This is a genomic window from Oceanobacter mangrovi (assembly GCF_019740315.1).
GTDB lineage: Bacteria > Pseudomonadota > Gammaproteobacteria > Pseudomonadales > Oceanobacteraceae > Oceanobacter > Oceanobacter mangrovi.
In genome coordinates this window covers 572,413-954,929 of the sequence record NZ_JAHXZR010000001.1, presented here as the reverse complement: position 1 = coordinate 954,929, position 382,517 = coordinate 572,413, and the positions used below count along the sequence as shown (strand labels likewise).

Sequence of the window (382,517 nt, the reverse complement as noted above, 5' to 3'; positions counted from 1 at the left end):
AAGAACCAGGCTGGCAGCTTCGAGTTTGAACTCAGGAGTGAAGGAACGACGTTGTCTTTTCATTGAACACCTCTTTGGCGGCAAGATTACCACCTATCTGGGTGTCCGGGATTATTGAACCACTACAAACTGGCCTCAATGGTGCCAGAAAAAATGATCGAAAAGTATGATGAATATCTTCCCGAAGCTCTACTTGATGAGGGCTTCGGGCGAAGAGCCTTTGATATCGATGGCACCCTTCGTTGGGTCGGTCAGGTAAAAGCTTTAGTGGTTCAATAACCTCTATATTAGAAAGGTGTAATTCCCCAAATTTCTAACCAAGTTATTCAGTAGCGTATCAATTGCAGTATTTCAAGAACCCCTACACCCTGATAGGTGAGGGCTTGATAACTCAAAAGGACCTCGTTCCCTTCAGTGCCGCGTTTCATGCGGGTCTGGTTCGGATCCCTCATGCAGTCGAAAAAACTTAAAACCGTGTCCGGAATTAGTTGACCACTACAAAATTCTTCAGTGAGTCCTGAGGATGCTGAACTTAAATTGGGTGTCCTATTTGTGCCACTTATATCTAACCATATATATTAATGATTTCTTGTATTATTCTTTGATCACATTCAGAAATCTTAAATCCATGAAAAATACCTCCAACTTTCCTACCAGGGATAGTCCCCGGAAATGAAGCAACCATTCTTATGTGATTTACCTTCTCCTCACTATCAGTTACATACTTATCTATCAATCCAATCAAAACCTTTAAGGCATATGCTTCATCATCATATAGTTTCTCTAAATTTATCATTCTCCCTCCGGCAAGATATCTACTCGATCAAAATTCACTTCTCTTCTATCTGCATGGAGCTGCTGCACACCGCCAGCACCATACTGGGGATAAGCTTCGGTAAACGGTTCTAGTGGAGCTCCGGACTCATCACCATACATCCTTGGGACCCTTATTCGAGGGACTCCATTTTCATAAAGTTGTAGTGTATCAAATTCACCTCTAACTCTAGCATCACTCCAAGACCCTACCCCGTTATCATCCGGTCCTATATCAGGGCCTTTAATTTGGAACGCACTTCTTGCTTGAGCTCCTGTTTCGTATTTTCCAAATCCGAAATATGTAACCCTTCCCTGAGACGTCTCGATCAAAGCCTTGCCCCATTTATACTCAGTTCCATCATCATTCAAGTAGCGGTCGTATCGATAAGCTGTACTAGGAAGAGTCGACTCAGGCCCAGTAGGCCCAACATAAAAGTCAGGTTTTGAGTTGATAGATTCCAAAGCAAGCGAACTTTCCGCATCGACATGGGAACTAAAATTAGAGGCTTCCCGAGCTTTTCGAGAAGCCTCGATTCTCCTCTTTAATTCTTCCTTACATACCAACCCCCACGGATCCACCCACCCCACCGGGTTCGGTACATACAGGTAGTTGTTGTTACCACCCAACAACCCAATCGGGTCTTGGTTGATAAAGCGGCCGCATTCGGGATCGTAATAACGGAAGCGGTTGTAGTGCAAGCCGCTTTCTTCGTCGAAGTATTGTCCCTGAAATCTGAGGTTGTTTTCGACCTGCCGGATGGGAGCCAGCGCTAATGAGCCATAGGCTTTGTATTGGGCGGTCCAGACCAGCTCACCGTTTGCGTTGGTGATTTCCTGTGGCGTGCCCAGGTGATCCAGATGGTAGTAATGCAGTTGTTCATGCTGCACGAACGCCAGAGGTTTGAAGCTGTTGGGTTCAAAGACGTAGTGGCGGGTTGGCTGTTGCTGTTCGGGGTGATCTGACGATTCAAGTGCCAGCTCTAACGCCTGCTCGGTCAGCAAGACGTCGTCATTCCAGTAGAATTCTGTGCCGCCAGTGGTTTGTTGGTTGGCGTCTTTTTGGATTTTTCGGATACGGCGACCAAGGGCGTCGTATTGGTATTCGGTACGAGCAAAGCCTTTGCCGTTTTGGGTGGCGCTATTTTCCTGCTCGATGGCGATGAGTCGGTTCTGATGGTCGTACTGGTAGCGGGTGACTCGTTTGCCGTCTTTACCCCGTCGTTGTTCTACGCGGTTGCCCTGGGCGTCGTAACGGTAGTGACGGTCGCCCTGGAAGTTAAGGCGGTTGCCGCTAACCTGTGGGGTTTTGGTATCTGATCCTGCAGCTACGGTATCGACGTCTTCTGGGGAGCCCAGCAGGTTACCGGCCGGGTCGTGTACAAATTGCTCGGGCTGCGGGCCGGTGACCTGTATCAGTCGTTCGATGTTGTCGTAACGGTATTGGGTACTGCCACGCAGTTGGTCGTCGATCTGGCTGATTTGGCCCGTGGCGTTGTACTGGTATTTGCGTTCGTTAATGACGGTGTTTTGGTCATTACGGTGATTACGCAAGGTCTGGGCTTGCAGTCGGCCTTGCGGGTCGAAGCTGTTTTGTTGCGACAGGCCATTACCAAACAGTCGCGCCTGTTCGCCGCCGGATTCGTCGTGAATAAAGCCACTAATCAGCCGGTCATTCCAGTGAATGGCTTCAGTTTGCCCGGCGCTGTTGTAGCCGTAATGAATCTGGTCGCCGGTGGGCAGTTGGGTACTAATGCGCTGACCAAGGGTATTGTGGCTATGCAGCAGTTCGTGCTGGTCCTGCAACGCCTTGATGACCTGGCCGGCGGGGTTGTATTGCCAGCTCAGTTCGCGGTGTTGGTTGTTGGCTTGTAATAGCCGTCCAGCCGGGTCATAACGGTAGTTGGCAAGGTACTGGTGAACGGGTTGGCCCTGATCCAGCTCCTGCAGCTGCGACAGCAATTTGCCAGCGGCGTCGCGGCGATAACGAATGCGGTTAAACGGGCGCACAAGGCCATTATCGGTGCGATATTCTTCACTACTGGCGAGATGGCCTGCTGCGCTGTATTGGTAACGTTGTACCCGGCCGTCAAAGCCGATCTCTTCGATCAGCCGTTCGTTACCGTCGTATTTAAGCTGGTACTGCTCGCCATTTTCATTGGTCAGGCCAACCAGGTTCCGCTCAGCATCATAGTGATAGTCGAACGCCTGGCCACTGGCGTCGATGCGTTTTACGACCTGAGACAGTTGGTCGTACTGGTATTGGGTGCTGCGGCCAGTGTGATCGGTGATTTGGGCCAGGTGGCCTAACGGGCTGTACTGGTAGCTTGCGCTGCTGCCGTCACTGCTGCGTACGGCGATACACTGCCCCGCGTCGTTGTATTCAAATGCCTGATACTGTTCGTTGGGGTAACGAACACGCGTCAGCTGTCCGCGTTCGTTGTAGCTGTAACGGGTGTGGGAACCCAACGGGTTACGAACGGCCGTCACCCGATGATGGTTATCCCAGATGTAACTGGTTTTATGCCCTTCTGCGCTGGTGATGCCAGCCAGTAACCCGGCTGTGTTGTAGTCAAGCCGGGTGCTGTTACCTAATGGGTCGATTGCCTGGGTCAGGCGGCCGTTGCGGTCGTACTGGCGCTTCCATACCGAACCGGTTGGATCTGTGGCTTCCAGTACCTGACCGGCATGATTGACCTTGAATTTCTGACTATGACCCAGCTTGTTGGTGTGACGAATCAGATGGCCATTGTGATCGTACTGAAACTGTTCGCTGTTGCCTGCCGCATCGGTGAGCTTGATCAGGTTGCCATCACGGTCGTATTCGTAGAAGGTTTCGTCACCTTCTGGCTGACGAATCCAGACTGGCAAGCCCATATGATTGAAACGGTATGAGAGCCGACCACCACGGGAGTCGGTAGCGTGGCTGGTGTTGTTTTCCAGCTCCCACTCAAATTTGTAGTCGTAAACATGCTCGCCATTAATCTGGTCACCCCAGTTGCGCAAGCAACGCGCATCTGTCCCCAGATGCGTCCATTCGAAATAGAAATTAAACCCGCTTTTCAACGTCCGCTGCTGAATCACATGCTGGTCATAACGATAACGCTGGGCATGCCCCAATTCGTCGTATGAGGCAATCAGATCCGCTTCGTCACTGTATTCATACGCAACCTGCCGATAGATGTACTCTGGCCGATCTTCCGGCCGCATCACCCGATCAATCGCTACAATGTGACCATATTGATCATGCGCTAGCTGAAGCTCTTCGCCTTCGGTGGTCCGAATGCAATTAACCAGCCCATTCTGGCGATGAAAGAAAATCTTGTGGCCGGACTGGTCACTCCAATGCGTCATCCAGAAGACGGATTTATCATCAGACGGCTCAAAGTGATAACGAATGCCAAGGCCGCTCGACGCGCCGATAGCATAGTGATTCTGACCAATACGGTTGAGGGTCAGCTTTTCGCTGCGGTTACGGCATTGCTGGCCAATGCCAATGTGATTGAAGTTAACAGCACGACCTTCGTCGTCCATGTATTTGATGTCGTCTTTGTTGAACACCAGCCGTTGCGATAACGGTGACGTCCAGCCGTAACCCAGACCACTGTTGGTTTCAATTCCGCTGGTGCGATACACCCGCTGCCACACAAACGGAATGGGTCCATCCATATGAAAATCAACCAGCTCCAACAGCTCTTCGCCATTGACCATGCTGATTGGGCAACCGTTAGTGCAGGTGTTTTTAGCGGCGGGTTTGTCCGCGCCATTCGTATCTGCGGGATCTGGCGTTGGCTCTGAATCGTTATTACCGCCGTTACTGCCGCCATTGCCTGAATCGTTATCACCGCCAGAACCCGTTTTTCGAGGCCCGGCATTTTCATCAACGATGCGAATCGGCGGCGCTTCGACTTCCTTGATTTCACTTTTTCGCAGCGCTCTGGCGAGATCGACCATCTGATCGATCGCTTTCATCGAGAATGGCCCGATACGGGCTGCGCGCGCGGCCTTGGCAGCCTTGCCTGCGACATTGGCACCCGCACGTGCAGCGTTTTTGGCGATCGTGCCAGCGCCGCCGGTTGCCAGTGCCAACAACACTTCCAGCCCTACCTGGGCAACAATGTTGATACCAATGTTGCGGCTATCACGGTACGGAATGCTTTCGTAGAGGGAACTGAAGTAGTCCAGAATCAGCTCGCAGCTGAGCGGATCATTTTTAAGCAGACAAAAAGTGTCGTAACCCTGTTGGAGCTTTTGTTCGAATGCCTGGGCGCTTTCGAGTGCTTCCTTCAGTTCAATACCGAGGGCTTCGAGATCCCGACGAATGCCCTCAACATCGCCCTTGATCAGCTTTTCATAGGCATTAAATGCAGCAGCATGGACTTGAATGGTCAGTTCAATGGCGTCCCCTGCGAGCTTGATCAGGAAAGCGGCGGCGTCAAACAGACCCACTGCGAAGTTGACCACCACGTCCGCAACTTCGGAGCCGGAGTCGATGACTTCCACCATTTCCCGCAGCCACTCCGGGCTTTCCCAGTGCACCTGGTCGCCAAGGTCTTTCTTATCCCAGCGTTGTTCAATTTCTTGCCCCAGCGTTAGCGCCAACTGGTTGCGAATCTGATCCACCGGGTTACCGGTGCTGGTGCCATATGGCGAGGAGCTGGAATAGATAGGGTCGCTGCCGTTGGCCAACCGTCTGGCGGTTTTCTCGTTGACCTTGTAGACCTTCAGACCAGCGCCGAGGATGCGGTCTCGCAGATCGCTTTTCACCCAGCTGTCAAACCAGCGATCGCTGGGTTCTTCACCCGCCAGTCGAAACAGATCTTTGATCTGGTCCATCTCCAGCCAGGTCAGCAGGTCGTCCAGTTCAGTACTGTCAGATCCCCAGCCAAAGTTCCCCGAGAAACCTTCGCGCTTGAGCAGCAGAAATGTGGACGCCTTGAAGTCTGGTGCAGCAAAGATCCAGTAGACTTCGCCAATTTGATAACCCAGTAACGATGGATGGGCCAAAGCGACAGAAGTGGCACTCATTGGTCAGCCACTCCCGTATTCGCAATACCGCTGCATCCCGGGTTATTCAAAGACCTGCTTCTCATTTTGACGTCCATATCCTGAAAGTATTCGTCTATTTATGATGCTTATCTCAAAATCATTTTTTCGATAATCACACAAAATCGACGCAGATTTTTGGACGCTTGGACAAGCCGGGTCAATACCAATAGAGTGATGACTTTCTCAAATTGACAAATATCGTGGCAAGTTTTAGGTACTTGGTTTTATTGATTCTCGAAGGATTTCAGATCCTCGGCAATAGTTGCTTTAGCCGATTAAAATCAGCTATTAGATATTTTTCAAATGACAGTTCGAAAAAATATTAATGGCAGTTAATTTATACAGATTATTTATAAAGACGCTTTAAAATAATTCCAAATTAAAGAGGTGAATATGTAATCACCTGTATAAAAATTATTCATCCGCAGGCAGATGGTGTATTGCCCCTACACAAATATGTCCTGAATTGGTTCATCATAAATTAGCAGAGTCCAAGCATGCCTATACTCCAGCGCGAGTTCACCAATAATCTCTGCTGCAGCACGGAAAGCTTCCAGGGGCAGCGGGGCACCACAGTACAACAGCCTGAATCCGCCAGAGGGTCTGGTGTTATCGCATGGTTTAAAGCATGAGCCGACGCGGCAACTGCTGGGACAACGCCCCGATGGAACGGCTGTTCCGGAGTTTGAAAAGCGAGTGGATCCCGGATACCTGGTATCGCTCACTGGCGGAAGCAAAAATGGATATCGGCCGTTATCTGATGGGATTTTACAACCAGCAACGGCCACATACTGCGAACAGAGGAATCAGCCCTCACGCCGCAGAAGAAAAACTTAAAACCGTGTCCGGAGTTAGTTGACCACTACATAGCTCACACGGAGTCATCTTCTGAAGGGTTACGTCTCCTTTTTCTGCCCTCAATGAACAGAATTGCAAATGCTACAGCCGTGGCCGTTGCAAGCATCAGAACGACCAGATTGACATCACTCATTCCACCTCCAGAGAGCTCATAAGAAATCACCATTATCCCTCCCTAAGAGCGATATAACAGTCCAGATGTTCAGCGGAGCAAAATCAGAATCCATTTCCCCACGGCATGACACCCCACAAGAGATTAACACCAAAGCCAATCCCCATGCCTACCAAAATTCTCTGTCAGCCGAGACCAGATCAAGTCTTTCCAACCCAACGAGCGAGACAAAATAACACAAGATCCTAAACGCAATGACCCAAGAAGCAACCCTTACGATGCCAATCAATAGCTGCGCTAGTGTAATTCGACGAACCCAAATTACAGACTAGCAATATTCCATATATGCGACACCTTTTTCAAATAAGGCATCACACCAAGGCAAAATCCTGGTGGGTTATTAAAATTTCACTCAATAAGAAATAGAGTATTGAGTGTTCACAGTAACACATTTCTCTCAATAGATAGACTAAATACCTAATCAATCCCATCCCATACAAGACGAACAACCTGAGGCTTGTTTACAGCCCTCTGTAGTGGTTCTAATCAGGGGAGGATTACACCTTTAGAGTCAGTGTCCCCATAGCGTCATCAGGAAACTCATGATCAGTCGGCTATTTTACGCGCACCTCTTACCCATTTGCCCGGAGTCATTCTCATATGTTGTTTAAAGACAGTAATAAATGCACTCGTATTACTGTAGCCACAACATTGTGCGACCCACTCTACCGGCTTTCCCATTTGTAGCCATTCCATAGCTTGCATTAAGCGGGCGAGTTGTCGCCACTGAACATATGACATTCCGGTTTCCTCTGAAAACCGGCGTGAAACAGATCGCGTACTCATCCCTATTACTTTGGCTAAATACGCAATCGACTGGTTACTGCCAACATCTTTGAGAGTGAGCGTTGTCAGTTTCTGCAGGCGGCGATCCTTGGGAATAGGCAGTTGCCATGGCTCTATAGTAGCGGTACTCAGTTCATGCATCAGCAGAGTTAATAGTGCGGATTCAATCGCGTTATCACTGCTCCGGGCAAATAGCTGCCGAAGTACACCTGAGCCAAAATTACTTATATCGAGTACGCAGGGGGTAATGGGCAAGTCCCTGCACAGCTCAGCAGGCAGATACAAAGAATGCCCCATAATATCAGTATGTGAGAAGGCAGTATGTTTGGTCTGTGCAGGAATCCAGCCTAACCGACCTCTCGGAATCAACCAGCGCCCAGCGATCGTTTCAATCAGCAAAACGCCCTGATCAATCAGAGTAAGCTGACTGGCGGCATGGCAGTGCCAGCTGCTGACGTACCCCGCAGGATGCTGTAGTCCGGATATATGTATATCGGAGATAGTTGTCATACAATGGCCGAAAATCGTTATTTATTGGCTCAATCTATATCCCTTGCAATGCCCTGACAAGGCACTCTGTTCCAGCAATCATTAAACAGGAGCAGAGACATGAATATTGAAAATCTTACATCCGCAACCAACGAAGAAGAGCAATGTACTATTCTGGCCAACATTCTCAACGGCCTCTTTGCCGGGCTCATTCCGCCAGAAAAACTGTTCAGCCCTGACTATATACAGTGCAGTGATGGCAACATTCTCGACTTTGCAGCATTCACTGCTCACTTGTCACACGTCCGGGAACATACCAGGAAAGTGGATTTTGAGGTTATTGATGTCTGCATATGTGCAGATCGCCTCGCTGAACGCCATATCGCTACAGTCAGCCATCTGGATGGAAAGGTATCAAAACTGGAGGTTTACGTTTTCATGCGCATTCGTGGAAACAAAATTGTTGCGTTGGATGAGGTCAGTCGTGTTATTGAAGGCAATGAAGGTGACAGAAAGCTAGCAAGTGCGACAAACTAAATTGGTTCTACTGTAGTGGTTCAATAATCGCACTCTTTCTCATGACAATCGATGTCATTGACCTGCACCGAGTGTAGTGGTCAACTGATTCCGGAGATAGTTTTAAGTTTTTCAGCCGCGAGAGGGCTAATCCCTTCATGGTAGTGGTCGAGGAATCTCTGACGTTGGCATAAGCATTTTTCTATTCATGGACCTTCATTTTTCATGCGTGCTCTACTGCTAAAACAGAAGGGCCTTCCGGCCCTTCTTCACCAATCGCCTTTGCCTTCGGGCAGCAGCCTGACAAAGGCTTTGCGCACATCTCCCAAGGTCTGGAACTCTGGTGGTCGCTGTTTGTACTTCTGCTGTACCCACAGGCGCACCGCGCTGTGATTGTCCAGGTAAGGCATCACTCCCAGATACGGTGCCAGTCCATGGCCCGGTTGGATCTGGCACAGCAAAATCAGCCATTCGGCGACGCTGTAGGCTCGTTCACAGACCCAGACCTGATGAAATCGCTCATGCTTCATCGGCGTCCTCCTCTGCTTTTTCAGTGATGAGTCCGCTGGTCTGAATTCCTTGCTGGACTAACAGCCGATCGAATGCCGAGCCATCCTGACGAGTCAGGTTCGGGACATAGCGGGAGTACACCCGGAACAGCATTTCCGTCGTGGTATGCCCCATCTGGCGGGCAATCCATTCCGGTGCTTCGCCCGCTGCCAGCCACAAGGTCGCAGCCGTATGGCGTGTCTGATAGGGACGCTGTTGTTTCATGCCCAAATAACGCAACAATGGGTACCACACCCGTTTGGTCACGTTGTTGTGGCTCAGTGGCGTGCCTGTCCGGGTGCAGAACACAAACTGCATGCGCCCTGTGACTTGTTGCTGTTCTTTCAGGGCGTCATACACCGGCTGCGACATCTGGATTTCACGTTGTGAGCCATCCGTCTTGGTGTAAGTCAGCTGGTCGTTCACAACGGTTTCACGAATCAGGATCTGACGCCGTTCGAAGTCGACGTACTTCCATTGCAGGCCGTCTACTTCACCCGTGCGCATCCCGGTGAAGAAACGCACGGTGTAGTAGGATTTAAAATCTGGCCGCACATTGGCGAGGATTTTCTGTACGTCTTCCAGTGTAAAGGGCTCGACATCGACTTTCTGAACCTTGAGGGATTTGATTCCCTTCCATGGCGACGTAAACTCATAACGGTCAGCGGCCTCGCTCACAATCATTCGCAACGGTGTCATTACCTTGTTGATGGTCGAAGCTTTCAGTGGACTGCCTTTTCGCTTTGGTTCTTTGGCGAGAGTGGAGCGAAAATTCAGGATGTCGGCTTTGGTGATGTCGTTGACTCTTTTATCTCCAAACTCGGGCAGCACGTAGCTGTTGAGGTTGGAAATCACCGTCATCAGATGACTGTCACGCCATTCGACTTTCTTTTCAGCCAGCCAGATATCGGCAAACTCGGCGAAGGTCGGGTGCTCGGTTGTATCATCCGAAATCCCCAGCCGCTTCTTGGCCTGCTCCCCTGCCTTGGCCCGTTCGGCAAAGACTTCAGCGCGTTTGCTTTTGGGGAAATAAGCCGAGTAATCAAACGTCCCCAATACGATTTCAGCTTCAATCCGCTCCAGAATCTTCTTGGCCCGTTTGCGGTTGGCTGGCGAATCATCCAGCTTGGTGTATTCGCGGCAGCGCTCTCCCATGTAACGAAAATCCAGGAAGAGCTTACCGCCACGGCTATTTACAGTTGCCATGTCAGCGTCTCCTTACTGCAAGCCCATAACCAGAGTGTCGATAGCCGGTGCCTTGAACATGTCCTGCTCAATGCGCTCCCAGATGTACAAGATCTTGCGGCCGCCAAATGGGCGTACGTAGTGGATACCTTCCAGCAACACAGAGTCTTTCAACTGGTTGCGGATAGTGCGGGCGTCGTACTTGATACGAGCGGACAGTTCTTCGGTGGTGAGATAGGTAGACATCGTCAGTATCCTCAGTAGTTGATATGCTAGATGACCTAACGCCATTCAGAAGTGCGAAATGTCATTCTGGATAACATATTAACTCACAAAATGAATCTTGCAATAGCTTTTTGCCATTCAGGATGACATTTTGTCGTTTGGGAGTGGTTCAAGTGATTCGTTGTCACCTGGCGCGCTTGATGGGTGAGCGCAAACTGAAGATTGTCGATGTAGCTCGTGAAACAGGACTTAACCGTAATACGGTTACCCTGCTGTACAAGGAAACAGCCCAACGCATCGACTTGGATGCCATTGATAAGCTGTGTGAGTTGTTTGAATGTGAGGTTGGGGATTTGCTGGAGAAAGTCTCCGACTGATGTCGCCGCAGTGTTAATACGTATGGATTCAGGGTTTTAAGAATGCAGATTACCGACTATCAGTCCCACTACTTCGCTCAGGAGCTGACCATTCGCAGCGCTGAGTCCGGCGTGGATCGTTTATCACAGTCACTTTTTGATGCCAGTGTGGATCTGAACCCTCACCAGATTCAGGCAGCTCTGTTTGCTCTGCAAAATCCTTTGAACAAAGGCGTAGTACTCGCGGACGAAGTGGGTCTCGGCAAGACGATTGAGGCTGGTCTGGTACTCTCCCAATACTGGGCTGAAAGAAAGCGTTGCTTGTTAATCATTTGCCCGGCAGCTCTGCGGAAGCAGTGGGCGCAAGAGCTATCCGACAAGTTCAACCTCCCCGCGACCGTTCTGGATGCAAAGACCTGGCGCTCCCGACAATCAGCCGGTGAAATTGACCCTCTAAGTAGCAACAGCATTCTGGTGATGTCCTATCACTACGCCGTTCGGATTGCAGAAGAATTAATGCTCTCGCCCTGGGATCTGGTCGTTATCGACGAAGCCCACAAACTCCGTAATGCCCACAGGCCAAGTAACCGTATGGGGCAGGCATTGCGGATGGCATTGGGCAACAGAAAGAAGCTTCTGCTTACCGCTACCCCCTTACAAAACTCACTGATGGAGCTATATGGCTTATCCACCATCATTGATGAGCAGTTGTTTGGTGACGAACGAAGCTTTCGGGATCAGTTCGTTAATGGCTCTGCCTACAACGAGCTGAAAAACCGCCTGGCAGGTTTTGTACAAAGAACGCTGCGCAAAGATGTACTGGAATACGTGCGTTACACCCAGCGCCAAACCATCACGGTTCCATTTACTCCATCTGCTCAGGAACAGCAGCTGTATGAGTGCATTACGGCGCTGCTGGAAAAAGACGATAGCTATGCCTTGCCAAGGAATCAGCGTCATCTGACTGGTCTGATCCTGCGCAAGCTGGCCGCGTCCAGCTCTCGTGCGGTGCTGTTTACTCTCTCGACAATCAAAGACCGACTGGAAGACCTTTATGCCGGTGTGATTCCTGATCAGTCCATTGCTGACAAGCTGCTGGAAAGCGATGACTTCGAACAGGATTCCCAAGAAGAGTCGTTTGAAGACACATCCAGTGCTCAAGATGACGACATAGACCCGGAAGCGTTAAAAGCCGAAATCGGAGAGCTTGAGCACTACATCCGGCTGGCTGCGGCGATTGAGACTGACCAAAAAGCGGAAGCCCTGCTGACCGCGCTGACTCAGGGCTTTGAGCGTATGGCCCAGATGGGCGCACAGGAAAAAGCCATCATTTTTACCGAGTCGCGCCGCACTCAGGAGTATCTGCAAGAATTTCTCTCGCAGCATGGCTTTGCCGGACGCTTAGCCACCTTCAGCGGCACCAACAACTCACTGGAGGCAACCCAGGTTTATCAGCAGTGGCTGAAGGATAATCACGGCAGTGATCGAGTTACCGGTTCCCCTCAGGTCGATAGGCGTACAGCCCTGATTGACTACTTCAAACGTGATGACGGCCTTGGCGCTGACATTATGATCGCCACGGAGGCAGCCGCCGAAGGGGTTAACCTGCAATTCTGCTCCTTGCTGATTAACTACGATCTGCCCTGGAACCCGCAACGAGTCGAACAGCGTATTGGCCGCTGCCATCGTTATGGCCAGAAGTTCGACGTAGTAGTGATCAACTTCCTCAATGAAAAGAACGAAGCCGATCGCCGTGTTCTGGAGCTGCTGACGGAAAAATTCCAGCTCTTTGATGGTGTCTTTGGCGCCTCCGATGAAGTGCTGGGCAGCATTGAATCCGGTGTTGATTTCGAAAAGCGCATCCAGAACATCTACGAAACCTGCCGAGAAGCGCCTGAAATTGAAGCGGCTTTCAACCAGCTACGTCAGGACATGGAAGCCGAGATTAACCAGAAAATGCTGGAGACTCGCCAGCTGCTGCTGGAAAACTTCGATGAAGACATTCACGACCTGATGAAAATTCAGCTGGATCAGGCTCAGCAGCGTCTCGATAAAATCAGCCGCTGGTTCTGGGCCATGACTCATCATGAACTCAACGGTCTGGCAGCGTTCGATGACGATACCTACAGCTTTTCTCTGGCTGAAAGTCTGGCGGATAGTCCTGCGGGTCAGTATCAGCTGGTGCGGCGCGGCACCAAGCTGCAAGACGATGAAAAGCCAGCCAACACCCATATTTACCGTTTGACCCATCCACTGGGGCAGCAGCTGATTGAACAAGCTCTGACTCGGGAACTCCCCTGGGGCTACGTGGAATTCGACTACAGCCACCACGATGGCAAGATCAGTGCGCTGGAGCCGTATATGGGGCGATCCGGTTTACTGACCTTGCAAAAATTCTCGGTCGACTCACTGGAGCGCTCTGAAGACCACCTTATTTTTGCAGCGGTCACCGATGATGGTGAGATTATGCCCGCCGAGGTTGCCCAAAAGCTGATGGCGCTAGCAGCCAGAAATTTGCCTGCTTATGGCGTTAACGAACCGGGCACACTGGAACAACAAATCAGTAACCAGCTCCAGCAACAACGTCATGACGTTGAACGCAATATCAACGACCGCAATCTGAGCTTCTTCGAGCAGGAAGTCAGCAAGCTTGATCATTGGGCTGACGACCTAAAGGAAGGGCTGGAATACGACATCAAGGAACTCGACAAAGCCATCAAGCAAACCCGTCGCGACGCCAAAATCGCCGCCACACTGGAAGAAAAACTGGCCTTGCAAAAGCAGCAGCGGGATCTGGAAAAGCAGCGCAACAAGGCGCGTCGGGAACTGTTTGATCGCCAGGATGAAGTGGACGAGCGCCGTGAAACGCTTATTGAGTCACTGGAAAGCAAACTAAATAAACAGACTCAAACCACTGATCTGTTCTCGATTCACTGGACGCTGGTGTAGAGGCAACTCAATCCAATGAGAGCAAAAGTCATTGACATAAAAGCCTCTCTGGATACGCTTGATTGCAATAATGCCCCTCCCGCTTCTCGTCCCGCCTGATGGCTTGAATGCAGCGCACCGCGAGGGGTTGCTCGTTTCTGGATAAGTGAAAACCTCTCCCAGAGCGGCCAGGTAAAAACGAAAATAAGGAAGTTGTCGTGCCCGAAGCATCACTCAGCGCACAGTTTATTGCTCCACTGGAGCAACTATTGAAAGACCGATTCGTAGCACACCTACCTCCTCTGCTAGGGCAAGGAGAAAGCGATCAGCGAAAGCGAGAAATCAAACAGGTATCCCGAGCCTTTAGCGCGTTTGTTCTGCACAAGCAGTTTCAGTTGTCAGAGACTCAGGCCTGCGCCGCCGTTGTTGATGACTTCGAAGATCATGGTATCGATGCTATCTACCATGATGATGAGAGCAAAACCCTCTTTCTGGTGCAATCCAAGTTAAAGGCAGAGAAAGAATTCAAACAGGAAGAAGCACTGGCATTTCTGGTAGGTGTAGGATTAATACTGAACAAGCAGTTTGAGCGTTTTAATCAGAACGTAAAAACTATCCAGCCTCAGATAGAAGCGGCACTGGATACTTGCGATCATATTCAGCTGATTGTGGCCTACAGTGGCCCGGGTATTACCGGTGCGGCAGACCAATCACTGGAGCGAGGTCTGCAAGCCTTGCAAGACGATGACGAACGAGTCATTGACGAGATTTTGCGGTTTGGGCCCGCTGAAATCGAAAATGCACTTCGGGAAGAACACGCAACCGAAAGTGTGGACACCCGCATCACCATCCGTAAATACCAGAAGCTGAATGAACCTCGTAACGTCATCTTTGGCCTGATGCCGCTTGATGAACTGGCTGATTTACACAACCGGTTTGGCCTGGGTTTGTACGAAAAGAATATTCGTTACTTTCTGGGCAGCGGCCGCAGAGGTGTCAACGCGGCGATCAAGCAAACTCTGCTGAAAGATCCTGCAGGCTTTGTGTGCCTGAATAACGGCATCACTATGGTGGCGGCCATTGCGGCGCCCAGGGGTAAACCCCAAAATGACAAAAGTGCGAAAAACATCGACGTAACCGGGTTATCCATCGTCAATGGTGCGCAAACCGTATCAACCATCGCCCAGTTCAAACAGCAGCATCCGGATGCGGATTTGAGCCTGGCCCGCGTGATCGTCACCCTGATCGAAACCGGTGCCGACGACTTCCATAAACAGGTAACCTGCGCTCGTAACCTGCAAAATCCGGTGGATCTGGCTAACTTCGCAGCGTTAGATGATGTTCAGGAACGTTTGCGGCGGGAAATGGCGGTCAACGGCGTGGAATACCATTATCGGCCTCAGCGGCCACCCAGCTCGGGCATCCCGGTGATGGGCATCGAGGAACTGGCAAGAGCGCAGGCCTGCTATCATGGCCAGATTGATTATGCTGCCAAATTGAAATCTGAGCCGGGTCAGTTTACAGACAAGAGTCACGCATCCTATCAGGCGATTTTCACTGCTGACCTGACAGGGCTGGCAGCCATAAATGCAGTGATGGTTTATCGGGTTATCCTGAGATTATTGGAGCAAGCCGAACGAACGACGGGCAGCCCGGAAAAGCTGGTGTACAAACACTGCGGCTATGCCATTAGCAGTCTGTTGATGCAGCATTTCAAAAGCAAAATTGAAGGGGCTGACAAGCTGACCTCGCAGAGCGTTGAAACCTTGATCAGCCATATTTTTGATGAGCTACGCCAGCAGGTGTTTGATCAATACCAAAGCCTGTTTAGCCCAGTTGCTCCCCATGCATTTTTCAAGCGTCAGCCAGAAACCACCAGGCTGATGCTAAACACCTGGATTGCGTATCAGGGCATTGCAGAAGACCCGGCCGTCAAAGCCAAGCAAACTCGCTTGCAACCCGGCGATACCTACAACCAGAACCTGTTCCATTACCTTAAGGGCAAGGCAGAACAGCTGTGACCTTGAGTGGCACCGAATTAACGAGACGACCATGAGCAAAACCAAACTCGAACTCACCTGGATCGGTAAAGACCAGCGCCCCAAGCTGGAGCCGCGCATTCTGCTGGAAGACCCGAGTAAGTCTTACCATGCCGACCATAAAGTCAGTGATAACGACCTGTTTGATAACAAGCTGATCTTTGGCGATAACCTGCTGGCGTTAAAGGCGCTGGAACAGGACTACGCGGGCAAGGTGAAGTGCGTCTATATCGATCCACCATTCAATACTGGCGAAGCATTCGAGTACTATGATGATGGCTTGGAGCATTCCATTTGGCTGAACATGATGTATGACCGTATCAGGTCAATATCTAAGCTGCTGTCTGAAGATGGAACTCTATTTGTACATATTGACGACAACGAACTTGCATATATCACCGTGATGCTTGATGAAGTCTTTGGGAGATCAAATCGTGCATATATCTCTACCTTTAAGCAAAGTTCGGTTTCTGGCCCTAAATCTATAAATCCTGGGCTCGTTAGTACAACTAGCTTTGTATTGATCTATTGCAAAGATAAAAATTCTTGGAGACCAAACAAGCTATATTCAAAGACAGACCGAGATTCACGTTATTCAAAATATGTGGATAATCGTAACGAAGATCCTAGTAAATGGGTTTTGGTACCTTTGATGGATGCATTTTCTAGATACAAAGGAATTGAGAAAAATGCCCTAAAATCAAAACTGGGCATGAACTTTGAGGCGGAGATTGAAAAGTTTGTTCTGAGTGCTCCTGAATGTGTAGTCCGTACAGCTAGAGTAGCTGATAAAGATGTAGCTGAAATAGCAAGAAACGCTTTAGCAATGTCGAGGGATAATAAGAACAAAATATATAAAGCTGATCGAGGAGCTAGTGGAGAGATATATTTCTTAAACGGGGAGCAGCTAATTTTTTATTCATCAAAAACAAAATCGATAGATGGTGAAGTTGTAACGGCACAAGCTTTATCAACTCTATGGGACGACCTTCTATCAAATAACCTTCATAAAGAAGGTGGGGTTCGTTTTCCAAAAGGAAAAAAGCCAGAAGGGCTAATCAAACGTGTAATAGAAATGTCAACCAACGAAGGAGATCTTGTTCTCGACTCTTTTGCAGGGTCGGGCACAACTGCTGCCGTCGCACACAAAATGAAGCGCAAGTGGATCACGATAGAGTTAGGTGAGCACTGTGATAGCCATATTTTGCCGCGACTTAAGGGCGTTATTGATGGCAGTGACCAAGATGGTATTTCCAAAGCGGTGAACTGGCAGGGCGGCGGTGGTTTCCGTTATTACAAGCTGGCGCCGTCGTTATTGAAAAAAGACCAGTGGGACAACTGGATTATCAATAAGGAATACAACCCCGAGATGCTGGCCGAGGCGGTCTGCAAGCTGGAAAACTTTACCTACGCGCCGTCGGATGCCTGCTGGTGGCAGCATGGCCATTCCACTGAGTCGGATTTTATCTATGCGACCACCCAGCGTTTGTCCCGTGACAAGTTGCGCTTGCTGTCTGAAGAGGTCGGAGAAAACACCCTTTTGGTGATGTGTGGTGCTTTTGAGGGCAAGGATGGTGACTTCCCCAATCTTACCCTGAAAAAACTGCCCAAGGTGATTCTGAACAAATGCGAGTGGGACCACGACGACTACAGCCTGAATGTTGCCAATCTGCCCTCTGCCATAAGCTCAGATACTGTATTGGATTCCGAGCCAAATGCTGATCAGTCAGCTACCAATCAGCAGGCAAAAAGCCAGTCAAAAAACCAACCCGAAAAAGCCCAACCTGAACAAGACGACCTGTTTTAAACGGCGAGAGACAAGGAGTACGCCATGGATATTTCTGCACTGAACGGCAAACAGTCACGGGCTTTTAACGACATCAGCGGCCGCCTGAGCCTGCGTGCCCCGCAAAAGGAATCGCTGGCGGCACTGGCCAACGCCATTGCCAATACCGACGACCAACTGATTCGTAAACCGCGGGATGTGGCAGCGCTGCTGGAGCAGCTGAAGGCACAATTCCCGAAACTGGAAGACTTTGAACGCGAGTTTCCATCCCTTTGTTTTGCCCTCGCCACCGGCGTGGGTAAAACCCGCTTGATGGGCGCGTTTATCACCTATCTGCATCAGGTATACGACGTTCGTAATTTCTTTGTACTGGCACCGAACCTGACCATTTATGAAAAGCTGATTCAGGATTTCACCCCGAATACGCCCAAGTACGTGTTCAAGGGCATTGCCGATTTTGGTATCGATCCACCGGAAGTCATTACTGGTGAGAACTACGAGCAGCGTGCTGGTCATCTGATGAACGACCTGTTCGGCGGCATTCGTATCAACGTGTTTAACATCGCCAAGATCAACAGCGAAGTACGGGGTAGTAAAGCCCCGCGCATCAAGCGTTTGTCGGAGTACCTGGGCGACAGCTATTTCAGCTATCTGTCTGAACTGGATGATTTGGTGTTGCTGATGGATGAATCCCATCGCTATCGCGCCAGTGCCGGTATCAAGGCACTGAACGACCTGAATCCGGTATTGGGTCTGGAGCTAACGGCAACACCGTTTGTGGAAAATGGCACCAAGGGGCCAAAGAGCTTTAAAAACGTGGTGGTCGATTACCCTTTGGCCCGAGCCATGGACGATGGTTTTGTAAAAGAGCCAGCGGTGGTTACCCAAAAGGATTTCGATGCCAGCCAGTACGACCGTGAGCAGCTGGAAGAGATCAAGCTGAAGGATGGCTTGCGCCTGCATGAAGCCACCAAGGTGGAACTGGCGACCTATGCCACGGAATCAGGCCAGCGCAAGGTGAAGCCTTTTATGTTGGTCATCGCCCGTGATACCACCCACGCCGCTGAGCTGAAAGACAAGCTGGAAAACCTCTACAACACTAAATACACCGGGAAGGTCATCCAGGTCGATAGCAGCAGCAAAGAAGAAGAAACGGTTCAGGCGTTGTTGAATGTGGAAAGCTTTGATGAACCCACAGAAATCGTTATTCACGTCAACATGCTGAAAGAAGGCTGGGACGTAACCAACCTTTACACCATCGTGCCGCTACGCGCCGCTAACGCTCGTACCCTGATTGAACAATCCATTGGCCGTGGTCTGCGCCTGCCTTATGGCAAACGTACTGGCGTTGAAACGGTGGATCGCCTGAGCATTGTCGCCCACGACCGCTTTCAGGAGATCGTGAACGAAGCCAACGACCCGAAAAATCCGCTACGCCTGAAGCAAATTGTACTCGAGCGCCCGGAGGACGAAACACCTCAGAAAAGCGTCAAGGTGGTTTCCAATCTGGATGCGCTCATTACGGGCAAGCAATCAGAGAACAACACCACCGGGCAAACCGAAACCACGGTTCAGCCGGTGTTCAAAACCGAAGCCGAAAAACAAACTGCGCAGTTGGTTAACAAAGCAATCCAGTCCTATCAGAGCAAACCGGGGGTTGTGCCTACGGTTAAGGCCCTGAATAAGCCAGAAGTGCGTGAACAACTGGTGGCTGCGGTTAAAGAACAAATGACCACCGAACAGCAGAATCTGTTCGACGAGCAGTCAGATTCGGAACAGGCAGCAGCCATCGATAAGGTCGTGGAAACCCTGACCAATCAGGTGATTGACCAAACCATCGATATGCCGCGTATTTTTGTACAGCCGGTTGGGGAGGTTAGCAGTGGCTATCACCCGTTCGATCTGGATCTGGCCAGTATTCAAAACCTCAAGCCTATCGATCGAACCATGCTGAGCCAGAGTCTTCAGACTAATCGGCAAACCGAGCTAGGCCAAGGCGATTCCGGTAATTACGAACCTCGCCCGGAAAACTACATTCTGAAGCGGCTCTTCAACTTCGATGATATTGCCTATGACGATCATGCCGACCAACTCGCGGATCTGGCTTCTCAGGCAGTCGCTTGCCTGAATGCCAATAACAGTGAAGAAGATGTTGAAAACATTCTGCAGAACCAGGGCGATGCGATTGCCCGCCTGATTCATTCACAGCTACAAAATGCCTACTACGAAGAAGCGGTTGAATACGAGGCTGTGGTCTCCAGAGGCTTCGAGAGCCTGAAAGACTGCGCTTTTACCGTCGCGGCTGATCAACCGATTCAAAGTGTGCGAGAAACGGTGCGAGAAGTCGGGAAAATTCGCCAGATGCTGTTTGGCAATTTCCAGAAGTGTTTGTACCCACTGCAGAAGTTCGACTCAGACACCGAGCGCCGCTTTGCAGTCATGCTGGAGCGCGATAGCCAGAAGTGGTTTAAACCCGCTAAAGGCCAGTTCCGCATGTTCTACAAATTGGGGACTGATCACAAAGAATACGTGCCGGACTTCGTCGCAGAACTGGATGACTGCGTGCTAATGGTAGAAACCAAAAGTACCCAACACCGTAACGCTGATGGTAGCTGGAATGAGGAAGTCACCGAAAAAGCACGAGCCGGTAGCCAGTGGTGCCATTACGCCAGTGAGTATTTGCTCAAGCACGGCGGAAAGCCCTGGCACTATGTGCTGATTCCACATGATGCAGTGGTTGAATCCAGCAGCGTTAAATCATTGGCACAGCGTTACGAATTCAAGGAAGACTGATATGAGCACGTTTGACAGTACCAAGACCCCTCTGCCCGACATTATTAGGGAAATCAGTGAGGGCCGAATCCAACTGCCAGACTTTCAGCGTGGCTGGGTGTGGGACGACGACCACGTTCGATCGCTGCTGGTTAGTGTGGCTCGTTCGTTCCCTGTCGGTGCTGTCATGCTGCTCGATACCGGTGGCGAGGTTCGCTTTCAGGTTCGCCCGGTAGAGAATTTGCCATTCGATGGTTTGCCTCCCGAGCCAGAGCGTCTGATTCTGGATGGTCAGCAACGTCTGACATCGTTGACACAAGTACTGGCGCTGGACACACCGGTTAAGACCTTTAACGAAAAAAGCAAAGAGATCGACCGGTACTACTACATCGATATTGAAGCAGCACTGGATGATCGCCTGGATGAGGCATTTATTGCCGTTGAATCAGACCGAAAGCTGAAAACCAACTTTGGCCGCGATGTAGTTCTGGATTTGTCTGATCGGGAAAAGGAATGCAAGTCACTGCATTTTCCCTGTAACCAGATTCTGAACTCTGATGATTGGGAAGAGAGCCTTCAGGAGTTCGCACCAGAGCATTTTGGGCTCTATATGTCTTTCCGTAAGCAAGTACTCAATGCTTTCAGATCTTATCAGCTACCTGTTATCGCTCTTGGTAAGACCACCAGTAAAGAAGCCGTTTGTCTGGTCTTTGAGAAGGTAAATACCGGTGGGGTTCCGCTGTCCGTCTTCGAACTGGTTACCGCCAGTTTTGCTGCTGATGGGTTCAATCTGCGTGACGACTGGTATGGCAGCAAGCTGCGTGGCGTTGAAGGCCGTGTAAGCCGTCTGAAAGCTAAAAAGTTGCTGGAGAATGTTGAGCCTACCGATTTTCTACAGGCTATTTCCCTGCTGCATACACGAGCCAAGCGCCTCGAAGATATTGCAGCAGGTAAGACTGGCAAACAGATAGCTGCAATCAGTGCCAAACGTGTTTCGGTACTTGGACTAACACTCGATAGTTACAATCACTGGGCCTCGGCTGTCGAAACAGGATTTCTAAAGGCTGCCAGTTTTTTGAAAAAGCAGTGTTTCTACTCAAACCGCGATCTTCCTTATCGAACTCAGTTGGTTCCTCTGGCTGCTGTGCTATCTCAACTCGGTGAGCGTTGGCGGGAGCCCGTGATTTTCGACAAAATCAGCCGCTGGTTTTGGTGTGGTGTTTTTGGTGAATTGTACGGTGGTGCAGTTGAGACACGAATAGCCAATGATCTGGATGACCTGCTTCGCTGGATTGATGGCGAGATAGAAGAGCCCAGAACCGTCTATGAGGCGGCTTTTCAGTCTGGTCGCCTGATGACCTTGAGATCACGTCAAAGTGCGGCCTACAAAGGCTTGAGCGTGTTGATTCAGAGAGACGGGGCGAAAGACTTCTTCTGGAAAGACACCGTGCAGAATCTGGACCGAGAAGAAGTCGCTCTGGATATTCACCATATTTTTCCGAAAGCGTGGTGTGAGAAACGTGGAATACAAGCTGCGAGTTACAACTCGGTCGTTAATAAAACAGCGATTTCTTATAAAGCGAATCGGATGATTGGAGGCAGAGCGCCATCCGAGTATTTGCTACAGATACAACAACACCAGCAAGTCGAGCTGGACGATGAAGAAATGAACTCTATTCTGAGTACCCATCGTATTGACCCACAAATGCTAAGAACCGATGACTATGATCAGTTTATAGCCAATCGCCAGTTAGCTTTGCTCACCTTAATAGAGTCAGTTATGGGCAAGAAAACCGAACCTGAAGAGTGATTTTCTGATTTCAGGGCAAAGGTCAAAAACGGCTTGAGCCCTGAAAGCGCATTTTCAGACGTGGTCTCAAAATGGTCTCATTTTGGTCTCAATTTTTGGAAGTTAGTAAGTACTATCGCTAGAAGGGCCATGAGAATGGCCCGCCCGAGAGGATTCGAACCTCTGACCTTTGCCTCCGGAGGGCAACGCTCTATCCAGCTGAGCTACGGGCGGATCATATAACAGGCGCGCATTGTACATGGCTCTGTTTGAGGATACCAGAGGCAAGCCATTATCTGTTCCAACCGCCCACAAAATATTCAAAAGTAACCATGCAGCCATATATTTCCGGCCAAGGCTCCGCAACCTGGTCAAAGCCAGCTACCATCGGGCCATCATATCCAAACGACCGGCAGCCTTGCCGAACGTTTGGCCGAACTCCATAACCACGACTCTAACGGATGCTTCAATGAGCAATCAGGCTGTTCTTCTTCCTGAAACTGTACAGCGCAGCAATATCTGGCGGCTGGCGATTTCACAGGCGCTGGCGGGTGCCAATGCCATTGTGATTTTTGCTACCGGGGCGATTCTGGGCAGTATGCTGGCGCCATCAGAGTTGTTGGCAACTCTGCCAATTTCCATTTTTGTGGTGGGCATGGCCGCCTGCATCTGGCCGTCCGGCTGGGTCTCGCGTCATTACGGTCGTAAAACGACTTTTATGCTGGGCACGCTGGCCGGTGTATTGGCAGGCGTTGTCGCGCTGGTTGCTGTATTACAGGTGTCGTTCTGGCTGTTCTGTTTTTCCACCTTCTTCGGTGGTGCCTACGCTGCGGTAGTGGTGTCGTTCCGGTTCGCTGCGGCGGACGGTGTCGCACCGGAAAAACGCGCCAGGGCCTTGTCGATGGTGATGGCCGGTGGCGTGGCTGCCGGGGTGTTTGGGCCACAACTGGTGACCTGGACGATGGACCTCTGGCCCGGCCGTACCTTTGCCGGAACCTTTGTGATCCAGGCGCTGGTCGCTGCGGTGTCTGCCTTGATTCTGATGGGCGTGCAGTTGCCGATGCCATCAGCACAGGAGCAACAGGGCGGCCGTTCACTGGGGCTGATCGTACGTCAGCCGCTGTTTATCGCCGCGGTGATTTGTGGTGCAGCGTCCTACACAGTGATGAATTTTCTGATGACGGCGGCACCACTGGCGATGCATTTCTGTGGTTTTTCGCAGGCATCTTCCAACCTCGGTATTCAGTGGCATGTGATTGCCATGTATGGCCCGAGCTTTTTTACCGGCCGCCTGATCGAAAAATTCGGTGCGGTGCGCATCGCGGCGATTGGTCTGGCTTTAACGGCGGTGTCTGCCGCCGTTGGCCTGCTGGGCATTGAGCTGATGCACTTCTGGGGCATGCTGATTTTACTGGGGCTGGGCTGGAACTTCGGTTTTCTGGGGGCTTCGGCGCTGGTGCTGGAATGCCATCGGCCGGAAGAAAAAACCCGGGTACAGTCGCTCAACGACTTTATTATTTTTGGTCTGATGGCGCTGGGTTCATTTTCGTCTGGCGGGGTGCTCAGCGCCTGGGGCTGGAATGCGGTGCTGTGGGTATCCTTTGCGCCGGTTGCGCTGGCGGTATTCGCCTTTCTGGTGCTTAAAAGCAAACCTGAGCCGAAGGCTATCAGCAACTAGTCTGGCTGGCTTTCCAGCGAAAAAGCGCCACACAGGGATGGGGTGAAACAGGAAGCACTATCAGAACGAGCAGTTAAAACCAAAGCCGCAGGCTGGCATCTAGCCGTGCGGCTTTTTGTTGATTTACAGGTAAACCACCTGAATATTGGTGTTGGCCAGCAAACCTTCCTGACCAAATTCCACTCCGACGCCAGAGCACTTCACGCCGCCGAATGGCGCATTAGGCTGAATCGCACCGTGTTTGTTACGCCATACCGAACCACATTCCAGCTGGCTGGCGATGGCGCGGAACTGTTCAACGTCGTTGGTCCAGACGGAACCACCCAGACCATTGGGATTGTCGTTAGCCTGACGAATCACCTCGTCAATATCGCTATAACGGATGATAGGCAGCGCCGGGCCAAACTGCTCCTGATGAATCAGCGGGTCGGTGGCGGAGCTGGTCGCAATCAGGGTAATCGGGAAAAACAGTGTGTTGGCGTCGTCGACCGGGCCGCCGCAGAGGACTTTGCCGCCCGCTTCAATCGAACCCCGTACCAGCTGGTTAACCTTGTCGAACTGCATGCGATTCTGGATTGGCCCCAGTTCCATGCCTTCCGCAAAGCCATCGCCGACCTTGACGCTGGCGGCAAAGGCCGTCAGTTCTTCACACACAGCGTCATAGATGCTGTCGTGCACGTACAGGCGTTTCAGCGCGGCGCAAGTCTGGCCGTTGTTGATAAAGGCACCCCAGAACAGTCCCGCCGCAATCGCCTTGGCATCACAATCCGGCAACACAATCCCGGCGTCGTTACCGCCCAATTCCAGCGTCAGGCGCTTGAGGCCCTCTGCGGCGGAACTCATGATTTTCTGGCCGGTTGGTGTCGAGCCGGTGAAAACGATTTTGCCAATATCTGCATGCGAGGAAATCGCCGCGCCAATGTCGTTGTCGCCGGTGATGCTGTTCACCACTCCGGCGGGCAGTACTTCATTCATCAGCTCGATCATCCGCAAGGTCGCCAGCGGCGTAAACGGAGACGGCTTGTTGACCACGGTGTTGCCGGTGCGAATCGCCGGAATGATGTGCCAGATCGCAATCATCACCGGCCAGTTCCACGGCGTGATGGAGCCGACGACCCCAATCGGCTTGCGGTGCATTTCGATACGGCCGTTATCATCGTCCTGCAGTACTTCCACCGGCACTTCCAGGCTGGCGTTATAGCGAGCCCAGGCGATGGCTCCACCAATTTCAAACATCGAACCGGTGCCGCCCATTGGCTTGCCCTGTTCGCTGGTCAGGATGGCCGCCAGTTCTTCATGGTGAGCTTCGAGCTTGTCGGCAATCTGGTGGCAATAGGCCTGACGTTGCCCATCGGTGAGCGCGGACCAGGCCGGAAAAGCCGCTTTGGCAGCCGCGACGGCGCGCTCCAGATCACTGACACTGGCCAGTGGCGCGCTGCCTGCCGGTTGCAGGGTGGACGGGTTGATGACGTCAAAGCTGGCGTTGATTTGCAGCGGGCTGCCCGCTGCCATATTGGCGAATGAGTACATGCCGGATCTCCGGAGTTATTGTTGTAATAGCCGGATTATTGGGCGGATCGGGCTCTCAATGCTTGATCGAGGCTGACAGCAGCTTGATTGAGGCTGACAGCGGCCAGATCCACTCTGGCCGCGTCTCGATCCTGCCTGTAGCCCAGCCGCGAATCCAGACAGAGGTCCAGACAAGACAGTCAGGTGGCGCGCCCCTTCAAAAAACTTAATATATTTATTAAATTAGTACCAGCGGTTGAAGCAGGACGGATCGAACACCACAACCAACGCCGCCCTGTGCCAAATACAATAATAATTCCGGGTATTCCTATGTCAGCCACACACTCCCAAACAGCCTCGCCAACACGCTCACAGCCACTGCCAAAGGCCGGCTGCCGCGCGCATTTCAGCACCCGTCATTTGCCTGCCAGGCAGAAAGCCGACTTCTGGGTCGACTGCATCAACAGCCAGATGATCAACCTGGATTGCCCCGACGAGCCGGAGTGTGGCATTGATGCCGATCTGACGGTCCGACAGCTCGGTGGACTGACGCTCAACCGGATTCAGGCCAGTCGCCATTCGATTCAGCGCAGCCTCGACAATATTCGCAAGGATGATCGCGAATCGGCCTTTATGTGCCTGATGCTGGAAGGCGACGGCTTTGCCTATCAGGGCACCGAATGCAGCCGTCACGGGCCCGGCGATGTGGTGATCTACAACACGGTGCGGCCCTATGCCCAGGGGTTCCAGCAGCCGATGGATATGGTGGTGGTGGATATCCCCCACTCGTTGTTACAAGAGAGTTTTGGCAGCTGGGATCAAAAAGACATTATCCGGCTCGACCGTAACCACAACCACGGAGGCTACAGCAGCCAGGAACTGTTTCGGTTACTGCAACAGGCGCACAATCTGGATGGCAATTCACAAACCCGGGCCGATCAGCTGGCGCGGCTGATGCTCGATGAACTTTATGGACTGCTGCATCAACAACAGCGGCCCGGCCATAACCGCAGCCTCAATGACCTGCTGTTACGCAGTCAGCAGTGGATTCGCAATAACCTGCAACTCGAAGACCTGTCGCTGGAGCGCCTCAGCCACGAGCTGCATACCTCCCGGCGTCAACTGGCGCGGGCATTCGAACTGGACGACACCACCGTCAGCCGCTTTATCTGGCATGAGCGGCTGCAACGCTGCCGAGAAGCCTTGCAAGACCCGTCCAACCAGCAACTGACCATCAGTGAAATTGCTTTCCGCTGGGGTTTCAATCATTCCGCCCATTTTTCCCGCAGCTACCGCAGCGCCTATGGCGAAAGCCCGACTGAAACCCGTCAACGCAGCAGCAGCCAAGGGTAGGAACTGTTCAATAAATAGATATCCCAACGCTCGTTAATGTTCGGTTGCAACAACCTTGTTTCGGGATATCTGTAATACGTGACAGTTTGCTCAAAATCAGAATTAAGGCACCAACCTGGCAGGAATTGTTATAGCTGTCACAACATCCGTTACCATCATGGATTTATCTTGCTGCCTCTGCTGCCAGCCTCAGGATCATCATGGATAGATATTCAAAACGGCGTTTGTTTACGCTCGCGTTATTTCTTCCGGCTATTTCTACTTCATATGCAGGGCCGTTATTAAAACAGCCTGTTGCTGAACTCTGCCAGGCTCATGCCAGCATTCATGACCTCAATGGTGTACAACGCTGGTGTTCTCTGTCATCCAGGCAAGGAAATATAGAAGCGCAAGAGATACTGAAGCAGTTTTCAAACACCTCGGAGCCAAATCAACCGGTAGATCAGCCATCTTCTGAATCTCTCGGCAATATTTGCAGACTTCATTTCCAGATTATGGACACACCCGACGTCATGAACTGGTGTTCCATGGCTGCGAAAGCGGGTGACTCCTACGGTCTTTATATTATGAAAATCCTGGGGCCTCAATAAATGGAAAAGACAAAAGGAATAGTGAAATGCTGGAAACAAGACGCCCGGTGAACTATCAGGAAATGCTTCCCAGAAATATCGAGGTCGCAATATTTGGTGAGGTATCTCATAACACCAATATATACAAAATAGAATTCCTTAAGGCACTACCAGAACTCAAAAGGCGAGGGTTTACGCATCTTGGAATGGAAATGTTTCCCGCAAACCTTCAATCAGAACTGAACAAATTCAGTAATACTGCCAGTGGCAGTAAAGAACTGGCAGAATTTTTAGAAGAGAACTGGTCCTGGGGAAATGGCAGCAACAGTGTTTTATATTTCAAAATCATCGAAAAAGCTCGATCCCTTGGAATAAAAATCATTGGCCTGGACTTGCCTTACGACCAACATCAACAATATGACACATGTAATTCCAAACAACTATCTGATGGTACTTGCAAACAAAGCTCCCATTTAGCCAGAAATATATTCATGACCGATTTAATAGCGAATATTACAAATCATGGAGGCCGTTGTATCGCATTTATGCACTACTACCACGCCGTTTACATATCCGATTTTGAGGCCGGCATCAAGAATTTACTGGACAATAGGCATATTCAAAACAAAGTTATAAAATTGCTTCATCCTGAATTTTATCAAGACAGCCAACCGGTATGTGGACTAAAAAGCGACAAAGATGCCCCTACTATTGTTGCTGCTTACGACGAGTTTGCTTCAAATGAAAGCTTCTACATCAAAGGGTATTTAAGCTCGTGGAACCGTGGTGAGGACTATATTGTATTTTTGCCCTGTCAATAGATATTCCCAGCCTCTCAGAAGAGCCCGGTAGCAGATTTACCCGGGCTCTTCTGTTCAAAACAATAGCCTTCAACTTCGATTAAAAACTCCACATCCCGTAGGCTGCTACCGTTCCGGTTCATGATTTACGATTGAGAAACTGGCGACGGCGATCGGCTGCGCAGCTGACTGGCAACAAACACCCCGATCGACAACACAATCAAGGCCAGCAACACCAGGCTGATTGGCCGACTGACAAAAATGCTCATGTCGCCATCAGCCACGCCCATCGCCTGACGGAAGCGGGTTAGGAACACCGGCCCTAACACCAGTCCCAGAATAATCGGCACTGCCGGAATGTCGTTACGGCGCAGCACATAGCCGAACACGGCAAAGCCCAGCGCAATCAGCGCATCCGAGAACTGGTAGTTCTGGCTGTAAGCACCAATAAAGCCAAGCACCAGAATACAGGCGCCGATAAAGCGGCCTCGAATGCGGGTCAGGTTAACAATCCAGCGGGTGGCAAAGGTCAGGTAGAGGAACACCACGATGTTCATCAGCAGCAATGACAAATACAGTCCGGCGATAAACTCCGGCCGCTCGCTAAACAAGGTTGGGCCAGGAATGTAGTTGTGCACCATAAACACCGCCAACAGCATCGCCATCAGGGCATCGGCGGGAATCCCGAATGCCAGCAGTGGAATCATCACCGAGGCCGTCACCGCGTTGTTGGAGGTCTCCGATGCGATGATGCCTTCCTCGGCACCATTGCCGAATTGTTCGGGTGTTTTGGAGAATTTCTGCGCCAGTGTGTAGGAGAAAAACTGCGAGCCAAACTCGCCGACGCCCGGCAACAGCCCCATCACCACGCCCAGCGCGGCTGAGCGAATCACCGTCACCTTGTGTTTGAACAGAATCCAGACGCCGGCAAACATGCCCTCGCCTTCCAGCTTGGTGCGAGAAGCATCCTGACCACGCTGCGACAGCAACACAAATGCCTGTGACATGGCGAACAAACCGATCACCGCAGGCACCAGTGGAATGCCGTTGAGCAGCCAGACTTCACCAAAGGTGTAAACCTGCGAACTGAACGAGCGATCGATCCCTATGGTGCCGAGGAAAATCCCCAGCCCCAGCATCATGGCGGCCTCTACCACGTGTTTACGGTGGGCCAATACCACAAAAATCATCCCCAGCGCCGCCAGCATGGCGAACTCGGCGGAGCCAAATAACAGCGCCACTTGCGACAGTGTCGGTGCCAGGGTAACCAGTGAGAAGATGCTGATCAGGCCACCAACAAATGACGAGGTATAGGCAATCGACAGGGCTTTTTTACCTTGCCCGCGCTGTGCCATCGGATAGCCATCATAGGTCGTCAGCACCGCCACCGGCGTACCCGGCGTGTTCATTAAAATTGCCGGAATAGCGCCGCCATACCAGGCTCCGCCATAAACACCAAGCAGCAGGGAAACGCCTGCCAGGGGTTCCATCGAGAACGTCAGCGGCAACAGAATCGCCATCACACCGGCAGGTTCCAGCCCCGGAATCGAGCCAATGGTGACGCCAATCAGCGCTCCCAGCACAATCGCCAACAGCACGTTGAGGGCAGAAATTTCATGCAGCCCCAATAACAAGGTATCCATCCGGCGACCTCCTAAAGATACATATTGGCGAAGTCCGCCAGTTGGTCAGGTAACAGACCATAGAGCCAGACATCCGGCATCCAGACGCTGACGCCAACCCGGAATACCAACACCATCATGGCGGTTGCCAGCACTGCCATCAGCAACCAGAAACGGTTCAGCAAACGACTCAACAACAGCAAGGTGGTGATAAACAGCAGCGTCGACAGCGTAAAACCCACGACCGACAGTGATTCGATATACAACAGGAACAGCAGGCCGCAGATGATGGCGGTGCGATAGCCCAGCACCACGCAGGCCAGCTGATTAATCAGGTTGTCTGGCCGCATGCTGGTTTGCCCTGCCCGGTCTGATTGGGCCCGGTCTGCCAGCACCCGCCGCGCAGCCTGACCAACCCGCAGGGCCGCAAACAGCGTCATGATGACGAGCCCCAGACTGCTGCCAATCATCGGCTGGATGTACCAACCCTTGCTGGTGTCGATCCAGCTGGCCTGCCACGGCAAGAGCGCCAGCAGCACGGTGCCGAGCAGCAATAACAGCAGATAAATGCCAGCTCCCGGCGCTGCCAGCGGTTCCTGCACAGCCTGCAGTTCCGGTGCGGCAGGCTCCGGCGGCTCAGCAGGGTAAATTTCTTTGGTAGTCGATTGGGTTGCCACTTTGATTTCCGTCCAACAAGCCATTGTGCGTTTTCGACCACCGGTCAGATGGTCGAAAAAAGACCAGTAGCCAGCCAGTGCTGGTCTGGCCGCCGGACTGACTACTGGAAATGGTGAGATGGTTAGCGATTGATGTATTGCATCAGGGATTGGGCATTGGCGTAGTCGTCGGCAATCACTTGCTCGGCATCCTTGCCACCAATCCAGTAAACGCCAGCGCCGGTATTGGCACTGAGATTTTTGGCCTCATCGCGCTGCAGGGCTTTTTCAGCAATGGCGGCGATCTTTTGTTTGATGGCTTCAGGCGTGCCTTTTTTCACGAACAGGCCATTCCAGGTGGTCTGCGCCACCCCGGTTTGTTCCTTCAGCGTGGCAACATCCGGGGCAATCGACAGCCGGTCACGGGTCAGCGACGCCAGCAGTTTGACCTCGCCGGAAGCCAGACAAGACAGAATCAGCTGTGTGGTGGTGTTGATCACGTCAGCATCGCCGTTAGCCAGCGTTGAGCAGTTGTTTTCATCAAAGGCGGCATCGGAGCTGAACACAATGCCTTGCTGATCCGCTGCCTTGTAGGTGATTGCGGTTGGCAGCGCCTGGTAACCAAAGTGGCCCAGTGAAACCTTGTGGGCTTTGCTGTAGGCCGCCAGCTCCGCCATGTTGTTGTATGGCGCATCGGCTTTGGTGGCCAGCACAAACGGATAGTCGAGGAAGATACCAACAGGCTCAAAGGTATTCTGGTCGTACGGGGCATTGCCAGACATCAGCTGGGTGGTCACCAGATCCGCCACAAAGGAACCAATCATCAGGCCATCCGGGCGCGAACGGGCAACGTCCGCAGCACCAACAACACCACCGGCACCCGGCTTGTTCACCACGGTCGCTGGCTTGCCGGTTTCACTGGCCATTTCTTCAGCAATCACCCGGGTCAGTACGTCTTCGAGGTCACCTGGAGGCCAGGGCACCACAAACTTGACGGGACGATTAGGGTAATCCGCTGCCGTTGCATAAGGCGCTGACAGCGGGGCCGCCACCACAGCAGCCAGTGCAAGGTATTTTGCAATCTTGAGCATGAGCTAGTCTCTCCGGAGTTATTGTGGTCTTGCCAGCGGTACGATGAGTACCGGGATCGGACTTTGGTGAATCACGTTGCGGGCGGTAGAACCCAGAAACAGCCGCGACAGTGTTGATGACGCACGGTCGCCCATCACAATCAGTTCGGCGTTAAATTCCCTCGCCACATCAAGGATGATTTGTTCCGGTTTGCCGGAACGAACGACGACGCGTGGCGACTCGGCCAACTGCAGGCCGTCCTCAAGTTCCTGCTGCAGAAAGGCTTCAATACGCTGATGTACCCGTTGATGCTGGTTTTCCAGAATGCGGGCGGCGTGCAGGTTGCTGATACGCTCAGGCAGATAATCACGCACCATGTCCTGCATTTCAGAATCAAACGGCTCGCAGGCATGGAGGAAAATAATCCGTGCCTGATGAGCCAGTGCCTGTGCCACCGCCATACGAAATGCCGGTCGGCTACCAGGTCGAATATCCGATGTATAAACAATGGTTTTGATACTCGGAAGCACAGCTCCCCCCTGGCCAGTACAGCCACTTATAAAGCCACGAATAAAAATATTGCTGTCGGCTACGCCCTGATCAGTAGCCCCAAACCAGCAAAATGCTTGTTACAACAGAGTCAGCAACCCTGACTCAGCGGCGGCCGTTCCAATAGCCGGATAACTGGTGCCAGGTTTTACCGGCACTCAGAATGGCGCGGCGGAAATGATCCTTGCCCCAGATATCGATATGCGGCACCGAGCTCATCAGGTCATAACGATCCGACCCACCGAGAATGCCTTCCGCCAGCACCTTGCAGACGATATGGCTTGGCGTTACGCCAAAGCCGGCGTAGCCCTGCACGTAAAAGACATTGTGCTGACCCGGCAGCTTGCCGATTTGCGGGAACAGGTTTTCACCAACCGCCATCCAGCCGCCCCAGGCCATGTCGATTTTGACGTCTTTCAGATAGGGGAAAATCTTCAGCATGCGCTGGCGGTTCCACTCGAACAGATCGGTCGGGGTGTATTCGATAAAGTCGGTGGCAGCACCAAACAGCAGCCGGTTTTCATTGGTGACGCGGTAATAGTCGATCACCGGGCGGATATCACTGTAGGCACCCCGAATCGGTGAAATCTGCTCGATCAGGCTGTCTGGCAGCACTTCGGTGGCCATTTGATAGGCCTGGGTATTGATGGTCTTGCGGTGCAGGTAAGGCTCCATGCCCTGCAGCCAGGAATCACAGGCCCACAGCATCTTGCTGGCTTTTACCGAGCCGGTGCCGGTACGTACGGTGACACGCTCGCCGTATTCCACCGCAATCACCTGGCTGTTTTCATAAATGCGGGCGCCATAGCCCACCAGCGCTTTCGCTTCCCCCAGCAGCAGGTTAAGGGAATGCACATGGCCACCGCCCATGTACTTCAGACAGCTGCTGTAGGCATCGGAACCAATCACGGTCTTCACAGCGCTGCCGGTCAGCAGCTCAATGTCGTCATCCGGGCTCATGGCGCGGAAGTCTTTCTCCCATTGCACCAGGGTTTTTTCCTGCCGTTTGTTAAACCCCATGTAGGCATAACCGTGGCAGAAATCGGCGTCGATATCGTAGCGGGCGATACGTTCGCGAATGATTTTCTGGCCATCATTACTGATCGCAATGATGTTCTTCAGACCTTCGGAGCCAACGTGTTTTTCGATCTTGTCGAGGTCGTGACCAATACCTGCCATGATCTGGCCACCGTTACGACCGGTGCCGCCATAACCCAATACCCGGGCTTCCAGCACCACGATATTGGTAACCCCCTGCTCGGCCAGTTCCAGCGCCGTGTTGATGCCGGAGAAGCCACCACCAATCACCACCACATCCGCTTCGATATCGTCCTGCAACGGGGCAAAACGCAGATCGTATTTCTGGGTGGCACGGTAGTAGTTCAGCGCTTCGGTATTGTCGAAAGTGTTCATCATGGTCACTCATCGAGCCTGGAGAAGTCAGGCGGGCAATCGTAAAAATGTGAGCAAAAGGAACCGGCCGCAGCCCTGCATATGGCTGGCGCAGATCACGGTTTGATTACGGTAGAAGGAGGCCAATCCGGAAAACATCGCAAGACCCACTCCAGCCAGCCGCGGCCGGTCCTTTTGCCCACAAAGCCGGGCAAACTCAATCAATAGAAGAAATAGAAGCCAAGCTGGGCATACAGGTTGGTATCGCTATTACCCAACTGTGAACCACCATTGGCAGCGTCTTTTTCCGGGCTGTAGAAACCCAGCAGCGGCGACACCAGCATGTTGTCGTTGAGGAAATACTCAGCGTACAGATCCAGCTCCTGGCCATTGTTGTTCACACCGGCCTGTTTCTGATGGTCGGAGAAATCAAACCACAGTGCGCCAATGCTGAAACCGTCGTTAACCGAGGCTTTCAGGCCAATATGTTGAACATCGGTATTGCTGTTGAATGGACCGGCGTAGTTAGCCGCCACTTCGCCCTGGAACCAGGTGCCGTAACCCCGGCTGAAGCCGTAATACAGGGCATCGAAGTTTTCATCAAAGCTGCTGTAGCGATAGGTCAGCTGTGGTGACCACATCAGGTCAGCGAAGGTCCAGCCTGCCTCAACATAACCGGCATGAGCGACCACGCCGCTGTCACTCTTCTGACGCGCCACTTCCGAGCTGAAGAACAGATTGTCGATACCCAGCGAACCCTGATAGCGCAGGCTCATGGTGTCGAGGTTGTCGCGATCCGCCAGGATTGAGTAGGAACCGTAGGAGTCGGTGGTGAAGAGCAAGGCTCCGACAGTGCCGGTTTCGCCAACGTATTCGAGGTTGATACCCGAGAAATCCGTCCAGCCTTGCAGGCGGTTGTCAGACTGCACCTTGAACACATCCGCACGCATACCGGAGTCACCTCCCAGTCGCACGATCAGGGTACGATCAAAAGCACTGCGGGCCGAACCGCCCATCCAGTAGGCACCACCACGATCAACGTCATGCGCTGGCACACCCCAGGACTCAAGTGCTTCTTCAGCACCCTTACCAGCGTTCAGGGCATCGCCATTGATCAGGAAACCATCTCCAATGGCCAGCGTCTGGCGACCAAAGGAAATATCCACACCGTTTTCGCCCAGCGCCGGAATCAGCGAGCCGGATTTCCAGCCGAGGTAGGCGTTTTCCAGCGCCACACGGCGTTCTTCGCCGTTGGTCAAACCAGCAGCATCACCATCACCGGTCGTCGAGGTGGCGGAAACACTCACACCGCCGTACACGCTGCTGCTGCCAAATGAATGACTGCCATCCAGGCCAGCCTTGAAATAACCTTCCTGCCAGCTCACCGAACCTTCTTCGGAACGGAAACCACTGTTACCGCCATAGCTTTGCTGGCTGTTGAAATAGCCCAGGCCACCGTCCAAAGACAGGTTCAGACTGGTGCTGTCGCTTTCCATGACTGGCAAGGCAGTGGCGTTAAAGGCCCAGACAGCCGCCGCCAGGGCGGAATACTTCATAACGGGTTGCATGATCAGGTACTCCCTGAAGGTAAATTCTCGAATCCGGTAAAAACCGCTGCCGCACCACAGAACCGTGGCACCGCTTCGGCCAGGCTGGTCGCAGCGCGAATCAGCCCTCAACAATACTCATGTAGTTCTTGACGAAATCGTCCGACTCCACCGTCCACAGCACGGCAGTGCCTTTCTCGAAGTACCAGCTGTCACCGGCCTGGTAGCTTTCGGTTTCACCTGTCGCTTCGTTTTGCAGGGTGACCTTGCCGCTCAGCACGGTGGCGTGTTCGGTGAACGGGTAAACCATGCGGAAAACACCTTTGGTGCAACCAAACAGACCAACGGCAATGTTGGTTTCCGGGTTGCCAACCAGAAATTGCACTGAGGCTTCCGGGTTGCCTTCGATCACTTCAGAACCCAGGTTGGCAACGCTGCCAATCTTCATCATTGCCGAGGTATCCGTGGTCAGTTTCAGAGGCTGCATAGTCAGTCGTTCCTGTTGTTAGGAATGTTGTTGCGAAATAGGGTTGAGATGCACTGACGGTCGTCTGAAATCCATGACCAGAGCCATGAACCGAGCCGAGAACAACGACATCAGCGAGCAGGAGAACCGCTGCCGTCAGTGCCTGCCCAGTATTGAAAAAGCAGCCGGGGAGTTATTGAACTTGCGTGACAGGTTCTTGTACGAGGGTGACAGCTGGCACGCTCAGTCAAGCGTACAGGTGTTCAGATCAGGATAATCCTGACGGTCTGAAGGAAGCTGACAGCCAGCCAATTTGAACGGCCGTCAGCCCTGACAATAACAACAACATCAGATTGCCAGCCGCCCCAACCAACCGCCGGGCAATGGCATAAATCCTGCTCAGTTAACAGATAGATAAGAAGTTAACTATTCAGGAACCACCGAAAAGGTACGGCTCAGAATGATCAACCGTGATGCTGAATTTCACGCCCTCGATCAGTGGCAAACGCAGATGCGGGCTGTCTGTGGCAACTTTGTTACCCAACTCCCCGACCGCGGTAACAGCTTCGTTGGCGACTTTATTCCGCACCAGCACAAAGAGATTGATTCCGCGACCATTCGCACCAATGCCGGGCGTATTTTTCGTTCCGGCACCAATGCCGATCAGGAAGATATCGATCACTGTTTTCTGGTAATGCATAACTCCGGTTTCGCACGCTTCGCCGACCAGCAAAACAGCCTGCAACTGTCGCCCGGTGACATCTTTCTGATGAGTGGCATCAAGCCCTGTGAACTGACGCCAGCCGGGCTGATTGAACACGTGTCCTTTCCACTGGAACGCCAGCGGGTGGAACACAGCCTGGGGGGTGCATCACCGGTATTTGGCAAGGTAAACCAGCGTTCCACTGCCGGTCTGATGATCCGCACCATGCTCGACAAGCTGACCACCGTCAGTGGCAACAGCAGCCAGCAAAGTCTTGAAAAAGACGCCATTGAAGACGCCATCCTGACCTTGCTGAAGCCATCGCTGCAGTACAGTGACTTCTCGGCCGAAGCCCTGGGTCACATGAGCCGCGATATCTGGCAGGCGGCGCAGTTGCTGATCAACCGCAACCTGCAGCAAGGTGATCTGGCTCCGGCGATGCTGGCCCAACAGCTGAATATTTCCGTACGCCAGCTGCACCGGATTTTTGAAGACCACAATGACAGCGTCTGTCGGTTTATCCTGCGCAGCCGCTTGCAACAGTGCGCCAGTGACCTGAAATCTGCCCGCATGCAGAAAACCTCGATCACCAGCATCGCCTACAACTGGGGCTTTGCCGACTCGGCTCATTTCAGTCGCAGCTTCAAAAAGCAGTATGGTGTGTCGCCGAAGGAGTTTCGCGCCGGTTACCTGGCCAACTGATTTACCAAATCCTGTCTTACGCCTTACCCGTCATCCTGAGCTTGTCTCAGGATCCATACGGCGATGAATTTCCCATCGCCGTATGGATTCCATGCCTGCGCAGCCCACAGTTCCCAGCTCGTCTGGAAAGACATCATTGTCAGCGTTTGCTTCTGAACTGACTTACATCAGGGCTCGGCAGTTGTTTGGCTGCCGACACGCAAACACAAGAACTCGTCCCCCTCGTACAAGTCCGCCAAGCCGCTCAACACGCATGATTGCTGCCTGACAACCACAACAAACCGCAGCAAAAACAATCGTGAATCCCGCACAGCCAGGCCGGGGTCTCCCGGCCATCGGATAACGGCTGGCGGCTCCGGGAGGGTACATGAAACAACTGATCGCCATATTGGCACTGCTCTGCAGCGGCCTGTCGCTGGCCGAACCAACCACCTTGAAAATCATCAACTGGGGCGAATACATAGCGCCGGATGTGATTGCCCGCTTCGAGCAACAATACAACGCCAAAGTGGAATACACCGGCTATTACAGTGTTGAGGAATTCAGCAGTTATTATTTCAACAACGCCAACCACTACGACGTGGTATTCCCGGCCTCACGAATTATTCCCCGCCTGACTGAACTGCAAATGCTGCAGCCGCTGGAGCTCAGCAAGTTGCCGCGTTTCAACCAGCTGCGGCCGGATGTGCTGGAACAATATAAGCAGCAGGAAAATGGCAAGTTACACGGCATTCCCTATATGTGGGGAACCACCGGACTGGGCGTCAACATCAAACAGCTGCAACAGCTGGGCATTGCCGACTACAAGGATTCCTGGGCCTTGCTGTTTGACCCACAGGTGCGCACCAAGGCCGCCCAATGCGGCATTGGCCTGCTGAATGAACGTGATGAACTGTTCGCGGCAGCGCTGGCGTATCTGGGTTATTCCCCCAACACCACCAACAAACAGCAACTGACTGCGGCAGGTAATCTGCTCAGGGAAGCCATCCAGGACGCCCGTTACCTGCACGCCAACCAGTATCGTGAAGACCTCACCGCGGGCCATATTTGTGTTGCCGTTGGCTACTCCGGCAACATCCTGCAGGACATCGCCGACTTCCCGGATTACGCCTACTACATTCCTCGCGAAGGCGCGGCCATGTGGATCGACGTGATGGGAGTCGCCAGCAATGCGGAGCAGCCACAGCTCGCCTATCAGTTTATCGACTTCCTGATGCAGGCCGAAAATGCCGCCGCCAATACCAATCTGATGGACTATCCCACCGCCATGGCCAGTGCTGAAGCCCTGATCAACAAGGACATCATCAACAACCCGGCGATTTATCCACCGCAAGTGCGGCTCAGTCATCTGGAAGCCCTGGTGCCACAGGACAAGCAGGCCAGCCGGATCAAACATCGTTTGTGGGTCAGCGCGATCTGTAGCGGGCGCGATTGGTGTTCGGTGCCGATGACGTCGTTTTTCTAGTCGCGTTCTTTCCCTTTCAATTTCAGTCCCGGCATGCCGGGACCTGATCCCATGTCCCATTTTTTCTATACAGCTTGCGCGCCAATAACCGCTAATTCCGTGTTTGCCTGATCTCTCCTCGCAGCAGATCGACTTTCCCGCAACCGGATCCGAGGCGCTCATGACCAACCCGAATCTGATACAAGACCTGATCGACCGTAACCTGATTGCCCAAAGCAGCCTCGATACCGAAGCCCTGCAAGCCTACCTGTCAGAGCCGCGCAGCCTTTATTGTGGTTTTGACCCCACCGCAGGCAGTCTGCACATTGGTCACCTGGTACCGCTGTTGATGCTGAAACGCTTCCAGCAAGCGGGTCACCAGCCAATCGCCCTGATTGGTGGAGCCACCGGCATGATTGGCGACCCCAGCTTCAAGGCTACCGAACGCAGCCTGAACAGCAGTGACCAGATCGACCTCTGGGTCGACAGCCTGGGCCAGCAGATCAGCCAACTGCTGCACACCGACGGCAGCAACACGCCCATCTACGTCAACAACCGCGACTGGATGGGCAAACTCAACGTGATGGAATTCCTGCGCGACATTGGCAAACATTTCAGCGTTAACGCCATGATCAACAAGGAGTCGGTGCGCCAGCGTATCGAGCGGCCGGAGCAAGGCATTTCCTTCACCGAGTTTTCCTACAGCCTGCTGCAGTCCTACGACTTTGCCGAACTGAACCGCAGTCATCAGTGCGTGCTGCAAATTGGTGGTAACGATCAATGGGGCAATATTACCGCTGGCATTGACCTGACCCGCCGCCTCAATGGCACTCAGGTACATGGCCTGACGCTGCCGCTGATTACCAAATCCGACGGCACCAAATTTGGCAAAACCGAATCCGGGGCGATCTGGCTCGATCCAAGCAAGACCTCGCCGTACCGTTTCCACCAGTTCTGGCTCAATACCGCCGACGCCGATGTTTACCGTTTCCTCAACTACTACAGCTTTATTCCGGTTGCTGAAATCAAGGCACTGCAAGCCGCCGACCAGGCCAGTGGTGGCAAACCACAAGCTCAGTCAGTGCTGGCCGATGCCATGACCGAACTGGTACACGGCCCGCAACAGTTGCAACGGATTCAGGAAACCAACCAGCTGCTGTTCAGCGGTGCGGTGCAGCAACTGACGCTGGAAGCACTGCAACAATTACAACTGGATGTGATCCCGACGACTCAGCTGGCGGCAGAAATTCCCTTGCCGGAAGTGCTGGTCGAATTGCAGCTGGCGAGTTCGCGCCGTCAGGCCCGTGAGCTGATCAGCAGTCAGGCGGTGACGATTAACGGTGTCCAGGCGAGTGATGAAAATGCCTGTCTGCATGATTTTGCCGCCCTGCATGACCAGTACTGGCTGATCCGCAAAGGCAAAAAGCATTTTGCGCTGGCGGTTTGCTGAAGGGATCTGCTCTGCAAGATTTAAAACAAACGGGAGCCAAGGCTCCCGTTTGTTCGACTGTTGTCAGGCTGGAGGTGAAGGATGGTTAATCCATATCCGGCTCAAACAACCCCCGCTTCATATAAAACTTCACCCATACCGCCGCAATCACACTCAGCACCAGCAGAATCGCGCCGGTCAGGCTATAAACGGTCATTGTCATTTCCGGTGCCGGGGAGTTATTCAGCGCCACATAGGCCATGGCGATCAAACCCAGAATCTGTGGCAGTGGATAAAACGGCGTGCGGTAAGGACGTGGGTAGTCCGGCATCCGCTTGCGCAGTACCAACACGTTGATATGCGCCACCATGTAGGCCAGCAGATAACTGGTGGTCGCCGCAATCACCAGGGTGATCAGTGAATCAATGCCCACCAGCAGATAAGGAATGGTGGTCAGACCCGCCAGCATCAGGGTAGCGACCCAGGGCACACCAAAACGGTTGGTGGCTTTCAGTTGCGGGAACGCCTGTTTTTGCATCGCCATGCCGTGCAGCATGCGGGGAACCGAGGCCAGCAAGGTATTAACCGTGCTGCAGGTAGCCGCCAATGCCATCACCGTCGCGATAAACAGGCCGCTTTTGCCGAATACCGCATTGGCATAATCCAGATACGGAATCGGTGAGCCGGTGAGGGTTTCAACGTCGAGATAGAAACTGGCGCCAATCACAAACAGGGTGAAGATACAGAAGATCGCCAGCAGCGACAGCTGCATCGCCCGCGGGATATTTTTCTCTGGATTGTTAACCTCGTTGATCATAGGGCAAATAAATTCCACCCCGACCATCAGCCACAATGCCAGTGCCACCAGACCGATAAAGCTGCCGTCCAGCACCCCGGCAAAGCTCCAGTCAACCGGCGTACCGGTCAGTTGTGGATGCGGTTCGGTAATACCACTGACGGCACACAGCCCCAGCAGAATCAGCGCACTCACCAGTACAAACGCCAGCAGGTTCTGGACCCGGGCAAACACATCGGAGCCCACCAGGTTGGTGACGACCAGCACCGCCAGAATCAACAAGGGCACCACTTTTTCCGGCAACATGCCCGGCAGCAGTTCGCCCAGCATGACGTCGACCAGGAACATTTCCACCGGCATCGCCAGCACCGCCACCATCACATAACCGGCAAACACCACCACAATGGCCGGGAAATGACCAATGGCTTTCTGGGTGTAGGTTGCCAGCGTACCTTCCTGCGGGAACATCAATGACAGTTCAGCGAAACTCATGGCATTGAATTGCGCCATGATCAGCGCCATTACCATGGCGGCAATAAAGCCCATGCCCCCCATCCCGATCCCCTGGGTGGCGGATATCATTGCGCCCTGCACAATCACCATCCCGATCGAGATGGCCATCATGGTCAGCAGACCCATTTTGAGGGTTTTCGATTGCCCGCCAGCAGAAGTCCGCGGAGTCGTATTGCCTTGCACTTGCGTCAGTTCACTCATAGTACTGTTCCTCTTGCAAAGGGCGCGTTCAGAGCCGCTCGAAACGATAGGGAGCCGGGTCAATAATCGGCGAGACACCAGCGACAAGATCCGCTGCCAGTTGTCCGGCAGCAGGACCAGTGCCAAAACCGTGGCCGGAGAAACCGGTCGCAACGGTCAGGCCCGGAATTGCCTTGATCTGGTCGATCACCGGATTGGAATCCGGCGTCACATCAATCAGCCCGGCCCAGGCTTCCTCGATGCTGGCATTGGCAAACGCTGGCCATGCCGCACTGAGGTTGTTGAGCGCGTCCTGATTCAATTGTGGGTTAGGTTGTGGGTCCATGGTACGAATCTGCTCAAATGGCGATTGCGACGATGGTTGCCAGCGTCTGGCCAGCGCCAGATCACGGAAGAAATGTTTGCCAAAACCGATGTTGAGAAAGCTGCGCTGGGTCTTCAGCTGATCGAGATAACGCCAGCCCACCAGCAGGTGATCCAGGGTAATCGGCGCATCCAGCTTGCCGCGCTGGGTGATAATAAAACCGCCATGCTGATGTTTGCGGAATGAGAAATCCGGGCCACCGACGGCGATATCAGTAGGGCCATCCATCGGTTTGGTACGTAATACCGAACAGATCAGCGGCAGCGTAGGCAATGCCACTCCCAGATTACCGAGGAAACGCCGCGACCAGGCACCACCTGCCAGCAAGACCTGCTGACAACGAATCTCACCACGTTCAGTCACGACGCCACTGACCTTGCCAGCAGCCATCGACAACGACCGTACCGCACACTGCTGAATCAGCCGGGCGCCTTTTTCGATCGCCGCCGCCGCCATCGCAGGTACGGCAATGGCGGGTTCGGCACGGCCATCGGACGGGGTATAAATGCCGCCCGCCCAGTTGCCGCGACCACCGGGCACCAGCCGATCAATATCCGCCTGGCTCAACAGCCGCGAATCCAGCTGCAGGTCCGCTACCGACTGATGCCAGCTTTCATGCATGGCCAGCTGTTCCTGGGTCTTGGCCAGAAACATGATGCCAGCCTGACGGTAACCCACCTCACGGCCAATTCGCTGCGGTATCTCAGCCCACAGCCGGTCAGCGGCCTGCGCCAGCGGCACATCGGCAGCGTGACGGCTGGTCTTGCGAATCCAGCCGAGGTTGCGCGACGACTGTTCGCCGGCAATATGGCCTTTCTCTAACAGCACCACCGGAATATTGCGTTCCGCCAGTGCCAGTGCGGCGGTTACCCCAACGATGCCGCCACCAATAATCACCACTTCGGTCGATTCTGGCAGTTCATTGGAGCTGATGACGGATTCCAGCATCTTGGTCATGGAATGAATCTCCAGCAGGGAGCCGGGTATTTCTGCATACCCGGCGCCGGATTATTAGATGTTGATGTATTCGATATCGGCTTTCGATGCGCCACGGAATGCAGTCACTTCGATTTCCACCAGGTACTGGCTGGACCCCAGCGGTGGGCAGGTAGCCGTGGTTGCCGGGTCAACACCGCGGAATTTGCTGCCGATAAACTCCATCACCTGGTGAATGTGTTCAGGTTGCTGGATAAACACGCGCGACATCACCACGTCCTGCAGGCTGGCATCAACCGCCGCCAGGGCTCTTTCGATGTTGTCGAACACCACTTTGGCCTGGGCAATCGGGTCTTCGGAGAACTCCCCGGTTTGTGGATCGCGACCGGCGGTATTGGATACAAAAATCCAGTCATCAACAGCAACCACACGAGAATAGCTGGCGACTTCCTCGAACTTGCCACCGGTTTTGACTTTCAGAATTCGGGTCATTTTCTTACTCTTGAACTGAAGCAAGTCCGACCTGCTGGCCGGCCTTGCTGATATAAGGATGGGGTGGAATCAATCAGCGCAGAGCTGGCTCGTCCCACAGGTTGAGTTTGACGCCGATGCCCTTCTCAAGGGCGGTGCGGTAGATTTTGGTGGCCCAGGCGACGTCTTCGACCGGCATGCCACCGACCGACATAATGATGATTTCGTCGTCGTTGCGGCGTGCCGGGCTGTCACCGGCCACGATGGCACCGAGGTCTTCGAGCTCGTCTTTTTGCATCTGGCCGTCAGCGATCATGTCCATAAACCGCATCCCCACCAGCGGGATCACGTGATGGCTTGGTTTCGGCACTTCTTCGTACCAGGTCTGGTACAGCCCAATGCTGTCCATCACCTTGCGGACATCGGCACCACTCATGCCGTCGTCGAGGCTGCAGCTGGCAGGCATGGCCAGGAAGGCACCCGGCTTGATCCATTCACGCTTCACAATCGGGTAGGTATTGGGATCGCCGACTTCGCCGGAATTGCAGTAGGACACCAGGTCGGAGTCCCGCACCACGGCTTCAATGCTGTCGACCACCTGAATATTGCTGACTTGCGGGAATTCCTTTTTCACCCAGCCAATGAAGTCATCGAGACTCTTCTGGCCACGGCCCTTGACCTTGATGGTGTCAACTTGCGGACAAGCGGCGATGAAGGAAGCAACGGTGGTTTTACCCATCACACCCGGCCCCAGCAGGCCAATGACACGGGAATCCTTGCGCGCCAGGTGACGGGCACCCACGCCGGGAATGGCACCGGTACGGTAAGCCGACAGCAGGTTGGCAGACATATGAGCCAGTGGCGCACCGGTATCAATATCACTGAGCGTCATCATCAGGATCGAACGAGGCAGGCCTTTTTCGCGGTTGGCAATGTTGGAGCCATACCACTTCACGCCGCAGGTCTGAAAGTCACCACCCAGATAGGCTGGCATCGCCATCAGACGACGGTCAGCGGTAGGTTTTGGCATGGTCGGGAATGGCGACTGTTCCGGGAAGGAGATCATGGCGCCGTGGGAGTCACTGTTGGGACCGGCCATGCGGTAGTCACCCTGGTGCAGCAACACAAACATTTCTTCCATTGTGTCTACACAGGCAGGCATGTCAGTTACGCCCGCGGCGATCATGTCACTCTCAGACAAGTAAATAAAATCGATCTTGGTATTCTCGGACATCGGGTTACCTCTGGGCGGCCAGCAAACGGCGACTGCCCCATCACTAAACTGCTGAATTCGCACTGCACACCAAAAACGGCTGCAGCAGTGATGACCGATGCTATTTAGCCCCCCACAAGCTGTATTGAATATTTGGGACAGCGCCCGGAGGTGAATACATGACCAGAAGCAGGTGGAAAAATCATGGCAAATGACGTGTATCGCAGGCAGGTTGCGGGAATTCTCTCCAAACAACCCTGGTTTGTGCTCAATGCTGCGACCCATTATGACCTGGTCATTTCGGACAATCCGGCGATATCCCACTTCTACAGTTTTGAAGCCAACCACCAGAACGGCCTGGCGTTTGCCATTCCCGATGGCTGTGTTGATATCGTCTTTGACTGCAACAGTGAACAGCCCAGCGCCCGGGTTTGTGGCACCACACTGGAAGCCCGCTGTGCCCAATTGCAGGACCACCACAGATACTTTGGTGTGCGATTCGCGTTTGGGGTGATACCTGATTTTCTGAATCTGGCAGCAGATCAGCTGGTCGATCACGAGATCAACCTGCTGGAGTTACTGCCGCACGCCCGCGAGATGATTGAACAGATCAGTAACGAGCCACAGGTACTGGCCCAGAGCCGCTTGTTTGAACATTTTTTCCGCAGCTTTCACAACCGCCAGCCATCGGCACTGACGCTGGAGTCCATGCAGCGTATTTGCCAGCACAAGGGCAATATCCAGATCCAGCAACTTGCCGAACAAACCGGCCGCAGCCGTCGTACCCTGCACCGCCAGTTTATCGACGATCTTGGCATGTCACCGAAGGCCTTCAGTCGTATTGTCCGCTGCCAGTCAGCGGTGTACGACATCAACCATCAGCAGGATGTGGTGTTCTCGGCGCTGGCTTCAGACCTTGGCTTCAGTGACCAGTCGCACTTCCTGCGGGAATTCAAGAAATGCGTCAATGCCACCCCGGCGGATTATCAGGGCCAGGTGCAACAGCAAGACTACCTGCAGCGGATTCGGCATTTTGGCCATCCCTCTTTGATAACCTTGCAACCGGGCAGTCTGGCCAGCTGGCCATGGCACAGCGCCTGAGATTAACAGCACCTGAAATTAACAACGTCAGAGATTAACGGGATCAGGGATCAGGGATCAGATCCTCCGGACATTATTCTGCTGGCGAACCACTGAAGACCCGGACATAAATCTGGCCATACACCAACCGAATAACCAGCCTTTCATGTTTCCCTTTATTAATCATTTTGAAAATCAATAAATTATTTGATTGATATAACTCCCCGCATTCAGGAATCTCATCACCTGAATATTTAACAATCTGGAATATTTGAAATATATCCGTCACAAGAAAACGCCAGGTGCCATTGACGCCGAGATGATTTCCACTTTTGATATGTAAAAAACTGTCATCAAAATCACGTTAACACCCTCAGAAATCCTCACTATGGCGCGTAGTCTTCCCGGTTCTGCGTCACTCAACAGCAAATGGTAAAACGGGTCTAATACTTAAAGCTGAGTTTATAAAAAGTGCTGATATAAGTATGAAGCTCGTCAGATTATGTCCTTTCTTCGCTTATATTTTTTCAGTAGCCTTTGGACATCAGCTTATAAAATTATTCTCAATAGTTAACATTAAATCCCATCAGTAATACACATTCTTTTTTAACAGGAGGAACAATCCGGCTGTATTCACCTATCTGTATTCCAGCCTGGCAATCCAGCACGAATACCGGCAGCCGAGCAATCAACCACCGTGAGCACCGATCAGTTGTATCCAGAAGTTGTAATCACAGCCGCAAACCGCTGTGCCGCATGGATTGATCACTGGATGAGCCAGCCCTGGCCATCGTGAGAATTACAACAACATCAAGGAGCAAGATATGTCGGACAACTATCCCCGTTACACCCCGGACGTGCTCGAGCAGCCAGCCGACTATGGCGTGCTGGCGCAACTGGCCGGTACCTGGGTCAACGTCAATCCCGACAACACCACCGCAGGCTGGGGGATTCACACCACCTGTATGCCATCCCCCGGTTCCAACTCGGAAACCCTTCCCGGCAAATTCCATTTCCTCTGTGAAAACTACACCGAAGAGCTGACCTTCACTCTGGTACCCGGCGGGGTGCGTAACCGTGGTGGCACCAACGAGCAATTCTGCGGTGCGGTGCAATATGAACAGCAGATCAAGGACCTCAACGGCGGCCTGTTACACGTCGAAAACGGCATGTATCTGTGGCTCAGTGATGTCTACAACCATCCGGCTGACGACGACTCCATTATGGAAGACATAGGTTTTCCGGAAATGCGTTCCGGTGATGGCTCCAACGGCCCGCAATATGTGCCCAACTATCAGGTTTCCCGCAGCGGCACCATTCCCCATGGCAGCACTGTGTTGCTGTTTGGCAAGCAATCCGGCCCAACCACCGGCGCTCCTGAATTCCCCACTGGCGATGCCACCTGGGATCCCGCGCATCTGGCAATTTCAGACAGCATGGGCGGCGCCGGAGCCTCTCCGTCGAACCCCATCAATCTTGATCAGCCAGCGCCAGCCTGGGTCGACGACAAGAGCCTGCCAGATACCGACCCCAGTGGTAACCGCACCTACACCCAGCGGATTCTGGCCCATGAGCTGTACCCGTATTCGGTACGCCCAGATCTCAAACTGCGCGATGTGCTGAGCAGCCAGAACGTCAAAAGCTACACCTTGCTGACCATGGCGACCGAACAAACCGGCGGCGCCCAGGGTGGTGTTCTCAATACCCCGTTTGTGCAGCGTTTTACGCCGATCCGGGAAATGCAGTTCCGCCTCTGGATTGAAACCATCGAAGAAAACGGTGAGGAAATCCTGCAGCTGCAATATGAGCAGATCCAATTCTTCGAATTCCAGTTTGGTACCGACGGCGGCACCACCCGCTGGCCACACATTCAGGTCAACACCCTCAGGAAGAAAGCCTGATCACAGCGCCTGGTTAATCCAGACATAAGGAGATGGACCCATGTCGAACAGCGACACAGTTTCCAATAAGGCCTTTCACGGCCTGTTCAGCCGTCTTTATAGCGACGATACCTCACTGGATGATTTGCAGGCGGCTGCCCAGCTGGCCCTGCAGGTGGAATTCACCACCATTCCTGTGTATCTCAGCGGCCTCTATTCCATCAGTGACACCAGCAGTTATGCTTACCAGACGCTGCGCAGTGTGGTGATGGAAGAGATGTTCCACGTCAACCAGGCTGCCAATATTCTGGTCGGGCTCGGCGGCTTGCCAGTATTTACCGGGGCTGCGGCACCTGTGTATCCCGGTTACCTGCCACAAGCCAATCCCGCTACCACGCCTTATCTGGGCCTGTATCGGGCCTCGCCAGACGTCTTCAGCAACGTCTATGAAGCCATCGAGACTCCGGCACCACTGGGAGCACCAGCGCAGGGCAGCAACTACGACAGCATCGCCCAGCTGTATCAGGCGCTGGTCGACGCCGTCGATGCCTACCCCGGCAATCCGTTTGAGCCATCCAGCAGCTGGCCAGGCCGCCAGCGCACTGATATTTACCTCGGCAAGTTCGGCGGTAACGTCAACCCGGTGCTCAACAAGGACAGCTTCCACGCCGCCGTGAATGAGATCGTCAAACAGGGCGAAGGCACAGTACCGCCAGAAGCCCCACTGATACCGATCCAGCAATACGGCAGCTACAACCACTATGGCAAGCGCACCGACGGAACCTACGGCCCGATCACCGGCACGCCGTACGAACTCAGCCATTTCATGAAATTCCGCAGCGTCGCCAACCAGCCTGCTGATTTTCCGGCCTCTTACCCGGTGATATCCAACCCCAAAGCCAGCGATTACAGCAATGACGACGCCGTACTGATGTCGCAGGTGTTCGATATCTGCTACACCATGATGCTGCGAGCGTTTGAGAAAACCTTTAACGCCAGCGCCCCCGACCCCTACTTCAACATTGTGCTGTCGATCATGCATGGCGTCTTGCCATCACTGGCGCGCGCCATGATGCAAACCCCCGCCCTCATGGATGGCGACAGTGCTGTCGGCCCCAACGCTTCCCCTGCCTGGCGCTGCCTGCCTGACAACATCGTTGTGACTCCGGCCGACCTGCCAGCCGACATTCACAAGTTGCTTGAGCGAGTGCCGGAAAGTCGCGCGACAGCCACAGTGCGAAGCCTGCTTGAACAGGCGCAGTACAGCAGCATCGAAATTGCCGACATGACCCAGAAACTGGGCCTCACCACGCTTTGATCTGAAGGGAACTCACCATGTCTGATTACAAGATCTACCCACCGATTGGCATTGCCCGGGTCGGCAACGCCACCAGCAAGTTTTACATTGGTCCAGAAACTTACCGTGGCCTGCCCATCGACCCCGATACCAACCAGCCAATTACTGAAGACGGCTTCCGTGATGAGCAGGGACGTATGTGCCGTCAGGCAGCCCGCTTCCGTATCTACAAGGACGGCGAAGAAATCACGCTGGCGACGGCGAACGTCAAAGACATCCGCTGGACCGTTCACATGGCCAACAAAAAGGCCAGCTGGTATGAATTCGCTACCAACGAAGGGGAGCATGGTTACGCCAGTAATCACCCGCTGCGTAACGCCAAGGTCAGCGACCGTCACAGCCTGATTATTGATCCGGGCCCACGCCAGATCAGCGGCGCCAGCAGCAGCCCGGTGATGCTGGACAAATATACGGTTCCGGCAGGCTATCAGGGCGCCAACTTCCCTCCACCATTGTTATTCCCGACCACCGACAGCATCGACACGCTGGGGGAATTACACACCGACGGCAGCGGCCGCTTGCTGGTATTGGGCGGACTGGGTATTTCCGGCAGCGGCAAGGCCAACCACGGCATCCAGCAATACGCCAACAACGACGACTGGTGGGACGACACTGGCGATGGCCCGGTGTACGCCACCATTGAATGGCAGGATGGCTCCACCACCGAGGTCTCACCCGCCTGGGTATCGGTCGCACCACCGTCCTACGCCCCGGAAATTCCTAACCTGGTAACCCTCTGGGACACCATTTTCGACGGCGCAGTGCGTGAAGGCCGTTACCCCGAAATTTGCGAAAGTGGCTTTTGGAAACAAGGCGCCAGTGGCTATTTGCCCAACTTCCAGACCGAAATCAAACCCTTGCTGGAACGCGCCGCAACCTACACCTGGGTGGCAGCCATTCCACCACGTGCTCACAGCTACGACATCGACAGCCTCGGCATTCTGCCAACGCCACAGCAAGACCAGTACAAGGGTTTCCGCCAGTGGATTCTCGATATTCTGCGTCCACCCAGCAATGAAAACACCCTCATCTCCGGTGCCGGCCGCACCATGATGCCGTACCTGGCTGGTGATAACTGTCTGATCGACGGCACCCTTACCTCTGATTACCTGCGCCTGACCGACACTCAGTACTTCTTTATGCAGCAATGGGCCGAAGGCTATTTCACGAACGAAACCCCGGCCGCCGACGGGCCCGACCAGCTGACCCGCAATATTCTCGACAACTGTGTCGGCGGCGCTTTTTCGCCCGGTATTGAGCTGACCTGGATTTCCCGCAACCGCACCATCTACCAGCCTGCCGACCCGCTGCGCATCAATGCTGCGGCCCCCACCATGGGACCACTCAGCCTTGGCTTTACCCCGCAGGCGATGGAGCCCGGCGATTTGACCCGCTATATGGCGATTCCCTGGCAGGCCGACTTCAACGAGTGTTCGTCGCAACCGATTGGTGACCGGGTACTCTGGTGGTGGCCCGCCCAGCGGCCTGAGTTTGTTTATCTGCAACAGGCACCGGACTACAACAGCCGCTACGCCAAACTGGCCGCCAGCGGCTCGGATATTCCGACCCCGGACCGTGATACCCCCAACCAGCAACCCTGGATCGGTACCGGATTTGACCAGACCCGTGGTGACTTCATTGCCTTCGCCGACGATACCCAGATGGTTGAATACTGGTCACAGCTTGGTTTTGTGATGGGTAAGGATATCGACGGCGAACTGCGCTTTGTCGAAGTTGCCCGCACCCTGCCGCGGCCGTTTGTGCCAGCCGATGAGTGATTATGACGTTGTGATTGTCGGAGCCGGCCCCGCTGGCTGCGCCACTGCGCTGGCCCTGCAAGGGGCTGGCGTCGGGCGTATTCTGCTGATCGACAAACCCAAATCACACACAACTCCGGCAGGAGAATCAGCAGCTCCGGATGTAATCAGCAAATTGCAGCAATTGCAGCTGCCAACCAATCTGGCAGAACAAGGCCATCAACCCTGTCAGGCCAATGTGTCGCGCTGGGGGGGCCAGCGCCATGTTGATGATTTTCTGCACCGCGCCAGCGGTCAGGGCTGGCATCTCGACCGCCAGCAGTTTGATCTGCAACTGCGCTATACCGCCGCTGAACGCGGCGTTCATCTGCTGACCCCGGCAACCCTGCAAGGCCTCCAATGGCAACCAGATCAACAGACCTGGCAGCTGACCATCAACTATGGCGGCCAACAACAAACACTCAGCGGTGACTATCTGGTCGATGCCAGCGCCCGCAACAATACCGTCACCCGCTCACTGGCGGTCGAACGCAAGCGTATCGACAACCTTGCAGCGCTGGCCTGGACGATTGCGGATGGTGAACGTCTGGCCGGTTTGTCGATGGTCGAAGCCATTCCACAAGGATGGTGGTATGCCAGCTGTTTGCCGGATGGCAGAGGCCTGATTGCGCTGATGTCCGATGCCGATCTGATTCGGCGTTATGGTTGGCGAGAACCAACCGCGCTGGCGCGGCTGTGGCAAACCAGTGAGGAATTGCAGCAGTGGTTTCCGTCGATGCCTGCAGCCCGGATTCAGGCCACACCCTTGGCGGCTCAGGCAGGCTTTCTGCAACAGGCTGCCGGACCCGGCTGGATTGCTGTCGGTGATGCCCTGGCCTCCTTCGATCCGCTAACCTCGTCCGGTATCTCCAATGCCCTCGGCGATGCACTCGCGGCAGCGCCTGTGATTCAGGGCTGGCTGCAACAACGGGATTTACAACCGGCCGAACACTACGCAGAACGCGCGAACCGCGGCGTTTCCCGCTATCTGCAGCAATGGCTGCAGCAATATGGCCGGGAAAAGCGCTGGTCTGATCAACCCTTCTGGGCTCGTCGCCAGCTTAGCCAGAGCCAGCCGCTACACCAGCCAGCCATGCAACCAGGCTAGAGGAGACTGCTGTTTAAAGAACACAACCAGCGTCGGCCAACCCCGGGGTATCCGGCGCTATCACTATATTTATAGCGCCAGCCTGACAGGCTGTTGATTTTTGTTTTCGAGGCCGCAGTGGCAACGCAGATAGAAAATCAACGTCCTGTTAAAGATCAATCACCAGCAGTGGCGACTCTGCCGTCGCCAGCACCTTGCCTTCTGCATCTTCCAGCGAGGCTTCACAGAACATCACCTTGCGGCCGGGTTTTTTCACCTTGGCGCGCACAATCAGACGGCCACAAAAGGCCGGACGTAAAAACTGCAATTGCAGGTTAATGGTGGAGATAGACTGGCCTTCGGCCACCATGGTCAGGGCACTGAAGGCCAGCCCCATGTCCAACAGCATGCTCAATGAACCACCCTGCAACACCCCATTACCCTGGGTGTATTCATCACCCAGTTCAAATTGCAGCACCACTTCACCGCTGTGGGCCTCAACGATGTACTGCTTCAGCGTTTGGGTGATATTGGAGCCAGTGGCTGGCTGCATGGTCAGTTGTTCCTTGATGCATTTATCCAGTAAATGCCAGTCCGGGTTAATAAGGGGTTGTTCCATTTTCTGCGTTCCTGCTGTTGTTATTTGAATGTTCCGGAGTCGGTTGGCAGGACTGTATCACAGCCAACTTTTGTGTAACGGACGCTAGCCAAAAATTGTTGCACTACACAACAAAAAAGCCCGGGAGGAGAACCCCGGGCAAGGCAAATCACAAAAACATAGTGCTGTTTGATTCGGATTAGCAGCGGCGTGACCAGCCTGAAGAAGCCAATAGCTGGTTTGGTGCCATGCCGCTGATGATCAGAATCCTATGCTGATGCCCGCCAGAAAGTTGTTGATCGAATGTTCGTACTGGCCGCCTTCCACATACATGTAGGACTGGCTGCCGGTGGTGTATTTCAGCTTGGCCATCACGCCGCTGTTATCCAGCGCGTCATTTTTATGGTTCTTGTTGGCGTAGCCGAGTGAGGCCGTCAAGGTGTTGGTCAGCTCCATTTCACCGACCACCGCATAAGATTTGAAGTTACCGGACGGGTGCTTGTCGTTGTTCTCGAAAGTGGCGCCCAGCGAGAACGAGCCAAAGTCGTAACCGGCAGTGGCGGCACTACGGTTATAGGTTTCCGGCACCAGTTTGTCGCTGACCTGCACGTTACCAACACCGGCATTAAAGTCGCCTTTCTTGTAGACCACCCGCCATACCAGCGCATCGGCATCTTCGCCGTTGTAGTCATCAATCGTCAGTGCTGCGCCAATAAAACGGAAGCCACCACCAAATTCCGGTGAAATATAGGCGACAACGTCATTGGCCTGTTCAATTTGGGCAAAAATGGCATTCGGACCGGTTTTACCGTGCATGCGGTTATATTCGAACTTATCGACGTTGCCATACAGCTGTGCCCATTGGCCCGAAATAGTCCTTGGTGCCACCAGAAACAAACCATAATCGGTAATCACAAAGATCCGCGCAGTATGCACATCGACGTCGCCTTCGGAATTACCGTTATCGAGGTCAGAGGTTTCACCGGAGCTCCAGGTTTCGTTATTGGCATCAATACCGTTCAGCTCACCGGCGTAGTCGGCGACAAATTCGTATTTCAGTTTCAGGCCACTGTCGGTGGTGTACATGCCCTTGATGCCAAGATCGGCCTTGAATGCCCAGACATCATAGTCACGGGAACCGGCCTGCAGGATACCAACATTGAGTTTGCCGGTCAGTTCAGGGGCCTTGTTGGTTTCAGCCAGTGCCTGACCGCCGGAGCACAGGCCTGCCATCAGAACCGTTGCAGCCAGAATTTTCTTGTTATAACTCTTCATGATATAGCCTCATTTATTATTATCAGTTTCCATTCGCCAGCCTGCTGCAGGGCATATAATTCGTTGCCGTTATCAAACGCAGGCATGCAGTAACCCCCAACGACCTTTCGCTGTTTCAAATAATGTTTAAATCGCCGGAGTAAGGTTTTTTACAATCGGTTTTGCTGGTTTATCGGTTTATATTGCAATTGCTTCGCGGTTTTCGTCCTCCTGTACGGTACGCCAAAGTATTTTTCCACTCCCGGATTTGGGTAATGACTCGACAAAACTGATCGAACGGGGAATCTTGTAGGCCGCCATATGTTCACGGCTCCATTCGATTAAATCATCGGCGCAGATATCACCGTGGTTATCCGCCAGTACCACCATCGCCTTGACGGTTTCACCGCGTTTGGGATCTTTTTTTGCGACCACACAGACTTCCCGAATCGCCGGATGGCGATACAACACGGCTTCAACCTGGGTCGGCCAGACCTTGAAACCGGAAGCATTGATCATGCGTTTGAGGCGATCAACCACATACACATAACCCTGTTCATCCAGATAACCAAGGTCGCCGGTGCGCAGATAGGAGACGCCATCAATCAGCACAAAGCTTTCAGCATTGGCCTGCTCATCCTGCCAATAACCCTGCATCACCTGCGGCCCGGCAATCAGCAGTTCACCAATCTCGCCATCACGAACAGGCGTCAGTGTTTCGTGATCCACCACCTGCAGCAGGGTGTTGAAAACCGGAATTCCGGCACAACCTGCTTTAGGTGCCTGCGGCGGGTTGGCAGTGCCCGGACAGCAGGTCTCGGTCATGCCGTAACCTTCCATAAAGGTCACACCACAAAGCTCGTACAGTCGTTTGGCCACCGCTTCCGGCATGCTCGAACCACCACCAAACATCACCCGCAAGGACGACACATCGTACTGCTCAAAATCCGGCATATTGATCAGGTCAATCGCCATGGTTGGCACGGCTGGCCAGACCGTGACATGGAAGTTATGAATCGCATGGGCTGCCACTTCACGGTCCCAGCGCGGCACAATCACCAGCGTGCCGCCCTGGGCAATGGAGCTGTTCATACCCGCTTGCAGACCAACCACATGAAACATCGGCGCCACTGCCAGAATCACATCACCGCGTTTAATACCAAACCAGTCGTAGACCCCACGCAAACCATGCTGAACACTGATGTTGCTGTGTTTGCAGCCCTTCGGATTACCGGTCGAACCCGAGGTGTACGGCAGCATTACCAGATCGTCGAGTTCAACCTCAGTGATAGCAACCAACGGCGTCTCGCAGGCCAGCGCCTGCTGCCAGTGAACATAGTGGCTGTGCTGATCGAGATCCGCTGGCGCGCCCTGATTGAGAATAAAGTCCGGGATCGGCAGCTCGGTCGAAACCCGCAGGTAATCACGATATTCAATGCCCACCACCAGCACATCACGCCGATCCATCACACCAACAAAGGCGTGATGCAGCTCGTTGGCAGCAAACAGCACCCTGGCACCACTGTTGTCGAGCAGATATTGCAGCTCTTCCTCGACGTACATGGGGTTCATCGGTACGACTACGGCCCCCAGTCGCAGCGCGGCGTAGTAGGCAATCACATACTGCGGGCTGTTTTGCGAGAAAATGCCGACCCGATCGCCCTTGCCCACGCCAGCCTCCGTGGCCAGCCAGGTCGCCAGCAGGCACACATCCTGATGCAGCTGCTGGTAGGTGATGCAGGTTTCATAGAACACCATGGCAATGGCGTCCGGATCGGCTGCCACCGAGCGTTCCAGATTGCTGTAGACACTGTGGTCGGTCAGTTCGATATCGTGTGGCAGGCCCGGAGGCCAGACCGCAAAGTTCTTTTGGTAAGCCATGTCCCTGCCCCTTATTCCAGTCGCTCAAAGATGGTGCTGATGCCCTGCCCCATGCCGATACACATGGTCGCCAGACCAATCTGGCTGTTCTGTTGTTGCATCACATTCAGCAAGGTGGTGGAGATACGGGTGCCGGAGCAGCCGAACGGGTGTCCGAGAGCAATGGCACCGCCATTGAGGTTGACCTTGTGGTCCAGCTCGTCCATCAACTGCAGATCCTGCAGTACCGGAATGGCCTGGGCAGCAAAAGCCTCGTTCAGCTCAACGGCGTCGATATCCTTGATGGTCATACCGGCGCGCTTGAGCGCTTTCTGGGTGGCGGGCACCGGCCCATAACCCATCAGTGCCGCTTCACAACCGGCCACCGCCATCGACACGATGCGCGCCATCGGCTGCAAGCCAGCTGCACGCGCCGCCTTGCCCGACATCACCAGCATCGCCGAGGCGCCGTCGGCCATCGCCGAAGCCGTGCCCGCAGTAATGGTGCCGCGGCCCGGAATAAACACCGGCGGCAGTGCTGCCAGCCCTTCCAGTGAGGCATCGGCACGAATCACTTCATCCTGTTTGACGGCGATCAGTGTGCCGTCAGCGGCGTGGCCTTCCACCGCAATCAACTCACGCTGGTAACGGCCTTCGACGGTGGCGGCGTGCGCCAGCTGCTGCGACCGCACGCCAAACTCATCCTGCTGCTGACGGCTGACACCGTGTTTGCGGGCCAGTGCTTCGGCGGTCAGGCCCATGTTCATCGAATGACTGGAAATCGAGCGGCTCAACTGCGGGTTGATATCCATGCCATGAGTCATCGAGATATGCCCAATGTGCTCAACCCCACCAACAATAAAACTGTCGCCCAAGCCGGCCTTGATCGACGCCGCAGCGGTATGCAGGCCAGCCATCGACGAACCACACAGGCGGTTGACCGTCTGGGCGGCAATATCGGCTGGCAGATCGGCCAGAATCGCCACTCCCTTGGCGATGTTGAGTCCCTGTTCCAGCGTCTGGTTAACACAGCCCCAGATCAGATCCTCGACCCGGGCCGGATCGAAATTGGGGTTACGCGCCAGCAAGCCTTGCAGTAGCCGGGCTGACAGGGTGTCGGCCCGCACGTGGCGGTATACACCTTCGCGCGAACGTCCCATTGCAGTACGGGCGGCATCAATAATCACCACGTCCTGATCATCAAAATGCTTGTTCATATGCACCTCCTCAGTGAGCAGCGATAGCGTGGAAAGACTGGCCTGCGGCGGCCATCTGGCGCAGTCCGGCGGTCGGCTGATAGGCCATGCCGAGGCTTTGCCACTGGTCACAGCTGGCAACAAAATCCGCCAGCCCAAGGCTGTCGATATAGCCAAACACCCCGCCCAGATAGCGCGGGAAACCGACGCCGTTCACCAGTGCGATATCAACATCACCGGCACTGCTGGCTATGCCTTCCTCAAGGCAGCGCACGGCCTCCAGGCACATCGGAATCATCATCCGCTGGATAATCTGCTCGTCGCTGAGTTCACTGCTGGCGCTGATCACCCCTTGCAGCACGTCTCGCACCGCCGGGTCGGATTTTTTCTTCAGCTTGCCGCGCTTGTCGGTTTCATAGCGGTAATAGCCAGCACCACTTTTCTGACCCAGACGACCGGCTTCGAACAGCACATCTGTCGGCGTTTTAACCCCCGTCAGATAACGATCCGGGTAAGCTTTGGCGATCAGGCCTTCGGCGTGATGGCCAGTGTCCATGCCGACAATGTCCGCCAGGGTCGCCGGGCCCATCGGCCAGCCAAAGGCTTCCATCACCTTGTCGATGCGTTCGAAATCAACACCGTCCATCACCAGCCGGGCGAAGGCGTGTACATACGGCAGCAGAATCCGGTTGACCAGAAAACCGGCGCAGTCGCCGACCACCACGGGGACTTTCTGCATCGCCAGGGCATAGGAAACCGCCCGGTTAATCGCCAGTTCGGAGGTTTGTGGGCCGCGAATGATTTCGACCAGCGGCATCCGGTGCACCGGGTTAAAGAAATGCATACCACAGAAGTTTTGTGGCCGCGTCAGACCGGCAGCCAGTTCCGCCACCGTCAGGGTTGACGTGTTGGTCGCCAGTACGGCTTCGGCACCAACCTGCTGTTCCACTTCGGCCAGTACCGCTCGCTTGATCGCGGGGTTTTCGACCACGGCTTCAACCACCAGATCAGCTTGCTCAAAACTCTGGTAATCCAGCCGCGGCTGAATCCGCTGGCTGGTTTGCAGCGCTGCTTCCGGCGTCATTTTTTTGCGTTTGATCTGGCCAAGCATCAGCCGGTTGGCTTCTGCCATGCCGGTGTCGAGGGCGCTCTGGGCGATGTCCTTCATCACAATCGGCGTGCCGGTCGAGGCACTCTGATAGGCCACGCCACCACCCATGATGCCGGCTCCCAGCACTGCCGCCTGCTGTACTGGTTGTGCGTCTTTGGCGAGGTTGCGGTTGGTCTTTTTGAGCTGCTGATCACTGAGGAACAGGGTCACCAGATTGCGTGCCACCGTGCTTTTGGCGAGCGCAATAAAGTCGCGGCTTTCATGCGCCTGGGCTTCAGCCCGTGACAGCCGTACGCCTTGGCGAACCGACTCGATAATGCGGCGGGCAGCCGGGTAATGCTCACTGGTAGTCATGGCTACCATGCCGGTTGCGGTATCACAGGCCATCGTCAGTTCGGCTTCCGCCAGCGTCATGGCGCTGGTTTTCAGCTGACGTCGACGCTGGTAATCGAGCTCGCCATCTACCGCCTGTTGCAATACCCGCAGGGCCGCCGCTTCAAGCTGGTCATCGGCTGCAATCACGGCATCGGCGACACCCACCCGCAGGGCTTCAGCGGCTTTCATTGGCCGTCCCTGGGTCATCCAGTTGAGGGCGTTATCAACGCCGATCAGACGCGGCAGCCGCACGCTTCCACCCCAGCCTGGCAGAATGCCAAGATTGACTTCCGGCAGCCCCAGCCGGGCCTTGTCGCTGACAACCCGGAAGTCGGCACTGAGCGCCAGTTCCAGACCACCACCCAAAGCCTCACCGCGAATGGCCACAACGGTCGGCAGCGGCAGGTCTTCAATACGGTTGAAAATCTTATGTACGCTCATGCCGTAGTCGAAAATAGTGTCTTCGCGGGCGGCAAAGTTGTCGCAGAATTCAGTGATGTCGGCACCGGCCACAAAACCGGCCTTGGCACTGCAGATCAGCAGGCCACGCATACGATCCAGCGGCAGTTGTTCGATGGTCTGGCCCAGTGCCGCAATGGCCGCCTTGCTGAGCACATTCATACGGCTGTCAGTGGCATCCAGCACCAGCTGATAGAGGCCGTTTTCAATTTCCTCAAGGCGAACGAAGCTCTCCACATTCATCGGGTGGTTCTCCAGTTAAGTCGGGGAAAGACCCGTCACCGCAAGCGACGGGCATTCTTTAGCTCAAGACATAGCTCAAGATGAAGATCAGAAGTTCTGTTGGTAAATCAGCATCATCACCACCAGTAACAGGTCGGCCAGAATGAACGGCAGTACACCGGCAAAAATCTTCTCCAGCGAGGCGTAGTCCTTGGCGACGGAATGAATCACAAAGACGTTGAGCCCCACCGGCGGCGTGATCATGCCGATCTCCAGCAGCTTGGCCACCAGCAGGCCAAACCAGACCTTGTCGATGCCGTGCTCGGCTATTAAGGGCAGAAACAGTGGCAGGGTCAGCAACATGGCGCCAATAGGCTCCAGAAACATGCCAATCGCCAGATAGATAAAGGTGATTACCAGCAGAATGCCGAGCACACTGAAACCGTGGTCGTCGATCCAGTCGGCGACTTCAAACGACACCCCGGTGAGGGCAATCAAACGGGTAAACAGGCTGGCACCAATCGCCACCATAAACAGCGCGCCACTCGACAACAGGGTGTCCAGGCAGCTGTCGATAAAGCGTTGCCGGGTCAGCTCCTTGCGCACCAGCCCAATGACCATGGTGAAGAAAGCACCAATGGCACCGGCTTCGGTGGCGGTAAAAATGCCGCCAAACAGACCACCAAACACCACCACAATCAGCAACAGTACCGGCCAGATGTCCATGCTGGCATCGATCTTCTGTTTCAGGGTGGTACTTTCAACGCCGGGCAGACGATCCGGGTTACGCCACCAGGTCAGCCACACCACGCCGAAATACATCACCATCGACAGCAAGCCTAACGCCAGTCCACCCAGGAACAGGTCGTTGATCGACTCTTCCGCCTGGATGCCATAGATGATCAGCAGGATGCTGGGTGGAATCAGCGCGCCAATGGTGCCGCCAGCCGCAACCGCACCGGTGGCGGTCCGTACGTCATAGTTGAGGCGATGCATTTCCGGAATGGCGATACGGCCAATCGCTGCACTACAAGCCACCGACGAACCGGTCACCGCGGCGAAACCACTGGCGCCACCAATTGAGGAAATCGCCAGCCCGCCCGGCAACCAGCCGAGCCAGGCACGGGCCGCACTGAACAAGCCACGGGTCATGCCGGTATGGAAGGCGACATAGCCCATCAGCAGGAACATCGGCACCGAACTCAGCGTCCAGCTGGAAGCGAAGCTGTAGGGAATGTTGGAGATCATCGACAGCGCTGACTCAGCACCCACGATGGCTGCCATGCCCACCGCAGAAACCACCATCAGACTGACCGCAATTGGCACCCGCAGAATAATCAGGGTCATCACTCCCAGCAGGGCGACAAAACCTATCGTTACCGGTTCCATATCAATCCTCCATGTGGGCCAGGGTGACGCTGAGGGCATCAGCGTCGTGAGGGTGTTCCACCACCCGGCTGCTGAACAGTTCGCCGGTGGTGGTGACAACCCGCAGGCTTGCCACCAGTGCCATCAGCGCAAATGACAGCGGCAGAATCCAATAACTGGGCCAGGTGTAGAACATATCGACACCGGACTCGACGTAAGAGCCTTTTTCAGTGTGGCCAATGGCTTCCTGCAAGGTGCCCCAGGCCAACATGCTGTACACCGCCAGCGACAACAAAAAGCCGATCAGGGTGACCAACAGCTTGAGCCGGGCTGGCAGCCGGTCGGTAAAGATGGTGGCTTCCACATGGCGGTTGCGCAGTTCGGCATAAGCAATCGGCAAAAAGCTGACCGCTACCATGTAGTATTTGCTGACCAGCTCGGAGGTCGCTGGAAATCCCGCCCCCAGCAGACTGCGCATGGCCACATCAATCACGATCTGCAGCACCATCAGCACCAGAATCAGGGAACCGATACCAATGGTGAGACGGCCAACCCAGGTCTCAAGATGTTTCATTGTGTCACCCGTATTCCGCTTACAGACCGTACTGGCTCAGATCACGCTTGGCCCAGATTTCCCGGTAGCGCAGCTCGGCCAGCTCATCCTGAGTGGAAACACCGGCTACCAGACCGTTCCACTTTTCAACCAGGGCGATGTAACGATCGACCTTGGCCTGGGCATTTTTAACGCCGCGCTGTTCCAGTGTTTTGGCAACCGTAGCGAGGTGATCTTGCTTGAATTGTTCGGCCTTGGCCTTCAGAGACGGGTCCGGATCGATAAACTGGATACCGGCTTTCTTGCCTTCACGGGTCGCGTCTTCGAGGGTGTCACGCCAGCCATAAATACTGGCTACCTGGGCGTACTGGGCCGCATGGATCAGAGCGTGGCGCTCCTTGTCGTCCATTTTGCTCCACAGACGATTGCCGACATTGGGGAAAGCGGAGGCGTTGAAAACGCCCTGATGGATATTGGTGACGTATTTCACCACGTCGTAGAGACGGGCATTCTTGAGGTCGGCAGCGGAGCTGTAGGTACCCGCCAGCACGCCGGAAGACAGACCCTCGAAGATTTCTGAAGATGGCATCTGCACCGTTACGCCACCCATATCGGCAACAAAACGGGTAAATACTGAGCCGGCGGTACGAACGCGCATACCACTGAGGTCATCGCTGCTGTGTACTGCTTTGGTGGTCAACAACTCGTACGGCACCGTGGCATCACTGCCGGTGTAGACCTGGCCATTCTTCTTGAACTCGGCCTGACACTCGTCACAGGTGGCAATGTATTCAGTCACCGCCGAAGCAATCGCACGGTTGTCAGTACCAACAATCGACAGCTCGGCGACCAGCGCGCTTTCGGTATAGTCGGCGGCGAAATACGGCATGATGATGGTGCCCATTTCGGCGACACCATTTTTCAGCCCCTCATTCATTTCACCGATCGACAGCAGACCCGACGGGGTATCGCGGATTTTCCACTTGCCGTCGGTAAATTCTTCCAGCTTGTCAGACATTTTTGGATAGGCCGTGGTTGCCAGCACGTGGGCCGGACCAAAGCCACTGACGGCACGAATGGTTTTGGCGTTCACGGCTGGCGTCTGAGCCAATACCACGGCAGCCGTCAGGCCGGTAACCAGAGACAGAATTCCGGTTTTCATCGATGTCACCTTCTTGTAGTTAGCTTGTTATTTTTATTGCTCTGGTGCGCCTTTTATCAAAACGCACACGGGTACTACACCCTGGAGGGGACAGGGTCGGCCGGTTTACCCGGCCTATGCCAGCGGACTTCAGTCCGCCAGCAAATTCATATCCGGCAGGCTGGCATCCGGCGCCAGCCAGTTTTCAATCTGCTGCTGCAAGCCAGCCACTTCGGCCAGCGTGTAGCGACTGTAAAATTCAGCACTCTGCAGCCAGTCTTCCAGCTGACGTTCGGCATACTCCCCGGTGCCCTGCTGCTGGCGCGCAGCAATAGCGCAGCGACACAACAACCAGCCTCCGGCAACATGACCAAACAGCATCAGGAAAGGCACCGAAACAAACTGCGCCAGCGCCATATCACGGCCACAGCCCTTGATCATTCGCTGGCCACTATCTGCCAAACGTTCGACTGCCTGCTGCAGCCGCGACGCCAGCCCTGCCAGCCCAACGGCATTGAGGCCTGCCACGGTCGCCTGCATCTGTTCGATCAGCAGGCCAAAACTTTCGCCCTTGTCGCGGAACAGCTTGCGACCAATCAGGTCGTTGGCCTGAATGCCGGTGGTGCCTTCGTAGATCGGGCTGATACGGGCATCACGCCAGATTTGCGCCGCGCCGGTTTCCTCGACAAAGCCCATACCGCCGTGAATCTGGATGCCTAGCGAGGCCACTTCCACACCGGATTCCGTTGCCCAGGCCTTGAACACCGGAATCATCAATTCGATAAATTTCTGCTGTTGCTGCCGCACCAATGGATCAGCGTGGTTTTCATTCAGGTCCTGGGCTTCGGCAATCACCAGCGCCAGCGCCCGCATAGCCCGGGTGCGAGACTGCATCAACATCAGCATGCGCCGCACATCGGCATGATCGGCAATCGCCACGGCTTTGGCGGGATCGGCCAGACTGGCACCTTGCACCCGTTCGAAGGCATAGTTGCGCGCCAGTTGCAGTGCCGCTTCCGCCGACGCCACACCTTCAATACCAACGGCCAGCCGCGCCATGTTCATCATCACAAACATCGCCGCCAGGCCCTTATTTTCCTCACCGACCAGGTAACCAACCGCACCATCGTTGTCACCAAAGGACATCACCGCAGTTGGACTGGCGTGAATCCCCAGCTTGTGTTCCAGCGCCGCACAGACCAGATCATTACGCGGACCCAGCGAGCCATCGTCATTAACCAGAAATTTGGGCACCAGAAACAGCGAGATACCACGTACGCCAGCGGGAGCATCTGGCGTGCGCGCCAGTACCAGGTGAATGATGTTTTCGGCCATGTCATGTTCGCCGAATGAGATAAAGATCTTCTGACCTTTAATCCGATAGCTGCCATCGGTCTGCGGCATGGCTCGGGTGCGCAAGGCACCCACGTCGGAACCGGCCTGGGGCTCGGTCAGGTTCATGGTACCGGTCCATTCACCGGCAACCATTTTGGGCAGATAGGTTTGTTTCAATTCATCGCTGGCAGCGGCAAAGATGGCTTCGACCGCCCCCTGAGTCAGACCCGGACACATGGTGAAAGACTTGTTGGCCGAGCTGAACATCTCGGTCGCCAGCGAGCTCACCATCCACGGCAGTTGCTGGCCGCCAAACTGTTCCGGCAAGGCCATGTTATTCCAGCCATTGGCACACAGTTGCGCCCAGGCATCGGCGAATCCGGCGGGCGTTGTGACCACACCATCCTGCAGCTGCAAACCAGCGCGATCAGCCGTGGCATTGAGCGGCTCCAGTACCCCGGCAGCAAACTTGCCCGCTTCTTCCCAGATGGTCAGCGCCAGTTCAGCGGTCATCATTTCCGGATCACTGACCGCGGCCGGAAAGTCCACCAGCTCGTTCAGCAGGAAACGTAAATCTTGTAAGGGAGCCTGGTACGCCATGGTATGGAATCCGTGAATTGTTATTATGAATTCCACTCTAGCGAAGGCATTTTTTGGGGTCTGTAGGAATATTCTGATTCGATCGATTATTCACTCAACTGTTGACCTGAAAAACAAAAAAACACTAACCTGAGCAAAAGGCCAAACAACAAAAACAAGAGGCCCACCATGCGCTATACCCGTCAGCGGCTGCTGGAAAGCCGCATCATCAATGCTATTCCCTATCAGGTGTTGGTCGAGCAATCCCTAGTCGGTATCTATCTGATCCAGGATGGCATTCTCAAATACTGCAATAACCCGTTTGCAGAAATTACCGGTCACCGCCCCGAACAGCTGATAGGCAACCCGATTGCCGACGTGGTCGCACCGCACAGCATTGACCGGGTGCTGAACCATATTCAGCAACGTATCAGCCAGGGCAGCGGCAGCAGCATTCGCTATTTTAATCAGGCGGTTCACGTCGATGGCCATCTGGTCGACCTGGAAGTGCACGGTCGTTCGATCATGCATGAAGGCCGTCCGGCCATCGCCGGGGTTGCGGTGGACGTCACCCAGCGGCTGCAATACGAACGCGAGCTCAAGGATTCCCATCACCAGCTGCAACAAATGACCCGGCTGGCGATCAAGCTGCGAGAGCAACAGCGGGAGGACATGGCGCGAGATATTCACGATGAACTGGGCGGTTTGCTCACCTCCATCAAGCTCGACGCCAGCCGGATTCTGAATCATCCGACCTCCCCTGAAGTCGAGGAAATCGTTAACGATATTCTCTCGCTGGCCCAGGACAGCATTAACTTTGCCCGCTCCAAATCCGAGCAGCTCTATCCCGCCACACTCAAATATCTGGGCCTTGGCTGTACGCTGGAAAACCTGCTCAAACACTTCCAGCAACGCAGCGAGCTGGCTTGCCAGCTGTCGATCCAGAGCCAACTGCCCCGGCTGGTGGCTGAAGCCGAGCTGATGATTTACCGCATCGTGCAGGAATCGCTCACCAACGTTGCCCGCCATGCCAAAGCGACGGCCGTCAATGTGACCATCCGCTTGCAGGAGCAATCGCTGCGTGTCTGTATCAATGACAATGGCCGCGGCATTGAGCCCGAGAACTTCAACAAGGGATCACTGGGACTGCTGTTTATGCGCGAGCGAGCGGCTGACTTTGACGGTCAGGTCCACGTCTCCCGCTATAACAATCGCACCGATGGTTTTTCCTCTGATACTCTCGCTTCTGATGACTGGCCGACCAGCGAGCAGACCAGCGGCACCCGCGTGTGCCTCGAACTGCCATTAACCGAACAGCTGTTACAAGCGAACCAGCCGCCAGCGGATAAATCCGCCTGACAGGGAGTTTGTCATGAACCATCCACATGCCATTCTGCAAGTTGATGACCACACCATTTTCCGTAATGGCCTCAACAAACTGCTGGCAGACAGCGGCCGCTTTGCCATTCAGGCTGAAGCCGCCAATATCGAACAGGCGTGCGAACAACTGCAGCAGCATCACAACCTCGAACTGGTGATTCTCGATGTCAATCTGGCGGGTCAGAACTCCCTCGATCATCTGGTTGAACTGCGCAATATCCGCCCCGCCATTCCGGTACTGGTGATGTCGATGTACCCGGCCACCCAGTTTGCCCCGGCCGCCTACCGCGCCGGCGCCAACGCCTATCTCAGCAAAGATGCTTCCAGTGAAGAGTTGTTACAGGCGCTCGGCCATATCATTGACGGCCAGAATTGGCATATTCACCTGCCAGACGGCGAACAGCCACAAGGTTATCCCCATGAGATCCTGTCCGAACGGGAGCTGGCGATTCTGAAACATATCGCCAATGGCGATGCCCTCACGGATATCGGCAGCAAAATGTTCCTCAGTGTGAAAACCGTCAGCACTTACCGCAGCCGGATTCTTGAAAAGCTCGACATGACCAATAACGCCGAGCTGATCAAATACGCCCTGCAGCATGGCTTGGTGGTTTAAAAACCGAGATCAGCCAAACCGCTCAAACAACTGCGGATTAATGCCCGCCGTCAGTGGCCGCTCCAGAAATGAGATGGCGATGCTCTGCTGGCGCAGGGCATTTACATCGCTGTCAGGCTGCTGCACCTGGCGGTAGTTATGCTGGAACGACAGCCAATAATAATCCTGCTGCCGCTGGTCCTGGCGTTGCTCGACCCCGGCGCCAGTCAGGGATCGGCCATTGATGCTGGCGTTGCTGATGCCCGCTACCGCCGCCGCCGCGACCGACGGAAAGTTGATATTGGTCACCAGGCCTTCCGGCAACGGCTGCGACAACAGCTGGCGGATCAGCGGCACGGCATAACGGCCGCTAGTGTCCCAGTGAATGTTGTTGCGGTCCTTCCAGGCCTGGCTCAGTGCAATCGCCGGAATACCAAACAGGCTGGCGGTCGTAGCTGCTCCCAGCGTGCCGGAGAAGCCGACGGTATCAGCCATGTTGATGCCCAGGTTTATCCCGGACAGCAGTAAATCCGGTGGTTCCGGCATCAGTTGAAATGCGCCCATCAGCACGCAGTCCGACGGCGTACCACGTACAGCGAACTGGCGTTCAGCCAGTTGTTTGCAGCGAATCGGCTGATGCAATGACAGGCTTTGTGACGAACCACTTTGATCGGTCTCTGGTGCCACCAGCCAGACTTCCTCCGCCAGCTGGCCAGCCAGTTCCAGTAACAGCTGGATACCCGGCGCGTCATAACCATCGTCATTGGTGATCAGCAGCCGTTTTACCAGCGGGCCAGTATGGCTGTCGGCTTCCGCCAACAGCTGCATCAACTCCGGCTGCTTCATGCGCAGGTCACTCCGCCATCCACCGCCAGCGCGGTGCCGGTGACGTGACGGGACGCATCTGCAGCCAGAAAGACCGCCGGGCCCTGCAGGTCGGTTTCACTGCCGAAGCGTTTCAAGGGCACGCTTGGCAAGACCTTGTCGGCAATGCTTTCGAGCAATTTGGCCGACAATTTTGAATGGAAAAAGCCCGGACAGAGGGCGTTCACATTGATGTCGTATTTGCCCCATTCGCTGGCCAGTGCCTTGGTGAAATTGATCATCGCCGCTTTGGAGGTGTTATAGCTGATGGTGTTCATATCCAGCTCCGGCCGATTGCCAGCCAACCCGCCAATCGAAGCGATATTGATGATTTTGCCGTAGCGGTTGGGAATCATGCACTGACGGCCAATTTCGCGCGTTAACACAAACGGCGCGGTGATATTCAGCGTCATCACCTTGTTCCAGCCATCCAGCGGATGCTCTTCCATCGGTGCGCCCCAGCTGGTGCCAGCGTTGTTGACCAGAATATCGATGCGGCCAACCTCAGCTAACAGTTGTTCGACCATGCCTGGAATCGAGTCCAGATCCTGCAGGTCGCTGACCCAGCTGATAATCCGGCTGCTGTCGTTGCCAGCCAGCGGTAACAGTTCGGCTTTGGCTTCTGCCAGCTCGGCCGCCTTGCGGGCGGTAATCACAACCCGTGCGCCCTGTTTGAGGAAGCCTGCTGCAATTTGCTGCCCCAGCCCGCGCGAAGCGCCGGTAATCAGGGCGGTTTTGCCTGTCAGATCAAACATAGTGATACCCATGCTTATTGTTGGTATGTGGGTATCCCGCCCAGCGGCGCCACCCTGATGTCTGGCCCCTCAGTCAGTCATCAAGGCCGCCGTTGGCCGGGAAACACGCTGCCTGTCGCGTTGTTTATCGGTTGCTCCAACGACGATCAGGCTTCATTCATAAAGGCCACCCGGGCCAGCAGCGATCCACCGCGCTGGCCCTGTTTGACCAGCAAGTCATCCGGCTGCCAGAGACTTTTGCCATGGCTGGCGTAACGCTGATAGCCGCGCATTTCCCCGGCAACCTGGTTAAGCCCGAGCTGCTGGGCCAGAAACATGGGTCCGCCTGCACTGGCCGGAAAGCCGTAACCGTTAACAAACGCCAGGTCGATATCCACCGGCGCCTGGGCAAACCCTTCGCGCACAATGGCGCAGCCTTCGTTAACCAGCGCCAGAATACAGCGGCCGATGATTTCGTCCTTGCTGATCTGCCGACGATTCAGCCCCAGCTCGGTGGAGATTTGTTCTAACAGCTGTGCTGTTTCAGCACTGGGCACAGGTGTGCGGGAGCCGGGTTCGTAGTGATACCAGCCAGAGCCGGTTTTCTGGCCATAACGCCCCTGCTCACACAAGGCATCGCCAATGCTGGGCTGGATGATGTCGGGGTTCTTTTGAGCCCTCTGAACCCGCACGCCCCAGGGAATATCGTTGCCAACCATATCCAGCGCCCGCAGCGGCCCAATCGCCATGCCCCAACCTTCCAGTGCGGTATCGATCTGTTCCGGCGTCGCCCCTTCTTCGAGCAGGTACATGGCTTCCTGATGGAAGCGGTCAAACAAGCGATTGCCAATAAAGCCGTCACAGTTACCGGCGACCACAAACACCTTGCCGAGCGCCAGCGCCATGGCCTTGGTGAGCCCTAACACAGCTGCCGAGGTGACCTGTGCCGGTACGATTTCCAGCAGCCGGGTGATATGGGCCGGAATAAAAAAGTGTGTGCCGATCACCCGTTCGGAATGCTCCACCGCATTGGCAATGGCATCCAGATCGAGCGTCGAGGTATTGGTCGCCAGGATACAGTCCGGGCTCACCAGAGCCTCCAGCTGCTGCATGACCGACTGCTTCAGTTCGAGGATTTCCGGTACGGCTTCGACCACCAGTCCGGCCTCAGCAACCCCATCCATCACCCCGGCATAGCTGAAACGACTGGCCAGCCCGGCGGCTTGTTCATCAGTGAGCTTGCGCTTGTTTTGCTGGCCAGCGATATAACCGCTGATAAAGTCCTGCGCCGCCGCCAGCGAAGACTCGCTGGCATCGATCACCAACACCTGCTTGCCGAGTCGGGCCATGGCGATGGCAATACAACGGCCCATCGCACCAGCACCAACCACCGCCACCCGGGTGATGGCAGCAAATGCCGCCTGGTCAGCGGCGCTGACCTGGCGGGGCAGCTCGGCGATGGATTGTTGTTGCCAGCTGTCAGCATGACGCAGCGAGGCGGCGTCAGTGACCAGACTGCCACTTGAAGCGAGTTCGGTCATGATCGGCTCCTTACAAACCATAATCGAACGGCAGATCCAGCCGTGCGTCGCGTTCAGCCTCACGGCCAGGAGGGGTCAGGAAACGAGCCGCCTGACCATAGTTTTCCTTGGCTTTCTTGATCGCGCCGCGGGCAATCGAACGCAGGTGAACTTCGTCCGGGCCGTCAGCAATACGCAGTGCCCGTCCCATGGTCCAGAGTTCTGGCAGCGGCGTATCCGGCGACAGTCCCATGGCACCGAACACCTGCATGGCACGATCAACCACTTTCAGCTGCATCCGTGGGATCGCCACCTTGATCATGGCGATTTCGTTGCGGGCCAGCTTGGCACCACCCTGATCAATCAGCCAGGCCGCTTTCAAGACCAGCAAACGGGCCTGCTCGATTTCGTACATGGATTCGGCGATAAACTCGCGCACCACACCCTGTTCATGCAGGTACTGGCCAAAGGTCTTGCGTTCTAACGAGCGCTCGACCATCAGATCCAGCGCCAGCTGGGCCTGGCCAATGGAGCGCATGCAGTGGTGAATACGACCCGGCCCGAGCCGCGCCTGTGCCAGCGCAAAACCGGAACCTTCTTCGCCAAGCAGGTTGCTGGCCGGTACCCGCACGTTCTTGAACAGCAGTTCGCAATGGGTTTCATAGCTGTGGTGGTTCATCACCGACAGATCTCGAACAACCGTCAGACCCGGGGTGTTCATCGGCACCAGAATCATGCTCTGCTGGCTGTGCACGTCGGCATTCGGATCGGTTTTACCCATCACGATGGCGACCTTGCAGTTGGGGTTGAGCGCGCCGGTGATAAACCACTTGCGACCGTTGATGATGTAGTCGTCGCCATCACGCTGGATCAGAGTAGTGACGTTGGTGGCATCGGACGACGCCACGTCCGGTTCAGTCATGGCAAAACAGGAGCGGATCTCACCTTCCAGTAAGGGCTCCAGCCACTGCTTTTTCTGCTCTTCGGTGCCAAACATGTGCAGCAGCTCCATGTTGCCGGTGTCCGGTGCCGAGCAGTTGAACATTTCCGAGGCCCAAGTCAGCCTTCCCATGATTTCCGCCAGTGGCGCGTATTCCAGGTTGGTCAGTTTGGTGCCTGGTTCACCATCTTTCAGATGTGGCAAAAACAGGTTCCACAGACCTTCGGATTTGGCCAGCGCCTTCAGATCCTTGAAGAAGGAGATGTTGTAGCCGTTGTCATGGAATTCCTGCAGAAACTGCGCATTACGCGGAATCACGTGGTCGTCCATAAAGTTGCTGAGCTTGAAAGCCAGCTCCTGGGTGGTTTTGTTGTAGCCAAAATCCATATCTGATGTCCTGTTAGTGGATATCCGGCAGCAGGGTGCAAAAATCCCCTTCCGCCAAACGAAAGCTGTGATTATTTAAATTCGGTTTAACGGCTCTGGCTTAAAGCCAGAGCCACTTAAATCTGGGCTGCTTAAATCTGGTCTGCTTAGATCTGGGCTGCTTAAATTTGGTTATTGGCAACCTTCAGGCCAATGGCTGCAAATATTCGGTTCAGCTGGCTGATATCTATGCCTGGATGGGCATCGGCAGCGTCACCGCCACGGCTGATAACACCGTCAAAAATGACCGCCAGCCGGAAAAAGGAAAAAGCCAGGTAAAACGGATTAAAGTCGTTTGGCAAACTGCGGTTATCAAAATAGGCCTGCAGATATTCTTCGTAAGACGGGATGCCACACAGCTCGAAGTTTTGATCGAGAATGCCGTGGAATTCCGCGTCGGTGAATTTCCACACCATCAGGTTGTAGCCCAGGTCAGACATGGGGTGACCCAGTGTCGATAATTCCCAGTCCAGCACCGCCACCACTTCCGGCTTTTCCGGGTGAAACATCAGGTTGCCAAGGCGAAAATCACCATGAACGATGGTGGTGGTGTCTTCATCCGGCTGATTGGCGGCCAGCCATTGGCCCAGCTGTTCGATTTCTGGCACCGAGCTGTCGCTCTTTTCATACTGGCCGGTCCAGAGCCTGATCTGGCGAGAGATAAAGCCGCCTTCACGACCAAACCCTTCAAGCCCGACAGCGCGATAATCCACCTGATGCAGCTTTGCCAGCGTGGCATTCATGGCGGCGTAATACTGGCCGCGTTCTGCCGGGCTCATGTCCGGCAAGCGGTTGTCGTGCAGCACCCGCCCCTGTACCCGCTCCATGATGTAAAACGGCGTGCCGATCAGGCTGGCGTCTTCGCAATAATGGAGCATTTTCGGCACCGGCACTGCCGTGTTTTGCAATGCTTCCATCACCCGGTATTCGCGATCAACCGCGTGGGCGGACGGCAACAGATCACCCGCCGGTTTCTTGCGCAGCACATAGTCGGCGCTGGCGGAATATTTGAGGAAATAGGTCGGGTTGGAGAAGCCACCGGCAATCGGGGTTAACTCAGGCATGGTGCCCGCTGGGCCACAGTCCAGATGCTGCGACAGGTAGGCTGTCAAAGCCTGCAGATCAAACGGGTTGGCGAGCTTGTTATTGTTCTGACTCACAGCCGACTCCTGCTTGTTATTGGGTAGTCCTTCAGTTGATGGATTCATACTGAAGCCAGCCAGAATATATGTAAAATCAATAGTTAGAATAATAATACATAGATACTGTGCATGAATCTGACTCCTGTGTATGGTGCCAGTATCTGTTTTCACTGCGGAGCCACCATGCAGATTCATCGTACCGACCTCAACCTGCTGGCCGTATTCGACTGCATTTATTCGCAGGGCAGTGTCACCGGCGCGGCGGCAATATTGCACCTGACCCAGCCTAGTGTCAGCCACGCGCTGGCGCGACTGCGCGAACGGGTTGGTGATCCGCTGTTTGTACGCAATGGTCAGAAGCTGGTGCCGACACCGGCGGCGCAGAAACTGATTCATCCGGTACGCCAGGCCCTGCAATTGCTGGAATCCTCACTCGCCGAGCTGAATGAATTCGATGCCACCAGCGCCCGCCAGCATTTTGTGATCGGCATGCGGCCATTAATGGAAGGCGCTTTTTTGCCGTCCCTGATGCGTCAGTTGCAACAGCAGGCTGCCGGGTTGGTGTTGTCGTCGGTACAACTGGATCGTGGCAATCTGGAGGCTGATCTCAACAGTGGCAAACTCGACGCTGCCGTCGATGTGTTCCTCAATCTGCCAACCAGCATCAGCCGTCAGCATCTGGCCAGCTCCCGCATTGTGGTGCTGGCACGCAAGGGCCACCCGGCAGTGCAATCCGGCTTTATCGCCCAGCAGGATTATCTCAATCAGCACCATTTACTGGTGTCGTCACGGCCGCAAGGCCATGGTGTCGAAGACCTGCTGCTGGCGAAAGAAGGCAAGAGCCGCCAGGTCGTCGCCCGCTGTCAGCAAATCAGTACCGGACTGGAGCTGATCAGTCAGTCCAACCTGTTGCTGACCATTTCTGAAAGCCTGGTCAATCATCTGTACGACCCGGAACTGCAGCAGATCTGTATTGCGCCATTCCAGGCACCGTCGGTCGACACCTATCTGTACTGGCATCAGAGCCGGGAGTCCGACAAGGCCAGCCAATGGTTGCGGCAGCAGATTATTGCGGCCTGGAAACAGGCTGAGGTGAAAGCCATTCGGCCAAGCGAAGACTGATCTCCCCATGCGCATTTAAAAAGAATTTAAACAGGCCATGGTTTTTGTTTTCAAGGAATCCAGCACAAGGCGAAAACAAGGAGTTTATGTATGATAAATGAACGATTTGAGCCGGTTTTTAACACCATAGTGGTAACGTAGATAGAAAATCAGCGGCCTGTTCAATGACTCCAGTCAATAGACGGTGCAGTTATTGCACAACCAAGCTCAGGTTAGAGCTTTTGTCTCAAATACAGCGAATTTGGCAGAATTCAACGGCATTGACCTTCCATCGCCGCAGGCAGTCATCAGCCGCATAGCCCTATGAACCGGGCCGTGACGCTCGGCTGGCGCGGCACAGACACTGAATTGTTTACTGTGGGACATGGGGGTTTTATGACAAATGCCAACAAGCGGATGACGCTGGTGCCAACACCGCTTGATAGCAATAAACGCCAGGACAATCTGTTATGGCTGCAAATGTGGCAGCAGGACCAGATTGGTGGCTTTCATCAACCGCTGGTGAACCCCTTGCTGGTAAAGCATTGGCCCGCTCAGGGTCTGCGCCCGAACAGCCGTATTCTGGTGCCCTTGTGTGGCAAAAGTCTGGATATGATCTGGCTGGCGCAACAGGGCCACAAGGTGGTTGGCATTGAGCTGAGCCCACTGGCAGTGAAAGCATTTTTCCGGGAAAACAATCTGCAAGTTCGAAAAATGCACAGCGGCAATTTCACCTGCTGGAAGTCTGCCAATATCACCATCTGGTGTGGCGATTTTTTCTCATTACAAAAACAGCAGCTGGGGCCGGTGGATTGTGTGCTTGATCGCGCCGCCCTGACCGCTTTACCGGAAAGTATTCGTGCCCAGTACGTGCAGCAACTGCGGGCCCTGATAGACCCACAGGTCGAGATCTTCTTATTAACAGTCGAAGACGTCACCAAGCACAGCGGAGTGTTGAAAACTGCCATCGACGACGAATTGATCCAACTGTTCAGCCGCCATTTTGATATTCGCCTGACCCATGCCGATCGTCAGGATGAACGCCCAACGCATACCGGCCAGCAAGCCTGTTATACCGACAGCAAGGTCTATCAGCTCAGCCAGCTGTTATTGGCCAGCTGAACTGCGCCAGCCTGATTACAAGCTGCTCATATCAATCACAAAACGGTAACGTACGTCGGACTTTTCCATACGTTCGTAGGCCTGATTGATTTCGTCCATACGGATCATTTCGCATTCCGGCAGTACGCCGGTTTTGCCACAGAAATCCAGCAGCTCCTGGGTTTCACGAATACCGCCAATCAGTGAACCGGCAATCCGGCGACGGCCCAGAATCATAGGCACACTGCTGAATTCCGGCATTTCACCGACCTGGCCAACCAGCACCAGAGTGCCGTCGGTCTGCAGCAGCGGCATATAGGGGTTGATGTCGTGTTTCACCGGCACGGTATCAATAATGAGTTCGAACTGGTTACGGGCAGTTTTCATCGCCGCCTTGTCGGTGCTGACCAGCAGTGCATCGGCACCCAGCGCAGCAACGTCAGCCGCCTTGTCCGGGCTACGGCTCAGCACCGTTACATGAGCGCCCATCGCCGATGCCAGTTTCACCGCCATATGACCCAAACCACCGAGGCCAACCACCGCCACCTTGCTGCCGGGGCCAACGTTCCAGGTGCGCAGTGGTGAATAGGTGGTGATACCGGCGCACACCAGTGGCGCGACTTTGGCCAGATCCAGAGAGTCCGGCACCCGCATCACAAATTCTTCGCGTACCACCAGGTGTTTGGAATAACCGCCCAGCGTGTGTGTGCCTAGGTGTTTATCCGGGCCGTTATAGGTATCGACGCGGCTGTCGCAGTATTGCTCTTCACCATCATGACAATGCGAGCAGCTCTGACAGGAATCGACCATGCAGCCAACCGCAACGTGATCTCCCACCTTGTACTTGCTGACGCCGGCACCGACGGCACTGACGCGGCCAACAATCTCGTGGCCCGGCACCGACGGATACAGCGTCCAGCCCCAGTCATTGCGAGCTGTGTGAAGGTCGGAGTGGCACACGCCACAGTAGAGAATGTCGATGGCAACGTCGCCAGCCTGGGGCTCACGACGATCAAATTCAAACGGTGCCAGCGGTGTGGTGGCAGATTGGGCAGCGTATCCAAGGGTTTTCATAAACGGCCTCATTGCTGGTTTCGACGCTCAGGCGGCCAATCGCCGCGGTCGTTGATTCAGTTATCTGGATGCCAGCCTAGCAGCGCCAGTCAGGCAGGAATAGTGCACCAAAGCCGATTGGATTAATGAATTCAGCTCATGAAAAAGCCATTTATAATGGTATCTGTCGATTCCAGTGCGGCGGAGCCTGCCATGCCCAGAGATCATTATTCCGAGCTACAGGCCTTTCTGGCCGTTGCTCGTCATCAGAGTTTCACCCGTGCCGCCGCTGAAATGGGGCTGTCGCAGTCAGCCCTCAGCCACACCATTCGAGGGCTGGAACAACGGCTGGGCATTCGTTTGCTGACCCGCACCACCCGCAGCGTTTCACCAACCGAAGCTGGCCAGCAGCTGATCGACCGGGTTGCCAGCAAGTTTGACGATATTGATATTGAGCTGGCCAATATTTCCGCCTTGCGTGACAAACCTGCAGGCACGGTACGGCTCTCCTGTTCGGATAACGTTGCCGAAGCCTTTATCTGGCCAAGATTACGGCCGCTGTTGCGGGAATATCCGGATATCAAAATCGAAATCCGTATTGATTATGGCCTCACCAATATTGTTGAAGAACGGCTCGATGCCGGGGTACGGCTGGGTGAGCAAATCGATCAGGATATGATTGCAGTGCCGATATCCGGCCCGGTCAGAATGCTGGCAGTCGCCAGCCCGGAGTATTGGCAGCAGCATCCGATTCCACAAATTCCGCAGGATCTGTTGCAGCACAGTTGCATCAATATTCGGCTGCCAACCTATGGCGGTTGTTATGCTTGGGAATTTGAAAAGGACGGCCGTGAATTACGGCTGCAGGTGAATGGCCAGCTGATATTCAATACTGTGCCGCAAATCCGCCAGGCCTGTGTCGATGGCTTTGGGCTGGCGTTTTTATCCGATGAATGTGTTGCCAGTGAAATTGCCGCCGGTTTATTGGTGCCGGTTCTGGAAGACTGGTGCCCGCCTTTCCCCGGCTATCATTTGTATTATCCCAATCGCCGGGAAGCGGCCCCGGCGTTTCGTAAAGTCCTGGAAGCCTTGCGCTGGCAGGATCTCTGACAGCACTTGTCTGGGACAGCACTTGTCCGGGACAGCATTTATTTGGACAGTGATTGGTTTGAACGGTGATTGGCTTGCTACCGCTCACAACAAGGTTGGGTTTGGCATTCCTTCGTACACCTGTTCAGGGTCGAATACCTTGTGGTCTTCGTTAAACACCAGCGCCTGACCAGACCAGTCAGTCTCTGCTTCTACCAGCGGTTTGCTGCCAACCGGCACCTGTCGATAAAAACAGGAACGATAGCCAACATGGCAGCTGGCCCCATTGCCAGCCACGGATACCCGAATCCAGATGGCATCCTGATCGTCATCCACACGCATTTCCTCAACATGCTGAACCAGACCACTGGTAGCCCCCTTGTGCCATAACAGCTGGCGTGAGCGGCTCCAGTAATGGGCTTCTCCGGTGGCGATGGTGCGTTGCAGGGCTTCGTCGTTCATGTAGCCCAACATCAGTACTTCGCCGCTGCTGGCGTCGGTGGTGATACAGGCGATCAGGCCGTCGGCATCAAAGCGCGGCGCCAGTTCCGTGCCCTCTTCCACCTGTTCGATACTGGTGCGAGGGAAAAAGCGGATATTCGGGTTTGTCATGAGGGTATTTCCTGCAGAGCGGTTTCCAAAAACTGAATCGGTCGTCCGGCGGGTTGGCCACAAAGGCTCTCGTCGAGTACCACAGCCTGGCCGCGAATGATGGTGTGAATAGGCCAACCAGTTACGCCGCGACCATCGTAAGGCGTCCAGCCACTCAGACTGGTAATCCATTCACTGCTGATCGTCCGGCGGGCTTGCAGATCCACAATGCTGAAGTCGGCATCATAGCCAACGGCCAGTCGCCCCTTGCCAGCCAGACCAAAGATTCTCGCCGGGCCAGCACTGGTAAGATCCACCAGCCGTTGCAGCGTCAGCCGGCCGGCATGCACGTGATCAAGCATGATGGGTAACAGGGTCTGCACGCCGGTCATACCACTGGGAGCATCCGGCCACGGCTGTTGTTTTTCTCTGAGCGTATGCGGTGCATGGTCACTGCCTATCACATCAACCAGACCGTTGTTGATGGCAGCCCACAGTGCATCCTGATGACGCTGCTCGCGAATGGGTGGATTCATTTGTGCCAGCGTGCCGAGTTGCTGATAGCAGTCAGGTGCTGTCAGCGTCAGGTGATGGGGCGTTACTTCAACGCTGACCAAGCGTTTGTGCTGCGCCAGCAATTCCATTTCCGCCGCGGTTGAAACATGCAGCACATGCAGCCGACGACCTGCTTCTTCGGCCATTCGCACTACTTTTTGAGTCGCCAGTAGCGCACTTTGTTCATCACGCCAAAGCGGATGCAGCTGCACATCATGAGACCCGACAAACTGCTGTTTGCGCTGTAACAGCCGCGCCTGATCTTCGGCATGAACAGCCATTCTGCGGTGGCCATTCTGAACCAGCTGTCGCAGTATTTCGTCGTTATCGGTCAGCAGGTCGCCGAACGAACTGCCCATAAAGACCTTGATGCCAGCACAGCCTGGCAGCTGTTCCAGCGCCCGCATATCGGTGCAGTTGGCTGCCGAGCCGCCAATGTAAAAGGCGTAGTCACACCAGCTGCTGCGGCTGGCGATAGCCAGTTTGGCCTGCAAATCCGCTCCCGAAAGCGTCAGTGGATTGGTGTTGGGCATTTCGAAGAAGCCGGTAACGCCACCGAGCACGGCGCCGCGGGAACCTGCTTCGATGGTTTCCTTGTGTTCAAGGCCGGGCTGGCGAAAGTGTACCTGGCTGTCGATCACACCAGGCAACACATGCAAGCCCGCCAGGTTCAGATGCTGATCGGCACGCCACTGTCCCAATTCACCAATCGCCACAATCCGGCCAGCGCGGCAGGCGATGTCGGCCACCTGACTACCGTTCGGCGTAACCAGCGTACCGCCGCTTAACAACAGCTCCGCATGCTGGTTCATGAAGTCACCGAGGTGTCGGCCTGTTGGCCGTTGACCAGTTGTCGTAACAGACGTTGGCGACGTTGTTCGGCACTGGTGAAATCCGGCGCCGTCGCCATTTCCTGCAGAATCTCGATAGCATCGGCAACCGGCCAGCTGCCCAACTGCTCGCCCCTTCGATCACGGATGGTGATACTGCCTTCCGCCACTTCCTGTTTACCGGCGACCAGCAAATAAGGCACTCGCTGCAGGGTTTGCTGGCGGATCTTGTAGCCAATTTTCTCGTTACGGGTATCGCTTTCAGCGCGGATTCCGTTGAGGCTCAGCAATTCCGCCAACTCGCTGGCGTAACTGTCCTGGGCTTCGGCAATCGACATCACCACTGCCTGCACAGGTGACAGCCAAATCGGCAATTTACCGCTGTGATGTTCCAGCAGAATACCGGTAAATCGTTCCAGCGAGCCGAACAGGGCACGGTGCAGCATCACTGGCCTCTCACGCTCACCGGCTTCGTTGATAAACGCGATGTCGAAACGCTCAGGCAGATTCATGTCGACCTGCAAGGTGCCACACTGCCAGTCGCGGCCAATAGCGTCGCGCAATACGAATTCCAGTTTCGGGCCATAAAAAGCGCCTTCGCCGGGATTGAGCTGGTAATCCATGCCTTGCTGATCCAGCGCCCTGACCAGCGACTGCTCCAGCAAATCCCAGCTGGCATCGTCGCCGATACGGTTGTCCGGACGGGTCGACAGCTTGATGCGAATGTCGTCAAAACCGAACTGGCGATAGATATCCAGCGTCAGCGCAATCACAGTCTGGCATTCGGCATTGAGCTGCTGCCGGGTGCAATAAATGTGGGCATCATCCTGGGTGAAATGACGGACCCGCAGCAAGCCGTGCAAGGCACCGGATGGCTCATAGCGATGCACCTTGCCAAATTCGCCCATGCGGATTGGCAGATCGCGATAACTCTTCAGGCCATGGCGGAACAGCAGCACGCTACCTGGGCAGTTCATTGGCTTTAGCGCCATATTGCGACCGTCTTCGGTTTCAGTCGCAAACATGTGCTCACGGTAGTTCTGCCAATGACCGGAAATTTCCCACAGTCCCCGGTCCATCATGTCCGGGGTGTTCACTTCGATGTAACCAGCTTGTTGCTGGCGACGGCGCATATAGCCGATCAACTGTTGCAACAGGGTCCAGCCTTTCGGATGCCAGAACACCGAGCCCGGAGCATCTTCCTGAAAATGAAACAGGTCGAGTTCCTTGCCCAACCGCCGGTGATCCCTTTTTTCAGCCTCTTCCAACATGGTGAGGTGATCCCTGAGCTGCTGTTTGCTGGCCCAGGCAGTGCCGTAAATCCGTTGCAGCTGCTCGTTGTTGGCATCCCCCCGCCAGTAGGCACCGGAGACGCCAGTCAATTTGAAATGCTTGAGAAAACGGGTGTTAGGTACATGAGGCCCACGACACATGTCGAGATATTCCTGATGGAAATACAGCCCCAGTTCGTCGGCCATGCCTGCTTCCGGTGCGGCAATATCGTCAATCAGCCGCAATTTGTATTGCTCATTGCGCTGGCTAAACAAGTCGATGGCTTCAGCCCTGGGGGTCATGCGTTTGATCACGTCGTAATGGCTGCTGATCAGTTCTTTCATACGCGCTTCGATGGCGCTGATGTCGTCCGGCGTAAAGCTGTGTTCGCAGGCAATGTCGTAATAAAAGCCGTTGCGGATCACCGGGCCGATCACCATCTGGGCAGTCGGGAATAATTGTTTGAGCGCATGGCCGAGCAAATGGGCACAGGAATGGCGAATAATATCCAGGCCGTCGTCGTCATCGGCCCTGATCAGGGTAACAGCGGCGTTATGCCGGATCGGATCGCAGAGATCATGCAATTCACCATTGATACGACCAGCAACAACCTGATTGGCAAATTGTGGGCTGATGGCCCTGGCAACGTCCAGCAGGCTGGGGACTTGCTCAAATGACAGCACCTTGCCGTCTGGCAAACTCACCTCTATCGGCTGCTCCAGCAGTTTTTCTGCAGCGGATTCGGGGGCGGATTCAGGGGCCGAAATCATGACTCAAAACTCGTTCTGAATGTGTTTGTAGCCAGCCACCAGATCATTGTTGGTACGGGCAACGTCTTCGGAAAATTCACTGGCATCAGCAGACACCCTGGGCAGCGAGGCAAGATCGGTATGGCTGTCAATGCGGGCGGTAGAAGGTACGTAAAAGCCTTCCGGCAGTTCGCAACCATCAACCACAGCGTTGTAGCGAATCACGCAGCCGTCATTGATATGGCAGTTGAATAACACACTGTTGAAACCGATAAACACCCGGTCTTTCACCACACATGGACCATGCACAATGGCGCGATGCGCAATCGAGCTATGGCGACCAATGCGCACTTCGGCACCGGATTTGGAGTGGATTACGACACCATCCTGAATGTTTGAATGGGCGCCGATAATAATCGGCTCGATGCCACCATCAGCATCACGCTCGTCAGCACGAATCACAGCGTAAGGGCCGATAAAGACGTTTTCCTCCACGATCACACGACCACACAAAATAGCGGTTGGATCAACAAAGGCGGTCGGGTGAACCTGCGGCAAGTCACCCCGGGGATTTTTACGGATCATTGGATTCTCATCATCTGGTTACGGCGGTGGTTTGGTCAGCTACGCACACTGGCGACAGCGTCGTGCGGATGCAGGCTTTCGAGGTGACAAACGTCGATACAGAGGTGCTGGTAGTCTGGTGCCAGAGCCGACTTGATGCGGCGGGCGGCGTCTTCCACAAACATCAGATTGCTGCCATTCAACTCGGCAAAGGCCTGTTCATCAGCCCGTTTGACGGCGGTCTGCAGAGGCGTTTGCAGTGCCTGTTCGATCTGCGCTATCAGCTGCGGCAAGCCGAAGTCAGTGGCCAGAGGATCGATCTCAACCTCTACATCGGCACGACTGCGCTGGCTGTGGGGCGTCGCCAGACTGGCGTTCTGTTGCAGCCAATTGACCACGTCGGCGCTGGTGATGCCGTTCGCTGATTCGTCAAAATCGACCTTGAAACGCTCACTAATCAGCTGACGCGCCAGTGCTGCCGAACACGGGCAGGTTGAGGAATACCCCACGCTCACCCGGCTTCTCAGCTGGTAACGGCCGTCCTCCAGCCGCGCCGCCAGTTTCACCGGGTAAGCGCTCCAGCCAGACATCTCGGCGCTTTTAAGCGCTGGCTTGCGCAGCAGGATTTCAAACTCAAATACCAGCTCAGCGGCGCTGCTGCCGCAGTCCTGATGGCTGCTGATCATGTCGCTCAATAATGGTTGCAAGGCTGCTGGAGTCAGTCGCCGGTCATCGCCGAACGGCATCAACAACCGGTACAGGCGCGACATATGAATGCCCTTGATATGAGGCAGCGGCAAATCCACCGTGGCGCGAACCCGGGCATTGCTATAAGGCCTCAGCTGTAAACGGCTACTGCTGTCGGCCAGCGTGATTGGTAAATCGATAGCATCCATGCCGACCTGTGACAGGCTGGCCGGAATCGGCGCGCTGTCAGATACGGATACATCAGGTAGTCGGGCGTTCATGCGGTTTTCCATCGGTCGGTGTCATCAGTAGCCCCAAACCTCTGAAGGGCTTGGGACCAGCGGATTGATTCGGGCGAGCAATGCACCGGAGCCGATAACTGAGGGGACCGGACGCCCGGGTGCATTGCTCAATCAGTGTCAGAGCAGCAATTTCAACAACAGTGGATCACAGCGTATCCACGACCGTTGGTGTCAGCTTCATAAAGCCTTCGGCGTACTCGATATTACGTTTGGCGGTGATACCAATATTGCGCTTGGCCTGTACCCCACGTTGAAGGGCAACCCGGGTGTAGTAGTTCCACAGATGCTCCTGCCCCTGCATACACTCAATGGCCTTGCGTTTGGTTTCCCAGACGTCTGTGATATCGAGAAAGGTATTGGGCTCCCAGCCACATTGTTCGGTCTGGTGTGGTTCAAAAGCATATACCGGCGGCGCACCAACGATTTTCTGGCCCGGGTTATGACCTTCGGCCTGAGCGATGATGCGGGCCTCCTGCGCCACGTGCATAGCCAGGGGATGGTCGAAGTTGTAGGGGTCTTTAACGGAGTGCGATAAAACAAATTCCGGCTGCAGTTCGCGATAGGTATCGACCAGCCGGAACAGGATTTCGTCCGAGACTCGCATCGGATAATCACCGATGTCCCAGAACTCTACCTCGGCACCAAGAATATCGGCGGCTCGCTGAGCTTCTTCCTGACGGGCAGCTTTTACCGCTTCCAGTGTCATGGCTGGCTTGCGCCACAGCTTGGCGGATTCTCCGCGTTCACCATAGGAGAGACAGATCACCCTGACTTTCCAGCCTTGTTGAACATGGCTGGCAATAGCACCGCCAGCGCGCCAGACAAAATCAGCCGAGTGAGCACTGACGACCAATGCAGTTTTTTGATCCACGGTTTGGTTTCCTTGTTGGATGTCGTTGAGGTTGTTTGGTCGTTTTGTTTTTTAATTGTTATAACATAACAATAATATAAGTGAAAAGAGCAACACAACAACTCATCAGCTCAGTAACAGACTGGTGCCAGCCAACATCCAATAAAAAAGGCCAGTCCCTTGCGGGACTGGCCTTTTGGTACTGCTGAACAGCTTCCGCTAGCCCAACCTTAACTCATGCTGAGCCGGCTGAATCAGCTGGCGATCATGGGTATTGGCAATGACCAACTGCTGCTGCCAATGTTCTGCCAGCTTGCCAAAAACGGTTTGCGCCAGCGCCTGGTCCATGCCAGCTGCCGGTTCATCCAGCAGGATAATCTGCGGCCGTCGCAACACCAGTCGCGCCAGCCCCAGTCGCTTGCATTCACCACCAGAAGGCTGCCATTCGCCATCACCGAGCCAGGTATCCAGCCCTTGCGGTAACTGCTGCGCCCATTGATCAAGCTCGACCAGCGCCAACGCTGCCTGCAGCTCGGCGTCGCTGTGGGGATGATTCAGACAGAGGTTATCACGCAGGCTGGCACGCAGAATGTCGATGCGTTGTGGCATCAGACCGACGTCAGCAGCGGCCACCACACTGAAGTTGATGCTGCCGCCATTGGCCTGTAACTGACCAGACAGCAGCGCCATCAGGGTGCTTTTACCACCACCACTGGGGCCGCAAATCCAGTGCCAGCCGGGGCCTGAAAATTGATGGTTAAAACGCTCAAATACCGGTTTGGGTTGACCGGGATAACGATAATCGAGCTGCTGCAGCTGAACGCCTTGACACTCGCTGTTAACAGCAAAAACCCGACTGTCTTCAGCATCCGTCTGACCGGATTGCAGTTGCTGCAAGCGCTCAAGCGCCTGCATACCGAGCTGGAAAGCGGCAACAACCGGGCTCGCATTGATTAACACTTCACCGGTTCCAAGTGTCAGCAACAGCAGCATAAACAGCATGGCGCCCGCCAGCTCACCAGCTTGCCAGGCCACAAATCCCTGCCAGAACACCAGCACGGTCATGCCGATTAGGCCAATCTGCGCCAGCAGCAACATACCTTGCTGCCGGTTAACGGCTGCAACTTCCTGCTGGTCGGCAGCAGCAGATTGCCCGGTCAGATGATGGCCAGTCTGCTGGAGCCGTTGATGCAGGGTCAAGGTGCGCATATTGCTTAACAGCGAGCTGGACGACTGCCACTGTTCACTGCGCAGCCGGTGCAACCGGTCTTGCGCATCCAGTACCTGACGGCTGTAAAGCAGCGGCATGATCACCACCGCCAGCAGCAACAGCGGCAGCACCCACAGCAGCGCGACTGGTAACACCAGTGCCAGCGTCAACAGATAACCCAGCGTCACCGCTGCCGTTACCACCGTCGGCACCAGCGCTGACAGGTAAATGGATTCAATGTACTGGATGTCCTGCAGCAGCCGACTGGCTGTTTCGTGGCGATTGAGCTGGGTTTCGCTCCAGCGACCCCGACCAATAAAACGGAACAGATCTGCTCGCAAACGTGAGATCAGCCGGAACGTCGCTTCGTGGGTAACCAGCCGCTCGCCATAACGGCCCAGCGTGCGGGAAATCGACAAGCCCCGCACCATCGCACCAGGAGTAAAGAAGTTGAATTCAAAGGCCGCGATTGTACTCAGCCCGGCCAACGCCGCCGCACTGATAAACCAGCCAGACACCGCCAGCAAGGCAATGCCGGAAAACGCCGTCAGCACCGCCAGCAAAATACCGAACAACACCAGTCGCTGCTGTTGCGACAACAATTCAAAATAATACTGCCGCAGGTTTTTCATGATCCGGCTCCTGCGTCTGCAGTGTTGTCAGCATGCCCAGCCGTTAGCGTTTGCAGCTGGATTTGCTGGTCAAAGAAATCACGTTCACCCGGTCGGTGACTGGCCATAATCAGCATGCCCCCCTGGCGACAGTAATAGGCCAGTCGCTCCATAAAGGCGGTTGCCGTGTGCTGATCCAGGTTGGCGGTTGGTTCATCCAGCAACAACAAGGCCGGTTGATGCAGGAACACCCGCGCCAGCGCAATGCGCTGGGCCTGACCACCCGATAGGTAACCACCACTGTCGCTGATCATATAGTCGAGCCCGCCCGGCAAGACTGCCACGACATCGTCGACTCTGGCTTCCGCCAGCGCGGTATAGAGCTGTTTGTCGCTGAACGACCGTCCCAGCGTCAGGTTGTCGCGAATACTGGCGAACAGCAGTTCTGGCTGCTGCGACAGATAACCAATCTGCTCGAACCAGCCAGGCTGCTGTAATAAAGCGGTCGGCTGACCATTCACCAGCAGCTCACCCGCCGCTGGCGGTCGCAAACCTGCCAGCGTGTCCAGCAAGGTGGTTTTACCAGAACCCGACGGCCCATCCAGCAGTAGCTTCTGACCGGCTTGCAGCACAAAACTGACAGGCGCATGCAGCGGTTTGGCGGGGTCACCACTTTGCAGCTGTGACACTTGCAGTCGGGTCAGAGGTTCGATTGGCTGAGCCGTTACCTCAGACTGCCGGGAGCGATACCACTGATCCAGCTTTAACAGGTGTTCGGCAACACTGACGGCATCAGTGCGGTCGTGATACAGCTCGCCCATACGCCGTAACGGCTGATAGAACTCCGGCGCCAGCATCAACAGGAACACACCGTCGAACAGCCCATAGCCACTGGCGTAACTGCCGATATCGTATTTATCCAGAAAGAACAGCCCCAGGTACACGGCCACAATCGCAACACTGATGGCACTGAAAAACTCCAGCAAGGTGCCGGACAAAAACGCCAGTCGCAGCACCTTCATGGTCGACTTGCGGAAATTCTCGGACTGCTCAAACAGCTGCTGGCCTTCCTGCTCAACCGTTCCAGCCAGCTGAATCGCCTGCAGGTTTTTCAGCCGGTCAGTCAGCAGGTTACCCAACCGGGTCAGCTGGTCGATGTTGGCGCGGCTGGCGCTGGCAGCCTTGTCACCCACCAGAATCATAAAGATCGGTACCAGTGGCGCGGTAAACAGGAAAATCAGTGGCACCATCCAGCTGACAAAGGCCGACGACACAATAATCGCCAGCGGCATCAATACCGCGAGATTTTTCTGCGCCACAAAATCGGCAAAATAGCCCCGTTGTTTATCGATTTCAGTGGTCAGCAGGTTACTGACTTCAGCGGCATTAAAATGCGGGAACAGCCGGATGTTGAGATCAAAACAGCGCTGCAGGGTAAAACTGCGCAGGGCTGCACGAATCTTCACACTGGCGCGGTTACCAACCCGGCTTTGACCATACGCCGCTGCCGCCCGGGTCACTAATATAGTGCCCAGCAGCAGCCAGTCTGCCAGCACAGGCAAACTGGCATCAGCTTGATAAATCGCCTGATCCAGTAAACGCGCCACCAGCCAGGCCAGACTGATGGTCATACTGACCTGCAACAGCCCCAACAGGATGGATACGCGGTTTTCGGCGCTGGCGCTACGGCCAAAATGTTTCAGTAGTCCGGCAGCGTTGCCAAAGTCTGGCGGCATCGACGAATTATCAGGGGAAGAGCCTTGGGAGGTCATTAATACCAGGCCTGTGCGAAAAGATGAAAACGGGTCTGTATAAGCGTAATGCTGTTCACTTAAGCGTTTGTAACCACAAATTGTCGTCATCCTGAACTGTTCGGGCCGCGCAGACTCAGGATCCAAAAGCCCTATGGATCCCGGATCTGCTTCGCGTCCGGGATGACGTGGATTGGTTAAATGAACAGCATTAGTCTGTATAAGCGGGCGGATATGCTAGCAGATTCCGCTTGCTGGCGTCTTTGCTGTGTCGTCACGCAGAACCGGGTGTGACGATTCGTCGCTGTGGTTCTGGCTGGCCGCCTGCCAGCAGGCTATGGAAGTTTTTGTTAATTCTCTTATCAACGATTGATGACTGGTAAAGTGTCAGCAAAACAAAAAATGACAGCAAAATAACCAGCTGTCTGGCAAACGTTTTGCCCCTGGTTGCTATCGATTAGCCAAATTGTATCGTTTTAATAAAGGAAAATAATTTATTCAGAAATTTGTCAGGGAAGATTACAGAATAGCCGGAGGCTGGACATAACACTGCCAGCCGAACGTCATGAAACGGGTTCATAAATTCTGCTTCTGTCTCCCTTTCACTGACTAAGAGGCTATTAATCACTATCCGGCAACGGATTAAATCAGCCTTAAAACCTCCGGAATTCCCGCGAACCGGGCTGCCGCTTTACTATTCCGACAGCAGGCCCTTCTCTTTATCTGTAAATCTGCTATATGATGGTGGCGATTCGAGCAGTTCCCGAATGCAAACGCCATGCATGGCAACTTCAAGACAATATGCTTTGACGCCGTCCCGGCATCAGCACCCAGTATGGAACACTCTGCTCCATCAGGTATGGCTATTTGGTTAATTTCAAATAGATAAATTCCAATACCCGCGGAGTTTTGTCAGAACAGAACTGTCTGATCCACCCGGATTTAGAAAATCCGGTAATTTCCGATCTGTAAATACTTTCAAATAGACCGGAACATTAATCTGGTTAATTAATAGCACTGGAGCCTGACAACCTTGTCTCTTCTTGATACCAACCTTGACGAACTGATCCAAAACGAACGCGCCAAACTGGAAGAGCTGCTGCGTCTGAAAGAACAGCAACAGCAAAAAATTGATGCCCTGCAAAGCATTACCAGCGAATTTGATGCTGGTCTGAAAAAGCATGGTATTTCAGCCAACGAATATTTCGGTTTTATCGCTGGCAACCTCGAACAATGGATCAAAGGCGCTGAAAACCTGCCTATTTATGATTCTCTGGCCAAGCATTTCAGCAAGGTTGCCGCCAAAGCAGCGGCTGCAGCGGCCGCCAATCCGGTTGCTGAACCAGCCGAGAAGGTTTCAACCCTGCCAAAACCAAAACTGAAAGTGGGTTCTTACCGCAACCCGGCCACCAATGAAGTGGTTGAAAAGATCAAGCGTAATCCAAAACAGCTGGATCAGTGGGTTGAAGACTACGGTTTTGCCGTCGTTCGTACCTGGAAAATGTAATTCCGCTGGAGCAGCAGTATTTAATCAGCCGTAATTAATATGGCCGATATTGGCTGCCTGTTCGCCCGGTTATTACAGCGCCGCCCGAAATAGCGGTGCAGGCAGAGTCTGATAATCACCAGACTCTGCTTTTCCATATCCGCTGCAGTTCTATTCCGTCGCTCCCCAGTTCAATTCGAACAAGGCATTCATCACTTCATCCCTTGCCATCACATCGCCATATTTGCTGTTGATATCAAACAGATTGGCATCGTGTGGAGCCTGGTGACGGTCACCCACGCAATCCGACACTACGATTGTGCGGAAGCCATATTGCAGCGCATCCACGGCCGTTGCCCGTACACAACCACTGGTAGAACAGCCCACCAGCACGACAGTATCGACACCACGCGCGACCAGTGTTGACGCCAGACTGGTGCCAAAAAATGAACTGGCGTATTGCTTCACCACCACCACTTCGGATTCCAGTGGCATCACTTCCGGGCAGAACTCGGCAAATGGATTACCGGCTACCATGGCTTTCATCACCGGTGCTTTTTGCAGCCAGATACCGCCATCGTGAAAATCCGGGTGATACAGGATACGGGTATGAATGACGTCCATCCCGGTTGAACGGGCCTGTTCCAGCAGTGCTACGGTATTGCTCACTGCGGTTTGCACCATGGGTGCATACAGCGGCGATTCTTCTTTCACATAACCTTGCAGAAAGTCGATCAACACCAACGCCGCCTTGTTACCAAAGCCGACCTTGCCGTCCCATACGCCTGCGTAGTTATTGCTCAAATCCTGAGAGTCACTCATGCCCACCCTCCGATGCAGCGGAAAATTTAAAAAACGGTCGAACTGCGCCTTTCAGCAAGCAGCAGTCCGACCAGAAAGGGGCGAACCCCGAGAAGGAACCAAAACAACGAACAACCGACCCGCCAACAGCCGATCAGTAAGCGCCAGACAACAAGGCACCGGCACCCGGAACGACAGGTTCCAGCTCCAGTGACTTCAGCATGGCGTAGGTGGTTGCGACAGCAGCAGTCAGCACCGGCTTGCCAGTCATGGCTTCGACTTTGGCAATCGCAGGCAACGACGGCATCTGCACACAGGCCGACAGCACAATCACATCAGCGTCCTGATAGTGCAGATCCTTGACGATCTCTGGCAGGCGTTCGGGATCATGGCGCGCCACATCCAGGTTGTCCGGAATTTCCAGTGCGATGTAATCCAGCACTTCAAAACCTTCCTCACGGATGTAATCCACCACCAATTCAGTCAGAGGCTTCATATAAGGCGCCACCACAGCGACCTTTTTAGCGCCCATCACCTTCAGACCTTCTACCAGCGCACCGGCGCTGGTAATCACCTGGCTGTTGCTGTCGTTATCACGCACCCGCTGGGTCAGACGCTTTTCGGATTCGCGGTGGTAGCCAGGCCCCATCGCCATGATCGCCACCAGGCAGGCATAACCCAGCACATCAACCCTGGCGTCGCTGAGTTCAGTGGCGCAACGGTCGGACTCGGCGTCCATCGCTGCCAGTTCTTCCTTGACCACCTTTTTCATCCGCATGCGGCTGGAGTGAAAGGTAAAACGCTGTTCCGGGCGAATGCTCATACGGGCGTTCAGCATCGCCGGAATTTCGGTTTCCATGGTGGTGTTGGAGCTCGGCACAATCTGGCCAATACGATACAGGGTTGTCATTGAGCGGCCTCCCCGGCAGAAATCAGTTCAAAAGCAGTGTTGATAAAACCGTCGAGGTCATCCCATGGAATCATGTGACCGGCAGTGCCGACGTGCGCAATGGCCAGCTGTGGGCACAGAGTCAGCATTTCGGCCTCGTCTTCCGGCTGAATCACCCCACCCTTGCCCGCCACCATCAGGCTGCATGGCAGCTTCACTGCTGCGAGATCCTGGTGGAAATCGACCTCGTGGAAGTCGTTAAAAGCACGCACAATCGCTGGCTCGTAACAGCTGTGCAGCCATTGAGCCCGCAGCGCCCGCTGTTCTTCCGTCCAGGTTGGACAGAAGGCTTTCATGTCTTCCGCGCTCATGCCGACCAGCGACTGACGAATGGAATCGACATACCAGGGCAGTTTGCTGGGATATTCACGACGCCCCGGGCCGGACACTGGTGGATCAACCAGCACCAGCTGACTGATACCTTGAGCACCGCGAGCCACTGCCAGCGCGGCAAAGCGGGCACCCATTGAATGGCCCATCAGAATTACGTTGGTCAACCCCAGCGCCTTGATCAACTCAATCGCATCGTCAGCACAGGCCGCCGGGCTGTAATCCAGCTCTGGGCCGGACTCTGACAAGCCACGACCACGCACGTCGAGTACATAAACGTCGTATTTTTCAGCCAGCTTTTCTGCCACAAAACCCCAGGTCACTGCCGGGCTGGTAATGCCCGGAATCAGTACCAGTGGTTGTTTGCCTGCACCGCCGTATCTGAGGTAGTGCTGGCGAATGCCATTGGCATTCACCTGCGCACCGTACAAGAATTCAGTCATCAGACACCTCACTTGGCAGGTTCTGTGAGAGCGTCGGCGTAGACGTCATAGCCGTAACACCAGGATGGATCCTCCTGGGTTTTCAGCCAGGTGTTGGCATTGGAAATCGCCTGCACTTTGGAAGCACGCTCAACCCGGTTGGCTTCGTAATATTTGAACGTGGTTTCGTAGTCATCAACGCCCACTTCGACCATACAACGCACCAGCATGGCGGCGTCTTCGATGGCCATACAGGCACCCTGGGCCATGTGTGGTTTCATTGGATGGCAAGCGTCGCCCAACAGCACCAGGCGGTTGCTGCTCCAGAGCGGCAACGGCTTGCGGTTTTTCAGTGGCCACTTGGTGACGTAATCGGTCGCGGCAATCAGGTTCTGAACCGTGCTGTGGTAACCATCAAAGGCGCTGTACATTTCTTCGCGGCTGCTTTCCACCCAAGGCGCGTCGTGGTTCCACTCCGCTTCCGGCACACCGGTCACATAGTAGTATTCGTCCTTCTTGCCGGTGGTGTAGTACACCATCATGTGACGGTCTTCGGTCCACCATTTCACACAAGGTTCGAACTCAGCCTGGAATTCGCGCAGACGAGCTCCGGTAATCAGGGCACGGTGAGCGACCCAACCGCTGTAAGTCGGTTCTTCTTCACCCAGCAGGCATTCACGTACCTTGGAGTTAATACCGTCGGCGCCAATCACCAGGTCAGCGCGAACTTCGGTGCCATCGGTAAAGAACAGACCCACGTCATCGCCGCTGTCTTCAATGCGATCCAGCTTCTTGCCGAAGTGCAGATCATCGCCCAGTGGTGACAGCATCACCTCGTGCAGGTCGCCACGGTGAATCGTGATGTAGGCAGCGCCATAAGTATCGAGCGCATGCTGGCCCAGCTGAATACGGGACATGTAGTCGCCAGTCAGACCGTCACGGCTGAACCAGAAATCCGGATGCGACGCCATCAGGCTGATGCGCTCTTCCAGACCAATGCGGCGGAAAATCTTCATTACGTTAGGGCCGATGTGAATCCCTGCGCCGAGACGATCAAATTGATCCGCCTGTTCGTACACAGTCACGTTAAAGCCTTCGTGCTTCAGCAATGCCGCCACAGCAGCACCACCAAGTCCGGCACCGATTACGGCAATTCGGGTTTGCTTGTCGATAGTCATTTTGGAACCTCTTCTAGTTCTGGCTGGCACCAGTCATGCACTGGATATTTATAATGTATACATCATAATTGACATAGAACAAGAAATTTTTCAACTCGTCATGTTTGGCAACAATCCAGATATTTACGAAGTAAATAACCAAAAACAGTCTATTGACTCAGATCAATTCATGGAATTATCTTGATGTACACAACATTAATTAACCGGTGTACACGATAAAAATGACACCGACAGAGCAGGAGCATTGCCATGCCGGTAAACCAGAGCCAACTGACGTCGATGTTTGAAGATGTGCTGAAAATGTCGAAGGTCGACCACACCCAGAGTGTGGCGGTACTGAAGAGCCATTATTCCAATCAGGCGATTGTGCAGGCCGCCACCGACGCTGCCATTCGACTGGGCGCGCAGGTTTACGGTGTCGAGTTACCCGCCTTCCACGCACCAATGTCGATGGGGAATGACCTCACAGCCTACTGTGGCGACACCGCCCTGACCGGTAATCTGGCCGCCCAGCGGGCGCTGGAAGCCGCCGATCTGATCGTCGACACCATGATGCTGCTGCATTCGCCGGAACAGGAACAAATCCTGAAAACCGGCACCCGCATTCTGCTGGCAGTTGAGCCACCGGAGGTACTGGCGCGCATAATGCCCACCCAGGCTGACAAACTGATGGTGAAATCGGCGGAAGAAGTGCTGAAAGCCGCTCGCTCAATCCAGGTTACCTCAGCCGCTGGCACCAACTTCCGTGCCGCCCTGGGGCAATACCCGGCAGTGACTGAATACGGCCTGGCTGACGAACCGGGCCGCTGGGACCACTGGCCAAGTGGCTTCCTGTTCAGCTGGCCAAATGAAGAAACAGCAGAAGGGATCATCGTGATCGACAAGGGCGACATCCTGTTGCCATTCAAGAATTATTGTCGCGAAACCATCACACTGGAAATCGAAAAAGGCTTTATCACCAATATCCATGGTGGTCTGGAAGCGGAATATCTGGCGGAATACCTGAAGTATTTTGGTGATCCGGAAGTGTATGGCATTTCCCATATCGGCTGGGGTCTGCAAACCCGCGCCCAATGGACCGCCATGGGATTACACGACAAGAACGACGGCATGTGCATGGATGCCCGCGCCTTTGCCGGTAACTTCCTGTTCTCAACCGGCCCCAACACCGAAGTTGGCGGCTCCCGCAAAACCCCTGCGCACATGGATATTCCACTGCGCAACTGCACCATCACGCTGGATAACGAACTGACAGTCGTTGAACAAGGCAAGGTCGTCGCCCCCGCAGCGTCGATTGGCCCTGTTCCTCGCATCGGTGACTGAACAAGCCTCCAGTCACCGTTTTCGGATGAGCAGTCAGCGAACCCCTCTAGTCAGTCTGCTGGCTGCTCATTCATTTTTTGCAACAGATACACCAGCGCAACCTGTTCCGCCGGATTCAGGTTGCCCATGGTTTTTTCAGTAATAGTGACGGCACAAGGCACCATTCGACGAACCAGCTCCTCACCGGATTCGGTCAAACGAATAACCACCTTGCGGCGATCCTGACTGTCGGACTCCTGATGAATCCAGCCCTTGCTTTTCAGCCGCTCAACCACACCACGCATGGTGGCCTGATCGACCGCGGTGGCCTTGACGATATCAGTAATAGAGCACACACCCATTTCCTGAATGGTGCAGAGCGCCACAAATTGCGGAGCGGTGAGACTGTCTTCGCAGCTGTACTGCTGAAAAATTGCCATATGACGCTGATATGCCTTGCGCAACAGGTGACCTACCTGCTCGCTGAACTCGTAATTCTTGCGGCTATCCGCCTCTGCGGAATATTCAACCATGCTGCCAGAGCCTCCTGTCGCCTTGCTTGTTCAGTCACAAATAATCATGCCGCCGCAGTATACGGCAAAGCACCCGCAGTGCAGAGAAATCAGCAATGCACTCAGTTGTCGCACGCAACAATTTGTTCCGACAAAGCCGCAGTGCGTCCACATTGGCAGCTGATCCTGACGCTCCCTCTGCCATTTCTTCAAAAAATTAAGTAAGTACTTAAAAAATGAAACTGCAGGAATCCAACCCATGAACCCAACCGCAACCCAGACCCGGGAAATCACCCTGACAGTCAACCGTCAGGTGATCACCATTCAGGCGGACCCAAACAGCCCGCTGCTGTTTGCATTGCGTAACGACTGTCAGCTCAACGGCCCCAAATACGGCTGTGGCCTGGGTGAATGCGGCGCCTGCAGCATCCTGATTGATGGCAAAACCGCCCGCTCCTGTTCGATTCCACTGAAGGCAGCGATTGGCCGTCAGATCACCACATTGGAAGGACTGAGCCAGAACGGCCAGCTGCATCCGGTACAGCAAGCCTTTGTAGACGCCCAGGGTGCCCAGTGCGGTTATTGCCTCAACGGCATGATCATCACCACCACCGCCTGGCTTGATCATTTAACCGAACGGCCGTCAGAAGCCGACATTCGTAACGCCCTGAAAGCCAACCTGTGTCGTTGCGGTACCCACCTGGAAATTCTCGACGCCGTACGACTGGCCGTCGCCAACAAATTTCCCGAAGCCGATTCAGCGGCTACCAGACAACCGCAAACAAACCAGCCACAGCAAGACCAGACCAGCACCAACCCGCTCGAGGAGAACAGCCCATGGAACCGATTCTGAACCGCGCTGAATTAATGGCGGCAGACAATGTGCTGTTGCTGCTGCGTCCCAGCAATCCACCACTGAGCCCGGCCCAGAAAGCCAGCGCCGACCAACGGCCACCCGAACAGGAAGTATTTCTGGCGATTCATGGCGACGGCCGCATCATTGCCCTCAACGGTCACGTTGATCTCGGCACCGGCATTGGCACCGCATTGGCCCAGATCGTCGCCGAAGAACTCTACGTCCAGCCAAAAGACGTGCAGATGATCCTTGGCGATACCGACAAGGCGCCGAATCAGGGCGCCACCATTGCCAGCGCTACCATTCAGATTACTGCCGTACCACTGCGCAAGGCCGCCGCGACGGCAAGACAGTTTTTGCTCGAACAGGCCGCCGCCCGGTGGCAATGCCAGCCCGACCAGCTGATTACCCGCGACGGCCGGGTCGGCAATCCGACCACCCAACAAAGCCTCAGCTATGGCGAACTGGTGCAAGGTCAGGCCATCCACCTACAGGTCGATGAACACGCCGCCCTCAAACCAGTGGATGAATACCAGATCGTTGGCAAATCCGCCGCCCGCAAGGATATCCCGGCCAAAGCCACCGGCCAGTTTGAATACGTTCATGACGTCCGCATTCCCGGCATGCTGCACGGCCGGGTGATTCGGCCGCCTTACGCCGGTCGTGACGGTGGTGAATTTATTGGCAACAGCCTGCTCGGCATCGACCGCGATTCCATTGCCCATATCCCCGGCATCATCACGGTCGAAGTGATTGGCGACTTTATTGGTATTGTCGCCGAACGCGAGGAGCAGGCTGACCGCGCCGCCCGCGAACTCAAGGTTGACTGGAAACCCAGCCCCGACTTGCCGGATATTAACGACCTTGAAAACGCCATTCGCAACAACCCGACCGACAAGACCCGCACCCTGGTCGACGAAGGCAATATCGAACAGGCACTGCAGGAAACTCACAAACGACTGACCCGCACCTACGTCTGGCCCTATCACATGCATGGTTCGATCGGGCCATCCTGCGCCGTCGCCGACATCCGCAACGATCAGGTACTGGTCTGGTCCGGCACCCAGAACCCACACATCCTGCGGGCGGACCTGGCCTTTTTGCTCAACATTGATGAAAACCGCATCGAGATTATTCGCCATCAGGCGGCAGGCTGTTATGGCCGCAACTGTGCCGATGACGTCTGTGGCGACGCCGTCTTGCTGTCGCGCGCAGTGGGTCACCCTGTGCGGGTACAACTGACCCGCGAGCAGGAACATCTGTGGGAACCGAAAGGCGCAGGCCAGTTAATGGAAGTCGATGGCGGAATCGCCGCCGACGGCCGTCCTTACGCCTACGACTTCACTACCTCGTATCCTTCCAATGGCGCGCCGATGCTGGCGCTGTTGTTAACCGGCGTGGTCGAAGCCATTCCGGCGGCGCTGGAAATGGGTGACCGCACCAGCATTCCACCCTACCAGTTCGATCATATGCGCATCCGGGTGGAAGACATGGCACCCATGGTACGCGCCGCCTGGATGCGTGGCGTATCCGCCATGCCGAACACCTTTGCTCACGAATCCTATATCGACGAACTGGCAGCCGAAGCGGGCGAAGACCCGGTCGCCTACCGGCTCAAATACCTGCAGGACGAGCGCGCCAAGGAGCTGCTGCAAAACACCGCCACGCGCGCCAACTGGCAGCCACGCACAGGCTCCGAAGCACCAGGCAGCAACCGCACCGGCAATATCGTCAAGGGCCGCGGCGTTGCTTACGCCCGTTATATTCACAGCAAATTCCCCGGCTTTGGTGCCGCCTGGGCGGCCTGGATTGCCGACGTCGAAGTCGATCAGGACTCCGGTGAAGTTAACGTCACCCGCGTCACCGTCGGCCACGATGCCGGTTTGATGATCAACCCGGACGGCGTCAAACATCAGGTACACGGCAATATCGTTCAGTCCACCAGCCGGGTATTGAAAGAAGAAGTCACCTTTAACGAAATCGCCGTGGCCGACAAGGAATGGGGCAGCTACCCGATTCTGACCTTTCCCGAGCTGCCGGAAGTCGACGTTCTACTGGCCGAAAAACCGGAAGAACCACCGATGGGCGCGGGCGAATCCGCCTCAGTGCCAAGCGCTGCCGCCATCGCCAACGCCATTTATGACGCCACCGGCGTGCGTATGCGCCAGCCGCCATTTACGCCAGAGCGGGTACGCAACGCACTGGAAGAAGCCGGAGTGCGACCAAAGCTACAGCAGCCAACCAGCAACAGCCGCAAACCGGGCTGGAAAAGCTGGCTCGGCGGTCTCAGTGCCGCAACACTGGGCACGCTGGCCATGGTATCGCCCTGGCGGGCAGCCATTCCGGAAATTACCCAACCGCTGACGTCACCCTACTCCGCCGCCACCATCGCCCGCGGCGCCGAAGTCTTTGCTGCCGGTGACTGCGCCGTTTGCCACACCGCCGAAGGTGGTATTCGCAACGCCGGTGGCCGGCCACTGGAAACGCCGTTCGGCACGGTTTACAGCACCAACCTGACCCCCGACCCACAAACCGGCATCGGCAAATGGTCATTTACCGCTTTCGACCGCGCCATGCGTCAGGGCATCAGCCGCGATGGCAAACATCTGTATCCGGTGTTCCCGTACACCGCTTACCAGAACATCAGCGACGGCGATATGCAGGCCCTTTACGCCTACATCATGAGCCAGCCAGCGGTGAGCCAGAACAACCCCAAAACCGAACTGGGCTTCCCGTTTGGTATGCGCCCCTTAATGGCAGGCTGGAATACCCTGTTTCAATCCAACACCCGCTGGCAGACCAATCCGACCCAAACCGCACAATGGAATCGAGGTGCCTATCTGGTCAACGGCCTCGGCCATTGTGGTGCCTGTCATTCGCCGCGCAACCTGATGGGGGCGGAAAAAACCGGCATTGCCTTCCTTGCCGGTGGCGAAGTCGATGGCTGGGAAGCACCGGCCCTGAATGGCAGCAGCCGGATTCCACTGAACTGGACTGAACCCGATTTGTACGACTATCTGCGCACGGGATATTCCGAGCAGCACGGCCCGGCGGCCGGGCCAATGGCGGCGGTAGTGGAAGAAATGCAGCAACTGCCCGATGCCGATATTCAGGCCATTGCCCACTATCTGGCCAATCTGGATGAAGCGGCTGCTTCACCTTCCACCCGTTCGACTGCTCCGCAAACGACTGCGGCACCAGTGGCAGCAACAACAACCGCAGCCCTTGCCGCTGTACCGGCAACAGCCAACAGCAGTACCACCATGACCAATCCGCTTAACGACGCCAGCGCCCGCATGTTTGAAAGCGCCTGTGCCGGTTGCCATGAAACCCGGCCGGACTGGTTTGGGGTTAACCCTAACCTGGCGGTTAACTCCAATGTCCACAGCGACAAGGCCGACAACCTGATCCGCACCATCCTGTTTGGTATTCAGAATCCGGCCACCAGCGAGCTGGGCTATATGCCGGGTTTTGCCAACAGCATGAACAACGGCCAGATCGCCAATCTGTTGCGCTATATGCGCAGCAAGTTCGCCAGCGACAAACCGGCCTGGCAGCAGCTGGAGCAGACCATCGCCCATATTCGCGCCAATCCCGGCAGTCACTAGTCCGGCAGCCCGAAAACCACCAACAACTCAAATCCAAAGCGGAGCTGACGATATGCAACCACTGGATCTTCAGGTAATAAAACAAGCGTTAGTCTGGCTTGAACAAGGGCAGACTGTCTGGCTCTGCACGGTATTGTCGACCTGGGGCTCTGCGCCCCGCTCACCCGGTGCCATGATGGTCTGCAACCCGCAAGGCCAGTGCGTCGGCTCGGTGTCGGGCGGTTGCGTTGAGGAAGACCTGATAGAGCGCATCAGTCAGCAGCAATTCAGCCAGCCAGTGACTGAATACCTGTATGGCGGTGCGCTCGCAGAGCGACATCCGGATTCACCCTCATTACTGATGCATTCAGCGACCCGGGTGCAGCTCCCTTGCGGTGGCCAGCTGCAATTATTGATTGAACGACTGCTGCCAACGCCGGACACCTTGCAGCACCTGCGCGAAGTGGCCGCGGCCTTACAAGGCGAAGGCACCCGGATTCGGCAAATTAACCGCTTTTCCGGCCAACGCCAGCTGATCCCGGCTGACAGTTGCGGCCCTGTCATCAGCACTCAACCACAAACCATCCAGATCCGCATTGCCGCCACCCGCACCCTGATCATTGCCGGTCTGTCAGCGGTGTCGATTCTGTGCGCCGAATTTGCCGAAGCGCTGGGTTATCAGGTAGTGATCTGTGACCCTCGCGAGGAGTACTTCCATCTGATGCCCGCCAGTCGCAACTGGCTGCGACCGGTGCTGCCGTGGAGCTATATCCGCCAACACGGCAAGGTTCATGCAGACACAGCCATTGTGGCACTGACCCACGATCCAAAAATCGACGACATGGCGATGATTGCCGCAGTGAACACCGAGGCCTTCTACATCGGCGTGATGGGCTCCAGTCGCACCTCAGCAAAACGAGCCGAACGCCTGAGCCGAATTGGCAAACTCAGCCCACTCCAGCTTGAGCGTATTCACATGCCGGTCGGCCTGGCCATCGGCAGCAAGACTCCGGCCGAAATTGCACTCGCTGTAATGGCTGACATCGTGGCCCATAGAAACGGTGAAAATATCATGTACACATTAGAAAAAGCATCAGAAAAGCAATTTGCATGAGGGCCACAACAGACAGAAATGCACCATAACAAGCCACTCGTATCAGGCCTGTTCCAGAACTGTGCAGACAAGCACAATTAAAATGTATACGCTACAAAAGAATTTGCAGGAAACCCGCTTCAAATCAATGAAATACCAAATTGGTACGGCTATTGCCTTATTAAATATGATGTATACATCATTAATTAAAAAAGCCGACGAAAGTCAGGGCAAACTATAAAACGCGCATGCGCCAGCCGCTTCCAGAACCGGAAAAAGCCAGCCATCACGCAACAAGAAGCAAGAGGTACGCTATGAAATCGAATCCCTGGATCTGGGCGGTATGGGCGCTCGTTATCCTCAGTTATGTAGTGCCATTTACCATGCTCGACAAAGTACAGAGCTGGCATGGCAGCTTCCTCTACTGGACCGTCACCGGCGTGCTGGTAGTGGTTGCCAACCTGCTGCTCACCAAGGACTTCGGGGAGGATGAAGCATGAGCACATCCCTGATCTGGTGGTCCGTTGCGATCTACCTGGCAATTGCCGTTGTGATTGCCTTTATCTCCCGTGACGGGAAATCCGCTGAAAGCATGTCCGGCTATTTCCTCGGTGGTCGGCAGATGAATGGTATCCTGTCAGCCCTGTCCTACAGCGCAACCACGTACAGCGCCTTTATGATGGTCGGCCTCGCCGGTCTGACCTACAAAGGTGGTGTTGGCGCGCTGGGTTTTGAGATTGTCTATTTTGCCGGTGTGTCACTTGTAGCGATTTTTGGCCCACGTTTCTGGTCGGTCGGCAAGAAATTCGGTTATGTCACTCCAAGCGAAATGCTGGGCCACCGCTACCAGAGCAAAGCGGTTTCTGTAACCGCTGCGCTGGCTTCCTGTCTGTTCCTGATTCCTTACGCTGCGGTGCAGCTGACTGGTGTCGGTTACCTGATGTCTGGCATGACTGACGGTGCCATCTCGTTCTCTACTGCTGTGCTGCTGGCCACTGTGATGGCACTGTTTTTCTGTTACATCGCCGGTATTCGCTCGGTGGTATGGACCGACTCCCTGCAAGCCGTGATGATGATTGTGGTGTCTACGCTGGTAGCACTGCTGGTGATTTCTGAACTGGGCGGTTTCGACGGCCTGTTCACCACACTGGAACAGAACAATGCCAACTCCCTGTCGGTACCTGGCAGCGGTCTGTTCAGCTTCTGGACCTTCCTGGGTCTGACCATTCCATGGTTCTTCTTCAGCCTGTCCAACCCACAGGTGAGCCAGCGTCTGTTTATGCCGTCTTCACTGAAGTCCCTGCGCCAGATGCTGATGGGTTTCCTGGTGTTTGGCCTGATCTACACCCTGGTTTCGGTCATGTGGGGCTTCTCTGCCATCGTTGCCTTCCCGGATCTGGCCAAGGCCGATATGGCCACACCGGCCCTGCTGGCATCTGATATGGTGCCACCGGTACTGGCGGTGATTGTAATGATCGGCATTATGGCTGCTGCGATTTCCACCATTGACTCCATCATGCTGACGCTGTCTTCGATGGTATCCCGTGACGTTTATGCGGTGGTCAAGCCGGAAGCCAGTGAGAAACAACAACTGAACGTCGGCAAGATTGTTATCCCTGTGATTGCGGTAATGGCCTATGTATTCGCCAAACTGCAGCTGAGCCTGATCGCAGTACTGTCGGTTGCTGCCTCTTCCGGCCTGGTGGTGGTGGTTCCTGCCATGATTGGTGCCTTCTTCTGGCGTAAGGGTACTGCTGCCGGTGCACTGGCCAGTATGCTGGGCTCTGGTCTGCTGGTGATCGTAATCTACGCGACCGGTGGCAAACTGCTGGGCTTCTCGGCCGGTATCTGGGGCCTGCCAGTAGCAACCCTGCTGTTTGTTGGCGTCAGCCTGCTGACCAAAGCGCCTAAACAGGTAGCGGATGACTTCATCGAACAAGCCAATTCCACTTCGATGAGCAAAAAGTCGCAATCGGCCAGCGCCAGCAAGCCTGCCGTGGTATAACGGGCGTCATAACAATGCCTGATCAGCCGGGTACTGACTCTGACGTCAGTGCCCGGCTGTTTGCATAACAGCGCCAAACAAAGCCCCCTGGTCAGAACAAGACCGCAAGACAAGGCAAGGATATGAGCCAGCTGGACAGCCCGTCTGCCCCCACTCAACGCAACAACAGCAAACAGGCCCAGAAAGCCCGCGAAACCCGCCAACGTATCTTGCAGGCTGCGGTACAGGTGTTTTCCGAGGAAGGTTTTGCCGGTGCCCGTATTGACCGCATATCCCGCGCGGCCAACAGCAATGACCGCATGATCTATTACTACTTCGGCAACAAGGAACAGCTGTTTATCGCCGTACTGGAATCGGTTTATCAGGGGTTTCTGGATGCCGAACAGCAGCTGCAGCTGAATCTGGACGATCCCTGGCAGGCGCTGGAGCAGATCATCACCTTTACCTTTGACTACTACCTCGAACACCGTGAGTTTGTTGCCATTCTGGGCGACGAAAATCTCCACCAGGCCAAACATTCACGGCAGTCGGAACACATTCAGCAGATTTCCAGTGGCATTCAAAGCCAGCTGGCGCGCGTCGTGGCTGCTGGCCAGCAACAGGGCCTGTTGCGGGCCGATATCGACATCTCCATGCTGTACCTGACGATTTCGTCGCTGACCTATTTCTACTGCTCCAACCAATACACTCTCAGCGTGTTTATGAACCAGGACCTCAACAGCGACAGCTTCCGCCAGCAATGGCGCGCCAACGCCATAGAGGTTGTACGCGATACCGTTAAAGCCTGATTCCGCTGCTGCTACGGCTCGATCTGAGCCGCCATCGCCTGTTTTTCCCCATGCTGTTTAAGCCATTGTTTAAGCCGTTATTAACTCGCTACTTGCCCTGCTGGCCGCCACACCCGTTTTGCTCGCAGCTGTTCCATCTCCTGCATCCAATCCTCGGTATCCAACCCTCTGATTCAATGCCTTTCGGGCAGAAATCCGGCCGTACTCACTGATTTCCCGGCACCTTCAATGCAGCCTTCTGGCGAACTATTTTTCAATCTCCTATTTACCGTTATAACATAACAATTTAAAGTAAAAAGCATGATTGAACCGGCAGCCTCCGCCATCTCACTTCACCTGGCATCCTCTGGTTCACCGTCCGTCTGAGCAGTCGCTTACAGGAGCATGTCATGCAGTCAAATTCCGTTTCTTCCGAACCCAATCCTGCAGCAGCCGGGACTACCCGACCATTGCCGGTCACCTTGCTATCCGGTTTTCTGGGGGCCGGTAAAACCACGGTGCTGAATCACATCCTCAACAACCGCGATAACCTGCGTGTCGCCGTGATCGTCAACGACATGAGCGAAGTGAATATCGATGCCATGCAGGTTGGCCAACAGGTATCACTCAATCGGGCGGAAGAAAAACTGGTGCAAATGAGCAACGGCTGTATCTGCTGCACCTTACGAGAAGACTTGCTGATCGAAATCCAGCGGCTAGCCGAGCAAGGCAAATTTGATTATCTGCTGATTGAATCCACCGGCATTTCCGAACCCCTGCCCGTGGCAGAAACCTTCACTTTTGAAGACGAACAGGGCCGCTCGCTGTCGCAAATCGCCCGCCTCGACACCATGGTGACCGTCGTTGATGGCGTTAACTTTCTGCGTGACTACGACGCTGCGCAATCTTTGCAAGAAGCTGGTGAATCACTCGGCGAAGACGACCAGCGTAACGTTGCCGACCTGTTGGTCGATCAGATCGAATTCAGCAATGTCATTCTGATCAGCAAGACCGATCTGATTGATGAACCACAGCTGGCAAGGCTGCTGGCGATTCTCGACCACCTCAACCCGAGTGCTGACAAACTGCCGATTCGCAATGGTCAGGTGCCGCTGGAGCGTGTGCTCGGCACCGGCCTGTTTGATTTTGATGAGGCTGCCAAAGCACCAGGCTGGTTGCAGGAATTACGCGGTGAGCACATTCCGGAAACCGAGGAATACGGCATTTCATCATTCGTTTACCGCGCCCGCCGCCCTTTCCACCCACAGCGCTTCTTTGAGTTCCTGCATCAGGACTGGACCAGCCGCAGTGGCAAATTGGTACGTTCAAAAGGCTACTTCTGGCTGGCATCACGGCCCGAGTTCGCGGGCCAATGGAGTCAGGCGGGCGGTATCGCCCATCATGGTTTTGCGGGCATGTTCTGGAAAGCGATTCCCAAGGCCCGCTGGCCCGACGACGAAGAGTTTCTGTCCTTCCTGGATGAGTATTGGCAAGAACCCTTCGGCGACATGCGTCAGGAGCTGGTGTTTATTGGCCAGGGCTTGCAGGAGGCCGAGTTCCGCAACGAACTGGACGCCTGCTTGCTGAACGACGACGAACTGCTGGCTGGTAAACAGCTGTGGCTGCAAATGGAAGATCCTTTCCCACGTTGGGAGCAACCAGCATGAACATGATCCAGCGTTTCATGCCCGATCACAGCATCAGCCCCAGGGCCGCAGATCTGGCTGCGATCTATCGCAACGACATCAATATGGCGGTGTGGCAGAACGCCCTTGGCCAAAGCCTGGATCAAACCGGGCTGCAACAACTGCAAGATGAACTGCCGCTGCTACTGCAGCGGCCGGGTGGATTCCGCTTCCAGCTGCACAGCCGCCGCAAACAGTTTCGTAGCCAACTGCAACAGGACTTTCCATCTTCCGTGCCGGCCGGAGCTGCCTTGCTGAGCTACCTGGATACCGCAGCGGAAGTATTTGAATCCCTGTTCGAGCCGAATGCCATGGCCCTGCGACTGATCACCCTCGATGGTGCCATGTGCCCAAGATTTCATGTTGATCATGTACCGGTAAGGCTGGTCAGCAGCATCAGTGGCCCGGGCACCGAATGGCTGCCGGAAACAGCCATCAAACGGCAGGCACTGGGCGGCGGGCCGATACAACCCTGTCAGGACGACAATGCCATTCTGCGAGCCGTGGCTGGTGATCTGGCACTGATGAAAGGTGAGGGCTGGATCGGCAATGAAGGTCGCGGGCTGGTGCATCGCTCACCGGCGACCAACGAGCCCCGACTGTTCTTGTCCATCGACTTTGCTGCCGGCTGATTGATCAAGCACACACGCCTTGCCGAAGCCGAAAATGTCGGCTTGCGGCAAGGTTTACGCTAACGGCTGTGGAAAACCCGACACAGGGAGGGCGTCCTGTGGTGTAATCTGCCCTCTGTGTACCACTGTTGCCCTGCATTCCATGACTCAGCCTTCTCGCCCCGATCACACTCTGCAACTGGACAGCTACGTTCCCGCGCTGGTGAACTTTCTGGCCAACAAGCTTTCCAGTGGTGCCTCTCGTTTGTACCGGCGCAAATTTGGTGTCGGCATTGTCGAATGGCGTTTATTGGCGATGCTGAAAGCCGAAAACAATATTCCGCCCAACCGCATGTGTCAGGTGATTGGTCTCGACAAGGCTGCAGTCAGCCGCTCACTGAAACAAATGCACAAGGAGCAGCTGGTGACCTTGCAAACGGACCCGACTGACGCCCGTCAGATGCTGGTGTCACTGACGGCTTCGGGCCAGCTGATGCACGATCAGATTTTTGAACTGGCGATCCAGCGCGAACAGCTGTTGCTGGCCGAATTTTCCGAACAGGAACGTACCCAACTAGTTGATTTCCTCAATCGACTGAACGCCCGTGTTGGTGCTGTTAACGCCTTTAATCCTGACTGAAACCTCTGTTTTTCCGCCACCTCAGACAAGCCAACTGGCCGCCAGACAGGCACCCTCACCGGCAGCGGCTCGAACAGCCGCTGCCCCGCAATATGTCGTTCCTGACCTGCCTGTCACTCAAAAGCCATCGCCCGCCCTCTGAATACCCCAACGCAAAAACCCAATAACCAAATTGTTGACACCACAACAATATTGCCACTATCGTTGATACATCAACAATAAATATAAAAAGGGTTTCAGCCATGATTGATGCCATTATCAAAGCCAAATATCAGCTTGCCGAAGGCGTGTGCGGTCTTGATCTGATCGCTGCTGATGGTCAGCCATTGGTGGCTTTCAGCGCCGGTGCCCATATCGATATTCAGCTGCCATCCGGACTGGTACGCCAGTATTCGTTAGTGAATCCGGCCGGTCCTGAACAGCACAGCTGTGACAGCTACCAGATTGCGGTGCTGAAAGATCCGGCGTCGCGCGGTGGTTCCATTGAGGTGCACGAGCAGCTGCAGGCAGGTCAGGCCATCAAGATCAGTGAGCCGCGTAACCTGTTCGCACTTGCCGCCAACGCCCCACACGCCGTGCTGGTTGCCGGTGGTATTGGTATTACGCCGATTCTCGCAATGGCACGTGAACTGAGTGCCACCAGCGGTTCATTTGAAGTTCATTACGCCGCCCGTTCAGCAACCACCGCTGCCTATACCGACGAGTTTATGACGGGTGAACTGGCGACTCACAGCCAGTGTTATTTCAACGACCAGCAACAGCAGCTGGACATGGACAGTGTGCTCAAGGCAGCCCCTGCTGGCAGCCATCTGTATGTTTGTGGCCCGGCCGGATTTATCGACTACGTACTCGAAGCCGGTCGTCAGCAGCAGTGGGCCAGTGAACGTCTGCACCGGGAGTTTTTTGCGGCTCCGGTTTCCTCCACTGACAACAACACCAACAACGACGGTGAAGACAAAGCGTTTGAAATCCTTATTCAAAGCACCGGCCAGATCATCCAAGTTGGCGCTGATGAAAGCGCCCTGGAAGCCCTGGAAGATGCCGGTATCGACATCAACTCCTCTTGTGAATCCGGCATCTGTGGTTCCTGCGTTACCCGTTTGATCGACGGCACTCCAGACCATCGCGACAGCTTCCTCAACGACGAAGAAAAGGCCTCTAACGCCTGCTTCACACCGTGTTGCTCCCGGGCACTGGGCCCACGCCTGGTGCTCGATTGCTAGAACAGTTCCATCCTGCAAGCAAACAAAACCACCACAACCACTCCAGACAACAACAACTACGGAGTTAGCCATGACAGTGTCACTCTACATTCCGGGAGTCAGCAGCACTCCCAAAGATCAGCCTGGACGCCAGCAAGGCGCCTACCCGCTCGATATGTGGTACGTCGCCGCCCACAGCAAGGAGCTTGCTGATACGCCGGTCGGCCGCACCCTGTTGAACGAGCCGGTAGTACTGTTCCGACTGGGCAACGGCGAAGTGGCAGCGGTCGAAGACCGTTGCTGTCACCGTCACCTGCCGTTGTCAGCCGGAACCGTGGAAGCCACCGGTATCCGCTGCGGCTACCATGGGCTGCTGTTTGATGAAAACGGTCAGTGCACCGAAATCCCCGGTCAGGAAAAGATTCCACGCAAGGCCAAAGTTGGCGCTTACCATGTGCGCGAACGTAACCAGCTGGTATGGATCTGGTTCGGCACCGAACGTGACAGCGAGCCGACCTGTGAGCCACCGGAATACAAGGTTCACGACGACCCGAGCTTTGTGTTCGACGGCGATGTTTACCATTACAACGCGCCGTACCAGCTGATTCACGACAACCTGCTCGACCTCAGCCACCTGGGTTATGTGCACCTGCGCACTATCGGTGGCAACGCCAGTATTCACATGAATGCCAAACTGACGGTCGAGAGTGATGACACCTCAGTGCTGGTTGTGCGTCATATGCCAAACTCCGAGCCACCGCCAACCTACAAGGCCGCCTACCCGTTCAAGGACAGGATCGACCGCTGGCAGGAAGTACGTTTTCTGCCGTCCCACCAGGAAATCTGGACCGGCGCGATTGATCACGGCACCGATGACATCACCAATCCGAACCGTGGTGGCTTCCATATGCGTGGCTTCCATGGACTGACACCGGAAACCTCTACCAGCTGCCATTACTTCTGGACCATGGCAACCAATCCGACCCAGAACATTGAGGAGATCAAAAAGAAAGTCGTCGATCAGACTGCCATGACCTTTGACGAAGACAAGGTGGTGATCGAAGCGCAATACGAAAACATGAAACGGTTTGCCGGTGAGCCAATGATCGACATCCACGTCGATGTTGGGCCTAACCGTGCCCGCCGCATCATCGAGCAGCTGAAGCAGGAGAACCTGCCAGTCACCTGATCAGCCATAGCAACACCACTAATAGCAATACCATAAAAGGCAGCAAGGGATTCCAGCAGAAGAATCCCCTGCCAGCCAACCGTCTGACGACCGTTGGCCAACCAGCACCACACCAAAAATAATAACGAGGTGAAAAACATGTTTAGCAAGGTACCCAACTCGAAGCAGCCAGCCCAAATCCAGCAGGCTTCCCGAACCCTAAAACATCCCCCAAAACAGCCGCGCAGGCTGAGCCAAAAACTGACCGCTGCCGTCGCCATGCTGATGGTTTCCGGCACTGCGCTGGCGGCGGAATTCAACTTCAAGATGCACCACCAGCTGCCGCCATCATCCGGGGTACATACCCGCTTGCTGGTGCCCTGGGCAGAAGCGATTGAACAAGAATCCAATGGTCGCATTCACATCGACGTTTACCCGGCCATGCAGCTGGGCGGCAAACCACCACAATTGTTCGACCAGTCTCGCAAAGGCATGGTAGACATCACCTGGACCGTGGCTGGCTATACGCCTGGCCGTTTCAACAAGTCTGAAGTATTTGAACTGCCATTTATGGCTGGCCGCGCTGAAATCACCAGCCAGGCCATTCAGCAATACGCAGATGAAGAAATGAAAGAAGCTTTTGACGACGTCAAACTGCTGACCATTCACACCAACGCCACCGGCGTGCTGCACTCCCGTGACAAGGCCATTCACAGTGCGGCAGACCTCAAGGATCTGAAAGTACGGGCACCCAACAAGGTGATCGCGGAAGCCTATACCCGTATGGGTGCGATGCCGATCTTTATGCCGGCACCACAAATGGCATCCGCGCTATCCAAGGGCGTGATCGACGTTGCCTCGCTGTCTTACGACATTCTGGGGCCAATGAAAGTCCATGAACTGGTGTCTTCCCATACCGAGATGAGTGGTGATCGTGGTCTCTACGCTCAGGTGTTCCTGTTCAGCATGAACAAGAAGAGCTACGAGTCACTGCCAGCTGACCTGCGCGCCATTATTGACCGCCACTCCGGCCTGCCACTGGCAGCACACTTCGGCAAGGTGCTGGATGAAATGGGTGATGAAGGCAAACAACTGGCCGAATCCACTCACAACCCGATCTATGTGATTGATCCACAGGAAACCAGCCATATCCGTGAACTGGTACAACCGGTCATCGATGACTGGATTGCAGATATGGACGCTGAAAAGCTCAACGGCAAGCACCTGTACCAGCGTGCCAACGAGCTGATTGGTGAGTTCTCAAAAGCAGATGCTTCCAAAACGGCTGCAGCGCTGTAAACGTACAAACAAAAACGGCTTCCCGGACCAGGTCCGGGAAGCCGTTTTTTCTAACCAGCGTCAGGCGCTTATTTCAGATCAAAACGATCCGCGTTCATCACCTTGACCCAGGCCTTGACGAAGTCTTTGACGAACTTCTCAAGGTTGTCGTCCTGGGCGTACACCTCAGAGTAGGCCCGCAGGATGGAGTTGGAACCAAACACCAGGTCAACCCGGGTGGCAGTCCATTTGGTTTCACCACTACGACGGTCAACAATGTTGTAGAGGTTTGTGCCCGCAGGCTTCCAGTTGTAAACCATGTCAGTCAGGTTGACGAAGAAGTCGTTGCTCAACACACCTTCACGCTCGGTGAAGACACCGTGCTTGCTGCCACCATGGTTGGTGCCAAGTACCCGCATACCACCAATCAGGACGGTCATTTCAGGTGCTGTCAGTCCCATCAACTGGGCGCGGTCGAGCAACATTTCTTCGGCGCTGACGACGTAGTCTTTTTTCATCCAGTTACGGAAGCCATCTGCCAGCGGCTCCAATACGTCAAACGATGCTGCATCCGTCATCTCATCAGTGGCATCGCCACGACCCGGTGCAAAAGGTACATCAACATTCACACCAGCGGCTTTGGCAGCCATTTCAACACCAACCGACCCCGCCAGTACGATGGCATCGGCAACCGAAGCGCCAACCTGGGCAGCCAGCGGTTCCAGCACAGCCAGGACTTTTTGCAGACGTTCTGGTTCGTTACCGGCCCAGTCTTTCTGCGGTGCCAGCCGGATGCGGGCACCATTGGCACCACCACGGTAGTCAGAACCACGGAAGGTCCGGGCGCTGTCCCAGGCGGTACTGACCATGTCAGCAATCGACAGACCACTGGCAGCAATCAGGCTCTTCAGATGACCAACGTCATATTGAGTCGCACCGGCTGGAATCGGGTCCTGCCAAATCAGATCTTCGGCTGGCACGTCCGGGCCGAGGTAACGGCTCTTTGGTCCCAGATCGCGGTGGGTCAGTTTGAACCAGGCGCGGGCGAAGCAGTCATCGAAGTAAGCTGGGTCAGCCATAAACTTCTGACAGATTTCGTTGTAGATCGGGTCAACCTTCAACGCCATATCTGCATCCGTCATCATTGGCATACAGCGGATCGAAGGGTCTTCCACGTCCACTGGCATGTCTTCTTCCTTGATACTGACCGGCTTGTACTGATGGGCACCGGCCGGTGACCTGGTCAGCTCCCAATCATGGCCAAACAGCATATCGAAGTAGCCCATGTCCCACTGGGTCGGGTTGGCGGTCCAGGCACCTTCAATACCACTTACCACGGTGTCACGACCAATACCCCGGCCCTTGGTGTTCATCCAGCCAAGCCCCTGGGATTCAACATCCGAGGCTTCCGGGTCCGGGCTGAGGTTTTCAGCGCGGCCATTACCGTGGGATTTACCAATGGTGTGACCACCGGCCGTCAGGGCAACCGTTTCTTCGTCATTCATCGCCATTCGGGCGAAGGTTTCACGCATCTGGGCGGCTGTTTTAGCCGGGTCTGGATTACCGTTTACACCTTCCGGGTTCACGTAGATCAAACCCATTTGTACCGCTGCCAGCGGGTTTTCCATAGTGTCTGGCTTGCTGACATCGTCATAACGGCCGTCAGACGGTGCCAGCCATTCTTTTTCAGCACCCCAGTAGGTGTCTTTTTCCGGATGCCAGATGTCCTTGCGGCCAAAACCAAAACCGAAGGTTTTCAGGCCAGACGTTTCATAGGCAATGGTGCCGGACAAAAGAATCAGATCGGCCCAGGAAATCTTGTTGCCGTACTTTTTCTTGATCGGCCACAACAGACGCCGCCCCTTGTCGGTGTTGACGTTGTCCGGCCAGGAGTTCAGTGGTGCAAAGCGCTGGTTGCCAGTACCGCCACCACCACGGCCATCGGCCAGACGGTAGGAACCGGCAGTGTGCCAGGCAACCCGGGCAAACATACCCACATAGCTGCCCCAGTCGGACGGCCACCAGTCTTCACTGCTGTTCATCAGGTCACGCAGGTCCTGCTTGAGGGCTTCGACGTCGAGTTTTTTCAGCTCTTCGTGATAGTCGAAGTCTTCACCCAGCGGGTTGGTCTTGCTGTCGTGCTGATGCAGGATGTCGAGGTTGAGGGAATTAGGCCACCAGTCAGTTACAGACTTGCCGGTTGCTGTGTTGCTGCCGTGCATGAACGGGCACTTACCCGCTGAAGAATTATTCTGCTCCATCGCCTTGCTCCTGTTTGTGTTGGTATCTGTCAGCGTTTATTAACCATGGCAGCCCTGTGTGGGATTACCATGACCGAAACGCGCCACCGGTCAATATTGGGGACTAGTTGTTATTTCAGACTGCCCCTGCTGTAGAAACCAAGTTAATCCATCACCCACAATCATTAAAGACAATCAAAAATATCCACTCGATAGCTATCATAAATAACAATCTTTTTTATTCCGGCTATCAGGGAATTGCGGCCGCGTCATTACGGTCTCGATATAGCTCACAAAGTTCCGAAAACTTCGCTGCCGTAACCGGAATGTCGCGCCCGCAGTTTGGCAGCTTCCGCAAAAAATGATGCCTTTGGCGACAACAGACCTGACCTGCATCAACAGCAGTATCAATAAGCCTTAATGGCTTTAACGATCAGCCAGCACAATAGCCAGCAGTGTCTATCGTAAACGGGACTTTTCCAGGGAACGTCGCCAGCTAATCACACCGGACAACCACCGGAGCAATCGGCGGCTGACGCAAGGCGTTGGTATCAGGGATATATGAACTATAAAAAACACGTGATCATCAGTGGCGCGGTAATCGCCATACTGGCAGCGATGCTGGTGTGGCTGCAAACCGGCCTGGCGACCACCACATTGACCATGGCAACCACGGCGGTAGCGCCGCTGTCGTTATTGATCTGGCTGTTTTACTCCGTCTCCGCCCGTCGTCAGTGGCGCCTGAATCATGCCCGCGCTGAGCTCAGCAGCTCTGAACAGGCACGCTTGCAGGCCGAACAACGGCTGAAGGATCATGAGCAGATCCAGAGCATGGTCGACAGCCATATTCACGGTTTTCTGATTGCCGGTGAAAGCGGCCACATCCTCACCTGTAATCCGGCTCTCGGGAACATGTTTGGTTACCAGCCCGATGAACTGATCGGCCAGCCGCTGGAGATTCTGCTACCACCCCACATATTACCGACCCATCAGGGTCTGTTTGACGGCTATATCCAGGCACATCCGCGCCCCAACCTGTTCGCCACCCGGCCGGTAAAAGGCCGCCACCGTAACGGCCAGCTGATTGATATCGAGCTGAGCCTCAGCCCGATCAAGTCATCGGCTGGCGTTGAAGTGGCCGCCACCGTGGTAGATATTGCCGGGCGACTGGAGAAGGAACGCGAGATCCGCACCTTTGCCACCGCCTTTCAGGAAGCCGGTGAGGCGATGCTGATTTTGAATCCGCAAATGCAGATTCTGCACGTCAACGAATCCTTCAAACGTATGACGGGTCTGACAGACCCCGACCTGCCCTTGCTGACCTGCGCCGATTTTCTCGAAAACAGCCACCGCTCCGGCCACTTTTCGGTACAGAAGAACTTCTTTAATGAGCACAGTGAATGGAGCGGCCAACATGTTGCCATTCACAAGGACGGCAGCCGCTTTCCGATTCAGCTGTCGGTCTGTACTTCCACCGGCCCGCACAACCAGGTTGAGCACCTGATCATGTCGTTTATCGATATCAGTGAACTGGAAGATGCCAATCGCCAGCTGGAAAAACTGGCCTTGCACGATTGCCTTACCGGGCTGCCTAACCGGGTGCTGTTGAAACGCCTGGTGGAAGCAGCCATTAACCGCTGCGGCCGCCGCCAGAACCGCTTTGCGCTGATGTTTATCGACCTCGACAACTTCAAATACATCAACGATGCGTTTGGCCATATGGCGGGTGACGAAGTGCTGATCAAGGTCGCCGAACTGCTGCAGGGATCTTTGCGCAGTGACGATACCGTCGCACGACTGGGTGGCGACGAGTTTGTGGTGATTGTTGAAGGGCTGGAACAGGACGATGCTGTCCTGCAGGTTTCCCACAAAATCATGAAAAAACTCAACGTGCCGTTTTCCATCCGGGGCGAATCTGTGCGGGTTACCGCCAGTATCGGCATTTGCGTGTACCCCACCGATGGCCATGATTACGACACCCTGCTGCGCAACGCCGATGCTTCGATGTATCGCGCCAAGGATTCCGGCAAGGCCGGTTTCCACTTTTACAAACAGGGTTATGACCGCGAATACGCCGAGCTGATCAAGCTCGATTTTGAACTGCACCAGGCGATTGAAACCGACCAGCTGTATCTGGTCTATCAGCCACAATATGACCTGATCAGTGAAGAAGTGGTGGGCGTCGAGGCACTGGTGCGCTGGAATCACCCGGAGCGGGGCAAGATTCTGCCCAATGTGTTTTTGCCCATCGCAGAAAAGATGTCACTGCTGCCAGCCCTGGAAGAATGGGTATTTCGGCATGCCTGCCAACAAGCCCGCCAATGGCAGGACAGCGGCGTGAACTTCCGCAAGATGGCCGTCAACGTCACAGGGGCACGGTTGCAAAAGGGCAGCTTCCACAATGAATTCAGCCACATCTTGCAAGACACCGGCTGCGACCCGCTGAGTATCGAAATTGAAATCACCGAAGACTTTATCGTCCAGCGCAGCGAGCAATCACTGCGCGAACTGAATGGCATTCGGGCACTCGGCATCACGATTGCCATCGACGACTTTGGTACCGGCTATTCATCACTGTCGTATCTGAAAGATCTGCCGATCGACAAACTCAAGATCGACCGTTCCTTTATCCAGGATCTGCATCTCGACAGTGGCAGCCAGAAAATCATCACTGCGCTGGTCGCACTGGCACGCGGGCTCGACTTGCGCATCATTGCCGAAGGCGTGGAAAACCCGGAGCAGGTCCGTTTTCTGATCGGCAAGGGTTGTAACGAAGTACAGGGATTCCTCTACTCACAACCGGTCGAAGCCCATGAAATCGAGGCCCAGCTGGGGTATGTCCATGCCCTGCACTAGCGTGGCGCATCAGCGAGCCAGCGCAGCAGCTCTTCAAAGGCGGTCAGGTCGGTGTAGCGCTCACCATCGGCAACATTACGAATCATAAAACGGCCAGCCGCCAACCGGATGCCACCTTCAATCATCAGGTTATCGTGCAGGCCGAAGTCTTCCACCGAGAGGCCGTCATGGTCCCGCAGCGGTTGTTGTTCATCACGGCCAAAGAGGGATTCGGCAGCGCCATACAAGGCCATGGTGCGGTCGGCGAAAGGGCGCGGATCATTACTGTATGCCAACAGTTGTTTGCCCAACCCACGCGCCAGGCCCAATTCATAGACAGTACCCACATCGGCACTGACGCCGCGAAATGGCGTCAGGTTGGCAATGATCACATCGGCTTGCTGAATCAGACCTTCATTGCCATAACTGATGGCAAACGCCAGCTGGCGCGGATCTTCCGCTCCATCATCCAACTGTCCGGCATCCAGCTCACTATCCAACGGATACAGACCTTCAAAGCCATAGTGGGCGCAGAGGGCTTTTTTGGCAGCGCCCATTTCAACAGCGTTGGGCAAGAAGACTTCTGGCCCGGCAAGGTAGATTTTCATAAAGGTTCCCGCTCAACAATTTCCGCTCAACTGGCCGGGCGATTCTATACCAGGCCGGCGCGCCTAACCCTGCCGACGTTCAATTGGCAGACCAATCAGCCTGACGTTCCAGCGCGATGTAGTTGGCGACCACACAGTTACGACCGGCAGCCTTGGCTTCATAGAGGGATTCATCGACCTGCTGAATCAGCAATTCCGGGCTGGTTTGTTGGTTAGCAGCCTGGGCAACGCCCAGCGAAATGGTCACGGATATTTGCTGATCATTGCTGTAACAGGGCTGGGCTTCGATGCGAGCGCGTATCTGTTCGGCCAGATACATGGCATGGCTGATGTCTGTGGCTGGCATGATGGCAATGATTTCTTCACCGCCATAACGAGCCACCATGCCGCCTTCCGGTAAGATCACCGCCTCCCAGATCGCCGCCACCATCATCAGGCAGGCGTCGCCGGCCAGGTGGCCATAATGGTCGTTGAGGCCCTTGAAATGATCGAGGTCGCCCATGATCAGCGACAGCGGCCTGCCAGTGCGGCGGAACGTGAGGATTTCCTTTTCAATCGCCTGATCAAAATAGCTGCGATTGGCGAGCCCGGTAAGGCCATCCATCTTGCTGCGGAAATTCAGCTCCTTGTTGACCACCTCCAGTTCGGTCAGGGCATCCCGTAATTCACGGGTACGGCAATCCACCTCATCCTCCAGCCGCTGCTTGGCCTGTCGCTCAATTTCCAGCGCCTGATGTTGGGCTTCACGCGCCCGCCGGTAATAGGTCAGCGAGAGTTCCTGCGCCAGCCGCTTGTCATCACGTTCCCGATTAATACGTTCTGCCAGTGCCACCGACAGCACCAGCATTTCCAGCAGCACGCCAACGTTTTGTAGATCCATATACCAGAGCCGGTAGGGAATCAGGTTGGTCAGCCCCAGAAACAACACGGTGGTGGCAACCATCAACAAGCCCCATGCCAACACCACATACTTGCCGGAACGGTTGCCCTGACGCCAGACCACCACAGCGACCAGCAACCCGAACAAACAACTCAACAATGCTCCGGCATCAGTGATCAGCACCATGGCTCCACCCGGGAACCAGACATGGCCAACCAGCACCAGTGCCCAGAACCAGGCCACCAGAGTATTGCTCCAGCGCAGCCAGCCATAGGCACGGCCCAACTCCAGAAAGCTTCGCAAAAACAGTACTGCAAACAGAAACGGCGTTGACGCAAACAAGCCATAGGCGCGCGGCTGCAGCCAGTCGTTGAAGCCCCACAAGAAGGCGTTGCCAACCCCATTCACACCAATGGTGTAGAACAAAATGCTCAGCACATACAGGCAGTACCAGCCATAACTATTGACCTTGACCAGCAAAAACAACGAAAGGTTGTACAGCAACATGATGGCCAGCGCCCCCAGATACAGCCCCAGCAGTAAATTGCGTTGCTGCATATGGCTTTCATAAAGATCTTGCGGCCACAACATCAATGGCAGGGTGAGTTTTTCCGGGGCGTTTATACGCAGGTAAATATCCAGCCGCTGATGACCAGCAGCATTAAGTGGAAAGGCATAGGGAAATGCATCCAGACCATTAAAATCTGTCGCCCTGGGATAGCTGGCCAGCAGGTCACCGGAAGCACTGTCGAGCACATAAACATCCAGCTGCTGCAACAGATGCCAACGCAAGTTCAGTATCCAGTCCTGCGCCAATGGTTCAGGCCAGCTGGGGTGCAGGTGAATCCATACCGCTCCTGGGCCATTGGCCAGCACCAGCAAGGGTTTTTCCTGTGCTTGCCAGCCACTGGCCGCACGGGCAGCTGCCAGATCCAGCGGCTGGCCACTTTCGAGCAGATAGCCGGTTGGAGTGAGCGGATGTGGCTGGGCCGAGCTATCGGAAGGATCATTGTGAAAAGCCAACGCGGCACCCTGCCATAAAAAAAGCAGCAATATCAGTGCAGCGGAAAAATAACGACGTAAGGCCAAACTCACCCCGCGGTCAGGCTGGTTATTGTTCCTTAACTATAGCCAAGGTTGTTTATTGCTGAACACCTGTGTTTGGAAGTCAGTCGCAATCTTGCGAATGGTCAAGCCTGAAGACAGCCCGGTGGCCAATCGAGGGGGAAATGCGCTCCAGGACCCATCAGATATCATTGAGTAGTGGATATAGAGGAGCAAGCAGCCGCTTGCAGCAGGGGTTGGACGCAGCAGTCCAGAACAGACCCATGCAGGGAAAAAAAGTAAATAAAGCTCCTGCTACCACGATCATGGTAGCAGGAGCCCAAGGCAGATCAGTCGCGCACGACCATCACGCTGCACTGGGCGTGACGCACCACCCGCTCAGCGTTGGAGCCAACGAAATAACTGCTCAGGCCCGGCTTCTGGGCCATCATCACAATCACATCGGCTCCGCCTTTTTTGGCTTCTTCAAGAATCTGCTCATGGATGGTGCCACGACGCACATGACAAAAGCAGTGTAGATCTTCCGGCACCAGGTTACGCACCAGCGCCAGCAGCTTGTCTTTAATGTCCTGCCGACGAGCCTTTTCCTTGTCGGCGTCGACATAGGGTGCACCCGCCTTGTGAACACCGGAGTCATCGACATAAAGGAAGTTGAAGTCTGCATGCGGGCTGTCACTGGTGAGCTGACGGGCAGCGCTCACCAGCTTCGGCAGTTCGGCGCGGTGCGCGAGGTCAACCGGGATCAGTATCTTGTAGTACATAGCCAGCTCCTTAATCCATAACTGCGCCAGGCAGCCACAGCACCAGGTCAGGGAAAATCATGCAAAGAATCAACACAAACAGATTCACCAGAATGAACGGGGTGACCGAACGGTAGATCTCGCCCATGCCCACATCCGAAGGCGCAATGCCTTTGAGGTAGAACAGCGCAAAACCGTATGGCGGCGTCTGTACCGCGATCAGAATGTTGATAATCATCAGCACGCCAAACCAGATCGGGTCATAACCCAGTGATACGGCAATCGGCGTGAACAGCGGCGCGCACATCAACACAATGATGAACTCGTCGATGATAAAGCCCAGCAACAGCATGATGACCTGGAACATGATAATAATCATGATCGGTGGCAAGTCGAGGCTGCCGGTGAAATCCGCCACCATGGACTGCACGCCCATCAGCAGGTGGAAGTTACTGAATACCGAGGCACCCAGAATAATCCACATCGCCACGCTCACCAGAATGCCGGTTTGCACGCCAGCAATGCGGAACATATCCACCTTGAAGCGCTTGAAGATGATCGCCAGCACCACAGCGCCAACCACACCCAGCGCGCCGGATTCGGTTGGTGTCGCAATACCGGTAATGATGGAACCCAGCACCAGTACAATCAGCAGCATCGACAGCACGCCGTCGCGGGCAATCTTGATCTTTTGCGGCATTGGCAGCTGCAGGTTTTCTTCATCAGCGGCGTTAAGAGGCGCTTTATTCGGGTTCAGCTTGCAGCTGATAACCACGTAGCCGATCAGACAGATCACAGTTACCAAAGCCGGAATCATGGCACCAAGGAACATCCGGCCAACCGAGTTCTGGGTCGCCGCCGCAAACATGATCATCGGGATCGACGGTGGAATCAGGATACCCAGCGCACCACCGGCCATGATCACACCAAGTGCCATCCGCCGGTCGTAACCGCGTTCCAGCATCGGCCGCAGCGCAATCGAACCAGACGTCATGATGCCAGCACCAATGATGCCCACCATGGCACCAATCATCGAGCACACACCGATCACAGAGATCGCCAGCGAACCACGAACCTTGCCGATCAGCATCTGGCTGGCGTTGAACATGGCATCACCAATACCGGATTTGGTCAGCAGCTGACCCATGTAGATATACAGCGGAATCGCCAGCAGGATAAAGCTGGAAAAGGTCGATTCGATGGTGCTTGGCACCAGGTTAAAAATGCCGTCCCCCCAGGTCAGGTAACCAACCGCCATGGCGATACCGCCAAGCGCCAGGCCGACCTGGGCACCCAGAGCAAAAGCCAGCAGAATACAGCCGAGCAGAACGGCAGTGAGCATTTCAATTCCCATTGCGGATCTCCTCAGGAAGTCTTCTGGGCCGACTCGTCAGCCGAGTCAGCGGTGTTGTTGGCAGCGAAGTCATCGTCGCTGTCATCGGCTTCATCCGCTGGCAGCAGTGGCTTGCCGGCGATCAGCCGATAGAGATTGGTGATGAAGTCACGTACCAGCTGCAGCAAGAACAGGCTGGCAGCGACCACAATCATCACCCAGAAGTGCCACATCGGTGCCGCCCATTCGCTCTGGGTGCGGTAGTCGAACTCAATCGCCTCTTCGTATTTGCCGAGCGCCATCACAATCATGACGTAGAGGAAAAACATCCCCAGTACACCGGTCAACAGATCAAACAGGCGACGGGTTGTACCGGATACTTTCAGGTACAGGATATCGACGTTGATATGAGCACGCTTTTGCTGGGCATAAGCGCCGCCCAGTGCAGCGATATAGCCAAACAGGAACAGTGCAGTGTCATACCCCCAGATGGTCGGGGCATCGAGCAAATAGCGGGAAAATACTTCAAACGCCACCACACCGGCGAGTACCGGCATCAGCATGGCAGCCAGATGGCCAGCGATCTTGACGATCAGGTCACTGGCACGACAAAACAGTCTCAGGGTTGGAGTCACCATAAGGGTTACCACCAGGGAGTTGAATAACAACCAGCGCAGAAACAGATTCCCGGCCGCTGCTATTACGGTTTTCACGACAATCGAACCGGGCCTGTCAGCACCACGGTCCTGGAATTAACCGGAACATCGGCAAAACGATTTTCCGGCGTGCTGAAACAAGATCGCCGCAGAACATTGCTGCTCTGCGGCGACCGTTCAGCGCTGGATCAGGATTCTTTTTTCAGAATATCGATCAGCTGCTTGCTGTATTTGTCTTTGGCGGCGTATTCGTCGTACAGACCGGCACCGGCTTTTTTCCACTCAGCCTTGTCAGCTTCGCTTGGCTCTGGAGACCACTGCAGACCCTTGGCTTCCATTTCAGCCACGGCTTCAGCTTCCCACTTCTTGCTGTTTTCCAGCTGTTCCTTGGCGTGAATCTCAGTTGCCTTGCGAACGGCAGCCTGCAGTTCAGGAGTCAGCTTTTTCCACTCGTTGCGGTTAACCACAATTGGCAGTACCTGAGCGCCAGCCAGCGGCAGACGGTACATGTACTTGGCCACTTCTACGTGGTTACCGTCGCGGTGGTCAATCATGTTGGAACCGATAGAACCATCGATCACACCAGTCGCCAGCGAGGTGTAGATTTCAGACCAGGCCAGTGACACAGGAGAAGCACCCAGGTTACGCAGGAACTTGCCGTAAGCGCCTGGAGCACGAATCTTCATACCTTTAAAGTCTTCAACTGAGTTGATTGGCTTCTTGGTGATGATGTAAACCGGCGGCTGAATGTACGGCTCCAGCCATACCATACCTTGGGAACCGTAGGCTTTTTCCAGAATCGGAGCCCAGCCCTTGTTGTGGAACAGGTCATACAGCTTATCGGTATCAGACGTGCCGCCTGGCAGACCAATTTCAACCACACCGGCAGGCAGTTCGCCAGCGTGCATGGACTGGAATGGCGCACCCATGGTGATCAGACCGGTTTTTACCGCACCCAGCAGACCCTGAGTACCAACGCCTTCACCGGAGTACAGAACCTGCACCTTGATCTTGCCATCGGACAGCTGTTCGATGTTCTTGCCGAGGTTTTCGTACAGCTCGCCGAACGCAGTGCCACGGCCGTACAGGTTACTGAAGCGCCAGTTATACTCAGCAGCAGCAGCAGTTTGTGAAACCATGCTGGCGCCAGCAGCCAGCAGCATTGCAGAACCCGCAAGTACAGAGCGAATTCCCTTGGTGAATTTCAACATATCAGCAGTCCCGTTTTTAAGTGCCCTGATTTGCCGATCAAATCAGGTGCTTTGTTGTATCGCCACAGCAGTTGGGCGGCTGTGTGAAAATCATATTTTCAAAAGCCGGAATCTGGTTAAATCCAGCGCCGTTTACGTAAAGGTTGATGAAACCTAACGTAAGTATAAAATTTAACCAGATTATTTCTGTTCAGAACGGGCTCTACAGCACTTTTTTGATGATTTTCCGCACCAGTATGAGGCACAGACGATGAACCGCAAATACTCGCTCGGCCAGCTGGGCGATTACGAGATAAAGCAACTAAAAATTTTCAAAACCATCGTCGATTGCGGAGGCTTCAGCGCCGCAGAAGCCCAGCTCAACATCAGTCGGCCGACCATCAGCATCCATATTGCTAACCTGGAATCACGACTCAATCTGACGCTTTGTAAACGCGGTCGCGGAGGCTTCTCCCTGACCGAAGAAGGCAAGGTTATCTACGAGCAAACCCAATCTTTGCTCGACGCCCTGGAAGGCTTCCGCAACACCATCAATAACCTTAGTTCGTTCCCCTCCGGACTGTTGGAGGTGGCCTTAAGTGATACATTTGCCACCGACGATCGCTGCCAGGTCACCGACATTATTCGCCGTTATCACCAGCATGCCCCGGACGTCGAACTAAAGGTAACGGTCGAACACATGATTGATATGGAGCGCAAGGTACTGGCCGGAGAGCTGGATATCGCCTTTATCCCCTATCATCGCAAGCTCGAAGGACTGGAATACATCCATATTTTTACCGATCGCTGCTACCTCTACTGCGCACCTGGCAACCCGCTGTTTGATTTGCCGGAAGATCAGCTGACCGACGAGCTGGTCAACAGCATTCCGCTGATTCACGCCGGTCTGAAACCCCATGACGAGGTTTACGCCCAGATCGCCGAGATGAACCTGGCAGCCGTCTGTTATCACTACGAAGCCCGCATTGCGCTGATGCTTTCCGGTATCTACATCTCCTATCTGCCGGAAAACTTTGCTGCCCCCTATGTGCAGCGAGGCGAATTAAAAGCCATTTCTCCCAGACGTCGCTTCTTCACCCTGGGAGCTGCGGTGATCAGCAAGAAGAGCGCCCAGCCTAACCGGGCACGTACACTTTTCCTTGAAACCGTCCGCGCAATCCATCCACCGGGAGAGAAATCTGCTCCTTACTAACAGGAATTCAGAGTGAATATCTGAATTTACCCAGGGAAACAGTGAAATCGAATGGCGCTAATTAGCACCAGCAAGGAGCCAAATCGCACCAAAAAGGCGCAAAAAATTGTTTGTCGAAGTCATGTTCTCCAATTTCAACAGTAGACAAAGATGACAAAGCAGCCACCAAAAGACGAGATATACCACTGAAGGATTAGATCCAAAGTATTGGTTTTATGTCTGCCAACGTATGACTGACAAACCGGATTGCAGAAATACCTACCAGGACATATACCTGCTGGATGGCTGCCAGCCCAAAATAGCAGAATCGGATAGTCATATTTACCGCTCCCGCTTCATACTCAGGTGCAGGAGATCATCAACAGGGGAACCCCATGAGCGAATACAGCCTCGACTACTGGCAGAGCCAGGCCAGCCAGATTGCCATTCCAGCCAACGCCTGGATCAATGGCAAACCAGCCGCCGCCATTTCCGGTCAAACCCGCCCCTGTCTGAACCCGGCTACCGGCGAGCTGCTGGCCAATGTTGCCGAGTGCCAGCCGGAAGACGGTGATCTGGCGGTCAAAATCGCTCGCGACACCTTTAATAGTGGCGTGTGGGCCAACATGGCACCACGCGCGCGCAAACTGATTCTGGTGAAATGGGCCGAGTTGATTGAACAGCACGCCGAAGAAATGGCACTGCTGGAAACCCTCGACGTTGGCAAACCCATCAGCGACACCCTTAACATCGACGTACCAAGCGCGGTTAACACCATTCGCTGGACCGCCGAAGCGGTCGACAAGATTTATGGTGAAATCGCCCCGACCGAACCCGGCACCCTGGCACTGATCCAGCGCTTGCCATTAGGTGTCGTGCTGGCAATTGTGCCGTGGAATTTCCCGCTCTCCACCACCGCCTGGAAACTGGCTCCGGCGCTGGCCGCCGGTAACTCGGTGATTCTCAAGCCGGACCCGAAAACCCCGCTGACCGCCCTCAAACTGGCGGAACTGGCCACCGCTGCAGGCTTGCCAGACGGCGTACTGAACGTCTTGCCGGGCGACGGCCTGCCACTCGGTCAGCATCTGAGCCTGCACCCCGACATCGACGGCCAGACCTTCACCGGCTCCACCAATGTCGGCAAACTGCTGATGCAATACTCCGGTCAGAGCAACCTCAAGCGCACCTTCCTGGAACTGGGCGGCAAGAGCGCCAACATCGTCTTTGCCGACGCCGATCTGGACAAGGCTGCGCTGTGGGCTGCCGTGGCTGGCTTCTATAACTGTGGCCAGACCTGCACCGCCGGTACCCGCTTACTGGTGCAGGAAAGCATCTATGACGAATTCCTCGCCAAAGTCGCAGAGCATGCCCGCGACTGGCAGCCAGGCAACCCGCTCGACCCGAACACCCGTCTGGGCGCGGTGATCGACCAGCGCCAGATCGACACCATTCAGAAATACATCGGCATTGGTCAGGCAGAAGGTGCTGAACTGCTGTTCGGTGGTGATGCCCTCACCAACCTCAATGGCCAACTGGCTGGCCAGTTCCACCAGCCAACCCTGTTCAAGGGCGTCGATAACGCCATGACCATCGCCCAGGAAGAAATCTTTGGGCCGGTGGTCTCGGCGATCAAATTTACCGACGCCGACGATGCCATTCGGATCGCCAACGACTCCAGATACGGCCTCGCTGGCGGCGTCTGGAGCCGCGACATCAGCACAGCGCTGAAAGTCGCCAACGGCGTCCGCACTGGTACCATGGGAGTGAACAACTACTTTGGTGGTGACATTACTGTACCATTTGGTGGTTTTGGCGAATCCGGCAACGGCCGCGACAAGTCATTGCACGCCCTGAATGACTACAGTGAGCTGAAAACTACCTGGATTGAGTACTGATCTCCGGCGACTGTTATTCACAGCAACTGATCCAGCGGCAATGCCGACCTTGCGTCGGCATTGCCAGCCGATGCGGGCGGGACGCCCGCGCTCCCAAAATTATTCTGCCTGTTCCTAAATGCCAAATATGGCGCTTCATGATCCCGTTAAAACAGTGATCATTTCAGACCAATAGCCGCCCGCCAAATCGATATCCAGATCGTATTTCGGTACCGTGATCGAACAATAAAAAGAACGAGGCGCATCATGTTAGTGAGTGTTTTGAACAACGCAGCCATGGTGGTTACCGGTACTCCAGATCAGATTTCCAACCACGTTAACCAGCATGTCGGCAGGCATCGACTGGTGATGTCCGGCCCGCAGCAATCGGCTGCCAGGCTGTCGCTGTGTGACTTTGCCGACCTGGGTCTGTCGCGTATCAGCTATGGCAATCAGGTCCGCATCGCCTGCCCGGATCTGGAGGATATCTATCATTTCCAGATCGTGATGAAGGGCCAGTGCCAGTGGCGTTTCAGTGATACTGAAATGCTGTTGCAACCGGGTCAGGCGTTGATGATGAACCCCGGTGAAAAGATCGACCTGACCTATTCCGCCGACTGTGAAAAGCTGATCGTCAAAATCCCCGAATCCGTGGTGCGCAATACCTGCATCGACCATCTTGGCTACGCCCCCAAAGCCGGTGTGCTGTTTGAGCGCAAGGTGGTGAATCTGCAGCAGTCGAAATCGTTTCTGAGCTGTGTCGAAGCCATGTTCTACGAAGCCAGCGACGATGAGGTTTGCCTCAACGGCATTTCGGAAACCTACCGCGAGTTGCTGGTTCGCAAGCTGCTGAACACCTTTCAGAATAATATTCAGGAAGTGACCAGCCCCAACGCCAATGAAGACCGCACCTTGCAGAAAGCACTGGAATATATTGAAACCAACATCCGCGAAAATCTGGCGGTGGAAGAACTGGCGATGGTTGCCGGTACCAGTGTGCGCAGCCTCTACAACCTGTTTTCACAACGGCTGTCGATTACCCCCAAGCTGTACATCAAGCAACGTCGGCTGGCAGAAATTCACCGCGAGCTGAAACACAATACGGCGATTCGCAACGTCACCGAAGTAGCGCTGGATTATTCCTTTACCCATCTGGGTCGTTTTTCTTCCTGTTACAAGGAAGCCTATGGCGAGTTGCCGTCAGAAACGCTGAAGCGTCGCCAGAACGGTCGTTAGCCGGGTTAATAACAAGGAAATACGGCCCAGGCAGCGCCGTATTTCCCTATCCTCCCATCATTGCATCAACGCATCACTTACACACTCAACCAGCATTCAATCTGACTGAGGTTATCCTGCAGATCCTGCGTGTCGCCATCAAACACCACCTGTCCCTTCACCAGCACCACGTGGCGGTCGCAGAGGTTTTTTAATACTTCGATGTTCTTGTCGACGATCAGGGTCGAAATACCACTGGCCCGCACATGGGCAATCACCTCCCAGATTTCCTTGCGAATCAGCGGCGCCAGGCCTTCGGTGGCTTCATCCAGAATCAGCAGCTCCGGGTTGGTCAGCAAGGCCCGGCCAATCGCCAGCATTTGCTGTTCGCCACCGGACAGCTGGGTACCGAGGTTCGTCAGTCGTTCCGCCAGCCTGGGGAAGGTTGCCAGCACCCGGTCGTAATCCCATTCCAGTTTGCCGCCAATACCTGGCCGCGCCGCCATTTGCAGATGTTCCTTCACCGTCAGGTTGTGGAACATGCCACGGCCTTCCGGTACATAGGCAATGCCTTCGCGCATACGTTTCCAGGTGGGCAGCTTGCCAACGTCACGGCCCAGAAATTCCACCGAGCCACTGCGCGGTTGCAACAGCCCCAGCAGCGATTTCAGGGTGGTGGTTTTGCCCATGCCGTTGCGGCCCATCAGGCTCAGTGCCTGGCCCGGCTGGATGGTCAGATCAACGCCGTGCAGAACATGGCTTTCACCGTAAAAACTGTGCAAGCCACGCACAGCTAACAGGGGTTGTGCTTGCATCAGATCACCTCATCGCCCTGGCCCAGGTAGGCCTCTTTTACCTTGCTGTTATTGCGCACCTCATCGACACAGCCGGTTACCAGATGCTGGCCGTTAACCATCACGGTGAGCTGGTCCGACAGTTCAAACACGGCGTCCATATCGTGCTCAACCAGCACAATGCAGTAGTCCTGTTTGAGCTTTTTCAGCAATTCGATAATCAGCCGGGATTCTTCATGGCCCATGCCTGCCATGGGTTCATCCAGCAACAGCACCGAAGGTGCGGTCGCCAGTACCATGGCAATTTCCAGCTGCCGCTGTTCGCCATAGCTGATCTGGCTGGCGATGGTGTCACGCCGACTGCCCAGCCCGACCTGCTGTAACGCCTGTTCGGCCATCTCCTTCAGCAGTGCGCTGCTGTTTTTCGACAGCAGGATATTGAAGCTGCCGCCGACTCTGCGCTGGGCCGCAATGCAGCAGTTTTCCAGGCAAGTGACCTGAGGATAGATATTGGTTTTCTGGAACCCGCGGCCAATACCACGGCGTACAAACTGGTAAGCGCGAATATCCTCAATGGCTTCGCCCTGATGCAGAATGCGCCCGGCGGTCGGTTTGTAGCTGCCACAGAGCAGATTCAGCAAGGTGCTTTTGCCTGCGCCATTGGGGCCAACAATGCCGTGCACGGATTTGTCGTGGAAACTCAGCGACATATTGTCGAGCGCCTTGACGCCACCCCAGTACTTGCACAGCCCTTCGGTTTGCAAAACGGTTGCATGAGTCATTTGCGGCGCTCCAGCAGGTTTTCCAGGAAACCGGCAATACCGGCCTTGAACAACATCACCATGGCGATGATCAGACAGCCCATCAGCAGCAACCAGTGTTCGGTCAGGTGCTCAAGGCTGTAGTGCAGACCTTCATAAACCACGGTGCCCAGAATCGCGCCGTAGAGCGACCCCATGCCACCAAGAATCGACATCACCAGCGCCGACCCCGAGGTTTGCCACGACATCATCGACGGATTCACAAAACCGTACTGCAGTGCGAACAGGTAACCGGCATAGGCCGCCAGCGCCGAGGCCATCACATAACTCAGCAGCCGGAACAGGAAGACGTTGTAACCCAGCGCGGTGGTGCGCTGCGGGTTGTCTTTCACCGCTTCCATAATGCGGCCAAAGCGCGAGCCGGTGACCAGCTTCCAGAACACCAGGCAGTTGAACAGCGACAGCAGACAGAAATAGTAGAAGTGCAGCGGATCATCGAGATTGAAGAACGCCAGCCCGAACAGGCTGGTATCCGGCTTCATCAGGATAAACAGACCGTCGTTGCCACCAAATTCCACCGAGTCGGAGAAGAAATAGAAACACATCTGCGCAATCGCCAGCGTAATCATGATCATGTAGACACCACTGGTGCGCAGCACAATCACTCCAACCACCAGCGCAATCGCCGCCGCCAGCACACAGATATAGAAGGTGTAGACCCAGAAATTCACCGCCTCGAACTCAGGTGCAATCAGGATAAACAGATAACCGCCCAGGCCATAAAACATCGAATGACCCAGCGTGATCATGCCGCAACGACCAACCAGATAATCCAGCGACATCACAAAGATGGCGAAAATCACCACGCTGGTCAGCTTGTTAACGTAAAACTCGTTCTGCTCCAGAAACAGCGGCAGCAGCAACGCCAGCGGAAAGAACAGCCAGATAAACAGCTGTTCGGTTTTTTTACCGAAAAAATACGTCATCGCAGGCCCGCCCTAGCTGGAGAAAAGTCCCTGAGGCTTGATGATCAAAATCACCGCCATCAGGATGTAGACGATCATCGAAGACAGCTGCGGCAATAACACCGCCGCAAAGGTATCCACGATGCCCACCATCAGAGCCGCCACGAAGGCTCCCTTGATGGAGCCCATGCCACCAATCACCACCACCACAAAACAGCTGATCAGCACATGCTCCCCCATACCCGGCACAATCGACGCCATCGGTGCCGACACCACGCCGGCCAGTGCCGCCAGCATCACCCCGGCACCAAATACGATGGTGTAGAGGCGATTGATATCGATGCCGAGGCACTCAACCATTTCGCGGTTCGACTCACCGGCCCGTACCAGCATGCCGAGGCGGGTACGGTTGATCACCAGATACAATCCGGCCGCCAGTAACAGGCACAGCAAGGCGACAAAAATCCGATACACGGGGTATTCCACCAGCTCGGTCAGACTGATCGAACCCGACAGCCAGCCCGGCACAGCCACGCCGAGCGGGTCGTCGCCCCACAACAGGCTTTGCATGGCGTTAAACACAAAGATCATGCCGATCGTCAGCAGTACCTGATCCAGATGGTTACGGCGGTAAAGCCGGTTGATCAGGGTCTTTTCAATCACCACGCCGAGCAGCAGCGCAATCACCGCCGACAACAAGGCCGCCAGCACAAACGAATCGGTCAGCTGCACGAAGTACCACATCAGGTACGCACCAATCATGTACATCGAGCCGTGCGCCAGGTTGAGGATACCCATCACCCCAAACACCAGCGTCAGGCCGGAAGCAATCAGGAACAACAGCAAGCCGTACTGCAGGCCGTTGAGCAATTGCACAAGAAAAATCGCAAAGTCCATAACCACCTGCGTCTACAAGGTTTTGATCAAGAGGCTGGCCCCGGCTACACCGCAATGCGCAGCCGTAACCAGCCACCGGCAATCGTCAGATTGCTTACAACTTGCAGCCGCGGGCAGGATCTTCCAGCCCGGCAGCGGCAATATCGATCACCCGGTTTTCACCGTCCTGCACTTCACGCAGATAGATGTTTTGCACCGGGTTATGGGCTTTGGAGAAATGGAAGTCGCCGCGTGGGCTCTTGATGGTGGACTGCTCCATCACCTTGATCAGGGCATCACGATCACTGATATCACCTTTCAGCTGCTGCACCGCCTGGGCGATCAACAAACCGGTGTCGTAACCCTGTACTGCGTAAAGGTCGGCTGGCTTGCCAAAACGTGTTTCATAGGCCGTGCGGAAATTGCGATTGGCGTCGTTGCTGATTTCATCGGCATAGTGCAGGCCGGTCAGGATGCCTTCGGCCGCTTCACCCTGGGCTGCCAGCGTCCCTTCGGTGAGGAAACCACTGCCCAGCAACGGAATCTTGCCGCGCAGACCGAGCGCGTCGTAATCCTTGACGAACTTCACCGCACCACCGCCTGCGAAGAACACAAACACCGCGTCCGGTTTCATCGAGGCAATATCCGTGATGTAGCTCTGGAACTCGGTTTTCGGGAACGGCACCATGATCTGTTTCACCACTTCACCGCCACCAGCAGTAAAGGATTCCTCAAAGGCTTCCAGGCTTTCCTTGCCAAAGCCATAGTTCCAGCTCATGGTCACAACCCGCTTGTAACCACGGTCGAGCGCCACCTGCCCCATCGGATAAGACGGCTGCCAGGCCGAGAATGAGGTGCGGAAAACGTTACCGGCACACCAGGGGCCAGTCGCCGCGTTGGCACCGGCGTTAGGGATAATCACAATCGGCTTTTTGTTACGCAGCACCTTCAGCATGCCCATCGCCACCCCGGAGTGCACCGGACCAACAATAAAGTCGGCCTGCTGCTGACTCATCAGCGAGGTCGCAATTTCCGGCGCCCGCTCGGGCCGCGCTTCGGTATCCACTTCGATGTATTCGATTTCACGACCGTGCAAATCTGACGCATGTTCGGCCAGTGCCATCTTGAGGCCGTTACGGCCAGCATCACCCAGTGCCGCGTAAACACCGCTGAACGGCAACATAATGCCGACCTTGATTGGCTCTTCAGCCTGGCTGATGGCAGAACAGGATAAGGAAAGACCCAGCAGAGCCGAAGACAGGCCCCGGTAGAGAGTACGTGTTTTCATGAATTGATCCGTATGAGTTTTATTATTGTTGTGCGCTGACGACCCGCCAGCCGCTGCTGCCGGGTCCCCCTGAGAGTCATTAAATGCGTCAGATCAACAGACCAATAGCCAGATTGTGCAGGCTTCTATCCGGCTTCTGCAGCCGGGGGAGAAAAGGGATAAAGAGGAAACCGGGAGAGCAGGCGTCCCGCTTGCATACGGGCTTGGGCGTATGGGAGACGGGTACGCCGTAAATGACACCGTCTTCCCAAACGAGCTTGCGAGATTTGGGATCCAAGCGGCACAAAAAATTGCCCCGCTGTCTGGATTCCAGAGCAAGTCTGGAATGACGAGTATTCGAGCGTGTGAATACACCAGACCTCAGACTGCGTAAATAACACCGTCTTCCCAAACGAGCTTGCGAGATTTGGGAGCCATGCGGCACAAAAAATTGCCGCGCTGTCTGGATTCCAGAGCAAGTCTGGAATGACGAGTATTCGAGCGTGTGAATACACCAGACCTCAGACTGCGTAAATAACACCGTCTTCCCAAACGAGCTTGCGAGATTTGGGATCCAAGCGGCACAGAAAATTGCCCCGCTGTCTGGATTCCAGAGCAAGTCTGGAATGACGAGTATTCGAGTGAGAGACTACACCAGCCCCAGCACTCAGCGCCGCTGCTTGCGCCGAGCCAGTAACTCGCTCAGCAGATACACCAAACCACCCAGCACAATGCCCCAGAACGCCGCGCCAATGCCCATCAGGCTGACGCCCGAAGCAGTGGTCATAAAGGTTACCAATGCGGCGTCGCGGTGATCCGGGTCTGACAGAGCTGTCTGCAGGCTGTTGCTGATGGCTCCGAGCAAGGCCAGCCCGGCAATCATGGCGATCATCACCGTCGGAAAGCTGGTAAAGAAGAGCACAATGCTGCCTGCAAACAGGCCGCCGATAAGGTAGAAAATGCCGTTGGCGATCCCGGCAATATAACGCTTGTCCGGATTTGGATGGGCTTCCGGGCTGGTACAGATCGACGCCGTAATCGCCGCCAGCACCGACGTGATACCACCAAACAGCGCCACCGGAATCGACACCAGTGACAGGCTGGTCAGAATCGGCCGACTGGCGACCTGATAACCGGCGTTTTTCAGAATCGCAAAGCCCGGCAGAAACTGGCCGGTCAGGCTGACAATCACCAATGGCAAGGCCAGACTCAGGGTGCTATGCAGATTCCATTGCGGCGTAATCCACTGCGGCGACGCCAGTTCCCAGCGCAGCTGGCTGGTATCCACGCCCAGCGTGGCGAGCGACAAGCCAAAGCCCAGCAGCGCCAACAACACCAGCGACCAGCTGCCACTCAGCAACTTGAAGGCCACAAACCCCAGCACCATCACCACCGTCACCAGCGGGTAATCCGCCAGCGGCCGAAAGGCTCCGAGGCCGAAATCAAACAGGATTCCGCCAATCATGGCGGCCGAAACACCGCGAGGAATCACATGCACCACGCGGTCAAACCAACCGGTAACACCAATCAGCAACAGCACCAGTGCTGCGGTGATATAAGCGCCCACCGCTTCGTTAAGCGACAGCTCCGGGAACAGTGTCAGCAGCAACACCGTCCCTGGTGCCGACCAGGCCGTCAGCACGGGCACCTTCAGCCAGGCACTAAGGGCCAGACTGGTGACCCCGGCCGCCATCGATATGGCCCAGATCCAAGAGGTCATCATCTGATGGGATATGCCAGCGCTGTCGCCAGCCTGAAATACAATCGCCAGCGGCCCGGAATACGACACCAGCACCGCCATCAGGCCAGCCACAATGGCCGATACAGAAATATCCTTCAGCATGAACACCCGCCAAAATCACAATGAATCAAGCTGCGCAATCGCCTTCACTTCGAGAAAATAGCCGGGTGCACCGCACAACTGAGCGGCACCAATCGCCGTCCAGGCCACCTGTACACCAGCCAGATAACGATCCCGTACCTGCATAAACAAGGGCAAATCACGCATGTCGGTATGGAAGCTGGTCATCTCGACCAGATTGTCGAAGCGGGCTCCGGCGCTTTCCAGCACCCGCCGCATATTCTCGAACACCTGTACAAACTGGGCTTCCTTCTCCACCACCAGCTGGCGGTTATCGTCGCGGCCAATCTGACCGGCGATATAGAGGGTGCCATTGGCCAGCACCGCAGGCGCATAACCAATCTCGTCACGCACAAACTCCATTCCGGACGGCACGATAACACGCGGTTTTGGGGAACGGGAAACGGCAGCCGACGACGCGGCAGAAACATCACTCATGGTAATCTCGCTGATTATTGTTATTGGATTTTCCGAGTCTCTGGCTCGGGTATTCAGCAGGGTACACAGCGCCAAAGTTGAACCACTAGCCAGATCCTGCAGCAGGCTAGCCAGATTGTGCAGCCAGCGGCCAGAAGCGGCAGAACTTGCACGAGCAGGATAGCGATGGCTCAAAGCAGCCGCGAGGCTGCATAAATCACATCGTCTTCAAATTGCCCATAAGTCGTTTGCATGTAATCCAGAAACTCCAGGATCACGCGCTTTTCTGCGGCTGAAAACAGCGCCAGTCGCTGTTCATAGGTAGCAGCCCAAAAGGCTTCCGGTTCGGCGAATTTATAGACGATCGACTGGCCGATAACATCGGCGCTTGCAGGATCAATCAGCTCAGCTCGCATAAACGCAGGCAGAAAATAACGAAACGCTTCAGGTTGCAGAAATGACAAGGCTGCGGAATAACGACGCAGCTCAATAATCGTCAGTTCCTGCCAGCGTTTACCTGAGAAAAAGGCTGCAATTCCTTCGTCATAACAAGAATCTGTCAATGGTCCAGACGGGTAAGCAAGCGGTCCAAATACAGCTTCGATGTCTTTGATCAGCTGCTCTCTACTCATATTGGTCATCCATGATTATTCAGAGTTAAAAACGCTTGAGCGGCCACAGTTGTCTGCCAACAAACTCACCGCCGCATTGACCGCAACGGTACAAATCCCGAGGACGTCGCCACAACCATGCACCCAGTCCACCAGCGCCACAGATAATCGCAATCGCCAGTGACAGCTGTTCGGCCCACAAAGGGCTTGAAACAAGCATGCCAAGCATCAGCGAAGCTGCAAACCAACCAGCGCCGTCCCGGGGGGCAATCTTATCTATTGCCGGTGTGTAAATGAGGTAAGGAGTGAAGTTATCGGGAGCAATTTTGCCGATCTGGCGTAATCGGCCACCACAGACGTTGCAACCAGGTAAACGACGTTTGGCCATGCTGAATCCTTTCGAGGCGATGACCAGATTATGCAGCCTTGTGTCTGTCTGCTTCAAACCGTCACCGCTACCTTTGTGAGGTGCGTCGTGACGACAGCGTTGATTCCCAAAAGCCGCTGGCAAGGCATGCCTTGCCCCTACGGAGGTGATGCGTGGTTCTGGGTCGTAGGGTCACGACATGTCGTGACGACAGCCTTGATTCCTAAAAGCCGCTGGCAAGGCATGCCTTGCCCCTACGGAGGTGATGCGTGGTTCTGGGTCGTAGGGTCACGACCTGTCGTGACAACAGCGTTGACCCCAAAGTCGCTGGCAAGGCATGCCTTGCCCCTACGGAGGTGATGCGTGGTTCTGGGTCGTAGGGTCACGACATGTCGTGACAACAGCGTTGACCCCAAAGCCGCTGGCAGCACGTTACCCCAGGTCCCCGCCTCCAACCGGAATCACGCTACCGGTGAGGTAAGAAGATTCATCCGAAGCGAGGAACAGAATGGCGTTGGCCTGTTCCTGCGGGGTGGCGTAGCGTTTCATCAGGCTGGAGTCGATGGTTTGATCGACGATCTGCTGGTACCAGACTTTTTCCTGCTCGCTCTGGTTTTCGGTATTGCGGGGAATTCGCCGCGGGCCAACGTCGGTGCCGCCCGGCGCAATGGCGTTTACCCGAACGCCCTTGTCGGCGTTTTCGAACGCCAGGCAGGCCGTGATGGCATTAACACCGCCTTTGGCAGCCGCATAGGGCACCCGGTTAAGGCCGCGGGTGGCAATTGATGAAACGTTGACGATCACGCCACTGCGCTGGGCCTGCATGGTTTCCAGCACTGCATGGCAGCCCCACAAGGTTGGATAGAGTGAGCGGTTGATTTCCTTTTCAATCTGGTGCGGTTCGTAGGCCTCATAGGGCTTGGCCCAGATGGTGCCGCCAACGTTGTTGACCAGCACATCAACCCGCCCGAGCTCGCGGATGACCGAGTGAATCGCATCGCTGGCGGATTCGTATTGCTCTAGATTGGCAAGCCGGTAAATGCAGTTGGGTGAGCCCTGTTGCAGACAGGCGGCCACCACTTCCTCAACAATCGGCGACAGATCAATCAGCGCCAGTGTGGCGCCTTCAGCGGCCATGGATTCTGCCACCGCACGGCCAATACCCTGAGCCGCACCGGTAACGATCACGACCTTGTTTTCAAAACGATTCTCGCGCATGGGTTATTCCTGTTGTTATGGTTTGGATCGCCGTGGCGGAGCCAACTCGCCGGATTCCGACGGTAGGTCGGATAAGCCTGCGCCATCCGACAATTCCGAATCACACGGCTGCAGGCCTGGTCGGATGGCAGTCGCTTCGCGCCCTTATCCGACCTGCTTCAAATCTGCCTCCCTGCCCGATAATCAGGCAGCACTGCTGGCCACAGCAGCACTGGCGCTGAACTTCTCGTAATAGAAGCCATGCGGCTCAACGCCTTGCTGGCGGAAATACCCCAATACTGCGTCGACCATGGGAGGCGGCCCACACAGGTAAACGTCCACATCGCCGTCGTTCAGCGGTGCTTCATCCATGTGGTTGGTAACGTAGCCCTTGTTGGGGTGCGCGCTGTCCGGGTTGGCAATCACGGTTTTGAAACTGAAGTTGGCGATCTGATCAGCAAAGGTCTGCAGCGCTTCAACACAGACCAGATCATCGTCGTTGGTGACGCCATAAATCAGATGCACCGGCTGTGACGGCGGCTTGTCCCTGAGGGACTCCAGCATTGACAGGAACGGCGCCAGACCGGTCCCTCCGGCCAGCATCAATACCGGCCGTTCTACCGCCCGCAAGTAAAACACCCCCAACGGGCCTGTCAGCGTCAGTTGATCACCGGCTTTGGCCTGGCTTGCGAGCCAGCTGCTCATCAGTCCGCCCGGCACATTACGAATCAGAAAACTCATCTCGGCACTGCCCGGTTTAGAGCTGAACGAATAGGCTCGTGTCTGCTCGCTGCCCGGTACCTGAATATTGACGTACTGGCCCGGCAGGAAGCCCAGCCCTTGGGCGGCGCTGACCTTGAGCTCAAGCGCCGTTGCTGACAGCAAGCTGACCTCAGAGATTGTGGTGGTCAGCGCCTGATTCGCCTGCTTGCTGCAGAGGCTGGCAGCCGCCGGAATATTCACCACACAGTCGCTGGACGGTACCATCTGGCAGGTTAAAACCATGCCATTGGCGGCTTCATCGACGCTCAGGGCTTCTTCCAGGTAATCGTCACCCAGTTCAAACTTGCCCTGCTGACAGCTGCCCTTGCAGGTACCACAGACGCCATCCGAGCAGTCCATCGGCAAATTGATCTGCGCCCGGTAGGCAGCATCGAGGACGGTTTCGCCCTCGTTGCAGCAGATCATCCGGGTCACGCCATCTTCAAAATTCAAGGCGATGTTGTAACTCATCATGACCTCCAGACTTACAGGTGATAGACATCAATCACCTGATTGATGTAATCGTTTTTCAACACCACCTTCTTGTTGGTAATCAGCGGCTGCTCGCCACTGCAATCGAGGCTGTAGAAGTTCACCCCATAAAAGGTGTTGGTGGTGTGGTAGCGATAGCTGTTGGTCTGCCAGTTGAAGCGCAGCTTCACTTCGTCGCCGTTACGCTCAAGGATTTCCAGATTGCTGACCAGGTGCAGGGTGCGTGGCTCCGGTAGCGAGCTGGCGCCGGAGCGCTCGGTTTTAAGGCGGTAGACACGATCTTCCAGACCATTACGGTTGGGGTAATAGATCAGCGAGATCTCGCTTTGCGGATCTTCGGTCAACTCGTCGTTGTCGTCCCAGCAGGGCATCCAGAACACGGCATCCGGGTGATAACAGTCGAGCCACTGGTCCCATTCGCGGTCATCCAGCAAGCGTCCTTCGCGGTGGATAAATGCCTGGATCTGTTCAAACGTCATGTTCATTGGTTGGCCTCCTGCTGAACCAGTGAGATATAGCGGGCGCGCTCGGTGGCAATCGCCTTGCTCATTTCTTCCACCCAGTGCTGGTGATGCTTGATGTAAAGGCCTTCGTCTTCCGGCCGGGCACCACTCATCAACGGTTGCATGCCAATGCGTTGGGCCCAATGGTCAGCGCCTTCGATCCAGTGATCGGCACCTCGGCTCATATCGCTCCACTTCATGTTGGTGGCGGCAAAACCTTCCTGACAGCCGCGGAATTCTTCCAGATCGTCTGGCGTGCCCATGCCGGAGACGTTAAAGAAGTCTTCGTACTGACGAATCCGTTTGGTACGTTCGGCTGCAGGCTCGCCTTTGGGGGCCCAGCAGTAGATGGTCACTTCGGTCTTGTTGACGTCGATGGGACGCAGTACCCGGATCTGGGTGGAAAACTGGTCCATCAGATAGACGTTGGGGTACAGGCAGAGGTTTTTGGTGGTCCGCACGATAAAGTCAGCGCGGGCTTCACCCAGCTGCTGTTCCAGCCGCTGCAGTTGTGAATAAACCGGCCGAACTTCCGGGTTCTGGGTGCGGGTCCACAACATCATGTGGCCATTGTCGTAGGCGTAGAAACCGCCTTCGCCAGACCAGCTTTTGGCATCCACCGCCTGGGTGCCACCTTTTTCATAGTTGCGCTGGCCCATGGTCGACAGGTAATTCCAGTGCACGGTGCTGACGTGGTAACCGTCGGCCCCGTTTTCGGCAGTCAGCTTCCAGTTGCCTTCATAGGTGTAGGAGGACGAACCACGCAGTACTTCCAGCCCTTGCGGCGCCTGATCGACGATGGCATCGATCACTTTGGTGGTTTCACCCAGATAGTCGCGCAGCGACATCACGTCCGGATTGAGGCTGCCAAACAAAAAGCCACGGTAGTTTTCAAAACGCGGCATCGCCGTCATATCGTGGGAGCCATCCTTGTTGAAGCTGTCTGGATAGCCGCCTTTCTTTTCATCCTTGGCCTTTAACAAACGACCATCGTTCTTGAAGGTCCAGCCGTGGAACGGACAGGTAAAGGACGACTTGTTGCCGCGCTTCTTGCGACACAAGGTGGCACCCCGATGGGAGCACACATTCAGGAACGCCTTCAGTTCGTTATCAGCCGTGCGGGTAATCACAATCGGCTGACGACCAGCGTAGGTGGTGTAGTAGTCACCGGGATTTTCGATCTGGCTTTCGTGGGCGAGGAAGATCCAGTTGCCCTCGAAGATGTGTTTCATCTCCAGTTCAAACAGCTCTTTGTCGGTGAAGACACTGCGGTCACAGCGGAAGTGGCCAGTCTGCGGATCAGCTTCCACGGCATTGCGGATTTTCTGTTCAAGTCGGTCGAGTTGGGGAGTCATGAGCGTCACTCCATTTTGTTATTTTATAAACACCCGGACGGTGCAACTGCTGGCGCTGAGAGCCTTACGAGCAGTGACCGGCGGCGGTGCTGGTGCGGAGTCAACCCTTGCAGCAGCAAGGGCCAAAGGCGCGTGAACCAGTGATAGTCAGATTAAAAGCCTGCCGACAAGGCCACTATCCGAACCCGGACGGGCTTTATCCGTTTCCTGCAGCAAGAGGCGAATCGGTGAAAATGGCGCAATGGAGAGGGTCAGGAGTCAGGAGTCAGGAGTCAGGAGTCAGGAGTCAGGAGTCAGGAGTCAGGGGATTTTAGCCGTCATCCTGAACGCGTAGCGATTCAGGATCCATAAGGCGGAGAATCTGGCCAAGCCGTATGGCTGCCACGTCAGCGTCACAGGGTCGGGACATGTCCCAACAGCGGCTGTGATATTTTCAAAGGCTGTTGTCTACGCACGCCTGGACCCTCCAAACATGACCAACCAGGGTTGGGCCGGGCCGAGATGACGCGTATGGGCTACAAGCCGTGCTTGTCCTTGCGATAGGCGAACGCCGGTCGGCTCAACCCCAGCGAACGGGCGGCGTCGGTCACTATGCCACCGCTACGTTCGAGCGCCTGCTGGATCAGTTGTTTTTCGATCTCCTCGAGGCTGACACCAGCGTCCAGCAAATCTGCCACCGCCTGATCACCACGACCTTCGGCTCGCGCTGCCGGAGCAATATGACCTTCAGCATCAAGCATATTGAGTGGATGGCTGGTTTCCGTCAGCGACGGGAAAAAGTGCTCAATACCGATTGGCCGGTGGTGTTCGGTCAGAATCACGCCGCGCTCAATCATGTTTTCGAGTTCCCGCACATTACCCGGCCAGCTGTAGGCTTCCAGCATCGACAACGCCTTGTCGGTAATGCCCTGCACCCGCTTGTTGTACTGGTTCTGGTATTTATCGAGAAAGTGTTCAATCAATAGCGGAATATCTTCACGGCGTTCCCGCAATGATGGAATCCGCACCGGCAGTACGCTGAGGCGGAAATACAGGTCGGCACGGAAACGGCCTTCCCGCACCGCTTGCTCAAGATCTTCGTTGGTGGCCGCGACCACCCGCACATCAATCGCCAGCACCCGGCTGCCACCCACCCGCTCCAGTTCTTCCTCCTGTAACACCCGTAGCAGGCTGGCCTGGGCGCGGGGCGACAGTTCGATCACTTCGTCGAGGAAAATGGTGCCGCCATTGGCGCGCTCAAACTTGCCTTCACGGCTGCTGTTGGCGCCGGTATAGGCACCGCGCTCAACGCCAAACAGCTCGGCTTCGATCAGGTCCGGTGGAATGCTGGCGCAGTTGACGGCAATAAATGGTCCGTCGCGGCGCTCACTGAGGCGATGGATATTGCGAGCCTGCACTTCCTTGCCGACTCCGGTTTCACCCAGCAGCAGCACGCTGACCTTGCTCGGTGCCGCGCGGGCAATCACATCGCAGGCGTGCCGGAACGCCGCCGACTGGCCCACCGCTGCAAACGGCAGCAGGTCACGGTCACGTTCGGATTCATAACGGCTCTTCAGCTGGTCGTAACGCTGTTTGAGGGCTTCCAGTTCCTCAATCACGGAATCCGGTTCGTAATACTTTTCCAGCTCGTGCCGGTCCGGCCATTCATGAGCCGGGCGACCAATATTGACGCAATGATGATGCTTGCCGGTGGCACAGCACTGGGTTTCCTTAAAGAGAATCTTGCGACCCATAAAATAGCTGGTGTAACCACTGGCATACCCCAGCAGCGTCCAGCATACAGGCTCGTCGGATGGGCCGAATTCATGCAAATGCTGCTCGGCTTCCCAGGAGTGATGCCAGTCGAATTCGCCATAATAGTCGCCAGTCTCAAGATTGATATCGAGGCGGATAGGCGTCACCTTGACCTTGCCTTCAAGCTTGTGAAGCTGTGGCCCGACCACAAAGGCGTCGGCCACACTGCAGCCTGGCCGCACCCGTTTGGCCAGCTCGGCATCCAGTCGCCCGGCCGCATAACCCGCGCGCATCAGAACACCCTTGGCGCGTTCCCAGCCGACACTTTCAATCAGTCCTCGGCGCAGTTGCCCCAGCGCAGCGGCATGCAGCAGCACCATGCGGTTTTCATTGAGCCAGATATGGCCGGAGTCCGGATCAAAGCGGACCTGGTGCATCAGGTCGCGGGTATCCGGCACCGTCAGCGGAGTTCGTTCACTCATCTTTATTATCTTTATAGTTAGAGTTTGGATTCATCATATCGTGAATCGCCGGTTTTGGATGATCATTTGATAAATCGATCCGGCATTTCAAGATCCCGAATATAGAATTCTTGCCTTTCCAGACGTCGGTTCGAGTTCAATAACTCCAATAAATTCAATAGCTTGTAATTAATCACCCAGTGGGATCACCACTCACCGGACGCTGGCACAGGGGTTGCTGAAGGCTACAGGCCAACGCCGGGAGCCACTCACCGGCGAGCGTTTATCTATAAATATAACAATGGTGAACATATGAAATACGGTGTGATGCGTCCGGGGCACGTGCAGATTCGCGTGCTCGATATGGACGAAGCTGTTAAACATTACTGCGATCTGATGGGCTTGATCGAAATGGATCGCGACGACCAGGGCCGTGTTTACCTGAAGGCCTGGACCGAGGTCGACAAGTACTCGGTGATTCTCAGCCCATCCGATTCTGCCGGTATGGACTTTATGAGCTTCAAGGTGGTTTCCGAAGAAGCCCTCGACCGTCTGCGCGGTCGCCTGCTCGAACACGCGGTAGAAATTGAGGAAATTCCCGCTGGTGAACTGAAAGACTGCGGCCGCCGTATTCGTTTCAAGGCACCTACCGGCCATACCTTTGAACTGTTCGCCAGCAAGGCCCAGACCGGCAAATGGGGGGTATCAAACACCAACCCGGAAGCCTGGCCACGCGACCTCAAGGGCATGGCGGTTGTACGTTACGACCACTGCCTGCTGTACGGACCAGACGTCCCCGCCACCACCAAACTGTTTACTGAAGTGCTGGGCTTTGAACTGGCTGAACGGGTGATAGCTCCAGACGAAAGCGAAACCCTGATCGGTTCCTTTATGTCGGTTGGCATGAAGGCGCACGATATTGCCTTTATCGAAAACCCCCAGCCAAACCAGTTCCACCATTCATCCTATTTCCTGGAAACCTGGGAAGACGTGCTGAAAGCCGCCGACCTGATCTCCATGACCGACACACCGATTGATATTGGCCCGACCCGACATGGCCTGACTAACGGCCGTACCATTTATTTCTTCGACCCTTCCGGCAACCGTACCGAAGTGTTCGCAGGCGGTAACTACACCTACCCGGATCACGAGCCAATCACCTGGACTGCGGACCAGCTTGGCAAGGCGATTTTCTATCACGACCGTGAACTGAACGAACGCTTCCTGACCGTTACAACCTGATTGCGGAGACCTGGAGTCTGGGGTCGGGAGCTTGCTTCCAGCGCCAGACCCACAGCTCTCGATATTGATGGGCACGGCCCATCCTACAGACATTACAGAAACGTAGGTTGGGCCATGCCCAACGTTGGCCGGACCAGCTCAGACGGTGAACAGGAATCCGGACCTAACGTCCGGCAAACAGCCAGAAACGGAACCAGCGGGTCAGTCGTGGCATCGCCACATAGGTCATCAAGAAGATCACCAGAGCCGTCACCAGCAGGGTTCGCAGCAATAACGGCAGCAGTTGCAGCCAGTCGCCGAACAACAGAAATACCAGGGTGACGATGGGATACAAGGCCAGCCAGCTGACCAGCGTCATTTTGTATCTGGGTGGGGTTGGATGCGCCGGGGCATCTGGCAGGTCGAACCACAAGGCAATGCCCGACAGCCGTTGCCGCTGGCTTGGTGCCGCTAACAGGGGTTCGATAGCCTGAAGGATGCCCGCTCGTTGCGGCGACTGTTCCCAGGCGTCCAGCGCGGTAACGTCGGCAAACCGGAAAACGATCCGGTAGTCCGCAGGCGAACCTTCGCCAGGACGAAACAGATTGGCACCGAGGTAACCGGCAAACTGGCTGGCAGCCTCGGTCAGTTGTGAACAAAGGGCTTCAAATTCTGCTTCACAGCCAGGTTTCACTGACCGTGAAACCTGCACCGCGACACTGTCTGCCAGTGCTGTGGGTGCAGCCGTCAGAGAGTCAGACATAAAGCGCCCTCGCCGTCGAAAGGAGTTTTTATCCTACCCGGCGAGCCAATAAAAGCCAGCTTCGAATGGCTCCTGAAACGGGAATTCCAAAGCCCGAAAATGAAGGTGTTTATATGAATTACCAGGATCTTTACCTGTTCATCAAAGTGGTCGAAAAAGGCAGTCTGGTAGCGGCCTCCCGCTTCCTCAATATTCCAACCTCGACCCTCAGTCGGCGGCTGCAAACCTTTGAAACCGAGCTGGGTTACAAGCTGATCCACCGTAGCGCCAAAACCTTTGGCCTGACCGAAGCAGGCCAGCGCCTGTACCAGACTCTCAGCAGCACCTTGCATCAGCTGGAAACCCAGGTTGAAGACGTCAACAGTGAGCTGTCGTCGCTGTCGGGCGACATCAAGATCACCGCGCCAGTGACCTTTGGCCACCATTTCGTCAAACAGTGGGTGATGGAATTCATGCGCGAAAACCCGCGCATTACGGTGGAGATTTTCCTTTCCAACGAGAACGTCGACCTGGCCCGTAACAGCATTGATATCGCCTTCCGGCTTGGCCGCGTAACACTCAACAACTGGATTTCACGGCCGTTGTTCCAGACCCGTATCGTCGCCTGCGCCAGCGTCGGTTTTATCGAACAATACGGCATGCCTGAACGGCCGTCCGAACTGGCGGCGCTGCCATTGGTAGCCCTCAAGCGACTGCCGGTATGGCGTTTCCACAACGACGCTGGCGACAGCGAAACCATCAGCCCCCGACCGCAGCTCCGCACCGACGAAATCCGCTTTGCGGTGGATGCGGTACTGGAAGGCATTGGCGCCTGCTGCTTGCCGGAATACACCGTGCGTGATGCCTTGCAATCCGGCCAGCTGGTTGAGTTGATGCCTGCCTGGCACTGCGAAGACCGCCCCGCCAACATGCTTTATCCACACCGCGAAAACCTGCCGCTGAAAACCCGCACCTTTATCGATTTTGTGATGAACAAGGTACGCCAGTCTGAAGCGCTGACGGCACTGCGGCCGGCTGTCGACTATCTCGGCAACCAGCCATCTGAGCAGCCTGCCGAACAGACGTATGAACAACCAATGGGGCCACGGCTGAGCAGCCATCACTGACCGTTATTCCACAAAAGCAGCCTCAACATCTCATATTCGGGATGATCTGATTTTGCTTTTGCCGCTGTCTCGCAGCTTTGTCGTGACGATATTCTGCATAGATCGTCCTGGCCGGCCACCCGGTCCATAAACATAACAAACGGGTATTGAGTGCTATGAAAGAATTCCGCCATTTTATTAACGGACAGTTTGTCAGCTCGGCGTCCGGTAAAACCTTTGAAAACCGCAACCCGGTTGATAACAGCCTGATCGGCCTGGTGCATGAAGCCGGTCGTGAAGAAGTGGATGCTGCCGTAGCCGCCGCCAAACAGGCGCTTAAAGGCCCCTGGGCCAAATACAGCCAAGCCAAACGGATCGAGCTGCTGAACAAGGTTGCCGACCGCATCAACGAACGTTTTGAAGAGTTTCTGGTGGCCGAATGCCTCGACACCGGCAAGCCACGTCACATTGCTTCCCATATCGATATTCCCCGTGGTGCCGCCAACTTCAAGGCCTTCTCGGAAACCCTCGCCAACCACCCGACCGAAAGCTTCCGGCTGGATACCCCGGATGGTAAAGGTGCCATCAACATGGGCCACCGCACGCCCAAGGGTGTGATTGCGGTGATTTCGCCGTGGAACCTGCCGCTGCTGCTGATGACCTGGAAAGTCGGCCCGGCCATGGCCTGTGGTAACACGGTGGTCGTGAAACCATCGGAAGAAACCCCGGCCACCACCACGCTGCTGGGTGAAGTGATGAACGAATGCGGCGTTCCGGCCGGTGTCTTCAACGTCGTGCACGGCTTTGGCCCGGATTCCGCTGGTGCCTTCCTGACCGAACACAAGGACGTTGACGCCATCACCTTTACCGGCGAAACCCGCACCGGTGAAATCATCATGAAGGCCGCGGCCTGTGGCCTGCGCAATATCTCGCTGGAATGCGGTGGTAAAAACCCCGGCATAGTGTTCGATGACTGCGACATTGAAAAAGCCGTCGAAGGCACCATGCGTTCCGCCTTTGTGAACTGTGGTCAGGTTTGTCTTGGTACCGAAAGGGTGTACGTCCAGCGCGGCGTGTACGACCAGTTCCTTGCCCGCATGAAAGAAGAAGTGGCCAAACTCAAGCTCGGCCGTCCGGAAGACCCTGATGCCAACTTCGGCCCGCTGGTGAGCCTCGAGCACCGAGACAAGGTGGCCTACTACTACGGCCTCGCCAAAGAAGAAGGCGCCACTGTCGAAATTGGCGGCGGCATCCCGGATATGGGTGACGCCGAGCTGAACCAGGGCGCCTGGATCGAACCGACCATCTGGACCGGCCTGGCCGACAATGCCCGCGTGGTAAGGGAAGAAATCTTTGGCCCTTGCTGCCATATCCGTCCGTTCGATACCGAAGAAGAAGTGATCGCACTGGCCAACGACACCGACTACGGCCTGGCGGCCGCTATCTGGACCGAAAACTCAGCCCGAGCCATTCGTGTTGGGGAACAAATGGAAGCCGGTATCGTCTGGATCAACTCCTGGTTCCTGCGCGACCTGCGCACTGCCTTTGGTGGCGCCAAGCAATCCGGTATTGGCCGTGAAGGTGGCGTCCACGGACTGGAGTTCTACACCGAGCTGAAAAACATCTGCATCAAGTTGTAAGACGGGAGCAATCATGACTCTGACCAGTCAACAGGTACGTCAGCTGCTGGATCAGGCGGTCGCCAGCGCCACCCAAATGGAATTACAGGTTTGTGTGGCGGTGGTCGATAGCGGTGCTAACCCGCTGGGTTTTCTGCGGATGGACGAAGCCTTTCTCGGCTCGTCTGACGTGGCCCAGCGCAAGGCTCGCACCGCAGTGCTGTTCCGCTGTCCGACCGATGCCTTCGGCAAGGTGATTGAGCAGGAAAAGCTGCTGGGTATGAGTGGCAGCAATCAGGGCCTGTGTGCTTTCGGCGGAGGTTTGCCGATTCTGCACAATGGCCAGCTGCTGGGTGGCATCGGAATTTCCGGTGCCACGGCTGAGCAGGATCAGCAGATTGCGGCTGCAGCGCTGGCGACTCTGTTCCAGCGGCAGTGACATTCGCTGTCATACTGAACGCGCAGCGATTCAGTATCCACTGACTCAAACGATTCGCAACCGTCTGGATTCCGGGGCAAGCCCGGAAAGACGCTTCCGTCTTCCTGAACGCGCAGCGATTCAGGATCCACTGACTCGAACTACTCACAACCGTCTGGATTCCGGGGCAAGCCCGGAAAGACACCTGCGTCTTCCTGAACGCGCAGCGATTCTGGATCCACTGACTCGAACGATTCACAACCGTCTGGATTCCGGGGCAAGCCCGGAAAGACACTTCCGTCGTCCTGAACGCCCAAGTTATCCAACGGTCTTCTAAAACGCCTGTTCGGCGATCAGCCTGACACTATCCAGCCGCTGCTGATGAGTATGGGTCACCGAGACCATAGCAATCTCGTTCACGCCAAACTCAGCTGCCAGCCGTTCGATTTCATCCATGCAGTTGGCTGGTGAGCCAACGGTGTAGCCAGCCAGGATCTGGTCAAATATGGCTTGTTGCGAACGCGGCAGCTGACGATAACGATCCTGTACCTGATCCGGCGACAACAACGGCTCTTCCGGTTCGAACCCCGGCTGGCCGCCGAACTGCATGGACAGCTTGCGATACACCGCAGTGCCTGCGCGCCAGCGAGCTTCCTCATCGGTTTCGGCACAGATACAGGCAATCGCCAGCAAGGTTTCCGGCTCCCCTTCATGTCCGGCCTGCTGCCAGGCCTGACGATAATCCGCAAAGATCTGCGGCTGGCAGTGTTCGGCAGCAATAAACCGTGCCAGCGCCAGTTTATAGCCCAGTTGCCCGGCCAGGCGGGCACTGCCACCACTGGAGCCCAGCATCCACAATGCTGGCGTCGGAGTGTTATCCGGCATCAGCTGAAGACCGGCAAAGCCGTGATCCGCAGGCAACTGGTTTTGCAGTAAACCCGCCAGCAATTGCGCCTGTTCAGCATAAAATTCAGTCGGTAACGGCGCATGAGGCCAGGCCAGTGCCCGCGTCGTCAGCTGACTGCCGCCGGGCGCACGACCAATGCCAAGGTCAATCCGATCGGGGAACAGGGTCGCCAGCATCCGAAAGCACTCCGCCACCTTGAGCGGATTGTAATGCGACAGCATCACGCCACCACTGCCGACCCGAATTCGACGAGTACGGGATGCCACCGCTGTCGCCAGAATTTCCGGGCAGGGGTTGGCGAAATGTTTGCTGTTGTGGTGCTCCGCAACCCAGAATCTGTGATACCCCAGCTCGTCACAATAACGAGCCAGATCTATTGTCAGCCCCACCGCTTCTGCGGCGCTATGACCAGCCATGACGGGTGATTGGTCCACAATCGACAAACGCATAACATTACCGTGATTTCCGGCGCTGGCACCGAAACCCTGTCAGAAAAAGAATACAGCCAGCGGCTGCGTGAGTTGTCTGGATTATAAACAAGGGAGCGACAGATAACGGCGCCAGGTCAGGGTTTATCGCCAATTCGGCGGGGATCTCAAATTTCCGAAAACAGGATTTAGGAGACGTTGGACAATATCGCCATACCCACTGGTATCGGCGCTTTGAACGGTGCTAAGTTGGATTCACTTCCAGAGGGAGGATCACAGATGAATGCTGTCCTGACTCTAGTACTTGTGTTGACTCCGCTGCTGAGCGGCGTTGCGGTTACCCAAAACGCTGCCAGCGACAGCCCGAATACCAGCGCTCACCCCCAACCTGCCGCGCTGCGCCCGCTTCGTTGCGAACAAATGGCCGGTGTCTGGCGTGGCCAACAAACCCTGCTGAACGGCCAGATCACTCGCTGGATTTCCCGCAGCGACCATAACGGCAAACTGGTGATTGATTTCCTCAACGCCGATGGCTCACCCGACCACCGCCTGCAAGGCCACTGGCAATGCGACGCCTCCAGCCAGCGTATGAACACGGTGACCACCAACAGCGACGGCGAAACCCGTTATTACAGCTACCGTATTCTGGAGCTGAACTCCGAACGCTTTATCTATCAGTTTATGCAGGGCGATCTGCCCGGCGTGGTGTTTTTCTCCAGCCGGGTGCACAGTTTCTGAGCTTGCAGATGAAGCACTCTTCAGGCCCCGACAAGCGCATCCACCAGCCTGCCTGCCTTGATAGCAGCCTGTTTGTCGCCCATCACATGCGCCTGCACAATCGCCCCTTCTTTCAGCATGGCGATATGGTCTGCCAGACTCTCACATTCGGCTGCAGGCACACCGGCAGCCTGCAGTTGTTGCTGGATCTGCTGCAGTATCAAGCGCTTGTGTTCGGCACATTGCTGATGAATCGGATGCGTCGGGTCAGAGAACTCGGCACTGACGTTGATGAAATAGCAGCCATGGAATTCCGGCATGTGCGGCTCTCGGTTGTGAAACCAGTCATCCAGTGCTGCAAACATGGCCAGCAAGGCTGGCTTGCCCGCATCTACCGTCGCCATACGGCCGAATAGCCAATCCCGAAACATCTGGTCCCGATAGGCAACGGTTGCGGCCACCAGATCTTCCTTGCTGGCAAAGTGGTGATAGAGGGTTTTTCTGGCTATCCCCGAGTGCTCCAGCACCTTGTTGATACCAACCGCATAAATCCCTTGCTGGTAGAACAGCTGAAAGGCCTGCGCTACCAATTGTGCTCGCTTATCCACCCTGAACCTCGCTCAATTCCATTCCCCAGACCTGCCCTGCTCCTCATCAGCCAAGGAGTGAACGCCAGCCTGATTATCCGATGCATGTTGACACTGGTAGACCAATCTGTCTACCTTAAAAAGAGACCGATCGGTCTACCTGACAATCAGGATCAGAAATAACCAGGCCTGGGGAGATTACAGATGAATTTATTGATCAGCCGGATAAACACATCCGGCCTTATCACAGCCTTACTGGCAGGGATGGGGGCAGCCGCTTGTATCACCGCTCTCAGCTATATTGGTGAACTCGGGCATGGCTTGTGGTTGATGGCACCGTTTGGCGCCACCATGGTGATTTTGTTTGGTTTGCCGGCCAGCCCGCTGGCGCAACCGCGCAATATTGTGCTGGGCCATTTGTTGACCACTGCGGTCGGGCTTGGCTGTCTGACGCTGTTCGGTGTGCATGGCTGGAGTCTGGGTCTGGCGGTTGGGCTGGCCGTGATGTTGATGATGCTGACCGATACCCTTCATCCACCAGCCGGAGCCAATCCCTTGCTGGCGATGCTCACCGGTGCCAGCTGGCACTTTCTAGTGACTCCGGTAGCCGTCGGCGTATTCACCATCGTACTGTTTGGCTACGGTTATCACCGCTGGGTTTCCGGTAAGCCCTGGCCGCAACGCTGGTTCTGAAACGTTGATTCTGATTTGCCGATCAGCCCACTGCATCACGCAGCCGGAACCAGATCATCGCTGCTGCCAGTGCGGCCGAGTGCAAGATGCCGCGTGACGGTAACGGCATCACCGGGAAGCGTTCCAGCAAGCGGAACTGTTCCGCCTGGCCCTGAATCGCGCGGGCGATACAGGCGCCGCCCATTCCTGCCATCACGACGCCATGGCCAGAATAGCCGTGAGCAAAAAAGACGTTGGAAGCCAGCTTGCCAAAGTGTGGGGTGCGATAACGGGTGACGGCGACGTTGCCGGACCAGCTTTTCTCAAAGCCAATGTTGCCGAGCTGTGGGAAGGTCGCTGCGATGCGTTTTTGCATGATGCCCGGCAGATTTTTCGGCGGCTTGTTGGTGAGCCCAACACGGCCCCCCCACAATAATCTGCCGTCGCCGTCCTTGCGGTAGTAGCTGAACAGATTACGGGTATCGAATACCGCAGCATTACTCGGTATAACCGTCGGCTGCAGGCTGTCCGGCAGCGGCACTGTGGCACAGATATAACTACCGACCGGCATCATATAACGCTCGATATCCGGCACTAATTTGTCCAGATAGGCGTTACCTGCCACCACCAGAAAATCGCTACTGACTGAGCCCTGGTCGGTTTTCACCAGGGTTTTGGGGCCGTAATGAATCTTGCGAACCTGTGAGTGTTCATACACCTGCGCACCCGCCGCCACAGCAGCCTGGGCTAACCCGAGGGTGTAGTTCATCGGATGCAGGTGACCACCATTGGGGTCCCAGGCGGCCGCGTGGTATACCAGGCTGCCGGTTTTGGCGGCGGTTTGCCCGGCATCCAGCAACTGCACCGGATAATCAAAGGTCTGTTGTTGCAGCTCGACTGAACGCCGCAAATGATCGACATGACTGGCGTGGGCGGCAACTTCCAGCTGGCCACTCTGCAGGTCACAGGGAATCTGGTAACGCTCAACCCGCTGGCGGATCAGCTCGATGCCTTCCAGCGATAACTGAAACGCCTTGCGGGCATCGGCCTGGCCCAGCAGTTTCAACAAACTGGCACCGTTTTCACCGGCCCCGGCAATGATCTGGCCACCGGAACGACCGGAAGCTCCCCAGGCCAGCTGTTCAGCTTCCAGCAAGACCACCCGATAACCCTGCTCGGCCAGTTCCAGCGCCGCACTAACGCCTGTCATGCCACCACCGATAATGGTCACATCGGCGTGGATATCGCCTGCAAGGGCAGCAAAATCGAGTGAATAGCGGCAGGTGCTGGCGTACAGGCTGTCAGCGTGCATGGCAGAATTCCGGCAAGGGTTTGGATAAATTGAAGCCGCATGAATCCCGGATCTCGCAAGCTCGTCCGGGATAACATTAAGGCGATCAGTAACTGCCCTGCAGCACGCTCAGCAGCCACTCGGCAATCACCGGCGAATCAACACAGGCATTCGGCGCGGTTGCGGTCTCAATGCCGGGCGCAGCCGCGTCCATTGGAATGCCGTCACCACCACGGAATTTCAGCAGGTCTTCCTCGAACTTGAGGGTGAATTCCGGGTGCGGTTGCAGGCTCACCATACGGCCGCCGTCGTAGCTCAGACCGGCGTAACGACAGAATTCCGAGCTGGCGACCACTTCCGCACCGGCTGGCAGAATCGAGACCTGATCCTGATGCACGGCGTTAACACGAATCTGGCCGGACAGCTTGTCTGCCAGGGCACCATGAACCTGATACTGGTGAACACCCACGCCCCAGCCACCGGTGTATTTTTCGACCTTGCCGCCAAAGGCTTCGGCCATCAGCTGATGACCAAAACAGATGCCGACCAGCGGCTTGCGGGAGGCACCAATGGCACGGGTGAATTCTTTCAGCTGGTGAATCCAGTCAATGTCTTCGTAAACACTGAATTTGGAACCGGTGATGATCCAGCCATCGCATTCGTCGGCAGCCTCCGGAAATGTTCCCAGCCGGACGTCGTACACCTGATAGTCAAAGCCGGGATTGAGCGGCGCGAACAGGCGTACAAACATATCGGCGTAGCTGCCGTATTGGGGAATCATTTCATCCGGCGTGATGCCGGTGGCAAGAATACCGATTTTCATAACATGCTCTTGAGTTGGGTTATTTCGTTGCAGGCGGTGGCGCAATCGTTCCCACGCCGGGCGTGGGAACGAGCAATTGAACGGCTTACTGCGGTTCCGGCCGTTTGCGCATTTGCCACATGGCGACAAACACACCAATCGCTACCACCAGAATCATCAGCGTTGCCAGCGCGTTAACTTCCGGTGTCACGCCCAGCCGCACTTTAGAGAAGATCACCATTGGCAGCGTGCTGTTGCCCGGGCCAGATACAAAGCTGGCGATAACCAGGTCGTCGAGCGACATGGTGAACGACAGCAGCCAGCCAGACAGTACCGCCGGCATGATCAACGGCAGGGTCACCAGGAAGAACAGTGACGATGGCCGGGCGCCCAGATCCATCGCGGCTTCTTCAAGGGTTTCGTCGAAACCGGCCAGGCGCGACTGCACAATCACGGCTACATAGGCCATACAGAAGGTGGTATGAGCGATGATGATGGTCAGGGTGCCACGCCCGGCAGGCCAGCCGAACAGGCTTTCCAGTGCAACGAACAGCAGCAGCAATGACAAACCGGTAATCACGTCTGGCATCACCAGAGGTGCCGAGATCCAGCCGGAAAACATCATCTTGCCCTTGAACCGGCCCAGTCGCTGCAAGGCAAAACCTGCCATGGTGCCCAGAATCACCGCCAGCGTGGCGCTGATCATGGCGACCTTGAAGCTCAGCATCGCAGCGTTGACGATCTGTTCGTTACGGAACAGTTCGCCGTACCACTTCAGCGACCAGCCGCCCCACACGGTCACCAGCTTGGATTCGTTAAAGCTGTAGATGACCAGCGAGAAAATCGGCAAATAGAGGAACAGAAAACCGAGCGCTGAGGTACTCATCAGCAGCCATGAACGTTGGTTACTCATGCGGCGTCCTCCTGCTTGCTGCTGTTACGTACCAGCGTGATTGGCACCACCAGGATCACCAGCATCACAATCGCTACTGCCGAGGCCATCGGCCAGTCACGGTTAATCGAGAATTCGTCCCACAATACGCGGCCAATCATAAGGGTATCGGAACCACCCAACAGCGACGGAATCACGTACTCACCCACCACCGGGATAAACACCAGCAAACAGCCCGCGACAATCCCCGGCAGCGCCATCGGCACAATCACCGCAAAGAAGCTCTGGATCGGCCGATAGCCGAGATCAGCAGCGGCTTCCACCAGCGTCATGTCGAGTTTTTCCAGCGCTGTATAGAGCGGCAGCACCATGAACGGCAGGTAGGTGTAAACAATGCCGATGTAGACCGCAAAGTCGGTTTGCAGCATCTGGAGCGGCTGGTCGATCAGGCCGACCGCCATCAGGATGTCGTTGATCGGGCCACTCTTTTTCAGCAGCGCCATCCAGGCGTAAACCCGTAACAGGAACGAGGTCCAGAACGGCAGCACTACCAGCGCCAGCAGAATGGTACGGGTGTTACCTTCCGAACGGGCAATCAGCCAGGCAATCGGAAACGCCACAATCAGCGTCAGTACGGTAGAGATAGCCGCAATCTTGATGGAGCTGAGGTAGGCATCCAGATAGAAGCTGTCTTCCCACAGGAACAGGTAGTTACCGAGGTTGATCTTGATGTTGAGGTAGGCCTCTTCAAGATCCAGATCAAGCAGGTCGGTGTACGGTGGTACCGCAATTGCGCTTTCGCTCAGCGAGATCTTGAACACCACCAGAAACGGGATAAAGAAAAACAGCGCCAGCCAGAAGTACGGCACTGCAATCACCATCAGGCGACCCCAGTTGACGTTACCCAGCCGCGACATTTGCCACAGCCGTTCGAGCACGGCTGTTCCGGTTGATTGAGTCATCAGACATCTCCTCAGGCGGTCAGTACCACAGCACTGTCCACATCCCAATAGAGGTGAACGCGGTCATTCCAGGTAAAGCGAGCGCCCATGTCGCGCGCGACGTTAGGCTGGGTTACCCGCACTTCCATGCCACTGTCGAGGTGGATGCGGAAGATCGACATGCTGCCCATGTAGGCGATATCGACGATCACGCCTTCACAGCGGTTGTCGGTCTGCTCCGGCAGCTCGTGACTGAGCAGGATTTTTTCCGGCCGGATCGCCACATTGACCTGCTGGCCCGGCGCGCAGCTAATGCCATGGTTGATGTAGAGTGGCGCATCCATGTGTTTGCTCTTGACGCGGACGCGGTCCACTTCGTCTTCGATGATGTGACCTTCAATCAGGTTCACCGAGCCGATAAAGCGCGCCACAAAGGCAGAATTCGGGTATTCGTAAATATCGTGTGGTTCACCGACCTGAACGATGTTGCCGGTGTTCATCACGCCGATGCGGGTCGCCAGGGTCATGGCTTCTTCCTGGTCGTGGGTTACCACCACGAAGGTCACCCCGGTTTCTTCCTGAATGTTCATCAGCTCGAACTGGGTTTCTTCACGCAGCTTCTTGTCGAGCGCGCCCAGTGGTTCGTCGAGCAGCAGCAGCTTGGGCTTTTTCACCAGTGCCCGTGCCAATGCCACACGCTGACGCTGACCGCCGGAAAGCTGATGCGGCTTGCGTTTGCCAAGATGGCCGAGCTGCACCATGTCGAGCATGTCAGCGACACGCTTTTTGATATCGCTGTCGGCAATGCCTTCACGCTTGAGGCCAAAGGCGATGTTCTTTTCCACCGTCAGGTGCGGAAACAAAGCGTAGGACTGAAACATCATGTTGACCGGACGGTTCCATGGCTTGATACCAGCCATGTCAACGCCGTCAATCAGGATGCGACCAGAAGTAGGCTGTTCGAAACCGGCCAGCATACGCAGCAGCGTACTTTTACCCGAGCCTGAGCCTCCCAGCAGACAAAAGAGCTCACGACGGTAGATATTCAGACTGATGTTATCTACAGCGGTGAAATCACCAAAGTTCTTGGTAACGTTCTCAAATACCACAAAGGGCTTGGCATCCGGATCACGCCACAGGCTTGGCTGTGGAGAAGTCAGCGGGTTATGGCTGCTGTCCGTTGCGGGGGATGGTTTCGTGCTTACTTCTGCGATAGTCATAGCTTTGCTTCCACGGACTGCCAGGCAGTCGTTTGGGCAGGAGCCAGCGTGTGGCTCCTTTGTTTTAGTTATGGATCGTGTCGTTATCGACTAACTAATGGTATTAACGACCGGTTTTCACGTTGGACCATGCGCGGTTCAGCAGACGGTCAAACTTGGCAGTGTGGGCCTGCTGTGGGAACAACTTGGCTTTCACGGCTTCAGTCGGGTAGATACCAGGATCGTTGATAACTTCATCGATGATCAGCGGCTCTGCGGCCTTGTTAGGTACTGCGTAATAGACGTAGTTGGAGATACCGGCAGCCACTTCAGGAGACAGTACAAAGTCGATGAACTTGTAGGCTGCATCCTTGTGAGGTGCATCGGCTGGAATGGCCATGGAGTCAAACCATACCAGGGTACCTTCCTTTGGAATGGCGTAAGCCACTTCAACACCCTGACCAGCTTCGTCAGCACGGCTGACGGACTGCATGATGTCGCCGTTGTAACCAACTGCCAGACAGATCTCGCCGTTGGCCAGATCGCCAATGTACTGGCTGGAGTGGAAGTAACGGATGTTGTCACGGGTGGCTTTCAGCAGGGCTTCGGCCTTGTCGAGGTCTTTCTTGTCTTCGGAGTTTGGATCCAGACCCAGGTAGTTCAGCGCGATTGCCATCATTTCAGCGGGCGAATCCAGTACCGCAACACCACAGTCTTTCAGCTTGGCAGCCATTTTTGGATCAAACAGCAGGTCGTAGGAATCAACCGGCATATCACCCAGACGCTCTTTCAGCTGGGCAATGTTGTAACCCAGACCAATGGTGCCCCAGGCATAAGGAACGCTATGGGCGTTGTTGGGATCGTGACGGGCAACCTTGGCCAGCAACTCCTTGTCGAGGTTGCCGTAGTTCTTCAGTTTGCTCTTGTCGATCTCAGCGTAGATACCAGCCTGGATCTGACGTTCCAGGAAAGAACCGGTTGGCACCACCAGGTCGTAACCTGTGTTACCCGCCATGATCTTGCTTTCCAGTACTTCGTTGGAATCGTAAACGTCGTAGTTCACCTTGATGCCGGTTGCTTCTTCAAACTTCACAACGTCCTGTGGATCAATGTAGTCGGACCAGTTGTAAATGTTCAGCTCCTTGCTTTCGGCCATGGCAGCGGCAGAAACAGTCAGGGAGATGGCAGAAGCCAGCAGGGCTAGTTTGGTCTTCATTCTCGGTTCTCCGGAAATGGTGTTCTCGTGGCAAATTTTGCTAGTTATGCTTGCTGTTTGATCGCGGCTTTTGAAGCTGCGGCCAGTTCTTCTCTGACCCCCACACGCTAAGTTCAGCGGGTGGGGCTTTCCCATACCCCCTCGGGGTTAGGCCTGATCAGCTTGCCGTCAGGCCGCGCCAGTACTGGGATGGCGCGACGTAACCAGGGTCAAAGGGCAAACTGCGTCTGACAAAGTGCACATTTGCGACCAGAACAAACCCGGTTAGCGTGTTTCGCAACAGGCCAACCTGGCTGCCGGGAACCGTTCCTGGTGCTTGCTCAACAAGAACCGGTTCTTACAACAGACCCAGGTAAGCCTCATATTCCACATCCGGAATACGCTGGGTAATATCCAGATATTCCTTGTGTTTCACGGCCGTAAACACATCAACGAACTCGTCGGTGAGGTAATGACGCAGCACATCGCTGCCCGCCAGACCACGGATCGCATCTTCCCAACGATTGGGTAAACGGGTCGACTCTTCGCTGAGCGCATAAGCGTCCCCTTCAATCGGTTCCGGCGCCGCGAGTTTATTCTCAATTCCATATAATGAGCCAGCAAGAACTGCAGCCAGAACCAGGTACGGATTGGCGTCTGCACCGGACACCCGATGCTCAATTCGGCGGGCTTCCGGATCACTTTCCGGGATACGTATGGAAGTGCTTCGGTTCTCGTAACCCCAACAGGCATAAACCGGTGCGTGCGAGCCTTCCATAAAGCGACGGTAGGAGTTCAGGTGCGGTGCAAACATCAGCATCGAAGCCGGCATGGTGGCCAGCAAACCGGCGACCGCGTTGCGCAGCATTTCGGTACCGTCTTCACCACCATCGTCAAACAGGTTGTTGCCATCGGCATCCACCAGTGAATAGTGAACGTGGAAACCGTTACCGGATTCCTCGGCATAGGGTTTGGCCATAAAAGTGGCGCTGTAGCCGTGTTTACGGGCGATACCTTTTACCAGACGCTTGAACCAGATCGCCTGGTCACCGGCATTGAGCGGGTCCTTCACGTGCACCAGGTTGATTTCAAACTGGCCAGGGCCCAATTCGGAAATAATGGTGTCGGCCAGTACGCCCTGCTGTTCACAGGTGCTGCGCACTTCCGCAAAGAAGGATTCGAGGCCGTCTACGTCCTCGATGGAGTAGGCGTCGGTGGTATTCAGACGACGGCCGTGGCCGCGATCCAGCACCGGTGGCTGTGGCCGCTGGATTTCTTCCGATGAACCATCCATCAGATAGAATTCCAGTTCGGTCGCCATGACCGGGTACCAGCCACGCTCGTGGTACTGGTTGACGATGTGCCTCAGCACCTGCCGCGGGTCAGCGGTGAACTCGGTGCCGTCCTGGTTCCACATCATGGCGTGCAGCTGATGACGTTCTTTTTCAGCCCAGGGTACTGGCACTGGCTCATCCTGAACCGGCATGCAAACGCCGTCGTTGTCGCCGGTTTCAAACACCAGCCCGTTTTCAGGAACGTCACCGCCCCAGAAATCCAGGCCAGAGACCGAACGAGGCAGTTTTACACCTTCTTCAAAGACCTTATCCAGCGAGCTGCCCAGCAAACGTTTGCCGCGCAGGTTGCCATTAAGGTCAACAATAAAAAGGTCGAAATCATTTTTTTGCATACTACACCAGTAGCTTGGGGGACTCTGGAACAACGCTGGTTAATTCGCAGTTGCCTGGCCCCTGTTTCAAGATTGATTTTCAGGGTTGAGTTGGCTGCGTGCAGAGCGGTCAATTCACAAAGCCGGATTGCACATTGCCATCAAATTGTGATCACATAAAACTTCACTGGCAAGCCACCTGGCAGCCTTCAACTGACCAATGTGTTACAAATCCGATGTTCAAAACCCATGGATAAGCACTCGCCGATACACATCACCCTAGAGCAGCGTGACGAAGCTGTAACTATCACCCAGTGGGTATACAGCAGTTTGCGGCGGGCGGTGATGCTGGGGCAGCTGCCTCCGGGACGGGCACTCACCATTCGTGAACTGGCCAGTTTGTTGGGCGTTTCGCCGATGCCAATCCGAGAAGCGTTACGACAGCTGTCAGCCGAAGGCGCACTGGAGATTCAGGGCAATCGGCGGGTGATGGTACCGCGCATGACGGCGATGAAATTCAATGAGCTGGTCGAGGCGCGTATTGCCCTCGAAAGCCATGCCGCCGCCCAGGCACTGCCCTACATGGATTCCGACAGACTGGCCCAAATACGCACATTGGACGACCAGATCGACGTCGCTGAAGCCGCGGGTGACGCCGAAACCGTGATGCAGGTAAACCAGGATTTCCACCGCCTGATCTACACCGCCAATCCTCATCAGGTCACCATGCCATTGATCGAAAGCCTGTGGTTACAGCTAGCGCCCTTTATGCGCGTTGCCGCTTCCAATCTGGTTGAGTATTACCAGATCGACCGTCACCACGAAGCCATGGAAGCCATCGCCCGACAGGACGCCATCGCCCTGCGTCTGGCGATTGCCGCAGATATCCGCGACGGCTGTGCCTTTGCCGCCAGCCCGGAAACCCTGCAGGCGCTGATCAGCGCCTGATCCATCTTTTATAACGCGAATAAATTCGCTCCTACACCAAACCGGCCCGTAGGAGGGAATTTATTCCCGAACCGTTTCCCTGCCCCCTTCCGAAACCATCCCGCTACAGCCGTCCTGTAAACACATCTCCGCTGTTACAAATCTCCCCCTGACTATCGGACAAAGACGACAAAGTACGCCAGTCGCACAGCCGGGTGTTGATCTTTCTATTTTGTGATCACAAAATTGTGATCACATTTTACAAGAACGACTCGCGTATCCTTGAGGAGGGAACATGACTTCAGCCATTCAGGAACTGGATGCCCAGCACCATCTGCATCCTTTTACCAACACCGGTAGCCTCAACAAAAAAGGCGCCCGCGTGATCAGCAAGGCCGAAGGTGTGTACCTCTGGGATGAACAGGGCAACAAGATCATCGACGGCATGGCCGGTCTGTGGTGTGTCAACCTGGGTTATGGCCGTACCGAACTGGCTGACGTTGCCGCTGAACAGATGCGTGAGCTGCCGTACTACAACACCTTCTTCCAGACCACCCACGCACCGGCGGCGAAACTGGCACAAGCCATTGCCTCTGTGACGCCGGGTGATCTCAACCGTATTTTCTTTGCCGGTTCCGGCTCTGAAGCCATCGACACCCTGATGCGTCTGGCCCGTCATTACTGGGCGATTCAGGGCAAGCCGTACCGCAATATCCTGATTGCCCGCGAGAACGCCTATCACGGCAGCACTATCGGTGGCACCAGCCTCGGTGGTATGAGCGGCATGCACAAGCAAGGTGGCCCACTGGTGCCAAACATTGCCCGCATCCGCCAGCCGTACTGGTACGGTGAAGGTGGTGACCTGAGCGAAGAAGAATTCGGCCTGCAATGTGCCCGCGCGCTGGAAGACAAGATTCTGGAAGTCGGACCGGACAACGTTGCCGCCTTCTTTGGTGAACCGATTCAGGGTGCCGGTGGCGTGATTGTGCCACCCGCCAGCTATTGGCCCGAGATCCAGCGCATCTGCCGCAAGTACGACATCCTGCTGGTTGCCGATGAAGTGATCTGTGGTTATGGCCGCACCGGTAACTGGTTTGGTTGCCAGACCTTCGGCTTCCAGCCAGACATGATTTCGATGGCCAAGGGACTGTCTTCCGGTTACGTGCCGATTGCCGCCGTGGCCGTTGGTGACCGTGTTGCCAACGCCCTCGCCGCCCACGACGAAGACTTCAACCACGGCTACACCTACTCAGGTCACCCGGTTGCTGCAGCGGTCGCGCTGAAGACCATTGAGATAATGAAAGAAGAAGGCATTGTTGAGCGAGTTGGCAGCGACATCGGCCCCTACTTCCAGAAAACCCTGCGCGAAAGCGTTGGTGACCACCCACTTATTGGTCATATCGACGGGGTTGGCCTGGTCGCCGGCATGGCTCTGATGCTCGACAAGACAACCAAAACCCCATTCCCGTCGAACGTTGATATCGGCACCATCTGTCGTGACCACTGCTTCAACAACGGCCTGATCATGCGTGCCACCGGCACCCGTATGCTGCTGTCACCGCCGTTAGTGATTACTCACGCCGAAGTGGATGAACTGTGCCAGAAAGCCCGTCACTGTCTCGACCTCACACTCGCCAGCGTACGTGAACTGGGAGTGCTGTCATGAGCGACATCAGTGACAGCAAATTTGCCCGCCAGCTGGCGGGCCTGATCGATCACGTCCGCCTGGCCGGTTTCCCCAACGAACTGGCTGCGTACCTGCGAGAGCTGGCCTTGTTTGATAACTGCCTGATGCTGGTTTACCACCCGGAGCGGCGGCCAATCATGGTGTATTCAGACACCGACCAGAACAGCCCGGCGATGGATCTGTACCTGCAGCGCTGCTACATGATCGACCCCTTCTACAATGCCCTCTATAAAAAGGACATTGCCGGAGTCAGCCGCCTCAGCAGCCTGGTACCAGACTCGTTCAGCCAGAGTGAGTACTACCACTCCTGCTACCAGCATTTTGACCTCGCCGACGAGATCAACCTGGTGATTCCGCTGGACGGTGGTTACATGTTTGATATTTCGCTCGGACGCCGCGCCAGTATCGGCAGCATCACCCGCGCCGAACTGAATCGACTGAACGAAAATGCCGCGATTATCAGCGCACTGATTCGCCAGTTCTGGCTTTCCAACGCTGACGAATTCCTGCCCGCCGACAAGAGCCGCAGCACCCTCACCCACGCCCTGCGTACCTTTGGTCAGGGCGTACTGACGCGCCGTGAACAGGAAATCACCGCGCTGATCCTGCAAGGCCACAGCTCACAGTCGATTGCCGAACAGCTCAGTATCAGTGTCGGAACGGTGAAAGTGCACCGCAAGAATATCCATGGCCGCCTGAATACCTCGACCCAGAGTGATATTTTCACCCTATTCCTCAATCATTTGAGCGAAATGGAAATACGGATTGTGGCCTGAAATCCGGTTTTCACGATGCAAATGCACCCACATGGGTGTATTTGCATCCGCTAGCCGGGCCTCTCACAGAGGCCGGATAGGGAGTAATAATTCATATGAGATCGGTAACCTGACATCATCAGTTTATGGCATTCATGATATCCATGATCCTTCAGCCATCCATTCATCTGAGAATCTATAGCAAACCCCAAGCCGAACAGAAATACGGCTACCGCGAATATCAGCCGCAGATCCCGAGCTTCATCGGCATTCTTTCCGATCACAATACAGAGATGAACCAACGGCACGACACCTACAGCTAAAAACAGACCAGATGGACGTTGTCGGGAAATAAGTTCGACGTTACGACTCATTTCGTCGAGCAACTCATAAGGTGCCGCAACGACAACCCAGCAGCACCCGAGTGCAAGCACATCCAACAGCAGTAGATACCAGTGTTTCTGAAGAAAAGCTGTCATAACGGTGATCACGATCCAGGCAAAACATTGCACAGAATCCTATCCATAAGATGAAAGACGGCCGAGCTAGCCATAGCAGAATTGAGACATCGAACAGAAAACCACGGCATTCTGCAAAATGGACCTCGACTACCACCAGCGCAGACAAGGCCCAACCTGCATTAATAACCAGAGCGCCTACTGCGCCACTGCCAACGTCGCTTTATTCAACAACGACAATGGCTCATTCACATCAAAAATCCGGGCTTTGATACCACTGATACCAAAGCTCTCGAGCCGCTCGGTATGCTTGATCAAATAGGCCTGGGCGTTTTCCTGGCCATCAAACAGATAGATGCCACCGGCTTCTTCCGTCGTGCGGTTTTCCGTCCAGACCTTCCAGATAAACCCCGGCTCATCATTAATGGTGGCAGCCAACTCCCCAAAGGCAGCGGTCATTTCCTCGCCGAAAGGACCGGTAAACGGGAAGTCGATTTGCAGCAGCTTGTACATGGTGCATCCATAGCAGTGAATCAAGGGGCGCCAATGTAGCAGCTGAAATATGACAGCAAACTGCAATTGCCCGCTTTGCAGCAGAAAACACTGTTTAACAAAGAATGCGGCATTCAGATCATTCTATTGCCAATTCCGTCTTGCCAAAGCATCTACGGCCAGCCGACATGCTGCCAGCAATAAAAAAGGCGCTTCCAATGGAAGCGCCTCCAAGCTCTCTCGAAGCTTTTAAACCTGCTAGGCTGCTTACTGGACCAGAGTCGCCAGTGCAGACTTCAGCTGCTCAGCCAGCTCAGCGTTGCTCAGCTCACCTTTTTCGGCATCAAAATTGTCACCGAAGTTAGGCACAGACAGCTGGGCTTTAACGTCCATTGCGAAGTAAGGCGCGGAGCCCGCTGCAATACCCAGAACGCTCTGTGCACCGCCAGGGCCAGGAGAGGTCGCCAGCAGCACGGAAGGCTTGTTCTGGTATACCTTCTGGTCGATACGGGAAGCCCAGTCGAACACGTTCTTGTACGCAACGCTGTAGTTACCGTTGTATTCACCGAAAGAAATCACCAGCGCGTCAGCTTCACCAATCTTGTTGAAGAACGCCTTGGCAGGTTCAGGAATACCGTTTGCCACTTCGCGGTCGATGCTGTAGATCGGCATTTCAAAATCGTTCAGATCCAGCACTTCCACTTCCGCACCGGCATTGGCAGCCAGCTGATTGGCAGCATGGGTAACCAGCTGCTTGTTGATGGAACCGCTGTGGTTGGTCGCAGCAAAAGCCAGTACTTTCATAGGGAATCTCCTCGATCCGTAGGTAAGCTTGATCAGATGAGTCCACTATAGATTCGCCACGATAAAAGATTAATAAGGCATTCATGGACTAATTGTTTCCATTTGGCTTTGAATCTTTAAGATCTGTCAGACATATTGGCAAACGGCAGCTGTTTACCCCCAACCAGGAGCAAACCGGATGAACTACAACCCCAACCTGCTCGACGGCATGGTGATCTTTGCCGAAGTCGTCAACGCTGGCAGCTTCACCAAAGCCGCCGACATCACCGGCCATTCCACCTCCTGGATCAGCAAGGAAATCGCCCGATTGGAAGAACGCTTAGGTGTGCGGCTGATAAACCGCACCACCCGTTCGCTGCACCTGACCGCCGACGGCGAACTGTTTTTCCAGCAATGCCAACAGATCATTGCCGAAGCCAACGAAGTCCAGAACGCCCTGATGGGTCACCAACTGCAACCCACCGGCACCCTGCGGGTCAGCTGTCCACCGAGCCTGGCGATTGTACGAATGCAAGAAATCTTTGCCGATTTCCTGCACGACTTCCCACAAGTCAGCCTTGAGCTGGACCTCAACAACCGCAAGGTCGACGTCATCGCCGACGGCTTCGACGTCGTCGTGCGCGCCACCCCACAGCTGGAAGATTCCAGCCTGATCAGCCGCAAGGTCATGTGCTGTCGTGCCGTCACCCTCGCCTCACCGGCCTATCTCGAACGCTACGGCACCCCGCGTAAACCGGAAGACATGCTCAACGGCCACAACTGCATTACCTACAGCTACCTGAAAAATCCACGGCTGTGGCAATACCGCAACCAGTACGGCATGGACGTCCAGATAGAAGTGAACAGCCGGGTAACCGTCAACAGCTCGGAAATGGAACTGGCACTCTGCCTGGCAGGCCACGGCATCGCCCGCATGCCAGACTTCCTGTTCAGCGACGAATTTGAAACCGGCAAACTGATCGAGCTGTTCCCCGACTATCAGCGCAGCCCGATTGATATCTACCTCATCTACCCCAGCCGCAAACATGTATCAGCCAGGGTACGGAGTTTTATTGACTATGTGGCGGAGAGGATGGGGTGACGCAGAGCGAATATTCACATGTTCGCGAATAAATTCGCTCCTACACGGCGATTTGACCGCCAGGAAGCTGGCAAAGCGCCATCCCCGGCAAATCCGGGGACGGGCTACAGAGGCAGGAAGTTACTTCTTGCCAGCAGCAATCGCGTACATAAATTCCAGTGCCAGCGTTGCGGCGGCAACGGAGGTGACGTCGGCGTGGTCGTAGGCCGGGGCAACTTCCACCAGGTCAACACCGCGGATATCCATACCGGCCATGCCACGGGCGATTTTCAGAGCACAGTCGGTGGTCATGCCGCCAGATACCGGGGTGCCGGTGCCAGGAGCAAAGGCCGGGTCCAGCGCGTCGATATCGAAGCTGACGTAGACAGGGCGATCACCCACGCGAGCCTTGATACGTTCCAGCACGCCATAGGCGCCAATGTCGTTGACTTCCGCGCCATCGATCACCTCAAACGGGTGTCCGTCGCGATCCCAGGCAGTACGAATACCAATCTGGATCGAGTGTTCGGTATCCAGCAAGCCTTCCTGTACAGCGTGGTGGAACAGCGTGCCGTGGTCGTATTTGCTGCCACCGGCATAGGTGTCGGTGTGGGCGTCGAAGTGCACCAACGCCAGCGGGCCGTGCACTCTGGCAACTTCACGAATCACCGGCAGGGCGATGAAGTGATCACCACCAAACACCAGGGTTTTCTTGCCGCTACCGGCGATGGCAGCGATCTGTGCCTGCAAGGCGTCGACCATGGTTTGTGGCTCACCATGCTTGAACATGATGTTGCCAGCGTCTTCCAGCTTCAGCACGTCGTCGAGGGCAAAATCCCACGGCCAGCGAGCACCTTCCCACATCAGGTTAGCAGATGCCTGACGCACGCCGGCAGGCCCGAAGCGGGCGCCGGGACGACCGGAAGTTGCCATATCAAATGGCACACCCACGACGACCACATCCGCGTCACTCTGGCTGAGGTCGGTCACTTGTGGACAACCCATGAAGGTCAATCCCATCATGCCGTAGAGAGGAAAATCTGCGTTGGCTGTAGAACCCGGTTGGTTGCTCATCGGACACCTGCTGCTTGTCAGTGATTGGAAAAATTCAGTTGGGGCAAGGTTAGCAGCGCTTCAGAATTAGTAAAATGCATAATATTCTTACCAAAATGCATACTATTAATAAGCTGCAGGCACCATGGCCCTCTCCTTTCATCAGTTTGACCTGAATCTGTTACGGGTGTTCGAAGCGCTGGTTTCGGAAGCTCACGTTACCCGTGCGGCGGAAAAGGTCTTCCTCAGCCAGTCAGCCACCAGCCATGCGCTGAACCGGCTGCGAAAGCAGCTCGACGACCCGATTCTGGTGCGTTGCGGCAATGGTTTGCAGCCAACACCCAGAGCGCTGGCAATGCTCGGCGAAGTGCGTGATGTACTGCGACGGCTGGAACAAACCCTGGCGCCACCCCGGGCGTTCGACCCGGCCACCAGCAAGCGGGTCTTTACCCTGGCTGTGACGGATTATTTTGAAGCCGTGGTACTGCCTGATCTGATGCCTGCCTTGCAGCAACTCGCGCCCGGACTGGTGTTCAACCTCGAAATGATTGGCCCCCAGGCCTCGCTGGCACGGCTGGAAAGCGGCGAAGTCGATCTGGTGGTTGGCCTCGACGACAGCTTCCGCATTCCCTCCCACCTGCAAATCAGTCCCTGGCGCGAGGAAGAGCCTGTCTGCCTGGTCGGCAGTCAGTTTGATGACCTGCCCGCCGCCCTTGACCTGTCCGCCTACCTGGCCTTGCCCCACGCCGTGATGCTGGATCAGAGCGATGCCAGCACCATCAATATCGACAGCATCGACCGCTGGCTCGAAGCCAACAAACTCAAACGACGGATCGTGGTGCAGATGATTAACTACCTCGCCGCCGCCCGCACCGTCGCCAATTGCCGGGCGGTACTGACGCTGCCACGCCAGATGGCAGAGATGTTCTGCAGCTGGCTGCCAGTGCGTTTGCTGGAAGCGCCGGATGAGTTGCCAAACTGGAATATGAAGCTGATCCAGCACCCGTTATACCAACAGGATGGTGGTATTCAGTGGTTGCTGGAGCAGCTGCGGCAGCCGTCTTCTCCGCCGCAGTAGGATCGACCATGCCCATCATGATCCCGGCGTATTGGGCGCGGCCTGTCAACAACGTTTGTCCAGGCATGCCTGGACCCTACGATCATGATTATCCAATCACCGAACTGCAGGATATGCCATGCCCATCGCCAAACCGGGTTAACGTTGGGCGCGGCCCAACCTACAAATACCAGCCACGCTCCAGCACGGTGATGTAGGAGGGAATTTATTCCCGCAACCGGCAGCCTTCTCAAACACCCCTACGAATGACTCAGCATGATATGCCGTACCACCGAGAAATCCTCCAACGCGTAACGCGACAGGTCCTTGCCATAGCCGGAGCCTTTCAAGCCGCCGTGGGGCATTTCACTGGGCAGGGTGAAGTGGTTGTTGATCCAGGTGGCGCCGTATTCCAGCTGGCTGGCGGCGGCCATGGCACGGCCAATATGGCTGGACCAGACTGACGACGCCAGCGCGTATTCTGACTGGTTGGCCCAGCCGATCGCCTGTTCGGCGGAATCACAGCAAGTCACCGAGACCACCGGGCCAAACACTTCCCGCCGCACGATCTCGTCATCCGGTCGAGCACCCACCAGCAGGGTCGGCTGGTAATAAAAGCCCGCTCCGGCCGGAATCTGGCCGCCCGTCGCCAGGCTGATGTGCGGCTGTTCCAACGCCCGTTCGACAAAGCTGGCAACACTGTTACGCTGGCGCTGGCTGATCAACGGGCCGAGGTCGTTGTGGCTGTCGTCGGCGAGGTTGTATTGCAGTGCCTGAATTCGTTCGGTCAGGCGTTCAATCAATGGCTGATACACCGCCGCTTCGGCGTACACATGACAAGCCGCGGTACAGTCCTGACCGGCGTTGTAATAACCATAGCGGCTGACGCCTTCGGCAACGGCATCGAGATTGGCGTCGTTGAGGACGATCACCGGCGCCTTGCCACCCAGCTCCAGATGCGTACGTTTGACGGTGTTACGGGCCGCCTGCAGCACTTTTTGGCCAGTCGATATATCGCCCGTTAGTGACACCATACGCACCTGACGGTGATGAATCAGCTGGCTGCCAACGCTTTCGCCACGGCCCAACACAATATTCACCACCCCGGGCGGCAGTACCTGATTGAGAATATCCGCCAGCACCAGCGCAGTTAAAGGCGTTTGCTCCGACGGTTTGAACACCATGGTATTGCCCGCCGCGATGACCGGCGCAATCTTCCAGGCCGCCATCATCAATGGGTAATTCCACGGCGCAATAGCGGCCACGACGCCAACCGGTTCACGGCGAATCATGCTGGTATGGCCAGCCAGATATTCCCCCGCTGCCGGCGCCTGCTGGTTACGCACCGCGGCGGCAAAAAAGCGGAATACATCGGCAGTGGCAAGCACATCGTCCTCCGCCACCTGATGGGCCGGCTTGCCACAGTTCAGTGCTTCCAGCCGCACCAGTTGCGGTGCCTGCTGGTCGATACCATCGGCAATCGCCAACAGACAGGCAGCCCGTTGCGCCGGAGATGTCTGGCGCCACAGCGAGGCTGCCGAACGCGCTGCCGCCACCGCCGCATCGACCTGCTCAGCCGACGCCTGCGGTAACTGAATCAGTTCTGCGCCGGTGCGTGGGTTAATCACAGCTTCCGGCTCACCCTCTCCGGCAACACGCTCACCGTGAATCAGCAAATGACCGGGTAATATGGTTTCAGGCATTAGCTTCTCCCCAAGGCTGAATTGGCACCATTACGTAACGGCAACACTTCCCGTGCGACCGGCAGGAAATAATCGACCATCGGATTGCGGGCGCCACCACGACGCCAAGCGAGGCCAATATCCAGTGTGTCGGTAACGTCGGTAATACGCCGCGCTTCGACCATATCGCCTTCCACTGACCAGGGCCGATAAGTCATGTCCGGCATCAATGCCAGCCCCATACCCGCTGACACCAGGCTGCGCACCGCCTCCACCGAAGCGGTTCGCAAGCTGATATTGGGACGCACCCCGGAAGCCTGCCACAGGCCGCGCAAGCGCTGCTCCATTTCATCGACATTGAGCTGAATCATCGGCTGTTCGGCGAGGTCTTTCAGGCTGATGCTGTCGAGCTGCAACAGCGGGTGATCCGGTGGCAACCAGAGCCGGTAATGGGAGAAGTTCAGCACTTCGGTATTGAGTGCACTGGCATAACCCAGATTCGACAGGATCAGTACACCAACGTCGATTTCACCACTGACTAACAGATGTTCTATATAGTCGCGTTCGTCTTCCACCACCCGCAGTTTGACTCTGTGATAGATACGCTGAAAACGCGCCAGCAGGTCCGCCAGATAATAGCCCGACACCAGACTGGTAACGCCGATGGTGAGTTCACCGGCCACCTCGTCGGTGCTTTGTTGCAGGCTGCGACGGGCGTTATCCACCGACGCCATCACCAGATAGGCCTGGCGCAGGAACTGGTGGCCCTGATGGGTCAGCTCCATACCCTTGGCATGGCGGCTGAAGAGACTGGCATTGAGGTCTTCTTCCAGCTGCTTGATCGCCGTGGTCAGGGTCGATTGCGAGATATGCACCGCCTGCGCCGCCGCCGATACCGAGCCGGTTTCTGCAATCGCGATGAAGTAGCGAATTTGCCGCAAACTCAGCATGACTGGTGTGATTCCCCCGTTTGCAAAACATCAAAAGCTGCCAATGTTGCCGTTCCCTAGCGGTTGCTCTCAGGCCTCCAGCCTGCGAATCGTCATCCGCGAATGGCGGTCACAGCGTCTGTAAACACAGGCCTGACAAGGGTTTTAACTAATCGCTTTTGGATATACCAGCGTTTTTAAGGCTTCAGCTATCTTTTTTTTAGAAGGCTTCTTTCTTAAATAACAATTGGAGCCAGAGATTTGATCCGCCTTAGCCTGATTTGGCCCTGAGAGCCGGTTGCCCCACCGGCCGATGGCAATGGATACCAAACCAACATCAGGCCAGAGGAAACACCATGTCGAAACATCATTTGCTGTTCACTACCCTGTTGCTGGCCAGTGCGGTTCCTGCACTGGCGGGCGGAAAAAACGAAGGCCGCGTGGATATCGTCGCCTGGCCTGGTTACATCGAACGGGGAGAAACCGACCCGGCCTATGACTGGGTCACCGAATTCGAAAAAAATACCGGCTGTAGCGTAAACGTAAAAACCGCTGCCACCTCGGATGAGATGGTCAGCCTGATGGCCAAGGGCGGTTACGACCTGGTCACCGCTTCCGGTGATGCGTCATTGCGTCTGGTCTACGGCAAGCGCGTCCAGGCCATCGATATCAGCAAGATCAAAGCCTGGGACACCATCGACAAACGCCTGCAAAACGCCCCCTGGCACACGGTCGACGGCAAACACTACGGTGTGCCGTTTGAGTGGGGCCCAAACGTACTGATGTACAACACCGATACCTTCAAGCAAGCGCCAGACAGCTGGAGCGTGGTGTTTGAACCCACCACCCTGCCGGATGGCAAATCCAACCAGGGCCGCGTACAGGCTTACGACGGCGCAATCTACATGGCCGATGCGGCGCTGTACCTGAAGTCCGCCAAGCCGGAACTGGGCATCCAGGACCCGTATGAACTCAACGAAAAACAATACGCCGCCGTGCTCGAACTGCTGCGCAGCCAACACAGCCGGATTCACCGTTACTGGCACGACTACAACGTGCAAATGAGTGACTTCAAAAACGAAGGCGTAGTGGCTTCCAGCAGCTGGCCGTTTATGGCCAACATCCTGATTGCCGAAGGCGCACCGATTGGCCAGACATTCCCGAAAGAAGGCGTTACCGGCTGGGCTGACACCACCATGATGGCCGCCGAAGCCGCCCACCCGAACTGCGCCTACGAATGGCTCAACTGGTCGATCACACCAAAACTGCAGGGCGACCTGGCCGCCTGGTTCGGTGCCGTACCATCAGTACCGGCCGCTTGTGACGGCAACGACCTGCTCGGTGCCGAAGGCTGCTCCACCAACGGTTTCGACAACTTCGACAAGGTGCATTTCTGGAAAACCCCAACCAGCAAATGTGAAAGCCAGGGCAGCTGCGTTTCCTACGCCCGCTGGACCAGGGACTACATCGCCATTATGGGCGGGCGCTGATAAGGGCCGGACGGAAATAACCACAGCGTAGGTCGGATCAACGAGCGAAGCGAGCGCCATCCGACAGACCAACGTCAGATGGCGGCCACTACGCGGCCTTATCAGACCTGCAGGCAAAACCGCAGGTGGGATAAACGAGCAAAGCGAGTGCTATCCGACACCCCAACGCCAGATGGCAGCACCAAGCGGCCTTATCAGACCTACCGGCAAAAACCGGAGGTCGGATAACCGAGCAAAGTGAGCGCCATCCGACAGACCAACAGGCTCGAATACAAGAATGACAACCAGAGAAGCACCATGACCAACGCCGTCGAATTTATTAACACCTGCCGCCGCTTTGGCGACGTCACCGCCGTCGACCGGGTGTCGCTGAACATTGCCGAAGGCGAGTTTTTTTCAATGCTGGGGCCTTCCGGTTCCGGCAAAACCACCTGCCTGCGGCTGATCGCCGGCTTCGAACAACCGGACGACGGCCAGATTGTGATTCACGGCAAAGACGCCACCGGCTTGCCGCCGTACCAGCGTAACGTCAACACCGTGTTTCAGGACTACGCCCTGTTCCCGCATATGAGCGTGATCGACAACATCGCCTACGGCCTGATGGTCAAGGGCGTGGCGAAAAAGGAACGGCTGGCACGGGCCCAGGAAGCGCTGGAGCTGGTCGCCCTGAAAGACCACGGCAGCCGCAAACCGGCTCAGCTATCAGGCGGCCAGCGTCAGCGTATCGCGCTGGCACGGGCACTGGTGAATCGTCCCAAAGTGCTGCTGCTCGACGAGCCTCTGGGTGCCCTCGATCTCAAACTGCGCGAACAGATGCAAGGCGAACTCAAGCGTCTGCAACGCCAGTTAGGTATCACCTTTATTTTTGTTACCCACGACCAGACCGAAGCGCTGTCGATGTCGGATAGGGTCGCCGTTTTTAACCGGGGTCGTATCGAACAACTCGATACCCCGCAGAATCTCTACAACCGCCCGGCCACCGAATTTGTCGCCAGCTTTGTCGGCTCCGCCAACGTTGTACGCGGCGAACTGGCCCATAAGCTGGCCGGTGTCGATGCCTTTGCCGTACGGCCGGAGTTCATCAGCGTCAACAACAGCGCGCTGACCGAACAGATCAATCTCAGCGGTACCGTCACCGATATCCAGTATCAGGGAGCCAACACCCGCATTGAGGTAGAAGTCGCTCCGGGGGTTTTGATCGCTGCCCTGCAGGCCAACACATTGCTGACTGAACAGCCATTACCGACTCCGGGCCAGGTCACTCATATCAGCTGGCAAACCGGTGCCATGGTCAGTCTGGATAGTAGCCGCACAGCGGCCGCAGGAGCCTGATATGAGCAGCGCCGTTTCAAGCAACCCGGCTGCCTTTAACAGCCACCCGGAGCAGCCGCGCAACCTGCTGCAACGCTGCAGTGATGCACTGTATCTGCAACCCCAACTGCTGCTGTTATTACTGCTGACACCACCGCTGCTGTGGTTCGGTTCCGTCTATATCGCCTCGCTGCTGGCACTGTTGTGGCAGGGTTTGTACACCTTCGACGATTTCACCATGCTGGTCAGCCACACGCTGACACTGAGCAACTATGCCCAGCTGTTTGAAGCCGCCAACTTCGACATCATCCTGCGCACCTTGCTGATGGCGCTGAGCGTGTCCCTGTTCAGTGCCATGCTGGCCTTTCCGGTGGCCTATTACATGGCTCGTTATGCCAGTGGCAAGACCAAGGCATTTTTCTATCTGGCAGTGATGCTGCCGATGTGGACCAGTTATATCGTCAAGGCCTATGCCTGGACGCTACTGCTGGCACAGGAAGGCGTCAGCAACTGGTTTATCGATCTGCTGCATCTAACGCCCGTGCTGAACTGGCTGTTGAGCCTGCCGGGAATCGGTGGCAATACGCTGTCGACCTCGAATCTGGGCCGCTTTCTGGTATTCACCTACATCTGGCTGCCATTCATGATCCTGCCGATTCAGGCGTCACTGGAGCGCTTGCCGCCGTCGTTGTTGCAGGCTTCGTCTGACCTTGGCGCGACGCCCGCAAAAACCTTCCGGCATGTGATTCTGCCCTTGTCAGTGCCCGGCATTGCCGCTGGCTCCATCTTCACTTTCTCGCTGACGCTGGGCGATTACATCGTGCCCCAACTGGTTGGGCCGCCAGGACTGTTCCTCGGCAGCATGGTGTACGTGCAGCAGGGTTCGATTGGCAATATGCCGATGGCCGCCGCCTTTACACTGGTGCCGATTGTGCTGATTTCGGTGTACCTCGCTATCGTCAAACGTATGGGGGCTTTCGATGCGCTCTGATTCTCAAAAAATACCAGGCGCCAGCCCGTGGCTGAAACTGGCTGCCTGGGGTGGCCTGCTGTTCCTGCATTTCCCGATTGTGGTGATCGCGATTTACGCCTTCAACACCGAGGAATCGGCCTTCAGCTTTCCACCAAAAGGCTTTACCACCAAGTGGTTCAGCGTGGCATTACAACGTCAGGACGTACTCGAAGCCATTGGCCTGTCGTTGCAGATTGCCTGTTTCGCGACGTTAATCGCACTGGTGTTAGGTACCCTGGCGGCGGCAGCCATGTATCGCAAGTCGTTCTTCGGCAAGGAAAGCATCACCCTGATGCTGATTCTGCCCATTGCCCTGCCCGGTATTATCACCGGCCTGGCGTTGCTGAACGGCTTCAAGGCGGTGGGTCTCGAACCCGGCATGCTGACCATCATTATTGGCCACGCCACCTTCTGCGTAGTGATTGTTTACAACAACGTGGTAGCGCGTTTCCGCCGCACCTCGGCGAGCCTGATTGAAGCCTCGATGGACCTGGGTGCTGATGGCTGGCAGACCTTCCGCTACATCCTGCTGCCGAATCTGGGCTCGGCCATGCTGGCCGGTGGCATGCTGGCGTTTGCCTTGTCGTTCGATGAGCTGATCGTCACCACCTTTACCGCCGGTCATGAAAAACCGCTGCCAATCTGGCTGCTGAACCAGCTCACCCGCCCGCGTGATGTGCCCGTCACCAACGTGGTAGCGCTGCTGGTGATGCTGGCCACCATGATTCCGGTCAGCCTGGCTTATCTGTTAACCCGCGACGGCGACAGTGTTGCCGGTAGCGGTAAATAACCCTGTAAACCCATTCGTACAGACATTCGTAAAGAAATTCGCAACGACCTGCAAAAGAGGAAACATCATGCTCAACAAAATGCTGATTAATGGCGAGCTGGTTAGTGGCACCGGCGCCCTGATGGACGTTTACAACCCGGCCACTGGTGAGGTCTTGTGTCAAATTGCCGAAGCCAGCGCTGAACAGGTCGATGCTGCGGTTGCTGCCGCTAACAGTGCCTTTGAAAGCTGGAGCCAGACCACCCCGTCCGCCCGTTCGACGCTGCTGCTGAAACTGGCCGATACCATTGAGTCGATGGGCGAAGAATTTGCCCGACTGGAGTCCAACGATGTTGGCAAGCCTTATAGCGCCGCGCTGAACGATGAAATCCCGGCCATCGCCGACGTGTTCCGCTTTTTTGCCGGTGCCTGCCGTTGTATGAACGGCTCCGCCGCGGCTGAATACCTGCCCGGTTTTACTTCCATGATCCGTCGTGACCCGGTCGGTGTGGTGGCCTCTATCGCACCCTGGAACTACCCGCTGATGATGGCTGCCTGGAAACTGGCTCCAGCACTGGCCGCCGGTAACTGTGTGGTCATCAAGCCGTCCGAAATCACCCCGCTGACCACCCTGAAGATGAGCGAAGTGCTGCAAGACATCTTCCCGGCTGGTGTGGTCAACGTGCTGTTTGGTGGCGGTATCAATGTTGGTGCGCCACTGACCAGCCACAAGGGCGTCAGCATGGTGTCCCTGACTGGCTCAATTCCGACCGGCCAGAAGATTGTTGAAAGCGGTGCCGCCAGCATGAAACGGACCCATATGGAACTGGGCGGCAAAGCGCCGGTTCTGGTGTTTGACGACGCTGACCTCGATGAGGTGGTTGACGGTTTACGTGCCTTTGGCTTCTACAACGCCGGTCAGGACTGCACCGCCGCCTGCCGTATCTATGTGCAGAAATCGGTTTATCCACAGCTGGTCGAAAAGCTCACTGCCGCAGTCGCTACCATCAAGATCGGCAGCCAGGATGAAGAAGGCGTCGAAATGGGCCCGCTGGTGTCCGCTGCTCAACTTGAGAAAGTCGCCAGCATGGTCGACAACGCTCGCGCGCTGCCGCACATCAGCATCACCACCGGCGGTAAAAAAGCCGATCGTGCCGGCTATTTCTATGAACCAACCGTAATTGCCGGTGCCCTGCAGGACGACGACATCGTCCGCAAGGAAGTGTTCGGGCCCGTGGTATCTATCACCGAATTTGATACCGAAGCCGACGCGCTGCGAATGGCCAACGACTCCGATTACGGACTCGCGTCATCCGTCTGGACCAGTGATACCGGCCGCGCTGCGCGCATCAGTGCCCGTTTGCAGTACGGCTGCACCTGGGTCAACACCCACTTTATGCTGACCTCCGAAATGCCGCACGGTGGTATGAAGATGTCTGGTTATGGCAAGGATATGTCGATGTACGGACTGGAAGACTACACCACCATCCGCCATGTCATGATCAAGCATTAAACGCAGGTAATCAGTGGCCTGAGCCACAGCACCCCTTTCGGCAGTCCCGTGCCGATACTCCTTGCCCTCTGGTTCCTGAACCGAGGGCTTTTTTGTTGCCGCTGGCCGGGCATCAGCTTGCGCAGGGTCCAGGCATGCCTGGACAACAGCGTTTGAAAACATTACAGCCGCTGTCGGGACATGTCCCGACCCTACGAATTTTGGGGAACAACCACAGGGTTGACCATGCTTGCGTAGGGTCCAGGCATGCCTGGACAACGGCATCACGAATTCCGGGTACAAAAAAGCCCCCAGAGGCGGGGGCAAAAAATTCATCCTGCGACCAAATAAAAGGAGGAAGAGCTGCGTACAGGGTGAACACAGCACAGCAGGACTGGTTGTGACCGTCACGGGAACCGCCACAGCAGGATGAAATGACTGGTACTGCAGGGTCAAACAGGGTCAAGCGCCATCAGGCTGGTGTGGATGCGGCCCCACCAGCCCAACGGTTAATCGGTCGATCAGCCTTGCTGCTGTACGAACGCCATGGTGTCGTCCAGAGCCTTGCCCATCTTCTCAACGATTTCGTCGATCTGCGCCTTGGTGGTGATCAGCGGAGGACACAGTGCCAGTGAGCTACCGGCAACCGGACGGCTGATCAAACCGTGTTGCTGACAGGCGTTAGCAGCGAAGTAGCCAACCTTGCCATCCGGGAAGGCAGCCTTGCTGTCCTTGTCGGCCACCAGCTCAACGGCGGCGATCATGCCAGCGCCACGCACTTCACCCACCAGTGGGTGGCTGTTGAATTCAGCCAGACGCGCCTGCAGGTATTCACCGGTTTCTGCCGCTTTGGCGAAGGTGTTGTCACGCTCGTAGATTTCCAGGGTCTTCAGCGCTACAGCGGCAGCCAGTGGGTGCGCGGAGTAGGTGTAGCCGTGGCCAAATACGCCCAGACGGTTGGTTTCATCAACCATGGCGTCGTACATCTTGCCAGGAATCACAGAGGCAGAAATCGGTACGTAGGAGGATGACAGCTGCTTGGCGAAGCTCATCAGGTCCGGCTTGATGCCCATGGTGGTCACACCAAAGTCGTTACCGGTACGGCCAAAGCCGGTGATCACTTCGTCAGCCCAGAACAGGATGTCGTACTTGTTCAGTACCGCCTGTACTTTTTCGTAATAGCCGGCTGGCGGCACGATCACACCGGAAGCTCCTGTGATTGGCTCGGCGATAAAGGCGGCGATGGTTTCCGGGCCTTCACGCAGGATCATGGCTTCCAGGTTGGCAACGATACGGTTAACGAAATCAGCTTCGGATTCGCCTTCGATCTTGCCACGCAGGTAGTGTGGCGCGTCGGTACGCAGAATGCCCAGCGCATCAATCGGCAGGTCGAAGTTGGTCTGGTTGATTGGCAAGCCAGTCAGACAGGCCGCTGCAACGGTCACACCGTGGTAGGAACGCTCACGGGCAATGATCTTGCGCTTTTCAGGCTTGCCGATGGCAGCGAAGTAGTAACGCAGCATCTTGATATGGGAGTCGTTGGCGTCAGAGCCAGAGCTGCCCATGAAGATGTGAGCGTTTTCAACCGGCACCATGGCAGACAGCTTGTCGGCCAGTTGCATGCCTGGCTCGTGTACCTTGCCGCCGAACATGTGGGCGTAGGACAGCTTTTCCATTTGTTTGGTCGCAGCTTCGATCAGCTCGGCATTGTTAAAGCCCAGTGATGCGCACCACAGGCCAGACATACCTTCGAGGTACTGTTTGCCGTGGTTGTCATAAACGTAGATACCATCACCGCGTTCGATGGTCATTTGCTCAACCGCCTTGAAGTTGGTGGTTGGATATACCATGTGAGACATATGCTGCTCCCGATCACTCCAGCTGCAATCAGCTGCGATATTTTAAAAACGCCGGCGACGGGTGTAGCTCACGGGCCGTCGGCTAACGTTGTTGGTGCTGGCTGCTGCGTGGCAACAGCCGAAATTTCATTTGAGCGCCCGTTACCACGCCGAGTGTGGCAACGAGGTGTCCTGTAGGTCTGATCCAGTAAGTCTGATAAAGACGCGAAGCGGCTGCCATCAGACAATGCCTGCCGTCGGATGGCGCAGGCTTATCCGACCTACGCCTCCAAACGGCATGGAAATCAGGTCTTACAAGCCACCCAGACAGATCAGCTTGGTTTCCAGATAATCATCCAGACCGTATTTGGAACCTTCACGGCCCTGGCCGGATTCCTTCACGCCACCAAACGGAATCACTTCGGAGCTGATGGCGGTTTCGTTAACGCCGACCATGCCGTATTCCAGCGCTTCGGAAACGTTCCAGATACGCTTGAGGTTGTTGGTATAGATATAGGACGCCAGACCAAACTCGGTGTCGTTGGCCATCGCGATGGCTTCTTCATCGGTTTCGAACTTGAAGATCGGCGCCACCGGGCCAAAGATTTCCTCTTTGAATACCCGCATGGATGGCTTGGCATCGGCCAGAATGGTTGGCTGGTAGAAACAGGCACCCTGTTCACCACGAGCACCACCCAGAACCACACGGGCACCATCAGCAACAGCGGAATCAACCAGTTCAGCGACACCGTTAACAGCTTTCTCGTTAACCAGCGGACCGTGAGTGGTGCTTTCTTCCAGACCATTACCAACCTTGAACTGGCTCACTTCAGCCGCCAGACGTTCAACAAAACGGTCGTAGATACCGGCCTGTACCATTACTCGGTTGGAGCAGATACAGGTCTGGCCTGAGTTGCGGAACTTGGAAATCAGCGCGCCATTGATGGCCTGATCCAGATCGGCATCGTCAAAAATAATGATTGGCGCGTTGCCACCCAGCTCCATGGAAGTGCGCTTGACGGTATCGGCACACTGCTTCATCAGCAGCTTGCCCACTGGCGTAGAACCGGTGAAAGTCAGCTTGCGCACCAGCGGGTTGGCCGTCATTTCACCACCGATGGCGCGGGAGCTGCTGCCGACAACCACGTTGATCACACCGGCAGGAACACCGGCCTGCTCAGCCAGCAGTGCAATAGACAGTGCTGACAGCGGGGTTTCAGTAGCAGGCTTACAGACGATGGTACAACCAGCTGCCAGCGCCGGAGCAATCTTGCGCGCCAGCATGGCTGACGGGAAGTTCCACGGCGTAATCGCTGCTACCACACCAATAGGCTGCTTGATCACCAGGTTGCGACGGCCTTGCTGGGCTGCCGGAATGATGTCGCCGTAAACACGACGGGCTTCTTCGGCGAACCATTTAACGTAAGACGCGCCATAGGCAATTTCGCCCTTGGCTTCGAACAGTGGCTTGCCCTGTTCGGCAGTCAGGATCGCGGCCAGTTCATCCTGGTTGGCCATGATCAGGTCAAACCATTTTTCCAGGATGTCGCTGCGTTCCTTGGCAGTCTTGCCAGACCAGAGCGGGAAAGCCTTGTTGGCAGCTTCAATCGCACGGCGGGTTTCGGCCTCGCCCATGTCGACCACCTGCACCAGTTCTTCACCGGTTGCCGGGTTGAATACTGCAACCGTGCCCTTGCTGTCTGCATCTACCCACTGACCATCGATCAGGCCTTTGGTGACCAGCAGCTCACTGTTCTGAATGGAAAATGCCATAGCGCGAATCCTGTATTTGTTTTCGTATTAAGTTGTTATAGCCGGGCTAATCAGGCCATTAAATAAGCTCATTCCACCGCTTACGTTGAAAAAACCTAACACAACCCGGGCGGATTGAATTTGCGAACTTTTTTCTCAACGGTCGCTGCGCAGCGGCTTGCCAGCAGGGCTGACAAAGCCGCCATTTACCCCGCGATTCCGGTCATGACAGAGGTGCAGAATGAGCAGCCAGACGATACCCCGGATGTCTTAAACAATGGCCATAATAGAAGCATCCAGGGACTAAATGACGATATATCCCTGGGTAGGTATGGCCTGGCCACGCCCGGCTTCGTATTGTGGAAGCCAGAACAGAACACCGTACCCGATACACCCTTTGAGAGAACCACATGAGCACTATTTATCCGGATTCCTACTACGCGGCTTCGACCAATGAATCGGTTTCCCGTGATTCCCTGCAGGGTGCGGTTGAAGCAGACGTTTGTGTTATTGGTGCCGGTTTCACCGGCCTGTCTACCGCCCTGCACCTGGCTGAACGCGGCTTTTCCGTCGTCGTGCTGGAAGCTGGCAAGGTGGGGTTTGGTGCCTCAGGCCGCAACGGCGGCCAGATTGTTCACAGCTACAGCCGTGACATGGACTTTATTGAGCGCCACTACGGCAAACAAACCGCGACCGCCATGGGCAGGATGGCCTTCGAAGGCGGCCAGATTATTCGTCGCCTGGTGAAGCAGTACGACATCCAGTGTGACCTGAAAGACGGTGGCATCTTTGCGGCCTGTAACCGCAAGCAGATGCACGAACTGGAAGAGAAAAAGGCGCTGTGGGAAAAACACGGCAACCAGCACCTGCAAATGCTGGGTAAAAAAGACCTGGAAGATTACGTTGGTACCGAACGTTACGAAGGTGCCCTGCTGGATCACAGTGGCGGCCACCTGCACCCGCTCAACCTTGCCCGTGGCGAAGCCCTGGCGGTGGAAAAACTCGGCGGCCGTATCTTTGAACAGTCCGAAGTGACCAGCATTGTTGAAGGCGAACCTGCCGTGGTTAAAACCGCCAACGGCCAGGTAACCGCCAAATACGTGATGGTGGCCGGTAACGCCTACATGACCGGCCTGCTGCCCCAGCAGGAACAGAAATCCATGCCGTGCGGCACCCAGATCATCACCACCGAGGTGCTCAGCAAGGAACTGCAACGTGAGTTGCTGCCAAAAGACAACTGCGTTGAAGACTGCAACTACCTGCTCGATTATTTCCGCATCAGTGGCGAAGGTCGGCTGATCTACGGTGGCGGTGTGACTTACGGAGCCCGTGAACCGGACAAGATTGAAGCGCTGATTCGGCCGAAAATGCTGAAAACCTTCCCGCAGCTGAAAAACGTCAAGGTTGACTACGCCTGGACCGGTAACTTCCTGCTGACGCTGATGCGTTTGCCGCAGTTCGGCCGTATCGGCAACAACATCTATTACGCCCAGGGCTATTCCGGCCACGGCGTGACATCAACCCACCTGGCCGGTGAACTGATCGCCAGCGCCATTCAGGGCCAGGCCGAACGCTTTGACGTGATGGCCAGCCTGCCGCAGCACCCGTTCCCGGGTGGCCGCCTGATGCGTATTCCGTACACCGCCATGGGCGCGTTCTGGTACGACATGCGCGACAAGCTGGGGATTTAAAACAGCGCCGAAGCGTCGGATGGCACTCACCTCGTTCGCTTATCCGACCTACCGAAAACCGTAGGTCAGATAAAGATGCGCAGCGGCTGCCATCTGACATTGGCCTGTCGGATGGCACTCACTCCGTTCGTTTATCCGACCTGCAAAACCGTAACTCCGGAAACGTCGGCTTACATCACCCGGTTCATACGCAGGAATTTGAAGCTCTCACCCGGGCCGGTTTCATCGGCATACAGGGTGACGCCAGACTTCAGGCAAATGCTGAGGTTGGTGTGTGAGGCTTCGGTTTCCTGCGGCAGCAGCTGCTCAACCCCTGCGCGTTCTTCCAGCAACTCTTCCTCGGTGAATTTCAGCCGCTCGCGCTGGAACGCATTCAGTTCAATGCCCTGCACAATCTGATAACGGCCGTAGTCACAGCGCACCGGGAAGGAATAATAAATGCCCTTGGCGATGCCGTATGAACCGTCACTGGCGATGCCCATGGAGACGATCTGGCCAGGCCGGGTGCCCAGTGTCCAGTCGTGCATATGGTCAACGATGGCCTGCGCGGCCGACGGCGCACTGGAAACGCCACGCTTCTCGAGAATCGCCCCACCCCGTTTCTGGATCGCCGGAATATAGGTTTCGGTGTACCAGTCCATCGGAATGGCTGGCATGGCCGGGTTGCCGTAGAGGGTCGCCTGATGCAGATCGGGGAACTGGGTAGTTGAGTGGTTACCCCAGATGATCACGCCGTCGATGTCTTTCGGGTTGATGCCGGTGTGATTGGCCAGCGTGCCAATGGCGCGGTTCTGGTCGAGACGGGTCAGTGTGGTGAACTGCGACGGACTCAGGTTCGGTGCATTACGGGCCGCCACCAGCGCGTTGGTGTTGGCCGGGTTGCCAACAATCAGGGCCTTGACGTCACGGTTGGCGTGGTCGTTGAGTGCCTTGCCCTGACGGGCAAAGATCTCGGCGTTCTTCTCCAGCAGATCCTTGCGCTCCATGCCTGGACGGCGTGGCGTCGCACCAATCAACAGCGCGTAGTGAACGTTTTCAAAACCTTCTTCGACGTTGTCGTGCAGGGTAATGGTGTGCAGCAAAGGGAAGGCACAGTCTTCCAGCTCCATCGCCAAACCCAGCAAAACTTCCATTGCCTGGGGAATTTCAATCAGCTGCAGAATCACCGGCTGGTCTTTGCCGAACATTTCACCCGCGGCGATTTTGAACAACAGATGACTGGCAATGCTGCCAGCAGCGCCGGTAACAGCAATTCGAATTGGTCTGCGCATGGCATCCTCCATGGTTGTTTTACGGCCGACGATAGCACGGCAGGCCTACGCCGAATGTGGCCAAAACGACATGGTAATTGAGAAAACCACATTCCAATGATGGTTTTTAGGACTGATTGGTATCGGCCGTTGGTATTGCGTCAGAGGGGCAACCGGCAAGCTTCTGTCAGCCAGGCTGGGCCGCCACCGAGATCATGATGGGCATGGCCCATCCTGCGTTTCGGTGGTGGATAATCATGATCGTAGGGGCCAGGCATACCTGGACAAGGTGCGGTTGATGGTTGCGCTATTGCTGTCGGGACATGTCCCGACCCTACACCCACAGGATACGTCCGACCCTGCGTCTGCCATTGAAAAGAGTTGTTGTCGTAGGGTCCAGGCATGCCTGGACAAGATGCGGTTGATGGTTGCGCCATTGGTGTCGGAGGAGATGTCTCGCCCCTACGAGTTCCGGGCTTGCTCCACTGCGATAACAAAGCGGTCATAGGCCTGTTGCAGCAACTGGCAATGACGGCTGGCCTGTCGTTCATGCCAGCCGTCGACCAGTTGTTCGAATTGCTGCGCCAGCCGGGTTACTTCCGTCGCGCCAACACTGCTGGAAGCGCCTTTGAGCTTGTGTGCCATTGAGCGGGCACGGCCCAGATCTCCCGCTTCGACCGCCGCGCTGATCTGTTGCAGGTTTTCCGGCGAGGTTTCCAGATAAAGCGCCATCACCCGTTCAAACAGCTGCTGGTTGTTATTCAAACGCGCCAGCGCGCCTTCGGTATCCCAAAGCTCAGCCGTCGCCATGCTTTTCTCTTGTTCATCTACCTCATCGGCAACCATTGCAGACGCATTCGATTCCCTGATCGTCAGATAACGCTTCAAAACTTCGTACAGCCGCGCCGGATCAAGTGGTTTGCTGATGTAATCGTTCATGCCACAGGCCAGGCATTTCTCTTTTTCACCCGACATCGCTGCAGCCGTCAACGCCACCACCGGGGTTTCCTCCAGCTGCAGGGAATTTTCCAGTTGCCGTATCTGGCGGGTGGCTTCGTAACCATCCAGACCCGGCATATGACAATCCATCAGAATCAGATCAACGGGCCGCTGTTGCTGAGCCTGGCGGAAGATTTCAACAGCTTCCTCACCATCACTGGCCTCGATGATTTCAGCGCCACTGTCTTCCAGCAAGCCCGCTACCACCGCCCGGTTGATGGAGTGATCATCCACTACCAACAGGGTGTAACCAGCCAGAAAGCCGGTTTGTATCACCAGCCGCGGCGGCCGTTCTTTCAATACCACCAGATCCGGCGTCAGCTGCTGGAAAAAATCGTACAGGTTTATCTGGGTCAGCGGCCGGTCAACCAGCACCGCGTTGCCAGGCAGTGCAACGTCACTGCTGATTGCATGGCGCGAACCCAGCACCATGACGTAATCAAACATACTGGCATAATCACTGCCAAAATTTTCCGGCAGCCGACTGCTATCAACCACCAGTAACGTAGCCTTGACCTCACAGGCGTGCTCCGGCGTGCCATCACACAGAGACGACGGAATATTCCAACGCAACAACAGCCGTTGTACCAGCTCAGCTTCAGCATCCGAACGCAAACACACCAGTGCATTACCCACGGCGGAGAGATCCATATGACGAATCTTTTCCAGCGCTGAGCCTGGTATCGCTTCTACCGGCAAGGCAAAGCTGAAAGTGCTGCCTTCACCCTTGTGACTGACCACATCAATGTGGCCACCCAGCAGCTCGCACAGCTGCCGACAAATAGACAAGCCCAGACCGGTACCGCCATGTTCGCGTGATGTGCTGGCGGATTCCTGCGCGAAGGGGTCAAAAATTCCCTGTAAGCGTTCAGCAGCAATACCAATACCGGTATCCCGTACCTGACAGCTGAACCAGACCTGATCATCGCCGCGCAGCTGGGTCTCAGCCCGCAAGGATACGCGCCCTTCGGCGGTAAACTTGATGGCATTGCTGAGCAGGTTACTGACGATCTGGCGCAAACGGTTAGGGTCGGTTTTAACCAACACATGCTGGATCGCGGTGAGGTCGCAGATCAGATCAAGGTCTTTTTCATACGCTGCAATCGACATGGTTGAAGCGCTGTTGTGAATCAGTTCAACCAGATCCACCTCGCCAATATCAATTTCAAGCTTGCCCGCTTCGATTTTGGAAAAGTCGAGGATATCGTTAATCAGTCGGGTCAGAGCCTGCACGCTTTGCTCGGCCATTTGCAGATGGCGCTGCTGGCGAATGGATAACGGATCTTTCTTGAGCATCCGCAGCATGCCGAAAATACCGTTCATCGGCGTACGGATTTCGTGGCTCATAGTGGCCAGAAAACGGCTTTTGGCATCGCTGGCCTGGCGTGCTTCCACCAGCGCAGTACGCAATTGCTCCGTTCGCTGCTGCACCTGCACTTCCAGCTGATGATTGGTCTCTTCCAGAATGTTCTTGTTAATTTCCGATTCGGTGACATCACGCAGCAACACCACCACCTGATTGAACTTGCGTTTTTCCGTGACATCCAGCCGACTGAGGGTGATCGACAGAAAGACTGCCTCACCACTGAGGTTATGGAGCGAAACGTCGAATGTGATCGTATCCTGATAAAACCCCAGCGCCGCCAGCCCGGAATCAATCTGGGGAGCGCAAAACGGTATCAGCTGCTGCAGCGATTGTCCTGGCATCAAGGGGTGATCAACCAGCTGTTCAAACAAGACTTCCGCAGCCGGGTTCATCTCACTGATATCCCCCTGGCGGTCGACCAGCAGGATGGCTTCTGACATCGCTGACACCACTTTCTGGAAACGCGCTTCCATCGTCTGGCCCAAGCGCCGCGCAGCCGCCGAGCGATGCAAGGCAATCACCAAAAAGACCACCACGACAAACAGCGAAAACGACAGCAATTGATAACGCAGAAACGCTTCCAGAATCTGGTTGCTGATACGATCGTAGGCAACAGCGCGGGCGACATACAACCATCTCGGTGCCGGGTCGCCATTAAACACCAGCCGCTGGCCCTGCATCAGCCAGCGCTGGCCTTCCATATCGGTAACAAGCTGGGCAGTGAGACCAAACTCGCCCATGGCGGTATCAAAATAATCTTTCCAGAGCACCGGATTGCCAAACTCGTAAGAGAACTCAAAACGCTTTTGCGGGTGCAGCAGAAAGTTACGATTCTGGTCGATCAAAAACACTTGCTGGGTGATTTCATGGGCCTGTAGCTGGCGAAACATCTGGGTTGCATCAACATTCACGATGACAAACCCGAACATGTCGCCAGCCGGAGCATATACCCCCATAGCGACCCGGAAGGTGGGCCATACCGGGTACTCAACAACGCCGTATTCGTGATTAAGCTCAATCGGCGACACATAGATCTGACCGGGTTTCAGACTGATGGTATGAAGAAAATAATCCCGATCACCTTTTTCTTGCAGCGAGGCTTGCTCGACGATTCGAATGGTGTCGTTCTGACGGTCTACCCGCACCAGCTCACGGCCGTTGTCCGCCAGGCCGATATAGCGCAACTGACGTACATCCGGGTTGGCTTGCAGGTAGGAATAGAAGATGGTTTGCAACCGACGTTTCCACTCGCTCAAGGCGGTGCCGTCATAAGGGTCAACGCCGCCGCTGGCCGTTGCCCGCAAGATGCCCTGCATGGGCGGCACTTGCGACAGAAACAGTGAGCGTCTGCGATTGTCTTTCAGCTCATCGCCCAATAGCTCCAGATCTGCCTGGACAATCTGGGCCTGCTCATTGGCATAGATATCCAGCGTTTCCCGACTGATAAATTGGTACTCAATGACCGATACCAGCGCATACAGGGCAACCAGGCTGCTGAGCAGCAATCCCAGCGCGCGTACTCCACCGTTATACCGGTTCATCTCCTACCTCTTCGATCAGCCCCTGAGCATAGCGGCAGATACGGTTACGGCCTGCACCCTTGGCCTGATAGAGGGCTTCGTCGGCCTGTTTGAGAAAGTCTTCCTCTGCCAGATCGCCATTTCCGAGAATTTCGGTAATGCCCATACTGACCGTCACAAAAGGATAGTTCAGCTCATTCCCTTTGCCATTATCGACGCTTAGCTGAGCAGTATTACGGATGGTATTCAACAGCGAACGAGCCACCCGCTCGGCGCCATCAAGGCGAGTGCCGGACAACAGAATGGCGAATTCCTCACCACCCAGCCGCGCCACCATGTCCTGCGACCGCCGCACCGAAGACATCATCAGCCGGGCGACTTCTTTCAGGCACTCATCGCCAATCACATGGCCGTGGCGATCGTTGTAGTTTTTGAAGTGGTCAACATCCAGCATGATCAGTGACCAATGCTGCTGGTTATTGGCCTGATCACGGACGCTGCGTTGCAGCTGTTCATCAAAATAGCGGCGGTTATAGAGGCCGGTGAGGCCATCAAGGTTGGCCAGCCGACGCAAGACATCGCTCTGGCGCTTGAGTGTCACGTGGGCCTTGACGCGATACTGCAGGGTAATGACGTTGACGGGCTTGGCGATAAAATCAGCACCACCGGCTTCCCAGCACAGCTGTTCCTGGCGGCTATCGTCCAGCGCGGTGACGAACAGTACCGGAATGGTGGCAATTTCTTCGTCCGGGTCTTCCTTGATCTGGCGACAGACCTCAACCCCGGAAATCCCTTCCATCACAATATCCAGCAGCACCAGATCCGGTTTGTGACGATGCAACAACAGCAGGGCCTGTTCACCGGATTCGGCTTCAATCACCTGATAATGCGGCTGCAGCGAATCCACCATGATGGAGCGGTTGAGCAGATCGTCATCGACCACCAATACGGTTGAACGCTCGGGATGAGCCAGCAGTTCCAGCTTCCTGGATATCATTCATACTCCGGGTAAAGCTTGGGTCCGGACGGAGTGGCGCCCGTGCGGATTGGATAGATGATGTCTGAGAATAGACAATACGTGGCGAAATCGGAAGACGGACAAGCTGTCATTTGGACAATCAGACGGTTGGCTCACATTATTACTTGCCCAGCCATGCCTGGACTCTACGATCATGATTGTTCAACCCCATGCCCATCGTGACCCCGGTGGTGTTGGGCGCCTGTCAACCACGCCTGTCCAGGCATGCCTGGACCCTACACCCTCGAGATTCCCCGCACGCCCAAATTATCCCGCGTGTCCGGGTATGCTGGAGCCTACGATAATAATCGTTCAACGCCCCTTTCGTAGGGTCGGGACATGTCCCGACAGTGGCTGCGCGGCTTATCAACAACGCTTGTCCACACATGCCTGGACCCTACAACTTCGAGATTCCCAAACGTCAGAATCATCCCGCTTATCCAGCCGTACACACGGAGATCATTCGCCAAGGATGATGCCTTACAGCAAAAAAAACCCGCACGAATGCGGGCTAATTGCGGGTTTGGAGACCTTTGGAACACCTGACGAAAGCTGCGGGGCGTGTCAGGCTTCCTGGAGCAAAGGCGCTGCTCAGTTCACCGGGTCAAATTGTGAGAGCCATTCCACCAGCATCGGGTGGTAACGCGTCAGGCCCTTGTATTCGACCAGTGGCTGCGGCAGCCCCTTCATCACTCGATGCAGGCGGCGTGCCCATTCCGGGTTGCTGCACAAATCTTCCATACTGGCGAGATAGGTCCGAATGCTCATCATCAGTGCATTGGAGCGCGGCATCCGGTCCATCATCTGCAATTCGACCCGTAAATAGATCTTTTTGCCGATGTTTTCTGGCGTCAGCGTGGTGCGGTCACTGCCCCATTTTGAGTAGGTTTCCGGCGAGGTATCCATGCGGGCGTTGACGGTTAGGGTCCAGTTGAGGCGACGAACCGGACGATTCACCGGAATCGCGCAAAGGTATTTCAGGGCGCGATCAAAAATGCCCATTTCGTTGGCCATTGGCACTGGCCCGTGCCACTCTTTGAAGCCCATTCCGGCATCAAAGGCGATCGACCAGTCAGCCGGACAAGTGACGACTCCGGCATCCATAAAGAGGTCGCCATCACGCTGGTCCAGCAACGCAAAGTCGCCCTGCACCTGACGGCCCATGTATTCCATCGGCGGCATTGGCAAGGTGCTGCTGTCGCCAAAGGTAAAGGTGTCTTCGATCTTCAGCAGCTTGTTGTGCCAGTGCCACTGGTCACCGTTTTTGGTCAGGCTGAACCACTCAGGGTAGTCTTCTGCCATGGTGGTCATGCAACGGTCGATCATATCCCAGCAGGCCAGTTCCATATGTGGCATGGCCAGACAACGCTTTGGCATTTCTTCCAGCACCAGACTGCGTTCACGCATTTCGGACAGGTAATGTTCATCAACGTCGATCAGGTGTTCATAAACGCTGTCGACCGGCCCTGGCAAGGTATGTGGCTCAATGTTGACCGAGTACATGTAGTCGTCTTGCGGAAACGGGAACGGAAAACGCTCGATGGCAAAGTCGCTGTTGGTGTAGCTGAAGTCGTCGCGGAAGGTTTCGAGTTTGGTCGGTGCAATACGCATATTCTGTTCCTTTTCGGTTGCCCTGTTCCCCACAGAACAAGGCCCTGTCTGTTTGATGGTGCGGCCTGAAACGATTACAGCCCCAGCACCAGACCTTTCGATTTGGCCCGTGACACGCACGGCATGATGCAGCTCTGGCGTTCGCCGTCGTCAAGGAAGGCGTCTCTGTGTTCGGCTTCACCGTCGACCAGTTTGGTGACGCACTGGCCGCAAACACCGCCACGACAGAGATTCGGTACTTTCACACCACTGGCCTCAAGGGCTTCCAGCAGGCTTTCATCAGCGCCCACGTCCACCTTCTGACCACTGCTTTCAAGGGTTACGCTGAACGGTTCGCCCGGTTGTGGTGCGGCGAATTCCTCGAAGTGAATCAGGCTGTCCGGGTAACCCAGCAACGCCGCATTCTGACGCACGCCATCCAGCAGCAGTTCTGGCCCACATACATAGATATGGGTGCCGCGCGGCTGTTGTTTCAGCAGTTCGGCCAGCTGCAGACGTTCGCCAGCATCGGCGTCGTAACAGCGTACCTGGTCGCCCAGTTGCTGTTGCAATTCCGCCGCGTAGGCACCGGTCTGGTTGCCGCGATAGCTGTAGTGCAACTCAAAATTGGCGCCGGCCCGCTGTAATTCCGGCAGATAACTCATAAAGGGAGTAATGCCCACGCCACCGGCAATCAGCAGGTGTTTTTGGGCGCGCCAGTAGGGCGCAAACAGATTGGCTGGCGGGGTAATTTCGAGAATGTCGCCTTCGCTCACCCGGGTGTGCATAAAGACCGAGCCACCACGGGATTGATCCTGCAGTCGTACGGCTATCTTGTAGGTGCTGCTGTCACGCGGATCGCTCAACAGCGAATAGGCGTTTTTCCAGGTTTTGGCCTTGCCTTCGGCGGTCTCACCCGGCATCGCCACCACCACATGGGCACCCGGAGAAAACGGGGTTAGCTCACCATTGATGCCTTGCAGGGTAAATTCCCGAATGGTGGGTGCCACGTCACGAATAGCCACCACTTTCACCTGATAGTTATCGGTACTGTTCAAACTCATGACAGGGCCTCCGGCGCAGGAATTTCACTGGGGTCTTCAGCGTTGATGGATACGCCAACATAAGAGCCCATCAGGGTGCTGAAATGGTCACGCACCAGCAGTAGCTCACCGCATCCTTCGCATTTGTGCGGGGTGTGGGTGACACCCTCCATCACGGTGTAACAATGAGTGCAGAACAAACGGCGGGCAGTCGACAGCGGCGCCAGCATCTGAATCTGTTCCGGAGCAAAGCCCAACCTGATCAGCGTGTTGCGAACGTCCCACATATAGGATTCGTCACCCGAGACATAAATAGCGGTTGCCACTGGCAATGCCGCCGTCGCGGTTGCCAGTTCAGTGGCCATGGTGGCTTTGTCAGCACTGATGGTCAGCCACAGACAGCGGTCCGGGCCGACAATATCGGTGCATTCATCAAACATCTGTTGCAGCGTGGCGCTGTTGGCGTCGGCGCTGACAAACACCTGTTGCTGCTGACTGGTCTGCAGCTTCACCGGGCCATACTGCGGCCGACTTTTGACTCGATCATCAATTTCTACAGGTGTCGTCATACGAACCTCCTTAACGAATAAAATGGGCTGCCTCACTAGCAGGGAGGATGTGAGACAGCCCGAAACTGGCGTTTAAAGCATCAAATCAGCCTTCACCTTCACGACGCTGGCTACAGAAGAAACCAATGCCATAGTCTTCAGAGCTGAAGGTGATCACACTGCCTTTGATGAAGTAAAAAACATCGCCTGGCCGGGCCACCACCCGGTAGTCGGTTTCGTCCTTGATGATCATCGAACCTTCCACAATCACCTTCATTTGATGATGGGTGTATTCGTACACCAGTGGTTCATCGGACTTTTCCAGCCGAAAGAATCCGGCGGCGATGGTTTTGTCGTCGTCTCTGGAAACCGCAACATCGCCCAGCCAGGCGTTGATGCCTGCGCGGCCCATGGGTGGTTGTTGCAATTTCTGTGCTTCGGAGTAGTGAATCATTGGCATCTTGATGTCCGCCTTACCGAATTAAATTTCTGCGCTGTAATAATCGTTATTCAGGAACGAACTCGTGTGCGTTCGGGATCATAAAACGGCAGTGTGGTAACACTGGCGCCAATGCGTTTCTGCAGGCCATCAAGCTGGCCCACTTCCAGTTCGGTACCCACCGCTGCTGCTTCCGGCGCCAGTCGTACCATGGCGATCTGTCGCTTCAGCAGCGGTGAAAAGATCGCGCTGGTCACCACCCCAACCGGGAAACGACCACCCTTGGCGAGCGGGAAAAACACCTCGTCACCATGCGCCACCGGCTCGGTGCTGTTGATAAACAGTCCCATCAGTTTGTGGCGACTTTCCGGGTTCTGACGTGCCATCGCCTCACGGCCAATAAAGTCGTCTTCCTTGGTTTTCATCGGCACGGTAAAACCGATACCGGCTTCGTACGGGTTGGTCTGCGGGCAGAATTCATAGTTGGCAAAGATCAGCCCGGCTTCGATACGCAGCATGTCGAGCGCCTTGAAGCCCATCGGCGCAATATCAAAGGCCTGACCGGCATCCCACACCGCATCCCACAGCTGTTCGGCATCGTCCGGGTGACACCAGACTTCAAAGCCCAGCTCACCGGTGTAACCGGTACGGGACACCATCACCGGCCGCCCATCAGGGCCACCAAGGCGACCGAGCGTGAAATGGAACCAGGCCAGTTCGGTCACCGGCACCTGATGTTCGGCCGTCCAGATCAGCTGGCTCAGCAGCTCACGGCTGTTAGGGCCTTGCACGGCAATGTTGTGGATCTGCGAGGTCGATTCCTGCACCCGTACCTTGAAGTTGTGTTCAGCAGCCAGCTGCTTGAGCCAGTTGCAAACCCAGCTGTCGCCCGTGATCAGCCGGAAGGTCTGTGGCCCGAGGCGGAAAATGGTGCCGTCGTCGATCATGCCGCCAGTCACATGGCAAAGCGCGGTGTAGCTGATTTCGCCAATCGCCAGCCGTCGCACGTTGCGGGTCAGCGCCAGCTGTAGCAGCTGTTCAGCATCCGGCCCCATCACTTCAAACTTGCGCAGTGGCGTCAGGTCGATCATCGCCACCCGCTCACGGCAGGCAAGGTATTCGGCGGTGGCACCGTAACCGTTGTATTCATCCGCGACCCAATAACCGCGGTACTCGCTCAGGTGTTGGGTCAGTGCCGACACTCGGCGGTGGAATCCGGTCTGCAGAGTCATTCGAGGCAGCTCCTCAGGGGCATTGCGCCACGCCAGTGCACGTGGAAACAGGTTTTCAGCGCCATAAACGCGCACATGAATATCGGTCGGACACCAGCCGTTGGCGGAGTCGATTTCATCCGGGCAGGCGGAGCTCAGGCACAGCAGATCGCGGCTGGCTTTCAGCAGCACGTAATCGCCCGGCCGTGACCAGGGTTCATCACCGGTCACCGAGCCTTCGTCACAGACCGAGGTGTTGAAGAAAAAGTTGATCGCTGGCCAACCGGCGCGGGGCGGAATGCCCCACTCCTGCAGCGCATTATTGAAGTTGGCGGTACAGCTGATGTGGCCAAAATAACCGGCGTCTTCGTAGTATTTGGGCGTACAGGCCAGCAAGAAACTGTCGTGACGGCCAACCGTGTCCTGTACCACTTCCAGCATCGAACGCAGGTTCTGGTCGTAGAAGCGGGAGTGCAAACCCGGCTTTGGCAGCGCATGGCCCATCATGGTGCGGGTCGCCGCAGCATCCAGGGTGGCGACCTCAGCAGCGGCAATTTCTCCGCGTCGCAGCGCTTCAATATCGGCCAGGTCAAAGGCGATAAAGTCGGAGCATTGCTTGCCTTCGACATCAATAATCTGGATGTATTCACCGGCCTTGACGGTGTAGGCACGAGCACTGCTGTCAGGAATACGAATGCTCTGGGCTACGGCAGCCATGGCATCTGGCAGGTCATCGGCGAAGGCCTCGCTGTGGTGACTGAGCGTCACTTCCGCCGGTGCCAGATAGTGATCGGCTTCGAACAGATACAGCGGCCGGGCAGGCGCGACGATCAGCAGTGTCTGGGCCGCTTGCGCAACCAGTTCGACACCGCTGTTAAGTGCGGCTGCGGCAAGCGTCAGTGCCTGTTCCAGACAGCCAGCGGGTAATTCCAGCGTCGCCAATTTCTGTTGCAGTGCCTGCGCCACGGAGTCCGCTTGTTCCAGCATCGCCAGCGTACCCGCCGCCAGCCCGGTACTGGCGGCTTCGGCGGCCAGCGCCGGGGCTTGTGGCTGGTCCAGACGAATGACTTCCAGCTGTTGCAAGGCATCGTCGCCAGCACAGTACAGCGTATCGCCGGACTGCAGTTGCAACAGCTGCCAACGCTGCTGCGCCAACCGGTAACGGCGTGGCAACGCGCTGGAGCGGGTGTCGCTGGTCGACTTGAGTGCAAAAGCCATAAAACATCCTGCCTGCGGTACTGATTCATCCCAGTGCAACCAAATGCGGTTGGCCTCACGGTGGTGCAATCAGACGGGGTTTCTGTCACCGAAACAGCGATTGATAGTTTCCCGATCAGCTGTTTCCCAATGGTTAAAAATATTTACCCGCAGGATGCCTTGTCTCAATACTCATGAAGGGGTAACCCCATCTGCTTAACCCCTTTTATCGCCCCCTGAAATGTCGTCTAAACCGCCGTTTTTACTGAAAAATCACACTCTTGCGGCCATAACTGGCACAGCACCTGCAAATGAATGAGGACATCTAATTAATCCTGCACGACTCTGCGCGAGTGTTGCCGGTGTTCAGGGCAAGGCGGCGAATGCAGCGAAATGACGAGTCCTTTTCAAGTTCGCCAACACCGCCATGGACGTCGGCAACCCGCGCCCTGCGGGGGCAACGGATTAAACAGATGTCCCCATAACCATCCTGTCTGAGTTCGCCAGACCCAACCGCATGCAACAGGAGGGAAAATAACAATGCCAACGCTACAACCGCATTTCCCCCAACTGCCGGATTCCCCGCTCGCAGAAAGGCCAACTGCCAAAGGCTGGCGGCGGCTGACCCACTGGCTGACCGGCCAGAGGCACAACCTTTGTCAACGCAGCCAGTCTCCTACCGAGCCGCTCGCGACACTGCAATGGCTGTTGAGTGATCTGGCCTGTGACGTCGCCACCGCCACCGACCTGCAACAGCTCAGTGCCCTGCTGGCACCGCTGCAAAGCTGGCTGCAACAACAATTGCCGCAGCAACAGCCAGCGCCATTGCAGGCGCTGATTCTGCCCATCGGCAGTCAGACCGACAGCCAGCTGCAATACGTGTCCCTGAGCCAGTCATTCAAGCCGCCGGTTGCCGAAGCCCGCCGACTGATTAACAGCCCGGCCCACTGGCTGGAAAACACAGCCTGTTTAGTGAGCCTGCCACTGGCCAATGGCCGTGGCTGGCTGCTGTTATCGACCGGTCTGGCGGCCCAACAAGACAATCCTGGCGCCATCAACACCGCCATCCACGAAATCTGCCGGCGCTTGCAGAAAGGCCTGAATGGCTGGTTTCTGCAGCAACAAAGAGTCAGCAGCGCGTTGCAGGACGAACGTAAATGGCAGGCCGCCGAGCTGCACGATTCCGTCGCCCAGCTGCTCGGTTATGTACGGATGCAAAGTGGTCGATTGGCCAATCGCTGCGAAACCCTCGACGATCTGGCGCAACTGCCAGCGCTGGCGCAAGCAGCCCGTGACGTCGAACATCACAGCCTGTTCGCCTATCGCCAGACCCGAGAGCTGATTGCCACGGCCCGTCTCAGCAGCCAGGCTGACTCGCTCGCCAGCGGCCTCGAACAGCTGGTCGATGAATACGAACAACGCTCGTCGCTGGTGTTTGAACTCGATAACCGTTGCAGCGCTGCCAGCCTGGCCAATTGTAAATTCACCGATCAGCAGACCACCCAGCTGCTCTACATAGTGCGTGAATCCATCTGCAATCTGGTCCGCCACGCCCACGCCAGCCATGCCCGTATCCGGCTGCAATGGCAAACCAGTGAACAGGGACGACTGCTGAGCTGCAGCATTGAAGATAACGGCCGCGGCATTCGCCAGCCTGAACGCAGCGGCAGTTTTGGCCTGCAGATTATGCAAGAGCGGGCCCAGCGTATCGGCGCCAGTCTGACCATCGAATCACGCAAACCATCTGGTACCCGGATCGCTCTCAGCATCCCGGTGCAATAACAAGGACAACACAGCATGAACGCGTCACTCGCCAGTTATCAGGATTCCCACCCCGCCAGCACCACAGTTACCCGGGTGATGGTAGTTGATGACCATCCACTGTTCCGGCGTGGCGTGGTGCAGCTGCTGAACGACAGCCCGCAATTTGAAGTGGTTGCGGATATGGAAGATGGCAGGGCGCTGATTGGCCTGCTGCAACAGCAACAACCGGAACTGGTGCTGCTCGACCTCAATATGCCACAGATCAGCGGGCTGGAATTATTGCAGGCCATTCGGGCCCACCAGCTGACCATGAAAGTGGTGGTAATTACCGCCTCCGAAGATGACGGCGACCTGTTCCAGGCACTGGCCTCAGGGGCCGACGGCTACCTGATGAAAGACACGGCACCGGATGAAATGATCACCAAACTGCAACAGGTGCTGGCTGGTGAAGTCGCCCTCAACAACCACGCGGTTACGCTGCTGGCCCAGGCCATGCGCCAGAGCCCGCTGTCAGCCAATGAGCTGGCTGAACCGGCTGCAACAGTCTCAGCCCGTGTTGAAGACGTCGATCTCACCGCCCGCGAGCGCCAGACCCTGATGCTGATTGCCCAGGGCCTCAACAACAAGCTGATCGCCCGTGAACTCGGCATCAGTGATGGCACCGTCAAGGTTTACGTCAAAAGCCTGCTGCGCAAACTCGACCTCCATTCGCGGCTGGAACTGGCCGCCTGGGTTCACAAGCATCCGCAAAAAGAAGCACTGGAGTTGTAATGCTGAACTGGCTCAAACGCCTGGTGCGTCCGGCAGCCGTGGCTGACAACAGCCTGCAGCAGCTGCTCGACAGCCTCGATAACTGTGTGCTGAAAGTCGATTCCCAGGGCCGTCTGAACTACGCCAACCCGGCCTGGCAACGGCTCACCGGATTGTCACCCCAACACTCCAGCGGCCGCCCGTTCGAGGAATTCCTGCACCCGGCGGAACGTGGCCAGTGGTACGCCCTGCTGGACCAGCACCGCAGTAACCCTGACGCCGGCGACTATTGTGATCCGCTGTGGTTACGCCTGCTGGCGGGTGAACAGGAACCGGTCTGGTGTGAGTTGCGGGTGCAACCGCTGGCCGACGGCAGCTATGCAGTATCCTGTTACGACATCAGTGCCCAGGTCGAAAGCAAACGTCGCTCAAGCGCTACCCAGCGCGGCATGACCGCCCTGCTCGGACGCTTGCCAGTCATGATTTACCGCAGCCGCAATGATCGCGACTGGACCATGGAATTTGTCAGCGAAGGCTGTTTTGAACTGACGGGCTACAAGGCCGAAGATGTCGTCGCGATGAACCAGCACAGCTTTGGCAAACTGATTCACCCTGCCGATGCCGAATACGTCTGGCAGGAAATCCAGACCGCCATCCAGAACCGCCGTAGCTTTGAGATTCACTATCGGCTGTTTCACAAGCATGGCCATATGCAGTACGTCTGTGAAAAAGGCGCGGCGGTGTACACCAGCAGCGGCAGCGTACTGGCGATTGAAGGGGTAATTTTTGCCCACGATAACTTGCAGATCGGTGCCAGTACCATGCGGGCGGTCTAGCCGCCGCAGGCAAATCAGCGCCGCAGGCGGTTAGCGCGACAGCGAAGACTTCACAATTGAGAGACCAATCGCTCCGAGAATCACACCGGTCACCTTGTCGATGTAGAACGCCAGCCGGGAGAAGTGTTGTCGTACCCGTGCACCAGACAACAGGTAAACCACCGCAACATCCCAGCAAAATACCACCAGCGTCATCCAGGCACCCAGCAACCACTTGAAGCCATGGTTAACGTCCGGAGTCAGCACAACGGTGAACAGGCTCAGATAAAACAACAGGTTCTTCGGATTCAGAATCCCTGACATAAATCCGGTGGCGAAGCCGCTCAGCACTGGCTGTCCACTGGCTTCGGCAGAGCCGCCAACAGCAATATCCTGATAGCTGCTTTTACGTGCCGCCAGCGCCATAACCGCCAGATAGACAAGAAACAGACCACCCAATATCTTGAGCGCAATCATTACCGGTAACGAGGCCGCCAACAGCGATCCCACTCCAGCCAGACACAGCAGAATATAGACAGCGTTGGCCAGCGCGATACCGCCAGCCACACCAACAGAACTGCGAACACCGTGACGCACCGAGTTTTTCACCAGTAATACAAAGTCAGGCCCCGGGCTTAATAACGCCAGAAAATGCGCCAGGGCGACGGTCACAAACATGCCGATCAGGCCTGCTTCCATGGTCTTGCTCCATAACAACAATCAGGTGCGCCATCATACCCACCCGTCAGACACAAAAAAGCCCCGCTATCTTCCTGACGGCGGGGCTTTTCGGGTTACTCACAACAACGGACTGTGAGCAGGTGCTGTGGCGGCTGTGATCTTGCCAGCGGTTCGGAACGAGAAACTCAGCCGTTGGCGGGCTCGGTTCCCATCATTGACTGCTGGTAGTTTTCCAGACCGATACGATCAATCAGACCCAGTTGTTTTTCCAGCCAGTACGCGTGGTCAACCTCAGTGTCATCAAGCATTTTCAGCAGGATGTCACGAGTCACATAATCTTTTACTGATTCACAGTAGGCCATCACTTCACGAACGTCGGTCACAACCTGATATTCCAGGTCGAGATCGTACTGCAGCATCGACGGTACATCCTTGCCAACGTGGATCGGCGTGCGAGTCACCATATCCGGCATGCCGCCGAGGAACAGAATGCGTTCGATCAGGTCAGCCGCGTGGCCTTTTTCATCGTAGAATTCATGGTCGATACGCTCGTACAGTTTCCACAGCCCCCAGTCGGCGTACATGCGGGAATGAATAAAGTACTGGTCCATCGCTGTCAATTCGCCAGCCAGCAGCTCATTAAGCTTGTCGATTACCTTGCTGTCACCTTTCATTATTCGCTCCTCAGTCGTCGCTGATCATGGATTGCAGATAGTTCTGGATGCCGGTGGAGGCAATCAGATGCTGCTGGGTTTCAATCCAGTCGTAGTGTTCTTCTTCGTATTCGAGAATATCTTCCAGCAAATCACGAGTGACGTAGTCTTTCGCAGACTCGCAGTAGGCGATGGCGTCGCGCAGCAACACCATCTGCTCTTCAATTTGCTCCAGATCGCACTGCAGCATTTCTTCCGGCTTTTCACCAATACGCAGACGATTCAGTTTTTGCAGATTGGGCAGGCCTTCCAGAAACAGTACCCGCTCGATCAGCTCATCGGCCTGTTTCATATCCTTGATGGATTTTTTGTAGCACTTTTCGTTGAGTTCTTCGAAACCCCAGTTTTTATACATCCGGGCATGCAGAAAATACTGGTTGATGGAGGTCAGTTCGATGGTGAGTACCTGGTTCAGGTATTCAATAACCTTGCTATCCCCTTTCATATCGGTGGTTCCCTTATTTGTTATGTTGGCGAAAAGTGTAGGAGCTGCGTTACTGAGCAGCAAGTAAATAAATGCAATAACCTTACAATTGTTAAGCTATTACCAAACGTACATGATAGTAACTATCACTCGCTTATTAAATTGCAGACAAGCCCCTGATTTTTATCAACTTTTAGTGACTGATATCAATTCCTGACTGCAAGCCGTATTCATTTGGGTCGAGTTCCCACCTGGTAACTGCCATCACTATTAAATCGTGCGACTTCCTGGCGGCCTTTGCCAACCAATATTGGCTGATCATCGACAAACAAAAAGTTTTTCCAATGCTGCTGAAAGATATCCCAACGGCTCTGAACAATATGATCAACATCATAACAAAAGAATATCGTCACATTGCTTTCCCACTGGATATGCTCAGCAAGCAATATAGGCAAGTCGTTATTGTCGCTTTCCCAACCAGATTGCCAGTCTTCCTTCGGCTGCCAGACACCATTACGGGACGGCCAGTCGTCACCCAGGAAATGGCTGGCGTGAGTGGCTTCCTTGCTGATGTGGGTTTTCCAGAATTGATTGGCGGAGTCTTTGGCCAGCGGGCGAATCAATTCCAGCTGCTCAGAGGGAATTGGCAGTTCGCGATGGCGGAAAATCCAGCCCCATTTGAAATCGCTGAGCGGCACATAGTTCATGGCGAGGGTGTCCGGTGCAATAAAGAATAACGAGGCGTAAGGGTAACAAACCTGAGCCAGCGGTGGGGAGGAATCTTTATGGGCGGGCGTTGTAAGGGCGGGATGTTAAGGCGATTTGTTCGGACACATTGTCCAGGCAGTCGTCCAGGCATGCCTGGACCCTACGCAATATTTGTCAAACATCGAATCGCAGGTCAGAGAAAGACGCGCAGCGGCTGCCATCTGACATCGGCGCTTGGGTAACACCACACGTCGGATGGCGCAGGCTTATCCGACCTACAGGGAGGCGTACAGCCGATCTACGCACGAGGTCAGAGCGGTGTTGAAGTAATCAACAGCGTGTTGTCCTGACGCTCTGTCCAGGCATGCCTGGACCCTGCGCAAGATTTGTCAAACATCGAATCGCAGGTCAGAGAAAGACGCGCAGCGGCTGCCATCTGACATCGGCGTTTGGGTGACACCACACGTCGGATAGCGCAGGCTTATCCGACCGACAGGGAGGCGTACAGCCGATCTACGCACGAGGTCAGAGCGGTGTTGAAGTAATCAACAGCGTGTTGTCCTGACGCTCTGTCCAGGCATGCCTGGACCCCACGCAAGATTTATCAAACACCCGTCGTAGGGTCGGGACATGTCCCGACAGCAGCGCTGAAGTAATCGACAGCGTGTTGTCCAGGCAGACCATTTCCCCGTTACCATGCTGCGGCGTGGCAACGGGGAAGGCAGCAGAATCAGCCAGCCATGACCTTGGCATCATTGCAGCCAAAGTGCTTGCCGAGCATGGCGTGATAGAAGTTGTGGTCAGTCAGTACCCCCACCAGCTTGCCTTTTTCCATCAGTATCACCGGCTGTTCGGTGGCGTAACGGATTTCGATAGCGCGGCGCATCGAGATATCCGGGGTGGTGATCGCCATGGTGCCGGTAGCCGGAATGGAACCATTACCGCGTGAGCTGCATTCCTGCACCGGGACGTTTTTGCCGTGGCAATGAGCGGATTTACCATCGGCAGCCAGCCACAGGCTCTTCTCGCCACACACCAGCACGTCGCCATTCGTTTTGCTGAGCTTGTCGGCAGCCGTCATCAGCGAGCGGCCCGCCAATACATTAAGCGGGTTGGTGTGGGCCACAAAGTCTTCCACATAGGCGTTGGCCGGGTTCATCACGATGTCTTCCGGCGCGCCATGCTGGATGATGCGGGCGGATTCCATAATGCAGATATTGGTACCAATCTTCAGCGCTTCATCAAGGTCGTGGGATACGAACAGGATGGTCTTGTTGAGGTTACGCTGCAGTTCCAGCAACTCGTCCTGCAACTGCGCACGGATCAATGGGTCCAGTGCCGAGAAAGGTTCGTCCATCAGCAGGATGTCGCTGTCCATGGCGAAGGCACGAGCCAGACCAACCCGTTGCTGCATACCACCGGACAATTCAGACGGCAGCGAATCTTTCCAGTCGGCCAGGCCAACCATTTCCAGTTTTTCCATCGCCTTCTGGTGACGTTCAGCCTTGCCCTGTCCCATCAGTTCGAGACCGTAGGCGACGTTGTCGAGCACCGACAACCATGGCATCAGAGCGAACTTCTGGAACACCATGGAAACCCGTTCGGCACGAATACGGCGGAGGGTTTTGGCATCACAGTTACCCAGGTCAACATGACCGTTGCCGTCGGCAACCAGTACGCTGCCACGGGAAATCGGGTTCAGGCCATTCACCGCCCGCAGCAGTGACGACTTGCCGGAACCGGACAAGCCCATCAGTACACAGATTTCACCCTGCTGCACGTCGATGTTGGCGTTGTGAACACCAACAATGCTGCCGGTGGCTTCGATAATCTGTTGGCGGGTTTTACCCTGATCCAGCAGCTTGAGTGCAGGATCTACCTTGTCGCCGAAAACCACGTCGAGGTTCTTGATGGAAATTGCTGCACTCATGATTAAACCTCCGCCTTGCCAGGCGCTTTGAAAATTCGATCCAGAATGATGGCCACCAATACGATGGTGATACCGGCTTCAAAGCCCTGTGAAATGTTCACTGTGTTGAGGGCACGTACAACCGGTTTGCCCAGGCCATCAGCACCAACAAGAGCGGCGATTACCACCATCGACAGTGACAACATGATGCACTGGGTAACACCGGCCATGATGTTTGGCATTGCCGCTGGCAGCTCCACTTTCCACAACAGCTGGCGTGGAGTGGCACCAAAGGCTTTACCGGCTTCGATCAGTTCTTCCGGTACGTTACGAATACCCAGATAGGTCAGCCGAATCGGCGAGGCAATCGCAAAAATAATGGTCGAGATCAGACCCGGTACCACACCCAGACCAAACAGCACCAGAGTAGGAATCAGGTACACGAAGGTTGGGACGGTTTGCATCAAATCGAGCACCGGCCGCATATAGCTGTATACCCAGGGCTTGTGAGCCGCAAAAATCCCCAGCGGTACCCCGATCAGAATACAGATCACCGTAGCCGTCACTACCAGCACAAAGGTTTCGATCATCTCGTTCCAGTAACCGAGGTTAATGATCAGCAGCATGGCAGCGACTACAAACACCACCAGCGGAATACTGCGGTGCAGGAACCAGGCCAGCGCAGCAGTCGCCACGATAGGCACACCAGGGTGAAACCACTGGAACAGTTCCACCAGGCTGGTAATCACCCATTCCAGTGAGACAGCGGTCAGATCGAAGAACCACGCACCGTGGTTGGTCAGCCAGTCAACGAATGTTTCCATCCATGCACCCAGCGGGAGTTTGTTATCTGCTAGCCAGTTCATATCAAGCCTCTAGTCGTCTTAATTCTTGTCGACGCTGTTGCTCTGCTGCCCTGGTTGAACAACCGGGACAACAGCGAAACAACGGGGGGAACCTCTGGGAAAGTCTGCTGGCTCGGACTTGTGGGAAACCGCACCAACAGATTTTTCCGGAGGTCCCCGAACCGGCACCGCTTCATGCCGGTTCGGGTAATCCGTGCAAGCCGGATTACAGCTTCAGGTATTGCTTCACTGCTGGCAGCGCAGGCTTGCCATCTTTGGTAGTCACACCTTCCAGCCATGCATCCAGTACGCCCGGGTTCTTCTTCAGCCAGGCTTCTGCCGCCGCGGCGGGTTTGGCACCGTCATCGAGGATTGCGCCCATCACTTCGTTTTCCATCGGCAGCGTGAACTTCAGGTTGGAAACCAGCTTGCCAACGTTCGGACATTCAGTCAGGAAACCGGCACGGACGTTGGTGTGGACATCAGCACCGCCGTAGTTCGGACCAAAGAAGTCATCACCACCAGCCAGGTATTCCATCTCGATGTTGGAGTTCATTGGGTGTGGTGCCCAGCCCAGGAAAACCACCCACTTGTCACGCTTCACAGCACGTTTGACCTGCGACAGCATGCCGGCTTCAGAAGACTCCACCAGGGTGAAGTTTTTCAGGCCAAAGGCGTCGCTGTTGATCATGTCGAAGATCAGGCGGTTACCGTCGTTGCCCGGTTCAATGCCGTAGATCTTGCCGTCGAACTTGTCAGCGTTTTTGGCAATGTCAGCAAAGCTTTTCACGCCCGCGTCGTAGACATACTTGGGAACCGCCAGGGTGTACTTGGCACCCACCAGGTTGGCACCCAGGTCTTCAACGCTCTGGTCTTTCAGGTAGGGCTCGATGTCAGCCTGCATGGTTGGCATCCAGTTACCGAGAAATACATCAATGTCGTGGTTGGCCATCGACTTGTAGGTCACGGGTACCGACAGTAACTGGGTACGAGCCTTGTAACCCATGCCTTCCAGCACAGCGGAAGTCACCGCGGTAGTGGCTGTGATGTCGGTCCAGCCCACATCAGCAAAACGAACCTGATCACAATCAGCGGCCAGTACGGCACCTGACATGGTCAAAGCCAAAGCGGCGGTAGTAAGGGTCTTTCCTGCTTTCATACTTTTCTCCCGAAAATTACAGTCAACCATCAGACACCCCTTCCGGGGGCAGCCTTCAGGGGTTACTACTTCGTCAGGCGCGGTTAAGCACCTTGTTTGCTTGCTTGCTTTCTTGCTTACCTGCTTGTTTACCAGAGTCAGCGAGCGGGCGTTTGGCCGTGCCCAGGCGCTGTTTGTCTTGCCATTGCGGGTCAATCCACACTGCAGCGCCAGCCGCTGGCAGCAGGGGCTTGCCCAGAATCATGTCGGCTGCACGTTCGGCCACCATAATGGTAGGGGCGTTGAGGTTGCCGTTGGTGATGGTCGGGAAGATTGAAGAGTCGACCACCCGCAGCTGGCTGATACCGCGTACCTTGCACTCGCCGTCCAGTACCGCCATCGGGTCATCGTCTGCCCCCATCTTGCAGCTACAGGACGGGTGATAGGCACTCTCGACGTTTTCGCGTACCCAGGTATCAATCTCTGCGTCGGTCTGGACGCCCATACCTGGCTGGATTTCTTCACCGCGCAGCGCATCGAAGGCTGGCTGGTTGATGATTTCACGGGTCAGACGAATGGTGTCGCGCCAATCCTGTACATCCTGCTCAGTGCTGATGTAGTTGAACTTGATCGCTGGCTTGGCGTGCGGGTCAGCAGACACGATCGCCACCTTGCCGCGGCTTTCCGGCTTGTTCGGGCCAACGTGGACCTGGAAACCATGGCCATCAAAGGCTGCCTGACCGTCGTAACGCATCGCGGCTGGCAGGAAGTGGTACTGGATGTTTGGCCATTCCAGACCGGCACGGGAGCGAATAAAGGCACAGCTCTCGAAGTGGTTGGTGGCACCCAGGCCGTCTTTCAGCAGCATCCAGCGGCTGCCGATCATGCCCTTGCTGATCAGGTCCAGCTTGCCGTTGAGAGTGATAGACTCGTTGCAGTAGAACTGGAAGTACACTTCCAGGTGGTCCTGCAGGTTTTCGCCGACACCCGGCAGTTCGTGCTGCAGTTCCACACCAGCGTTGGCCAGCACGTCTTGCGGACCAATACCGGACAGTTGCAGCAGGGTTGGTGAACCGATTGAACCGGCTGACAAAATAACTTCCCTGGCCGCTTTGGCTTCGATCAGCTTGCCGCCTTTTTCATACTTGATGCCAACTGCGGTTTTACCTTCCAGCAAAATCTTGTGGACCACCACGCCGGTGACCAGCGTCAGATTCGGACGCTTCAGGGCATCGCGCAGGTAGGCATTGGAAGTCGACGCCCGCACACCGCCATCAACGGTCATGTGCATGGTGCCAAAGCCTTCCTGCTGGTAACCGTTGTAGTCTTCGGTGACCGGATAACCAGCATCTTTACCGGCATCGATAAAGGTCTGATACAGCGGGTTGAGGCTCATGTTGTTACCGTTGTTGGTGCCCAACGGGCCCTTGCCACCACGGTATTCGTCTTCACCCTTGAACCAGTGTTCGGCTTTCTTGAAGTACGGCAGGCAGTGCTGGTAATCCCAGCCGGCAGCACCTTGCTGCTGCCATTCGTCAAAGTCACGGGCGTGACCACGCACGTACACCATGCCGTTGATGGAAGAACCACCACCCAGCACCTTGCCGCGTGGGCAGTGCAGTACCCGGCCGTCAATCCCTTCTTCTTTAAGGGTCTCGAACTGCCAGGCGTACTTTTCGGTATTCATCGGATAGGACAAGGCAGTAGGCATCTGGATAAAAATGCTCTTGTCGCTGCCACCAGCTTCCACCACCAGTACCTTGTACTGGCCGCTTTCAGTCAGACGGTTGGCCAACACACAGCCGGCACTGCCAGCGCCGACAATGATGTAATCGTATTGAGTGCTCATTCGTAAGGGCTCTCCAGTTCACCCAGCTCGACGTAGACGCTCTTGGTCTGGGTGTAGTGGTGAAGGGTCTCGATACCGTTCTCACGGCCGATACCGGACAATTTGTAACCGCCAACCGGCATTTCTGCAGGAGAAGCACCCCAGGTGTTGATCCAGCAGATACCAGCCTGCATACGGGCAATCACCCGGTGGGCACGGGAAAAGTCTTTGGTGAACAGACCGGCGGCGAGGCCGAGGTCAGTGTTATTGGCACGCTCAACCACTTCCTCTTCGGTGCTGAACTTCAGTACCGACATCACCGGGCCAAAGATTTCTTCCTGCACGTTAGGCATGCTGTCGGTACAGTCGGCAAACACGGTTGGCTGAACGAAATAGCCGTTGGCACATTCTTCCGACAGCTCACGCTCGCCACCGATCACCAGCCGGGCACCAGCCGCCTTGGCAGCGTCGATGTAACCCAGCACCTTGCCCATATGACCTTCGCTGATCAGCGCGCCAATCTGGGTGTCCGGTTTGGCCGGGTTACCAATTTTTAATTTGGCAGTGCGTTCGGCCAGCTGGGCCAGGAAGGCGTCATAGATGGATTCGTGGACAAACACCCGGGTACCATTGGTGCAGACTTCGCCCTGGGTGTAGAAGTTGGCCATCATGGCACCGGACACCGCCGTCTTGAGGTCGGCGTCTTCAAACACGATCAGTGGTGATTTACCGCCCAGCTCCATGGTCACCGACTTCAGTGAGGAAGCGCTGGCGGCCATTACTTTCTTGCCGGTACCCACTTCACCAGTGAAGGAGATTTTTTCGATTTCAGGATGATGGGTCAGTGCTTCGCCAACCCGGTAGTCACCCTGTACGACGTTAAACACACCAGCGGGAACACCGGCTTCGGTGTAGATTTCGGCCAGTTTCAGCGCCGTCAGCGGGGTTTCTTCGGATGGCTTGAAGATCATCGCGTTACCGGCGGCCAGCGCCGGGGCGGATTTCCACATAGCGATCTGGATCGGATAGTTCCAGGCGCCGATACCCGCCACCACACCCAGTGGTTCACGACGGGTATAGAAGAAGTTGCTGCCGCCGAGGTCCTGCTGCTCGCCCTGAATGGCAGGTGCCAGACCGGCGTAATATTCGATCACGTCAGCACCGGTAACGATGTCAACACAGTCGGCTTCCTGAATTGGCTTGCCGGTATCCAGCACTTCCAGCATCGCCAGCTCATCATTGCGTTGACGCAAGAGTTCAACGGCCTTGCGCAAAATGCGGCTGCGTTGCATGCCCGTCATCGCCGACCAGACCCGGAAACCTTCCTGTGCCGAAGCTACCGCCTTGTCGACGTCAGCGGTGGAAGCCTGTTGAACCAGGGCAATTACTTCCCCGGTAGCCGGGTTGCGGGTAGCGAAGGTTTCGCCGGACGTCGCATCCTGATACTGGCCGTGAATGTACAAAGCTTGGGTTTCCATCGTGTCTGTTACCTGTTTGATTTAGCTGAATTCGTAGGCGACTGCTGCCGTCTTGTCGCGCTGGCTGGCCAGCTGCTGGCGGATGTAGTCATTGATCAGTTTTTTGGCCATCTCGACATCGATACCTTCTGGCCGCAGTGCGCCGCGCAACCAGATACCGTCGATTAGTGCCGCAATGGTCTGAGCTACCTGCAGGGCCTGCTCATAGGGCATCACCTGCTTGAGTTCATAACGCAGGTGCGACAGCAGTCGCTGTTCGTTAACCCGTTGCAGCCGATACAGCGCCGGTTCGTGCATGGACTGGGTCCAGAACGCCAACCAGGTTTTCACCACCCGGCTTTCCGTCTGGCTGTTGTCGAAGTTACCGCTGACGATGGCGTTCAAACGCCCCACCACATCACCGCGATCAATTTGCTGCAGCCGCGAGGTCACACTCTCGGACAACTGTCGCAGCACCGTTCGCATGGTGGCTTCGAGCAAATTGTCCTTGCCGCCAAAGTGGTGGTTGATGATGGCAGGCGAAACACCGGCTTTGCCGCTGATCATCACAACACTGGCTTTATGCAGACCGACTTCGTTGATGGCGTCCATGGTGGCGTCAATCAGTTGTGGTCTACGTATTTCTGCAACTCCCAACTTCGGCATAGAACCTTCCTTGCACTGACACAAAATCGTTTCTTAAATGACCGTTTAATAAAAAAACATGGACCAAAGTCCCATGTCAACTGGGGTGTCGGGGATAAACAAGGCTGGCGGGAATGAGCAGCAAGATGTCGCAAAGAGTGTTAAACCCTTAAATACCCAGTATTTATGCGACTTCCAGCGGCATCAAATAAGTTAGAGATGTAAATATTAACGGGGCGAAATACTTAGCAGAAAAAATGCCACTTTTAACAAGTGTCGCGATGCATGTCGCTCAGGGATACGAATTCAGGACATATCAAGACTGAACACAAATTCATCAAACGCCAATGTGAGCATTCCGGGCCAAATCGTCCAAAAGATGACGCCCAGACAGACGAATGGCGGTTTGTTGTCGATGGATAAAGTCATTGACGCTAACAGGCAAACCGCCGGACGGCCAAACCGTCAACAAGTGTCAGAAAAATAGCGAGAAGCCAGCAAAAACAAGGGCTACAGGGAAGAAAGCAGAAAAACGACCTGGCCGACCTAGCAAAGCCAGACCGCTGACATTTTAGCCAAATGCGGAGAGATGGTATCTACCCGACAACAACGACGGGATATATCCATGTAGGATGGGTCATGCCCAGAGATTGTTGGGGGGCAGCTCAAAGCAGGGAGTGTGGGCGTCTCGCCCACATATGCAGGCGGGACGCCTGCGCTCCGACCGGGTGGCTACTGCTTCAGCATTCAGGCTTCAGCAGGCTGACCAGTCACTGGCATCACCAGCCGCCGGACGTTGTAAGCCACCACCACTGCGCCAAACATCATGGCAGCCATGGCAACCGGCGTGCCGTCTGAGGCAACACTGACCAGGCCACCGGCCAGACCACCACTAAGGAAGCCCAGCGCGCCACTCAATGCCGCCGCCGTTCCGGCCAGCCGTGGGTAGAACTCAATAATAGAAGCGTTGGCGTTGGCGACCACAAAGCCATGGCAGCCAACATAGGCCATCAGCATCAGGGTCAGCGCCCACACTGGCAGATTCGGAAACAGCAGAATCCCCGCCAGCATCACCGCCGCGACCACCATTTGCAGACGCTGGCCGAGTGAAATCAGGTAAGGCGGCATGTGCTTTTTCAGCATTTTCAGGTTGACCTTGCTCATCGCCACCATGGTCAGCACCACACAGGCGAAGGTAATCGGATACTGGTTTTCAGTGAGGCCGTAGTGGCCCATATAAATACCCGGTGACGCGGTAATAAACGACAGCATGGCGGCGTAGGCACCAATCACACTGGCCAGATACCCCCAGACACGACGGTCCGACAGAATGGTCCAGTAGTTTTTCAGCGGATTACCACCGGTGGCGACCGCCCGGGTTTCTGGCAGCCGCTTCCAGAACAGCAGCATCAGCAACAGCGCGTAGACCATCAGGAAACCAAAAATGGTGTGCCATTCCGCCAGTTTCAGAATCGCCAGCCCCAGCAAGGGAGCAACCAGCGGCGCGATCATCATTACCTGAATCACCCGGATCATCGCCGCCGCGCCTTCACGGCCACTGGCGAGGTCACGAATAATCGCCTGGCTGTTCACCACCGCCAGACCACCACCCAGGGCCTGTACCACCCGGAACGCCAGCATATATTCCAGCGTTGGGGCCAGCATGATGCCAAGGCAGCCAAGCGCAAAAATCGACAGTCCGATCAACACCATACGACGGCGACCAAAACGATCCGACAGCGGCCCGCCACTGACCTGCCCGGCAGCAAAGCCAAGCAGGAAAAAACTCACCGCCAGCTCAACATCGTGCAGGCTGCGGCCATAATCCTCGGCAATGGTCGGTACCGCGACCAGATAAATATCGGTTGCCAATGGCACCAGCGCGGTCAGCGCCGACAGCATCAACAACAGCGCCGGGGTCAAACGTTCAGAAACTTCAGACATACATCTCCAACAGTGATGGATCACCCGATAGCGGCTGGCGACATCCGTATGTGCAAAAAACAAACAGCAAAGCCGAAGCATCCAACGGAAACTTCGGCGCATCAGCAATATCAGGCAGGGGGAATAATTTTGCAGGTTTTCATCCGGCAGCTTTCAGGGAGCCATCCCTTGGGAAGGGAGACTTGCAGGTGCCAGCCGGGAAACCGGGTTTTGGCGAAACGATACCGATTGCCGTTTGTTGAAACAAGACGGACAAACGAGTTTGATTAATCCATAAACAGAACAATTTTTGTGCTGACTGGCCTTTTTTGCACTGTTTTTGCACTACGCCACAAGCACCAGGCCCGCGGCTGTTGAAAAGCCTGTGGAAAACCCGCCAAAAAACCTTCACAAGCTATGTATAAGCCTGTGGAAAAATCTTCACCAAATTGTCATGTCCCCATTCGGCGGCCATCGCTGTCTTTCCTGATGACTGTTTCAGAAGCCAGTCGGGCTTCAAAACCCTTTACTCTCATCGGGATCAAACCATGACTACTGCAACCAGCCGCAACAAACAGGGCTTGCTCTACACCGCCATGATGGCCGCTACCGCCATGATGCTGACTGCCTGTGGCAGCGACGACAACCACCACTCTACCAGCGTGGAAACAACCACAGACACAGCAATCAGCGTCGCCAAACCCACCGTACCAGCAGGTCTGGGTCGCGAAGGTTATGCTGCCGTGCCAAGCGTTGACTACCCGTTCCCGGTAATTGAAAACGCCGACAATAATGCAGACAGCAGCCTGCGTTACATCCTCTCGCAGAACGCTGTCGCCTATGCCCTGCGTGGCATGAACAGCATCTGGCAAGGTACCAGCGACGAGTATCAGGAAGCCGCTTCCGGTAATGGTCCGGACAGCTACATCGACTCCCCCATTGTTAACGCCACCGCCTGGCAGGAAAACATCCAGTACGTTATCGACGTCACCAACAACCGCACGGACGATGAAGCCATTCTGGCTTTCCTCGATGACCGTCGTTCCAAGAACTACTCGGTGATCGACGGTTTTGGTCCGCTGACTGAAGCCTACGTCGAAGCTTCCGGTGCCTACGTTGAGCTGGATGGCATCACCAAAGCCGAAGTGCTTGAAGACGAACACTATGCACCGGACGACAACGACAACTCCAAGTACATGGGTGCCGCAACCGCCTATGTCGAATCCGGCGATTCCGCCGAAGTCATGCCACTGACCAAGGTCGCCGACCTGGTGTACCGTTTCCGTCAGGCATCCCCCGCTTCAACCAGCCCATCCAAATACATTTATGCCAGCCCACGCCCATGGCGTATGGATGACACCGGTGCAGTAGACTTCCAGGGCACCACCGGCTACAGCTACTCCTGTATTGATGAAGAAGGTAACGAAAGCCTTAACAGCTACGACACCTACACCTCCAGCGTGAGTGTCATTCCAGGTCTGATGTGCGCCCGCCGAGCCCACAGCAGCAGCGATGAAAGCAAAGGTCTTTACAGCGCCGACGGAGATGGTCGCCGCAAGGACGGTGGTTACCCATCCGGCCACACCAACGCCGCTACCCTGGCGTCACTGGCCTACGCCTATGCCTTGCCTGAGCGTTTCGCAGAAATGGTTGCCCGTGGTGCCCAGCTGGGTGAAAACCGCATAGTTGCCGGTATGCACTCGCCTGCCGACGTGATTGGTGGCCGTATCCACGCCCTCACCGTTGCCGCCTACGCGCTCAACAACGACGATGGTGCCACTGTTGCCGATGAAGCCCAGCAAACCGCCCAGAGCTATTTTGGCGAACTGGCCGCCGCTGCCGGTATGAGCCTGTACGACTACGCCCACCAAACCGTCGCCAGCGAAGCCGGTTATAGCTACACCGAAAACGGCACCGAATACGTCAATGTTGAAGTGTTCAACAACAACATCTATGACGATTTCGACGCCATTCAGCAAACCTACCGTTTCCGTCTGACCTACGGCATGAGCCAGGACACCGACGCCGCCGGTGCAGACCCCATCGTACCGGAAGGCGCTGAAGCCCTGCTGAAATCCCGCCTGCCGTACCTCAGCGCCGAACAACGTCGTGTTGTAATGGCCAGCACTGAAATCGATTCTGGCTACCCGCTGCTGGACGACTCCAACGGTTGGGGCCGCCTTGATCTGGTCAGCGCATCAGCCGGTTACGGTGCCTTCGACGCTGACGTCAGCGTTTACATGGAAGCTGGCAAAGGCGGTTTTAACGCCAAAGACTGGTGGCGCAACGACATCAGTGGTGCTGGCAAGCTGACCAAATCCGGCAGCGGCACTCTGGTACTGACCGGCGACAACAGCTACAGCGGTGGCACCGTGATCGAAGCCGGTGTCCTGAGCGCAGCTTCCGACGCGGCGTTTGGTAGTGGCACCGTCTATGTCAGCGGTGGTGATATGCAGATCGACGCCGATGGCGCTGTGGCTGTCAGTGATCTGCTGATTGACGCAGCAGGTACCCTGGCGGTAGAGATGGACGACGACAGCAACCAGCTTGCTGTCAGCGGCACAGCCTATGTCGAAGGTGCCGCGCTGGAACTGAGCTTCGACTCAGCCCCAACAGCCGGTACTGAGTACACCATTCTGACAGCCGACGAAATCGGCGGTGAATTTGGTTCTGTGTACGCTGGCGACGTTGAAGTCAGCCTCAGCTATACCGCCACCAGTGTAATTGCCACGGTTGAATAACACTCCGAGCAGCACCCGGGCTGGCATTCGTCAGCCCATCTGATGGCATCTGCAGGATCTTGAATCCGGGATGCCCAAAAGCCGAAAGGATTCGGCCTTTTATCCATCCGGTTCAGTCAGAAGTACGCCCGGCGCATAACCGCATCAGGATATCAATCAACAGGTCCTTTTCCCCTGGCCGCAATACGGCTTCGAGGTCAGTTTCGTGCTGCAGCACACGGTCGACCAGTTGCTGGTAGAAACGCTCACCGTTTTCGGTGAGGTAAAGCGCGTAGGAACGACGATCAGTCAGCGATGGCCGCCGCTCCACCAGATCCTTCTTTTCGAGTTTGTCGACCGCCGCCACCATGGCCGAGCGATCATTGCCCAACGCCTGGGAAATGGCAGTCTGGGTACGACCCGGATTCTGTTTTACCAGTACCAGCACGCCAAACAGACCCGGACTGACACCAAGGTCGTTACAGGCGCTGGAGAAGCTGTTGAAAAATACCAGCTGGGCACGACGCAGGCGGTAACCAATCAGTTCATGAAGAATACCGAAGTCGAGCTTGTCTGTAGGTTTGCTAGCCATGGTCGATTAGGTCTGTCAGCAGAAATATCAATTTCAGCCAATTGTATCAAATAGCAACAATACTGACATTCAACAGTTTCGTTTTTGACAACAAAGGCCGGACAAAACCAACAACTGCCCCCCGCCGGTGCGGCTCTGCCTCAGGCTTGCTGCAGGAGAAGGTACGGGAGAAGTTGCGGGTCAGCCCAGCGGCCTGGCCACCGGGCTGTAAGAGGTGGGAGTGCAACGCCTGCCTAACCCCGGTGCAAGGGAGTCAGACAGACGTGCATCCCAATTCGATTACAACGAGCCGACTTGCAGCTGCTGCTGGTATTTCTTGATCAGCTGGTTGGCTTCGTCGTACAGACGCTGGCCGTCGCTGCCCATGTCGTCAATCCAGTCATCCGTCACAGACTGCATGGCCTGTTTCCAGTGCTGGGTTTCATCCGCAGGCAGGGTGTAAAAGGTGTTGCCGTTGTCGACGGCGACCTGACGGGCAACCAGCTCAGCCTTGTCGTACTTCTGGCCAATCTGCTGAGCCAGCTCGATGCCGGAATTGTTGTCGATCACTTGCTGCAGATCCGCAGGCAGTTTTTCGTAGGCTTTCTTGTTCATGCTGAAGATGAAGAACTGCAGGTACAGACCACGGTCACCCTTGATCTCGGTGTGGTATGGAGCCAGTTCATGGATCTTGAACGGAGCAACCACTTCAAACGGCAACACGGCCACATCAACGATGCCTTTCGACAGCGCGCTGGTCATCTGGGTCACAGGCATAAACAACGCACTGGCACCGACATTAGTGAAGGCTTCGGCCATCGCCTTGTTGGGCGCACGGACTTTCTTGTCAGACAGGTCTGCCATGCTCTTGATCAGGCTGTCACGACCATGCAGGGAGCCCGGGGAATGGGTGTGCAACGCCAGTACGTGAACGTCTGACAGTTCTTTCTGCATTTCCTTTTCGCCGTACTCCTGCATTGCCATGCTGGCGACTTCGTCAGAGCTGGCAGCCATGAATGGCAATTCGAATACAGAGCCTTTCGGGAAACGGCCCGGGGTGTAACCGGCGACGGTCCAGGTGATATCGGCCACGCCTTTGCGAGCCTGATCAAACAACTGTGGTGGCTTGCCACCCAATTGCATGGCCGGATAAATATCAATCTTGATACGACCGTTGGATTCTTTGGCGATCTTCTCTGCCCACGGCTCCATGATCTCTTTATTGACCATCGACATAGGTGGCAGGAAGTGGTGTAACTTGAATGAGTATTCCGCTTCTGCCTGGGCAGAAATAGCGGTGGTCAGGCCGCTCAGGGAAATACCCAGAGCTACCATCAGGTTTTTGATCTTCATTTAGGCACCTTACTTATTTTTATTGGTTAATGACCAGCCACGACATCCATCAGTACTGCTTGCCGGGGACAGGCCCACCAGAAAACAGAGCGACTCTGCTCATAGCAGCAGCGACTCGGCTCAGAGCAACATTGCTGTTCTTCATGTCATTCCATGATTTAGTTTGTGAAGGCAAACTGTTTATGTCAACAACAGTTTTGTGGTCCTGTGTTTTTCCGCGCCAGCCCTGCGATCACTCAAAATCCCGTAAACCGCGTCATTACGGCCTTATTTATCTTTTAAAAGCCCAAGATATCAGCCGTTGTTTGAATTTCAGACTTTGGTCGCAAGGAGCTGTTGAACAATTAGCTATTGCAAATTGTTGTACACACAAACTATATTTAATTCCAACAAAGTGAGTCAGCCCGTTCCGGGATGCCTCCGGGAAATACGGAAACCTGCTCAGCAGACTGACAGGTTTTCTCAGCCAGACCGTTATCAAGCCAAAATAACAACGGAGATAACCATGAACTTCGAACGCCTGAACCCATTGACTGGCGAGGTTGCCAGCACCGCCGTGGCCATGCAGGCCAGCGACATTGCTGCCGTCACCGCCACTGCCCAGAAAGGCTTTGAAGCCTGGTCAGAAATGGGTCCTAACGCCCGTCGTACTGTCCTGATGAAAGCCGCCGATGCGCTGGCTGCCCGTCAGGCCGATTTCATCGATGCCATGGCTAACGAAATTGGTGCCACCGCGGGTTGGGCCGGTTTTAACGTGATGCTGGCGACTTCCATGCTGCGTGAAGCCGCTTCCCTGACGACGCAAATTTCTGGTGAAATCATTCCGTCTGACAAGCCTGGCTGTCTGGCCATGGCCGTGCGTCAGCCTGTTGGTGTGATCCTCGGCATTGCGCCATGGAACGCGCCCATCATTCTGGGTGTGCGTGCGATTTCTACCGCACTGGCGTGTGGTAACTCGGTGATTCTGAAGTGTTCTGAAATCTGTCCACAGACTCACTCGCTGATCATTGAAGCACTGGCCGAAGCCGGTTTCCCGGAAGGTACCGTGAACTACGTGACCAACGCTCCCGCTGATGCTGGTGAGGTGGTTGGCGCCCTGATCGACGCGCCGGAAGTGAAACGCATCAACTTCACCGGTTCCACCGAAGTGGGTCGCATCATCGCCAAGCGCGCCGCCGAGCACCTGAAGCCCTGCCTGCTGGAACTGGGCGGCAAGGCTCCATTCGTAGTGCTGGAAGATGCCGACCTCGACGAAGCTGTGAAAGCCGCGTCTTTCGGTGCCTACATGAACCAGGGTCAGATCTGTATGTCGACCGAGCGTCTGGTGGTGGTTGAGTCCGTGGCTGAAGCCTTCGCTGCCAAACTGGCAGAGAAAGTTGCTTCCATGAAGACCGGCGACCCACGTGAAGGCAACACTCCGCTGGGTGCGGTGGTGGATCTGAAGACCGCTTCCAAGGTTAACGACCTGATCGACGACGCCGTTGCCAAAGGCGCCACCCTGCTGACCGGCGGTAAAGCCGATTCCGTGCTGATGCCAGCCACGCTGCTGGGTAACGTCACCAAGGAAATGCGCATTTACAGCGAAGAAAGCTTCGGGCCGATTTGCGCCATGATCATCGCCAAGGACGAAGCGGATGCCATCCGTATCGCCAACGACAGCGAATACGGTCTGAGCGCGTCCGTGTTCACCCAGAACACCGCTCGCGGTATGAAAGTGGCCAAGCAGATCCATTCCGGTATCTGTCACATCAACGGTGCCACCGTCCACGACGAAGCCCAGATGCCATTCGGTGGTGTTGGCGCGTCCGGTTACGGCCGTTTTGGTGGCAAGGCGGGTATCGACCAGTTCTCTGAACTGCGCTGGATCACCATGGAAACCGAGCCAGGTCACTATCCGATCTAAACACGGGCCGATCCAAGAGCAGGCCAGTCTAAACACTGGTCGATCGGATCAACCGAATGACCAAACATCAACCGGTGTGACGACTTTCTCCGTCACATCGGTACCAAACCAACAGAAGAATTTAAACAGGTTTTGATATGAGCATTTACGAAAAAGATATCCCACAGGACGAAATCGATACCGTTGCCTACGAAGTTTCCAATGGTGTTGCCTGGGTCAGCTTTAACCGTGCAGAAAAACGTAACTGCATGAGCCCGAAACTGAACCGTCAGATGATGCGTGTGCTGGACAAGCTGGAATTCGATCCGGAAGTCAGCGTACTGGTACTGACTGGTGAAGGTACTGCCTGGACGGCCGGTATGGACCTGAAGGAATACTTCCGTGAAAACGAAGGTAAAGGCCTGGGTGCAACCCGTGGTGCCCAGCGTGAATCCTACGGTTGGTGGCGTCGTCTGCGTTGGTACCAGAAGCCAACCATCGCCATGGTCAACGGCTGGTGCTTCGGTGGCGGTTACGGCCCGCTGTACGCCTGTGACCTGGCGTTCGCGGCTGAAGACGTGCAGTTTGGTCTGTCCGAAATCAACTGGGGCATCCTGCCTGGCGGCGGCGCGACCAAGGTGGCTACTGACCTGCTGTCTTTCCGTAACGCCATGTACCACTCCATGATGGGTGAAAACATCACCGGCAAGACTGCTGCTGAATGGGGCCTGATCAACGAAGCCGTACCAGCTGACCAGCTGAAAGCTCGTGTGACTGAAGTCTGTGAAGTCCTGAAAGCGAAGAACCCGGTTGCCCTGAAAGCCACCAAAGACGCCGTTCGTCGCGTGCAGGAAATGACCTACGACAACGCCGAAGACTACCTGGTACGTGCCCAGGAAGCGGCCAACTTCTTCGATAACGACGGTCGTAAGGAAGGCATCAAGCAGTTCATCGACGACAAGACCTACAAGCCAGGTCTGGGTGCTTACGACAAGTCCAAACAGGGCAAGTAAGTAAGCAAGGTCAGAAGTAAGCCGGGCTAGCAAGCGTAATACAGCCTGGACCGGGAGCGCAGGCGTCCCGCCTGCATAAGCACCTTGATGCGGGCGGAGCGCCCGCGCTCCCGGGCAAAACCTCCGCTACTCCCGAGTAACGATTTAGAGAATGGTGCAGCCATTCCCAGCAAGACCCGAAGACAACAAAAACAACAGCCAGTACCAACCGGCACTTCAAGGTGATAACCGTAATGAACGCATTCTCTGCTTCAGAACAAGGCGCACTGATCTCCCGCTACGATGACATCTGGCTGGTTGAAGGTGCTCGCACTCCGTTCGCGGATTACACCGGCGTGCTGCGTGATGTTTCCCCTACCGATCTCGGCATTTATGCCGCTCGTGCGCTGTTGCAAAAGGTCAGCGAAAATACCGGCATGTCAGCCAATGAGGTCGACTTTATTGTCGCCGGTAACGTCGCCCAGGCCAGCTACGATGCTTTTTTTATGCCACGCCATGTGGGCTTGTATGCAGGTATTCCACAGTCAGCACCCGCGGTATTGGTGCATCGTCTGTGCGGCACCGGCTTTGAAGCCATTCTGACCGCCGCCGACCAGATCACGCAGGGCAAGGCCAAAGTCGCTCTGGTGGTTGGCACCGAATCCATGTCCCGTAACCCGATTGCTGCCTATACCCATCGTGCGGGTTTCCGCATGGGGCAGGTGGAATTCAAGGATTTCCTGTGGGAAGCCACCATCGATACCGCCCCCGGTATTGGCATGGGCAACACCGCAGAAAATCTGGCACTGCGTTACGGCATTACCCGCGCGGAAGTTGACGACTACGCTGCCCGCTCGTTCCAGCTGGCCGTTGCGGCTCAGCAGAGCGGCTACCTTGATGACGAAGTCGTCGGCATTCGTAACAGCGAATGGAGCCTTGAAGGCTACAACCCGCGCAAACTGAAACTGGCGGATCGCGCCGAGGCGTTTGAATCCGATGGCCACGTACGGCCAACCAGCAGTGAAATCCTGGCCAAACTGCGCCCCGCCTTTGGTGGTGTGCAGACCGGCGGTAACAGCTCGGCCATTGTTGATGGCGCAGCGGCGGTACTGGTCGTTCATGGCGATTACATGCGTGCCCACGGCCTCAAGCCGCTGGCACGTATCGCTGGCGGCTCGGTGGTAGGGGTACCACCGGAAATCATGGGCATTGGCCCGGCACCGGCGATCCGTTCCTTGCTGAACGATCGTGGTATGCAGGTCAACGACATCGCCCGCTACGAAATCAATGAAGCCTTTGGCGCCCAGGTGATTGCCTGTGAGCGCGAGCTGCAACTGGATCGGGAACGTCTGAATATCCACGGCGGCGCCATCGCAATCGGCCACCCGTTAGGGGTAACCGGTGTGCGCCTGACCCATACGGTGGCGCGCCAGCTGAATCAGACTGATGGACAATTTGCCATCTCCTCGGCCTGCGCCGGTGGTGGCCAGGGTATCGCCGTTCTTCTTGAGAAAGCAGTCTGAGACTGCTCGACAACTTGCAAGGTAAGCAATAATGAGTGACTACAAAGCACCGTTAAAAGACATGCTGTTCGCGCTCGATATGGTGCGTGAATACAACCAGCTCGACCAGGTCGAGTCGCTGGCTGAATACCCAGCTGACTTTGTCGCCACCATTCTTGATGAAGCCGGCAAGTTTGCCGCTGGTGAACTGTCACCCCTGAATGCTGTGGGCGATATGCAAGGCTGTCGTTTTATCGCTGACGGCGATGAAAAAGGCCAGGTGAAAACGCCGGACGGCTGGCAGAGTGCCTATCAGCAATTCTGTGACAACGGCTGGCTCGGCCTGGCGCTGCCAGCGGATTTCGGCGGCCAGCAGCTGCCGCGTTTTGTATCCATGCCCGTGCACGAAATGTGGCTGTCAGCCAACCTGTCGTTTGTGATGTTCCAGGCACTGACCCAGGGCTGCAGCGAAATTCTGATGCACTTCGGTACCGATGAGCAGAAAGCCAAATATCTGGAAGCCATCATCACCGGTCGCTGGAGTGTCACCATGGCGCTGACCGAACCGTCTGCCGGTTCGGATTTGGCCAACACCGTCACCAAGGCGATTCCGCAAGGCGACGGCACCTACAAGATCAAGGGCCAGAAAATCTTTATCACCTATGGTGAACACGATCTGACCGAAAACATTGTCCACCTGGTACTGGCCCGTACGCCGGATGCACCAGCTGGCAGCCGTGGTATTTCACTGTTTGCGGTACCCAAGTTCCGCATCAATGAAGACGGTTCGCTGGGCGAAGCCAACGACGTCGTCTGCAGCGGTATCGAACACAAAATGGGTTTGCACGGCAGCCCGACCTGCACCATGAACTACGGCGACAGTGATGGCTGTATTGGTGAGCTGATCGGCGCAGAGAACAAGGGCCTGATGGCGATGTTCGTGCTGATGAACGAAGCTCGCGTCAGTACCGGTATGCAGGGTGTGGCCTTCGGCGAACTGGGTTACCAGCACGCCCTCAACTACGCCATCGAACGCTCACAGGGCGCCCACTACCAGACTGGCGAACGGGTTGCCATCGTCCGCCACCCGGACGTTCAGCGCATGTTGCTGTCGATGGCCAGCCAGACCGCCGGTCTGCGTGCCCTCGGCTACTCCATTTCAGCCTGGATCGACCTGTCTGAACAGACCACTGACAAAAAGCAGGCCGCCATGCTGCGTGAACGCATCGCCCTGCTGACGCCAATCTTCAAGGCCTACGCCACCGAACAGGGCAACCTGATGGCCGGAACCTGTACCCAGGTTTACGGCGGCATGGGCTTTGTTGAAGAAACCGGCGTTGCCCAGTTTATCCGTGATGCCCGCATCACCACCATTTACGAAGGCACCACCGGCATCCAGGCGCGCGACCTGATGTTCCGCAAAATCCTCGGCGACCAGGGCGTTGCCCTGCAGAACCTGCTACGGCAGATCTCCAGCGATGCCGACCAGCTGCCTGCCGAATTGCAGGAACTGCGTGCCGGCCTGGTGTCTGCGGTGGCATCCATTCACGGCCAGCTGCGCACCTTGATGGAAATGGCTGGCAAACAAGCCGACCAGTGCCGCCTGCATGCCGGATCCGTGCCCATGCTGGAAGCCATGGGTCGTCTGTGCAGCGGCTGGCAATTGGCGCTAATGGCCAAACTGGCCCAGCAGCGCGTGGTCGACGGCAACGACGCCGGTTACCACGCCAATCAGGTAGCGCTGGCGAAGTTCTGGTTTGCCCATGGCATGCCACAGATTCATTCACTGCTGACCACAGTAGCCAACGCCACCGCCGGTCTCAGCGAATTTGATTTTATGGCTGATCGTTAAGCACGACCCAGTCATCGGCCAGCCGCGTCACGAGCGCCGCTGGCCAACCTGAATTACAGCAATAATCCAAAAACTCAGTGCGCCGCCGATAAACATAATCAGGGCGGTAGGGAGAAAAACCATGACTGCGGAATTCCGTCCGGTGGACGTCACCGCCCACAAGGTAACTGTTGAGTACCGCGACGACGGCAGCCAGATCATTCGGCCAGTCGGCGAGCTGGGCCAATACCCGGATCGTTTCACCGACTGCCTCGATCACTGGGCAGCCAAAACCCCCGACCAGCTGTTTCTGGCCCAGCGCCCATTGCAGGGTGCGGACCTCAATCACTGGGAAGCCATCAGCTACGCCGAAGCCCGTCAGCAAGTCCGTGCCATTGCCCAGTGGCTGTTGAATGTTCGTGTTGATGGCGAGCCACTGAGCGCCGAACGGCCCCTGATCATTCTGTCCGGCAACTGCAGCGAACACCTGCTGATCGCGCTGGCGGCCATGTACGTGGGCATTCCGTACAGCCCGATTTCGACCGCCTACTCCACCATTTCCACCGACTTCGGCAAGCTGCGCCATATCGCTGGTGTGATGACTCCGGGGCTGGTGTTTGCCGACAACCTTGGCCCTTACCGCGACGCCATCGACGCCGTATTCCCGGGCCTGCCCGTGGTATCTGTCATCACTGCCCACGGTGACGACGCACTGAAGAACCCGCTGAGCCGTTTCAGCGAACTGCTGGACACCGAAGTGACCGAGGCTGTCGACGTCGCCAACCGCGCCGTCACGCCAGACACCATCGCCAAATTCCTGTTCACTTCCGGCTCCACCGGCATGCCCAAAGGCGTTATCTGCCCGAACCGCATGCTGGCGTCGAACCAGGAAATCCTCGCCGACATCTTCAACTTCGTCCGCAAGGAACCGCCGGTACTGGTCGACTGGCTACCGTGGAACCACACCTTTGGTGGCAACCACAACGTTGGCCTGGCGATCTACAACGGCGGTTCGCTCTACATTGACCAGGGCAAACCAACACCAAAACTGTTGAAAGTGACGCTGGATAACCTGCGTGACGTCGCTCCGACCATCTATTTCAACGTACCAAAAGGCTACGAGCTGCTGGTACAGGCGCTGCGGGAAGACCGTGATGCCGCTGAAAACTTCTTCAGCCGCCTCAACGTCATGTACTTCGCCGGTGCCGGTATGGCCCAGCACGTCTGGGATGCGCTGGACCAACTGGCGATCGAAATCACCGGCAAGAAAGTGCCGATGATGACCGGCATGGGTTCAACCGAAACCGGCCCGGGCGCGCTGTTCGCCTCAATTGCAGAATGTGCTTCCGGCGTCGTTGGCACCCCGTCGCCAGGCTGTGAAATCAAGCTGATTCCCAACAGCGGCAAGATGGAAGCCCGCATCAAGGGTCACTCCATCACACCGGGCTACTGGCGCGATGAGGAAAAAACCCTCAAGGCCTACGACGAAGAAGGCTACTACTGCCTCGGCGATGCGCTGAAATACATCGACGAACAGCAGCCGAACCGGGGTTTCCGTTTCGACGGCCGGGTTTCTGAAGACTTCAAACTGGATACTGGTACCTGGGTCAGCGTTGGCGCCCTGCGTCAGCACACCATTCACCAGTGCGCACCGTACGTGCAGGACCTGGTCGTAGCTGGCCATGACCGCAGCTACATCTCTGTGCTGGTGTTCCCGGATCTGGCGCAACTGGCCCTGCTGACCGAACTGCCAGCCAGCACCGACGCCGAAACGCTGGTAAACCACCCACGTACCCGTGAAGTGTTTGCCGGTTTGCTGCAGGAAATGGCGGCGTCTTCAACCGGTAGCTCGACCAAGATCCAGCGTCTGATTATCGAAGCCAATCCACCACAACTGGACGCTCACGAAATCACTGACAAGGGCTCGCTGAACCAGCGTGCGATTCTGGAAAAACGGGTGGATTCGGTTGAGAAGCTGTACGCCGCGGAAATCGTTGAAGGCGTTATTGGGCTGAAGTAATAGGCACAGCACGAGCGTCCGGCGCCAATATCTGCATTCCTGAGCTTGTTTCAGGATCCATACGGCCTGTATTTGGCAAAGCTGTATGGATCCCAAATCTCGCAAGCTCGTTTGGGAAGACGGTGGAGTTTATACCCGTCATCCTGAACGCGTAGCGATTCAGGATCCATACGGCCTGTATTTGGCAACGCTGCATGGATCCCAAATCTCGCAAGCTCGTTTGGGAAGACACTGTAATTTGCTGGCGTCCGGCGTCTGGGGCCCCAACCCGGGCATGAATACCCGTCTTCCTGAGCTTGTCTCAGGATCCATACGGCCTGTATTTGGCAAAGCTGCATGGATCCTAAATCTCGCAAGCTCGTTTGGGAAGACGCTGTAATTTGCTGACGTCTGGCATTAAAAAAGGAGCTACAGATGTTTATCAACCAGCGCAAGCTCACCATCGAATGGGGTGACTGTGATCCGGCCGGTATCGTGTTTTACCCACGCTACTTCGCCATGTTTGATGCTTCGACCATGTTCCTGATCAACGCGGCCACCGGTAAAACCAAACCCCAGCTGATCAGTGAATATGACGCGGTCGGCTGGCCGATGGTCGATACCCGGGCGCAGTTTTTTATCCCGTCACGCTTCACCGATGAAGTCGTGATTGAAAGCCAGGCAACGGAAATTCGCCGTTCCAGTTTTGATATTCGCCATCGCTTGCTGAAAGGCAGCAAGCTGGCCATAGAGTGTACCGAGACCCGCGTATGGGTGACCCGTGATCCGGAAGATCCGGCCAAAATTCATTCTGTGCCCTTGCCGGATACCATGGTTGAAGCGCTGCGCGCAACCAACCCGGCGTTCTGACAATGGCCAGCGGCTAATGAATTGATCGACTCATCCAGTCGTCAACCGAGCGACGATAGTGCTCCCATACTCTGGACTGTCGCTTCTTGCCCGATCTCTTTGTAGTGGGAGATCGGGCTTTTTTAGCGCCGCAGATCCAGTGCACCAGGTAGGAGGGAGTTTATTCCCGACCGCGAAACTCAAACAAAACGCTGCTGGCCATCCCAGTCACGATAATTAAACACCTGACCTTCACTACGCACCCGCGCCAGCTCAGCCAGATCCAGATCGGCGTAACACCAGCCCGGTTCATTCAACGGTGTCTGGGCAACAATGCCATCGGCAGGAAATCCATAAGCCACCGGCGCAAACACCCCGGCAGCACCGTTGTTTTCATCAATCGCTGGCGACCATTCGGCATTACCCACCGTCGGTGACTGCACCACAAAACACTGGTTTTCCAGCGCCCGCGCCCGACAGCCAATCTGTACCCGATGGAATCCGGCCAGCGTATCCGTACAGGACGGTACCAGAATCAGATCTGCGCCTTGTATCACCTGCTGGCGGGCAAACAAGGGGAATTCCGAGTCGTAACAGATGTTCACCGCGATCTTGCCAAACTGCGTCTCGAACACCCGCAAGGCGTCACCGGAAGCAATGCCCCACTGCTCGTTTTCAAAGCGGGTCATTTGCAGCTTGTCCTGCCAGTCGATGGCACCGTCCGGCATCAGCAAATAACAGCGATTGACATAGCGTTCGGATTCCAGCCCCTCATCCAGTAGCACCGGAAAAGTCCCGGCGCAGATCAACACGCCGAATTCCCTGGCCAGATTGCTGAAATGGGCGACAAATCCTTCATGCAGATTTTGCAGCTGCACCAGCTGTTCGGTCAGCGACTGATACACCTCAGCCGCAAACAACGACGCCAGCTCCATCGAAAAATACTCCGGGAACACCAGCACCTGCGCGCCCTGCTGCGCCGCTTGTTCTACCCAGCTGCGGATTTTGTCGAGCCAGGCCTGGCGGCTGTCCAGATAACCAACCTCATAGGCGGCGCTTGCTACACGAATCTTGCTCATAGTCTTCTAACAGTCGTTTATAAATCGGGTTTTCGTTTTGTTCACATGGGTCATGTTGGGCATGCCCCAACCTACCTGTCACGCCCCGCAGGATGGGCCGTGCCCATCGCCCAACCGGGGTAATGTTGGGCGCAACCTAACCGCCTGTCACAGCGGCTTGAGCCAAAACATCATCGGGTGTTCGGTTGCAGTCTGCTGATCAATGTCTTTCCAGGGATAACTGGCCTGCAGGTCCGGCCGTGGCGCATAACCAAAGTGGCGCCAGATATCGTCCAGCGGCACATAATCCGCGGGTTTTAATGGATGGTTTGCAGGCCGTACCACGCCACAAAAGCAGATGGTTTCAAAACCACCGAGTGAACGGACATAAGCTTCACGGCCGGCGAAAAATCCCTTGTAGATGCCCTGGCCACGGTACTTTGGCAGCAGCACGGATTCTCCACAATAGAACAGCCGTTCGGTATTAATCCCGGCTGCTTCAAACGGTACGCGAAATTCATCGTTCTCGTCAGCCATCGGCACGCCAGTCGAAGCGCCTACAACCTGCTGCCCTGCTGGCAAGTTGTGATCCAGCGCCAATACCGCCATGGCGTTGCCGGATGCCAGATAGGTTTGCAGATAATCCTGTTCGTAGGCTTCGCTGCCATCATACAAATAGGGGTAGTCGCGGAAGATCTGAATACGCAGCCGGGCAAGATCGTTCACGTAGGCGTCGAGCTCACGGCCGGATACGGTTTGCAGCACCACTGTCATGCTTGGCTTCCTGTCTGGGCGGTTATTTGGAGACTAAACGGTCTCAAACAGCGCCTGTAGAAGCAACAAGAGCGGCTCTGAAAAGAGTTTTGCGGCATGCAAATGCCAACACTGACGGTTACGGAGAATAACCGCCAGTGCTGGATTTACGCCAATTGGACCCACATCCCTATGGGCACCTTCACTTACTCAGCGCAAGTGAAGCTGTCAGCAGAGTCGACATCGCCACTGCCGTTATAGCGAGCGACCTGCGGGAAAGGACACAGCGGACGAGTACGGTCAGCGGCCCAATCTTCAGGAATTTCGCTGTTTTCGCCGCCCACATTGCCGGTACCACGCGCAGTGGCAATGATTTCCTGCGGTGCTTCACCCTGTTCTACCCAGGCCACCAGTGGGCTCAGCATGTCGAACTGGTCAGTCGCCGGACCGCCACTGCAGTGGCCCATGCCAGGCACTGGATACAAACGGGCAAACTCTTCGGCATCACCCGTGGTTGCTTCCAGCGAGGTCAACCAGGCTTCAGTATCATCAATCGAGAAGATGGCATCAGAAACCCCGTGGTAAACCATGATCTTGGCGCCGCGGTTTTTCAGTGTGCTCATATCTTCCGGTGACGGCGGTGCCATAAAGGACATGGCCGATTCGGTGTACAGCTCGGTGGTGGTTTCGGTGTTGGCTGCCAGCTCATCGAGGTCTGAAGTCAGGGCAAAATCAGAGCCGTTGAAGTTAGCGATGTTGAAATCGGCCAGATCCACCGGTGGTGCATTGAAGATCATCGCCACCGCACCGGAGTCCAGATTCAGCGGCGCATAGGTTTCCCAGAACATCACACCGGACGAATTGATACCGGTATCAAACGGGAAGGAGGAGTAAATGGTTTCGCCCGTAGAAGTCTGTGGACCGGCAAAAATCTGTGCAATCACCTCTTTCTGCTGTTCGGTCAGACAAGTGCCATCACGACCGGATTCACAGGTTGGCACATCGGTGTCCAGATCAAAGGCTTCCTGACAGGCCTTGTGATCCTGCACCATGCCATCTTCCAGACCATCCAGGCTGTCGCACTGAGCCAGAATCTGTTCCGATACCAAAGTTCGTTCTTCGGCAGTGAAAGCCGCATTGAGGTTGGAAGCTTCGGTGTCATCAACGGAAGCGTAAAGCTGTGCACCAGCGATGCTGGCCACGGCGGCTTTTGGCAAACGATAGCCCGGTGCGCCGACCAGGAAGCCGTCATACATATCGGCATAACGGGTTGCCGCCACCATGGTGTGGCGACCACCGTTGGAGCAGCCACCAAAATAACTGCGGTCCGGCGCCTTGCCATACACCTGTTCGATGATCGACTTGGCCATTGGCGTCAGCTTGGCAACCGCCTGATAACCATAGTCCAGACGCGCTTGGGGATCATAACCAAAGGTTGGAATACCCGGCGAGTGGCCAGCGTCGGAGCTGATCACGGCAAAGCCCTTCGCCAGCGCACCGGTTACCGGGCCGCCACCCAGGGCTCCTTGTGCTGTTACCACCGAGCCATCCAGACCACCGTTGGCCTGATAATAGAAACGGCCATTCCAGTCTTTCGGCAAACGCAGCTGGAAACCGATGGCGTAATCCTTGCCGTCAACCTCACTGGTCCGCGGATACATGGAACCGGTAACCAGACAGTGTTCAGCAATGTCATGACCACCCAGAGTCAGGTCGCCAGCCGCAACGGTGGATACCGAGTCGATGGTGGTGTTTTCAAACGTCAGCACGCCACTCAGACCATCACAACTGGCTGTGAGTGTTTGAGCAGTAGCAGCGCTAAGCTGCGGAATGGATTTATTGGAAGATTTGTTATCGTCAGAGCCGCAACCGACCAGGCTGGCTACCAGAATGGCAGCGCCCAGGGTCGCGTACGCGCGCGTACCAGGCTTGTTCATTTTTATTATGCTCCATCAGAATTGCATTGTTATTGTTTTATGCAACAACAATTGTTTGCCTTACCAATGCCATCATCCAATAAGTTTTTCGCAAATAGCCATTGGTATTACGCTCATATTCAAGCCATATATATCAATATTGATATGTATAAATTTCCATAAAAATCAATAATGTATAGTTTCGAGACAGAGTCATAGAAAGATATAAATAAAATCGAATCAGTCCTGATTTAACCCACATCCATAATTGACGTTTAAATATAATCAACTACAGAAAATGACAGATTAACCAGAAATAGACCCACAAGATTTTTATGGTTTCAAAGGCGCAGGAAGCCCTGCCAGGGTTGCTGTCGGACAACCGGGTCGGGATCTGGTGGCAGCAGGAAATGGGTAACCAGGAGTTGCAGCGTCAGGGCATTAACGCCCTGACCAGCAGGATCAGCCTTTTGCCGAACCTGCGCACAAGCGAGAGAGAATATCGATCAGCAGGTCTTTTTCACCCGGGCGCAGCACGCCTTCGAGCGCGTGTTCGTGCTGCAATACCCGTTCAACCAGGCGGTCGTAAAAGGCCTCACCATTGGCAGTCAGGTAAAGGGCATAGGAACGGCGATCATTCTGGGACGGACGACGTTCAACCAGATCCTTTTTTTCCAGCCGATCAACCGCCGATACCATCGCCGAGCGGTCATTACCCATTGCCTGGGCGATCGCGGTCTGGGTGCGACCGGGATTCTGTTTAACCAGGACCAGTACGCCAAATAATCCGGGGCTGATCCCCAAATCATTACAGGCGTCGGCAAAGCTGTTGAAAAATACCAGCTGGGCGCGGCGCAACCGGTAACCAATCAATTCATGAAGAATGCCGAAATCCAGTGAGTCAGCATGGGAGTCTGAAGCAGCCATTGGCGAAATACTTGTCTGTGGCGGGAAAAATCCGCGAAATAGTAACAAACCGATACAGCGAAAACATCAAACGGCTGGTTAATTGCGTCAGCCTGATTTAAACAGCAGTACTATTTGCCAAAATGCAGCTTTAAAAAACGCTATTCAAACCGTCATACCGGTTCAATTTATTATTGGAATCAGTCCGACAATCATCGGCAGGGTGAGCCACCCGCGAGCACAATCCGGGCGGCTCATTTATAGAGGCTGCCAGCCTGACGGATTCCGGTGCCGGGAACCCGCCAGCCTCACAGCTTCAGACAAGCGGCTTATTTACCAACCTGTTTCTGGTACTTGCTGATCAGGCCGTTGGCTTCGTCATACAGACGCTTGCCTTCCGGGCCCATGTCGGCAATCCAGTCATCGGTGACAGACTGCATGGCGTCTTGCCAGCGTTTAACTTCGGTTGCAGGCAGACTGTAGAAGCTGTTGCCGTTTTTCTTGGCAATGTCATAACCCCACTGTTCAGACTTGTCGAACAGCTGGCCGATGTGTTGTGACAGTTCGATACCTGAGTTGTTATCGATCACTTTTTGCAGATCAGCAGGCAGGCTCTCATAAACCTTTTTGTTCATGCTGAAGATAAAGAACTGGGCGTACAGACCACGCTCGCCCTTGATTTCAGTATGGTTAGTTGCCAGCTCATAGATTTTCATTGGCGCGACAACTTCAAATGGCAGTGCAGCGACATCCAGAATGCCTTTTGACAGTGCGCTGGTCATCTGGGTTACCGGCATAAAGATCGGGCTGGAACCAACATTGCTGAAAGCTTCCGCCATCGCCTTGTTTGGTGCCCGCACTTTCATGTCGGCCAGGTCATCCATGGTTTTGATCATTTTGTTGCGGGAATGCAGCGACCCCGGAGCATGGGTATGGAGCGCCAGCACGTGGACGTCGGCCAGCTCTTTCTGCATTTCCTTGCTGCCGTATTCCTGGATCGCCATGCTGGTTACTTCAGCACTGGTCGCCATGAACGGCAGTTCAAAGACTTCGCCTTTCGGGAAACGGCCCGGCGTGTAACCAGCCACAGTCCAGCTGATATCAACAACGCCCTTGCGCACCTGGTCGAACAATTGTGGTGGTTTGCCGCCCAGCTGCATGGCTGGATAAACCTCAATATCGATACGGCCGTTGGATTCCTTTTTGATTTTCTCAGCCCATGGAGCAAGGAAGTCACGGTGAGCCATCGACATCGGCGGCAGGAAATGGTGGAGCTTGAAAGTGTATTCGGCAGCTGCGTTGGCACCAGCAGCAGACAAGCTACCGGCAGCAATCCCCAGGGAAAGCAGCAAAGTCTTCATTTTCATTGTGTTAATACCTTGTTGTTTTTATAAGTGTTATGACGCTACCGCCAGACCAACCCGACAGTACCATCAAGGTTGGCCTGGCGACTGCAGGCTCATCATTAACGCATGGAACCCTCACCCGCACGTGCCTTCGTACGGCCGACAGCCTCCGATAAAACAGCTCAGGCTCCGGCTATATCAGTTTTCCAGTTGCTTCTGATACTTGCTGATCAGAGCGACCGCCTTGTCATATAAACGCTGGCCATCATCCATGCTCTTGATCCATTCTGCCGTCACCGGACGGGTACGCTCTTTCCAGCGTGCCACTTCTGCCTCAGGCATGGTGTAGAACTTGTTGCCGTTCTGCACTGCACGTTCGCGACCAACCTCATCATTCTCGTCGTACAGGCGTCCGATCTTCTGGGCCAGCTCGATACCTGAGTTATTGTCGATCACTTTCTGCAAATCTGCAGGCAGACTTTCGTATGCCTTCTTGTTCATGCTGAACACAAAGAACTGGGCATACAAACCACGATCACCCTTGATCTCGGTGTGATAGGTGGTTTGTTCGTAGATTTTCAGTGGTGCAACCACTTCAAATGGCAGTACAGCCACGTCCAGCACACCTTTCGACAGCGCGCTGGTCATCTGGGTTACCGGCATAAAGATCACGCTGGAGCCCGTGTCTTCAAACACCTTGGCCATCGCCTTGTTCGGTGCACGGACCTTGAGATCTTTCAGATCATCAATGGTTTTGATCAGACCGTCGCGGGCATGCAGCGCACCAGGCTTGTGAGTATGCAAGGCTAACAGGTGTACGTCTGACAGTTCATCCTGCATTTCCTGCTCAGCGTATTCCTGCAGCGCCATGCTGGTGATTTCAGCGTTGGCAGGGATAAATGGCAGCTCAAACACGCCACCTTTCGGGAAACGACCCGGGGTGTAGCCTGCAACGGTCCAGGTGATGTCAGCAACGCCCTTGCGGGCCTGGTCAAACAGCTGTGGTGGCGTGCCACCCATCTGCATGGCCGGGAAAATATCAATCTTGATACGACCGTTAGATTCCTTCATCACCTTTTCAGCCCAGGGCTGCAGGAATTTGGTATGCGCAGCAGCCATTGGTGGCAGCATGTGATGAAGTTTGAAAGAGTATTCGGCTTCGGCAGCCTGAGCAGTGGCAGTCACCATACCGCCCAGCGTGATTCCCGCTGACAGCAACAGCGTTTTGATTTTCATTGTGAGGCCCTGAATTATTTTTATAAGTAGTAGCCAGTGTCTTCCCGGGCAGGGTTGGTCTTCCATCAGAACACTGAGCCTGGAACCGAGTTTCTGTTGGTATATTGTTTAAGTCAACAACAGTTATTTCCATATACGACTACGAAAGTGCCTATACAGGGTCCATCAGGGGTCATACATATAATGACAAAAACCTGTTTTTTACTTTATTTATCAAAGGGTTAATAAACCAACACTCTGCTTCTCGGGAAATATGCAACATTTCACGCCAAACTGCTTTCCGGGCCCAGGTGTGAATGATTTTCACAAAGCTCTTGAACATTGTTGCAATGCCAAACTATATTTCTGACCAACAAACATAACCAACAATAACAAACGCAAATTCGTTCAAAGTATCCAGCTCCGGTCAGCCAAGGCACTACCAGGGTTGTTTGCAGTCAAAACTGTCCAGTGGCCAGAGCACGGCCATCAGCCAGAACCACAACGTTATCGATACAAAATAAAAACGGAGATAACCATGAATTTCGAACGTCTGAACCCGCTTACTGGCGAGGTTGCCAGCACCGCCGTAGCCATGCAGGCCAGCGACATTGCTGCCGTCACCGCCACTGCCCAGAAAGGCTTTAAAGCCTGGTCAGAAATGGGTCCTAACGCCCGTCGTACTGTCCTGATGAAAGCCGCCGATGCGCTGGCTGCCCGTCAGGCCGATTTCATCGATGCCATGGCTAACGAAATTGGTGCCACCGCGGGTTGGGCCGGTTTTAACGTGATGCTGGCGACTTCCATGCTGCGTGAAGCCGCCTCCCTGACGACGCAAATTTCTGGTGAAATCATTCCGTCTGACAAGCCTGGCTGTCTGGCCATGGCCGTGCGTCAGCCTGTTGGTGTGATCCTCGGCATTGCGCCGTGGAACGCGCCGGTAATCCTTGGCGTTCGAGCAGTATCCACAGCGCTGGCGTGTGGTAACTCGGTGATTCTGAAGTGTTCTGAAATCTGTCCACGGACTCACTCGCTGATCATTGAAGCCCTGGCTGAAGCCGGTTTCCCGGAAGGTACCGTGAACTACGTAACCAACGCGCCCGCTGATGCTGGCGAGGTGGTTGGCGCCCTGATCGACGCGCCGGAAGTGAAACGCATCAACTTCACCGGTTCTACCGAAGTCGGTCGCATCATCGCCAAGCGTGCCGCTGAGCACCTGAAGCCCTGTCTGCTGGAACTGGGCGGCAAGGCTCCATTCGTTGTACTGGAAGATGCTGACCTCGACGAAGCTGTGAAAGCCGCGTCTTTCGGTGCCTACATGAACCAGGGTCAGATCTGTATGTCGACCGAACGTCTGGTGGTGGTTGAGTCTGTGGCTGAAGCCTTCGCTGCCAAACTGGCAGAGAAAGTTGCTTCCATGAAGACCGGCGACCCACGTGAAGGCAACACCCCGCTGGGTGCCGTGGTGGATCTGAAGACCGCTTCCAAGGTTAACGACCTGATCGACGACGCCGTTGCCAAAGGCGCCACCCTGCTGACCGGCGGTAAAGCCGATTCCGTGCTGATGCCAGCCACGCTGCTGGGCAACGTCACCAAGGAAATGCGCATTTACAGCGAAGAAAGCTTCGGACCGATTTGCGCCATGATCATCGCCAAGGACGAAGCGGATGCAATCCGCATCGCCAACGACAGCGAATACGGTCTGAGCGCGTCCGTGTTCACCCAGAACACCGCTCGCGGTATGAAAGTGGCCAAGCAGATCCATTCCGGTATCTGTCACATCAACGGTGCCACCGTCCACGACGAAGCCCAGATGCCATTCGGTGGTGTTGGCGCGTCCGGTTACGGCCGTTTTGGTGGCAAGGCGGGTATCGACCAGTTCTCTGAACTGCGCTGGATCACCATGGAAACCGAGCCGAGCCACTATCCAATTTAAACACTGGCCAATTTAAAACTGGCCAATTTAAAACTGGCCAATTTAAAACTGGCCGATCTAAACGGCGGCCAGGCTAAAGACTAACCCGACCGTCTGATCTCGTCCGTGCGCTGGCCGTGGTATGACCAGCGCGCTGTCAGGCCATGATCAGGCGGCTAAACAACAAGAATCCAATAAGGTTTTTGCTATGAGCATTTACGAAAAAGACATCCCGCAGGACGAAATCGATACCGTTGCCTACGAAGTTTCCAACGGCATCGCCTGGGTCAGCTTTAACCGCGCAGAAAAGCGTAACTGCATGAGCCCAAAACTGAACCGTCAGATGATGCGTGTACTGGACAAGCTGGAATTCGATCCGGAAGTCAGCGTACTGGTACTGACCGGTGAAGGTACTGCCTGGACGGCCGGTATGGACCTGAAGGAATACTTCCGTGAAAACGAAGGTAAAGGCCTGGGTGCGACCCGTGGTGCCCAGCGTGAATCCTACGGCTGGTGGCGTCGTCTGCGTTGGTACCAGAAGCCAACCATCGCCATGGTCAACGGCTGGTGCTTCGGTGGCGGTTACGGCCCGCTGTACGCCTGTGACCTGGCGTTCGCGGCTGAAGACGTTCAGTTCGGTCTGTCTGAAATTAACTGGGGCATCCTGCCTGGCGGCGGCGCGACCAAGGTGGCTACCGACCTGCTGTCGTTCCGTAACGCCATGTACCACTCCATGATGGGCGAAAACATCACTGGCAAGACTGCTGCTGAATGGGGCCTGATCAACGAAGCCGTGCCAGCTGACCAGCTGAAGGCTCGCGTGACTGAAGTGTGTGAAGTCCTGAAAGCGAAAAACCCGGTTGCCCTGAAAGCCACCAAAGACGCCGTTCGTCGCGTGCAGGAAATGACCTACGACAACGCTGAAGACTTCCTGGTACGTGCTCAGGAAGCGGCCAACTTCTTCGACAACGACGGTCGCAAGGAAGGCATCAAGCAGTTCATCGACGACAAGACCTACAAGCCAGGTCTGGGGGCTTACGACAAGTCCAAGCAAGGCAAGTAAGCAGAGCAAATAATTAAAGCTCGACAGCAAGACCCTTAACCGGTGTTGAGTCGGTAAACATGAACATCTGTTAGACAGACTCCACCGGTAACCTGATTTTTAACCATCGGCCTGCGGCTACCGCACCAGGCCGGTGGACAAGAGCCGCACCTCAGCGCAAGCGGCCAACCCGGCTACAAAACTTCACAGCAAAAAATGAACACTCAAAGATCGCGATAACGATAACAAGCGCGACAGGAGCCAATACCATGACCACCGACTTTCACCCGGTTGATGTTCGCTGCCCGGCCGTCAACGTAGAACATCGCCCCGACGGCACCCAGCTGGTTACACCGATCAATGATCCGGTTGAATACCCGGAGAAAATGGGTGCCAGGCTGGTGCAATGGGCCGAACAAACGCCAGACACCCTGTTTGTTGCTGAACGCACAGCCGCAGGCCACTGGCGCAAGCTGACCTACGCCGAGACGCTGGCGGAAGTCCGCAAAATTTCCCAATGGCTGGTTGATTATCGTATTGATGGCCAGCCGCTGAGCCAGGAAAACCCGATCATAATGCTGTCAGGCAACAGCATTGATCATCTGTTGCTGGCGCTGGCTGCGATGCATGTCGGCATTCCGTATGCACCGATTTCGCCAGCCTACTCAACCGTTTCCACCGACTTCCAGAAACTCCGTTACATCGTTGAGCTGCTGACGCCAGGACTGCTGTTTGTCGATAACCTCGGCCCTTACCGCGATGCCATCGACGCCGTGCGACCAGCCAACTGTGGTGTGATCGCCGTCCACAATGAACATGCCATGGACGGCATCGACTATGACGTCACCCCGTATGCAGAGCTGCTTGCCACTGAAGCGACGGCGGCTGTCGAGGCTGCGTTTGATCAGGTTGGCCCCAAAACCATCGCCAAATTCCTGTTCACTTCCGGCTCCACCGGCATGCCCAAAGGCGTTATCAACACCCAGCAGATGATCTGCTCGAACCAGTGTCTGATTCGTTCTGTATTCCGTTTCCTCGAGAGCAAGCCACCCGTCATCATTGACTGGCTGCCGTGGAACCACACCTTTGGTGGCAACAAGAACATCGGTCTGGTGCTGTATAACGGCGGCACCCTGTATATCGACAACGGCAAACCAACGCCACGGGATATTCACAAGACCCTGGTCAACCTGCGCGAAATCGCTCCGACCCTGTACTTCAACGTACCCAAAGGCTACGAGCTGTTGGTCACCGAACTGCAGCAGGACGACGAACTGGCGAAACACTTCTTCAGCCAGCTCGACGTGATGTTTTTTGCCGGTGCCGGTCTGGCCGCTCACGTCTGGGCCCAGCTGGATGAACTGGCGATCCGTCACACCGGCCACAAAGTCCCCATGCTGACCGGCCTTGGCGCCACAGAAACCGGCCCATCGGCGATGTTTGCATCGGTAGAGGAAAGCGCGTCAGGGGTAGTGGGCGTACCGGTCCCGGAAACCCAAATCAAACTGGTGCCTAACGCGGGCAAGCTGGAAGTTCGCGTCAAAGGCCCAAGCGTAACGCCGGGCTACTGGCGCGAGCCAGAGAAAACCGCCGCCGCCTACGACGAGGAAGGTTATTACTGCCTCGGCGATGCATTGAAGTACATTGATGAAAACAACCCGAACCGGGGCTTCCGCTTTGACGGCCGGGTATCGGAAGACTTCAAGCTCGACACCGGCACCTGGGTCAGCGTCGGCATGCTGCGCCAGCAGGTGATTCACCACTTCGCGCCTTATGTGCAGGATCTGGTGATCGCTGGCCATAACCGCAGCTATCTGTCGATGCTGGTATTCCCGGATCTGGCCCAACTGGCGAAACTGACCGAACTACCGGAAGGCACCGACTCGCAAACCCTGATCGACCATCCACGGACTCGCGAAGTCTTCCAGAACCTGCTGGCCGACATGGCCGCAGTTGCCACCGGCAGCTCCAATAAGGTACTGCGGATGACACTGGAATCCGTACTGCCAGCACTGGATGCTCATGAGATCACCGACAAGGGTTCCATCAATCAACGGGCGGTACTGGAAAACCGTGCCGCCACCGTTGAAACCCTCTACACCGATGCAATCTCGCCCCGCGTGATTGGCTTGAAGTAAGACCGCATCAAGAGGAGTGAACACCTCGATCGCAGACAGGTGTTCACTCTTGCAATACGGACATTATGTGCGTTGGGGTAACCCCCGGATGCTGTAACCCAAACAGCGATGTTGGCCCGGTCTGTTTGTAGTGGGGTGATCAGTTTTTTTGTTCCTTGACCGTAGCCATTCCCGACTGCACCTGACGACCCTGTCGTTTGTGCTGGAGCATGGAGAAGAGTAAGCAATATCCATAGAAACACGGTAGCAGATCACAAATTCAGAATCCGGGCCTGCTGCTTCGGTACGTAGGCCTCGACTCGTTAACAGGCTCTAATTTTTTCCCGAACATTATCAATAGACTCCCTGCCCTTTTCACGCATTCAAGGAAGTGGCAAATGGCAGATATATTGGTATCCAGACGAGCGGGACGTGCACAGGATATTCTGGGATTTTTACCGGAATCCGACCTCAATCAGGTTTGCACTGCCAACGCGCTATCCCGCAACAGCTGGGTGCTTCCCGGTACACCCGTATCACTCTCAGCCGATGGTTACTCCACCGAGGTCGCGGCTAGCTTCAATACACTGACACCCGCAGAAAAAAGTACTCTACAGCAGCTGGTGGCCTACACAGATAGCGAGTCCATCGCATTGGCAGCCTTTATCAATCGCTATTTCAGTGATAAAAACCTGCAACGTCTGGATCGGGTCATAAAGCAGTTTTCCTCCCTAGGGTCATCCTCTTCAAGCCAGTCCCAATCTAATGCCGATAGCTATGCATCAATGAACAGCATGATTGGCGCTGCGGCCACCGCCGCCGGTGAACGCCTGAGTCAATTCGAACAAGTTGTTCTGACATATCAGGTGGCCCTTAATCGTGTAACAAAGCTGAGCGGCTCAGGCTACGGACGCGGTCATGCAGAACAGCTAACCAAAGCCAAACGGCTGGCTCGACTGGCATACGAAAAGCTGCAAACCGCTTACCCCAAAGAACTCGCCCGCTACGCACCTCTGGCTATTCAGGGAAAAAATCGCGGCGATGCACTGGCCGGCTATCAGCGCGGCATTACGCTGGCCGAGCGAGCAGCAACATCTTCCAAAGGCAGCCATCGACTGAATATCGTCTCTAAAGTACAGGCTTCTGAACTGGGTAAAGCCAGTAAGACCATCAACCATCTTGGTACGGTCGCTCTGGCCGTTGATGCAGGCCTACGAGTTAATAAAGTTCACGATGTAGCTGAGAGTGGTGGCGACTGGATGCGGGAAAGCGCCAAACAAGTCACTGGATTTGGCACTGGTGCTGCTGTCGGAACGGCAACAGGCAGGGTAACATTCGCCGCTGGAATGGCTGGGGCTGGCTGGGTTGCCGCGCAAGCGGGCTTAACTCTGGCAGGGCCGGTAGGCTGGGCTGTTATGGGCGTGGTTTTTGCCGGTAGTTTAGTGGCGGGCTATTTCGCAGGACAAGCAGCCGATAACTTTGGCCAAGAAAAAGCGGCATCAATATACGACAGCCAATGATTGTAGATTTCATATACAACTGGGTCGGCGGACTCTCAATGCTGATCTTTTTGGTCAGCTGGGTCCTTTTTGCGCGCCTGTCTGTCCCTGCGATTGACCGGCGAATGATAGCTGATGGCCATGATCGTGCTTGCCGCTGGGACCAGTTGGGAATGCGAACCTTCTGGATTGCCACTGCGGTTGCCTTCCCGTTCGGAAGCATTCTGAATAACAAATACGATCCCTCTATAGATGGTGAAACGGTTCACCAATATGGCCGTCGCTTTGACAGAGCCTTGGCTCTGATTCTGTCTCTTTCTGGCCTGATCTTCATTGTGATTTTGCTACTTGGGCTACTACTGGGCTGGGACCAGTAGTACGTCACACTCAACATACTTCCCGTAGCAGAGATACTACACAGCGCCAAATACCGATACTGAAGGACATGTGGTCGCAAACTATCTTATGGCTGCCGTGGAACCACACCTTTGGTGGCAACAAGAACATCGGTCTGGTGCTGTATAACGGCGGCACCCTGTATATCGACAACGGCAAACCAACGCCACGGGATATTCACAAGACCCTGATCGACCATCCACTGACTCGCGAAGTATTCCAGAACCTGCTGGCCGACATGGCCGCAGTCGCAACCGGCAGCTCCAACAAGGTACTGCGGATGACGCTGGAATCCGTACTGCCAGCACTGGATGCTCATGAGATCACCGACAAGGGTTCCATCAACCAACGGGCGGTACTGGAAAACCGCGCCGCCACCGTTGAAACCCTCTATACCGGTGCAATCGCGCCCGGCGTGATTGGCCTGAAGTAAGCCCGACGGACGTCAGGCGCCTGTACTCCACCCCGGAGTTCAGACGCCCGATTGCCGAACCTGCACTTCCGACTCCCCCTCGACATCACGTCAATTCTTGCGATACTGCCCGCCCGCCTGTACAACCAGAGCGTCACTGAATCACTGTCGATGGGAGTTCGTATGTCTGCGCTGAAACTCAACTACCAGATCCTGGGTGAAGGCAAACCCTTGCTGATCCTGCACGGACTATTTGGCATGTTGCAGAACTGGGGCGCCCAAACCAAAGCCCTGGCGGACCAGTTTCAGGTCATCGCCGTTGATATGCGTGATCACGGCCGTTCGCCCCACTCTACTGAAATCAGTTACCCGCTGATGGCCGCCGACCTGCGCCAGCTGATCGCCGATCTGGGTTATGACAAGGTCGATTTGCTGGGTCATTCGATGGGCGGTAAAGCCGCCATGCAACTGGCTTGTGAAGCCGACACCCCGATCGACCGTTTGATCATCGCCGACATCGCTCCGGTCAGTTATCCCAACCACCACAGCAGTGTGTTTGCAGGCCTCAAAGCCGTTGATACCAGTACTCTCAAGTCACGTCAGGATGCTGACAAGATACTCGCCGAACACATTCCCGAAGCGTCCGTGCGAGCCTTCCTGCTGACCAACCTTTACCGCGATGGCAGCCAGTTTGGCTGGCGTATGAACCTGCCGCTACTCGACCAGTACTACAGCGAAATCAGCAAGGCACCACAGCTGCAACAGCCGTTCGAACGGCCAACCCTGTTTATCAAGGGCGGCAACAGCGACTACATAGTGCCGCAATACCAACAGGAAATTCTGCGCTGGTTCCCCAACGCCAGTTACAAGATCATCGCCGGGACCGGCCACTGGCCACATGCCGAAAAGCCGGAGTTGTTTACCAGTCTGGTACGGCGGTTTTTGACGGAGGCTGTGCAGGTCGGATAAACCCGCGCTGCAAGAGCCATCCGACAAGGGGTGGCTTCCCCCACAATCAAAAAGCCCACACTCAAAAACTGAAATCCACCGTCTGCAGCAACCGGTAATACTCACCGGCTTTCGGGGCCTGGCTGGCAGCCTGCTGCAGCTTGAGCAACAAAACGTCTTTTTCAGCAATCACAATTGACGGTCCTTCCAGTGCCATCAGCGACAGAAACAGATAATCCTGCACCGTGACCCAGTGATCCCAGCCGTCGGCATGCTGATCAAACCAGTGCGCCACCTCAACGGGGTTATGAGTCCAGGCCAGCAGGATCAGCTCACCCACTTCAATCTCGGTCGCGCCATCATTTTGCTGCCACAGCTGCAGCGCCTGACGGACGCCTTGCTGAATTTCCGTGGTATTGGTCGATTGCAGCTGTTGCCGTGCTGCCGCAATGTCATCAGCGGCAGCAGGCAACGCCAACAGGGAACAACAGATAAACAGATAGCAGCAGCGGATCAGACGCATGGGATTCTCCAGATAAAACGACCACAGCAGCAGGCTGCATCCGGCAACACTGCTGCGGCATTATAACCATATAAATCTTATGGTTTTATTATCCAACTGTTATCAATACCTTACTGTTTCACGACCTTGCTGCTGCACTATAAATCGAGGCCGAACTCGCCAGCGCTCTGATCCAGCCCGATCACCCACTCGCGAATAAATTCGCGTACTTTCTGGCTGTCTGGCCGTTCACTGTCTTGCGCCCGGGACCACAGGGCAATATCGCGGCGAGCACCCTGCTGGTCTGTCAGCTGGATCAGCTGCTCCGGGGCAATTTCGCCAGTCATCAAGGCCAAGCGGGCCGGTAAACGCACCAGTAAATCGGTGCTGTTGAGCAGCTGGATTACCGACCGAATACCGCCGGTAAAGGCAATACGGGCGGCTTGCTGGGCACCGGGATCTTCGATATTGGAGAGAAAACCGGCACTGGCTCCGGCAATCAGCCAGCGCTGTTGCTGCAGTTCTTCGGTGGTCAGAGGCCGTTGCAGTCCCACCAGCGGCGATTTTTTACCGGCAAACACACCGGAGCGGTCGCGGAACACCACTTCCCGTTCCAGACTGCCTTGAACGACCGATAGATGCGCCGGAGCCAGCAGGAAATCCAGCTCGCCGTTTTGCATCCATTCCATCTGGGTCGCTGCCGAGCCCACCCGGCAATGAAATACGTAGCGTTTCTGGTCGAGCAAGCGGCGGGTCATATCCGCCACGGTGGCGTATTCCCACAAGGGGTCGATGCCAATGGCAAACTGGTTGTCGTAACCCGAATGCCACTGCCGGATCACTTCGTCGCCCTGCTCGGTTTCGGCCAGAATCCGTTCGCCAATTTGTGCCAGCCGGGCACCGATATCCGTCGGTGTGACGCCATACCGGGTACGCTTGAGTAAGGGTGCGCCGACGCGCTGTTCCAGCTGCTGCAAGGCACGGGTCAGGGTCGGTTGGGTAATAAACAGCTGCTCGGCAGCGGCCGAGATTGACCCCTGTTTCACCACCACCGCCAGCTGTTTGAGAAGGTTGGGATTCATATATGCGTTTTCTTTGTATCTGAATCTAAAAACCGATTTTTCCTGATAACTCAGTGCAGGTACAGTGGAATTGTTGATTTAAAAATAACCACAACCTGATTTGACCTGGCAGCGGCGAACACGCCCTTTGCAAGCTCAGCAGCTTTCTCTGGAGGCACCATGCAATTCCATCAAAACGGCTTTCACCCTGGCGACCCACGTTATTCAGACCCACAGGATGCGGTGGTGGCTCCACCGATCAAGCGGCCCATGCCCAAGGAAGTGGACGTCCTGATCGTCGGCTGTGGCCCTGCCGGTTTGAACATGGCTGCCCAGCTGTCGCAGTTCGGCAATATCTCGGTAGCGATTGTTGATCAGAAAGACGACCGTCTGCTGGTTGGTCAGGCCGATGGTATCGCCTGTCGCACCATCGAAATGTTCCAGGCCTACGGCTTTGCCGATCAGATTATTCAGGAAGGTTATCAGGTGAACGAAGCCGCCTTCTGGAAACCGGATGCCGACAAGCCGTTCGAAATCGCTCGCTCTGGCAAGGTCGCGGACGTCGCTGACGATCTGTCAGAAATGCCCCACCTGATCATTAACCAGGCCCGCGTACACGATGAATTCCTCAAAGTGATGCAGCAGTCTGCCATCAAGCTGGAGCCGCATTACCAGCGCAAGCTGCTGAGTCTGGAAGTCGGTGATGCCAGCGCAGAATACCCGGTGACCGTGCAGCTGGAACGGATGGTGAACTTCTCCCAGTACAGCCAGGAAATCGAAACCGTCAAAGCCAAATACGTGATCGGCTGTGACGGTGCCCGTTCGGCCGTACGCAGCGCCATCGGCAAGGAACTGGTGGGCGACCCGCTGAACCAGGCCTGGGGCGTGATGGACATTCTGCTCAACACCGACTTCCCGGACATTCGCCTGAAGTCGCTGATCCACTCCAACAACGAAGGCAACATGCTCATTATTCCGCGCGAAGGCGGCTACATGGTGCGCATGTATGTGGAACTCGACAAGCTGAAGGAAAACGAACGGGTCGCCCGTGACCAGATGACCGCTGAGGTACTGATCGCCGCTGGTAACCGCATTCTGGCGCCGTACAGCATCGACGTGAAGCAGGTGGCCTGGTGGTCGGTGTATGAAATTGGCCAGCGTATTACCACCGCCTTTGACGATTCTACCGACGACCGCGCTGCACGCGTATTCCTCGCCGGTGACGCCTGTCATACCCACAGCCCCAAAGCTGGTCAGGGTCTGAACACCTCGGTGATGGACACCTGGAATCTGGGCTGGAAACTGGCCCACGTATTGACTGGCCGTGCCGATGAAAGCCTGCTCACCACCTACTCTGCCGAGCGGCGTGAATACGGCCAGGCGCTGATCGACTTCGACCGCAAGTTCTCCGCCATGTTTTCCGCCAAGCCGAAGTCGGCCGAGAATCCGGACGGTGTTGACCCGGCCGAATTCCAGCGCTACTTCCAGCTGTTTGGTGAATACACTGCCGGGGTATCAATCCAGTACCGGCCATCCATTATGGTCAGTGATGGCATCCATCAGGAACTGGCCACCGGCCTGACGGTTGGCAAGCGCTTCCACTCAGCCCCCGTGGTGCGTCAGGGTGACGCCAAGCCGGTCCAACTGGGTCACTGCCACACCGCCAACGGTGCCTATCGGGTGTACGCCTTTGCCGGTAACGCCGCGCCATTCTCGGCCGACTGTGGCGTCAAGGCGCTGTGTCACTTCCTCGCTGAAGATGCCGCTTCGCCAGTGAAGAAATACACCCCGGCAGGCGCTGAGATGGATTCCATCATCGACGTACGGGCGGTGTTCCAGCAGCACCATCAGGAAGTGAACACAGCGGATATTCCAGCCGCTCTGGCGCCGCTGAAAGGCACTCTGGGTCTGCGTGATTACGAGAAAGTGTTCTGCGCCGATAACCGTCCGGTTTCCTCTGGCGGTGGCAAGGACATCTACGAGATGCGCGGCATCAACCGTGAACACGGCTGTATCGTGATTGTCCGCCCGGACCAGTACGTGGCGGAAGTACTGCCACTGAACGACTACGCCGGTCTGAGCCAGTTCTTTGCTGGCGTATTGAAGTAAGCAAGACAGCGGATAGCGTGGGCAATGCCCGCGCTATCACTTCTCCCAGTGAAATACCGTCATTCATGCGGGAGCGCGGGCGTCCCGCCCGCACCAAGCCGTTATGCAGGCGGGACGCCTGCGCTCCCGCTCCAGACTAAATGGATTAAGCGAACAAGATTACGCAAGCCAAATCACCTTCGAAAACGCCATCTGCCAGGCTGGCTCTGTCTGTCTCAATCTGAGACGGCGTCTCTTGCTGCAACAGCAACATTCGCCAAATCCTTCATCTAAAAACCCATAACCATTTGTTTTTATTGGACTTTTAAAAACTGGCACAGTTTCTGGGACTGTTTTCCATGACCCGATACAAAAGAGCCTGGCGGATCGACCGTCACAGGCCTCTCAGTGACCGTCTCAGGAGAACTGACCTTGAAGAACCACCTGATCAAACCGCTGACGCTGGCCCTGTTGGCCGCTGGCAGCAGCTGGGCTGTGGCCGATAACGCCGCCGACGCCCATGCCATCATGAACAGCAGCTGTATTGCCTGCCACACCGCAGAAGGCAACAACGAATTCAGCCGTATCAGCCACCAGCGCAAAACGCCGGAAGGCTGGTTGATGACCATCGCCCGGATGCAGCAGATGCACGGTCTGAAAATTTCGGATGCCGACCGTCGCACGCTGGTGAAATATCTCGCCGACAGCCAGGGCCTGGCACCGTCTGAAGCCGCAGACTACCGCTACATTCTGGAACGTCGTTTGAACACCCGTGAGGAATTTGAAGACCAGACCTTCACCGAGACCTGCGCCCGTTGTCACTCCGGTGCCCGTGTGATGCTGCAGCATCGTGAAGCTGGTGAATGGGAACACCTGGCCCACTTCCACCTCGGTCAGTACCCATCCGCGGAATACCAGAGTCTGGCTCGTGACCGTGACTGGTTCCCGATTGTCCTCAACCAGATGGTGCCAATGCTGAGCCAGCAACAGCCAATGCAAACCAGCGCCTGGAGCCAGTGGCAAGGCAGCAATGCCGGCCCGGTTGCCGGTAGCTGGACGGTTGCTGGTCATATGCCAGGCAAGGGCGATCTGGTTGCCACCATGACAGCCACCGCTACCGAAGGCGCAGACCAGTACGCCATCACCCTGGACGGCCAATACGCCGATGGAACGCCTGTTAGTGGTTCCGGCACCGCGATTATCTACACCGGTTACGAATGGCGCGGCACGCTGACCATTGATGGCCTGAAAATGCGTCAGGTGTTTGCCATCCACAACGGCAAGATCACCGGCCGGATGTTCAACGTCGACGACGACAGCATGGGCATCGACATTGTTGCCAGCCACGCCGACAACACCAGCAGCGAAATCCTCGCGGTCCAGCCTGGCTACCTGAAAGCCGGTACCGAAGCCGAGCTGACCATTGTTGGCAGCAAGCTGGCCGGTATGCCGAATCTCGGCAAGGGCATCACCATAGTGTCGCTGCAACGTGAAGGCGACAGTGTGATCAGGCTGCGCGCCCGTGCCGACCAGAACGTCGAAGGCATTCAGGCAGTAACCGTTGGCAAGGCCAAAGGTGGCGAACTGGCGGTTTATAGCAAGATCGACAGCATCAAGGTGGTACCGGACTACGCCGTCGCCCGTATTGGTGGCAACGGTGGTTCAACCCCTAACCTGTCCGCGCATTTTGAAGCCCAGGCTATGTCGGCCGGTAAAGACGGCAAGCCAGGCACCGCTGACGACTTCGTCATCGGCATGGTGCCCGCCAACTGGTCCGTTGCACCCTTCGATGAAGTGGCCAAGGAAGATAACGACGTTGGCTTCTCCGGTTACCTCAACCCACAAACCGGCGTGTTCACCACCGCTGGTGCTGGCCCGAACCCGGAACGCCGCATGATGACCAACAACGCCGGTCACCTGATCGTTACCGGTACGGCTGAAGGCCAGAGCGCCGACGCCGAACTGATCGTTACCGTACAGCGCTGGAACAATCCACCAATCCCGTAAGCACTCTCTGTTGTCCGCAGACTGGCGTGACCACGCTGCTCTGCCTGACGGGCGTTCGAGCGAACGCCCAACCTGAACAAACACAGGAGAATGACCATGGGTGTCATGTTCCAACTGAACGAAAACAACCTCCACGAAGTGGCAGTGGATGGCAGCCGACTGCTGTTCCACATCCCCACCAGCTCGCTGTTCAACATGGACCAGCTGACTGCCGGGGTGATCGACGCCCTGCGCGCTGGCCAGAAAAGCGCCGAACAGCTAATCGGTGAGTTGAAGCAGACTTTCAGCGAAGACGAGATTCACGAAACCATCAGCGAGCTGATCGCGCTGGAAATGGTTAACGATGGCCGCCCGCTGAGTCCGGAAAGCCCGGTAACCAAAGTCGACAAGCTGGCCCTCAGCACCGTGGTGCTGAACGTCAACACCGGCTGCAACCTGAGCTGCACCTATTGCTACAAGGAAGACCTCGACGTGCCGTCGGCCGGTCGCAAGATGGCGCTGCAAACCGCCATCGACTCAGTCGAAATGCTGATCCAGCAGTCGCCGGACGAAAAGCTCTACACCGTGGTGTTCTTTGGTGGCGAACCGCTCAGCAACAAGGCACTGATCGAACAGGTGGTCGATTATTGCGACCAGCGTTTTGCCGAGCTGGGCAAGCGCGTCGAATACGTCATGACCACCAATGCCACGCTGTTGACCGACGAGATCATCGACTGGCTCAACAGCCACCGTTTTGGCCTGTCGATCAGTATTGATGGCCCCAAAGCAATTCACGACAAGAACCGCATCACCGTTGGTGGCCAGGGCACCTATGACGTCGTGCGTCGCAAGGCCCTGCGGCTGCTGGAACGCTATACCAGCCGTCCGGTCGGCGCCCGTGTGACCCTCACTCGTGGTACCACGGCGGTCGAGCAAATCTGGGATCACCTGTTCAACGACATGGGTTTTGCCGAAGTCGGTTTTGCGCCAGTCACCTCCGGTGACGTCGCCAGCTACAACCTCACGGGTGAAGAGCTCAACGAGGTTTTCCAGGGCATGAAACGCCTCGGTCGCCAGTATCTGGAAGCCGCACTGGAGCACCGCAACATCGGTTTCTCCAACATGCATCAGCTGATCACCGACATCCACGAAGGTCACAAGAAGTCACTGCCGTGTGGTGCCGGCCTGAAGATGCTGGCGGTCGACCACGAAGGTGATCTCAACCTGTGCCACCGTTTCACCGGCTCCGACCTGCCAACCTTCGGCAACGTCAGCACCGGCGTGCAACAGGTGGAACTGGGCGAATTTCTGTCGCAGCGACTGGATCGCACCGACACCGGCTGTGCCAGCTGTCGTATCCGTAACCTCTGCTCTGGCGGCTGTTACCACGAAAGCTATGCCCGCTATGGCGATGCTGCTCACCCGACTTACCACTACTGCGACCTGATGCGCGACTGGATCGACTTCGGCATCGAAGTTTACAGCCGCATCATGGCCGCCAATCCGTCCTTCATTGACCAGTTTATTTCGCCGCGGAGGGCGAGCGTATGAAACATTTGAAAGCAATCAACAACAAGGCCCAGCTGCTCAAGCAAGCCGCCGCAGAAGACAAGATTGAAGAAGTCACCGCCATGGGTTCGGTGGCCGGTTGTACCGCCACCTTCGACCCGGGCTGGGAAGTCGACGCCTTTGGCGGTGTCGCCTCGCTGTGTCAGCCAATGGAATCCGACCTCTATGGCTGTTCCGACCCTTGTTGGTGGCCTGCCCAGGTACCGGACATGATGAACACCTATCCGGACTGGGATGAAAAAGCCGCGAGCACCAAAGACAACTGGCGAAACCTGGGAACTGTATTCCCGGAAGACAAGGAATAAGCAGGAGCCCAACGCGATGAAACTGACAATCAACAAGACCTTGCCAGGCCTCATGGCCGCTGGCCTGCTGGCAACGATGGCTGGTTGCTCCAGCAACCAGCCCAAAACCGACACGCTCGACACCCTGAGCCTGGCTGCCAAGCCACTCAAGCAGGGTGACGAATACCTGATCATGGCCAACCGTCCGAACCAGATCCATGTGGTCGACGTTGCCAGCGACAGCCTCTACAAGAGCTGTCCGGTGCCCGGCGACTTTGGCCCGGGTGCGCAGATCATGGCTCCGGATCACCACACGGTGTACATCCTCAGCAACCACTACAAGAACCTCTACGGCATCGATCTGGACAACTGTGAGGTGACCTTCAAGGCCGCCATGTCGCAGGACTATAACGAGCGTACGATTTCAATGTACGGCTTTGCCGTCAGCCCGGATGGTTCCGAACTCTACGTTGGCCAGAACCCGACCAAACTGTACCGCGATCACTATCGGGTTGAAGACAGCCGTCTGGCGGTCTACAAGACGGATGCTGGCCTGGATGCAAAACCGGTGCGTACCTTCCCGCTGCCACGCCAGACTTCTCTGATGATGACCGGCGACAACGGTGATCTGTACATCGCTGGTGCCGACATCTACAAGATGGACGTCAACAGCGGAGAATATGAAGTCGCGATTCCATCCCGTAACTGGACCCGGCCGCTGTACGCCCAGCCGGACGTGCTGGCGATCTGGCCAATCCAGACCTGGAACAAGGACTTCACCATCCTTTACACCACCGCCAAATTCCAGGACGAAAGCTACGATATGAACACCGCCGAGTGGATCTACGGCTACTTCAACGTTGATCTGGAAAGCGGTGAAACCACCACCCAGGACTTTGCTGAATTCACCGAGATCTACTTCACCGGTATCAAGTCGCCCACGGATGACAACATCATGTACGGCGTACTGAACAACCTCGCCAAGTACGACATCAAGGAGAAAAAGCTGCTGGCCAAAACCCCGGTTGACCACTCCTACTACTGTCTGGCGATCAGCAAGGACGGCAAGAAGGTCTACACCGGCGGCACCTTCAACGACCTCAACATCTACGATGCTGACAGCCTGAAGCAAATTGGCAAACTGGAACTGCCAGGCGGGGATACCGCACCGACCACCCTACAGACGTTCATACGCTGATCGTCTTTACGGTGATCGACCTGCGCCTGAGTAGCCAGGGCTGCTCAGGCCAGGACTACGTATGCCGTGCCTCATACGGCAGAGCAAGATTCCATGCCCTATGGACCCTGAATCGCTGCGCGTTCAGGGCGACGATGAATGAAGAGCTGTCTTCCCTCTTAGCGTCGTCCTGAACTTGCTTCAGGAGCCATGCCGCCGAGCAAGATTCCATACCGTATGGACCCTGAATCGCTGCGCGTTCAGGGAGACGATGAATCAACGTCACGTCATCCTGAACTTGCTTCAGGATCAATGCAGCAAAGCAAGACTCCATACCGTATGGAGCCTGAATCGCTGCGCGTTCAGGGCGACGATAAATGAAAGGCTGCCTTCCCTCTTCGCGTCGTCCTGAACTTGCTTCAGGACCTATGCAGCAGAGCAAGATTCCATACCGAATGGACCCTGAATCGCTGCGCGTTCAGGGAGACGATAAATGAAAGGCTGCCTTCCCTCGTGACCTCGTCCTGAACTTGCTTCAGGACCTATGCAGCAGAGCAAGATTCCATACCGAATGGACCCTGAATCGCTGCGCGTTCAGGGAGACGATGAATGAAGAGCTGTCTTCCCTCTTCGCGTCGTCCTGAACTTGCTTCAGGACCCATGCAGCAGAGCAAGATTCCATACCGTATGGACCCTGAATCGCTGCGCGTTCAGGGAGACAGACGTTCATTGTCGTCAACAACTCCTCTGCACCACCTTGGCCCACACTTTGTCAGCTTTGTTACAACCACCCGCCAAACCCGGGCTGGCACCAGACGACCTTGCACATCTGTGATAACGCCCCCAGCCAGCGGCCACCAACAATAGCAGCCATGACAGTAATCAGGTCAGGAGTATCAAGGTGTCCAGCGTGATCGATATCCCTTCCCCATCGCAACAGCGTTACAGCGGCTACATTGCCAACAATACTGCCGGTATGGCGCGCGCAGCGCGTGAGCATATGCGGCTGCATGGCGAGGTGCCGGTGGGTTTCCTGCGGCCGGAAATCGAGTTTTCCTGGCGTCGCAGTTTCCGCGCCGGGGTCGGTTACCAGACGCCCGCCGAGCCAGAGCCGGAACAGGCTGACAGTGTGCGCAGCCTGCTGGAGCAGCACGACTGGCTGTTGAATTGCGCCATGGCCGACATCGACACCCTTTACCATCACATGGGCAACGAGGTCTGTATCGTACTGGCCAACGCCGATGCCAAAGTGTTGAGTTGCCGTGGACAAGCGCAGTATCAGGATCAGTTGTCACAGTGGCTGCAGCCCGGTGTCAGCTGGCAGGAAAGCCTGTTTGGTACCAATGCGCTGGGCACGGTATTGCAGGATCGTCAGCCGATTCATATCCGGCAGGGCGAGCATTATCTCGAAAGCCTGGCTGGCTTCAGCTGCTCCGGCGCACCGATTCACGACAGCCAGGGCGAACTGGTCGGCATTCTCGACATCACCCGCCATGGCCGTCTCGGCACCCAGCAGGACACCAACAGTCTGGTGACCTTTGCGGTGCGCAATATCGAAAGCCGAATCTTTTTCCGCCAGTGCCTACAGCAGCTGGTGATTGCCTTTCATGCTGGCCAGCACTATCTCAGATCCAGCTGGCAGGGGCTGCTGGCGCTGGATGACAGCGGTCATGTCTGCGCGGTCAACAGTGTTGGCTGCCAATTGCTGAAGCGTGAACGTGAAGGGCTGCTGGGACTGAACATCCGTCAGTTACTGGATGTTGGCCTGGGGGATTTGCTGGCCGCCATGCAGGACTCCCGCAGTCAGGGTATTGCCCAACGCCGCACTCCACTCGGCAAGCTGTATTTCCGGCTTGCCCACAACGGCAGTCAGTCAGCCCTGGTCAGCCTCAAATCCACCAGCCCATCGGTTCGGCCGAACGGTTCAATGAACCCGGAAGTCGCCAGCGACGACTGGGCGCCAGCGCTGCAACGCTCGTTCGGGATGAGCTTGAAAGCCCTCGACCGTTGCATTCCGGTGCTGTTGCGTGGCGAAACCGGCACCGGCAAGGAAGTCGCAGCACGCAGTCTGCATCGTGCCAGCCAGCGCCATGGCCAGCCGTTTGTGGCCGTAAACTGCGCGGCAATTCCGGAAAACCTGATCGAATCCGAACTGTTTGGTTATCGCGAAGGAGCCTTTACCGGTTCCCGCAAGGGCGGCATGAAAGGCCGCCTGGAACAGGCTAACGGTGGCACCCTGTTCCTTGATGAAATCGGCGATATGCCGCTGGACCTGCAAGCCCGGCTGTTACGGGTGTTACAGGAGCGTCGTATTCAGCCATTGGGAGCAGCCGAGGATATTCCACTCGACGTGCAGGTAATCGGTGCCACTCACCGCAATCTCAAACAAATGGTCGCCGAAGGCCTGTTCCGGGAAGACCTGTTCTACCGCCTTAACGGCGTCACCATCACATTGCCACCCCTGCGCGAACGCAGTGACTTTGGCAGCTTGTTGCAACGGCTGATGCAGGCTGAAGGCCGCAGCGATGTCAGCATTGAGCCCGGCCTGCTGGCGCGGCTGAAGAGTTATCACTGGCCCGGTAACGTGCGGCAGTTACAGATGGTGCTGCAAGTGGCGCTGGCGTTTATGGAAAACCACGAAAACCAGCTCACCGATGAGCACCTGACGCCAGATTTCCTCGAAGAACTGGAGCAACCGGCGCAGAAGTCCGGGCTGCTGCAGGATAACGAATCCGTGCTGATTCGCCAGGCCCTCGACAAGCACAACGGCAACGTTTCCGCTGCCGCCAACGCGCTGGGTATCAGCCGCGCGACGCTCTATCGCAAGATCCGCGAAATGCCCGGAGCCAGCCGATGATCGCCCGTTTGGCGCGGCTGATTCAGGCCGACCACCAGCATCAACTGGAAGCCAGCCTGCGCTGGCTGTACAGCTTTGTGCAGCCACACCGGCGACAGATTCTCGGGCTGCTGGGACTGTCGCTGTTCGGCACCGCCATTGTGCTGCTGCAACCCTGGCTGACCAAGTTACTGATTGATGATGGTCTGCTGGCACAGGACTATCCACAGCTGGTTCTGATTGCCGCCGCCATGGTGCTGGTCGGCCTGTTGGGCACGGCGTTATCCGGACTTAACCGGTATTTGCACACCCGTTTGTCCGGCACCATTCTGTTTGAATTACGGCGCGATATTTACCGCCATCTGCAAACCCTGTCGCCCAACTTTTTTGCCGAACGACGGTTAGGCGACCTGCTGTCGCGCATGGATGGCGACGTCTCGCAGATCCAGCGTTTTGCCGTCGACAGCCTGTTTGCCGCCATCAGTTCGGTGATTGGTTTGATCGGCGCGGTGGCGCTGCTGCTGAGCCTGTCGTGGCAGCTGTCACTGCTGGTCGTTGTGCTGATTCCGTTTGAAGTGCTGTGGTTACGCTGGATGCGCCGCAAGGTCGAACAGCAGACGCGCGAAACCCGTGAACGGGCGACGGATATTTCCAGCTTTCTGGTCGAAACCCTGCCGGCTACCAAGTTTATTCAGGCCAGCGGCCGCCAGCAGCATGAACAACAACGGCTGGGCGGTTTCAGCGACCGTTATCTGAATCAGTTGCTGTCGTTGCAGGTAACTGAATTTTTCACCTCAGCGGTGCCCTCGACGCTGACCTCAATCACCCGGGCAGCAGCGTTTCTGATCGGCGGTTGGTGGGTGATTAACGGCCAGTGGCAACTGGGTTCACTGATCGCCTTTTCCACCTATCTGGGCATGGCCACCGGGCCGGTCAACAGCCTGTTAGGGCTGTATGTGGCAATCCAGCGTATGAGTGTCAGCCTCAACCGGGTCGCCGAGTTGCGCGACTATCAGGCTGATGTCTGCGAACCCATCAAGCCTGAATCACTGCCGACAGTTACCAGTCCCGGCCAGCTCAGCATCGAACAGTTGAGTTACCAGTACCCCAATCGGCCGCCGCTGTTCGAACGGCTGTCAGCCCATATTCCCGCGGGCCAGAAAGTCGCCCTGACAGGTGCTTCCGGGGTCGGTAAATCGACCCTGATCGACCTGCTGCAACGGCATTTTGATCCGCCACAGGGGCGTATTCTGCTGGATGGAACCGACATCCGCAGCGTGCCGCTGGCAGAACTGCGACGGGCTGTTGCTGTGGTCTCACAGGACATCACCCTGTTCCGGGGCAGCTTGCGGGAGAACCTCCGTTATGCCGCGCCGGACGCCAGTGAACAGCAAATCCTCAGCGCCATCCATGACGCTCAGCTCGACGGTCTGGTTGAGCAGCTGCCAGAGGGCATTCACAGCGTGCTCGGCGAGCGCGGCCAACGGCTGTCCGGCGGCCAGAAACAGCGGCTGGCAATTGCCCGCGCGCTGTTACAGCAACCACGAGTACTGGTACTCGACGAAGCCACCTCTGCGGTGGATGAGGCGACCGAACAACAAGTGATTCAGGCGCTTGACCGGCTGTTCCCAACCACTACCCGCATCTTGATCAGTCACCGGCCGTCGACACTGGCCGGTGCCGACCAGACCCTGACGCTGCAGCAGGGCAGTTTTACCGCCCAAGCCGACAGCGTTACCGGTAAACAGCAGGAGCCATCTCATGCCTGACACAGGCCATATAACACCCGTACGGGTCGGTATTGTTGATTCCGGCCTCAACAGCAGTCTGGCAGCCGATGCCCGGGTTGTCCGTCAGACCGCCTTTGTGATTGAACAGAATCAACTCTGGCAAGATGATGCCCAGCCAGACCGCAGCGGCCATGGCAGTGACATTGCCCGCATTATTCTGAGCCTGGCGCCCGAGTGTGAACTGGTGTCTGCACAGGTGTTCCAACAGGGCAACGGCACCACCGCCATGCAGGTCGCCGCCGCGATTGAATGGCTGGTCGATCAGGGCTGCGAAATCATCAACCTCAGCCTCGGTCTGCGCCAGGATCGCCCAACACTGAAATGCGCCTGTGAAATCGCCGCCGAACTGGGAGTGATTCTGGTTGCCGCCAGCCCGGCCCAGGGTGAACCGGTCTTTCCGGCTGCCTACCCGGAAGTGATCCGCGCCACCGGCGACGCCCGCTGTGACCATCCAAACTGGGTCTATCTGGCCACCGAACAGGCCGACGTTGCCGGTTGTGTGCGGCCACTGGATAACCAGCTCGGTCGCTCTGGTGCCAGCATGGGCTGCGCCCATATCACAGGTCTGCTGGCTCACTCACTACGCCAGTTTCAGGGCATCGAGTATCACCTCAGTGGCTCGGATCAGGCCTTGCACTGGCTGCATAAAAACGCCCACTTCCGCGGCCGTGAATACCGCCAGCCTGTCAGCAGCAATAGCGTGACACAGGAGGCCCCCTATGTCTGAACGTATTCTGGTACTCGGAGGTGGCCCCGCCGGAGCGGTCACCGCCATTGCCCTGCGTAATCTCGGTTATCAGGTCAGTCTGGTGAGCCAACCCCGGCCGTTTCATGCCGTTGAAGGGATTTCCGAACGGGTTTATGGTGCCATGAAAGCCGCCGGACTGGTGACCGCCTTGCAGTATATTCAGCCGCCGTCACCACGACGGGTAAGCTGGAATGGCGTCAGCAGTGCCGCCAATACCGAACGCCTGATCGAACGACGCCAGTTCGACAAAGGGCTGCAAGAAGATTTGCTGGCCTGCGGCGTACAGGTTATTGAGGGTCGCGTACAGCATCATCTGGTGTTGCCTGACAAGGTGCGGGTCAACGTCAGTACTGGTACTGATAACGGCTCTGATAACAACGCTGGTAACGACTCTGACAAGAACAGCGGTCATGGCCAGTTCTATCTGGAAGGTGACTTTCTGGTTGAAGCCCGGGGCCGGGCAGCACCGGCTTCTGGCCTCGAACGCCTGAAAGGCTGCAACACCCTGGCCTTGTTACAACGCTGGTATGGCCCGGCGACAACCGCCTGTTCGGCAGTGGAAAGTTTTCCGCTCGGCTGGGCCTGGATGGCAGCACTGCCATCTGGCATGCGTTACCTGCAGTTGATGGTCGATGCCGACCACACCCAGCTGCCGCCGAAAGCCGAACTGGCCTACTGGTGCCAGCAACAGCTGCAACAGATCCCCGCCGCTGGTAAATTCATGCAGCACGCCAAACCGATTGGCGCTATTCAGGCCCGCACCGCCGGCCAGGTTTTGAATCAGGATCTGATTGGTGAGCGTTATTTGCGCATCGGCGATGCTGCCATGGCGGTCGATCCATTGTCGGGCAATGGCATCTTTCAATCGATGTCGTCAGCGTTGCAGGCGCCAGCGGTGATCAACACCTTGCTGCGCCAGCCAGCCAATGGCCATCTAGCCAAAGACTTCTATCGTCAGCGTATCGAACAGCTGTTCTATCGATTCTCCCGTACCGGCCGCGACTTCTGCCGCACGGAAGAACAGTGGCCCCAACAGCCGTTCTGGCAACAGCGACGGGTATGGCCAGACCTGCAGCCGCTGCACCAGACGACCACACCGGAGCAGCTACAGATTTGCCTGCGACCAGTGGTCGACAAGCAGCTGATTCGGCTGGCCGAAGTGGTGATTACGCCGGATCAGCCGCTGGGCTTCTGGCATCTGGATGGCGTCGAGCTGGCACCGCTGTTACGCCAGCTGCAACCACAGCCAGCAGATTTGCAGGGCACTCTGGCGCTGCTGCAACAGCTGACACCCGCAGGCACCAACATCCGTCAGCTGCTGGGCTGGATGATCAGTCAGGGCTGGATTGCGGAGCCGAGCAAGGCCTTGGCGTAATGATTGTGGTGTCCGGCTCACTGCGGCCGGGTTTGCACCACCATACTGGCGACATAGGTTTGCACCACTTCCCGCCGTTGGTTATAGGTGGTGGTGCGAATCTTCATAATGCCGCGTTCCGGCCGTGACTTTGACTGGCGTTTTTCCAGGACTTCAGTAACCGCGGTCAGCACATCGCCGGGCCGCACCGGCTGCGGCCAGCTCAGCTCATCAATACCCGCGCCGATCAGGCCGCCAACCGGTTTGAATGGCCCTTCGACCATCAACTTCATGGTAATCGCGGCGGTATTCCAGCCACTGGCGGCCAACCCCTGAAACAGGGTGCCTTTGGCAGCCGCTTCGTCGAGATGAAAAGGTTGCGGATCAAACTCGGCAGCAAATCCCTTGATACTGGCTTCATCCACCGGGTAGCTGGCGCTTTCGAACTGCTGTCCCAGACTGAAATCTTCCAGATAATATTCCGTCATGCCCTGCTCTCCGGCTGTCTATTTCAGGATTGTTTGGCGGCCGTTTTACGGTTGCAAATCGCAATGCCGACCAGAATGGCGGCGATACCGGCGAGGTGAAAACCATGCACCTGCTCGCCCAGAAACAGCACAGATAATACCACTCCAAAGACCGGGATCAGGTGAATACTGAGACTGGCTTTTTCCGCCCCCAGATAACCGACGCAGTGGGAATAAAAGATATACGACAGAAATGACGGTCCAACGCCGATAAAGGCCACAGCCTGAATCGCAGTCCAGTCCCAATGGTTCGTCACTGTGGTGAGGCTGTGCTGCAGCAGCGACATCGGCGCCACCACGATCAGGGTCAGACACACCTGCACACACAACAAACCAAGACGGTCGATGTCGGCCGGAATCTGCTTCAGCCAGAGGGTGTAAAAGGCAAAACTCACCATCGCTGCCAGCAGCAATAAATCCCCTTCCGAAAACGCCAGCGCCAACAGTCCGGCCGGATCGCCCTTGAAGACAATGGTGAACACCCCGGCAAACGAAATCAGTAGCCCGACCACCTGCAACAGTCGTAACCGAGCGCCGTAGAAAAGTGCCGAAAACAGCAGGATCAGCACCGGGATAAAGGAATTCAGCAGCAAGCCATTGGTGCCAGAGGTGTGATGCAAGGCGGTGTAGACCAACAGGCTGAAAGCGGTAATCCCGCTCAATGAGGTGGCCAGAATCCGCAGTGGATAGCGGCGATATTTGCGCCAGTCGCGCTTCAGCGCCGGAATCGCCAGCGGCAGCATCACACAGAGGCCAATGATCCAGCGCACCAGCGTCAGATCCGCCGGAATCACCTGATTACTGATCGCCTTGCCGACAATAAAATTACCGGCCCACAGCAGTGGCGGAGTGGCAAACAGCATGATCGCCATCAGCATACTGCGCTGGGGGTTTTGTTCTGTTGCTGCCGGGGAAGTTTGTTGCGGAGACTGCGATGCCTGCATGGGTGTTCCTGACCGGCCGCTGCCGGAAATCCAATCCGGCCTGCACCTTACCACGACGGCCCTCGTCAGGCAGAACGCAGCAAAGGGAAGCGACTGAAAACGGATTATTCCGCTGGCAGAACATCCGCAGCCTTCCCACCTAAAACGTGGGAACGAGTACATCGGTGTAGGAGCGAATTTATTCGCGCTGGCAAGAGCCGGTTAACAACTCCCGGGAATTAATTCCCGCCTACCAAAACAACGATTCCGGTGGCAGAACACAGCGGCGTTCCCACGCAGAACGTGGAAACGCTTGCACAGGAAGGGGAATTATTCGCCCCAAACGTCCTTCAGAACACGAACCCAGTTGCCGCCCATAATCTTGGCAACGTCGGTAGCGTTAAAGCCGCGCTTCAGCAGGGTTTCGGTCAGGTTCGGGAATTCACCGACGGTACGGATACCGGCCGGGTTAACGATCTTGCCGAAGTTGGTCAGACGACGGGCGTAGCCCTTGTCGTGGGTCAGCCATTCGAAGAAGTCATGACCGTGGCCCTGGGTGAAGTCAGTGCCGATACCGACGTTGTCCACGCCACAGATATTAACGATGTATTCGATCGCTTCGGCGTAGTCGTCGATGGTGGAATCAATGCCGTTTTTCAGGAACGGCGCAAACATGGTCACACCAACAAAACCACCGTGGTCAGCGATGAACTTGAGTTCTTCGTCAGACTTGTTACGTGGGTGCGCTTTGAGGCCGGATGGCAGGCAGTGGGAATAACAAACCGGTTTTTTGGACTCCAGAATCACTTCTTCAGAAGTCTTGGAACCCACGTGTGACAGGTCACACATGATGCCCACACGGTTCATTTCAGCAACCACTTCACGACCGTAGTCAGACAGGCCACCATCACGCTCGTAACAGCCAGTACCAACCAGGTTCTGGGTGTTGTAACACATCTGCACCACACCAACGCCGAGGTCCTTGAAGACCTGCACATAACCGAGCTGGTCTTCAAACGCGTAGGAGTTCTGGAAGCCCATCATGATGCCGGTCTTGCCCAGTTCCTTGGCTTTGAGGATGTCAGCCGTGGTTTTGACTTTCATCACCAGATCGCTGTTGGCTTCGATCAGGTTGTTCATCTCAACGATGTTGTCGACCGTCTTCTGGAAATCTTCCCATACCGACACGGTACAGTTAGCCGCCGTCAGGCCGCCCTTACGCATGTCTTCGAACAGTTCGCGGTTCCATTTAGCGATGATCAGACCATCAATAACGATGGAATCTGCGTGTACTTGCTGGGCTTCAGTCATGATGAGTTTCCCCTGGATGGACGATTGCGACATAAGTTCCCGAGCGGTGAAAAGATGCCAGACAGGCACTGGTCGCAGGTATGAATCATGGCCAGTCTAAGAAGCGTAACAACAAGGCGTCTGTCTGGATGCGACATTGGCCATTCCGGCGCCGCCAGCCAGCAATATGAGGGGTGACAAATCGGGCAGATAAAAAAAGGGCTCCCGCAGGAGCCCACAAATACAGACAAGGCGAACTCATGAAGAGTTCGTACCACTGATGCCAGCAAGATCGGAGTATTGGGAGGACCGACCCCACTGACATGGTTCTTACGAACCAGCACAGACCCATGGCACGAGGTCTGGCTAACCGCTACAACAACCAGTCTAGGGGATTGGAAAATTCGTATCTGACTGAATGCGACGCCGATCAGGCCAGCGGCGTCAGACTGGAGACGGGAGCATTTATGAAGGCCGGGCCATGCACAGCCATTGTTGGGCGCGGCCCAACCTACTTCCGACGTCAGATCCGAACACACCCGTCAGGTATAAAAAATCCCCGTCAGGCGTGAGTCTGCGGGGAATCACAACCTGCGGGGACAGAACGAATCAGCAGCTCTCTCGCTTGATTCTAAAAAGGGATACTTTCAGTAAAGCCTCAGCCGAAGCTGCTTTCCAGTTTCACGGAACCAAAACTTGGTTCGTAACGGGCAGCAGCCAGCGGGTTCGGGCCGGTGCTTTCAGCTGGGGCACCAAAACCTGCGGTGTCGTTAGCGGCACGGGTATAACCGTTATCCACATTGTCGTTCCAGGTGCCCATACGCTCCTCACGTGGCGACACACCCATGTACTTGCGGTAGCAACGGCTGAAGTGCGGGGTGGAAACAAAACCACAGGCGGTGGAGATTTCGATTACCGGCATGGTGGTTTGCTTCAGCAACTGACGGGCACGGTCCAGGCGCAGCTTGAGGTAGTAGCGCGATGGCGTGCAATCCAGATAGTTGTGGAACAGCCGCTCCAGCTGGCGACGGGAGATACCAGCGAAGGCTGCCAGATCTTCCAGTTCGATTGGCTCTTCAATGTTGGCTTCCATCAGCTCAACGATTTCAACCAGTTTTGGCTGCGCTGAACTCAGCAGGTGACGCAGCGGAATGCGCTGTTGGTCAGCCTGGTTACGCATACGGTCGTAAACGAACATTTCAGAAATACCGTTGGCCAGTGCGGCACCGTGCTGGGCTGAAATCAGGTACAGCATCATATCAAGTGGCGCAGTACCACCTGAGGCAGTGATGCGATCACGGTCAACAGTGAACAAACGGGTGTTGCAGTTTACGTTCGGGTAACGCTCTTTCAGCGACGCGATACATTCCCAGTGGGCGCTGACGCTGTAACCGTCGAGCAGTTTGGCCGCCGCCAAAGCCAGCGCACCGGTACAGATACCACCCAATACAATTTCCTTGCGGCCCAGCGAGGCAACGTAATCGACTTCCGCCTTGCCGCAGCTCTGCACGATGTTAACGCCGCCCACCACAATCAGGGTGTCGAACAAAGGCGCATTACTGGTAGAAAACTCAGGCATCACAGGAATACCGTCGCTGGCGCGCACGGCCTTGCCAGTGGAGCTGACCAGTGACCAGGAATACAGTTCACGACCACTCAGCTGGTTCGCCATCCGCAGCGGTTCAACCGCGGTCGCCAGTGCCATCATGGTGAAGTTATCCAACAACAAAAAACCGACCCGGGTAGGACGAGCAGCGACTTTGAAAGTCTGCACAGTCAGATCAGATGGAGTTGATTTCATAATGACACCCTCAGGACGGAAAGTGGGAGGAAGTTGCTTTGAACAAGTTTTAGCAATCGACAGGCCAACAAAATTCCGCAATGGCCTAAAATCACCACTGTTATCCAAAAGCGACGTCGTAATTGGACTTTAATTCGCGTTCAGTGCTTTTTTCTTTAAACGACCATTTAATAAAAATTTTTCACTACGGTTAAAAAACAATCAGCTTTCCAAAAATTCCCAAAAACGCACCAGATCGTTTCCAAAGCCCCCCTGCCGCGCCCCGTTTTGTTTCATCCAGTAACACAATATGGATTGATTCTCACTACCAACTGACGTAAATACAGACCTGCCTGTCGCAGTCAGACAGGCCGCTTTTTTACAGAATGGCATGCTGGCCGGTGCTTTTGTGTCTCTCAACCCAGTATCTGTTATTAAGCGAGTACCCTCCCATGGCGGTTTACACCCGACTGACAACAGCCGAACTCGGCCAATTCCTGCAAGCCTTTGCGTTGGGAGAACTGACACAAGCCAGCGATATTAATGGTGGAGTCGAAAACACCAACTACCGCCTTGTTACCACGCACGGTCGTTATGTGCTGACCCTGTTCGAACACCACCAGCCAGCGGAAGTGCAGGATTTCGTTCGATTGGCCCGCCACCTTAATAACGCCGGATTTCTGGTACCGGCTCCCCTGGCAGACCAGCACGGTAACTGGCTTCATAGCCTGGCCGGTAAACCCGCGATTCTCTGTGAGCTGCTGCCCGGCGACCATATCGAAGACGCCAGCCCACGGCAGTGCTGGGAAATCGGCGAAGCGCTGGCGCGCCTGCATCTGGCTTCCAAGGTACTGGAACAGCCACGGCCCAACAGCCGCGGCTTTGACTGGTGGCAACGCATCTATAGCGAAGCGACTCGCTGGCTGGAACCCGCCGACTATCGGCTGCTGAGTTCCGAAATGGCCTGGCAGATGAGCAACCGGGTGCGCTGGAAAGCATTGCCACGCGGCTGGATTCACGGTGACCTGTTCCGCGACAACGTGCTGTTTGTCGAGCAACAGGGCAAACAACGTATTGGTGCCGTACTGGACTGGTACAACGCCTGTGAAGGGGTATGGATTTACGACCTTGCCATCATCGCCAACGACTGGTGCTGCGATGTGACCGGTGAATGGGAGATTGCCAAATACGACGCCCTGCTGGCCGGCTACCAGTCCGTGCGCCCCTTCACCATCATGGAACAGCAAAGCTGGCAGATGGTATTACGCGGTGCCGCCACCCGCTTCTGGCTCAGCCGGCTGGAAACCCTGCGCCATCAGGAATCTATTGAAGGCATGACCGGCAACCGCAAGGATCCCAACGAATACCGCGACAAGCTGCGCACCCGCCAACAGCAATACCAACCGGCACCGAAGGTGTTGGTTTAATTCCCAGTGCCGTAGGTCAGATAAAGACGCGCAGCGGCTGCCATCTGACGCAGGGGCATTGGATGGCACTCACTCCGTTCGCTGATCCAACCTACACGACTGCCGGGTATTTGATAAATCTTGTTGTAGGGTCCAGGCATGCCTGGACAAGGGCCTTTGAAAACATCGCAGCCGCTGTCGGGACATGTCCCGACCCTACGAATTCGATCCTGCGTGGTACGCCCAATCTACATTCATATTGGCAACGCCAGGCTCTCAACCAGATTTTCCCCATAAAAAAACGGCAGACCCAAGGGTCTGCCGTTTTTCATTTACAACCTGGAAGCGGTAAGAGTCTTACTTTTTCAGGTTCTTCTGTACGGTATCGCTGTACCAATCCAGGAAGTTGATTACACCAAACTCGAAGGTTTTGGAGTAAGGACCAGGCTGGTAGGCAACCGAGTTGATACCTTGCTGGTTCTGTTCACCCAGAATACGGTCCTGATCGTTGGTGGCATCCCACACCAGACGCAGACGCTCTGGATCGTAATCAACGCCTTCTACCGCATCCTTGTGGACGAACCACTTGGTGGTGACCATGGTTTCCTGAGCGGAAATTGGCAACACACGGAAGACGATGAAGTGGTCAGACTGCATGTGGTTCCAGCTGTTTGGCAGGTGCAGGATACGCATGGAACCCAGTTCGCGGTTCTTGATGCGGCCCAGCAGCTTCTCACAGCCTTTCTGACCATCCAGCGTCATTACCTCAACGCCTTTCTTCAGCGGCATACGCACGATACGGTTGCGCAGACCAGGGCCAAAGCTCTTGTGCTCGTGCGGAATACCTTCGGCATCCCAGGCAGCTGCCTGAGCCGCGTAGTGGTCGAGGAAATCCTGTGGCGCACGTGGATCATTGGTGTCGTCCCATTCCAGCAGGGTGTTCAGCAGTTCCGGGTGGCTACCGGCGCAGTGGTAACACTCGCGGTTGTTTTCAATCACCAGTTTCCAGTTGGCTTTTTCGTACATGTGGGATTCAACCGCCAGCTTGGTGTTTTCCACATCGTACGGTTCCATGTACTGTTCCAGAGTTTCCAGGAACTGATCGAAATCAGACTCTGGCTGCTCTTTGCCCAGACAAACGAAGATGAAACCACCGGCAGTCTTGGTGTGGGCTTTCTTCAGACCATGGCCTTTCATGTCGAAGTCGTCGCCCATTTCGGTACCGGCGTATAGCAGGTTACCTTTCAGGTCGTAGGTCCACTGGTGGTATGGACAAACCAGGTTGGCAGCCTTACCGCGGTGTTTGGTGCAAATCACCGAACCACGGTGACGACAGACGTTGTGGTATGCCTGCACACCACCTTCACCGTCACGAACGATCAGGACCGGGTTCTGGCCAATTTCAACGGTGAAATAATCACCCTTGGCTGGAACCTCGGAAGTCATACCAACGAAGATCCATTCTTTCTGGAACACTTCTTCCATGTCCACACGGAACATGTTTGGATCGTTGTACAGGGGTTGTGGCAGGGAATAGCTTGGGTCGCGACCTTCCAGCTCGGCTTTCATTTGCATGCGTGCATCAGCATAGCTATCGGTAGTGATGTTCAGCAGATCAAACTCTTTCATATCCGCATTTCCTCAATCATCAAAATGGCATTCCTGTTCAACGGAATGCCCAGGCTGCTCGATTTAAAATTCCATTGCCGGAGCTGGAAGTCAGTCACGGTTGGCTTGTTGCCAGAAGGGTTCTGCGACCACTTCAGGTGTAGGGCGATACTGGGTCAAATACGGCGATTCCAGTTGACCGTTTACGACTTCAGCAACGCCGAAATTCGACGCCTCTGTCGGCATTGAAAGCCGATATAGACGTGGATCAATTTCAACTGGCGCGCTTGGAACAGAGTCGTGTCGCGAATGGTTAATTTTCCAAAATTGACTCAGGGCAATATTCTCCCCATAGCCACGGGCCCATGGTTGTCGCTAAAAAGAACACCGCAAGCTAACGGCCGATAGAAGCAGCCTTTTACCGTAATTTTGGCAGGAGTGATATCCCAATGAATAGCGCAACCGCCCTGACCAACCAGGGACTATCTGAAGTAACCACCAATACCTGGGTAAATGGTCGCCATCTGGTGCGTTGCGCCCGCGTGGTCAACGAAACCCACGACGTCAAAACCTTTTGTTTCCTCGCTGAAGTACCTGTGCTGTTTTTCTTCAAGCCAGGTCAGTTCGTCACACTGGAGCTGGAAATCGAAGGCCAGCCAGTAATGCGTTCCTACACCATCTCCAGCTCACCTTCGACGCCCTACAGCTTCAGCCTGACCATCAAACGGGTGCCGGGTGGCAAGGTCTCCAACTGGATGCATGACAACCTGAAAGAAGGCGATGTGATTCCGGTGCACGGCCCGGTGGGTAACTTCAACTGTATCGACTTCCCGGCCGATAAAGTGCTGCTGTTGTCTGGCGGCGTTGGTATCACGCCAGTGATGTCGATGGCTCGCTGGTACTACGACACCAGCACTGATATCGACATGGTATTTGTCCACAGCGCCCGTTCCCCGATCGATATCGTTTATCAGGGTGAACTGACCAACATGTGCGCACGGGTGCCGAACTTCCACCTGCATCTGATTTGCGAGCGAGAAGCGCTGGGTTTCCCGTGGTCTGGCTATCGCGGCTATCTGGATCAGGCCAAACTCGACATGATGGTGCCCGACCTGCACGACCGTGAAGTTTTCTGCTGTGGTCCTGAGCCTTACATGCGCGCGGTACGTAGCCTGTTGCAAGCCAACGGCTTCAACATGGAGCATTACCATGAGGAATCCTTTGGTTCGACTCCGGCCGAAATCAAACAGGATGCCCTCGACCAGGCAGTCGAAGCCGAAGAGGCGCTGGAAGCCTTCGACAGCAGTGATCTGATCACGGTTGAATTCAGCCAGTCCGGCAAGAGCATTGGTGTCATGCCCGGCGAAACCGTGCACACCGCTGCCGCCAACCTCGGCATGTACATTCCGAAAGCCTGCGGTATGGGTATTTGTGGTACCTGTAAGGTGAAGAAACTGGAAGGAGAAGTAGAGATGAATCACAACGGTGGTATCACCGACGAAGACGTCGCCGATGGCTACATCCTGTCTTGCTGCTCGGTACCAAAAGGCAAGGTAGTGATCGAAAACTGATCACTCAGATTACGACAAGAAACGGCGCCTGAGCGCCGTTTTTTTGGCCAATCGAACCATCAGCGTTGCAGGTCTTTGGCCATTTTTCCCGCCTTGCCCCAGTTGGTGCTGGGAACTTCCTGCAGGATGATCCTGATTGCTTCAACCGGTGAATCAGAAGCCTCTGCAAGCGTGGCCGTCACCTGTTCGATGATATTGCGCTTCTGATCCTCAGAGCGGCCTTCCATCATTTGAATCGTAACAATCGGCATATTGTGTCTCCACTATTCAGAATACGGCGTTGACCCGATGATCAGGTCACCACCGTCAGGAATCGTTCATTCAGCTCGCGGGTATGGTAAAAAATAGCTGAGCCCATCTGGTCATAGGTCCACACCAGCGGTTTCATATCCGGGTAAAAATCATAGCCACCACTGAAGGTTTCAAAGCGATTGCCAGATGGATCAAAGGCGTAAATCGTCTTTCCCTTGGTGATACCATGGCGCAGTGGACCAATATCCAGTGCCACATCCTTGGCCGCCATCACATCGGCTGCGTGTAATACCCGCTCCCAGCTTTCCAGCAAATAGGCGGCGTGATGCAAGGTGTTATTACGTTCGTCGCGCACAAAGGCAATATCATGGGCCTTGGTAGAGCAGCTCAGCCAGACCGCCAGGTCGGTCTCACCATCTTCAGCCTTAATCCGTTCCACCACCTTGAATCCCAGTACATTGCAGAACAGATCACGACTGCCATCGAGATCAGCACCGTGAATCTGCCAATGGTCCAACCGCACCGGACAAATACCACCCGGGCCATCCACACGAACCCCTGGATTGACATAACCAAGCCCATCGCCAACGTCTTCGCGCTGGTAATACAACTCAAAGACATGACCAGTTGGTGCCGTAAAGCGCAGCCGCTCGCCGGTAGCCAACATTTCACCTGCAGCAATCCGTTCGGTCTTGACGCCATAAGCATTCAGATCAGCATCGAGTTGCTCCAGCGTTTGCTTGTCGAGCACCTTGAAGCCATAGAAATCCATCCCGGCCTGATCCGCTTCACGTAGAATCAGACTGTGATGATCGCGCTCATCAGCGGTTTTGAAATATTCACGACCCTGGTCATCGCTGCCCATATGAACCAGTCCCATGACGTTGGAATAGAAATCGACCGACTCCTGCATATCCAACACCCGAAGCTGGCAGTGTCCCGGGCGTAATACGCCTGTCATAGCCATACTGTTTTCCTCTTATTTTTATTCACCATCAGCAGGATCATCGAACGTCAAACGATTCGTGTCTAATATGGTTTCAGTAAGTAAATATACTTTTTAGGTATACCTTTGAGGATACAGCTTTAGTCGTTCCGAGACTTTATGATCCAGCCTGAGCAGCCGCACAGCCAACACAAGAACCCGGGCTGGCGTAACCAGTCCGGGCTAAACATTTGGGGCATCAACTTAATCCGGTACTCGCTCTGGACTTCAGGATGGTGAATCCCGAAGCCGGTTTGCAGGCATTGCGAGTTACGTCAAAACCGGCGACACCGAGTCGGAATCATCCGGCAGCCCCCATTCATAGACGGCAACGCCGGGTTCAGCTCTTCAAGGGAATAATACTCAGGTCACTGCGCGGAAAAATACGGCAGGCCAGCACAATGCTTTGCTCTTCATCTCGTGGCGAGATATGGGCTCGGCTCATTTTCTTGCTGGTATAGGTCCCTTCAGTGACCTTGATGCGGCATTTACCACAGCCGCCCCCCTTGCAACCCACCAGTACCGGAGAGTTCTTGCCCAGCTGCACCAGCAGATTGGCTTGTGAATTACCAGAGAGCGTACATTGTCCCTGATTACTGATACTGACCTGATGGCAAGACTTGCCACCTGATATTTCAGAAAGCGTTTGTTGAGTCATGGCCGTACTTCTTTTTATTGTTTAGCAATGTTTCAACATCATAGTGAAGTTGGGGGGAATAGACCCCCCCATAGATGGAAACTTAATCTCCTGATTTCTGGATCAAACGCAGCTGTAATAATCGTTGCACCCGTTCGGTGGTTGTTGCTGGCAAGCCAGTTGCCCGACAACCGTCAATCACAGGCCCACAAATTTCTGCCAGCTCGAGTGCACGATTTTTCTCAAAGTCGACCAGCATTGAAGTCTTGATATCGTCGAAATCACAGATCAATTGATACATGGCGTCGGCATCACTGTCAGCCAGAGCCACATCATTTGCCTGTGCCGCCCGCACCGTTTCCGCCATCAATTCCTGCACCATTGGTCCCAGCACCGGGTCCGATGTCATCGGCCGAGTAGTCAGCCCGGTCAGTGCGGATAACGGATTGACGCCATTGTTGATGACCAGTTTGCGCCACAGCGCCTGCTGGATATCCGTCTCATACCGACAGGGGATTCCAGCGTCAATAAAGGTGCTTGCGAGAGCTTCAGCCCATGGCTGCAAGTCGGGATTAAGGCGCTGCGACGGCCAGACGCCCATTTCTATCTGCGCCACACCAGTGGCCTCGACCACACCAGGCGAAATGATATGGCCACCAATCCGCACCGCCAATCCGCCCAGTGTACGCTGCTGGCCAACCACCGCGGCGATTTCAGGCTCATTGGTAACGCCATTCTGGATCGACAGCACCGGCGTTTGTGCCGTGGCAAGCCAGTCCGCCAGTGTCGCCATCATCCCAGCCGTTGCCATACCTTTGGCAGCCAGCACCAGTAAATCAAAATCAGCACATTGCCAGCCCTTTGCCAGACCAGCCAGATCCGTGGCAACCACCGGCTGGTGTTGCAGCTGGAGACTCGGGTGACGCAATGTCAGACCATCGCTTTGCAGTGCGCGTAAATGTTCGCCACGAGCCACCAGAACAACCTCATGGCCCGCCTGTATCAGCCGAGCAGCGTAATAACAGCCAATACCACCGGCACCCAGAATCAGTAAACGCATCCCCTCTCCCTATCAGCAGGCCTCCTACACCACGGCTCGCACAACCCCACCATCGGCACGAACAGCGGCTCCGGTGGTTGCCGACGCCAGCGAACTGCATAGATAGGCAATCATGGACGCTACTTCATCCGGGGCAGCGAAGCGCTGGATCAGTGAAGAAGGACGGACTTTTTCAAAAAACTCCTGTTCGAACTGCTCGAACGACTTACCCTCATCCTTTGCCAACTGGTTTACAAAATCAACCACACCACGGGAGCGGGTTGGTCCAGGCAACACACTATTGACGGTAATACCCGTGCCTGCCAGCGATTCAGCCATACCACGGGCGACGGCCAGCTGGGCCGTCTTGGTCATGCCATAGTGAATCATCTCAGCTGGAATTTGCACCGCACTCTCACTGGAAACAAAGATAATGCGTCCCCAGTTTTGTTCTTTCATACCTGGCAGGTATAGACGACTGAGCCGAATGCCCGACATTACATTGACTTCAAAGAAACGATACCAGTCCTGATCACTGATATCGGCAAACTCGGCAGGTTCAAAAATTCCCAGATTGTTGACCAATATATCAACCTTTGGATATTGCGCCGCCAGCCGATCGATGGTTTCAGGCTTTGCCAGATCACCAGCGAAACCTAATAGATTGCCACTCACCTGCGGTTGCAGAATCTCAATGGCAGCTGCCACCGCAGCCTCCGAACGGCCGTTGATAATAACGCTGGCTCCATCGTTGGCCAGCGCCCTGGCTGTAGCCATGCCTATTCCTGCTGTTGAGCCAGAGACCAGCGCCAGTTTTTCCTTGATTCCCAGATCCATAAAACACCTGTGATAAATTTTGGCTAAAAAAAAGCCCCTTACGGGGCAAAACACTCAGACAACAAGTGAGCACACCCTGAATGGGCCTGGTTCAAACAAAACGACCGCTAATCGATCCCAGTCCCTGATAACGCACGGAAAAGCTGTCACCTTTCTTGCATTGGAAGGCTGCAGTAACCGCCCCAACCATCACAAAGGTGCCAGCCGGAATTTCTTCATCACGCTCACCAAACATATTCGCCAGCATGGCAACCGATGCTGCCGGATGGCCCAGTACCGCTGCGCCAGCTCCGGTTGCAACGATTTCGCCATTCACTTCCATCACCACACCGAAATGTTTGAGGTCGACGTTTTCGACCCGCTGCATCTGGCCACCAGTAATAAAGCGGCTGGACGATGAGTTATCGGCAATGACACTCTTGAGATCGAACTTGAAGTCCTTGTAGCGGGAATCAATGACCTCAACGGCAGGCAGCACAAAATCAGTGGCCGCCAGGACGTCGGCAATGGTGATGCCCGGCCCTTTCAGCGCTTTTTTGGTCACAAAAGCAATTTCTGCTTCGATCTTTGGGTGGATCAGTTCGTCAGTCTTGATCTCACCACCATCCGGTACAGTGAAGTAATCACACAGGAAGCCGTAGCAAGGGTGCTCAACGCCCATCTGCGCCATTTTGGCCCAGCTGGTCAAACCCATTTTCAGACCAACAATTTTGGTACCACGGGCTTCCTTGCGACGACGGATTTCCCATTGGATGTCGAAGGCATCCTTATAGGTCATTTCCGGGTAATCGTTGGTCAGCTTGGTAACTTCGTAAGCTTCCAGCTCGGCCTTTTCCAGATGGGCCGCTGCTGCTTCAATCTGCTCACGATTCAGGTTGTTCTCACTCATCTTGTTATTCCTCGAATTCTTTCCGGGCCTGACGCCGAAGGTCTGACGTCAGGCGCAATATGCTTGCTGGTTTTGGCGCTGTCGGATGGTGGCCGCTTCGCGTCTTTATCCGACCTACGGAACTGCATGGAATGCCTGCCGTGTGGCTACCACGCCTGTCGGATGGCAGCCGCTTGGCGTCTTTATCCGACCTACAGGACTGTGTGGGAGCCAGTATCACTGGCTCCTGCCGGTAGGTCAGATAAGCCGAAGGCGCCATCTGACAAAGGGCCTAGAGTTTCCCGGCCGCTTTCGCCATGGTCAGCGCCAGGTCTTCGATCATGTCTTCCTGACCACCAACGGTGCCGCGTTTGCCCAGTTCCACCAGGATGTCGCGCGCCTGAACGCCGTATTTGGCTTCAGCGCGTTTGGCGAACAACAGGAAGGATGAGTACACACCGGCGTAACCGAGCGTCAGCGAATCACGGTCGACCCGGATTGGCTGGTCCATCATCGGTGTAATCAGGTCTTCGGCGACGTCCATGATCTTGTACAGGTCGATACCGGTTTCGCAGCCCATGCGATTCAGCACCGCGCACAGCACTTCCAGCGGGGTGTTACCCGCGCCAGCACCCAGCCCGGCAACCGAACCATCGATGCGCGCACAACCGGCTTCAATGGCAGCCAGTGAGTTGGCCACACCCATGGCCATGTTGTGGTGGCCATGGAAACCCAGTTCGATTTCCGCTGGCAGTTCGTTGCGCAGTGCGGTGATTTTTTCGCTCACTTCGTCTGGCAGCATGTAACCGGCGGAGTCGGTGCAATAAATGCAGTTGGCGCCGTAGCTGACCATCAGCTTGGCTTGCTCGACAATTTTGTCGGCCGAAGCCATGTGCGCCATCATCAGGAAGCCGACGGTGTCCATGTTGAGGTTGCGAGCGAAGGTGATGTGCTGCTGGGAGACGTCGGCTTCGGTGCAGTGGGTGGCGACACGAATGGTGTTTACACCCAGTTCCTTGGCCATTTTCAGGTGGTCAACGGTACCGATGCCCGGCAGCAGCAGCGCAGACACTTTCGCCTGTTTCATCTTCGGGATCACCGCGCCAAGGTATTCCTCGTCGGTGTGGGCCGGGAAGCCGTAGTTCACCGAGGAACCGCCGAGGCCGTCACCGTGGGTGACTTCGATCAGTGGCATACCGGCGTCGTCCATGGCACAGGCCACTTTCACCATCTCATCGACGGAGATCTGGTGACGCTTGGCGTGCATGCCGTCGCGCAGGGACATGTCGTGCAGACGGACTGATTTACCTTGCAGATTCATAGTAGTTTCCTCCGTCTATTATTCGCCGCGAGCGGGCAGGCTAATGGTTCCGTTCGCCACTTCTTCGGCGAACATTTCGGCGGTACGCAGACCGGCGGCGGTCATGATGTCGAGGTTACCGGCGTATTTCGGCAGGAAGTCGCCCAGACCTTCCACTTCCATAAACATGGACACACGGTTGCCGTCGAACACCGGGCCGTTGACCAGCTTGTAGCCCGGCACGTATTTCTGCACTTCAGCGACCATCTGGTGGACGGATTCGGTGATGGCATCGCGGTTTGGCTCGGACTCCGTCAGACAGTGCACAGTGTCGCGCATCATCAGTGGCGGCTCGGCCGGGTTGATGATGATGATGGCCTTGCCCTGTTTGGCGCCGCCGACCTTTTCAACCGCACCGGCGGTGGTACGGGTGAATTCATCGATGTTCTGACGGGTGCCCGGGCCAACCGATTTGGATGACACAGTGGCGATGATTTCGCCGTAATCCACTGGCTGCACACGGCTAACGGCAGCGACCATCGGAATGGTCGCCTGGCCACCACAGGTCACCATGTTGACGTTCATTTCGAGGTTCTTGGCATGGTCCGCCAGATTCACCGGCGGAATGCAGAAGGGGCCAATCGCCGCTGGTGTCAGGTCGATCATGATCACGCCCAGCTCGTTGAGCTTGCGGGAGTTCTCGGCATGAACGTAAGCCGAGGTCGCGTCGAAGGCGACGCGAATATCGTCGGCGACCACGTGTTCGAGAATGCCGTCGACGCCAGTCGAACAGGTTTTGATGCCCATCGCCGCAGCGCGCTTGAGGCCTTCGGATTCCGGGTCGATACCCACCATCCACACCGGCTCCACCCATTCGGAGCGCTGCATTTTCATCAGCAAATCGGTGCCGATGTTGCCTGGGCCAATGATGACCGCTTTGAGTTTGTTGCTCATAACATTCGTCTCTTGCTGATGGGGGATTAAACGAAACGCACGGAAGCGGAACCGATGCCGCCGATGGTGACGGACATGTAGTCACCGGCTTTAACTGGCTCCAGAGGTACCAGCGAGCCAGACAGAATCACTTCGCCAGCCTTCAGCGGAATACCAAACTGGCCCAGCGTATTGGCCAGCCAGGTGACACAGTTGACCGGTGAGCCCAGCGCTGCTGCACCAGCGCCGGTGCTGATGATTTCGCCGTTCTTTTCCACCACCATGCCGCAAGTAGCAAGGTCGATGTCACGCGGGTCAATCGCGGTGTCGCCCAGCACAAACAGGCCGCAAGAGGCGTTGTCGGCGACTGTGTCCTGAATCTTGATCTTCCAGTCTTCAATGCGGGAATCGACTACTTCAAAACACGGGATCACGAAGTCCGTAGCGGCCAGAATATCGGCGTTGGTGAGGCCCGGGCCCATGATGTCTTTTTTCATCACGAAGGCGATTTCACCTTCCGCCTTGGGCTGGATCAGCGTTTCACTGATCGGCATTTCCTGACCCTGGCTGTAGGCCATTTTGTCGGTCAGGAAACCAAAGTCCGGCTGGTGCACGTTGAGCATGTTTTGCACCGCTTTGGAGGTCACACCAATCTTTTTGCCGATGATGCGTTCACCGGCAGCAACACGACGCTCAACCATGCGCAATGAAATGTGGTAGGCATCTTCAATCGAAATATCATCGAAGCGCTCGGTTAATGGTTTGACCGGAGTGCGGTTAACCAGAGCATCGTATAGCTCGTCGCCCGCATGCTGGATTTGTTCCTGATTCATATTATTCTCGTTACCTGTATCAGTGATTTGGGCAAGCCGAACCTCCGGACGAAGACGACCGTTAAAGCTGGCTGATTATTTTTCAGGAGACTGGAAATACCCTGACGTCCAATTTACTCCTGTCAGATTTCTGCTCAATATTCAGAAACTGAAACTCAAGCTCCCGCATATGGAATCATGCAACCGCACGCGGCTGCTCCAGTTCGTGTTTGGGAAAATGCTCAATTACGTAGTCAATAAATGCCCGGGTACGAGCAGGCAAACTACTGCGATGCGGGTAAATCATATGGACATCCTTGTCACCGGCATTCCAGTCCGCCAACAGGGCTACCAGCTCTCCCCGAGCCAGATACTGCTCCACCATATAACTGGGTAAATACCCAATCCCCATACCATCCAGCACCATTTCCAGTGCCAGTCGGGCCTCGTTGGTGGTCAATACCGGCCGTGGCACAAACGACACACTGTCTTCGCCTTGCTGAAAGCGCCATACCGGCGTACCACGGGTTGCGACCAACGGCCAGTTGCCCAGTTCACCCGGCGAGTCAATCGTATCCAGCCCATCCAGATGGGATGGGCTGGCACACAACACTGAGCGGGTTTTGAACAGCGGTCTGGATATCCATTCATTCAGCGTAATAACGCCCATGCGAAAGGCGATATCAATACTGTTTTTAACCAGGTCCGCATTATCATTAGACAGTTGTAATTCCACCGATATGCGCGGATTCTCACGCATGAAATCCCGTACCAACGGCTGAATAAAATGATGCCCAAGCGCAATAGGGGCAGTGATTTTTAGCTCCCCCGTCAAAGACGATAATTCGCTGTTGATATTTTCGACCTGTAATTCGAGGTCGTGAATCATCGGGTTAACCCCTTCATACAGCCGCATACCGGATTCAGTCAGACCAAAGTGCTTGGCAGTACGGTGAATCAGCTTGTAGCCGAGGCGATCTTCAAATGCCTGAATACGGCGACTGAGTGTTGACAGAGGTACGTTCAAATAACGGGCAGCGCTGACCAGACTGCCCTTTTCCACTGCGATCACAAAGAAATACAAGTCCTGATAGTTCACCATTTTATGCTCCTGCTACTGACTACACGTGTGAGGCTTTGGTCGTCGCCAGTGGTCGTGATTGCTCTCGTTCGTCAGGCAAGACCCGCCGGGTCGACAACACATCCAGGCCGGTCAGCTGCTGGATCAGGCCACTAAGCCCGCTGCGCAGGTACTGGGTCATCAGAATCGCCAGTGCACCAAGGCCAATCAAATACCAGGTGCCGTAATCGCTGAACCAGGTGTCTATCAGCCAGTACACCAGCGTACCGATCAGGGGGCCTTCAATACGGCCAATACCACCGATCATCACAATAAAAATGCCAAATGCGGTCCAGTTAACGCTGAAAGCAGCGTCTGGTGAAATGCGCAGGTTGGAAACAAAATACAGACCACCAGCCAATGCACAGCCCACTGCTGCAAGGATGTATACCGCCAGTTTCATGCGGGCAACGTTAATGCCCTGGCTTTCGGCAGCGACTTCACTGTCACGAATTGCCTGTAATGCCAGACCCTGTTTTGAACGCAGGAACAGATAGACAGACACCAGCGTAATCAGCACCGCCGCCAGCGCCACCCAATAGGTCATGTTCTCGCGGAAGCTGCGGGAAACCCCGCGGAAAGCCGTCAGGCTGGTGCCCGAACCGCCACCGACAGCATCAATGTTGGCCACCGTTAGCCGAATCACTTCGGCAATCACCCAGGTACCAATCGCGAAATAACCACCGTTCAGCCGAAACGCAATTTTTGAGACAGGGAAAGCCAATACACCAGCAATCAGGGCTCCCAGCACAATTGCCACAAACGGATTGACCCCGGCCAAGTTGGCAAGTGCCAGCATCAGATAGCCACCAAGGCCAAAAAATGCCTGCTGACCAACGGACACCATGCCGCCATAACCAGCCAACAGATTCCACATCATGGCAAAAATAAACAGACAGGCGATGTTCACAAATTCGTACATCCAGTAAGAATCGCCCCAGTAAGGCATACTGCCACCAACCACGGCGACCAATGCCAACAGCACAACCAAAATCGTGTTTTTCATTATTATTCTCCCGGGCCTCAGCCAACGGTTTTTGGAAACAGGCCATTGGGTTTGAAAGCCAGAATGGCGATAAACACCAAATGACCAAACCAGATTCCCCAGCCGGGATCGAAATAAAAGCCTATTTGCTGAGCCAGCCCGAGCGTCATAGCACCCAGAAAAGTCCCCCAGAACGATCCCATGCCGCCAATGATTACCGACTCAAAGGCGAACAGCAGCAGTGACGGACCATCTGTTGGCGCCACCGTGGTGCGCATACTCTGGAACAGCCCGGCCAGAGCTACCAGCGCAAATGCCAGTGCTGTTGCCATCGAATAGACTTTCGAGCTGTTGAGGCCCATCAGCTCGGCGATATCTTTTTCATCCGATACTGCGCGGAACGCCCGTCCCAGCGCGGTATGCTGGAACATCCACTGCAACCCAAAGGTGCAGGCAATAGCGCAGGCCAGAATAATCAGCGGCAACACTCCCACCGTCATGTCACTGGTAATGCCAAATCCCAGGGTATTCAGACCACCACTGTCGAGGGAGCGCGGATTGGCGGAAAAAATCTCCTGCAGCAGGTTCTGGGCAATGATCGATAACCCGAATGTAATCACCAGCGACGGCAGCGGGTCCTTGCCCAGCGTGCGATTCAGTACGAAGTACTGGAAGGCATAACCGCTCACCAAAGCGCAGGGAACCAGAAACACGATTAGCAGAAACGGATTGATATTGACCACCGACGCAATCGCGATGCCGATAAAACCGGAAATAACGATCTGGTCTCCGTGAGCAATATTGGTCAGACGCATAACGCCAAACATCAGCGACAGGCCTAACGCAAACAAGCTGTAAAGGCCGCCCAGCAGGACGCCGTGAATAATGACTTCAAACATAATCAAATCCCGAAGTAGGCGTGACTGATCTGATCGCGGGTCAGCTGCCGGCTTTCGCCCTGCAACGCCACGCGTCCTTCCTGGAAGCAATACAGGCGTTCAGAGCACTGCTGTGCCAACGTCACGTCCTGTTCCACCACCACTACCGACATACCGTCGGCGGTGATGTCTGGCAGCGAATCGTAGATTTCCCGAATCACAATCGGCGCCAGCCCCAAAGAAATCTCGTCACACAGCAGCACATCCGGATTGCTCATCAGTGCCCTACCGATCGCGACCTGCTGTTGCTGGCCACCGGACAAGGAAGTTGATGGCTGTTTACGTTTCTCTTTCAAAATCGGAAACAGCTTGTAGACCTCATCCAGATTCCAGCGGCCCGGACGTTTGGCAAAGGCTCCCATCTGCAGATTCTCTTCCACCGACATACTGGGAAAAAGACGCCGCCCTTCCGGCACCATGGCAACACCCTTGCGAACAATCTCACCTGGTGCACGCCCCCCAATCGCTTCACCACGCAGGCGAATTGATTGCTGCGCCACCGGTAACAGACCGGTAATGGCTTTCATCAGCGTACTTTTACCGGCGCCATTGGCTCCCAGTACGCCCACCACCTCGCCTTCGTGCAGTTCCAGATCGACACCAAACAGCACCTGCGCATCGCCATAAAATGCTTCCAGACCGGCAACCGACATTAATTGACTGCTCATGCTTCGATCCCCATGTAAACCCGGCGAACTTCGGGATCATTCATCACTTCGTCCGGCGTGCCTTCAGCGAGCTTCTTGCCAAAGTCGATCACCAGCAGACGGTCGGCAATCGCCAGCAGGGCGTGAACAACGTGTTCAATCCAGATCATGGTGGTCCCACGTGCCTTGATGCGCTTCAGTTCATCCACCAGCTCACGCGCTTCCGGTTCCGTCAGGCCTCCTGCGATTTCATCCAGCAGCAATAACCGCGGACGGGTCGCCAGCGCCCGTGCCAGTTCCAACCGCTTGCGATTCAGCAGCGTCAGGCTGCCAGCCGGTTTATTGGCATACTCTCGCAAGCCAGTGGATTCCAGCACTTCAGTAGCAATTTGCCAGGCTTCTGTCTCACTAACCTGGGCACCAAAACAGGCGGCGGTCACCAGATTCTCGAACACCGACATATTGCCGAATGGGTGCGGCACCTGATAACTGCGGCCAATACCCGCTCGACAGCGCTCGTGTGGCCGCAGACGACTGATCGTTTCACCATCGAAATACACGGCTCCGGCATCCAGCGAAGCATCGCCGGAAATCAGGTTAAACAGGGTAGTCTTGCCAGCACCATTGGGCCCAAGAATGCCCAAGGTTTCGCCATCCCTTACTGCAAACGACACATCCTGGGTCACTTTCAGAGCGCCATAGCTCTTACAGGCCCCTTCTACTTTCAATAACATCGCTTCTCTCCGGAAACACAGGACAAGGGTCCACCGTCAGTGGATTACCCTGTCCGCAGCGCCAATGACGATAGCCATCAGCACCACGACCTGATCAGGAATATTTGATGGGCAGCAATTCAGCTTCCAGCGGAACCATGGGTGCCTGGCTGTTTTCAACCACCACCAGTTCCAGCTTGCCTGCACGTTTCTGCCACTGACCGGACACCAACGGTGTCTTGGCAATATTCGGAACCGGTCCGGCTCCCTTGTTGAAGTTGACGTTACCGACAACGGTGTTGAGATTGGTCGTCGCCAGCGCCTGACGAATATCTTCCGGATCATTGCTGCCAGCGCGCTTGAGTACATCCAGCGCCACTTCAAACAGGGAATGCTTGAGGCCCAGCGGCATGGTCCATGGCTTGCCGGTTGCGATCATGTAACTGTCCGCCAGTTCGCGCGCCGACTGTCCGGTAATGGTGGAATGGAATGGATAGGCCGGGCTCCACATCAGTTCAACGGTCAAACCTTCAGCCCTTGGGCCAAAAGCCGCGATAGCCTGCGGGAATTCGGTTGCCTTGGCGACCGTCACGATTTTCGGCTGAAAGCCCTGCTGACCCGCCTGATTCCAGAAGTTGGCGAAGTCTGGCGGCGTTACCACTCCGGTAACAATTTCCACGTCCTGTTTGCGGAATTCAGAAATAAACGATGAGAAGTCGTTAATGGGTGTCTGGAAGCGACCACGGTCAACAATGCCAAAACCCTTGTCTTTCAGAACTGACGGGAAGCCACGCTGGCCATCTCCCCAGGCATTGCCATCTTCATCGTTAGGCCACAGCGCGCCGAGCTGTTTATTGGTTGGAATCTTGCCCCAGAGGTTGGAGTAGGAACCAATTACGTCTTCCAGCCCCCAGAAAAAGTGGTAGGTGTAATCGAACCCCACTTTCGGATCACCATTACGGCCAAAGAAAAACGGCTGCCACGGCGTATCGTTGGTGATGCAGGGAACACCATTCGCTTCACACTGGTCCGCCACCGGATTGGTCGTTGCCGGAGTTGAAGAAGCCACCACCAGATCGACCCGATCACGCAGGATCAATTCAGAAGCGGCGTTACTGGCCTGGTTCGGACTTGACTGGCTGTCCTTGTAGATCACTTCTACATTGAACTTTTTGCCACCCGACATAATGCCACCGGCAACAGCCTTGCGAACCTGCTCCAGAGTGAAGCGATCCGGCTCGGCAAAGGCCGCCAGCGGGCCAGTCTGGGGACTGACATAACCAATCTTGAAGGTATTACTGCGAGCCTGGGCAAACGGAATTTTTCCGGCTACGGCGACTGCGGATGATGCTAACAGGGAACTTTTGATAAACGAGCGACGTGTTGTGTCGACCATGCTATCTATCCTCTTTATTATTTTTGTCAGGAAAAGGAGTAACAGCTATCTCTAACTTGATGGTCATGTTGGCCAATGGGCTGGCACACGTCTAATATTGTTTGTGTCTGCAACTATACCTATTAAGTATAGCTGTGGTAATTCGGGACGGATCATAGTCCAATGCTTTCTATCCGGCCCCTAGGGGTGTGATGATGGCTTCTGCAGGCTCCGGCCGGAATTCCGCATCAGGCACTGAACAGCCCAATAAAAATAATATGCAAACAAACAAAATGACTCTGCCAGACAACACCGACCTGTTGTCGCAAATACGCTTTGACCCAGCCGAAGGCAAAATCTGGCTGAGTGAAAACCGCATGCTGCTGATGCATTCAGCGGTGATGGGATTGTTACGCAAGGATTTGATTACGACGCTGGGAGAGCAACGCACCCGTGCCTTTCTGATGCGCCTGGGTTACCAGTCTGGCTGGATTGACGCCGAGCTGGTACAAGGTATCCGACCGGACCTGACCACCAAAGAAGCCTACTTCGTTGGCCCTCAGCTGCATACCATCGAGGGCATGGTGCGGGCCGAGCCGCTACAGCTCGATTTTGACGTCGCCGCTGGCACCTTCGAATGCACGGTCGACTGGCACGACTCCTACGAAGCAGCGCTCCACGTACAGGAATTCGGACTGTCCGAAAACCCTATTTGCTGGACCTTGCTGGGCTACGCCAGCGGTTATACCACCTTCTATATGCAGCAGCGCATTCTGTTCAAGGAAGTGATGTGCAGTGGCTGTGGCGATCCACACTGCCGCATTGTTGGTAAACCGATCGACGAATGGGAAGACCACGTCGAGCTGGAAAACATGCTGTTACCCGACCCGGTCGCCGACGAACTGTTTGCCTTGAGGCAGCAACTATCGGAGTTGCATCAGCATACAGACCCACACCGCCGTCGCCAGCATGCTGAAACCGGCGCCATGATGGCCGTCGGCCAGTCGCCGGTGTTTCGGGACATTTTGCAACTGCTGAAAAAAGCCGCTGACAGCAAGGCCACCGTACTGCTGCAAGGCGAAACCGGCGTCGGTAAGGAGGTTATGGCCCGAGAACTACACGCCCACTCCCAACGTGCCGACAAAGCCTTTGTCGCCGTGAACTGTGCCTGTATCCCGCAGGAGCTGATCGAAGCCGAGTTGTTTGGTGTCAACAAGGGTGCCTTTACCGGTGCCAACGAATCCCGTGCGGGCCGTTTTGAACGTGCTCATCTCGGCACCATTTTTCTCGATGAGGTCGTCGAACTGTCCCCCAAGGCCCAGGCTGCACTGTTACGGGTGTTGCAGGAAGGTGAACTGGAGCGGGTTGGTGGTGATCGAGCAATTGCCGTGGATGTTCGAGTGGTCGCTGCCAGCAATGAAAATCTCAAACAGGCCGTCGATGATGGCCGCTTTCGGGCCGACCTGTTTTATCGTCTGAATGTGTTCACTGTAGAAGTACCACCATTGCGTGAGCGACGTGAGGATATTGCGTTGTTTGTCGATCACTTTGTGCGTAAATACAACGACCTCTATAACAAGAATACCCTGGGGGTATCCGATCTGGCGATGCAGCACCTGATGCACTATGACTGGCCCGGCAATATCCGTGAGCTGGAAAATATGATGGAACGCGGCGTCATTCTCACCGATAACAATCACCGCATAGAGCTGCATGCGTTCCCGGCCCCTCTGGGGGAAGCCAGCATTGGCAAGCCATCAGACAAGGTGGCCACCGAAGTGAGCCGGGCCGGTTACCTTCGTACCGCAGATGCCAATGCGCCAGATTATAAGGCACTGCTTGGTGACCATTTCGATCTGCGCCGCCACGAGGAAGGCATTATCAGTGCAGCGCTGGAAAAAACATCTGGCAATATTTCCAGAGCTGCTCGCTTACTGGGACTGACGCGCTCCCAGCTGAATTATCGTCTCAAGTCTCGCTGAGCGCTGGAACACCACCCGTGGCCAGCCAGCGGGCACACTCACTGCCCAGTTCCTGCTCCGCCCGTTGCTCGTACAGACGGATATCGGCAGCCGACAGACGTTCGCGCCAGCGGCCATTGGACCCCTTGTTAAAGAAGGTTTTGACGCCGCCATCCCAGAACTCGCCGCCGTGCGGAATGGTGCCAGCCCCCTGGTTCCGCAGGTAGTCAAACTGGCAATGATCGACAATATCCTGCCAGTGTTGCGGATTGATCGGGATTTGCAGAAAACCGGCGATGTCTTCAATCATGCCCGGCAAGTCAGCCTTCAGCTGATTGAAATGCACCAGCTTCACATTAGGCAGATCACGAATCGCCCACCAGCTGCGAATATGAGACCAGAACGGCCACCATGGATAACCGTCCCGTTGCAGCCATTCATGGAAGTATTGCACCACGTCGCCGACCGGCCGTTCGATCGGCGGCCCTACCCGTCCCGGTGTATCGTTCAGTTCGGCATACCATTTGTCATTGGCCTTGCTGTGGTGGTTGTACATACTCCAAAGCACATCGCGACCATCACGGGCAATGTAGAGGTAACGGGCTTTTTCAGAAAACACCAGAGCATCAGACCAGAGGTGGGTTTTCAGAAAACGACGCCCTTGCTGGGCATTGATAGAGGCCAGTTTTTCCGACTTCGGCGGTACTCGCATGTCGACCCACGGCGAGCGCTCAGCAACATCAATGCCTTCAGCTCCGTCGTATAACAGCTGAGAGATAATCTGCTGCATCCAGGTTGTGCCGGATTTGGCATAGGTCGCGATGATGATGTCATCATCGCGAAATTCAAAGTCGTTCCAGATGGTCGAGTCAAAATGGTGGTTCTGAAACTCACGTGTTTTGTGTGGTAACGGGTTGGCTGACAGGCTCATGACTGACTTCCTGTAGGGTAAAAGGGGAATGCCGGATGACGTTCAAAGTCATCCGGCGATGCTGCGTAGCGGAGACAAGTGATCGCAAACCGCTAGATGCGCCTGAACAGCGCTGAGCGTTCACTGTCATCGGCACCATCAGCGGCGGTGACAAACCGCTCCATATGAATGTCGCGTTCAAACACCCGGCCCTGCATCAGGGTGGTAATGGCGGCATCAATCATTGGCGGTGGCCCGCACAGATAGGCCTTGTGACCTTCCAGTTTGCCATCAAAGTAGTCTCTGGCAGCGTCATGAACAAAGCCACGGAAACCTTGCCAGTCCTCACTTTCTTCGGCATTGAGAGCCGGAATATAGTGAAAGTTGTCGAACTGCTGCGCCAGCTCCTCAAACAACTCACGGTTGTACAGCTCGGCCTGATTACGAGCTCCCTGGAATAAATACAACGGCCGCGAGTCACCAGCTTCCAGCAGGTCCAGAATCATCGCCTGTGGGCTCGACAGCCCGGAGCCGCCAGCAATGAAAATAGCGCCCTTATCGTCGGACTTGCGTACGAAGAACTGACCATAGGGACCCGATACCCGCAAGGTATCGCCAACGGCGAGTTGTTCGTGCAACCAGGTGGTGCCAGCCCCTCCCGGTACCAGCCGCACATGCAGTTCCAGCTGGTCTGCCTGAGATGGCTTGTTGGCAATCGAAAATGCTCGCGTACCTTCAAGGTTCGGCAGCGTCAGATTGACATATTGGCCCGCCTGAAAGGCCATTGGCCGATCCAGCCGAAAATGGATACCTTTAATGGTGGGAGACAAATCGACAATCGCTGTGACCACAGCATCAAAGTCCTCCACCGGATGACCGGCAAAATCCGCATCAACGTCAATGTCGGCCTCGATCACCAGGTCACTTTCCGGAATCGCGCAGCAAGCCAGAACCTTGCCTTCATCACGTTCCATATCCATCAGTGCGAACGACGATGCGGCCCCCACATCAACGTCGCCATCCAGCACCTGAATCTTGCAGGTTGCACAGGTACCATGGCCGCAGGCAAATGGCAGCCAGACGCCTTGCCGCAAGGCCGCATCAAGAATGGTCTGGCCTTCCTCCACCTCAATCTGCTCACCAGTCGGCTCGACTGTTACCAGGAAGCTCATCATTTACACTCCTGCATTCATAAAACCATGCAGCTCCGGAGTGTCGAAGCGCAGCAGTGACTTGTGGCCAATGCCCTGATCTGCCAGGGTCTTGTCCAGCTCCGGCGTGAATGGCTGGCCGTCCAGTAACCAGCGCACCGAGTCCCAGTTGATGGTTGGCCATTCCGGATGCTCACCAAAAACGCCAGCCATCACGTCATCGCGCAAACTCCGAAAACTGGCAGCGGGAGCCACCAAAAAGGTAAACGCTGAACAAAACATCAGATGACGATCCCAGCCAACGTAAACCAGCTGGTTGCCGTGGAAATTTTCAACACGGTCGCGGACTTCGCCGATGTATTCGGCGGCGGTAGTTTTTACAGTCATTTTATTATTCTCTTTATTGGGTGGGACGTCTCAGGTCGGACGTCTAACGCATGTTTTATTGGCCTGACATCAGAAGTCGGCCTCAGGATGAGCAAGGCGTTGCCTTGCCCATCAACCTGGCACCGGTCCCCCGACACCAGACAGCGGGTGTCTTATGCCGACTTCCACTCTTTCCAGCGCAGTTCGTCCGGCGAACCTTTCATATCCAGGTTGTCGACACCAACGTCCATGCCATAGTACTCACGCATCACGGTTTCGAGATCAGCACCACCGCAGTTGCCTTGCAATATCTGGTGTACTGGCAGCCAGGACTGCACGAATTTCTCTGGTTCATCAACGAAGATGTCGTGACAGCCATCGGAGCAGAAGTGGTACTTCTCCCCCTTATACTCGGTGCTGCGATAGACCAGCATGGTTGGGTCATCGACTTCGGTGTTAATCATGGCCACCTGACAGGTGTTACACAGCTGTGGCAGTCCCTTCGAGTAGAAGCGCTTGCCTTCGGCCTCCATTTTCTTCGCCAACTCCCAGCGCGGACGGTAGTACTTGTCGAAAGTTTGCGGATACTTCTCGCTCAGCCAATCGAGTTCCTTGTCACTTGGAATCCAGGTATGGAAACCGGCGGCTTCGCCAAAGTTGTAGAAGTTCCACCAGGTTTGGTGGGACATGTGGTCCATCTGGGCAGTAGCAATATCAACGTATTTCGGCGGCTTGATTCCGTAACGGGCAAGGTCCTTGAACAGTGCGCCACCTGCCTGCTCAAAGTAGATTTCCCAGGCTTCGCGCCAACTCATCACTTTATTCGGCAGCATGTAGTCCATCATCATCGAGACGATGCCCAGCACCCGGGTGCCGCGCCAGAACCACTTGTCGACCCACTTCTGCACGATTGGTACGTTGTCTTCGTGCTGTTCCAACAGGAACTTGATCACTTCCAGACCCAGCGTCATGTGACGGGCTTCATCCGATTGCGATGAGAAACCAAAGGTCACTGTGGCCATATCTCCGTTGTAGGCCGCACCAGACATAAAAGGCACAAACAACAGATTGGTCAGCACGTATTCGAAGCTGAAGCTGATCGCCAGCAGGAATTCAAATGGACCGGAACTGCGTGCATCGTGGAAGAAGGAAGTCGGTACCGACATGTACCAGACCTTGTCCTGCATGCCGTTCCAGTTGTGCAGCCCATCAAAGAACTTGTTGTAGTGACTCATGGCGTGAATCTGGGTTTGCACATGACGCAGCTCGTCGATCGACTGCATCTGACACGCCACTCGTGCGCCAACCCCGCCAAACTGACGACCAACATGGGCAAAGCCCTGATAAGCCTGATATTCCACCGGTGTCACACCACCGAGAAAAACTTTCAATGCATTGACGTAACGTGGATCGGAAATATTCAGATGACCATTGTTCTGCGCAAAAGCATCAAAAATGGCATAGAGCTTTTTCTCTTTTTCAGCCTGGTACTTCCAGTAGGCATCCATCGTCAAGCGGAATGGGTCTTCCCACTTCGACCAGTCCGTGATCTTGATGCCTTCGTATTCTTCGTACGGAAAGGCTTCCTTGCGGTCCTGGTAGGAAAATTCCCAGTCAAGATCTCGGGTCAGCATTTTGTACTTGTCTTTCATATTCAATTTTTTTGCGGCCATGGTGGGCTCCTTTTTTATTCTTGATTGGTTGTCGAACGCCTGACGTCGGTTACTGATTCCAGCTCAGAGTGAAGGCGTCTTCGTCTTCATCAACGTTGCCACCAAGAGTAATCAGGCTCAGATGCAGCTCCTGCACGTCCCAATCACGGCCAATTTTTTCCTCTACCGTTTCTCGCTTGATAGTCAGCTGCAAATCGTTTTCGATGCGGATCATGGCGGGCTGGTACTGCACCTTGACATCCGGGTTATCGGCTTCAATGGCCTCAACGATGTAGCGGGAAACGTCGTTGTCCTGCAGGGCGATATATACCTTGTTCATGGGAATCCTTATTTGATGCCGAGTTTGTTGAGGCGGGTTGCCAGTGCATCCATTGAGCGTGACAGCGCATCGCCATCAATCAGCTCCATCGCAATCGGAGCCAGTGCTTCAGCAACCTTGCCAGACCAGTGATTTGCCCATTGCAGCAGCTGCTGACGGTTGCTGTCAGATTCGCTCGCGACCAGCTTCAGGGTGCTGTCGAGCCAACGATCGCGATCCTTTTGCCACTCCTGCATGAACTCCAGCAGCATGGTTACATCGTGGGCCTGCTGGTCAGCCAGCCAGCAGTCGAACTGGCGGTAATAGAGATCGGCTGTCAGGGTATCCATTACCAGATCCTGGGCGATCAGAACCTCAAACCAGTCCTTTTGCACCAGCAACTCCTCACACAGCGCCCGCATACGCTGCCATGTTGAGTCTTCCATCCAGGCCTGTTTGGCCTGTTCCAGCGCAGTACCAGTATTACCATCCAGAATCAGGCCTATACGCGACAGGTACTGGGCGATACCCAGACGGTCCATCCCCTCGTACACCAGCGCCTGGGTCAGGGCAGTGCCAAATCCCACCGATACGCCGTAGATATTGTTGAGGTTGGCGGTGTGCTCGACGTGACGCAGTGGTACCAACAAACGGATCAGCTTGTTTTTCACTTCATCTGACAGGCGTTCGGCAAGCTGGCGTTTTTCGAAAAAACTGTAGTTATTCTCAGCGTTGTCCTGCATGCGGGCGCGACTGGCAACATAGGTCGCGTAATAGAACTGGCGTGGGTCTTTCAGTACATACCAGTCGGCCATCTGAATCGCCGTACGGCTGGCATCATTGAGGTTGTGTTGCGGGTCCCAGCTGGGTTTGTAGTGAAAGTTGGTTACTGCCTGAATATCGTAGGTAGCTTCCTGATAACGACTGGCCGGTTTATCACCAAAGCGTTTGGCGATTTGGGTGAAGGTATGACGCACCGGCTCCAGGGTGGCCATCTTGATTTCAACACTCATGGGGTTGTACCTGTGATTTGTTGTTATTTGGGCAGCGGCGTGATTGCCGCCGGGTTGCATTAACGCGAGAGAGATCGGCCGGCCAGGGTGTCTTCGCCGTAACGCCACTTTTCCATTTCGGCATCAATTACGGCGATCTGCTCGGCAGACATCGGCACTACGGAATTAACATTGCAAAACGCTTCAAAAGCACTGCATGGCATGATGAGTTCAACAAAGAGCTCCGGGGATCCGATGGCAAAATCGAATTCAACATAACGGGCGTCAGGTTCGCTGCGGACCCGTATGTATTTGGTCATGGACGGCAAGGTGTCACGGGACGACACCACTTCCAGCTGGGGTTGGCTGCGCTTGGACATGGTCGGCTTGTTCTCGTTATTTTTATTCACAAACCAGCTATAGCAGCCCTTGTGCCAACACCAAAAATAAAACCTAATTAATTGATTTTAATAAGAAAATATAAAAATCTGCAGACCCAAACAGGAATTCGGCGAACCAAACTGCGTAATATCAAACAACGTCAGGGCAGCCTTTCAAAGTCACTGTCTAAAATCAGACATGGGCCAAATGAGCCAGTGCTGATAATCAGGGGCATGGACGGCGGCGACATTAATTAGCACTTTGCCCATCACGGAAAAAAGCTCTGGACTCCATCACTGCCATTGGGTCATCGACAGGCAAGACAGCCGTTAGACATATATCAGAAGTACAACGGGCCGAGTGCACACAGCAGCGGCAACCGGTGCGCAGGCAAGAACAGCGACAGAAAGACACAGCGAGACGCGTAATCCGAGGGTGTAGAGCGAGGGGATGGAGCAGCAACGAGCAACAGATATTGCTAGTGGTTGAAGGTTTTTAGCGGCCGGGGATAACCCGACCGCCACTACCAATCAGAAATTGCCTTTCAGGCGCGCGCCATCAGAACGGGAACACGGTTTTCAGCCACAGGGCACCGCCTTCCGAGCGGTTTTTCACCCGGGTTTCCTGCTGGTATTTGAAGGTTGCAAACCAGCCTTCGCCACTGTCGTAACGAACAGATGGACCAATAGCGAGGGTTTGACCGCGGGCGTCTTTTACGGTGTCGCCGTTAGACGTATCATCGGTTACCTGCTTGTAAAGGTAACCACCAATTCCCGCCGTCAAACCGTTACCGACACCCCAGCCAAGGGCGTAATCAACGATCAACTCCTGACCATCCTTATAGTCTGTGGCGCTGTTCCTGAGGTTATAGGTATACATGCCCTTGAAGTCGTAGTTAAAGCCGGCCGGATCAATATGACTAACGCCCAGTACCGGCTGAATCGCCCAATGGTTACGACCGATATTGGCAATTTCGTCCTTGTCGTAAGAGCCGGTCGGAGCGATCACGTCGATGGCAAATACCGAATGCAATGCCTGACTGTGGTGCCAGCCAAGCGCCAGACCAATGGTCGCGTCACCAATGCCACTGCTACGGTCTTCCATGCCATCGGTCACATGTACATCGAGATCGACCAGCGGAAGGATCGCGTGGAGGGCTACCGAGGCTCCTTGCCAGGTTTTGTCTGTCACCCAGATAACCCGGGGAACAATAGCATTGGCGGTCACTTTAAAGTCATCTGGTGTAACGGTATCGCCATTATTATCAACGGCTTTGTCAGCGCTGTAATGCTGCCCCCACACCATCGCATAGGTACCCGGCGGTGGTAGTGCGCAGCAGGTGAAGTTTTCAGCACCAACCGGGTAGCTGGAGCCACCTCCTTCGGTCGCCAGCGTAGTCTGGGCCGCCATCAGGCCGAGTGAACACAGCGCCAATTTGGTCATGGATTTCATGCAGTTCTCCAATTGTTATTTTTATCGTTGTGAACGGTGCCGGAATCTCCTCCGGCGGGGATTTGAAATCTCAACAGCCTCCGCATCCCAATTGTCTGCCAAGACGAAAAGCCAATCTTTAAGGTATGGATCTATACCCTGAATGCGCTAGCAGCTATCTCTGATTACAACAGCAGCACTCTGATGATGATAACTACCATGCGCTTTATCCTTGGTTGAGCGGTATGGCCGCCATGTTTGACCAGCCAGAGATATCACGTCTAATATGGTTTTTGTCTTCAACTATACCGGGAAGGTATTTTATGGAATTGCGCCAACTGAGATACTTTGAAGCTGTCGGCCGCTTGCTGAACTTCAGCAAGGCCGCAGAGGAGCTGCATATGGCGCAACCACCGTTGTCACGCCAGATCCAGAACCTGGAAGATGAATTGGGCGTGACCCTGATCGACCGTTCCGGCAGGCCCTTGCGCCTCACCAATGCCGGTCAGTTCTTCTACGATCAGTCAGTACAGATGTTGGCGCGAATTGCGGAAATCAAACGCTCCACCCAGCAGCTGGGAGCCGAACAGAAGCGCTGGATGGGGATTGGCTTTACCCCCTCAGTGCTTTACACCCACATTCCCAAAGCGATCCAGAAATTCACCAATAACCACGCCAACGTCCATATTTCGCTGTCCGAACTCACCTCTGTTCAACAGGCTGATGCCTTAAAAAGTGGCCGTATCGACGTCGGCTTCAGCCGTCTCGCTATCAATGAAGAAGGGATTGAGAACATTATTCTGAATCGCGATCGGCTGATGCTAGCCGTGCCATCCGAACACGCACTGGCAGCACTGGACAGCGTAACCATGGAACAGATTGCAGTGGAGAAAGTGATTCTCTACCCGGCCTCACCGCGTCCCAGCCTGGCCGACCAGATTCTGTCGCACTTCAAGGTGCGGGGCCTGGAGTTACGCAACACCTTCGAAACCAATACGCTGCAAACGGCGCTCGGGCTGGTCGCAGCGAACATGGGCGTAACCATAGTGCCGCAGTCGGTTCGCTTGATGCAGCGCTCTGATATTCACTATTTGCCCATAGCGGCCAATGGTATGGAAACCCAGCTGGTGATGTCTGTGCGAGCCAGTGATGATTCAGCCCATCTCGCCGCGTTTCGAGACTGTGTGTCGTTACCGGAGGAGCCTGGCACGCGATAACACCATTGGCAGCCCCGCCCGGCTGGTCCTCAACCGGTCATGGAGCGCAGCCGCGCCTGTAACGGGATATCGCGCGCCAGACTGTTTTCAACAATCAGCAGTTCAAGATTGCGATAGCGGTACTCCCACTGGCCACAAACCAGCGGTGTCTTGCTGACATTCGGCACCGGTCCAAGCTGGAAATTCACCGGCCCAACGATCGAGTGATAATCCGTTGTTGCCAGTGCCTGGCGAATCCCTTCCGGGTTACCCGGCCCTTGGGAACGTCGCAACGCATCAATTGCAACCTCAAACAGGGCATGTTTGAAGCCCAATGGAATGGTCCAGTTACGGCCACTGAAACGTGTGTATTCACTCGCCAGCCCGGCTGATGATTGCCCTGTCAGGGCCGAATGATAGGGATGTGATGGTGACCAGCTGACTTCCACGCTCAAACCGTTTGCATCACTGCCAAATGGCTGCAATGCCATCGGAAACTCCGATGCCTTGGCGACCGTCACCACCTTGGGATTAAACCCCTGACGCCGGGCCTCATGCCAGAACCGGGCAAAGTCTGGCGGAGGAATCACACCGGTAACAATCTCAACATCGTTTTGCTGGAAGCGGCTGACGATATCAACAAAATCGGTCTGACCGGACCGGAAACGCCCAGCATCAAACAGTTCAAAATTCTGTTGGTGCAAGGCCGGTGGAAACCCATGCTGCGAGGCCCACGCCAGACCGTCAGGATCATCTGGCCACAAGCTCCCCACACGCCGATTAGTCTGTACCTGGTTCCACAGCGAAGTATAGGCTGCAACGACATCCTCAACACCCCAGAAGAAGTGATAAGTCCAGCGAAACCCCACAGCCGGATCACCACCACGGCCAAAGAAATGCGCCTGCCAGGGCGTATCGTTGGTTAAACAGGGAACCCCAATCGCCTCACACACATCAGCAACCGGATTGGTCGTTGCCGGCGTTGACGACGCCACCATCAAGTCAACGCCATAATCTCGAATCAGCTCCCGCGCCGCTGCTGCTGCGCCAGTTTCGCTGGAACCACTGTCGCGGTAGATTATTTCCACCGGATACTGACGACCATTAACGCTGATGCCACTGCCAAGCGTTCGTTTGACCTGCGCCATCACAAACTGGTCGGGCTCAGAAAAAATGGTCAAGGGGCCACTGGCCGGACTGACGAATCCAATGCGGAAGGTTGTGGCAGAGGCTGCCCGAACCAGGGGAACAAAAGCTCCGGCAAGCATGGCGGCAGAGCCAACCTGCAGCAAGCGGCGGCGGGAAATACAGCTTTCGGTAGTCATTATTATTATTCTCCAGCAATGACCTTGAACGGCGCCGGAGTGTTAATCAAAGACTGACTTGTCCCTACCGCGATTCAGGCCAGCCCCCACAATTCTGTTATATCCTATTGTTTTATATAAACTTTCCATTATAGGAAACGCCATTTCCCAAACGCTTGCTGATATCAGAAAAGTAAATTGCCTCCGCGAACCATACCTTTCAGGTTGGTTCGCCAAAACCCGCGTCAAACTTCATCTTCTAACGTCTGCGCTGATTGGTATAGCGGCAACTCTGCGCCAGACAGGTCAAATGGTAACCAATGTCTGCCCTGAATTGTCGCCGTCGCTTTTTGTCATACCCCAGCCGCAAGCAGTCATCCTGCCGCTCTGAGCCGGTCTTACTATCCCCCAACGTACAAACAAGAATGAATTCACCGGTCAACTCGACCACTTTCGTTTCAGGATACGCCAATGTTCAACAAGCAAGATCGTATTGCCGGGTTCGACCCCGAGCTGTGGGAAGCCATGCAGCAGGAAGTGGCTCGTCAGGAAGACCACATCGAGCTGATCGCCTCTGAAAACTACACCAGCCCACGCGTGATGGAAGCCCAGGGTTCCCAGCTGACCAACAAGTACGCTGAAGGTTACCCAGGCAAGCGTTACTACGGTGGTTGTGAATTCGTTGACGTGGTTGAGCAACTGGCTATTGACCGTGCCAAGGAACTGTTCGGCGCAGATTACGCCAACGTTCAGCCACACTCTGGTTCACAGGCCAACGCCGCGGTTTACATGGCGCTGCTGAATCCTGGCGATACCGTTCTGGGCATGAGCCTGGCACACGGTGGTCACCTGACTCACGGTGCCAAGGTTTCCTTCTCTGGCAAGATGTACAACGCGGTTCAGTACGGTCTGAACGACAACGGCGAAATCGATTACGATCAGATGGAAGCGCTGGCCAAAGAGCATCAGCCAAAAATGATCATCGGTGGTTTCTCTGCCTACTCCCAGATCGTTGACTGGGCTCGCATGCGCGAAATCGCAGACGCTGTTGGTGCTTACCTGTTCGTCGACATGGCTCACGTAGCCGGTCTGGTAGCTGCTGGCGTTTATCCAAACCCAATGCAATATGCCGACGTGGTCACCACCACCACTCACAAGACCCTGCGTGGTCCACGTGGCGGTCTGATTCTGGCCAAAGCCAACGCAGAGCTGGAAAAGAAACTGAACTCTGCGGTATTCCCTGGCGGTCAGGGCGGCCCACTGATGCACGTCATCGCGGCCAAGGCGGTTGCCTTCAAGGAAGCACTGTCACCTGAATTCAAGACCTACCAAGAGCAGGTTGTGAAAAATGCCGATGTGATGGCGCGGGTATTTATTGAGCGCGGCTACGACGTGGTATCCGGCGGAACCCAGAACCACCTGTTCCTGTTGTCACTGATCAAGCAAGGCCTGACTGGTAAAGACGCTGACGCGGCTCTGGGCGCGGCTTCTATTACCGTCAACAAGAACGCTGTTCCAAACGACCCACAGTCTCCATTCGTGACTTCCGGTCTGCGCATTGGTACTCCGGTTATCACCACTCGTGGTTTCAAGGAAGAACAGTGTAAGGAACTGGCGGGCTGGATCGCTGACATCCTGTCGGTGCTGGGCACTTCTGAAGAAGCCCGCATCATTGGCATGGTGAAAGAGAAAGTGCACGACCTGTGCAAGCAGTTCCCGGCTTACGTCGAGTAAACCGCCACCCTCTCGCAAGCAGATTGTGGGAGGGGCTTTATCCCGGTTTCAAAAGACGGGCGTCCTGCCCGTCTTCTATGCTTGAAATTAACCCTTCGTTACCCGAGCCCTGCGATTACCCGAGGAGCCGATCATGGCTATCAGTCTGTTCGACATGTTGAAAATCGGGATTGGCCCGTCCAGTTCCCACACCGTAGGCCCGATGAAAGCGGCCTGGATGTTTGCTTCTGCATTGGCCAAAGAAGGCCTGCTGCCACAGGTAGCCCGGGTTCAGGCACAACTGTATGGTTCGCTGGGTGCAACCGGTAAAGGCCACGGTTCCGGTCCTGCGGTATTGCTGGGTCTGGAAGGTGAACTGCCGGAAAAAATCGATCCGGACCGGGTTAACCCACGAACCGCCGATATTGAAGAAAGCGGCGAACTGGTACTGCTGGCGACCACCGACTATCTGGAAGCCGGTGTCATCGCAGAACCCAAAACCATCAAGTTCAATATCAACGAAGACCTGATTTATCACCGCATCGAAGCGCTGGATTTTCATGCCAACGGCATGACTTTCTGCGCCTGGGATGAACAGGGCAACGAACTCAGATTCGCAACCTATTACTCCGTTGGCGGCGGCTTTGTGGTCGACGACAGCGTTCACGCCAGTGACAAGATCGGCGCCATCGTCGAAGACGCCACCAGCGTGAAATACCCGTTCAAAAGTGGCGTTGAGCTGCTGGCGATCTGCCAACAAACCGGTCTCTCCATCGCGGACATCATGATGGAAAACGAAAAGGCCTGGCGTACCGAAGCAGAGATTCGTGCCGGCATTCTGCAACTCTGGCAAGTGATGAAAGACTGCGTGCAAAAAGGCATGCACAGCGAAGGCATTCTGCCCGGCGGCCTGAAGGTCAAGCGCCGTGCTGCCAGCCTCTATCAGGGTCTGAAAAACCGTAACCGCATGGACATGATCACACCGTCACTGGGCGCGATGGACTGGGTCAACCTGTACGCGCTGGCGGTCAATGAAGAAAACGCGGCCGGTGGTCGTATGGTAACGGCGCCAACCAACGGCGCGGCGGGCATTATCCCGGCGGTACTGCACTACTACATCAATTTCTGCCCGAACTCGGACGACGAAGGCGTGATTCGCTTTCTGCTGACGGCCTCTGCGATTGGCATCCTGTTCAAGGAAAACGCCTCGATTTCCGGTGCCGAAGTCGGCTGTCAGGGTGAAGTGGGCTCCGCTTGCGCAATGGCAGCAGCGGGTCTGGCCGAAGCTACTGGCGGCTCACCGGCGCAGGTCGAAAACGCCGCTGAAATCGGCATGGAACACAACCTTGGCCTGACCTGCGATCCGATTGGCGGCCTGGTACAGGTGCCTTGTATCGAACGTAACGCCATGGCAGCCATGAAAGCCATCAACGCAGCGTCGATGGCCCTGCGTGGTGACGGCGAGCATTTTGTGTCGCTCGACAAGGTCATCAAAACCATGCGCGATACCGGCAAGGACATGCTCGACAAGTACAAGGAAACCTCGCGTGGCGGTCTGGCGGTGAACGTGATCGAGTGTTAATCACGTCAGCCTGACTCCCTCGCCAATAACAGAATCCCGGTCGGCAACAGCAGGCCGGGATTTTTTGTATCTGCTACAGTGCATAACCGCTCGCCCACTTCGGATACAGATAAGAGTTAAGGAAGCTGCTTAATGCCAAGCTATCCATCCATTACCGCCCTGCGTGCTTTTGAGGCCGTTGCCCGCCTTGGCAGTGTCACCAGTGCCGCCAGAGAAATGCACCTGACCCGCAGTGCGATCAGCCGTCAGATCGCCGGACTGGAAGAAAGTCTGGGGTTTACGCTGACCTATCGCAGTGGCCGCAACATCGAACTGACAACGCAAGGGCAACGTTATGCCAGTGAAGCCCGCCGTTCCCTGCAAATTCTGCTCGCCGCCGCCCACTGGGAAAGCGGCCCGGACATCACCGGCAAACTGATCATCAGCTGCATCCCCGGCCTCGCGACCTACTGGCTTTGCCGTCACATTGGTGAGTTCCAGCGGCTGTATCCCAAACTGGAGCTGGACCTGCGCTCGCCACGCACCCCGGATGACACCAGCAACCAGGAAATCGATCTGTTTATTTCCTACGGCGAAGGCCATTGGCCGGAGATGAACGTCCAACGGCTGATGGCCTTGCAGCTGTATCCGGTGTGCAGCCCGGGTTACCTGAACCGGACCGCAGGCCTGAAAAATCCGGCTGAGCTGCTTTCTCATACTCTGTTGCACCTGGCGAACCAGACCAATTGGCGTGTTTGGCTGGGGGCTAACGGGGTGCAAAATGCCCAGCTCGGTGCAGGCATTACCTTTTCCGATGCTCACTTTGTCCAGTCTGCCGCCCTGGCTGGCCAGGGCATCGCCCTCGGCGACAACATGCTCAGTGGCGATGCGCTTGCCCGTGGCCAGCTGGTGATGCCCTTCGATATCAGTATCGATGCCCCCAGGGCCTACTATTTTGTGACCTCTCCGGAAAAGACCGAGCGGCCCGATATACAAGCCTTTATTCGCTGGTTGAAAGAGAAATTTGCAACAGAGCAAAGTAACTGGCGTCAACGCGGCGTCGGGATTACCGGCTGAAAACAGAGGGTGAACTGTGCTTTCCGGCTGCCCCCAAAGCCATAATTATCACCACCGCCCAAGCTAAACTTCGATTTAAATGGCCATCAATGCCGAAAAACCCGGTTTTATCCGCCTGAAAACGGCCAAAGCGACATAATTGTCCCCTGATTAAAACAGCTGCACCCCTTTTGTGCAGCCGTCAAACCCACCCAAGCCGCTGCTGCCAGCGTCAATACGAGGCCCGGCAAGTCAGCCACATTCTGGGCGCAACCAGAGTGTGTACACTCTAAACCACCCCAAAATCGGCGCTGGATTCGTTGTGGCCTTTTACTTGCATATTCATGTATGAGGTTGCAAAAAACCTAAAAAAATCACTGGCCACTTCAAAATAAAAGACGCTGTTCAGCAAGAATCAGCGCCTTTTTTTGCGTCCTAAATGTTTACATTTTGGAATCATTTTGGTCAAAAAATATCGATTGTAGATGCAATTCAATTGACAAAGAATGATTTCAAGCCCGTTCTGGAGCGCCTAGAGCCGCTCGTGGGCATCACTAATTGGCTCAAGGAGATCCCATGGAGACAGCTGCCAACCAAGACTTCGTCAACAAGATTTATCCGGGGTTAAGCGCCGAGCAGCGGATGCGAATTGATCTGGCCGCAACCTATAACCTGCTCGAACACTTCGGTATGAGTGACAGTATCTACACCCATATTTCAGCGCGTTTACCGGGTGTGCATGATCGCTTCCTGATCAATCCGTACGGCACCCGCTTTGGTGAAGTCACTGCCAGTAACCTGGTCACCATCGACCTTGATGGCAAGGTACTCGAAGACCCGTTTGGCATGGGTGCCAACCCGGCCGGTTTCACCATTCATTCAGCGGTTCATGCTGCCCGCCCGGATGTCCAGTGTGCCTTGCATACCCATACGGTTGCCGGTGTTGCCATCTCTTCGACTCAGGAAGGCATTCTGCCAATTAACCAATGGTCGCTGCAGTTCTACGAAGGCGTCACCCGCCATAAATACGAAGGCATCGCGCTGGATCTGGCCGAGCGCGAACGGCTGGTGCAGGACCTCGGGCCAACCAGCAAGGTGATGATCCTGGAAAACCACGGCCTGATGACCCTCGGCGACACCATCGGTGAAGCCTTCACCCTGATGTACAACCTCGAACGTACCTGCCAGACCCAACTGGCGGTGTTGTCCAGCGGTTTGACGATTACCCCGGTTGCACCGGAGGTCTGCCAACGTACCTGCGGGCAATACAAGCAGTTCAGTGAACTGAGTCAGCGCAACGGCTTCCACGCTGAATGGCTCGCCTACCTGCGTTTATTGGAAAAAGTAGCTCCGCACTACCGCACTTGAACCCTCAGCATCGAGACCCAGCACATGAAGAAACGACTGATACAAGCAGTACTTGCAGCCGCTATCCCTCTGGCCAGCATCAATGTTCAGGCCGCCGACCCCGTCTACGGTGGCACCATGGATGTAGTGGTGCAGCCTGAGCCACCAAGCCTGATGATCGGCCTGTACTCCAACGCACCAACCCAGCAGGTGGCAGGCAACATCTACGAAGGCTTGCTGCGCTACGACAAGGACCTGAATCCTCAACCACTGCTGGCAACTTCCTGGGACACCAGCGAAGACGGCAAGACCTGGACTTTCCATCTGAAACACGGCGTGACCTGGCATGACGGCAAGCCGTTCACCTCGGCTGACGTGGTGTTCTCGGTCGACAAGTTCCTGCGTCAAACCAACGCCCGCCTGCGTCAGTCCCTGCAGTACGTCGATTCGATCACCGCACCGGACGACTACACCGTGGTGTTCCAGCTGAAACAACCGTTCGGCCCCTTCATTGGTTTGTTCGAGACCGGCACCATGCCGATGATCCCGAAACACATCTACGAAGGCACCGACTACAAGACCAACCCGGCCAACCATCATCCGATCGGTACCGGCCCGTTCAAGTTTGCTGAGTGGAAGAAAGGCTCCTACATCCACGCGGTGAAAAACGAGAACTACCACGTCAAGGGTCTGCCGTATCTGGACGATATTTACTGGCATGTCATTCCGGACGCTGCTTCCCGTTCAGTGGCCTATGAAACCGGCAAGATCGACGTGCTGCCGGGCGGCTCAGTGGAAAACTTCGATATCCCGCGCCTGACAGCGCTGGATAACTCCTGCTCCACCTCAGACGGCTGGGAATACTTCTCGCCACACGCCTGGCTGTGGATCAACAACCGTAACTACCCGATGTCCGACAAGCGTTTCCGTCAGGCCATCATGTACGCCATGGACCGAGACTTCGCCAAGAACGCGTTGTGGAACGGCTACGGCAAGGTCGCCAAGGGCCCGGTAGGCTCAAAGACCAACTTCTTCAACAAAGATCTGCCGGACTACGAATACAACCCGAAAAAAGCCAAAGCCTTGCTGAAGGAAATGGGCTACGACGGTACTCCAGTGCGTCTGTTGCCAATGCCGTACGGCGAGACCTGGCAGCGTTGGGCCGAAGCCATTCGTCAGAACCTGGCTGAGGTGGGTATAAAGACCGACATGGTGTCCTCCGACGTCGCGGGCTGGAACCAGAAGATCTCCGACTGGGACTTCGATCTGTCGTTCACCTACCTGTACCAGTATGGCGACCCGGCGCTGGGCGTATCACGTACCTATGTGTCCAGCAACATCGCCAAGGGCTCACCGTGGAACAACGCCGAAGGCTACAGCGACCCTGAAGTAGACAAGCTGTTTGCTGAAGCCGCCACCGCCTACCCGGACAGCAAGCGTCAGGAACTCTACAACGAAGTGCAGGCCAAGCTGGTGGAAGACGTGCCGGTGGCCTGGTTGCTCGAACTGGAATTCCCGACCATCTACAACTGCAACGTGCATAACCTGATCGACTCCGCCATTGGCGTTAACGATGCCTTTGGCACCGCCTGGATCGAGAAGTAATCCTCCTCTGCGTTAATCGGGCAGGCCGTCGCTGGCGGTCTGCCCCCGAGCTACGGAACTATCTATGAGTATCCAGACCCTCTTCTACATTGGTGGGCGCCTGATCAAGGGCCTGCTGGTACTGTTCGTCATCGCGATCTTCAACTTCTTCCTGATTCGCGCTGCCCCCGGTGACCCTGCCAAGGTAATGGCTGGTGAAGCCGGTGCCACCGATGAATTATTCCTGCAACAGCTGCGCGAACAGTTCGGCCTTGACCAACCGCTTTACTACCAGTTGTGGGTCTACATCAGCAATCTGGTGCAGTTCGACATGGGCGAAACCTATCGTCAGCAAATGCCGGTATTTGACCTCATCATGGATCGTCTGCCTGCCACCCTGCTGCTTACCGGCACCGCTTTTGTGCTGTCACTGGTGCTTGGGGTGCTGGTTGGCGTGATCGCCGCCTCCAACCATCGCAAATGGATTGATTCTGCAATTTCTGTCGCCGCACTGGTGTTCTACGCCACGCCACTGTTCTGGCTGGCCTTGATGGCGGTACTGCTGTTCTCGGTGTTTCTGGGCTGGTTGCCTGCCTTTGGTATGGAAACCGTCGGTGCCAACTTCACCGGCTGGGATCGTTTTGTCGATATCGCCGAACACCTGGTGCTGCCAGCGATGACACTGGGGCTGTTCTTTACCGCGGTGTATGCCCGCATGGCCCGCACCTCAATGATCGAAACCAGCCGTGCCGACTTCGTCAAAACCGCCAAGGCCAAGGGCATGAAGCCGTCCCGCGTCACCTTCCGCCACACCTTGCGCAATGCGCTGCTGCCAGTAGTAACCCTGGCGGGTCTGCAAGCCGGTCAGATGATTGGTGGTGCGGTGCTGACCGAAACCGTGTTCGCCTGGCCCGGCATTGGCCGACTGATGTTCGAGGCGCTGTTCCAGCGTGACTACAACCTGCTGCTGGGCGTGTTCTTTATCTCCTCCGCCATGGTGGTGCTGTTCAACCTCGCAACCGACCTCATCTACTGCATCGTGGATCCACGAATCGAGTTAGCCAAATGAGTATTCTGAAAAAACTATCAAGCAATAAGGTAGCGCTGTTCGGACTGATCGTGCTGGCGTTACTCATACTGGTCGCCATCTTTGGCCCCTACCTCTATGAAACCTCACCATGGCGCATGGTGAACCGGCCGTTCATGCCACCACTGGAAAACGGCAGTCTGATGTTGGGCACCGACACCATGGGCCGTGATGTGCTGGCCGGGCTGGTATACGGCACCCGAATTTCCCTGCTGGTTGGTCTGATCTCCACCATGATCGCGCTGCTGATCGGTATTCCACTGGGTGCCAGCGCCGGTTACTTCGGCGGCTGGATCGACGAAGCCCTGATGCGCTTCACCGAGATTTTCCAGACCGTACCAAGCTTTGCGCTGGCGATTGTGATCGTCGCCATCTTCGAGCCGTCGGTGTACTCCATCACGCTGGCGATTGCGTTGGTGAGCTGGCCACCGGTGGCGCGTCTGGTGCGTGGTGAATTCATGGCGCTGCGCAATCAGGAATACGTACTGGCCGCCCGCCTCAATGGCCAGAGCGACCACAACATCATCCTCAAGGAAATTCTGCCGAATACCCTGTCGCCCATCATCGTCATGGCCTCGTTGATGGTGGCGACCGCGATTCTGCTGGAATCCTCGCTGTCGTTCCTCGGTCTCGGCGACCCGGAAATTATGTCGTGGGGCTACATGATCGGTGCCGCCCGCACCGTGATCCGCCAGGCCTGGTGGCTGAGTTTCTTCCCCGGCATTGCCATCGCCCTCACCGTGCTGGCGCTGAATCTGGTCGGCGAAGGACTCAACGAAGCACTGAACCCGAAACTGTCCGGTAGCCGGGAGAGCTGATATGAAACCGCTTTTGAAAGTAGAAGATCTGTCGATCCGACTGCCCGAAGGTGCTGATCGCCCTTACGCTGTGCAGAACCTCAGCTATGCACTTAACCCCGGCGAAATCCTCTGTGTAGTGGGTGAATCCGGTTCCGGTAAATCCATGACCGCCAACGCCATCATGGGGCTGCTGCCAAAGGCGATTCAGGCCGAACGAGGCGCCATCACCTTTGATGGCCACGATCTGGTGTCACTGGAAGAACGTCGTGCCCGCAAGATGCGTGGTAACCGTATCAGCATGATTTTCCAGGAGCCGATGACAGCGCTGAACCCGTTGATGCGCATCGAAGACCAGATTGGTGAAGTGTTCCTGATCCACAGCGACATGAGCAAACAGCAGCGTCAGGCCCGCACGCTGGAGCTGCTCAAGGACGTTGGCCTGCCAGACCCGGAAAAGGCCATGAAGGTGTATCCACACCAGCTCTCCGGTGGTCAGCGCCAGCGGGTCATGATCGCCATGGCGCTGGCACTGGAGCCATCAATCCTGATTGCCGATGAGCCAACCACCGCATTGGATGTGACGACCCAGGCGCAGATTCTGCACCTGATCAAGGAGCTGCAACGCAAGCACGGTACCGCGGTGATGTTCATTACCCACGACTTTGGCGTAGTGGCCGAAATCGCCGACCGCGTGGTGGTGATGCAGTACGGCAAGATGGTCGAAATCGGTGACGCCCAACAGGTGCTCAACGATCCGCAGCACGACTACACCAAGAAGCTGATTGCCGCGGTGCCACCACTGGTCGCCCCTGAGCGTGAAGTTCAGGACCGCAGCAAGCAGCGCCCGGCGCTGTCAGTGAAATCGCTGTGCAAAACCTATGTTTCACCAGGCAGCTGGTTCAAACCCGGCCGCACCGTACACGCCGCCCGTGATGTGAATTTTGATCTGTACCGTGGCGAAACCCTCGGTCTGGTGGGCGAATCCGGTTCCGGCAAATCCACCGTCAGCCGTTGCATCGTACGCCTGTTAGAGTCTGACAGCGGTGAAATCCTGCTCGATGGCGATGCCATTCAGGATCTCGACAACAAGGCGCTGGCGCCCTATCGCAAAAAGATCCAGATGGTATTCCAGGACCCCTATGCCTCGCTGAACCCACGCAAGACGGTCGGTCGCATCATCGCCGATGGCCCCATTGCCCAGGGCGTGCCGGTGGCGGAAGCCATGCAACGGGCGAAAGAACTGCTGGCACTGGTGGAACTGCCGGAAACCGCACTGGACCGCTACCCCCATGAATTCTCCGGTGGTCAGCGCCAGCGTGTCGGTATTGCTCGCGCTCTGGCTCACAACCCACAGGTTCTGGTGGCAGACGAAGCAATCTCAGCCCTCGACGTATCGGTACAAGCGCAGATTCTGGAGCTGATCGATACCCTCAAGAAGAAGCTCAATCTGGCGGTGCTGTTCGTGGTCCACGACCTGCGTGTTGCCGCTCAGGTGTGTGATCGCATCATCGTTATGAAACACGGCCAAATCGTCGAGGCGGGCGAAACCAAAGCCGTCTTCGAAGACCCGCAACACGACTACACCCGCAATCTGATCGAATCGATTCCGGGGGCCGACTGGCGCAGTGGCCATCAACCACAACCAGCCGTAGGGAAGATCGCCTGATGCACAAGGGAATAGTACAAATCCGCGTGGTGAGTCAGGAGCCTTATCTGGAAAGCTTTGGCCGCTACGCCGACACCTTTGAGGTGGTCAGCACCGACATGCCGCACAACCCGGAGGAAATCACCTTCGCTCTGCTGTGGCACCCGGATGCCGATTTTTTCGACCGTTATCCCAACGTAAAACTGGTGGCGTCCACTGCCGCCGGTGTGGATAACATCCTCGCTTGCCCGAGCCTGCGCGACGACGTCATTGTTTGCCGCAACCGCGACCCGGAACAGGCCTCGATCATGAGTACTTTCGCGCTCTGGCACATCATCGGCCACCAGCGCAATTTTGAACGCTATCGTCAGCAGCAGCTGCGGCATGAGTGGATTCGCCACCCGATGCGGGCACCGGCGGATATCAGTGTCGGCATTCTCGGCATGGGCTTTATGGGCGAAAAGCTGGCTAACGACTGTTACGCACTGGGTTATGACGTTGCTGGCTGGCGCAAAAGCGACACCCCGCTGGGCAACCCGGATATCCGGGTATTTTCAGGCACTGAACAGTTCGATGCCTTCCTCGAACGCACCGAAGTGCTGATTTGCGTGCTGCCGTTGACCGACGAAACCTGGGGCATTCTCAACCGAGACACCTTCGCCAAAATGAAGTCTGGCGGCTACCTGATCCATATCGGCCGCGGTCATCATCTGGTCCCGGCAGACCTGTTCGAAGCGCTGGCAAGCGGTCAGCTGGCAGGAGCTTCACTGGATGTATTTGCCCCGGAACCACTGCCGGTCGACAACGAAATCTGGGATCACCCGAAAATCTTCGTTACCCCCCACGACGCCAGCGACGTACGTCCATCGGCGGCGGTCGACAATATCGTCAATGAAGTGGAGCGCCTTGCTGCGGGTAAACCGCCAGCCAATCAGGTGCTGAAAGACATTGGTTACTGAGGAGTCCTCCATGACCGCATTAAAGAGTAACGGCGAACGCCTGTGGCAATCGCTGATGGCGATCGGTGAAATTGGCCACGTCGACGTCAAAGGCAGCAAGGTCGGTGGTTGCCATCGACTGGCGCTGTCTGAGAAAGACCTGCGTGGCCGTCAGTTGTTTATCGACTGGTGCCAGACCGAAGGCTGCACACTGCGCGTTGACGCCATTGGCAACCTGTTCCTGCGTCGCCCAGGTCGTGATAACAACCTGGCTCCGGTAGTCACCGGCAGTCATCTGGATACCCAGCCGACTGGTGGCAAATTTGACGGTATCTATGGGGTGCTGTCCGGCCTCGAAGCCATCCGTACCCTGAATGAACACAAGGTCGAAACCGAACGGCCGATCGAAGTGGCCGTCTGGACCAACGAAGAAGGTGCCCGCTTCAAACCGGCGATGCTTGGCTCCGGCGTATTTGCCGGGGTGTTTACCCTGGAAGAAGCGCTGGCCCAGACAGACATCGATGGCATCACAGTAGCCGAAGCACTGGCCCTGTCCAATTACACCACCGACAGCCAGACCCGTACGCCGATCCACCGCTACTTCGAGCTGCATATTGAGCAGGGCCCGGTTCTGGAAGCCAACAAGATCGACGTTGGTATTGTCTCCGGTGTGCTGGGCATGCGCTGGTATCGGGTGCACGTCAGTGGTCAGTCCTGTCACGCTGGCCCAAGCCCGATGGAAATGCGCAACGACGCCCTGGTGGGCAGCGCCAAAATGATCTCGGAACTGACCGAAATGGCCGCCGCTGGCAGTGCTTCTACCCGCTGCACCATTGGTGAGCTGGATATTCCATCGGCGTCGGTGAACGTCTCGCCGGGCGAAGTGGTTTTCTCACTCGACCTCCGCGAAGCCAGCGACGATGCCCTTGAAGCCCTTGAGCAAAAAGCCAAAGCGCTGATTCACGCCCTCGCCGATGCCCGCAACCTCAGAGTCAGCATCGAGCAATTCTGGGGCCTGCCGGCGTCACCTTTTGATGCCGACGCCATTGGCGAAATTACCGCCGCCGCAGGGGAATGCCTGGCTGCAGAAAAATCCATGACGCTGGTGAGTGGCGCCGGACACGACGCCGTGTACATCAATCGCATTGCGCCAACCGCCATGATCTTTGTGCCTTCCGAAAATGGCCTGAGCCACAACGAGAAGGAATACACCGCACCTGAACAGCTGGCCAAAGGCTGTGACCTGTTGCTCAACACCTTGCTGAAAGCCGCAAACAGCTGACTGTGTCTTTTCGGAGACTGTCTCGGAGATTACCAATGAAAGCGTTCTACAGTGCAGAGCAAAGCCTGCATCACCCGAAGTTTTACATGAAGAATGGCAAGGCCATCGCTGCGCGGGAATTGCCTGAGCGTGGTGAGATTTTCCTGACCTCGCTGTCGGGACTGGAAATTCCGGTGGATGAAGCGAAGGATTTCGGCCCGGGTATCCTGTCGCGGGTACATTCACCGGACTACCTTAATTTTCTCGAACATGTGTACAGCCAATGGCAACAACTGCCGGACGCCAGTGAAGAGATCATTCCCAAAAGCAGCCCGTCCCGTTATGCCTCTTCTTATCCCAGTGACATCATCGGCCGGGTTGGCTGGCATCTGATGGATACTTCCTGCCCGGTCGGGCCCGGCACCTGGAAAGGCGCCTATGCCTCGGCCCAGACCGCCCAGACCGCCGCCGACCATGTCGCCCGCGGCGAGTCCCGCTTCGCCTATGCGCTGTGTCGGCCACCGGGTCATCATGCCTATGCTGACGGCGCTGGCGGTTTCTGCTTTCTCAACAACTCAGCGGTTGCCGCCGAACGGCTGCGCGAGACCTACGAGCGTGTCGCCATCATTGATATCGACCTGCATCACGGCAACGGCACCCAGGCCATTTTCTGGAATCGTCGTGATGTGATGACGGTTTCGCTGCACGCCGACCCGGCCGCCTGTTATCCACATTACTGGGGCTACAGCCACGAACGGGGTGCCGATGATGGCTACGGTTACAACCTCAATATGCCATTACCCGCAGGCACCGGTGATGATGTGTATCTGCAAGCGCTGGAAACCGCCTTGCAACAGGTCAGCGCCTTCGCACCGGACGCCATTGTGATTGCCCAGGGGCTGGATGCCTCCGAACAGGACCCGTTTGCCGTGCTGGGCATTACCACAGAGGGATACGCCCGCATTGGTGCCCGCCTGCGTCAGCTCGACAAGCCAACGGTGATTGTTCAGGAAGGGGGCTATATCTCGCCGATTCTGGGCGACAACCTCGCCGCCATTCTGAAGAACTTCATGTAACGCACGTTCAAAAAAGCTCCGGTAAGCAATCCCAAACCGCTGCTTGCCACCATTCAATTACCGGATTCAGCACTCGCCCTGAGCTATCGCGAGCGATAACGGCCGTCCTGAATCCGGCTCAAAGCCGGGAAAAAACCCGTTTTAGCCCTTTTAAAAGGATAAATCCGATGTGTGAAGTCAGCTCAGCTACAACCCCAGCCACAACCGCTGTTCCCTATTGTGATGTTGATAACGACGACGTACGCGTGACCCGCTGGAGCTTTGAACCGGGAGCCCAAACCGGCCACCACCGTCATGAGTACGACTACGTGATTACGCCAATCACCAAAAGCACCATGAAAATCGAGGACGCCAACGGAACCCGAATGTTCGAGATCGAACCCGGTGTCAGCTACTACCGCAAGGCCGGTGTCGAGCACAACGTCACCAACGCCACCGACACGCCGATGATCTTTGTTGAAGTCGAGATGAAGCGCTAATCCAAACTTTCAGGAGCGTCACCATGAGCCATGATTACGAAGAAATCGCCGAGCTGGATGCCGTTACCCTGGTGCAGCTGTTCAAGCAAGGCGAGCTGTCGCCAGTCGATGCCACCAGGGCGTCACTGGCCCGTATCGAAACCTGCAACAAGGACGTAAATGCCTACTGTCATGTGGCGGAAGAATCGGCACTGGCGGCAGCGGCCGAATCCGAAAAGCGTTGGCTCAACAAGTCGCCGCTGAGCATGATCGATGGCGTGCCGTCCTCCATCAAGGATTTGACCAAAACCAAAGACATGCCAATGCGCAGTGGTTCACTGACCAGCTCGGATGCCTTGCAAACCGAAGACGCCCCTTTTGCCGCCCGTATGCGCGAGGCCGGTGCCGTGATTCTGGGCAAGACCACATCACCGGAGTTCGGCTGGAAAGGTGTCACCGACAGCCGCGTCACCGGCATCACCTGCAACCCGTGGGATATTTCCAAAACCGCCGGTGGTTCCTCCGGCGGTGCTGCCGTGGCGGCTTCGCTGAATATGGGCGTACTGCATCAGGGCAGCGATGCCGGTGGTTCTATCCGTATTCCGGGCGGTTTTTGTGGCGTATTCGGTATCAAACCAACCTTTGGCTATATCCCGCAGTGGCCCGCCAGTGCCATGACTACGCTGTCGCATCTGGGGCCCATGACTCGTACGGTGGCTGATAGCCTGTTGATGATGGATGTGGTTGCCCAACCCGACCCACGCGACTGGTATTCCGACCGCCACTTCAACGGCAAGTGGTTCGCCATTCCAGAGCAGCCATTGCAAGGCTTGAGGGTCGCCTACAGCCCGACGCTGGGTTATGTCGACGTTGATCCGGCGGTGCGCCAGTGCGTCGATCAGGCCGTTGCCAAACTGGTCGAGCTGGGCGCCCAGGTAGAAGAGGTCGACCCGGGTTTCAGCGACCCATTGGAGATGTTCTCGACGCTGTGGTTTGCCGGTGCCGGCAAGGTGATTTCGACCATGAGCGAAATCCAGCGTGAGCTGCTCGATCCGGGTTTCCGCGCCATCGCCGAACAAGGTGAGAAAATCGCCATCACTGATTACATGAAAGCCGTTGATGCCCGTGCTGCACTGGGTTCCCGGATGGAGATGTTCCATCAGCAATACGATCTGTTGATTACTCCAACACTGCCGATCACCGCCTTCGAAGCCGGTCGCGATACCAGCAGCCCGGAGCAGCAATACTGGATGGAGTGGACGCCGTTCTCCTACCCGTTCAACCTCACACAGCAACCAGCTGCAACGCTGCCGTGTGGTCTGGCCAAGGGTATGCCGGTGGGGCTGCATGTCGTTGCAGCGAAAGGCAAGGATGCGCTGGTATTCAATGCTTGCCGCCAGCTTGAAACGCTGGTTGCAAGCGGGCATCCGCAGCGTCCGAAAGGTAACTCCTAGACATCAACAGATTGCTGCAGGCATTCGCAGAACAGCGCCACCGCATCAGCATGACGACTGCGGCGGCGGTAAATCGCGGTATAGCGGTTACGATAGCAATAGCGTTCCGGCAGGATCGCCTGCAGTTTGCTGTCATAGCCCCAGCCGCGTACCAGATGCTCGGGCAGGATACCAAGGTAATGGCCCCCCAGAATCAGCGCGGCCCGGGCTTCCTGATGATGGGCGCGGGCATGGATGTTCCACTGTCGCACATCGGGGGACAGCTCCTTGCCAGGCAATAAACGTGGCGACTCCACAAAGCGGTATTGCTGCAATTCGGCGGGCTGAATATGGCGCTTGCCATACAGCGGATGACCAGCACCGCAATAGAGCAGCATTTGTTCATCAAATAACGGCAGCTGTTGCAGTTCCGGATATTGCTGCAGCAGTACCGACACTCCCAGATCCACCTTGTTGTCCAGCACCGCACTGGTAACGTCGTCCGATGACAGCGTGATAATGTCTATGTGTACCGCCGGAGCCAGCTCGCTGAAACGGCCAAGTGCCCGCACGATGATCGAGTCTGGTCCACCCGGCAGATGTTCCGACAGTGCCAGCTGCAACTCGCCGGTCAGCCGCTGGTGTGACTGGTTCACCTTACTGCGAAACACATCCACCGCGTTGAACAGTTCATGACTGGCGTCGTACACCACCCGGCCGTGTTCGGTCAGCTGAAAACCCGCCCGGCCGCGCTCGCACAGCCGCATATCCAACCGCTTTTCCAGATCGCTGATGTAATTCGAGATGGTCGAGTTGGCCAGATTCAATCGTAATTCAGCAGCACTGATTCCCCCACTTTCGACCACCGCCCGGAATACCCGTAACAGTCTGAGGTCGAGGTCGGAGAGCTGCCCCGGCAAGGCGGCTTTCTTGCGCCCCATGATGTTCTCCTGACGGCCAATACTTTTGGATATCCAATACTAACTCCATTCAAACAATGATATTAGCCATAATTTTGCACGGGTAAATTGCTGCTCATACCGAGGAGATTCCCATGCAACTGAACGACACTGATTTGCTGCAAACCCAGGGCTTTATCAATGGCCAATGGCGTCATGGCATCACCGGCGACACCTTTGAGGTAACCAACCCGGCGACCGGTGAATGCCTTGCACAGGTGACCGAAATGGCCACCGCCGAAACCCGTGAAGCGATTCTGGCGGCCGAACGGGCGTTACCTGAATGGCGTGCGCGCTCAGCCAAAGACCGCAGTGTCATTCTGGAAAAGTGGTACGAGCTGATGATGGACGCGCAGGAGGATCTGGCCCTGCTGATGACCGCCGAGCAAGGCAAACCACTGGCCGAATCCCGTGGTGAAGTCGCCTACGGTGCCTCGTTTCTGAAGTGGTTCGCCGAAGAAGGCAAACGGGTTTACGGCGACATCATCCCGCAAACCATCGACCGTCGTGGTCTGGTCATCAAACAGTCGATTGGGGTGGTGGCGGCGATTACGCCGTGGAATTTCCCCAACGCCATGATCACCCGCAAGGTCGCCCCCGGTCTGGCGGTTGGCTGCACTGTGGTGCTGAAACCGGCCGCAGAAACACCCTTGTCAGCGCTGGCAATTGCCGAATTGGGCCGTCGTGCCGGATTGCCTGCCGGTGTATTTAACATTGTGACCGGTACCGATGCGCCCGCTATTGGTGGCGAGATGACCAGCAACCCGATCGTGCGCAAGCTGACCTTCACGGGATCGACTCCGGTCGGCAAGCTGCTGATGAAACAGTGTGCCGATACCGTCAAGCGCACCTCGATGGAACTGGGCGGCAACGCGCCAGTGATTGTGTTTGATGACGCCGACCTCGAACGGGCGGTAGACGGGGCGATTCTGGCCAAGTATCGCAACTCCGGCCAAACCTGCATCTGCTCCAACCGCATGCTGGTGCAAGCGGGTATCTACGATGCTTTCATCGAGAAATTTGCCGCCAAAGTGCGTGAGTTCCGCGTTGGTGACGGCCAGGCAGCCGAGACCACTCATGGCCCATTGATTACCACCAAAGCGGTTCAGGGAGTACACGACAAGGTCCAGCAAGCGGTTGCCGAAGGCGCCACTATGGTGCTGGGCGGCAAGCCGGGCGAGCAAGGTGAGCACTTCTACGAACCGACCATTCTGACCAATGTGAACAGCTCGATGCGGGTATTCCGCGAAGAGATTTTTGGCCCGGTGGCTCCGGTATTCCGCTTCGAAACCGAAGCCGAAGCGATTGCCATGGCCAACGACACCGAGTTCGGTCTGGCTGCTTACGTCTACACCTCCGACCTCGGTCGCATTTTCCGGGTCAGCGAAGCGATCGAGTACGGCATGGTCGGCGTCAACGAAGCGGCGCTGAGTTCGGAAGTGATTCCGTTCGGTGGCGTGAAGGAATCCGGTCAGGGCCGCGAAGGCTCCAAATACGGTCTCGATGATTTCCTCGAAACCAAATACATCTGCCTGGGCGGCCTGTAAGCCGCCGCGTTTCCCGTTTATTAACCACCAGCTAACAAACACCGGGGCAACCCCCTGTGCAGCGGAGACAACCATGTCCAGAATTATTTATCCGACTACCAACTTCAAAGCCACCGAAACCCTGGTACTTGAGCGGGCAGATGGCATTTACATCCATGATGATCAGGGCAACCAGTACCTCGAAGGCATGTCTGGCCTCTGGTGTACCTCACTGGGCTACAACAATCAGGAGCTGATCGACGCAGCAACCCAACAGCTGCACGATTTATCCTACTCACACATGTTCAGCGGCAAGACCCACAAGGTCGGCATGGAGCTGTCAGACAAGCTGGCTGAAATGGTTCCGGTTGATAACGCCCGCATATTCTTTGGCCATTCTGGCAGTGACGCCAATGACAGCCAAATCAAGCTACTGCGTTATTATTTCAACGCCATTGGCAAACCGGAAAAGCGCAAGATCATCGCCCGTCAGCGTTCCTATCATGGTGTGACCATTGGTGCGGCCTGTCTGACCGGCCTGCCGATCAACCACGCCAATTTCGATCTGCCTGTGGACGCGCTGGGCATTATTCGAACCGATGCACCTTATTATCTGCGCGACAAGCTGGCTGGCGAAACCGAAAGCCAGTTCGTTGACCGTATTGTCGGCAATCTGGAACGTCAGATTCTGGCTGAAGGACCGGAAACCATCGCCGCCTTTATTGCCGAGCCCATTACCGGTGCCAGCGGTGTGATCATTGCGCCAGACGGTTATTACGCCAAGGTGCAGGCATTGCTGAAGCAATACGACATCTTTTTCTGGGCTGATGAAGTGATCACCGGCTTTGGCCGTACCGGCAACGACTTTGGTTCCACCACCATGGGCATCAAGCCCGATATGATGAGCTTGGCCAAGCAACTGTCGTCAGCCTATCAGCCGATAAGTGCCGCCGTGATTCGTGGTGACATGTACGACGCCATGGTTGAGCCGTGTGCCGAGCTGGGCGTATTTGGCCACGGTTACACCTACTCAGCGCACCCTGTTGCCAGTGCGGTGGCGCTGAAAACCCTTGAGATCTACCAGCGCGATGAAATCTTTGCCCGTGCAGCAGATACTGGTGCTTACCTGCAGCAGCAATTGCAGCAATTCGCCAGTAGCCCGATTGTCGGTGAAGTGCGTGGTCGTGGCCTGATTGCCGCGGTGGATCTGCACAACTGCGCCAAAGATGAAGCCTTGCCTGCCTGTGTCTCCTATTTCCTGCAACAGGCTTGTCAGGACAATGGCCTGATCTTGCGCGCCGTTGGAGGCACTGCTATTGCGTTCTGCCCGCCGCTGATTATCACCCAAGACCAAATCGACGAGCTGATCGGCAAGTTTGCTGCGGCGCTGGCAACCACCGAAGCGCACGTCAAGGCCAATGGTCTGATGTAACGCCATCACTGCCATGCAAACCCGCAGCATCACCCTTATATAGCCCACAGCAACAGACGTCCCGGCCTGGCGGGACGTTGTTTTCGCCTGCGCTGTGCTGCTGCCATAACTGGCACAGCCGCGCCGCACATTCCCCGCCACTGCGAGCAAACTCCCGCCAACTTGCCAGCGTGCCTGACTGAACTAATCTGAAACCATACCTCGCGATTTTGGTTAAGCAGTCAAGGAATCGCCGACCGATCAAGGATTATCTCTCTGGAGTGACACATGACGCTTGGCCAAAAAATGCTGGCAGGCTTTGCTGCCGTCGTCTTGTTGCTGGCCCTTTCCAGCAGCAATGCAATTTTCAGCCTTAACGATTCCAGTCAGGGGTTTGAGCAATACCGGGCCCTGGCAAGAGACACCAACCTGTCAGGCCGGGTGCAATCCAATCTGGCAATGGCCCGCATCGCCGTAAAGAACTTTCTGATCAGTCGGGATGAGCAATCACTGGGGCAGTATCAGGAGCGATTTCGAGTCACCAACGAGCTGTTTGGTCAGGCTCAGTCAGAGATTCAGCAGCCCCAGCGAGCAGCGCTGATTGCTGAAACCGGCCCTCTGTTGCTGCAATATCAGCAAACCTTTGAGGAAGTTGTGCAGCTGGTACAACAGGAAAACAGCCTTTATAACGACACCCTGTCACGACTCGGCAAGGAAATGCTGACCACCCTGGATCAGAGCCATACGGTTGAAACCAGCATCCTGGTTCAGGAACAACTACGTGAGATCACCTCGACCCTGCTGTTGGCAAGACTGAACGTGGTGAAATGGTTTGACCGCCATAACACCGATGAACTGCAGCAAGCCCGTCAGCTGCTGGATAGCCAGCTGCCGCGTTTGCTTACCCAGTTGCAACAAGCCCCTGATAGCAATGCAGACCTGAATGCACTGCTGGGTCAGCTGGACAGTCAACGCCAACAGTATCTGAATGCACTGACGTCGCTACAGGGGCTGATGCAACAGCAAGACATCAAGATAACGGACACTCTGGATGTATTGGGTCCGCAAATCGCCGACAAGCTTGAGCAGGTCAAACTGTCGGTAATGCACGATCAGGACGAACTGGGGCCGCTGCTGCAGGCTGCCAATCACAAGGCATTCAATATTTTGGTGGTCATTTCCGTGATTGCGTTCGTGGTGGCACTGGTAATTTCTCTGATCCTCAGCCGTCATATCACCAGTCGCCTGCATCGGGCCAGCCAGATTGCCCGCAATATCGCCGCCGGCCAGCTGAACGTCAGCAGCCAGGACCAGGGGCAGGATGAAATCAGTGAACTGATGCGCTCGCTCGATCAGATGGCCAGCAACATGCGCGATATGATCCGCGACATTCTGACCGCCAGCGAAGAAATATCAGCCTCTTCCAAAAGCCTGCTGGGCCATACCAGCGAGACCCGCAAGGGCGCCAACCAACAACAGGAAGAAACCGATCAGGTCGCCACGGCGGTCAATGAAATGGCCGCGACCGCACATGAGGTCGCCAGCAACGTCGTGCAGGTTGCCGACACCTCCGACCACGCCAGTGGAGTGGTCAAAAACGGGCTCGGCATTGTTGCCAACACCCAGAGCAATATCCACAGCCTCGCCGCGAGTGTGCGCCAAAGTGCCGCCGAAATTGCCGAGCTACGCAATGAGGCGATTGGCATCGGCCGCATTCTCGACGTGATTCGTGGTATTGCCGAACAAACCAATCTGCTGGCACTCAATGCCGCCATCGAGGCTGCCCGCGCCGGTGATCAGGGCCGAGGCTTTGCGGTGGTTTCTGACGAGGTTCGCACCCTCGCCCAACGCACCCAACAATCTACAGAGGAAATCCAGAGCCTGATCGAACGCCTGCAGGAAGGGGCCAACCAGGCGGTAGCATCAATGGAAAAAGGCAACAGCCTCACCGAATCCTGCGTCAGCCTGTCGGACGAAGCCACCAAGGCACTCAATGAAATCAGCAATGCTTTCGTCCAAATGAACCAGATGGCCACTCAAATCGCCACCGCCGCCGAGGAACAGAGCCAGGTCTCCGAACAGATCAACCAGAGTGTCATCAAGGTGCGGGATATCAGTAGCAAGAACCTGCATTCCGCCGACGCCAGTGCGGCGGCCAGCAGCCAGCTATCGGTGTTGTCCGGCAATTTGCAGAAACAGGTGGCGAGGTTTGTGTTGTAAGGCCTTTATCCAGCCAGACACAAGAGCCCCGGCATAAGCCCCGGGGCAACCGTTTTTACACGGAACAAAGGGCTTACCAATACCCCAGCACACTCCACCAGATACCACCAATCACAGTCCAGATGGCCAGGTTCACCAGGCTCATCACAAAGCCTGCCACCCACCAGTGCTCCATGTTGACGTAGCCGGAGCCGAAGATGATCGGTGACGTGCCGGTGGCGTAGTGAGTCAGCGACATCATCAGAGATGATGCGCCAGCCATCATCAACGCCAGGAACATGGGTGGTGCACCAAGCGCCAGCCCCGCAGTATAGAAAGCCGCAAACATCGCAGTGATATGAGCGGTGGTGCTGGCAAAGAAGTAGTGCGCATAGAAATAGACGCCGACCAGAATCACCACCGCCAACTCCCAGCCAAAGCCGAGACCGGCGATATGATGCTCAACCTGGCCTGAGAACCACTGGATCAGCCCGAGTTTATTGAGGAAGGTCGCCATCATCACCAGCGCCGAGAACCACACCACGGTGTCCCAGGCGGACTTTTCTTTCAGCACGTCATCCCAGCTCAATACCCCCGCCACCAGCAAGATCGACAGTCCCAGAAAAGCCACGGCGGTGGTATTCACCGCCCAGCTTGAGCCAAGGATCATCGCCGGGACTCCAGCCCACAGCAGCAGCATCAAGCCAAACACCCCAACCATGACCTTTTCGCCATAACTCATGGGCCCCATGGCCTCAAGTTGCTCATGGGCGAAGTGACGGGCGTTGGGCGTGTTTTTGAGTTCTGGTGGGTACAAGACATACAGCACCAACGGCATCAGCAGCATACACACCAACCCGGGCAGTAACATCGCCAACGCCCAGGTACTCCAGCTGAGGAAAATATCGGCGCCGGTGGCGTCGGCCACCAGCTTCACCACCAGCGGGTTCGGTGCCGTGGCAGTAATGAACATCGCCGAGGTAATCGGGTTACTGTGATAGTTCACCAGCGCCAGATACTGGCCGATTTTATTCTGGGTTCCGTCGTCCGGTTTAGAGCCAAAGCTGCCAGCAATTGACTTCATAATCGGGTGAATAATACCGCCGCCCCGGGCGGTGTTACTGGGCGTCACCGGCGCAATTACCAGTTCCGACAACGCCAGCGCGTAGCCCACACCAATGGTTTTTTTGCCGAACAGGGCGATAAAGTGGTAACCGATGCGACTACCAAGACCGGTTTTGGCCAACCCGCGGGAAATCATGATGGAGATACCGATCAGCCAGATCAGCGAATTGGAAAAGCCGCTGAGGGCATCTTTCATCGCCTGGCCCGGGTTGTCACTGGTCACGCCCGTGAGAGCTACCAGCGCCATCGAAATAATCGCGATTTCACCAATCGGCATGGCCTTGCCGATAATCGCCACAATGGTGCCAACAAACAACGCCAACAAATGCCAGGCCGCAGGCGTGACGCCTGCAGGTACCGGAATCACAAACCAGATCAACCCGGTCACCAGCAAGGTTACCAGTCCGGGAATCAACTTAACGCCACCGAGTTGCATAACCACTCCTTATGCATCATCAGAACTTGTGCGCCATCAGTCCCTTGCTGGTATCTGACAGCCGATAGAGACATGCTAACCAGTTATGCACCAGACAGTCCTTGATATTTAGCACGCTGAGTAGCATTGGCACCTAACGCAGTGTTGCAAGTGTCGGGGCAATCACAGCTGGCAGCTGTCATCAGCCATGACGGACCGCCGATTCCTGGTCCAGGGAGCAACGTACGGTCCGCCCCTTCCGCTCCTGATATCTGTCTGTCGGCACGCTTTTTTGAAATACCAGAGAGTTTAGTCATCATGCTATTTGGCTGCGTTTAAATTATCCCACTCGATTTCTGTACTGCAGCGCTATTTTTGACCCACCGGGTTAAATCAACCGCGATATACGTCTTCAAAATATCTCATTAAATGCAAGGTTGACTGATCTGCGCCTCATCTATACCCATTTTATTTTCCGCTACCGGCTGCCATTACCAGAATTATTGTTAATTCCTCCTCATTCTGTTATCTGGCACTGCTCTTGCTGTTACACAAAGACCAACTTTCATACTGGCAAATTAATGGTGGCAAATGAATGGTTCAGCCCCCCAAACAAACAGCATATATGTTGCGAATTTAATTGAGAGGTATCTTCTGACCCATCCAGATGCCATGGATAACTTTGACGGCATCTGGCGTTGGTGGATTACCCAGCAAAAACTCTACGAATCAGCCAATTCAGTTAAAGAAGCACTGGATATTCTGGTCGATAAGGGAATCGTTGTGGAAGTGGAAAACGGATTTTTCAAATATGTAGAAAGCCATAATCCCCGGAATTGCCGGGAACAGTAATCAGCTGAATATATTCTATATGGTCGACATGGATCCATAGGAGGTTCGACATGCGCTGGAAATGTCTCGCCACTATATCCAGAAGCCCCGGGATTATATTCGGAGGATAGCTGTACCAACTGGATGAGATTGGAGGAAAGCACCTTGGAAAGTGTACAAAAAAAATTATCCCGGATCAGATCTCCGCGGGTTCATATCACCTACGACGTCGAAATTGGCGGCGCAATGGTCAAGCGGGAACTGCCCCTGATTGTCGGGATTCTTGCCGATTTATCCGGCAAACCAAGCGAGCCGCTGGCTCCCCTGAAAGAGCGGGATTTCGTTGAAATTGACCGCGATAACTTTGATGAAGTCATGGAAGGCTTTGCCCCACGACTGACGATGAAGGTACCCGACCTGCTGGCGACGGAAGACAACGCCGAAACCAATATCGAGCTGCAGTTCCATTCCATCGACGACTTCTCGCCCCTCAACCTGGTGAAAGCGATCGCCAAAACCAACGACTTGTACCAGTCCCGTATCCACTTGCGAGATTTCCTCGCCAAACTGGATGGCAACGATGCCCTTGATGGCTTGCTGACCCAGTTGCTGGCAGACGAAGCGCTGCAATCTGAAGTCAAAGGCGCCTACGAAGGGCAAGAGGATATGTCGGCGATCACTCCGACCGACTTTATCCAGAAGCTGCTGAGCGAAGGCGGCATGGTGCTGGACCCATCGCAGCAGCCTTACTCTCTGACCCTGATTGGCCAGTTCAGCCGCGACATCCTTGCCGATGAATCCGGCAACGTCGCAGGTGATGCCGCGAACCGAATGAATGACCGTATCTCGGCCATCGACAACCTACTGACCCGACAAATCAATGAAGTGCTTCATGAAGCCTCATTCCAGCAGCTGGAAGCCACCTGGCGTGGCCTGCATTACCTGGTGATGAACACCGAAACCAGTACCCGGCTGAAACTGCGAGTACTCAACGTTTCCAAGGCCGACCTACTGAAAGATTTGCAGAAAGCCTCCGAGTTTGACCAAAGCGCGCTGTTCAAGAAGGTCTATGAAGACGAGTTCGGCACCTATGGCGGCGATCCGTTCAGCATTCTGATTGGAGACTACGAATTTGGACGTCACCCGGAAGACATTGAGCTGCTTGAAAAAATCTCTGGCGTTGCGGCCGCGGCCCATGCGCCATTCATTGCCGCAGCCTATGCCAAACTGTTCGACCTGCAAGATTACTACCGCCTCTCACAGCCACGCGATCTTTCGAAAATCTTTGAAAGTGCCGAGCTGATCAAATGGCGTAGCTTCCGTGACAGCGACGACTCCCGCTACGTCACTCTGACCCTGCCGAAAGTTCTTCTGCGACTGCCGTACGGTCCGGAAACTGTAGTCGTGGAAGGCTTTGATTTCAGTGAAGACGTCGATGGAACCGATGCTTCCCGCTATCTCTGGGGTAATCCTGCCTTCATTCTCGGCCAGCGTATTACCAATGCATTTGCCCATTACGGCTGGCTCGCTGCCATTCGCGGAGCTGAAGGCGGTGGCCTGGTGGAAGGCCTGCCGGCCCACACCTTCAAAACCTCAGCCGGCGATGTGCGGCTGACCTGTCCAACCCAGGTAGCCATCACAGACCGCCGCGAGAAAGAACTGAACGACCTCGGTTTTATGGCGATTCTGCATTGCAAGGGAACAGACAAGGCAGCCTTCTTTGGCGGCCAGACCACCAACAAGCCGAAGAAATACAACACCGATGAGGCCAATGCCAACGCCCGTACCTCAGCCATGCTGCCGTACGTGCTCAATGCCTCGCGCTTTGCCCACTACATCAAGGTCATCATGCGCGACAAAATCGGCTCCTTCCTCACCCGTGACAACGTCTCCGGTTTCCTCAACAGCTGGATCTCCAGCTATGTGCTGATTGATGACGGTGCCACCAACGAAGTGAAAGCCCGCTACCCGTTGCGAGAAGCCCGCATCGACGTCACCGATGTTCCAGGCAAACCCGGTTCGTACAAAGCCACAGTATTTTTGAAGCCTCATTTCCAGCTTGAAGAACTGTCTGCATCCATTCGCCTGGTTGCTGATTTACCGGGCTAAGCCAAGCCTTTCTCTTTTTATTATTTTTACTGGAGCCAATCATGGATCTGATCTTATTCGAACTGGGTGACCCAAGCCTGACCAAGGCCAAAGGCAATGATGGTGCAGCTGGCGGTTCCCTGATTGACGGTGCCGCCGAAGGTGACTGGCAGGCGATTACTGCCAACCCGGGATTTCAGGGCAACCTGAATATCAAACCGGAGCAATGCGTTGAACTGGTATCTGTCAACCAGGGTATTCAGCAACAGGTAACCACGGATGTGAGTAACTCGGCCCGGACTTCCGGCCGGCCGATGATCTCTGATTTCACCTGTGTGAAATACGTCGACGTGACCTCGCCCAAGTTATACGAATGCTGCCTGCGCGCCAAACTGCTGGATCTCAAAGGTTCACCTTGCCGCATTCACGTATTACGTAACTCTGGTGATCGTATGAACGTGATTATGCAATTTGAATTAACCGATGTAATCATCAGTGAAATTCAATTCCAGTCACATCCCAACGATATGGCTACGGAGCAATTCAAGCTGAACTTTACGGAGATATCCTGGATTCACTGTCTGCAGGGACCTGCAATGGAGAACAAGGGACACGTTGCAACCGGCTGGAGTGTGGTACGCAACCGTCCAATCTCTCCTGGCAGCTACACATTGTAATTGGTATATCCGATATGGGTTTAACCTTATTGGAAAAGCTGGATAGTTCCTGTAGTGACATATCACTGCAGGACTCCATCCAGAAACAGGTTCAACGAATTATTGCTACCCGTATGTATATCAAGGAAGCCAGTAATTCCGACAACCATATATCCGGCTTTGGCATACCCGAGTTTTCTCGCTATTACGCTGACAACCCGAGTGCCATAACGGAGTATCTGGCCATTATACGCAGCCGTATTCTGGCCCTTGAGCCCAGGCTTGATGATATTCAGGTGTTATCGATACAAACAGAACAAAGCAAGGCCGGATGCCAACTGGCAATGAAAATTGGTGATACCACAATATCTGAATATTTTTACTTCTGAGCTGGATAAACAGGAATAACGGTTATATGAGCATTCAACATTTCCAACAGGAACTGAGCGCGCTGCGCCGCTCGGTTGATGCTTTTACCCAAGCCTATCCATCGGCTGCGGCAGAGCTGCGTCTGAGTGCTGGCCATTCAGCCGACCCCCACGTCGAACAGCTGTTGCAGTCATTTGCCTGGATGACCGGCAGACTGCGCGCCGATATGGAAAGCCAGCGCAATGAGATTCCCAACCATCTGCTGCTGAGTCTCTACCCGGCACTGATTCGCTCGATTCCAAGCATGACCGTGATGCAGGCCAATGTGCAGGTTGATGGCGTCAACTTCGTCAACGGCTACCAGCTTAACAAGGGCAGAATTTTTTCCGCCCGCAGTAACGCGCGCCCGGACAGCAACCAGAAAACCGTCGAATGTCGGATGCAGTGCAGCTACAACACCCCGCTGTGGCCATTTGAACTGGATGACGTTGGTTTCAAACCACGCAACAGTTTTGACTTTCTCGACCAGCGCAGTGATGTGCAATCGGTCATTTCCATCACTATGCACAGTGATGGCAGCGACCCGGTGTACGAATACCCGGTCGAGCGTCTGCGTTTCTTTATTGCCGACGCAGACATTCGGCCAGCGCTTTATCAGCTGCTGAGTGACCAGGTCAGAGGCATCGCCTTGCGGGTCGACGATCAGATTATCGAACTCCCGGCCAGTACGATTCAGTGGTGTGGCTTCAGGGCAGACGAAAACGTCTTGCCACAATCATCCGGCGAGCATGACGCCTACCGGCTGTTACAGGAATACTTCCACTTCCCGGAAAAATTCTACTTTTTCGAAATCACCGGACTGGACCTCAAACAAGTGTCCACCCATTTCGAACTGTTGATTCTGCTGGACCAGACATCGGCCCTGCCAGCCTTGTCACGCCAAAGCCTGGTGTTCAACGCGTTCCCTGCAATCAACCTGTTTCCGACCACCTTCTCACCGGTTCAGCTCGACTATAGCCAATACGAATACCGGCTGTTGGCAGACCAGAACCAGTATGGCCAGAGTGAAGTGTATGCCGTTGAGCAAGTCGATTTGTTGTCTGCTGACGGCCAGATCAAACAGGCTGCTCCCTGGCTCGGCCACTACGATCTGAAACATACCGGCACGCTGGCCAGCAGCCGCTTTCTGACCCGGCTGGTGCCGCCGCTGTCAGCCGCGACCCGTGGCTGTGACACCATGATTGCTCTCTATGATGAGGGAATGAATGCCGATACTCCCATCGACCAGACCCTGAGTGCGCGAGGCCAGTGTTGCAACCGGTCGCTACCAGAGTCGCTAAGAATTGGAAATCGCATGAAGCTGGTCGGCGCTGGCGCGCTCAGCCACGCCAACATCGTTTGTCGACCAACCCTGTTTCGCGATGCCCGTCTTAATGGTCAGGCCGTCGTCGCCTTGCTGGAACAGCTGCACCTGAATCTGTTGTCACTGGCTGAAGAAGGTCAGTCCGGCAACGTTATCCGGCGGTTCAAACGGCTGATCGCGCTCTACAGCGATGCCCTCAATCCCTCTCACAGCCGTCAGATACAAGGCATCGTCAGTCTCTCCGCCCGCCGTTCGGTGCGACGCATGGGAGCGGATGCCTGGCGTGGTCACTATCAAGGCACGCTGATTTCCCTGACGGTTGATGAAAACTATTTCAACGGTGCCAACGCGCTATTGCTGGGCGAAGTGCTAAGCCACTTCCTCGGCCTCTACACCACGCTTAATCACTTTGTGCAGCTACAGCTGTTCAGTTATCAACGAGAAGGAGTCTGGAAGCAATGGCATCCACGCATTGGCGAACAGGTCATACTGTAAATTCGCTGTTGCAGCAGCGTGATGCCGGCTGGGATTTCCTGCCGCTGGTACACCTGCTGACGCAAGCTCGACTGCAATCCGTCCCGCACGACAATGACGACGGGCAATTGCAGCAGTTGGCCAGCCAACTTCGTTTTCAATCGTCACTGGCTGCGGATTTTCCACCCAGCGACGTACGCCTGGTCGACACCGATGACAATGGCCGAACGCATATCACCAATGCCCGCTATGGCTTGCTGAGCCAGGATGGTCCGTTACCCGCCCCTTTTATTGAATGGCTGCGAGAGCTGGCCAACCAGCACGATTTGGCCATGGTCGATTTTCTCGAACTGTTTGATAACCGCTTGTTGGCATTGCGTTATCTGATGAGTAGTTCGGTCCAGCCCATGTTGCTGGGAGAGTCTGCCGAACATAGCCGTAGTGGTCAGCTGTTACGGGGGATGGCCGGTTACCTGATGGAAAGCCGCGAAGACCAGGCTGATTTTGAACTCGCCGGTCTGTTCGCCAACAGCCGCCTGTCGCTGCCGCTGTTGCGCCAGTTGTTATTACTGTCGCTGGGTTTGCCACTGCAACAATTACGCTCCTGCCTGGGCGGCTGGATGTATGTTGATGAGCAGGATCACAGCTATCTGGGTCATTCGCACAACACCCGTTTGGGCCAGACCGCCTGTCTCGGCAAACGAGTATGGAATCAGCAGCAGGGCATTGAGCTGAAATTCGCTCCATTACCATGGGATCATGCCCGACTATTGCTGCCTGCCGGTTCCTTGCATGCACAACTGCGCCGGATCATCGAACGGATTACCGACCGCCGGGTCGATTGCCGCATTCTGCTACAGATCCCTGCCATTGAGCTGCCACCCCAACGACTCAGCCAGGGAAACAATGCATATACCCCCCTGGGAATTGCATCCTTTCTGGGCCGACAACCCGATCCGGCCACCAATATCACGCTCAGCTTTACCATTCAGGGGGGCCAATGAAACCGCTATATATCCCGTTTGGTGCGCTTCTGCTCTGGTTGCTGAGCGGCTGTTCCGTTATCGGCATCAGCAGCCCGGCTAACCAGCTCGGCAATATCCGCATTGAAGCCACGGCCAACTGTAATAACGGCATGCCGGTAGCAATCGACTTTCTGTTTATTCAGGACGACCAGCTGGCCAAATTGTTGGGTGACCTCAGCGGGCCGGACTGGTTTGCCCGGAAGTATTCACTCATGCGTCGCTACGACCAGCAAATGAGTGTCAGCAGTGTTGAGATCGTTCCGCTATCCATCATGCCGTCCGTGCCTCTGCCGGACACCAGCACCCAAGCCACCAGCATCCTGATGTTCGCCAATTACCTTGGCCTGCAGGGACAGTTTGTTGCCGAACTGGGCAACTTCAAACAACTGTTCATCCAGCTGCAACAGGAAGGCTACCGGTTAACCGAACAGCAGAAGGACTAACAAGGCACCATGGCAATTTTATCCACAGGCCAGAACAGCCTCTTCAGTCAGGGCAATGCCAACGATTCAGTCCGTATTCCCAATCCGGTGTGCTGGCATGAAGGCATGCTGTTGTCACCCCAGCATTTCCAGCAGAACCACCTCTACTGGGAGGTGCAACTGCGTCAGCAACTATCGTTAAGCTCAGCGCACTATTGGGGTATTGCCGCGTTGCAGCTGGATCGCTCCGCGCTGCTGGAAGGGAAAGTGATTATTCAACGGCTGCTGGCCATCATGCCGGACGGCTTGCCGATTGATTATCGCGCTGGCGAAGACCTGCCATTGACGCTGGAGCTGGACTTCAAGAACAGCGATGCCCACACGGTTCAGCTGACTGTGCCAATCCAGGTGCCGGGCAGTGCCAGTGAGCGTTCAGAAATCCAGCGCTACAGCACCACCAGCGATAGCCCGCGGGTTGATGAAAATACCGGCGACAACGAAGTGGTGCTGCCCAGGTTGCAGCCCCGTTTGTCACTGCAGGCAACCGACAAGGCCAGTAACCGCTATGTTGGTCTGCCGCTGTTCCGGGTAATCAAACCGGATACTGGCCATCCACAGCTGGACCCAGGCTACGCCCCGCCACTGCTACAACTGGGAGCAGATGCTTTTCGTATCGGTGACGAAGCCGCTCCCGGGTCTCGCCCATTACCGCAGCGGCTACAAGCTCTGGCGTTGGCAGTGCGTCACAAGGCATTGCAGCTGGCAGGCTTGTCGGAAGGTGGTGAATCGCTGGGCCATCATGTGACCCAGCGTCATCACAGCTGGATTCGGGCGATGGTGAAGGAATTACCGGAGCTGGAATTGCTGGCGCAATCCGCCGACAGCAAACCGTTCGAACTCTACCGGGCGCTGCTGCGGATGGCTGGCCCGATCAGTGAGCTGGACCCCAGCAATATTCCACCACGCTTCCCGCCCTATCAGCACGACAACGCCCTGCCCGGCTTTGACCGGGTGATCAGCTACATCCAGCAACAGGTCGAGCGGGTCAACCTCAACTACACATCGATTGGCCTGAACGAAAAACAGGATGGCGTCTTTACCCTCAGCTATGACAAGGAATGGGAAGGCAAAGACCTGTTACTGGAACTGACGCCAACCGCAGGTGGCGGCTACGACAGCCTGGTGCGCTGGCTTGGTGCCTGTCGTATTGCTTCAGTCAGCGTGCACAAGGAATTGATGCAACGACGCTTGCTGGGAGCCAGCGCAGAAGCCATTGAACATGATGAAAAAAGTGGCATATCTCCTGCCAGTGGCCACGCCTTGTTCCGCCTCAAGGCCAATAAAACCCTGCTCCGGCCCGGTTCGGAAATCGCTATCGTCTGCACCAACCGGAAACTCAGTCAGCAACGCCCGGCTGGCATCGTGATGCACATTCCTCATGAGTAAACAGGGAGCCAGCGGCATGGCCAGCCAACAACACGCCTCTGCCAGTTCCGCAGCAATGGACGCCGCTAATCCGGTGCAGCTGATGAGTCACTTTTACCAGCAAGTAGTGGAGATCAAGCACTGGATACAGGAGGGTGAGCTGAACGATCAGGTCACCGCCATGTTTAACCTGACACATCCCCCTTCCAGCGAAGAAACGGCCGATGCCGTAGCGCTGAAGCTGCAGCGCTGGATTGAAGGCGCACGCCTGATTGCCAGTAAAACGCTCACCGAACGGGAGTGCGAGCGGGTAGAACAAACCCTGTTTGTACTGGTCGCGCTGGCAGACGAGTTGTTCATCATGGAAATCGACTGGCCTGGCCGCGAGCAGTGGCTCAGCCAGCCTCTGGAAGACCGGTTATTCAACAGTTGTTTTGCCGGTGAACGCTTCTTCCGGGGAGCCGATGAACTACTGACCAAACGCTCCTGGGAAGAAACTGACCGTTTGTTGGCATCGGTTTACCTGTTCGCCTTGCGACTGGGTTTCTGTGGCCGCTATCGCGACAACAACCAACGTCTGAAAGCCTACCGTGCGCAGTTGTTCAAACGCATTGGCGGCGGTATGCCAATGCAGCTGGTTTGCCCTGCGGCTTATCAAAGCATCATGTCTTCACAACAGGAACACCGACTGGCACCGCTCGCTGCGTGGTATCGCAACATGACGATTGGGGGCCTGCTGTATCTGGCGGTGGGATGGGCTATCTGGCAAGGCATCAAGGGATATTGGGGGTAGTCATCATGGAACCGATCAACTCTGCAGCGGAACAGACCCTGCAACAGCAGGGTGAATCCCTGCTTGGCCAGTTCCATACCTTGCTGGTCCAACTGGACCAGCGCATGCAGCCACTGGTCACAGATCTGGAACCGATCTGGAGTGATCCTCTGTGGCAATTCATCGGCCTGATTCTGTTGGCCGTAGTAGCCTTGGTGGTAGTGGTCTGGCTGCTCCGCTCATTCCGTGACGCACTGATGTCCACCCTGGGCTTGCTGTCATCCAGCGTTTCCAAAGTTTTCACCAGCCTGGTTTCGCTCAAACCGAATAACACCAGCCAAGGCGACTCATCAGCCAGCCGCAGCCGCGGGCTGGCCAGAGTCGGCATCAAACAGGCGCTCGACGTACTGCGCTATCTGACCACTCGGCGTGACTGGCGCTATCAAAGCCCCTGGTATTTGCTCGCAGGCACTGATAACAGCGGCCGCCACGACTGGGCAACCAGTGTCCAGACCGGCCTGCGCGCACAATTATTGGCGCGAGAAAAAAGCCTGCCAGCCAGCGGTAGCCAGTGGCACTTTTTCGATCAGGGAGTGCTGATTGAAGTCGAACAGGAGCAGCAATTTTCCCAGCAGCTGGAGCTGCTTAATTTTTATCGCCCCGAACGGCCACTCGATGGCCTGATTTTGACGATCTCTGCCAAGGCCCTGCTGGCTGCTGATGATCCGGTAGCCCGTCGTTCATTGGGTGAATCTCTGTATCGCCAGATCTGGCAGGTGCAGAAACAAACCTGTTTTGTTGTCCCCGTCTACCTGCAAGTCACTGAGTGCGAGCACATCACTGGATTTGATGCATTCTGGAGCACGGTCAGCAAGGAGCATCCCAACGAAATGTTTGGCTGGTCCAATCCGGCCCGGCTGGATGCAGCCTATTCGCCACAGTGGATACTGGAGGCCTTTAACAGCCTTGTCAGTGGAATTCGGGAAACCCAACTGCAACAGGCCGCTGATGGCGACAGCATCAAGAATATCGATGAATTCATGTTGTTCGATCGCCAGTTTCAAAATCTCGAACGACCGTTGCAAGACGTGTTGTCATACACCTTCGCCCGCAGCAGTTATCAGGAAGCACCGCCACTGCGGGGGATCTGGTTCAGTGGCAAGGTTGGTGATGAAGTAGCGCTGACTGACGATTTCCTCAACCACAAGCTGTGGCTTGAGAGCAACCTTGCCTACCCAGTCGAACGCCGCCGTTTTTCCATCAACCGCACCCTCCGCCATGCCCAATATGCCACCCTGGCAGGGACTGTATTGCTGGTGTTACTGCTGATTTATGACACCACCCGGTTGCACAACTACAGCACCAACGCGGAGGCATCCTGGCAGGAAATCAGCCAACGCAAGGAAGATTGCAGTGACAGTGGCGGAGCCACCTGGTGGTTACTCAGCAGCCTCACCAAGATCAGTGAACAACCCCTCACTCTTTCGCTACCGGCATCCTGGGGGGCAGGCCAGATGCCCGCACTGGAAAATGAAGTCGTCAAACGTATTTTTCCGGAGCAGCTGTTCAGTGGCATGGATTGCCGCCTGCATGCGCGGGCGGAAACGCTCAACCAGCTCAGCGTTGATACCTCAGGCACACTCGAGCAAACCAGCGCCCGACTGGAAACCTATATCGCCCAACTGGGCCGTTATCAGCAAGCCCAGCAGGCATTTATCCGGCTGGCAGGGCCGATTCCGAACGATGCCGGTGTCGCTAATGATTTTCGCGCGCTGCTGGATTATCTGTACGACTCATCGATTCCCTCGACCATCGACTTCAACAGTCCCTTAATCGCCGATGCCCTGATTAAAACCGCTTACAATATCAACTGGAGCGAGCAGGATCTGGTCGATCCCGATCGCCAGTTGCGGCATTTGAACAGCCTCTCCACAGCGGTTCGGCTGCAATTGCAACAACGTGCCACCCAGCCACCAGTCGATGCCATTCAGCGAGCATTTTTCACTGACCAGACCGACTTGATCAGCGAACAACAGCAACTGGCGATGACCCAGTCTCTGGCGGGCTTCCACAGTTGGCTGGTCTATGTGCAACAGGAATGGCTCGACACCAGCGCTCGTACCAGCCCCTGCGGTGAGCTGCAAAAACAGCTGGGCGGATTACTGCCAATCCTGCAGGATGCCGGTTACCCGGATCAGCTCAAACAGCCGTTCGACGATAACAGCTGTGACCGGAGTATTCGTCAGCAACTGGCCACCCTCGATATTCCGCCAATGGGACCCATGTTCCAGCAACAGCAAGATGGCCAACTGGATTTCTCACCACGCCTGTTACGCTGGAAAGACGAGTTTGGTGCACTCTCCTCGCTCAACTTCATTCGTCACTCAACTCTCGGAGAGGCTGCCACCGACAACAATAACGGTCGCATCGTAGGCTGGAATGTACAGCCCCTGGACGATGCGATGGACATGCTGCTGGATTTCCAGACCTTCAGCCAGCAATGGTGGCCCGTGATTGATGGCAAACCCAAAGAGCCCTTCTATGCCTCCACGATTCGCAATCTGCTGATTCACAGCGTCCGTCAGCGAATTGAACAGGCACAAATTCGCGATCACAGCGGGTCCAGCCCACAGCAACTCAGCAATACAGACACCGAAACCAACCTCACCAATCAGATCAGCAGCTTCAGTCGCGCCAGTAGCCGCATCAGCCAGCTACTGACTTTGCTACAACAAGAGCAGGACAGCAGCAACTATGCCTTGCTGCAAACCAGCAGCCAGCAGTTTGTCAGCCAGCAATTTGAGTTGCTCAATCAGCTGGTGCTGGAAAACCGCCTCTACATGCCACTGCGTAATCCGCAGTGGTCAAGCGATAACTTCGCGACGGCCCTGTTCAGCTACAGCGACCCGGCCGACCTCGACAGCTATCTGCAAAACCAGCGCGAACGGGTCGACTATCTGGCCCATCAATATGCCCGACCACTGGTTGCTTTCCTGCTCGATAGCAGCGGGATCACTCCTACGGATCAGCAAGCAGCACTCTGGCTCGGAACCCTCAAGGACCTGCAACGCTATCAGCGCAAGGAACCCGGCAACCAGGTCGCCCTGCTGGAAAGCTACATCGGCACTGATCTGAGCCAGCTGGATTCAGCAGAATGTAATGACTGGCTTGCCAAACCAGCCTTCTCACACCTGTCCAGTGGTTTGTTTGCCAGCAGCCACTACAGTATTGATGAGCAGGTTCGCAGTTACTGCCAGCAATACGGCAAGAACAGCGTACTGAAGTCGTATCTGGCACTGGCCGCAAGCTTTAATCAGTCACTCGCCGGACATTTCCCGTTTGCGCCACTGTCCGAGGCCGGTATCAGCGATATCGCACCGGAAAATCTGCAAATATTCTTCAGTGAATATGATCAGCGCTGGGGCAGCCAGGCCATTGAAAGGCCATTGGCAAGTCGGCTGACAGAGCTGATGAAAGCCCAGCCCTCGCTGCAACTGGGTTCCTGGCTGGCCTTTGTGCAGCAACTTGATCAGCTGTCACAGGTCTGGAAGTTCGGGCAGTCGAGTGATGGCTCACTCAACCTCAGCCTCAAGGTTGAATTTGCGGCCTTGCCGGAGCAGGCCGTTGGCATGGAGCAGATCGTCCAATGGACACTATCCAGTGGTGCCAACAGCATCATCTATCCCAATGGCAACACTCAGTTAGGCTGGCATCCCGACGACGCTCTGACGCTTAGGCTGCGCTGGGCCAGCGGCTCCGCCGTCGTTCCAACCCGCACAACCAATCTGCCTGTCGACATCGACAGCAACCAACGCAAAGCCAGCTTCAGCAGCAAAAGCCGTTGGGGACTGTTTGAGTGGCTCGCCCGTTTTGGCAGCCAGAACAGCCGTATTCATCAGCGCTCTTGGCTGACCTTTCAGGTGCCTGTTGCTCCTGCAGCAGCCAGCACTCAGGTGCAGTGGTCTGCCGGAAGCAGCCCTCAAAGTTACACCAGCAAGGTCAACCTGCTGATGAGCATTACTGCCCGGCAAACCGATGGACGCATTTACACACTCACGCCACCGTCGGTATTTCCCCAACGAGCACCCGGTGTAGCCGCTACGACGGCTGCCAGCCCACATTCATCCGGAGGGTCTGACCTTGCAAACAACCAGTGATCAAAGTACTGCCAATGCCTTTATCCAGCATTACTACGGTTACAGTCTGGATGACCTGATGGCACCTATTGGCGACAGCGGCGTTGGCGACTCAGTACGCCACAATGGCGTGTATTTCGACATCAAGGAATTCCGTCGAGAGGACGATGCCACCCTGCCGCAAGGCATCTGGTCTCACGAGATGAAAATTGCTGATTGGGAAGCGGTCGAAAAGACCGCTCTGAACGCACTCTGCCGCAAGAGCAAGGACCTGCAGCTGGGAGTCTGGCTGTTCGAATCCAGCATACATCGCTACGGCTTTGGCGGCATTGCCCCGGCAGCCATCCTGATCTACCAGCTATGCAAACGCTACTGGGACCAAATGCACCCACAAATGGTCGACGGTGATGTTGAATACCGCACCAACCCGATTAACTGGATCAACGAAAAACTCTTGGTGCCTCTACGGCTGCTGCCGATCACCCAGGCATCGCTCGACAATCGGGAAATGTGCTGGAACGACTGGGAAGAAGCACAGCGTTTCGACCAGCTACAACGCCAGCGCAACGAGCGCCTGGAATGGAACGGCCCCACCAAGGAAGCCTTTCGCCAGCACCTTGCCGCTACTCCCGGCGAAACCTTCAAGTCGCTCTGGCACCAGCTGGATCAGGGCCTCAATGCCCTGGATGAACTGATCAGCTGGCTCGACCAGACCTGTGCCGAAGACAGCCCCAGCCTGTCCGACATCTGCGAACTGCTCGACCAGATCCAGACCATGGTCGCTGGCGAACTCAAGCGCCGGGGGATCAACCTGGCCCAGATCTACGGTCCCGGGGACGATGACGAAACCCAACAAGGTCAGTCGGGAAATCCCCCTCCTGCGGGCGACCACTCATCAGATGATGCTGGCGGTGATGGTCATACGGGCGGCAGTGGTGGCGGCAATGGCCCCTTACGCAACCGCGCGGACGCATTCGCCACGCTGTACAAGGTGGCGGAATTCCTGATGCAGGACGACCCACACAGCCCGGTTCCGTATCTTATTTATACCGCTTGCCAGTGGGGTGAAAAGACCGCACCCGACCTGTATCAGGAGCTGTTTATGGAGAAAGGAGGGAATCTGAATATCTTTGAAGTGATGGGGTTGAGTATTAATCAGGAATAAGCAGGAGAAATATATGACACGTCGTCCAACGAACACCAACAATCTGACACTGCCGGAAGATCGTCATAACGTTCGAGTGAGTAGAGCAAGAACCCGTGATGGAAATGCTCTTCACATAGTTAGAAGCCGCTCTCCCGGTGGCCGACAATATGAAGATCATTTGCATATTGACAGGCATACGGGCGAGCGTCGACAGGGGTCCAGTTTTGTATCCCAACGTGGACACACAAGACAAAGAATTGCAAGGCCACCCAGACGATCTGAAGAACGTATGCTTGGCATGCGATTTGGAACCATTCGTTAACGCCTAACCATATCATCAGTAATATTTCAAATAATAAGCCGGATATAAATTATCAAAGCCATGGAAATGATATTCGGCTTATGCTTTTAAATACCCATAGGGGGAATCGAAAATGCCAGAGTTCGATGACGTTGTTCAGGCAGCAACAACCGCAGCACGGGAAATAAAAGGCCATATGGCTATTCAATCCGGTGTAGATACCATCACAGATAACCTGCAGCCAGGCGGCCGCGCCAGCGGTGTAGTTCATGGTGGAATGAAAATCGCGAAAGGTGCTCTCATTCTAAGTGGTGCTGGCACTGCAGCATCCGCCGCAATGGAGGTCGCTGATCTGGGTATGCAGGCCTATCGGGATGCTCATGACATGACCTCCCAACAGATTGACCAGACCCTGCAAACCCATAACCTGGCCTTCACGGCGAACCAGCGCAATACCACTTCTGAAGCCCGGCGGCTGTTTCGATTTGCCAAAGCGGCTAACCCGACTCATCTCAACGTCAACCCCAACGTCAGTGATGACGCCATGAGAGGTGGCCATGTTGTTGTTGAAGATGCCGGTGCGCTCGATACCCGCTTTCGGGTCAGAGAGCAAGCCGGTCAATTTGGCGGAGATCGTGCGGGCCCCAACAAACCACTCTACAACCTGCCTTCCAGCCACTATCCCAATCCAGGCCCCGGCCCGGCAGCGGTTCAAAGTGAGCACCAGCTGCCATCCAACAATCAGATGAATTTTGGTACGGCGCTGCATGGCACCACACCCGGCGGCGCCTCCTGGTTCCAGATGGAAGCTCATTCCGGCGTCTGGAGCAGCAATGGCGGTGCAGGCAGGGCTTATAAGGATTATGCACTACATGCCACCGACTTCGGCCGCCACAAAGCTACCGGCCGCCAGGTCGGTCCATTAGGTACTTCACCCATAATGGAAGCCAACCCTCTGACCGTCACCGCCAATGATATTGGTCGTTCGAGAATTGCAACCGCCGCTGCCAATGCCGGCAGGGCCAGACTGGGTCTGGTCCAGAACCTGACGCCGCTGGGCTAAGACAACCAGAAAGATTCTGTGAAGCATTTAAGGCATTGCAATTTCTCAAAGAGAATATCCAGGCAAGGAGAGACCACAGAAACCAGAAAACGAATATACAAAGACTACTCCATATATGCAGCAGTATCCGTTTTTTGTCTCTGCCACGGTTGGATCAGGTACAAAGAACGGTAATTAAAAATCAGCTTATATCAATAAACAGACGAGCAGGAAATTAAAATGCCAAAACAGCCACCGATAGAAATTCGTAAAAACAAGGGCAAAGGATATAACCTCCGAACAACCATTCAGGATTCCGACAAAATTTCAAAAACCAGGACAGGTTCATTCGGCGTATCTTTCAAATCGCTTCCAAATGGCAGCACGGTAATAACCCGCCGAATGAATCTGTTTAAAAAGACTGGTCGACGTAAAAGCATTGCCAAAGTAACTCCGTTCTTCAACAGTCGCAACAATGCCACCGGCAGGACAGTCAAGGCTCATGGTTTTGCTGACATTCTTGGAGGCCCGGCAGTACAACGGAACCTGACCTACACCACAAAAACCGCAAATGATCTGGACACACTGGGAGAACATAAAATGCGGTTATTTATGAAAAGGCCAAACAAGCCAGGACCATATTTTTCAGAACAAACAGAAACCATCGACAGCAATGGAAACCGGATTAAAAAAGAGACCCGATTACAGCGTCGAAACAGCCTTACTGAATTACATGTTATGACCACATCCCAAAATGGTTAGTATCAAAACAGATCTTCAAAAAGGATTTCTATATGCCCAAACGAGAATCAAAAACGTCATTCCCGGCCTTAGGTAGAAATAAGGCAGGAATAACAAAATCAACCACCAGGCAATCAATTCCCAGAGCTGCAAAAATAGGTAAAAGTTATGCAAAAATGGATACCGAAAAAGCGGTACTTGTCAAGGAAGATGGAAGTTATAACGGAGGCAGACAATATGGTAATTCAACAATTTTAAGAAAAGCGTTACACCAGAAGCACATAGAAAGGAACCAGGCAAGGCAAAAACCGGTTCTGGAATTTTCCGACTGGAAAAATAAACATACCGGGGAAGAAGCCCAGCATTTAATCCCTGCTTCAGTAGGAGATAAATTAAATATATCCAGCAATTTTATAGATAGTGCCCGGAATGGCATGATGTTACCGGCCTATCCGCAACGGACAGGAAACAACAATAGCGATCGCCCATTCCATCGACAGTCTGTTAATACTCTACACCACAGCACCTATAACTCTTCAGTAAAAAAATCTATCGATTCCTTACTTAAATCAAAAAAAATCAAAAAAAATCAAAAAGACTTCGGAAAAGTCACTGACGCACTCCGATATGCCCATAAAAATAACGATGTTGAGAATGTCGATGGTATTTCTAAAAGGATGATTTTGGATGCATGGAATATAGTAAACCCTGAAGACTAAAAGGCCTTATTTTATTAGTTTAAATATCTGGATCTGGCCAACCATTGTATTTGGCCAGCTCATTTATGATATCAGGCCATCTGTAACACCTGCACAGGGCCGCACAGAATCAAACACATCGCCCATTGGTGTTCAACTCCAGGCAGTTTCTATACTGGCACCAAACCTGCTTATCTGCCTTTTCCAGGGATAATTATACGGAGAAGCAGAATGAGCGCAGCCCATCGCCCTATGTCGATCGCGCCGATGCAGTCCAGTCAGCCGCTGACGGTCGTGGTCGAGGGTGATCAATCACTGCCAACCATTGGTGCCGACTATATCCGGCTTGATTCCCTGCAGGGTCAGGAGGCGATTTCCCAGCCATTCAAGTTCCAGGCTGACATCCGCGCAGATGACAGCCTCACAGCGGGTAAGGGTCAACAGCTACTGGACAGTCGTTACCTGGGGCGCTGGGTGCAGTTTGGAGTTCAGGGTCAGCGATGGTTTCGGGGGCTGTTAACGGAGCTGAATCAAGCGGCTCCAGGCTGTTATTCCCTGACGGTAGAGTCACCACTGGCATTGCTGAACCTGCGTAATCGCTATCACATTTATGAGCAATGCACGGTCGAAAGCCTGCTGCAGGCGGTCTTTGCGCAGGACATTCGCTCCGGCAAGCTGTTACTGCAGTTCGATCTTGATGACAGCCTCACTCTCACCCGGCGCCAAGACTGGCTCCAGGCCGGTGAAACCGACCTGGAGTTTATCCAGCGCATCATCGGCAAGTTCAGCTTGTATTACTTTTTTGTCCATCAACAAAGCAGCCTGACACTGGTGTTCTCCGACAAAACCGCTTCCCGTCAGGGCCAGGCAAGACTGGCTGGAGCGAGTGCGATTCCAGACTTGCGCTATACCTACACCAGTATCGACAAGCTCGGCTCCCAACAAAATGATTTGTTCTGCGATCTCGCCTACAACAGCAAGCTGATGCCTGCCAATGTTCAGTCCATGCTGGGACGGGTTGAGGCCAGCTGGGACACCAATCGCATGGCCATTTGCGACGCTACTCCCTGGGCCGACAACAACCAGGCTGGTAACACCGCCTTTCTGCACCACCAGTATTTTGACTATGGAGCCGACAGTGCGGAAAACACGGGCAAACTGACCAAGCTGTGCCAGCAAATCAATACGACAGAGGGGACGCTTTCAGGTACTGCCACCACACCGTTACTCGGCCCCGGGTATTCTTTTACCCTGTCTGATCCCTTGCTGGACAACAGCACCTCTCCCGGCGGCAGGCCTGAATTTGCGGGCCAGAGCTTTGTAGTGACCAGTATTCAGCACAAGGTATCAGCAACGACGCCCTACACAGGTGGGGTACAGGCGACCCAGTTATATCTGGGCACCGATCCTCTGAAACAAACCCTGCTGACGCCGTTTTCCATTCAGAATACCCACCAGGGTAGCGTGTTGGCCAAGGTCACCGGCACCACCCCGCCCCAGAGCCAATATTTTATGGACAAAAGCAACCTCAGCCCGCAGGACGGCCAGGTTGATTTTGACGACCAGACCTTTCTACAACGCGGCTGTACGGTACAGCTCGTCACCGGCGAAGAATTCTGGATTGTGCTGCCGCGCACCTCGACCTCGGTACCCGAGGTCAATTCACTGGTGATGATAAGCCGGGGCAATAACAACAGCGAGCAACCAGAAGTTCAGGTGTTGTCGTCGCACGGTTCCAAAACCGTTACGCCACCCGGCCGCCGCAAGGCCTCCTGGACCGTGAATGGCTCCTGGGGCAGTAGTTACTCCACCAGCTATGGCGACAACATCAGTATTCGTTATGGGCATGGTGTCTCGACGGCGCTGAATGGCGGCAGCTCGGATACCAGCGCCAGTGCCCAGCAACTGGTGGAAAGTGCCTATGACAAACCCGGCGTTGGTGGCGTTTCGTATGGTGGCGCCAGTTACTCCAAGGACAGCGGCTGGAGTCTGCAACAAAGCCCGGGGGGCGACAGCGGGATTCTCAGCGCATCAATTTCGCAGGGCAGCAGCTATAACGAAAGCCATGCCGCCGTCAGTTATGGCATCAGTAATACCGGCACCAGCCAGAGCCGTTCCAACGTCGGCAAGAGCGTTAATTGCTCAACCATTGGTGACTACGATGGTGTTATCAATTTCAGCCAGCCAAGTTTTATCAACGGCTATATTCCAGATTCATCGATTGTTGATCTCGCCAACCAGCTCTCCAACGGTGATACCTATTCGGAAACCCACATCAAAGGCCGCTCAATCAACCTGACTGGCCACGGCATGAAACCGCCCTCATGGGGTGACAAATCCGCCAGCCAGTATTCCAACTCAGCCATGCTGGGGAACTCCGTCAACAACTCACTGACACTGGGGAACAGCTCAAACAGCAGCATTCAGATTGGCAATGTCAGCGGAGCTAACCTGTTCCTAGGTAACCGGCTGGATACCTCACTGACACTGGGCACCACCACTGCCGTCAACACCAATATTGGTGCCTCGGCACGGATGGAAACCAACATCAGTGCCAACGCTACGGTTGCGACCAATGTGTCAGCCAACAGCACACTATCAACCACCGTCGGTGCGACCAGCAATGTCGAAACCTTTATTGGAGCCCGCTCCAACGTCGAAACGTCCATTGCGGCCAATAACAACGTCGCAACCCGACTGGGGCTGAACAATACGGTTGAAACCTTCCTCGGCGCCCGCAACAGCGTATCAACCAATATTTCAGCCAATAACACCGTCGATTTGTCACTCGGAGCAAACTCCACGGTGGCAACCTTCATAGGAACCAAAAGCGACGTCATAACCAACCTGTCTGCAACCAGCGAAGTCAAAACCAACATTGGTTCTCACTCCAGCATCGGCACCTACATTGGAACCAAGCTTGATATCGATACCCAATTGGCAACCACCTCAACCATCAGCACCGTCATGGGCCTTAATCTGGTGGTCAAGAACAACATGAGCACCCTGGTTGAAAGCCAAATATCTGCCGCTGCGACAGTCAAGCTGGAACAAGCCCCCGCAGCAGTACAAACCATCATGCAAACCATGGCCAAGATCAGTTCGACCGAGGCCGAAGTACTCAATGGCATTCGGGTGATTCTCTGATGCAAATTATCAAGCCCACCAGCCTCAGCCTGATCAACCGTTGCTATTTTTTTCGGCAGCATCTACTCGCTATTGGCGTGCTTGGGTTCTTCCGCCTCAGTGATAGCCAGAACCGCCGTTTTGTAGCAGAGCAAACTGGCTGGGCAGCGCTGGCACCACTATTAAAAGCCGGCTTGATGCTGGATGCCGGATACGCCAAACCCGGAGGTGAGCTACTGCTTAGCGGTCATGCCTGTGCCCCGGCACAACAGCCTGTGCGGCAACTGGATGTCACAGTACGGCTGGCGACAATACATAAAAAACTAACAGTCATCGGCAATCGCCACTGGCACGGCCGCAGCCTGCGACGAGCATCAGAACCTGAGCCATTCGAGCAGCTGCCGCTATCCTATCAGCACAGTTATGGCGGTCAGGGCTTCGCTGCCAATCCACTGGGCAAAGGCATTATTGAGGAAAACCGGCGCAATCAGCAGACCGGTTTATATGACCTGCCCAATCTCTATCTAGCCAATGAATCAAACGCCGCTGACAAACACCAGCGTACCCCCGCCAGCTTTGAACCAATCGGTAGCGACTGGCCACAGCGCAGTGCCTATCAGGGTACTTTTGATCAACAATGGCTGGATGAAATTCACCCTGGTTTTCCGCCCGACACCCGGCCGGAACTGTTTTACGCCGCAGCTGCCGACCAGCACCAGGCGGGTTATTTTCTACCCGGTGATCCATTTCAACTAAAAGGGGTTAGTGCCCGACAACCTGAACTTTCCGGCCAACTGCCACCGCTACAGGCCAGAGTATTTGTACAACAAGCCAAGTCGAACGACGAACAAGCCAGCAGCCGTTTTATCGAAGTCCTCACACAGCTGGATACCGTATGGTTTTTCCCGGACCTAGACCTCGGCCTGGTGATTTACCGGGGCCAGCAACCGATCAGCCACCCAGACGGCCTCGACATCCAGCAGCTGCTACTGGCTTATGAAGGCAGCACAGACAATCCAAGACCCGCCGGGTTTTATCAGCAGCAACTGACACAGCGTAGCGATCCAGCCACGGCGGTCGCCCACTTGCTCCACGAAGCCCCTTTATTACCGCAGAAAAATGCCGCCGAGCAGGCCGAACTGGAACAGCTGCAACAACAAGCCCGAGAACAAATGACCGACCGCAAGCGCAAGAAACTCCAGCCACAGCTGGATAACCCTGCGCTCTCGCCGCAGGCACGCCAGCAGTTGCTCGACAGCCTTGATGACCCCAACGAACCAGCGCCGATTTCAAAAGCACTGGTCGACATGGGAGAGGTTGATCTCTCGCCCTATCTGGCCTTGGCCAAAACGAAAACCGACGAGGCGCTCCAACACCAACAGCAGCATCAAGCTACCGCCGAGCGACTCAAACCCTCCCTGGAAACAGAATCCCGCGCCTCGATGAAGTTGCGGGTTGGTCGGGTCATTATCCCCGCCGATGCCAACCAGCTAACAAAAGGATTTCTACAACAGGCCTCGGTCCACTCCGTTGATGAACTCTCGGGCTCTCACAAACTACAACTGGCCGAACAGCTACGGCTCAACAGTGAACGCCAGGCACGCCAGCTGGCACCCACCTGTACCGTACTGGACAAGCCATTGCCAGAAGGTGGCAGTCAGCAACTTCGCCAGTGGGCCCTGACACTGCTACAGCAAGGAGATTCTCTGGCTGGACGCGATCTGGCTGGTGCCGACCTGCAGGGTATCGACTTTTCAGATCAAGACCTGCGAGGCACGATGCTGGAACGCGCCAACCTCAGTGATTGCCGTTTTAAGCAAAGCAATCTGGAAGGTGCGGTGCTGACAGAGGCCAATCTACAACGTACCCACTGGCAACACAGTCGGCTGGTGAAAACCAACTTTTCCGGCTGTTACGGCCACCAAAGCCAATTCACTGAGTGTGACTTGTCTGCGGCGATGCTGCAGGAAGCGAATTTTACTCATAGCCGGTTTCAGCAATGCTCGCTGAATCAGATCAACGCCGTACAAGCGCAACTACAGCAGGCTCGATTCGAACAATGCCAAAGTGAGTTTGGGCAGTTTCTGCAGGCTCAGCTGGATAGCAGCGAGTGGAGCAACTGCCAGCTCAGCGGGTCAAATTTTACCCAGAGCAGTATGTTTCAGACGCGCTGGCATCACTGCCAGCTGCAACGTTGCATCATGATCCAGTTGAAAGCCAATGGCGTTTGCTTCGACACCGTCCTCGCCGAGAAACTGCAATTCAGCAACGAAGGCGATTTGAGTCAGGCGCAATTAATACAGAGTCGCTGGAAGACCTGTGGCTTCAGCAAGATTAACTTGCAGCAGGCAGCCTTGATCAGCAACGTTTTTGACCAATGCGATTTCACCAGCAGCCAGTTGTCGCAAGCACAATGCAACGACAACCTTTTTCACCAATGCATCATGCGCGGCATTCAGCTGAATCACGCTCACCTGCAAAACGACTTTTTCAGTGCCAGCCAGCTGAATCACGCCAACTTGCGCACCAGCCACTGGTATCGAACACGTTTGAGCCAGTGCGACACCCACCATGCCGACTGGCGCTACGCCCGAATTGAAGCAATGCGTAGACAGCCACCGGCCGCTCTCTAACCAGGGGATGGAAACAACCATGGATGCCGTCGAACAATTGCTCTTACAGATCGAAACCGGCCAACCCGTGATGGGAGCCATACTCGAGCCACAAACCCTGCAAGGCATGAATCTGCAGGGTGCGGTTTTTATCGGTTGTCAGTTTCGTGGCGTTGTATTTGCACAGTGCCAGCTACAACGAGTGATGTTTATCCAGTGTGACCTGCAGCAAAGCTATTTCCACCACAGCGAGCTGGAGCAGACCAACCTGATTCGCTGCGATGCCAGCCACAGTCTTTGGGTTGGGCAAGCCCATACCGTCACCTTCTGTGAGACTGACCTGAGCCACAGTAGCTGGGATCACTTTGACGTGAGCGCAACGACACTGAGCAAGTGCTCCCTAACCTCGGCACTCTGGCGTTCTTGCCAACTCAGCAGTACCAACCTGTCGGAGCTCGATATTGCACAGCTGCAACTGAATCATTGCGCCATGGAAAGTATTTCCTGGATCAACAGCGATTTCACCACCGTCTCACTGCAGGGCTGTAGCTTCAGCAAGACTTTACTAATCAACTGCCGTTTTCAGCAGCAAGACTTCAGTGACATGCAGTTCACCGAATGCACTTTCACCGGGAGCCTGTTGCAGGACGTACAACTGACGAATGCCAATCTGGAGAACGCCAATTTCTCCAAATGTCAGCTGCAGTCCACCCGCTTCAGCAAGGCACAAATGAATCAGGCGCTGTTCATCGATAGCCAGTTGAACGATTGCGACTTTACTGCAGCGCAGTTGAAACATGGCAATTTTCAGGGCTCGACCCTGCATCAGTGCAGCTTCAGAAACGCCATGCTGGAGCAATCCTGGTTCAAGCAGGCCAACCTCCAACAGGTCGATTTTTCTGCCAGTAATCTGACTTACGCAACCCTGTCCCATGCAATCGCAGAAGACTGCAATTTTTCTGATGCCCATTGCCAGCACACCAATGTTCATCAACTACATGAAAAACATAACCGCTGGACAGGTGTTGACCCGAACGGCTTGCTGCACACCGATCCTGACCAGCAGGCACTGGAACGAGAACTCAGCCAATACGGAGTGGAAATATGAACAACTGTGTGGAGCTACCAATTATACGCACGCCAAGACAGCAAAGTGGTCCTTTCTTTGGTGTTATCAGCCAGGCAAAAGACACCAAACATTGGCTGATCGATGGAGAGTTCACAGCCACCAGTGCCAGCAGTCTGCTGGTCCAGCCCGTCGAGGGCGATCTGGTAGGGTTTATCGAAGCCAACGGATGCTTGTTTATCACCCAGATTCTGAGTCGGGGCGAGCTGGCCGAGGAGTCTCCGATAACCATCCAGTCCTCGCTGCCGCTAACGCTGCAGGCACCAGCCATTTGTCTGCGTGGCTGGGATGAGGTTGAACTGAGCACCGCAGGGCGTTTCAGCCTGACAGCCAGAGACGGTGCAATGACGACAATCAACACGTTCGTACAACAGAGTGAGCACCTGATCCAACAGGTCGGCCATCTGAATCTGACGGCCAGCGGCTTGCTGCAACTGCGCGGCCGTCAACAACTGATCACTGCCGAAGAAGACGTTCGTATCGACGGCAAACGAATCAATATGGGTTAGGAGAAGCCGATATGTTCGCGACCACCCAAAGTGCCGCCATGCACTTTTCCATGCTGGATGTTTGCAAAACTCCCATAGGTCCGGTGATCACACCGATTCCCTACCCGAATATCGCCATCAGCTCGACCGCCATCCCCAATATTTTCAATATGTTTACAGTCGCAATGCCAGACCATAACCTGATGACCACAACACCGCTTTCCAACGGTGATCAGGCTGGCCTCTTGATGGGGGTGGTTTCCAACATGATTATGGGACCGGCGCAAAATGCGCTTGGCAGCTTCAAGGTATTCAAATCCGTGATGCCAGCAACCAAAATGCTCAGCATGACCGTCCACAATGGCAAGCTGCCCAATACTGTGGGAATTACCATGACCCCTTCCCAGGTAAAGGTAATGATCATGAGCTAATGGCTGCAAGCCAGGCTATTTGAGGTTGATATCGAGGCTGGAACCAGCCAACCCATCCATTGAAACCGAGCGAATCATTCGTCGAATACGTCTGCCCGCTGGCGGCTCAGTGTGATGATAATCCTGCTCGTTTGCCTGATGCTGCACTGCCGGATTCGCTGGTGACACTGGAGCTGTCGACGGTCGCCCTGTTTCGGCGGCAGGCTGACTCGTAACCGGAGGCTGCACATTGACGCTACGAGCATCAATATCACCGCCCAGAAAGCCACGGGATTTGGTACCCGATGCGGCATCCTGGCGAGCAGCCGCTGTGGCCGGGGGAGTGCCGGTAAAATATCGCTGCTGGGTTTGATCCAGCTGATGGAATAAGGTTGTGTTCTGTCGGTTGGGTAAAAAGTTATTCAGCCCTGGCGACTCCGGCTGCCGACTACTGCGAGGCTGCATTCCCAACTCCTCCAGACTGCGCTGGCGGGTATCCACAACCGAATCAGAATCACCATACGCCTGAGCCAGCTGGTAATCGCCAGCTCCGTCACGGGCATGTCCATCCTTCCGTACGATCCGGGTCATTTGCTGGTAATTTCTGAGCGGAGCTGGTGCTTTCATAATGCTATTTCCTCAGTGACCGGCGTTGTCTTCAGTTGCAGAAGAAGCCGCAGTGGCGGGCCAGACAACAATTTGCGCCGCATAACCCAGCCCAGTCAGCTGTTGCATGAGCTGTTGGCTGACTGGTAGTGAAGCCAGTGGCCCAGCCAGCAGCAAGAACAAGGTTCGCTCCCCTTGTTTTACAGAGAAAATCTGCCATGACACAGCTGTCGAAATATCCGGCCCGGCCTGCAGGGTTTGCTGTATTCGTATGACCTGATCCAGATCGGTCCCGATATAGGCTCTGACGGCATACATAACTGAGTTGCCAGTGTCACCCAGCGAAGCAGACGACAGCAACACCGAATCCAGGCTTACCCGAATAATTTCATCTTTTTGACCGGCACTACTTTTATCAACAACAGGGTAGTCTGGTAACCAAACTGTCAGCCCGGCCCCAATGAGTATGAGTAGAAAGAAAACAGAACCAAGAAGCTTCAGAAACTATCCTCATAAACAATGGCTGCAATCGAAGTCATCAGCGGGTTTAAAGAATAAAACTAACATATTTTATTTTTATAACCCATTCACATCATTATCCCAGAGTTTTACTGATGCACACAGACAGAAATAGACCTTTAGATAAATTTGGCGCATTCCGGCTATCCCCTGACAGTCAGAATTACAAAGATAGCTGGAATTGGATTTTCAAAAAATGAAAAGTTACTACTCTGTAATATCCATATAGGGTAAAAAAAATCCCACTGGGTCAAAGTACCGGGGCAAATCCTCCCCATCGAGCCTGGGGAACAGTGGAAGATGTATTTCAATACACACATCAGGGTATCAATTCACATTAAGATGCCATTATATCAAGCTGATTTACCGCTGAGGATTCTGGCTTCTTTTTTGCTTTTCTTGGATTCTGCCCTCAAGGAGTTTGTGCATGGAGCCAATGATGGAAAATCATACAAACACCATGAATGATGCCGCCATGGCGCAACACGAAAACACAGTCAAAGGCATTGCCAACGCTGATGAATACAGCATTGACCTGAACAAGATCAATATCGTGGGGGAATCTCCGGTACTTGCTCATGCCGTTGAAAGCATCCATGTTTTCAGCCAATTTGATGCCCCTGTATTGATATCGGGAGAAACAGGCACCGGTAAGGAATTAGCGGCTCGAGGGCTTCATTATAGTGGCCCAAGGTCTGGTTACCCTTTTATCGCCGTAAACTGCGCCACGTTAACAAACGACTTGTTTAATAGTGAACTATTTGGTCATAAAAAAGGGGCATTCACTGATGCTCGACAAGATAAAAAAGGGTTATTGGCCAGCGCTGGAAAAGGCACACTATTTCTCGATGAAATTGACAGTTTGTCATTAAATTCGCAGGCTGCCTTGTTACGCCTTTTACAGGAATCAGAATATCGGCCTGTCGGTTCAGAAAAAACATTCCACTCCGATGTTCGGGTTATCGCCTCGGCCAACTGTGATCTTCAGGCGCAAATTGATCAGGGATTGTTTCGGCAGGATTTATATTACCGCCTCAACATTCTCAATGTGAACATGCCTGCCCTGCGACAGCGAACAGAAGATATCCCAATTCTGGTAGAGCATTTTCTTCGTCAGTTTTCTGATCAATATGGCATGGGCATGAAAATCGTTTCCAACGACCTGATCGATCATTTCTCGTCACTACCCTGGCCTGGTAATGTGCGTGAACTTGAGAATACGATCCACCGTCTTTATTTGCTTACCCGAGACTCTGTCATCAGCCCTGGCCAGTTCTATTTAACCGACTCCCTGACCGACCCAGTTTCGCCGCCGGACAACCCGGATATTGATCGCTATGTGGTAGCAGAGCCGCAGAACCCAGATGACCTGAAACACACCAGCCCACAGCTCATCGACTATTGTGACATCGACGACGGTAACTACAATTTCAGCCGTGACAAACGCCGAATCGTCGAAACATTCGAAAAGGAGTACATCAGCCGAATTCTGGACGAAACCAATGGGAACGTTACCAAGGCTGCCAGCCTGTGTGGCAAAGACCGCCGCGCGCTCGGCAAGATGATCAAAAAATACAACATCGAAAAGGCAGTTTTTATGGAAGCCAATGAACTGATCTAAACGCCATCCAACCTTCCCCAGCCTCTCCAGCACAACTGTTCGCCCGACCTGATTTTCTGCTTCTGTGCAGTTACATGAGGTGGCAGTTGAGGCTGCTTGCCCTTTTGTAATTCGCACAATCCTCCAACGCTGCCCAAAAAGGCATATCCATGTCGCGTTTTGAAAAACGCAACGGCCTCAAACGCGGCTAAATACGCCTATGGCATTCCCCCGAGAAGCCCTTTCATCAAACCGTGTTGCGGCCCACGCAACCACACCAAATCACCAATTGAGGAAACCAGAGCGATGGAAAAATATTCCGGCTTGTCGCTGGTGAAACATTCACTCAGCCACCACGAAAACTGGGAGCGACAGTGGGCCAACCCGACGCCGAACAAGAAGTACGACATCATTATCATCGGCGGCGGCGGTCACGGTCTGGCGACTGCCTACTATCTGGCCAAGAACCACGGTATCACTAACGTGGCAGTGCTGGAAAAGGGTCACCTCGGCGGTGGTAACGCCTGTCGTAACACCACCATCGTGCGTTCCAACTACCTGTGGGATGAGTCTGCAGCACTGTACGAACACGGTATGAAATTGTGGGAAGGCCTGTCACAGGACCTCAACTACAACGTGATGTTCTCCCAGCGTGGCGTATACCACACCTGTCATACCCTGCAGGACATGCGTAACAACGAACGTCTGGTGTACGCCAACCAGCTGCAGGGCGTCGACAACGAAATGGTTGATGCTGAACAGCTGCAAAAAGAAATTCCAACACTGGATTGCTCTGCCGGTGCCCGTTACCCGATTCTGGGCGCGTCGGTACAGCGTCGCGGTGGTAACGCCCGTCACGATGCGGTGGCCTGGGGCTATGCCCGTGCCGCCAGCGCGCTGGGTGTGCACCTGATCCAGAACTGTGAAGTGACAGATCTGATCATCGACAGCTCCAACACCATCCGTGGTGTGAAAACCAAGCAGTATGGCGAAATCAAAGCTGACCGCGTTGGTTCCGTGGTTGCCGGTCACTCCGGTGTGGTTGCCAAGATGGCTGGTTTCGAGCTGCCGCTGGAATCTCACCCACTGCAGGCGCTGGTTTCCGAGCCGATCAAGCCAATGATGGATACCGTGGTGATGTCCAACCACGTCCACGGTTACATGTCTCAGTCCGACAAGGGCGACCTGGTGATTGGTGCCGGTATCGACGGCTGGGTTGGCTACGGTCAGCGCGGCTCCTACCCGATCATTGAGCACACCATCCACGCCATCGTGGAAATGTTCCCAACCGCCAGCCGGGTTCGCATGAACCGTCAATGGGGCGGCATTGTGGATACCACCCCTGACGCCTGTCCGATTATCGGCAGCACACCGGTGAAGAACTTCTTCATCAACTGCGGCTGGGGTACCGGTGGCTTCAAGGCGACACCTGGATCCGGTCACGTCTTTGCTGAAACCCTGGCACACGGCAAGCCATCTCCGCTGGCCGAGCCTTTCTCAATTGAACGCTTCGTGACCGGTGCCCTGGTCGACGAACACGGCGCTGCCGGTGTAGCGCACTAATCGGCCTGGAGAGGAATACACCATGTTGCACATTTATTGTCCTCACTGCTGCGAATACCGTGAGGAAGAAGAATTCCACTGCAAGGGCCAGGCACACATTGCCCGCCCGAAAGATGCAGACAACTGTTCTGACGCCGAATGGGCCCAGTACATCTTTTTCCGCAAGAACCCGAAAGGCCAACAACAGGAACTTTGGGTGCACTCGGCAGGTTGCGGCAAGTTCTTTAACCTGAGCCGTAACACTGTGTCGTACAAGATTGAGCAAAGCTACCTGTTGGGCGCTGAACCACAGCCTGTGCTCAACGTGAAAAAAGAAGGAACCGTGTGATGGCACAAGTTAACCGTATTCCGTCTGGTGGCCGCATCAATCGTGGCAAGCCACTGACCTTCACCTACAACGGCAAGCAGTTCAGTGGTTACGAGGGTGATACCCTGGCTTCTGCCCTGCTGGCCAATGGCGTCAACATCATCGGCCGTAGCTTCAAGTACAGCCGTCCTCGCGGCATTATTGCTGCCGGTGCCGAAGAGCCGAACGCAGTGATGCAGGTTGGCGCTTCCGAAGCGACCCAGATCCCGAACGTCCGTGCGACCCAACAGGCACTGTACGGCGGTCTGGTTTGTTCAGCCGTGGCTGGTTGGCCAAACGTTGATTTCGACCTGATGTCCTACATCGGCAAAATCGGCGGCAAAATGATGCCTCCAGGCTTCTACTACAAGACCTTCATGGGGCCTGCCGGTATGTGGCCTACCTACGAGAAGTACATTCGTAAAGCCGCTGGTCTGGGTAAAGCCTCGAAAGAACTCGACGTTGATATCTACGATCACTTCAGCCGTCACGCTGACGTCGTCATCGTTGGTGCCGGCCCAACCGGTCTGGCCGCTGCCCAGGCGGCTGCCAGCTCAGGTGCCCGCGTTATCCTGGCTGACGAACAGGAAGAATTTGGCGGCTCACTGCTGCACAGCAAACAGTCCATCAATGGCAAGCCTGCCGCTGAATGGGTGGCTGAAGTCATTGCTGAACTGGCTGCCAACAAAAACGTGTTGTTGCTGCCACGCGCGACCGTTAACGGTTTGCACGATCACAACTTCCTCACCATTCATGAACGTCTGACTGACCACATCGCTGACCGCGCCCCAAGTGTGAACGGCGTACAGCAAGCCCGTCAGCGTATCCACAAGGTACGTGCGCATTGGGTTGTGCTGGCGACGGGTGCCCAGGAACGTCCTATCGTCTTCGGTAACAACGATATCCCGGGTGTGATGCTGGCTTCTGCCGTGACCACCTATATCAACCGTTATGGCGTAGTTCCAGGCAACAAACTGGTGGTTGGTACTGCCAACGACGACGGTTATGAAGCTGCCATTGCCTGGCAGGAAGCCGGTCGCGAAGTCGCTGCTATTGTTGACAGCCGTCCTTCCGCCAATGGCGACCGCGTCAAGCAGGCGCAGGCGCTGGGCATCAAGGTGATTTTTGGTTCTGTGGTTTACGACGCTGCCGGTCAGGCGCGGGTTAAATCTGCCAAAATCAGCGCTATCTCTGCCGATGGCAAAAAGCTGTCTGGCCAGAAGCAGACCATCAGCTGTGACACCATCGCCACTTCCGGCGGCTGGAGCCCGGTTGTTCACTTGTCTTGCCACAGTGGCCCACGTCCTGTGTGGGACAAGAAGATCTTCGGTTTTGTACCAGGTGAAACTCATGAACACCGTCTGATTGCCGGTGGTATCCGTGGTCACTACGAGCTGTCTGACTGCTTGTCTGAAGGTCAGAATGCTGGTGTTCAGGCAGCTGAAGCCTGTGGCTTCAAAGCGGCTACGCCACGTTCCGGTTACCAGGTTGCCAAAACGAAAACCACCTCACCAATGGAACTCTACATTGCTCCACACGATCAGCCACTGAGCCGTGCACCAAAGCAATTTGTTGACTTCCAGAACGACGTCACCGCTGGCGGTATCGAGCTGGCGATTCGTGAAGGCTTTGAGTCCATCGAACACGTCAAGCGCTACACCGCACTGGGTTTTGGTACTGACCAGGGCAAACTGGGTAACATCAACGGTATGGCCATTGCGGCCCAGGTTCGTGGCCTGACCATTCCGGAAGTGGGCACTACCGTGTTCCGTCCGAACTACACCCCGGTTACTTTCGGCGCCATCGCCGGTCGTCACTGTGGCGAGCTGTTCGATCCGAAACGTTACACCGCCATGCATTCCTGGCACGTCGCTCACGGCGCGCTGTTTGAAGATGTTGGCCAGTGGAAACGTCCGTGGTACTACCCGAAAGCCGGTGAATCCATGCAGGATTCCCTCAATCGCGAAGTACTGGCCGTTCGTAACAGCGTCGGTATTCTCGATGCCTCGACACTGGGCAAGATCGATATCCAGGGTAAGGATGCGCGTGAATTCCTCGGTCGTATCTACACTAACGCCTGGGCCAAACTGGGTGTTGGCAAGTGTCGCTACGGCCTGATGTGTGGCGAAGACGGCATGGTGTTCGACGACGGTGTAACTTCCTGTCTGGCTGACAACCACTTCCTGATGACCACCACCACTGGCGGTGCCGCACGGGTACTGGAATGGCTGGAACTGTATCACCAGACTGAATGGCCAGAACTGGAAGTCTTCATGACCTCCGTGACTGACCACTGGGCCACCATGACGATTTCCGGTCCAAACAGCCGCAAGCTGCTGGCGCAACTGACCAGTGATATCGATCTGGATAAAGACGGATTCAAGTTCATGGACTGGCGTGCCGGTACCGTTGCCGGTGTTCCGGCGCGGGTATTCCGTATTTCCTTCACCGGTGAGCTGTCCTACGAAATCAACGTACCAGCCAACTACGGTCTGCAGGTATGGAACAAGCTGATGGAAGTGGGTGCGCAGTACGACATCACGCCATACGGCACCGAAGTCATGCACATTCTGCGGGCTGAAAAAGGCTTCATCATTGCCGGTCAGGACACCGACGGCAGCGTCACGCCTTACGACCTCGGCATGGGCTGGGCGGTTTCGATGAACAAGGAATTCAGCTTCATCGGCAAGCGCGGTATGAACCGCCAGGATCCAACCCGTGACAACCGCAAGCAACTGGTTGGTATCAAAACCAAGAACCCGAGCGTGGTGTTGACCGAAGGTATGGCCGCCATCAACAGCAAGCAGTTCAAAGTACCGGCTGAGATTCTTGGCCATGTTACTTCCAGCTACTACAGCGCCACTCTGGGTCGCAGCATCGCCATGGGCGTGATCAAGAACGGCCTGAACCGTATGGGTGAGACGGTTTACTACCCACAAATTGATGGCACAGTGATCGAAGCAGAGATCTGTAGCCCGGTATTCTACGACCCTAAAGGAGACCGCCAGAATGTCTGAGAGCACTCCAGCCATGACCAAAGATCACGGTTGCGCACTGATGAACCAGTACGCTGACAACAACAGCCAGGCGGAATCTCCACTGGTCAACATCAAATGGTCTAACAGCGCGCAACCCACTGTGGTTGCTCGCGAGTTGAGCCTGATGGGCCACATCACCCTGCGCGGCAAGCCAGATGACGAAGCCTTCCTGGCCGCTGCCGAGAAAGTACTGGGTGTCGCACTGCCGGGCCGTCTGAAAAGCGTTGAAAGCGGCGAATACGTGATTCGCTGGCTGACACCAGACCAGTGGCTGATCACCTTGCCCGGCGTACACGCTTTTGCTCTGGAACAGTCACTGCGTGACAACCTTAGTGGCCACTATCAGGTGGTGAACGTATCCGGTGGCCAGACCCTCCTGATGCTGAGCGGTGCCAACGCCGAGAACGTACTGATGAAATCGGTTCACTACGATATTCATGAGCGCAACTTCCCGGTTGGCAAAGTGGTTAACACCAACTTCGCCAAAGCAGGTTGTACCCTGCGTCGTGTGGGTGCCCAGGAGTTCGAACTGGTGATTCGTCGCAGCTTTGCTGATTACATCGCCGCCTGGATTCAGGACTCTGCTGCCGAATACGGTTTCGCCTTCGACAGTATGTAAGCCCTGCGCAGTACCGGCTCAAAAAACAACAGCCCCGCTGGCAAAACCAGCGGGGCTGTTTTGTTTGTGCATTTCACAGCCACAAAAAAACGGGCAGTTGCCCGTTTTTTATCCTGTTTACATGCCGTCCATGGCCAGATCAGGGACCAGAACCCGAGCGCCTGACTTCCCGGGTTCTGGCCTATCCGGGCCTGGATCAGGCTCGAATACGACCGATTTCTTTCTTGAACAAAACTGCAGTCACGGTCAGGGCAGCAAGGCCAACCCAACCAACCACCGCGAACACCTGAGCAACAAAGCTGCCTTCCAGCCAGCCAACGGTGGATGATGCCAGCGTACAGCCAAACACCACGCCCGCCATCGAGATCGCGATGTTATAGGCCGACAGGAACAGGTCACGACTGAAGCGATTGTGACGCTGATGGGTAATCTGGCGATCACGGCGTGCCCACAGAGCATCCAGTAAAACCGCCATAACAAAGATGGTACCGACGATAACCGCCACCTGCACAATGGTGACTGACCACCAGTCGATCCCAAAAGCTTCGGCGAACGTTGCCAACACACCGGCCAGCGTAAAAATCAGAAATTGTATGCGCATTGTTTGTCCCCCCTGACAAACGACCTGTTTGAGTATCTTCCGCAAACCCACCGCACTCGGCGGCGACTGCAACGACTTCAAACGGACAGCAAGACTTGGGAATCATAAAGCTTCGCAATTAAATACTGCGAGAGACGATTCACACTAATGAACCATCGATGAGCTATTTATGTTCCAGTGATGACGATTGACCTGAATTGATCCAACAGGTTCCAACCAACGAGCGTTTACTTAACGGCTCAGTAATGGATTATCCAGTGCCACAGCAGCCCCTACAAGCCCCGGATTTTCAGCACTGCAGAGCCAGACAGGCACAGCTTCGAGATAGGATTGATAACGTCCCTTGTTGATCATGGCGGCAATAAAGTTGCTGTCTGCCAGCAGCGGCTGAACCCGCGGCAGAATGCCACCGCACAGATACACACCGCCACGGGCTCCAAGGGTCAGAACGTGGTCGCCCACCACCGCCCCCAGAATCGCCAGAAAATGCTGCCAGCTGGCCAATGCCAGCGGACAACCTTGCTGTAACGCCAGCCCGGTGACTTCCGCAGCGGTTTCACAAACCCTTGGCTGACTTTCGATATCCACCAGCAGTTGGTACAACTCCAGCAGCCCCTGACCAGACAACAACCGCTCAACCGATAGTCGTGGGTAACGCTGCCGGAATGCCTGCCAGATTTTCAGGTCTGCCTGATTGGTGGGGGCAAACGAGACATGGCCGCCTTCGCTGGACAGTGGATACCAGTCGCAACCGACCGGAATCAATGCCGAGACCCCCAGGCCCGTGCCCGGGCCGATCACCAGCCGGGGAGCGCCATCAATGGTCTGGCCCCGATGAATCTCCACCAGATCATCATCGTCCAGATGCAACATCGCCAGCGCCATGGCTGTGAAATCGTTCACCAACCGTAATTGCTGCCAGCCAAACCTGGTCTGTAACTCCGCCCGGCTGAAACACCAGTGGCTGTTGGTCATGCTGAGCGGATCCTGCTCGACCGGACAAGCCAGCGCCAGACAGGCTCGCTGAACCCTTGGCGCGCCCGCTTGTTGCAGATAAAAATGAATAGCGTCGTCGATATTGGCGAAGCTGGCAGTTGCCAGCGTCATCACCTGTTGCAGTTCAAGCGAACCGGCTTCGACCAGTGCAAAACGGGCATTGGTGCCGCCAATATCGGCTACCAGCGCCGCGTCGTACAGTGACGCTTGCACCGGGTCATGCACTGGCGCAGGCGCCGGTTCGTGCTGTGGCGCAAGCGCCATTGTCAGGCTTCCACTTCGGTATTACGACCGGCTTCAGAAGCATCGCCGGTCAACTCGTCTGGCACCAGATGTTCGTCGCTGATAAAGCTGAAAACCGTGGCACCGCGTTCGGCTTCATTAACCTGCTGGCGCATGGGTCCAAACAGTTCTCGCCCCATGCCCATGCCGTGTTGAGCGACGACTGCGGGCTCGGTCGCCGGGCGCTGCAGCCAGCTGTTATCACTGGCCAACAATTGCAGCGTGCCATGGTTTGCATCGAGACGGATCAGGTCACCATCCTGTACATGGGCCAACGGACCACCAAGGCGCGCTTCCGGCCACACATGAATGGCCGCCGGCACCTTGCCGGAAGCCCCGGACATGCGGCCATCAGTCACCAACGCGACCTTGAAGCCCTTGTCCTGCAGCGAGCCCAGATAGGGCGTCAGCTTGTGCAGCTCGGGCATGCCAATGGCGTTCGGCCCCTGATAACGCACCACTGCGATAAAATCTTTCTCCAGCTCACCACGCTTGAAGGCGGCGGCAACCTCGTCCTGGTCTTCAAACACGATCGCCGGTGCTTCCACCAGCCGGTTGGCCTCAGCCACCGCAGAAATCTTGATCACCCCACGACCCAGATTGCCTTTCAGTAATTTCAGGCCACCGTTGGCAGAGAACGGCGTGGCGGCCGGACGTAATACATTGTCGTCCAGCGAGGTCGCAGTACCGTCACGCCAGACCAACTGGCCGTTTTCAAGGAAAGGCTCATGGGTGTAGTGCGACAGCCCCTGACCCATAATCGTCATCACATCGTCATGCAGGAAACCCGAGCCCAGCAGTTCACGTACGACATAACCCACGCCACCAGCAGCGTGGAAATGATTGATATCCGCTTCGCCATTCGGGTAAACCCGTGCAATCAGAGGCACCACATCCGACAGATCAGAGAAATCCTGCCAGTTGATGATGACCCCGGCAGCAGCGGCAATAGCAATGATGTGCATGGTGTGGTTGGTCGAACCGCCAGTCGACAACAAGGCCACAATGGCGTTGACCAGCGACTTTTCATCGACGATTTCATACAGCGGTGTAAAGCGGCCATTCGGAGCGGTCAAGCGCACCGCTTGCTGGGCAGCGTAACGGGTTAGCGCCTCACGCAGTTCCGTCCCCGGATTAACAAACGACGAGCCTGGCAGGTGCAAGCCCATGATTTCAACCATCATCTGGTTGGAGTTGGCGGTGCCGTAAAACGTACAGGTACCGGCGCTGTGATAGGAATCCGATTCACATTGCAGCAAGGCATCACGGCCCAGTTTGCCTTCTGCATACTCTTGGCGGATGCGGGCTTTTTCCTTGTTCGGCAACCCTGAAGGCATTGGCCCAGCTGGCACAAATACGGTTGGCAAATGCCCAAAACGCAAGGCACCCATCAGCAAGCCCGGCACAATTTTGTCACAGACCCCCAGATACAGTGCGGCGTCAAACATGTTGTGCGACAACGACACGGCCGTCGCCATAGCAATCACATCGCGGCTGAACAGCGACAGTTCCATGCCCGGCTGCCCCTGGGTCACACCATCACACATGGCAGGCACACCGCCAGCGAATTGCGCCACCGAGCCCAGCTCCCGCACTGCGGCCCTAATCTGTTCGGGATAGCTCTCGAATGGCTGATGGGCAGACAACATGTCGTTGTAGGCCGATACCATGGCCACATTGACCTGATTGACCAGCTTCAGCACATCCTTGTCGTGGCTGTTGCAGGCGGCAAAACCATGGGCAAGGTTGCCACAGGACAGCGTCGCACGATGCAATCCCTGTTCCTCAGCCGCATGCATCTGCGCCAGATAGGAACTGCGTGTAGCCCGGCTGCGTTTGATGATTCGTTGGGTAACCTGTTCGACGACGGGATGCATGCTGCCTCCTCTCAGAAATCCAGATAGGGGTGCCCACACGGTCGCAGGGCACAATCCGATTTAAGCATGCTGACAGGCAGGGCCCCAGCAAGGCAACGGGATTCGTGCGCCGGTGTGAACAAAAGCCCTGCCCCTGGCAACAGGGTTCACTCTTTTCGCCAGCCAGACAGTGCTTAAATTTACGTCATTAAAAGCCAAAAACACGATTCAAAGCCAAATAATTGTTCTGGCACTGGAATTTTATTTGTAAGTTTACAACAATCAAAGCTGGATTAACGCTTTGGTGCAAATCGCCACAGAACGTCGCTGGCGGGCAATCCAGCAGCGGCCATTCAGGTATGCTGATGTCATACCTGATGTTGTTGTGCTCCTGCAATCACAACGACTCTGGTTTATCCACCCTGTTTTAAGTCGAGGCCTCTGGCCCCGATCACCTGTTTCACGGCTGCCCCTTTGGGGCTTTGGGGAGAGCATGGCTCTCCCCTTTTTTACGCTCCTGTCTTTTTGGCGATCCCGGCCGCCACAGCCAAAAATCCTCTGTCTCACTGGCAGCCTGCCAAAGCGCTTCCTATAGTTTTTCTACCTAGTCAAAAAATTGGGAACTGTCATGCTCGGGATGATCTTCACGGAACTGGTAGAAATGGTGGAAGAACGTTTTTCCCCCGCCCTGGCCGACGACATTCTGGCAGAGGCCGGTTTGGATCACGGTGGTGCCTATACCGCTGTTGGCTACTACCCGTTTGAAGAATTACAAACCCTGGTTGGTTTGCTGGCCGCCAGAACCGGGATTGCCGTCCCGGACCTGATTGAAGCCTTTGGACAGTACCTGTTCCTGTCATTTACCCGTAGTCACAGTACCTTGCTGGCTGGCAAAACCACTTTGCTGGACCTGCTGGAAACCCTCGATGGCGACATTCACAAAGAAGTTTACAAACTCTATCCCGAAGCCCGGCTACCCGAATTCCGGGTTATTTCCCGCACAGAGCAGCAGATCGAACTGGAATACCGTTCCCCTCACAACCTGCAGCCACTGGCGCTGGGGCTGATCAAGGGCGGAGGGGCATGGTTTGGCCACCCACAGCTGACGGTTGAAAGCGTTCCGCTGCAAGGATCAACCCTGTTCCGTGTCCAGATCTGACTACCCGCTGATGAATACGTCGCTGGATGCTGAAATCCTCAGGCTCGAACGACGGCTGGAGCGTGAACGCACGGCACGCAAGGCTGCCGAATTGGTGTTGAGCGAAAAATCAGCTGAGCTGTATCAGGCGCTGGAACTCGGACGCAATGACCGCCGCAGGCTGGAACTGGCGTTGTGGGCAGGTAATGAATCCATCTGGGACTGGAACGCCCGCGAGCAGATTTACGAGTTAATCAGTTTCCCCCCCAACGGCAGCCAGATGACTCGTAGCTGGGGGGCTTTTGCGCAGGTAACACGCCGCATTCATCCCAACGACCGCCAGCAGTTCAAACTTCGCTGGCAACTGTTTCTGTCAGGTAACCTGGATAGCTTCGACCTGACCTTACGCTATCAATCACCCGCCGACCCTGAGCAATTGCAAAGTCTGGAACAGGCTCTGGCCGGACGGGACAAATACGGCAGCGATTTGTACGCCGAACATTCCGCCTGTCCTTGCGATCAGGATGCCACCAATCCCGCCAAATGGAACTGGATTCACTGGCGTGGCCGCATCGTGGAATACAGCGAAGATAACACCCCGCTGCGGGCCGTCGGCACCGTCAAGGACATCACTCACTATCGCAGTACCCAGGAATCCTACCTGCTGATGGCCAGCGCCTTTGCCAACAGCCGCGAAGCCATGGTAATTACCGACCAGCACGGCCTGATCAAGGAAGCCAACTGCAGTTTTCTGGAGCTGTTCAATACCTCTGAAGAAGCAGTCATTCGTGTTCCCCTGAACCGCTATATCGAAAGCACCGACAATCCGCGCCGCAGCCTGGATGAAACCGGTAGCATTACTTACGAAACCAGCAGTTGCGGGCTGCAGCCTGAAATTCCGCTGGAAGTGTCACGCAATCATTTCCAGCACGACAACAATTCCCAGCATTTCAGCATTATTACCCTGCGCAATCTGACCGAACGCCAGCGTGCCGACCGCGCCCTGCAACATATGGCACGCCATGACGGCCTTACCAATCTGCCCAACCGCGGAGCCCTCCACGAAGAGCTGGAGAAAATGCTGGCACAAGCCCATGCGGAGCGGCCACTGGCGCTGATGTTCGTTGATCTCGACGGCTTCAAGGCAGTGAACGATGAATTTGGTCATATCGCTGCTGACCTGCTGCTGGTGACCCAGGCACGGCGAATGCTGGCAATCATTCCCGAGCAAGGGCTGGTTGCCCGCTGGGGCGGTGACGAGTTTGTGTTCTGTTGGTGGCCACCACAGGGAGACCTCAATCAATGCCGACTGCCCAATATGGTGCTGAAAGCCATTCGCGAACCCATGAGCCTCAATACCGCCAGCATCCGGCTGTCCGCCAGTATTGGGGTGGTTGCCACTACCGACCCCGGCACCGAAGCAACCGAGTTGATTCGCCAGGCCGATGCCGCCATGTATGAAGCCAAGGCGTTGGGCCGTAACCGCATCCAGATCTATTGCGATGGCATGAGCAAGGCCGCCAGCCATCGCGCCAGCCTGCTGTCTGAATTGGGTCATGCCATTGATCAGGATCAGATCAGTTTCTACGTGCAGCCCAAGTTTGATGCCGGACAACGCATCTGCGGTGGCGAAATGCTGGCACGCTGGACCTCGGCCAGTGCCGGCTTTGTTTCGCCGGCTGAATTTATTCCGATGATCGAACAAAACGGCCTCAGTGCCGCATTCGCTGAAGCCGTGATGCGCAGTGGCTGTCGCTTTGCCAGCGAGGCACGTCAGCTGGACCCAGATATTCACATCGCCATCAACCTGTCCGGCTGGCAGATGCTCGACAACTCACTGCCAGAAAAACTGCTGGCGCATTGTCAGCAGGCCAATGTTCCCTGTCAGGCGCTGGAACTGGAAATCACCGAGTCGGTATTTCTGCAACCCGACAGCAATCCGCTCGGTATCATGAACCGGCTGCGCAAGCACGGCTTCCGCATCGCCATCGACGACTTTGGTACCGGCTATTCATCGCTCAGCTACCTGCGCGATATGCCGCTCGATACCGTCAAGATTGACCGCAGTTTTGTGATCGACGCCGACGCCAATGAGCGTGCCCGCAAGATTCTTTCAGCCATCATTCAGATGAGCCACGACCTCGGAATGAAGATTGTTGCTGAAGGCGTGGAAACCCCGGACCAGCTGCAGCTGTTGCAACAATTACAGGTCGAGACCTATCAGGGCTTCCTGTTTGCCCGGCCCGTGCCGTTCGAGGACTTTTTACAACTGGTCAGAGATCAGGCAAACGCGGCCAGCGTCGATCATTAAATCTATATCGAAAAATATTGATATAGAAAAGTTTGCTGTTATCATGCACGGCAAATCGATTGATTGTGTATAAATTTCGTCCAGCATGTCGGCCACCTCCCCTATCCCGCAGCAACTAGCCAACGCCTGTAAAGCCATGGGCGATCCATTGCGACTGGCGATCGTGCAGCTGCTGGGCAGTGGTTCCTTTGGCGTGCTGGAGTTGTGTGAGCTGTTTGACATCAAACAGTCGAGCATGAGCCATCACCTGAAGATCCTGGCTCAGGCGCAGGTGCTCAGCAATCAGCGCGAAGGCAACAGCATTTTTTATCGGCGGCCGTTGCTAACCGGCAACGATGACTGGCAACGCTGGTTGCGCTCTACCTTTGTGGCGCTCGATCAGAGCCCGATGAGCGATGAACTGCAGCAGCGCTTGCAGCAGCTGTTGGCCAGCCGCGCCGACGCCTGTGCGGAATTTTTTGCCCGCAATGCCGAAGCCTTCAAGCAACAGCAGGATCTGATTGCCTCCTACGACCAGTACGGCGCAACGCTGCAACGACTGGTCGAGGATTATGCCGGCAACAAACGGATTGCGCTGGAAATCGGCCCCGGCGACGGTGACTTCCTCGCGCCACTGGCACGCCAGTTTGAGCAGGTCACGGCGCTGGATATTTCCGAGCCTATGCTGAATCGGGCCATGCAACGGGTAAACCAGCTACAGCTGACTAACGTTAATTGTGTGCTGGGTGAAACCGCCCTGCTCGACGGCAGTCACAACCAGACCGTCGATTTTGTCGCCGCCAACATGGTGTTGCACCATGTGCCGGTACCACAGACGATTTTCGCCGATGTGGCACGCCTGCTGGCACCACAAGGCTGTTTTCTGGTCACCGACCTGTGCCGCCACGAACAGAGCTGGGCACGGGAATCCTGTGGTGACCTGTGGCTCGGTTTCGAGCCTGATGATTTGACCGCCTGGGCGGAAGAAGTCGGTTTGACGGAAGGCCAGAGCCAGTTTCTGGGCCTCCGTAACGGCTTCCAGATCCAGTTGCGGCTGTTTTACCGTTAACACCTATCTGGCTGATTACCCCGCCCAGCCGCGGGCAAGCCTGTAACAGCAATGATGCTCCCCTACCCAGGGAGCCGCACAAACATAGAGGGTTACTGCATGAGCGAATATTCCATCTTCACATCCGAGTCGGTATCTGAAGGTCACCCGGACAAGGTTGCTGACCAGATCTCCGACGCGGTACTGGACGCCATTATTGCGCGCGATCCATACGCCCGTGTTGCTGTGGAAACTCTGGTAAAAACCGGTATGGCCGTGGTTGCTGGCGAAGTAACCACTTCCTGCTACGTTGACCTGGAAGACATCGTTCGTGATGTGATCACCGGTATTGGCTACAACTCTTCCGACGTCGGTTTCGACGGCGCTACCTGTGCGGTTCTGAACGGCATCGGCAAACAGTCTGTCGACATTAACCAGGGCGTTGACCGTGCCAAGCCTGAAGATCAGGGCGCTGGCGACCAAGGTCTGATGTTCGGCTATGCCACCAACGAAACCCCAAGTCTGATGCCAGCCCCCGTGTTCTACGCCCACCGTCTGGTTGAGCGTCAGTCCGAACTGCGTCGTAACGGCGCCCTGCCGTGGCTGCGCCCGGACGCCAAGTCCCAGGTCACCATCAACTGGGAAGGCGACACCCCAAAGATCGACGCCGTGGTGTTGTCGACCCAGCACGCGCCAAGCATTTCGCTGGAAGACCTGCGTGAAGCGGTACTGGAAAACATCATCAAGCCGGTACTGCCAGCAGAATGGCTGCACGAAGGTACCCTCTACCACATCAACCCGACCGGTAACTTCGTGATCGGTGGCCCGGTAGGTGATGCGGGTCTGACTGGCCGCAAGATCATCGTTGATACCTACGGCGGCATGGCCCGTCACGGTGGTGGCGCTTTCTCTGGCAAGGATCCTTCCAAGGTTGACCGTTCCGCTGCCTACATGGGCCGTTACGTTGCCAAGAACATCGTTGCTGCCGGTCTGGCTGACAAGTGTGAAATCCAGGTTTCCTACGCCATCGGCGTGGCCGAGCCAACGTCTGTATCGGTAAACAGCTTTGGTACTGGCAAGGTTTCCGACAAGGAACTGGCACGTGTGATCCGCGAGGTGTTCGACCTGCGTCCATACGCCATCCAGAACCAGCTGGAACTGTTGAACCCCATGTACCAGATCACTGCCGCCTACGGTCACTTTGGCCGCGAGCCGTTTGAAGCGACCTACGAGTACAGCGACAACGGCGAGAAGAAGAGCAAGACCTTCACTGCGTTCACCTGGGAACGTACTGACAAGGTCGATGCACTGAAAGCGGCTGCAGGCCTGTAAGCGCAATTTGCCAGACGTCTGAGGTCAGACGTCTGGCAACCCAGGCATTTCTCCGTCCGGCCTTGAGCAAGATGGAAACCCCAACCACAGAGCGTCCGACTTCGACGTCAGACCTCCGACCTTCTGAGGAAACACTCATGAGCTTCACAGACTACCGAGTCGCCGACATCACCCTGGCCGATTGGGGCCGCAAGGAAATCCGGATTGCCGAAGGCGAAATGCCAGCCCTGATGGCGCTGCGTCGCAAGTACAAGGAATCACAGCCGCTGGCAGGCGCGAAGATCATGGGTTGTATCCACATGACCATCCAGACTGCCGTGCTGATCGAGACCCTGGTTGATCTGGGCGCTGACGTACGCTGGTCTTCCTGCAACATTTTCTCCACCCAGGATCACGCTGCCGCAGCGATTGCTGCTGCCGGTATTCCTGTGTTCGCCTGGAAAGGCGAGACCGAGGAAGAGTTCCTCTGGTGTATCAAGCAAACCATTCTGGCTGAAAAAGACGGCGAGCAGGTTTGGGATGCCAACATGATTCTGGACGACGGTGGTGACCTGACCGAGATGGTTCACAACCTGTTCCCGTCCATGCTGGACCAGATCCACGGTATCTCTGAAGAAACCACCACTGGTGTTCACCGTCTGCTGGAAATGATGAACAAGGGTGAGCTGAAGGTTCCTGCGATCAACGTTAACGATTCCGTTACCAAGTCCAAGAACGACAACAAATACGGCTGTCGTCATTCTCTCAACGACGCCATCAAGCGTGGTACCGACCACCTGCTGAGCGGTAAAAAAGCCCTGGTGATCGGCTACGGTGACGTGGGCAAAGGCTCTGCCGCTTCCCTGCGTCAGGAAGGCATGATTGTTAAGGTCACCGAAATCGACCCAATCTGCGCCATGCAGGCCTGCATGGACGGCTACGAAGTGGTTTCTCCGTACATCAACGGCGAAAACACCGGCGAGCTGGATTCTGTCAATGGCGACTTGCTGGGCAAAACCGATCTGATCGTGACCACCACAGGTAACGTCAACGTGTGTGACAAGAACATGCTGCAAAAGCTGAAGAGCAGCGCCGTGGTTTGTAACATCGGTCACTTCGACAACGAAATCGACACCGTTTTCATGCGCAAGAACTGGGAGTGGGAAGAGATCAAACCACAGGTTCACAAGGTGTACCGCGACAAGGACGCTGACGATCACCTGATCCTGCTGTCCGAAGGCCGTCTGGTAAACCTGGGCAACGCGACGGGTCACCCATCCCGCATCATGGATGGTTCTTTCGCCAACCAGGTACTGGCGCAGATCTACCTGTACGAGCGCAAGTTCGCCAACCTGATGGAAGCGGAAAAGAAAGAAAGCGTTTACGTCAAGGTGCTGCCTAAGAAGCTGGACGAAGAAGTCGCCAAGGACATGGTGGAAGGTTTTGGTGGCGTGATCACCAAACTGACCAAGCAGCAGGCAGACTACATCCACGTGGATGTGGATGGTCCTTACAAGCCTGAGGCTTATAAGTACTGATTCCGGTCAGACGTCTGGAGACAGGTGACGGGAGCCATCCCCACCTGTCTGCAGTATTTGGATCACGCTCACTCCCGGCCCCAAGCCCTCTCACAGCGTCGAATTTATCCCGCCCCAAACCGCAGCAGGAACTCGCCAGCGGCTGGCTGCACACGATCAGCAGGCCACATAGAACACCGAATTTCTCTCCGTTACCTATGGTACCGATATTCACTGCGGGATCCGTAAACAGCTCGAAGCCCACGGCAATGGCCTCACTAGCATCCAGCAATTTGGCACCGAAGTAGTCAGCGACATTTGCGAACATCAACTGCCCGGCAGAGCCCCCGCCTGCATATCTATGCACTGAATCAGTCAGAGGCGAGTTTGGCTATAATGACTGGTTTTGAGAGCCAATATCGGTTTCCACCTGTATCAAATCGAAAGCATAACGTCGATACATATAATAGCCTGCCAAAATCAATGCAGGAGCATATTTAATATAGCGTTCGTCATAATAAAGGTAAACGTCTACGCCTACCATCACATAGGTTTTCATTCCTATATAATAAGCCATCCCCAGAATAGCCAACAGCTCAATCAAGAACCTTTGACCTGGTTCTATAGTAAACTTTCTTCTGTGGGATACAACCCAGATCAAAAGGAGACCAAGCATTATAGGCATTGTCCAGAATCTCGGAGTATCGTATGCGATAAAATGTAACAAAATAGGTGACAACACTGATAAAAAAGCCAATCCAGCCAGTAGGTTCCGATAAGGTGCTGATCTTAATACATTCCAGACAATCAAATACACTACAGATAAGAACCAGAAAACTACAAACAAGTCTGCTGGTTCAACAATACGAGCAAGGCCTTTTTTAAATTCATCCTCTAAATACATATCATATGAAGTAAACAATTGAGAGACAAAATACCGGGCAGCAGAGATACTAGATTCATAGGCTTCCGGACCGGAGAATTCATATGAAACAGCTTGTGCCAAGGGTATTACGAAATCTTTTTCGAAACCTGGTTTTTTCGAAACATCGGTCTGAAACAGGATGACAAATAAGAATCCGAATAACGGTAGTACGGCAGAAAAAAAGAACTTCCAATTAATATTTTTTACTATTGACTCTTCATCAAAATTCCAAACCATGATCAAGCTTATAAAAAACAAAGGATATATTAACAATAAGGTCATCTCATGGACAAACATCAAACCGGCCACGAGAACTGAACCCAAAATCTGTAATTTTCGATGCACCATGAAAATAGCCAAGATTCCGCCAAGGTATATAAAAAAATCCAGATACCCAATCAGATTAGCTGACATAGAAATAAATGGAGAGACAGAAAACATCAACAAAACAATCCTTGAGGTACAGCCCAGACTTGTATTTTCCATCTTGACCATTAACCAGCATGCAGTACAGAGCAAAACTACGAGATTACACAAGCCTGTCCACAATATAACAGAGTAGTAAGATTCAGGAGGAACTCCAATCCAGCTGGTAACTTCGCCAATCACAGCCCTCTTGGTAAAACCCCATTCATAGCTCATCATCCAGTTGGAAAATATCCATGAATAGACACCATTCCACCCTTTAACCAGGGAAATCAGAAGATTCCAGATGACAACCGCAACAAAAACATAAAAACCAAACTTTTCTCTGAAAGAAATATTTCCCGCCTTTGAAAGCATTTTAGATAATTCCAGTTAAGACAATATATAAAGTCGCTTGCTCAAGTCCTTGTATAACGACCGTTGCCTAGTCGGTAACGATTGATAATGTAATCAAAAAACATCCAAGAGCCTCCAGATTTCATTTGAACAGAATCAGGTCGAAGATGGAACTCGACGCCCCCAAAGCAACAACATAAGTAAACCAATAACTACCGCAAACCAGAGCGTCGCCAACCGGATCATCAGGGTCACTGCAATAGCAACATGCAAGGGGACTCCCAGCAACGTCAGCATTGCTGTCATAGCTGCTTCAGCTCCTCCAAGGCCGCCCGGCATGAAACTGGCGGCCCCCGCCAACATCGACAGGCTGTAAATCGATATCGCCAGAAACCAGGAAATATCTGCACCGACCTGATGCAGCATGAGCCAGAACGCAATCCCCTCTGCCGACCAGGCCAGCACGCCCAGCAACAGACCACCAGCAACCAGCGATGACGGATTACAATCCCGGGTTCTGGCCAGTACATTAAGAATTTTGCTTACCAGCAAGGCCAGTTTATTCTCTCGTCCGGTAAAGCATTGTCGAATCCATGCCTGAGACGCCGGTAACAACAGCAACCCAAAACAACAGCACAATCCAATAAACAGTATTCCAACCGGGTAAAATTCCGGGTATGCCACGACAACCAGGCCAGCCAGCAGCAGTACTGCGAGAATGTCTGAAAAACGTTCACTCAATAGCGCCGCAATGCTATCCGAATATTGAACGCCCAGAGGCTTCAACAACACGCTACGAAGCGCTTCTCCAGCCTTGCCGGGCGTCGCTGTCAGGGCAAAACCGCACAGATAGATCTGCGCATGTCGCATTACAGGTAATCGAACCCCCAACTCTTGCAGATACGCCTGCCAGCGGACAAATCGTAAACCGTAGTTCAGCAGCGACAACAGCAGGGCAAACAGGGTGACCGGCAAGCCGATCTGCACAACCGCAGCCATAACCTCTTGCCAGCCACCCCAGAGTGAAAAACCGATATATCCAAATGCACTCAATACCGCTGATAACAACAGCAGCCGAAAGCGCCATCCCTGAATAAATGGATCTGACGTCACAAACTCAGTCTCCGGAATACGAAGTTTGGAATCAGTTTGATGATGGTCATAATCAGCAGCCAGAACCCCGGGGCGTAAATCACGCTACGACATTTTTCAGCGCCATCCACAATCACCCTGGCGACTTGTTCCGGCGTCGCTACCAGTTTTTCTGGCAACTCCAGATCCGCCGTCATGGGCGTCCGAACAAAGCCCGGTTTGACGATGGATACGGATACTTCAGCCTTTTGCAAGCGCATCATCAGACCTGAACAAAAGGTTGTGACAGCGGCTTTGGCCGCGCCATAGAAGTAATTACTCATACGTCCGCGGTCACCAGCAACCGACGAGATAACAATTAATTTACCGCTTCTCTGCTGTTCCAGTTTGCCAGCCAGGCGCTCCAGCAGTAACACGATCGCATTGGCATTAAGCTGGAATGCCTGGGCCGCGTAGCTTTCGTCAGTCTGGCAACGTTGCTGGTCCGGCAGAGAACCGGGAGCAACCAGCACCCTGTCCAGCTGTGGCATCAGTTGCTCAACCCGCTCCAGAAGACTTGCACGGCCGCTCTCATCTGCAAGGTCGAATGGCAGACAATCAACCGCAACAGCGCCACGAATTTGTAGGTCAGACTGGATCGCCGCCAGCTTTTGTTGATCTCTACCAGTTAACACAAAGTGACAGTCATTAGAGTGCTGCAACCAATAGCGGGCACAAGCCTGGGCGATTGCGGAGGTTGCACCAATGATCAGTATATTTTTCATGCGCTGACACGCCTCCAGAAATGTGAGCAAATGGCCGGATCCCGCAGAGCCTCAAGCTGCTGCCATTGTGGATAAGCCTGTTGGAAATCAGCAGCGGTCATATGCGCATCCTTGGCCGGATATAAACGCCCATCAGCAGCCCGGGTAATATCATCCAGCCTCTGAAACAGACGACCAAGTTTGCGGCCATTGGGAAAATCCAAAGCCAATGACGTTCCATGTAGAGGAAAAGACAATAATCCCGGAGATTCCACCTCGCCACATTGTTTGAGTACCGCCAGGAAAGATCCGGAACCGGAAGCAGAAATGCTTTCCAGCATTTCAGCCATCGCAGCTTCTGAATTCGCCAGAGGAATAACACATTGATATTGCTGAAACCCGGCTCGCCCGTACATGCGATTCCAGTGCAGGATTCCGTCTAATGGAAAGAAATAGCTCAAATAAGAGGCACGTCCAGCTTTGGGATGCGCTGGCTTCGTATGCCAATAAAATTCATTGAATGCTTTGAGAGAAAGGCTGTTAACCAGTGAGACTGGCGGCGTCAACGGGAAATTCAGCTGGCGTTGCTGAATATCGATTTCAGAACGATAGCGTGCATGATTACCAGCAAAATAGACTCCCCGCCCCCGCTGGCTTCCCCGGCTGACGCAATCAATCCAGGCAACACCATATTCATAGCTGACGTCGTATTGCTGCGCCAGACTGAAAAATTCTTCCAGCCTGTCAAATCGATGAGTAACCGTATCAATTTGACCGTTCTGTACCGGCATCAAAGCCAGCTCGGCTTCAACGATTATTCCGGTTAGCCCCAGGCCACCGATAGTCGCCCGGAACAACTCGTTGTTAACAGCTGGAGAGCACTCCAGCAATTGGCCCTCTCGCCACAGCCACAACCGTCGCACATGGCATCCAAAAGTCCCGCGGACATGATGATTCTTGCCATGCACATCGTTACCAATCGCTCCACCAACCGTCGCCAGACGGGTTCCGGGAACAACTGGCAGGAACCAGCCCAATGGCACAATAACCGCTAGAATCTCACCCAGTGTCAGACCAGCTTCAACTCGCACGAAACCTTGTTCCCTGTCGAGCTTGATAAAGCGGTCCAAACCGCGGCTAACCAACACCTGACCACTCTCCGCCAGACACACGTCGCCATAACTGCGTCCGTTACCAAATGGCAAAAACCGGCCATCGGAAGCCGCGTTGAGCATGGCCGCAATTTGTTGCTGCCAGTCAGGAAACAGGCCCTTTTGAGGAAGCTTGGGGTAACGCCCCCAGGATTCAATTTTCATGACAATTCCTACAGGGCAATCAGAAAGATCACCCCTACCATAGCCAGAGTAAACAGACTGACTTTGTCCTTAATAGCAAAAACCACCGGGTCGTCGTGCATCTCTCCACGGTGGGTAATCAGCCACAAACGGGTAATCCAGTACATCAGAATCGGGCAGACCAGCCACAACGCCCGCGGCTCGGAATATAGAGCCGCTGTCATTTGGTCCTGAATATAAAGAGCAAAAAACAGAATCGACATATAGCCGCTGGCGGAACCCATTTGGGAGATAATTTCCAGATCCGACGGATAGTAACCACGCCCAGCAGATTTTTCTGTCTTGCCTTTCTGGCGAGCATCATTTAGTTCAGCAAACCGCTTAACCAGTGCCAAACTGAGAAACACAAACAAGGAAAATGTCAGAATCCAGAAAGTCGGCTCTAACGATAAGGCTAAAGCCCCGGCAATAATCCTCAAGGTATAGAGTACCGTCAGAGCTATCACGTCCATTGCCATTATACTTTTAAGCAGCAATGAGTACGCCAGTGTCAGCATCAGATACACCAGCAAGACAATCAGGAACATATGCGGAAGCGTCAGGTATGCTGTGGCGAGAGATGAAATCACCAAGAACAGAGCACTCCAACACCCCGTCAACGGCGAGAGAGTAGCCGCCGCGAATGGCCGATGGCGTTTGCTGTCATGCTGGCGATCATCCTGAATGTCCAGCAAATCATTAACCAGATAGGTTCCGGATGCCATCATACAGAAGCACAGCATTGCCACCAGAGCAGAGAACAGAGATGAAAAGGAAAAGGCGTGTGCAGCGAATAGAGGGACCAGTATCAACGTATTCTTGGCCCATTGATGAGGTCTCAGAGCTTTTAGAAAGCTGCGAATTGACGAACTTGAAGAAACTAATTCCAATAACACATTGCCATTCAAACGCGCTTTGCGTGCCGTGCTTTCTGGAACGTCGACCAGAATTGCCTGATTCGCAACGTCCCAGATCGCCAGATCGTCCCTTGAATTGCCAATATAATCGAAGCCCAACTTTCCATAACGCCGGAGAAGTTCATCCCTTTTGTTACGGCCAGATATATTAATAACTCCATCAGAGGCAATCACATCATCGAACAGCTTTAAATATGCTGCAACACCCAAGGCAATACTTTGGTCACATGCGGATGCCAGCACAACTAGCCGCCCTTCATCACGGGCCTGATGAATAACCCCCAATACATGCTGGTTATACGGCAGCTTGCCAAAATCCAGGGAAGCCCGTGCCGCCAACTCTTGCTTCAATGCAGCCTTTCCCGATACCAGCCAACCAGGTATCTGCCAAAAAACTCCAAAATTACGATGTAAGGCATCCAGAGCGCTTTCAACCAGTGAATCCGTTTTAATCAAAGTGCCATCCAGATCTACTACCAGTACTCGCTGATCAGAACTACTTTTCAATCCTTGAATTCCTCTTGGATACACAAAATAACAAAAGCCACGAGGTGAGTATAAAGACAAGACCACCCAGATACGCCAATAAATGTCATACAACAAAAAAGTTATCTGTTTGAAAAGTGCTTGTTAAAAACAACAACCGATCTATACACCATCAATTAGAGTTGTTTTCTGCAACAATAAATCCAACCCCATAGAATTTTTAATCTCAATCATTCTTGTTAAACTAATTGTTACAGAAACATGACAGACAACAAGATGGCTATTCAACTCACCTCAACACACGTCATTGGCATTGGACGAGACCGTATTTGCTACCGTCACCCGAGCGATCCAGATTTCTGCATCAAGCTTCCAAAGCACCGCGAGAAGCAAACCCGCCGGGAGAAGGAGTATTTCCTTTATCTGCTGAAAAAAGGTGCAGACCTTCGCTACGTCGCGACCTACATGGGTGATGTAGAAACGTCACTTGGAACAGGTGCCCTGTTTCCAATGATTCATGACGACCATGGCGAAGTTTCCCTGACATTAACTCAGGTAATTCAACAAGGCCTGATGCAAAGGGATCAAATAGAGCAAGGTCTGGAGCGTCTGTACGATTATCTCGTCAGTAACGGCATCTGTACCCGCGATATCAGTCCAAATAATATTGTTTGCCGTCGCCGAGGCAAGCAAGTGGATTTTATTTTGATTGATGGTGTCAGCAGCCCGAACCACAACCCGCTTACTATTCGTATTCCGGCGTTAATCAGACAAGCAGTCAACAAGTCCTGGCGTAGTCTGATGACCAAGGTTGAACGATTGCTACAAGAATCAGAAGCTCTGGGACAATCCATCTTTCATCCTTTGCAAAGTAGTTCTTTTCAAATCTGACCGATAACCTGCAGTTTCCAGGCTGGCTCAAATTGCATTCGGTATGCCCCTCAAGTAGCATGGCCTGCCCCCGGGCAGCCGTGCCCACTGCATCCCCGAGGCTTCAATGAAGGTGCTGTTTTTCTCAGTCCGCAACCACCATCGCAATTATTTCCGCAAACTGAGTGAGCAAGCCAATCACACCGGTCTCTATCAAGCGACCCTTGTCCGCCACCGCCACTACTGGTTCAAGAACCTTTGGCCGGTGTTTCGTACGCATCCAGAGCTGGATGAGGTCGTTCGTTTAAAGTTGAAAGAAAAAATTCAGGACACTGCGGATTATCGTCTTGCCGTTTTTCAATTGTGGCTGAACAAGTTTTGGCTCAGCCTGTCCTGCCGTTTTCTTTATCGAGCCTATTTTAATGGCTTGCGACAGCAGTCCCCCGATGTCGTTGTCAGCTGGTCAGGCATGATGTGGCACCAGCGTATTCTGGTACTGGCTGCCCGTTCTCAAGATATCCCGACACTATTGATGGAAAATGGTCCCTTGCCGGATACCACCACAATCGACCCCAGAGGGGTCAACTTTATCAATAGTCTGCCACGCCAGCTGCAGGACTATTCGCTTCATCAGACACCTCCAGGTCAATTACCAGATGCGCTGATTCCCCGCCAGACTAACAAGCGGAAGAGCGCTGCAGCTCAACAGCAGCAGCCTTTGCCAGCTCGCTATGTGTTTGTCCCTTTTCAGGTCGATGCTGACCGCCAGATCCTCTGCTTTTCGCCATGGATCGCCAATATGCGTGATTTCTACAAAATATTGGAAAGCAGTGTTGGGTCACTGCCCGCTGACATCAGTCTGGTTATCAAGGAGCATCCTTCATGCCCAAAGAATTTTTCGGATCTTCATCTACACCACCCACGTATTCATTTTGCCAATGAACAGAACACCCAGCATTTAATTGAGCAGGCAGAATTGGTGGTGACCATCAATAGCAGCGTCGGGCTTGAAGCCCTGCTGTTTGATAAACCCGTCGCTGTACTTGGACAGGCGTTCTATAATCTCGAAGGCTTATGTCTGTCGGCCCAGAATCAGCAACAGCTTGAGAAGATCTTTTTGCGTCCGGAAGAATGGCAAGCTTCCGCCTATGGGAAATCCTATCTGAGTTACCTTTACAATCACTATCTGGTGAAAGGCTCGTGGAAACAGGCAACTAAAGACCACTTGCATGCAATGAATCAAAAGATTGTGGAGCTTTGCCGATGACGGTTTCAGCCTATCTTGCGTCAACACCGTTACACATTCTGAATAGCATTGCGATCGCAGATACCAGCCCTGGTCAGCATCATCTACTGATTATCGACCAGCCTGAGGTCACGGATAACATTTATTACAAGCTGCTGGCCGAGTGGCCAGACTCTCCCTTTACCTCACTGGCGATTTATCCCGGCCGGATCAAAGGTTCCAAAGACAAGCTGCAACAGCGCAGGAAAATATTTGCCGAACTGGAACGATTCGCGAAACGAGACCAACCGACTCAGGTTTATACAGGTAATGATCGCCGGATCGAATTTCAGTACCTGATGCATGTGTGCAGTGAGCAAGCACTCGCACCCCATGGTTATTACATGGATGAAGGTACCTTCACCTACGTTGGCCGTAAAGCGTCCTCCGGTTTCGGCGACAAGGTAATCGACAACCTGATCAAAAAGCTGACCTATGGCTTCTGGTGGTCCAACCCGCCAACCGTCGGAGGCTCACACTGGATTCAGACCGTCTACGCAGCTTTTCCTGAACTGGTGATAGACGTATTAAAGAGCAAGGAAGTACGCCCACTGGCGGAATGTTACCGTGACAGCTCAGCGATTGGCCGTTTTGCTGCCCGTTTTCTGCAGCATTTCAGCTTCGACCAATCGACGCTGACTGGCACAGACCTGCTGATTACCACCCCTCATGAATCCTTGATTGAAAAGATTTCCGGCTATCGCGAGATGCTGGTTAGCTGTATTGAGCAGGCGACAGCTCAAGGTAAAAGAGTCGCAGTCAAATATCACCCCCGAAACATCGACCCGGATATACTCGGATTCGCCAATCATCCACTTGTGAAGCTGATCCCGGCAGCCATTCCATTTGAGCTGATATGTCCAATGATGCAAGACGTTGTACTGGTTGGAGACCTGTCATCCACTCTTATCAATGCTTCCTGGCTGACTCCGGATGTGAAGGTTCTCGCACTTCAGGTACACTCAGGCGCTTCTGAATTCGATCGCCTGTTTCAACAGCTGGGTATCCCGGTTATTCCACCAGCAGAACTTGGCCAGGCGCTAACCCGAATATAGCGACAAGAGTCCACTGCATGCTTAAGTTATCCATGAATCTGCTGATCAAAAACGAAGCAGATATCATTGCTGACAACATCCGTTTCCACGCCACTCAGGGAGTGGATTGCTTTGTCATCATGGATAACGGTTCTACCGACGGTACTCGCGATATTGTTGCGGAACTGAGCAAAAGCGTTGAAATGCTGGTAATCGACCGGCCGCAACTGGATTACCAGCAAAGCAACTGGAAGACCGAAATGGCGGTCAAGTCCCGCAAGCTGCTGGGGGCAGACTGGAGTATTGCCAACGATGCTGATGAATTCTGGCTGGCAGACAGTCAGAATCTCAAAACCAACCTGACCAGCTGGGGCTCCATTGTTCAATGTAAACGGGTCAATATGATCCCTGATGAACGTTTTTTTGATGCCGGCAGCAGTTATCTCGACTTCCCCTACAAGGTCAAGAGTCCAGTACAAAACAAGGGGCAGGACATTATTGGTGACGATCATTTTGCAGTAGCCCTGAGTAACATCAACGGCAAGGTCATCGTCAATAATCATGGCTTGCTGCGGGTAAAAGGTGGTAACCACCGCGCCTGGCACGCTTGGGGGTTCATCAATCAGAGGCGGGATCCTTCCATTACCGTCTACCACTATCCTGTCCGCAGTCGGGAAAATTTCACCAGTCACATTGAAAATCGGGCCCGCTTGCTGGAAAAAGGAGTCTCCAAGATGGGGGATCACTATCGTCGCTGGGTAAGGCTGCTACAGCAAGGTCAGCTGGAGCAGGAACTGCGGCGGTTGGCACTATTACCCGCCGATGCAGAGACGCTGAAGAATTTTGGAATTATTCAGCGTTCTAGCGAGGTAGGTGAACGTATTCGTGCAGCGCTGCAGCAGTCACTGTGAGTGACTGCTTGCTATCAGATCAAACCACCTGCAACAGCAGATTTTCTATCGCATCCACATCTGGAATATAGGCAGATTCACCATCAACACTGACCGCGATCTGATCTAGCTTCCCCATACCCATCACAGCATCAACCGGTTGAATAGCGTTCTCCAACACCTTCTTCAGACGTGGAATACCCTGCACCAGTACTGCATAAAATGGCATTTTCGGATGTTTGCCCACCCCGTTGATCACCGCAAAACGGGCGTTGGGGCTTGGTCGTGGTGCAGCAGTGCCATTCAGCATTTCATAGCAAACCACCGGAATCGAAACACCGCGCCACTGGATCTTTCCCAGCACCCAGTCAACACTGGAGTTAGTGGTCATTAACTGCGAAAACGGGATAATTTCTGCCACCGTAACGTTCGGCAGCAAGAGTTGACGATCATTCAAAGGAATCATCAGGCAATCCACCTGACCTGTCTGTTCTGTCGTGGCTGGAGTCTGATTCATGTGTCCTTCCTGAGCCGATTTTGCTTGAGCCGATTTACCAGCTGATTGGCCAACTGAAACGGGCTGCCGTGGAAACTGACCCTGCTGGTTTCCATCGCACTTTCCGGCATCGAGGCGCTGGCACAGCTCGCCGGTGTCTGTACCCATACAGGCACTGTGTGAGAGGACAGGCTGGAGATCGCATCAGCACCATCATTGCCCATCCCACTGAACAGGATTATCCCCATATGTTCCGGATAATGAGCAAACACGTTAAGAATAACCTGGTCAATTGAAGGTCCATATGGACCTGGCCAGTCACGCTGACAGCTGATGGTTTCGTGGGTCGGGCCAAACTGAAACTCTTCACTGATGGGCGCTACCAGCACCTCTCCGTTGGCAATACGGATACCAGGCTGGTAGTTCACCAGTTGCAGCACGGAATGACGGCCAACCGTCTGGGTCAGGGTTTGTTCAAATCTGGGATCAATATGCTGGGCATAGACAAAGCCGACTGGCAATCCTGCCGGTAAGGCATCCAGAAACTCTTTGACAGCTCCTGGGCCTCCCAACGACGCCCCCAATACCCAGACTTCTTCGGCGATCCCGCGAGCATCCAGTTCTGCCAATGTCTTTGGCAACGGAATACGGCATGGTTCACCCGATGGGCGGCTTTCTAGCTGCCTTAAACCAGCCACACTTTCACTGACAGGCAGCGGTTGTTTAATCAGCTCCTGCAACTTCTGATAAAGCCGTTTTTGCCAACGAGGGTAAGTCGTACAGCCTTGTTGGGGAGCAGGTTCGATACCAACAAAAACCGGAATATCTCCGCCCAACAAGGTATGCAACCAGTCCGGCAAGTCTTCCTCATCGTCGCTGTTGATATCGACCAGCCAGACATCCAGTACAATTGCTCCGCCAGATAACCGTAACTCCATCATTTCAGGAGATACAGACAACACCACCTCGAAGCCGAAATGTTCCATGGTGGTGCGGAGTACATGCTGCTGCAACCTGTCATCGGCAATAATACCGACTTTGGGTTTCATCAGTTGCTGTCCTCACGCCCCAGTAAACGGTTCATGGTACCCAGCAGGGTATCTTCCTGGAACGGCTTGCCAAGATATTCGTTAACACCAATCGACATCGCCCGCTCGCGGTGCTTATCACCTGTACGCGAGGTAATCATGATGATTGGAATATGCTTCAGACGCGTATCGTGACGTACCAGTGAGGCCAGCTCGAAGCCGTCCATACGAGGCATCTCGATATCCAGCAACATCAGATCCGGCATGTGATCCTGCAAAGTCGCCATGGCATCCACGCCATCGTTGGCCGTCATGACTTCCATACCATGGCGTTCCAGCAGACGGCTGGTTACCTTGCGCACTGTTACCGAGTCATCCACAACCAGAATCCGCGCCGGCCGCTGTGCCAGTTCATGACGCTGCTCTGCCATTTGCATATCCAGCATCCGCGCCTGCTGGTATTCCAACGAGGCCTGGGTCCGGATCAACGCTGGCAAGTCGAGAATGACAACCACGCTACCGTCACCCAGAATAGTACCGCCAGAAACACCGGCAACCGATGCGAACTGTGGGCCAAGGGTTTTTACCACGATCTCGCGGCTGCCCAGCAGGGTATCCACCTGCAAGGCATAAGGAACGGCACCGTTTACCAATAGCACCGGGATTGGCAGGTTTTGCACAGCGATCTTCGGCTGCGACTCGTTCTCCAGCATTACACCCAGATATTCCAGCGGATACTTGTTACCGGCGTATTCATAGGCACGCTCGTGGGCTGGCAACTCATACAGTTCCTGCAGGTCCTTGCCCGATACACGCACAATACCGCGAATGTTATTCAATGGTACCGCATACAGGTCATCACCCAGCCGCACCATCAGCGCCCGGTTGACCGATACAGTAAATGGCAGGCGCACCACAAAGCGGGTTCCCTGACCCTGTTCTGACTGGATCTCAACAGTACCGCCCATCTGTTTGATTTCGGTACTTACAACGTCCAGACCAACACCCCGACCAGAAATCTGGGTGACGTTCTTGGCGGTCGAGAAACCGGCCTGCAGAATAAATTGCAGCAGATCGTGATCACTGACATTGGCACCAGCTGCCAACAAACCACGCTCGATTGCCTTGGCACGTACCGCCTCGCGGTTAATGCCCTTGCCGTCATCACGCAATACGATCATGACGTCGCCGCCTTCACGGCCAACTTCGAGTTCGATCGAGCCAACATCCGGCTTACCGGCAGCACGGCGTTCTTCCAGCGATTCAATACCGTGGTCGACGGCGTTACGCACCATGTGCTCAAGCGGTGAAATCATCCGTTCCAGAATGGTCCGGTCAAGTTCACCTTCTGCGTTAAGAATACGGAAATCGACTTGCTTGCCGAGTTCCAGACTGACCTGGCGGACAATACGACGCAAACGAGGCACCAGCCGCTGGAACTGCACCATGCGGGTCTTCATCAGACCTTCCTGCAGCTCCGTGTTAACCCGGCTCTGTTGCAGCAGCAGTGTTTCAGCGTCACGGGTCTTGTCTGAGAGAGTTTCTTTCAGATCGAGCAAGTCAGATGCTGATTCCACCAAAGCCCGTGAAAGCTGCTGAATGGTCGAATAACGATCCATTTCCAGCGGGTCGAAATCTTCATAGTCCGGGCCCTGACGCTCCTGGCGAAACAGCACCTGGGCTTCTGTCTCAATATCCAGACGACGCAGCTGGTCACGTAAACGATCCAGCGTACCTTCCATCTCCTCCAGCGTGTAGGAGAAGTCAGTTACCTGCTGTTCCAGACGGCCACGGCCAATTGAGGTTTCACCGGCGAGGTTGACCAGGTCATCAAGCAGATCGGCAGACACCTTGACCAGCTCTTGCGGAGCACGTCGTGCAGCGACCTGCTGTGCTGCGGTAGCCACATCAACCAACGGCGTACCAGCCAGTTTGGGTGTGGTTACCTCGGTGTCAGCCGACGGACGGATTGGCACCACATTGGAGCTGGCACTAATCTGAGGTTCATCGTGTGGAATAAATTGCTGTTCTGGTTCTGCCGCTTCATCAGCGATTTCATCAATGTCTGTCGGCAATCCAGCAGCATCACCAGAGTCTTCAGTAACAGGCGAAGATTCAACAGAAGCGGATTCAACCGGCAGAACAGGCTGTTCAAAATCGTTGCTGGTAGTGGCCAGGCCATCGTCACCCAGCATCACCTGATCGCCGGACTCCAACGCTGCCGATACCTTGTCGATAGCGCTCACCAGCGCGTCCTGACGTTGGTAGGCATCCGCAAAGAAAGCGGTATCAGCCGTCAGGTAGCCTTGCTGAACCTTGACGATGATGCTTTCAAAATCGTGAGCCTGATCTCCAATAGCCAGCAGACCAGCTAAACGAGCGCCACCTTTCAGTGTGTGCAAAACCCGTTGCGCTTCTTCCGAAGCGGCGTTATTGGATGGATTCTGTTTCCAGTCGTGCAGCGCCTGATCCAGAGCCTCATGCAGCTCGGCGGCTTCATCGAGGAAGATTTCCAGAATCTCGCGATCCGACTCGTCCATCGAAACACTGACGGCTTCAATTGCCGGTACAGGCTCAGCTGCCACTGGCTCAGCAACTACAGGTTCGGCTGAGATCGGCAAATCATCTGCCAGCGCAGCGTCGTCATCTTGTGCCGCCGGCGCCTCTGATGTCTCTGCAGCCAGAGCGGCAAAAGCATCGTTATCGCCAGCCAGATAACCACGCAGGGCATTAATCATGCTGACTGCCGGTGTTACCGCTTCCCTCACCCGCACCTGATCCAGCTGGGAACCGAGCGTGTCGTGAGCCGTTTGCAATAGCTCAAACAACCCGGCACCAATACCCAAGCGGCCGTTATTGATACGTTCGTAGAGGGTTTCCAGCTCATGGCAGAGATCGGCGATTTCCGCCAGTTCTGCCATCCGGGCACCACCCTTGATGGTATGCAGATCACGCTGCAAGCGCGCCACACTGACCAGGTTATCCGGATCCTGTTGCCATTCGTTGAGGGCCTGATCGATCGATTCAATCAGTTCGTCGGATTCTTCCAGAAAGATCTCAACGATTTCCTCCATACCCTCGTCCATTTCGAGAGCTGGCGGAGCTATGTATTCAACACTGGCGGGCTCTGACATGGAAAAGTCGGGAGCTGGCGCTGGCTCAACGGCCGGATCCGCATCTGCAGCAGAAAACTCCACCTCGGCTGAGTGCCAGGCTTCAGTCTGAGGTGCATCAATCTCATGCGAACTGACCTCAGCATCCGGAATCTCAACCTCGGTTTGTAGTTCAAAGCCGAAGTTGTCATCGCTTTCAGCGGATAACTCGATGGATGGAGGCTCAGGCTGCGGATCAGCGATCAAAGACAGATCGTCTTCCGCTTCCAGATTGGTAAAACCAATGCTGTCTTCAACCGTTAACAATGCAGAGTCGGCAGACTGCTCATCCGAACCTTCGTTATCATCGACGACGAACAGGCTTGGTTCAGAGGTCTGACCCAGCTCCTGTTCGTCCTCCTCAACTAACAGGGTTGGGTATTCGTCTTCAGCAGACTCTTCTTCAACCAACAGCATGGGCTCGACTGCCAAGCCCAGGTCGGACTCAAGATCCTGCTCAGGCTCTTCAGCCTCAACCAGCAAGGTTGGGTATTCGTCTTCAGCAGGTTCTTCTTCAACCAGCAGCATGGGCTCAGCTGTCAGGCCCAGATTGGATTCAAAATCCTGCTCAGGTTCTTCAGCCTCAACCAATAAGGTTGGATATTCGTCTTCGGCAGACTCTTCTTCAACCAACAGCATGGGCTCGGAAGTCAGACCGAGGTCGGACTCCAGATCCTGCTCAGGTTCTTCAGACTCAACCCGCAAGGTTGGGTATTCATCTTCGGCAGGCTCTTCTTCAACCAACAGCATGGGCTCGGAAGTCAGACCGAGGTCGGACTCCAGATCCTGCTCAGGTTCTTCAGACTCAACCCGCAAGGTTGGGTATTCATCTTCGGCAGGCTCTTCTTCAACCAGCAGCATTGGCTCGGCAGTCAGGACTGAATCAGATTCATAACCCTGTACTGAATCTTCTGCTTCCAGCTCCAGCGTTAGATATTCTGAGTCAGCCTCAGGTTCTTCAATCACCAGCAATGGTTCAGCTGCGGTATCACCTTCCAACAGTTGCTCAAGCTCACCGATAGCAAGCTCAACATCAGCTTCTGAGGCATCATCAGCAGCCTGTTCAATGGCCATTTCGCCAAGCATTTGCAATTCAATGGCCGCAGCTCTGGCCCGGGCTTCAGCGTCATCGGCTGTTTCCGCCGGGCTGGCCAAATCAACAACGGCCTCATCTTCAGCTTCGGGTTGCCATTGCTGAATCTCAGCCGTCGCGCGCTGCAAGTCTTCAATGATGGTTGCACGTTGCAAAGCCTGACCTGCAGCCAGGCAATCCATCATATTCAGCAGCTGTTCCTGACCTTCGGTTGCCAATGCCATCCAGTGTGAACGACGGCTGACTGCGAAGTTTTCGTCAGACTGGTTAATCGCCATGTAGAACTGATTCAGAGTCCCTGCCAGCTCGGCAATTGCCTGTTGATCGGCTTCATCGGCACCCTTGGCAACTTCAACCAGATCCTTGCAGAGCAGGTCCAGTACAGAAGAATCACCATGCTGCCATTGACCCAACAGTAAATCGGCTTCGAGCAGGGAGTCCATGCCACTGGCCAGGAAGTTGGCAATCGCCTGTGGATTCACCACCTTGCTGCTGGCAACATCCTCGTTATTCAGCTGGCTGTAGATTCGGCTTTCAAAGTCATTCAATTGCTGAAGGTAGTCAGCGGTACCTGCCAGTTCGGCGGAGGACAGGTTCTGCAGATTCTCCAGGCCACCATTAATCAGGTCGCAACCGGCTTCCAGTAACTCAACCAGTTCCCCGCTACTACCAATCGAATAGGCCCGCAGCTCTTTCAGTAGCCGCTCCATCGGCCCGGCCACGGCAGCAATACCGGTCAGGCCAGCCATGTGGGCACTACCTTTGAGGGTATGCAGCGCACGCTGCGCCTGATCACACACCGGGTAATCAAAAGCATGTTCGCGGGCGGTCTGCAAATAGTCGCCAACTACGGCCAAATGACCTGATGCCTCTTGCGAGAAAACTTCCAGCAAGGCCAGGTCATCTTCATCCAGCTCGACAACTTCAGCGTCTTCAACGGTCTCGGTGATGTCGGCAACAACGTCAGCGACCACATGATCCGCTTCAATTGCGGGCTCTGCTTCTAAAACAGCACCAGTAACCAGTGCCAGCGCCGGAACATCTACACCACTGGCCAGGGCAAAGGCGTAGTCCATCAGCGGCTGGGTCGCCACTGACGATGTCCGCTGCAAACGAAAGTCCTCGATCATCAGCGGTAATACCGAGATGACGTGATCAACCAGGTCCACCAGTGGTGGCGTAACCGCCACCGTACGGTCAATAACCCGGTTAAAGAGGTTTTCAACCGACCAGGCCAGCTCGCCAATGATCAGTGCCTGAACCATTCGACCGCTACCCTTCAGGGTATGAAAGGCACGGCGTACGGTAGTCAGGGCTTCAGAATCGGAATTGTCTGCCCGGTAGACAGGCCAGGCTTCGTCCAGAGTTGCCGTAACTTCGGATGCTTCTTCGAGGAAGACTTCAATAATGTCTTCATCTATCAGATCGGAATCAATCGCTGCCTGTATATCTGCTACCTGTATTGGTGCCGGCGGCAACAGGGAAGCGGCATTGCTTGGCGCTACGACAGCTGCTTCCTCAGCGCTCTCAACAGTATCGGCGGCGGTTTCCGCAATAACCGACTCTGGCAGAGAGGATTCTTCAACGACAGCAACGGGCTCTGTAACAACAGGGGCTTCTGTGACCTGAGGCTCAGTTACTTCAACAACAGCTGTTTCAATGGCGACTGGTTCAACAACCGTTTCTACAGCAGCTTCAGTAACATCATTAGTCACCTTTTCAACTTGAACCGACTCGGCTAACGGAGCTTGCTGAACAGCCGCATCGATTTCAACGGTGGCTGCCGCAACTTCTTCCCCAGCTTCATCTATCTCAGCCGTGATTTCATGACGGCTGACACCTGTGATCTGTTCAAGTGCATCCCAGACCTTGTCGAGTACTTTTTCAGACGACAGATCAGTTTTGCCGTTGTGACGTTCGATGACATATTCAGCACCGGACAGCACGTCGGCAAAACCATCCAGAGTCGCCCAATCCGGCCGCTCACCACTGGCGATCAGTTGTTCAACAAAGGGAGCGGCAACACTCAGTACTCGTGCTACGTCTGGCATTGGCACCATGCGCAATGAGCCAGCAATGGTGTACAGCAAGGCTGGCACGTCGTTGAGTTCATCGGTATTCCACTGATTACCGACATAGGCAACAATCGCGTCCTTTACCTGCTCCAGCACATTACGGGCTTCCCGCAATACGGCTTTCTGGGCGTCAGTCAGAGCTGCACTTTCACCACTGTCCTGCAGATTTCCTTCGCGAATCATGCCCGCCAGAGTGGCTTCAACGAACAACAGGGCACCGGCAACATCAAACAAGGCGGCGTTGTCGGTCGTACCGTCATCGACCATTCGACTCAATACTATCAGCTGATCCTGCACCGTACTGCGTGGCCGGCCAATGCCGAGCATGCCCATGGTGTCACAGACCTGCTTGAGTGCCGGGATCACCTGGCCGATTGGCTCAACGCGGCCCTGCTGATCGCGCATGGCCAGATCGAGACGTTCCTTGACGGCAGCAATCTCTTCAGCAAGCGCTGTCAGCACTTGGCCAATGGTGTCGCGATCTGGTCCGGAAAGGGCTTCACGTTCACGTTGGATCTCGTCCTCGCTCGGTAGCGCCTCTGCCAGATGGTAGGCCTTCTGAGCCTGCGCAATGGCTTCGCCCTTGACATCCGTACGAACGATATAAAACAACAGGTTTTTGACCAGCTCATCCGAAGCGGCGTGGTTCAGGATACCTGCACCTTCCTGCATCAGCTGTTTCAGCATGGTATCCAGTTCACGCAACAACAGCTTGGCGCTGGCTGGCATACTGGCCTGCTCGGTCAGCCATTCAGCAAAAGCCATGGCTGGCAGCCACACCACACCATTTGGCGTATGGCCAAGGGCGCTGTGAAGCCGGGTAAATACTTTTAACAGGTATTGTTTGGCAACCTCTGGCTGACGATTTTGCAGCAGTTGTGCCGAGGCAGCCTGGTACATCTGACGTACCTTGCGCAGCCACTGGCTGAAATCATCTTGGGCATAACGAGACAGCTTGGCCGGAGTCAGTACCGCCCGACGAACCATACGAGGGTTGAACAGTGCAGTTTCCGACAGCAGGTTTTCGCCACGGGCAGAGCGCAGTTCATTTAGAACAGGCAATAGCACAACCGGCAAGTCACGATTACCAACCTTGACGTGGTCCAGATAGTGCGGCAGCTGGATAATCGCCTGCATCAGTATCGACAGGCCATCACGTTCGTTGCGAATCTGTCCGTCGGCCAAAGCGGAAGCGACCAGCTCCATTTCCTCAGCCAGCAGTGCAGCCCCGTAGAATTCAACCATCTGCAGGGTACCGTGTACCTGATGCAAATAGCTGAAGCAGAATTTCAAACGACTCTTGTCGTGGGGATTCTCACCGTAAGCCTCCAAAGACTGCTGGGCCTGTTGGAGCGTATCCTGGATCTCACCCTTCACCCATTCCAGGGCGATGTAGTCCTGACTCATCGCCGATCGCTCTCCATCTTAGTGTCGTTATGCTTACGGACAAATGCAGTTAGCTTGCCGCCCTTCACCGGTTCCAGTAGTGGGTGGTGCCAATCAACAATTTCACCCAGACCGATAACCAGAATCCCGCCTGGTACCAGGCGTTCAGCCAGCTCACTTAATATTTCCTTACGCCGCCAACGCCGGAAGTAAATCAATACATTCTGGCAATAAATGACATGTTGGGACTGAAGGGGAAAGGCAGACAGATTCAGCAAATTCACCTGGGTAAAACAGCAGCGCTGACGCAAGCTATCCACCACGTGCACCTTGCCGTCATCACCCAGATTGCAATAGTCGTTCTGATATTCGTGCGGAATCCAGCCGAGTGCAGCAGTCGAATAACCGGCCGTACGGGCTTTTTTGAGTACAAAAGTCGAGATGTCGGTTCCGGTAACGGCGTATTGACGCCCTGCCCGGCCCCAGTGGTAATCCGCCACCATTGCCAGACTGTAGGCTTCCTCGCCGGAAGAGCAGCCCACGCTCCACATTTCCAGTGTTTCATGGGCTGCTGCTGTTTTCAGTGTCCGGGCAACATACTGGCTGACAAACTCCAGTGAGTCGGGATCACGAAAAAAACGGGTTTCCTGAACCGTCAGGCGATCAACCAGGGTATTCCATTCAATAGCCCCGCTCGGGCCATTGACAACCTTGGTGTAGTACTCGGAGAAATCCTTGCAGCCGATTTCGCGCATGCGAATACCAATACTGGTTTGCAGGAAGACCCGGCGCTGCTCTGGCATACGGTTCCCCGTACGCTCTTCAAGCAACGCCTGCCAACGAACAAACTGCTCATCACTGAGTTCTGGTAACTGACTGCCAGCAGGTCGAATCTGATGATTCATATAACATAATCACCAGATCTTAAAATACCCGCTGAACATCGACATCTGCTTCACTCTCTGGCAGCTTGAAGCCCGCCACAGATTCACGCAGCTTGTTGGCCATTTCCGCCAGATTACCAATCGATTTCGCAGTAGCAGTAGTACCTGCAGAAGTCTGCGAGGTAATTTCCTGAATAACGTTCATCGTATTGGAAATATGGCCAGCGGAAGATGCCTGCTGACGAGCGGCGTTGGAAATGTTCTGAATCAGTTCCGCCAGGTTTTTCGATACGTTTTCAATCTCTTCCAGGGCAACACCGGCGTCTTGCGCCAGGCGAGCACCACGTACCACCTCTGTGGTGGTTTGTTCCATCGAGATTACCGCTTCGTTGGTATCGTTCTGAATCGTTTTAACCAGCGCCTCGATCTGCTTGGTTGCAGCAGCGGAACGTTCCGCCAGGCGCTGTACTTCATCCGCTACCACCGCGAAGCCCCGGCCAGCGTCACCGGCCATGGATGCCTGAATAGCAGCGTTCAGAGACAGAATGTTGGTTTGGTCAGCAATGTCGGTAATCAGGGAGATGATGTCACCAATCTCCTGAGAGGATTCACCCAGACGTTTAATACGCTTGGAGGTTTCCTGAATCTGCTCACGGATGTTGTCCATGCCGTTGATGGTTGCCTGTACCACTTCGGCACCCTTGTTGGCGATCGCTACCGACCGCTCCGCTACCGCAGAGGATTCGGAGGCGTTGGCAGATACCTGGTCAATAGACACCGCCATTTCGTTGATCGCCGCGGAGGCACCAGCAATTTCCTGAGCCTGGTGCTCGGATGCTTCCGCCAGGTGCATCGCAGTTGCCTGCGTTTCCTGGGCAGCAGAGGATACCTGTACCGCTGTCTCGTTAATCGCCGATACCAGCGAGCGCATCTGGTCGATCGCGTAGTTGATGGAGTCAGCAATCGCACCCGTGAAGTCCTCGGTTACTGTTGCCGAAGCTGTCAGGTCACCATCCGCAAGGTCAGCAATTTCGTCCAGCAGTCGCAAAATAGCCATCTGGTTCTGCTGGTTCTGGCTTTCAGTCGCTTGCAGGTCGCGGCGGGTACCCTGATACAGGGAAACACCGAGAAACACCAACATCAAACCAGCGAGGATACCGGCACCGATAGCCACTGTTTGCAGCAGGGTACGTTGGTCAGCGTTTTGCAGAATCGCGTCAGTCAGCTCGGAGGTCTGCTTCAGCAACACACGGGAATTCAGGAAGATAGAGTCAGATGCTTCACGAACCTGGAACAGTTCCGGAGAAGTTTCCAGAATCTCGTCTACTGAACCTGATACGAATTCAAACAGCTCTGCAACTTCAGACAAGGCAAATACGGCTTCTTCATCTTCTACCTTGGAGATGTTCATCGCCACGTTGCCCTGCAACATACCATTCAGTACCCGGCCGAACAGAGAGGCGTCGCGACCGAAGGCGTCCGCCGCCATTACCGCGTCTTCACCACCGGCCAGAACCTTGGCAACAGAACGCATAATACGTTCAGCCAACCACGACTGACGTTGGGCTACCGCGACCTGATCAGCTGGGGCATTGTTGTCCAGCAGGATTTCAACGATTTCGTCGTATTCCACCTGCAGCTGTGGAATCGTTTCGGAGAGAGTCGCGGCCACTTCGTGGAGCGACAGAATCACTTCCTGAGCACGGGTAATCTGGTCGGCGTTTTGACTAACACTACTCCAGACCTGTTCCACGTTGCTCATGGTTGCCACATCAGCAGGTGGCAAACCGTTCGCGGGGTCACCATTTTTAAGGTAGCCCCAGCGCTTTTCAAAATTCTCACGGGCGATACGCAACTGACCAAAGGCGTCTTCCGTACCAGACGCAGCTTCCACGGCGTTGGTCGCCATTTCCTGGGACAGTACCCGCAGCTCACCGGCATGTTCAATGTACTGTTCGTCGCGGCTCTGGGCGTTGTTCACCACCACCGTCAGACCGATAAACACACCAAGGAAAATAAACAGAAAAACCGCGAGAGCTACGTTCACACCGTTCTTCAACACCGTCGAGGCGACGCTACCAGTCTTTGAACTCATGCCTTTGTCTCCAAACTCACTGCATGCCAGTTGGGGCCGATATCAACCCAAAACATTGGTTACACCGCGATTTGTAAAAAATCGGACGACTGAACCAACTCGTCGATCCGGAAGATCGACCAGACTTTTTCATTTTTTTCGAAGCCGTAATGCACAAAGTCAGCAAGGCTGTCCTCAACCTCACTGACACTGCGCATGGTATCGACCGGAAACTGCTGCATCCCCAACACCGCATCGACCAGCAAACCGGTCAGGACATCGCCCTGCTCGATCACCAGTACCCGGCGAGAACGCCAGTTAACGCGCGAAGACAATCCCAGTAGACCAGCCAAATCCATCACTGGTACCAGACGTCCACGCACATTAGCGACCCCCAGCACCCAGCTTTTGACGCCGGGCACCTTGGTCAAACGAGGAGGTTGCAAAATTTCCGCAACCTGCCCCATATCGGTCACAAACTGCTGCCCTGCCAGCATAAAGCCCACGCCACGCCAATAACTGACAGCTTCAATTTGCTGTGGCAGCTCTGAGGCATTGGTGCGACTGCGGCGGGCAATGTCAACAAGCAGGGCGAATGGTGACATGATTACTTCGCCATCACCGAGTTAATTTCAGACAGCAGAATGCTTTCTGAGACAGGCTTCACCAAATAACCACTGGCGCCTTGACGTTTACCCCAAACCCGGTCTGTTTCCTGATCCTTGGTGGTTACGATAACCACGGGAATATGGGCAGTTTCGGCGTCCTTGGTGAGCTGACGGGTTGCCTGAAAACCATTCAGGCCTGGCATCACGATGTCCATCAATACAACGTCAGGCATTTCCTGCTTGGCCAAAGCCACGCCGTCAGCACCATTTTCAGCTGTAAGGACCTCATGACCATTTTTCTCCAACATGGAACGAAACACTTCGGTTTCGGTCGGAGAATCATCAACTACCAGAATGCGAGCCATGTTATGTACCCCTTAATGCTTCGCGTGCTTGCTTAGGATTTTACGTATTGTCGGATCGAGCCAAGCAGCTCGTCCTTGCTGAACGGTTTGGTGAGGTATTCATCAGAGCCAACGATGCGTCCCTTGGCCTTGTCAAACAAACCGTCTTTACTGGAAAGCATAATGACAGGAGTTGACTTGAACTTGGAATTATTTTTGATCAATGCACAAGTCTGATAACCATCCAGACGCGGCATCATAATGTCGACAAAGATGATATTTGGATTGCTGTCGGCAATTTTTGCCAGGGCATCAAACCCGTCGGTAGCGGTAATAACCTCACACCCGACCTTCTTCAGTAGTGTTTCTGCTGTGCGACGAATGGTTTTGCTATCGTCGATAACCATCACTTTGATGTTTTGAAAGTTGTCGTCCATAAAAAGGCCTTAAACCATCCGATATCGTGTTGCTATTACTGGCCGCGACCGCACGCAGGTTACGTTACGGTGCATGTTTGTATCACACATTAATTTACCAAGCTAGGACGTTACAATGTCAAAACTGTTTCACTTCCCGGAGTCATGAATGCGTTAGAATTAACATTTTCGCCGAACTTTCTTTCAATTAATGGACTTAGCCATGGCCAGAAAACTTGGGGTCATAATGGACCCAATCTCGACAATCACGTTCAAAAAAGACACCACCCTGGCATTGTTGGACGCCGCCCAGCGACTTGGTTGCGAGCTATATTATCTGGAACAGAGCGACCTATACATTGACTCGGGTCGTGCCATGGGTCGAATGGCACCCCTGACCGTACAGATGAATCCCGAACACTGGTTCGATATGGGGGAGTACCAACAACGGCCACTGGCTGACCTCGATATTCTGCTGATGCGCAAGGATCCACCGTTTGATGGTGAATTTATCTACAGCACCTACATCCTTGAATTGGCCGAAAAGGAAGGCGTTCTGGTCGCCAACAAACCACAAAGCCTGCGCGACTGTAACGAGAAAGTCTTTGCAACCCACTTCCCCGACCTGATGACGCCAACTCTGGTGACCCGTAACAGCCAGCTACTGAAACAATTCCACCAGCAACATGGTGATGTTATTTTCAAACCACTCGATGGTATGGGTGGCGCGTCGATTTTCCGCCTCAAGCAAGATGATCCCAACGTCAGCGTCATCATCGAAACCCTGACCAGTCATGGCCAGCAACAAATCATGGCGCAGAAATATATTCCTGCCATTGTCGACGGAGACAAGCGCATTCTGATGATCGATGGCGAACCTGTGCCCTACTGCCTGGCGCGCATTCCGGCCAGTGGCGAGACCCGTGGCAATCTCGCCGCCGGTGGTCGTGGTGAAACCCGCCCACTGACCGAAGACGACAAACGCATCGCCAGTATCGTTGGCCCCGAACTGAAAAAACGCGGCCTTTATTTTGTTGGTCTTGACGTGATCGGCAGCAATTTGACGGAAATCAACGTCACCAGCCCAACCTGCGTGCGGGAAATCAGCCGCGACAGTGGTATTGACGTGGCTGAACAGCTGATCAGTTGTTTGCTGGCCAAGTTGCACTGATGTCGCTTTGTGAACAGGGTGCGCTTTATGCGCCCTGTTCGCTAGACAAAGCCCCACGATCAGAGCAGACTCCGGTCTCATTATTGAACCCGGTTATTGACCTTTACTCGCAAGCTTACGAATACACCTCATGTCTGCTGTCGCTGTATCCAGCTCCGATCGCCTCACCTTTACGCTGTTTCTGGCGGTGCTGTTACATGCACTGATCATCCTCGGCATCAGTTTCAGCGCCGAAGACAAAAGCCATATTGCCAGCACTCTGGAAGTCACTCTCGCCAGCTACAAAAGCGACAAGGCCCCTGACAAGGCTGATTTCCTGGCCCAGGAAAACCAGCAAGGCAGCGGTACCGAAGAAGAAGCCCGCATGCTGACTACCGATGTCGAAGCCCCGTTTCACAATAACGACATCAAGGAATCTTCGGTTCAGGAACAGCAGGTCAGTGCGCCCAAACCAAATCCGGTTGAGCAAAACAAGGTAACCACCACCTCTGACACCCGCTTCAAAGCCCAGTCAGTGCCGCAAGATGCGCCTGTCGAAGCCAAACCAGTACCGGAAGGCGACCAGAAAATGCTGCTGCAACGCAGCCTCGAAATGGCCAGCCTCGAAGCCAAGCTCGACACCATGCGTCAGGCCTATGCCAAACGCCCAAGGGTCCAGCGCCTGACTGCTGCGTCCACCATGAAAGCCAGTGACGCCTATTACGTGAATAACTGGCGCCGAAAAATCGAAAAACTTGGCACTCTGAATTATCCTCGAGAGGCAGAGAACTGCTTTGATGATTGCCGCCTGCGGGTGCTGGTTGCCATTAATCCTGATGGCACCATCAACAACCTGGAGATTCTTGAATCTTCCGGCCGCAAGGTACTCGACGATGCCGCCTTGCGGATCGTGCGAATGTCAGCGCCTTTCGCACCTTTTACCGAGGAAATGCGCAAGTCCACCGATATTCTGGAAATCATCCGCACCTGGCAGTTCAAAGGTAACCGCTATCTGTCGGAAGGATCTTGATGAGACAACTCAGCAGTCTGAAGAATCAGCTACTGATCGCCATGCCACAGCTGCAGGACAGCTGGTTTGAAGGCACAGTTACCTACCTGTGCGAACATGATGAGCATGGAGCCATGGGACTGGTACTGAACAAACCCACCAACATCGACTTTGCCCAGGTTTGTGATCAACTGGATATTTTTCGCCAGCCACAAATCAATCCGGCCATGCTCAGTGGTGGCCCGGTCAGTAGTGAACAGGGTTTTATCCTGCATAACCAGCAAACGGATTACCAGGCGACTCTGACAGTCAGCCCGATTGCCCGACTGACCTCCTCAAAAGATATTCTGGTTGCCATAGGCAAGGGCGAAGGGCCGCTGGCCTACCGGCTGGCACTGGGTTACGCCGGCTGGAGTGCTGGCCAGCTGGATGAGGAAATCCTTGCCAACAGCTGGCTCAACGTCGAAGCCGACGAAGAGTTGCTGTTCCATACTCCCACCGACCAGCTCTACCAAACGGCACTGGCCCGCTTGGGCGTGTCGGCCGCCATGTTATCGGATCAGGCCGGACACGCCTGATGAGCAGCAATATCCCCGATCGTATTATCCATGTCATGGCGTTTGACTTTGGCACCAAGCGTTTTGGCGTTGCCATTGGTCAACGCCTCACTGGCAGCAGCCGCGCGCTGGAGCCGATTCGAGCCAAAGATGGGGTGCCCGACTGGAATCAGCTCGAGGCACTGGTGAAGGAATGGCAACCGGATGCCTTTGTCACCGGCCTGCCGCTGAATATGGATGGCAGCGACAGCGAAATGAGTCGTCGCGCCGCCAAGTTTTCCCGTCGTCTCGAAGGCCGCCTGCACAAGCCCAGCTATACCCATGACGAACGCCTCAGTAGTTACGAAGCCAAGGGTATGGTGATTGCCGACAGCGGCGAACGTGATTTTGGTCGTCATTCCGTTGATGGTCTGGCGGCACAATTGATTCTTGAAAGCTGGATGAACGAACATCCCCGTTCAGCCACGGAGTAACAGGGAGATCCTTATGCAATTACCCGATATCCAGCAAACCTGCCAGCAACTGACCGCTGACCTGCAGTCACTGTTGCAACAGCGTGGTATCGACAACCCCTTGATGGTTGGTATTCGTACCGGTGGCGTTTGGGTCGCCGACATTTTGCACAGCCAGATGACACTGGAAGAACCGCTCTTCAGCGTTGATATCAGCTTCTACCGCGATGACTTTGAACGTCATGGTCTGCATCCACAGGTAAAAGGTTCGGAACTGCCAGAGTCGATTGAAGACCGCCACATTGTGCTGGTTGACGATGTCATCATGAGCGGCCGCACGGTGCGCGCTGCGATCAACGAGTTGTTTGACTATGGTCGGCCAGCGTCCATCATTCTGGTATCGCTGTTTGATATCGGTCGCCGCGAACTGCCGATTCAACCGGATCTCTGTGGTGCCCGGCTGGCACTGGCAGAAGGTCAGCTGATCAAACTGAGTGGCCCGCAGCCACTGACGGTCAGTTTGCTCTGAAGTCGGGCTGACGAATCAATCGGCCAGCGGCGTGCCGATTGATTTGCAGACGTTCAGCCCCTAGTATTCGCGCCGCTTTGCACCCGCCCAACAAATCGCCCGGTTTGGCCAAGAGTTCAGCTATGACAACAGATCCCAATCAGATTCAGCTTACTGCCGACGGCAAGCTGAAACACTTTCTCACGATCGAAGGGCTCAGCAAGGAATTGCTGACGGAAATCCTCGACACCGCCGATTCCTTTATCAGTACCCAGGAACGGGCCGTTAAAAAGGTGCCCTTGTTACGCGGTAAAACGGTGGTAAACCTGTTTTTTGAAAACAGTACCCGTACCCGCTCGACCTTCGAACTGGCAGCGACCCGACTGTCAGCGGACATTCTGAATCTGGACATCTCGCGCTCGGCAACCGCCAAGGGCGAAACCCTGATGGACACCCTGTGGAACCTGGAAGCCATGTACAGCGACATGTTTGTCGTCCGTCATGCCGATTCCGGTGCCGCTCACTTTATTGCTGAACACGTCACTCCCAACGTCGCTATTATCAACGCCGGTGACGGTCGCCATGCCCATCCGACCCAGGCGATGCTCGACATGCTGACTATCCGCCGCCACAAGGGTGCGATTGAAGGCAAGGTGGTTGCCATCGTCGGCGACATCCTGCATTCGCGTGTTGCCCGCTCGCAGATTCATGCCCTTAACGCCCTCGGCGCCGCCGAAGTCCGGGTTGTTGGTCCGGCCACTCTGCTGCCACGGGATATTGAAGCTCTGGGTTGCAAGGCCTATTACGACTTCAACCTGGCGCTGCGTGACTGTGACGTGGTGATCATGCTGCGATTGCAAAAAGAACGTATGCAAAACGCCCTGCTGCCAAGCGAAAGTGAATTCTTCAAACTCTACGGCCTCACCACTGAAAAGCTGGCACTGGCGAAGCCGGATGCCATTGTGATGCATCCAGGGCCGATCAACCGCGGCGTTGAAATCGAATCCGCCGTTGCTGACGGCCCACAATCCGTCATCCTGAACCAGGTCAGCTATGGCATCGCCGTGCGCATGGCTGTCATGGCAATGGCCATGAGCGGCCAGCAAGCCAGCCAACAGGCAGCACAACAAGCCGATGACGATGCCCAGGGGGAGGCCAGCGCATGAAATATCTGCACATTCGTGATGCCCGGGTGATTTCCCCGGATCAACAATTGGACCAGATTTGCGACATTTATGTTGGCGAAGGCCGTATCCGTGCGATTGGCCAGAAACCAGCCGGCGGCACCATTGAATCGACCCTGGATGCCCAGGGACTGTGGCTGCTGCCTGGTTTTATCGATCTCAGCAGCTATTTGAATGAACCGGGTTATCCACATCGTGGCACCATTGCCAGCGAAACCCTGATCGCGGCCAGCGCCGGTTTTACCCATGTTTGCGCCCAGCCGCTGACCAGGCCCGTGGCCGACAGCGCCGCCGTCGTCCAGCTGATGCTCGACAAGGCAGCCAGCGCCGGCTACACCCGCGTGCTGCCATTGGGAGCCCTGACCCAGGGCCTTGAAGGCGAACAGCTGTCCAATATGGTTGGTCTGCGTAACGCCGGTTGTGTGGCGCTCAGTAACGCCCGTCAGCCGATCAAGGACGCCTACGTCATGCGGCGGCTGATGGAATACGCCGCGACCTACGACATCCGCCTGTTCCTGCACGCCAATGATGCCGCCCTCAGTGCCGGTGGAGTGATGCACGAAGGCCCGACGGCCACCCGCATGGGTCTGGCCGGGATTCCAGAAACCGCCGAAACCATCGCGCTGGCGCAAATCCTGTTGCTGGCCGAGCAAACCGGTGCCAAGGTCCACATCAGCCAGATCAGCTGTGCCCGCAGCATCGAAAAGCTGCGTGACGCCTGGCAGCATGGTCTGCCGGTCACCGCCGACGTCGCAATTGCAAACCTCTGCTTCACTGACGCCTGCGTCAACGGTTTCGACAGTCACTTCCACGTTCAGCCACCACTGCGCAGCGAAGCTGACCGTCAGGCCCTGCTGCAAGCCGTCAATGCGGGTGAACTGGCGATCTGTTCCAACCACCAGCAACACGAAATTGCGGCCAAGAAAGCACCATTTGCCGACTCCGCAGCCGGTATGGCGGTTTACGGCTCGTTCACCGGCCTGTTGATGGGACTGATCAATCGCGGTGAACTGGAACTCAACGCTACCCTGCGAGCGCTCAGCAGCCTGCCAGCAGCCGTATTGCAGCTGCAAACCGGCCTGCAGGAAGGTGAGCTGTTCAACGCCTCGCTGATTGATCCGATGGCCAAAACCGGCCAGGGACTGGGCGGCAAGGTGGTCGCAACCTTCGTTGATGGCTATCGCTCCTTCCGCACCGACGTCGACAGCAAGGCAGCGCTCTGAAATTCTGAGCAAAGCCCCGGTTAAAGTTAAGAATTAAAAAGCCGGTCACAGACCGGCAGCTGGAAAAATGCCTCCTATAATGGAGGCATGACCTCCGGCACCACGCAGTTCCCCACCACACGCCAGACCAGCGAATGGCAGCAAGCCTTTCTGCAGCTCAACCAGCAGAGGCTCACTCACGCCCAATCGATCATGCCCCGGCGTCACCAGTACATTCTGCAACTGTTGCCACTGCTGCTGCATTTCAACCAACCTAACTTGCCCGGTTTCAATGGTCCGGAAACCCCTTGCGGCATTGATCATTATCGAATCAACAGCGATACCGAGCTGGCCGTCCGCCATCTCCTGCGGGTAATGCCGAAACTGGATACCCATACCCGCCAGCAAAATGCCATTGGTGGTCTGTATGTGATGGGCAGCCTGGGTTCACTGGCACAAACGCCGGACAGTGATCTGGATATCTGGATTTGCCTCAACCAGTCACTGAATGAGGACGCCCGCCAGCGGCTGGAAGACAAGTGCCAGCGGCTTGAAAAGTGGGCCGCTGAAGACGATTTGGAAGTGCATTTTTTTATCATGGACCTTCAACAGTTCCGCCAGGGTCTGCAACTCGCGGCCCAAGGCGAAAACTGCGGTACCAGCCAACATCTGCTGCTACTCGACGAGTTTTACCGCAGCGCTATCTGGCTCGCGGGTCGTTATCCGCGTTGGTGGCTATTGCCCGTCAACAGCCAGAACATTGATGAGGAAAACTTCTGGCAGCATTTGGTCCGACAGGGCCAGGTACAGGCCGACCAATGGCTCGACTTCGGCAATATTCAGCAGATTCCGGTGAATGAGTTTGTTGGCGCTGCCATGTGGCAGCTGCACAAAAGCCTGTCTGGCCCCTACAAGGCGCTGCTGAAACTGATGCTGTTTCGCTCCTACGCCAGCAGCTACCCGGCCAGCCTGCCACTTTGCCTGGATCTGAAGAAGCAGGTGCAACAAGGCAACAATGATCCGGCCAGCTGTGACGCCTACCAGCTGATGCTGCATCGTTTGCTGCAGATCCCCAATCTCAGTCAGGCTCGTATCGAGCTGATTCGCCGCGCCTTCTACTACAAAACTGCCATCCGCCTGAGTCGCTCCGGTACAGACGCTCCTGGCAGCTGGCGCTATCGCCACATGCTGTCACTGACTAGGCAATGGCACTGGAGCCGTGACCAGCTTGAACAGCTCGACAGTTACCGCGACTGGACGCCGCAGCAGGTATTCCGCGAACGTAATGACCTGGTTAACGAGCTACTGAGTTGTTACCGGCAGATCCAGCAATTCAGTGAACGTCACGTCAACTCCCTGTACATCAGCAACAGTGATATTCGGGCGCTGGGTAGCCAGCTGCACGCTGCCTTTGATGCCCGCCCCGGCAAGATCGTGCGGATCAACCCGGGCATTTCACCATCACTGGTGCAACATCAGCTGACGCTCTGCCGCTACCCCGGCGTCTGGCAACTGGCGCCCGGTTATTG

Annotated in this window: 311 protein-coding genes, 1 tRNA gene and 1 pseudogene (1 of these 313 running past the window's edge); 149 read left to right on the top strand and 164 right to left on the bottom strand. The window is 55.1% G+C overall.

Features of this window, described 5'->3' with window-relative positions; translation table 11 throughout:
• Positions 1 to 114 precede the first annotated feature (114 nt).
• Positions 115 to 279 (top strand): hypothetical protein, encoded by a 165-nt coding sequence (locus tag K6123_RS04140; RefSeq protein ID WP_221794364.1) that lies wholly within the window; start codon positions 115 to 117, stop codon positions 277 to 279.
• A gap of 286 nt (positions 280 to 565) precedes the next feature.
• On the opposite strand, the gene K6123_RS04135 is transcribed toward K6123_RS04140, so the two are convergent.
• Together K6123_RS04135 and K6123_RS04130 are read right to left on the bottom strand one after the other, a co-directional pair.
• Positions 566 to 796: a hypothetical protein gene (locus K6123_RS04135; RefSeq protein WP_221794362.1), complete on the bottom strand. Its 231-nt coding sequence runs from the start codon at positions 794 to 796 to the stop codon at positions 566 to 568.
• A complete protein-coding gene (locus tag K6123_RS04130) occupies positions 793 to 5,841 on the bottom strand; it encodes an RHS repeat-associated core domain-containing protein (protein WP_221794360.1) in 5,049 nt (1,682 codons plus the stop codon). Before K6123_RS04130 ends, K6123_RS04135 begins: the two co-directional genes overlap by 4 nt.
• A 613-nt stretch (positions 5,842 to 6,454) precedes the next feature.
• On the opposite strand from K6123_RS04130, the pseudogene K6123_RS04125 reads away from it, so the two are divergent.
• A pseudogene (locus K6123_RS04125) lies at positions 6,455 to 6,721 on the top strand (integrase core domain-containing protein); the annotation flags it as partial.
• A 717-nt stretch (positions 6,722 to 7,438) separates the two neighbouring features.
• On the opposite strand, the gene K6123_RS04120 reads toward K6123_RS04125, so the two are convergent.
• Positions 7,439 to 8,188, bottom strand: coding sequence for a helix-turn-helix domain-containing protein (locus K6123_RS04120; protein ID WP_221794356.1), 750 nt, complete (start codon positions 8,186 to 8,188; stop codon positions 7,439 to 7,441).
• A gap of 99 nt (positions 8,189 to 8,287) precedes the next feature.
• Here K6123_RS04120 and K6123_RS04115 point away from each other — a divergent pair, with 99 nt between their 5' ends.
• Positions 8,288 to 8,704, top strand: coding sequence for a nuclear transport factor 2 family protein (locus K6123_RS04115; RefSeq protein WP_221794354.1), 417 nt, complete (start codon positions 8,288 to 8,290; stop codon positions 8,702 to 8,704).
• Between the two features lie 248 nt (positions 8,705 to 8,952).
• Here K6123_RS04115 and K6123_RS04110 read toward each other — a convergent pair whose 3' ends face one another.
• Genes K6123_RS04110 through K6123_RS04100 form a run of 3 tightly spaced genes read right to left on the bottom strand, consistent with a single transcriptional unit; the run spans position 8,953 to position 10,663 of the window.
• Entirely contained in the window at positions 8,953 to 9,213 is a 261-nt protein-coding gene (locus K6123_RS04110) for a hypothetical protein (RefSeq protein ID WP_221794353.1), read from the bottom strand.
• Positions 9,203 to 10,438, bottom strand: coding sequence for a site-specific integrase (locus K6123_RS04105; RefSeq protein ID WP_221794351.1), 1,236 nt, complete (start codon positions 10,436 to 10,438; stop codon positions 9,203 to 9,205). Before K6123_RS04105 ends, K6123_RS04110 begins: the two co-directional genes overlap by 11 nt.
• Before the next feature lie 12 nt (positions 10,439 to 10,450).
• Entirely contained in the window at positions 10,451 to 10,663 is a 213-nt protein-coding gene (locus K6123_RS04100) for a hypothetical protein (RefSeq protein ID WP_221794349.1), read from the bottom strand.
• Positions 10,664 to 10,815: 152 nt separating this feature from the next.
• Between K6123_RS04100 and K6123_RS04095 the strand changes: the two genes are divergently transcribed.
• The 6 genes from K6123_RS04095 (at position 10,816) to K6123_RS04070 (ending at position 22,333) form a co-directional block, all read left to right on the top strand.
• A complete protein-coding gene (locus K6123_RS04095) occupies positions 10,816 to 11,019 on the top strand; it encodes a helix-turn-helix domain-containing protein (RefSeq protein WP_221794347.1) in 204 nt (67 codons plus the stop codon).
• Between the two features lie 42 nt (positions 11,020 to 11,061).
• On the top strand, positions 11,062 to 13,947 hold the full coding sequence (locus tag K6123_RS04090) for an SNF2-related protein (RefSeq protein ID WP_221794345.1): 2,886 nt from the start codon (positions 11,062 to 11,064) through the stop codon (positions 13,945 to 13,947).
• 374 nt (positions 13,948 to 14,321) lie between these two features.
• On the top strand, positions 14,322 to 15,947 hold the full coding sequence (locus tag K6123_RS04085) for an AIPR family protein (protein ID WP_221794344.1): 1,626 nt from the start codon (positions 14,322 to 14,324) through the stop codon (positions 15,945 to 15,947).
• A 31-nt stretch (positions 15,948 to 15,978) separates the two neighbouring features.
• A complete protein-coding gene (locus K6123_RS04080) occupies positions 15,979 to 17,772 on the top strand; it encodes a site-specific DNA-methyltransferase (RefSeq protein WP_221794342.1) in 1,794 nt (597 codons plus the stop codon).
• Between the two features lie 24 nt (positions 17,773 to 17,796).
• The gene (locus K6123_RS04075; RefSeq protein WP_221794340.1) at positions 17,797 to 20,544 is read left to right on the top strand and encodes a DEAD/DEAH box helicase; all 2,748 of its coding nucleotides are present in this window, start codon (positions 17,797 to 17,799) and stop codon (positions 20,542 to 20,544) included.
• Position 20,545: 1 nt separating this feature from the next.
• Positions 20,546 to 22,333, top strand: coding sequence for a GmrSD restriction endonuclease domain-containing protein (locus K6123_RS04070; protein WP_221794338.1), 1,788 nt, complete (start codon positions 20,546 to 20,548; stop codon positions 22,331 to 22,333).
• A gap of 136 nt (positions 22,334 to 22,469) precedes the next feature.
• On the opposite strand, the gene K6123_RS04065 is transcribed toward K6123_RS04070, so the two are convergent.
• Positions 22,470 to 22,546 (bottom strand) — tRNA-Arg (locus K6123_RS04065).
• A 235-nt stretch (positions 22,547 to 22,781) separates the two neighbouring features.
• Between K6123_RS04065 and K6123_RS04060 the strand changes: the two genes are divergently transcribed.
• Positions 22,782 to 23,990: an MFS transporter gene (locus K6123_RS04060; RefSeq protein ID WP_221794336.1), complete on the top strand. Its 1,209-nt coding sequence runs from the start codon at positions 22,782 to 22,784 to the stop codon at positions 23,988 to 23,990.
• Positions 23,991 to 24,113: 123 nt separating this feature from the next.
• Here the strand turns inward: K6123_RS04060 and K6123_RS04055 are convergent, their stop codons facing one another.
• Positions 24,114 to 25,520: an aldehyde dehydrogenase family protein gene (locus tag K6123_RS04055; protein WP_246624580.1), complete on the bottom strand. Its 1,407-nt coding sequence runs from the start codon at positions 25,518 to 25,520 to the stop codon at positions 24,114 to 24,116.
• A gap of 309 nt (positions 25,521 to 25,829) precedes the next feature.
• Here K6123_RS04055 and K6123_RS04050 point away from each other — a divergent pair, with 309 nt between their 5' ends.
• The 3 genes from K6123_RS04050 to K6123_RS04040 all read left to right on the top strand — a co-directional run bounded on the left by K6123_RS04050 (position 25,830) and on the right by K6123_RS04040 (position 28,242).
• Complete coding sequence (locus tag K6123_RS04050) at positions 25,830 to 26,852, top strand: helix-turn-helix domain-containing protein (protein ID WP_221794334.1); 1,023 nt, start codon at positions 25,830 to 25,832, stop codon at positions 26,850 to 26,852.
• Between the two features lie 200 nt (positions 26,853 to 27,052).
• Positions 27,053 to 27,442 (top strand): hypothetical protein, encoded by a 390-nt coding sequence (locus K6123_RS04045; RefSeq protein WP_221794332.1) that lies wholly within the window; start codon positions 27,053 to 27,055, stop codon positions 27,440 to 27,442.
• Between the two features lie 26 nt (positions 27,443 to 27,468).
• Entirely contained in the window at positions 27,469 to 28,242 is a 774-nt protein-coding gene (locus K6123_RS04040) for a ChaN family lipoprotein (protein WP_221794329.1), read from the top strand.
• Between the two features lie 125 nt (positions 28,243 to 28,367).
• Here K6123_RS04040 and K6123_RS04035 read toward each other — a convergent pair whose 3' ends face one another.
• From K6123_RS04035 to K6123_RS04005, 7 genes are all read right to left on the bottom strand, one after another.
• On the bottom strand, positions 28,368 to 29,864 hold the full coding sequence (locus tag K6123_RS04035; protein ID WP_221794327.1) for a tripartite tricarboxylate transporter permease: 1,497 nt from the start codon (positions 29,862 to 29,864) through the stop codon (positions 28,368 to 28,370).
• Positions 29,865 to 29,875: 11 nt separating this feature from the next.
• Positions 29,876 to 30,520, bottom strand: coding sequence for a hypothetical protein (locus K6123_RS04030; protein WP_343223959.1), 645 nt, complete (start codon positions 30,518 to 30,520; stop codon positions 29,876 to 29,878).
• Positions 30,521 to 30,642: 122 nt separating this feature from the next.
• A complete protein-coding gene (locus tag K6123_RS04025; protein ID WP_221794326.1) occupies positions 30,643 to 31,590 on the bottom strand; it encodes a tripartite tricarboxylate transporter substrate binding protein in 948 nt (315 codons plus the stop codon).
• Between the two features lie 18 nt (positions 31,591 to 31,608).
• Complete coding sequence (locus K6123_RS04020) at positions 31,609 to 32,100, bottom strand: universal stress protein (protein ID WP_221794324.1); 492 nt, start codon at positions 32,098 to 32,100, stop codon at positions 31,609 to 31,611.
• 124 nt (positions 32,101 to 32,224) lie between these two features.
• Positions 32,225 to 33,535 carry an NAD(P)/FAD-dependent oxidoreductase gene (locus tag K6123_RS04015; RefSeq protein ID WP_221794322.1) on the bottom strand — a complete coding sequence of 437 codons (1,311 nt, stop codon included), beginning with the start codon at positions 33,533 to 33,535 and terminating at the stop codon, positions 32,225 to 32,227.
• 197 nt (positions 33,536 to 33,732) lie between these two features.
• A complete protein-coding gene (locus K6123_RS04010) occupies positions 33,733 to 35,079 on the bottom strand; it encodes an alginate export family protein (RefSeq protein WP_221794320.1) in 1,347 nt (448 codons plus the stop codon).
• 100 nt (positions 35,080 to 35,179) lie between these two features.
• The gene (locus K6123_RS04005; RefSeq protein ID WP_221794318.1) at positions 35,180 to 35,545 is read right to left on the bottom strand and encodes a cupin domain-containing protein; all 366 of its coding nucleotides are present in this window, start codon (positions 35,543 to 35,545) and stop codon (positions 35,180 to 35,182) included.
• Positions 35,546 to 35,984: 439 nt separating this feature from the next.
• Here K6123_RS04005 and feaR point away from each other — a divergent pair, with 439 nt between their 5' ends.
• The 3 genes from feaR to tyrS all read left to right on the top strand — a co-directional run bounded on the left by feaR (position 35,985) and on the right by tyrS (position 39,823).
• Positions 35,985 to 36,929, top strand: a complete 945-nt coding sequence (gene feaR / locus K6123_RS04000) for a transcriptional regulator FeaR (protein WP_221794317.1) — start codon at positions 35,985 to 35,987, stop codon at positions 36,927 to 36,929.
• 367 nt (positions 36,930 to 37,296) lie between these two features.
• Positions 37,297 to 38,394, top strand: a complete 1,098-nt coding sequence (locus tag K6123_RS03995) for an extracellular solute-binding protein (protein ID WP_221794316.1) — start codon at positions 37,297 to 37,299, stop codon at positions 38,392 to 38,394.
• Between the two features lie 160 nt (positions 38,395 to 38,554).
• On the top strand, positions 38,555 to 39,823 hold the full coding sequence (gene tyrS, locus K6123_RS03990) for a tyrosine--tRNA ligase (RefSeq protein WP_221794315.1): 1,269 nt from the start codon (positions 38,555 to 38,557) through the stop codon (positions 39,821 to 39,823).
• 85 nt (positions 39,824 to 39,908) lie between these two features.
• Here the strand turns inward: tyrS and K6123_RS03985 are convergent, their stop codons facing one another.
• The 4 genes from K6123_RS03985 to K6123_RS03970 form a co-directional block, all read right to left on the bottom strand.
• On the bottom strand, positions 39,909 to 41,312 hold the full coding sequence (locus K6123_RS03985) for an APC family permease (RefSeq protein ID WP_221794314.1): 1,404 nt from the start codon (positions 41,310 to 41,312) through the stop codon (positions 39,909 to 39,911).
• Between the two features lie 28 nt (positions 41,313 to 41,340).
• Positions 41,341 to 42,633, bottom strand: a complete 1,293-nt coding sequence (locus K6123_RS03980) for an NAD(P)/FAD-dependent oxidoreductase (protein WP_221794313.1) — start codon at positions 42,631 to 42,633, stop codon at positions 41,341 to 41,343.
• A 54-nt stretch (positions 42,634 to 42,687) separates the two neighbouring features.
• A complete protein-coding gene (locus K6123_RS03975; protein WP_221794311.1) occupies positions 42,688 to 43,104 on the bottom strand; it encodes a RidA family protein in 417 nt (138 codons plus the stop codon).
• A gap of 73 nt (positions 43,105 to 43,177) precedes the next feature.
• Positions 43,178 to 44,317, bottom strand: coding sequence for an ornithine cyclodeaminase family protein (locus tag K6123_RS03970; RefSeq protein WP_221794309.1), 1,140 nt, complete (start codon positions 44,315 to 44,317; stop codon positions 43,178 to 43,180).
• 183 nt (positions 44,318 to 44,500) lie between these two features.
• Between K6123_RS03970 and K6123_RS03965 the strand changes: the two genes are divergently transcribed.
• The 5 genes from K6123_RS03965 (at position 44,501) to K6123_RS03945 (ending at position 51,517) form a co-directional block, all read left to right on the top strand.
• Entirely contained in the window at positions 44,501 to 45,397 is an 897-nt protein-coding gene (locus K6123_RS03965) for an AraC family transcriptional regulator (RefSeq protein ID WP_221794307.1), read from the top strand.
• Between the two features lie 803 nt (positions 45,398 to 46,200).
• The gene (locus K6123_RS03960) at positions 46,201 to 47,277 is read left to right on the top strand and encodes a peroxidase, FMP-type (protein WP_221794305.1); all 1,077 of its coding nucleotides are present in this window, start codon (positions 46,201 to 46,203) and stop codon (positions 47,275 to 47,277) included.
• A gap of 40 nt (positions 47,278 to 47,317) precedes the next feature.
• The gene (locus tag K6123_RS03955; RefSeq protein WP_221794303.1) at positions 47,318 to 48,574 is read left to right on the top strand and encodes a ferritin-like protein; all 1,257 of its coding nucleotides are present in this window, start codon (positions 47,318 to 47,320) and stop codon (positions 48,572 to 48,574) included.
• Between the two features lie 17 nt (positions 48,575 to 48,591).
• Positions 48,592 to 50,391: a LodA/GoxA family CTQ-dependent oxidase gene (locus K6123_RS03950; RefSeq protein ID WP_221794301.1), complete on the top strand. Its 1,800-nt coding sequence runs from the start codon at positions 48,592 to 48,594 to the stop codon at positions 50,389 to 50,391.
• Positions 50,384 to 51,517 carry a tryptophan 7-halogenase gene (locus K6123_RS03945; protein ID WP_221794299.1) on the top strand — a complete coding sequence of 378 codons (1,134 nt, stop codon included), beginning with the start codon at positions 50,384 to 50,386 and terminating at the stop codon, positions 51,515 to 51,517. Before K6123_RS03950 ends, K6123_RS03945 begins: the two co-directional genes overlap by 8 nt.
• Before the next feature lie 148 nt (positions 51,518 to 51,665).
• Here the strand turns inward: K6123_RS03945 and K6123_RS03940 are convergent, their stop codons facing one another.
• The 9 genes from K6123_RS03940 to K6123_RS03900 form a co-directional block, all read right to left on the bottom strand.
• A complete protein-coding gene (locus K6123_RS03940) occupies positions 51,666 to 52,115 on the bottom strand; it encodes a PaaI family thioesterase (protein WP_221794297.1) in 450 nt (149 codons plus the stop codon).
• 240 nt (positions 52,116 to 52,355) lie between these two features.
• Entirely contained in the window at positions 52,356 to 53,369 is a 1,014-nt protein-coding gene (locus tag K6123_RS03935; protein ID WP_221794295.1) for a porin, read from the bottom strand.
• Between the two features lie 177 nt (positions 53,370 to 53,546).
• Positions 53,547 to 55,229 (bottom strand): long-chain-fatty-acid--CoA ligase, encoded by a 1,683-nt coding sequence (locus K6123_RS03930; protein WP_221794293.1) that lies wholly within the window; start codon positions 55,227 to 55,229, stop codon positions 53,547 to 53,549.
• A gap of 11 nt (positions 55,230 to 55,240) precedes the next feature.
• The gene (fadA, locus tag K6123_RS03925; RefSeq protein WP_221794291.1) at positions 55,241 to 56,425 is read right to left on the bottom strand and encodes an acetyl-CoA C-acyltransferase FadA; all 1,185 of its coding nucleotides are present in this window, start codon (positions 56,423 to 56,425) and stop codon (positions 55,241 to 55,243) included.
• A 10-nt stretch (positions 56,426 to 56,435) separates the two neighbouring features.
• Complete coding sequence (fadB, locus tag K6123_RS03920; protein WP_221794289.1) at positions 56,436 to 58,592, bottom strand: fatty acid oxidation complex subunit alpha FadB; 2,157 nt, start codon at positions 58,590 to 58,592, stop codon at positions 56,436 to 56,438.
• An 87-nt stretch (positions 58,593 to 58,679) separates the two neighbouring features.
• On the bottom strand, positions 58,680 to 59,960 hold the full coding sequence (locus K6123_RS03915; protein WP_246624579.1) for a TRAP transporter large permease: 1,281 nt from the start codon (positions 59,958 to 59,960) through the stop codon (positions 58,680 to 58,682).
• A 1-nt stretch (position 59,961) separates the two neighbouring features.
• Positions 59,962 to 60,513 carry a TRAP transporter small permease gene (locus tag K6123_RS03910; RefSeq protein WP_221794285.1) on the bottom strand — a complete coding sequence of 184 codons (552 nt, stop codon included), beginning with the start codon at positions 60,511 to 60,513 and terminating at the stop codon, positions 59,962 to 59,964.
• A gap of 19 nt (positions 60,514 to 60,532) precedes the next feature.
• Entirely contained in the window at positions 60,533 to 61,654 is a 1,122-nt protein-coding gene (locus K6123_RS03905; protein ID WP_221794283.1) for a C4-dicarboxylate TRAP transporter substrate-binding protein, read from the bottom strand.
• 129 nt (positions 61,655 to 61,783) lie between these two features.
• On the bottom strand, positions 61,784 to 63,568 hold the full coding sequence (locus tag K6123_RS03900) for an acyl-CoA dehydrogenase (protein ID WP_221794281.1): 1,785 nt from the start codon (positions 63,566 to 63,568) through the stop codon (positions 61,784 to 61,786).
• 168 nt (positions 63,569 to 63,736) lie between these two features.
• Here K6123_RS03900 and K6123_RS03895 point away from each other — a divergent pair, with 168 nt between their 5' ends.
• Positions 63,737 to 64,906 (top strand): PAS domain-containing sensor histidine kinase, encoded by a 1,170-nt coding sequence (locus K6123_RS03895; RefSeq protein ID WP_221794279.1) that lies wholly within the window; start codon positions 63,737 to 63,739, stop codon positions 64,904 to 64,906.
• 13 nt (positions 64,907 to 64,919) lie between these two features.
• On the top strand, positions 64,920 to 65,543 hold the full coding sequence (locus K6123_RS03890; RefSeq protein WP_221794277.1) for a response regulator: 624 nt from the start codon (positions 64,920 to 64,922) through the stop codon (positions 65,541 to 65,543).
• Between the two features lie 9 nt (positions 65,544 to 65,552).
• Here K6123_RS03890 and surE read toward each other — a convergent pair whose 3' ends face one another.
• The 5 genes from surE to K6123_RS03865 form a co-directional block, all read right to left on the bottom strand.
• Positions 65,553 to 66,368 (bottom strand): 5'/3'-nucleotidase SurE, encoded by an 816-nt coding sequence (surE, locus tag K6123_RS03885; RefSeq protein WP_221794275.1) that lies wholly within the window; start codon positions 66,366 to 66,368, stop codon positions 65,553 to 65,555.
• The gene (locus tag K6123_RS03880; RefSeq protein ID WP_246624578.1) at positions 66,365 to 67,141 is read right to left on the bottom strand and encodes an SDR family NAD(P)-dependent oxidoreductase; all 777 of its coding nucleotides are present in this window, start codon (positions 67,139 to 67,141) and stop codon (positions 66,365 to 66,367) included. The genes surE and K6123_RS03880 overlap by 4 nt, the downstream gene beginning before the upstream one ends.
• A 146-nt stretch (positions 67,142 to 67,287) precedes the next feature.
• Positions 67,288 to 68,661 (bottom strand): 3-hydroxyacyl-CoA dehydrogenase, encoded by a 1,374-nt coding sequence (locus tag K6123_RS03875; RefSeq protein ID WP_221794271.1) that lies wholly within the window; start codon positions 68,659 to 68,661, stop codon positions 67,288 to 67,290.
• A 10-nt stretch (positions 68,662 to 68,671) separates the two neighbouring features.
• Positions 68,672 to 69,967, bottom strand: coding sequence for an acyl-CoA dehydrogenase family protein (locus K6123_RS03870; RefSeq protein ID WP_221794269.1), 1,296 nt, complete (start codon positions 69,965 to 69,967; stop codon positions 68,672 to 68,674).
• A 161-nt stretch (positions 69,968 to 70,128) separates the two neighbouring features.
• Positions 70,129 to 71,166, bottom strand: coding sequence for a phosphotransferase family protein (locus K6123_RS03865; protein ID WP_221794268.1), 1,038 nt, complete (start codon positions 71,164 to 71,166; stop codon positions 70,129 to 70,131).
• 111 nt (positions 71,167 to 71,277) lie between these two features.
• Here K6123_RS03865 and K6123_RS03860 point away from each other — a divergent pair, with 111 nt between their 5' ends.
• Positions 71,278 to 72,270, top strand: coding sequence for a LysR family transcriptional regulator (locus tag K6123_RS03860; RefSeq protein ID WP_221794266.1), 993 nt, complete (start codon positions 71,278 to 71,280; stop codon positions 72,268 to 72,270).
• A 375-nt stretch (positions 72,271 to 72,645) separates the two neighbouring features.
• Positions 72,646 to 73,371: a thiopurine S-methyltransferase gene (locus tag K6123_RS03855; RefSeq protein WP_221794264.1), complete on the top strand. Its 726-nt coding sequence runs from the start codon at positions 72,646 to 72,648 to the stop codon at positions 73,369 to 73,371.
• 15 nt (positions 73,372 to 73,386) lie between these two features.
• On the opposite strand, the gene K6123_RS03850 is transcribed toward K6123_RS03855, so the two are convergent.
• Positions 73,387 to 74,424, bottom strand: a complete 1,038-nt coding sequence (locus tag K6123_RS03850; protein ID WP_221794261.1) for an NAD(P)-dependent alcohol dehydrogenase — start codon at positions 74,422 to 74,424, stop codon at positions 73,387 to 73,389.
• A 138-nt stretch (positions 74,425 to 74,562) separates the two neighbouring features.
• Between K6123_RS03850 and K6123_RS03845 the strand changes: the two genes are divergently transcribed.
• Entirely contained in the window at positions 74,563 to 75,513 is a 951-nt protein-coding gene (locus K6123_RS03845) for a LysR family transcriptional regulator (RefSeq protein ID WP_246624577.1), read from the top strand.
• Positions 75,514 to 75,597: 84 nt separating this feature from the next.
• Here K6123_RS03845 and hisI read toward each other — a convergent pair whose 3' ends face one another.
• The 8 genes from hisI to cydD form a co-directional block, all read right to left on the bottom strand.
• Complete coding sequence (hisI, locus tag K6123_RS03840) at positions 75,598 to 76,104, bottom strand: phosphoribosyl-AMP cyclohydrolase (RefSeq protein WP_221794259.1); 507 nt, start codon at positions 76,102 to 76,104, stop codon at positions 75,598 to 75,600.
• Positions 76,101 to 77,450, bottom strand: coding sequence for a dihydroorotase (locus K6123_RS03835; protein WP_221794257.1), 1,350 nt, complete (start codon positions 77,448 to 77,450; stop codon positions 76,101 to 76,103). The genes hisI and K6123_RS03835 overlap by 4 nt, the downstream gene beginning before the upstream one ends.
• Positions 77,447 to 79,510: a threonine--tRNA ligase gene (gene thrS / locus K6123_RS03830; protein ID WP_221794255.1), complete on the bottom strand. Its 2,064-nt coding sequence runs from the start codon at positions 79,508 to 79,510 to the stop codon at positions 77,447 to 77,449. The genes K6123_RS03835 and thrS overlap by 4 nt, the downstream gene beginning before the upstream one ends.
• A 3-nt stretch (positions 79,511 to 79,513) precedes the next feature.
• A complete protein-coding gene (locus tag K6123_RS03825; RefSeq protein ID WP_221794254.1) occupies positions 79,514 to 80,074 on the bottom strand; it encodes a gamma carbonic anhydrase family protein in 561 nt (186 codons plus the stop codon).
• Between the two features lie 35 nt (positions 80,075 to 80,109).
• The gene (gene folE2 / locus K6123_RS03820) at positions 80,110 to 81,021 is read right to left on the bottom strand and encodes a GTP cyclohydrolase FolE2 (protein ID WP_221794252.1); all 912 of its coding nucleotides are present in this window, start codon (positions 81,019 to 81,021) and stop codon (positions 80,110 to 80,112) included.
• A gap of 166 nt (positions 81,022 to 81,187) precedes the next feature.
• Entirely contained in the window at positions 81,188 to 81,913 is a 726-nt protein-coding gene (locus K6123_RS03815) for a PIG-L deacetylase family protein (RefSeq protein ID WP_343223958.1), read from the bottom strand.
• Positions 81,914 to 82,111: 198 nt separating this feature from the next.
• Positions 82,112 to 83,734: an amino acid ABC transporter ATP-binding/permease protein gene (locus K6123_RS03810; protein ID WP_221794250.1), complete on the bottom strand. Its 1,623-nt coding sequence runs from the start codon at positions 83,732 to 83,734 to the stop codon at positions 82,112 to 82,114.
• The gene (gene cydD, locus K6123_RS03805) at positions 83,731 to 85,485 is read right to left on the bottom strand and encodes a thiol reductant ABC exporter subunit CydD (RefSeq protein WP_221794247.1); all 1,755 of its coding nucleotides are present in this window, start codon (positions 85,483 to 85,485) and stop codon (positions 83,731 to 83,733) included. Before cydD ends, K6123_RS03810 begins: the two co-directional genes overlap by 4 nt.
• Positions 85,486 to 86,497: 1,012 nt before the next feature.
• Here cydD and K6123_RS03800 point away from each other — a divergent pair.
• The gene (locus tag K6123_RS03800) at positions 86,498 to 86,971 is read left to right on the top strand and encodes a hypothetical protein (RefSeq protein ID WP_221794246.1); all 474 of its coding nucleotides are present in this window, start codon (positions 86,498 to 86,500) and stop codon (positions 86,969 to 86,971) included.
• A gap of 150 nt (positions 86,972 to 87,121) precedes the next feature.
• On the opposite strand, the gene K6123_RS03795 is transcribed toward K6123_RS03800, so the two are convergent.
• The 4 genes from K6123_RS03795 to K6123_RS03780 form a co-directional block, all read right to left on the bottom strand.
• Positions 87,122 to 87,772 (bottom strand): N-carbamoylsarcosine amidohydrolase, encoded by a 651-nt coding sequence (locus tag K6123_RS03795; protein ID WP_221794244.1) that lies wholly within the window; start codon positions 87,770 to 87,772, stop codon positions 87,122 to 87,124.
• Positions 87,773 to 87,905: 133 nt separating this feature from the next.
• Complete coding sequence (locus K6123_RS03790; RefSeq protein WP_281423886.1) at positions 87,906 to 88,661, bottom strand: maleate cis-trans isomerase family protein; 756 nt, start codon at positions 88,659 to 88,661, stop codon at positions 87,906 to 87,908.
• Positions 88,658 to 89,473, bottom strand: a complete 816-nt coding sequence (locus K6123_RS03785) for an alpha/beta fold hydrolase (protein ID WP_221794242.1) — start codon at positions 89,471 to 89,473, stop codon at positions 88,658 to 88,660. The genes K6123_RS03790 and K6123_RS03785 overlap by 4 nt, the downstream gene beginning before the upstream one ends.
• 8 nt (positions 89,474 to 89,481) lie before the next feature.
• Positions 89,482 to 90,630: an FAD-dependent monooxygenase gene (locus K6123_RS03780; RefSeq protein ID WP_246624576.1), complete on the bottom strand. Its 1,149-nt coding sequence runs from the start codon at positions 90,628 to 90,630 to the stop codon at positions 89,482 to 89,484.
• A 249-nt stretch (positions 90,631 to 90,879) separates the two neighbouring features.
• Here K6123_RS03780 and K6123_RS03775 point away from each other — a divergent pair, with 249 nt between their 5' ends.
• Entirely contained in the window at positions 90,880 to 91,953 is a 1,074-nt protein-coding gene (locus K6123_RS03775) for a 2,5-dihydroxypyridine 5,6-dioxygenase NicX family protein (protein ID WP_221794240.1), read from the top strand.
• 50 nt (positions 91,954 to 92,003) lie between these two features.
• Here the strand turns inward: K6123_RS03775 and K6123_RS03770 are convergent, their stop codons facing one another.
• A complete protein-coding gene (locus K6123_RS03770) occupies positions 92,004 to 92,465 on the bottom strand; it encodes a MarR family winged helix-turn-helix transcriptional regulator (protein WP_221794238.1) in 462 nt (153 codons plus the stop codon).
• Between the two features lie 238 nt (positions 92,466 to 92,703).
• Here K6123_RS03770 and K6123_RS03765 point away from each other — a divergent pair, with 238 nt between their 5' ends.
• From K6123_RS03765 to K6123_RS03710, 12 genes are all read left to right on the top strand, one after another.
• The gene (locus K6123_RS03765; protein WP_221794236.1) at positions 92,704 to 93,297 is read left to right on the top strand and encodes a (2Fe-2S)-binding protein; all 594 of its coding nucleotides are present in this window, start codon (positions 92,704 to 92,706) and stop codon (positions 93,295 to 93,297) included.
• A complete protein-coding gene (locus tag K6123_RS03760) occupies positions 93,282 to 96,908 on the top strand; it encodes a molybdopterin cofactor-binding domain-containing protein (protein WP_221794235.1) in 3,627 nt (1,208 codons plus the stop codon). The genes K6123_RS03765 and K6123_RS03760 overlap by 16 nt, the downstream gene beginning before the upstream one ends.
• Positions 96,909 to 96,960: 52 nt before the next feature.
• Entirely contained in the window at positions 96,961 to 98,001 is a 1,041-nt protein-coding gene (locus K6123_RS03755) for an XdhC family protein (protein ID WP_221794233.1), read from the top strand.
• A gap of 293 nt (positions 98,002 to 98,294) precedes the next feature.
• Positions 98,295 to 98,480, top strand: a complete 186-nt coding sequence (locus tag K6123_RS03750) for a hypothetical protein (RefSeq protein WP_221794231.1) — start codon at positions 98,295 to 98,297, stop codon at positions 98,478 to 98,480.
• Positions 98,477 to 99,985 carry a sodium:solute symporter family protein gene (locus tag K6123_RS03745; protein ID WP_221794229.1) on the top strand — a complete coding sequence of 503 codons (1,509 nt, stop codon included), beginning with the start codon at positions 98,477 to 98,479 and terminating at the stop codon, positions 99,983 to 99,985. Before K6123_RS03750 ends, K6123_RS03745 begins: the two co-directional genes overlap by 4 nt.
• A gap of 122 nt (positions 99,986 to 100,107) precedes the next feature.
• Complete coding sequence (locus tag K6123_RS03740) at positions 100,108 to 100,773, top strand: TetR/AcrR family transcriptional regulator (RefSeq protein WP_221794227.1); 666 nt, start codon at positions 100,108 to 100,110, stop codon at positions 100,771 to 100,773.
• A 389-nt stretch (positions 100,774 to 101,162) separates the two neighbouring features.
• The gene (gene zigA, locus K6123_RS03735) at positions 101,163 to 102,419 is read left to right on the top strand and encodes a zinc metallochaperone GTPase ZigA (RefSeq protein ID WP_221794225.1); all 1,257 of its coding nucleotides are present in this window, start codon (positions 101,163 to 101,165) and stop codon (positions 102,417 to 102,419) included.
• Complete coding sequence (locus K6123_RS03730; RefSeq protein WP_221794223.1) at positions 102,416 to 103,069, top strand: DUF1826 domain-containing protein; 654 nt, start codon at positions 102,416 to 102,418, stop codon at positions 103,067 to 103,069. Before zigA ends, K6123_RS03730 begins: the two co-directional genes overlap by 4 nt.
• 142 nt (positions 103,070 to 103,211) lie before the next feature.
• Positions 103,212 to 103,688 (top strand): MarR family winged helix-turn-helix transcriptional regulator, encoded by a 477-nt coding sequence (locus tag K6123_RS03725; RefSeq protein ID WP_221794221.1) that lies wholly within the window; start codon positions 103,212 to 103,214, stop codon positions 103,686 to 103,688.
• A gap of 242 nt (positions 103,689 to 103,930) precedes the next feature.
• On the top strand, positions 103,931 to 104,911 hold the full coding sequence (locus K6123_RS03720; protein WP_221794220.1) for a PDR/VanB family oxidoreductase: 981 nt from the start codon (positions 103,931 to 103,933) through the stop codon (positions 104,909 to 104,911).
• A 70-nt stretch (positions 104,912 to 104,981) separates the two neighbouring features.
• The gene (locus K6123_RS03715; protein ID WP_221794218.1) at positions 104,982 to 106,079 is read left to right on the top strand and encodes an aromatic ring-hydroxylating oxygenase subunit alpha; all 1,098 of its coding nucleotides are present in this window, start codon (positions 104,982 to 104,984) and stop codon (positions 106,077 to 106,079) included.
• A 138-nt stretch (positions 106,080 to 106,217) separates the two neighbouring features.
• Entirely contained in the window at positions 106,218 to 107,357 is a 1,140-nt protein-coding gene (locus K6123_RS03710; RefSeq protein ID WP_221794216.1) for a TRAP transporter substrate-binding protein, read from the top strand.
• 68 nt (positions 107,358 to 107,425) lie between these two features.
• Here the strand turns inward: K6123_RS03710 and katG are convergent, their stop codons facing one another.
• Positions 107,426 to 109,597 (bottom strand): catalase/peroxidase HPI, encoded by a 2,172-nt coding sequence (gene katG, locus K6123_RS03705; RefSeq protein ID WP_221794215.1) that lies wholly within the window; start codon positions 109,595 to 109,597, stop codon positions 107,426 to 107,428.
• Between the two features lie 540 nt (positions 109,598 to 110,137).
• Between katG and K6123_RS03700 the strand changes: the two genes are divergently transcribed.
• Positions 110,138 to 112,432 carry a putative bifunctional diguanylate cyclase/phosphodiesterase gene (locus K6123_RS03700; RefSeq protein WP_221794213.1) on the top strand — a complete coding sequence of 765 codons (2,295 nt, stop codon included), beginning with the start codon at positions 110,138 to 110,140 and terminating at the stop codon, positions 112,430 to 112,432.
• Here K6123_RS03700 and K6123_RS03695 read toward each other — a convergent pair.
• From K6123_RS03695 to K6123_RS03670, 6 genes are all read right to left on the bottom strand, one after another.
• The gene (locus K6123_RS03695; RefSeq protein WP_221794211.1) at positions 112,429 to 113,019 is read right to left on the bottom strand and encodes a nucleoside 2-deoxyribosyltransferase; all 591 of its coding nucleotides are present in this window, start codon (positions 113,017 to 113,019) and stop codon (positions 112,429 to 112,431) included. The genes K6123_RS03700 and K6123_RS03695 overlap by 4 nt on opposite strands.
• 79 nt (positions 113,020 to 113,098) lie before the next feature.
• A complete protein-coding gene (locus K6123_RS03690; protein WP_221794209.1) occupies positions 113,099 to 114,922 on the bottom strand; it encodes a sensor domain-containing diguanylate cyclase in 1,824 nt (607 codons plus the stop codon).
• Between the two features lie 371 nt (positions 114,923 to 115,293).
• A complete protein-coding gene (locus K6123_RS03685; RefSeq protein WP_221794207.1) occupies positions 115,294 to 115,725 on the bottom strand; it encodes a universal stress protein in 432 nt (143 codons plus the stop codon).
• Positions 115,726 to 115,735: 10 nt separating this feature from the next.
• On the bottom strand, positions 115,736 to 117,058 hold the full coding sequence (locus tag K6123_RS03680; RefSeq protein WP_221794205.1) for a TRAP transporter large permease: 1,323 nt from the start codon (positions 117,056 to 117,058) through the stop codon (positions 115,736 to 115,738).
• Between the two features lie 11 nt (positions 117,059 to 117,069).
• Entirely contained in the window at positions 117,070 to 117,750 is a 681-nt protein-coding gene (locus K6123_RS03675; RefSeq protein ID WP_343223957.1) for a TRAP transporter small permease subunit, read from the bottom strand.
• A 131-nt stretch (positions 117,751 to 117,881) separates the two neighbouring features.
• A complete protein-coding gene (locus tag K6123_RS03670; RefSeq protein WP_425517698.1) occupies positions 117,882 to 118,856 on the bottom strand; it encodes a TRAP transporter substrate-binding protein in 975 nt (324 codons plus the stop codon).
• A gap of 298 nt (positions 118,857 to 119,154) precedes the next feature.
• On the opposite strand from K6123_RS03670, the gene K6123_RS03665 reads away from it, so the two are divergent.
• From K6123_RS03665 to K6123_RS03655, 3 genes are all read left to right on the top strand, one after another.
• Positions 119,155 to 120,096: a LysR family transcriptional regulator gene (locus K6123_RS03665; protein ID WP_221794201.1), complete on the top strand. Its 942-nt coding sequence runs from the start codon at positions 119,155 to 119,157 to the stop codon at positions 120,094 to 120,096.
• Between the two features lie 374 nt (positions 120,097 to 120,470).
• Entirely contained in the window at positions 120,471 to 121,970 is a 1,500-nt protein-coding gene (locus tag K6123_RS03660) for an aldehyde dehydrogenase (protein ID WP_221794199.1), read from the top strand.
• 246 nt (positions 121,971 to 122,216) lie between these two features.
• On the top strand, positions 122,217 to 123,185 hold the full coding sequence (locus tag K6123_RS03655) for an AraC family transcriptional regulator (protein ID WP_221794196.1): 969 nt from the start codon (positions 122,217 to 122,219) through the stop codon (positions 123,183 to 123,185).
• Between the two features lie 77 nt (positions 123,186 to 123,262).
• On the opposite strand, the gene K6123_RS03650 is transcribed toward K6123_RS03655, so the two are convergent.
• From K6123_RS03650 to K6123_RS03585, 14 genes are all read right to left on the bottom strand, one after another.
• Complete coding sequence (locus K6123_RS03650; protein WP_221794194.1) at positions 123,263 to 123,979, bottom strand: ABC transporter ATP-binding protein; 717 nt, start codon at positions 123,977 to 123,979, stop codon at positions 123,263 to 123,265.
• Entirely contained in the window at positions 123,979 to 124,740 is a 762-nt protein-coding gene (locus K6123_RS03645; protein ID WP_221794192.1) for an ABC transporter ATP-binding protein, read from the bottom strand. The genes K6123_RS03650 and K6123_RS03645 overlap by 1 nt, the downstream gene beginning before the upstream one ends.
• A complete protein-coding gene (locus K6123_RS03640; protein WP_221794190.1) occupies positions 124,737 to 125,705 on the bottom strand; it encodes a branched-chain amino acid ABC transporter permease in 969 nt (322 codons plus the stop codon). The genes K6123_RS03645 and K6123_RS03640 overlap by 4 nt, the downstream gene beginning before the upstream one ends.
• A gap of 12 nt (positions 125,706 to 125,717) precedes the next feature.
• Positions 125,718 to 126,581, bottom strand: coding sequence for a branched-chain amino acid ABC transporter permease (locus K6123_RS03635; protein ID WP_221794188.1), 864 nt, complete (start codon positions 126,579 to 126,581; stop codon positions 125,718 to 125,720).
• Between the two features lie 94 nt (positions 126,582 to 126,675).
• Positions 126,676 to 127,848, bottom strand: coding sequence for an ABC transporter substrate-binding protein (locus tag K6123_RS03630; protein WP_221794186.1), 1,173 nt, complete (start codon positions 127,846 to 127,848; stop codon positions 126,676 to 126,678).
• Between the two features lie 646 nt (positions 127,849 to 128,494).
• The gene (locus K6123_RS03625; protein ID WP_221794184.1) at positions 128,495 to 129,670 is read right to left on the bottom strand and encodes a benzoate/H(+) symporter BenE family transporter; all 1,176 of its coding nucleotides are present in this window, start codon (positions 129,668 to 129,670) and stop codon (positions 128,495 to 128,497) included.
• Between the two features lie 15 nt (positions 129,671 to 129,685).
• Positions 129,686 to 130,126 (bottom strand): RidA family protein, encoded by a 441-nt coding sequence (locus K6123_RS03620; protein ID WP_221794182.1) that lies wholly within the window; start codon positions 130,124 to 130,126, stop codon positions 129,686 to 129,688.
• A 170-nt stretch (positions 130,127 to 130,296) separates the two neighbouring features.
• Complete coding sequence (locus K6123_RS03615) at positions 130,297 to 130,746, bottom strand: DUF6714 family protein (RefSeq protein ID WP_221794180.1); 450 nt, start codon at positions 130,744 to 130,746, stop codon at positions 130,297 to 130,299.
• A gap of 16 nt (positions 130,747 to 130,762) precedes the next feature.
• Positions 130,763 to 131,104 (bottom strand): hypothetical protein, encoded by a 342-nt coding sequence (locus K6123_RS03610; RefSeq protein WP_221794178.1) that lies wholly within the window; start codon positions 131,102 to 131,104, stop codon positions 130,763 to 130,765.
• Positions 131,105 to 131,515: 411 nt separating this feature from the next.
• Positions 131,516 to 132,301, bottom strand: a complete 786-nt coding sequence (locus tag K6123_RS03605) for a 1,6-dihydroxycyclohexa-2,4-diene-1-carboxylate dehydrogenase (protein WP_221794176.1) — start codon at positions 132,299 to 132,301, stop codon at positions 131,516 to 131,518.
• A gap of 183 nt (positions 132,302 to 132,484) precedes the next feature.
• Entirely contained in the window at positions 132,485 to 133,513 is a 1,029-nt protein-coding gene (gene benC / locus K6123_RS03600) for a benzoate 1,2-dioxygenase electron transfer component BenC (protein ID WP_281423885.1), read from the bottom strand.
• 14 nt (positions 133,514 to 133,527) lie between these two features.
• Positions 133,528 to 134,019, bottom strand: a complete 492-nt coding sequence (benB, locus tag K6123_RS03595; protein ID WP_221794173.1) for a benzoate 1,2-dioxygenase small subunit — start codon at positions 134,017 to 134,019, stop codon at positions 133,528 to 133,530.
• Positions 134,016 to 135,392 carry an SRPBCC family protein gene (locus K6123_RS03590; protein ID WP_221794171.1) on the bottom strand — a complete coding sequence of 459 codons (1,377 nt, stop codon included), beginning with the start codon at positions 135,390 to 135,392 and terminating at the stop codon, positions 134,016 to 134,018. The genes benB and K6123_RS03590 overlap by 4 nt, the downstream gene beginning before the upstream one ends.
• A gap of 515 nt (positions 135,393 to 135,907) precedes the next feature.
• Positions 135,908 to 137,608, bottom strand: coding sequence for a sigma-54-dependent Fis family transcriptional regulator (locus tag K6123_RS03585; RefSeq protein ID WP_221794169.1), 1,701 nt, complete (start codon positions 137,606 to 137,608; stop codon positions 135,908 to 135,910).
• A gap of 291 nt (positions 137,609 to 137,899) precedes the next feature.
• On the opposite strand from K6123_RS03585, the gene K6123_RS03580 reads away from it, so the two are divergent.
• A complete protein-coding gene (locus tag K6123_RS03580; protein WP_221794167.1) occupies positions 137,900 to 138,829 on the top strand; it encodes a catechol 2,3-dioxygenase in 930 nt (309 codons plus the stop codon).
• Positions 138,830 to 138,992: 163 nt separating this feature from the next.
• On the opposite strand, the gene K6123_RS03575 is transcribed toward K6123_RS03580, so the two are convergent.
• The gene (locus tag K6123_RS03575) at positions 138,993 to 139,571 is read right to left on the bottom strand and encodes an antibiotic biosynthesis monooxygenase (RefSeq protein WP_221794165.1); all 579 of its coding nucleotides are present in this window, start codon (positions 139,569 to 139,571) and stop codon (positions 138,993 to 138,995) included.
• A gap of 113 nt (positions 139,572 to 139,684) precedes the next feature.
• On the opposite strand from K6123_RS03575, the gene K6123_RS03570 reads away from it, so the two are divergent.
• The 3 genes from K6123_RS03570 (at position 139,685) to K6123_RS03560 (ending at position 142,714) form a co-directional block, all read left to right on the top strand.
• Positions 139,685 to 140,677 carry a LysR family transcriptional regulator gene (locus tag K6123_RS03570; RefSeq protein ID WP_221794163.1) on the top strand — a complete coding sequence of 331 codons (993 nt, stop codon included), beginning with the start codon at positions 139,685 to 139,687 and terminating at the stop codon, positions 140,675 to 140,677.
• 155 nt (positions 140,678 to 140,832) lie between these two features.
• Positions 140,833 to 142,296, top strand: coding sequence for a 2-hydroxymuconic semialdehyde dehydrogenase (locus K6123_RS03565; protein WP_221794161.1), 1,464 nt, complete (start codon positions 140,833 to 140,835; stop codon positions 142,294 to 142,296).
• Between the two features lie 13 nt (positions 142,297 to 142,309).
• Positions 142,310 to 142,714 (top strand): GlcG/HbpS family heme-binding protein, encoded by a 405-nt coding sequence (locus K6123_RS03560; RefSeq protein ID WP_221794159.1) that lies wholly within the window; start codon positions 142,310 to 142,312, stop codon positions 142,712 to 142,714.
• A 312-nt stretch (positions 142,715 to 143,026) separates the two neighbouring features.
• On the opposite strand, the gene K6123_RS03555 is transcribed toward K6123_RS03560, so the two are convergent.
• Positions 143,027 to 144,049: an MsnO8 family LLM class oxidoreductase gene (locus K6123_RS03555; RefSeq protein WP_221794157.1), complete on the bottom strand. Its 1,023-nt coding sequence runs from the start codon at positions 144,047 to 144,049 to the stop codon at positions 143,027 to 143,029.
• Positions 144,050 to 144,307: 258 nt separating this feature from the next.
• Here K6123_RS03555 and K6123_RS03550 point away from each other — a divergent pair, with 258 nt between their 5' ends.
• Positions 144,308 to 144,766: a hypothetical protein gene (locus tag K6123_RS03550; RefSeq protein ID WP_221794155.1), complete on the top strand. Its 459-nt coding sequence runs from the start codon at positions 144,308 to 144,310 to the stop codon at positions 144,764 to 144,766.
• A 20-nt stretch (positions 144,767 to 144,786) separates the two neighbouring features.
• On the opposite strand, the gene K6123_RS03545 is transcribed toward K6123_RS03550, so the two are convergent.
• Positions 144,787 to 145,353, bottom strand: a complete 567-nt coding sequence (locus K6123_RS03545; protein ID WP_221794153.1) for a TetR/AcrR family transcriptional regulator — start codon at positions 145,351 to 145,353, stop codon at positions 144,787 to 144,789.
• A gap of 183 nt (positions 145,354 to 145,536) precedes the next feature.
• Here K6123_RS03545 and K6123_RS03540 point away from each other — a divergent pair, with 183 nt between their 5' ends.
• Entirely contained in the window at positions 145,537 to 146,025 is a 489-nt protein-coding gene (locus tag K6123_RS03540) for an HPP family protein (protein WP_246624575.1), read from the top strand.
• 22 nt (positions 146,026 to 146,047) lie between these two features.
• On the opposite strand, the gene K6123_RS03535 is transcribed toward K6123_RS03540, so the two are convergent.
• From K6123_RS03535 to K6123_RS03505, 7 genes are all read right to left on the bottom strand, one after another.
• Positions 146,048 to 147,316, bottom strand: a complete 1,269-nt coding sequence (locus tag K6123_RS03535; RefSeq protein ID WP_221794152.1) for an NAD(P)/FAD-dependent oxidoreductase — start codon at positions 147,314 to 147,316, stop codon at positions 146,048 to 146,050.
• Positions 147,317 to 147,401: 85 nt separating this feature from the next.
• Positions 147,402 to 148,118 carry a type 1 glutamine amidotransferase gene (locus K6123_RS03530; protein ID WP_221794149.1) on the bottom strand — a complete coding sequence of 239 codons (717 nt, stop codon included), beginning with the start codon at positions 148,116 to 148,118 and terminating at the stop codon, positions 147,402 to 147,404.
• A gap of 85 nt (positions 148,119 to 148,203) precedes the next feature.
• Positions 148,204 to 149,010 carry an ABC transporter permease subunit gene (locus K6123_RS03525; RefSeq protein ID WP_221794147.1) on the bottom strand — a complete coding sequence of 269 codons (807 nt, stop codon included), beginning with the start codon at positions 149,008 to 149,010 and terminating at the stop codon, positions 148,204 to 148,206.
• Complete coding sequence (locus tag K6123_RS03520) at positions 149,007 to 149,951, bottom strand: ABC transporter permease subunit (RefSeq protein WP_221794145.1); 945 nt, start codon at positions 149,949 to 149,951, stop codon at positions 149,007 to 149,009. The genes K6123_RS03525 and K6123_RS03520 overlap by 4 nt, the downstream gene beginning before the upstream one ends.
• A gap of 11 nt (positions 149,952 to 149,962) precedes the next feature.
• Entirely contained in the window at positions 149,963 to 151,150 is a 1,188-nt protein-coding gene (locus tag K6123_RS03515; RefSeq protein WP_221794143.1) for an ABC transporter ATP-binding protein, read from the bottom strand.
• A gap of 103 nt (positions 151,151 to 151,253) precedes the next feature.
• On the bottom strand, positions 151,254 to 152,345 hold the full coding sequence (locus K6123_RS03510) for a polyamine ABC transporter substrate-binding protein (RefSeq protein WP_221794141.1): 1,092 nt from the start codon (positions 152,343 to 152,345) through the stop codon (positions 151,254 to 151,256).
• A 337-nt stretch (positions 152,346 to 152,682) separates the two neighbouring features.
• Positions 152,683 to 154,011, bottom strand: a complete 1,329-nt coding sequence (locus K6123_RS03505) for a glutamine synthetase family protein (RefSeq protein WP_221794139.1) — start codon at positions 154,009 to 154,011, stop codon at positions 152,683 to 152,685.
• 228 nt (positions 154,012 to 154,239) lie between these two features.
• Here K6123_RS03505 and K6123_RS03500 point away from each other — a divergent pair, with 228 nt between their 5' ends.
• The 3 genes from K6123_RS03500 to K6123_RS03490 all read left to right on the top strand — a co-directional run bounded on the left by K6123_RS03500 (position 154,240) and on the right by K6123_RS03490 (position 157,380).
• The gene (locus K6123_RS03500) at positions 154,240 to 154,938 is read left to right on the top strand and encodes a GntR family transcriptional regulator (RefSeq protein ID WP_221794137.1); all 699 of its coding nucleotides are present in this window, start codon (positions 154,240 to 154,242) and stop codon (positions 154,936 to 154,938) included.
• A 274-nt stretch (positions 154,939 to 155,212) separates the two neighbouring features.
• Positions 155,213 to 156,583, top strand: coding sequence for an aspartate aminotransferase family protein (locus K6123_RS03495; RefSeq protein ID WP_221794135.1), 1,371 nt, complete (start codon positions 155,213 to 155,215; stop codon positions 156,581 to 156,583).
• Positions 156,580 to 157,380, top strand: a complete 801-nt coding sequence (locus tag K6123_RS03490; protein WP_221794133.1) for a helix-turn-helix transcriptional regulator — start codon at positions 156,580 to 156,582, stop codon at positions 157,378 to 157,380. The genes K6123_RS03495 and K6123_RS03490 overlap by 4 nt, the downstream gene beginning before the upstream one ends.
• 50 nt (positions 157,381 to 157,430) lie before the next feature.
• Here the strand turns inward: K6123_RS03490 and K6123_RS03485 are convergent, their stop codons facing one another.
• From K6123_RS03485 to K6123_RS03475, 3 genes are all read right to left on the bottom strand, one after another.
• The gene (locus K6123_RS03485) at positions 157,431 to 157,871 is read right to left on the bottom strand and encodes a hypothetical protein (protein ID WP_221794131.1); all 441 of its coding nucleotides are present in this window, start codon (positions 157,869 to 157,871) and stop codon (positions 157,431 to 157,433) included.
• A gap of 144 nt (positions 157,872 to 158,015) precedes the next feature.
• Positions 158,016 to 158,330 carry a monooxygenase gene (locus tag K6123_RS03480; RefSeq protein WP_221794129.1) on the bottom strand — a complete coding sequence of 105 codons (315 nt, stop codon included), beginning with the start codon at positions 158,328 to 158,330 and terminating at the stop codon, positions 158,016 to 158,018.
• A gap of 246 nt (positions 158,331 to 158,576) precedes the next feature.
• Complete coding sequence (locus tag K6123_RS03475) at positions 158,577 to 159,113, bottom strand: NADPH-dependent FMN reductase (RefSeq protein WP_221794127.1); 537 nt, start codon at positions 159,111 to 159,113, stop codon at positions 158,577 to 158,579.
• A gap of 178 nt (positions 159,114 to 159,291) precedes the next feature.
• Here K6123_RS03475 and K6123_RS03470 point away from each other — a divergent pair, with 178 nt between their 5' ends.
• Complete coding sequence (locus tag K6123_RS03470; protein ID WP_221794125.1) at positions 159,292 to 160,194, top strand: LysR family transcriptional regulator; 903 nt, start codon at positions 159,292 to 159,294, stop codon at positions 160,192 to 160,194.
• A gap of 120 nt (positions 160,195 to 160,314) precedes the next feature.
• On the opposite strand, the gene speB is transcribed toward K6123_RS03470, so the two are convergent.
• Positions 160,315 to 161,247 (bottom strand): agmatinase, encoded by a 933-nt coding sequence (gene speB / locus K6123_RS03465; protein ID WP_221794123.1) that lies wholly within the window; start codon positions 161,245 to 161,247, stop codon positions 160,315 to 160,317.
• A 124-nt stretch (positions 161,248 to 161,371) separates the two neighbouring features.
• Between speB and K6123_RS03460 the strand changes: the two genes are divergently transcribed.
• Positions 161,372 to 162,304, top strand: a complete 933-nt coding sequence (locus tag K6123_RS03460; protein ID WP_221794122.1) for a LysR family transcriptional regulator — start codon at positions 161,372 to 161,374, stop codon at positions 162,302 to 162,304.
• Between the two features lie 8 nt (positions 162,305 to 162,312).
• A complete protein-coding gene (locus K6123_RS03455) occupies positions 162,313 to 162,501 on the top strand; it encodes a hypothetical protein (RefSeq protein ID WP_221794120.1) in 189 nt (62 codons plus the stop codon).
• Positions 162,502 to 162,543: 42 nt separating this feature from the next.
• Here K6123_RS03455 and K6123_RS03450 read toward each other — a convergent pair whose 3' ends face one another.
• Both K6123_RS03450 and K6123_RS03445 read right to left on the bottom strand, forming a co-directional pair.
• Positions 162,544 to 163,986 (bottom strand): gamma-aminobutyraldehyde dehydrogenase, encoded by a 1,443-nt coding sequence (locus K6123_RS03450; protein ID WP_221794118.1) that lies wholly within the window; start codon positions 163,984 to 163,986, stop codon positions 162,544 to 162,546.
• Entirely contained in the window at positions 163,986 to 164,915 is a 930-nt protein-coding gene (locus K6123_RS03445; protein ID WP_221794116.1) for a LysR family transcriptional regulator, read from the bottom strand. Before K6123_RS03445 ends, K6123_RS03450 begins: the two co-directional genes overlap by 1 nt.
• A 335-nt stretch (positions 164,916 to 165,250) precedes the next feature.
• On the opposite strand from K6123_RS03445, the gene K6123_RS03440 reads away from it, so the two are divergent.
• The 5 genes from K6123_RS03440 (at position 165,251) to K6123_RS03420 (ending at position 170,989) form a co-directional block, all read left to right on the top strand.
• Positions 165,251 to 166,384 (top strand): ABC transporter substrate-binding protein, encoded by a 1,134-nt coding sequence (locus K6123_RS03440; RefSeq protein ID WP_221794113.1) that lies wholly within the window; start codon positions 165,251 to 165,253, stop codon positions 166,382 to 166,384.
• Positions 166,385 to 166,681: 297 nt separating this feature from the next.
• A complete protein-coding gene (locus K6123_RS03435; protein WP_221794111.1) occupies positions 166,682 to 167,716 on the top strand; it encodes an ABC transporter ATP-binding protein in 1,035 nt (344 codons plus the stop codon).
• Between the two features lies 1 nt (position 167,717).
• Entirely contained in the window at positions 167,718 to 168,686 is a 969-nt protein-coding gene (locus K6123_RS03430) for an ABC transporter permease (protein ID WP_221794109.1), read from the top strand.
• Positions 168,676 to 169,497, top strand: coding sequence for an ABC transporter permease (locus K6123_RS03425; RefSeq protein ID WP_221794107.1), 822 nt, complete (start codon positions 168,676 to 168,678; stop codon positions 169,495 to 169,497). Before K6123_RS03430 ends, K6123_RS03425 begins: the two co-directional genes overlap by 11 nt.
• 67 nt (positions 169,498 to 169,564) lie before the next feature.
• Entirely contained in the window at positions 169,565 to 170,989 is a 1,425-nt protein-coding gene (locus tag K6123_RS03420) for a gamma-aminobutyraldehyde dehydrogenase (RefSeq protein WP_221794105.1), read from the top strand.
• Between the two features lie 500 nt (positions 170,990 to 171,489).
• Here K6123_RS03420 and K6123_RS03415 read toward each other — a convergent pair whose 3' ends face one another.
• Positions 171,490 to 172,827, bottom strand: a complete 1,338-nt coding sequence (locus K6123_RS03415) for an aminotransferase (RefSeq protein ID WP_221794103.1) — start codon at positions 172,825 to 172,827, stop codon at positions 171,490 to 171,492.
• Between the two features lie 291 nt (positions 172,828 to 173,118).
• A complete protein-coding gene (locus K6123_RS03410; RefSeq protein WP_221794100.1) occupies positions 173,119 to 174,579 on the bottom strand; it encodes an NAD-dependent succinate-semialdehyde dehydrogenase in 1,461 nt (486 codons plus the stop codon).
• A 389-nt stretch (positions 174,580 to 174,968) separates the two neighbouring features.
• Between K6123_RS03410 and K6123_RS03405 the strand changes: the two genes are divergently transcribed.
• Entirely contained in the window at positions 174,969 to 176,249 is a 1,281-nt protein-coding gene (locus K6123_RS03405; protein WP_221794098.1) for an NAD(P)/FAD-dependent oxidoreductase, read from the top strand.
• 170 nt (positions 176,250 to 176,419) lie between these two features.
• Here K6123_RS03405 and K6123_RS03400 read toward each other — a convergent pair whose 3' ends face one another.
• From K6123_RS03400 to K6123_RS03365, 8 genes are all read right to left on the bottom strand, one after another.
• Entirely contained in the window at positions 176,420 to 177,520 is a 1,101-nt protein-coding gene (locus tag K6123_RS03400) for a malate dehydrogenase (protein ID WP_221794096.1), read from the bottom strand.
• A 441-nt stretch (positions 177,521 to 177,961) separates the two neighbouring features.
• Entirely contained in the window at positions 177,962 to 181,405 is a 3,444-nt protein-coding gene (locus K6123_RS03395) for an ATP-binding protein (protein ID WP_221794094.1), read from the bottom strand.
• Complete coding sequence (locus K6123_RS03390; RefSeq protein ID WP_221794091.1) at positions 181,392 to 182,381, bottom strand: diguanylate cyclase; 990 nt, start codon at positions 182,379 to 182,381, stop codon at positions 181,392 to 181,394. Before K6123_RS03390 ends, K6123_RS03395 begins: the two co-directional genes overlap by 14 nt.
• Before the next feature lie 612 nt (positions 182,382 to 182,993).
• Positions 182,994 to 184,013, bottom strand: a complete 1,020-nt coding sequence (locus K6123_RS03385) for a heme-dependent oxidative N-demethylase family protein (protein WP_221794089.1) — start codon at positions 184,011 to 184,013, stop codon at positions 182,994 to 182,996.
• A gap of 74 nt (positions 184,014 to 184,087) precedes the next feature.
• On the bottom strand, positions 184,088 to 185,056 hold the full coding sequence (locus tag K6123_RS03380) for a PDR/VanB family oxidoreductase (protein WP_221794087.1): 969 nt from the start codon (positions 185,054 to 185,056) through the stop codon (positions 184,088 to 184,090).
• On the bottom strand, positions 185,053 to 185,604 hold the full coding sequence (locus K6123_RS03375; protein WP_221794085.1) for a dimethylamine monooxygenase subunit DmmA family protein: 552 nt from the start codon (positions 185,602 to 185,604) through the stop codon (positions 185,053 to 185,055). Before K6123_RS03375 ends, K6123_RS03380 begins: the two co-directional genes overlap by 4 nt.
• 85 nt (positions 185,605 to 185,689) lie before the next feature.
• Positions 185,690 to 186,049 carry a cupin domain-containing protein gene (locus K6123_RS03370; RefSeq protein ID WP_343223961.1) on the bottom strand — a complete coding sequence of 120 codons (360 nt, stop codon included), beginning with the start codon at positions 186,047 to 186,049 and terminating at the stop codon, positions 185,690 to 185,692.
• A 44-nt stretch (positions 186,050 to 186,093) separates the two neighbouring features.
• A complete protein-coding gene (locus tag K6123_RS03365; protein WP_221794080.1) occupies positions 186,094 to 188,451 on the bottom strand; it encodes a DUF1989 domain-containing protein in 2,358 nt (785 codons plus the stop codon).
• 519 nt (positions 188,452 to 188,970) lie between these two features.
• Here K6123_RS03365 and K6123_RS03360 point away from each other — a divergent pair.
• Genes K6123_RS03360 through K6123_RS03350 form a run of 3 tightly spaced genes read left to right on the top strand, consistent with a single transcriptional unit; the run spans position 188,971 to position 191,780 of the window.
• Entirely contained in the window at positions 188,971 to 190,212 is a 1,242-nt protein-coding gene (locus tag K6123_RS03360; protein ID WP_221794078.1) for a sensor histidine kinase, read from the top strand.
• A 15-nt stretch (positions 190,213 to 190,227) separates the two neighbouring features.
• Positions 190,228 to 190,965: a response regulator gene (locus K6123_RS03355; RefSeq protein ID WP_221794076.1), complete on the top strand. Its 738-nt coding sequence runs from the start codon at positions 190,228 to 190,230 to the stop codon at positions 190,963 to 190,965.
• On the top strand, positions 190,965 to 191,780 hold the full coding sequence (locus K6123_RS03350) for a PAS domain-containing protein (RefSeq protein ID WP_221794074.1): 816 nt from the start codon (positions 190,965 to 190,967) through the stop codon (positions 191,778 to 191,780). Before K6123_RS03355 ends, K6123_RS03350 begins: the two co-directional genes overlap by 1 nt.
• Before the next feature lie 30 nt (positions 191,781 to 191,810).
• On the opposite strand, the gene K6123_RS03345 is transcribed toward K6123_RS03350, so the two are convergent.
• From K6123_RS03345 to K6123_RS03295, 11 genes are all read right to left on the bottom strand, one after another.
• The gene (locus tag K6123_RS03345) at positions 191,811 to 192,458 is read right to left on the bottom strand and encodes a LysE family translocator (RefSeq protein ID WP_221794072.1); all 648 of its coding nucleotides are present in this window, start codon (positions 192,456 to 192,458) and stop codon (positions 191,811 to 191,813) included.
• A gap of 167 nt (positions 192,459 to 192,625) precedes the next feature.
• On the bottom strand, positions 192,626 to 193,114 hold the full coding sequence (gene bfr / locus K6123_RS03340; RefSeq protein WP_221794070.1) for a bacterioferritin: 489 nt from the start codon (positions 193,112 to 193,114) through the stop codon (positions 192,626 to 192,628).
• A gap of 10 nt (positions 193,115 to 193,124) precedes the next feature.
• Complete coding sequence (gene bfr / locus K6123_RS03335) at positions 193,125 to 193,598, bottom strand: bacterioferritin (protein ID WP_221794068.1); 474 nt, start codon at positions 193,596 to 193,598, stop codon at positions 193,125 to 193,127.
• Between the two features lie 209 nt (positions 193,599 to 193,807).
• On the bottom strand, positions 193,808 to 194,284 hold the full coding sequence (locus tag K6123_RS03330; protein ID WP_221794066.1) for a DUF2947 domain-containing protein: 477 nt from the start codon (positions 194,282 to 194,284) through the stop codon (positions 193,808 to 193,810).
• A 731-nt stretch (positions 194,285 to 195,015) separates the two neighbouring features.
• Positions 195,016 to 196,215, bottom strand: coding sequence for a choline ABC transporter ATP-binding protein (gene choV, locus K6123_RS03325; RefSeq protein WP_221794064.1), 1,200 nt, complete (start codon positions 196,213 to 196,215; stop codon positions 195,016 to 195,018).
• A 2-nt stretch (positions 196,216 to 196,217) separates the two neighbouring features.
• Positions 196,218 to 197,060 carry a choline ABC transporter permease subunit gene (gene choW, locus K6123_RS03320; protein WP_221794062.1) on the bottom strand — a complete coding sequence of 281 codons (843 nt, stop codon included), beginning with the start codon at positions 197,058 to 197,060 and terminating at the stop codon, positions 196,218 to 196,220.
• Positions 197,061 to 197,265: 205 nt separating this feature from the next.
• Positions 197,266 to 198,198, bottom strand: a complete 933-nt coding sequence (locus K6123_RS03315) for a choline ABC transporter substrate-binding protein (protein ID WP_221794059.1) — start codon at positions 198,196 to 198,198, stop codon at positions 197,266 to 197,268.
• A gap of 73 nt (positions 198,199 to 198,271) precedes the next feature.
• The gene (gene betA, locus K6123_RS03310) at positions 198,272 to 200,026 is read right to left on the bottom strand and encodes a choline dehydrogenase (protein WP_221794057.1); all 1,755 of its coding nucleotides are present in this window, start codon (positions 200,024 to 200,026) and stop codon (positions 198,272 to 198,274) included.
• Positions 200,023 to 201,483: a betaine-aldehyde dehydrogenase gene (gene betB / locus K6123_RS03305; protein ID WP_221794055.1), complete on the bottom strand. Its 1,461-nt coding sequence runs from the start codon at positions 201,481 to 201,483 to the stop codon at positions 200,023 to 200,025. The genes betA and betB overlap by 4 nt, the downstream gene beginning before the upstream one ends.
• A gap of 21 nt (positions 201,484 to 201,504) precedes the next feature.
• Complete coding sequence (gene betI / locus K6123_RS03300; RefSeq protein WP_221794053.1) at positions 201,505 to 202,128, bottom strand: transcriptional regulator BetI; 624 nt, start codon at positions 202,126 to 202,128, stop codon at positions 201,505 to 201,507.
• Between the two features lie 726 nt (positions 202,129 to 202,854).
• Positions 202,855 to 204,051: a multidrug effflux MFS transporter gene (locus K6123_RS03295; protein WP_221794051.1), complete on the bottom strand. Its 1,197-nt coding sequence runs from the start codon at positions 204,049 to 204,051 to the stop codon at positions 202,855 to 202,857.
• 527 nt (positions 204,052 to 204,578) lie between these two features.
• Here K6123_RS03295 and K6123_RS03290 point away from each other — a divergent pair.
• Positions 204,579 to 206,771: an autotransporter-associated beta strand repeat-containing protein gene (locus K6123_RS03290; RefSeq protein ID WP_221794049.1), complete on the top strand. Its 2,193-nt coding sequence runs from the start codon at positions 204,579 to 204,581 to the stop codon at positions 206,769 to 206,771.
• 112 nt (positions 206,772 to 206,883) lie between these two features.
• Here the strand turns inward: K6123_RS03290 and K6123_RS03285 are convergent, their stop codons facing one another.
• Complete coding sequence (locus K6123_RS03285) at positions 206,884 to 207,342, bottom strand: MarR family winged helix-turn-helix transcriptional regulator (protein ID WP_221794047.1); 459 nt, start codon at positions 207,340 to 207,342, stop codon at positions 206,884 to 206,886.
• Positions 207,343 to 207,621: 279 nt separating this feature from the next.
• Positions 207,622 to 208,674, bottom strand: a complete 1,053-nt coding sequence (locus K6123_RS03280) for a TRAP transporter substrate-binding protein (RefSeq protein WP_246624574.1) — start codon at positions 208,672 to 208,674, stop codon at positions 207,622 to 207,624.
• A 505-nt stretch (positions 208,675 to 209,179) separates the two neighbouring features.
• Here K6123_RS03280 and K6123_RS03275 point away from each other — a divergent pair.
• The 6 genes from K6123_RS03275 to K6123_RS03250 all read left to right on the top strand — a co-directional run bounded on the left by K6123_RS03275 (position 209,180) and on the right by K6123_RS03250 (position 217,750).
• Positions 209,180 to 210,577, top strand: coding sequence for an aldehyde dehydrogenase (locus K6123_RS03275; protein ID WP_221794045.1), 1,398 nt, complete (start codon positions 209,180 to 209,182; stop codon positions 210,575 to 210,577).
• Between the two features lie 137 nt (positions 210,578 to 210,714).
• Complete coding sequence (locus tag K6123_RS03270; RefSeq protein ID WP_221794043.1) at positions 210,715 to 211,569, top strand: p-hydroxycinnamoyl CoA hydratase/lyase; 855 nt, start codon at positions 210,715 to 210,717, stop codon at positions 211,567 to 211,569.
• A 233-nt stretch (positions 211,570 to 211,802) separates the two neighbouring features.
• On the top strand, positions 211,803 to 213,071 hold the full coding sequence (locus K6123_RS03265) for a thiolase family protein (RefSeq protein ID WP_221794042.1): 1,269 nt from the start codon (positions 211,803 to 211,805) through the stop codon (positions 213,069 to 213,071).
• A 31-nt stretch (positions 213,072 to 213,102) separates the two neighbouring features.
• A complete protein-coding gene (locus tag K6123_RS03260) occupies positions 213,103 to 214,902 on the top strand; it encodes an acyl-CoA dehydrogenase family protein (RefSeq protein ID WP_221794040.1) in 1,800 nt (599 codons plus the stop codon).
• Between the two features lie 121 nt (positions 214,903 to 215,023).
• Complete coding sequence (locus K6123_RS03255) at positions 215,024 to 216,901, top strand: feruloyl-CoA synthase (RefSeq protein ID WP_221794038.1); 1,878 nt, start codon at positions 215,024 to 215,026, stop codon at positions 216,899 to 216,901.
• A 414-nt stretch (positions 216,902 to 217,315) separates the two neighbouring features.
• Complete coding sequence (locus K6123_RS03250; protein ID WP_221794036.1) at positions 217,316 to 217,750, top strand: acyl-CoA thioesterase; 435 nt, start codon at positions 217,316 to 217,318, stop codon at positions 217,748 to 217,750.
• Positions 217,751 to 217,929: 179 nt separating this feature from the next.
• Here the strand turns inward: K6123_RS03250 and K6123_RS03245 are convergent, their stop codons facing one another.
• From K6123_RS03245 to K6123_RS03220, 6 genes are all read right to left on the bottom strand, one after another.
• A complete protein-coding gene (locus K6123_RS03245) occupies positions 217,930 to 218,808 on the bottom strand; it encodes a carbon-nitrogen hydrolase family protein (protein ID WP_221794034.1) in 879 nt (292 codons plus the stop codon).
• Positions 218,809 to 218,955: 147 nt separating this feature from the next.
• On the bottom strand, positions 218,956 to 219,561 hold the full coding sequence (locus tag K6123_RS03240) for a GNAT family N-acetyltransferase (protein ID WP_221794032.1): 606 nt from the start codon (positions 219,559 to 219,561) through the stop codon (positions 218,956 to 218,958).
• Positions 219,562 to 219,746: 185 nt separating this feature from the next.
• Positions 219,747 to 221,477: a tannase/feruloyl esterase family alpha/beta hydrolase gene (locus K6123_RS03235; RefSeq protein WP_221794030.1), complete on the bottom strand. Its 1,731-nt coding sequence runs from the start codon at positions 221,475 to 221,477 to the stop codon at positions 219,747 to 219,749.
• 441 nt (positions 221,478 to 221,918) lie between these two features.
• Complete coding sequence (locus tag K6123_RS03230; protein ID WP_221794028.1) at positions 221,919 to 222,383, bottom strand: MarR family winged helix-turn-helix transcriptional regulator; 465 nt, start codon at positions 222,381 to 222,383, stop codon at positions 221,919 to 221,921.
• Between the two features lie 308 nt (positions 222,384 to 222,691).
• On the bottom strand, positions 222,692 to 223,729 hold the full coding sequence (locus tag K6123_RS03225; protein WP_221794026.1) for a TRAP transporter substrate-binding protein: 1,038 nt from the start codon (positions 223,727 to 223,729) through the stop codon (positions 222,692 to 222,694).
• Positions 223,730 to 223,906: 177 nt separating this feature from the next.
• Positions 223,907 to 224,944, bottom strand: coding sequence for a TRAP transporter substrate-binding protein (locus tag K6123_RS03220; protein WP_221794024.1), 1,038 nt, complete (start codon positions 224,942 to 224,944; stop codon positions 223,907 to 223,909).
• A gap of 517 nt (positions 224,945 to 225,461) precedes the next feature.
• Here K6123_RS03220 and K6123_RS03215 point away from each other — a divergent pair.
• The 7 genes from K6123_RS03215 to K6123_RS03185 all read left to right on the top strand — a co-directional run bounded on the left by K6123_RS03215 (position 225,462) and on the right by K6123_RS03185 (position 233,273).
• A complete protein-coding gene (locus K6123_RS03215; protein ID WP_221794022.1) occupies positions 225,462 to 226,859 on the top strand; it encodes an aldehyde dehydrogenase in 1,398 nt (465 codons plus the stop codon).
• 187 nt (positions 226,860 to 227,046) lie between these two features.
• Positions 227,047 to 227,901 carry a p-hydroxycinnamoyl CoA hydratase/lyase gene (locus tag K6123_RS03210; RefSeq protein WP_221794020.1) on the top strand — a complete coding sequence of 285 codons (855 nt, stop codon included), beginning with the start codon at positions 227,047 to 227,049 and terminating at the stop codon, positions 227,899 to 227,901.
• A gap of 248 nt (positions 227,902 to 228,149) precedes the next feature.
• A complete protein-coding gene (locus tag K6123_RS03205; RefSeq protein ID WP_221794018.1) occupies positions 228,150 to 230,018 on the top strand; it encodes a feruloyl-CoA synthase in 1,869 nt (622 codons plus the stop codon).
• Positions 230,019 to 230,395: 377 nt separating this feature from the next.
• A complete protein-coding gene (locus K6123_RS03200; RefSeq protein ID WP_221794016.1) occupies positions 230,396 to 231,517 on the top strand; it encodes a hypothetical protein in 1,122 nt (373 codons plus the stop codon).
• Entirely contained in the window at positions 231,514 to 231,873 is a 360-nt protein-coding gene (locus tag K6123_RS03195) for a hypothetical protein (RefSeq protein ID WP_221794014.1), read from the top strand. The genes K6123_RS03200 and K6123_RS03195 overlap by 4 nt, the downstream gene beginning before the upstream one ends.
• Positions 231,874 to 231,941: 68 nt before the next feature.
• The gene (locus K6123_RS03190) at positions 231,942 to 232,325 is read left to right on the top strand and encodes a hypothetical protein (RefSeq protein WP_221794012.1); all 384 of its coding nucleotides are present in this window, start codon (positions 231,942 to 231,944) and stop codon (positions 232,323 to 232,325) included.
• A gap of 162 nt (positions 232,326 to 232,487) precedes the next feature.
• Positions 232,488 to 233,273 (top strand): alpha/beta fold hydrolase, encoded by a 786-nt coding sequence (locus tag K6123_RS03185; protein WP_343223951.1) that lies wholly within the window; start codon positions 232,488 to 232,490, stop codon positions 233,271 to 233,273.
• A 61-nt stretch (positions 233,274 to 233,334) separates the two neighbouring features.
• On the opposite strand, the gene K6123_RS03180 is transcribed toward K6123_RS03185, so the two are convergent.
• Positions 233,335 to 233,775: a hypothetical protein gene (locus K6123_RS03180; RefSeq protein ID WP_221794010.1), complete on the bottom strand. Its 441-nt coding sequence runs from the start codon at positions 233,773 to 233,775 to the stop codon at positions 233,335 to 233,337.
• Between the two features lie 137 nt (positions 233,776 to 233,912).
• Positions 233,913 to 234,836: a LysR family transcriptional regulator gene (locus K6123_RS03175; RefSeq protein WP_221794008.1), complete on the bottom strand. Its 924-nt coding sequence runs from the start codon at positions 234,834 to 234,836 to the stop codon at positions 233,913 to 233,915.
• A 159-nt stretch (positions 234,837 to 234,995) separates the two neighbouring features.
• Here K6123_RS03175 and K6123_RS03170 point away from each other — a divergent pair, with 159 nt between their 5' ends.
• The 9 genes from K6123_RS03170 (at position 234,996) to qhpG (ending at position 248,668) form a co-directional block, all read left to right on the top strand.
• The gene (locus K6123_RS03170) at positions 234,996 to 236,924 is read left to right on the top strand and encodes an FAD-dependent monooxygenase (RefSeq protein WP_221794006.1); all 1,929 of its coding nucleotides are present in this window, start codon (positions 234,996 to 234,998) and stop codon (positions 236,922 to 236,924) included.
• Positions 236,925 to 237,335: 411 nt separating this feature from the next.
• Positions 237,336 to 238,910 carry a quinohemoprotein amine dehydrogenase subunit alpha gene (gene peaA / locus K6123_RS03165; RefSeq protein WP_246624573.1) on the top strand — a complete coding sequence of 525 codons (1,575 nt, stop codon included), beginning with the start codon at positions 237,336 to 237,338 and terminating at the stop codon, positions 238,908 to 238,910.
• 96 nt (positions 238,911 to 239,006) lie between these two features.
• Positions 239,007 to 240,440: a quinohemoprotein amine dehydrogenase maturation protein gene (gene peaB, locus K6123_RS03160; RefSeq protein ID WP_221794004.1), complete on the top strand. Its 1,434-nt coding sequence runs from the start codon at positions 239,007 to 239,009 to the stop codon at positions 240,438 to 240,440.
• Positions 240,437 to 240,763 carry a quinohemoprotein amine dehydrogenase subunit gamma gene (gene qhpC / locus K6123_RS03155; RefSeq protein WP_221794002.1) on the top strand — a complete coding sequence of 109 codons (327 nt, stop codon included), beginning with the start codon at positions 240,437 to 240,439 and terminating at the stop codon, positions 240,761 to 240,763. Before peaB ends, qhpC begins: the two co-directional genes overlap by 4 nt.
• A 16-nt stretch (positions 240,764 to 240,779) precedes the next feature.
• A complete protein-coding gene (gene peaD, locus K6123_RS03150; protein ID WP_246624572.1) occupies positions 240,780 to 241,940 on the top strand; it encodes a quinohemoprotein amine dehydrogenase subunit beta in 1,161 nt (386 codons plus the stop codon).
• Positions 241,941 to 242,820: 880 nt separating this feature from the next.
• Positions 242,821 to 244,776 (top strand): sigma-54-dependent Fis family transcriptional regulator, encoded by a 1,956-nt coding sequence (locus tag K6123_RS03145; RefSeq protein ID WP_221794000.1) that lies wholly within the window; start codon positions 242,821 to 242,823, stop codon positions 244,774 to 244,776.
• Complete coding sequence (locus K6123_RS03140) at positions 244,773 to 246,524, top strand: ABC transporter ATP-binding protein (protein ID WP_221793999.1); 1,752 nt, start codon at positions 244,773 to 244,775, stop codon at positions 246,522 to 246,524. Before K6123_RS03145 ends, K6123_RS03140 begins: the two co-directional genes overlap by 4 nt.
• A complete protein-coding gene (qhpE, locus tag K6123_RS03135) occupies positions 246,517 to 247,272 on the top strand; it encodes a subtilisin-like serine protease QhpE (protein ID WP_221793997.1) in 756 nt (251 codons plus the stop codon). Before K6123_RS03140 ends, qhpE begins: the two co-directional genes overlap by 8 nt.
• Positions 247,265 to 248,668 carry a flavin-dependent monooxygenase QhpG gene (gene qhpG / locus K6123_RS03130; RefSeq protein ID WP_221793995.1) on the top strand — a complete coding sequence of 468 codons (1,404 nt, stop codon included), beginning with the start codon at positions 247,265 to 247,267 and terminating at the stop codon, positions 248,666 to 248,668. The genes qhpE and qhpG overlap by 8 nt, the downstream gene beginning before the upstream one ends.
• 17 nt (positions 248,669 to 248,685) lie before the next feature.
• Here qhpG and K6123_RS03125 read toward each other — a convergent pair whose 3' ends face one another.
• The 4 genes from K6123_RS03125 to gbdR form a co-directional block, all read right to left on the bottom strand.
• Entirely contained in the window at positions 248,686 to 249,135 is a 450-nt protein-coding gene (locus K6123_RS03125) for a MaoC family dehydratase (RefSeq protein WP_221793992.1), read from the bottom strand.
• 23 nt (positions 249,136 to 249,158) lie between these two features.
• Positions 249,159 to 250,118, bottom strand: a complete 960-nt coding sequence (locus tag K6123_RS03120; RefSeq protein ID WP_221793991.1) for a DMT family transporter — start codon at positions 250,116 to 250,118, stop codon at positions 249,159 to 249,161.
• 309 nt (positions 250,119 to 250,427) lie between these two features.
• Positions 250,428 to 251,408 (bottom strand): dipeptidase, encoded by a 981-nt coding sequence (locus K6123_RS03115; RefSeq protein ID WP_221793989.1) that lies wholly within the window; start codon positions 251,406 to 251,408, stop codon positions 250,428 to 250,430.
• 637 nt (positions 251,409 to 252,045) lie between these two features.
• Positions 252,046 to 253,188: a choline metabolism transcriptional regulator GbdR gene (gbdR, locus tag K6123_RS03110; RefSeq protein WP_221793987.1), complete on the bottom strand. Its 1,143-nt coding sequence runs from the start codon at positions 253,186 to 253,188 to the stop codon at positions 252,046 to 252,048.
• A gap of 431 nt (positions 253,189 to 253,619) precedes the next feature.
• Between gbdR and K6123_RS03105 the strand changes: the two genes are divergently transcribed.
• Complete coding sequence (locus K6123_RS03105) at positions 253,620 to 254,594, top strand: homoserine kinase (protein ID WP_221793984.1); 975 nt, start codon at positions 253,620 to 253,622, stop codon at positions 254,592 to 254,594.
• A 336-nt stretch (positions 254,595 to 254,930) separates the two neighbouring features.
• Here K6123_RS03105 and K6123_RS03100 read toward each other — a convergent pair whose 3' ends face one another.
• Positions 254,931 to 256,202 carry an aromatic ring-hydroxylating oxygenase subunit alpha gene (locus K6123_RS03100; protein ID WP_221793982.1) on the bottom strand — a complete coding sequence of 424 codons (1,272 nt, stop codon included), beginning with the start codon at positions 256,200 to 256,202 and terminating at the stop codon, positions 254,931 to 254,933.
• A gap of 428 nt (positions 256,203 to 256,630) precedes the next feature.
• Here K6123_RS03100 and K6123_RS03095 point away from each other — a divergent pair, with 428 nt between their 5' ends.
• Complete coding sequence (locus K6123_RS03095) at positions 256,631 to 257,752, top strand: FAD-binding oxidoreductase (protein ID WP_281423883.1); 1,122 nt, start codon at positions 256,631 to 256,633, stop codon at positions 257,750 to 257,752.
• Positions 257,753 to 257,811: 59 nt separating this feature from the next.
• Here K6123_RS03095 and K6123_RS03090 read toward each other — a convergent pair whose 3' ends face one another.
• From K6123_RS03090 to K6123_RS03020, 15 genes are all read right to left on the bottom strand, one after another.
• On the bottom strand, positions 257,812 to 258,003 hold the full coding sequence (locus tag K6123_RS03090; protein WP_221793980.1) for a 2-hydroxymuconate tautomerase: 192 nt from the start codon (positions 258,001 to 258,003) through the stop codon (positions 257,812 to 257,814).
• Positions 258,004 to 258,044: 41 nt separating this feature from the next.
• A complete protein-coding gene (locus K6123_RS03085) occupies positions 258,045 to 258,971 on the bottom strand; it encodes a catechol 2,3-dioxygenase (RefSeq protein WP_246624571.1) in 927 nt (308 codons plus the stop codon).
• 358 nt (positions 258,972 to 259,329) lie between these two features.
• A complete protein-coding gene (locus K6123_RS03080; protein WP_221793978.1) occupies positions 259,330 to 259,647 on the bottom strand; it encodes a 2Fe-2S iron-sulfur cluster-binding protein in 318 nt (105 codons plus the stop codon).
• An 82-nt stretch (positions 259,648 to 259,729) separates the two neighbouring features.
• Positions 259,730 to 260,686, bottom strand: coding sequence for a ketopantoate reductase family protein (locus K6123_RS03075; protein WP_221793976.1), 957 nt, complete (start codon positions 260,684 to 260,686; stop codon positions 259,730 to 259,732).
• A 24-nt stretch (positions 260,687 to 260,710) separates the two neighbouring features.
• Positions 260,711 to 261,502, bottom strand: coding sequence for an SDR family NAD(P)-dependent oxidoreductase (locus K6123_RS03070; RefSeq protein ID WP_221793974.1), 792 nt, complete (start codon positions 261,500 to 261,502; stop codon positions 260,711 to 260,713).
• Positions 261,503 to 261,593: 91 nt separating this feature from the next.
• A complete protein-coding gene (dmpH, locus tag K6123_RS03065; RefSeq protein WP_221793972.1) occupies positions 261,594 to 262,391 on the bottom strand; it encodes a 2-oxo-3-hexenedioate decarboxylase in 798 nt (265 codons plus the stop codon).
• Positions 262,392 to 262,662: 271 nt separating this feature from the next.
• The gene (dmpG, locus tag K6123_RS03060; protein ID WP_221793970.1) at positions 262,663 to 263,691 is read right to left on the bottom strand and encodes a 4-hydroxy-2-oxovalerate aldolase; all 1,029 of its coding nucleotides are present in this window, start codon (positions 263,689 to 263,691) and stop codon (positions 262,663 to 262,665) included.
• Between the two features lie 18 nt (positions 263,692 to 263,709).
• On the bottom strand, positions 263,710 to 264,624 hold the full coding sequence (locus tag K6123_RS03055; protein ID WP_221793968.1) for an acetaldehyde dehydrogenase (acetylating): 915 nt from the start codon (positions 264,622 to 264,624) through the stop codon (positions 263,710 to 263,712).
• A gap of 26 nt (positions 264,625 to 264,650) precedes the next feature.
• Positions 264,651 to 265,436, bottom strand: coding sequence for a 2-oxopent-4-enoate hydratase (gene dmpE / locus K6123_RS03050; protein WP_221793966.1), 786 nt, complete (start codon positions 265,434 to 265,436; stop codon positions 264,651 to 264,653).
• 175 nt (positions 265,437 to 265,611) lie between these two features.
• On the bottom strand, positions 265,612 to 266,517 hold the full coding sequence (locus tag K6123_RS03045; RefSeq protein ID WP_221793964.1) for a LysR family transcriptional regulator: 906 nt from the start codon (positions 266,515 to 266,517) through the stop codon (positions 265,612 to 265,614).
• 19 nt (positions 266,518 to 266,536) lie between these two features.
• A complete protein-coding gene (locus K6123_RS03040) occupies positions 266,537 to 267,541 on the bottom strand; it encodes a branched-chain amino acid ABC transporter permease (RefSeq protein ID WP_221793962.1) in 1,005 nt (334 codons plus the stop codon).
• A gap of 17 nt (positions 267,542 to 267,558) precedes the next feature.
• The gene (locus K6123_RS03035; protein ID WP_221793961.1) at positions 267,559 to 268,419 is read right to left on the bottom strand and encodes a branched-chain amino acid ABC transporter permease; all 861 of its coding nucleotides are present in this window, start codon (positions 268,417 to 268,419) and stop codon (positions 267,559 to 267,561) included.
• 2 nt (positions 268,420 to 268,421) lie between these two features.
• On the bottom strand, positions 268,422 to 269,126 hold the full coding sequence (locus K6123_RS03030; RefSeq protein WP_221793959.1) for an ABC transporter ATP-binding protein: 705 nt from the start codon (positions 269,124 to 269,126) through the stop codon (positions 268,422 to 268,424).
• Positions 269,123 to 269,839: an ABC transporter ATP-binding protein gene (locus tag K6123_RS03025; RefSeq protein ID WP_221794443.1), complete on the bottom strand. Its 717-nt coding sequence runs from the start codon at positions 269,837 to 269,839 to the stop codon at positions 269,123 to 269,125. Before K6123_RS03025 ends, K6123_RS03030 begins: the two co-directional genes overlap by 4 nt.
• Positions 269,840 to 269,933: 94 nt before the next feature.
• Complete coding sequence (locus K6123_RS03020; RefSeq protein WP_221793957.1) at positions 269,934 to 271,214, bottom strand: ABC transporter substrate-binding protein; 1,281 nt, start codon at positions 271,212 to 271,214, stop codon at positions 269,934 to 269,936.
• Between the two features lie 257 nt (positions 271,215 to 271,471).
• On the opposite strand from K6123_RS03020, the gene K6123_RS03015 reads away from it, so the two are divergent.
• A complete protein-coding gene (locus K6123_RS03015) occupies positions 271,472 to 273,175 on the top strand; it encodes a sigma-54-dependent Fis family transcriptional regulator (RefSeq protein WP_221793955.1) in 1,704 nt (567 codons plus the stop codon).
• On the opposite strand, the gene K6123_RS03010 is transcribed toward K6123_RS03015, so the two are convergent.
• The 8 genes from K6123_RS03010 to K6123_RS02975 form a co-directional block, all read right to left on the bottom strand.
• The gene (locus tag K6123_RS03010) at positions 273,162 to 274,085 is read right to left on the bottom strand and encodes a sulfotransferase domain-containing protein (RefSeq protein WP_221793953.1); all 924 of its coding nucleotides are present in this window, start codon (positions 274,083 to 274,085) and stop codon (positions 273,162 to 273,164) included. The genes K6123_RS03015 and K6123_RS03010 overlap by 14 nt on opposite strands.
• 92 nt (positions 274,086 to 274,177) lie before the next feature.
• The gene (locus tag K6123_RS03005; RefSeq protein WP_246624570.1) at positions 274,178 to 275,239 is read right to left on the bottom strand and encodes an NADH:ubiquinone reductase (Na(+)-transporting) subunit F; all 1,062 of its coding nucleotides are present in this window, start codon (positions 275,237 to 275,239) and stop codon (positions 274,178 to 274,180) included.
• Positions 275,240 to 275,602: a phenol hydroxylase subunit P4 gene (locus K6123_RS03000; protein WP_221793951.1), complete on the bottom strand. Its 363-nt coding sequence runs from the start codon at positions 275,600 to 275,602 to the stop codon at positions 275,240 to 275,242.
• Between the two features lie 152 nt (positions 275,603 to 275,754).
• Positions 275,755 to 277,254: an aromatic/alkene/methane monooxygenase hydroxylase/oxygenase subunit alpha gene (locus K6123_RS02995; protein WP_221793949.1), complete on the bottom strand. Its 1,500-nt coding sequence runs from the start codon at positions 277,252 to 277,254 to the stop codon at positions 275,755 to 275,757.
• A 49-nt stretch (positions 277,255 to 277,303) separates the two neighbouring features.
• Entirely contained in the window at positions 277,304 to 277,573 is a 270-nt protein-coding gene (locus K6123_RS02990) for an MmoB/DmpM family protein (RefSeq protein ID WP_221793946.1), read from the bottom strand.
• A gap of 8 nt (positions 277,574 to 277,581) precedes the next feature.
• A complete protein-coding gene (locus tag K6123_RS02985; protein WP_221793944.1) occupies positions 277,582 to 278,565 on the bottom strand; it encodes an aromatic/alkene monooxygenase hydroxylase subunit beta in 984 nt (327 codons plus the stop codon).
• Between the two features lie 59 nt (positions 278,566 to 278,624).
• Positions 278,625 to 278,924: a phenol hydroxylase subunit gene (locus tag K6123_RS02980; protein WP_221793942.1), complete on the bottom strand. Its 300-nt coding sequence runs from the start codon at positions 278,922 to 278,924 to the stop codon at positions 278,625 to 278,627.
• Positions 278,925 to 279,483: 559 nt separating this feature from the next.
• The gene (locus K6123_RS02975; RefSeq protein WP_221793940.1) at positions 279,484 to 280,377 is read right to left on the bottom strand and encodes a SphA family protein; all 894 of its coding nucleotides are present in this window, start codon (positions 280,375 to 280,377) and stop codon (positions 279,484 to 279,486) included.
• A gap of 302 nt (positions 280,378 to 280,679) precedes the next feature.
• Between K6123_RS02975 and K6123_RS02970 the strand changes: the two genes are divergently transcribed.
• On the top strand, positions 280,680 to 281,573 hold the full coding sequence (locus tag K6123_RS02970) for a LysR family transcriptional regulator (protein WP_221793938.1): 894 nt from the start codon (positions 280,680 to 280,682) through the stop codon (positions 281,571 to 281,573).
• Between the two features lie 29 nt (positions 281,574 to 281,602).
• On the opposite strand, the gene K6123_RS02965 is transcribed toward K6123_RS02970, so the two are convergent.
• Positions 281,603 to 282,877 carry an ABC transporter substrate-binding protein gene (locus tag K6123_RS02965; protein ID WP_221793936.1) on the bottom strand — a complete coding sequence of 425 codons (1,275 nt, stop codon included), beginning with the start codon at positions 282,875 to 282,877 and terminating at the stop codon, positions 281,603 to 281,605.
• A 450-nt stretch (positions 282,878 to 283,327) separates the two neighbouring features.
• On the opposite strand from K6123_RS02965, the gene glyA reads away from it, so the two are divergent.
• From glyA to K6123_RS02900, 13 genes are all read left to right on the top strand, one after another.
• Positions 283,328 to 284,590, top strand: a complete 1,263-nt coding sequence (glyA, locus tag K6123_RS02960) for a serine hydroxymethyltransferase (protein WP_221793934.1) — start codon at positions 283,328 to 283,330, stop codon at positions 284,588 to 284,590.
• A gap of 133 nt (positions 284,591 to 284,723) precedes the next feature.
• Positions 284,724 to 286,151: an L-serine ammonia-lyase gene (locus K6123_RS02955; protein WP_221793933.1), complete on the top strand. Its 1,428-nt coding sequence runs from the start codon at positions 284,724 to 284,726 to the stop codon at positions 286,149 to 286,151.
• A 132-nt stretch (positions 286,152 to 286,283) separates the two neighbouring features.
• Positions 286,284 to 287,207 (top strand): LysR substrate-binding domain-containing protein, encoded by a 924-nt coding sequence (locus K6123_RS02950; RefSeq protein WP_221793931.1) that lies wholly within the window; start codon positions 286,284 to 286,286, stop codon positions 287,205 to 287,207.
• Positions 287,208 to 287,762: 555 nt separating this feature from the next.
• Positions 287,763 to 288,554 (top strand): class II aldolase/adducin family protein, encoded by a 792-nt coding sequence (locus tag K6123_RS02945; RefSeq protein WP_221793929.1) that lies wholly within the window; start codon positions 287,763 to 287,765, stop codon positions 288,552 to 288,554.
• 24 nt (positions 288,555 to 288,578) lie between these two features.
• The gene (locus tag K6123_RS02940; RefSeq protein ID WP_221793927.1) at positions 288,579 to 290,138 is read left to right on the top strand and encodes an ABC transporter substrate-binding protein; all 1,560 of its coding nucleotides are present in this window, start codon (positions 288,579 to 288,581) and stop codon (positions 290,136 to 290,138) included.
• Between the two features lie 64 nt (positions 290,139 to 290,202).
• Complete coding sequence (locus tag K6123_RS02935) at positions 290,203 to 291,186, top strand: ABC transporter permease (RefSeq protein ID WP_221793925.1); 984 nt, start codon at positions 290,203 to 290,205, stop codon at positions 291,184 to 291,186.
• Complete coding sequence (locus K6123_RS02930) at positions 291,183 to 292,022, top strand: ABC transporter permease (RefSeq protein WP_221793923.1); 840 nt, start codon at positions 291,183 to 291,185, stop codon at positions 292,020 to 292,022. The genes K6123_RS02935 and K6123_RS02930 overlap by 4 nt, the downstream gene beginning before the upstream one ends.
• Before the next feature lies 1 nt (position 292,023).
• Positions 292,024 to 293,670: an ABC transporter ATP-binding protein gene (locus tag K6123_RS02925; RefSeq protein ID WP_221793921.1), complete on the top strand. Its 1,647-nt coding sequence runs from the start codon at positions 292,024 to 292,026 to the stop codon at positions 293,668 to 293,670.
• On the top strand, positions 293,670 to 294,608 hold the full coding sequence (locus K6123_RS02920; protein WP_221793919.1) for a 2-hydroxyacid dehydrogenase: 939 nt from the start codon (positions 293,670 to 293,672) through the stop codon (positions 294,606 to 294,608). Before K6123_RS02925 ends, K6123_RS02920 begins: the two co-directional genes overlap by 1 nt.
• A gap of 10 nt (positions 294,609 to 294,618) precedes the next feature.
• Positions 294,619 to 295,869, top strand: a complete 1,251-nt coding sequence (locus K6123_RS02915; protein WP_221793917.1) for a Zn-dependent hydrolase — start codon at positions 294,619 to 294,621, stop codon at positions 295,867 to 295,869.
• Positions 295,870 to 295,904: 35 nt separating this feature from the next.
• Positions 295,905 to 296,924, top strand: coding sequence for a histone deacetylase family protein (locus K6123_RS02910; RefSeq protein WP_221793915.1), 1,020 nt, complete (start codon positions 295,905 to 295,907; stop codon positions 296,922 to 296,924).
• A 167-nt stretch (positions 296,925 to 297,091) separates the two neighbouring features.
• Positions 297,092 to 297,403 carry a cupin domain-containing protein gene (locus K6123_RS02905; protein WP_221793913.1) on the top strand — a complete coding sequence of 104 codons (312 nt, stop codon included), beginning with the start codon at positions 297,092 to 297,094 and terminating at the stop codon, positions 297,401 to 297,403.
• 23 nt (positions 297,404 to 297,426) lie between these two features.
• Complete coding sequence (locus K6123_RS02900; RefSeq protein WP_221793911.1) at positions 297,427 to 298,836, top strand: amidase; 1,410 nt, start codon at positions 297,427 to 297,429, stop codon at positions 298,834 to 298,836.
• On the opposite strand, the gene K6123_RS02895 is transcribed toward K6123_RS02900, so the two are convergent.
• Positions 298,833 to 299,756, bottom strand: a complete 924-nt coding sequence (locus K6123_RS02895; RefSeq protein WP_221793909.1) for a LysR family transcriptional regulator — start codon at positions 299,754 to 299,756, stop codon at positions 298,833 to 298,835. The two genes, K6123_RS02900 and K6123_RS02895, sit on opposite strands and share 4 nt — an antisense overlap.
• A 113-nt stretch (positions 299,757 to 299,869) precedes the next feature.
• On the opposite strand from K6123_RS02895, the gene K6123_RS02890 reads away from it, so the two are divergent.
• From K6123_RS02890 to K6123_RS02880, 3 genes are all read left to right on the top strand, one after another.
• Positions 299,870 to 301,321 carry an NAD-dependent succinate-semialdehyde dehydrogenase gene (locus K6123_RS02890; protein WP_221793907.1) on the top strand — a complete coding sequence of 484 codons (1,452 nt, stop codon included), beginning with the start codon at positions 299,870 to 299,872 and terminating at the stop codon, positions 301,319 to 301,321.
• A gap of 73 nt (positions 301,322 to 301,394) precedes the next feature.
• Positions 301,395 to 302,732 carry an aminotransferase gene (locus K6123_RS02885; protein ID WP_221793906.1) on the top strand — a complete coding sequence of 446 codons (1,338 nt, stop codon included), beginning with the start codon at positions 301,395 to 301,397 and terminating at the stop codon, positions 302,730 to 302,732.
• A gap of 267 nt (positions 302,733 to 302,999) precedes the next feature.
• Positions 303,000 to 304,931, top strand: a complete 1,932-nt coding sequence (locus tag K6123_RS02880) for a methyl-accepting chemotaxis protein (protein WP_221793904.1) — start codon at positions 303,000 to 303,002, stop codon at positions 304,929 to 304,931.
• 73 nt (positions 304,932 to 305,004) lie between these two features.
• On the opposite strand, the gene K6123_RS02875 is transcribed toward K6123_RS02880, so the two are convergent.
• On the bottom strand, positions 305,005 to 306,471 hold the full coding sequence (locus K6123_RS02875; protein ID WP_221793902.1) for an anion permease: 1,467 nt from the start codon (positions 306,469 to 306,471) through the stop codon (positions 305,005 to 305,007).
• A gap of 570 nt (positions 306,472 to 307,041) precedes the next feature.
• On the opposite strand from K6123_RS02875, the gene K6123_RS02870 reads away from it, so the two are divergent.
• The 19 genes from K6123_RS02870 to K6123_RS02780 all read left to right on the top strand — a co-directional run bounded on the left by K6123_RS02870 (position 307,042) and on the right by K6123_RS02780 (position 331,723).
• Positions 307,042 to 307,302 carry a hypothetical protein gene (locus K6123_RS02870; protein WP_221793900.1) on the top strand — a complete coding sequence of 87 codons (261 nt, stop codon included), beginning with the start codon at positions 307,042 to 307,044 and terminating at the stop codon, positions 307,300 to 307,302.
• 144 nt (positions 307,303 to 307,446) lie between these two features.
• Entirely contained in the window at positions 307,447 to 309,390 is a 1,944-nt protein-coding gene (gene tssC, locus K6123_RS02865) for a type VI secretion system contractile sheath large subunit (protein WP_221793898.1), read from the top strand.
• Positions 309,391 to 309,431: 41 nt separating this feature from the next.
• Entirely contained in the window at positions 309,432 to 310,046 is a 615-nt protein-coding gene (locus tag K6123_RS02860; protein WP_221793896.1) for an Hcp family type VI secretion system effector, read from the top strand.
• Positions 310,047 to 310,060: 14 nt separating this feature from the next.
• Positions 310,061 to 310,414 (top strand): GPW/gp25 family protein, encoded by a 354-nt coding sequence (locus K6123_RS02855; RefSeq protein ID WP_221793894.1) that lies wholly within the window; start codon positions 310,061 to 310,063, stop codon positions 310,412 to 310,414.
• 26 nt (positions 310,415 to 310,440) lie between these two features.
• Positions 310,441 to 312,252 (top strand): type VI secretion system baseplate subunit TssF, encoded by a 1,812-nt coding sequence (gene tssF, locus K6123_RS02850; protein ID WP_221793892.1) that lies wholly within the window; start codon positions 310,441 to 310,443, stop codon positions 312,250 to 312,252.
• Positions 312,216 to 313,235: a type VI secretion system baseplate subunit TssG gene (tssG, locus tag K6123_RS02845; RefSeq protein WP_221793890.1), complete on the top strand. Its 1,020-nt coding sequence runs from the start codon at positions 312,216 to 312,218 to the stop codon at positions 313,233 to 313,235. The genes tssF and tssG overlap by 37 nt, the downstream gene beginning before the upstream one ends.
• The gene (locus K6123_RS02840) at positions 313,232 to 313,699 is read left to right on the top strand and encodes a hypothetical protein (protein ID WP_221793888.1); all 468 of its coding nucleotides are present in this window, start codon (positions 313,232 to 313,234) and stop codon (positions 313,697 to 313,699) included. Before tssG ends, K6123_RS02840 begins: the two co-directional genes overlap by 4 nt.
• A 9-nt stretch (positions 313,700 to 313,708) precedes the next feature.
• Positions 313,709 to 315,124, top strand: a complete 1,416-nt coding sequence (gene tssK, locus K6123_RS02835) for a type VI secretion system baseplate subunit TssK (RefSeq protein ID WP_221793886.1) — start codon at positions 313,709 to 313,711, stop codon at positions 315,122 to 315,124.
• Positions 315,117 to 315,896, top strand: coding sequence for a DotU family type IV/VI secretion system protein (locus tag K6123_RS02830; protein WP_221793884.1), 780 nt, complete (start codon positions 315,117 to 315,119; stop codon positions 315,894 to 315,896). Before tssK ends, K6123_RS02830 begins: the two co-directional genes overlap by 8 nt.
• Positions 315,897 to 315,901: 5 nt before the next feature.
• Positions 315,902 to 320,032 (top strand): type VI secretion system protein, encoded by a 4,131-nt coding sequence (locus K6123_RS02825; RefSeq protein WP_221793882.1) that lies wholly within the window; start codon positions 315,902 to 315,904, stop codon positions 320,030 to 320,032.
• A complete protein-coding gene (gene tssA / locus K6123_RS02820; RefSeq protein ID WP_221793880.1) occupies positions 320,016 to 321,176 on the top strand; it encodes a type VI secretion system protein TssA in 1,161 nt (386 codons plus the stop codon). Before K6123_RS02825 ends, tssA begins: the two co-directional genes overlap by 17 nt.
• 416 nt (positions 321,177 to 321,592) lie before the next feature.
• On the top strand, positions 321,593 to 322,522 hold the full coding sequence (locus K6123_RS02815) for a hypothetical protein (protein WP_221793878.1): 930 nt from the start codon (positions 321,593 to 321,595) through the stop codon (positions 322,520 to 322,522).
• 219 nt (positions 322,523 to 322,741) lie between these two features.
• On the top strand, positions 322,742 to 323,263 hold the full coding sequence (locus K6123_RS02810; RefSeq protein ID WP_221793877.1) for a hypothetical protein: 522 nt from the start codon (positions 322,742 to 322,744) through the stop codon (positions 323,261 to 323,263).
• 32 nt (positions 323,264 to 323,295) lie between these two features.
• The gene (locus K6123_RS02805; RefSeq protein WP_221793875.1) at positions 323,296 to 323,961 is read left to right on the top strand and encodes an AHH domain-containing protein; all 666 of its coding nucleotides are present in this window, start codon (positions 323,296 to 323,298) and stop codon (positions 323,959 to 323,961) included.
• Between the two features lie 210 nt (positions 323,962 to 324,171).
• Positions 324,172 to 327,087: a contractile injection system protein, VgrG/Pvc8 family gene (locus tag K6123_RS02800; RefSeq protein WP_221793873.1), complete on the top strand. Its 2,916-nt coding sequence runs from the start codon at positions 324,172 to 324,174 to the stop codon at positions 327,085 to 327,087.
• Positions 327,087 to 329,699 carry a DUF2169 family type VI secretion system accessory protein gene (locus K6123_RS02795; RefSeq protein WP_221793871.1) on the top strand — a complete coding sequence of 871 codons (2,613 nt, stop codon included), beginning with the start codon at positions 327,087 to 327,089 and terminating at the stop codon, positions 329,697 to 329,699. Before K6123_RS02800 ends, K6123_RS02795 begins: the two co-directional genes overlap by 1 nt.
• 19 nt (positions 329,700 to 329,718) lie before the next feature.
• Positions 329,719 to 330,786, top strand: a complete 1,068-nt coding sequence (locus K6123_RS02790; RefSeq protein ID WP_221793870.1) for a pentapeptide repeat-containing protein — start codon at positions 329,719 to 329,721, stop codon at positions 330,784 to 330,786.
• Positions 330,783 to 331,313 carry a DUF3540 domain-containing protein gene (locus tag K6123_RS02785; protein ID WP_221793868.1) on the top strand — a complete coding sequence of 177 codons (531 nt, stop codon included), beginning with the start codon at positions 330,783 to 330,785 and terminating at the stop codon, positions 331,311 to 331,313. Before K6123_RS02790 ends, K6123_RS02785 begins: the two co-directional genes overlap by 4 nt.
• A gap of 11 nt (positions 331,314 to 331,324) precedes the next feature.
• Positions 331,325 to 331,723 carry a DUF4150 domain-containing protein gene (locus K6123_RS02780; RefSeq protein WP_221793866.1) on the top strand — a complete coding sequence of 133 codons (399 nt, stop codon included), beginning with the start codon at positions 331,325 to 331,327 and terminating at the stop codon, positions 331,721 to 331,723.
• A gap of 15 nt (positions 331,724 to 331,738) precedes the next feature.
• Here K6123_RS02780 and K6123_RS02775 read toward each other — a convergent pair whose 3' ends face one another.
• Both K6123_RS02775 and K6123_RS02770 read right to left on the bottom strand, forming a co-directional pair.
• Positions 331,739 to 332,329 (bottom strand): hypothetical protein, encoded by a 591-nt coding sequence (locus K6123_RS02775; protein WP_221793864.1) that lies wholly within the window; start codon positions 332,327 to 332,329, stop codon positions 331,739 to 331,741.
• A gap of 12 nt (positions 332,330 to 332,341) precedes the next feature.
• Entirely contained in the window at positions 332,342 to 332,668 is a 327-nt protein-coding gene (locus tag K6123_RS02770; protein WP_221793862.1) for a hypothetical protein, read from the bottom strand.
• 586 nt (positions 332,669 to 333,254) lie between these two features.
• Here K6123_RS02770 and K6123_RS02765 point away from each other — a divergent pair.
• The 5 genes from K6123_RS02765 (at position 333,255) to K6123_RS02745 (ending at position 339,993) form a co-directional block, all read left to right on the top strand.
• Positions 333,255 to 334,448: a sigma-54 interaction domain-containing protein gene (locus tag K6123_RS02765; protein WP_221793860.1), complete on the top strand. Its 1,194-nt coding sequence runs from the start codon at positions 333,255 to 333,257 to the stop codon at positions 334,446 to 334,448.
• Between the two features lie 285 nt (positions 334,449 to 334,733).
• The gene (locus K6123_RS02760) at positions 334,734 to 335,990 is read left to right on the top strand and encodes a sarcosine oxidase subunit beta family protein (protein ID WP_221793859.1); all 1,257 of its coding nucleotides are present in this window, start codon (positions 334,734 to 334,736) and stop codon (positions 335,988 to 335,990) included.
• Positions 335,991 to 336,012: 22 nt separating this feature from the next.
• Entirely contained in the window at positions 336,013 to 336,318 is a 306-nt protein-coding gene (locus K6123_RS02755; RefSeq protein WP_221793857.1) for a sarcosine oxidase subunit delta, read from the top strand.
• Positions 336,318 to 339,353 carry a sarcosine oxidase subunit alpha family protein gene (locus K6123_RS02750; RefSeq protein ID WP_221793855.1) on the top strand — a complete coding sequence of 1,012 codons (3,036 nt, stop codon included), beginning with the start codon at positions 336,318 to 336,320 and terminating at the stop codon, positions 339,351 to 339,353. The genes K6123_RS02755 and K6123_RS02750 overlap by 1 nt, the downstream gene beginning before the upstream one ends.
• Positions 339,346 to 339,993: a sarcosine oxidase subunit gamma gene (locus tag K6123_RS02745; protein WP_221793853.1), complete on the top strand. Its 648-nt coding sequence runs from the start codon at positions 339,346 to 339,348 to the stop codon at positions 339,991 to 339,993. The genes K6123_RS02750 and K6123_RS02745 overlap by 8 nt, the downstream gene beginning before the upstream one ends.
• A 196-nt stretch (positions 339,994 to 340,189) precedes the next feature.
• Here K6123_RS02745 and K6123_RS02740 read toward each other — a convergent pair whose 3' ends face one another.
• From K6123_RS02740 to edd, 3 genes are all read right to left on the bottom strand, one after another.
• Positions 340,190 to 340,594, bottom strand: a complete 405-nt coding sequence (locus K6123_RS02740) for a hypothetical protein (protein WP_221793851.1) — start codon at positions 340,592 to 340,594, stop codon at positions 340,190 to 340,192.
• A 231-nt stretch (positions 340,595 to 340,825) separates the two neighbouring features.
• Entirely contained in the window at positions 340,826 to 341,854 is a 1,029-nt protein-coding gene (glk, locus tag K6123_RS02735; RefSeq protein ID WP_246624569.1) for a glucokinase, read from the bottom strand.
• A gap of 2 nt (positions 341,855 to 341,856) precedes the next feature.
• Positions 341,857 to 343,749 carry a phosphogluconate dehydratase gene (edd, locus tag K6123_RS02730; RefSeq protein ID WP_221793849.1) on the bottom strand — a complete coding sequence of 631 codons (1,893 nt, stop codon included), beginning with the start codon at positions 343,747 to 343,749 and terminating at the stop codon, positions 341,857 to 341,859.
• A gap of 607 nt (positions 343,750 to 344,356) precedes the next feature.
• Here edd and K6123_RS02725 point away from each other — a divergent pair.
• The 5 genes from K6123_RS02725 to ahcY all read left to right on the top strand — a co-directional run bounded on the left by K6123_RS02725 (position 344,357) and on the right by ahcY (position 351,053).
• Positions 344,357 to 344,887 carry a heme NO-binding domain-containing protein gene (locus K6123_RS02725; protein WP_221793847.1) on the top strand — a complete coding sequence of 177 codons (531 nt, stop codon included), beginning with the start codon at positions 344,357 to 344,359 and terminating at the stop codon, positions 344,885 to 344,887.
• Positions 344,874 to 347,177 (top strand): sensor domain-containing protein, encoded by a 2,304-nt coding sequence (locus K6123_RS23445; RefSeq protein ID WP_221793845.1) that lies wholly within the window; start codon positions 344,874 to 344,876, stop codon positions 347,175 to 347,177. Before K6123_RS02725 ends, K6123_RS23445 begins: the two co-directional genes overlap by 14 nt.
• Positions 347,178 to 347,262: 85 nt before the next feature.
• Entirely contained in the window at positions 347,263 to 348,225 is a 963-nt protein-coding gene (locus K6123_RS02715) for an ArsR/SmtB family transcription factor (protein ID WP_221793843.1), read from the top strand.
• A gap of 99 nt (positions 348,226 to 348,324) precedes the next feature.
• A complete protein-coding gene (metK, locus tag K6123_RS02710) occupies positions 348,325 to 349,536 on the top strand; it encodes a methionine adenosyltransferase (protein WP_221793841.1) in 1,212 nt (403 codons plus the stop codon).
• Positions 349,537 to 349,673: 137 nt separating this feature from the next.
• A complete protein-coding gene (ahcY, locus tag K6123_RS02705; protein WP_221793839.1) occupies positions 349,674 to 351,053 on the top strand; it encodes an adenosylhomocysteinase in 1,380 nt (459 codons plus the stop codon).
• A gap of 370 nt (positions 351,054 to 351,423) precedes the next feature.
• Here the strand turns inward: ahcY and K6123_RS02700 are convergent, their stop codons facing one another.
• The 5 genes from K6123_RS02700 to K6123_RS02680 all read right to left on the bottom strand — a co-directional run bounded on the left by K6123_RS02700 (position 351,424) and on the right by K6123_RS02680 (position 357,312).
• Positions 351,424 to 352,740: a hypothetical protein gene (locus K6123_RS02700; RefSeq protein WP_221793837.1), complete on the bottom strand. Its 1,317-nt coding sequence runs from the start codon at positions 352,738 to 352,740 to the stop codon at positions 351,424 to 351,426.
• Positions 352,741 to 352,875: 135 nt separating this feature from the next.
• Positions 352,876 to 353,832, bottom strand: coding sequence for a lysylphosphatidylglycerol synthase transmembrane domain-containing protein (locus tag K6123_RS02695; RefSeq protein ID WP_343223948.1), 957 nt, complete (start codon positions 353,830 to 353,832; stop codon positions 352,876 to 352,878).
• Positions 353,829 to 354,575, bottom strand: coding sequence for an SDR family oxidoreductase (locus K6123_RS02690; RefSeq protein WP_221793835.1), 747 nt, complete (start codon positions 354,573 to 354,575; stop codon positions 353,829 to 353,831). Before K6123_RS02690 ends, K6123_RS02695 begins: the two co-directional genes overlap by 4 nt.
• Complete coding sequence (locus K6123_RS02685; RefSeq protein WP_281423881.1) at positions 354,572 to 355,870, bottom strand: FAD-binding oxidoreductase; 1,299 nt, start codon at positions 355,868 to 355,870, stop codon at positions 354,572 to 354,574. Before K6123_RS02685 ends, K6123_RS02690 begins: the two co-directional genes overlap by 4 nt.
• Positions 355,871 to 355,878: 8 nt before the next feature.
• Entirely contained in the window at positions 355,879 to 357,312 is a 1,434-nt protein-coding gene (locus K6123_RS02680) for a UbiA family prenyltransferase (RefSeq protein ID WP_221793831.1), read from the bottom strand.
• A gap of 255 nt (positions 357,313 to 357,567) precedes the next feature.
• Between K6123_RS02680 and K6123_RS02675 the strand changes: the two genes are divergently transcribed.
• The 4 genes from K6123_RS02675 (at position 357,568) to K6123_RS02660 (ending at position 361,391) form a co-directional block, all read left to right on the top strand.
• Positions 357,568 to 358,182, top strand: a complete 615-nt coding sequence (locus K6123_RS02675) for a YrbL family protein (protein WP_221793829.1) — start codon at positions 357,568 to 357,570, stop codon at positions 358,180 to 358,182.
• 106 nt (positions 358,183 to 358,288) lie between these two features.
• The gene (locus tag K6123_RS02670; protein WP_221793827.1) at positions 358,289 to 359,428 is read left to right on the top strand and encodes a capsular polysaccharide export protein, LipB/KpsS family; all 1,140 of its coding nucleotides are present in this window, start codon (positions 358,289 to 358,291) and stop codon (positions 359,426 to 359,428) included.
• Positions 359,425 to 360,501: an alpha-2,8-polysialyltransferase family protein gene (locus tag K6123_RS02665; protein WP_221793825.1), complete on the top strand. Its 1,077-nt coding sequence runs from the start codon at positions 359,425 to 359,427 to the stop codon at positions 360,499 to 360,501. Before K6123_RS02670 ends, K6123_RS02665 begins: the two co-directional genes overlap by 4 nt.
• 17 nt (positions 360,502 to 360,518) lie before the next feature.
• A complete protein-coding gene (locus tag K6123_RS02660) occupies positions 360,519 to 361,391 on the top strand; it encodes a glycosyltransferase family 2 protein (protein ID WP_221793823.1) in 873 nt (290 codons plus the stop codon).
• Positions 361,392 to 361,410: 19 nt separating this feature from the next.
• Here K6123_RS02660 and K6123_RS02655 read toward each other — a convergent pair whose 3' ends face one another.
• Genes K6123_RS02655 through pilG form a run of 8 tightly spaced genes read right to left on the bottom strand, consistent with a single transcriptional unit; the run spans position 361,411 to position 374,947 of the window.
• On the bottom strand, positions 361,411 to 361,887 hold the full coding sequence (locus K6123_RS02655) for a chemotaxis protein CheW (RefSeq protein ID WP_221793821.1): 477 nt from the start codon (positions 361,885 to 361,887) through the stop codon (positions 361,411 to 361,413).
• Positions 361,884 to 362,915, bottom strand: coding sequence for a chemotaxis protein CheB (locus tag K6123_RS02650; protein ID WP_221793819.1), 1,032 nt, complete (start codon positions 362,913 to 362,915; stop codon positions 361,884 to 361,886). The genes K6123_RS02655 and K6123_RS02650 overlap by 4 nt, the downstream gene beginning before the upstream one ends.
• On the bottom strand, positions 362,915 to 370,621 hold the full coding sequence (locus tag K6123_RS02645; protein WP_221793816.1) for a hybrid sensor histidine kinase/response regulator: 7,707 nt from the start codon (positions 370,619 to 370,621) through the stop codon (positions 362,915 to 362,917). Before K6123_RS02645 ends, K6123_RS02650 begins: the two co-directional genes overlap by 1 nt.
• Positions 370,618 to 371,505 carry a CheR family methyltransferase gene (locus tag K6123_RS02640; RefSeq protein WP_221793815.1) on the bottom strand — a complete coding sequence of 296 codons (888 nt, stop codon included), beginning with the start codon at positions 371,503 to 371,505 and terminating at the stop codon, positions 370,618 to 370,620. Before K6123_RS02640 ends, K6123_RS02645 begins: the two co-directional genes overlap by 4 nt.
• A gap of 19 nt (positions 371,506 to 371,524) precedes the next feature.
• On the bottom strand, positions 371,525 to 373,579 hold the full coding sequence (locus K6123_RS02635; protein ID WP_221793813.1) for a methyl-accepting chemotaxis protein: 2,055 nt from the start codon (positions 373,577 to 373,579) through the stop codon (positions 371,525 to 371,527).
• A gap of 59 nt (positions 373,580 to 373,638) precedes the next feature.
• Entirely contained in the window at positions 373,639 to 374,163 is a 525-nt protein-coding gene (locus K6123_RS02630) for a chemotaxis protein CheW (protein WP_221793811.1), read from the bottom strand.
• Between the two features lie 2 nt (positions 374,164 to 374,165).
• Positions 374,166 to 374,531, bottom strand: coding sequence for a twitching motility response regulator PilH (pilH, locus tag K6123_RS02625; RefSeq protein WP_221793809.1), 366 nt, complete (start codon positions 374,529 to 374,531; stop codon positions 374,166 to 374,168).
• Positions 374,532 to 374,563: 32 nt separating this feature from the next.
• Positions 374,564 to 374,947, bottom strand: a complete 384-nt coding sequence (gene pilG, locus K6123_RS02620) for a twitching motility response regulator PilG (protein ID WP_028292354.1) — start codon at positions 374,945 to 374,947, stop codon at positions 374,564 to 374,566.
• A 202-nt stretch (positions 374,948 to 375,149) separates the two neighbouring features.
• Between pilG and gshB the strand changes: the two genes are divergently transcribed.
• The 8 genes from gshB to K6123_RS02580 all read left to right on the top strand — a co-directional run.
• Positions 375,150 to 376,097, top strand: coding sequence for a glutathione synthase (gene gshB / locus K6123_RS02615; protein ID WP_221793807.1), 948 nt, complete (start codon positions 375,150 to 375,152; stop codon positions 376,095 to 376,097).
• Positions 376,098 to 376,227: 130 nt separating this feature from the next.
• On the top strand, positions 376,228 to 377,106 hold the full coding sequence (locus K6123_RS02610) for an energy transducer TonB (RefSeq protein WP_221793804.1): 879 nt from the start codon (positions 376,228 to 376,230) through the stop codon (positions 377,104 to 377,106).
• A complete protein-coding gene (locus tag K6123_RS02605) occupies positions 377,106 to 377,663 on the top strand; it encodes a YqgE/AlgH family protein (RefSeq protein WP_221793802.1) in 558 nt (185 codons plus the stop codon). The genes K6123_RS02610 and K6123_RS02605 overlap by 1 nt, the downstream gene beginning before the upstream one ends.
• The gene (ruvX, locus tag K6123_RS02600) at positions 377,663 to 378,115 is read left to right on the top strand and encodes a Holliday junction resolvase RuvX (RefSeq protein ID WP_221793800.1); all 453 of its coding nucleotides are present in this window, start codon (positions 377,663 to 377,665) and stop codon (positions 378,113 to 378,115) included. The genes K6123_RS02605 and ruvX overlap by 1 nt, the downstream gene beginning before the upstream one ends.
• A 13-nt stretch (positions 378,116 to 378,128) precedes the next feature.
• Positions 378,129 to 378,623: a bifunctional pyr operon transcriptional regulator/uracil phosphoribosyltransferase PyrR gene (gene pyrR, locus K6123_RS02595; protein ID WP_221793799.1), complete on the top strand. Its 495-nt coding sequence runs from the start codon at positions 378,129 to 378,131 to the stop codon at positions 378,621 to 378,623.
• 122 nt (positions 378,624 to 378,745) lie between these two features.
• A complete protein-coding gene (locus tag K6123_RS02590; protein WP_221793797.1) occupies positions 378,746 to 379,768 on the top strand; it encodes an aspartate carbamoyltransferase catalytic subunit in 1,023 nt (340 codons plus the stop codon).
• On the top strand, positions 379,765 to 381,009 hold the full coding sequence (locus K6123_RS02585; RefSeq protein ID WP_221793795.1) for a dihydroorotase: 1,245 nt from the start codon (positions 379,765 to 379,767) through the stop codon (positions 381,007 to 381,009). Before K6123_RS02590 ends, K6123_RS02585 begins: the two co-directional genes overlap by 4 nt.
• 87 nt (positions 381,010 to 381,096) lie before the next feature.
• Positions 381,097 to 382,517, top strand: the 5' portion of a protein-coding gene (locus K6123_RS02580) for a class I adenylate cyclase (RefSeq protein WP_221793793.1). The gene runs 1,363 nt beyond the window's last position; only the first 1,421 of its 2,784 coding nucleotides appear in the window; the start codon lies at positions 381,097 to 381,099; the stop codon falls past the right edge of the window.

Bases quoted from the DNA above. Each gene is read 5' to 3' on its own strand.
- K6123_RS03510 (WP_221794141.1), bottom strand. From the start codon at position 152,345: ATGAAGACCAAACTAGCCCTGCTGGCTTCTGCCATCTCCCTGACTGTT.
- K6123_RS03455 (WP_221794120.1), top strand. From the start codon at position 162,313: ATGCCCATCATGATCCCGGCGTATTGGGCGCGGCCTGTCAACAACGTT.
- dmpG (WP_221793970.1), bottom strand. From the start codon at position 263,691: ATGAATCTGCAAGGTAAATCAGTCCGTCTGCACGACATGTCCCTGCGC.
- K6123_RS04025 (WP_221794326.1), bottom strand. From the start codon at position 31,590: ATGCTCAAGATTGCAAAATACCTTGCACTGGCTGCTGTGGTGGCGGCC.
- K6123_RS03030 (WP_221793959.1), bottom strand. From the start codon at position 269,126: ATGAGCAGTCAATTAATGTCGGTTGCCGGTCTGGAAGCATTTTATGGC.
- K6123_RS03900 (WP_221794281.1), bottom strand. From the start codon at position 63,568: ATGGCGTACCAGGCTCCCTTACAAGATTTACGTTTCCTGCTGAACGAG.
- folE2 (WP_221794252.1), bottom strand. From the start codon at position 81,021: ATGAACGCCCGACTACCTGATGTATCCGTATCTGACAGCGCGCCGATT.
- K6123_RS03005 (WP_246624570.1), bottom strand. From the start codon at position 275,239: ATGATGAGCTTCCTGGTAACAGTCGAGCCGACTGGTGAGCAGATTGAG.
- K6123_RS02690 (WP_221793835.1), bottom strand. From the start codon at position 354,575: ATGAAAAATATACTGATCATTGGTGCAACCTCCGCAATCGCCCAGGCT.
- K6123_RS03345 (WP_221794072.1), bottom strand. From the start codon at position 192,458: ATGGAAGCAGGCCTGATCGGCATGTTTGTGACCGTCGCCCTGGCGCAT.
- K6123_RS03960 (WP_221794305.1), top strand. From the start codon at position 46,201: ATGTCGGACAACTATCCCCGTTACACCCCGGACGTGCTCGAGCAGCCA.
- K6123_RS02945 (WP_221793929.1), top strand. From the start codon at position 287,763: ATGGAGACAGCTGCCAACCAAGACTTCGTCAACAAGATTTATCCGGGG.
- K6123_RS03105 (WP_221793984.1), top strand. From the start codon at position 253,620: ATGGCGGTTTACACCCGACTGACAACAGCCGAACTCGGCCAATTCCTG.
- K6123_RS03875 (WP_221794271.1), bottom strand. From the start codon at position 68,661: ATGACCGAACTCGCTTCAAGTGGCAGTCTGGTCACTGACGCCGCCTCG.
- K6123_RS03950 (WP_221794301.1), top strand. From the start codon at position 48,592: ATGTCTGATTACAAGATCTACCCACCGATTGGCATTGCCCGGGTCGGC.
- K6123_RS03720 (WP_221794220.1), top strand. From the start codon at position 103,931: ATGATTGATGCCATTATCAAAGCCAAATATCAGCTTGCCGAAGGCGTG.
- K6123_RS03500 (WP_221794137.1), top strand. From the start codon at position 154,240: ATGGATAAGCACTCGCCGATACACATCACCCTAGAGCAGCGTGACGAA.
- K6123_RS03000 (WP_221793951.1), bottom strand. From the start codon at position 275,602: ATGACTGTAAAAACTACCGCCGCCGAATACATCGGCGAAGTCCGCGAC.
- K6123_RS03495 (WP_221794135.1), top strand. From the start codon at position 155,213: ATGACTTCAGCCATTCAGGAACTGGATGCCCAGCACCATCTGCATCCT.
- K6123_RS03520 (WP_221794145.1), bottom strand. From the start codon at position 149,951: ATGACTCAATCAACCGGAACAGCCGTGCTCGAACGGCTGTGGCAAATG.
- dmpH (WP_221793972.1), bottom strand. From the start codon at position 262,391: ATGAGTGAGAACAACCTGAATCGTGAGCAGATTGAAGCAGCAGCGGCC.
- K6123_RS03375 (WP_221794085.1), bottom strand. From the start codon at position 185,604: ATGACGACACCTGTAGAAATTGATGATCGAGTCAAAAGTCGGCCGCAG.
- K6123_RS03715 (WP_221794218.1), top strand. From the start codon at position 104,982: ATGACAGTGTCACTCTACATTCCGGGAGTCAGCAGCACTCCCAAAGAT.
- K6123_RS03270 (WP_221794043.1), top strand. From the start codon at position 210,715: ATGAGCATTTACGAAAAAGATATCCCACAGGACGAAATCGATACCGTT.
- K6123_RS03605 (WP_221794176.1), bottom strand. From the start codon at position 132,301: ATGCGCGAGAATCGTTTTGAAAACAAGGTCGTGATCGTTACCGGTGCG.
- K6123_RS03985 (WP_221794314.1), bottom strand. From the start codon at position 41,312: ATGAGTGAACTGACGCAAGTGCAAGGCAATACGACTCCGCGGACTTCT.
- K6123_RS04015 (WP_221794322.1), bottom strand. From the start codon at position 33,535: ATGATGAACACTTTCGACAATACCGAAGCGCTGAACTACTACCGTGCC.
- K6123_RS03965 (WP_221794307.1), top strand. From the start codon at position 44,501: ATGGCAAATGACGTGTATCGCAGGCAGGTTGCGGGAATTCTCTCCAAA.
- K6123_RS04110 (WP_221794353.1), bottom strand. From the start codon at position 9,213: ATGAAGCATGAGCGATTTCATCAGGTCTGGGTCTGTGAACGAGCCTAC.
- K6123_RS03475 (WP_221794127.1), bottom strand. From the start codon at position 159,113: ATGAAAGTACTGGCTTTTGCTGCGACCAACCACAGCGGTTCCATCAAC.
- K6123_RS03680 (WP_221794205.1), bottom strand. From the start codon at position 117,058: ATGGGAATTGAAATGCTCACTGCCGTTCTGCTCGGCTGTATTCTGCTG.
- K6123_RS03670 (WP_425517698.1), bottom strand. From the start codon at position 118,856: ATGCTGCTGGCTGCTGGCGCCAGCATGGTTTCACAAACTGCTGCTGCT.
- K6123_RS04050 (WP_221794334.1), top strand. From the start codon at position 25,830: ATGTCAGCCACACACTCCCAAACAGCCTCGCCAACACGCTCACAGCCA.
- K6123_RS03590 (WP_221794171.1), bottom strand. From the start codon at position 135,392: ATGACTCCCCAACTCGACCGACTTGAACAGAAAATCCGCAATGCCGTG.
- K6123_RS03860 (WP_221794266.1), top strand. From the start codon at position 71,278: ATGAATCTGACTCCTGTGTATGGTGCCAGTATCTGTTTTCACTGCGGA.
- speB (WP_221794123.1), bottom strand. From the start codon at position 161,247: ATGAGCAACCAACCGGGTTCTACAGCCAACGCAGATTTTCCTCTCTAC.
- K6123_RS03540 (WP_246624575.1), top strand. From the start codon at position 145,537: ATGAATTTATTGATCAGCCGGATAAACACATCCGGCCTTATCACAGCC.
- K6123_RS03740 (WP_221794227.1), top strand. From the start codon at position 100,108: ATGAGCCAGCTGGACAGCCCGTCTGCCCCCACTCAACGCAACAACAGC.
- K6123_RS02760 (WP_221793859.1), top strand. From the start codon at position 334,734: ATGGAAAAATATTCCGGCTTGTCGCTGGTGAAACATTCACTCAGCCAC.
- K6123_RS03695 (WP_221794211.1), bottom strand. From the start codon at position 113,019: ATGAAAATCTACCTTGCCGGGCCAGAAGTCTTCTTGCCCAACGCTGTT.
- K6123_RS02605 (WP_221793802.1), top strand. From the start codon at position 377,106: ATGAGACAACTCAGCAGTCTGAAGAATCAGCTACTGATCGCCATGCCA.
- K6123_RS03560 (WP_221794159.1), top strand. From the start codon at position 142,310: ATGACTCTGACCAGTCAACAGGTACGTCAGCTGCTGGATCAGGCGGTC.
- K6123_RS02750 (WP_221793855.1), top strand. From the start codon at position 336,318: ATGGCACAAGTTAACCGTATTCCGTCTGGTGGCCGCATCAATCGTGGC.
- K6123_RS03935 (WP_221794295.1), bottom strand. From the start codon at position 53,369: ATGAAGAGTTATAACAAGAAAATTCTGGCTGCAACGGTTCTGATGGCA.
- bfr (WP_221794070.1), bottom strand. From the start codon at position 193,114: ATGAAAGGTGACAGCAAGGTAATCGACAAGCTTAATGAGCTGCTGGCT.
- K6123_RS03120 (WP_221793991.1), bottom strand. From the start codon at position 250,118: ATGCAGGCATCGCAGTCTCCGCAACAAACTTCCCCGGCAGCAACAGAA.
- K6123_RS02590 (WP_221793797.1), top strand. From the start codon at position 378,746: ATGACAACAGATCCCAATCAGATTCAGCTTACTGCCGACGGCAAGCTG.
- K6123_RS03255 (WP_221794038.1), top strand. From the start codon at position 215,024: ATGACTGCGGAATTCCGTCCGGTGGACGTCACCGCCCACAAGGTAACT.
- K6123_RS03460 (WP_221794122.1), top strand. From the start codon at position 161,372: ATGGCCCTCTCCTTTCATCAGTTTGACCTGAATCTGTTACGGGTGTTC.
- K6123_RS02970 (WP_221793938.1), top strand. From the start codon at position 280,680: ATGGAATTGCGCCAACTGAGATACTTTGAAGCTGTCGGCCGCTTGCTG.
- K6123_RS03415 (WP_221794103.1), bottom strand. From the start codon at position 172,827: ATGTCTCACATGGTATATCCAACCACCAACTTCAAGGCGGTTGAGCAA.
- K6123_RS03930 (WP_221794293.1), bottom strand. From the start codon at position 55,229: ATGGCTTACCAAAAGAACTTTGCGGTCTGGCCTCCGGGCCTGCCACAC.
- K6123_RS03895 (WP_221794279.1), top strand. From the start codon at position 63,737: ATGCGCTATACCCGTCAGCGGCTGCTGGAAAGCCGCATCATCAATGCT.
- K6123_RS03575 (WP_221794165.1), bottom strand. From the start codon at position 139,571: ATGTCTGACTCTCTGACGGCTGCACCCACAGCACTGGCAGACAGTGTC.
- K6123_RS03365 (WP_221794080.1), bottom strand. From the start codon at position 188,451: ATGGCTTTTGCACTCAAGTCGACCAGCGACACCCGCTCCAGCGCGTTG.
- K6123_RS03405 (WP_221794098.1), top strand. From the start codon at position 174,969: ATGAGCACTATTTATCCGGATTCCTACTACGCGGCTTCGACCAATGAA.
- K6123_RS03025 (WP_221794443.1), bottom strand. From the start codon at position 269,839: ATGTTATTGAAAGTAGAAGGGGCCTGTAAGAGCTATGGCGCTCTGAAA.
- betI (WP_221794053.1), bottom strand. From the start codon at position 202,128: ATGCCGAAGTTGGGAGTTGCAGAAATACGTAGACCACAACTGATTGAC.
- thrS (WP_221794255.1), bottom strand. From the start codon at position 79,510: ATGATTTCGGCCCCTGAATCCGCCCCCGAATCCGCTGCAGAAAAACTG.
- K6123_RS04060 (WP_221794336.1), top strand. From the start codon at position 22,782: ATGAGCAATCAGGCTGTTCTTCTTCCTGAAACTGTACAGCGCAGCAAT.
- K6123_RS03170 (WP_221794006.1), top strand. From the start codon at position 234,996: ATGCAATTCCATCAAAACGGCTTTCACCCTGGCGACCCACGTTATTCA.
- K6123_RS03275 (WP_221794045.1), top strand. From the start codon at position 209,180: ATGAACTTCGAACGCCTGAACCCATTGACTGGCGAGGTTGCCAGCACC.
- tssK (WP_221793886.1), top strand. From the start codon at position 313,709: ATGGCAATTTTATCCACAGGCCAGAACAGCCTCTTCAGTCAGGGCAAT.
- K6123_RS03085 (WP_246624571.1), bottom strand. From the start codon at position 258,971: ATGGCTATGACAGGCGTATTACGCCCGGGACACTGCCAGCTTCGGGTG.
- K6123_RS03230 (WP_221794028.1), bottom strand. From the start codon at position 222,383: ATGGCTGCTTCAGACTCCCATGCTGACTCACTGGATTTCGGCATTCTT.
- peaD (WP_246624572.1), top strand. From the start codon at position 240,780: ATGAAACTGACAATCAACAAGACCTTGCCAGGCCTCATGGCCGCTGGC.
- katG (WP_221794215.1), bottom strand. From the start codon at position 109,597: ATGGAGCAGAATAATTCTTCAGCGGGTAAGTGCCCGTTCATGCACGGC.
- surE (WP_221794275.1), bottom strand. From the start codon at position 66,368: ATGAAGCAGCCGGAGTTGATGCAGCTGTTGGCGGAAGCCGACAGCCAT.
- K6123_RS02840 (WP_221793888.1), top strand. From the start codon at position 313,232: ATGAAACCGCTATATATCCCGTTTGGTGCGCTTCTGCTCTGGTTGCTG.
- K6123_RS02905 (WP_221793913.1), top strand. From the start codon at position 297,092: ATGTGTGAAGTCAGCTCAGCTACAACCCCAGCCACAACCGCTGTTCCC.
- K6123_RS04040 (WP_221794329.1), top strand. From the start codon at position 27,469: ATGCTGGAAACAAGACGCCCGGTGAACTATCAGGAAATGCTTCCCAGA.
- K6123_RS03635 (WP_221794188.1), bottom strand. From the start codon at position 126,581: ATGGACTTTGCGATTTTTCTTGTGCAATTGCTCAACGGCCTGCAGTAC.
- K6123_RS03725 (WP_221794221.1), top strand. From the start codon at position 103,212: ATGACTCAGCCTTCTCGCCCCGATCACACTCTGCAACTGGACAGCTAC.
- K6123_RS02660 (WP_221793823.1), top strand. From the start codon at position 360,519: ATGCTTAAGTTATCCATGAATCTGCTGATCAAAAACGAAGCAGATATC.
- K6123_RS03890 (WP_221794277.1), top strand. From the start codon at position 64,920: ATGAACCATCCACATGCCATTCTGCAAGTTGATGACCACACCATTTTC.
- K6123_RS02880 (WP_221793904.1), top strand. From the start codon at position 303,000: ATGACGCTTGGCCAAAAAATGCTGGCAGGCTTTGCTGCCGTCGTCTTG.
- K6123_RS03790 (WP_281423886.1), bottom strand. From the start codon at position 88,661: ATGACAACCCTGTATCGTATTGGCCAGATTGTGCCGAGCTCCAACACC.
- K6123_RS03280 (WP_246624574.1), bottom strand. From the start codon at position 208,674: ATGAAGATCAAAAACCTGATGGTAGCTCTGGGTATTTCCCTGAGCGGC.
- K6123_RS02780 (WP_221793866.1), top strand. From the start codon at position 331,325: ATGTTCGCGACCACCCAAAGTGCCGCCATGCACTTTTCCATGCTGGAT.
- gshB (WP_221793807.1), top strand. From the start codon at position 375,150: ATGGCCAGAAAACTTGGGGTCATAATGGACCCAATCTCGACAATCACG.
- K6123_RS03240 (WP_221794032.1), bottom strand. From the start codon at position 219,561: ATGACAGTGGTGCTGCAAACCGTATCCGGCCGTGAGCTCGACGCCTAC.
- K6123_RS03190 (WP_221794012.1), top strand. From the start codon at position 231,942: ATGTGGTCGCAAACTATCTTATGGCTGCCGTGGAACCACACCTTTGGT.
- K6123_RS03315 (WP_221794059.1), bottom strand. From the start codon at position 198,198: ATGAAAGCAGGAAAGACCCTTACTACCGCCGCTTTGGCTTTGACCATG.
- K6123_RS02810 (WP_221793877.1), top strand. From the start codon at position 322,742: ATGCCAAAACAGCCACCGATAGAAATTCGTAAAAACAAGGGCAAAGGA.
- K6123_RS03330 (WP_221794066.1), bottom strand. From the start codon at position 194,284: ATGAACTATGTGCCGCTCAGCGATTTCAAATGGGGCTGGATTTTCCGC.
- glk (WP_246624569.1), bottom strand. From the start codon at position 341,854: ATGGCGCTTGCGCCACAGCACGAACCGGCGCCTGCGCCAGTGCATGAC.
- K6123_RS03945 (WP_221794299.1), top strand. From the start codon at position 50,384: ATGAGTGATTATGACGTTGTGATTGTCGGAGCCGGCCCCGCTGGCTGC.
- K6123_RS03555 (WP_221794157.1), bottom strand. From the start codon at position 144,049: ATGCGTTTGTCGATTGTGGACCAATCACCCGTCATGGCTGGTCATAGC.
- K6123_RS03630 (WP_221794186.1), bottom strand. From the start codon at position 127,848: ATGAAAACACGTACTCTCTACCGGGGCCTGTCTTCGGCTCTGCTGGGT.
- K6123_RS03225 (WP_221794026.1), bottom strand. From the start codon at position 223,729: ATGAAAATGAAGACTTTGCTGCTTTCCCTGGGGATTGCTGCCGGTAGC.
- K6123_RS03995 (WP_221794316.1), top strand. From the start codon at position 37,297: ATGAAACAACTGATCGCCATATTGGCACTGCTCTGCAGCGGCCTGTCG.
- K6123_RS02955 (WP_221793933.1), top strand. From the start codon at position 284,724: ATGGCTATCAGTCTGTTCGACATGTTGAAAATCGGGATTGGCCCGTCC.
- K6123_RS03140 (WP_221793999.1), top strand. From the start codon at position 244,773: ATGATCGCCCGTTTGGCGCGGCTGATTCAGGCCGACCACCAGCATCAA.
- betB (WP_221794055.1), bottom strand. From the start codon at position 201,483: ATGGAAACCCAAGCTTTGTACATTCACGGCCAGTATCAGGATGCGACG.
- gbdR (WP_221793987.1), bottom strand. From the start codon at position 253,188: ATGAAATCAACTCCATCTGATCTGACTGTGCAGACTTTCAAAGTCGCT.
- K6123_RS03250 (WP_221794036.1), top strand. From the start codon at position 217,316: ATGTTTATCAACCAGCGCAAGCTCACCATCGAATGGGGTGACTGTGAT.
- K6123_RS03265 (WP_221794042.1), top strand. From the start codon at position 211,803: ATGAACGCATTCTCTGCTTCAGAACAAGGCGCACTGATCTCCCGCTAC.
- K6123_RS03285 (WP_221794047.1), bottom strand. From the start codon at position 207,342: ATGGCTAGCAAACCTACAGACAAGCTCGACTTCGGTATTCTTCATGAA.
- K6123_RS03210 (WP_221794020.1), top strand. From the start codon at position 227,047: ATGAGCATTTACGAAAAAGACATCCCGCAGGACGAAATCGATACCGTT.
- K6123_RS03655 (WP_221794196.1), top strand. From the start codon at position 122,217: ATGTTAGTGAGTGTTTTGAACAACGCAGCCATGGTGGTTACCGGTACT.
- K6123_RS03700 (WP_221794213.1), top strand. From the start codon at position 110,138: ATGAACTATAAAAAACACGTGATCATCAGTGGCGCGGTAATCGCCATA.
- K6123_RS02915 (WP_221793917.1), top strand. From the start codon at position 294,619: ATGACCGCATTAAAGAGTAACGGCGAACGCCTGTGGCAATCGCTGATG.
- K6123_RS03440 (WP_221794113.1), top strand. From the start codon at position 165,251: ATGTCGAAACATCATTTGCTGTTCACTACCCTGTTGCTGGCCAGTGCG.
- K6123_RS03810 (WP_221794250.1), bottom strand. From the start codon at position 83,734: ATGAAAAACCTGCGGCAGTATTATTTTGAATTGTTGTCGCAACAGCAG.
- K6123_RS03785 (WP_221794242.1), bottom strand. From the start codon at position 89,473: ATGACTGAATTCTTGTACGGTGCGCAGGTGAATGCCAATGGCATTCGC.
- glyA (WP_221793934.1), top strand. From the start codon at position 283,328: ATGTTCAACAAGCAAGATCGTATTGCCGGGTTCGACCCCGAGCTGTGG.
- K6123_RS03450 (WP_221794118.1), bottom strand. From the start codon at position 163,986: ATGCCTGAAACCATATTACCCGGTCATTTGCTGATTCACGGTGAGCGT.
- tssG (WP_221793890.1), top strand. From the start codon at position 312,216: ATGGCATCCACGCATTGGCGAACAGGTCATACTGTAAATTCGCTGTTG.
- K6123_RS03435 (WP_221794111.1), top strand. From the start codon at position 166,682: ATGACCAACGCCGTCGAATTTATTAACACCTGCCGCCGCTTTGGCGAC.
- K6123_RS03910 (WP_221794285.1), bottom strand. From the start codon at position 60,513: ATGAAACATCTTGAGACCTGGGTTGGCCGTCTCACCATTGGTATCGGT.
- K6123_RS03100 (WP_221793982.1), bottom strand. From the start codon at position 256,202: ATGAAAGAGTTTGATCTGCTGAACATCACTACCGATAGCTATGCTGAT.
- K6123_RS03505 (WP_221794139.1), bottom strand. From the start codon at position 154,011: ATGCAAAAAAATGATTTCGACCTTTTTATTGTTGACCTTAATGGCAAC.
- K6123_RS03215 (WP_221794022.1), top strand. From the start codon at position 225,462: ATGAATTTCGAACGTCTGAACCCGCTTACTGGCGAGGTTGCCAGCACC.
- benB (WP_221794173.1), bottom strand. From the start codon at position 134,019: ATGAACATGACGTTTGAACAGATCCAGGCATTTATCCACCGCGAAGGA.
- K6123_RS03710 (WP_221794216.1), top strand. From the start codon at position 106,218: ATGTTTAGCAAGGTACCCAACTCGAAGCAGCCAGCCCAAATCCAGCAG.
- K6123_RS03850 (WP_221794261.1), bottom strand. From the start codon at position 74,424: ATGAAAACCCTTGGATACGCTGCCCAATCTGCCACCACACCGCTGGCA.
- K6123_RS03645 (WP_221794192.1), bottom strand. From the start codon at position 124,740: ATGACTCATGCAACCGTTTTGCAAACCGAAGGGCTGTGCAAGTACTGG.
- K6123_RS04115 (WP_221794354.1), top strand. From the start codon at position 8,288: ATGAATATTGAAAATCTTACATCCGCAACCAACGAAGAAGAGCAATGT.
- K6123_RS03185 (WP_343223951.1), top strand. From the start codon at position 232,488: ATGTCTGCGCTGAAACTCAACTACCAGATCCTGGGTGAAGGCAAACCC.
- tssF (WP_221793892.1), top strand. From the start codon at position 310,441: ATGAGCATTCAACATTTCCAACAGGAACTGAGCGCGCTGCGCCGCTCG.
- K6123_RS03845 (WP_246624577.1), top strand. From the start codon at position 74,563: ATGAAAAAGCCATTTATAATGGTATCTGTCGATTCCAGTGCGGCGGAG.
- K6123_RS03355 (WP_221794076.1), top strand. From the start codon at position 190,228: ATGAACGCGTCACTCGCCAGTTATCAGGATTCCCACCCCGCCAGCACC.
- K6123_RS04010 (WP_221794320.1), bottom strand. From the start codon at position 35,079: ATGCAACCCGTTATGAAGTATTCCGCCCTGGCGGCGGCTGTCTGGGCC.
- hisI (WP_221794259.1), bottom strand. From the start codon at position 76,104: ATGACAAACCCGAATATCCGCTTTTTCCCTCGCACCAGTATCGAACAG.
- K6123_RS03045 (WP_221793964.1), bottom strand. From the start codon at position 266,517: ATGGTGAACTATCAGGACTTGTATTTCTTTGTGATCGCAGTGGAAAAG.
- K6123_RS03175 (WP_221794008.1), bottom strand. From the start codon at position 234,836: ATGAATCCCAACCTTCTCAAACAGCTGGCGGTGGTGGTGAAACAGGGG.
- K6123_RS03765 (WP_221794236.1), top strand. From the start codon at position 92,704: ATGAACCCAACCGCAACCCAGACCCGGGAAATCACCCTGACAGTCAAC.
- K6123_RS02655 (WP_221793821.1), bottom strand. From the start codon at position 361,887: ATGAATCAGACTCCAGCCACGACAGAACAGACAGGTCAGGTGGATTGC.
- K6123_RS02985 (WP_221793944.1), bottom strand. From the start codon at position 278,565: ATGAGTGTTGAAATCAAGATGGCCACCCTGGAGCCGGTGCGTCATACC.
- K6123_RS03835 (WP_221794257.1), bottom strand. From the start codon at position 77,450: ATGAACCAGCATGCGGAGCTGTTGTTAAGCGGCGGTACGCTGGTTACG.
- K6123_RS02855 (WP_221793894.1), top strand. From the start codon at position 310,061: ATGGGTTTAACCTTATTGGAAAAGCTGGATAGTTCCTGTAGTGACATA.
- K6123_RS02740 (WP_221793851.1), bottom strand. From the start codon at position 340,594: ATGCGCATACAATTTCTGATTTTTACGCTGGCCGGTGTGTTGGCAACG.
- K6123_RS03660 (WP_221794199.1), top strand. From the start codon at position 120,471: ATGAGCGAATACAGCCTCGACTACTGGCAGAGCCAGGCCAGCCAGATT.
- K6123_RS02860 (WP_221793896.1), top strand. From the start codon at position 309,432: ATGGATCTGATCTTATTCGAACTGGGTGACCCAAGCCTGACCAAGGCC.
- K6123_RS02920 (WP_221793919.1), top strand. From the start codon at position 293,670: ATGCACAAGGGAATAGTACAAATCCGCGTGGTGAGTCAGGAGCCTTAT.
- K6123_RS03745 (WP_221794229.1), top strand. From the start codon at position 98,477: ATGAGCACATCCCTGATCTGGTGGTCCGTTGCGATCTACCTGGCAATT.
- K6123_RS02975 (WP_221793940.1), bottom strand. From the start codon at position 280,377: ATGAAATCCATGACCAAATTGGCGCTGTGTTCACTCGGCCTGATGGCG.
- K6123_RS03580 (WP_221794167.1), top strand. From the start codon at position 137,900: ATGAAATACGGTGTGATGCGTCCGGGGCACGTGCAGATTCGCGTGCTC.
- qhpG (WP_221793995.1), top strand. From the start codon at position 247,265: ATGTCTGAACGTATTCTGGTACTCGGAGGTGGCCCCGCCGGAGCGGTC.
- K6123_RS03385 (WP_221794089.1), bottom strand. From the start codon at position 184,013: ATGCGTATTGCACCGACCAAACTCGAAACCTTCCGCGACGACTTCAGC.
- K6123_RS04070 (WP_221794338.1), top strand. From the start codon at position 20,546: ATGAGCACGTTTGACAGTACCAAGACCCCTCTGCCCGACATTATTAGG.
- K6123_RS02635 (WP_221793813.1), bottom strand. From the start codon at position 373,579: ATGAGTTCAAAGACTGGTAGCGTCGCCTCGACGGTGTTGAAGAACGGT.
- K6123_RS02930 (WP_221793923.1), top strand. From the start codon at position 291,183: ATGAGTATTCTGAAAAAACTATCAAGCAATAAGGTAGCGCTGTTCGGA.
- K6123_RS03380 (WP_221794087.1), bottom strand. From the start codon at position 185,056: ATGAGTTTGAACAGTACCGATAACTATCAGGTGAAAGTGGTGGCTATT.
- K6123_RS02640 (WP_221793815.1), bottom strand. From the start codon at position 371,505: ATGAATCATCAGATTCGACCTGCTGGCAGTCAGTTACCAGAACTCAGT.
- choV (WP_221794064.1), bottom strand. From the start codon at position 196,215: ATGAGTGCAGCAATTTCCATCAAGAACCTCGACGTGGTTTTCGGCGAC.
- pilG (WP_028292354.1), bottom strand. From the start codon at position 374,947: ATGGACGACAACTTTCAAAACATCAAAGTGATGGTTATCGACGATAGC.
- K6123_RS04135 (WP_221794362.1), bottom strand. From the start codon at position 796: ATGATAAATTTAGAGAAACTATATGATGATGAAGCATATGCCTTAAAG.
- K6123_RS03970 (WP_221794309.1), bottom strand. From the start codon at position 44,317: ATGTCCGAGAATACCAAGATCGATTTTATTTACTTGTCTGAGAGTGAC.
- K6123_RS03420 (WP_221794105.1), top strand. From the start codon at position 169,565: ATGCTCAACAAAATGCTGATTAATGGCGAGCTGGTTAGTGGCACCGGC.
- K6123_RS02790 (WP_221793870.1), top strand. From the start codon at position 329,719: ATGGATGCCGTCGAACAATTGCTCTTACAGATCGAAACCGGCCAACCC.
- K6123_RS03395 (WP_221794094.1), bottom strand. From the start codon at position 181,405: ATGAACCGGTATAACGGTGGAGTACGCGCGCTGGGATTGCTGCTCAGC.
- metK (WP_221793841.1), top strand. From the start codon at position 348,325: ATGAGCGAATATTCCATCTTCACATCCGAGTCGGTATCTGAAGGTCAC.
- K6123_RS02715 (WP_221793843.1), top strand. From the start codon at position 347,263: ATGTCGGCCACCTCCCCTATCCCGCAGCAACTAGCCAACGCCTGTAAA.
- K6123_RS02825 (WP_221793882.1), top strand. From the start codon at position 315,902: ATGGAACCGATCAACTCTGCAGCGGAACAGACCCTGCAACAGCAGGGT.
- K6123_RS02665 (WP_221793825.1), top strand. From the start codon at position 359,425: ATGACGGTTTCAGCCTATCTTGCGTCAACACCGTTACACATTCTGAAT.
- K6123_RS02890 (WP_221793907.1), top strand. From the start codon at position 299,870: ATGCAACTGAACGACACTGATTTGCTGCAAACCCAGGGCTTTATCAAT.
- K6123_RS03570 (WP_221794163.1), top strand. From the start codon at position 139,685: ATGAATTACCAGGATCTTTACCTGTTCATCAAAGTGGTCGAAAAAGGC.
- K6123_RS03205 (WP_221794018.1), top strand. From the start codon at position 228,150: ATGACCACCGACTTTCACCCGGTTGATGTTCGCTGCCCGGCCGTCAAC.
- K6123_RS02755 (WP_221793857.1), top strand. From the start codon at position 336,013: ATGTTGCACATTTATTGTCCTCACTGCTGCGAATACCGTGAGGAAGAA.
- K6123_RS04105 (WP_221794351.1), bottom strand. From the start codon at position 10,438: ATGGCAACTGTAAATAGCCGTGGCGGTAAGCTCTTCCTGGATTTTCGT.
- K6123_RS04045 (WP_221794332.1), top strand. From the start codon at position 27,053: ATGGATAGATATTCAAAACGGCGTTTGTTTACGCTCGCGTTATTTCTT.
- K6123_RS03730 (WP_221794223.1), top strand. From the start codon at position 102,416: ATGAACATGATCCAGCGTTTCATGCCCGATCACAGCATCAGCCCCAGG.
- K6123_RS03115 (WP_221793989.1), bottom strand. From the start codon at position 251,408: ATGACTGAAGCCCAGCAAGTACACGCAGATTCCATCGTTATTGATGGT.
- K6123_RS03550 (WP_221794155.1), top strand. From the start codon at position 144,308: ATGAATGCTGTCCTGACTCTAGTACTTGTGTTGACTCCGCTGCTGAGC.
- K6123_RS03075 (WP_221793976.1), bottom strand. From the start codon at position 260,686: ATGCGTTTACTGATTCTGGGTGCCGGTGGTATTGGCTGTTATTACGCT.
- K6123_RS02885 (WP_221793906.1), top strand. From the start codon at position 301,395: ATGTCCAGAATTATTTATCCGACTACCAACTTCAAAGCCACCGAAACC.
- K6123_RS03425 (WP_221794107.1), top strand. From the start codon at position 168,676: ATGCGCTCTGATTCTCAAAAAATACCAGGCGCCAGCCCGTGGCTGAAA.
- K6123_RS03090 (WP_221793980.1), bottom strand. From the start codon at position 258,003: ATGCCGATTGTTACGATTCAAATGATGGAAGGCCGCTCTGAGGATCAG.
- K6123_RS02895 (WP_221793909.1), bottom strand. From the start codon at position 299,756: ATGGGGCGCAAGAAAGCCGCCTTGCCGGGGCAGCTCTCCGACCTCGAC.
- K6123_RS03915 (WP_246624579.1), bottom strand. From the start codon at position 59,960: ATGGAACCGGTAACGATAGGTTTTGTCGCCCTGCTGGGAGTGATGACC.
- K6123_RS03020 (WP_221793957.1), bottom strand. From the start codon at position 271,214: ATGGTCGACACAACACGTCGCTCGTTTATCAAAAGTTCCCTGTTAGCA.
- K6123_RS03360 (WP_221794078.1), top strand. From the start codon at position 188,971: ATGCCAACGCTACAACCGCATTTCCCCCAACTGCCGGATTCCCCGCTC.
- K6123_RS02875 (WP_221793902.1), bottom strand. From the start codon at position 306,471: ATGCAACTCGGTGGCGTTAAGTTGATTCCCGGACTGGTAACCTTGCTG.
- K6123_RS03870 (WP_221794269.1), bottom strand. From the start codon at position 69,967: ATGGATTTTGGCTACAACAAAACCACCCAGGAGCTGGCTTTCAAGCTC.
- qhpE (WP_221793997.1), top strand. From the start codon at position 246,517: ATGCCTGACACAGGCCATATAACACCCGTACGGGTCGGTATTGTTGAT.
- K6123_RS02980 (WP_221793942.1), bottom strand. From the start codon at position 278,924: ATGTCCAAGCGCAGCCAACCCCAGCTGGAAGTGGTGTCGTCCCGTGAC.
- K6123_RS02830 (WP_221793884.1), top strand. From the start codon at position 315,117: ATGAGTAAACAGGGAGCCAGCGGCATGGCCAGCCAACAACACGCCTCT.
- K6123_RS04005 (WP_221794318.1), bottom strand. From the start codon at position 35,545: ATGCAGCCTCTGAAACTGACCACGGATACCTCGGCAATGATGAAGATT.
- K6123_RS02685 (WP_281423881.1), bottom strand. From the start codon at position 355,870: ATGAAAATTGAATCCTGGGGGCGTTACCCCAAGCTTCCTCAAAAGGGC.
- choW (WP_221794062.1), bottom strand. From the start codon at position 197,060: ATGAACTGGCTAGCAGATAACAAACTCCCGCTGGGTGCATGGATGGAA.
- K6123_RS03290 (WP_221794049.1), top strand. From the start codon at position 204,579: ATGACTACTGCAACCAGCCGCAACAAACAGGGCTTGCTCTACACCGCC.
- K6123_RS02815 (WP_221793878.1), top strand. From the start codon at position 321,593: ATGCCAGAGTTCGATGACGTTGTTCAGGCAGCAACAACCGCAGCACGG.
- K6123_RS03535 (WP_221794152.1), bottom strand. From the start codon at position 147,316: ATGCACGCTGACAGCCTGTACGCCAGCACCTGCCGCTATTCACTCGAT.
- K6123_RS02935 (WP_221793925.1), top strand. From the start codon at position 290,203: ATGAGTATCCAGACCCTCTTCTACATTGGTGGGCGCCTGATCAAGGGC.
- K6123_RS03585 (WP_221794169.1), bottom strand. From the start codon at position 137,608: ATGAGTGAACGAACTCCGCTGACGGTGCCGGATACCCGCGACCTGATG.
- K6123_RS03525 (WP_221794147.1), bottom strand. From the start codon at position 149,010: ATGAGTAACCAACGTTCATGGCTGCTGATGAGTACCTCAGCGCTCGGT.
- K6123_RS02745 (WP_221793853.1), top strand. From the start codon at position 339,346: ATGTCTGAGAGCACTCCAGCCATGACCAAAGATCACGGTTGCGCACTG.
- dmpE (WP_221793966.1), bottom strand. From the start codon at position 265,436: ATGAATCAGGAACAAATCCAGCATGCGGGCGACGAGCTATACGATGCT.
- K6123_RS02800 (WP_221793873.1), top strand. From the start codon at position 324,172: ATGAGCGCAGCCCATCGCCCTATGTCGATCGCGCCGATGCAGTCCAGT.
- K6123_RS03515 (WP_221794143.1), bottom strand. From the start codon at position 151,150: ATGACTATCGCAGAAGTAAGCACGAAACCATCCCCCGCAACGGACAGC.
- zigA (WP_221794225.1), top strand. From the start codon at position 101,163: ATGCAGTCAAATTCCGTTTCTTCCGAACCCAATCCTGCAGCAGCCGGG.
- K6123_RS03180 (WP_221794010.1), bottom strand. From the start codon at position 233,775: ATGCGTCTGATCCGCTGCTGCTATCTGTTTATCTGTTGTTCCCTGTTG.
- K6123_RS03775 (WP_221794240.1), top strand. From the start codon at position 90,880: ATGCCGGTAAACCAGAGCCAACTGACGTCGATGTTTGAAGATGTGCTG.
- K6123_RS03755 (WP_221794233.1), top strand. From the start codon at position 96,961: ATGCAACCACTGGATCTTCAGGTAATAAAACAAGCGTTAGTCTGGCTT.
- K6123_RS02700 (WP_221793837.1), bottom strand. From the start codon at position 352,740: ATGCTTTCAAAGGCGGGAAATATTTCTTTCAGAGAAAAGTTTGGTTTT.
- K6123_RS02990 (WP_221793946.1), bottom strand. From the start codon at position 277,573: ATGAACAAGGTATATATCGCCCTGCAGGACAACGACGTTTCCCGCTAC.
- K6123_RS03880 (WP_246624578.1), bottom strand. From the start codon at position 67,141: ATGTTTGATCTGACAGGCAAAACCGCCCTGATTACCGGCGCTTCGCGC.
- K6123_RS03260 (WP_221794040.1), top strand. From the start codon at position 213,103: ATGAGTGACTACAAAGCACCGTTAAAAGACATGCTGTTCGCGCTCGAT.
- K6123_RS03685 (WP_221794207.1), bottom strand. From the start codon at position 115,725: ATGTACTACAAGATACTGATCCCGGTTGACCTCGCGCACCGCGCCGAA.
- K6123_RS03480 (WP_221794129.1), bottom strand. From the start codon at position 158,330: ATGTACAAGCTGCTGCAAATCGACTTCCCGTTTACCGGTCCTTTCGGC.
- K6123_RS04100 (WP_221794349.1), bottom strand. From the start codon at position 10,663: ATGTCTACCTATCTCACCACCGAAGAACTGTCCGCTCGTATCAAGTAC.
- K6123_RS03980 (WP_221794313.1), bottom strand. From the start codon at position 42,633: ATGACCAAGATGCTGGAATCCGTCATCAGCTCCAATGAACTGCCAGAA.
- K6123_RS03220 (WP_221794024.1), bottom strand. From the start codon at position 224,944: ATGAAAATCAAAACGCTGTTGCTGTCAGCGGGAATCACGCTGGGCGGT.
- K6123_RS03615 (WP_221794180.1), bottom strand. From the start codon at position 130,746: ATGACCAATATGAGTAGAGAGCAGCTGATCAAAGACATCGAAGCTGTA.
- K6123_RS02645 (WP_221793816.1), bottom strand. From the start codon at position 370,621: ATGAGTCAGGACTACATCGCCCTGGAATGGGTGAAGGGTGAGATCCAG.
- K6123_RS03665 (WP_221794201.1), top strand. From the start codon at position 119,155: ATGAACCGCAAATACTCGCTCGGCCAGCTGGGCGATTACGAGATAAAG.
- K6123_RS02805 (WP_221793875.1), top strand. From the start codon at position 323,296: ATGCCCAAACGAGAATCAAAAACGTCATTCCCGGCCTTAGGTAGAAAT.
- tyrS (WP_221794315.1), top strand. From the start codon at position 38,555: ATGACCAACCCGAATCTGATACAAGACCTGATCGACCGTAACCTGATT.
- K6123_RS02925 (WP_221793921.1), top strand. From the start codon at position 292,024: ATGAAACCGCTTTTGAAAGTAGAAGATCTGTCGATCCGACTGCCCGAA.
- bfr (WP_221794068.1), bottom strand. From the start codon at position 193,598: ATGAAAGGGGATAGCAAGGTTATTGAATACCTGAACCAGGTACTCACC.
- K6123_RS04130 (WP_221794360.1), bottom strand. From the start codon at position 5,841: ATGAGTGCCACTTCTGTCGCTTTGGCCCATCCATCGTTACTGGGTTAT.
- K6123_RS03770 (WP_221794238.1), bottom strand. From the start codon at position 92,465: ATGGTTGAATATTCCGCAGAGGCGGATAGCCGCAAGAATTACGAGTTC.
- K6123_RS02775 (WP_221793864.1), bottom strand. From the start codon at position 332,329: ATGAAAGCACCAGCTCCGCTCAGAAATTACCAGCAAATGACCCGGATC.
- K6123_RS02670 (WP_221793827.1), top strand. From the start codon at position 358,289: ATGAAGGTGCTGTTTTTCTCAGTCCGCAACCACCATCGCAATTATTTC.
- K6123_RS03095 (WP_281423883.1), top strand. From the start codon at position 256,631: ATGAATAGCGCAACCGCCCTGACCAACCAGGGACTATCTGAAGTAACC.
- K6123_RS03295 (WP_221794051.1), bottom strand. From the start codon at position 204,051: ATGTCTGAAGTTTCTGAACGTTTGACCCCGGCGCTGTTGTTGATGCTG.
- K6123_RS04080 (WP_221794342.1), top strand. From the start codon at position 15,979: ATGAGCAAAACCAAACTCGAACTCACCTGGATCGGTAAAGACCAGCGC.
- K6123_RS02785 (WP_221793868.1), top strand. From the start codon at position 330,783: ATGAACAACTGTGTGGAGCTACCAATTATACGCACGCCAAGACAGCAA.
- ruvX (WP_221793800.1), top strand. From the start codon at position 377,663: ATGAGCAGCAATATCCCCGATCGTATTATCCATGTCATGGCGTTTGAC.
- K6123_RS02910 (WP_221793915.1), top strand. From the start codon at position 295,905: ATGAAAGCGTTCTACAGTGCAGAGCAAAGCCTGCATCACCCGAAGTTT.
- K6123_RS04035 (WP_221794327.1), bottom strand. From the start codon at position 29,864: ATGGATACCTTGTTATTGGGGCTGCATGAAATTTCTGCCCTCAACGTG.
- cydD (WP_221794247.1), bottom strand. From the start codon at position 85,485: ATGACCTCCCAAGGCTCTTCCCCTGATAATTCGTCGATGCCGCCAGAC.
- K6123_RS03530 (WP_221794149.1), bottom strand. From the start codon at position 148,118: ATGAAAATCGGTATTCTTGCCACCGGCATCACGCCGGATGAAATGATT.
- K6123_RS03625 (WP_221794184.1), bottom strand. From the start codon at position 129,670: ATGCTGAAGGATATTTCTGTATCGGCCATTGTGGCTGGCCTGATGGCG.
- K6123_RS02950 (WP_221793931.1), top strand. From the start codon at position 286,284: ATGCCAAGCTATCCATCCATTACCGCCCTGCGTGCTTTTGAGGCCGTT.
- qhpC (WP_221794002.1), top strand. From the start codon at position 240,437: ATGAAACATTTGAAAGCAATCAACAACAAGGCCCAGCTGCTCAAGCAA.
- K6123_RS03445 (WP_221794116.1), bottom strand. From the start codon at position 164,915: ATGCTGAGTTTGCGGCAAATTCGCTACTTCATCGCGATTGCAGAAACC.
- K6123_RS03410 (WP_221794100.1), bottom strand. From the start codon at position 174,579: ATGGCATTTTCCATTCAGAACAGTGAGCTGCTGGTCACCAAAGGCCTG.
- K6123_RS02995 (WP_221793949.1), bottom strand. From the start codon at position 277,254: ATGGCCGCAAAAAAATTGAATATGAAAGACAAGTACAAAATGCTGACC.
- K6123_RS03235 (WP_221794030.1), bottom strand. From the start codon at position 221,477: ATGAACAAGCCTGGTACGCGCGCGTACGCGACCCTGGGCGCTGCCATT.
- K6123_RS03055 (WP_221793968.1), bottom strand. From the start codon at position 264,624: ATGAGCAACAAACTCAAAGCGGTCATCATTGGCCCAGGCAACATCGGC.
- K6123_RS03390 (WP_221794091.1), bottom strand. From the start codon at position 182,381: ATGATATCCAGGAAGCTGGAACTGCTGGCTCATCCCGAGCGTTCAACC.
- K6123_RS02725 (WP_221793847.1), top strand. From the start codon at position 344,357: ATGCTCGGGATGATCTTCACGGAACTGGTAGAAATGGTGGAAGAACGT.
- K6123_RS03825 (WP_221794254.1), bottom strand. From the start codon at position 80,074: ATGATCCGTAAAAATCCCCGGGGTGACTTGCCGCAGGTTCACCCGACC.
- K6123_RS03650 (WP_221794194.1), bottom strand. From the start codon at position 123,979: ATGCAAGCACAACCCCTGTTAGCTGTGCGTGGCTTGCACAGTTTTTAC.
- K6123_RS04075 (WP_221794340.1), top strand. From the start codon at position 17,797: ATGGATATTTCTGCACTGAACGGCAAACAGTCACGGGCTTTTAACGAC.
- K6123_RS03490 (WP_221794133.1), top strand. From the start codon at position 156,580: ATGAGCGACATCAGTGACAGCAAATTTGCCCGCCAGCTGGCGGGCCTG.
- feaR (WP_221794317.1), top strand. From the start codon at position 35,985: ATGATCAACCGTGATGCTGAATTTCACGCCCTCGATCAGTGGCAAACG.
- ahcY (WP_221793839.1), top strand. From the start codon at position 349,674: ATGAGCTTCACAGACTACCGAGTCGCCGACATCACCCTGGCCGATTGG.
- K6123_RS02765 (WP_221793860.1), top strand. From the start codon at position 333,255: ATGGAGCCAATGATGGAAAATCATACAAACACCATGAATGATGCCGCC.
- K6123_RS03750 (WP_221794231.1), top strand. From the start codon at position 98,295: ATGAAATCGAATCCCTGGATCTGGGCGGTATGGGCGCTCGTTATCCTC.
- K6123_RS03010 (WP_221793953.1), bottom strand. From the start codon at position 274,085: ATGAGCCTGTCAGCCAACCCGTTACCACACAAAACACGTGAGTTTCAG.
- K6123_RS03125 (WP_221793992.1), bottom strand. From the start codon at position 249,135: ATGACGGAATATTATCTGGAAGATTTCAGTCTGGGACAGCAGTTCGAA.
- K6123_RS02630 (WP_221793811.1), bottom strand. From the start codon at position 374,163: ATGTCACCATTCGCCCTGCTTGTTGACATTGCCCGCCGCAGTCGCACC.
- K6123_RS03640 (WP_221794190.1), bottom strand. From the start codon at position 125,705: ATGACGTATTTTTTCGGTAAAAAAACCGAACAGCTGTTTATCTGGCTG.
- K6123_RS04055 (WP_246624580.1), bottom strand. From the start codon at position 25,520: ATGTACTCATTCGCCAATATGGCAGCGGGCAGCCCGCTGCAAATCAAC.
- K6123_RS03620 (WP_221794182.1), bottom strand. From the start codon at position 130,126: ATGAGTGATGTTTCTGCCGCGTCGTCGGCTGCCGTTTCCCGTTCCCCA.
- K6123_RS03610 (WP_221794178.1), bottom strand. From the start codon at position 131,104: ATGGCCAAACGTCGTTTACCTGGTTGCAACGTCTGTGGTGGCCGATTA.
- K6123_RS02675 (WP_221793829.1), top strand. From the start codon at position 357,568: ATGGCTATTCAACTCACCTCAACACACGTCATTGGCATTGGACGAGAC.
- K6123_RS03035 (WP_221793961.1), bottom strand. From the start codon at position 268,419: ATGTTTGAAGTCATTATTCACGGCGTCCTGCTGGGCGGCCTTTACAGC.
- K6123_RS03795 (WP_221794244.1), bottom strand. From the start codon at position 87,772: ATGAGTGACTCTCAGGATTTGAGCAATAACTACGCAGGCGTATGGGAC.
- betA (WP_221794057.1), bottom strand. From the start codon at position 200,026: ATGAGCACTCAATACGATTACATCATTGTCGGCGCTGGCAGTGCCGGC.
- edd (WP_221793849.1), bottom strand. From the start codon at position 343,749: ATGCATCCCGTCGTCGAACAGGTTACCCAACGAATCATCAAACGCAGC.
- K6123_RS03940 (WP_221794297.1), bottom strand. From the start codon at position 52,115: ATGGAACAACCCCTTATTAACCCGGACTGGCATTTACTGGATAAATGC.
- K6123_RS04090 (WP_221794345.1), top strand. From the start codon at position 11,062: ATGCAGATTACCGACTATCAGTCCCACTACTTCGCTCAGGAGCTGACC.
- K6123_RS03760 (WP_221794235.1), top strand. From the start codon at position 93,282: ATGGAACCGATTCTGAACCGCGCTGAATTAATGGCGGCAGACAATGTG.
- K6123_RS03015 (WP_221793955.1), top strand. From the start codon at position 271,472: ATGCAAACAAACAAAATGACTCTGCCAGACAACACCGACCTGTTGTCG.
- peaB (WP_221794004.1), top strand. From the start codon at position 239,007: ATGGGTGTCATGTTCCAACTGAACGAAAACAACCTCCACGAAGTGGCA.
- K6123_RS03430 (WP_221794109.1), top strand. From the start codon at position 167,718: ATGAGCAGCGCCGTTTCAAGCAACCCGGCTGCCTTTAACAGCCACCCG.
- K6123_RS03975 (WP_221794311.1), bottom strand. From the start codon at position 43,104: ATGACCCGAATTCTGAAAGTCAAAACCGGTGGCAAGTTCGAGGAAGTC.
- K6123_RS03040 (WP_221793962.1), bottom strand. From the start codon at position 267,541: ATGAAAAACACGATTTTGGTTGTGCTGTTGGCATTGGTCGCCGTGGTT.
- K6123_RS02610 (WP_221793804.1), top strand. From the start codon at position 376,228: ATGTCTGCTGTCGCTGTATCCAGCTCCGATCGCCTCACCTTTACGCTG.
- K6123_RS02965 (WP_221793936.1), bottom strand. From the start codon at position 282,877: ATGACTACCGAAAGCTGTATTTCCCGCCGCCGCTTGCTGCAGGTTGGC.
- K6123_RS02585 (WP_221793795.1), top strand. From the start codon at position 379,765: ATGAAATATCTGCACATTCGTGATGCCCGGGTGATTTCCCCGGATCAA.
- K6123_RS03400 (WP_221794096.1), bottom strand. From the start codon at position 177,520: ATGCGCAGACCAATTCGAATTGCTGTTACCGGCGCTGCTGGCAGCATT.
- K6123_RS02795 (WP_221793871.1), top strand. From the start codon at position 327,087: ATGCAAATTATCAAGCCCACCAGCCTCAGCCTGATCAACCGTTGCTAT.
- K6123_RS03080 (WP_221793978.1), bottom strand. From the start codon at position 259,647: ATGACTCAACAAACGCTTTCTGAAATATCAGGTGGCAAGTCTTGCCAT.
- K6123_RS03565 (WP_221794161.1), top strand. From the start codon at position 140,833: ATGAAAGAATTCCGCCATTTTATTAACGGACAGTTTGTCAGCTCGGCG.
- K6123_RS02940 (WP_221793927.1), top strand. From the start codon at position 288,579: ATGAAGAAACGACTGATACAAGCAGTACTTGCAGCCGCTATCCCTCTG.
- K6123_RS03200 (WP_221794016.1), top strand. From the start codon at position 230,396: ATGGCAGATATATTGGTATCCAGACGAGCGGGACGTGCACAGGATATT.
- K6123_RS02870 (WP_221793900.1), top strand. From the start codon at position 307,042: ATGAATGGTTCAGCCCCCCAAACAAACAGCATATATGTTGCGAATTTA.
- pyrR (WP_221793799.1), top strand. From the start codon at position 378,129: ATGCAATTACCCGATATCCAGCAAACCTGCCAGCAACTGACCGCTGAC.
- benC (WP_281423885.1), bottom strand. From the start codon at position 133,513: ATGAGTTACAACATCGCCTTGAATTTTGAAGATGGCGTGACCCGGATG.
- fadB (WP_221794289.1), bottom strand. From the start codon at position 58,592: ATGAATGTGGAGAGCTTCGTTCGCCTTGAGGAAATTGAAAACGGCCTC.
- K6123_RS03905 (WP_221794283.1), bottom strand. From the start codon at position 61,654: ATGAAAACCGGAATTCTGTCTCTGGTTACCGGCCTGACGGCTGCCGTG.
- K6123_RS03350 (WP_221794074.1), top strand. From the start codon at position 190,965: ATGCTGAACTGGCTCAAACGCCTGGTGCGTCCGGCAGCCGTGGCTGAC.
- K6123_RS03195 (WP_221794014.1), top strand. From the start codon at position 231,514: ATGATTGTAGATTTCATATACAACTGGGTCGGCGGACTCTCAATGCTG.
- pilH (WP_221793809.1), bottom strand. From the start codon at position 374,531: ATGGCTCGCATTCTGGTAGTTGATGATTCTCCGACCGAAACCGAAGTG.
- K6123_RS03070 (WP_221793974.1), bottom strand. From the start codon at position 261,502: ATGGATCTGGGAATCAAGGAAAAACTGGCGCTGGTCTCTGGCTCAACA.
- K6123_RS03955 (WP_221794303.1), top strand. From the start codon at position 47,318: ATGTCGAACAGCGACACAGTTTCCAATAAGGCCTTTCACGGCCTGTTC.
- K6123_RS03470 (WP_221794125.1), top strand. From the start codon at position 159,292: ATGAACTACAACCCCAACCTGCTCGACGGCATGGTGATCTTTGCCGAA.
- K6123_RS02650 (WP_221793819.1), bottom strand. From the start codon at position 362,915: ATGAAACCCAAAGTCGGTATTATTGCCGATGACAGGTTGCAGCAGCAT.
- K6123_RS04120 (WP_221794356.1), bottom strand. From the start codon at position 8,188: ATGACAACTATCTCCGATATACATATATCCGGACTACAGCATCCTGCG.
- K6123_RS03245 (WP_221794034.1), bottom strand. From the start codon at position 218,808: ATGAGCAAGATTCGTGTAGCAAGCGCCGCCTATGAGGTTGGTTATCTG.
- K6123_RS02900 (WP_221793911.1), top strand. From the start codon at position 297,427: ATGAGCCATGATTACGAAGAAATCGCCGAGCTGGATGCCGTTACCCTG.
- K6123_RS03855 (WP_221794264.1), top strand. From the start codon at position 72,646: ATGACAAATGCCAACAAGCGGATGACGCTGGTGCCAACACCGCTTGAT.
- K6123_RS03780 (WP_246624576.1), bottom strand. From the start codon at position 90,630: ATGACTATCGACAAGCAAACCCGAATTGCCGTAATCGGTGCCGGACTT.
- fadA (WP_221794291.1), bottom strand. From the start codon at position 56,425: ATGAACAAGCATTTTGATGATCAGGACGTGGTGATTATTGATGCCGCC.